The sequence below is a fragment of the [Clostridium] hylemonae DSM 15053 genome (genome assembly GCF_008281175.1).
Taxonomy (GTDB): domain Bacteria; phylum Bacillota; class Clostridia; order Lachnospirales; family Lachnospiraceae; genus Extibacter; species Extibacter hylemonae.
Map to the genome: position 1 here is coordinate 1,206,956 of NZ_CP036524.1, position 461,373 is coordinate 1,668,328.

Here is a 461,373-nt window from a genome sequence, read left to right on the forward strand (position 1 = left end):
CCGGAGCGCCTTGCGGAGATCAAAGGGATCAGCGAGCGCAAAGCGAGGGAGATCGCGCTTCAGGTGGAAGAAAAGAAGGACATGCGCCAGGCCATGATCTTCCTCCAGAAGTACGGTATATCAACGTCGCTTGCCGCAAAGATATACCAGCATTACGGGCAGAGCGTTTACCGGGTCATAGAGGAAAACCCGTATCAGATCGCGGACCACGTATCCGGTGTGGGATTTAAGACCGCTGATGAGATCGCGGCGAAGGTTGGGATTCATACAGATTCTGACTACCGCGTACGCAGCGGTATTTTCTATACCCTTCTTCAGAGTATCAGCGAGGGACATATCTATCTGCTGCAGGAGACGCTCCTGTACCGCGCAGGACAGCTGCTCGGCGTGGAGATACGGCACATAGAGAAGTACCTCATGGACCTGGCCATGGAGAAAAAAACGGTCATGAAGGAGGCAGAGGACGGCGTGCGTGTATACGCGGCCCATTATTATTATATGGAGCTGAACGTTGCAAAAATGCTTCATGACCTGAACATAACGTATGACGTATCAGAAAGCACTCTGAGACGCCGGCTTAAGGCGATTGAAGAGAATACGGGGCTGGAGCTTGACGAGATGCAGCGAAGCGCGGTCATGGAGGCTGCGGGTCACGGTATCACTGTATTGACAGGCGGACCGGGAACCGGTAAGACGACAACGATCAATGCCATGATACGTTTCTTTGAGAGTGAAGGGATGGATATTTTTCTGGCGGCGCCTACCGGCAGAGCAGCAAAACGGATGACAGAGGCGACTGGATATGAGGCGCAGACCGTCCACCGTCTTCTGGAAGTAAACGGCAATCCCGAGGAGGAGGGGAGAAGCGGTTTTCTGCGCAATGCAGAAAATCCGCTGGAGGCAGATGTGGTCATTATCGATGAGATGTCCATGGTCGACCTGCCGCTTATGGCCGCTCTGCTGGACGCGATTTGTCCCGGCACACGGCTTGTGCTTGTGGGCGACAGAAACCAGCTGCCCTCCGTCGGCCCGGGAAGTATACTGAAGGACATTATAGACGCACACTGCTTTTCCGTCGTAATGCTCACAAAAATCTTCCGTCAGGCCGGAGAAAGCGATATCGTGGTCAATGCCCATAAGATCAACAGAGGAGAAGAGGTTGTGCTGGACAATAAAAGCCGCGATTTCTTTTTCCTGAAACGGCAGGACGCCAATGTGATCATCAGTGTGCTCATAACATTGATACAGAAGAAGCTGCCCAAATATGTACATGCCGAGCCTTATGATATTCAAGTGCTGACGCCGATGCGCAAAGGCCTGCTCGGAGTTGAGCGCCTGAACCGTATACTGCAGGAATACTTAAATCCCCCCTCTGAATCCAGAAAAGAGAAAGAATATGGGGGGCGGCTTTTTCGCACCGGGGACAAGGTCATGCAGATCAAGAATAATTACCAGCTGGAATGGGAAGTGTCCACGAAGTACGGAATGACCATTGACAAAGGGCTGGGGATATTCAACGGCGATATGGGCATCATAAAGGACATCAATACATATGAGGAGACCATTTCGGTGGAGTATGATGAACACCGGGTGGTAAAATATCCGTACAGCTTATTAGACGAGCTGGAACTTGCATATGCTATTACCATACACAAGTCTCAGGGGAGCGAGTACCCGGCGGTAGTGATACCGCTTCTCAAGGGCCCGAGGCAGCTGTATCACAGAAATCTTCTGTATACTGCGGTGACAAGAGCGAGACAATGTGTAACACTTGTGGGGAGCGACACGGTATTCCAGGATATGATACAGAACACGAATGAACAGAACAGGAATACGTCTCTTGCGGAACGAATCCGGGAATTAAAATGAAAGATACAAATGTCCTGAAGCTTTTCTGGCCGGAAACATGCCCCTTCTGCGGAAAGGTGCATAGAGAAGGCGCCTGCCCTGCCTGCTTACCGGCTGTAAAGCGGTTGGAACTGAAAGGACCAAGATGTATGCAGTGCGGCAAGCCTGTCAGGCGGACGGAGGACGAATACTGCCGCGACTGCGCGCATACATATCATCACTATGACAGGGGGAGCAGCATATGGCTTCACAAACCTCCTGTCAGCACATCTATCTATCGGTTTAAATACCAGAATCAGAGAAATTATGGAAGCTACTATGCCGAAAAAATGGCGGAGCAGTGCGGCGCGTTTATAAGAGCATGTGATCCGTATCTCATCGTACCTATCCCATTACACCCCAGAAAAAGGCGCAGCAGAGGGTATAACCAGGCGGAGATCCTGGCCGCCTGCCTCGGAAAACTTACCGATATACGTGTGGACGGCAGAGGACTTGCGAGGATACGCAGTTCCAGTCCCCAGAAGCTGCTTGGAAGCAGTGAGAGAAGGCGGAACGTGCGGGGGGCTTTTGCAGTCACGGAGCATTTCAGGCCCGTGCCCTCTGTCCTGCTCATAGACGATATCTACACGACCGGAAATACTGTCGATGCGGCCGCTGAAATACTGAAAAAAGCCGGCGTTGAAAATGTCTGTTTTTTGACTATAAGTATTGGACAAGGATACTGATATTTGTTATACTAAAAATGATGTTTAATTATATGAACAGGAATTTGAGGTGGATTATGTTAGATGAGCGGAGAGTGAAACTGATGACCCAGCTTGCCTTTTATGAGCAGACGCAGGGAAAGCAGGATTTCAAGATAAGTGAATATTATAGAAAAGACTATGCAGGAATGCATACGATCTGTTCCATCCTCTGGGTGACGGTCGGTTATGTATGCGCGCTTGCACTCATTTTTCTGGCCGGTATGGAAAGCCTGATGGCAAAGATGTCGAACGGACTGATCATAACATTAGGCCTGGCTGTTGTCATCGGTTATTTCGTGCTCGTCATCGCGTATGCGGTCATAACGAGCCATGTTTATAATCTGAGACATAAGAAAGCAAGACAGCGCGTGAAGAAGTATAATCATAACCTGACGAGACTGCTTAAGATGTATGAAAAGGAGAATAAGTAAATGGAAAGTTTGTTCGTACTCCGGGGACGGCTGCAGGAACTGTATGCCAGGAATTCTAAGGTGATAGACAAGGCAATCCAGTTTGTGCTTGCGCTTGTAACATTTTATCTGATCAATCATAACATAGGGTTTATGAAACTGGCCGCATCACCGGCTGCAACAGTTGCACTGGCAGTTATCTGCACCTTCCTTCCCATGATCATGATCGTGATCGCGGCGGCAGCGCTTATTCTGATCCATACATTTTCCGTCTCCCTTGCAACGCTTGCGGTGACGGCGATCGTATTTCTTGTGATGTTTATCTTCTATTTCCGGCTGACGCCGAAAATGACACTGATCGTACTGCTCACACCGATCGCGTTTGCCTTTAAGATACCGTATGTGATACCGGTCGCATTCGGCCTCGTAAGCGCGCCGGTGGCCCTCGTGGCAGTCTCCTGCGGCACGATCGTCTATTATATGCTGAAATATGTTAAAAGTACGGCGGCTGTTCTGGAGAGCAGCGGGGCAAAAGGACTTATGACGCAGATCAGCGCGTATGCCAAGCAGGTATTTCAGAGTAAAGAAATGTGGGTGATCATTGCAGCGTTTATCATCTGTTTCTTTGTCGTATATACGCTGCGCAGACAGTCCATGGACCATGCATGGAAGATCGCAGTCGTGGCAGGAGCGGTTGTGGACGTTGTCATAATCGCGGCCGGGGATATCGCACTCGGGGTACATACTTCCTATGGAAGTCTGATAGCAGGAAGTATAGCGGCAGCCGCGGCGGGGCTGATACTGGAATTTTTCTTTTTCTCTGTGGATTATGCCAGAAGCGAGAGCCTGCAGTATGAGGATGACGAGTATTACTATTATGTAAAAGCGATACCGAAGATATCGGTGGCTACTCCTGAAAAGACCGTTAAGCGTATCAATGAACGGCAGGAGACAGAGATCATAGATACGGAAGAAGTGAGAAGAAAGGCCAGACGTTCCGGCGGAGCAGCGGCGAAAAGACCGCCTGTGGAAAGAGAGGCCGACCGGAAAGCGCCGGCAGAGAGAAAGAAGAAGCCGGCGCCGAAAAAAGGCCCTTCCGCGAAGAGCCGCGTGATCGGCAATACGGAACAGATTCTGCTGACGCAGAGCCTGAAACAGGATCTGGACCTGGATAAGAAATAAATGCGGGGGAAGTATGAATGATTAAGAAGGAGGTGACAGGATGGAACAGCAGATCACACAGTTGATGGAACGTTATCTGAGTATCGTAGACGTTTATTTCCCCGAGGTGCATCTTACGGATGTCATCGAGGTGATAATTCTGACGTTTCTGATCTATCAGATCATGATCTGGATCAAAAATACGAAAGCATGGATGCTGCTGAAAGGCATCATTGTGCTTGCTGTCTTTATTCTTGTCGCTGCTATTTTAAAAATGCACACGATTTTGTTTGTGGCCAGAAATTCGGTCACGGTAATGGCGACGGCGGCGATCGTCGTGTTCCAGCCGGAGCTGCGCCGCGCGCTTGAGAAGCTGGGGGAGCGTAAGTTTCTTACGTCTGTCGTCCCTTTTGAGACGAACCGGGAGCGTGTGAGATTCAGTGAAGAGACGATGGACAGTATGATCGACGCTGCCTACAGTATGGGCGCTGTTAAGACGGGCGCGCTGATCGTGGTAGAACAGGCGATCCGCCTGACGGAATATGAAAGTACCGGCATCCGTCTGGACTGTATGGTTTCCAGGCAGGTGCTGATCAATATATTTGAACATAATACGCCGCTGCATGACGGGGCGATCATCATAAGAGGAGACAGGATCGTCTCAGCGACCTGCTATCTTCCTCTGTCCGACAATATGGGACTGAGCAAGGATCTGGGGACAAGGCACCGCGCGGCGGTGGGGATGAGCGAAGTCAGCGACGCTCTCGTGATAGCGGTCTCCGAAGAGACGGGGGCAGTCTCCGTGGCATCGGGGGGACAGCTGTACCGCAACATCAGCCGTGAGGAGCTCAGGGAGAAGCTCACCTCGATCCAGAATAAAAAGACAGATACGAACAAATTAATAGCAATGTGGAAAGGAAGGCACCATCATGAAGAGAAGACTGATGAATAATATTGGTCTCAAGATATTAGCTTTCTTTGCGGCACTGCTATTGTGGCTCATAGTAGTTAATATCGATGATCCGGTAGTAGACAAAACATTTTCCAATATACCTGTCACCGTGACCAACGAGGAGGTACTGACAGCGGATCCGAAAAATCCGCAGACCTTTCAGATCGTAGACGGCACGCAGACGGTGAATGTCACCGTAGTCGGCAAGAGAAAGCTTCTGAATGAGATAAAGGCGGAGGACATCCTCGCCACCGCAGATATGAAGGAATTGACATTAAAGACCCAGATACCGATCGACGTTACCGTCAACGGATATGAGGGGCGGTACAGCAGCGCGTATGCGACGCCGAGAAATCTGCAGGTGAAGCTGGAGAAAGAACAGGGCAAGAAATTCCCGATCACGCCGACAACGACCGGCACCGTAAGGGATGGATATGTGCTCGGAGAGATTGCTTCAGACCCTGAGTCTGTATTTATAAGAGGACCGGAATCTGTGATCAGCAAGATCAGCAGGGTGACAGCGGAGGTTGATGTATCGGGCATGTCGTCCGACTCTGTGCTGAAGTCTCAGCTTACGCTGTACGATGAAGACAACAATGAGATCGACCAGTCGCTGCTGACGAACAACCTCGGCAGCAAAGGGGTAGGGGTCAGCATACAACTGCTGCACACGAAGAAGGTCAGCCTGGAGTTTGACACATCCGGAATCTCTGCCGCGCCGGGATATGCCTTTTCAGAGATCACATACGAACCGCAGGAGATCCACGTATCCGGGAAGTCAGATGCGCTGGACAGTATAACGAGCATTCAGGTTCCCCGGTCAGCGCTGGAAATATCCGGTGTGAGCGAAAAGACAGAAAAGATAGTGGATATTACCCCGTATCTTCCGGATAATATCAGCCTTGCGGATGAAAATGCAGGCACGGTCGTCGTGTCCATCAGTGTGGAAAAGAATGGAACAAAATCATTTGAGCTGCCGCTTGGTTCCATCGCTGTGAACAATCTGGCAGAGAACTTGAAGCTGACATATGGAATGGCGGAAAATATTGAGATACAGGTACGGGGACCGAGAGAGATCCTGGATAAGCTCGAGGCAGGTGTTGACATCACGGCAAACATAGATCTTAAGAGCTGTAAAGAAGCAGGAACATATGAAGTTCCGGTCAATGTGCAATATCCGGCAAGCTGCTCGCTGGAGCAGAGTATCAAGGTGAAAGTTGTATTGGAGAGTAAAGAATAGGAGGACAGTATGGTTAGCCAGAAGGTAAAGATCACGAACCCGACAGGACTGCATCTTAGACCGGCAGGTATATTCTGCAATGAGGCGCTTAAGTACGAGTGTAAAGTGACATTTCTGATAAGAAACACAACGGCAAACGCAAAGAGCATCCTGAGCATTCTCGGTGCGTGCGTCAAAGAAGGCGACGAGATAGAGCTGGTGTGTGAGGGTGAAGGTGAAGAAGAGGCGCTTAAGGCTATGACCGCCATCGTGGAGCATGGGCTTGAAGATTAATGTCTGATCGTATATTGACAGGCAGGCCGGCATGTCTTAATGGATATCGGAAGCATAATAAGTGACAATAAATATGAGAGACGGGTAAGCAGATTGCTTCCCGTCTTTTGTCTATTATCTAACAATTTAAAGAGTTTTCTTTATTGTCAAATTATAGCAATATATGACAATAATCGACAAAATGTGAATTTTTTATACACAAACAAGATTTCTGTAGTAATTTATATATAAAATAGTTTTTCTCAATGTAAGCGGATTAAAGGAGTGAATGATCACGGAAGACAAGGAGTACATCTACATTCAAGACAGCGAGCATATCTGGAGGAAAGTAATGTTGTCGGATATCTATTATATCGAGACGATAAAATCCACTCATTACTGCGAGATCGTCTACAAAAACGGGGTAGGCAAGATACGCGCAGATATCACGCCGCTGCAGGAGGAGTTCGCTCCATATTTATTTCGGACGAAAGCGTCTACACTGGTGAATCTGGATCTCGTGCAGAAGGTAGACACAAAGAACAGGATTCTTTATTTCAATGATACGATATATTGTACGTATGCGCAGCGTCTGTCACCTGAGGTGAAAAAACGCCTCAGGCTTTATAATTACAGGAGTTACAGGGGGAGAGAAGATGAGTGAGCGGCCATATCCATTTGAAAAGAACCGGTACTATTATGGAAAGATGCTTACATCGGCTGATTTTCAGGCTGAGCAGCGGTACAATGAGTACAAGAGGATGTTTCTGAATCAGATGGTCCTGGGGAGAGGGGTTTTATGCGGCCTTGGAGTCAGGATGCTGGACGAGCGGACGCTCCTAATTGAGAGCGGGGCGGCAGTGGACGGAGCCGGAAGAGAGATCACAGTTCCCGGAGATACGGTAAAAAAGCTGTCTGCGTTTGAAGGATATGACAGTCTGGCAAAGCAAAAGGCAGCGCTGTATGTGAGATACAGGGAAGAGACTGCGCAGCCGGTCTGTGTTGTCAACAGAAAAGCAGAACAGGATGAGTATGAAGACAACAGAATACGGGAGAAATATGAATTTTTCCTTGCAGACTGTCAGGAGAGACAGCAGAGCGGACCGGATGAGGATTTTTTTGTGGAAGCGCTGCTCTCAGGAGGTCCTGATTATGCAGTAAGCCTCAGAATGCCTGCCGTTGTCAGCAGGGGAAGGAGAGTGAGGCTTTCTCTTCTCGTGGAGAAGCTCTCAGATGAAGAGAGCAGTCTGTCTCTGTCAGGAGTGCTGAAGCTTCCGGCCTTTTTGACAGCGGAAGGAGCACAGGAACTGCATATATGTGAAGAGGATATTGTGCTTGAGTGCGGAGCGTTCCGGACATATGATCACTGGCTGTATGCAAGTGAGGTGGAATTTGATTCCACAACGATACTATGGGATGTGGATGCGTCGGCGATCACCGTCGACGGCAGCGAGGCAGAGTGTGAACCCGATCCGGAACTGCCGCTCAGACTGACGGACCGGACGCCTGAGGAGCTGATCAAGTGGAGGGTCGGACAGAAGAGTCTGGAAGAAAAGAACCATGGGAATGAGGAGGAGGCTGTCCGGCTTGCGGAAATTTCCATCGCGGATGAGGCACACGATCATGTGCTCCGGGAGGTGAGGGAATTTGGAGTAAAAAGATACATACCGGTACCGGAGTCAGAAGAGATATGCAGAGAATACCTTTCCTATTATTCTGAACATGCAGAATATATCCGGGACATGCTCCCGGCGGCCGAAAAGAAAGAGGAAGAAATACCGGCCAGGGAGGCTGAAGCGCCTGTCATACGGGGAGGGACGCTGGAAATTCCGCTTGATGTTAAGATGAAAAAGGGGAAGATCTGTTATTCGGAAGAGATCATACACGGACTCGGGCCTGGGAATGTATATGTGGACGTTGGTATCTGCAATGTGGACGACGGGGCAGGGAGCAGAAATAAAAGTGATACCGTTGTCTACGGAGACACCGGACTGTTTGAGGGAAAAAACAGGCAGGGGATCTCTGCGCAGACAGCCGTTAAAGTGTTTGAGGCCAGAGGAAGCTTTCAGGTAGCCGCAAGGCTCACCGGAGAGCAGAATACTATCGTACTGCCCCTCAGGTGGACAGCGGTCAGAGTACCTGACGGGACGGATACAGACGGGGAGGACGGTAATATGCAGATCGTGCCGGAGACTCCGACCGTGAGACTGTCCCAGGGAGAGAAGCATTACTTTTCTGTCCGGTTCAAAAACATGCTGCCATGTACACTTAAGTATGAGCTGATGGAAGACGGAGGCGGTGAGATCGGACCGGACGGCATATACACTGCACCTGCGAAAGCCGGCATATATGAGATCAGGATATCTTGCGCGGATCACAGAAGCGTATGCACTTATGTGTATGCAGTTGTAGGAGGGAAGGAATGAGCCTTAGGAAAATAGCTGCTGTACGGGAAGGCAGGGTGAACGCAGTCAGTGTATGCACAGATTCGGCGGACGATGAATGGCATACACTGTGGGAAGTGAAAAAACACAGCTGCGCCAGGAAACTTATGGAGATGCAGGGAGCGGCCCCCTTTGGAGAATTTCGTATGGATGGGGAGCGGCTCAGTGTCATACTTGCATATGAAGAACCGAGACCCCTTGAACGGTTTTATCAGGGCAGTATATATACATGGGAGGAACGGCGCCGGGTCTACGATAATCTGACCGCGGCATGTGCGGATGCCGGTATGCCATATCCTCTTCTGTATCTCCTGCTGAAGGACAGGTGTATAAATATACGCCGGGATGACACCATTTATTTTACCTATTACATACTGCTGGACGAGCTGAAACCGGACCGGACGGAGCAGGACTGTGTAAGGCTGGCGGCAGGGATACTGGCGGAATTGATGGAACTGTACGGAAAAAAAGAAGAGCGGTCGTGTCTTGCGCTTATCCGTAAAAAACAGAAAAGAAATGCATACCACAGCTTTGCGGAGCTTGCACATGACTTGAAATTTATAGACGGAAGAAAACGCCTGAGCCTTATATGGGGAAGGATCCCTTATCCGGAGCAGAGTACAAAGGACAAACTGTTCCGGATACTGCTGACGGTAACAGTTCTGCTTGCGGCCGCAGCTGTATTACTGCTTCTTTCACAGCTCATATTCGGGGACATACCGCTGTTTCGTGCGTTTACTTCCGCTGTCAGAAGGATCGGCACCGAATCACTGCTTAAGTAAGGGGGGAGCACTACGAAAAAAGGAATAGATCTTACCCCGAGGGATGAGAAGGATTATTACCGTATTGGCTTGTGGCTTGTGAGTAAGAGGTTTGCGCTGTTAGTCACTGTCATCGTATGCGTGGCAAGTCTCTGGTGTGTGTTCCGGTCTTTTCCGGCAGCTTCGGCGGGAAAAGAACAGGGGATTCCAGTATTCCGGTACAATTCCCTTCCGCTTAAGTTTTACAGGGGAAAAGCCGAGGTGCTTGCTAGATCAGGATATACGGCATACATCGGACAGGTGAGCAAGGGGGCGGCCCAGGGGAAAGGGACGCTGTATACGAAAGAAGGAAATGTCCGTTACAAAGGCGGATTTTCCGGAAATGAGTATCACGGAAAGGGAACGCTTTACCGGGAAAGCGGGACGAAAGAATATGCCGGCGCGTTTCAATATGGTGTGAAACAGGGGAAAGGGAAGCTTTATAATACAGGGGAAGAGCTTGTGTACACCGGAAGTTTCCGCAATAATGCCATCGTCTACGAACAACTGGCAGGGATCCCGACAGAAGAAGCGGCCCGTAAGTATACCGGAAAGCAGATCCTGTATGAGCTGGACGGCCGGATCTGTGCCGCAATGCCGGAGATACATGCCGTATACAGCGCCAGGAGCGGGGAGACATACGCAGACAGCCTCTGGATGACAACGGGAGTCTATGTATTGGCAGAACAATTTGTGACAGATGAGGGAAATCTGAAAACAGTAAAAGAACTGAAAACATATTTTGGCAGTTCAGAGTATGAAGGCACGACACCGCTGCAGTTTGAGGATGTTGCGGCCATGAGGCAGCTGTCTTCCTCCTCCGCGAAAAAGTACCAGACAGAAGTTTTCGTTGAGACAGAAGGAGAACTGTCGGATGCCAGAACAGTGACCGGTTACAGCCGCGACGCAGACGGTTATATCTATACATTTGAAAAAGAAGGATTTTGCTACACATTTTTTACATACGGGAAGAACGGCGGATTTGGGATGTACCTCATAGAAAAAGAGGAATAGTCAGATGGGGAGAGAAAAGTGGAAAAAAGACGGAAGAGATTTCTTTGTATTTTATGTTCTGTCTGCATATCAGCAGGAGTATTTGTCCAGACGCCCCGGACGGCCGAAGCCGGACAGAGAGTGCTGACGCTTGCCCAGGCGAAGAAGCTTGCATACTTAAACAGCGCGGATTATACAAAGGTAAAGAGCAAGATAAATCTGCAGAAGATCAAATATACGGAGGCGGTAAAGTCGATCGCGCTGAAGCAGAAGAATATGCTCACGTTCCGGTGGTCTCCGCTTCTTAAATTCAAGTTTCCGGAGCGGCCGGACATGGCTGAACTGTATGACTGGCTCTACAAGCCGATCCAGCTGCAGACCGCTCTGTCTGAGCTTATGCATGAACTGCAGGATGTAAAGTACGCCGTGGATGAGAAGGTCTCCAATTTATATGTGGCGGCCTATGCCGCGCAGGAGAAGATCACATTTACAGAGGCGAGACTGGACAGTGCGGACGGGACACTCAAACGTAACGAGTGGAAGGTCAAAACTGGGGAAGGGGCGCAGGCAGATGTAGACAAAGGAAAGACACAGATGAAGAAGCTCACAACAGATGTCAGTCTCCTGATGCGGCAGCATGAGACAGCAAAAAAGAAGCTTGGCAATGCGGTCGGACTGGATCTGTCGTGGGGGTATCGTTTTGAGAATCCATACGTAAAAGGGAAGATCGGACGCAGTATGCTGAAAGAACTGACAGAATATACGCTTTCCCGTGACCAGGGCTGTTATGAGGCCGGGTTAAATGCGCGCGCAGGACTTATCAGCATGGAATTGAACGAACGGATGCTCAAAGTGAAATATAAAAAGTATATGCCCTATATACAGAGTTATATCAACCAGGCCCGCCAGGGGCAGAAGATAGATAAGGATGCGTTCAAGGCATCCTATGACCAGTTCCTGCATGCTCTGGACAGCCGATGGCAGGGAAACTTTAAGATATTGTTTATCAAGATATCGAAGGAATGGCTGAAAGGCGCGCTGGACGGGGTGCGGTATATTGAGGATGATCCTTACGTCATGTACACGCAGGTGCTGGAATATGCAGACTTTAAGCTGGAACAGGACAATAAGAAAAAAGAGGTGGAGGAGGCGGTATCGGATCGATTTGAAGCGCTCATCACTTCAAGAAACGCGCTGGACGCCCTCCGGGAGACTGTGACAGATATGGAAGGAAAGCTTCAGAAGCAGCTGGCGCTGAACAGACAGGGTAAACTTTCCTTTGAAGAGTTGAACGCCCAGCAGGAAGAATACGAAGAATATGAGATAGAAATGCTCGATACACTTGCCGATTACAGCAGCCAGCTCTATTCCTTTGACCGGCTCACATGCGGGGGAATCACAAAATATCTGGAAGAGGGAAGTCTGTCGGCCGATACGGTGGCAGGAGGCGAAAGTTATCTTGTACAGGAGGATGGAGAAGGCGCTTACTATACGCTGGAATCGAGGATGGAGGACAATATCTTCCTCCTGCACGTGCGTATCCCGGAGGACTTCAAGGTAAAGGTCACGGACTATGAACTGTGGGTGGACGGGACACAGGTGGGGGACCGGACGAAGGCCGGAGATCCCTTGAAGCATCTTGCCCTTACACTGGACGATGTCCAAAGCGCGGCCGTACGCTTTTATAATAAAGACGCCTTTGTAGATGAATGCAAGATCGATCCGATGGTCTCCCAGGGGACACTGGATATAAAAGGAGAGTATAAGGCTGCAGAGAAAAAGGCGGAGAAAAAGGCGGCGGACTATTCCTATACGTTTCGTTCCTCCACCGGCATGGCGGAACTTAAGATAGAGCCGGCAGCGGGAGAAGGGATCGCCTACTACCAGGTGACCGACCGGGACGGTCAGGCTGTATTTGAAAAAAAGCTGGTTCCGGCAGGAGAGCCGTTCCGTTACCTGGAGGTTGCGGCAAAGGACCAGAAGAATCTCAGGATAACATTCTATGATGCAGACAAAAAGAAACTTTATACGGGAGAGTTTCAGCCGGACACACTGCAGATCACAGTACAGGAGGAATAAGGGATGGGGAGACGAAAGAAAAAAGCAGCGGCGGCCGTGACCGCGCTTCTCATCACCGCCGGATTCGTTGTATGGTTTCTGGCCGGCAGAAGCGAGGCGGTATTCAGGGAGGAGGACGCTGTCCACATCGATCCGGATAAGATCGAACAGTCTACGCTTATCGTAGGGACTCATCTGATATACCTCGGTTCCATTACCGATAAGCTGTACGAGACTGCAGCCGCGTCGGCGGAGGAATCCGGACAGACAGATATATACTACAGATCAGAACTGGGGGACGGCAGGTGGTACGCCGTCAATGATGCCGGATCTTTGGAGGATATAAGCGAAAAAGGAAAAGAAATTCCAAAGTCCAGGATAAAGAGCCTATTTTTGACGCATCACACAAAGTCCGACGGATATACGTACCGTCTGAAAGACAATAAAAGGGTCAGTGTATATGAGATCAATTCTCCTTATGATCTGGAGGGAATGAAGGAGCTGTCCGCGCTTTCACGGCAGAAAGAGCTGAATGGAAAAGGCGCGGAGGTGTTCCAGGCCAAAGTAAAAAACAAGGTCACAAAATGGTGTGACAAAAGCCTTGATAAACTGCAGAAAGAAACTGTCCGGCTCAGGACTGCCGGTGCGGATGCCGAGTGGCTTGATATGCTGGATAAGGCGATGGGAAAGGTAGATGACCTGCGCCGTCATGAAGTATATAAGAAAGTGGATCAGAAAGTTCAGAAGCTTCTTGACGATGAGGATGGTGCGGATGCGGGATACAACGAAGCGCTCTCCGGGACATTGACTGAGCTGTCGGACCGTCTGGCCGAGACGGACGGGAATATGCTGAACACAGATCCGGAAGCGATCGAGGAGGAAGAGGAGTCCGGGGATGAGCCGGAGGAAGAGGAACCAGATAATGAGCCGGAAGAAGAGGAAGAATTTGAGATAACAGTCATGGCAGAGATGGAATCTGAGCTCATATGGCAGTATATTCAGGACCCGGACGACCGTATTCTGACGGATATGGTGACGTTACAGCATATCATGGACGGGGTGAGCACGGTTCCGGGAGAAGAGGCGGAGTTTTTGAAGAATAAACTGATCCCGGCCGCGGAAGCGGCATATGCCCGTAACCCGACTGAGGCTGCCGAAAATGAGCTGGAATATTACAGAAGTGAATGGAATCTGCGTGAAAATGGCACAGAGGAGTCAGGGCAGGAGCTGAGGCAGATGTATGATGAGAAAGCAGAGCTTGAGGAGAAGAGACTGGCGGCGCTTGATGAGGAGGACCTGACGGAGGCTAAGCGGATCGAGGCGCTCATCGATGTGAAGAGCAAAGAGATCCTGGACAGAGAGGACGCCATTTCCAGGGAGACTGCTTCCCTTATAAAGCAGAAGACGGGACTGGAAGCAGAGCTTTCCGGAACCGGGACGGAGGAAGAGAAAGAGAAGATCCAAAATGAGATAGACAAGCTTGACAGCCGGATCGCCGCCCTTGGGGCCGGTGTTGATGAAGGCACTTCCACAGCCAGGATCCAGAAGATGGCAGAGGAGGCGGCAGAAGCAATGGAAGAAGGGGCGGACGGGGCAGCCAGGGCTGCGGAGGCAGTGGATGGGATCGAAGCTCTGTGCGGTTCCAATCCGGAGCTGGCAGGAAGCAGTCTCAGGAATCTGTATGAAAAGATGGCGGCAAAGAAATATCTGGACGACACGAAGATATATGACAGCATACTTGACAGTATCGAGACGGCTCTGGCGGAAAATATGACGGTGCTGGACGGTGAAATAGATGAAAAGGAGGCAGTGCAGATCATGGAAGAGACGGCCGGCAAGGATAAGATGGCCGCCCTCATGGGGCTTTCCATGTTCGTGGAGCAGACAGCGGACGCAGGGCTTGAGAATCTGCTGGAAGGAAAAGCAAAAGCCTGGGCAGGGGAAGAGGATGCGTATGTATTTGCCAGACTTTCCGGCACTGCGGGGATCCGGTACGCTCCGGCTGATGTGACGGCCCGCTATGCGTCTGTCCGGTATGTCTTTAATGACAATAAAAAAAGAGCAACGCTCGCTTCCAGAAAAACGTACTATCAGTTCACTGCTTTTCAGAGCAGCGTTATAAGGGGACCTGAGGAACAGAAAGAAAAACTCAGCTTTGCGGCAGGTTTCAAGGGGACCGTCTATATACCGGAAGATTATGTGAAGCAGGAATTTGGGTGTGAAGTTTATGATATACCGGGCACCGGTTATTGTATTCTTATAGATCAAGACATAACAGATAAGGCAGCAGAAGTCTGCGATGCACTGTTAGAGAAAGGAGAGTAAAGAGATGGCAGATTATTTATCACCGGGAGTTTATGTGGAGGAATACGACAATTCTCCCAGAGGAGTGGAAGGAGTCGGCACAAGTACGGCAGGGTTTGTCGGTATGGCGGAAAAGGGCGCCACATCAGGACCGCCTGTGCTTGTCACGGGATTTGCGGACTTCACGAGAAAATACGGAGGATACTTAAGTGAATTTACACACGGCGAATACCGGTATCTTGCGGGGGCTGTGGAACAGTTTTTTGCCAACGGGGGGACCCGTCTGTTTATAGCGCGTGTCGTTCCGGAAGACGCAAAGGCCGCGGAAGGGACGGCGGGCAATGTGACTTTGAGGGCTAAAAACGAGGGGGCGTGGGGCAACAAGATCACCGTGTCGGTCAAAGCTTACGCGAAGCGCAGGATGCAGCTTCTTGAAAAGCTGACCGATAAGAAATACCGCGCCAAATCCGTCTCCGGGTTTGAGGAAGGCAGTATTGTCAAAGCCGGTGAGGCTTACAACCGGATCACAGCGATCCAGGGGCTGGAGGTCACGTTTGAGGAAGCCTTTAAGGAAGATATGGCAGACGACAGCCTTGTGCCGGAGAAAGTGCTTTATCTGGCAGAGTTCCAGGCAGATATCCGCTGTGGTGACGAGGCGGAAGTCTTTGAAGAACTGAACATGAATCCTTTGTCCAGAAATTATGCGCCGTCCAGACTGTCGGCCAGCAGCATTGTGGAGGTGTCCGCCGCACTGCCGGAAGGGATAAAGAACCCGGCGGAGCTCTTTGCGGGGGCGGAAGAAGCAGTGATCACACTGGAAGGCGGATCAGACGGAACACTGGAGGAGGTGAATGACGGCACATTTATCGGAAAGAACGAACAGGCCGGCAAGCGTACCGGCATTCAGGCATTTCTGGAGAATTCGTTCGTGAGTATTATGGCGGTCCCCGGTATAACGAGCCCGGAGGTGGTCGTATCTCTTGTGAACCATTGTGAGAATACGAAGAGCCGGTTTGCGGTGATCGACATGCCGAAGGATATGACGGACCCGGCGGAACTGCTCGCCTACAGGGAGATGCTGGACAGCACATATGCGGCCATGTATCACCCGTGGATCCAGGTGTTTGACCGTTCCTGCCAGAAGCCCTCTTACTTTCCGCCGTCCGGCGCGGTCGCAGGTGTATATGCGAGGACAGATACGGCGCGTGGCGTACATAAGGCGCCTGCCAACGAGACGATCGCCTGCACCGGCTTAAGTGTCAATTATGCAAAGGGGGAGCAGGACATACTGAATCCTGCGGGTGTGAACCTCATACGCGCGCTTCCCGGGCAGGGCATCCGCATATGGGGAGCCAGGACGGCCAGCAGCAACGCGTCATTTAAATATGTGAACATCCGGCGCCTTTTTATCTATGTGGAAGAGAGCATCAAGGCGAATACAAACTGGGTCGTGTTTGAGCCAAATGATGAGGCGCTCTGGAACAGGGTGCGCACATCCATCTCTTCTTTTCTTGAGACATTGTGGAGAAATGGAATGCTGGCCGGCGCCTCGGCGGGAGAGAGCTTCTTTGTGGATATCGGGCCCTCGACGATGAGCCAGGATGACATTCAGAACGGGCGGCTCATCTGCAATATCGGTATCGCGCCGGTGCGTCCGGCAGAGTTTGTCATATTCCGCGTGACACAGAATACGGCGGAATCAGGAGCGTAAATAGAAAGGACAGGAGGTAAAAAATTATGCCAGGAGAAGAAAACGGAGGATACAGCTATCCTTTGACCAATATGAACTTCCTCGTTACATTCGGGGAGAATTTGACGGCGGCCTTTACGGAAGTGAGCGGGGTGGAGGCGACGGTGGAGGAGATCGAATTCCGTCAGGGGAATTCCACAAGCCTTGCGCCTGTAAAGATACCGGGGCTTATCAAACACGGCAGCGTGACGATGAAAATGGGCTACACGACAGACAACCAGCTCATAAACTGGATCTATAACTGTATCAAAGAGCAGCGAACGGGATTTGCGCGTAAGGATGTAACGATCGAGCTTATCGATATCCGGACGGAGTCACCCGCACAGCCGGTGCAGACAGACGCGGCCCGGCCGGCGTGGAAACTGAAAAATGCGTGGGTAACAAAATATTCGGCGCCGGATCTCAATGCATCGGGCAAAGAAGTTGCCATTGAATCGATCGAGCTTGCTTATGAAGAACTCGTGACTCCGGGCGGCGCAGCCGCAGGAGGCGGAGAGTCTGCAGGCGGAGGCGGAGAGTCTGCCACATAATAAGGTTTACGCCGTATGACAGAGGAAAAGGAGGAATGATATCATGCAGACCGTATATGAGTTTACGCTGCCGAAAGGATATATGGACGCCCAGGGAGGCATACACAGGAAAGGGAAGATGCGCCTGGCTACGGCAGGTGATGAGATACGGGCGACGAGGGATCCGAGGGTCGTCTCCAACCCGTCGTACCTGACGCTCGTTGTACTTTCCTATGTGATCACAGAGCTGGAGGGCGTGGAGATCATGACAGCGGGCGTCATCGAGCAGCTTTTTACGGCAGACCTTGCCTTTCTTCAGGATATGTATGAGAGGATAAACGACGTGGAGCCGCCCCGGACAGTGGTGACATGTCCGGCGTGCGGACATGTGCATGAAGTTCCGGTAAATTTTACACGGGAGGGATAACCCTCTATCCGGAAGAAGAACTGTACAGGGAAATGTCCTTTATCGCTTATTATTACCACTGGAGCCAGGAGGAGGTCATGGCGCTGGAGCACAGGGAGCGCAGACGGTGGTGCGATGAGATATCTGTCATAAACAGAGGACAGAGCCCGTCCGCGGGAAGAGAAAAAAGTATACTGGAGTGGAAACTTTGATGAGTGATATGGTAATGAACATGAATTTCCTGCTGACCCTTGGAGAGAAAGTGATTCCATGCAGGAGTATCCACGGTTTTCACAGGGAGTGTGAGCAGGAGTATATTCAGGAGGGCGGACTCAACGGCTATGTCCATATGCGTCCGAAGCCGGCGTCCGCTCCCTCGACACTTGAGATCGAGCGGTATGTGACAGGAGACTTTGAAGACGCATTGCCAAACGGAGAATGCCTGGATAAGGATCTTATACTGCAGGTGGGGATCGGCAGGGAGGGGGAGAAGAGTCCCTCCATGAAGCTGACATTCAAAGGATGCAAAGTGACGCAGAAAAGCTACGGAGAAATAAATGCGGAAAAGGGCGGTATCTTTGTGGAGACGACGACGGTCAGCTATCAGGAACTGAAAGTGGGTGACAGGATGTGAGAACAACGGAAGCATTTAACAGAAAGATCACGGTACTTTATGACCGTGACATCCGGCGCATCCGGCCAAAGAAACTGTCGCACTTAAGCGGCACGTCCCAGGTCGTACAAGTGAAGGAGGGCGATGTGCGGTATTCGCATCAGATGAACCTGCGCGTGGATGAACGGCCGCATATCACGCTGAAGCTGCTTGCCGGACTTACTTATCAGGAAGAGCTGGAACAGAGGTCATATGTGCGCCGAATGAAAAAGGCTGAGCTTGTCTATAAGAACCTTGAACAGACGGCGGATGCGGCCGGGCTCGTCAGAGAGCTGGAGGCAAAGAACAGGACACAGGTGAAGATAAATGAGATGAAAAAGGAGCTCGTCCGGGAGAGTAAAGAGGAAGTCCACTATATTGTGCGAAAGCAGATGCAGGAGCAGACCGGAGCGCTGACGGAGAAAGTGTACCGCCGCCTGGAACAGAAGCTTCAGGATGAAAAACGGCGCAGAGGGCTTTAAAAGGAGGACCGGACGTGGTAGAAAAGGCCTGGATAGAATTTAAAGATATTGTGACAGACAGCGGGGACGGCACGGTGTTCTATGTGCCGTTCAATCCGACAGAACTGAACTTTGAGGCGGGGGCAGAGAAAGATGAGGAAAAGAAAACTGGCGCGCGCGGAATGAATGTGCGCCTCAGGATGAAGCTTATCTTCGATAAAAGCCTTGAGATGGAGAGTGTGCAGGAGGATACGCAGCGTTTTCTCAGCGCGGCCAGAGACCCGCTGAAAAGACGGGTGCTCTTTCAGTGGAACAAAATATTTTTTGACGGACTGCTGGAGCGGATGTCCGCAGTTTATGAGATGTTCACGGAAGACGGCCATCCGGTGCGGGCAAGGGTCGATCTGACGATCGCCGGCAGAAGCGGCAGTATGGCCGAGGAGGAATGGTACAAAGACTACAGAGAATTATTTTTCTCAAAGAGGTTTGACAAATGTTAAAAAAAGCAGTGCTTACAGTGCCGGGAGAAAAAGGTGATTTTCATTCCCTGGAGGTACAGTATAACCCGTCCACTCTGAACCTGTCGGTCTCAGCCAGGTCAGCCGCTTATGAAAACCCGCAGACGCATAAGATGCACGATCAGGTGGACCAGAATACGGACAGCGGCGAGCTTACTCTGTCCTTTGATCTGGTCATAGATGATGACGGGGGCCGGGATGTGAGAAAGACGCTCCAGGGATTTCTCGGCATGATGTTTCAGGAGAGTTCGAGAAAAATTGCCTTCGGGTGGGGAGACATGAATTTTGAAGGTTCGCTGGAGCACATAAATGCTTCTTTTGACATGTTTGACAGCAGCGGAACGCCAGTCAGAGGAAAAGTGCATATGGAGATCGCACAGCGGGACTTTAAAGGGGTGGTTAATGATGAATTACGACAGCCTTAAAAATGTGTACGGGAACTTTCAGCTGCCGAAGGCAGAGGTTTTAGTGGAAGGAAAAAGCTTTGGGGAGAACAGGGCGGGAATGCTTATTGATGAGGTGCGGGTGGAGTTAAGCTGTGGATTTGAAGCGGCAGAAGCTGTATTTTGCATCACCGGCTGTGTGGACCTGGACACCGGAATGTATAAAACAAAAGAGCTTAAGCCGTTCATACTGCTTGGTTCTTATGTGCTGATCAAAATGGGATACCGGTCCGGGACAAAAGAAGTGTTCCGGGGGTTTATCTCACGCACGGAATTTGTGAATGAGGACGGCACTCCGTCTGTGGAGGTGACCTCCGTGGATGTGAAAGGTATTATGATGGCAAATACGTATGCCAGACAGCTGAAGGCGAGATATGTCAGCGACGCGGTCAGAGAGCTTTTTGATAAACCGTCCTATCAGGAACTGTCCGCCCGGGGCATCATCGGGAAGCTGGACATCCCGCCTACCCCGGATAAGACAAGAGGAGAGGCAGATAAAAATCTTGTATCCATAGAAATGGTGTCGGAAAGTGATTATGAGTTTGCCGTCAGATGGGCAAGGAGAAGCGGCTGTGAGTTTTATACCTCTCTAGGGACAGTACGTTTCAGAAAAGCCCGCTCGGATGAAAAGACTTATTTTACGCTGGGACCGGGGGACGGCATGACGCAGTACCGTATATCGTATGATGTGAGCCCTCTGGCGGGCAAGGCAGAGATACGGGGGATGGAAGACGGCAGAGGAGAGGTCATAAAGGCAAAAAAGAAGATAAGCCGCCGCATATCTCTTGGCAATTACGCCGGAAAGCTTGTTGACCAGTCTGAAAAAATATATATAGACAGCACGCTGCGCTCAAAAGAAGAGGCGGCGGAGCGGCTCGAATATCTGGCGGAACGGACGGCATACCGGTTCGGGACATTTGAATGTGAATGTGTGGGAGTGCCGGAACTTCTGCCGGGAAGGTATATAGAAGTAGAGGGGCTTGGAAGTCCGGCAGACAACCGTTTCTATGTGGAAGAGGTCCTGCACAGCATGGACAGTCTGTCCGGCTACAGGTGCCGTATAAAGGGAAGAACGGATAAGTTAAAAGACTGACGGAGGAGGAGCATATGTCTTTTTATGACGAGATGGAAGCGATCAGCATGGGGCAGATGAGCAGGATGGAAAACGGGGGTGAACGGATATATGGCGTCGTTCTTGGCATTGTAGTCGAGAATTACAAAAAGGAACTGCCCGGTATGGTACAAGTACAGATACCGGTCCGGGACGAAGAAAATTCCATATACCGGTGGGCCAAAACGGCCCATATGTACAGCGGCAGGGAATGGGGGCAGTACATTCAGCCGGAGATCGGAGATCAGGTTCTGCTCGTCTTTGAACACGGCAATATCGAGCGTCCCTTTATCATCGGTTCTGTGCCGAGGAACAACGACAAGTTTATCAGCCAGTCTTCAAAAGAGCAGAACGAGACGAAGCGGATCGTCTCCAGGCATGGAAATGAGATCTCCATTGCGGACGTCAAGGACAGCGACGGGGAAAAAGACAGCATCCGGATACAGACGAGCGGCGGAGGACAGAGTATTTCTCTTGAAAATGAGAAAAGCCAGATCGTGATAAAAGCAGAAGAAAAGCTCATTTTCAAGGTGGGCGACTCTATCACTGTAACATTGAACGGAAAAAGCGGAAAGGTCACGATAGATGCCAAACAGGTAAATATCAGCGCCAGCGATTCCATGAAGTATGAGACGGACGGGGCAGCCACTCTGTCCGGCCAGAATACGGTCATAAAGGCATCCACAGGACTGAAGCTTGAGAGCAACGGGATGGCGTCGGTGAAGGGCAGTGCAGTGAACATCGGGTAGACAGGGCATGCGCCGTCAAATGAGCCGGTGTAAATACAGGAGGAAGAGGATGGAGGAGAAGATACAGCTGGGAAGAGGGATGAAATTTCCTCCGCAGATCGATCTGACCACAGGAAGATTCGTGACAGCGGATGAAGAGCAGAGTGTGAAGGATTCGGTGTATCTGATCCTGATGACGCAGAAAGGGGAACGCCCGGTGAGACCGGAGTTTGGCAGCAGGATATTATCTTATCCGTTTACGGACACAAACCCGACGACGCTGCACGTGCTGGAACGCCAGGTGAAGGAGACGCTGCTGACGCAGGAGCCGAGAATAGCGGACGTGGAAGTGCAGACTGAGTTCAGGTCAGAGGAAGCCTGTCTGTACATACATATTCGCTATACACTCGTTCAGACAGGGGCCGAAAACAGTCTTACGATCCCTATGGAGACGGCATAAGGAGGAGAGAAAAGCAATGCTGGATGGAAGAAGAAAAAATGAGATCTGTGCGCAGATAAAGACACTTGCCTCTTCGTACACACCAGAGTGGAATTTTTCGCTTGAAAAACCTGACACAGGCTCTGTGCTGGCCGGTATATTTGCAGAACAGCTGGAAACGGCCATACAGGAGTATAATGCGCTGCCGGCCAGATATGAGGAAGAGCTGGTCCGGATGCTAGGGGTCACCCCGAAAAGACCGGAACCGGCCAGAGCCGTGATCGTCCTGGAACCGTCGGCTGGAATGCAGGAAGGGATCCAGGTGCCAAAGGGAAGCCGGTTTTATGCGGAGAGAGCGGAGCGGGACACGCCGGTGATCTTTGAATCGTCCCATGATCTGTATGTGACGGATGCCAGGATCACAGCGGCATTTGCCATATCGGCAGATGAAAAGACAGTCGTCCCTCTCTGTACAGAAGAGGGAGTCGTCACGTATCCGATGTCTCTGTTTTGTTTTAAGCCTCATATCCCATATACGAATGAACTGCATATCCGCCATCCATGGCTGTTTCGCGGTGAGCTGTCAGAGTTTTCTGTCTGTTTTGGGAGCAAAGCGGCCGCCGGGCGTCTGATGGATGAAGATGAATTTGCTTTTTCCTTTCTTACGTCGGGGGGCAGAGTTCCTGTAAAGAAGAAACGGCAGAACGGCGCAAGTATTGATATCTGTCAGGGGGCAGACAGTGACACGCTTGTCATTGAGCGAAAGACGGTGCGGGAGGATGAGATTTTTCTTCCGTCCGTTTATTTTACGGCAGGCCGTCAGTCTGCAGCCCTGGATTATATTTATGACGGAGAGCAGGAAATAACAGGGGATGCGGCGGCAGTTTTCGGGGAGGAACTGTCTTTATACAAAGAGTGCTATATAGGGTTCGACAGCGGCCTTATTCAGGAAGGGACTGATATTTCGCTGGAGTTCGGACTGGAATTCAAAGTGCGCGAGGTGAGAGAGAACGCGTCAAAAGAAGAGGAACTGAAGCTGGTGAAGCGCAGGCCTGACCCGAGGCTTGAAGAGCGGACGGCAGACGTATATATACAGGAAGTGTCATTTTCCTATTACAATGGACATGGATTTCGCAGACTTCCGGTCAGCAGGAGATGCTCAGACCTCTTTTCCGGAGCGGACAATACGGGCAGGCGCGCCATAGAATTTTCCTGTCCGGATGACTGGACTGAGATGGAGCAGGAGGGCTGCAGAGGATATATGATACGGTTTCAGATCATGAAGGCCGACTACTGCTACCACCGGCCCGGAAGACATCACTATCCGTATCTGACAAACATGCGGGCCGTGTATTCACAGAGAGAAAAGGAACTCTGGCCTGCACAGGCGGTGCGTGTGCAGGGAAAGAAAGAGACGGATGTGACCGGATATATACAGAGGAGAAAGCCGTTGCCCGCTTTTTTAAAGTTCCCGTACCGGGGGGAAAGCATGCTGTTTGGTTTTGACCGGAAACCGGCAGGAGGCCCCATAAGTCTTTACTTTATCATCAGAAAGAATATAAATTTCAGCGGCATACAGGCTGTCTTTGAATATTCTTCGCCAAAAGGCTTTCAGCCGCTGAAGGTCCTGAACAACACGGAGGATCTGAAAAACTCGGGAACTGTTCTTTTTGTGCCCCCTTCCAATATGGCCGAGATGGACATTGAAGGAAAGACACGGTACTGGATCCGCCTGACCTCCAGAAGACCGGCGGATGTAAGGACAGTGCTTCCCATAGCGGAGCATATCTATATGAATGGGACAGAAGTTCTTAATATTGAGCGGAGCCAGCCGAAGGAGCAGTATGTAGAGCAGATCGCTCCGGATATGGCATTTCCTGCTCCGGCATCTCAGCTTCTGGATGTCCGTATCGAGTCGAGGGAGAGAGGGAGGCTGGTCCGGTGGAGTGAGACGGATTCTTTTGACAGCCCGGCTTCCGGTGACAGATATTATGTGGTGGACAGAAGCGGACAGAGAGTCGTGTTCGGCGACGGGCGGAGTGGGAGGATTCCGAGGAACACAGAAGGACCTGCATTTACAATGGAGATACAAAGCTGTGACGGTGCAGAGGGAAACGTCCCCGAAAATGCCATAGACAACGCGGCTTTTCCGCTGCCGAACGTGGAGCGGATATTTAATCCGCTTAAAGCGTCCGGCGGAAGCAATCTGGAAGAGCCGGACAGTGTGAAACGGCGGGGAAGAGTGCTGATGGGAACCGGAGGCCGGCTCGTATCCGAGCAGGATTATGTAAATGCGGCAAAAGCATATTCCAATCTGGTAGCGAATGCATGGTGTAAGGTAGAGGGGCGCCGCATCACGCTGGCAGTCCTCATGCAGGACTACGAGTCGGGCCCCCACTCCTTCCGGCAGATAAAAGACAGTCTTGCAGGCTGTCTGCTTACGATGGCGCCTGCGTCCGTGAGGAAAAAGGATCTGATCATAAAAGAACCGGTGTTTGTGAACGTGTCTGTCGAACTGTGGATCCGGGTGGAAGAATGGAAACGGGCGCTGGAGGAGCGGGGCAGGATACTGGAGGGGCTGTACCGCCTTTTCCGCCCGGTGAGACGCAATGGCCGCACGGAGCCGGGAACCGGTTATATGCCGAGGGAATCCCAGATTCTCATGGCAGTGCGTTCCTTTTCACCCGACGCGAGAATTGAGCATTCTAATATTACCGTGTCGTATGCGGATGAAAAGGGGAGGCACAGGACAGAACTTGGACAGCTTAAACAGACACCGTTCATGGTGTGTGTAAACGGGACTCATGAGGTGCATGTATGTTAGAAGAATTGGAACAAGTGGTCGAAGAGGCCATGGCCTGGGCAGGCATCTGCTCGCAGGAGTGGACGAATATGAATCCCTCGGATCCGGGGGTCACTATACTGGAGAATCTGTCGGCGCTCCATCTCGTACAGAAGGAGGCGGCAGGACAGGTGACCGATGAAGCAAGGCTCGCGATCCTGAGGCTTGCCGGATTTACACGGCAGGAGGCGGAAAATGCCCGGCTTCTGGTGGCGCCGGCAGAGCCGCAGGAACCTGCGTCGTTTCCGAAACATCAGAAGTTCTATGTGAACGACGTCTGTTTTGAGACCGAGGAGGCGGTGCAGGAGCTTCAGGGACGTCTTCTCGGAGTATATGTAAAGGAACAGGACAAATACAGGGAACTGAGGGAACTGAAGGAGGGGGTGCCCCTGAATGCCCGGCCTTTTGGCAGCCGCCCGGAGGCGGGCGACGCAGTATATTTCCTCTTTCAAAACCTTCCCGTGTCCGGGGACACAAAGCTGCGGCTGTATATACAGGTAAAGAAGTCCGTAAGGAGGAATCCGTTTTCCGAAGAGGAACCGGTAGAATTTGCCAGGATGCAGTGGAGCTGTCTTGGAAGCTCCGGCTTTGAAGACATTCTTTTTCAGGACGACACGCACGGATTCCTGCAGAGCGGAGAGATCGGCCTCTGTCTGGATACCGTACAGCCGGTAAAAACGCGGGTGGGCGCGAAGGAAGGATATATGCTCTGCTGCCGTATCGCGGAGGCTGATTACGACAGAGCGCCGGAGATCGCCGCTGTGTACGGACCGTTGTTTCCGCTCATACAGAGGGATACATGGTCTTTTTCGGCTCAGTTTGACGGGGGCGGGGATATCAGATTGTATCCTGTTTTTCCGGAGGAAATGTTTCTTATGGTATATGTGAGGGAGCCGGGAAGCGCCCATTACGTCATCTACGGAGAGGCGCCGGGACGGGAAGAGGAAATATGCGGCGCCAAGGATCGCGCGGGCGGGGCTGGTAATGCGGCGCATGGTAGATATTATGTCAGGACAAAAGGGCAGGGTGGGGAGATCCATATCCGGTTTCAGGAGGAGGTCTTTGGATACGGACCTGCGAAGGAGCCGGGGGCAGTGACCGTCGTCTGCTGCAACCGGCATATGATGCTGCACCGGGAGCTTGGCATACTGGCAGGATATGACGATCAGTATGTGGACTGTCCTCCGGGCGGGGAGGCAGATGAAAAGGCGGTCTGCCTCGGAGTGAGACGCAGGGACGGCGCATCCGGCGAAGCATACCGCTTTTTTCCGCCCGGTATCCAAAGGGAAGACAGTATATATTACATTTACGACGAGGACAGAAGACAGATCTGTATCCGTGATGCAGGGCCGTACAGAGGGTGCGAAGCATTTCTGTCGGACTATGCGGTGTCTGTGTGGGAGGCTGGAAATATACGTTTCGGCAATATGCTCGTATCCGTCGGCGGAAATGATAATATATGCGTGAAAAACCCGGTAAAAGGGACAGAAGGACGGCGGAAAGAATCTTTACACGATGTGAGAAAACGCTTTCTGAAAGATATGAAAACTCCGGTCACGGCGGTGACGGAAGAAGACTACGAGCTGCTTGCGATGCAGGTGCCGGGCTTATGTATCCGTAAGGCCCGCGCCTATTATGAGGAGCAGAAGGAGCGTATATGTGTGGTCGTCATGCCGCGGACAGAAGTATCATTTCCCGCCCTGTCTTCCCTTTACAGAAGACATATTTATAATTATCTGGATAAACGAAGGCTGATCACCGACAAGGTGACCGTAAAGGAGCCGGCCTATACCCCGGTGAGCGTATATGTGACAGTATCTGTGAGAGACCGGGAAAGCTGGAATGTGAAACGGGTCAGACAGGAAATAGCAGAAGAGCTGGATGACAGGAGAAACAGGAGAAAGATAGGGCAGAACATTTCATTCGACCGCCTTTCCTCCAGAATACGCTCGTGCCCGGGTGCAGGGCATATACTGGAACTCAAGGTCGTTCCCGCGGGCGTGCCGGGCAGGCTTATCCGGTCCGGCGCGGACATCCCCATACCGCCGGACGCCGCGTGTTATCCGGGGGAGATCATAATACGTGAGGAGTAACGGAGCATGAAGAGATATTCCATAGACGGCAGATTTACAGCGGATGCAGGCAGGGAAGCAAAACGTATATTCCTGCCGGTGACAGACAGTATGGAAAAGAATACAGTATGGGGACGTCTGCATGTCAAAATGCAGCTGCCGGCGAAAGGGCTGTGCCACGTTTATGTAATGGCCGGCAACGAAAAGGATGACATAGAACGTCTGCTGAATGACAGGGCGGAACCGGAAGAGAAGAAGGCGGAACTGTTTGATGCATATGGCAGAAAAGCAGGAACAAACAGCGAAAATATGCTGTTGTACGAAGTACAGGGCCGTTTTCTGTGGATCTATATAGAGATACTCTGTTCCGGGAGCGGCGCGGTATACGATATATTCCTTGAGAATCCGGGTGATGAATTTATGCAGATGTTTCCGGAGGTATATCGGGAACCGGGCGGATTTTTTCAGCGCTATCTGTCTGTGCTGTCCACCTTATACCGTGATATGCAGCGGAAAATAGACGGAAGCGCCGGTCTGCTGGACGAAGCGTCTGCGGACCGGGACCTTGTCCGTCTCTATATGCGGTGGATGGGGTTCGACGGAGCGCGCCTCGGGCTTACGGAGAAGGAAGAAAGAGCCCTGCTTGGGAACTTGTACTGGCTGAACCGGAGAAAGGGGACAAAGGCGGCAATACTGAAGCTGTGCGCTATATTTATGGAAGAAGAGCCGATGATACTGCTTATGGAGGACAGAGAACTGTATCTTGCATTCAGAGAGGCAGTGCCGGAAAAAGCGAAAAAACTGTCAAATATACTAAGGTGGTTTCTCCCGGCCGGCATCCGCGTCCGTATCATATGCGGCCAGGAGCCGGCCCGCTGCGGCGGGCACTTCTTCCTGGATATCAACAGCAGCATAGACACCCTCCCCGCCGGCGCACTGGACACTGCCCGGCAGTGCGGCCGCAGCATCATAATATAGCCCCAGCCGCTTCCTGCCGCCCAGACAGGGGAGCTGCCCCCGCACCTGCCACACCTGCCGCCCAGTCGGTAGGGTCTGCCTTTGCACCCACCACACCTGCCGCCCAGCCAAGGGGTCTGACCCCACATCCACAACCAACCCCATCCACATACTACAAGGGGTCTGACCCCACCCACCCGGCCACCTAAATCCTCACATACGAAAGGAATCCCCCTCAATATGACATACACAGCAATCGCAAAAGTCAGCGAGACTATAATGAATAACTTAAAGGAGCAGCTCGTCCCGGAGCTCGTCCGCTTCCCAGGGCAGATCGCGCTGTGCGCCCCGAACGAGAGGGAAAATGCCAGCCTCGGCATTTTTCTCTACGATATACAGGAGAGCGAATACCTCCGCCCGCAGACGATGATGAACGTCTCTGAAAGGCAGCAGAAATATCCGCCTATATACATCACGCTATTTTATATGATCACGGCGTATTCAGAAGGAGATGTCCGGTTCCGGTCCGTACAGGAAGAACGGATCCTCGGCAGAGTGATACAATATTTTCACGACTGTCCGTTCGTGCTTCCGCAGGAGAGCCAGACACGGATCGAGCTTCAGCGGATTTCCACGGAAGATAAGCTCAAGCTCTGGTCTTTTCCGGACGAGCCGTACAGGCTTTCGCTATATTACAAAGTGTCTCCCGTCCCGATCGAGTCCGCGGTGACAAAAGATGTGGTCAGGGTCAGGGAGCGCAAGGTAAACATGGAACGGATGGAGCGGCAGGATAACAACGGGAGATAGAAGAAAAATGGAAGATACAAGGTATGTGATCGAAGAAAAGCTGAAATATATACTCTGGACAGCAGAGACAAAGGAAAGCGCGCGTCCGGATGAGCCGGCCGTCTATCAGGAACAGGAAGACCAGATCTTCCGCCTGGAAGAACTGCGCACGGCCGGATCGCCAAGAATCGTGACAGTCCGGGGAAAGCAGGGCTGCGGCCGCAGGACACTCATTAGAAAGGTGGCGTCGCGCAGAAGGACGCAGCTTGTTTTTGCAGATATAGAGGCGTTATATCAGTGCTGTCTGGAGAACGGGAGTGCTGTATTTGATGTTCTCTCCGGTTTGATCGGGGGGATGAAAGCTATGTTCTGTCTCATCGCCGGCAGAGAGGAAAGTGATGAGGAACGGTGGAGTGAGCTTCTGTACGGTCTCGTCAGAGAAGGAATATCATGTTATGTACTGACGGACCGGGATATTGCATTGCCCCGGGAGGGGCGCTATGAGCAGGCTGAAATAAGGCTTCTGCCACCGGACATCTCCCAGAGAGTGATGCTGTGGAATTATTTTCTCGGCAGATCCAGGGTGTCCGGGGAGGTAAATGCGGCGTTTCTGGCCGGAAGATATACATTGAACGCAGGCGCCGTCGAACGGGTCGTACAGTCGGCAGGGCTATACCGGGACGCAGAAGGACGGGCGCTCACCGCGGAAAAGGACATCATAAAAGCGGTGGAAATGTACCAGAATGACAATTTCAGTGAGTTTGCCGTCCGGGTTCCGTCGGCGTTTACGTGGGAAGACCTTATTGTATCTGAGGAAACGCAGATGCGTCTTGCAGAGCTGTGCGGGCAGGTTAAATACAGAAGTCTCGTAGGCAGCCAGTGGGGATTTTACGATGGAAAACCGTATGGCAGAGGCGTCAGCGCCCTGTTTTTCGGACCATCGGGCACGGGTAAGACGATGGCAGCGCAGATCGTCGCCGGAGAACTCGGACTTGCGCTGTACCGGGTGGATATGTCACAGATGATGAGCAAATATATCGGAGAGACGCAGAAAAATATAAGCAGTCTGTTTGACCGGGCAAAGGAAATGAATATTGTGCTGCTCTTTGACGAGGCGGACGCTTTTTTTACAAAGCGGACCGGTGTGAAAGACTCCCATGACAGACATTCCAACGGGGAAGTGGCCCATCTGCTTCAGCGGATGGAAGAGTACGAAGGCATCTCCATACTGACGACAAATTTAAAGGACAATATGGACGAGGCCTTCAGACGGAGGATCAAGATGATGATAGAGTTCCAGCTGCCCGATGAAGCCGCGCGACGCAAATTGTGGGAGAAGGCGCTGCCGCCGAAGGCTCCTGTGGAGGCGGATGTGGACCTGGACTTCTATGCCAGGCAGTTCGAGCTCTCGGGAAGCGAGATCAAGGAGACGATGCTTAATGCCGCGTTTCTGGCCGCGCCGGAAGGCGGCAAGATAGCGGACCGGCATGTGAAGGCAGCGGTAAAGCAATGCTACCTCAAGTATGGGAAACTGATGCTTCCGGAGGAATTGGAAGGAAAGCTGTAGAAAGGAGGGGATACCATGGCGCAGGCTACTGTTGACGGCGCGGTGCTCACGTGCAGTTTCGGCACCGTGCCGTGCACGCTTCGTGTGACTTCGCAGCAGTCCTGTCTTGCGTGCGGCAGACCGGCGGCAACGATACAGGACATGGCGGGCAAAACGAATATATCCGGGTTTGGCATGTGTACCTCACTTGCAAATCCCCAGGTGGCGGCAGCCACAGCGGCCGCTCTCGGCGTTCTGACGCCGCAGCCGTGCAACTGTATGACAGCGGCGCCGTGGATAAATCCGGGAAAAGCACCGCTCGTAAAGAAGGTTCCGGGCCTTCGCAGTGACGCAAAGCTCATGTGCTTGAACGGGATGGGAGTGATCTCGATTACAGCGCCCGGGCAGTTTAAGGTGAATGTGTAGGTTACGCCGGCTCAGGACGGCAGAAAGGAAGTGTCGTATGTACGAGTACGAAGAAAAAAGAAAAACGCCTGTCAACAGAACCGGGATCCCGGACCACGTGAAAGCAAAGTTTGAGAACCGTTCCGGGTATTCCTTTGACGACGTTAAAGTACATTACAATTCCGAGCGGCCTGCACAGTTTCAGGCGCTCGCGTATACGCAGGGACAGAATGTGTACATAGGACCCGGACAGGAGCGGCATCTCGGGCATGAGCTGGGACATGTCGTGCAGCAGATGGAAGGCAGAGTCAGGCCTACGATGCAGGTGAACGGGGAGGCGGTGAACGATGACCCGGGACTTGAGCGGGAGGCGGACGGCTGGTAGAAGCGGGAGGGGATCAGATAGGTATACGTATGGGAGGCAGGCAGATGAAGAAAAAAATAGACGATTGGCTTGCATCTGTCTGCTGGACAAAAAGTAATCTGTTTTTCGGTCCGATAAAAAGAACCGATGACCCGGCCAAGGTACATCCGGGTGTGCCGCAGTTTGACGCTCATATGAAGAAAGGCAGACGAATGAGTATCCGCAGCGCTCATATAAAGTCGGCAGTATTTGACCAGGGGGGATTCAGAAGTGCCGTTTCTTCTGTGCCGGATTATACAGCAGAAGATATTACTGACGAAGAACTTAAAACGGTACTGCCCGGCGAAACGGTACCGGCGGGAACTGTCAGAGCAGATCTGCTGGGAAAGATAGATACTGTGGCTGATTATGTGGACGATGAATGGATTCCGTATCCGGCGCCGGCAGGAGGCTCGGCCGAACCTGATAGCGTTGCAAAAATCCTGGCGGGAGGGGATTATTTAAGAAGAGAAGAATGTACATTTACCTTTGCAATCAAGGATAACAGTAATGCAGTGATAACAAGGCGTGGAAAATATGATGGAGACAGGTTATATATAGAGGTTACAGCAGCTTCCATTATGGACTCTGTTGCGGTTCAATACAGACAGAGCAATTTTGCGGGAAAAAATCCGGAGGATAAGGTTGTTGCATTTCTTCTGGTGGGGGACGCACCGGTCAATGATGACGATGCAAGCAGCTGGAGGGCAGAGATTCCAATGCCGGCAGACTGTACCGTGGGGAATGCGGTGTTGATCTTCCGCAAGCTGGCGGGAAATGAGATACGCAAGGAGTTTAAGAACTTGTTTTTTAAGAGGGAAGCGCAGTAGTTCAGCATATGCGGCACACTGGTATTGCGGGAACCGCAAAAACATTTTATAATATGTAATCATAAACAAAAGATAAGACAGGAGGACGCCATGAGTAACCGGCTGACAGGATGGCTGAAGCACGGGCCTGATCTCAGGGATGCATACTTCATCTTTGCAGATGACGTCTTTACAGGCCACATGACCTACGGACAATTTACAACCCTTTTAAAATTTTATTTGTTGATCTATCGGAGGATTTTGATCGCAGATTCCTTTTTGGTCAACAATGCCCATCTGCACAGGTTCCTGCTGGAGGAAGGCCGGGAACTGCTTGAGAAAGGTCTCATTGTATTTGTTTTACGCTCGGATAAATCAAAAGTGAGCGATCTGCTGAATGATTTTAAAAAGAGCAAAACATTGAATGACGGACTTGAGACAGACAAAGTGAAGCGCATTTTAGACCATTATGATTTCAGGAAGACGATCAAGTGGGATAAAGAGAGGATATCGCAGAATTTTAATGATAAAATCTGCGCATCTTTGAACATGCTTCCTATTTCAGGTGAAGATGCACAGAAATTTGCAGAAGAGCTGGACGCTAAAAAAGCAAAGGGCTTGCTGACAAGACAGTTTGTCTATGATTATCTGGATAAACAATACGTTCCGTCTGATCCGGTGAGGCAGGTGATAAAGAAGTATACAGATATCATATACAGCTTTAACATTCCGAATGCGCTCCATGTTGCCTCTGCATACCCGGAGCGGCTGCTTTCAAATGAACTGCTCAGCCCGGAGAAGGTATTTTTCCAGCTTACAGATGAGAAAGATATAGAGGCACGTCTGCTGCATGAAATCAGTTACCAGTCGGAGGATCTGATATCTGAGGATACGATATCATGCGACCATCCGCTCATGTTCTATACAGCGGTGCTGAGCCGTCTCGGCGCCGGGGAGATCCTGGCGTTGAGGGAGATTGACAGTTTTGCAAAATACCTGGACGCGTTAAGGAGGAATGACTCTGAGGAGATGAAGTGGTATTTTTATAACTACTGCCAGGAGAGCAATAAGCTGGCAGCGGCGATGATCTCGAAGGATTATCATGATCTGAAGAAGAAGGGACACAAACTTTCTATCCGCTCGAAAGTTGAAAACACAGCAAAAGGGATCATCAGCTTCGGGCTTAATTTCGTCCCGTCACCTCACGAACTGCTCACGCCGCTGGCGGATACGTTCATAACAGGGGGAATCTCTCTCATCAGCCAGAAGGCGTCCCATGCACTGGAGAAAGAATATAACATCGGTCTGATCAACGCTTCGCGTGAGGCGCAAAAGCTGGCGGATCAGGACAAACATACGATACTAAATGAGACGGAAGATGTTTTTCAGATAAATAAGATCAGGGAGAATAGAAATGAAAGAAGTGTATAATAACGGATTCTATCAGGTGTTTGACGAGAAGGGTAGGATCAGAATAGAATCCGTAAACGGCGGTACGGTCGTCGTGCCTGTCACCGCCGAAGGCAAATATATCGTTCTGAAAATATACCGTCCCAATCTGCAGAAAATAATGCTGGAATTTCCGCGGGGATTTTTAGAGCCGGGCGAGGAGCCGGAGGCGGGTGCCAGGAGGGAGCTTATGGAAGAGATCGCCGGAACAGGGGATGAGTTCATTTCACTTGGCACAGCGACTTTGGACAGCGGTATCTCAGGTACGGCCAATCATTTTTTTCTCTGCAGGAATGCGTCGTGTGATGTTACAAGGCTGCAGGAGGAAGAGGGGATAAAGGAACTGCTTTTTCTGGGGGAGGAGGAGATGAAAGCCTATATCCGCGGAGGGGAGATCATGGATTCTTTTACTATCGTCGGTTTTGCAAAAGCGCTGGTCTTTACGGAGGATCAGTTACAATATTAAATAAGATAACGGGGATGAAAGAAAGACTTTGAGGAAACAAAACGGACTTGATCTATGTCGATTATTGTAGAATATTATAGTGTGAAATATCTGATTATATGATACAATATAGTTAAATTATGAAATATAAAAGGAGGATAGTTAAAAAAAACACAAAATGAGGAGGGAAAAATATGGCATTGATCAAGTGTCCGGAATGCGGAAGAGAAGTCAGTGATATGTCCGGTAGGTGTCCGGGCTGCGGTTATCCGATCCAGGAGGAAGGGACAAAAGAGAGTAGTGGTACAGAACAAAAGACCAATGGCAGCGATGAGAAAAAAGGTAAACGTGGTAGTAAAACAAAGAAGATAATAGCGGCCCTTATAGGAGCTTCGGTTGTTATAGCAATTATCGCGGGTATTGGTATTTCGAGTAAAAATGCTAAAATACGCGAACAACAAAAGGCAGAACAGAAAGAGATAATAACTTATAATGAATACGTTGATAAGCTTAATTCGCTTTATTCACAAGCTTTTAACGGTGCTTCAAACGCAGAAGCAATATGCGTATTAACTGGTAAAGTTTGGACAAATTCTATCTATGGTAAAAGTGATGAGGAAACGGATAAGTATACAGCAGGGGCCATTGACTTTAATGCTGCGATCCAGAATATATATAATGATGAGGAGATCAAGAAAAAATTAGACAATGTACGTGATATTCAGGAAAAATGCAGTAATTATATCCAGGCTCTTCAATCCTGTCCGGATGAACTGGGCAAGTGCTATGACGCGGCAGTACAGTTAAATACTGCATATACTGCATTTGCAGAGCTGGCTTTATCTCCAAGTGGAAATCTTACATCTTACAGAGATTCTGAGAGTAAAAAGGCAGAGGAATTGTTAAACGCATACAATACATTAGGCGCGATGATTCCGGCTAAAAAAGAGGTGCCTTTATATGATGATAAAGGGGATAAAATAAAAGATGAATTTGCGTTTGAAATATACTTGAATCAAAAGCCTGACAAATTGCCGGACACGGTTGATGATACGATGGCGAAGATTGGTTTGAATTCTTATAAAGACAGTGCCGTAGTGTGCGGGGAGGAAGGAACCATCAACTATACGATATTATCCGGCACGGTCTGTAATATCTGCTGGACTGTCGAAACACCTGGGGATACAACACCGGACAAGCTGTTAGAAAAACTAAGAGAAAGATATGGTAAGGAAAATACTAAAAAAGATAACACATACTTATGGAACAATGATAAAAATAAAGACAGCGTTACTTTAAAGGTCGAGAGTGATAAAGTAAGCATATCCTGGCTCAATATAAAAGACCAATTGTAATCTACATTTTTGTTTGTCGTAAGCGGGAGTGCTCTTTTGCATATTATGTTTTTTAATGAAACAAATATAGCATTAAGAGCTTCTTCCGTTATTTAATATAAAATATGGCATAAAGATATAAATTGGAATGAGTTATAGTATGAAGAAATGAGGAGGATAAACAATGTGGTGTACAAATTGCGGATATAAATTAGAAGAAAACGCAGAGGTGTGCAGTGTTTGCGGTACAAAGGTACGGAAACCGGGAGAAATTCCGGAAGGGGCAATTATGCAGGAGCAGCAAGCAGCGCCGGTTCAGGAAGAAAGTCAGGTTCCGGAAGAGAGCCAAGAGCAGGGAGAGAGTCAGGAGCAGGGCCGGGAATATTCTGAAGAAATGGAGCGCAGACAACAGGGCGGCGGGGAAAAGAATGCAAAAGACTGGAGAGGAATCTTAAAGAGACGCTGGGCAGAAATAGCGCTGGCACTGGCAGTGTTGATGATCATCGCATACATAGGCAGGGATAAGGAGTTAGAAGGAAGAATTGCGGAATATGAGGAAGAGATCCAGGAGTTGCTCGAAGAAAATGAAGGACTGGAGGATCGGGTAAGCGAGTTGTCAGATGAGGTTTACGAATTAGAAAATGGCGCTGGAGTTCAGCTGGTAGAAATCAGAAATGCATTTGATGATCAAAAGTGGAGGGATGTGATCGAACTGGCGGAGGATTTGCATGATAATTATAATGGGTCAGAAGAAGATAAAGAAGCACAGGAGCTTGCAAAGCAAAGTCAGGCAAAAATAGATGAAGCGGAGGCGGCGGAGGAAGCTAAAAAGGCTCAGGGGTATGAAACAGGGATTACATATGATCAGCTTTCCAGAACACCTGATGATTTCAAGAGGGAACTCGTTAAATACAGCGGCAAGGTTGTTCAGGTAATGGAAGGAGACTATGCGATCAGTATAAGACTTGCTATAAATGACAATTCTGAAACCATCATATATGGTTATTATCAATCGGAAATTGTATCAAAAAGGATTTTGGAAGGCGACCATATAACTGTATACGGCCGTTTTCAAGGAATAGAAACCTATGAGTCAATAACTGGAAAACCGATAAGTTTACCAAAAATTTCTATCGATAAAATTGATCAGTAGATAAATTAGATGTAAGGTTATGAGTTTTCCTTGAATTATCTGTCAAATAATGTTATATTTAATCTGTATCAGTATCTACAAATCTAATTAATAAGGGTTATAAGGAGGGAGAATATTGACGAAAAAACGAAAGTTGCTGATACTTTCGCTTTTCCTGTGCTTGAGTACATCACTTGTGTTCGGCACGGAAAGCAATGCAGAAGGAACGTCAGGGGAGCAGGCGTCTGCAGTATCGGGAATGAAAGATGAGAACGCACAGCGTCTCAAAACTGTTACCGGAATGGATGAAAACGGTAACGTTTATGAAGTGGACGATTCAAACGGAACATTTGAGAATGGCGGGAATGCACAGTATTTCAGGTCAGCGTCCAACGAACTTGTCGTTAACTTTAATACGAAGGGAAATGCAGTCACGAATTATACGGAGGCAGCATCCGGCAGCGCCGGCTATACGAACGGTGCTTATGGGGCTGACGGGGCATATCTCGGCATGGAGAACGGCAAGGTGAAATTTATGATGTCAGGTGTCATAGGGCTTGTCTCTGCCAGCGACGTACAGGTGGTGAAGCTTTCTGATACAGCGGTCGTCAGCGGTTATTACATATCCGGCGGAAGATTGATCCACGGAATCGTGGGTGATATGACGACACCGGGATATGCGTCGAAGCTGGACAACGGGGCGGCACCATCGTATCTAAAAAGCGGTACTACATATTACAGCTATGACGGACATTATTTTTACACGAATTATGGAACGATGATTACGGATTATCAGAATAATACGCGCTCCCATTCCGTAAATGCAAACGATCCATATTATAATTATTTCCAGTACCTGCCGCTCAGAAGCAAGACAGAGTACAGCGCAGCACAGCTTAGCAGCGTCATCAACGGCAGGCTCACTTCTTCATCATCCAAGATGAAGAATACTGGAACGCAGTTTGTGAATCAGCAGAATACATACGGTATAAATGCACTCGTTATGACCGGTATCGCGGCCAATGAAAGCGGCTGGGGGACAAGCTCGATCAGTCAGAGCAACAATAACTTGTTCGGGTTGAATGCGGTTGACAGCTCGCCCGGTACCAGCGCAAATAAATATTCCAGCGTGGATGAGTGCATCCGTCAGTTTGCCAACGGCTGGATGTCCAGGGGGTACGTGTATCCGAAGGACTCCAGGTACAGAGGCGGATTTCTTGGGAACAAGGCCAGCGGCCTGAATGTAAAGTATGCGTCAGATCCGTTCTGGGGCGAGAAGGCGGCAGGTGTCATGTATTCGCTGGATATATCCGGCGGAAGTAAGGATTCCGGCAGATATACGATAGGGATTAAGGATATATTATACAAAAGCGGCAGCAACCTGAATGTGAGAAACTCGAACAGTACCTCTTCAACTGTCCTGTATAATACAGGGATTCATTCCAATTATGCAGTGTTACTGAAGGAATCACAGGCGTCGGGTTCTTTTTACAAGATACAAAGTGATGCTGTGCTGAACTCAGGTAGAACTGCTGTGAGTGCAGGAGTCGGTGAATATAATTTTGACAATATGTATGCATTTGTATCGTCTGATTATATTACAGTCGTGAACAAGGGCAGTGATATGGCGGCGCCGAAGAAGCTGGAATCCATCAGCATAAGTACACCGCCTTCAAGGACCGTATATACGGAGGGAGACGAGTTCGACGTTTCTGGTATTACAGTTAAAGCAAAATGGAGTGACAATACGGAGTCTGATGTGACGAATAATGTAACATATAATGCAGGTGCGCTTACGAAAGATATGACGAGCGTAACAATCCAATATACTGCAGACGGAGTTACAAAGACAGCAACACAGAACATTACTGTTAAAGAAAAGATCACAGTAACTACAGTAAGTATAAATCCATTATCGATTGATCTGAAGACAGGAATGTCCAGAACGTTCGGTGTAGCTGTTGCAGGTACAGGGAGTCCGGCACAGACTGTTACCTGGAGTGTCGAAGGTGCAAAAAATACTGATACGAAGATTGATAGTACTGGAAAGCTCCAGGTTAGTAATGAGGAGACAGCTGATATTTTAACTATAAAGGCAGTATCTACTGTAGATACATCGAAATCTGCTACCGCCACTGTAAATGTGATTAAAGAAATTGTAACAAATCCAGATAATGCGGATACAGGAGTAACTGATGAAGAGGAACTCGAAACAGATAAACCTGAGGTGAATAACCCGGACATGGATGTTACGGAAGAAGGGCAAGATAAAGATTCTTCACAAAATCAGGATAATGGTTTTGAAGGTAGTACAGATAAGATAGTAGAGGTGAAAGATAACACAAGCGGCATTGTAGTTAGTGGGGCACTGCCTGAGGATGCGAAACTTAGGGTAGATATTATTGGTAAAGAGGCTGAGAATTATGCTGAACTAACAAAACTGGTGAATACAAATACTATTCTTGGGGCTTTTGACATCAGTCTTGACAGAGAGCTAATAGATGGCCAAATAGTTCAACTCAGTTTTACTGTCAATGCATCCTATAATGGAAGAGATGTAGTCGTACTCCATTATAAAGAATCAAATGGGAATACCTTTGTTGAAACATATAAGGCAACTGTGAAAGATAATGTAGTTACGATCGAAGTGAGCAGTTTCTCACCATATGTGATTGCGCTTGATGATGCTGGGGCAAATGTAGCGGATAAAGAGAACGAATCAGACAAGTCAGAAGGCATTACGGAAGATGAATTGACTACATCACAAAATAGCGGCAGTGGGCTGTCAGGCGGAAGTAATAATCTGCAGGGAAGTAATAATCTGCAGGGAAGTAATAATCTGCCTACGGTTCCGTCCGGTGCACCAGTTGGAAGCACAGAGGGAACTCCATACACGGCACAGAATAAAAACGGGAATCAAACATCTGGAGATAATTTAAGAGTCGATAAAAAATCAGTTTCGGAGGAAACAAATGATAAGACTGCACCGTCATCTGGAAAGATAAAAATATCAGATAAGAACAGCCAGAATAAAGTGCCAGAAACAGGGGATGAATCTCAGGTTGTAATGTGGCTGTTATTGTTGATCTTCTCATTTGGATTTGGTGTCTATAATATGAGATTAAGTAGGATCAAAAAGTGATTTTGTAGGGGCTATTGTGAAAGTAGGTTAAACTTACTGAAGCAATAGCTTCTTTTTTGTGTTTTTAATACGATAAATATCTATATTATTTCATTCAAAATAATAACAGTTTGACATTAAATTGTGCGGTATACCCTTTTTAGGGGTTATTAATATAAGCAATATCAGTTGCTATAGAAATGGGATTAGTTTATAATAGAAAAGAATAACTAAAGTTATAGGTTATAAATACATCAGGAAAGTAGAATTATGGAATATAGGGAACAGTTGAAAATAATAAAGTCTCATAGATGTAATGGAGAAAGTGGAAGAAAAGGGAAGTATCATAATAAGAAAAAGGGGAAGAAAGCGGGAGTGGTATTTAGGATTGTTTGGTATATACAAGCGGGTGCTTCTGTTTTTTTTCTTGTAGCAATGTTGATTTTAGGTATTATTCCTTTGAAATATATGTTTCTTTTAATGGTCATCTTACTTCTTTTGTTGCTATTAACACTTGTTATGCAAAAAAAAGCTTACAGAAGACGTAAAAAAAGAGGAGCAGGCAAAAGTATATGTATTCTGACCAGTGTATTGCATATTTTTGTGGGGGTCTATGTGTTAAAAGCCAATTTGGCTCTGGATAAAATTGCCATAGGTGAAGAGAGTGGAAACTATACAGAGGAGCATAGTATAGATGTAACAGAAAAGGTTTTTAGTGTGTATATAAGTGGAATAGATGTATATGGGGAAATTTCGCAAAACAGCCGCAGTGATGTTAATTTGATTGCAACAGTAAATCCAAAGTCACATAAAGTGCTGTTAACGACTACTCCTAGAGATTACTATGTTACAATTCCTGGTGTTTCGGGGGAAAATCGGGACAAACTTACACATGCAGGAATATATGGAATAGATACTTCTATAGCTACATTGGAAAATCTTTATGATACTGTAATTCCATTTTATATAAGGGTAAATTTTACATCTGTAGAAGAGATAGTTGATGTTATCGGAGGTGTAGATGTAGAATCAAAGCTGGCATTTACGACAAGTAAAGACTCTGGCTTGGTTATGGATGTGAAAAAAGGCGAAAATCATTTTAATGGAAAAGAGGCACTGGCTTTTGCAAGGGAGAGGCAGAATCTTGCTTCAGGGGATAATCAAAGAGGAAAGAATCAACAGGCACTTTTAACAGGTCTGATAAAGAAAGCAATGTCACCAATGATTTTATTTAGGGCAAATAGCATGATTAACAGTGTATCAGGAAATACAGAAACAAATATGTCTGAGAAACAGATAAAATCTTTAATTAAAATGCAGTTGAATGACGGAAAAGGGTGGGATGTAGAGTCCGTCGCAGCAATAGGTGATGATTCGGGGAAACAGTGGTGTTATTCATACAGTGATGGGCCGTTGTATGTAACGATTCCGGATGAGAAAAGTGTAAAACAAATTAAAGAAAAATTACGTATGTTGGAGTGAATTTAAATCAATTTAGAACTGACTGAGGTGAAGGTAAAAGGAGATTTATATAATGGGAAAAGCTACATTGGTAATCATGGCGGCCGGTATAGGAAGCCGTTTTGGAGATGGTATAAAACAATTAGAATCAGTGGGACCTAATGGGGAAATAATTATGGATTATTCGATTTATGACGCATTACAGGCCGGCTTTGATAAAGTTGTATTCATCATCCGAAGTGATATTGAGCAGGATTTTAAAGAAATAATTGGAAAACGTATTGAGAAAAAAGTAAGAGTTGAATATGCCTATCAGGAGGTTGGCGATATTCCAGAAAAATATGAGATGAAATTCAGAGGAAGAACAAAACCGTGGGGAACAGGGCAGGCTGTTCTTTGTTGTAAGGAAATTGTCAGTGAGCCTTTTTTAGTAATAAATGCAGATGACTATTATGGGAAGGAAGCCTATAAAAAAGCATATAGTTATCTGACTCAATACCAGAATAGATCAGATATATTATCAATATGTATGATTGGATTTATCTTAAAGAATACTTTGAGTGAAAATGGGGGAGTTACGAGGGGAATATGCAGGGTCAATAGTGATGGTATGCTTACTGATATTGTCGAAACATACAATATCGTTAAGCGTTCGGACGAAGCTTGGATTAAAGGTGGATTACATCCGATAGCAATAAATGTAGAATCGGAAGTTTCTATGAATATGTGGGGGTTGAAGCCGGAATTCTTCGATATTTTAGAAAAAGAATTTTTGAGTTTTCTTGATAAAGCAGAAGTATTGGATATGAAAACAGAGTATTTATTGCCTACTATAATTGGAAACTTGATAAAAGATGAGAAGATAAAAGTAAAGGTATTGCAATCCCAGGATAAATGGTTTGGGGTAACCTATAAAGAAGATAAAGAGATGGTGGCTTCAGAAATCAGTGAGCTGGTAAATAAAGGCGTTTATCCTAACTGTTTAGTTGAGCAGAATAATTAGGGTGGTATTAAAATTATATTTTAATAGCATCTTGTGTATGGAGGAAAAGTGGCTATGAAAATCATGTTATTGTCAGCAGCTAGAAGCATTCATACGGTGAAGTGGGCTAATGCTATAGCGGAAAGAAATCATGAGGTATATTTGGTTTGTAACCGGGGGCACGAGGCACATACGGACGATTTGAATACTGATATTGAGCAAATTATTTTGAAATACAGCGGAACAGTTGGATACTACTTTAACTCGAGAGAGCTTTCCAGAGTGGTTAAAGATATTCAGCCAGATGTGGTAAATGTGCATTACGCAAGCGGTTATGGCACATTGGCAAGAAAAGCGCATATAAAAACCCCCTTATTGCTATCGGTATGGGGGAGTGATGTCTATGATTTCCCTTACGAAAGCAGGCTGAAAAAGAGCATTTTAAAAAGAAATGTAAATTTTGCGACGAAATTAGCGTCCACTAGTTATTGTATGGCGGATCAGCTGAGATGTGTTATGGATAAACAAGATTTAGAAATTATTGTTACTCCGTTTGGAGTGGATCTGACACTTTTTGAGCCAAACAATTATTCACAAAGAAAAAGTTCAGAAGAAATTGTCATTGGGAATATTAAAGCATTAGAACCTCAGTATGGAATAGATAAATTACTATACGCGATAGACATTTTAAACAAAAAGTTGTCTAAAGATACCAACTGGAATAAAAACCTTGTTGTAAAAATTTATGGCTCTGGAAGTCAAAAAAGTTATTTGGAAGAGCTTGCTAAAAAAAAGGGTATTGGAGATATTGTTAAATTTGAAGGCAGAATATCAAATATGGATGTGCCAAAGGCCTTAAGTGATTTTGATATATTTTGCGCTATGAGCCAAAGAGAGAGCTTTGGGGTAGCTGTAGTGGAGGCAATGGCTATGGAAGTGCCGGTTGTAGTTTCAGATGTTGATGGCTTTAGAGAAGTCGTAAAAAATAAAGAGACAGGCATTATAATAAATAGAGATGATGTCTACGCAATGGCAGGAGCATTAGAAGAATTGGTGAGAGATGAAGTAAAACGCATATCATACGGAAAAGCGGGACGTAAAAGGGTACAGGCGTTATATGACTGGAATAAAAATGTGGATTTAATGGAAAAGATATATAACAAATTGATTAAAACCGGGTAATATATAGTGGCAGGTAAATGTGTTTTGTGATTAACAATCTTGTAATATAATGTACTTAATTTTTAACAGGAATGTGAGGAGGGCAAAGAGTTGAGAAGAAGAGTAACTAGGCTGGTGGCAGGAATTCTGGTATTTGCTACAGTAGTAAATGTTTCTTTTGTTAGTTCTGCTTATGGGGAGGAAGAAGTGCAGTCAGACACTCAGAATACATATGAAGCAGATAGTACAGAAATAAACATATGGACTGGAAGTGTCTTAAATGGCGACAGAGCATATTGGAATTCTAATGGTGAAAAGGTTGTAGGACAGAATAAAATTGGAGATAAGATATATTATTTTAGTGAAGAAGGTTTCGTTCAAACTGGATGGATAGATATAGGAGGAGAAAACTATTACTTTTCATTGGAAAATGGAGAGAGGTATGAAGAGAGAACAGAAACAATTGACGGGGTGGAGTATTTCTTTGATTTAGATGGAAGAGCGGAAAAGGTTGAAAAGAGTTCAGGTCCGTCAAATGAAGAATTGGATGCAAATGATATAGAAAAGAACAATGGCATTGACTCTGAAAATAAAGATGTTAAAGAAGATGCGGAGGACTTGATACAGTCTAAAGATGCATCTGTTAATCAGGGGGCTGTTAATTCTGTTACAATATTGAAGGGCTGGCAGGATACACCAGAAGGGAAGAAATACTATGACGGTGAAGGCAACTTTGTAGTTGGTATACAAAATATAGACAACAAACTGTATAGTTTTGACGAGAAAGGTGTTCTACAGACAGGGTGGATAGAGTCGGACGGGAAAAAGACCTATTATGGGATGCCTGACGGGAGCCTGCGGACAGGCTGGCTGCATTTTGGAGAAATATACTATTATTGCGGAAGCAATGGGGAGATAATGAGAGGATATCAGAAAATAGGAAGCAGCCTGTATTATTTTAATGAGGAAGGGATCCGCCAGACAGGGTGGATAGAGTCGGACGGGAAAAAGACCTATTATGGGATGCCTGACGGGAGCCTGCGGACAGGCTGGCTGCATTTCGGAGAAATATACTATTATTGCGGAAGCAATGGGGAGATAATGAGAGGATATCAGAAGATAGGAAGCAGCCTGTATTATTTTAATGAGGAAGGAATCCGCCAGACAGGGTGGATAGAGTCGGATGGTAAAAGGACCTATTATGGAATGCCTGACGGGAGCCTGCGGACAGGCTGGCTGAGGTTTGGAAATATTTACTATTACTGCGGTAGTGACGGAGTTATCGTGACGGGCGTGCCTAAGACTGTAAATGGTGTATGCTACTATTTTAACGATGAAGGAATCAGAAGTAAAGCACCTGGCGGCTGGCAGATATATAATGGGAAAACGTATTATGGGATGCCGGACGGCACTTTTCGCATAGGCTGGTTAAAGTTTGGAAACATATACTATTATCTTGACAAAGATGGCGTTAAATTAACTGGTTTAAACAAAATAGGAGGCGATCTGTATTTTTTTAATGATGAGGGAGTTCGCCAGACAGGATGGATAGTTGCAGGTGGCACAACTTATTACGGGATGCCGGATGGGAGTCTGAGGACAGGTTGGCTGAAATTTGGTAATACATACTATTATTGTGATAATGATGGCGCCGTTATAATTGGTACGCCTAGGATAGTAAACGGCGTCTGCTACTATTTTAACGATGAAGGAATCAGAAGTAAAGCACCTGGCGGCTGGCAGATATATAACGGGAAAACGTATTACGGAATGCCGGATGGTACATTTCGCACAGGTTGGTTAAAATTTGGAAACATCTATTATTATTTTGACAATAATGGTGTGAAAGTAACAGGACTAAACAGAATAGAAGGTAACCTGTACTACTTTAATGATGAAGGAATTCGCCAGACGGGATGGATTAAAGTTGCGGGAAATAAGTCGTATTATGGGATGCCAGATGGAGTGTTGCGAATAGGCTGGCTTAAATTTGGAGATATATATTATTATTGCAATAGTAATGCAGAAATTGTAGTAGGGGACTATGTTGTCAGTGGAGTCTTATATACTTTTGATTCAAATGGTATAATGCAGAAAAAAAGTGGATGGGGGAGTTATAATGGGCTAAAGTATTATTTTAATCCGTCTACGGGATTCCCTTATAAAAGCCAATGGGTAACATTTGGAGCTACACATTATTATGCAAACTGCAATGGGTTTATGGTACAGGGGTGGCAAAATATTAATGGGAAATACTATTATTTTTATCCAGCCACCAATATTATGGCGAGAAATACTACAATAGATGGATTTGTTATCGGTGCTGACGGAGTTAGAGTCCCTACAATACTTTCTAAAATGACAGCAAGAGCCTGGGGATATTCCAGTTTGACAGGCTATTTACTGATGGTGGATAGAGATGCTCACAAAGTAGGAGTTTTTAAAGGAAAGCAGGGAGAATGGAATAATCTTTATTTTTGGGATTGCGGAAACGGTGCATCCTCTACGCCAACAGTTGCTGGTGTATTTAAAGTAGGGATGAAAGGATATTATTTTGACTCTGGTTCGGCGAGATGCTTCTGGTATACGCAATTTTATGGAAATTATCTGTTTCATTCAGTACTATGTTATAAAGACGGAAGGATAATGGATGGCCGGGTAGGTATGGCATTATCTCACGGTTGCGTTAGGCTTCAAATACCAAATGCTAAATGGATTTATGATAACATACCAAAAGGGACAACGGTTGTTGTTTATTAATAAGGCATTAAAAGAGAAGAACCCTCAGTTACCAAGAGTATTCGATAAATAGTGAATTGTAAAAAGTAATATATAAACGTTGTATCTTTAGATGAAATTTGCTATTATTAAAAAAGCATGTAAAAAGTATGTAACATTTTGTAATAAAGAGGGATCTTATGAAAAGTTTAATTAATTTTAGAAGTTCAAGAACCAGAATGTTTTGTCTATGTATTGTAGATATCATAACTATTGTTGTTAATGCTTATTTATCTTTGATAATACGGCATGAATGGCATTATAGCTGGGTTCCGTATGAGTACATCAGCAGTATTAAGATATATATGGTAGTCAATATCATAACTACTATTTTGATTTTTATGTTATTGAATTTATATCGAAGTGTATGGAGTTATGCCAGTATACATGAAGTTGTACTTGTGGGCGCGGCGTGTATGTTGTCTACTGCTTTTCAGGCGTTGGGTATGTTGATTTTGGCATTAAAAGTTCCTAGAAGTTATTATGCAATATATTTTTTCCTGATGGTAATGACGACTTTGGCCACAAGATTTTCATATAGAGGTTGGAAAGCCTTAAAAAGAGGGTTCAGCAAACAAAAAGGCCATATAGTAAATACAATGGTAATTGGGGCAGGTGAAGCGGGCAGTGTAATAATTCATGAATTAAAATCAAGTCTTCAGCTGAAGCGTAACGTGGCATGCATTATTGACGATAATCCTTCGAAGAAAGGAAAGTACCTCCAAGGGGTACGTATTGTAGGTGATAGAAATTCAATAATCAGCATGGCGGAGAAATATCAAGTTGAAGAGATTATTTTGGCCATTCCTTCAGCAAATGCAAAAACAACAAAGGATATTTTAAAAATTTGCAATCAGACACAGTGTAAATTAAAAGTACTTCCTGGGATGTACCAGTTGATTACGGAAGAAGTGAGTGTTTCCAAACTTCGAGAAGTATCAATTGAAGATTTGCTTGGCAGAGACAGTATTAATATTGATTTGGACAGCGTTGCAGGTTATGTGTCAGATAGAACAGTGCTTGTTACTGGTGGTGGTGGGTCGATCGGCAGTGAGTTGTGCCGTCAGATCGTGAATTATAATCCGAAATGTCTAATTATATTTGATATTTATGAAAATAATGCTTATGATATACAGCAGGAACTAAAAAAGAAATATCCTAAGCTACATTTAGAGGTATTAATCGGTTCGGTTCGTAATACAAAGAGAATTGAATGGGTAATGGAACATTATCGTCCTAATGTAGTATATCATGCAGCTGCACATAAGCATGTCCCATTGATGGAAGACAGCCCTAATGAGGCGATTAAAAACAATGTATTTGGAACATATAAAACAGCAAGGGCAGCAGATAAATTCGGAGTGGAAAAATTTGTCCTTATATCAACCGATAAGGCGGTTAATCCTACCAATATCATGGGGGCTTCTAAGAGATTATGCGAGATGATAATACAGACATATAATCGTTATTCAAAAACAGAATATGTAGCTGTACGCTTTGGAAATGTGTTAGGAAGTAATGGCAGTGTTATTCCACTGTTTAGAAAACAGATGGAGGCTGGAGGTCCTGTTACGGTAACACATCCAGACATTATTCGGTATTTTATGACGATACCGGAAGCTGTATCACTCGTTCTTCAGGCGGGCGCTTATGATAACGGAGGAGAAATTTTTGTTCTGGATATGGGAGAACCAGTCAAGATAGCCGATTTGGCAAAGAATCTAATTCGTTTATCCGGGTATACTTTAGGAGTAGATATGGAGATAGAGTATACAGGTTTACGTCCTGGTGAAAAGCTTTATGAAGAACTTTTGATTTCAGATGAAGGTTTACAAAAAACGAAGAATGATTTAATTTATATAGATGAACCGATAGAGTTTGATGAGATTCATTTTCTAAGTGAATTAGGAAATCTGGAAAAAGCAGCGGTTAATGAAAGCGAGAATGTGAAAGAAATTGTGGCGAGTATTGTTTCGACTTATCACATAAGACCAGAAGACAAAAAGCGAGATGAAGAGAATTATAAAGCTTTGAATAGTTTGGGAAAATTCAGTCATGAAGGACCTATAGTGGAGGAATATTTATGAAAAATATGCAGATACCATTTTCTCCCCCTGATATTACAGAAGAAGAAATTGCAGAAGTCGTAGATACATTAAGAAGTGGATGGATTACAACAGGACCAAAAACAAAAGAATTTGAAAGGGAAATCGCAAAGTTTTGTCACGCATCGAGAGCGGTTTGCTTGAATTCGGCGACCGCTTGTTCGGAAATGACATTACGGCTTTTAGGAATTGGGCCGGGGGACGAGGTGATTACGTCTGCATACACATATACAGCATCGGCAAGTGTCATAGCCCATGTTGGTGCTAAAATTGTGTTAGTGGATACACAAAAAGATTCCTATGAGATGGATTATACGCAGTTGGAGAAAGCAATAACTGAAAAAACAAAGGCTATCATTCCTGTAGATTTAGGAGGAGTGATGTGTGATTATGATAAAATATTTGATATCGTTGAAAAAAAGAGAAGTTTATTTTATGCTTCAAATGAGATTCAGGAAAAAATAGGTCATGTTGCTGTAGTTGCAGATGCGGCGCATGCGCTGGGGGCAGGTAGAAATGGAAAGTTATGCGGGGAAATAGCGGATTTTACATGTTTTTCATTCCACGCGGTTAAAAATTTGACAACTGCTGAAGGTGGTGCGGTTGTATGGAAAGATATTCAAGGGATTGATAATGAAGAATTGTATAAAAAATACATGCTCTTATCCCTCCATGGCCAATCAAAAGATGCATTAGCTAAAACTAAACAGGGCGCATGGGAATATGATGTTTTAGATACGTATTTTAAATGTAATATGACCGATATCATGGCAGCTATTGGATTAGTGCAATTAAGACGGTATTCATCGCTGATGAAGAGGAGAAAAGAGATTATACAGATATATGAAAAAGGGTTAGAGAATCTCCCTGTGAACACATTAAAACATTATGGTGAAAATTACTCATCGAGCGGGCATCTTTATCTCGTGCGTCTGAAAGGTAGAAATAGGCAAGAATGTAATGAAATCATTATAAAGATGGCGGAGGATGGTGTAGCAACAAATGTTCATTATAAACCGCTTCCGCTGTTGAGTGCATATAAAAATAGGGGATTTGATGTACTTGATTATCCAAATTCTTATGCACTATATGAAAATGAAATTACTTTTCCGCTTCATACCAAATTGACCAACGAGGAGGCGGAGTATGTAATTGCTACATTTAGGAAATATGTATAGTAGGGCAGGGATCAATCATGAGAAAATGGGAAAATCTGCCGCCTTTTATGCAGGTGGACGAAGTTAGAGTGTATTATGATATATTAGAAAAGCATAGAAGTAGTTTGCTATTCAAACGCATATTTGATATAATAATTGCCGGTGTCTTAATTCTGATTTTGTCTCCTCTTTTTTTAATATTGGCATTAATAATTAAAGTAGATTCTAAAGGTCCGGCAATCTATCAACAAACTAGAGTCACAATTTACGGGAGAGAGTTTCGAATATTTAAGTTTAGAAGTATGGTTGTTGAAGCGGATAGAGAGGGAACACAGGTTACTACAAACGGAGATACAAGAATTACAAGGGTTGGCAGGGTTATACGCAAGTATAGGTTGGATGAACTTCCTCAATTAGTGAATATTTTATGTGGAGATATGACATTTGTAGGCACTCGTCCAGAAGTGGTCAAATATGTTAGAAAGTATACTGATAAAATGAAGGCAACATTATTACTTCCGGCAGGAATCACATCCTTGGCCAGTATAGCCTACAAAGATGAAGAAAAATTGTTGAAGTCAGCAGAGGATGCAGATGAAATTTATATTAAGCAGATTTTACCTGAAAAAATGAAATATAATTTAAAGGCTTTACGGGAATTTAGCCTATGGGGTGATATAAAAATAATGTTTCGTACAGTTTTTGCTGTTTTAAAATGAGTCCAAGGAGATTGGAAAATGAATATCTGGATTGTTAATCAATATGCCATTCCGCCTAGTTTGGGCGGATTGGTCAGACATTACTATTTTTCTAAATATATGCAGCAGGATGGTCATAAAGTAAGAATCTTTACATCTAGTAAAATTCATAATTCGGATATCAATTTGATAAATGATAATACTCTATATAAGGAAAAAATGGTAGATGGAATTGAATATACGTTTGTGCACAGTAGGGATTATAAGGGGAATGGAATAGATCGTGTTCTGAATATGTTAGAGCTTCCTTTTAAAATGTGGAAAGCGATGAAGGCATTTAAGAAAGAAGGTCCGGATGTGATATATACTTCCTCACCTAGTCTTTTTATTGCATTTTTTTCTTTACTTTTTGGAAGACGTAATAAGATTCCCGTTGTAGTTGAGATAAGGGATTTGTGGCCTGAGTCAATCGTAGAATATAATGGGATGTCTAGACGGAATCCGATTATTTTGATGATATACCAACTGGAAAAGTGGATTTATAAAAATGCAACACAATTAATCTTTACTTTTGAGGGGGGAAGCGATTATATAAAAGATAAAAAATGGGATAGATATATTGATTTGGATAAAGTGAATTATGTAAATAATGGAGTGGATTTGAAAGAGTTTGCGGAAAATATTGGTAAAGCACAAATTGATGATCCAGATTTGATTGATAAAAGTAAATTCAAGGTAGTTTATGTAGGATCTATTCGAAGGGCTAACAGTGTAAAAAATCTAGTAGATGTGGCACGAACGCTACAGACGCAAAATAAGGATGATATTTTATTTTTAATATATGGAGATGGAGTTGACAAAAACGAGCTGGAGAGTGAGTGCAAACGAGATAATCTTGTCAACATAAAATTCAAAGGTAAAGTGGAAAAGAAATATATTCCGTATATTCTTTCAAATAGTAATTTAAATATTTTGAATTATAAGCAATCTGCTACATGGAAATACGGAGGAAGCCAGAATAAACAATTTGAGTATCTGGCTAGTGGAATCCCTGTTTGTTCTAATGTTGAAATGGGCTATTCAATTATGCGGCGTTATCAGTGTGGTATTGAAGAAAATATGGAGACAGTCCAACAATATGCAGAGGCAATACTTGCTTATAAAGACATGGATAAGGAAGAATATGAGCAACAGTGTAAGAACGCCAGAAAGGCAGCGGAAGAGTTTGATTATCCTAAGCTAAGTCTGAAAATAGAAAAAATTCTGGAACATGCTGTAGGGAATATTTGATTTAATCAAAATTGTAAAAGAAAGGAAATGTATGATATTTGATTCTGCATATGTCATACTGGAAGAAAATGAAAGAAAAACTATTAAAGAAAATTGAAGCTAAAGAGGTAAAGGTAGGCGTTGTTGGGCTTGGTTATGTGGGGTTGCCGCTTGCGGTGGAGAAAGCCAAAGCTGGATTTAAAACAATAGGATTTGATGTACAGAAGAGCAAAGTACAGCAGGTAAATAAAGGGGAAAATTATATTGGTGATGTGGTGGATAAGGATTTATTCGATCTTGTTAAAAAAGGAATGCTTAAGGCGACAACGGACTTCAGTTTTGTCGCAGATGTAGACTTTATCGCTATTTGTGTGCCAACGCCTCTGGATATTCACCAACAGCCAGATATTAGTTATGTTAAAAGTTCGGTGAAAGAAATCGCAAAGTATTTAAAACCAGAGACTATTGTAGTTCTGGAATCGACGACTTATCCAGGAACGACAGAAGAATTGATTATGCCTATTTTAGAACAGGATTCATGTCTCAAATGCGGAAAAGATTTTTATTTAGGATTTTCTCCTGAGCGTGTTGATCCAGGCAATATAATATATAAAACAAAAAACACTCCAAAAGTTGTCGGAGGTGTGGGAAAAGACGCGACGGAAGTCATTGCCGCTATGTACAGAGCTGTGTTGGAAGGAGAGGTTTATGAAGTCTCCTCACCTGCTATTGCTGAAATGGAGAAAATTTTAGAAAATACATATCGAAATATAAATATTGGGTTAATTAATGAGTTAACCATGCTTTGTCATGAAATGAATATCAGTATGTGGGAAGTGATTGATGCGGCCAAAACGAAACCATATGGATTTCAGGCCTTTTATCCCGGGCCTGGACTGGGAGGTCATTGTATACCGTTGGATCCGTATTATCTTTCTTGGAAAGCTCGGGAATATGGTTTTCATACTTCAATGATAGAAAGCTCTATGATGATCAATGATAAGATGCCAAAATATTGTGTAGAACGTGCAAGTAAGCTTTTAAACCAACAGAGGAAAGCATTGAAGGCTTCTAAAATTTTGGTCGTAGGAGTTTCCTACAAGCAGGACATTGATGATTATCGTGAAAGTCCGGCACTGCGAGTTATAGAAGAATTAAAAAAAGAAGAGGCAGATGTTTCCTATTTTGATCCATGGGTTCCGGAGTATAAGTATCATGGCAATAAATATTATAGTATTAAAGAAATAACACCTTCCGTTCTTGAAAGATATGACTTAATCATGATAACAGCGGCACATAGTAATGTTGATTATGCAATGATACAAGAAAATGGCAAAATGATTCTTGACACAAAAAATGTAATGAAAAATATTACCAAAAGAGAAAATATAGAAACATTATAGAGGATTGATATGAAAATAGTTACAATTGTTGGGGCAAGACCACAATTTGTGAAGGCAGCTGCAGTTTCACGTATTTTGAGGAAAACACATGAAGAGGTTCTGGTCCATACAGGGCAGCACTATGATAGAAATATGTCGGAAATTTTTTTTGATGAGTTAAATATTCCTAAACCGGATATAAATTTGCGGGTAGGCTCCGGTACGCATGCCAAACAGACAGCTGAGATGTTGATCGGAATTGAAAATATTTTACTGAAGGAAAAACCAGATTATATATTGGTGTATGGAGATACAAATTCTACTTTAGCAGGTGCTTTAGCGGCAAGTAAAATTAATGTTCCGGTAATTCATGTAGAAGCAGGACTGCGGTCATACAATATGAAGATGCCTGAGGAACAGAACAGGGTTTTGACTGATCGCATTTCCTCTTTATTATTATGCCCAACGAGTACGGCTGTCGATAATCTTAAGAAAGAAGGAATAGTGAGCGGAGTATACAATATTGGTGATGTAATGTGTGATGCCGTATTGTATTATTCGAAAATGCTTGATGAAAGGCCAAAAGAGTATTATTTTTCGCGGTTAACTGGGTTGGATAAGGCGGTTCCTCTTCTTAAAGATTGGTATATTGCTACTGTCCACAGAGCAGAAAATACGGACATGGTAGAAAAAGTTGGAGAAATCTTAAGGGCTTTTGACCTCTTAGATGCACCAGTTATCTTTCCGGTCCATCCAAGAACAAAAGATTTTGTAAATACTTTAAGAATGAACAATTTTTATGATAATATTTTTTTTGTCGAGCCAGTTAGTTATCTTGATATGTTATATCTTGTGAAAGGTGCAAAAAAGGCAATTACAGATTCTGGTGGACTTCAAAAGGAGGCGTATATTCTTAATACGCCATGTGTGACAATTAGAGATCAGACAGAATGGATAGAGACATTAACTGGGAACCACAATATTTTGGCAAAACCAAAAGCTGATGACATTGTGGATAAAGTTATGTATACTGTTATTGACGAAAAAAAATCAAATTTGTATTATGGGAATGGAAAAGCAGCGGAAAAGCTGTGTGAAATTTTATATTCGTAAAAAAGGAATGATTAAAGCTTTGATAAAAAGGAGAATAGCTATGAAATGTGCCTTAATAGGATGTGGGAGAATTTCTACGAACCATGTAAAAGCAATCATTAATAATAATCTGGAACTGATTGCTGTATGCGATATTGTTCCAGAACATATGGAAAAAGTATTGAAGGAGCATAGTTTACAGGACAATCAGAATATTAGACGATATACGGATTATAAAAAACTGTTGAAAGAAAATCAATTGGATTTAGTCGGGATTGCAACAGAAAGTGGCCTTCATGCTGAGATTGCAATCAGTTGTATTGAACATGGAACTCATGTTATTATAGAAAAACCTATGGCAATGAGCATTGAGGATGCCAATAGAATTATTAAGATCTCAGAAGCACGTCATATTAAAGTTTCGGCCTGCCACCAAAACAGGTTTAATATTGCTGTTCAGGAAATGAGGAAAGCGGTAGAAAGCGGAAGGTTTGGAAAACTTTCTCACGGTTCTGTTCATGTACGTTGGAATAGAGGAGTTGATTACTATAGGCAGGCTCCATGGAGAGGAACTTGGGCTCAAGATGGGGGAGCATTAATGAACCAGTGTATTCATGGAATTGATTTACTTCGCTGGATGCTCGGTGATGACATTGAAGAAGTCTATGGTGTTACAAGACAGCAATTTCATCATTATTTAGAAGCAGAAGATATTGGAATGGCAGTTGTAAAATTTAAAAATGGTGCAGTCGCAACAATAGAGGGAACAACTAATGTGTATCCCCATAACCTGGAGGAAACACTGTACCTGTTTGGCGAAAATGGGACAGTAAAACTGGGAGGAAAATCTACCAATAATATTGACGTCTGGGATTTTGCCGATGAGTCAGATTTGGATGATAAAAATAAAGGCCTGAAAGAAGAAACAAGTAATGTATATGGTAACGGTCATACAAGTTTATATGCAGATATGATTGAGGCAATTGAAAATGACCGTAAACCCTATGTAGACGCGTATGCTGGAAAAAATGCATTGGAACTTGTTTTGGCTATTTATAGGAGCCAAAAGGAAGGAAAGCCGGTTAAATTTCCATTAAAAGATTTTGCAAGTGTAGATATGACGGGGGAATTCTGATGGATGATTATTTTGTACATGCCAGTAGTTATATTGATTCGGATGTAAAAATAGGAATGGGAACAAAAATTTGGCATTTTTCTCATGTCCAAAGTGGAGTGAGCATTGGTGAGAACTGTTCGTTTGGACAAAATGTAAACATATCCAATAATGTTAAAATTGGTAATGGGGTAAAAGTGCAAAACAATGTTTCAATATATGAAGGTGTTGAAATGGAGGACTACGTTTTTTGTGGTCCTTCAGCAGTTTTTACTAATGATTTGACTCCGCGTGCCAAGTATCCAAAGGGACGAAAAGGATTTAAAAAAACAATTTTAAAAGAAGGAGCCACTATTGGTGCCAACGCGACAATCGTTTGTGGCAATACGATTGGGAGATGGGCGATGGTTGCTGCTGGTGCAGTGATAACTAGTGATGTCACTGATTATGCTTTGATGGCAGGGGTACCGGCCCGGCAAATTGGATGGGTATGTGAGTGTGGGAACAAATTAGATGAGGAATTGCAGTGTAAATCTTGCAAAAGATGTTATGAAAAGAAAGAACAAGGCATAATGGAGATATCATAATTAAAAAACTTATTACATTGTTTGGAAGGGGCGATTACTTTATGGACAAAAGGCCCAGATGCATTTTTCATATACCCAATCATATCGATGTAGACGCGAAATCAGGCTCTCAAGTGAGGCCTGTTAAAATGATGGCGGCATTTGACAGGATAGGATATGATGTTGATGTGGTAATGGGATATGGCAAGGAAAGAAAAGCGAGCATTAATGCTATAAAGAAAAAAATAAATAAAGGTATAAAATATGATTTTTTATATTCTGAGAGTAGTACTATGCCAACATTGCTGACAGAAAAAAATCATTTACCGCTATATCCATTTTTGGATTTTGGCTTTTTCAAATTTTGTAAAAAACATAATATAAAAATTGCTTTATTTTACCGTGACATACACTGGAAATTTGGACAGTATAAAGCTAAGGTCCCTTTATATCAGAGAATGGTGACTATACCAATGTATAGATACGATTTGTTCCAATATCAAAAATATTTAGATATAATTTATCTACCGACGCTTAATATGGGAAAATATGTGAACGGATTGGGGAATGTCTCAAAAGTTGATACATTACCTCCGGGAGCAGATAAGAGAATAGTAGATGATAAAAGTGAAAATTATAATACTTCTGACAGCACAATAAATATTTTTTATGTAGGTGGAGTATTGGGGATATACAATTTTGAAAAGTTATTAAAAATCGCAAAACAAAAGTCTTATGTAAGATTGAAATTATGTTGTCGTGAAAATGAATGGAATATGGCAAAGCATAAGTATTCTGATTATTTAACGGAACGAGTGGATATAGTGCACAAGCATGGTAAAGAATTAGAACAATATTATGCGTGGGCGGATCTGTGCAGTTGTTATTTTGAGCCAAGCCTATATATGGAAATGGCTGTCCCGATTAAACTATTAGAGTATGTTAGTTTTCAGGTTCCAATTATTGCTACAAAAGGAACTGCAGCAGGGAATTTCGTGGAAAAGTATGGTTGCGGCTTTAGTATTCCCTATGATGAGGGTAAGTTAGAAAATGTATTAGAAACTATCCATGAGGATAAACGCTTATTGTTAAATAAGTATAAGCAAATTAAAGATTGTATTAATGAAAATACGTGGGAGAGCCGGGCACAAAAGGTTGCGGGAGATTTGACAAGTATAGAAGGAAGGTAATTACTCATGCAGTTTAGAGATTTAAAAGAGCAATATAATGTACTGGAAAAGGATATAAATAAAGCAATACAAAGTGTGCTTTCAAAGTGCAATTTTATCAGTGGAGATGAAGTGGGGGAGTTGGAAGAACTGCTCGCAGAGTATGTAGGCATTAAACACTGTGTAACCTGTGGTAACGGAACTGATGCGATGAGTATGATGATGATGGCATGGGATATCCATGAGGGAGATGCTGTGTTTGTTCCTGATTTTACGTTTTTTTCATCAGGTGAGATTGTTGCCCATGCAGGAGCTGTTCCTGTGTTTTATGATGTGGAATTAGAAACTTATAATGCAGACATAAACTCATTGGAAAATGCTATCCGTCTAGTCATTGAGGAGGGAAACTTACGGCCTAGGGCAATTATCGCCGTAGATTTGTTTGGTCTTCCGGCAAACTACACTGACTTGGAAAGACTGGCTGAAAAATATAACCTTCGTATATTGGAAGACAGCGCACAAGGGTTTGGGGGAAAGATTGGGGTAAAACGTGCCGGCAGCTTTGGAGATGCAGCAACTACATCTTTTTTTCCTGCTAAGCCATTAGGCTGTTATGGGGATGGGGGAGCGATTTTTACTAATGATGATGAAACTGCCAAATATCTGCGTTCTATTGCTGTGCATGGAAAGGGGAAGGTTAAATATGATAATATACGTATAGGTATGAATTCCAGATTAGATACACTGCAGGCGGCAATTTTAAAGGTAAAATTAGAAGCATTTAAAAGATATGAGCTTTATAATGTAAATAAGATCGCTGAAATGTATAATGAGCGATTAAAAGATATAGTAACACTGCCGGTTACGCCGGAAGGCTTTTATTCAAGCTGGGCTCAGTACACGATTCAGTTAAACAGTTCTGGGCAGCGTGAAAAATTGCAGCAGTATTTGCGGAAGCATAATATTCCAACGGCGGTTTATTATATAAAACCGATGCACAGCCAACTTGCATTTTCAAGGAATAAAGAATATGTAGAGTGTAAGAATACAGAAAAATTATGTAATACGGTTCTTTCACTGCCAATGCATCCATATTTAAGTGAAAAGGACTGCGATTTTATCTGTATGAACATAAAACGTTGCCTATTAGACAGTTAATGATTTAGTGATACAGTGAGCTGGAAACTAAGGAGAAAAAGTTGTTAAGAAAATTAGATAATAATATACAGAAAATGATGTGTTCCGTTTTAAATATAATTTGGGATTTTACAAAAGCATTGGATATGCGTATACGCGAGAAATTTTTGACAGCGTTCTTTATGATGATAAGTATTATGGCTTATATCTATGCAATACTTCCTATACATGTTCATTTATTGTTGAAGTGTCTGATCGGTACCGTTTTTATGCTGGGAATATTAGTGTTTTCCATAGACAGGGAATTAAAACCTGTCAAACTAAATAGTACAATATGTTTATTATGGTTTGGATTTGGCGTCATACGTTTGATTAGTGGATTAATTATATCCATTGAATATTTGCCGCTTGCATGTATTTGGCTGGTTGGGTTCCCCTCAATTTTTTTTGTCTGGAATAATAGAAAAGATTATGAGAAATTATTCGAACATATTTATACTGCGTTTTTGTATCCGACTATTGTGTTTTTTGTGGCTTCTATTTTACTTGTGCCAATTAGATCTTCGGCATATTTGGGTTTGACTTCTAATGCCAATGCTGTAGGGCAGCGTATTACAGCCATATTTGGACTGCTTATTGCCTGTTTTATGTTTTATGGTAAAGGTAAGAAATATGTAAAAATTCTAAACCTGCTATGTATTTGGTTTTCAATTGCGTTTGCTGTTTATTCTAGGGGTCGGACAATAACAGTAGTACTTGCCAGTGTAATTATTGCCGCATTCATTTGTGGTGCTGTTATTGTAAAATTAAGCTGGTATGAACTATTAAAGAAGGCTGTAATTTTGCTTATTGGAGGCACTGTGGTAACCTTAATTATTTTGCCTGTTAATAAGGTGGCAACGAGTATCATGCCAGAAGTCAGTTTTCAAGAAGAAAAAGAACAAGACGCAAATTTAAATTCTTTAATAGACGGATATATGGTGAGGATGGAAGGGAATGATAAAGCCAAAGCCGGGATAAACGATTACTCTTCTGGCAGAATGGGAATTTGGATTGAAGCAATCAGTAAATCCAACATGTTGGGACATCCTAGCCGGAATCATATAGTTACAGTTAGAAACGGAGATGTTGGAAATAATACACATAATGTTTTTATACAGTTTATGTATGACAACGGGATAATCGCGTGTGTAGTATTTATACTATTAGTTTTGGTGGCATTAAAGCAAACCGTTTTACTATGTTATAATACGCGGAAGAGACTTTACGCCATTCTGTTAATGATAGAAATATCGTATCTTTGTATTTCGATGTTTACAAGTACTAATATGCCGTTTTTATATGAAATCAGTTTTGTTTTTTATTTTGTATATGCAATTCTGTTTGAGAAATCTTCAGGGTATACATTACATCAAGCGGGTTAATGGAGGAAGTAAAATGCCAGGTATTTATATATCCAATTTTAACAATAAAAATAATTTAAATAATGTTTATCCATCGAAATGTGTATTTGAGGAAATACCAATTAGCGGCTATAAAGTATATCGCAATACATTAGCTAAGTTTATGGATGATAAAGTATTTGCTCAGGACAATGACTTTGTATTGATTACCGAAGGAGTGATCCTAAATCGAATTGAGTTGATGCGGAAGTATAGACAGCAAGATTTTTTCCATACAGTAAAAGAAATGTTAAAGAAAAACGGGGAAGAATTTTTTAAGGAGTTTCGTGGGAGTTTTTGTGGTGCCGTTTATAATAAAGCTTTAGATGAGTGGATTGTTTATACCAATCAAGTCGGTGACAAGTCTGTTTTTTACTATTTTGAGAACGGTAAGTTTGTCATAGGTACTCAAGTTAATTATATTTTAAACACACTAAAGAAAAACGGTTGTCCTTTAACATTCGATAGAAAAGCGATGTACGATATGTTGACTTTTGCATTTATGGAACAGGATAGCACCTATGCACATGAGATAAAGCGATTAGGAGCCGGACAGTATATCAAAATCAGTAAAGGGCAGTTGCACATATATAAATATTTTGAATTTTTGAGAGACGATGGTCATTTAAGAGATTTACAGGAAGAAGAACTAATTGATATTATTGATAGTAAATTTCGTCAGGCAATACAGCGGGAATATGAAAAAGACTTGGAGTATGGCTATAGGATTTACACGGATTTAAGTGGTGGGTTGGACTCCAGAATGACGATGTGGGTAGGGGCAGAGATGGGCTATTTACCGATGACACATCTGACATACTGCCAAGCTAATTATAAGGACGAGCTTATTGCGAAAGATTTAGCAGATTATTGGGGAAACGAGATTGTCGTAAAAAGTTTAAATGACGCTCGCTTTATGTACGATATTGAAAGAATAGTGGAAATGAATAATGGATTATCTTTATATAGTGGTATTACAGGGGGAATGCGCCTTTTAGAAATGATTGATTCTGAGTTTATGGGATTAGAGCATACAGGCCAGCTTGGAGATGCGGTGCTCGGTTCTTTTTATAAAAAAGCAGAGCAAATTGGTAATTGGGAACTAACGGGGATGTATTCAGAAAAATTAAAAGATAGGATTAGTGACGAATATAAACATACATTTTGCGATAATGAAATGTATTTGCTATATACAAGAGGATTTCAGGGGGCTATGTGCACACATTCAATTAGGCAGAACTATACGGAGGTATCATCGCCATTTATTGATGTTGATTTTTTAAGCTTCTGTTATAACATACCGGCGGAATTAAGGGTCAAACATAATATATATATTAAGTGGATATTATCCAAGTATCCGGAAGCGGCAGGATTTGAATGGGAAAAGTCTGGATGTAAGCTTTCTGCTGGAAATGCAGAACAATTTATTAGAAAAGTGATTACGGCGGGCCCTAGGAAGTTGAGGAAAGCACTTAGAATAACAGATAAGATAAGCAATAAGGGGATGAATCCAATGGATTATTGGTATAAAAGTAAGTGTGAGCTGAGCCGTTTTATGGATGGATATTTTGAGGAAAATATTTGTAACAAAGTTTTTGATAAAAAGGAAAAAGAATGCCTTGAAAGTTATTATAAAAATGGTACAACTATGGAAAAAACACAAGCACTAACTGTTTTGGGGGCTGTGAATTATTACTTTGGCAGTTAAATATATAGAGGATAAAGGAGAACAGATGAGTAATATTTTAATAATTCCGTCATGGTATCCTAGCATTAGTTATCCAAATAATGGTAGTTTTTTTAAAGAACAGGCAGAGACATTAAAGAAGGCTGGTTTTAATGTTTCAGTGTTATGTTTAGAGATTCCATATAGAAATACAAAGAAAGATTATAGGTATTTTAGGAAAAATAAATACATTGAAAATGGAATAACAATTTATAGATATGTATATCCATTTGGAATATTGCACCGTTTTCCTCGTCTCTATTATAAATTTCTTAAGTTGGCCAGTGTTTGGATATTTGGTAAAGAATTTAAAAATTATGGATTTTGTAATATTCATGCACATTCATTTTTGATTGGAGGCTATATCGGGGTATGTCTAAGTGAAAAATATGGGTGTCAATGTGTTATTACAGAACATTCATCTAAAATTTTGCGAGGAGTACTGAACGATATCGAGAAAAAGGTGTTAAGAGAATGTGTAGACAAAAGTAACCATTTCGTGTGCGTTTCAAATAATCTGAAAAGGTACGTGGAAAAAATGGTTGATTTTAGGGGGAAGATATGTGTTCAGCCTAATATGGTCAGTCCGATATTCAAATCTTCTTATAAAACTTTCAGCCCATTTTTATTTACGAGTGTTGGAAATTTAATACCGGGAAAGAAAATGGACTTACTTATAGAAGGATTTTGTGAGTGCTTTTCAGAAAAAGATGATGTTATTTTAAAAGTAATAGGAGGAGGCCAGGAAAGGCAAAGACTGGAAGGTATAATTAAATCAAGGAACAGAGAAAATCAGATAATTTTAACAGGACCGTTGCCTAGAAATAAGGTTGCGGAAATTTTGGCACAAAGTAATGTTATGGCGTTAGTGAGTGAAATTGAGACATTTGGAATCGCCTATATAGAAGCATTGGCCAGTGGCAATGTCATTATAGGTGCCCATAATGGTGGCGCAGATGATATTATAACTGAGGATAATGGAGTTTTTATTTCCGAGTTTGATATCGCATCAGTTTCGACAGCGCTGCGTTATGTTCATGATAATTATAATAATTATGATTGTATTCATATAAGAAAAAGTTGTATACAGGAATATGGAGAAGAAGCATTTGTGAATGCGTATAGAAAATTTTGGAGATGTGAATCAAATGAACAATAGCCCAACCCCATTTATAACTTTTATTATTCCAGCTTATAATGCAGAAAAGGTAATCGAAAGCTGCATAGAGAGTATAATCGCTATTAAAAGAAGTGATTTAGAAATAGTTATTGTAAACGATGGATCACAAGATGGCACCTTGGAAATATGCGGTAAAATTGACGATGAACGTATTCGCATTTTTACACAAGAGAACAAGGGAGTATCTGCTGCACGAAATCGAGGGATTTTAGAAGCGAGAGGCCGATTTGTAGCGTTTGTCGATTCGGATGACTTACTGTGTCCTCAAGAAATGGAGAAGGTGCTAAACAGTGTTTCAGATAAAGATGAGCTGATAATGTTTAATTTTAGCAGAAATAGAAATGGAGTAATAAGTAAAGATGCAGTACAATTAGAACCTGGAGTACACGGGAAAAAGGAATTGCTCATATTAAAAGAAAGAGTGCTGGATGTTCCAATATATAAAAATTGGAAAAACCATGTTATGCAGGGAAGTGCAGTTCAATATTTGTATAAACGTACTAAACTTATAGATAGTGATATATTTTTTGAGCCTAAACTTGTATATTCGGAAGACTTATGTTTTTGTCTTGAGATATATACAAATTTTGATAGTATAAAAGTAACAAGTTATTATGCCTATATCATTAATGCTGTGAATAATAGCTCAAGCCGTCGATATAGAGAAGAATTTTGGAATGAACTATTAAATGTTTATGAAAAAATCAATACAATTACACAATCTGAATACGAATCAATATATTACTATTACGGGAGGGGAGCAATTAATCATTATCTGCAATACCTGCCGGTCCAAGAGGTGATCGATAAAAGTAAAAAGATCATATATGATGAAAAGTTTAAGACGAGTATCAAAAATATTAGTTTTGCAAATAAAACCTGGTCCGAAAAATTAGAAGATTGGTTCTATATAAAAAATCATTATGCATTAGTAATATATTATAAGAAAATAGATATGGTATTACACAGGATTGGTGCCGGTATTAAAAGAAAAATAAGATTTATAATTTTAAATGGTAAGATTTGATTAAATAGTTTAATCTGTACGAAAGGATATCTGATGAAAATAGAGCGCACTAGAAATGCAACTAGAAATATTATAGTTGGAACCATTTTTAAAATATACTCAATGCTTATGCCTTTTATAATGCGTACAATAATGATATATGTATTAGGAGTTAATTATCTGGGATTAAATGGACTGTTTACATCTGTTCTTCAGGTACTTAATTTGGCAGAAACTGGTGTTGGCGCGGCTATGGTATTCAGCATGTATCAGCCCATTGCGTCAGATAACCATGAAAAAATATGCATGCTAATGAGGTTGTACAAAGTTTATTATAGGATAATTGGGACTGTAGTTTTAATGGGAGGTATCTTTATTACTCCCTTTTTGAAATATTTAATTAAAAGTGATATACCTGACAATATAAATATTTATATATTATATTTTATGAATCTGGCATCAACTGTAAGTACATATTGGCTTTTTTCTTATAAAACCAGTCTGTTATTTGCACATCAGCGTTCAGATGTTTCAACGAAAGTAAGTTTGGTTACAGAAACCTGTAAATATTTGCTTCAGGCGATGGCATTGATTTGTTTTAGAAGTTATTATCTATATACAATCATAATTGTGTTTACACAGATCGTTGCAAATTTAATTACGGCATTTATAACAAACAAAATGTATCCGTCATATAAGGCAAAAGGCCTGCTGCCGCGTGAAGAAATAAAGGTGATTAATAAAAAAATAAAAGATTTATTTATGACAAAAATCGGAACAGTAATATTTAATTCCGCAGATACATTGGTGATTTCAGCGTTTTTGGGGTTGAGGGTTCTAGCTATTTATCAAAACTACTTCTATATTGTCACTTCCATAACAGGCATAGTCGGAATAATATTTACTTCGTGTACAGCTGGCATTGGAAATAGTCTAATCACAGAAACAGAGGAGAAAAATTACACTGATTTAAAGAAAATGACTTTGTTGATTTGTTGGTTGACTGGCTTTTGCTCAGTTTGTTTATTATGTCTGTTTCAGCCTTTTATGAAACTGTGGGTGACTGAGAAACTCATGTTACAGTTCAGTGCTGTAATTTGTTTCTGTGCGTATTTCTTTGTTAGCCACATCTATCTTCTGTTTGAATTATATAAGGATGCGGCCGGTATGTGGCATGAAGACAGATTCAGGCCTATGGTTGTCTCGTTCATTAATTTATGTTTAAATCTTATTCTTGTCCAATTCATTGGAGTATATGGAGTATTGATTGCAAGTTGTCTCGCCAAAGGATTGTTTGGTCTTCCATGGGTGTTGTATAATCTGTTTCATGTGGTTTTCCACAGATCACCATGGAATTACATTAAGAGATTATTGTATTATGTTTTTACGTCAGTTATTGTCAGTGCGGTTGTATTCGCGATATGTACACTAGTAACGTGCGGTGGAATTGCGGAGTTGGCAGTTAAACTGACCATTTGTTGTTTGATTGGCAATTCGTTTTTTTGGATCTTGCTGAGACGGGACAGTCAATTTAAGGCAGCTATAGGATTACTGCAAAGATTTGTACCGGAGAAGCTTAAGAGGTTAATTCACTAGACATATATCATTGAATGGAGTGAAACGATGAGTAAGAAGGTAAGTGTAAACTGTTTTATCAGAACAGGAATATTAATATTGGCTTTTATATTATTTTTGAAGGGATGGCTGGTAAGCAGTATACCCATTTTAAGTATTTCTATATTTTTAATATGGCTGAATAATATTATTTTTTCACTTAATAACGTACGTGAAAAAATTGTATTCCTTTTGTTTCAAGTGGCTATTTTTACATTTTTAATATCACGTCCATTGATTGGAACCTTGAGTAAAGGGGAATGGTGGACGATATCTGGTCAAGCAGTGGAAAATTTCCGTTTCGCTTTTCTTGTGGTAGCAATAGCAATGGTGGGACTGTATATTGGGGCTTTGGTTTCGGGTAAACTGTTAAAAAATAATAAAGATTTGATCAATAAAGGTAATTATGAAAAAGTAGAATTTAAAAAAAGTCTTCAGAATATATCACTGATTGTGTTTAGCATATCAGCTGTTTTTTATGGAGTGCAGGAAATAGAAAAGTTAGTATATATGGCGGGGAAAACATATGTTCAATTTTATCAAGGTTTTAGTGGACAGATGCCTTCCTTTGTATATCTTTTTGCATCTTTTATGAAATATAGCCTTTGTATATTTTTAGCTACAATGCCAGATAAAAGGAAAGCATTTTTGCCACTGGCCGTATTTGAATTAACTGCTGTACCTCAACTGATAATCGGTATTAGGAATCCACTGATTTTGAATAGTATGTTTATTTTGACTTATTATATTTTGAGAGATTACTTTGAAGGTTCTTCTGTTTGGCTGGGGAAGATTGAAAAGCGGTTATTATGTATTAGTGCACCGGCCATATTGATACTAATGAAGATATTTACTAATATACGCGGTCATGTTCAAATAGAGTTTTCGAATGTCTTTCAAATGATAAAAGACTTTTTTGATGGTCAGGGGGTAACATTTGAGGTGTTAACAAAATGCTACGGATGGATTGGGAATTTGCCTTCAAGAAATTTACGAAACTACACTTTTGGAGAATTCATTGATTATATTCAGTATGGCAGCATTGGACAGAAAATATTTGGGACATCACCACTGCCTGATTATAATTGCGAGGCCAATGGTTTACTAAGTAATAAGCTTTCCCATAATTTAGCTTATGCAATGGATAAAGACTCTTACTTGGCAGGACGCGGTTGGGGATCTTCTTTTATTTTAGAAAACTATATTGATTTTGGTTATATAGGAGTTATTATTTTTAGTGTTTTGCTGGGGATGGTACTCATAGCTTTTGTCAAGAAATTTAACACAAATATAATTTTAAATGTTATTATACTAGTAAGCATTACGAGTATATATTTTATGCCGAGGGCAGAAGCGACTGGCTGGCTGTTGTTTATAATAACATTCCGATTTTGGGCTTGTATAATAATGTGCTACTTTCTGACATGGGTGTACAGGAAATATATATCAGGCGCATTTATTAGGAAATAGATCACTTATTAAAAACGGAGGAGTATAACATGAAAAGTAAAAAGATATTGAGCCTTTTGCTGGTTGCTGTATTTAGTTGTCAGACAGCCACAGTATATGCAGATGAAGGGGATGGGTATCAGGCAGATGAGATTAGTGAAGAACAGATATATGAGAAGGAATTGCCTAAATTCAGCATAGAAGATATGAATCTCATTATAGGAGAACAGAGATATTTTTATGCGTTGCCTGATGATTTGAATTTGCAGGAAAATGAGTTGAAAGTAACTGTTGAAGATGAAGCGGTTGTTAAAATACAGATTGCGGCACCGGAATCTTTAGAGGCTGATATTAAAGATGGTGTGCCAGAAAATGCCCAATGGTATTGTGCTATAGGTATAAGCCAGGGTGAGACGATGATTTGTATTCAAATGGGAAATAAAGAGAAGAAAATTCCAGTAATTGTATCCGGTCAAGAAGGCGATTCGGAAGAAAAGAATGAGAAGAATACTGAGGAAGGTCAGATAGATGGTGAAGCTATAACAAAAGACAAGATTGCTGAGAATACATATAATACATTCAGTGTTCAAACAGGGTGGACAGAAAGAGAAGGTAAAAAATATTATATAAATGGGAATGGAGAGGCCTGTAAGGGTATTACGAAAATAGAAGGAGTATTATACTATTTTGATGAAAATACAGGGGCATTAACAGAATCTGCCGGCTGGATAGATATAAATGGCAGCAGATATTTTTGTAATGAAGAAGGAAAACTGTATAACCGTCAGTTTATAAAGTTTGGAAATATATATTATTATATGGGTGCAGATGGTAGTTTGCAAAAAGGGATATTTCAGGCGGATGGAAAGAAATACTATGCCGATCCTGCCACCGGACAGGTAAACCTGAAGGCAGGCTGGATAGAAGACAGCGGTAAAAGATATTTTGCAAACGAAGAAGGGATACTGTATATTAATCAGTTTATTAAGTTCGGAAGTATATATCATTATTTGGGTGATGATGGAAGCGAGCAAAAAGGAACTTTTGAAGTGCAAGGAAAGAAATATCATGCAAACTCTGCTACTGGTGAAATCAAATTAGAGGCTGGCTGGATAGAAGATGACGGTAAAAGGTATTACGCAGACGAAGAAGGGGTACTGTATGCGAATCAGTTTATCAGGTTTGGAAACATATATTATTATATGGGTGATGATGGAAGCGTACAAAAAGGAACTTTTGGGGCAAACGGAAAGAAATACCACGCCAATTCTGACACAGGCCAAATCAAATTAGAGGCAGGCTGGATAGAAGATAACGGTAAGAAATATTATTCATACGGTGGAGGGGAAATATTCTACAGCCAGTTTATCAGTTTTGGAGCGATATCCTATTACATGGGGGCTGACGGGAGCATTCAGAAAGGGGTCATACAGACCGGAGATAAAGTATACTATGCGGATGAGAGCACAGGTCAGATCCAGAAGAAGGTCGGCTGGATAGATAGCGGAGGAAAGAGATATTTCTCCAATGAGGCCGGGATACTTTACAGCAGCCAGTTTATAAGTTTTGGAGCGGTAACCTATTACATGGGGGCTGACGGGAGTCTCCAAAAAGGGATCATACAGGCTGGAGACAAAGTATACTATGCGGATGAGAGCACAGGTCAGATCCAGAGGAAGGTCGGCTGGATAGAAAGTGGTGGAAAGAGATATTTCTCCAATGAGGCCGGGATACTTTACAGCAGCCAGTTTATAAGTTTTGGAGCGGTAACCTATTACATGGGGGCTGACGGGAGTCTCCAGAAAGGAATCATACAGGCTGGAGACAAAGTATACTATGCGGATGAGAGCACAGGTCAGATCCAGAAAAAGGTCGGCTGGATAGATAGCGGAGGAAAGAGATATTTCTCCAATGAGGCCGGGATACTTTACAGCAGCCAGTTTATAAGTTTTGGAGCGGTAACCTATTACATGGGGGCTGACGGGAGTCTCCAGAAAGGGATCATACAGGCTGGAGACAAAGTATACTATTCGGATGAGAGCACAGGTCAGATCCAGAAGAAGGTCGGCTGGATAGATAGCGGAGGAAAGAGATATTTCTCCAATGAGGCCGGGATACTTTACAGCAGCCAGTTTATAAGTTTTGGAGCGGTAACCTATTACATGGGGAATGACGGGAGCCTTCAGAAAGGAATCATACAGACTGGAGGCAAATTATACTATGCGGATGAAAGCACGGGACAGATTCAAAAGAAAGCTGGCTGGATAGAAAGTGGTGGAAAAAAATATTATTCTAACGAAGCGGGCGTTCTGTATAGCAGTCAATTCATCAGTTTTGGTTCCAATTGTTATTATATGGGAGCCGACGGAAGCATGCAGAAGGGGAAACAATATATAAATGGTAAGTGGTATTATTTTGATGAGGAGACCGGGCTTATGATAAGAAGTACGGGATGGTTCTCCAGTGGGCCTAACAGGTATTATCAGAAATCAGATGGTACACTTGCAATAGGATATACGGATATAGATAATATTAGATATTATTTTAACAGCAGCGGTGTTCTGGCCTCTAAGATGGGCATTGATGTATCACAGTGGCAGGGAAATATAGACTGGAGGAAGGTTAAAGAGGCAGGTGTGGAATTTGCTTTTATCAGAGTGGGATACAGAGGAAGTGCCAGTGGGAATCTCGCGGCGGATCCTTATTATAAGCAAAATATTGAAGGGGCATTAGCAGCGGGAATAAAAGTTGGTGTGTATTTTTTCTCGCAGGCAACTACTGTACAGGAAGCCAGGGAAGAAGCTTCCTATACATATAATCTCATTAAAAATTATAATATAACATATCCGGTTGCATTTGATACTGAGTATTATGATTCTGCGCATAGTGGAAGAGCTGATAAGCTCAGTGCGTCCACCAGAACATTGCTGGCAAATATTTTCTGTTCTGAAATAAGAAATTATGGTTACACAGCTATGATTTACTCTGGGACATATTTTATGAATAATAATCTTCAGATGTCATTACTAACCAACTGTTTGGTGTGGGTTGCACAGTATAATAAGGAGCTTCAATATAAGGGGACTTATAAATGTTGGCAATACAGCAGTTCTGGAAGAGTCAATGGCATCAATGGAAATGTTGATATGAATGTATGGATTAATTAGAAACTGTAAGCATGTAATCTGTATTAAATGATATTCAGGGGAGTTGTTAAAGTTAACCGCGAATTGGGGCAAACTGTTTGACAACTCCCCTGGATTTGTAGTTGTAAGTCAAATTATTGTGTGGTATATTTACGTATGAAATAATAAAAATACAACGAATAAAGAGGTTACGGTCATGAATAGACATTCAGAGATACAGGAATATAAAATGATGTGGTGCTCTATTTTTATTTCTGCCATTTTTACCTTCTGCATTGGGTTGGTGATTTCGGTTTTTGTTGTTGATAAATTGGATGTAAATTATATATTACAGCATTTTTACAGACCAATTACAGATTTTACAGCAGAAACACAAGAAAAAATGCAATATATTTTGTGTACGGTAAGTTATCCGGTTATTTTTTTTATAAGTTTTAGCATAGTGAAAAAATTTGTTAGTTTTTCAAATAGTAATGTTTATACGAAAGGTTATTTGTCTGTTATTTTAACTGGAATTTTATTGGTTATCAGCCTGGAAGGTACGGGGGGGGGGGTACATACTGTCGATTTACAGGGCTTTAGACCATAATGATTATACAGCATTGGTAATTAACATAATTTTTTTATCAATGTGTGTGTTATTTAGTACAATATATATAAATGTAGTAGGAAAACATTATGTCAAGCAAAAGTATAATATAGTTTTTATAATCGTTATAGTGGTAGTCTTACTTTTGACATCTTTTCTCTTTGTCATTGACAGATATGACAGAAATCCTTATATGATGCACCATTTTAATGCATACTTTTATCCTGTTTACAGAGTATACAGCGGGCAGACTTTGACGGTAGATTTCCACAATATGTATGGTTTTTATCCTTATTTGCTGCTCCCGATTGCGCTTATATTTGGTGGAGGGAAATTAACGGAGTATGGATTTAGCCTGACGATGATGTTATTGGTTTTTATAGTATTTGGGTGTTTAGCCTATGTCATCTGGAAGTCGATAAGGTTTAAGTTTTTAGCGGTGGTAAGTACCTTAGCGGTTATTTTTGTGGCTTGTTTGATGGAATTGAGCAACAAAGGATCATATTATTTGCAATACTGTCCTCATAGAATGTTATTTCCGTGTGTGATTATTTTGTTTATATATAAATGTATTCAAAATGACTGCAGCAACAAATCATGGCTTTTAGGGGGATACTGGATTGCTGCAATAAGTATATTTTTTAACTTAGATACAGGTGTGATAGTGGCAATTGTTTGGCTGCTATTCCGGTGCTATTGGAATCTTCTGGATAAAATATCTATTAAACAATTTTTATTAAAGTCACTAAAACAATTTTCATTAATTATTTTATGTTCTGTTGCTATATTTATGTTAATTTCTTTCATTACGTATTATCGAACAGGTTCATGGATTAGACTATCAGAATTTTTTCTTACGCAAACAGTATTTTATAAATATGGTTTTTATATGATTAAGATGAGTTTATGGCATCCATGGTTGATCCTGGTAGCCATATATATGGTTTCATTGTCCAAAAGTATAAAGAATATATATTGGTTAAGTAAAAAACAGATGGGTAAGGAACAGAAGATCATCAGCCAATTGTATTTTGTTTTGCCCGTTATGGGGATGGGAATATTTTCCTATTATCAAGGTAGAAGTCATAATGAAGTGTTTTCATGGATAGTGTGGCCTGCAGTTATAATCATAGCATTGTTTACACAGGATAAGTTATTATATTATAAGGAGAAAGGAAAGTTATCTGGCAGCAATAATGCTAAGCTATATATAGGGCTGATTGGTCTTCTTTTTTTGTCCTTTGATACCATAGGAATTCTGGTCTTTCCTAAGGTGCTGTCTCCGCTTAAAAGTAGTAAAATAGAAGAGACATATATAGATGTTTCAGCTGAATTTATCCAAAAATTTTGGCCGGAGCAAAAGGTGGATTTGATTTTAAGCGATAATGTTCAGGTTGCGGTGCAATTGGGTATGCCTTTGGACACTCCATTCACAGAATATATTGACTGGTATACGAAAGAAGATTACAATGAAATTATAGATTATTTAAAACAAACTAGAAATTTAGTAGCGTTTGACAATGTTACGTTGTCCGCATTAAGGCTATATAAATCTGAAGAAATGAAGGAAATAGAATCTGACTATTTACATTTGGAAGAAATAGAGGATGCAGGTGGAACAGAGATTTTTTACATGTACAGGCCAAATATAGAAAGATGAGGGAGGATATGATGAAGGTAGTTATTTTAGCAGGCGGGTTTGGCACTAGGATAAGTGAAGAGAGCCATCTTAAACCGAAACCAATGTTAGAGATTGGAGAAAAGCCCATTTTATGGCATATCATGAAAGAATACTCTTATTATGGGTATAATGAATTTATAATATGTTGCGGTTACATGCAGCATGTGATAAAGGAATGGTTTGCAGATTACTATTTGTATAACAGTGATGTTACGTTTGATTTTACAGACAATAATAGAATGACAATACATAATAATGTGGCGGAACCATGGAAAGTAACACTGGTAGATACCGGCTATAGTACTATGACTGGAGGAAGAATCAAACGCATACACAAATATGTCGGAAATGAACCTTTTATGCTTACCTATGGAGATGGTGTCAGTGATATAAATATCAATGAGTTGGTGAAATTTCATGAATCACACGGAAAGATCGCAACGTTAACCGCAGCATCAGTAGGGCAGAGATTTGGTGTGCTTGATATTTCTAAAGATAAAGTGATTACTTCATTCAGAGAGAAATCTATGGATGATGGTGCCAGGATTAATGCTGGTTATATGGTACTTCAGCCCGAGATATTTTCATATATCGAAGGCGATACAACGGTATTTGAAAAGGAGCCGTTAAAGACCGTAGCAGAAAAAGGAGAATTGAAAGCTTTCATATTTGATGGATATTGGCAGTGTATGGACACAAAACGAGAAATGGATAATTTAAATGAGTTGTGGGCATCTGGGAAAGCACCCTGGAAAATATGGGATTGATGAGGAGAAAAACTATGTTTGAAAATTTAACTGAGGAACAGGCAAGGAAGGAAATTCTTAATATGGTAGCAATATACTGTAATACCTTCCATAATAAAAAGAAGGATTTTAGGCCAGGTGATCGTATAACTTATGCGTCTAGAGTCTATGACAATGAAGAAATGTGTAATCTTGTTGATTCGGCACTTGAATTCTGGCTTACTTCTGGAAAATATACAGATGAATTTGAAAGAACATTTGCAGAGTACCTTAATGTTAAATATTGTTCACTGGTTAATTCGGGTTCATCGGCAAATCTAAATGCTTTTATGGCTCTGACGTCGCCATTGTTAGGTGAGCGGCAGGTCAAACCAGGAGATGAAATGATTACAGTTGCTGCAGGGTTTCCGACTACGGTTACTCCAGCAATACAGTATGGTGTTATTCCGGTATTTGTAGATATAACAATTCCACAGTATAATATTGATGTCAATATGTTGGAAAAAGCGCTATCAGAAAAAACCAGGGTAGTGATGGTTGCGCATACGTTAGGCAATCCTTTTGATTTAACAACCGTAAAGTGCTTCTGTGAGCGGCACAATTTATGGCTGATAGAAGATAATTGTGATGCGCTGGGTTCAAAATATACGATTAATGGGGAAGAAAAGTATACAGGTACGATAGGAGATATTGGGACGTCATCGTTTTATCCGCCGCACCATATGACAATGGGTGAAGGAGGAGCAGTATACACGAACAGTGCATTGTTGAATAAATGTATAAGGTCTTTTAGAGATTGGGGTAGAGACTGTGTATGTGCTTCAGGACAAGATAATTTATGTGGGCATCGGTTTGATAAGCAGTATGGAGAATTGCCATTAGGGTATGACCATAAATATGTTTATTCACATTTTGGATATAATCTAAAAGCTACGGATATGCAGGCGGCTATAGGGTGTGCGCAGATTAAAAAATTTCCGGAATTCGTAGAAAAGAGACGTCGTAATTTTGACCGTTTGAAAGAGGGGCTTGCATGTTGTGAAGATAAGTTAATTCTTCCAGAAGCCTGTGATAATTCGAAGCCAAGCTGGTTTGGCTTTTTAATTACCTGCAAGGAAGGCGTAAATAGAAATGATATCATATCACATATAGAAAAACATGGGATACAGACACGGATGTTGTTTGCAGGTAATTTGATTAAACATCCTTGTTTCAATCAGATGAGGGAGACCGGGGCCGGATATCGTATAGTAGGAAGTTTGGAGAATACAGACATGGTCATGAACCAAACATTCTGGATAGGTGTATATCCAGGAATGTCGGATGAAATGATTGATTATATGATTGATATGATATGCCAGGCAGTTAAAAATGCCAGAGGTTAGAAAGGAGACAGATGAAGCTATCTGATTATATTGTTGAGTATCTGATTAGACAAAATATTACAGATGTATTTGGCTATCCAGGAGGAATGATTACACATTTGATGGACTCGTTCAGAAAATATTCTGAACGAATTACAGCGCATAATACAAGTCATGAACAAGGGGCAGCCTTTGCGGCGTGTGGGTATGCCCAAACTTCTGGAAAACCAGGGATTGCTTATGCTACTTCAGGACCAGGAGCAACAAATCTGGTTACAGGAATCTGCAATGCTTATTTTGATTCTCTGCCTGTTATATTTATCACAGGTCAGGTTAATACATTTGAGGCAAAGGACAGGCTTAGAGTCAGACAGAGAGGGTTTCAGGAAACGGATATTGTATCTATGGTCAGTGGCGTAACGAAGATGGCTGTTTATATCGAATCTCCTGATAAAATAAAGTATTATCTTGAAAGAGCCTTTGCGATGGCAATGGAGGGAAGACGGGGGCCAGTACTTCTTGATATTCCTATGAATGTGCTACGTGCAGATATCGATGCTGATGAGTTGATCGGGTATAATAAAGAGTTTCAAGGCAATGATGCCCGGCGGTTTCAAGAAGAGCTTCAGAAAGCAGTTATGAAAGCAAAACAGCCCTGCTTTTTGTTTGGAAATGGTATAAAATCATCAGGTTTAGAAGAAAAATTGAAATGTGTGATAAATACTCTTAAAATCCCGTTTGTCACCAGTATGATATCATTTGATGTTTTTTCTGATAGTCCTTATTATTTTGGATTTATTGGTGCTTATGGAGAGCGGGCAGCAAATTTTATTGTTGCCAAAAGTGATTTGCTTATTACTATAGGCGCCAGATTAGATATCAGACAGGTGGGGGCGCAAAGAGAAAAGTTTGCTCCGAATGCAGAGATTATCAGGGTAGATATAGATGATGGAGAATTTACCTATGCTTTGCATGAAGATGAGAAACAGTACTTGTTAAGTGCAGAGCAGGCACTGGACGCAGCAGTAAACATTTCGTGTACACAGAGCTTCTCAGAGTGGTTGACTATATGTAGGACTATTAAAGAGCAGCTTAAGGGATACGATGACAGAGAGCCTAATAGATGGATACAGGAAATAAGCCGTTGTATTCCTCGAGACTGTATTATAACTACGGATGTAGGACAGAATCAGATATGGGTAGCTCAGTCTTTCGTGGTTAAAGAAAAGCAAAAGGTTTTATTTTCAGGTGGTCATGGAGCCATGGGGTATTCTTTGCCAGCAGCCATCGGTGCATTTTATGGAAGTGGAGGAAAAACCATAGTCAGCATAAACGGTGATGGTGGTATTCAGATGAATATTCAGGAACTTCAGTTTATTGCGCGCGAGAAACTGCCGATAAAAATAGTGATTATGAACAATAAAGCATTAGGGATGATTCGGCATTTTCAGGAAATGTACTTTGGGGGAGAGTATTATCTGACAAACAAAGACGGCGGGTACAGTGCTCCGGATTTTTGTAAAATTGCAGAAGCATATGGAATTCCAAATGGGAAAATATCTAATTTTGATGACCTAGACCATTCAGAGTGGATAGATAATGCAGGGCCATTTCTTTTAGATATTCAGCTTGATGGTAATACCTATGTTTATCCAAAACTTGAATTTGGAAAACCAAATCAAGATCAGGAACCATTGTTGGATAGGAAACTCTATAAAGAGTTAATGAACTTGGGGATAGTAAACGTAGAAAATGCATAACCCATAAAAATCAGGTTGTTGTCAAATAAGGTGGGAGGTTAGTTGATGAAAAAGATAGTTGTCACGGGGGCAACGAGTTTTATAGGTGTGCACCTGATTCAGAAATTGCTTGACGAAAATTGCTATATATATGCAGTTATAAGACCAAACTCAGCAAATAAGGAAAGACTTCCGGACAACAGCCTGATTGAAGTCGTTGAATTGGATTTAAATGATATAGGTCGGTTGCCGGATATAATACATGAGGTTGTAGATGTTTTCTATCATTTGGCTTGGGAAGGTGTTAGGGCTGCTTCAAGGAATGATGCAGAACTTCAGCAGAAAAACTATACTGCGGCTATTGAGGCTGTAAAAAGTGCAGTAATATTAAAGAGTAATATATTTATAGGAAGTGGTTCTCAGGCAGAGTATGGTAAAATCAGCGGCAAAGTTGATGAAGAGAGTGTTTGTAATCCTGTCACCGAGTATGGAAGAGCAAAGTATAAAGCTTGTCTGGAAACTGGAAAGATAGCGAAAAAAAACGGTATGCGTTTTATATGGGCAAGGATTTTTAGCGTATATGGGGAATATGATTTTCCGGGGACTCTGGTTATGGATTCATTATACAAAATGAGCAGAAATATTGCTATAGATTTGACGGATTGTAGTCAAGTTTGGGATTTTATATATGTAGTGGATGTAGCTGATGTGCTTGTTAAATTTGCTAATGTAAATTGTGCTGACGGTATATATAATATTGCGTCAGGAAGGCCACGTGTGTTGAAGAAATTTGTAGAAGACATGAAGAGCATTACAAAATCTGAAAGTGAGCTGAATTTTGGTGCTATACCGTATAGTGTAGAAGGTCCGGTCAGTCTTGAGCCAAGTGTAGACAAACTGAAGAAGGAATTGGAGTGGGAGATATCTACTGCATTTACGGAAGGAATTAAAAAAATGGTTTTTGGCGAGGATACAGATGAAAAAAATAAGTATATTAATACCTACGTTTAATGAAGAAAAAAATGTAAAACCATTGAGCGAAGAATTGGTTAACATGTTTAAAACGGATTTATCTGACTACGATTATGAAATAATTTATATTGATAATTGTTCAGAAGATTTAACACGGTCAGTCATCAGAAATCTTTGTGAAGATAACTGTAGAATTAAGGCGATATTTAATGCGAAGAATTTTGGACAGTTTAATTCTCCCTATTATGGATTACAACAGATCACTGGAGATTGTGTAGTATTAATGTGTGCGGATTTTCAAGATCCAGTTGAAATGGTCCCCAGATTTGTAGAAGAGTGGGAAAACGGTTATAAAATTGTTGTTGGACAGAAGACTAAAAGTAAAGAAAATAAAGTTATGTATTTTTTTAGATCATGTTATTATAATTTGATTAAAAAATTTTCCAATGTAGAGCAAATTGAACATTTTACAGGATTTGGGTTATATGATAAGTCTTTTATACAAGTGTTAAGTGATTTGAAGGATCCTACGCCATTTCTTCGGGGAATTGTAGCTGAGTTGGGATATAAGCAAAAAGTGATTCCTTATGAACAACAGAAAAGGCGTGCAGGAAAAACAAGCAATAATTTATACAAATTGTATGATGCAGCTATGTTAAGTTTTACGTCCTATACTAAAATTGGTTTGAGGCTGGCAACATTTGTGGGAGTTATATGCGGGGTAATAAGCTTTATTGTAGCAATCATTTATTTGATATTAAAGATTGTCTATTGGGATAGATTTGTGGCGGGAATGGCACCAATATTGATAGGGATGTTTATACTGGGTTCCGTACAGTTGATTTTCATTGGCTTGATAGGAGAATACATTCTTAGCATGAATGCCAGAATAATGAACAGGCCATTAGTCATAGAAGAGGAAAGACTCAATTTTGAAACTTTTGATATTGAGAAGGAGAATCAGCATGAATTTTAATCTTGATTTTTTTAAGGATAAGAAAATACTGATTACAGGTCACACGGGCTTTAAGGGCTCTTGGATGTGTAAAATGTTGACGATGGCAGGGGCTGAGGTAACGGGCTATGCATTAGAGCCACCAACAAATCCTAATCTGTTTACATTATGCAAAATAGCGGATGGGATGAGAAGTGTATTGGGAGATGTGCGGGATTTGCCGCATTTAAAAGAGGTGTTCACTCAAATACAGCCAGAAATTGTCATTCACATGGCCGCTCAGCCCTTAGTACGTGAATCCTATCAAAATCCGGTATATACTTATGAAGCAAACGTTATGGGAACCGTTAATGTATTAGAGTGCATCCGCATGACACCGTCGGTAAAATCGGTTGTTAATGTCACGACAGATAAAGTGTATCTGAATAGAGAATGGGAGTGGGGATATAGGGAGAATGAGATGTTAAATGGATATGATCCGTATTCTAACTCAAAATCTTGTGCTGAACTTGTGACAAGTAGTTACGTCAATTCATATTTTAATAATATGGATATTGCAGTTACAACATGCCGCGCGGGGAATGTCATTGGAGGAGGAGACTTTGCATCTGACAGAATTCTGCCTGATTGTATCAGAGCAGCGGCTAAAGGGATGGATATAATTGTGAGAAATCCTTTTTCAACTAGACCCTATCAGCATGTTTTAGAACCGGTCGCGGCATATTTACTGATTGCACAGATGCAATATGATAAAAAGGAGCTTGCCGGAAATTATAATATTGGGCCTGATGAGTCGGAATGTTGGACAACGGAAGCTTTGGTGGATTTGTTCTGTAAAAAGTGGGAGAAAATGACGGGGAACGCAATTAAATGGATTAATAAGTATGATGGGGGGCCGCATGAGGCAAATTTTCTAAAATTGGATTGTTCTAAAGTAAAAAAGGTTTTTGGATGGAGAGCTAAATGGGATATAGACACCGCAATGGATAAAATTATTGAGTGGTCAGAATGTTACATAAATAATGCTGATATAGAAGAATGTATGGAAAATCAAATTATGGAATTCTGTAATTTATAAATGAGAGCAGATATATGATGAAAAATATTGGAATATTTATTTGGAGAATATTGGAAAACATCGTTAGGTTTATAATCATAAAAATATTTCATATGAAGCTTACGGACAACGACTGGGACAAAATAGAGCAGTTTATACGCTTTGGCATAGTTGGATTTAGTAACACGATTATTTCTTATTCGATTTATGCCGCAATACTATTGTTCCTGCAGAAAAACAAATTGATTCCCAGAATAGACTATATATTAGCTCAATTTATTGCTTTTTCACTGAGTGTATTATGGTCCTTTTACTGGAACAGAAAATGTGTGTTTAATGCAGAAAATGAAAATATTTTTTGGCCTCGTGCTTTATTAAAGACATATATATCCTATGGGTTTACCGGAATCGTTTTGAATAGTATTCTTTCTATTGTATGGGTTCGATGTTTTGGTATGCCCAAGATCATAGCTCCAATAATTAATTTGCTCATAAGTGTGCCACTAAATTTTGTATTAAACAAATTTTGGGCTTTTAAGAAAAATGATGATTAAGCGTAAGAGAGGTAAGCTATGAAACAGTATAAGGAGGACTTGAAATATTTCCTTAATAATAAAGTGTATATATTATGTATCATAGTAATAAGTGTCATCAGTTATGGATTTGCTGCTGCCAATAATTCGGTAAGTATAGATGATTTGGACGGTGACCGCTATGTAGGAAACGGAAATATAATGCTTTCGGCTGGTCGTTTTGGAATGGTATTTTGGTCAAAGCTTTTTGGTTATAAAACAAAATGGCCACAGAATTCATTTGCGATAGATGTAATTGCTGTTGTTCTGTTTATATTGTCAGCAGTGAATTTTTGCATTTTATTCTACAGAATTGCAAAGGATAAGATTTGTATGAAGGCATATACAGTTTTTTCCTGTATGCTGGTTTCCTATCCCTTAATGATTGAGATATGGGAATATACAACTGCAAATCTATGTGTGACCGGTGGCTTTTTTTTCGTTTCAATAGCGTTGCTTATCATGCGGGAGCAAATGCAGGGGAAGTTTAAGCGGTATTGTTGGTTTATTTCCGTTTTATTGCTTACGATTGTCTGCGCTTCTTATGAATCTCTGGCAGTAGTGTATGTATTTATGGTTTTTGCTATTTTTGCGCTTCAGATATTATTTGAAACAGAGAGGAAAACAACTTTAAAAATGATATTGAAGCATGGAATGATATATGCCAGTGTTTTAATCACAGGAGTGATATTTCGAGTAGTTATCCATCGCTCTTTTTTATATCTATTTCGTCTTACGGAAGGAAAGAATGGAGATACTGAGATAATGTGGGGGCGGGTATCAAAGCTTCAGAGTATAAAAGATCTGATAACAGGAGGTATTAAGCAGTACATTCTTAAGGGGATAATATATTTTCCCATTACTGTATTATTGATTTTGGGGTTGATTTTTATTATGATTGGGATAATACTATGTGTAAGAAAGAAAGCTTACATGCTGCTACTTCCTGGCGCTGGTATGCTATTTTCCCTTATTCTTCTTTCTGTTATCCAAGGGTCGATTTCAAACTATAGGTCTAGCCAAGTCTTCGCTGTTTTTGTTGCTTTTTCGCTTATGATTCTAATATACATATTGCAGGACAGCAAAAACAGCCTACTTAAAATAATTAGTGGTATTGTAACAATTGCAAGTGTTATTCTTTGCATTCATCAAGCGGTATATATGAACTATTTTTTGACAATAAATCATTTACGTTCAGAGGAAGAGGCAAATGTGGTACGTGATATTGGAAGAGATTTGAAAGCGACGACGGATTTAAATAAACCAGTCATTTTTACTGGAAGGTATGTTTTAAGCGAAGGCATAACAGAGGCGGTTTCCATTCAGAAAGATGATTTTAGGTGGAAAGTTTATTCTAAGGCACTCTCAGTTTATATTGGAGTGGATTATGAAAAAATATATAATAATACTGAAAGAAAATTGCCTGTAAATAATATAAATTCGGTAATTACCTGGTCAATTACTGCATTTGATTCACAAGAATCAATGGAAAAATTATTTCAGTATTATGGATTTGATTATAAGGCAGCCAATTTTGTGCAAATATATTCAGAGGCGGCACAATTTGTGAATGAAAACAAAATACCAGGATACCCGGCAGAAGGATATATAGTAGATAGGGGCGAATATATAATAGTCAATCTGGGTTAATGACATGTTTTGATAATATGTTTATCCACTTTTTCTGTTATGGCAAAAAATAATTGTATTATAGTGTAAGGGATAAAAAGCATTTATGAAAAAAATAGCGATTGTTACAATGGGAGTCAAATTAAATAATGAAAATGGTTATACAAGGTTTAGGTTTTTGGCTGAGTTTTTAGCTGCGCAAGGATATGATGTTGATTTGTTAACAACGTCCTTTCAACATTGGGCAAAAAAACAACGTAATTTGGAATCGATTGAGAAAGATACGTATCCTTTTAATCTTAGATTTATACCAGAACCGGGTTACAAAAAGAACATTGATGTGAGAAGGCTCTGGAGTCACCGTATAGCTGCAAAAAATTTAAAAAAGATGCTTGTTGAGTATGGTGATTATGATTTAATATATTGTGAAATACCGCCTAATGATGTTGCATTGGCAGCAGCTAAGTTTGCAAAAGATAATAATATTCCATTTGTGGTTGATGTTAACGATTTATGGCCGGAAGCAATGCATATGGTAATTGATATACCAATTATCAGTAATATTTTATTTTACCCATTGTTTAGAAGTGCGGAAAAGGTGTACAATCTTTGTTCCGGGGTAGTGGGGACATCTGATGAATATACCGGGAGACCATTTAAAAGAAGTAATAGAGATATTCCTAAGGCAACTGTTTATGTTGGCAATGAACTAAGACAATTTGATGAAGGTGCCGCTATTAATATGCCGCACATTGAGAAGAGTTCAGATGAATTCTGGGTGTCGTATGCAGGTACGATCGGAACAAGCTATGATATTAAGACAATGATACAAGCCGCTGATGTTTTAAAAAAGAGAGGATATAAAGATATTTGCTTTAAGATATTAGGGGGAGGTCCTCTGAAAGAAGAATTAGAAAGCTATGCAAAGACTTTGACAGGAAATGTTGAGTTTGTTGGATATGCCCCTTATGAAAAAATGGCGGCCTATTTGAAGAAGTCAGATATATTGGTGAATTCATTTGTAAAAAAAGCGCCACAAAGTATAGTTACAAAAATTGGGGATTATTTGGCGGCCGGCAAGCCTATGATCAATACATGCAGCAGTATCGAGTTTAGAAACAAAGTTATAAGTGATGGATTTGGGATTAATATAGAAGCTGAGGATATGACTATATTAGCTGATGCAGTATTGGAACTCTATAATGATGAAGAAAAAAGAAATCAGATGGGATACAGAGCGCGGGCTGTAGCTGAAGAGCAATTCGACAGGCCTTGTTCTTATAATAAGATAGTTCAGCTGATGGAAGAATTGTTAAAAAAGGATTCAATGTAATGGATTACAGCAAAGAAGAGATAAAAAGGATACAGAAAAAAAGTCTGGAGATGGCACTTTACTTCAAAAAAATATGCGATGAAAATAATCTCTTGTTTTATTTCTGTGGGGGCTGTTGTATAGGTACCGTTCGCCATCAGGGATTTATTCCATGGGATGATGATGTGGATGTATTTATGCCAAGAAAAGATTATGAATTATTGAAACGTTTATGGAAAAAAAATGCTGATACTTCAAAATATGCATTGGTGGATTCAAATGAGTTTTATACAGATCACAATTTATTCTTGAATATCAGAGACAACAATACAACATTTATCCGCCCGTATCAAAATAATCTGGATATAAGTCATGGTCTGATTCTGGATGTACTTCCTTTAGACGGATGTCCTTCCGGGAAGTTCCGGCGTAAAGTACAGTTGATGTGGGCTATGGTATATTCCTTGTATCGTTCTCAGCTGGTTCCTGAGAATCACGGTAAAATTATGGAATTGCTTGGAAAAGCGGCGTTGGCTATAATTCCATCTTTCAAGCTCAGGTATAAAGTTTGGCGTTTTGCGGAAAAGCAGATGACAAAATATAGAATAGAAGATTGTGAATATGTTACAGAATTGTGCGCAGGCCCGCATTATATGAAAAACAGGTATCCGAAAAAGGCATTTGATAAAGCAGTATATAAAGAGTTTGAGGGACATATGATGCCGGTACCGCAGGGATACGACGCATATCTTAAAATTGCTTTTGGGGATTATATGAAGCTTCCACCAGAGGAGAAGCGGGCAGCCCATCATGACGTACTTATCTGTGATTTAGATAAAAACTATAAACACTATAAAGGGAAGTATTATTGTTGCAAACAGAAGTAGTTTTATATTTCTGCTGCAAAAGGACAGGAATTGTATAGATGAAAAGATTGCGGAGTATTTTGATAAATAAAGAAACTTTTTCTTACATTGTGTTTGGGGCTTTGACCACATTAGTTAATTTTATTGTATTTATCGGTTTTAATTATATAATGGGCAGACAGTATTACTTGTTGTCGAATATTTTTTCTTTTATTGCCGCTACGCTGTTTGCTTTTATAACAAATAAGCAGTTTGTTTTTGAAAGTAAAGAATGGAAGGCTGGAATAGTAATAAAGGAGGCCATCTCTTTTGTATCTGCCAGAATAGGTACTTTTCTTTTGGTAGAGGAGTTGGGACTTTTATTTGCGGTGCAGGTAATACAGGTTGGCAGATTCCAATTTTATCTTTTGGACGGTATTTTGATCGCTAAAATTATTCTTGCATTTACGGCAGTCCTGTTAAACTATATATTAAGTAAGTATTTTATTTTCAAAACTTAAGAAAAGAGGAATAGACATGAAAGTGTTGTTAGTTATTCCAGCATACAATGAGGAAGATAATATTGTCCGGGTGATCGGCAAAGTGGAACAGTTTAAGAAAAGGCAGCCGGCGTATGAATTGGAATATGTCATAATCAATGACTGTTCCGGTGACAATACCATGAAAATATGTACGGAACATAATTATAATGTTATTAACTTGATACAGAATCTTGGTATAGGAGGAGCTGTTCAAACCGGCTATATATATGCAGACAGACATGGGTATGATATAGCGGTCCAATTTGATGGAGACGGTCAGCACGATATTAATAGTCTTCCGCAATTGTTAGATCCTGTTATAAATGGTGAAAAAGATTTTGTGGTAGGTTCCAGATTCCTGCATGGACAAAGCGAATTTAAGTCGACTTTTCTAAGGCGGATAGGGATAAGTTATTTATCGTTTATTATAAAAGTTTTTTCACGGTGCAGTGTGAACGATCCGACATCGGGATTCAGGGCGGCAAACAGAAAGGCTATAAAATACCTGTCTGCCAACTATCCGGTTGATTACCCGGAGCCGGAATCACTTGTTGACTTGTCAAGGCATTCGTTTCGCATTGGTGAAGTACAGGTAAATATGCTCGAGCGGGAAGGCGGAGTATCTTCAATATCTTCGTGGAAGTCTGTTTATTATATGATAAAAGTATCGTTGGCAATAATTTGTTCGAGCCTTCAAAGAAAAGTAGGTGATTAAAATGATGTCTGACACATTAAGAATGGAACTGATTGTTCTCGCAATCGTTTTTTTGGTTATTGTGGTATATAATGTAAATAAGAAAAATTTAAAATTAAAATATTCTCTGATGTGGATACTTGCGGCCGTTATTATGGTGATCATCGCATTAGTACCTGAACTAATATATAAGATCGTTAAATATGTCGGGTTTGAAACTTCTTCAAACTTTATCTTTTTTTTCTGTTTTATCTGGCTGATAGGGATGAACCTTTCACTGTCTGTTATTGTTTCAAGACAGTCGGAGAAAATAAAAAAAATAATACAGGAAGTTTCACTTTACAAATCAGAAAATGAAAAATCAAAAAGCGAGAAATAATAGAAACTGTTATTGGAGGGGCTGCTTTAACAGGCCTTAAAGATACTTGGAACGACTAAGGAGAAATAAAATGAAGTATGTTAAAATAAATAACAGCAAAAATGAAAAGAGGCTGGCAGTGTTTATTTCCATACTATTTTCTTTGCTTTTATTTGTGGGGCATTATGCGAATTTTACCGGAAAGGGTGTCAGGGGATTTGCGTTTTTATTAGTGGGCCTCTTAGCAGGCTTTTTGCTTTTGTATTTAAGTATTAATATACTTATGTATATTTTGAAATCGTGGGATAGCTGTGGAGAAAGAAAATCCTGTTCTGAATGGAAGATTTTCTTAATTATATTTATTATATGTTTGATTTGCTGGCTTCCTTATTTCCTGGCTTTTTATCCTGGGATAATAACCTGGGATTCGGAATTTCAACTGGAACAAGTGCTTGGTTTAAGAGAGCTTAATAATCAGCAGCCGTTGATACACACACTCTTTATCAGGCTGTGTTATCGGATAGGAACGGCTCTGATCGGCAATCCTAACGGAGGAGCGGCCTGTTATATTATTGTTCAAATGCTGATAATGTCCTGTATTTACAGTTATGTGATCACACAGTTTTACAGGATCGGACTGAAAAAATGGTGTATATTCTTGTGTGTTTTATATTATGCAGTCATGCCATTTAATGCGATGTATTCTGTTACAATGTGGAAAGATGTCATCATGGGTGGAATAGTGCTGTTATTTTCTACATTATTATGGAGAATAGGAGAAAATGATAACATAAGAATATGGAACTGGATATTTCTTTGTATTTCCGGCATATTAATGTGCCTTCTCAGAACAAATGGTTTTTATGCATATTTGATATGTATTCCTTTGATGATAATCTTTATGAAAAAATATAGAAAGCAGATGATCATCGCATGTGTATGTACATTACTTCCGACAATGATCGTGAAAGGCCCTGTAATGAATAAAGTAGGGATAGAACAGTCGGATGCCATTGAGGCATTATCTATTCCGGCACAGCATATTGCCAGAGTGATAGTAGACGGTGGCAGGCTGACAAAGGAACAGGAGGACTTATTGCGCAATGTGGTTGATATCGATCGTATAGAGGAGACATATACCGCTCACATTTCAGATCCGATCAAGACGCTGGTCAGAGAAAAGAATAATCAGGATTATATCACTACTCATAAGTCGGAATTTCTGAAGCTCTGGTTTGAACTGGGATGTAAATATCCGTATGAGTATCTCAAAGCGCAGATCGACCAGACGAGAGGGTTTTGGAGTCCTGGAGTTAAATATTGGGTGACGGCTACGGAAGTGAAGGAGAATACGTTTGGTGTTGTTCGCGATTCCAAATTGCCAACAGGCCTTGTCGATAAAGTGTTTATGAATTTAGAATCTGTATTAAAAGGGATTCCGATCCTTGGATGGCTGTGGACCATAGGAATCTACACATGTATCATGCTTTTCATGTTGTTCTGGTCCATATACCGAAGGTTAAACATTTTACCTTTTATACCGGTAGCGGCGATACTTCTTTCGCTTATGGCAGCGACGCCGGTATTTGCTGAATTCAGATATGTATATTCCTTAATTGTAACTGTCCCGCTGTACGTTGTCATAGGAACAAAACAAGAAAGCAGCAGTTATTACTTGATGAATCAAAAGATATAGTGTAAGATATGTAAAGTAAAAGAAATAAGCCAAGATTAAAAGAGGTGTTTTATGGCGAACAGAAGAGGAAGAAGAGGCAGGCGGCGCAGAAAGACAGGCAGCTGGTTTACGAGGCTGAGCACTGGTAAAAAAGTTGGAGTATGTCTTGGAGGCGTTGTTTTAGCTCTGGCAGCTTCCGGTGTAGTCTACGTTGCTGCTAAGCTTGGAAAAATTGATACAAAGGAAATCCCCCAGGAGGATATCATAATCAATGCAGAGGCGGAGGAGGCCGGAGAAGGCTTTACTAATGTGGCATTGTTTGGTGTGGATTCCAGAGAAGGTGATCTGGCCGAAGGTACACGGACGGACTGTATTATCGTGGGAAGCCTGAATAATAAGACGAAGGAAATAAAGATGGCTTCAGTATACAGAGATACTTTGTTGGATATAAAGGACGGTGAGCTGCAGAAGTGTAATGCAGCATACAGTTTTGGCGGCCCCGAACAGGCTATAAATATGCTGAATAAGAATCTTGATCTGGATATACAGAAATATATCACTGTAGATTTTAGTGTTGTGGCAGAAGTTATTGATTTATTAGGCGGCGTTGAAATTGATGTGAAGGACGAAGAAGTTCAATATATCAATGAATTTATTGATGAAACAGGAGCTGTTGCGGGTAAAGAGGTTCATTATGTTGAGCAGGGCGGTTCCCAGACACTGGACGGCGTTCAGGCTACAACGTACGCCCGTATACGATCGACTGCCGGCGGCGATTTTACCCGTACGGAAAGGCAGCGTCTGGTCATCGAGAAAATGGTCGATAAGTTAAAAGGAAGCAATCTTGCGACGATCAATGATATTGTTGATAAAGTGCTGCCTTCTATATCTACTAACTTTACTACAGCGGAAATATTGTCATATGCAAAAGATTTTGCAAAATATACGTTAGGAGAAAACACAGGTTTTCCATTTGACAAGACTACCGATACAATCTCAGGACTCGGAAGTATAGTGATTCCTGTAACATTGGCAGATAACGTACAGAAGCTGCATGAATTTTTATACGGAAAATCGGAGTATGCCGTATCTTCCACAGTTCAGAATATAAGCGGCAGCATAGTGAGCAGGATCGGTCAGCGTGAGGCGACAGATGACGAGACACTGAACAGTCAGACTTATACAACTGCGCCCGAAGACGCGGCGCAGGAGAAGGGGAACAATTACAGCGGAGGAGGGAATACTTATACGCCTCCGAGTAATCCGGGAAGTTCAGGAAATGGGACTGGAAATGAAGGAAACAGTCCAGGAGGAGACAATTCAGGCGGTTCCGGCGGAAGCGGAAACAACGGCGGAGGCGGAGACGGCGGTTCGGGAAATACGGAACAGCCGGAGACAGGAGGCGGTTCGGGAGGAACGACACCTCCGGCACCTGATACTCCGTCTGAAGGCGGGACAACAGAATAGTTATCATAAATAATCAATCGGGATGCATGAAGTATCCCGATTGATTTTTTTACTTAGAAAATAAGGTTTACAAATTGTTAAGAATTTGTTACAATACAAACTGATAGTGCAAAAAAATGAGCCTTTTGTACAAATTTAGAAGCTGATTATACAAAAAACGGAGGTACAAATATGTGTGGAATAGTAGGATATATCGGTGACCAGCAGGCGGCTCCGATTCTTCTGGACGGTCTGTCAAAACTGGAGTACAGAGGGTATGACTCGGCCGGCATCGCAGTTTATAATGGTGAAAAGATTGATATGATAAAGTCCAAGGGGCGTCTAAAAGTCTTAAGTGAATTGACGCACGACGGGGAGACACTTCCCGGAACTCTTGGCATCGGCCATACAAGATGGGCCACGCACGGTTCGCCTTCAGATATAAACGCACATCCTCATTTTAATAAGGATGAGAGTATCGTAGTAGTACATAATGGTATCATAGAGAATTATCTGAAGTTGAAGAAAAAGCTGGAGAGACATGGATATGAGTTTGTGTCCGAGACAGATACGGAAGTCATCGCACATCTTCTGGACTATTATTATAACGGTAATCCGCTCCAGGCGGTCACTAAGATCATGCACCGTATGGAAGGCTCCTACGCGCTCGGGATCGTATTTCAGGACCATCCGGACGAACTGTATGCCGTAAGAAAGGACAGTCCGCTCATAGTAGGGCACACGAAGGGCGGGAATATCATTGCGTCCGATGTTCCGGCCGTGCTGAAGTATACGAGAGATGTATTCTTCATTGAAAATGAGGAGATCGTCCGCATGACGGATTCTACGATGGAGTTTTTTAATGTGGATGAGGAGATGATCGAGAAAGAGTCTGTGAGAATTGAGTGGGATGTAAATGCTGCCGAAAAGGGCGGATACGAACACTTTATGCTGAAGGAGATGTACGAACAGCCGAAAGCGATCACAGATACCTTTTCTCCGAGAGTGAAGGACGGTAACATTGTCATCGACGAGCTGAACATGACAGAAGAAGAGATAAAAGAGATCAAAAAAATTATGATCGTTGCCTGTGGATCGGCATACCACGCCGGGGTGACGAGCAAATATATCTTTGAAGGGCTGGCGCGCATTCCGGTAGAGGTGGATGTGGCGTCTGAATTCAGATACCGTGATCCGATACTGGAGGACGGAACTCTCGTAGTCGTCATAAGCCAGTCCGGGGAGACGGCAGATACGCTGGCAGCGCTCCGGGAATCAAAGGCAAGAGGAGCCCGGGTGTTAGGTATCGTAAATGTAGTCGGAAGTTCGATAGCAAGAGAGGCAGACAATGTCATGTATACGTGGGCGGGTCCGGAAATAGCCGTGGCTACGACAAAGGCTTACTCGGCACAGCTCATATCGCTGTACCTTCTGGCCATGAAATTTGCTTACGTCAAAGAGAAGATTGACGATACGGTGCTGGCCGATATGCTGGAAGATTTAAAAAGTCTGCCGGCGCAGGTGGAGATGCTTCTGAACAATAAGGAGAAGATACAGCGGTTCGCCAACCGTTATCTGGCCGCAAGAGACATATTTTTTATCGGCCGGGGCATCGATTATGCCATATCTATGGAAGGATCTCTTAAGTTAAAGGAGATTTCTTATATTCACTCTGAGGCATACGCGGCGGGTGAACTGAAGCACGGGACGATATCGCTCGTGGAAGAGGGTACTCTCGTGGCGTCTGTCCTCACGCAGAAAGCACTGTATAAGAAGATGATCAGCAACATGGTAGAAGTGCGCACGAGAGGGGCTTTCGTGATGGCGGTGACGATGGAAGGAAACACAGAAGTAGAGCGCGCGGCTGATTACGTTATATACATACCGGAGACGAACAGATATTTTACGAATTCTCTGGCCATAATACCTCTCCAGCTTTTTGGTTATTACGTGTCTGTGGGACGGGGATGTGACGTCGACAAACCACGTAACCTTGCCAAGTCGGTTACAGTTGAATAAGTGTCAAATTAAGGCATGGTATATCCATGCCTTTTTATATTCATGAAGAATTAATGGAATATTAAGTAGTTCTGGTTGAGGTGAATGGAGAAATTTGTTATAATATGTTACATGACTGTTAAAAATAGATTAAGAAATAATTATTGCGGAGGATAGATATGGTATTTGGAGGGATTCTTGCCGGAGGCATAGGTTCAAGGATGAATATGGCGGATATGCCGAAACAGTTTTTAAATCTGGGCGATAAGCCAATGGTGATCCATACACTGGAAAAATTTTTACTCTGTCCGAAAATTGAACAGATATATGTGGGGGTACATCCGAACTGGGTGGTCCATATGGAGGATCTGGTGGACAAATATATCAACATACGGAAAGAATGCGTCCACATTATTCCGGGCGGGGGCGACCGCAATTCCACGATCATGAATATAGTAGATGCAGTTGAGCGGGATTACGGAGAAAGTGAGGAGCATTACCTTATCACGCATGATTCCGTCAGACCGTTCGTTACGTCCAGAATTCTCAATGACAATGTTGAAGCGGTCCGGAGACATAAGGTCTGTGATACGGTAATACCGGCCACAGACACTATCGTTGTGTCAGAGGATGGCAGTATGATCACTGATATTCCGGTGCGGAGCAAAATGTACCAGGGACAGACCCCACAGAGCTTTCAGGTTGATCTGCTGAAAAAATTATATGCCGCGCTGAACGAAGAGGAGAAAGCGGTCCTTACGGACGCATGTAAAATCGCTGTTGTCCAGAACGAACCGGTCTATCTCGTAAAGGGTGAACCTTCAAATCTGAAGGTGACAACAGTGAGCGACTATAAAGTAGCGCAGGCGATGGTCGGAGGAAAAGTCGTTGATTAATTATGTATATCAGTTGGTAGCGCCGGGTACGTTTTCTGTCAAATATGAGGAGACCCAGTTCGGGGATCAGGTGGTCATCAAGCCGCGTTATATGTCGATCTGTCATGCTGATCAGAGATATTATACCGGACAGCGCGAGCGTCATATCCTTGATAAAAAGCTTCCGATGGCTCTTATACATGAGTGCTGCGGGGAAGTTCTTTATGATCCGTCGGGGAAGTATAAGGCGGGAGAGGCAGTTGTGCTCATACCGAACGTGCCGGGAGAGCACAGTGATATCATACTGGAGAATTATGCAAAGGGAGCAGGATTTCTCTCAAGCGGAAAGGACGGGTTTCTGAGGGAGTTCATCAGTCTGCCGGAGGACAGGCTCGTGCGTCATGAGGGGATACCGCAGAAGCTGGCGGCGATTACGGAATTTATAAGTGTGGCGGCACACAGTATCCGTAGATTTGACGGCATTTCCCATAAAATCAGAGACAGAATAGGCGTATGGGGGGACGGAAGCCTGTCTTTTATAGTGGCGAATCTGCTGAAGCAGGCATTTCCGGCAAGTGAGATCATCGTTGTCGGTAAAAATCCCGGAAAGCTTTCTTACTTTACCTTTGCAGATGAAACTGTGCTGAGAGAAGAACTGCCGGAGTCGTTTGAGGTGGACCATGCATTTGAATGCTGCGGCGGCGACGGGAGTTATTATGCAATAGAGGATATCATCCGGTACATCAATCCGCAGGGGACAGTAATGCTGATGGGCGTGAGTGAGAACCGTGTGGCGGTGAATACGAGAGATGTACTCGAGAAAGGGCTTTCAGTGATCGGAAGCAGCCGTTCCGGGAGGGCAGACTTTGAGCAGGCTGTTAAGTGGATGAAAAATGAACGTTTTCAAAAGAGGCTTGATATGATAACTTTTGAGGATGAAAAAGTCAGCTCTGTCGAAGACATTCACAGAGTATTCAGGACAGACAGGAATACGCCGTTTAAGACTGTATTTGAATGGGGATTATAAGGAGATAGATTATGACTGCAGTTAGCATTATTGTTCCGGTATACAATGTGGAAAAATATCTGAATAAATGTGTGGATTCCATATTGGGACAGACATTTGAGGATTTTGAACTGATACTGGTAAACGACGGTTCCGTTGACCGCAGCCCGTCTATATGCAGAGACTATGCTGATAAAGACGGGAGGGTCCGTTATATATCACAGGAGAATATGGGACCTGGAAGAGCCAGAAATGTAGGGATCGAAGCTGCCGGGGGCGCGTATATCTTATTTGTTGACAGTGATGATTATATCGCGGAAAACATGCTGGAAATACTTTACGGCAACATTACTACTTCCGGTGCGGATATGGCGACGTGCGGGTTATATAACGTATATCAGCAAAGATGTATACCGCAGTATGAGGGGATCGAACAGTTTGCGTGTGACGGCGGTGAAGCGTTTGGCCTGCTGCTGACCGGAGAAAAGATTCCGGGAAGTTCCTGCAATAAGCTTATCAAGGCAGAGATACTTAAAGATATAGGCTATCCGGAAGGGATCGTATACGAAGATGTCGGGTTCCATACCGAACTGATGCAGAAAGTACAGAGTGTCTACGTTGACACAACGCCGCTGTATTATTATGTACACCGGGAAAACAGCATAACTACGAGGAAGTTTGACTCTGATGCAATGATGTTCATATACGCATACGAAGATACGCTTCGTGTTGTCGAGAAGAAATACCCTGCAATACTGACGGAGGCCAGGTTTAAGCTGATATGGGCGTATTTTGCGATTCTTGACAGAATGCTTCAGGAGGATGGGTACCGGGAAATTCCCGAGTACAGGCAGGTTATAAGATTTCTCAAAAGAAACACTGTCCGTATTGTGAAAAATCCTTATTTTCACAGAGCCAGGAAGCTGGGAGCATTAGCGTTATTGTTAAATGTCCGTCTTTACCGCGCTTTGACAATGATGAATGAAAAGAGAAGTAAAGGACTTTTCTCATAGGTGGCTGAAATGAAAAAGATTTGTTTTGTAGATTTTGATATGTCAGTGACAGGCGGAGTAGAGCAGGTTACAGCCTCTTTGGCCAATGAACTGAGCGGTATGTACGAGACTTTTGTGTATGCTGTGAACAAAGGCGGGGAATCCGCCTATAAACTGGATGAAAGAGTGGTGTTTACAGAAGGACTGACCGGTGAGAAGCGGCTCCGCGGAATGATTCAGGGAACATTCCGGCCTTTTATCCATTATGTCAAAGAGAACCATATTGATATAGTTATACTGATGGGCAATTATCCGGCGCTGATCGCCTCCTTCACACGTTTTTTCACAAAGGCGAAGTATATATACTGTGACCACGGAGGGCTTATGAACCAGTGGAAGCAGAAGGATATTACGGCGATCCGTTTCTGGGATGCGCTTACGTCGCACAAAGTCGTTGTCCTGACCGAAAAGACGAGGAAAGACTATATATCCAGATTCCATACAAGACCCGGAAAAGTAGCGTGTATCTATAACTGGATCGAAGATAAAGTGGCCGCAGCCCGAACGGATTATAACGACAGCTCCCGGAAAATTCTGTCTGTCGGCCGGTTTGGGAAAGAAAAGGGGTATGATATGCTCGTGGAGATGGCGAAGACTGTACTGCCTGCGCATCCGGACTGGCAGTGGCATGTGTACGGGACCGGCGAGACTTTTGAGGAGACGGCTGCCAAGATAGCGGAATACGGTCTGGGATTCCAGCTTATCCTGAAAGGAAATGTAAAAGAAGCGTACAGGCTGTATTCGGAGTATGCGTTTCTCGTCCTGCCTTCCTACCGGGAAGGGCTTCCGCTTGTGCTGCTGGAGGCATCTGCCGTCGGGCTTCCTATGATAAGCTTTGATGTGGAAACAGGTCCGAACGAGATTATTGAGGATGGGCGGAACGGTTTTCTGATACCGCCGTATGAGCTGGAAAAGATGGAAGCAAAGATAGAAGAACTTATCTCAGATGGCGGCAAACGCAGAAGGTTTGCAGAGTATGACGGCATGAGAGATAAGTTCAGTAAAGAAAAGATCCTGAAACAGTGGATAGAAGTGATCGAGGAGTAGTGATGAGAAGCAGACAAGCGATGAAAAATATGATCGCCAATATATTTCTTCAGGTGATCGTATTTCTGTCAGGTATAGTTCTTCCGCGTTTTTTTCTGGAAGCATACGGCTCCAGCATAAATGGTATGGTGACATCGGTAAACCAGTTTCTCATTTACCTTGGCCTGGCCGAAGCTGGTGTCGGTACGGCCTCCGTCGTTGCCCTTTACGGTCCTCTGGCCAAAGAGGATCAAAGCGGGATAAACGGCATCTTATCCGCGACGAGAAGGTTTTACAACAGATCGGGATATCTGTTCGGCGCGCTCGTTGCGGGATTTGTGTTCATATATCCATATCTTATCACCCAGCAGCTGAGCGCATCTCTTGTGCGGACTATGATATTGATCCTGGCGAGCAGCACTTTAGTAGATTATTTCTGTCTCGGAAAGTATAAGGTACTGCTCACAGCCAATCAAAAGGGCTATGTGATCGCTTATATTCAGGCGCTTGGGACAACACTGAATATGGCAGTTACCATTGTCCTCATATATAATCATGCCAATGTGCTTTTGGTAAAGGGAATCGCTACGCTTGTGTACATTCTGCGGTTCTTTCTGGTAAAAGCATATGTCAGGCGCTGGTATAAAGAGGTAGATTTTAAAGCGGAGCCCAAAATGGACGGGCTGAAGCAGCGGGGAGCAGCGCTGCTCCACCAGGTTGTAGGGGTCATCGTCAACAATACAGATGTTGTTTTGCTGACGGTATGTCTCGGAAGCAAGTCTTTGATAGAAGTGAGTGTATACGGAATCTATAATATGGTCATATATGCCATGAATCTTCTGCTCACCTCATTTTCAAACGGTCTGACCGCAGGGTTTGGAGAGGTGATCTCCAAAGGAGAAAAGCAGGTGCTCAGAGACAGCTATTCAAATTACGAATACACGTACATGATCATACTCATGTGTGTCTGCACGTGTATGGGCGTGCTGCTTTTGCCGTTTGTGTCCATCTACACGCTGCATGTCACGGACGCAGACTATATAAGGCCGTTTTCTGCCATTTTATTTACGTTGATCATATTTTTGCAGAACGTCAGAATACCGGGGCTCACGATCATATGCGCCGCCGGGCATTTTAAAGAGACGAGGGGACAGGCAGTTCTGGAAGCAGCGATCAATATAGTGGTCTCTTTATCCTTAGTGTGGAGATTCGGCATGAACGGCGTGCTGTTCGGGACCGTATGTTCCTATGCGTTCAGGTCGGTAGAGATAATATTGTACAACAGGAAATATCTGGTGGAAGGCACAGGAAAGAGTACACTAAAAAGAATTCTGCGGAATGTACTGGCGGTCATTGTCATCATATGTGTATTTATAAATGTGGTACCGCAGCAGATGACCTCATTTCTCACATGGGGTATCTACGCGGTAATAACGGGCGGCGTTTCCATGATCATTCTGCTCGGCCTGAATTATATATGTGAGCCGGCAGAATTTAAAAAAGTAGTGCAGAGAATGAAAAGTATAGGAAGACAGAGAGGATAGAAAGAATATGTATGATTATCTGATAGTAGGTTCAGGGCTGTTTGGTTCTATATTTGCCTATGAAGCCGGAAAAAAAGGATATAAATGTCTCGTGGTAGAGAAAAGAGACCATATCGGAGGCAATATTTACACAAAAGAAGTGGAAGGGATCCAGGTCCACGAGTACGGCGCGCATATTTTCCACACGAGCAATAAAGAAGTGTGGGAATATATCCGGCAGTTTGCCGAATTCAACAGGTATACGAACAGTCCGATTGCATATTATAAAGGTGAGATATATAACATGCCGTTCAATATGAATACGTTCAATAAGATGTGGGGCGTTGTCACGCCTGGACAGGCACAGGAGAAGATCGCTGAGCAGATAGAGAAGTTTGGCGTTGAAGAACCGAAGAATCTGGAAGAGCAGGCCATCAACCTTGTGGGGAAAGACATATATGAAAAGCTTGTAAAAGGTTACACGGAAAAGCAGTGGGGGCGCAGAGCGACAGAGTTACCGCCTGAGATCATCAAGAGGCTTCCGGTGCGCCTGACTTATGACAACAACTATTTTAATGACTGCTATCAGGGCATACCGGTCGGAGGATATACTCAGATCATTGAAAAGATGCTGGACAAGACAGAAGTACGGCTGAATACGGACTATCTGGAAGAGAAAGAGCAGCTCGATAAAATAAGCAGGAAAGTCGTGTATACAGGTCCGATTGATGCTTTTTACGAGTACAAATATGGTGAACTTGAGTACCGTTCCGTCAGGTTTGAGACCGAAGTGCTGGATGAGGAGAATCACCAGGGAAACGCGGTCGTAAATTATACGGAGTATGAAGTTCCCTATACGAGGATCATAGAGCACAAGCATTTTGAGTTCGGCACCCAGCCGAAGACCGTTGTGTCCAAAGAGTATTCCGCGCCATGGAAGCGGGGAGACGAGCCGTACTATCCGGTCAATAATGAAAGAAATAACCTGCTGTATGAAAAATATGCCAGAGAAGCAGCTGAGGAAGAAAAAGTTATATTCGGCGGAAGACTCGGCAGATATAAGTATTATGATATGCACCATATAGTAGCCGAAGCATTGAAATGCGCAGAGGAAAACCTGTAAAATTTATTGAACTTCAGCAGTTCAATAAGCATGAGTTGCGGATTGTTCCATAATATAGTAATATAATGTAGGATTAATGAGCAAAAGGTAAAAAAGGATCTGATTATGGCGAAAAATAATAAGTCTCTGAAGGCCGAAAAAGCGATCAAGGCAAGGAGAAAGAAAAAACAGAGAAGAAGGCGCAGAGCGGTCGTACTCGTAGTGGAAGTTATCATGCTGCTCCTGCTGTCAGGCGTTGCATACGCAATGATGAAGTTTGATAAACTGCAGGCAGTAAACATTGATAAGAAAGATCTGCAGCTTAATGAGGGTGTGGAAGAGAAAGAAGGATACACTACAATTGCGCTTTTTGGCGGGGATTCCAGAGATGGACAGCTGGAGGAAGGTACGCACGCGGATACTATCATTGTAGCAGCTATCGACAATAAAACTAAAGAGATAAGGCTTGCTTCAATCTATCGGGATACGCTTCTTCAGCAGAAAAATATGAGCTATAACAAGGCGAATCATGCTTATTTTGCAGGCGGACCGGCAGAATCCATCAGTATGCTGAATAAAAACCTGGATCTTGATATACAAGATTATGTGACGGTTGACTTTAAGGCGCTTGTAGACACGATAGACCTGCTGGACGGTCTTGATATTGACATCAAGCAGGAAGAAGTACAGTATATGAATGAATTCCTTCAGGAGACGGCGGATGTTGCAGGAACGAAAGCTGAATTTATTACAGAGTCGGGAAAACAACATTTGGACGGGACACAGGCAGTTACATATGCACGTATCCGTTCCACGGCCGGCGGTGATTATACCCGTACAGAGCGCCAGAGGCTGGTGATCGAGAAGATATTTGAAAAAGTGATGCACACAGACCTGGCTACGATCAATAAGATCATCGATACAGTATTTGAACAGGTGTCTACTAGTTTTTCGCTGAAGGAGCTGATCGGCCTGGCGTCAGATGTCACAAAATACAAGCTTGGTGAAAATACAGGGTTTCCATTTGATGTAGAGGATGGGATCACATATCAGAATGCAGGAAGTGTTGTTGTCGCGCTCGGTCTTGCTGAAAATGTAAAGCAGCTGCACGAGTTTTTGTATCCGAACGAGGAGGCCGGGAACGTATCTGAGACCGTCCGGAATATATCTGATGAGATAGCTTACGTGACCGGAGTTGTGCGGCCCGCATCTCTTGACGAGAACAAAGACGGGGAAAGCGGAAATACAGATACCGGCAATGATGCAGGCGGTAATACGCAGGGAGCATATGGAGAAGGAACATCCGGCGGCGGAACTGACGATACCGGAACATACCAATAGAAAGATTTTTTGTAAAATGATGTCAGATGTGATAGAATATTTCTAACATTGATGATCAGAATCGAAGGAGAAAGAGGATAAGAACATGAAGATATTAAAGAAGATCAGCATAATTTTATTAAGTCTGTGCTTATGTGTCCCTTGCTTTTCAATGGTTGCCGAGGCGGCCGACGGGCGGATATCTTTTACGGACCCGGAGACGGCGGTCGGTGAAATGGTTGAAGTAAAGTGTGTGGTCAAGTCTACAAGCGGCAGCCTTGGTAATATAGAAGTGAAACTGACGTATGACAGTTCGGCGCTCAGATTTGACTCCGGCGACGGAGTCACGGCAGACGGCGACGGCGCTCTCACCTGTACAGGCTCCGGCGGTTCAGAGGAGGCGACTTTTAATATAAAGTTCCAGGCGCTTAAGGAAGGCGATACGAGTGTCAGTGTGTCAAGCGCAACGATAGCGTCAAGCGGAGGCGGAACGCTCACGCTGGACCAGGGAAGTTCCGCGGTCAAAATTGCAGAAGGGGACCCTTCCAAAATTACAGACGGCGGCAATACTTCCAGCGCAGATGATATTGATGTAGAAGTCAACGGAACAGCTTACAAATTATCCGATAACTTTGCGGAGGCAGACATTCCAGCAGGCTATACAAAGACGGAGATCCAGTTTGAAGGCCAGGCGCGTCAGATGGTGGCGCAGGAGGCCAGCGGCATCACGCTCGGCTACCTTCTGGACGGTGAAGGCAAAGGGGATTTCTTCCTGTACAATGCAGATAATGCGACCTTTTCTCCATTTGAACAGATAAATATTTCCGATACGACATCCATAGCGCTGCTCAGTGAGAAGGCGGGAGGAAAGCTGCCGAAGACATTCCAGGAAGTGACGCTTACGCTGAACGGTAAAGATTTTCCTGCCTGGCAGAATACGGAAAAGGACGGCTTCTATGTCGTATATGCCGTGAACAGCAGCGGCGATAAAGGATATTACCAGTATGACGACGGTGAAGGCACTTACCAGCGTTATGAGGCAGCTGATACAACAGAAGAAAAGACAGACAACTCTCTGATGGGTAAGATAGGTAACTTTATAGATAAGCACATACAGATGATGGTCCTTATCGTAGGGCTCGGCGCGCTCATCGTTCTTATCCTCATCATCGTGCTGGCAGTGAAGCTCCACAACCGCAATGCGGAGCTGGACGACCTGTATGATGAATATGGGATTGACGAGGAGGAAGAGCCGGAGAAAAACAGGCCTGCCGTTAAAGACAAGTCAGCTACAAGGTCAGGACTTAAAAAGAAGAAAGAAGAGGACTCCTTCGATGATTTTGAAGAGGATGATTTTGACGAAGACGATTTCGAGGACGCCTCTTATGACGATGATGACTTTGAAGACTATGAGGATGATCTGATCGATGAGGATGATTTTGAGCCTTATGACGACGGAGCGCTGTATGATGATTCCCTGGATGATGATATTGATGATCTGGATGACCTGCTGAGTGAATCAAAGACGAAAAAGCGCGGCCACATGGAGACCGACGATATGTTCAAGGTTGACTTTATTGACTTGGATTGATCAAGGTTTGAAATAAAAGGATATTATTCCAAAGATCGTGTAAACCTCCAAACTGATGTAAGATAATTACAACAGGTTGGAGGTATTATTATGCCAAAAAGAAAAAGCATAATGCAAATAAGGGCAGATACCGGAAAACCGGCTCTGCCCCATGTAACTATCAACATATCTTATATCAGTTTTTCTGTTTACACAAAACTTGAAACAATTTCTAATTAGATTTTTATTCAAATTTCCATGTTAAGCACATATAATTCATTGTACTGTACACTGTGATCTCAAATATTTTTTTGTCTTTCAATTTCCATCTGTATTTATGTTCTACACGGCCGTCGCCTTGTGTTGAAGAGTCGCTATGTTCTCCATAGAGTTTATCATACTGTTTGATGATAGTATCTCTCGTATTGTCATCAAACAGTTCCTGTTCTTCATTACCTGAACCGGTACTCCAGGACACATAGTAAATATCATATGGCGCTAATCCTTTTATCTCGGCATCAAAACACCTGTATTCTGTTTTGCCATTCATATCATTATATACGACACTTTCTCTTCCTGACAGTAAAGTCCCGTCCTCTTTAAAAAGTATGGACATAGAGTCCTCTGTCATCACAATGTCATCTAAATCATCAGCGGGCGTGCCTAAAACATTACTGTAATCTAATGGTGCGTCATAATCTTTAGTCAAAAAAATCTCTATTAGTAGAAAGAAAATAAAGATCAGTGCCACAATAGCAATTATAATTTTTTTTACTGATAGTTTCTTTTTGGTTTTGTTTTCATTACTAAACTCTGCTTTATTCAGCGGGCATCCGCAATTCGGACATTCTGTTGCTTTGGTTGATACGTCATTACCACATTCAGGACATTTTATCAGAGCCATAATTTCTCTCCTTTTATTCCGTATATATTTTCATGGCTGCATAATATTTCACTACAGCAGAATCTGCGTCATTAAAATTACTTGTAAAAGTCTGCAAATTTCCAGAAGGATTGATGACTAAATTTATGATCTCTAAATATGCATCATAATAATCTTTAATTGCGTTATATGCTTCTTGATATTCCTCAGGGGGATCTTGCAGCTTTTTCATTATCCGCTCCACATTTGTCTGGTTTGACTTCACTGCGCTGAGTCTGGTCTGATAAGTGGAATCTGCAAATAATTTATTTAATGAATCATTAAAATCATTGTTGAATCTTCCATCTGTCTTAGTATACATGTCCGTTTCAGCGTCACTTTTTTCAAAGATCGTATTAGACCAGACATCGTGGATCAATACGCCAAGTTTTTCTGCATCAGACGCCCCTTTTAACATAGTTGTGGTAGCCGTTTTAATGTTTATTCCATAATTTTCTGATATCTCTATTTTTTTGTTTTCTTCCACTTTTTTATTATAGCTGTTTACACCAAATATGATAATTAAAAGTGCGGCTATAATTAAGACTGCTATTATTATGAGCTTTTTGGAACCTTTTTTCTTTGATCCCCTTTCACTTGTCTCAGTTGAGACCGGACAACCGCATTTGTGGCATATGAGCACTCCTTCATTTAACTCCTGACCACATTCTTTGCACACTTTTTTTGGCGGTTCTCTTAATAATGTTTCACAATTTGGGCATTTTTCAGCCTTATCACTAACTTCCTTTCCACAATTTGGACATTGGATCAACGCCATAACTTTACCTCCCATACACCTCATATTTTCCCTTTAAATAAATACAATAAAGTATTATATATTGTAATAATATTCTACCATGTATTGTTCTGCTAATCTACTAAATTCGTCAAAAACAGACTATATCTGAATAATAAGTAAAAATAATCCAAAAATCAGTAAATAGAGATTTTGTTAGGAAGGAATCAAAAATATAATAATAATTGTGTTATAAACTGTGACTATATTCTTATTGCACTAAAAAAAATGTGTGGTAAAATAGTGGAAATCTATCGATGGTACAAAAAGTTTTCGGTGATATAATTTGAATTATGTGTAATATCTGATGCATTTTTAACAAGTTTACCGGAAAGGATTCAGGTGAGTTGTACATGGAGAAAAAGAAGATACAGACCGACAAAGAAGGAAAGGAACTCAGACAGCCTTTAGACGGCAAGTTCCCCATTGCCGCGGAATTCCAGAAGCTGTCGTACTATGCATACGGCCTGTGTATCAGCCACTGGCACCCGGAGATGGAGCTGCTCGTCGTTACGGAGGGAGCGCTGGAACAGCGGATCGGGGAGGAGACACATATGATCAGGGAGAACGAGGGAGTCTTTATAAACAGCCATGTCATGCACGGGGCGAGAATGGTGAATCGTGAAGACTGCAGTTACCGTGTGATCCGGTTTGAGCCCGCGCTGCTCGGAGGAAATGCAAAGAGCCTTATATATGAGAAATATGTGAAAACGCTGCAGTCGCAAAAGGATCTGCTCTATCGCATTGTGCGCCCGGAAGATATACAGCAGAGACGGATGATAGACCTGATATATAAGATAACAGATACATACGTCAAAAGAGAAGTCTGCTATGAACTGAAAGTCCAGCAGATGATGCTGGAGTTATGGGAACTTCTTTACAAAAGGACGGGACATGTGGAAGAAAACGCGATCCAGATGAACAGGGAGCTGTATAAAATACAGGATGCGCTTGCCTATATACAGATGTATTATAAGAACCCGATGACGCTGGAGGATATCGCAGGGGCATGCATGCTGAGCAAAAGCTCTTGCTGCAGGCTGTTCAAGAAAGTGTTCCGTCAAAGTCCCATGGAATATGTGACTTCCTACAGAATCCAGCAGAGCTTTATGCTTATCGCAGACGACCGGTATTCTATAACAGAGATCGCATACGAGTCAGGCTTTACGAACAGCAGCTATTTTACGGAAATGTTCCGGAAAGTGATTGGCATGACACCGACACAGTATAAAAAAGAAATATGCGGAAAATAGAGAAAAGGCATTCGGATGAAAAAGACAGTAAATTCATCTGGATGTCTTTTTTTGTGTGTCAATAGGCGGGAATTACCAACTCTGTTATGAAAAATGAAAACTATGTTATATCATACAAACAATTATGTAAATATAATGAAAATACATAAGAACAGTCTGTTTCATGCAGATTGTACAGTTTGAACGATAAATCAGTGTGAAACGGAGGTGGACAGGCGGAACTATATTACTGGGACTGTATGATACAGGCGGAAATGAAAAAGTTTATACAAAGGAGGAAAAGTATGTCTAAAAGATTAAAAAGTACGGCAATATTGTTGGTCATCGTATCTATGCTCGTATGTGCGTGTTCGTCCGGGGGCGGAAAAGCTGACACAGAGAAGACGGAAAAAAAGACGGAGGACAGCGGCAATAAAGACAAGATCACAGTCGGCGCAACGCTGAGTGATTTTACGATCAGCTTTCAGGCGGCCATGTACAACGAGCTTCTCGATGCGCAGAAAGAGTATGACAATATAGAGTTTATTCTCCAGGACGGCGCTTCAGATTCTGCGCTGCAGGTGAATCAGATAGAGACCTTCATCACACAGGGAGTCGACGCCATACTGATCAACGCGGTCAGCGACGCGGTGGAGCCGTCTCTGAAAAAAGCCATGGAGGCGGGGATTCCGGTATTTGCCGTAAACAGGTCGATAACAGACGAGAACGCCTACAGCTACTTCATCGGTGCGAACGACACGCTCAGCGGCGAGCAGATGGCAAACTGTCTGCTTGACATGATCGAGAAGGACCAGATGGACAGCTGCAATATCCTTTATATCCAGGGGGTTATCGGCGCCACATACCAGACGCTGCGCCAGGGCGGCTTTGACAGTATTATGGATGAAAAGGGATATGATATGGGTGTCAATATACTGGAGCGGATCCCATGTAAACACGACAAGGAGACGGTCATCAGTTCTATCCAGAACATGCTGAACAAGTACCCGGCCGGAGAGATCGACGCCATTGTATGTGAAGGGCCGGACGACGCTGTAGGAGCGCTTCAGGCCGTACAGTCTGCGGGGCGTACGGAGCTTGTGGGCAAGATTGTCGGTATGGATATGCCGACAGAAGTGTGGGATGCCATCAAGGCCGGCAAGATATACGGCACAGTGCTTCAGGATCCTGCGGAGCAGTGCGAGGTCGGTATTAAGACGATAGAGACATATTTCTTCGGAGATAAGGACTCCCTGAAGGAAAAGTTTATCGAGACAGACCTTCCTATGGTCACTTCGGAAAATGTCAATGATGTGACACCATCCTGGTAAAGGACCGGGGGCCGCGGCATACGGGCTATATGCCGCGGCCCCTGAACAGTCGGATATATAACATTGAAAGGGCGTGGAATACAGATGGGTAAAGAAGAAGCAGAAAAAAAGAAAAAATTCAGGATGAAGCGGGAGTATAATATGCTGCTCGTGCTCGTAGTCATGTTGGTCGTGTGTGCGTTCATTTCTCCGACTTTCCGTACTGTCCAGAATCTGATCAACTTGTTAGGGCACAATGCAGTCTATGGTCTTCTGGCGGTGGGGATGGCATTTGTCATCATCACAGGCGGCGTGGATCTGTCGGTCGGTTCAGTCTGTGCGCTGTCCGGGGTGATGTCGGCATATGCGTTCATTGACTACGGCTTTATCGTGGGTCTGGCTGCGGGACTGGCGGTCGGCATCGTATGCGGGTTCATTAATGGCATTTTGCAGACTGTGATAGGTATGAATCACTTTGTGGCCACTCTCGGAATGATGACGATCGCGCGCGGAGCTGTCTATATCATTACGAGCGGGTTCAACATCTATGGGATACCTGAGGCGTACGGCGTCGTAGGCATGGGCTATCTGGGCCCGGTCCCTGTGGCGGGGATCATCTGGCTGGCCTGCGTTGTCATAGCGTTTCTCGTGTTGAAGTACACGAGATTCGGACAGTATGTGTACGCCATCGGCGGGAATATGAATGCGGCATGGCTGTCCGGTATTAACACAAAGCTGGTAAAGACGGTTGTGTATGTGATCTGCGGTTTTTTTGCGGGCCTCGCGGGCGTGGTCCTGTCATGCAGGACTCTGCTGGCCGCGGCAAACGCGGCAGATACATATGAGCTGACTGCTATCTCAGCCTGTATCGTCGGAGGACTGTCTCTGGACGGAGGCAGGGGAAATGTGTGGGGCTCTGTCGTAGGCGTACTCATTCTCGGACTCATTCTGAACATTATGCAGCTCACAAGTGTGTCGAGTTACTGGCAGGATGCGGTCAAGGGTATCATTATCATAGGCGCGGTAGCGGTAGACTGTATGTCCAAGCTTAAGAGAGACTGAGGTGGTATGGGATGAAGGGAAATGTTTTGGAGATGAAACATATATCAAAGGACTTCAGCGGAGTCACCGTGCTTGAAGATATAGACTTTACACTGAGGCAGGGAGAAGTCCACGCGCTTGTAGGAGCCAACGGGGCCGGAAAGTCGACGCTGATGAAGATCATAAACGGCATCTGGGCGCGGTATTCAGGGGAAGTGTATCTGAACGGCACAAAGGTCAGATTTAAGAACCCGATCGACGCCGCGAAACGGGGGATTGGCATGATCCACCAGGAGCTTGACCTGACGCCGAACCTGACCGTTGCGGAAAACATATATCTCGGAAGAGAACCGAAAAAGAGCGGTACGATACTGATAGATAAAAGGAAAATGGCTGAGGAGGCGCAGAAGCTGCTTGATGAGCTGCATTTTGACGTGGATGCGGGGGAGAAGGTCGTCAACCTGCCCACGGCAAAGCAGCAGCTTGCCCTCATTGCCAGAACCGTATCCATGGAGGCGAGCCTCATCATTATGGATGAGCCCACGTCTTCCCTGTCCATATCTGAGATAGATAATTTGTTCCGGGTGATCAAGGAGCTGAAAAGCCGCGGGATCAGCATTATCTACATCTCTCATTTTCTGGAGGAGATATTCAAAATTGCGGACAGGGTGACCGTGCTCAGAAACGGCAGACTCGTCGGCACAAAGTACGCGGCGGAGACTCAAATAGGAGAAGTTATCTCCATGATGGTCGGTGAAGGCCACACACAGGATAAGAAATTCTACAGAGAACATCCATCGGACGAGATCCATCTGAAAGTAGAAAATATGAGCCAGGTACAAGGCCAGGTACACGATATCAGTTTTGTGCTGCATAAAGGAGAGATACTCGGTGTAGCCGGCGTCCTCGGCTCAGGGAGAACGGAGATCGGGAAGATGATCTTCGGGGCCATGAAAAAAAGACCCGGGTATAAGCTGGAGCTCAGCGGCGGGACCTGCGCTATGAAGAGCCCAAAAGAGGCGGTGAACCGGGGAGTTGCGTTTGTCTCTGAAAACCGTAAAACGGAGGGACTGATCATGAAAGCCTCTCTTCTTAGTAATATCGCGCTCGTACCGCTGGCAAGGCAGAGGACTCCGTGGGTGAACCACCGGCGTCTGGAGCGGACGGCAAAGACGATGGGAAGCAGAATGAGCCTCAAATATTCTGCCATGAGCCAGACAGCGGATTCACTGTCGGGCGGAAACCAGCAGAAGATCGTCCTGAGCAAGTGGCTGGCCACAGACATCAACCTGCTCATTCTCGACCAGCCGACACGGGGAATTGACGTAGGGGCCAAGAATGAGATCTATGCGCTGGCAGATGAACTGGCCAGAAAGGGAACGTCCATCATCTATATATCAGACGAACTGGAGGAACTGTATAACCTGTGCGACCGGATACTCGTGATCAAGAAGGGCGGCATCGTGGCAGACATGGAGAACTATGACAGACAGGTGACAAAGGCAGAATTATTTGAAAAGATGATCACGGACAAAGAAGGAGAGACGGTTGATCTGCTTTGAAAGAAAGAGAAAGAAACAGCCGGTGACAGGAGGAATATGATATGAGAGGATTGCAGCTTTGCGGAACGTGGAAACCGAGGCGCGGATATACGCCCACGCAGAGGGAAATAGAAGACAAAAGGGCGCTTTGCGGAAAGAATATATGGTATGCGCCGAAAATCGAAGTGACAGAGCTTCCGACGCCTGAGCCTGCGGACGATGAAGTGCTGATGGAAGTCGGCGCCTGTGGTATCTGCGGTTCCGATACGTGTTTTCTTGACACAGACGAGGAGGGGTATCTGGACTACGTAGGCCATACGAGACTGCCGGTAATATTCGGACATGAATTTTCCGGCAGGGTAGTGGCGGCCGGAAAGCGTGTGACGAGGTTTAAGGAAGGGGATCTGGTCACCGCGGAGACGATGAACTGGTGCGGAAAATGTATGCCCTGCAGGAAAGGGATGTTCAACCAGTGCGAAAACCTGGAAGAAATAGGCTTTTCATTAAATGGCGGTTTTGGGCAGTATCTGACGGCTAAGGAAAAATACTGTCTTGATATCAATCAATTTAAGGAAGTATACGGCAGCGAGGCGAAAGCGCTGGAAGCCGGCGCGCTGATCGAACCGACGGCAGTGGCCTATAACGGGATGTTCATCCGGTCAGGCGGTTTTCTTCCGGGCAGCTATGTGGCCGTATTTGGCGCCGGTCCGATCGGACTGAGCGCGGTACAGCTGGCCAAAGCCGCCGGAGCGGCCAAAGTGATCGTGTTTGAATACTCGGCGCCGCGTCTTGAGCTGGCGGCCAAAGTTGGGGCTACAGATCTATGCAGTCTGGCACATATCGCTTCACAGGGCGGTACGCCGGCGGACACAATGAGAGAACTGACAGATGGAAAGGGAGTGTATATGGCCGTGGAATGTACGGCATTCTGCAATAAAAATATTCCCTATATCCAGCAGGCGCTTGCCGTAGGCGGAAAAGTGGTCCAGATCGGGCATCACGCGGGGCGGACCGAAATGTTCGGGCAGTATTTTCAGAAGAGCGGCGCCGCGCTGTACGGAAGCAACGGCAGTTCCGGGCACGGAATATGGGAGAACGTAATACGCCTCATAGCTTCCGGCCGGATAGACCCGGGTAAGCTCGTGGAAAAATGCTTTACGCTGGATGAAGCGGCAGAGGGGCTTAGGGAGGCCAAAAACGGAACAGGCGGAAAGTATCTCATAACGCCGAACCGATAATTTCAGATGAGAGACAGACGGAGGTAGGAGAATATGAAAGCTTTACAGGCAACTGGCACGTGGATCCCCAAACCGGGTTATGAACCGACAGAGAGAGAAAAAAGAGACCGGCGCGCTGTCAGCGGAGACCGTATATACAGCCGGCCGGTCATTGGATTTGTGGAAATACCGGTTCCGGAACCAAAGGACGATGAAGTGCTTATGAGGATCGGCGGGGTGGGCGTGTGCGGTTCGGACACCACATTCCTCGGAGCAGATGAACAGGGATATTCGCGTTATGCGGGCCACTGCAGGTTTCCGTGCGTTATCGGCCATGAGTTTGCCGGGGAGGTCGTAAAAGTGGGAAAGGCGGTCACGATGTTTAAGCCCGGAGATCTTGTGACGGCGGAGACGATGAACTGGTGCGGGGAATGTGAAGCGTGCCGTATGGGAATGTATAACCAGTGCGAGAATCTGGAGGAGATCGGATTTACACTGGACGGCGCATATGCGGAGTATCTCGTGGCGAAAGAGAAGTTCTGTTTTGATATATCGGCGCTGGAACATATTTACGGTTCCAAGAGCAAAGCGCTTCATATCGGCGCGCTCATAGAACCGCTGGCGGTGGCTTATAACGGAATCTTTGAAAGAGGCGGCGGCTTCAGACCGGGAAGTGACATAGTCATCTTCGGCGCAGGGCCGATCGGGCTGTCCGCCCTGTCGCTGGCTGTCGCCGCCGGGGCAGGCAGGGTCATCGTGTTTGAAAAGTCAGCCGCGAGAATGAAACTGGCAGAAAAGATCGGGGCCACGTACGTATGTGATATTGACGGACTGCTGGCGGAGGGCTTAAGCCCCGGACAGAAGGTGCTTGAACTGACCGGCAAAAAAGGAGCGGAAGTCTTTATTGAGGCGACGGAATTCCAGAGGGACAATATCCCGGAGATAGAACAAGCGCTGGCCGTCGGCGCAAAGGTCATACAAATAGGGATCTCATCTAAAACGATGGAGATGGACGTAGAAAGACTTCAGGTCGCCGGAGCCAGCTATCACGGCACGATCGGCAGCGCCGGCCACGGTATATGGCAGAACGTCATCGCGCTCATTGCACAGGGCAGAGTAGATCCGCAGATCTATATGAATCCGCGCATCTACACATTGGAGGAATCACTTGAGGCGATAGAAGACGCGGCAAAGTGCGGGGCAGGGAAAAATGTGGTAGACCCGGGCCTCAGGGCATAGGAGGAGAGAATACACTATGAAAAAACTGAAAATAGGACTGATAGGAATCGGGTATATCGGATGCGCCCATGTGACGGCCATCCGCAGGTGCCCCAATGCCATTCTCCATGCGGTGGCAGATACAGACCGGCAGCTGCTTGAGAGGAAGAAAGAGGAACTGGGGCTGGAAAAAGTATACGACAATGTGGATGAAATGCTGGCAGATCCTGAGATCGACGTCATTCACGACTGTACGCCAAACCACATGCATCTGGAACTGAACAGAAAGATCATTCAGGCAGGGAAGCACGTATTCAGTGAAAAGCCTGTGGCCGCTTCCGCAAAGGAATCCGCAAAGCTGCTTGACATACTCGGTGAAAACCCGGATATCGTGGCGGGCGTAAATCACAATTACCGCATGAATGTCATGGTACAGGATATGAAGCACAGAGTACAGTCGGGCGAGATCGGAAGACCCAGGTTAGTCTATGGCTCATACCTGCTCGACTGGCTTTTGTATGACACAGACTATGACTGGAGGCTGGAGAAGAAATTTGCGGGAAAGTCCCGGGCGGTCGCTGATATCGGCACGCATTGGATGGATACCGCCCAGACTGTGGCCGGAGCCAGGATAACAGAAGTGTTTGCCAATCTGGAGACGATGCTTCCCGTGAGAAAACGGCCGGTAAAAAACAGCGCGTCAGGAGAGATAGCTTATGAAGAGTATCAGATCGACACGGAAGACTACGGCGCTGTATTTGCGCGCTTTGAGAACGGCGCGTTCGGACTCTTCCACGTAAGCCAGATATCCCCGGGAAAGAAATGCCGCCTGGACCTGACGGTGGACGGCGAGACGGATTCCCTGTACTGGAATCAGGAGGAGGCCGACCGTCTGTGGGCAGGACACAGGGGCAGAGGGAACGAATATATTTTCCGCGATCCGAAGATGCTGCCGCCCGAGACTCTTGCGTATACCTATATGCCGGCCGGGCACCCGGAAGGATGGAACGATGCGGTATACAATAACATCCATTCCTTTTATACGTTTATTTTGGAGGGGAAAAAGACCGGGCGCGACAAGCCGGATTTTGCCACATTTGAGGAATGTCACTATCTGAACCGGCTGACCGAGGCGATCCTCGAGAGCAGCCGTACAAAACAATGGATCCGTCTGGAGGATGAATAAAGGAGGAAAGGTAATGAAACTCGGATTGTGTACAGGAACGTATTCGGATCTGCCGCTGGATGAAGTATGCCGGCTTGCGGTCCTCTACGGATATGAAACGCTGGAAATTGAGACATTTGAGAGGGACAATCTGCATCTGGACATCCATACGATCTTTGACGGAGACAATATCCGGAAGTTCAAGAAGAAGATCCAGGATTACGGTCTTGAGATATCCACCCTCGGAAACCACCCGGAGAGCCAGCTCGTTATGGGACCGTTCGGGCAGGATACAGATGATATCTACCACGGGACAAAAGAGGAGAAGATAAAGTTCGGCACCGAAGCAGTCATCAGGGCGGCCCAGGCGGCCAATGAGATGGAGATCCCGGTCGTCGTCGGATTTACCGGCTGTGAGAACTTTGGCCGCGTATGCCAGTGGCCGGACGCGCGGGCATGGGAGCGGGAAGAAGAGATATTTGCGCAGCGCTGGGGCAAGATACTTGACAAGTATGACGAGTACGGAGTCAAATTCGCCCATGAGCCGCACCCGAATCAGATGGTGTACGATATCGAGACCGCACAGCGGAGCGTAGAACTGCTCGGGCAGCACAAAGCGTGGGGCTTTAACTTTGACCCGGCCAATATGATGATGTACGGGATCGATGTGGAGGCTTTTATAGACCTTCTTGGAGACCGCATCTACGGAGTACATGCAAAGGACGCCCAGATCGTGAAGCAGAATGCGGGGCGTTCCGGTCTGAACCCGCATGGAAATTACCGGAGGATCGACAGGGGATTCCGTTTCCGCATACCCGGGTGGGGAAATGTAAACTGGCAGGATGTCATCACGGAGCTTTCGATGGTAGGTTATTTCGGTCCGCTGACATTTGAACATGAAGATATTACGATGAGCCGGCAGGACGGGATGAAAAAGACGGCTGAATTTTTGAAGCCTTTGCTGATAGACGCGCCGTTTGAAGGCCGCAGCGACCTGAATTTCAGGTTTTAGCAGTCTGCCCCCATTTGTCATAGCCATGAAGGAAAGAGGAGAGAGCACATATGAAGGATTGTGTAACAGCAGCAGTGATAGGACTTGGCAGGATCGGAAGAACACATGCGGAGATACTCGTAAGCCGTGTCGGCAGCGTCAGGGTAAAATACGCGGCGGATGCATTTCTGAACGAAGAGATGAAAAAGTGGGCCAAAGAACTGGGGATCAAAGGCGTGACAGACGACCCGGAAATCTGCCTGCAGGATCCGGAGGTGGACGCGGTCTATATCTGTACAAGTACAGACACACATTCAGAGTATATCACCCGCGCAGCCAAAGCCGGAAAACATATATTCAGTGAAAAACCACTGGATTCCGATCTGGTGAGATTAAGCGGCGCCCTGAGAGAAGCAGAAAAAGCGGGCGTAAAATTCCAGACCGGCTTTATGAGGCGGTTCGACAGAAACCACAGTAAGGCAAAAGCGCTGATCCAGTCAGGAAAGGTCGGGCGTGGGCAGATGATAAGGCTGTCGTGCAGAGATACGGTACAGAGCCCGTACGAATATCTGAAAGTGTCAGGCGGCATATTTTTTGATATGATGATCCATGATTTTGATATGGTAAGATTCCTCACAGACAGTGAAGCGGAGGAGATATACGCTGCCGGGGGTGTTTTCACGGACGAACGGCTGAACGACATTCCAGATGTAGATACGGCCGCGGCCTTCGTGCGCATGAAAAACGGCATGCTGGCAGTCATTGACAACGGCCGCCAGTGCTGGTACGGCCATGACCAGAGGTCGGAGATCTTCTGCACGGAGGGGACCGTGCAGGTCATGAACGAGCATGAGGATACGGTCGTTGTCAAAAAAGGTGACGGAATATACGCACCGAAGCCGCCGGATTTCTTTATAGAACGGTATTACGAGGCGTACGTGGCGGAGAACCAGTCCTTTGTGGACAGCATTCTCTTCGACAGGCCTGCCGCAGTCACGGCTGCGGACGGAGTGGAGCCAATCAGGATGGCCAAAGCGGCTCAGTTATCTCTGGAACAAAACCGTCCGGTAAAGCTCAGTGAGATCACAGAATACCGCATCGTTTAGACGGAAACAACGATAAGATGGAAAATAATGGAAACGGTTCACCCCTGTCCTTTTGATATAATTTATATCAGAAGGACAGGGGTTTTTGACGCGTCAGTTCATCAGATTTTTTTTGTACTCTCTCGGCGAACAGCCCATGTATTTGCGGAAGACTTCCGAATAATAGCTGGAGCCGGAAAACCCGACCTGGCTTGCGATTTCCGTGATGCTGCATGTGTCGGTGACGAGCAGCGGAAGACTTTTTTGTATGCGGTACCGCAGCAGATATTCAAACGGTGTCTGGTGCAGCGTTTTCTTGAAGATACGGCAGAATTCACTTTTGCTCGTGTGGCACGATTCGGCCATCTGGTCGAGGGTGATAGGATCCGTATAACTGCTGTGGATAAATATAATGGCATTTTTAAGCCGTGAGATCTGCTTTGCTTCAGCCAGTCCGGCTCCGGAGGGAAGCTGGCTGCGCTGGAACTCTTCAAATAATAATGCCCAGAGCTCACAGAGCCGGCTTTTGATATGCAGCTCATAACAGGCGTTTTCTTCTGTGTAAAATGCAGCCATTTCTTTCATGATCTTCTGAAACGTTTCATTTCCGTCTGCTCCGTCCCGGAACACAAAGGAGGTGAAGTTATCCGTATTGAGCAGGGGGAACGTGTAGTTTGTATCGATATCGCTCTTTTCATATCCATAGATGAGAGAAGGGTTGAAAGTGGCGACGATATATTTACAGTCATTATTTTCAAACATACAGCCGGAGTGCAGTGCGTTGGAATTGACAAAGAGGCAGTCTCCCTTTCCCAGCTGATACAGGTTCTGGTTCACCTGATAGGTCATAGTGCCTTCCAGTATGCAGGCGATCTCAAGCTCGGGGTGCCAGTGGCAGTTGAAACGGCCGAACTGGTAGGCGGAAAGAGTGACATATATCAGGTAGAAGGGGAAACCGTAATTGCCGTGCGGGTTCAATTCCAGCATATTTTTGTCGGTGATAATCTCACGAATCATAACATACCTCCATAAAAATAATATTGTTATTTTAAATAGTAATATAATTATAGAACATAAAAATAATTGTTGGTACAATTATACTACAAAATTGGTAAAAGTACAAATAAAAAGGTTAAAATACACATAAAAAGTAAATATATTTAATCGGGAATAGTGTTTGTTGAAAAAAGCAAATAAGAATATTGTTATAAAAAAAGCAGTTTTGTTATATAGAGGTTGCTAGTATCAAGATAATATAAAGCTCACGTATTAAAAGGAGGGGTGTTAATGGATTAGACAAATTTATTATATTAATTCTGAAGTTACTACAAAAACGGTGTCTTTTACAAAAAGGAGAGTATTATGAAAAAAATCAATAATCTGCACAAATTGTTAATGACGGTACTTATGATCGCTATGCTTGCATTTGCGTTTACGGGGTGTACAAGTGGACCTCAAAAAGAAGAAAAAACGGAATCCAAGAGTAATAATGATAAGTCGTCCTTAGAAGGTTTAAAGATTGGTTTTTGTGTTACAAACAGGGATCAGTTTCAGACAGAGCAAGAAGGTATTGCGAAGGAGCTCTGTGATTCAAAAGGGATTGAACTAAGTGTGGCGGACGCAAAGGAAGACATTTCAACACAAATATCCCAAGTTTCATCTTTTGTTAATGCAGGATGCGACTTATTGATGATTAACTGTGTTGATGCTGAAAGTATACAAGAGATCATTAATGCAGCAGGGGACGTACCCTGTGTATTCTTTAACAGAATGCCGAGCGACCATAGCGTTTTCGATGAAAACCACTATTATGTGGGAATGAGTGACTATGATTGCGGGTATGACATGGGCAAATTTATGGCTGAATGGTTAAAGGATAATAATAAGACGGATACAGCGGATGGAGTGCTGTTTCTCGGGCCGCTTGGTGCGACAAATACTGTGAGCCGCACAGATGGTATAAAGAAGGGGCTTGCAGACAGCGGATACAAGGTGAATTGGGTTTTTGAGGACACGGCAGAATGGGATCGGTCAAAAGCAATGGATAAATTCACACAATTTATGGGTTCGGGTAAAAAATTTGATTTTATTGCTGCAAACAATGACGACATGGCATTGGGATGTATTGAGGCCCTGACTGCGGCAGGATACAGCGCACCTTTTGATTTTCCTATAGCTGGTATTGATGCGACTGAAAATGGTCTTTTGGCTGTGGGAGACGGAACCTTAACAGCGACATTTGATCAGAGTCCATCTAAAATGACAAATTATTGTTTTGAAATTGCATTTGCAATTTTGCAAGATACAGACATGCCTGAAGAAGTTAAGGACTTTACATGGATTTACAAAGCAGAGATGGTAACAGCGGATAATGTAGATGATTTTAAGTAAAGGACACTGTTCTTTGCAAAGGAGATAATATGGATAGAAAACTACAAATTGGCGTTATTGGAGCCGGGCGAATTGCACAGTTGCATATTGATAATTTGGCTTACCGTATCCCCGAGGCGGAAGTAGTAGGCATTGCGGATATTAATTTTGAGAGAGCAGAAGAAATCGCGAAAAAATATAAAATTATAAATGTGTATGAGGACTATAAAGAGCTGTTGGGTAATCCTGACGTTGATGCTGTGTTCATATGTTCAACTACGGATACACACTCACCTGTCTCGATTGCGGCGGCCAAGGCCGGAAAGCATATTTTTTGCGAAAAACCGATAGATAGAAAACTTGAAAGGATAATCCCTGTTTTAGAAGAGATAAAAAAAGCGGGCGTAAAATATCAAGTTGCCTTTAACCGCAGGTTTGACCATAGTTATAAACATGTGAGAGATGTCGTGCGTGAGGGGAAGATCGGCAATGTCCATATTGTGAAAATAACAGCCAGGGATCCTAAACTGGCACCGATTTCATACCTTAAAGATTCAGGCGGGCTATTTTTGGATATGTGTACACATGATTTTGATATGGTTCGTTTCCTGTCAGGAAGCGAAATTGTAGAAGTGACTGCAATTGGCACCTGTCTGGTGGACAAGTCAGTTGAAAAAATAGGTGACATAGATACCGCGATCACTACTATGAAACTTTCAAATGGTGCTTTGGCAGTCATTGATAACAGCCGTCAGGCTGTCTACGGATATGACCAGAGGGTTGAGGTATTTGGCTCTAAAGGATGTGTCTGTGCTGACAATGCAACAGGAGATACTACCTCTATATACACCGTTGAAGCGGTCACTAAAAATAAACCGTTGTGGGATTTCTTAGAGAGATTCAATGATGCCTATGTTGAAGAAGCCAGATGCTTTATTGATTCATGTTTAAATGGTGCTGAAATTAAAGCAGATGCTAATGATGGCCTGCAGTCTATAAAAGCTGCGTTAGCAGCGGCCAGGAGTTGGAAGCTGGGTGGTATTCCGGTTAAAGTTGAAGAATAGAGCATCATAGGAATAGATACTTAGATGAATGATGATTGGCTCCTGCCTGCTGAAACTCAACTTATGAGTATATCGCATTACGGAGTCAACCATTATAAAAAAATCAGCACAATAAGCTTGTTGATAAGTACAAAAAAGAGGTGAGAAATTTGGACGACTTTATTTTAAAGATGAGTGGTATAGTCAAAGAGTTTCCAGGAGTTAAAGCATTAAACAATGTAGAACTTAATGTTCATCCGGGAACAGTCCATGGATTAATGGGGGAAAATGGTGCTGGCAAATCTACATTGATGAAATGTCTTATTGGTCTATACAGAAGAGATGCAGGTACGATATATTTTGCCGGTAAAGAAGTGAATTTTTTATCAGTTTCTGAGGCAATCAAATCAGGTATATCAATGATCAACCAAGAACTGTGCCCCATTCCTGAAAGAACTGTTGCAGAAAATATTTGGGTTGGACGCGAACCCAAAAAGAACATATTAATGGTTGATCATAAACGTATGTGTGTACAGACTAGAGAACTGTTAAAGAAATTTGATATTAAAATCAGTCCTGATACGCCGTTAAAATACTTAACGGTTGCCCAGATGCAAATGATAGAGATCATACGGGCAGTTTCTTATGAATCCAAGATCGTAATAATGGATGAACCAACGTCATCTTTGACGCAATCTGAGGTGGCACAGCTGTTTAAAATCATTAAAAATCTGAAAGAACAAGGAATTAGTATTATTTACATCACGCATAAAATGGACGAAGTATTTCAAATCTGTGATGAGGTCACTGTTATGCGTGATGGAGAGTATATCAGTACGAATAATATTAAGGAACTGGAGATGGATGGTTTGATCTCTAAAATGGTTGGGAGGGAAATAACACAGTTGTTTCCTAAAAAAGAGTGTCCGATTGGAGACGTTATATTACGGGTAGAAAATATAAGTATAGATAATTTTGTACATAATGTCTGTTTTGAATTACATAAAGGTGAAATCCTGGGGTTTGCTGGATTGATTGGCGCAGGCAGAACAGAGACAATGGAAGGTATTTTTGGATTAAGAAAATTGACAGAAGGTAATATCTACAAAAATGGAGATAAGATTAAAATAGATTGTCCGGGAGACGCGATTAAAAACAAGATAGGAATGCTGACAGAAGATAGAAGAGGAAAAGGTATTGTTGGAGTCCGTAACATTTATGACAATACAGTACTTTCTCACTTAAAAGCGTATGGCTTTCCAATAGCACATAAGCGCATTTTGAAGGATACTGATGAATACTGTACAAAGTTAAATGTCAAAACGCCAAACTATAAAACTCAGATACAAAATTTATCAGGGGGAAATCAGCAGAAGGTACTAGTGGCACGGCTGCTTTTAAATGATCCGGATATTCTTATTTTTGACGAACCGACTCGGGGAGTAGATGTTGGTGCGAAAGTGGAAATTCATTCTTTGATTACTAAGTTGGCTGCAGAAGGCAAAGGTATTATTTTAATTTCTTCTGAATTACCTGAGGTCATGGGAATGGCAGATCGGATTGTTGTTATGCATGAAGGCAGAATTACGGGCGTTCTTAACAAGGACGAGTTTGAGCAGGAGCTTATAATGCGGTATGCGACTGATTGGAAGGATACAGTTAAACAGTGATGGAGGTATGAAGAGATAATGAAGGAAAAGACAAGAATTAAAAATTTTGTACAGCAAAATACTATTTGGATGGCATTTGTAGTATTGGCGGTTATTGCATGTATTGCAAGTCCTGCATTTTTGACAAGATCTAATATTACGAGTGTGCTGATGAGCGAATCTGTAGTTGGTATTATAGTCTGTGGAGAGATGTGGTGTATACTTTCCCGAGGAATCGATCTAACACCAGGTGCAATAGTAGCCCTGACATCATGTATATCTGCAAGTCTGGTACAAAAGGCTGAATATAGTGGAAGAATGTTCCCTAATTTACCAGAACTTCCGATCGGGTTAGTGTTATTAATTGTGATCGTTGTTGGTGTTTTGATTGGTATATTTAATGGTGTTTTGATTGCATATTTTAAACTGCCGCCTTTTATCGCCACACTTGGTACACAATTGATCGTCCGTGCTGTTGCACAGATATACACAACAGCATATCCTGTTCCTGAATTACGTGCAGATTTTAAATTACTTGGACAAGGCTACTTATTTGGCCTTTTTCCTGTGGTCGTACTGATCTTTATTGTTTTCGTGATCATAAGCGGGTTTATGTTGACACAAACCCGTTTTGGGAAAAATGTGTTCGCTATCGGCGGGAACGAGCAGACAGCGCGTGTGGCGGGCATACATGTAGAAAGAAATATCATATATGTCTATGCATGGAGTGCTGTCTGCGCCGCTGTCAGTGGAATGCTTTTGGCAGCACGTTCAGGGGCCGGTAATTCCTCTTTTGGAACTAATTATGAACTGGACGCAATTGCAGCGGCTACAGTGGGAGGAACATCCCATTCGGGCGGTGTTGCAAAGATCAATGGCGTGATAGCAGGTATTCTTATTCTTGGTATTGTAAAGAATGCAATGCTTTTAGTCGGGATATCTACATATTGGCAGCAGATCGTCAAAGGCATCATTATAATTGTGGCAGTGGCGCTGGATATGTATAAAAATATTAGAAAAAGTTAGGAGGATAGGGGAATGGAACAGTCATTGCATCTTAAATCAATAAAGTGTTGTAATTTACCAACAGCCCTGCATATTGCATCTGACGCTGGATTTAAAGGCGTCGAAATAGCAGATTATATGCTGTATGAGTTTTTTGATGCCGGATTTAATGTTAATGATCTTAAAACTTTATTACAACAGAATCAGCTTTCAGCCCAGTGTATTAACGATGTCTTAGGATGTGAAAGCATGGCATATGGTAACAGAATGGCGGCTGTGAAGCAGATGAATTTTTTTTCGGATATCGCTCATGAAATAGGATGTGATACGATACAAGTCTGTCCATTATGTGAATTAGAGGGACTTCCGCAACAACAGATTATCAAGAGTACCGCGTACAATATAAGACAATTAGCAGATATAGCAGGTCAGAAAAATATAAGACTTCAGATAGAAACAGTGGCCTGGTCACCAATTAATTCATTGAGTAAAGGAATAATGTTGTTGGATGAAATTCAGAGGGATAACGTTGGTATTACAATTGACTTTTGGCATCTATGGGCAACAGGTGGAACGACACCGGATGAAATAGCATTATTTGATAAAAAGAAAATGGGAAATATACATTTTTGTGATGGTATACGTCCTGAAAACGGTGAAAAATGGAATGAAAATATACAGAGAGGTTTTTTGCCAGGAGACGGAGACATACCACTAAAAGAATGGGCAGCAGCTGTCAAAGCGACTGGTTATGACCGTCCATGGTCGATCGAGCTGATCAGTACAAAATACTGGCAATGTGATTCGTATGATGTGGCAAAACAATTATACGAAGGTATGGAAAAATATGTTAGCGATATGTGATATATAAACGACAGGAGGTTTTATTAATGAAAGCATTACAAGCGAGTGGCACATGGAGACCAAGGCCAGGATATAGTCCTGATGAGCGGGAAAAGAAGGATAACAGAGCAAGCATGGGAAATAATCTTTTTTACCAACCATCTTTAGAAATGGTTGATATACCAAAACCAGAACCGAAGGATGATGAAGTACTGATAAAGGTGGGCGGTGCTGCGGTATGCGGTTCGGATACGATGTTTTTAGGAAAAGATGATGAAGACTATCTTCAGTATTGCGGGCATTGCAAACTGCCTGTCGTAATCGGGCATGAATTTTCCGGGGAAATTGTTAAGACTGGAAAAAAAGTGAAAAATTTTAAAGAAGGGGATTTAATAGTTGCCGAAACAATGAATTGGTGTGGAGAGTGTGCGGCCTGCAGAGCCGGGCTGGTGAATCAATGTGAGAACCTTGAGGAAATAGGATTTACTTTAGATGGCGGATATGCAGAATATCTGGTTGCAAAAGAAAAATTTTGTTTTCATGTGGAAGCTCTTGTGTCTGTATATAAGACAAAAGAGAGAGCTTTGGAAGTAGCAGCAATGGTTGAACCTACAGCAGTTGCTTACAATGGAATGTTTGTGCGCGGCGGTGGCTTCCTTCCGGGGGGGAATGTGGCAATATTTGGGGCAGGACCTATTGGGTTATCTGCCACATCCCTTGCAAAAGCAGCGGGGGCAGCCAAGATCATTACATTTGAAAAGGAACCCCTTCGTATGAAGCTTGCCCGTGAAGTGGGAGCGGATTATGTATTTGATCCAGATGAATTGTATAGTGCCGGAATATCTCCAAGTGAAAAAGTGATGGATTTAACAGGTGGAATAGGTGTTGAAATGGCAGTAGAAGCTACACATGATCAGTCGGAGACTATTCCTGAAATTGAACAAATGATTGCTGTTGGCGGTACGATTGCACAGATTGGAATATCTCCGAAACGTACACCGATAATGTCTACATATTTACAAAAAAAAGGTGTTAACTATCATTGTTCTATTGGAAGTTCGGGTCATGATATATGGCCACATGTAATCCGGCTTATCGCAAGCGGTCGGATTGATCCCAGCAGATTTTTAACGAAATGCTATCATTTGGATGAGGCGAAAGAGGCTATTGAAGCTGCAGAAAGGCTGGAGGGCGGTAAATTTGTTGTTACTCCTAACTGGTGATTTTCTTACGAAAGAAGAGGGATAGTTATTATGCTAAAAGTAAAATTTGGAGCACTGGATTTTGCACTTCCGGGGCAGATGGTAGGAAACATCAGACTGGCACATGAGATTGGGCTTGACGGACTTGAGCTTGGTTTTTTGAGATATCAGGAAAGAGGGTTTATGCTTGGGCAAAAGTGGTTTCGGGATTATTATCTGGAAGAAGGAGAAAAGTATAATATTGCGTTTCCATCTATGGCAGTGTGTGAATTTGATTACTATGGTCTGAAACACAAGGTGACGACGGAGAAAGGCAGACGTGTAAGAGAAATTATTGATTTAGCCATAGACACGGCGGCATATATGAAGATGGAAATGGTCATGATGCCCAGTTTTAATGATGGATACATTGAGACAGAAGAAGATATGGAGGTAACTGCGGAAGCGCTCATCTATGCATGTAAAGAGGCGGCGAAGCATAATATTACGATCGCCACAGAGAATCTGCTGACGCTTGATAAGAACCTGAAATTATTCCAAAAAGTAGGACAGCCTAATTTCTCCTGTCTGTATGATTCACAGAACTACCGTGTGTGGAAGAACTGGTCTCAGCCCGGGATGCTTAAGCAGTTGGCAGAAAACAATATTCTATATCCGGAGATTCATGTAAAAGATGGAGTGGGGCAGAGCGGTAGTTCTGCCTATCTTGGAGAAGGAGACACTGATTTCAGGGGGACAATGGAAGTCCTGCACGATATAGATTACACCGGTTGGATCCATCTGGAGAACTTTTATGACAGGCTGCCGTTATGTGCTACTGGGGACACATATATTGATGTGGCAAAAAAGGATCTGGCTATATTGAAAGAGGCATGTAAATGATCATCTGAAAAAGGCGGAGGTATAAATGGTGAAAAAAGTAAAGTTTGGATTATGTGAATGGAGTTCGCCGATTCAGGGACCGTATGTGTGCAGATTTGCCAGGGAACTTGGACTTGACGGGATCGAACTGGCACAGGGAGATTATGAACACAGTTTTCCACTGTCTAATCCGTACATTCAGGATGTTTATTTGAAAGAAGCGGCTAATAACGAAATTGAGCTGACAGCTATAGCCGTTAATTGTCTGGACTATTACGCAATGACCAGCTCTGATGATACAAGCCAGAAAAAGGTTGCGGTGATGGCGGTTAAAAAGGCGGTGGAAACAGCCAAGAGGATGAGACTGCCGATCGTCCAGATACCGGCTTTTGGTAAAAGTTATATTCATTCGGAAGCAGATTTTCAGGCGGTCGCAGATTGTCTCAGGTCTGCCTGCAAGGCGGCGGCAAAGGAAGGTATAGTGATCGCATCTGAAAATGCATTATCAGCAGAAGAAGATTTACGTCTGCTTCGAGAAGTCGGGTGTCCGAACTTGAAAATATATATGGATACTCAGAATCCATATATTAACAATGGATATTCCGCACCGGAAATGATATATGTACTTCGCGACCATATTTGTGAGGTTCATGTGAAAGACGGCAGAGAGGGTGAACTTAGCGCTGCCCTTCTTGGAGAGGGGGCGACTTCTTATTACGAATCAGTAAAAGCTCTGTGTGATATCGGTTATACAGGTTTTGTCCATCTGGAAAACTTTTACGACCAGCAGCCGATGAACTGCTGTGATAAAGATGCCGTTGAGCTTCTGAGGAAGGATGTAGCTATATTAAAAGCGTCTTTTAAATCATATAACGAAACTGTTTGAAAGGAGGGGGAAGAGTTGAGTACTGCGCAAAGGAAAAAGCTGTGCGGAATGAAAAATATTACAAAATGTTTTGGCAGTATAACGGCGATCGAAAACATTGATTTTGATATTTATGCAGGCGAAGTGCATGCTTTAATGGGAGAAAACGGAGCGGGAAAGAGCACGCTGATGAAGATACTTTACGGTTATTACAGCAGAACGTCAGGGGAGGTGACGGTATCTGGCAGAGAAGTACATTTTAATTCTACGCACGATGCAGAGGCAGCAGGAATAGGCATGGTGCCTCAGGAGATCGATCTGTTTCCTGAACTGACAGTGACGGAAAATCTTTTTGTTGGCAGGAAAAGACCGAGGAAAAGATGGGGCGGGTTTGACTTCAAGAAGATGCAGGAGGAAGCTGAGGATGTATTTCATAAACTGGATGTTGATATTGATGTCAATGCTCAGGTAAAACATCTGTCAGTGGCCGGCTGTCAGATGATTGAAATAGCCAGGGCTCTTATACGGCAGGCCAGAGTCATTATTTTTGACGAACCGACGGCCTCACTTACAGATAAAGAGACAGAACGCCTGTTTAAAGTCATAGGAGAGCTGAAAGAAAAGGAAGTCGGGATCGTATATATTTCACATCGATTAGAGGAAATATTCCGTATCAGTGATCGGATCACCGTTCTGCGTGACGGGAAGTGGGTCAGTTCTGACGAGATATCGGCATTTGACCAGGACAGGCTCGTAAAGCTTATGGTCGGCCGTCCGCTTTCGCAGTTATTTGTAAGAGGCGGCAGTAACATCGGAAAGACAGTGCTCTGCGTGGAAGGTATTTCATCCGGAGATAAGTTTAAAAATGTCAGTTTTGAGCTTCATGCAGGGGAAGTTGTAGGTATGGCGGGCCTTATCGGAGCGGGGCGCAGCGAAATCGGACAGGCTTTATTCGGAATACTTCCGTTGACTTCCGGCAGAGTAAAGATCCATGGAGAATCATACGAGATTAGATCTCCAGAAGATGCCATGAGGAAAAAGATCGTGTACCTTCCGGAAGAGCGGAGGTCTCAGGGACTGATCCTTCCTATGAGCATCGGGGACAATATTTCTCTGGCATCGTTGAGCACACTTACAAAATGGGGCTTCATTGACTACAAAAGAGAACGGAAAATTTCTGAAAAGTATATCCATACGCTCAGTATACGAGGTGCAGCAATTGAAAAGCCGGTCAGCCAGCTTTCGGGGGGTAACCAGCAGAAGGTAGTCGTTTCTAAGATAATGGTGAGGGAACCTGACATTCTGATACTCGACGAACCGACAAGAGGGATCGACATCGGCGCCAAATCTGAGATTTATAAACTGATCGATGAGCTGGCAAAGGCAGGGAAGGCAATTCTGCTGATCTCCTCAGAACTGCCGGAGGTTCTGTCTATGTCGGACCGTATCCTTGTGATGCATGAGGGGCAGCTTACCGGTGAGTTTACCAAAGAGGAAGCTACGCAGGAGAAGATAGGGCTGGCCGCATCTGGTGTGACGGATGTCGGAATGGAACGACTGTGATGATTCAGGAAGGAAAGGGTACTATGGAAAATGAAAAAATGATAAGGGTGAAGGGGGAAGAACGTGCAGCCGGTTCTGTGATAATGAAGCTGCTTCTCCGTCCATCGACGCCTTCTATTGTGTTTTCTGTAATTTTAATTGTCGTGTTTTCAGCGGCAGCAGGTAGTTTTTTATCTTTTGACAATATACAGGCTATTTTAATACAGACAGTAGTTATAGGGATCATGGCCATTGCCCTCAATTTTGTGATACTGCTCGGCGAGATTGATATATCTGTAGGATCACAGCTGGCTGTATGCGCGTATGTGTTTGGATATGTTGTCTCGTGGTCAGACTCATTGGCGCTGGGACTGGTCGCGGCTATGTCGGCAGGAGGGATCCTGGGGCTTATAAACGGATTATTAGTAGCAAAGCTCAATCTGTCATCATTTATTGTCACACTTGCTACACAGAATGTTCTTCGCGGTATCCTGCTCGTGTATGCAGGAGGAGGCGCCCTGAATCTGACTGCTGAGCACAGAACACTCGGGATCGGGACATTTCTTGGCATTAATATATCAGTTTATGTTTTTCTTCTCGTGTTTATTATCTGTGCAATGCTGAGCAGGCATACGGTGTGGGGGCGCGACGTATTTGCAGTCGGGGGGAATCAAAGAGCTGCCGTTATGGCAGGGCTGCCGGTCATAAATACATATTTAAAAGCATATGTGCTGCTCGGAGTCTGCTGCGGTCTTACCGGAGGCATTTTCCTCTGCCAGATAGGACAGCTTCAGGCAGCCATTGCAAATGGCTATGAGATGCGGGTCATCGCCGCAGTGGCCATCGGCGGAACGTCCATGGCCGGCGGCAGAGGTTCTGCTTTATCACCCCTTGTGGGTTCCATATTGATAGGTATTATTTTAAATGGGATGTCTGTGATGGCAGTACCGTCTACGTTTGAATCTCTTGTACTGGGGGCAATTATATTATTGGCTGTTGCAGTGGATGCAGTACGGCATAAGGTGGTGAACAAACATTATGAATAAATTCCAGACATTTATCAGAAAGGATTCGGCACGTATTTGTATGCTTCTGCTGATCATTGTTGTCGAATGCATTGTATTTTCCAGCACGGGATATTTCTTTACAGCCAGTAATATATTCGATGCGCTCAGAGCATCCGTGGAGATCGGATTGGCGGCGCTTGGTATGACGTTTGTCATAATGACGACAGGCATTGATCTGTCTGTCGGTTCGCTGCTGGCGCTTGTATCTGTGACTATCGGCTTTACCTATCAGGCAGGCTGTCCATTTGTGCTCTCACTTCTGCTTGGACTTCTGGTCGGGATTGCAGGAGGAGCCTTTAACGGAGCTCTTATCGTATACGGAAGGCTCCATCCATTTGTAGTAACGCTCGGGACGTTTTCTTTCTACAGAGGTATCGCCTATGCGGCTACAAACGCAGGAGCGGTTTCTGTCTTTCCCGATGGCTATGCTTTAGCCGGAAGGGCATATATTCTGGGTGTCGTGCCAGTGCAGGTAGTCGTATTTGTTGTGCTCACGATCCTTATCTGGATCCTGAGCAAAAAGACGCCGTTCGGGACTTATGTGACAGCCATGGGATATAACGAGGAGGCGGCCAGATTTTCTGGTGTGCAGATAAGAAAAATCAAAATGCTTGTGTACATACTGATCGGATTTCTTGTGGCAGCCGCGGCCATTATATACACTTCGCGGGTATCAACGGCAAGGGGAAATGCTGCTATCGGAATGGAGCTGAACGTGATCGCGGCAGTGGTACTTGGAGGGACGGATATTAAGGGAGGAAAAGGGACTATCGCAGGAACCTTTCTCGGGGTTGTCATACTGGCCTTTTTGAAAAATGGCCTGGCTATGCTTTCTATCCGGGGAGACTGGGCGCTGTGCGTGACAGGTATCGTCTTACTGCTTGGCATCCTTTTGAACCGGGCGCTGGAGGTCCGGCAAGAATAGTAACTGCTGCCGTAGTGCAGTGTAAATAAAAACAAAAAAAGGAGATGTGAGATTATGAAAAAGAGAATGTTGTCAATGGTACTAATAACGGCGCTGCTTCTTTGCGGGCTGGCAGGCTGTACGACGGAAAAAGCCGGTGGCGCGTCCGGAGACAAAAAAGATGAAGGAAAAAGTCAGGAGAAAGTGACGATAGGAATGTGCCCTAAATTTACAAGCGATCCATATATGGTCGCGGCTGGAGAAGGAGCACAGGAGGCCTGTGATGAACTTGGGTATACGCTGGACTTTAACGGCCCTGTTAACGCGGATATTGCAGCACAGTCAGATATCATTGACCAGTGGACACAGAAAAAATATACGGCCATAACCATTTCGGCCAATGATGCGGATGCACTGTCGCCGGCCATGAAAGCAGCGCAGGACGCGGGAATATACACATCTGCATGGGACGCAGATGTAAACGCAGATTCCAGAGAATTATTCCTTAATCAGGTCACGTTTGAGGGCATGGGGAAAACCATGGTAGATATGATGGTAGAAGAGGCTGGCAGTTCCGGCGATTTCCTCGTTGTAACGGCGGTACTTACAGCACCGAATCAAAATGCATGGATAGAAGAGATGAAAAAGTATATGGAAGCCAACTATCCGGACATGAAAATTGTAGATATTTTGGCGGGAGATGAAGATCTTGCCAAGAGCCGTGATGTGACGTTGAATTATCTGAGAAGCCATCCGGAAACAAAAGGAGTATTTGCCGTGACAGGAATGGCAAGCCCTGGAGTATGTGAAGCGATCGAACAGCTTGACCTGGTAGGAAAGGTTGCCGTAACAGGTCTTGGAGTGCCAAGTCTTATCAAAGACTATTTGAAAAAAGGGACGATCAACCAGTGCTGTCTGTGGAGCCCATATGATATAGGATATGGCGCGATGTATCTTGCGAAGACACAGATCGATGGGAAGCTTGACGAGGCAAAAGAACAGGGATACATTGAGGCGGGCCGCTTAGGAAAGCTGGAATTTATTGACAAAGATAAGGGAATCGTACTGCTGGGTGATCCTTTGATCTTTACGAAAGATAATGTGGATGATTATGATTTCTAACATGTCAGGAACCAAAAGAAAGCAGGAGATAGAATGAAAGAGACTTTGAATTTTGCACTTATTGGACACATGTTTATGGGAAGGGCGCACAGTCATGCTCTCAATGATGTTGGGATGTTTATGAAAGATCTGAAGATCCGTCCTGTATTGAAGACGATATGCGGTATCGGAGACGGGCTTGAAGATACGAAGGAACGTTTTCACTGGGAAAAAAGTGAAACGGACTGGCACAAGGTAATGAGTGATCCGGAGATTGATGTTGTAAGCATTGCCGTGCCGGGGTTTCTTCACAAAGAAATTGCTGTAGAAGCGGCCAGAAACGGTAAACACATACTCTGTGAAAAACCATTGGCCCGTGATTATACGGAAGCTCTTGCCATGTTTCAGGCTGCAAATGAGAATAATGTGCTGCATATGGTTAATTTTAATTACCGAAGGATTCCTGCCGTTGCGCTGGCAAAACAGATGATCGAGGAAGGCCAGCTTGGTGAGATTGTAAGCTACAAAGGGTTTTACCAGCAGGACTGGGCATTGTCTGGAGCCCCCATGTCCTGGAGGTATAAAAGTGAGATGGTCGGAAAAGGACCACTTGAAATGGGGATACATATAACGGATATGGCACAGTGGCTCGTCGGTGGAATCACAGAAGTGGTGTCTGTCATGGATACGGTAGTGAAAGAACGCGGTACTGCGGACGGCGGTACAGATGTAGTGACAAATGATGATAATACGGTCTGGCTTGCAAAGTTTGAAAATGGCGTTATGGGTATATTTGAGGCGTCAAGAGCACATATGGGACGGAAAAATTTTCAGTGGTTTGAGGTGAACGGAACAAAAGGCTCCCTCAGATTTGAGCTGGAGCGGATGAACGAACTCAATGTATATCTGAGCAATGACGGCGAAGACCGCAGAGGCTTCCGTAATATTATCGTGACAGAAGAGATGCACAAGTATATAAAAAACTGGTGGCCGGCAGGGCATATGCTCGGATGGGAACACACGGTGCTGCATCAGTATTACGAATTTCTTAAGGCAGTGGAAGGGGAATACATGCCAAGGCCAAGCTTTGAAGACGGTATGAAAGCACAAAGGGTGCTGGATGCAGTTGTGAGATCTGCAGAGGAGAAACGCTGGGTGGCCATAGCGGAGATCAAAGGCAGAGAAGAGCCCGGGATAAGGAGGTAACAGCATGCATTTAACATTGATGACGGACAGCCTCGGAAAGCTGTCCTTTGAGGAAATGCTGGATACGGCTGCAATGCTCGGAATCGAAACACTGGAGATTCCCACAGGAGGATATTCCAATGCGCCGCACATGGACATTGACAGACTGCTGGAGAGCAGACAGGCCAGAGAAGATTATATGAGAGCGATCGAAAGCAGGGGACTGAGACTCGAGGTATTGAACTGCAACGGCAACCAGCTGTCCCCGGATCCGCAGGGGGAGAAGGATGCCAGGCTCGTTGAGAAGACATTCCGTCTCGCGCAGCTGCTTGGCGTGGAGAAAATAGCCATGATGTCAGGCCTGCCGGGCGGCGGTCCCGGAGCGAAGTATGCCAACTGGGTCACCTGCTGCTGGCCGCCTGTTATGCTGGAGATGCTGGAGTATCAGTGGAATGAGGCAGGGATACCTTATTGGGAGAATACAGTGAAACTGGCAGAGCAGTGCGGCATAAAAAAGATCGCGCTGGAAGTGCATCCGACACAGATCGTCTATAATGTGCCCACATTGCTGAAGCTGAGGCAGGCTGTCGGTCCGATGATCGGCGCCAACCTGGATCCGAGCCATCTTTTTTTCATGGGCATGGATCCGGTCGAGGCAGCGAAAGCGCTCGGAAGGGAGCGGGCAGTCTACCATGTACACGCCAAAGACACCCATATCGAGAGGGACGTAGCTGATTTGAACGGGAATCATGAGACAGCGGCTTATTTGAGCACACCGGCATATGAGCGCTCCTGGACATACTGCGCGCTCGGATATGGACATGATGTGTTCTGGTGGAAACGTTATCTCATGACACTGCTGGAATTTGGCTATGACGGACCCCTCAGTCTGGAGATAGAAGACGTAGTAATGCCAAGTGTGATCGCCACGGCCAAATCAGCAGATTTGTTAAAAGAGGCGATGCCCCGTGATTATACGAGAGACTTTCCGGCGCATCTGCTGGAAATTAAAGGGCTTGGGTTTGATATCTGACGGATTGCAGATTGTACAAAGAGTTATGATATAAAATTCCCGGCCGGTAAAGTATGTAAGCTTTATCGGCCGGGAATTTTTATATGATTATATAATATGGATTGACTTTCTTATATTTTTGTATAATAATTTATATAGAAATATATTTTGTGCTGATGTTACTGCTAGTTAGAAGGGAGAGGTTGTCTATGGATATAGAGAGTCTGATCAGGCGGAAAAAAGAGCTTGGGATCACGAATCAGCAGCTGGCGCAGATCTCCGGCATATCGCTTGGAACTGTCAATAAAATATTCAGCGGTGCAACGAGATCACCGCAGAATGACACGATGAACGCGCTTGTGTCAGCGCTTGGCCTGGATTTTTATCAGTATCGTCCAGGTTCCCGTGCGGACGTAATATGCGAGCCGTCCTCTGCTTACCAAATGGACACGAACTCCGGCATATATACGCTGGATGATTACGACAGCCTGCCGGTTGAAGTTCGTGCCGAGCTGATCGATGGTTATCTTGTTTTTATGGAAGCGCCTTCTGTGAGACATCAGGAGATCATCGGAGAGCTTTATTATTGCATCCGCCATCATATCAAGAAAGCAAAAGGAAGCTGCAAAGTTATTTTATCCCCGGTAGATGTGCAGCTTGACAACGACGACAGGACGGTCGTCCAGCCGGATCTGCTCATTGTTTGTGACCGTGGAAAGAGTGACGGACACAGGATCCACGGGGCGCCGGATTATGTGGCAGAAGTAGTTTCCGCGGGCAGCCGGAAGCGGGATTACCTTGTGAAGCTGAACAAATACTGGACGGCCGGGGTGAGAGAATACTGGATCATAGATCCGGACGGCAGGAAGGTTACGGTATACGAGTTCGGGGAGCAGGAAGAGAATTTTCAGATGCAGACGTATACCTTTCAGGATAAGATACCGGTAAGTACATGCACCGGTCTGGTCATTGATTTTTCAGAGCTGGATCTTTAACGGCCGGGATTAGGACAACAAAGAGATGCCTGTCGGAAGAGAAAGTCTTCTTCGCGTTGAGCGAAGAAGACTTTTTTCTGTTTTGGGAACAGGAAAGCGATATGAAAACAAGAATATTGTTATTTTATATAGCAATAAATTTATAGAAGTGAGAGGACAAGATTGTTAATATAATAGTAAGTTAATCGTGTGTGATAAATTGTTGGAACAGAAGTTTATAAGAATATTGTTATAATATGTGCAAATTCTGTTATAACAGTTCGCAAAGGAAAGGAGAAGGAAAATGAGCAAAGCTTTACAGGATTTCAGACAGCTTAGAAAAAAGACAGAAGAACTGCGCTATAACCTTACTGCCATGATGGCGTGTGCAGGCTCCGGCCATCCCGGAGGCTCATTGTCGGTGCTGGAGATTTTGACTACGCTGTATTACGGAGGAGTGATGAGATACGACGCGGAAGATCCCGGCGCAAAGTGGAGAGACCGGTTTGTAATGTCGAAGGGACATGCCAGCCCTGCGCTGTATGTGATACTGGCGGATCTGGGATACTTCCCGGGGGAAAAGCTAAAAGAATTTGACGCCGACGACAGCATGCTGCCAAAACACTGCAACAGGCTTAAGACTCCGGGGATCGAGGCATCCACAGGAGCGCTCGGGCAGGGCTTTTCCATGGCGCTTGGCATGGCGCTCGCCGGACATATGGATAAGAAAGAGCACAGAGTATTCTGTGTGCTCGGCGACGGAGAATGTCAGTCGGGCGAAGTGTGGGAGGCTGCCATGGCGGCCGCAAAGTACGGGCTTGATCAGTTTAAGGTGGTCATAGACAATAACAGGCTGCAGATCGACGGATTTACTGATGATATCATGCCGCTCGGCGATCTGAAAGCGAAGTGGGAAGCATTTGGCTGGCACGCTGAAGTCTGCGGCGGACATGACCTGCAGGCGCTGAGAAAGTCCTTTGACAACATGGACAGGGTAAAAGGCCGCCCTCAGGTACTCATTGCCGATACGGTAAAGGGAAAGGGCGTTTCATTTATGGAGAATGAGGCGGACTGGCACAGCAGGAAGATGACGAAGGCGGAAGGCGCGTCCGCATTGAGAGAGATAAGCAGGGCGTATGAGGAATTCGGAGGCAGCATTGATGATTTTATCCTGTTTTTGACTCCGGAAGAACTGAAGAAACTGAAAGACGCATAGGAGGTGAATAATATGAACGAAGCGGTACAAAAAGAACGTTCCCTGATCAGTAAAGAAATCTTCGGGAAGGTGATCACCGCGCTTGGAAAAGAGAAGGAGAATATCGTAGTCTGTGACACAGACCTGATGAGATGTTTCGGCACAAAAGCATTTTCAGAACAATTTCCGTCCCGGCATATCAATTTTGGCATCGCGGAGCAGAACTGCATGGCAGCGGCGGCGGGCCTCGCCCTTTCCGGTAAAAATGTATTTGCCAGCTCATTTGCCAATTTTGCTTCTAAAAGGGCATGTGACCAGGTGAGCATAGCGGTCGCCTACAACAGGGCCAATGTGAAGGTGTGCGGCTTATATGCAGGCCTGACGGCGGAAAAGAACGGAGGGACCCATATCGGTGTAGAGGATGTGGCTCTGATGAGGAGTATTCCCGATCTGTGCGTCATAGAACCGGCAGATACGTATGAACTGGAAGCGGTCACAAGGTTCCTGGCCGAGTATGAAGGACCGGTATATTTCCGTCAGCCGAAGATGTACATAAGAAGCGTATATGAGGAAGTGCCGGATTTTGAACTTGGGAAAGGGGTGACGCTGCGCGGCGGAAGTGACGCGGCCGTCATCGCCTGCGGCATCACGGCAGGCATCGCCGTGGATGCGGCACAACTGCTTCAAAAGGAAGGGATCGATGTGCGCGTCATAAACATGCCGACCATCAAGCCGCTCGATGAGGAGATCATCCAGGAAGCCGCTGTTCAGACAGGACGCATCGTAACGTGTGAAAACCACAGTGTGATCGGCGGGCTCGGAAGTGCTGCGGCGGAGGTGCTCGCAGGCATGAAGGAAAAGGCGGTACTTCACAGAATGGGTATCCAGGACACCTTTGGCGTGACGGCATCGCTCGATTACCAGTTGAAGAAGAACGGTCTTACAGCAGAAAATATAGCGGCTGAGATAAAGGGAATGCTGGCGGACTAACGACGGTCTGCTGCAAATATAAAGGAGGAAAACATATGAAATCTTTAGATGCATTTATGTATGGACCAAAGGACTTGAGACTTGAGGAGATCACTGTGCCGGAACTGAAGTCCACACAGATTCTCGTAAAAGTCCACGCTTCAGGGATATGCGGTTCTGACGTGGAGTGTTATCTCGGCCATTCCAAAGAGGGCAGATACGATCTGGGGGCTTACACGCCGGGACATGAGTGGTGCGGTGAAGTGACGGCTGTCGGTTCCGATGTCATCTCGCTCAAAGTAGGAGACCGTGTGACTGGAGAGTGCGCTAATTCCTGCAACCGCTGTGATATCTGCAAGGAGGGGATCAACAACTCCTACTGCACGAACTGGAATGAGGTCGGCTTCATGCCTTCCGCGCCGGGAGGCATGGGAGAATACCTTGTAGGTGAAGAGCAGTTCTGTTATAAGATTCCGGACAATATGACCTACGTGGAAGGCGCGCTTGTGGAACCGTGTTCTGTGGCCTACTACAGTATCTACGGAAGAGACGGTTATGTGGCGCGCACAGATGACTGTGTGATCTTCGGAGCGGGCGCCATCGGTCTTTTTGCCGCCACGATCTGTAAGGCGGCCGGGGCGAAAGTCATCGTGGTGGAGCCTATTGAATTCCGGCGTAAAATGGCAGAGGAAGTGGTCGGAGCGGACGTGACTATCAATCCGTTTGAAGAAGATGTGGAAAAGAAAGTGCTCGAGCACACGGACGGGAAAGGGGCCAGCTTTGTCGTGGAATGTACCGGAAGTGATGCGGGCGTGAGCACCACAGTGGACGTGGCAAGGCCCCACGCGAGGATCCGCTTTATCGGACACTCCATCGGACGCAAGATCCCGATCGAAATCGGAAAGGCCATCTGGAAGGGGCTGAACCTCCAGGGAAGCGCCGGACAGCCGTGGTTCTTTACGAAGACGATCAAATTTATGGGACGGGTAAAGGAGGAGATCGACTTTACAAAGTTCATCACAGCATATTATCCGCTGGAGGAGATCCAGGATGCGTTTGACCGTGCGATCGAGCATAAGGATGAAGCGGTCAAGGTCATGATCCTGGCAAACGAGGAGAAAGAAAAACTGGAAGAACTCAGAAAAGGCACAAGATAAACAGAAGGAGGAAGAGTTATGGCAGACTATGGCAGCAGCATTTGGCTGACAACGGAACACCCGGCGATCTCATTTGAAAATACGAAGGTCGGACAGTTAAAGAAGAAAATATGGGATATGAATGAAGAGGAAGTAGACGAGCTGTTGAAAGAACGCTATGAGATCCCCGCTCCGTCGGAGATTGGCGTTGCAGATACATACATCCAGACGACGCCGAGATGGAAGGTCGTGGAGAAGAGAAAGAAAAATGATGTGGTGCTCGTGCCGGTAGGGTGTACGGAATGCCATGGCATGCATACCGTATCTGCACTGGATACATTCCAGTGCCAGTCTATCGTGGAGGGAGTCCGCCGCGCGACAGCCAAAGACGGCCGTGAAGTGAGCCTGGCGTACAATCCGCTTCCGTACGGGGCGCATCCGTACCATCATCTTGGCATGCCCGGCACAGTGATGGTGCCGCAGAGGGTGGCGGTTGAAGTGCTCGTGGCGACTATGCTCGGCCTGTGGAACGATGGATTCCGCAAACAGATATATATCAACAATCACGGACAGCTCTGGGTGCTTGAGACGGCGCTCCATGAGTTCTTATACCGCTATCAGCTTCCTTGTATCATTCAGGTGATGGACTGGCACCGGGCGATCCGCGAATTTTTCTATCCCGGGGCAAAAGAGGATATGGTAAAGACACCGTTCGTCCATGCGGACGAATGTGAGACATCTGTCGGGATGCTCTGCTTCCCGGAGGGGATGGTAGACTTAAGCCATGCCGACGAGACACATCCAAAGAGCTACTTTGAGCCGGGAAGGTTTGACAATTCTACAGACAGCTTCCACCGTCCTCAGAGGTGGAGTGAGACAGAGATGACTTCACCGATCACATATAAGGGGACGCCGGAGGGCGTAGTGGGAAGCCCGGCGATCGCGGAGGCGAGAAAGGCAAAACGGCCGATACTGGCGGCATGTGAATATCTCACCTTCTGTGTAGATGAGATCCTGGATGCGTTCCCGCCGGGGACAGTACCGCCGACGGAAGAGGTGACCCACCGCACGGACGAGGAGATGGAAGCATATCTGAAAGAGCCGGGTTCCGAAGGGTGGCGCTCTGTATACGGTCTTCCAAGAGTCGGAATGGAATAAAGATACAGCACAGGAGAGGGTGAAGGAAATGAAGACGAAAGGTGCACTGGAAGGGATCCGGATACTTGATCTGAGCCGTGTTCTGGCGGGACCATTCTGTACGATGATGCTGGCGGATCTAGGCGCGGAGGTCATCAAGATCGAGATCCCGGGAAAAGGAGACGACAGCCGCAGCTTCGGTCCCTTTGTGAACGGAGAGAGCGGATACTATATGAATGTGAACCGCAACAAAGCGGGAGTCACTCTGAATCTGAAAAAGCCGGAAGGCAGAGAACTGTTTTTGAAAATGGTTGAAAAGGCAGACATTGTCGTTGAAAACTACCGCCCGGGCGTGATGGAAAAGCTTGGGCTCGGTTACGATGTGCTGAAAGAGACAAACCCGAAGATCATATATGGCGCGGTATCTGGCTTCGGCCATTACGGGCCGTACACGCAGCGCCCGGGCTATGATGTGATCGGACAGGCCAGCTGCGGTCTTATGAGTGTGACTGGGTGGCCGGACGGAGGTCCTACGAGAGTAGGGACCGCCATGGCCGACAGTCTGGCGGGGTATTCACTGGCCATCGGCATTCTGGCTGCCCTGCAGTACCGCAGCAGCACCGGCGTCGGACAGAAAGTAGATATCGGCATGATGGATGCCGGCATCGCAAGCATGCAGATCATCTATCCGATCTATACGATGGGAGGCAGACTTCCGGAACGGATAGGGAACCGCTACGAATCCAATTATCCTACCGATACATTTGAGACAAAAGACGGCATGATGGTGATCGGGGCTGCCAATGACAAGCTGTGGGCAAAATTGTGCGAAGTGATGGGAAAGCCGGAGCTGGCTGCAGACAAACGGTATGACAGCAATCCGAAGCGGGTGGAGCATTATATGGAGATCCGTCCTGTGATCCAGGAGTGGACAAGAAATTATACGACAAAGGACGCCATGGAACTGCTTCTTGAACATGGAGTTCCCGCATCACCGATCAACGATCTGGCACAGGTGACAGAGGATCCTCATGCCCGGGCCCGGGAAATGTTTGTGCACGTTAAGCATCCGGTGGCAGGGGACACGGTCTTGAACGGCTCGCAGTTTAAGATGACAGAGACAGATCCGCTCATAGAGCGTCCGGCCCCTCTGCTCGGGCAGCACAATGAAGAGGTCTACGGGGAACTGCTCGGACTGTCTGCCGGACAGATCGCGCAGCTGGAAGAGCAGGGAATCATGTAAAGGAGATTTTTATGAGACTGCCGGAAAAGGTAACGATTATTGAAGTGGGTCCAAGAGACGGCTTTCAGAATGTAAAAGATTTTATCGCAACAGAGGACAAGAAGAGGATCATAGACAGCCTCGTGAGCGCGGGGATCCAAAATATGGAGATCACTTCCTTTGTGCATCCGAAAGCCATTCTCCAGATGGCAGATGCCATGGAGCTTGCAATGTCCGTAACGTACACGGAAGAGAGGCTGCGCAAGATCGCCCTTGTGCCGAACGCAAGAGGGGCGCAAAGCGCCGTGGCGTGCAAGGTGGGGGAAGTCAGTTATGTCATCTCTGCGAGTGAGGCTCATAATAAAGCAAATGTAAACAGAACAATAGAGGAGTCCGAAGCGGAGCTTAGAAAGATCAGGGAGACGGAACCGGCGTTAAAGGTCCGGCTGGATATTGCGACTGCGTTTGGCTGTCCGTATGCCGGGAAGATAGGAAAAGAGCAGATATACAGACTGATCGGTACCGGCATACAGGAAGGGATCGAAGAGATCGTGCTCTGTGATACGATCGGGATCGCTAATCCAAGGCAGACAGCCATGCTGGCTGCGGATGTCAGGCAGAGATATCCGGATACCCGGTTTACGTTCCATCTCCACAATACGAGAGGGCTGGGACTGGCAAATATCCTGGCCGCGATGCAGGAGGGCATTGATTCCTTTGAGACTTCTGTCGGAGGACTCGGAGGCTGCCCCTTCGCACCTGGGGCGGCGGGGAATGTGGCTACGGAAGACTTGGTAAACATGCTGGATCATATGGAAGTATCCCACGGAATATGCCAGGAAAAGCTGCTTGAGGCAGCCGCATATGTCAGACAGACTGTTCATGCAGAACTGACGGGAAACATGCTGGATGCCTGCAAGTATGAAAATATCTGATACACGCCCGTGAGCAAAGGCCCCGCGGCAGCAGCCAAAGCCAGGTTTGGCTCTGGTCTGCCGCCTGCGGGAATATAACATGGATCATAGAGAGAAAGAAGGAAGAAATCATGTCAGAAAACAGGAACGAGCAGGAATACGTAAAAGAGCTGGTCGCGCGGGCAAGAAAAGCCCAGGCCGTGGCGGACACCTATACCCAGGAACAGGTCGACCGCCTCACGAGAGCAGTCGGGTGGGCGCTTGTCCAGGAAGAAACAGTGGAAAAGATCGCCAAGTTCTGTCTTGAGGAGACGCGGATGGGAACCTATGAGGCGAAGCTAAACAAGCTTTATAAAAAGGTCCGTGGCGTGATGAGTGATATCAATCCGCAGAAGTCCGTCGGCGTTGTCGAAGAAGATAAGGAGCTTGGCATCCGAAGGATCGCCAAACCGGTCGGCGTCATCGGCTCGCTCATACCGACGACACAGCCGGAATTATGCCCTGCCACGCAGGGGATACTGGCGGTGAAAAGCCGCAACGCCATTATTTTTTCACCGCATCCGAGGAGCCAGAGGACAACCTGTCTCGTGGCGGAAGTGATACGCAGTGTTCTGAAGCGGTACGGAGCGCCGGAAGACCTGGTCATCTGCGCGGAGCGTCCGACGATGGAGATGAGCAGGGAGATCATGGCGCAGACAGACCTTGTCATCGCCACAGGCGGCGCGGGGATGGTGAAAGCTGCCTACAGCTCCGGCACCCCCGCTTACGGTGTGGGCGTTGGAAACGCAGTCGTTGTCATCGATGAGACTGCTGATTTAAAGGAGGCGGCCCACAACGTACATATCAGTAAGGTATTTGATTACGCGTCGGGCTGCTCCTGTGAGAATTCCATCGTAGTGCAGGAAGGCATTTACGATGAATTTATCGGCTGCCTGAAAGCAGAAGGCGCCTATCTTGTGACCGGGGAGGAAAAGCCAAAGCTTCAGAAGGCGCTCTGGCCCCAGTTCCCGGAGAATCACGTGCTGAACCGGGATATTGTGACACAGCCGGCAAAAAGAATCGCCGAGATCGCGCGTATCGATGCGGTGCCGGACGACTGTGAGTTCCTGCTCGTGGAGGAGACGGGCAGGGGCGAAACCTATCCGTTCTCGGGAGAGAAGCTGAGCGTCGTGCTGGCGGTATATAAATACAGAGAATTTGACGAGGCTGTACAGATAGTAAATGAAATACATGCGTATCAGGGCGCCGGACATTCCTGCGGCATTCAGTCTAATGACGAGGAGCATATCCTCACACTGGCCCTGAACACGAAGACGACGAGAGTCATGGTACGCCAGCCTCAAAGCGTGGGAAACGGCGGAGACTGGAACAACGGAATGCCGTTTACAGGGTCGCTTGGATGCGGCACCTGGGGCGGAAATATCGTATCTGAAAATATCACACTGAAGCATTTCTTAAATAATACGTGGCTTTCCGTGCCGATCAAAGGTACGGTCCCGGACGATGAAGAACTGTTCGGAGACGCGATGAGAGAAAAGGTGCAGGGTTAAGAAAACGGGTTCAAAGGAGGTTCTGGAAGGATGGAAGGCAGAAAAAGCTTAAGGTGTTCAATTGTCAGAGGGGGAACGAGCAAAGGGATCTTTATCAGGGAAAATGAACTGCCGCCGGATCCGGAACAAAAGGATGAGGTTATCAGGGCTGTGTTTGGCAGCCCTGATATAAGACAAATAGACGGACTGGGAGGGGCGGATGTGCTGACGAGCAAGCTGGCAGTCATCGGACCGCCGTCCCGGGACGACGCAGATGTGGATTATACATTTGCGCAGGTAAGTTTTGAGACAGATAAAGTAGATTACAGCGGAAACTGCGGCAATATCTCTTCCGCAGTAGGTCCGTTTGCCATTGATGAGGGCATGGTCAGGGCAGACGGCGGTGTGACGGCCGTGCGTATCCATATGAAGAATACCGGTAAGATACTGACCGCCTATGTACCGACAGAGGGCGGTAAAGCCAGATCGGCCGGTGATTTCAGGATCGACGGCGTGCCCGGAACCGGAGCGAAGATCAGGCTGGACTGGTCGGATGCGGCAGGAGGACTTACCGGAAAGCTGCTGCCCACCGGAAATGCGCGGGATGTGATCAGCGCGGATGGGAAGTCCTATGAGGCCACACTCATAGATGCCGGTAATCCGGTCGTGTTTGTCAAGGCAGACGCCCTGGGAATGAAAGGGACGGAGTGTCCATATGAAATAGAACATAACGCATCATTGATGCGAACGATAGAAAAGATAAGAGGACAGGCGGCAGTGATGTTCGGTCTCTGCGGCAGCCCGGAAGAAGCGGCTGCAAAGAGTCCGTATAACCCGTTTTTCGCCATTGTGTCGGAGCCTCAGGATTATGCGGGTCCGGGCGGCGTCAAGGTGGGAAGGGACGAGATCGATCTGACGTCGAGACTTTTATTTATGCTTAAGATGCACAAGGCGTATCCGATAACCGGTACGGTCGCCACAGGCGCCGCCCTTCGCATACCGGGCAGTGTCGTTTGGGACGTGCTGAGGGAAGAGGCAAAGACAAGAACGGAAGTATATATAGGCCATCCGTCCGGCAGGATACCGGTTGAGTCAGAAGTCACGGCCGACGGCGGCAGAATAGAACTGAAAAAAGCGTGCGTATACAGAACGGCAAGAAGGATCATGGACGGCATCGTATACCTGCCGGAAAGATAGAGTGGGGATGCCCCTGCCGGCGGAGGAGGCATATGGGTAAGACAATAGCAGAAAAAATAATCGCCAGAGCGGCAAAGGAACCGGAAGTAAGGCCCGGCGATATCGTCTGGGCAGATGTGGACCGGGCGATGATGGACGATATACTCGGTCCGCGCATTCAGATCGCGGAACAGTTAAAAGAACTCGGGAAACCGGTATGGAATCCGGATAAGGTCGTCATAATCTCGGACCATTATACGCCGCCGGCAAGTATCCACCAGGCGGAGATCGTAAAATTTACGAGAGAGTGGGCGGCGGACAATGGGATTCAAAAGTATTACGAATTTGAGGGGCCGTGCCACCAGGTGATGGCAGAGACAGGGAATGTAAGGCCCGGGATGGTCGTGCTTGGAACCGATTCCCACACGTGCATGGGCGGAGCGCTGAATGCATTTGCGAGTGGAGTGGGTTCCACGGAAATGCTTGGTATCCTTGTCACAGGAAAGACGTGGCTTAAGGTCCCGGAGACGGTCAGAGTCCTCTGGGAAGGTGAATTATCCGCCAATGTGATGGCCAAGGATATCTCACTGCGTACGATCGGCACAGTCGGACATGCCGGGGCTACCTATATGTCTGTGGAGTATGACGGGCAGACGATCAGAGGACTGCCTGTGGACGAGCGTATGGCCATCACGAATATGGCAGTGGAGATGGGGGCAAAAGCAGGGCTTATGCCTTTTGACGATATAACAGAGGCTTATCTTGACAGCATCGGTGTAAAGGATTATGAACCATATCAAAGTGATGCGGACGCTTCTTTTTACCGGACGTATCAGTTCCGGGCGGAGGAGTTAAGGCCTCAGGTGGCATGTCCTCATGAGGTGGACCGCGTGACCGAGGCGGACAATGTAAGAGATGTAAAGATACAGCAGGCGTATCTTGGCTCCTGTACCGGGGGACGGCTGCATGACCTGAAGACGGCGGCAGCGTATCTGAAGGGGAAGAAAGTGGCCCCGGGCGTGAGACTTCTTATCTCTCCCGCGTCGAGAAGTATATGGAGAGAGGCAGGACGGCTTGGGTATCTCGATATCCTGGCAGAGGCGGGAGGAGTCATCATGGCGCCGACGTGCGGTGTGTGCGTGGGACTTCACAGCGGTCTGATCGCGGCGGGCGAGACGTGTATCTCTTCCAGCAACCGTAATTTTCTCGGTCGCATGGGGAGTAAGGAGGGACAGATCTATCTCGGCTCTCCTCTTACGGTGGCAGCGAGCGCGGCGGCGGGCTGTATCAGGGCGGCAGAAGAATAGGAGGGGACAGGGATATGACGGAAGGAAATGCGTTAAAGTATGGGAACAATATCAACACCGATATTATTTCGCCTCCCCAATATATGGAACTGCCGGTGGAGGAAGCGGCCAGATATGCCATGAGTGCGGTCGACCCGGATTTTTACAGGAAAGTCAGGAAGGGGGATATCTTTGTGGCGGGAAGCAATCTCGGTTCCGGATCCAGCAGAGAGACATCGCCGCTGACGCTCAAATATCTCGGTGTCAGCGTGGTGGCGGCCAAGTCATTTGCGCGGATCTTCTACCGGAATCTGATCAATGTGGGGATCCCTGCCATCGAATGCAGGGATACGGATAAAATAAGGGAAGGAGACCGGCTGAGGGTGGATGTGAAGGAAGGGTATATCTATAACCTGACGAGATCGGAACGGTACAAATGCCAGAAGCTTCCGGAGCATCTGATGAAGATCATCGAGGCCGGCGGACTGTTCCAGTATTTGAAAGAGGTGTGAGACAATGAACTATACGAAAGAGCTGCTGGGAAAATGCTGTGTAACATGCGGAGCGGATGAAGGCGTGTCCCCGATCCCCCAGGAAGGGGAGTTCATCCGGGCGAGGCAGATAACGGATATCTCCGGTTTCAGCCACGGTGTCGGAACGTGCGGCTTAAAGCAGGGGGCATGCAAGCTGTCACTGAATATCAAGGAGGGCGTGATCGAAGAAGCGCTTGTAGAAGTGCTTGGCTGTACCGGAATGACACATTCCGCGGCCATGGCATCGGAGATCCTGCCGGGTAAGACGATTCTGGAGGCGCTGAACACAGATCTCGTCTGCGATGCCATCAATGTAGCCATGCGCGAGATCTTTCTGGCGCTCGTCTACGGAAGGACACAGACGTCCTACTCAGAAGGAGGGCTCGATGTGGGGGCCGCGCTGGAGGATCTTGGACGGGGGCTTAAGAGTCAGGTGGGAACGGCATATGCCACACAATTAAAAGGGCCCCGCTATCTGGAGATGACGGAAGGCTATGTCACGAAGATGGCGCTGGATGAAGCGCGTGAGATCATCGGCTACGAGTATGTCAACATCGGACAGATGATGGAGGACATACGGCAGGGAGCGCAGGCGGACAAAGCGCTGAGAGATGCGACGGGAACAAGTGGAAGGTACGGGGAAGCGGCAGAGTATATCGACCCGCGAAAAGAGTAGGTGACAGTGATGGTTAAGTTTCAGAATATGGACAAAAAGATGGGGCAGATAGAGGCATTCTTAAAGCGATATGGCATGGATTCTCTCGATGAGGCAGGGGAGGTCTGCCTGTCCTGCGGCATGGATGTACCGGCCATAGTGAGGGAGATACAGCCGATCTGTTTTGACGATGCGTGCTGGGCGTACACAGCCGGGACGGCAGCCGCGCTCTCATCCGGGACGGCAGAAGCCAGGGAGGCGGCCCTTATCATGGGGGAAGCGCTGCAGGCGTTCTGTGTCAAAGGTTCGGTGGCAGATGAGAGACAGGTGGGCACCGGCCATGGCAGACTTGCCGCGATGGTGCTGTCAGAGGAGGTCAGATGCTTTGCTTTTCTGGCGGGGCACGAATCCTTTGCGGCGGCGGAGGGAGCGATCGGCATTGTACAGTCGGCGGACAAGGTGAGAAAGACGCCGCTGAAAGTTATATTAAACGGGCTGGGCAAAGACGCGGCCAGGATGATCTCCAGAATGAACGGATTTACATATGTAAAGACGCGGTTTGACTATAAGACGGATGAGCTGGCCATCCTGGAGGAGAAGTCTTACTCCGGCGGCGGGCGCGCCCGCATACGGTGCTATGGCGCCGACGATGTGAGAGAGGGCGTGGCTGTGATGGAGCGGGAAAATGTGGACGTGTCCATCTCCGGCAATGGCACAAATATGGTGCGGTTTACACATCTTGTGGCGGGGGCGTACAAGAAGAGATGTCTGGAGCGGAATAAGACATATTTTGCCTGCGCATCGGGGGGCGGCATCGGCAGAACGCTCGGTCCGGATGAGACCTCCGCGGGGCCGGCATCGTACGGCCTGACGGATTCCATGAGCAGGATGTACGGGGATACGACATTTGCAGGTTCCTCCTCTGTTCCGGCACACGTAGCCATGATGGGGTTTGTCGGAATGGGGAACAATCCCATGGTAGGGGCTACAGTCAGGCTGGCAGTGGCAGTTCAGGAGAGCAGAGACAAATGACAGGTGTTGGGGGGATGAACGTTGGATTACAAAATATTTGAGCAGCTCGATGGTCCACTCTATGGCAGGCGGGATATGGAGGACGGGCAGAATTATATGGAACGCATAATGAGGGCGGCCTTTCTCGGCGGGGCTAAAGAGGGAGAGGAGCGCATCTATGAGAAGATGCAGGGGACATTTGCAGGCTGCGATTTCCGCGGTAAAGCGCTGGAGATGGAATTTTACGTACAGGAGTGGGAGCTGAATCCGATGCTTTCGATGCACGGAGGACTTCTGACGACCGCGGTGGATATGACCTGCGGGATCCTCGTCCGCTTTTATAAGCAGTCGGTGAGCGCGGCAACGGTACATCTGTCTATGGATTTTTTGAAGCCTCTGCGCTGTGGAGAAGCTTTTACGGTCAGGGCCAGGATCAACAAACAGGGCAGGAGAATTATTTTTCTGACGGCAGAAGTCGTTCTGGCAGACAGCGGACAGACAGCGGCAACAGCATCCGGAACTTTTGTGTAACATTGGCAGAGCGGATGTTCATATAGAGAAAATATGTGAGAGAGGACAAGGATATGAAGCAGAATATGTTTAAAAACTTGATGTCGCCTGTGCAGATCAAAACGATGCAGGTGAAGAACAGGATCGTATTTCCGCCCATGAACACAAATTTATCTTCCGAGGACGGATGTGTTACGCCGCAGATGGAAGAGTATTATGTCAGAAGGGCCAAAGGAGGAGCCGGACTTATCATACTTGAGGCGGCGGGGATAGCGCCGGATACGAGAAACCATCCGAGACAGCCGATGATATGCGACAGGAAGTATACGGCATCCTGGGCAAGGCTTGTGGAACGGCTCCACCGCTACGGGGCGAAAGTCTCGGTAGAACTGGTCCATTATGGGAGCGAGGCGTCCATACCTCCAAGAGTATCTCCGTCCGGGATATCAAAATATAAGGATGCGCCGGGCAGAATATTGAGCGTGGAGGAGATCCACCGCATTCAGGAACAGTTCGCGGCCGCGGCGCTGTATGCGAAACAGGCGGGGATGGACGCCATTACATTGCACGGATGCCATGGCTATCTGATCGCAGAGTTTTTATCGCCTGTGTTCAACCATAGAAAAGATGAATACGGGGGAGATTTTACAAACAGGTGCAGATTTTTGCTTGAGATCATTGACAAATGCCGTAAGGCGCTCGGGCCTAAGTTTCCGATCATGGTGCGCTACAGCGCCGATGAGTTTGTGGAGGGCGGAAGAGACTTAGAAGAGTCTGTAACGCTTGCCAAAGTGCTCGAGAAGAACGGTGTGGACGCCATCGATCTCTCTGCTTCGCAGCCTTCCGCCTATCTCATGACGACGCCGCCTTACTGCCTCCCACAGGCAAAAGGGATGCTCGTGCCATATTCTGAGTCGGTCAGACGGGCAGTGGATATCCCGGTGTTTACGGCAATCGGAATTCGGGACCCGGAATACGCGGAGCAGATCATAGCCGAAGGGAAAGCAGATCTTATCGCGCTCGGCCGTCCGCAGCTTGCAGACCCTGATTATGCCTGTAAAGTGCAAAGCGGCAGGCCGGAGACCATCCGCCACTGTCTCTCCTGCGAGTATTGTCTCGACACGCTGGATGACGACAGACAGATCTGCTGTGCGGTAAATCCGGAGACAGGGCGGGAAATTGAATTTTCAGGCCGGAACGCAACGTGTTCCGGGCGGCCGTCTGAGCGCACCGGTCTGAACGAAGGCGCCGGTGTAAAAAGAGTTGTCGTTGCCGGGGGAGGTCCGGCGGGACTGGAGGCGGCCCGCGCCGCTGCGCTTAAAGGGCATGAGGTGATCTTGTTTGAGAAGCGGCCGCAGCTTGGCGGGACGCTGAACGCGGCCAAAGTGCCCCCTCATAAGGAGATGATCGGAAGACTCATAGACTGGTACTGCCGGGAACTTGCCGAACTGGGCGTGGAGGTGCGTCTTGGCACGGAAGCGGCAGAAGAGATGGTTGACGGTTTGAAGCCCGATGTACTGTTCCTTGCCTGCGGTTCTCATTACATAAAGCGGATCAAGGGGAGCGACCTCACAAATGTCATCAGCGCCTATGACGCGCTGACTGATCCGGACAGCGTAGGAGAGAACGTCGTCATTGTAGGCGGCGGAGCTTCGGGGGCCGAGGCAGCGGAATATTTCTCCGGCCAGCTGGTGGAGGTAGTCTGTCATGGAGCCGAATCGCTTGGAGGAAAGCTGAAGTTTGAGGCGAGAGAGCGGCCCGGGGCGGCGCCGGGGCATAAGATCACAGTCGTGGAAATGCTGGACAGTATATGCAGTGACATGGATGTATTCTGTAAAGAGACCGTTCTTTATACACTTGAGAAAAACGGCGTAAGGCTCTGTCCTTCCTGCAGAGTGGAGGAGATCACTGACACGGAGGTGCGCATTTTCAATCTGAAGGTAGAAAAAGAGGAAGTGCTGAAAGCAGATACGGTCATTCTGGCGGGAGGGCTGAAGCCGAACGGGCAGGAGGCATTTTCCGACAAGTCTTATCCGGTCGTCAGAATCGGGGATGCCGTGCAGGCGGGGAAAATTAAAGATGCTGTCTATAGTGCGTATGTACAGGCGGATCTTATATAGCATCTGTTTGAAGTTACAGTATCCCGGAGGGCCCACAGGAACGATCAAGGGGGCTTATCCGGGATTTGAACGAGGTATGGATATGAAAGATACGAAGAAAAACACGCTCAAAATCACAGCGGCGCTGTATGTTTTGATGTTTGTCTACGCTGTGTTTACGACGATGACGGGGACGCAGCTTCTTATCCTTGTGAGAGAGTTTGGGCTGGATCTGGCGGAAGGCGGAATATTTGCGGTGATCATTAACACGGGCTGCATCGGCGGGATCGTGCTGTCCGCATTCTTTATCGACCGGTTCGACAGCAGGCGTCTCGTGCTCCTGTCTTATTTTCTTCTGGGACTGCTGCTCATAGCAATTAAATTTTCCGGCTCCTATTACAGTTTTCTTATACTGCTGCTCTGGATCGGCGTCAGCATGAAATTTCTGGATGCTTCCCTGAATGCGTCCATATCAAGGCTGAACACGGCGAACAGCGGTTTCTACATGAATCTGCTGCACTGCAGCTTCGGGATCGGCGCGTTTGCAGGACCGCTGTTCACGACGGTGCTGATGGAGAACGGGACCGCCTGGCGGGATACATACTTTTACCTTGGTATCGTATGTATAGTGACAGGTCTGGTCTACTATGCCGTCCAGAAGGGGTACGCGACAGAGCCGGTGACAGACTGCGGCGGGAAGGAAAAGAGCGGGGGCGGACATGTTATCTGTCTCCGGGTGTTCTGCCTTATGGGGATCCTGCTCTTTTACTGCGGACACCAGATGGGCATCAACAGCTGGATGCCCGCATATATGCAGGAAACGCTTCATCTGCCTCCTGCGGCTTCCAATTTAAGCGTATCCGCATTCTGGGTCGGCCTTATTGTGAGCCGTCTCGTCAGCGCGGTCCTGACAAGATACACATCGGAGGAACGGATCCTGAAAGCAGGGCTTCTTGCAGGAACGGTGTTCCTTGCGGTTGGAGTCATGAGCAGACTCCCGGCGGCAACTGTGATCGGAGTGACCGGGGCAGGGCTCTTCTCTGGGGCATGCATACCACTTGTGCTCACGATCGGGTACAGCGCGTTCCCTTCGGCGCTGGGAAAGATATCCACCCTCCTCTTTCTCTGCATAGCAGGGGGAGCGGTCATATTCCCATGGCTCATGGGTATCAGCAGCAGAAGCTTCGGACTCTTCGGTGCCATGATGCTGGACACACTCTGCCTTGCAGCGGCGGCTGCCGCCGCCCTTATACTGCTGTCGAAGACAAAGATCAAGTAAATCGGGGACAGGGTATTTTGAATTGGGGACGGGGGATTTTTAAAAATCCCCCGTCCCCAATTCAAAATACCCTGTCCCCGATTTGCAGATGGCTGAAATCACATTTCTTTCACATTCTAATCACAAAATGCCCGTATTTTTCCAGTAATCTTTAGGTAGTTGATTTATGTATAACAGAGGTTACAGTTACAGGAGGAGACAATGGAGAATCAGGCAAAGAAGTGTTCGTTACATGTTCATGTAAAAGAATTAGGCCGGAAGTTTAACAGGGCCGGTAAGAAAAAATCGTTCTGGATCACGGCGGTGATTATCACCGTGCTCATCATAGCTATGGTCGTCGGACTTATAGTACGGGCGAAGGGTAAGAGCAGTCAGGCGGCGGAGATGACCGTCCAGTCAGCAACAGCGGAAAAGGGCAGCATCAGTACGACGGTGGCAGGCACAGGAACGCTTGGAAACGGGACGACGACAGATGTTGTAGTACCGACCGGTATCAAGGTCAAGGAAGTTCTTGTGGAGAGCGGAGATACAGTGGAGGAAGGGCAGACGCTGGCAACACTGGACGAGGCGTCCATTGCCGGGGAACTGCTGGAGGTGAAAGAGAGCAAAGCGAGTGTGCAGGAACAGATCGACAGTCTGTCAAGTGACGGGGAAGATTTCAGCACGACAGAATATCTTGAGGCAAAGGTGCTGTACGGACAGATGGAGGAACTTGAGGCCGCGCAGTCAGCTCTCAATACGCTGCTGGAGACGAAGGCGGTGACGGCGTCGTGCGCAGGTACAGTGGACAGTGTCAATGTCTCAGCGGACACGGAGATCACGCAGAGTTCAGCGTCCGAAGCAGGAGGAAATTCCGGAGGATCTGAAAATGGAAATGTATCGTCAGCCTCAGCCGGAACATCGGCAATGTCCGGCACGGGCAGCAATTCTGAGATCATTCTGCTTTCTGCGGCCGATGGAATATCAGCGGTCCAGAACATTTCAGACTGCAGTCTTACGGTAGAAGCACCGGAGACCGGGCAGAAGCCTCAGTCTGATATAAAAGAAACGGCGGAATATGCGGGAACTATCACATGGAACTGCGCAACAAGTGTATATCAGCCTGATACAGTTTACACAGCGACGATAAAGCTGACTGCAAAAAGTGGATATGAGTTTTCGGCTAATATTATCCCGGAAGTAAAAGGGGCCGACGTCACGAGTGAAGTGCGTAAAAGTGATTCCGGAGACAGCATCCTGCAGATAAAGGCCAGGTTTGCCAAGACAGCCGCAGCACAAGGCACGGATGATACAAAGAAGGACAGCCAGAACAACGCTTCTTCATCGGCAGGCTCCGCAGGCGGCGCGGAAAGCAAGAGTTCCGGGACGGCCGCGGGGGCATCGTCTGGAAATGCTGTGGGATCAGAAAGCGCCGGTGCAGGAAACGGTACTTCGGGCGATGGCAGCACATCCGGCAGCGATGCCGGCACTTCAGGCAGCAGTGAGTACAGCGCATATGAGACAGCAGCGTTTACGATAGCATCGGGAGATAATGTTACCGTTTCTATCAATGTAGATGAGCTGGATATCCTTTCGGTGGAAGAGGGGCAGCCGGCCTCTGTCGTTCTGGACGCGCTGGATGGACAGGAATTTGAAGGCACGATCACAAAGGTAGCTCTGACAGCATCTTCAGGGAGCAGCAGTGCAAAATATCCGGTGGAAATTACGGTGGATAAAACAGAGGACATGATGCTCGGCATGAGCGCGTCGGCGACCATCCACATAGAGGAATCGGAAAATGCGGTACTCATTCCGGTCAGCGCACTTCAGGAAAAAGGGAACAGCACTTTTGTATATACGGGAAAGGATGAAGATGGAAATCTGACGGACGCGGCAGAAGTAGAGACCGGACTGTCCAATGGAAGTCAGGTAGAGATTGTAAGCGGACTGAGCGAAGGGGATACGGTCTATTATCTGAAGGCCGGCAGTACCGGCACAGCAGAATCCGGCGGCATGATGAACGGGCAGGACGGGATGATGCAGGATGGAGGAAATATGCCGGGCGGCGGACAGATGCAGGACGGTGAAAAGCCTGATATGGGCAGCATGCCTCAAGGCGGGCCGGGCAACAGGTCAGAACAATAAGGGGGACAGAGATGATCACATTTCATGAGGTATCTAAGATATATCATATTGGTGAGACGGAAGTGCGCGCCCTCGACCGCGCCAGCATGCAGATAGAGGAAGGAGAATTCGTCAGCATAGCGGGTCCTTCCGGAAGCGGCAAATCTACGATGATGAATATCATAGGATGTCTCGATATGGCGGACGAGGGGACTTATACGCTGGACGGTCAGGCTATTGAAGAATACACGGAATCGGAACTTGCGCGCATACGAAATAAAAAGATAGGGTTTATCTTTCAGAGCTTTCATTTAATTGGAAATATGACAGCGGCAGAAAATATAGAATTACCGCTGATCTACCAGAGGATAGCAAAGACTGAAAGAAGAGAGCGGGTAGAGGAAGCTCTGTCAAAAGTACGGCTGGAAGGGCGGGGGAGACACAGACCGAATGAACTGTCGGGAGGCCAGCAGCAGAGAGTAGCTATTGCAAGGGCGATCGCTGCGCGCCCGTCACTTTTCCTGGCCGATGAGCCGACGGGAAACCTGGATTCCAAAACGGGAGAAGGGATTATGGAGCTGTTCCATGAGCTGCATGAGCAAGGCAGTACGATCGTGCTTATCACTCACGATGACTCGGTAGCCAGACAGGCTGAAAGGAGTATTCATATACTGGATGGCCGGGTAAAGGAGGTAAAAGTATGATACTGCAGGCAGTAAAAATGGCATGGAAATCTATTGCCTCCAACAAGATGCGTTCCTTTCTGACTATGCTTGGCATTATTATCGGTGTCATGTCGCTTGTCGTGCTCGTATCGCTTGTGAGCGGGACAACAGAATCAGTTGAAGATCAGATTTCCAGCATCGGAAATAACATGTTGACAGTTACGGTACAGGATGACAAAGGCAGGCCGCTGAAGCTGTCAGAAGTAACCGCACTGGCAGAAAACGAAGAGATAGAATCAGCGGCGCCGGTTGCGCAAAGCAGTGTGACGGCGGCCAGCGCTTACTCGGAAGAAAATGCCGCTCTCTATGGGACAACGGGCGCTTATTATGACATTCAGGGCCTGGAATTGTATGCGGGCCGGTTTATCAAAAATACAGATATAGAGAACCACACGAATGTGGCGGTTATCAATGCCGGCCTTGCCAGAGAGGTGATGGGAAGGATGGATGTGGCCGGAGAGACGGTAAAGCTTAACGGGACAGAGTATCAGATCATCGGTGTGCTGGCCGCCAAGGACAGTGATTCCAGCACTACAGAAAACTATGAGGCTTATATCCCCTACACATCGCTGATTCGTATGGCAGACGATGTATCGTCTGACGTGACGACGTTTTGCGCATCCGCGGCAAGTGAGGAGACACTGGACAAAGCAGAGAGCGTCCTGAATGATACTTTGATGGAACGGTTCGGTCAGGATGAGGACGCTTTTACCGTTATCAATCAGTCCACAGTCATGGAAGCGATGCAGAACGTCACCAACACACTGGCGCTTCTTCTTGGAGGTATCGCAGCGATCTCTCTGCTCGTGGGAGGCATCGGTATTATGAACATCATGCTCGTGTCAGTCACGGAGCGTACGCGCGAGATAGGGATACGTAAGGCGGTCGGCGCGGGAAAAGGGACCATTATGCTTCAGTTCCTCGTGGAGGCGCTCATGATCAGCCTGATGGGATGTGCTGTAGGGATCTTTCTGTCCTGGATCACGCTTCGGGTCATATCAGGAGTGGGGGGAGAGGATATGAACTATTCACTGCGCCTGGGAGTGGTGTGGATATCGATCGCATTTTCCATGGGGCTCGGCATTATCTTTGGCATATATCCGGCAGATAAAGCCGCCAGAAAACAGCCGATCGAAGCGCTCAGATATGTCGGGTAGGCCTCAGTTGGTGACAGATATAGAGAAAGTATGTTTCTGCCGGCCGGAAGAATAAAAAATGTGGTATCCTTACAAAGAGGTGAGGAGAATGTATAGATACGACAGCAAAAAGCAAAGAACATCTCAGCCGATACAGAGGCTGAAAACATACACGATACAGGACTTTACGGTTTCTGCCGCTGTGCCACATACGGTAACGCCTCTTGATGCAAATCTGATGACAAATGCACAGAACATTGATGCCAGAAAGCGGGTAAGGCCCAGGGACGCTGCTTTTGCCCCAAAAAATATCGGTTTCATCCCGTCCAAAGGTTCCGCAGCCGTACATGCAGGCATCCAGAATCTGCAAGGGATAGCGCCCGCAGAGTCCCTTATTCTGGTAAGTCATGGAGAACCGCCGGAAAGCGCTGTCCTGGAAGGTGAATTTGGTGGTTACAGAGCCGGAGAGCTGGCGCTGCTACTTCAATTCAACAATATTCTACCGGCAAATTACAGCGGTGAAATATATTTAGACGGATGCGATACAGGGCAGAGATTCCAGAATCAGCAAGGGACTTCCTATATCGAACATTTTAAACAGGAACTGCAGGCCGCCTATGCAGCGGCCAACGTTAATCTGGGCAATTTTACAGTTAAAGGAAATATCGGGGAAGCAGTGACAACTGCAGCCGGGCGGGAACGTATTGATATATCTGCTGTAAACATGGATCAGTTCAATGATAGAGCCCGAGAATTGCTCAGAAACGACGCAGGGAATCACTATCACGGAAAGTATGGTGTGGCTGCCTCCGGCCATGTGACGGGAACCCATCTGAGATGGACCGATGCCGGCGGAACGAGAGGCCAGGTGCTCGGAAAAGCCGGAAAGCTGGTAGTTTAAGCGCGCATAGTATCATCAAGGGATAAAAAGGGACAGACGGCCCGGGAGGCCAGTCTGTCCCTTGTATGATACACGGTTATAATTTAATTTTCATGACATCCACATCCAGATCCCAGAGGAACTTATCCAAGTCTTTGAAAGAGAGGAACACAGTCGCTGTGTTTTCCAGCGGGTGGATTCCGAGGCTCTTGCATCGTCCGAGATCTTTATCGATAAAGAATTCCACCGCATGGTCGGTGTCGTTCATAAGCCCGAACGGGGAGACACTGCCCTGCTTAAGTCCAAGATACTGTTCCAGCCGCTCTTCGGAGGCAAAGCTTAAGTTGCCTGCGCCAAGGGCCCGTCCGAGTGATTTCAGGTCGACGGTCTTTTTCTCATCACATGTTACGAGAAAGTGGCGTTTACCTTTAGCGTCGCGCAGAAACAGGTTCTTGCAGAGCGTTCCTTTGGCAGGAAGCCCAAGACGGTCCATATCCTCCATCGTGTGTACCGGTTCATGTTCCACCACTTCATACTTGATGTTCAGCTTGTTCAGTGCGTCGTATACGCGTTGCTTTTGATTTTCCATGTCTCTTTCTCCTTTCTTAATTCGGATAGTGCACGACGATGCATGCAGTTATCATTCCTTTTCCTGTATTTTTGTAAATGTAGTCGTCAAAGGCGTTGTAAGCGGCAGAATCGCCTGCTTCCAACACATATTCCCTGTCCTTGAATATAAGTGTCAGCTGTCCGCTGTACACAGTGATAAATTCCCGTGTGCCTGCCATCTGCCTGTTGCCTGCCATCTGCCCGCCTTCGTCGAATTCAAAGTCAAAGATCTCAAAGTCCTGTCCGTCCCGGAAGCTGAAGACCGGATAGAGCCGGTAGCGGCCGTCATCACTGACAAGGGGAGAGACTTCGGCTTTGCTCGTCTGGGAAAACGGTGTCGGCTTCGGTGCGGTAAACGCAGTCACCGGTACTTTCAGGCCGAGAGAAAGTTTGTATACAGTGGAAATGGTAGGGTTTACCTCACCCCGTTCCAGCTGGCTCAGCATGCTTTTGCTGATGGACGTGAGGGAAGATGTCTGTTCAAGGCTCAGCGCCTTGGATCTGCGAATTTCTTTTAAGTTATCTGCGATCAGCTGGTTTAAATCTTCCAAATGAATCCCTCCCTCATATTCCAGTATATAGAATTTTTTTCTATTATATTGCAAACCAGAAAAAAAGTAAAGACAGGTTATGATTAATTTCATAATAGACAGTAAAATTGCCCTGTGTTAGAATTAAGATATATTGATAAAGACGGAATAATCGTGAAGGAATGATCAGGTATGAAGGTAAGTGAGAGACTGGAAATTATTATAGAAGAAGTTCAGGAAAAGGGGCAGGTAAAGGTGGCCGACCTGAGCGGACGGCTCGGCTGCTCAGAGGTGACGATAAGGAATGATATCCGCAGGCTCGATCAGCAGGGAGTTCTGAAAAAGACGTACGGCGGGGCGGTCAGGAAAGAGGAAGGGCTGTCTGTGCAGTTCAATCCGGGAGAGTTTTATCTCAACAGCAGGGAAAAGCATCGTATAGCCGTGCGTGCCTATGAATATATAGGCAACAAGGAATCCATTATTATAGATGATTCCACCACGGGCTGTTATCTTGCTAAACATATAAAGGAACATGAGGAAAAGCAGATGACTGTCGTGACAAATTCTCTGTACTGTGCTGCTGAACTGTCATCTGCCAGACATGTGGAGCTGTTCATGGTGGGGGGATATGTGATGGCCAATCCGCCGTCCGCGCTTGATAATATCACTGCCGGTGGAGTTAAGCAGTTCCACGTTGACAAGGCTTTTGTCGGCGTGAACGGGATTAATCTGAATATCGGCCTCACTTCTATGGGGGCGCCGCAGATGGAGGTAAAACGTGAGATGATCCGAGCGGCGGATGAGACATACGTCATAGCGGACAGCTCCAAATTCGGCAGCGGCAATCTGTTCACGGTATGTACGATGGATGATGTGAGCCGGATCATCACCGATGACGGCGTCTCAAAAGAAAAGGTTGCTCTCGCCAGGAAGCTGAACATAGAGATGGATCTTGTATAAAAGTTCATTTTTTTATTTTGTGTGCGGTGATAACAGTGTAACTGTGAGCATGGATCGTAAGAATGCAGCCATTTACTCTGACATACCAGTTTTTTCCGCTCCTTGTGACGGAGGCATCGGGTTGCTTTATACTCAGTTTGCACCATTCTATAACTTCATCCGTGTCTAAAGAAAGATTTTTCTTGATCCGCACGGCTCCTAAATCTGTCGTATGTAATTTGTCCAGGTTTGAAAGTAATTCATTAGTTGTATACATTAAAAAAATCTCCTTATTTTCTCTGAAAATAATGCGCAGCAGAATAAAGATGATTAAGCGTCGTGAAGCGGCAGGAAGAGCGGGATCAGACAACTGTGTCTGTCCGTCTCTTTTTGCCGAGTCACAGGCGGTAACAGAACATGATGCTGAAGCCATACGCATGTTTTTGATCTGCCATATATTGTTAGTACATTTGATATCCTCAGTACAATTCTGATCGTATATAGAATATCATATTTTGATGAAGCGTGCCAAGGCAGCCTTTTTGTTTTTATATATAACAAAGAGACAGGCTACTGAGATTAATAGTATACTACGTCACTGCAAAAAGGAGTAAGAATTGTGGGTGATCCAACAAAGTTTAGTAACTTGATTACTTATTATATTTTTAATTTGGGATTTGTAATTTTAATTCTTTCTGAGTTATTCATTTTCATATACACATATCAAAAGAAAGAAAAGAAAGGATTTGATACAGATAAAGGAACAAAATGGCTATTATATATAAACTCTTTCTTCTGCATTTTCATAAGTCTTATTTTAGTGAGCAAGCAAGTGCCCTCCGATATTAAAGATACTATGTTTCCGCCCATATTTTCCTTTATAGGTATATGTATTATTTATATTGGTATTGTCATTCGAGTAGGTGCGGTTCTATCATTAAAAAGAAATTTTACATTGGATGTTCAAACAAAAAACTCACAACAACTAATAAAAACAGGTCTATATAAATATATACGACACCCAGCTTATACAGGAAGTATACTAAGTTTATTAGGTATTTCACTAGCGTTTAAAAATATATATGCAACTATCTTTGTATTTATTAGCTGTATGATATGTTACCATATTCGGATTAGAATAGAGGAAAAGGTATTACTTAACCATTTTAAAGAAGAATACTGTAATTATAAACGACACACTAAGAAACTATTTCCAAAGATATATTAAACTAAAAAGTCAGGTGGTAAAATGGGAAAGTATTGATTATATCATTTGATTTCTGAACAAAAATATGATTTCACCATAGACCCTTTTTGACCTGCTATATTTTCTCTTTTGCCATAAGGGGTTAGTCTTTACCAAGGAACAGCTATATGAGAGTATATGGGGCTTTAACAATGCGCCAGAGGGTAGCGATCTGACATCTTTCATACGAAAACTAAGAAAGAAGATAGAGCCGTTCCCAGATAGCCCGCAATACATACTGACCGTCTGGGGTGTCGGCTATAAATTCAACGAAGAAAAACCGTAGGTTATGGTTAATAAACCTTGTGTTTAAGCGATAATTGGCTTTCTTATTTTAAATTTAAACAAACATTCAATACAACAACTGAATACGCAAAAACCTTCGCCCGTACAAACACTATGTTTTGCGCGGGTTTTTTTCATGTGTCGGTCTCTTTCAGTTATTTACGCCCCTAATGATAGAAACGGTGTTTCTTTTTTTGTTTACAAGGCCACAGAACAATGTACCATAGGGATAGCAAAAAAGCAGCATAATGGCATTTGCGCGCAATCCTTATACAGTATATAATTTGTACCTGTTATAATGATTAAGCTGGCTTATATTTAATATCATACAGTAATTTTACCATTAAAAGGCAATGTCAAAGACTTTTGACAGACAAAAAATATACATTCATATACAATACAATAAAGGAGAAGATATAAGATGGATATTGGATTACGAATTAAAAAATTAAGAGAACAACAAAAGATTTCACAAGAAGAACTGGCTCTTAAAATATTTGTTTCAAGACAGACAGTCTCAAACTGGGAAACAAATAAAAGCTGTCCTGATGTTAAAAGTTTAATTATACTATCCAATGTCTTCAATGTATCTTTAGATAGTTTTATAAAAGAAGATATAAAGGAGATGAGAGAAATAGTAGAAAAAGCTGCAATTAAAAAGTTTAATATGATGAGCGTTGTTTTTCTGGCTGAATTGACAGCCATAACTGTAAGTGCCTATCCTTTAGCTATTATTGATGGGTATGCCGGAATTGTTATTTGGTTATGCCTGTTTGCCGTAACACTATATACAGCAGGCAAGATTGAAAGTTTTAAAAAGAAGCATGATATTCAAACTTATAAAGAAATTCTGGCATTCATTGATGGAAAGCAATTAACTCACGATGAAGCACAACAAGAAATAGGAAAAAGAAATTATCAAAAAATAATACTTGCACTTTTGGCAAGTATAATAGCACTTGTTGTAGGTTTGATCGTAATATTTGTTTGTCAACATTTATTATTTTAGGGAGGAAGTATAATTATGGGATTAGAATTTTGGATTATAATGATAGCTTTAATAGCTATGGGCGGAAGCTGTTCATTGGCAGGTACATGGTGGGAGAGAAAGAAAAAAGAAAAAGAGAAAGAAGAAAAGAAAGAACAAAATATTACTTTTTAATGCTGATCAGGCAGTTAGTCTTAGGACTGGCTGCTTTTTTCATGCCCGGAAAGGAGCAGTATTTAGGAGCTTTTACAAATTTTTCAAATAACTTATGTGAGTGGTCTGTCGTAAGGAGTGACCGCTTTTATGAAAAAAGGACGCTGGTTAATATGTATGCCTGTGTACTAAGATCACAACATTGTAAAAAATGCATAAAATTATCAATTGATATTTGTTAGTTATTAATCGATAATTATATTGATTTCGATTGAAAGAAAAGATATAATTACAACATGAAAATAATTAATTGTATTTCAATTGAAAGGAAAGTAATTATGAATCAGAAATTTAAACCTGTTATAGGGATCACGATCGGAGATCCGGCTGGCATTGGCCCTGAAATCATTATTAAGGCATTGAAAGAAAAAGCCTTGTATGAGATATGCCGTCCGCTCGTGATCGGAAGCGTTAATGTACTTGAGCGGGCAGGAACTGCGATAGGTGAGAGCGGGCTCAGACTGGCGGCAGTAGAAAGGCCGGAAGACGCGCAATACCGGCACGGTGTCATAAATGTTCTGGAAACCGGGAATTATGATATTACAGAGCTGGAATGGGGTAAAGAACAGAGGCTTGCGGGACAGATCGCCATTGATGCTGTTGATAAATCGATCGAGCTCGCAATGGCGGGCAGGATCGACGCTGTGACGACTGCGCCGATCAACAAGGTTGCTATCAAAATGGTGGGAGTCAGCCAGGCCGGACACACGGAACTCTATCAGGACGGCACAAAGGCGCCGTATGTGCTTACGATGTTTGACTGCTTTAAAATGCGGGTGTTTCATCTAAGCCGCCATATTTCTTTGAGGGCCGCAATTGATTACGTGACAAAAGAACATGTGCTAAATGACATTGAGCGTATGGATACGGAGCTTAAAAAGCTTGGATTAAACCGGCCTCTTATAGCAGTGGCTGGACTGAACCCGCACTGTGGCGAGGGAGGACTTTTCGGGGATGAGGAGCTGAAGTACATATGCCCCGCCATAGAGGAAGCTGTAGAAGAAGGGATCAATGTGGCCGGGCCGATTCCTCCGGATACACTGTTTTGCAGGGGGAAAAAAGGAGAATTTGACGCGATTCTTGCATTGTATCACGACCAGGGACATATGCCGTGTAAAACGCTGGATCTGGAGCGTTCAGTCTCTGTCACACTCGGACTTCCGTTTATCAGATGTTCTGTGGACCACGGTACAGCCTTCGATATTGCAGGAAAAGGGATCGCTGCGAACACGAGCATGGATGCGGCGATCAGAACGACGGTAAAATATGCGGTGGCCAAGCATAACGCAAAAAAGTAGGGAGGAATCAAGATGGCAGTTATAGGTGCTGTAACGGATGATTTTACAGGCACGGCAAGCGCGGGGGTGCTGGTGGCCAGGTCGCAGGCAAAGACAGGTCTGTTTTTTGATGCGGATGCGGTTAAAAATTTTAAAGATTCTGAAAGACTGGATGCTGTGTATGTGAGCAGCAACAGCAGACATATGCCGCCCCGGGAGGCTTACCGGGCAGTAAAAGAGGTGACGGAAGAGCTGAAGCAGATGGGGATCCGTTATTATTCTAAAAAAATAGACACAACACTCCGCGGCGGCATCGGATATGAAATTGACGCCATGCTGGATTGCCTCGGGCCGGATACGACAGCGGTTATGGTAACGGCAATGCCCCAGTCAAGGCGGGTCTGCGTAGGCGGATTTTCAATCATAGACGGGGTGATACTGACAGAGACTCCTGTCGCAAAAGATGTGAAGACACCGGTGAGGGAATGCTATGTTCCTGAATTGATAAGAGGGCAGTCAAAGAATCAGGTGGACTTCATCTGCCTGAGGGACGTCCTGAGCGGCGTAGATTCGCTCAAGAAAAAGCTGGCGGCATCGAAAGAACAGAAAAACAGGATTATCATTGTGGATGCCATAACAATGGATCATCTGGACATTATAGCTAAAGCGTGTGTGCAGCTTGGGTGGAACATATTGGCAGTGGATCCGGGGGCATTTACAATGAAGCTTGCGTATCACAGAGGCGTCATAGGGGAAGAAAAACCGGCCCTGTCAGACGGCGCGGAACCTGACGGTACAAAGACTGCCCTGTTTATCGTAGGAAGCGCCAATCCTGCCACAGAGAAGCAGATAGATGTACTTTGCGCGCACGGCAGTGAATATAAGAAGGTCAGTGTCTCACCACTGTCTCTGCTCGAAGGCGGAAGTGACGCGGAGAAGGAAACAGGCAGGGCTGTGTGTGAAGTGACTGGTCTGTTAGAGCAGCAAAATAGAACGAGAGCGGTCATTGTTGAGACAGCACTGCATGGAACGGTGGTGAACCTGGAGGAAGAGGACAGAAAGCGCGGCTACAGGCCGGGAACAAGTTCTGCGTTGATCAACAGGGGTCTGGCTGAAATTACAAAACGTGTACTGGAATATGCGGGAAAGGAACGGATCGCGGGCCTTTTGCTGACCGGAGGTGATACGATGGAAAGTGTCTGCCGCACGATCGGCGTGGAATGTATCCAGGCGCTCGATAATATTGTGGCACAGGTCGACGTGGGAAGGATCATGGGAGCGTATGAGGGACTGCCGATAGTGGTAAAGGGCGGCTTCTGCGGTTATGAGGATATAGGGATCGATATTGTAGAGAGACTGTTGTTAGAAGCATCGAAGTAGATGAGGAGGATAATTATGATACTAAATTTTTTAAAAAAAGTTCCGGCAGGCATGATGGTGATTCCGCTGCTGCTGGGAAGTCTGATTAACACATTGTTTCCGGATGCACTCCAGATAGGGGGACTTACGACCGCACTTTTTTCAAGCGCGGGCACATCTACGCTGCTGGGGGCACAGCTGTTCTGTATGGGAACTGCCCTGCAGGTGAAAGACATGCCGAAGGTACTGAAAAGGGGAGGGGTGCTCCTGCTGGCCAAGTTTGCCGTAGGAGCGCTGCTTGGAATCATAATCGGAAAGATATGGGGAATGGAAGGCGTCTTTGGACTTACGACGCTGGCTGTTATCAGTGCGGTCACGAACAGTAACGGCAGTGTTTACCTGACTTTGATGGGAAATTACGGTGACCAGGCTGACTGCGGATGCTTTCCGCTGCTTGCGCTGAATGACGGGCCGTTCTTTACACTTGTGGCGCTTGGAGCCTCCGGTCTTGCAAATATCCCATTCATGTCACTGCTGGCAGCTATTATACCGATCGTTCTTGGTATGCTGATCGGTAACATAGACAAAGGGATGCGGGAACTGTTTGCTCCGATGGGAACCGCGATCATTCCTCTGATAGGCTTTGCGCTCGGTGCCGGGATCGATCTGACGAGTATAATCAAAGGGGGATTTCCTGGAATTCTGCTTGGTCTTATCACCGTATTTGTCGGCGGCGGGTTTATTCTCGTCTTTGACAAGTTCATCAGCAGGCGGCCCGGGTATGCCGCATGGGCAGTGGCCACAACTGCTGGCAATGCAGTGGCGGTTCCAGCGGCGGTAGCGCTCATCGACACATCGTGGGAGCCGTACGTTGCGACAGCTACGGTCCAGGTCGCGGCATCGGTAGTGGTGACCTGCATTGTAACGCCATTTATAACGAGCTGGTGGGCTAAGAGGTTTGGCTGTCCGAAGATGCCGCTCCCGGGTCAGAAATTTGACTAAACGCTCTGTATTTACATAGTTAATTGCATATTGTGGATTCACAAAAAATAAACAGCCGTGACAGTTTTAAGTCACGGCTGTTTGAATACACGTCTGTATTGATATATTTTTTTGCCGGCAGTGAGGAGGAAAGTATGATCTTTGAATACTGATGTGAGATTATTTTTTCTGCATGATCAAGCAATTCCGTACCATATCCGTTACCCTGGCGGGAGGGCAGAACAAATAATCTGCATATTTCATTCTCCCTTATCGTAACTGTACCTACGGCATTGCGCTTTAGGTCAAAGCAAAGAAAAACTTGGTTCTCTTTAATATCCTTGATAATATTAGCCTCATTGTGATGTGCAAGAAAATATTCCACTGCGCCTTTAGGAGAGTAATGCGGATATATTTCTTGTTTTATATTCATCCTTGTATCCATCCTGCCTGTTACACGTTCGTCTGCGTTTTGACATATTTCAATGCTTTAGTGACCGGCGGAAGCGATACGATCACAAGTGTGATCACAGCCTCCGCGCCGAGGTAGGACCCCTGATAGAGTGCGGAATAGGCCCACGGATTCATTCCTTCCGGTGCATAGGATGCAAAAAAGATGACCCCGGACAGAAGAGAACAGATGAACCGCCCGATGACACCCACTATGTAGCCGGCCTGCAGACCATATTTCCGTTCGGAAAAGAAACCGGACAATCCGAGCGCCCCGAAAGCAAGCGGATAATCGAGCACTACCTGCTGGATCGAGAGCATGTACGGATCTACAACAAACTGAAGTATGCCATAGGCAACCCCGGTCAGAATACCATACTTCGGCCCATACCAGTATCCGATAAGACAGATGAACAACATGGATAATAATGTGACAGAACCGCCCATGGGCATCTCCCATACTTTAATGTAAGAAGTCACCATTGCGAGTGCGATTCCAACTGCAGAAAAAACGAGTTTCTTTGTGACAGCACCTGAAGAAGTGCTTGTTTTGACACTTGATTTTGACATATTAAATTCTCCTTCCTTACGCCGGCATTATCCGGATCAAGTTATAAGGGTCTGTGCGAAGACATGCACATCTCAGCCGTTTCGGCGCCCCGTTCAAATACTATAATAGTCAGAAAATAAGAATGTGTCAAGTACGGGGGTTGTACGAAAGGGGTCAGACCCCTATGGCCATAGGGGTCTGACCCCTTTGAATTGTTTCAAAGAATTTATACTTTTTTAATTGCATGTTGGGTTAATGAGAAGTAGAATAGAGGGAGTGATTGAAAGAAAGTGAGGTTTATTATGGAACAACAGCAAAATGTAACACCGCCTGTACCCCCGGAGAGCGGCGGAAAGCGGTTCATGCATCTGTGGGGCCCGCTGCTCATCAAGTGGGGAATTGCTTTTGCCACGATGATGGCCGGTGCTATGGTGTGTTCTTTCTTATATATGTCTGCGCATTATGACACAGCTATGAAAGCGATGGAGAATCAGGACCAGATGATGAATCTGTATAATGCCATACTGGAGGAATTGATGAAGTGGCAGACCGTGATCGAAGGGGCGGCTGCATTCATCACGATACCGGTCATGATCGTGCTCTTTCACAGAGACAGGGTGAGGGAACGGGTATCCGGAATCCTGCCGAACAAAAAGGCGCCGGTATGGAAATATGGCGCTGTGCTCGTAATGTCAGTTGCCATGTGCTGGGGACTGAACAACCTGATCGCTATCAGTGGAGTGTCCGCTCTGAGCAGCTCTTATGAGGAGACGATGGAGGTGCTCTACACGCCGCCGCTTCTCATACAGATCATCTGCCTTGGCGTTCTCATTCCAGTCTGTGAGGAACTCGTATTCCGCGGGCTTATGTTTAAGCGCCTGAGAGCGAGAGGGGGCTATATGCAGGCCGCCATATACTCATCCGTTGTATTTTCCATCCTGCACGTGAATTTAGTGCAGATGATCTACAGCTTTGTGCTTGGAATGATGCTGGCTTATATTTATGAGAAGTATGGTTCGATAAAAGCGCCCGCAGCGGCTCATGTCGTCATGAACATTTTCTCGGTGCTGGCCACGAAGTACGAGCTTCTGGAGTGGCTGTCGGCAGATATTATGAGGATAGGGATCGTCACAGTTGTATGTGCGGCAGTGGCGGCGACGATGTTTGTATTTATCCAGAGAATAGAAGAGAGACCCGATTATCCGAATAAACCGGGGGAAAATGAGAATCTGGCAGCTGTGTAAGCTGTCAGATTCTTAAGTTTATCATGTTTTTTTCCAGGGCACGATCATCTAAAAAATGTTGGAATATAAGCTGCATAGCTGTATACGAACTCATACGTGCGTTTCAACGAGATGGAGAAAATTCCAGGCATTTATTTTTCTGTGCTATTTTAAGGAGTTGCTTTTATAAACGGAAGTTGAAATCGGCGTAGGCACTGGAGCCATGTTCGTGTACATCCAGGCCTTCTGTTTCTTCCTCGCGGCTGACGCGCAGCCCGATGGTTTTGTTGATGATGGTAAAGATGACAAATGCCATTACAAGGACGTATGCGGCTACGCTGGCTACACCTGTTATCTGTGTCCCCAGACTGCAGCCTTCTCCGAAGACCCCTGTGAGAATGGTTCCGAGCGCACCGCAGATACCGTGGACACTGACAGCACCTACCGGGTCATCAATTTTTATTTTCTGGTCGAAGATTTCTATAGAGAACACTACGACCAGACCGGCAACAAGGCCTATAATAATCGCTTCCCAACTGCTGACTACATCACAGCCGGCAGTGATCGCCACCAGCCCGGCCAAAGCGCCGTTGAAGGTCATGGACACGTCTGGCTTTCCATAACGGAGCCATGTTACGCACATGGCCATCAATGTTGCGGCAGCGGCGGCGAGATTTGTTGTCATGGCAATATCACCAAGGCTTGTGGATGCGGCTGTTGTAGAGCCGCAGTTGAACCCGAACCAGCAGAACCATAAAATGAATACGCCCAGGGCAGCGATAGGCAGGTTATGTCCGGGAATAGCCCTGGCCTTACCGTCTTTAGTGTATTTGCCAATACGGGGCCCTAGAATCTTAGCGCCGACCAGAGCGCAGAGCCCGCCTACCATATGTACTGCAGTAGAGCCCGCAAAATCATGAAAGCCCATCTGGGACAGGAATCCTCCGCCCCAGATCCAGTGACCGGAAACAGGATATATAATAATACTGATCGCTGCACTGTATGCAAGATAAGCTGCGAACTTTGTCCTCTCTGCCATGGAGCCGGATACGATCGTTGCAGCAGTTGCGCAAAATACAGTGTGGAATATCATGAACACTCCGACAGGAAGTCCATTTATCATTCCATCGGCATCTGCCAGGGACGCGGGATTAAAAAATCCTTTGATGCCTATAATGCCATTCCAGTCTGTACCGTGCATAATGGCGAAGCCGAAGATAAAGAAGAATAAACTTCCAAGCACGAAGTCTAGCATGTTCTTCATTAGAATGTTGCCTGAATTCTTGGCCCGTGTGAAACCCGCCTCACACATTGCAAAACCTGCCTGCATAAAGTATACAAGTACCGCGCCGACCATGGTCCACATTACATTCAACAGCAGGCCGGATGCCTGGGCGGTATCCATCCCATTTTCCATTAATGTTGCTAAATCCATAATACTACCTCCTTATGTCGATACAAAAAGTATGTTTTATAGAGCGTCTGAACCGCGTTCTCCTGTGCGGATACGCACGGCATCTTCAACCTCATACATGAAAATCTTGCCGTCGCCGTAAGTACCGGTCCGGATCTCATCTATAATTATATTGATGAGTTCCTGTGCGGCATCAGCCTCAACTACAGTCTCGACTTTTACCTTGGGCAGCAGATTAACATTATATTCTGCGCCCCGGTATACTTTTTTATGGCCTTTCTGATTGCCGTAACCCATGATGTTGCTGATCATTAAGCCGTTTACATTATTCTCATCCAGAATAGCTTTCAAGTCTTCCAGCTTCTCCGGCTGGATAATGATTTCCAGTTTTTTCATAGCAGTTGCCTCCTTTTTTATAATTTGTCTGCCCGTTATTTCCTTTAGATACAACTCAGATGATGGGACAGACGGATACAAAAAAGAGCGCTTTCCGCAATGGAAAACGCCCTCGTTTTTTGATGTGTCTTATTATACACGGGTGGAAATATTTGTAAATACTATTTTAATGAAAATTTAATATTTCATCAAAACTGTCCATAAAAACTATAAGATTGAAAAAAATGTTGTGATTATTTTTATGTATTAGACAAAATATCCATGAAATCCCGTGTTTACAAACAGACGAAAATATTGTATAGTATGAAAAAAGTTTAACAGATCAGGAGGAAAGGGATTATTATATGGACAAACAAATAGAGCAGCGGCAGTATGGATTGTACAGGCCGGAGTTTGAACACGACAACTGTGGCATCGGTGCAGTCGTCGATATCAAAGGCCGCAAAAGCCATGAGACAGTGGCGGATGCCCTGAAGATCGTAGAAAATTTAGAACATAGAGCAGGCAAAGATGCCGAAGGTAAGACAGGTGACGGAGTTGGAATCTTATTACAGATTTCCCACAAGTTTTTCTCCAGAGTCTGTAAACCTCTCGGCATCTTTTTACGTTCCGAGAGAGACTATGGTGTGGGGATGTTCTTCTTCCCGCAGGATGAGCTGAAGCGAAATCAGGCGAAAAATATTTTTGAAGTGATCGTTCAGAAAGAAGGGATGAAGTTCCTCGGCTGGAGAGAAGTCCCTGTAAAAGAGGAAGTGCTCGGCACCCGGGCAAGAGCATGTATGCCGTGTATTATGCAGGCATTCATAGAACGGCCGGACAGAACAGAAAAAGGCATTGATTTTGACCGGCGCCTGTATGTAGTGCGCCGTGTCTTTGAACAGAGCAGCGACGATACATATGTGGCGTCTCTTTCCAGCCGGACGATCGCATATAAAGGAATGTTTCTCGTAGGACAGCTCCGTTCTTTCTTTACAGACCTGCAGTGCCCGGATTACGAATCTGCGATCGCACTTGTGCACTCGCGGTTCAGTACAAACACGAACCCAAGCTGGGAGCGGGCACATCCGAACAGGTTTATCGTACATAACGGAGAGATCAACACGATCCGGGGCAATGTTGACAAAATGCGCGCGAGGGAAGAAAATATGGAGTCCGAATGCCTGAAAGGCGAGCTGCATAAAGTGCTGCCGGCGGTGAGCAGCGCAGGTTCGGATTCCGCAATGCTCGATAACGCGGTGGAATTTATGGTTATGAGCGGGATGGAACTTCCCCTGGCTGTTATGATATCCATTCCCGAACCGTGGGCAAATACGAAAGATATCTCCCGGAAGAAAAGAGATTTTTATCAATATTATGCGACAATGATGGAGCCGTGGGACGGTCCTGCCTCCATCCTGTTCAGCGACGGCGACTGCATGGGAGCGGTCCTTGACCGGAACGGGCTGAGACCGTCCAGGTATTACATTACTTCCGACGACCGTCTGATCCTGTCGTCGGAAGTAGGCGTACTTGGCATAGAGCCGTCCGGGATCGTGCTCAAGGAGCGGCTGCATCCCGGCAAGATGCTGCTTGTAGATACCGCGGCAGGAAAACTTATAGACGATGAGGAACTGAAAGAAATGTATGCCGGCCGCCAGCCTTACGGCGAGTGGCTGGACAGTAACCTTATAAAGCTGAAAGACCTGAAGATCCCAAATGAAAAGGTACCGTCATACACAGGCGAGGAGTGCAAAAAGCTTCAGAAAGCTTTCGGATATTCCTATGAAGAAGTAAAGACTTCTATACTGAATATGGCCAGGAACGGGATAGAACAAACGGCGGCAATGGGGGCCGACATACCACTGGCAGTGCTGTCCGGCAGGCATCAGAATCTGTTTGCCTATTTTAAACAGCTGTTCGCACAGGTCACCAATCCTCCTATTGACGCGATCCGGGAGGAGATCGTGACATCCACGACGGTATATATCGGAAGAGACGGGAACCTTCTGAAGGAAAGCGCACAAAACTGCAGAATGCTCAAGGTCAATAATCCGATTCTCACCAACACAGACCTGCTGAAAATAAAGAACATAAAAGCAGACGGTTTCAAGGCGGCTGAGATACCTATTGTATACTATAAAAATTCCGGTCTTGAAAAAGCCATAGACTATCTGTTCATCGAGGTGGACCGGGCGATCCGGGAAGGGGCGAATATACTCGTTCTGTCAGACCGGGGCGTGGATGAGTACCATGTGGCCATGCCGTCTCTTTTGGCAGTGTCCGGTTTGCAGCAGCATCTTGTGCGGACAAAAAAGCGGACGTCAGTGGCTATTATAGTAGAGACGGGAGAACCAAGAGAAGTACATCATTTTGCCGCGCTGCTCGGATACGGGGCCTGTGCCGTCAACCCATATCTTGCACATGAAACGATCCGGCAGCTCATAGACACTGACATGCTCCAGAAAGATTATTACGCGGCAGTAGATGATTACAATGAGGCGGTCATACACGGCATTGTAAAGATCGCTTCCAAGATGGGCATTTCCACCATACAGTCTTACCAGGGCGCTAAAATATTTGAGGCGCTTGGACTGAAAGAAGACTTTATCCGCCAGTATTTTACCGATACCGTGAGCCGGATCGGGGGGATCGGCATGGAGGAGATAGCCGGAGACTATATGGCGCGTCACTCGGAGGCTTTTGATCCGCTCGGGCTGGAGGCAGAACTTACGCTGGACAGTATAGGACAGCACAAGGCCAGGAGCGGCGGAGAAAGGCATCTGTATAATCCCCGTACGATACATCTGCTGCAGCAGTCCACAAGAAGGGGAGATTATGAGCTGTTCAGAGAGTATGCAAAACTTATAAACAAAGAGCAGGAAGCTGTCAGTCTGAGAGGCCAGCTTGCATTCAATTATCCGGAAAAAGGAATTCCGATAGAGGAAGTAGAAAGCATAGAAGATATTGTTAAGAGATTTAAAACAGGCGCCATGTCATACGGTTCCATATCGAAAGAAGCGCATGAGACACTGGCTGAGGCCATGAATGAACTGCACGGAAAGTCAAACAGCGGCGAGGGAGGAGAAGAGACAGAGCGGCTGTCCGGCAGCCGCTGTTCTGCCATCAAACAAGTGGCTTCCGGGCGGTTCGGAGTCACATCCCGCTATCTTGTGAGCGCACAGGAAATACAGATAAAAATGGCGCAGGGGGCAAAACCAGGGGAGGGCGGCCATCTTCCAGGCACAAAGGTATATCCGTGGATCGCAAAAACACGGCATTCCACCCCAGGTGTCAGCCTCATATCCCCGCCTCCCCACCACGATATCTATTCCATTGAAGACCTGGCACAGCTTATCTATGACTGTAAAAATGCCAATAAGGACGCGCGCATATCCGTCAAACTTGTATCTGAGGCCGGCGTTGGCACTGTGGCGGCCGGCGTTGCCAAAGCGGGGGCAGGACTGATCCTTATCTCCGGATACGACGGAGGGACCGGGGCAGCGCCGGGAAGTTCGATCCACAATGCAGGACTTCCGTGGGAACTTGGCCTGGCAGAAACGCACCAGACGCTCATACAGAACGGGCTTCGGGAACGGGTGCGGCTTGAGACAGACGGGAAACTGATGAGCGGCAGAGATGTGGCGGTTGCGGCAATACTTGGCGCAGAGGAATTTGGATTTGCGACAGCACCGCTCGTGACGCTCGGATGTGTCATGATGCGAGTGTGCGATCTGGATACGTGCCCGGTGGGAGTCGCCACCCAGAATCCAAAGCTTCGCAGACGTTTTACAGGAAAGCCGGAATACGTTGTGAACTTCATGTGCTTTATCGCAGAAAATCTGCGGGAATATATGGCAAGACTTGGTGTGCGGACCATCGATGAGCTTGTCGGAAGAACAGATCTTCTTAAAACAAGAGAAGTTCCCGTTTCCGACCGGGCGGCAAAGCTTGATCTGAAACAGATTCTGTATAACCCATACGGAAAGGAACCGGTTCCGGCCATATACGATCCGAAGAAAAAGTATGACTTTCAGCTGGAAAAGACGCTGGATGAAAAGGTTCTTGTGAAAGAACTTCTGCCGGCGCTGGAAAAAGGCCATAAAAAAAGCATTAAAGTTGACGTGTCGAATACGGACCGTACCTTTGGCACGATGTTTGGATCTGAGATCACAAGACGTTATCCGGACGGACTGCCGGAAGACACCTTCATTGTAAAATGCAGGGGTGCCGGAGGACAGTCATTCGGAGCGTTCATACCGTCCGGCCTGACGCTGGAGCTCACCGGGGACACCAACGATTACTTCGGAAAAGGTCTTTCAGGCGGCAAGCTTTCCGTTATGCCTCCGGAAGACGTCAAGTACAGACATGACGAAAATATTATCGCAGGCAATGTGGCGCTTTATGGCGCTACCGGAGGAAAGGCATTTATCGGCGGAGTGGCGGGAGAGCGCTTTGCAGTGCGCAATTCAGGAGCTACTGCAGTGGTAGAAGGAGTCGGGGACCATGGATGCGAGTATATGACCGGAGGAAGAGTCGCAGTGCTCGGCCGGACCGGAAGAAACTTCGCGGCCGGCATGAGCGGCGGTGTCGCCTATGTGCTCGACATGGACAACGATCTATACAAGAAGGTAAACAAGCAGCTCGTCAATATAGAACACGTGACATCCAAATATGATGTGGCCCAGCTGAAACAGATGATCGAAGAACATACCGCGTGTACCGGTTCCGTGACCGGAAAAGCAATTCTGCAAGACTTTACAGAGTATCTGCCGCGGTTTAAAAAGATAATCCCGGCAGATTATGAGATGATGATGACGGCCATCCTGCAGATGGAGGAGCAGGGTATGGGAAGTGAAGAAGCCAAGATCGAAGCATTTTATGCAATCAGAGGCGGAAGATAGGAGGCGTATAAAATGGGAAAAGCAACAGGATTTATGGAATATGACAGACAGGATAAGGAGGCCGAAGCGCCAAAGTCCCGCATCAGGCATTACAATGAATTTTACACGCCTTTGCCGCGGGAGGAGCAGGAGCGCCAGGGGGCCAGATGCATGTCATGCGGCGTTCCGTTCTGCCAGTCGGGAGAACAGATCATGGGCATGGCAAGCGGATGTCCGCTCCACAATCTTATACCTGAGTGGAACGACCTCATTTACCGTGGAAATTGGGAAGAAGCATATTACCGCCTGAAAAAGACGAATAATTTTCCGGAATTTACATCGAGAGTCTGCCCGTCACTGTGTGAGGCGGCCTGTACCTGTTCGCTGAACGGGGATGCGGTGACGGCAAAAGCCAATGAATATGGAATTATTGAGAATGCATATAAGATGGGGTATGCGTCCGCCAGGCAGGTCAGAGTCAGAACCGGAAAAAAGATAGCGGTCATAGGCTCCGGACCATCCGGTCTGGCGGCCGCTGATCTTTTGAACAGAAGAGGCCACAGCGTCACGGTATTTGAACGGGAAGACAAAGCCGGAGGGCTGCTCCGCTATGGGATCCCGAACATGAAGCTGGAAAAGCAGGTGATCGACAGGAAGCTGTCTATAATGGAAGAAGAAGGCATCGCTTTTGTGACCGGATGCAATGTGGGAAAGGACAGAAAAGCGGACAGCATCTTGATGGAATTTGACTGTGCCTTGCTGGCATGCGGAGCCTCCCGCCCGAGAGATATCAAAGTGCCTGGACGTGACGCAAAGGGGATTCATTTTGCGGTGGATTTTCTCAAGTCCACGACAAAGGCGCTTTGGGCAAACGAGATGAAACCGAAGGACGGGACGTATATTTCGGCAAAAGGAAAAAGAGTGCTTGTCATCGGCGGAGGCGATACCGGAAATGACTGTGTCGGAACCGTTGTGCGCCACAGAGCGGCATCGGTGCTTCAGCTTGAAATGATGCCGAAAGCGCCTGAACACCGAACAGAAGAGAATCCGTGGCCGGAATGGCCGAAGGTGAGCAAGACGGATTACGGACAGGAGGAGGCCGCCGCTGTGTTCGGGCAGGATCCGAGAGTCTATGAGACTACAGTGAAAGAATTTATCAAAGATGAGAACGGAAACGTGTGTAAAGCGGTACTCACGAAACTGGAGGGCAGGAGAGATAAGAAATCCGGCCGTATAATAATGGCAGAAGCCGCAGGAAGTGAATATACTGTAGAAGCGGACCTTGTGCTGATCGCCGCCGGTTTTCTCGGGTGCGAGCCGTATATTGCCAATGCATTCGGGGTGAAGACAGATGAGCGCGGCAATGCAGCGACGTCAAAGGGAGGATACCGCACGAATGCGGAAGCTGTGTTCGCGGCGGGAGATATGCGCAGGGGGCAGTCCCTTGTCGTGTGGGCGATCCGGGAAGGGCGTGAAGCTGCCCGGGAAGTGGATAAAAGTCTGATGGGATATACAAATCTTAATATTCAGTGAAGAGAATTGTTACGAAAGTATTAAATTTTATTGCAAAATTTGGCAATATAAGGTATAATCATTCCTAGATGTAGGGGTACTTTGTCTATGTTAGACGAATGAGGGAGTTTAAAATAAGTAAAAAGGATGATTATTATGAAGAGATTGAAAGCTACGTTGGTGACAGTAGCGCTGACCAGTTCCCTGATCGTAACGCCGGTGTTCGCAGAACCGTCGGTAGATGATCTGAAGGCGAACAAGAAGGCAGCGGAAGAACAAGTCAGTTCACTGCAGAGCCAGCTGACAGATTTGCTGAACAAGCTCGGCCAGCTGGAGGAGGATCTGATCGCCAAAGGGGAGGAGATCACAAAGGCAGAGGAAGACCTGAAAGAAGCAGAGGCACTTGAGAAAAAGCAGTACGAGGACATGAAGCTTCGGATCCAGTTCATGTATGAAGAAGGAAATACGAGCGCGGTAGAGGCGATCGTAACGTCCGAGAATTTTGGAGATCTGGTCAATAAAGCAGAATATGTACAGAATGTGCATGATTATGACCGCGATAAACTTCAGGAATATGTGGATACGAAGCAGAAGATCGCAGATTTGAAGACAACTCTGGAAGAAGAGAAGACGAATCTCGAGAGTATGCAGTCTGAGTATGAAAGCAAAGAAGATGAATTAAATACGACGATAGAGACTAAAAAGTCAGAGATCGCAGATTTTGATGACCAGATACAGGCGGCGGCGGAAGCTGCGGCGGCCGAGGCTGCTAGACAGCAGGAAGCGCAGCGCCAGGCGGTAGCGTCAGACAATAATGGCGGAGGCGGCTCCGGTTCAGGCGGCGGCACGAACAGCGGCGGAGGCGGCAGTTCATCCGGTATCGATTATACAGGAACAGGCAATACGGCTACGGCACAGGCGATCGTAAGCGCGGCGTACAGCCAGCTCGGTGTGCCATATGTATGGGGAGGCACTACACCGGGAGCAGGGCTGGATTGTTCCGGACTCACACAATACTGCCACAGAGTAGCCGGGATCAGTATCGGACGTACGTCACAGGTACAGGGAGGCGGCGGAAAAGCGGTCAGCAGTCCGCAGCCGGGAGACCTGGTATGTTACGGAACGCATATTGGTATTTATATAGGAAATGGACAGATGATCCATGCACCACACACAGGGGATGTAGTTAAGGTAGCAAATGTATATGGTTCACCATGGTACAGACGTTACTGGTAAGGGGAAATACTTAGACTAAGGAGAGACTTATGAGGAAACTGTGTAGAGTGTGTACGATTTCATTGCTGGCGGGAGTTCTGGTTGTAACACCGGTGTCTGCAGAACCGTCGGTAAACGATTTGGAGAGCAGTAAGGCGGCAGCCGAGAACGAGGTCAGCGCCCTTCAGAGTGAATTGTCAGCGACATTAGACAAGATCGCGTCACTGGAAGCTGAGCTGAAAGAAAAGACAGAAGCGGTAGTAAAGACGAATGAAGAGCTGGAAGAGGCGGCCTATCAGGAGCGCCAGCAGTACAGCGACATGAAACTCCGCATCCGGTATATGTATGAAGAAGGGGACGGCAGCGCTGTAGAGACACTTTTATCTGCAAAGAGCTTTTCCGATTTGGTTAATAAAGCGGAATACGTGCAGAATGTGCACAGTTACGATAAGCAAAAACTCGAAGAATATATCAAGACAAAAGAAAAAGTTGAGACATTAAAAAACAGTCTGGACACAGATGTAGAGAATATGCAGGCTAAGCAGACAGCGCTGCAGAAAGAAAAAGAGTCCTTAAGCGGCACGATCTCTTCCAAACAGTCTCAGATCGCACAGCTGGACGCAAGCATTCAGGATGCGTTGGCGGCAGCAGTGGAGGAACAGCAGACGGCAGACGGCGGTGGACAGGATGATGCAGACGCAGGTGGAAACGGCAATACAGATAAAGGCAGTTCCAATAACAGCGGAAGCAATGATGACAAAAATTATGCCCCGCCTTCCGGCGGCAGCGGCGCGGCGGTTGCCAGTTATGCCTGCCAGTTCGTGGGCAACAAGTATGTGTATGGCGGAAGCAGCCTGACAAACGGAACAGATTGTTCCGGCTTTACAATGGCGGTGTACGCGGCCTTTGGAGTATCCCTTCCACATAATGACAGCGCACAGGAGGCGTACGGAAGAGCGGTCAGTTATGCGGAGGCTCAGCCGGGAGATCTGATTTTCTACGGTGGACATGTCGGCATCTATATCGGCGGAGGCAGTATCGTGCATGCATCCAATTCGGCGCCTTATCCTGAGGGTGGGATCAAGATCAGCAGCGCTACATACAAACCGATCAAATGTGTCAGAAGAATTTTTTAAATAAAAGAATGGACGGACCGGCTGTGACCGGTCCGTTTTTGTATTATTTACCTGTCGTATTTTACAGAAAGTTGTTGAATCTCGAGGCAATATATAGTATCCTTTACGTGAGTATAGGTAATTTTGACCAAGTATTTTTATTGATTGAATGTTAACAGTTCAACAAGTATCATTTACAGGAAAGGTGAAAATATGAAGAATAGACTGACCCAGGCTGTTATAGTTGCATCGGTGGCAAGTGCGCTCGTAGTGACTCCGGTGTTCGCAGAACCGTCGGTGGACGATCTGAAGAAAAATAAAGCGGCAGCCGAAAGCGAAGTTGGTTCCCTGCAGGCAGAACTGACAGAACTTGTATCCAAGATCAGCCAGCTTGAAAGTGATTTGATAGAAAAGGGCGAAGAGATCACAAAGGCAGAAGATGATTTAAAAGAAGCCCAGAAGCAGGAAGAAGAGCAGTATGAAGATATGAAGCTGCGCATTAAGTTTATGTATGAGGAGGGCGACACCAGTTTTGTGGAGACGCTCGTATCCGCAAAAAACTTTTCCGATCTCGTCAATAAAGCGGAATATGTTCAGAACGTACATACATATGACAGACAGATGCTGACAGAATATGTAGAAACAAAGCAGAAGGTAGCGGACCTCAAAGTTACGCTCGAGGAAGAAATGACCAGCATGGAGAACATGCAGCAGCAGTTTGAGTCTGATAAGGACAGCCTTGACGCCACACTTGAGAGCAAGCAGGCAGAGATCGCCAATCTCGACGGAGAGATACAGGCGGCGGTTGAAAAGGCTGCCGAGGAACGAAGAAAAGAGGAAGAAGCAAGGCAGGCAGAGGCAAGAAGACAGGAGGCAGCGCAGGCTCCGTCTGATAACGGAGGCGGCGGAGGTACGGGAGGAAGCAGCAAACCGTCCACGCCTCAGCCATCTTACCAGGGACAGGGCGACACAGCAGTCGCGCAGGCGATCGTGAGCGCTGCGTATTCGCAGCTTGGAGTTCCTTATAAATGGGGAGGAACGACGCCGGGCGTCGGACTTGACTGTTCCGGGCTTGTTCAGTATGCACACAGGGTGGCTGGAATTTCCATCCCAAGAAACTCAGAGGCGCAGTATGCGGCCGGTCAGAAAGTTTCAATTCCGCAGCCGGGCGACATCTGCTGGAAGCCGGGACATGTAGGCGTTTATATCGGCAACGGCAAGATGATCGAAGCACAGCAGACGGGTACCAATATTATGATAAGTAATGTCAGAGCAGTAGGTTATGCAAGATATTGGTAGGAAATAACTGGCAATTTATGTAAATATATTGAAAAAAATAGAAAAATGTAGTATTCTGACCTTAAGGTATGCGGGGGCGTATGAGAAAGAACGACAGAAAGTTTGTATTTCTGCCGTACAATAATTAATAAGGATGGGTGAGAATATGAAGAAACGATTAGGACAGGCACTCATCACTACTTTAGTGATGAGTTCTTTAGTTGCAGCACCTGTTTTGGCGGCGCCTGGCGGCGTGGATGAGCTGGAAGGCCAGAAACAGGCAGTCGAAGCCCAGGCGGAGGATGTCAATGCCAGGCTCGTCAGTCTCCTTGTGCAGTTTGATGCATTGAAACAGGATATGGCCGGCCAGAAAGAACGTATCGCCCAGGCGGAGAAAGACTATAAGGAAGCCAGTGAAAAGGAGCAGGAACAGTATGAAGCAATGAAGCTTCGTATACAGTACATGTACGAGCAGGGGGATACGAGCTTCCTTGAGACTGTAGTATCCGCCAGCAGTTATTCCGATCTGGTCAATAAGGCGGAATATGTGCAGAAGGTACACTCTTACGACAGAAAGATGCTCAAAGAGTACGTTGACACGAAAAACGAAGTGGCATCTCTGAAAGAGGAACTGGAGTCCGGTGAAGCCGAGATGGAGGCAATGGCGGAAGACTTAAGCGGACAGCAGGCGAATCTGGAAGGTACTTTGTCTGATATGAGAAGCCAGATAGCGGATTTTGACACACAGCTGGCGGCGGCAAAGGAAGAAGCGGCCCAGCAGCTTGGCGAGCTGACAGAAGATACAGAGAACATGACCGCATCCATCGATAACAGCGGCTCAGATGATGGGGCCGGCGGCGGAAAACCATCATCCGGAGGAAGTACAGGCGGCGCGGCCGCAGGCCAGACGTCGAAACCGACCGGAAATACAGGCGGCAGTACAGGCAGTTCTTCAAATAACAATACGAGTAAGCCCTCTAACAACAACGGTGGAAGCAATACGAGCAAGCCGTCCAACAATAACAGCGGCAATACAAGTAAGCCAAGCAACGCGTCACTCGGCCAGCAGATTGCCTCAAAGGCATGTACATATGTAGGAAATCCGTACGTATACGGCGGCACGAGCCTGACGAACGGGGCCGATTGTTCCGGGTTCGTTCAGTCTGTACACAGGCTGTTCGGTATCTCCACACCGAGAGATTCCTGGGGACAGCTGGCAGGAGGAAAAGCGGTCACTTACTCGAATATACTGCCCGGCGATGTCATCGTGTACAGCGACCATGTTGCCATCTACATAGGCGGAAACCAGATCGTCCATGCGTCTAACAGCAAGCCGTACCCGGCGGGGGGAATTAAGATAAGCAGCCCCGCAAACTACAGAACGGTTCTCGGAGTGAGACGGTACTGGTAATAAAGAAACTTACAGAAGAAATTCTCACTACAGAAAAAATGCAGGAACAAGCCTGTAAATGCAAGAAAACCCTTGCATTTACAGGCTTTTTGTGGTAATATACAACAGTCGCAAAAAAACACGCATATGGTTGTCTGCATCGGTGCCTAAGCTCGGTTGAGCCGGTTTTGCAGAAAAGAAATGTGCGGAAGAAAGAAAACCAAATGGAGGAAAAAGACATGAGTGTTATTTCAATGAAGCAACTTTTAGAAGCAGGTGTTCATTTCGGACATCAGACAAGAAGATGGAACCCTAAGATGGCTCCGTATATCTACACAGAGAGAAACGGTATCTACATTATCGATCTGCAGAAGTCTGTAGGCAAAGTTGACGAGGCTTACCAGGCAATCTCTGACATCGCTGCAGAGGGCGGCTCCATCCTGTTCGTAGGTACGAAGAAGCAGGCACAGGACGCTATCAAGACAGAATCTGAACGTTGCGGAATGTTTTATGTAAATGAAAGATGGCTTGGCGGTATGCTCACCAACTTCAAGACGATCAAGAGCAGGATCAACCGTTTAAAAGAGATCGAGAGAATGTCTGAAGACGGAACATTCGATGTGCTGCCGAAGAAAGAAGTTATCCAGTTAAAGAAAGAATGGGAGAAGCTTGAGAAAAACCTTGGCGGCATCAAAGAGATGAAGAAAGCGCCGGACGCGATCTTCGTAGTAGATCCAAAGAAAGAAAGAATCTGTGTACAGGAAGCTCACACACTCGGCATTCCGCTTATCGGAATCGCTGATACAAACTGTGATCCGGAAGAGCTTGATTATGTGATCCCGGGAAATGATGATGCTATCCGTGCAGTTAAATTGATCGTTTCCAAGATGGCAGACGCTGTTATCGAAGCAAACCAGGGAGCAACCGGATACGAGGAAGAATATGTTGAAGGTGAAGGCGCTTACGAAGAGACAGCAGAGGCAAACTAATATAGAAGGAAGGTAACTTCCGGAACATAATATAGATGGAGGACGATAAGATGGCAATTACAGCTAGTATGGTAAAAGAGTTAAGAGAAATGACAGGCGCAGGCATGATGGACTGTAAAAAAGCTCTTAACGAGACAAATGGAAATATGGACGAGGCAGTAGAATACCTGAGAAAGAACGGACAGGCCAAAGCTGAGAAGAAGGCCGGACGTATCGCGGCAGAAGGTCTCGTTATGGCTGAGGTAAAGGAAGATAAGACAGCAGCGATCGTAGAGGTTAACTCTGAGACTGACTTTGTAGCAAAAAATGCAGAGTTCCAGGGATTTGTAAAGGCTGTCACAGAGCAGGCACTCGCGACAGACGCAGCTGACATGGACGCGTTTATGGCAGAGGCATGGATCGCAGACACTTCCAAAACTGTAAAAGACGCACTCACAGAGAAAATCTCTGTTATCGGTGAGAATCTGAACATCAGAAGATTTGAAAAAGTAGTGACAGACGGATGTGTTGTATCCTACATCCACGGCGGCGGCCGCATCGGCGTTCTCGTGGAGGCTTCCACAGATGTTGTAAATGACGACATCAGAGCTTGTCTGAAGAACGTAGCTATGCAGGTTGCAGCAATGTCTCCGAAGTATGTATCCCGCGACGAAGTTTCCCAGGATTACCTGGATCACGAAAAAGAGATCCTGCTTGCCCAGGCGAAGATCGAGAACCCGGATAAGCCGGAAAATATCATCGAGAAGATGATCATCGGACGTCTCAACAAAGAGATGAAAGAAATCTGTCTGCTTGACCAGGTATACGTACAGGACAGCGATCTTACAGTTGCCAAGTATGTAGAGAAGGTTGCAAAAGAAGCAGGCGCTGACATGAAAGTTACGAAGTTCGTTCGTTTTGAGACCGGAGAAGGCCTTGAGAAGAAGAACGAAGACTTTGCTGCTGAAGTTGCGGCTCAGATGGGACAGTAAAATAGAATCTACAGTGTCTTTTTAGAAATATTGGTCCTCACAAATGGCGTATGCGCGCTGTTTGTGAGGATTTTTTTGCGCAAAAACAGTTCGGTCTTCCATCAATGATTGACAAAAAAATCACTATGTGCTAAAATTAAAATATCAGAAAATTATAAAGATATAATTAATTAAACAATTAATAATACATAATAAAAACAAATAAACAGAATAATAAGTCGATAAATGGTGAGAATTTTAAAATGAGAAAAAGACATTTTATCAAAAAGGGAAAGCGATTCGTATGTATATTTTTAATTCCATTATTTGTATTAACAATCTCCGGAGAAAAAGCGGAGGTTGTTTTTGCTGATGATGGAAAAAATATTACTCAGAATTGGGCGGCTGCGGCAGTGTTTTATAATACAACAGCGGATGAAACAGAAACATATCATATGACGGATGAAGAATTTATAAATACTAAGACAGAGTTAGAATCGCGGTTAGTGTATGCGTACAGTACATATTACAATAAATTGCCGGAAGCAGAAGGGGAGGCGTTGAAAGAAGCACAAAAGGCGTGGATCGACTGCTATTATTCCTATGTCAGTGCTTTGGAGCAGCGCTGGCTGGAGCCGGTGAAGATTTTCTTTGGTGTTACAGGAAAAGAACGGCGCACTAATGTATACCGGGAATTTATATTGCTGCTGCTGACGAACCGGATCACGGATCTGGAAGAGTGGAATGCCGGTGAATTTGCTGAGATGGAGGAGGCATTTGCGCCTTTTAAGAAAAGCGAATTAGAAAAAGAAAAAGAACAGCTGCAGGTAGATATGGGATTGTGCCTTTATGTGATCCAGGAAGAATACAGACAAAAGATCAAAGCGGCGCATAAGAAGTATTTTACATTTTTGGAAAGTGATGAGAGATTCATCTCATTGATCACCAATGAGAATGAGATAATAATTACGGCAGAAGGACTGCTCCAGGTACAGCGGATGAGTTATTTGACCAGTGTCCACTATCAGGGGTGCCGTTTTTTCCGCCGGGAACGGGAGGAATGATTATGCGGTAGGGAAGGTTGATTAGGTTAGGAAGATGTGACAATGATGATGTATCAATTTTAATTCAGTGAAAGGAGCTTGAGAATGAAAAAAAGCATAGTAACGATTTTAGTGATGGCTATGGCTCTGTTTCTCGTGTCCTGTTCTACGGAAAAGCAGGATAAAGGATCCGGCAGTACAAAAGTGAAACTGGATGAGCTGTCAACGCCGGCGGAAGAGAGCAAGTGGGAGCGGACCACATCCTCAGAAGAAGTTCTTGAGTTTTGTAAAACAGTTGCGGAAAACAGCGGCGGCCGGATCATTCTCGATGATACAAGCTTTAAGACGGAGCTGGGGACACCGATACCGTACATGATCATAAGCGACAAGGCGCCCAAAAGCCCGGATGAGGTCGATGAAGATAAGGGAGTAGTCTATGTAAACTGTAACATTCACTCCGGCGAAGTAGAAGGCAAGGAAGCTATGATGATATTTGCCAGGGAAGTGGCCCAGGGGAAGCATGATGAACTGCTGAAGGATCTGGTTGTTGTTATTGTTCCGAACAGTAATCCGGACGGCAATGACGACCTTGATAAGAACCGGATCGAGACCCAGTTTACACCTAAGCTGGTCGGTACGCGGACAGAAGGAAATGGCCTTAATGTCAACCGTGATATGACGAAGCTTGAGAGTGCCTGTGCTCGTACGATAGTTCAATTGATGAATGACTGGAATCCTGTTCTTTTCATTGACGCCCATGCAACGGACGGCTCTTATATGCGTCATGCAGTAACTTATAACTGGGGATTAAATGCAGGAACAGATCCGGAGCTGTTAGAATATAACCGGGATGTATTCTGTTCCCGTGCTCTGCGCAAAGATTCCTATCTGGAATCTAAGGGGAAAGTATCTGTTCCGTATGGGAACTGGGGATATTACTATAGCGGCATCGTGGACGAAGGATGGCGTACGTTTGAGGATTATGCCAGATACACGACCAATTATGCCGGGCTGCGCAACCGTCTGGCTTTGCTGCTGGAAGTTTATTCCTATGATGAATTTTCCAAGCGCGTCGAGACACAGTATGAGTGCATTTACGGTGCGTTGAAGGTGGTTGCAGAAGATAAGGATGAGATTAAGGAAATGATCGCCGCGGCAGATGCCCGGTCTTTGGAGCGGGAGAAAAATGGAATCGATCCAAAACGTGATATCGTTGCGCTGAACTCCGAGATGACACCAATGTCCTTTGAAGGGAAGGATAAACTTACTGTTTTGTCATATGAGACTGACGAGGAAGGGCAAGTGATAGGAACGAGATTATATGACGACGAGGGGGATCCGTATGATATAGAGTATGGAAAGCCCGTTGACTACGAGACGGAATATTGGGGCACATTCGTTCCGACAGAGGTTGAAACCATGGGGGCCTATTATTTAATTGATCAGGACTGTGCTGAATTTGCTGAGCTTATGAAATTCCACGGTGTTGAGATGACTCAGCTGAAAGAGGAAATTACGCTGAATGCTGAGGATTATCTACACTTTGGTATTGAATCATATACAAGCGGCGGCGCCGTTATTGACGGCACTCCCCGTGATAAATATGAAGGGCATTATCAGACGCTTGTCAAAGGCGGATGGGTGCAGGGAGATAAGTCCATAGTCATTCCCGCCGGCACCTATGTGATATCTACTGCGCAGCGTTTTGGTTCCTTTGCGGCCTTAATGTGTGAACCTGCCGCTGTTGACGGAGGAGTGGCCTGGAATTTCTTTGATGATTATTTTGACAGCAAGGACGGAACCTTCCGCGCAAATTACAGCAATACTGTAACTGCAGAGGCCGGTACCGAGAAAGAAAGAACGGAAGAGATATCGATGCCTATATTGAAGATACCAAAATTTGATACGATAAAATAAAATGACCGGCCCATTTCGTAAAGTATTATTGAAATAGAACTCTTTTCGTATAGCCGCTGCAAAATGGATGTATGATCATCTGTGATGCAGCGGCTTCTTATTGTCGGTAAGGCATCAGTAATCCCTTCATATCATATTTGTGCTATACTATAATATACTGTGACAGAATTCGACCAGGAATATATAACAGACACGTGTAAGGAGAGATACAAAAGACAATGACGATCGGAATCATAGAAGACGACAGATTATTGAACCGGGCCCTGAACATCGCCCTGAACAAAGAAGGATTTGAGACAAACTGCGTTTATACATACCGGGAAGGCCTTAGGATGGCGCAGGAAAGGAATGATCTGCTCCTCCTCGACATCAGCCTGCCAGATGGAAACGGAATAGAGCTGTACCGGGAGATTCTTAAGACGCGGAGCATCCCGGCCATTTTTCTGACGGCACGGGACGAGGAGGCGGACATGCTGACGGCATTTGACGAAGGGGCGGACGACTACGTCGTGAAACCGTTTCCGATGAAAGTGCTGCTTAAGCGGGTGGAAGCTGTGCTAAGAAGAGGGGCAGACCAAAGCGGCAGACTTTCCTGGGAGGGACTTTGCCTCTATCAGAAAGCCAAAAGAGTTTGCCTGGAAAACAGGGAGATCCAGTTGACGCCGAAGGAGTACCGGCTTCTGGAATTTATGATGGAGCATAGAGGGCAGGTACTGTCAAAGGAGAGTATTCTGGAGCATGTCTGGGACATTGACGGTCAGTTTGTCGGGGACAACACAGTCAGTGTCACGGTGAACCGGCTGAAGAAAAAAATAGAACCTGACGCCCGGAATGGGAAGTTTATAAGTAATGTGTTCGGCATGGGATACCGGTTCGGCAGATGATATTTTATCGGGGCAGAGAGGAGAGAAGTGGAATATGTGGATCTGGATAGCGGGAGCGGCTCTCGCGGGGGCGGTCTTTGGGGTTGGCGCGGCGCGGCTTGCCGGAAGGAAGTGCAGGCAGAGAGAACTCGGGGAGATATCAGACCTTGCGGCGCATATATTGAACGGGACGGAGATCGCGGGCAGGGCAGCCTGTGAGGAGACACTTTACGCCCGCATAGAAAATCAGCTCATACGAATACAGAGAATGACACGGGGAAAGCAGGAAGAGGCTGAAAAAAGCCGTGAGCGTATCCAGCAGCTGATCACGGAGATCGCGCATCAGATGCGAACGCCTCTTGTCAACATGGAGACATATCTCGAATTTCTGCAGGATGAAGACATAAGCCAGGAAGAGGCAGAAGAATATGTTACCGCGGTCCAGCTGTCGGAACAGAAATTACATTTTCTTGTGGAGAGCTTTATCAAAATGTCCCGGCTGGAGCATCATATTATACAGATCAAAAAGGAAGAGACAGACCTGGCTGCCACAATTTTCAGCGTCGTTTCACAGATGAGGAAAAAAGCAGGGGAAAAGGGAATCCGCATCTACGCAGAAGTGCCGGAGAACCTCTTCTGTCCGCATGATGCAAACTGGCTCGGCGAAGCGCTCGTCAATGTGCTGGACAATGCTGTAAAATACAGCGCTGACGGCGGAAGCATAGAGTTGTCGGCTGTGAAAAACGACATGTTTCTCAGAATACGGATACAAGATCACGGTATCGGCATAGAAGAAGGGGAGGAAAATAAAGTATTTCAGCGTTTTTACCGCGGCCGCCGTGTCACGGCGGAGGAAGGATTCGGAATCGGCCTTTATCTTGCAAGGGAGATCATAACGCGTCACGGCGGATTTATGAAGATATCGCGGGAGGAGCCAGGAATAGCGGCGGAAATATATCTTGAAGCTTCCGGTTGTCAGTAGTTTGTTAGATTTGTCCTTTATACTGTAAGAGAACAAAGAAAGGAGGCATAAGAATGGAGATCGTAAAGGCAGCAGGCCTTCAGAAGTATTATACGAATGCGTCTTATGAAGTACGCGCCCTTGACGGCGTCAGCCTTACAGTGGAGGAAGGGGAATTTCTGGCGGTCGTCGGGAGTTCCGGCAGCGGGAAGAGTACGCTTTTAAATATGCTGGGCGGGCTGGATGAACCTACTGCGGGAGGGGTGTGGATCAGAGGAAACAGCCTCAGAGACATGAGCAGAGAGGAACGCACCATTTTCCGAAGAAGGAATATCGGATTTGTATTTCAGCAGTACAATCTTGTGCCTGTGCTGAATGTATATGAAAATATCGTCCTGCCGCTGAAGCTGGACGGAGCCCCCATTGATGAAACGTTTATAGACCATATCATAGACGTACTGGACATAGGGGAAAAGCTTTATGAGATGCCGGGGACGCTCTCCGGCGGCCAGCAGCAGAGGGCAGCCGTGGCGCGGGCGCTTTCCGTGAAGCCGGCGATCGTTCTTGCGGACGAGCCTACCGGCAATCTGGATTCCGGCACGAGTATGGAAGTGATGGGGCTCTTTAAGACGTGTGCAGAGCAGTTTCATCAGACGCTGATCATCGTCACCCATGAGGAAGAAGCTGCCCAGATGGCGGACCGTATCGTACGCATCGAGGACGGGAAGATATGGGGACAGGAGGGGAGGCCATGAGACAGAACGGCAGGCATACTCCGAATGCAAATACTCCGGTCATACGGATGCTCTGCGCGGCAGTCTCAAAGAGCAGCAGGGGCAGGAACCGGATTCTTCTTGGCGCGGTCATACTCGGAATTGTAACGCTCTGTATGGTATTCGGCGTTTCCTTCGGCAAGATTCAGGCGGAGTATTTAAGATCCATACGGCAGTCCGGCACAGCCGCGTCCACATATCTTGAGGACGGGACGAAGGCCCAGTACAACAAGATCAAAAGTCTGAGCTATATCCGGGAGGTAGGGAGAAGCTGGACGCCCGGATATGCATATAAAGAAGCCGGCGGTGAAAGTCTGTGTGAAATAACAGTGTTAGATAAGACGGCCTGGGATGTGATGGAACGCCCTGCTTACACCGGCATAGAAGGGCACTATCCGCGGAAAGCCCAGGAACTGATGCTGCCGGTGCGCGCGCTTGAGGATCTGGGTATCCGTACGCCGGAAAAAGGAATGAAACTCCACTTTATAATAGAGATAGGACTGTTCCGGACGGAAAAAGAGACCTTTACTCTGTGCGGATGGTACGAAGACTATGCGGAGCCGGCCTCGAATATGGCCAAGGGCTACATATCAGAAGAAAAGCTGAAAGAATGGGGCGGCAGTATGGAAAAGCCGGATCATCTTCTCATCCGGCAGAAAGACAGCATGGATGGCCGGCGCACAGAGGAAAAGCTTTATGACGATATCCGGATGGCCGATACTTCTCAGACATTTACAGGCGGTAATACATATGCATACGATGCGGTAAACCGGTTCATGGGCGGTTACGGCATGGCGGCATTCGGCGCAGTCCTTGTGCTGGCAAGTATATTCTTTCTCATCCATAATGTCATGCACATATCCATGGCAAAGGATATCCGGCAGATAGGGCTTCTGAACACGATCGGCACGACGGCGAAGCAGATCCGCGGCATTTATTTCAGACAGATACTGCGTATTCTGGCGGTGGGAATACCAGCCGGTGTGCTGATCGCGGCGTTATTGCTGTCAGCTGTGGTTCCACAGCTTCTCGGAAGGCAGTATCTTGCCCGTTATGGCGGGGCGGCCGGACTGGATGTTCTGCGCCCGCAGATGCTTGCGCTGGCGGCGGTATTTACCGGCATTGTGACTGCGGCTGCGGCGGGAGAAACGATATACCGGGCGGTCAGCCGCTCCTGCATAGAAGCAGCGAATTATAACGGGATAGAGCAGCCAAAGACAAAGAGGAGGGTTAAGAAGGCGGCGGCACTCAGACGCCGGACACCAAAACGGGAACTGTGGTATATGGCATGGCAGAATCTGTGCCGATTCCGGGGCAGATCTCTGCGCACGGTACTGTCGCTGTTTCTCGGACTGGAGGTGGCGCTCTCAGCAGTGGTGATCGCCTCGGGGGCAGATCAAAGCCACGCCATAGAAGCGCGGCCCGATATTCTCGTGGCCGGGGAGTTCAGCTCCTGGGGAAAGGCGGAAGGCTATGGGGAGGAATATAAAGGCAGGGATCCACAGGATGACCCGCTGGAGACAGAGGGCGGCAACCTGGCCCTGACTTCGGACAATGATTATGATTCCTTCTCGCCGGTTGGCGAAGAAGTAAAAGAGGAACTGCTGGCGGTGGACGGAGTAAAGAAGGAAGAGTCATACGCCGCCGAGGGCGGCTATATGTGCCCGTTGTATACGAGAAAAGGGGTCCGTCCCATGGTTGCGGATAAAGAATCAGAGACAGATGAAAACTATACCGCCAACCTTGATACAGTCATACAACTTATTGAAGCGGGAGAGAGCGGTACGATACAGATCCTGGGCCGGAAGGAGATAGAGGAGCTGAAGGAATTTGCGGAAAAAAGCGGCTCACCGGCTGACATGGAGAGTCTGGAGAACGGCACAGGAGTATTGCTTCTGCATGACCATATACTATCTCCGGCCAAGGAAAAGCAGGCAGAAGAAAGTGTGGGGGAACCGATCCTATTTTCAAGGTTATGGTCCAAGAAAGAGCGTGACAGGCGGTTGAACGCCACAGCGCAGGAACGGGAGAAGATGGGGGATATTGAGACAGAAAAATCGGAGAAAATGACACTGTGCGGTTATATGGATACAAAGGCAGAAGGGTTTCCGGCTCTGAGACGTACGTGGCACGGCCCCCGCATTGACTATTTTGTCATCAGTGAAGAGGGATTTAAAAAGCTTGGAACGGCAAAGAAGACCTTTTATATGGAACTGAATGTGGAAAAAGGCAAGGAACTGTCGGCCGAGAAAGCAGTCCGCAGGATCTTAACGAGGGAGAACGGCAGGCGGGGGGATGAGGCCGGATTGTTTCTTATCAGCAAGGCCGGACTGCTTCAGGAAGCCCAAAGTTATATACGAGGAAGCAGACTCATTCTGGGCATTCTCAGTATGGTGCTTATCGCCGCCGGTCTGATGAATTATCTGAATATGATGGTGACGGGCCTTTGGTCGAGGCAGAGGGAATTTGCCCTTATGGAAGGGGTTGGAATGACACGCAGGCAGCTGTGCGGGATGCTTGTGATAGAAGGGCTCTATTACTGCCTGCTGACCGCCGGCCTTATGCTGACGGCCGGAAGCGGCATACTTTTCCTGGTACATCTTTATATGAAGGCGAAGCTTGCATATTTTACATTTACCTGCCCGTGGGCAGTGTTTGGCGTCATGATTCTCGTACTGGCCTGTATCTGTGTCTGTGTGCCGCTGGCCGTCTCGAGAAAAACAGGAAGGACAGGGCTTGCAAAACGGCTGGCACAGTCAAATTGATTGTCAATAGATAGACAATCGTGTGAAAAATAAATCAATTGAGCGAGATGTTAATAAAAAAACAATTATTGACAGAATATTTAAATGTCGTTATAATCTAAGTAGTTTCATATATCGGATGATGGATTTAAGAGAGTCTATCTGCGGGATAGCGCCGAAGGGGAAAGGGATGACCGAAACTCTCAGGCAAATGAATTAGATTCGGACGATACTCTGGAGGACAGGGGTGAGTATGGATATCAGCAGGATATTTATATTTGCCCCTTTTTGTATATGAGAAGTCTGGTTAAAATGCCGCCATCACCGTTTTAACATGGAAAAGTGAATAAACAGACAATGGAGGAGGAAAGAATATGGAATTAAAGACACCGCTGTATGAAGCGCATGTGAGGGCAGGCGGAAAGATGGTTCCGTTTGCCGGCTACACACTGCCGGTGCAGTACGGCACCGGAGTGATCAAAGAGCACATGGCTGTGCGGGAGCGCGCAGGCCTGTTTGACGTTTCCCACATGGGAGAGATCCTCTGTGAAGGAAGGGACGCGCTTGACAATCTTCAGATGCTTCTGACGAACAATTTCGCGAATATGTCAGACGGACAGGCGAGATACAGTCCGATGTGCAATGAGAAAGGCGGCACGGTAGATGACCTCATTGTCTATAAGGAAGCAGATGACCGTTATTTTATTGTCGTCAACGCCGCAAACAAAGATAAGGATTACGAATGGATGCTGGCGCACCAGTCGGGGGAAGTCACGTTTACCGATGTGTCCGAACGCTATGCCCAGCTTGCGCTTCAGGGGCCGCAGGCGATGAAGATCCTCAGGAAGATCACAAAAGAAGAACATATCCCGCAAAAGTATTATCACGCGGTGTTTGACGGGGAGGCCGGCGGGATCCCGTGTATCATTTCAAAGACAGGATACACAGGCGAAGACGGGGTAGAACTGTATCTGGACAGTGAAAAGGCCGGGGAAATGTGGGATCTCCTGCTGGAGAACGGGAAAGAGGAGGGACTGATCCCATGCGGCTTAGGCGCCCGGGACACACTGCGCATGGAGGCTTCCATGCCTCTCTACGGGCAGGAGATGGACGAGGATGTGACACCGCTTGAGACCGGGCTTGGATTTGCCGTGAAGATGTCAAAAGAAGACTTTATCGGGAAAAAGGCGATGGAAGAGCAGGGAGAACCAAAGAGGAAGCGCGTGGGACTAAAAGTGACCGGGCGCGGGATCATCCGGGAACATCAGGACGTATATGCGGAAGGTAAGCTGATTGGCCATACGACGTCCGGCACACACTGCCCATATCTCGGATATCCGGTGGCTATGGCGCTTGTCAGCGCAAAATACGCGGAGCCCGGCAGGACAGTGAGCGTTGAAGTGCGCGGACGGATGGTGGAGGCTAAGATCGTACCGCTGCCGTTTTATAAAAGAAGCAAGTAACTGCAAACGGAATAGAAAAAGTAAAATAAAGAAAGGAATGAATGTTATGGAATTAAGAGAGGATATGAAGTATTCAAAATCCCATGAATGGGTAAAAGAAGAAGGAGACGAGGTCGTGATCGGCCTGACGGACTATGCGCAGTCCGAGCTTGGAGATCTGGTGTTTGTCAATCTCCCGGAAGAGGGGGATGAGCTCACGGTCGGAGAGTCCTTTGCGGATGTGGAGTCAGTGAAGGCTGTGTCCGACGTATACGCACCGGTTTCCGGCGTTGTAAGTGAGATCAACGAAGAGCTTCTCGATACGCCGGAACTTATCAACGAGGCTCCGTATGATGCGTGGTTCGTAAAAGTAAAAGAGATATCTGAAAAGGAAGAACTGTTATCCGCCGGCGAATATCAAGCATTCGTGGAGAGCGAGAAAGAGTAAGGAGGTGTGCCTGTGGGCTCATATGTTCCAAACACGGAAGAAGAACGAAAAGCCATGCTGCATGAGATCGGCTTTTCGTCTATAGATGATCTGTTTATCCATATTCCGGATGAAGTAAAGGTGAAAGACGGACTGAATCTCCCGGAGGGGATGTCCGAACTGGAAGTACGAAGAAAAATGCAGGGTATGGCGGCAAAAAATACGGTGTTTCCTTCCGTATTCAGGGGAGCGGGCGCGTACCGCCACTTTATCCCGTCCATCGTCAGGAGCGTGATCTCCAAGGAGAATCTCATGACAGCTTACACCCCATATCAGGCCGAGATCAGCCAGGGGATCCTGCAGTCGATCTTTGAGTATCAGACGATGATCTGTGACCTGACCGGCATGGATGCCTCCAATGCCTCTGTGTATGACGGGGCGTCCGCAGCCGCAGAAGGAGTAGCCATGTGCAGAGAGCGGAAGCGGAAAAAGGCATTTGTTTCAGCCACGGTGCTGCCCTATGCGCTGGAAACTGTCAGGACATACTGTTTCGGCAATGAGATGCAGCTGGAAGTGATACCGGAAAAAGACGGCGTCACGGACCTTTCATATCTGGAAGAGCATATCGATGAAGAGACGGCCTGTGTCTACATACAGCATCCTAATTACTATGGCAGTCTGGAGGACGCTGAAAAGGCAGGAGAGATCACTCACAAAGCCGGAGCGAAATTTGTCATGGGTGTGAATCCGGTCTCTCTCGGCGTGCTGAAGACGCCGAGGGAATACGGCGCCGACGTGGCTGTCGGGGAAGGCCAGCCGCTCGGACTGCCGCTCGGCTTCGGAGGGCCGTACCTCGGGTTTATGACCTGTACGGCCGGCATGACGAGAAAGCTGCCGGGCCGTATCGTCGGTGAGACGAAAGACGCGGCCGGAAAGACGGGATATGTGCTGACGCTGCAGGCGAGAGAACAGCATATCCGCAGGGAGAAAGCTTCCAGCAATATCTGTTCCAATCAGGCGCTGTGCGCCCTGGCAGTGGGAGTCTATCTGGCGGCCATGGGACGCGGGGGGATACGAAGCGCGGCCGTCCAGTGTATGTCCAAGGCACATTACATGGCGGAGGAACTCGGAAAGATCGGTTATGAGACCGTAAACAAAGGAGAATTCTTCCATGAGTTTGTTACCTCTTCAAAAGTGCCTGCAGCCCAGGCGCTGGAGAAGCTTGAAAAGGAAGGGATCCTCGGCGGGTATCCGCTTGCGGACGGCACCATTCTCTGGTGCTGCACGGAGATGAACACGAAAGAAGAAATTGACAAGGTGATCCATATTCTTAAAGGAGGTGCGGTAGATGCTGATATTTGAAAAAAGCAGATCCGGAAGAGGAATGCATATGCTCCCCGAGTGCGACGTGCCGGCCGTGATGCCGGAGGCAAAGGATATGCGTGAGTCTGCGCTGCATCTGCCGGAGATGTCGGAAAATGACCTGAGCAGACATTATACGGAGCTGGCGAAAAAGTCGCACGGTGTCAACGACGGCTTCTATCCGCTTGGTTCCTGTACGATGAAGTACAATCCGAAGATCAACAATGACATGGCAGATCTGCCGGGGTTCACAGAGGTCCATCCGCTGCAGCCGGAGCATACGGTGCAGGGATGCCTGGAAGTTATCGGCACGATCGAGAAGTATCTGTGTGAGATCACGAGGATGGACCGTATGACGATGCAGCCGGCAGCAGGCTCACACGGAGAATTTACGGGGCTTTTGCTCATAAAAGCGTATCATGAGAGCCGGGGCGACACAAAGCGCACGAAGATCATCGTGCCGGACTCTGCCCACGGGACCAATCCGGCAAGCGCGGCGATGGCCGGGTATTCTGTAGTAAGCGTTCCGTCCGGTCCGGACGGATGTGTAGATATTGAGAAGCTTAAGGAGGCAGCCGGCGATGATGTGGCCGGACTCATGCTGACGAACCCGAACACAGTAGGTCTTTTTGACAAAAACATTCTTGAGATCACAGAGATCATTCATCAGTGCGGCGGTCTGAATTACTATGACGGCGCAAACCTGAATGCGGTCATGGGGATCGTAAGGCCTGGCGATATGGGATTCGACGTCATTCATCTGAATCTGCACAAGACGTTCTCCACTCCGCACGGAGGCGGAGGCCCGGGAAGCGGTCCGGTAGGATGCAAGCAATTCCTTTCACCGTTCCTTCCTTCCGTTCTCGTGGAAGGAGAGGATGAACTGACCTTTGTGAGACCAAAGCAGAGTATCGGTGAGATGAAGAGCTTCTACGGCAATTTCCTCGTAGTCGTACGCGCGCTTTCCTACATCATGACACTTGGAAAAGAAGGCATTCCCGAGGCCAGCCGGAACGCAGTGCTGAATGCGAACTATATGATGAATAAGCTGAAGGATCTGTACACGATGGCATACGATGAAGTGTGCATGCACGAGTTCGTCATGAGCCTTGAGGATCTGAAAAAGAAGACGGGCGTGTCGGCGATGGACATTGCCAAGGGGCTGCTTGACAACGGGATCCATCCGCCTACCATGTACTTCCCGCTCATTGTAAAGGAGGCGCTCATGGCAGAGCCGACGGAGACAGAGTCAAAAGAGACGCTGGACGAAGCGATCGAGGTGTTCCGCAGCCTTTATCATGAGGCGCAGGAACATGCAGATAGCCTGCACAGCGCTCCGGTCAAGACACCTGTGACGCGGCTCGACGAAGTGGGAGCTGCGAGGCATCCGGTTCTCCGTTATCAGTTTGAGCCATAGGAAGAGAGAGTATCTGTATGATAGAAAAGATCACTTACATAGAGAGCAGTCAGACAGACCCGAGGAAAAACCTGGCGGTGGAAGAACAGCTTTTGCTGACTTGCGGCGCAGATGAATGTATCCTGTATCTCTGGCAGAACAGGCACACTGTCGTGATCGGCCGTAACCAGAATGCATGGAAGGAATGCCTCGTCGACAGGCTTAAGGAGGACGGCGGATATCTCGTGCGCCGTCCGTCCGGCGGCGGAGCGGTATACCACGACCTGGGGAACCTGAATTTTACCTTTCTCGTGCAGAAAGAAAACTATGATCTGGACAGACAGCTTGAAGTTATCATAAGGGCCGTGAAAAGGCTCGGCATAGAGGCAGAAAAGTCTGGCCGGAACGATATTCTGGCCGGAGGAAAGAAGTTCTCGGGAAATGCATTTTATGAGCAGGGTTCCCGCTGTTATCACCACGGCACTTTGATGGCGGACGTCAATATCGGGGAATTGTCGAAGTATCTGACCGTATCGAAAGAGAAGCTTAAGTCAAAGGGTGTGGATTCCGTAAAATCAAGGGTCGCCAACCTGAAAGAATTCTGTCAGGATCTGACGGTCGCCGGTCTGAAAGAAGCTCTCGTAGCAGCGTTTGAGGAGGTGTACGGACAGAAGGCGGGGACGAGGAGCGTGGAGGAACTTGACCAGGAGGAACTTGCCGGGCTTGAGAAAAAATACAGCTCATGGGAGTGGACATTTGGCCGGAAGACGGATTTTACATATGAACTGTCCCACCGGTTTCCGTGGGGAACGGTGACGCTGCAGCTTCAGGTAAAGGGCGGCAGGATCGAAGATGCAGCCGCCTGGTCCGACTGTATGAAGCCGCAGGTGATCCTCGACCTTCCGCGGTATCTGAAAGGGCTTTACTACAGACGTGAGGCAGTGCTGCCGCAGCTGGGGCTGTTCTGGTCCGAAGACGCAGAGGAAGAGCAGATGATGAAAGATATGATATCGTGGCTTTCAGAAGTGGAATTTTAAAAGGAGACATAATGATATGGAACATACATTTGATCTGATCGTGATCGGAGCTGGCCCGGGCGGATACGTGGCCGCTGTGAAGGCGGCAAAGCTCGGACTTAAAACCGCGGTGATCGAAGCTGGGCGGGCAGGAGGGACATGCCTGAACCGGGGATGCATCCCGGCCAAGGCGATGATCCACGCCTCCTCCTTGTATCAGGAGGTGATGTCAGGCGGACGGTTCGGGGTGTCTGCCTCAGACGTCACGTACGATTATAAAAAGATCCTCTCGTATAAAGAGGAGACAACGGAGCAGCTCTGCCAGGGGGTGGAACAGCTGCTGAAGGCAAATAAGGTAGAGTTGATAAATGGAAAAGGCGTCCTCACAAAGGAGCGCAGCGTCAAGGTGACGGCTGACGGAAAAGAGACCGTATATGAGGCGGAGCATGTCATACTGGCAGCGGGGGCCAGGCCTTTGATGCCGCCGATACCAGGCCTTTCGCTGCCGGGCGTGCTGACAAGTGACGATGTATTCAGGCTCGAGGCGGTGCCGGACAGTCTGCTCATCATCGGCGGAGGTGTCATCAGCGTCGAGTTTGCCACTGTGTATCAGGCGCTGGGATGCAGGGTCACTATCGTGGAGGCGATGCCGCGGCTCATTCCGAATATGGACAAAGAGATCTCCCAGAATCTGAAAATGATCATGAAAAAGCGCGGTGTGGACATTCACACAGGCGCCTCGGTGAAGGCCGTCGAGCAGGACGGAGAACAGCTCGCCTGTCTGTTTGAAGAAAAGGGAAAGGAATATAAGATCTCATCCGGCTATGTGCTCTGTGCGGTGGGCCGGGCTCCGAATACAGACGGACTTCTGGAGGAAGGAACCGGTATTCGGCTGGAAAAAGGCCGTATCGCCGTAGACAGCCGGTTCAGGACAGACATGGAAGGCGTCTATGCGATCGGGGATCTGATCAAGGGGACACAGCTTGCGCACGCGGCCAGCGCGCAGGGAATGTATGTGGCCGAAGTGATCGCCGGCGCAGAACCGTCGGTAGATCTGGATGTCATACCGGGCTGTGTGTACACGAACCCGGAGATCGCCTCCGTCGGTATGTCTGAGGAAGAGGCAAAAGAGAATGGATTAGAAGTAAAAACAGGCAAATTTATTATGAGCGCCAACGGAAAGTCGCTCATCACGAAAGAGGAGCGGGGCTTTGTGAAAGTTGTAGCGGAGGAGCAGACCGGTATTGTGCTCGGCGCGCAGATGATGTGCGCGAGGGCGACGGATATGATCGGAGAATTTACGACAGCAATTGCCAATAAGCTCACGGTGAAACAGATGCTCTGCGCGGTGCGCGCCCATCCGACTTACAACGAAGGCGTGGGGGAAGCGCTGGAGGAAGTATTTGGGGAAGCCATTCATGTAGTGCCGCGGCGGCGGTAAGTAAAGCCGGAACGGATGCCGGGAAGGGCAGCTGTCTGGCAAAGCAGTCAGGAAAGGAAAATACATCGGCTGGAAGATGTAAGGGTTGAAAAATGGGATTTAAAAGTGATATAGAGATTGCCCAGGGAGCAGAGATGAAGGTGATCAACGATATTGCCTCTTCTATCGGAATTCCGGACAGGTATGTGGAGAATTACGGAAAATATAAGGCGAAGATCGACTATCGTTATTACACAGATGAACTGGCAGAGCGTCCGGACGCAAAACTGATCCTCGTCACCGCGATCAATCCGACTCCCGCGGGAGAAGGGAAGACGACAACGACCATCGGTGTGGCAGACGCCATGAACCGCCTCGGCAAAAAGACGATGGTAGCTTTAAGAGAACCGTCTCTTGGTCCTGTATTTGGGGTAAAAGGCGGAGCGGCAGGCGGCGGTTATGCCCAGGTCGTGCCGATGGAAGATATCAATCTTCACTTCACAGGAGACCTGCACGCGATCGGGACTGCCAATAATCTGATCGCCGCTATGCTGGATAACCATATCCATCAGGGCAATGCGCTTGATATCGACACGAACAAGGTTACGTGGCGGCGGTGTGTGGATATGAATGACCGCCAGCTCCGCAGTATTGTGGACGGTCTCGGATCAAAGGCGGACGGGGTGACGAGGCAGGATGGTTTTGATATCACAGTAGCCTCTGAGATCATGGCGGTGTTCTGTCTTGCAAAGGACATCACGGATTTGAAAGAGCGGGTGTCCAGAATCATCGTGGCATACTCCAGGAGCGGAAAGCCTGTGACAGCCGGGGACCTGAACGCACAGGGGGCCGTCGCGGCTCTTTTGAAGGACGCCCTGAAGCCGAATCTCGTACAGACGCTGGAAGGGACGCCTGCGTTTATCCACGGGGGACCGTTTGCGAATATTGCCCATGGCTGCAACAGTGTGATCGCGACGAGGATGGGCATGAAACTGGCGGACTATATGGTGACGGAAGCCGGCTTTGGCGCAGATCTGGGCGCTGAAAAGTTCGTGGACATCAAATGCAGGATGTCCGGGCTTCGCCCGAACGCCGTCATCTTAGTGGCCACAATAAAGGCATTGAAATATAACGGCGGCGTGGCGAAAGCAGATCTGCAGGAAGAAAATCTGGTGGCGCTAGAAAAAGGACTGCCGAATCTGTTAAAGCACATAGAAAATATTACAAAAGTATATGGATTGCCTGCCGTTGTGGCGATCAACAAATTCCCGGCAGACACAGAGGCTGAACTTGACCTCGTGCGGGAAAAATGCAGAGAGCTCGGGGTAAATGTGGCGCTCTCCGACGTATGGGCAGAAGGCGGCGCGGGAGGCCGGGAACTGGCCGGGGAAGTGATCCGTCTCTGTGAGGGAGAAAGTACAATGAAGTTCGTATATGATACAGATGCGGGCGTGCAGGAAAAAATAGAAGCCATTGCCGGGAAAGTATACGGCGCGGACGGAGTGGATTATACGCCGAAGGCGCTCAAAGAGATAAAGAATCTGGAGAGTATCGGACTTGGCGGGCTTCCGATCTGCATGGCGAAAAATCAATACTCCCTGACCGATGATCCAAAGAAACTTGGACGGCCGGAAGGATTCAGGATCACGATCCGCGATGTTGCCGCCTCTGCAGGCGCCGGTTTCCTCGTCGCTCTGACGGGCGATATCATGAAGATGCCTGGCCTGCCGAAAGTGCCGTCCGCAGAGAAGATAGATGTGGATGAAAACGGTGTGATATCCGGATTGTTTTAAGGAGGGGATGATAAGTTTGATGCTGGAAATGAAGACAACTGAATTTCTCGAAGCACTGTCATCTTCCGAACCGGTGCCGGGCGGAGGCGGGGCATCCGCCGCCGCGGGCGCCATGGGTGCGGCGCTCGGAATGATGGTTGCGAACCTTACGGTCGGAAAGAAAAAATATGCGGATGTAGAAGCGGAGGTCATCGAAGTCAGAGAAAAGCTCAGGGCATACAGGGAACGTCTTGCGGAATTGACCGACCGGGACGCCGAAGCCTTTGAGCCGCTCTCCAGAGCCTATGGACTGCCAAAAGACACGCCGGAACAGAGGGAAGAGAAGGCAGGAGTGCTTGAGCAGGCGCTCTATGAAGCCAGTGTCGTGCCGCTTGAGATCATGGAAACGGTGCTGCGCGTTATGGAACTGCTGGAGGCGCTAGGCGAGAAGGGCAGCCGTATCGCCATAAGTGACGTTGGGGTTGGCATTTTATTTGCCGGGGCAGCTCTGGAAGGAGCCTCTTTGAATGTTTTCATCAACACAAAGCTGATGAAAGATGAGAAGCGGGCGGCAGAACTAAACGGCGAGGCCGACCGCATGATCCGCGAAGGAAGGCTTCTGAAGGAGAAAGTATACGGCGGCGTGCTGGATCACATCCGCTAGAAGCAGGAGGAAGGGATATGGACACATTGATGAAAGGCGCCGATGTTGCGGCCGCTATGAAAGAAGGCCTGATAAAGGAAACAGAGGATCTGAAGGAAAAAGGGATCCATCCGTGCCTCGGTATTGTACGTGTCGGGGAAAGACCGGATGATATGGCTTACGAGCGGGGGGCCAGAAAGAGAATGGAGAGTATCGGGATCAGATGTGAAGTGACGGAACTCCCGGAAGACATTACCCAGGAGGCCTTTGAGGAGGCATTTCGCGGCGTGAATGACGATCCGCGCATACACGGTATCCTGCTGTTTCGTCCGCTTCCGCCCCACCTTGACGAAGAGCCGGTCAGGGCGATGATCCACCCGCTCAAAGACGCAGACTGTATGAGTCCGGTGAATATTGCGAAAGTGTTCTCAGGGGACGAGAGCGGATATGCGCCGTGTACACCGGAAGCTGTCATGGAAATGCTCGATCATTATAAGATAAGCCTCAAAGGAAAAAGAGTGACAGTCATCGGAAGGAGCATGGTCGTTGGGAAACCGCTGTCTATGTTGCTGCTGAAAAGACATGCCACGGTCACGGTGTGCCACACGAGAACAGTAGAACTGTCAAAGACGTGCAGGGACGCGCAGATCCTTGTCGCCGCCGCGGGAAAGGCGAGAATGGTCACCGGAGATATGGTCGGCGACGGCGCGGTCGTGGTAGATGTGGGGATCAATGTAGACGAAGAGGGAAATCTGTGCGGTGATGTGGACTTTGACAGTGTACAGGAGAAGGCATCTCATATCAGTCCCGTTCCGAGAGGCGTCGGCAGTGTGACATCCTCCGTGCTGGCGAAGCATGTCATAAAAGGCGCGCGCTGTCTGAATGAAGGCTGTTAGGATACGTTCGGGAAACGGGTGAAAATATGAAGCGCTACATTAAAATATTTTTTCTTGCGGCAGGGGCCGGACTTTTTATCGGAGTCGGGGGAATCGTCTATCTGTCCATGGAAAATAAAACAGCAGGTTCTCTGCTGTTTACGGTTGGATTATATGCGGTTGTGCTCAATGGTCTCTATCTCTATACCGGAAAAGTAGGATATATTGTCAATGAAGCTCATAAAAGGGCGTACGGCATGCTGCTCCTTGTCACCTGGGCAGGGAATCTGGCAGGGGCGGCGCTGGCGGCGCGGGCCGTGCTCCTGTCACGGATAGATGGAATCCGGGAAGCGGCGGCCGGCGTCTGCAGGATCAAGCTGAACGACCGGCCGGTCAGTATTCTGATTCTCTCTTTTTTCTGCGGCCTTCTCATGTTTATCGCCGTAGACGGATTCAGGGAGAAGGGAAACCCGCTGATCTTATTTCTCTGTGTCAGTGTGTTTATCCTCTGTGGTTTTGAGCACTGTGTGGCAAATATGTTTTATTTTACGCTGGCAGAGGCATGGTCTGTAAAAGCGGCGGGTTATCTGCTCATCATGACCTTGGGCAACAGTCTTGGCGGGATGCTTGTCCCGGCGGTAAAGAGACTGGAAGTAAAGGTTCTCATCTGAGCAGCGGGAGGTTTCCCGTCAGTTTGTTCACTGCTTTTTTTCTGCCGCATATTCCAATACCGTAATAAATAAATTCGTCCGAGTCTGCCGCCTTTTGGATAAATTCATCATATACGTTACAGCTCTGTGCCACATCTGAGAAGTCGACGACTGTCAAGTCTGAGAATTCGGGGGCGTAGAGCTGTTCTCTTATTTCTTTGATCTTTTCCCTGGAAGCCTTGAGTATCGGCACCGGTACGGCAATGATCCCGAGGTGGGCCCTGCCGTTTTTGTCCGTCACGTCGGGTCCCACGGCTTCAGGGATATGCTTTCCCAAAGTGATGCCCATGATACCGGCGGTGTTTGCCGCGATACCGGCCGGAAGCGCTTCGTCTATTACCATCACACATTTCTGATCTTGCAGTTCCATTGTTTCTTTCCTTTCTTTGCTGCTGTTATCGTTGCTTTTGATTTTAATCGAATCGGCGGAAAGATTCTTGTAAGATATGACACTCAATGCAGGGAAGTTTTATTTCATGGGGCAGACAGGTTGACACTTTGTGAATATGATGATAAGATGCAAGTGAATACTTGCATGAAAAGCGGAAGGGAGTGGTATACAGGTTGGACGAAACTCAAAATAAGATCATCACTGCTGCCATGACCTTAATTATGGAGCGGGGCTACACTGCTACGACGACGAAGGACATAGCTGCGGAGGCAGGGGTGAATGAATGTACGATTTTCCGCAGGTTTAAGGGGAAGAAAGAGATCGTGCTGTCGGCGATGGAGCTGCCGGAGTGGAATCCGTGTCTGTCGGAGGAAGACTTTTCATACAGCGGCGATGTTGTAAGAGACCTTATATCGTTTTCAGAAGTCTATATGAGCAAAGTGACTCCCCGCATGGTGAAAGTGTCGATCGGCCTGCGCACGCCGGAACTGTATCCATATACGTCCGATTCTATACTGGAAGTTCCCCGTGTATTTAAAAAAGTGCTGACAGCGTATTTTGACAAAATGATCCGCGGGGGAAAGATCAGGGACGGGGATCGTGAGAGTCTGGCTATGATGTTCCTGTCTTTGAATTTTGGATTTGTATTTTTAAGCGCTTCATTTGGGGAGAAACTGACTCATATAGAAAAAGAGAAGTATATCTGTAACAGCGTGGGCATTTTTGCCGAAGGAATATTAAAAAAGTAATGGTATCTCCGGTATCTCAGGTATAACTGGGGGTACCATTATTTATAATATTAATGCAAGTGATTACTTGCATAAAAGGAGGAGTCATGGTATATTTTATTGCTGCGGTATATATTGATGAAGAAAAAGGGCGGGGTGATTACGACGAGTATATCCGGGAGGTCAGACCGATCGTGGAGCAGTACGGGGGAAGGTACATTGTGCGCTCGGATAAAATAACGCCTCTCGGTGAGAAGTGGAGGCCAGGGCGCCTTATCGTGATTGAGTGGGATACAAAAGAACGTCTGGATAAATGTTTCCAGTCCGGGGAGTATCGTAAAATTGCGTCAAAGAGAGAAGGTTCTGTTGACAGCAGGGCAGTCATAGTGGAGGGATAACGTATGGAGATATGTAACAATGTTCACCAGATCAGAATTAATTTTAATGTGACCGATAAGATAGAACGGTATGTCTATATTTATCTCATAACCGGCAGGCGGTGTTACCTTATAGATACCGGAACTGCCGGCTGTGAGGCAAAGATCGGGCGGTATATGGAAGGGATCGGGAGAAGACTGGAGGAAGTTGCGGCAGTGTTCCTGACACACGCACATCCTGACCATATCGGCAGCGCGGCCGCCTTAAAGCGGATCACAGGCTGTAAGGTATATGCGCCTGAGAAGGAGAAAGCATGGATAGAGAATATAGACTTGCAGTTTAAGGAAAGGCCGATCCCGAATTTCTATGCGCTGGCTGGAGAGTCTGTGTCTGTGGATGAGGCGGCTTGGCAAGGACATATTATTTCGCCGGAGCCGGATGTGACATTACGGGCAGTTGAGACGCCGGGACACAGCGCGGGCTCGGTCTCTTATGTATTTGAAGAGGAGCAGGTGATCTTTACAGGAGATACAGTACCGGCGCCGGATGATCTGCCGATCATCACAGACGTACGGGAGAGCATACAGTCGATTCAAAAGCTGCGGACGCAGGAGCATATTCAATACCTCTGCCCCGCATGGGACAGAGTATATGAAGGAAGAGAGACGAAAAAAGTGCTTGACCGCAGCGGGGAACTTCTGGACAGATTGAGACAGTGTGTCATTCAGACGCAGAAGCGGTACCCGGGAAGGACGGCTGCGGAGAAAACAGAGCTTATCAAGGCGGACATGGGATGGGGGCACCTGGATTCTAATCCGTTATTTGCCGCAAGTATAAAAGCTTGTATTGAATAGCGTGCGCCTGGCAGGTATAATAGGTCTATGCCGACGCGCGGACAAAGCGCGCGAAAAGTAAGGAGGAACGATGGATTATTATTTTGCCCCCATGGAGGGGATCACCGGATATATACACCGCAGTGCGTATCAGGCGTTGTTTCCGTGCATAGACAAGTATTTTACTGCATTCATTGCGCCGAACCAGCATGGAAAGCTCAGTTCCAGGGAGAAGAATGATATACTTCCGGAACACAACAGAGGAATGAAGGTAGTTCCCCAGCTTCTCACGAACAAGGCAGATGATTTTATCCTGACGGCAGGGAAATTAAAAGAGTATGGCTACCGTGAAGTGAACCTGAACCTTGGCTGTCCGTCCAGGACTGTGGTATCCAAGTACAGGGGATCAGGGTTTCTGGCCAGACCGGAAGAACTGGACCGCTTTCTGTACGAAGTGTTTGAAAAGACAGAGACAGACATATCGGTAAAAACAAGAACAGGAAGGGACAGCCCCCAGGAGTTCGTAAGGCTGATGGAGATCTATAACAAATATCCACTGAAAGAGCTTATCATCCATCCGAGAACGCAGCAGGATTTCTACAAAAATACGCCGGATCTGAGTGTATTTGCACAGGCCCTGTCAGTGAGCAGATGCCCGGTATGTTATAATGGGGATATATTTACGACAGAGGACTTAAAGGTATTTCGCGCGCGGTTTGCGAATGTAGATAAAGTGATGCTCGGGAGAGGGCTTCTCGTGAATCCGATGCTGATAGAGATGGCAGAGGATGGAACTGCCATTGACATGGAAAGGATAAGGAAATTTCACGATATGGTGTACGGCGGTTACAGGGAGGTGCTTTCCGGGGATAAGGTCATCCTGTTTAAGATGAAAGAGCTCTGGAGTTATATGATCCATCTCTTTTCAGACAGTAAGAAATACGCAAAGAAGATACGGAAGTCGGAGAAGCTCCCGGCCTATGAAGAGGCGGTAGACGCTCTGTTTTTGGAGTGTCCGCTGAGAGAGCCGGAGAGGAATGCACAAACTTAGGAGAGGTCAAGAAGGAGCTGGTAATACATTTGATCTGCAATATAGCGGCAGCGGCCGCGGGAGCCGCTGCATTCTGCATGATAGCGGGATACTGTTCCCCGGGAAACGGCCGGGGAAGCAGACCGCTTTGCACATGGATATTCCGGGGGACGGGCGGCATCACTGCACTGTACTGCCTGCACCGGTATGAGGAGGCCGGCGCATGTCTTACCATGTTCGGTTTCTTTTGCATACTGGCAGCAGTGGCACTTACAGATTTGGGCCGACGGGAGATTCCGGATATGTACTGTGCGGCTGTTGTCATACTGGCGTTTATATCGGCCTTCACGCTGCCGGGTCTGCCGGTATGGGAAAGGGCGGCCGGGAGCCTGTGTGTCAGCCTGCCGTTTCTTGTCGTTGCCGTAGCCGTGCCGGGGGCATTTGGCGGAGGAGATGTGAAGCTGATGGCCGCCTGCGGCCTGTTTCTTGGAGTTAAGATCACAGCCGTGGCGGCAGCGGCCGGCATACTGCTGGCAGGATGCGCGGGAGCAGGTCTTGTATTGTCCGGCCGCAGAGGAAAAAGGGGAGTCCTTGCACTGGGGCCTTTTCTCTGTGCAGGAATGACGGCGGGGGTCATTTGGGGAGAGCAGATGATACAATGGTATATTTCTTAGAAAATATTACTATTTATTGAGCCTTTTTCCAGTCCGGAACTGTCTTCATATTGTAGAGTATAATCGTTAAGTTTAGATATACAGTAACATAAGGAGCGTAACAGTTTATGAAAAGATTAAAGAGATGGCTTGCTCTCGTTCTGGCAGTCGCCCTGCTGGGAGCCAATGTAGTATATTCCATGGGCAGTGAACTTAAGGCGAACGAGATAGAGCAGGAGCAGCAGGCAGCACAGCCGGAGAATACGGGCGGACAAGAACAGCAGACATTTACTTCAGACGGCGTGAGCGTGGAGGTGACAGACTCCGGGACAGAGACGGCAGAGCAGACGGAAGAGCCCGCCAGCCGGCAGTCCGCGCAGCTGCAGCAGACTCCGCAGGATCCGGAACCGGTACAGCCGGAGAACACGGATCCGGCCGGCGGTGAAAATAATACGGCTGATGCAGTCCGGTACAAGGTGACCGTCAAGGCGTCCGGCGGCGGTTTCGGAAAAGTGGAAGTAACAAACAAAGGAGTGCCGGCAGAATCAGACCTGAGCCGGGATTATGAGATACAGGCAGATGAGGCGTCTTCCGTAAGTCTGACGGTCACGCCGGAGGAAGGCTATACGGTGGAGACGGTGAAGGCCAACGGAAACGCGCTGGCAGCGTCCGGCACGGAAGGGAAAGCATCTGTATATGAGATCACTGAGATAGCGGAAGATAAGGTGATCGAGATCTCCTTTGCGGCGGAAGCTCCGGCGGTAAGTCCGATGAGCTTGTCCGCCGAAGACAGGGCTTTAGAAGCGCCGTCCGGAAATTATACGGTCACGTATAAAGTTGCGGGCCAGTTCCAGAACGCGTACGTGCTCACGAAGGGCAGCGACGGGAAATCATATACGACAGATGCGATAAGCTGTGAGAAGAGACTGACTTCCTTTGGAGTCTGGCTCAAAACAAAGTCGGGCACAGTTGTGATGCCGGTCACGATGACGCTGGCCAATGACGTGACAGGAACTGATATGGACGGCAATCCGGTCAGATATACACGGGGAACAGTGATATCGAAGCTGGACGGCAAAAATGCCAAGGTAGTCATGCCATACAGCCATACCTATTTTAAGGCGGATTCTAATATTCAGATAGAAGTGACACCGGCAGAAGAAGCCACATATAACGTGACATATCATGTGGCGGACGGATACAGAGATGAGTACACGCTTACCGGAAACGGCGCGTCAGGGCTGGACTTTACAAAATATTCTCAGTGGTGCAGCAGCCGTTTCACTTCTTTCGGCGTATGGCTGAAAGCGGGGAAGAGCCAGGTGATGCCGGTTTCGATGACTTTATTGAGTGAGGCGCACGGTACAGATGACAGAGGGAACCCGGTAACTTTTGCAAAGGGGAGCGTGATCTCGGAGTTAAGAGAGAGCAGTAATGGCCAGGTTGGCGCCTATGTGACGAACGGATTTAATTTTGTATATTTTGAGCCAGACGCTGACATTCACATTCAGGTGGAACCGGCGCTGTTTAAAGTCCACACGCAGCATTTTCTGGAGCAGCTGGACGGAAATTACAAGCTTGAGAGTGATGTGGAAGGGGAAGTGTATGCTCCGGGCACAGAGGTGAAGGCAGAACAGGCAGAATATACGGGGTTTACTTACAGCCCGGACGCCGAAGGTACGGTTGCAAAAGGTACGGTGACCGGTTTGAAAAGCCTCGTACTGAAGCTATACTATAAAAGGAACGTTCACGAAGTGACTTATGAGATCGACGGAAAAGCAGACGCAGTGAAAGAGACGTACAAATATGGCGAGAATGTCAGCCTCAGGGCAGTGCCTGCAAAGGCGGGGTATGATTTTGACGGATGGAATGTAAAACAGGACTTTGCCATGCCGGACGAAGATGTTGTCATATATGGTGGTTTTGTGGCCAGAGGCGACACACCTTACAGGGTAGAGCATTATAAAGAAGGACTGGACGGCAGATATACGCTGGAAGACAGCGATATTGAGCACAAGACCGGCGGGACCGATACAGAGACGACAGCAGTGCCCGCTGATTTTGAAGGATTTACCTATAATCCGGACGCAGGGGACAGCAAGACGACAGGAACGATCAGCGCAGAGGACGAACTTGTATTAAAGCTGTACTATGACCGGAACAGCTATAAGGTCATCTATCAGCAGCCGGACGGACAGCGTATCGGTGAGCCGGATACGTATCTGTATGGGGAAGAGACGGGAGACCTCAAAGAAGCTCCGGCAAAGACCGGGTACACGTTCGGGGGCTGGAACACCGACGCGCTTCCCGCTTTGATGCCCGCCGGGGACGTTATCGTGGAGGGAAGTTACAGTATCAACAGTTACTCGGTTACGTATGTGGTTGACGGCGAGATATACAGCCAGCCTGAACTGTATGAATATGGCAGCACCGTCATCCCGGTACCGGAACCGCTCAGGAGGGGCAGCAGTTTCAGCGGATGGGACCGTCCTTTCAACTTTAAGATGCCTGCGGAAAATATTGTGATCGAAGGTACATTTAAGGTCAACGATTACAACTATAAAATTCAGTATTATTACGGAAATATCCTGGATGAATCGCAGAGTATAACAGATCAGGCCGAATACGGCACTACCGTTGCGGCGCCTGCGCCGGAGACCGTTGTATATGAGGGCCGGGGCTATAAACTGCCGGACGGCGGTGTGTATGAGATCCAGGTCAGTGATGAACCGGAGGAAAACGTTATCAATGTGACATATGAGGCGGCCAGCGCAAGTACAGCGGCATCTTCACCGGCGGGGCCGGCTTCACCTTCAGCGCCGGCTTCGGATAACGGGGCTGTGACGCCTGCCGGTGTCATACAGACGATCTTTGAACCGGTCACAGCGCTGGCGGAAAAGGTGGCAGACCGGGTTGAGGATTACCAGAAGACAGTCCAGAGTGCAGATGAGGATGTCCCGCTGGCAAACGGTGAGACGCCGCCGGTACAGAGTCAGTGCATCCTGCATTTCCTTATCCTTCTTGCCGCGTTTGCTATAGAGCTTTTCTATATCAGAAACAGAAAGAGAGAGCAGCTAAGATATTACGCGGGACAGGGAGTGTCAGCGAAGGCAGAACTGGATGATTAAACGTATTATAAATGACGGACAGGGACGGATAATGTGTGACGCATTGCCGTCCCTGCTTTTTACTCCAAAGGAATGTTCCAGATAAAAGAGCAGGGCAGTTTAAGTAATGATACTGAAATTAAGTGAATCAGAAGTATAAGTATGATATAATAATTACTTGAAATAAAAATGCAAGGGGACTTTTACATGAAAGAAAATAAAATAAGAAAACGGCTTGTCCTGTTTATGACTGCCGCTGCTGTAATGTCCTTTATTGTCGTTATGGTGCTTGCCTGCCGTTCAGGAAGGGGAGACAGCGCACGTTACGAAAAAGCCGAAAGGCGTTATATGGACAAAGGCGTGAGCGTTCTTCAAGAAGACGGGAGAGAGGAAGTGAAAGAGTACCCCTGCCGTTCGGACGGAAAAGAAGGATATTTTTATTATAAACTGCCGGAGGATATAGAGGATAATGCGGTGCTCGTACTGCCGAATGTGTATCAGAAAATAGAAGTGACGCTTAACGGAAAGCTTCTTTATACATATGGCATGGATCAAGATTCGCCTTATTATATGGAGGCACGTCTCAACTGTGCGGTCAGACTGCCTGACGGATCCGGCGGCCGGGAATTGGAGATACATCTTGTGAATACGGAGAAAATGGGGAAGGCGTCGCTGCAGCAGGGATATCTCACAACAGCGGGGGAACTGTCGGACAGCTTACTGGCCGATAATTTATGGGCCTTTTTATTCTGTGTGCTGACTGCTATGACAGGAATGTGTATTTTGGCCGTTTCGCTTTGGCAGTATATAGGAAAAGCAGGCGATCTGTCCAGGATCTTTTTCTGCCTTGGGCAGTTTGCCCTTCTGTCGGCTGTGTGGGTATTTACCGATTCAGGCCTGCCCCAGCTTATATTTAATAACAGCCAGGGGCTGATGGTACTGTCCTTTGAAGTGTTTATGCTCATGCCCGTGCCTCTGCTTCAGTTTGTACAGCTTGTATGCGAGTACAGCCGCAGGGCGCTGCGTGTACTGGTGACAGGTTACATTGTGAATTTCTTTTTGCAGAATGCGGCATATGCACTTAAGCTTTCAGATTTTAAGAAGATGGTATATCTGACTCATATAGTAATGGTCGCCAGCATCACAGCGATCATATATTTTATATTAAAAGAGGCGAGAAACAGACATTCCATGTATGCGAAATGGGTGCTGGCAGGAGTCGGCATATTTGCAGGTTTTGCCTGTATGTCTCTTGTGAGCTATTATGTGACTGGAGGCATTCAGAACGAAAAGTTTTTTATAACAGGCTTCTTTATTTTTCTCGCTGTTCTCATCATACTTGCCACACTCAAATTTCAGGAGTTTTCTAAAGAATCTGCCCGGGCAGCGGTGCTGAAAGAACTGGCTTACAAAGATATGATGACGGGGATCGGCAACCGCACCCTGTACGAAGAGCATATAGCGGTGTATGAAAGCGCACCGCGGCCAGAAGCTGCTGCTGTCATTATTCTGGATATCAACAATCTGAAGGATGTGAACGACCGGTTTGGGCACAGGGCGGGAGATGAGCTGCTCATATTGGCAGCCCGGTGTCTCAGAGAAGCTTTCGGGATCCGGGGAACGTACTACCGAATCGGAGGAGACGAGTTTGCCGTTATTCTGAAAGAGGCAGATGCCGGGGAGGAAGAATGCCGCAGACTGCTGGGGAGGTGTATTGAGAAGAACAATGCCGGCCGGGAGATCAGACTGTCGGTCTCCATGGGCTATGCCGCACCAGACGCGGGAAAGGGTGCGGCGCATATACGGGAACTCATAGAGAAGGCAGATGCCAGGATGTACGAAGAGAAGAGACGGTATCATGCCGGCCGGTAGTTCTTACCGGGAGTTGTCGGGAAAGACTGTGATCTCAAAGCTGTTGCGGTCGCCCCGGTATCTGGCCAGGGAATACTCGATCGGTTTGCCGTAGGCATTATAGCCGGTTGAGGTAAAGAACTGGATAGGCTTGCCCTTTTTTATGTCAAGATATTGTTCATCCCGGGAGTCAGCCTCCACAGCTTCCACTATTCTGTTAACACGGAAGACACTCGTCTCTTTCCGTTCGTTCAGGATGCTGTACAGACGTTCTTTTTCCAGGTCATGGGACAGTATAAAACTGCAGTCATCGTACGGCAGGAAGGTCTCTATCGTGACGATCGGTTCATCATTGGCCAGTCTCTTGCGGTGAAGGTAAATGACAGAATCTTTTCCTTTCAGCTCAAGACTTGCGGCGGTTTTTGCGCCCGCCTTCTGTACCTCAAGTTTCAGCACCTCTGTGCTGGGAGTCATGCCGGCCCTCAGGATCTGGTCGTTAAAGCTCTCCAGCTTTTTAATAAAGTCCTGGCTTATTTTGGGCTGGGAGACAAAGGTGCCCTTGCTTTTGATCCGGTAAAGCCATCCTTCCTGAACGAGTTCAGTGACGGCCTGCCGGACTGTTGTGCGGCTGATCTGGAATGTATCGCTCAGCTCCTTTTCCGTCGGGATAAGACTGCCCACTTTATACGTGCCGTTTCGGATCTCTTCCATGATCAGTTTCTTCAGCTGGAAGTACAGGGGGACAGGTGTGGATTTGTCAATTTTGGATGCATTAGTCAACATATGAAAACTCCTATCTGATTTATCGTCATAAATGTAATTATGTTATATCATTATGATATCATTTGAAATGCAGGAGGTCAAGAAAATAAAACAGTATCCGCCGAAAGGAATTGGCAAGGTGAAATAGAATGCAAATATGCGTTGCCTTTTGGAAGAAAATAGAATAATATAAAAGAGTAAGGTTGAGTTAGAGAAAGGATATCAAATATGAATCAGTTTTCAAAAGAGAGTATCGATAAAAACACACCGGTGCCGATGTACTACCAGTTAAAGAAAATAATACTGGATATGATAAGGGAGGGCAAACTGAAACCGGGCGATATGATTCCTACAGAACTGGAGCTTAGCGATATATTTGGAATCAGCAGGACAACAACCAGGCAGGCGATTATGGAACTGGTAATGGAAGGGCAGCTTTACCGTATTAAGAGTAAGGGTACTTTCGTTGCTGAAAAAAGAGTGATACAGGATTTTACAAATGTTATCCGGGCTTCCCATAATTTACTGCAGTCACAGAATGTCAAAACGACTACAAAGGTGCTGGAGCTGTCGGTCATAAAGGCAAACGACCTTGTGAGCAGGATGCTTCAGCAGAGAGAAGGAGAAGATGTGATACATCTGCGCAGACTCCGTTTTGTGAACGATGAGCCGAATGTTCTGGCAGATGCGTATCTCCCTATGTGCTGCAGGGACATGCTGGACAGAGATATGAATAAGACGGGTTTGTATGAGTTTCTCGATCAAAGTGCAGAGACGACGCCGGTCAAAGCGGTCAGGGAGCTGGAAGCCATCTCTGCGGAGGAAAGTGAGGCGGAACTGCTAGGAATCAAGGAGGGCGACCCGATCCAGCTGACGACATCTGTAACTTATACAAAAGAAGGGAAACCGATCGAGTATTCTATTGCCAGATTCAGGGGTGACCGGAATGTGTTCCGCTGTGAAGTGAATATATAGTTGTATGGAAAAAGGAAATTCAGATGAATTTCCTTTACAAAATACTGTATATGTTATATCATTACGATATAATGATGAATTGCTATATGGACAAATTAAATGGAGGTAAGATATGGGTGAGATAAAGCTGGACGGCCTGGCTCACATAGGTCTGTATGTCAATAATATTGAGAGGACGCTGGAGTTTTACATGGAGAAACTGGATTTTGAACTGATCCACGAAGCAGTAAATGAGATTCCGGAAGGAGAAGTCCTTGTTAAATTTATTCAGAATGGTTCGTGCATGCTGGAACTTGTACAGTTTCCATATACTATAAAAAGGGAAGATGGATGGTTTGACCACATTTCCATAGCAGTACATGATCTGGACAAGGTGATGGAGCATTTAAGACAGAAGGGGATCATATTTGAGGAAGGCAGTTATACAGAGGCTTTGAATGTCTTCCCGCCGAAAGGCTCCAGATGGGTCTTCTTCAGAGGCCCTGACGGGGAGCATATCGAGTTGAATGAAAGAATGTGATATGGTAAAAATGCACAAAATGTAAAAAACATATAAAAACATATAGTTCACAATTGACAAAATGGTTAAATAGAAATATAATATGTCATAACAATACTATATAGTAACGTCATCATTTTAACGAAACGGAAGATCAAAAGGAGGAAAAACTATGAAATTGAAAAAAGTGTTGTCAGTGGTACTGGCAAGTATTATGGTTCTCGGTCTGGCTGCCTGTGGGAACAAGGAGTCGGCAGATTCTGAAAAAGAAGGGGGTAAAGATAAAGAAGAGTATGACATCGTCTACCTGTCTCCATCGACAGAATCGGAGTATTGGCAGTATGCGGAGATCGGTATGAGGAACGCGATCGCTGATATAGAAAAAAAGGAAGGCATTAAGATCAATTTCTCGGTGAGCGGTCCTGCCTCCGAATCAGAGACAGACGCCTATATAAAAGCATATGAAAGTGTCATTGCATCCTCACCTGATGCCATTATTACAGCGACACTGGCTCCGGACGGCACAGTTCCAAAGACGCAGGAAGCCAAGGATGCGGGAATCTATGTCAACTTTGTGAGTATGGGGCTTGAAGGAGGCGATTCCAACGATTATGGAGATTATTACGGCGTGCATTATTACTGTGACAATACGACCATCGGGGAAACTGCCGCCCAGTCTATGCTGGATGGCCTGGAAGCAAACAATATAGAGCCAAAGGGCAAGATCGGCATGCACATGTCCGTTGTCGTAGAGACACTGGAAGAGCGGATGGACGGATTTAAAGCTTATATGGCAGAACACGCGCCTGACATCGAATGTCTTGATACACTCTACAATGAAAATGATGTCAACAATGCACAGTCAAATGTGGAGACACAGATCTCTACATACGGGGATGAACTGATCGGACTTTACGGTGGAAACAATGTGTCAGGCGACGGCATTGCACTCGGACTTAAAAATGCAGGAAGCGGAAACAAGATCCTCGGTATCGGCGTGGACTCCGACAGCCTGGAGATCGAGGCGCTGGAGGCAGGAAATCTTTACGCTATTATTGTTCAGACACCATATGACCAGGGATATAAGGCGGTTGAGAATGCGGTGGAATACTTACAGACCGGTGAGAACTCTGAGAGTGAAAAGCATATCAACTGTCCGTCACAGGCGGTAACAAAAGAGAACATGGACACTGAGGAGAGCAAGGCTTTACTCGATCCGACGATACTCAAAAAATAGAGACAAAAAGTGTATCAGGCCGCCGTCATCTGTGCGGCGGCCTGAGTGTACAGGAAAGAATGGTGGCGCATATGGAAGAAGATATTATTTTAAAAGTAGACAATATCAGCAAATCATATCCGGGTGTTAAGGCGCTCCAGAATATCAGCCTGGCGGTCAGGAAAGGTGAAGTCAGAGCTCTGCTCGGTGAGAACGGGGCCGGAAAATCCACGTTGATCAAATGTATCATGGGAGTAGAGAAGCCGGAGGAAGGTACGGTGAGCATCAACTGCGGCGGTTCATGGAAGACACCTCAGAGTGTGGCTGAAAGCAAGGAGTGCGGAATGCATGCCAATTATCAGCATGTCAATATAGCAAGAGAGCTGAGTATTGCGGAAAATTACTTTCTTGGGAGACTGCCGGTAACAAAACTTAAGACTGTAGACTGGAATCTGATGAACGAAGAGAGCCGGAAGATCATTGACAAATTTGAGATGAATGTAGATCCCGGGGCCAAGATCAGCGAGCTTTCGGTTGCAATGCAGGAAATGGTCACTATCAGTAAGATATCAGTCAACGACAATATAAGACTCGTGATCTTTGATGAGCCGACAGCTTTACTGGAGAATGATAAAGTTGAGATTCTGTACAGGTATATCAGAGAGCTGAAAGAGAGGGGGGTAAGCGTTATCTATATCTCCCACCGTCTGGAAGAGCTGATGGATATCTGTGACACAGTGACGATCCTGAAGGACGGACAGTACGTGGATACGAAGAAGATCAGTGAAGTGGACAAGGACATGCTCGTATCTCTCATGGTGGGCCGTGAGGTAGGCAGCCTTTATAACATCAGACACAGAAAGGCAGGAGCAGAACTGCTGAGGGTGGAGGAACTGACATCAAAAGGCCGGTTTGAGCATATTGACTTTCAGCTGCATGAAGGGGAGATCCTCGGGTTTGCAGGACTCGTCGGTGCCGGAAGAAGTGAGATAATGCGCGCCGTCTTTGGAGTGGACGCGGCAGACAACGGCGATATATACATACGGGGTGAGAAAGTAAACATTAAGAATCCGCAGGATGCCATACAAAAGGGCATCGGATTTCTGACAGAGGACCGCCGTCTCGATGGACTGGCGCTGCCTCTGAGTGTAAAGGTAAATACGAATATGTATTCTTACGACCTGATCAGCAGAGCAGGAGTGATCAACCGAAAGAAGGAAGCAGAGAGAGCAGAGGAATACAAGACTAAAATAGGAGTAAAAACACCGGATATTGAGCAGTCGGCGGAAAACTTATCCGGAGGAAACCAGCAGAAGGTCGTGATCGCCAAGCTGCTGTGCAGGGATCCGGATATCCTCATATTCGATGAACCGACGGTAGGCGTCGATGTGGGCGCAAAGCAGGAGATATACAAGATCATGGAACTGCTTGCGGCACAGGGGAAGGGAATTATTTTGATATCGTCCTATCTGCCGGAGGTTATGGGACTTTCCGACAGAATGATCGTCATGTCGGAAGGAAGAATATCAGGTGTATTAGATAGAAATGAGATCGAAGTTACCACAGAAGAAGATGTGCTGCGTCTGGCGTCGGCAGTAATATAAACATGGAGTTCGGAGGGATCATATGAATAGAGTAAAGACAGGAAAAGCAGGAACGCTGCTTAGGCGTACAGAGTTTTCTCTGGTTATCATAATTGTCGTCATATTTCTGGTGGCGGCATTCGGGACAGACAATTTCCTGACCAATTATAATCTGACCAATATTTTAAAACAATGTTCCATTATAGGAGTCATCTCCATATCCGCCACATTTATCATTATTACGGGCGGTATTGATCTAAGCTGCGGGGCCATCTGCGGCATGAGCACACTGATCGTCGCCATGGGACAGGCGAAATGGGGAATGACGGTATCTGTCTCCATCCTTCTTGCATTGGCGGTGTCTGTCATCTGCGGACTTTATAACGCGGTGATCATCAATGAATTTAAGGTGCCTCCTTTTATCGCGACGCTTGGGAGCATGACAATTCTGCGCGGGCTTGTCAAGGTGATCAGTAATGCCAGCACGATCGCCGGGTTAGACAAGAAGTTCGGTGAATTTGCCAGTGAGTCGGTTGCGTTTATTCCAAAACTGGCCGTCATATGGGTGATCGTCGTGCTGCTTGGATTCTTTATTCTGCATTCCACGACATTCGGCAGAAATCTGTATGTTCTTGGCAGCGGGCAGGAAGTGGCGAGGCTGTGCGGTATTTCCATCAGACGCGTTACATATATGACTTACGGTATTGCAGGTTTTTTGTGCGGCGTTGCCGGTGTTATGCTGGCATCCAGGATCAACAGCGCTGTACCGACGGCGGGGACCGGTTATGAGATGAACGCGATAGCAGCGTCGGTAATAGGTGGCGCGTCCCTGTCAGGGGCAAAAGGTTCTGTATGGGGAACAGCCCTTGGGACGATCCTTATGACGTTGATCGATAATGCAGGGATTCAGTTCGGAATCAATTCGTTCATTATGGAAATCAGCACAGGCGTGCTTATCACGATCGCGGTTATCATCGATCAGATGAAAAATAAGAAAACCGCCAGATGACAGGAGGAACAGGAGACATGTTTGATTTTAGTACAGTACAGGATAAAAAAATCGCAGACAGGGTATTTGCGGAGGCGAAAGAGTTTCTGTCGCTGTGTCACTTTGGGCTGCAGGGCATTACGAGGACCGAGGACGATGTGATCAAGATAGTGGAGAAGCTGAAGGAGACACGAATGGCGCCGCTGGCTTTTGACACGGAGATGCAGTTTGTACCTTTGGTGCGGGAGTTGTTCTCTGACTACTGCTGTAAGGTGCGTCTGCACTGCGCAGTGTCCTATCCTATGGGACGGCTTGTTTCTGATTCCAAGATGCATGCGCTGGACAGGCTCAGGACTATGGAGGTGGACGATGTATGTGTATGTCTCGACTGGCAGGCGATTTTTTCAGGGAGATACAAGGATGTGGAGAAAGAGGCGGCCCGGATCGTAGATGAGTTTCAGAATGATTTTTACAGAGTTGCACTTGTCATACCGGCCACGCTCATGAGCGATACACAGATCATAGAGACGTGCCGGGCGCTGGACGAAGCCGGAACAGTGTCCGTGAAAGTAAATCCGGGAGCCGCGCTTGGCGTGTCGTTTGAGGAAGTGGCATTGATAAAGCGTATGTTCCCGAATCGGTTTGACATACATCCGTCCGGAAATATACGGACACTATCCGACGTACTCCGTTACAGAGAAATGGGGTGCAACAATATACATACCGCGGCAGCGCTTGAGATCACGGACGATTTTATTGTGAAAAAATTAAAAGAATATGGAGGGATATAGACATGAAAATCATTTTGACAAATATACCGAACTATTCTGTATCAGATGAAAACTGTGAGAACCTTTATTACAGGGCGATCGACAATAAGGCGGACGCGGTTCTCATAGGTCCCTCCAGTATGAAGACAGGGGAGAGGTTCAAAGGCAGAGGAGTGAAGACCGCAGTGAGTATATCTTATCCTTCGGGCACAGCTTTTCCGGATCTGAAGGCGCAGGAGATCCTCGACTGTGAGAAGTTAAGCGGCGTGGCTGATATGTATTTTGTGACGGCGGCAGCGGGATATTATATGAGCGGACATGAGGATAACTTGAGGGAAGAGATGCGCCTCTGCGTGGAGGCCGCGAAGAAACCGGTATACTTTATCACAGAAGCCGCGGAGATGACAGATGAATGTCTGGAAAAGATGTGCAGGATCGCCTGTGAAGAGCATGTAAAAGGGATCGTGACATCCACGGCGTTCATGCCGTATGACATAAAGAGAGCCGGGGCCGCGGATGTATCAAGGCTTAAGGCGTACGGTGCGGACCAACTGGAGACAGTGGCATTCGGACCATTCTGTGCGGGAGAGGATGTGGAAGAGATTCAAAAGGCCGGCGCAGATATGATGATCCTGAATGAGTCGTGTGAAATAGGAAACGTATAGAGAACGGAGGCGTGTTATATGAAAACATATATTATCGGAGCAGACATAGGTACACAGTCGATCAAAGTCCACCTGTATGATGAGGAACTGAAACTTGTCAGGGCGGTATCAAAAGAACAGTATGTGGATACGCCGAAACCGATGTGGATGACGCAGCGGGCGTCTTCCTGGTGGAAGCTTCTGACGGAGAGTATACAGCAGCTTCTTTCGGACGCGGGCATATCCGGAAAAGAGGTGGCGGCCTTCGGCTGCTGCGCCCACATGCACGGGGCCGTACCGGTCAGATTGGACGGCAGTATTGTCCAGGACGATATTCAGCTTTACAGTGACAAAAGAGGCGGTTATCTGGCTGATAAGATAGCAGAGGAGATGACGGAAGAGCTTTACAGTATATCCGCCAATATGCCGACGTCGTCCTGGCACGGGATCAAGATAAAGTGGCTGAAAGAAAATGACCCGGACGTATATGAGAAAGCAGAAAAGTTCCTGACGCCAAAGGATTTTATCAACTTTAAGATGACAGGTGAGACGTGTACTGATTATTCGGAGGCCGCCGGTGTTTTTGCGATGGATCAAAAGACAGGGGAGTGGTCCGACAGACTGCTCGCCGTTCTCGGGATCGACCGGGAGAAGCTTCCCCGCATCCAGAAAGCGTATGACATCGTCGGCAATGTATCTGAAAAGGCAGCAGCCGAGACCGGCTTAAGTACAGAGACTGTGGTCATCACCGGCGGCGGGGACATGCTCAGTATGCTGTATGTATCCGGTATGCATAAAAAAGGTACGGTAGCCGATATTACCGGGACAGGGGGCATTATCTGCGGTTACACGGATCAGCCGGTCATGGACCGCAGGATCATGAATTTGAGACATGTGCTGGACGGGTGGGTCCCGTTCGGAAACATTGACGCTGCCGGCGTCTCCTTCCGCTTCCTGCGCGACAATCTGTGCAAGAAAGAACGGGATGAGGCACGCAGTCAGGGGATCGACGACTATGCTTATCTGTGCCGGCTGGCCCAAAAGGTTCCGGCAGGTTCTTCAGGGCTTTATTTCCTGCCGTATCTCATGGGAGAACGTACGATGGGAAGCGCAGATTCCAGGGGATGCTATATCGGAATGTCCATGGATAAGGAGATCGGACATTTTATCCGTGCGCTTCTGGAGGGCGTGGCGCTGGAATTTAAACGGACACTGGATGTATTTGAAGACAGCGGCAATTCGATCCACGCGGTCTACCACAGCGGAGGCGGCGCAAAGGGTGATCTGTGGAATCAGATAAAAGCTGACATATATGAAAAGCCGATCTATACCCTCCAGGCAGATGAGGGCGGTGTGCTTGGCGTGTCTCTTATGGCCGCATATGCGGTTGGCATCATCGGAGACTTGATCGAAGGGGCGGATGCGGTCGTCAAGGTGAAGAAAGTGTATGAACCAGAACGGAACAACTTTGCTGTATACAGAGAGATGAAAGAAGTATTTTCAGAGCTTCACGACACCCTTCAGACGCCTTTCCGGCATATGGCCAGAGTACAGGAGAAGTTCGGAAAATAGTGATCATAAAGATGTGCCAAAAAGAAAGGAAAGGAGATAATCATGGCAGATTTTAATGTAGATAAACAGACCTTTGACTATATCAGAGGATTCACAATTGATTTAGATATGAAAACCGGCATGTCCGGGATGAAGAAGACTTCCAGGCGTTACCTGAGTCAGATGAAAGGAATGTTTTCTGACGACGCGGCTTACGAAAAAAAGCTGGAGGAAGAGGGAGACGTTCTCGTATACGAATTTCATGAGATGGGTGTGCCGGAACATCCGGGAGACCTGGCTTTTGGCTGCAGCATTACATATCCGGGCAAAGTGGGAGAGGAGTATTATATGACCAAAGGTCACTTCCATACAATACTCGATACAGCAGAAGTATACTATTGTCTCGGCGGCCACGGATATATGCTCATGGAAAGTCCGGAGGGCGACTGGCTGGCGCATGAGCTGACGCCGGGCAAAGCACTCTATGTACCGAAGCGCTACGCACACAGAAGTGTCAACGTAGACCCGGAACAGCCGCTTCTTACCTTCTTCGTATTCCGCGCCGATGCAGGCCACGACTACGGAACGATAGAGACAAAAGGGTACCGGAAGCTGCTCGTAGAAAAAGATGGGAAGCCTGCCGTGACAGATAACCCGAAGTGGTCGTAAGTGGGATTTTGTTGGGGATGTTTTAGGGGATTGGGGGTGGACGGCGGAGAGGCCGGGTGCGCAGGGGTGTGGAAGAGCGCTCCGGCAGGCGGGAAGCCGTAACTGAAGAGCGAGCCGGAAGCAGACAACCGAGCCTATTCGGAATGAAATCCTGAAGGGATTTCCTCCCTCAGAGGCTCTCGGGAATGTTATTTGTGATAACATTCCCGTGTCTGCTTCCGGCTCGCTCTTCAGCAACGGCTTCCACACCCGCCTCCGAACGCCCTTCCACACCCCTGCGCACCCGGCCTCTCCGCCTGTTCATCTCCAAGATCAAAAACATTCCCAACGGAGAGATTTCCCAGGTTGCTTTAATGGGGAAGTTTATTTGATTAAATCCATTGTAACTACCCGGAGAAATCCCACACGTTGGAGAAATTTGAGCTTTGTGAGATGTCAGGCAAAGGAAGGGCGGCAGGGGGATGGGGGGGCGTTGGAGGGAGCTTTGCCAAGCTGTTAGGGAAGAAGCCGCAGCTCCCTGCCGCCCTTCCTTTGCCGTACACTGCAATCTCCACAAATTCCCCCAACGATCCCCTCCATTTATAAAACAAAGGAACATGGTCTGTCTTCCAGCATGGCGATGAGATTATCTACTGCCATGTCTGCCATTGCGCGGGTCGCCTCGGCCGTGTGGGCTCCGGTGTGCGGGGTGGCGATCACGTTTGGAAGGGTGAAGAGGGGCGTCTGTCCGGGGGGCTCCTGCTCAAAGGCGTCCAGCCCGAGCCCGCCGAGCCGGCCTGCTTTGAGAGCCTGGAAAGCGGCTTCTTCATCAATGATACCTCCGCGGGATGCATTGACCAGTATCGCGCCCGGCTTCACAAGAGTGAGAGACTGTTCGTTGATCAGGTGATATGTATCGTTATTCAGCGGAAGATGCAGGGTGATAAAATCTGCTTCAGAGAGCAGTGTGTCCAGACTCGACGGGATAATGCCGTGTGCCTGGCAGTAATCTTCCTGTATGTATGGATCATATGCGAGCACGTTCATCTTAAATCCTGCAGAACAGGAAGCCACTTTTCGGCCGATGGCTCCAAGTCCTACGATGCCCAGCGTTTTGCCGTACAGTTCCATTCCGGTGGCCCGTATCCAGCTGCCGGCAGCTGTCTCGTTATGGAGGTAAGGGATATTTCTCGCGAGCGCCAGCAGGAGTGCAAAGGATAGTTCCGCAACGGCCTGCGCGTTGGCGCCCGGAGTGTTGGCTACCTTTATGCCAAGCTTTTTTGCCGCCGGCAAGTCGACCCGGTCATAGCCGGCGCCATATCTGGAGATGGCCTTCAGGCGGGGACAGCATTCCATAACGGGGCCGCTTATCTGGTCCAGGCCAGCCAGATAACCGTCGCAGTCTTTCAGAAGCGGCAGCAGTTCCTGTTCGGACAGAGGCCGGCCTGCCGGATTAAAAACAAGGTCTTTGCAGAAGCTGCTGAGCCGGGCTAAGGCCGGAGCGTTCTTCTCCGGTTTTAACGATGTCGGTGTGACGAGTATTTTCATAAACGTTATGCCTCCTTCTGTACAAGGCCGACCGCCTCTTTTGTCAAAGCCCTGATCTTGTCAAATTCATGGCCGCGGATCATGGAATCCTTTACCATCCAGCTGCCTCCGCAGGCTATGATTTTTGAGAAGGCCAGATAGTCTGTGATGTTCTCAGGACCGATGCCTCCGGTGGGCATGAAGCTCATGTTCGGGAAAGGAGCGGACAAGGCCTTGATGGTTTTGAGTCCTCCGTACTGTTCGGCAGGGAAGAACTTTGCGACAGGCAGGCCGTATTCCACAAGAAGCATAAGTTCTGTAGGGGTGCAGATACCCGGGAACACAGGGATATTGTTATCCAGCGCAAATTCTGTCACCTGCCGTGAAAAGCCGGCAGAGACGAGAAAAGAGGCGCCCGCATCCACCGCCTGCTCTGCCTGCCCGGCATTTGTAAGGCTGCCTGCGCCTACAAGCATCTGCGGGTTTTGTCTGGTCATAAGTCTGATGGCATCCTTTGCGGCTTCCGTCCGGAAAGTGATCTCTGCCACCGGAAGTCCTCCTTCACAGAGCGCTTCCGCGAGAGGCGCGGCATCGGAAGCCTCATCTAATTTGATCACAGGCACAAGCCTGTGATGTCGGATCTGTTCCATAATGTTCATATTGCATACTCCTTTCTTAGTCAGTTGGCTTTGTCAAACGTTAGAATTTTCCGGCAGTTTGTGCAGGATATTTTTTTCAGCTGTGCTTCTGTTATTCCCTTGCTTTTCAGAAGGGGGACAAAAGTGTCCAGTATGTAGGTGAGTCCGATCCCTTCGGGCGTGTAACTTTTCAGCCGCTCTCTTGTCGTGTCAAGAGAGAAGAGGATATGGTCCTCATATCCGGCCGCAAACATCTCGGCAAATATCTCGGCTTCCCTCTCGTCGCTGTGATATTTAAAACGTCCTATCGTGTCATACTCGAGATATATGCCGTGCCGGCATACTTCTTTGTGGACGGCAAGATCATCCTCCGCGCGGTCCATGTGGCAGAAGATGACGCGGTTAAGGGGCATCTGTCTTCTGTCCAGGTATGACATAAGCTTAAGCGGTGCGGCCCCTCGTTCTATATGCACCATTAGAGGGGCTCCTGTGCGGATGGCAGCGTCAACGGCAGCGTCAAATAATTTCCCGTACTGCAAAACCAATCCGCACGCGTCATATGCGCACTTGATGATCCCGGCTTTCGCGCCGCATGTGCGTCTCGGCCATGTTTCATCGCAGTCTGTGTACATTCCTTCCGTAAGCTCGCGCAGAAAGAGTTCTGCCAGCGCCTCTCTGCGGATGTCAAAGATCCAGTGGCCCCGCGGATAGAAGATCATCTTGTGAAATCCCGCGGATGCGATGATCTGTACGCCCGATTCCTGTCCAAGCCGGTACAGGGCGTCTGCGTCCCGGCCGCATCCGCCGGGCTGCGCGTCCACGATAGTGGTTCCGCCGCCCGTGCGGAACTGTACGAGCTCTGTAAGTGTCTTCTCATAGTTGTCGATACAGAGGGCTTTGTTGATAAGATAAGACCGGCCTTTTGTTATCATCAGATGTTCATGGCAGTGGCAGAAACAAAGAGATTCCGGCGGCATCCGTCCTGTGACGGTCTGGATATACGTCATAGTCAGCTCCTTATCTGCTGTGGTCATTGGCGGGCGATCATACTCAATCTGTCAATGAGTTCTGTGTCGATCGGTATGTGGAAAACTTCTGAGATAACCTGCGTCCATCCGTGGATAAAATATATCCACCCGTCTTCCACGTGCAGCCGTTTTTGTGCGGCCTGCCGTTCTGCCTGTTCCTTAAAGAGCAGGTCACCGCGGTAATTTATCTCCCAGACGAGACTGTCTGGCGGGAAACAGCAGGCGTTGGTGAGCGGGGAGCCGGGACCGTCCTTTCCAAGACCGGTGGCGTTGACGATCAGGGAATGTGGTTTCAGCGCGGCCAGCGTCCGGTCATTGTCTGCCGGCGTCGGATTATGTACAAAGTCAAAATGAATATCTGGATTTAAGTCACTTAATATTTGTTTTGCCGTCTCAAGGCGGGGAACGCTTCTGTTAGCGATGATGATATGTTTTGGCACATTGCCTCCAGGTCTGCTCTGGCTGAAATAAAGTGACATGGCAAGCGAGGAGCCGCCGGCGCCCATCAGCAGTACATCGCCGTCATGATCTGCCCAGTAGTTTTCAGGTACAAAATGCTCCAGGGCAAGTCCGCTTGAAATAGGGTCTTTTGCGTGTCCGCACAGTTTTCCGTCTTTTTTGCTGATGGAGGAGATCTCTCCGAGCTTTTGCGCATAGGGGTCCAGATAGTCGAACTGGTCTTTGCAGGCATTATAAAGGTCTATCTTATGTGTGGTCACAAGTGCGCCGAGTGAGTTGGGATCGTGTTTAATAAAGTCGACTGCCTCCCGGTAATCTTTTGCGGGAGAGTGGGGAATGAAGTCAAATCCTTTGATAATGGCATCAAGTTTCAGTTCGCCGGCCCATTTCGGAAAAACGTTCATGATAGAAGATTTTGAGGTTGTGACTCCTATAAAATAGAAAGTAGGAGTATCGGCTTTGGTGTAATTATTCATATGCTTTCATCCTTTCTTAATAAATAAAGTAATAATATAATTATGTTATAACATAATGAGAAAGACATGTCAATGAAAACTGAGATCACGTGTAAGGGAGAAATGACGATTTACAGGCGTGTGTACCGGATATTTTCGGCAGATAGGATATTGAAAACAGGTCATATTTTTTATATAATGTTTAAAGTTTGCGCAAAGAGAAAGGAAGACAATGATGGAAAGAGATATGACAGTCGGAAAGCCCGCCAGGATCATACTGAACTTTACGATACCTATATTTATCGGGAATATTTTTCAACAGCTGTACAGTATGGTAGATACTGTCATCGTCGGAAAGTTTGTCGGAAATGAGGCGCTGGCGGCTGTGGGAGCGTGCGGGACGCTCATGTTCCTCATATTAGGGTTTCTTCTCGGACTGACCGCAGGATTTACGGTGATCACGGCACAGCACTATGGGGCGGGAAATATGCGTGCGGTCCGCCAGTCCGTGGCATCTGCCGCGGTTTTGGCCGCGGTTGTGTCTGTGCTGCTTACGGTCGTAAGCATGGTCATGATGAGACATGTCCTGAACTGGATGAACACGCCTTCTGATATGTATGGGGAGGCGTATGGATATATTATGGTCATATGCGGCGGGATCACAGCGCAGGTGCTCTACAATCTTCTGGCCGGTATCCTGAGGGCGGTGGGAGACAGTAAAAGACCGCTCTATTTCCTCATACTGGCCGTGATCTTAAATATTGTCCTTGACCTTGTGTTCATCATCGTATTCAGGATGGGGGCGGCAGGGGCGGCTTACGCCACTGTGATCTCCCAGGGAGTATCGGGTCTGCTCTGCCTTGCCTATATTGTGAAGCGGATGCCGGAGTTGCATCCGCACAGGGAAGACTGGAAGGTGAATAAAAGTCTTGCCAAGTGGCAGCTGAAGATCGGCATTCCCATGGCGCTTCAATTTTCGATCACAGCGGTGGGGACGATCATCGTACAGTCTGCACTCAATATGCTCGGTTCGGTAGCCGTGGCCGGATTTGCGGCTGCCAACAAGATCGAACAGATCGTCACTCAGGCATATGTGGCGATAGGGACGACGATGGCCACCTACTGTGCGCAGAATACAGGGGCAAGAAAGATTGAGCGCGTGAGGGCAGGATTTCGCTCCGCAACGTGGATCGGCATTGCCTATGCTGTTGTGACAGGCATTATCGTCATAGCTGCGGGTAAATATATGACCGTGCTGTTTGTGTCGGACAATGTAGGGCAGATCACAGAGTATGTGGACATCTACCTGAAGTGTGTCGGTATCTCGTTTGTGCCGCTTGTATTTGTGAATGTGTACCGAAACGGACTTCAGGGGATGGGATTCGGCGTACTCCCAATGCTGGCCGGGGTAGCGGAGCTGGTCGGAAGAAGTGCCGCGGCGGTAACGGCGTCCCGTTTCGGCAGCTATGCGGGAATATGTCTTGCCAGCCCTGCGGCGTGGCTTCTGGCGGGGCTTCTTCTCATTGCCATGTATTTCTTTATAATGAAACGTAAGATATAGCATTTTTTAAAAACCTGTGTTATACTTGGAACAAGTATGCAAAGGCATGAATACGATAACAGAATAAGGAGCAAAACGTATGAAGAGAGTATTGTTAAAACTCAGCGGAGAAGCCCTTGCGGGAGATAAAAAGACCGGATTCGACGAGGCGACATGCATGGGTGTGGCGCGTCAGGTGAAGCAGCTTGTCGATGACGGCATCCAGGTCGCTGTTGTGACCGGAGGCGGCAACTTCTGGCGCGGGAGGACAAGCGAGACGATAGACCGTGTGAAGGCGGACCAGATCGGGATGCTGGCTACGGTGATGAACTGTATCTATGTGTCGGATATCTTCCGTTACGCGGGCATGAAGACAGAGGTGTTTACCCCGTTTGTGTGCGGTGCGTTCACTGCATTATTTTCAAAAGATGCGGCGCTTGCGGCGCTTGAAGAAGGAAAGGTCATTTTCTTTGCAGGCGGTACCGGCCATCCTTATTTTTCTACCGATACCGGCGCTGTGCTCAGGGCGATCGAGATAGAGGCGGATGCCATGCTTCTCGCGAAGGCGATCGACGGCATCTATGACAGTGATCCGAAAGTGAATCCGTCCGCGAAAAAATATGACGAGATATCGATACAGGAGATCATTGACAAAAAACTGATGGCGGTGGACCTTACGGCGTCCATTATGTGTCTGGAGAACAAGATGCCGATGCTTGTGTTCGGCCTGAACGAAGAGAACAGCATTGTGGAGACGATGACAGGCACATTTTCAGGTACAAAAGTGACAGTTTAATAAAGGAGGAAGTTAATAATGGATGAGAAATTGAAAGTATATGATGATAAGATGAACAAGACGATCGCCAGCCTTGAAGGAGAGCTTGCTGCGATCCGCGCAGGCCGTGCAAACCCGAACGTGCTCAATAAGATCATGGTGAATTACTACGGGACACCGACACCGATACAGCAGGTGGCAAATGTGTCTGTGCCGGAAGCACGTATGATCCATATCCAGCCGTGGGAGAAAAGCATGGTGAAGGAGATCGAAAAGGCGATCATGACTTCGGATCTCGGCATCAATCCTACAAATGACGGTTCTGCCATCCGTCTTGCCTTCCCGGAACTTACAGAGGAGCGCAGAAAGGAACTTGCCAAGGACGTGAAGAAAAAGGGAGAGAATGCCAAGGTAGCCATCCGCAATATAAGACGTGACGGAAATGATACGCTGAAGAAGCTGAAAGGTTCCGAGGTATCGGAAGATGAGATCAAGGATCTGGAAGATGAACTTCAGAAGCTTACCGATAAGTTTATTAAAGAAGTGGACAAAGCAGTAGAAGCAAAGTCAAAAGAAGTAATGACTGTTTAACAGTAAGTGGAGACGGGTACCGGTTTTACAGGAACGGTACCTGTCTTTCGTATGCGAGAGGAGAAATCGTTCATGAATGTACCACAGCATGTTGCCATCATTCTGGATGGAAACGGACGTTGGGCAAAGTCAAAAGGCATGCCGCGCAATTACGGGCATGCACAGGGGAGTAAAAATGTGGAGCGGATATGTGAGGAAGCTTACCGTATGGGCATCAAGTACCTGACGGTGTATGCGTTTTCCACAGAGAACTGGAACCGTCCGCAGGATGAAGTAGATGCGCTTATGAAGCTGCTTCGGAATTATATGAAGACATGTCTGAAGACAGCCGCAAAGAATGATATGAAGATAAGGGTGATCGGAGACCTGAGCCGCCTGGACGACGATATCCGGGGGCGTATAGCAGAACTGGTCGAGGCGACGAAGAACAACAAAGGGCTTAATTTCCAGATCGCCATCAATTACGGCAGCCGGGATGAGATGGTGAGAGCCGTGAGGAGGCTGGCAGAGGACTGTGCCTCCGGCAGGATTAAAGCGGATGATATTGATGAGACGCTGTTTGAGCATTATCTCGACACACATGACATTCCAGATCCGGATCTGCTGATCCGCACGAGCGGAGAACAGAGACTTTCCAATTATCTGCTCTGGCAGATGGCATATACGGAGTTCTATTTTACGGAAATACTCTGGCCGGACTTTACAAAAGAGGAATTGGTAAAAGCTGTCGCGCAATATAATGCTAGAGACAGACGTTACGGAGGAGTGAAGGAGGAACAGGATGTTTAAGACAAGACTGGTGAGCGGAATCATACTGGTCATTGTACTGATTGCGTTAGTGGGCCATGGCGGATATGTATTACTGGGCTTTCTGGCAGCTGTCAGTCTGATCGGTATGTATGAATTATATAAAGTAGTGAACGTACAGAATAAAATTCTTGGATTTGCGGGATATCTTGTCTCGGCTGCCTATTATGGGCTTATCTTGTCAGGAAATCTCAAGTTGAATACGATGCTTTCCATTTTATTCCTCGTACTCCTTATGGCAGTATATGTATTTTCTTTCCCTTCCTACAGGGCAGAGCAGGTCATGACCGTGTTTTTCGGATTTTTCTATGTGGCTGTCATGCTGTCTTATATCTATCAGACCAGGATGCTTGAGGACGGAGGCGTGCTTGTGTGTCTTATCTTCCTCAGTTCTTGGGGGTGTGATACGTGTGCGTACTGTGTCGGCATGCTTTTTGGAAAACACAAGATGGCGCCGAAGCTGAGCCCGAAGAAGTCTGTGGAGGGCGGAATCGGTGGGATCGCGGGGGCGGCGCTGCTTGGGGCGCTGCTGGCGCTCGGCGTGAATGCCTGGGCGGGAATGTCGGTAAGTCCCCTTTATTACGCCGTCATATGCGGCGTGGGCGGAGCGATATCCCAGGTCGGCGACCTTGCGGCTTCTGCTGTGAAGAGAAATCATGACATCAAAGACTACGGGAAACTCATACCCGGCCATGGGGGAATACTGGACCGGTTTGACAGCGTGATATTCACGGCGCCGATCATTTACTATCTTGCAACATATCTTGCATAATTTGCTTAAATAATATGCTTAATGAGAGAGGTATCCTATGAAGAAAATTGCCATATTAGGTTCTACCGGTTCGATTGGTACACAGACTCTGGAAGTCGTAAGAGAAAATAAAGATATAGAAGTTCTCGGCCTGGCGGCAGGCAGTAATGTGGAGCTTCTGGAAAAGCAGGCGAGAGAGTTCCATCCGCGGCTGATCGCTGTCTGGACAGAGGAAAAAGCAAAGGAACTGCGCGCAAGAGTCCGGGATACGGATATGAAGGTCGTGTCCGGAATGGAGGGACTGATCGAAGTATCAACCATGAGCGATGTGGAGATACTAGTGACAGCCATTGTCGGCATGATCGGTATACGGCCGACGGTGGAAGCGGTCAGAGCCGGTAAAAATATTGCGCTTGCGAACAAAGAGACGCTTGTGACGGCAGGCCATATTATTATGCCGCTGGCAGAGGAGAATCATGTATCGGTCCTTCCGGTAGACAGCGAACACAGCGCCATTTTCCAGTCGCTCAGAGGGAACGAGGCAAAAGCGGTAAACAGGATACTGCTGACAGCGTCCGGCGGGCCGTTCCGGGGAAAAAGAGAAGAAGATCTGCTCAACGTACGGGTGGAAGACGCATTGAGGCATCCGAACTGGAGTATGGGGCAGAAGATCACGATAGATTCCTCCACCATGGTCAACAAAGGTCTGGAAGTCATAGAAGCAAAATGGCTGTTTGGCGTGGATGTGGATCAGGTGCAGGTCGTCGTCCAGCCGCAGAGCATTATCCATTCCATGGTAGAATACGTGGACGGAGCGGTCATGGCGCAGCTTGGCACTCCGGATATGAAGCTTCCGATCCAGTACGCGCTGTACTACCCTAAGAGACGGTATCTGCCGGGAGAGCGGCTCGATTTCTGGAGCCTTGGCAGGCTGGATTTTGAAAAGCCGGATATGGATACATTTTACGGGCTTAAGCTTGCCTATGACGCGGGGCGGGCGGGAGGAACACTCCCGACTGTCTTCAACGCGGCGAACGAGCTGGCTGTTAAGCAGTTTTTGAACCGGGAGATCAAGTATCTGGAAATAATAGAGATCATAGAAGATTGTATGAAAGCGCATAAGAATATAAAAGAGCCGACTCTGGAGCAGATATTTGACACGGAGAGAGCGACTTATGAGCGGATTGAAAGCAGGAGGTAAGACATAAGTTTTGGGTATCATATTTGCAATTATCATTTTCAGCTTCATTGTATTTTTCCACGAGCTCGGACATTTTTCACTGGCTAAGAAGAATGGCATCGATGTGGAGGAATTTTCCATCGGGATGGGGCCTACACTATTTTCTAAAGAGTATAGAGGAACGAGATACTGTATAAAGCTGCTTCCGCTGGGCGGTTCTTGTATGATGGGAGAAGATGAAGAGGCGACGGATTCACCTGGTAATTTTAACAATAAGCCCGTATGGGCGAGAATTTCTGTCATTGCGGCAGGGCCTGTATTTAACTTTATACTGGCATTTGTGTTTGCGGTGATCCTGATCGTGATGGTAGGTTATGATAAACCCGTAGTCCAGAGTGTGGACAGTGGATTCCCGGCCCAGGAGGCCGGAATTGAGCCGGGCGATACGATCGTGAAAATGGGCGGAAAGAAGATCAACATTTTCCGTGAGATCAATTTTTATAATCAGTTTCATCAGGGAGAAAAAGTAGAAGTCACGTATCTCCATGACGGAAAAAAAGAGACAGCCACACTGACGCCGAAGCTTGACAAGGAGAGTGACTATTACCGTATCGGGATCGGCGGAGGCTCAAATACAAAGGCAAATATCGGAACTGCGCTGCAGTACGGAGCGTACGAGGTGAAGTTCTGGATATGTACGACAATGGAAAGCTTAAAAATGCTTGTGACAGGCCAGATAGGCGTTGACCAGCTGTCAGGTCCCGTCGGGATCGTGGATGCGGTGGACAGCACATACCAGCAGAGCAAATCGTATGGTTTTCTCATCGTGCTGGCACAGCTGATGAATATATCGATCCTGCTGTCTGCAAACCTGGGAGTTATGAACCTTCTTCCGCTGCCGGCGCTTGACGGGGGACGTCTTGTCTTCCTCTTTATAGAAATGATCAGAGGAAAACGGGTTCCTCCGGAGAAAGAAGGCTATGTGCATCTGGTAGGTATTATGCTGCTCATGGCGCTGATGGTCTTTGTCATGTACAATGATATACGGCGGGTGTTTTTTTAAACGTCCCGGGACAGGGGCCGTGGGAGGACGTGAAAACATGGATAAAAAAGGCATTGTTCTTCTTGTGGAGGACAACGAGGCGATATTACGCACGAACCGGCGTATCCTGGAAGCGGAAGGCTTCACAGTTCTTTGCGCCGGAACGCTCTGCGAGGCGGGGCAGAGGCTGTCCGAAGAGACGCCTGACGTGCTCGTGCTGGACATCATGCTGCCTGACGGCAGCGGCATAGAGTTTTGCAGGGAGATCCAGGAGCTGACTGCCGCTCCGGTACTGTTTCTGACAGCGCTGGATGAGGATCACGAAATTGTAGAAGGATTGACGGCAGGCGGCAGTGACTACATTACGAAACCGTATAACATGGACCAGTTTGTGGCCCGTGTCAAAGCCCAGCTTCAGCTTGCCCGCCGGAACCAGAGGGCCATTGAGCAGGTAAAAACACTGAAACGGGGGCCGCTCACGCTGGAGGTGCTGGCAGGGCGGGCTTATTTGAACGGTGCGGACCTGCTGCTCAGCGCCAAGGAATTTGCGCTGCTGCGGTATCTGGTACAAAATGAGGAATATACCATTCCCAAAGAGGTCCTGTATGAAGCAGTGTGGAATCTGCCCGCTGTGGACGATGCCCGCGTGGTAAAGAGCCATCTGTCCCGTGTGCGCGCGCGGCTGCAGGGGAGCGGCTACACCATCAGGGCAGTGCGTGGGAAAGGGTATCAGTTTGGACCGGACAAGTAAAAATTGAGAATACGGCAGAAAGTCAATTATGGCTTTCTGTTTTTTATAAACATTTTCACGACCGCTGCAGGGCATTAAAAAAGGACTGCTTTTTTGGGAGGTGCAGTCCTTTAGGAAAAGTTATGAAAAAGAATTTTAAGTTTGTTCTTCTGAACAATTATTAGTATAAGAGGAAAATGTGAGAAATATGTGTTTAAACTTTGAAGATATTGTTAATAAATGGGGATTTTTGTTGGGGGATGTTTTTTGACTGGCGGTGGACGGCAAAGGGGCGGGTGCACAGGGGGGTAAAAGAGCGCTCCGGCAGCCGGGTATCCGTAACTGCAGAAAGAGCCGGAATCAGACAACCGAGCCTATTCGGTATGAAATCCTGAAAGGATTTCCTGCCTCAGAGGCTCTCGGGAATGTTATTTGAGATAACATTCCCGTGTCTGATTCCGGCTCTTTCTGCAGCAACGGCTCCCACGCCTGCCTCCGAACGCGCTTTTACCCCCCTGTGCACCCGCCCCTTTGCCTGTTCATCATCCAGATTTCTAAACACCTCCCAATGGGAGGAATCCCCTGGGGTGTCCAGATGGATGGACGTGTATCTGGGAAACGGGTTATGGTTTTGTATGTAAGGTGGCGGTTACAGTACCAACATCTGGAACATAAAGAAGTTATAACGACAGTGCAGATCCATTGGATCTTGCCCGAGGGAGTGTCACATGTTGGAGAAATTTGAGTTACGTGGAGTGTCAGGCTGGGGAAGGGCGGCGGGGGACTGTGGGGCGTTGGAGGGAGCTTTGTCAAGCCGTTAGGGAAGAAGACGCGGCAGAGACAGACCAGAAACTGCACTACAAGTGCAGTTTCTGAGACAGCTGACACAGGAAATCATCCAGATTTCCTGTGGAATTCTGTCGGTGTCTGTCTCTGCCACGTCTTCTTCCCTTACGGATTGCAAGCGCACCGACCGTCCCACAGTTCCCCGCCGCCCTTCCCCAGCCGTACGCTGCGATCCCCTCAAACATCCCCAACAAAACTCCCAATCACTGAAGCTCGGCTATTCTGGATACACCCACATATATCTCGGATATTTTGTACCATGTACGGTAATCGACGATCCCGGTCTCGGGGAGGCCGAATACGGACTGGAACTTGCGTACGGCAGCCTCCGTGGCAGGACCATATACACCGTCCGCGGTTATTTTTGGAATCGCCGGATATGCTCCGGCTATGACATTGAGCTGTTCCTGCATCTGCAGCACCTTGTCGCCTGACGCGCCGATCTCAAGGTTATAACCGGGCCAGGAGGATGGGATACCGGACACGGCTTCTGCTGTATTAATGTACATATCGTCTCCGTAATAATAGCGGAGAATTTCAATAGGGCTGTATCCCTGATCGCCAAGCGATTTGCTGCCCCACTGAGTCATCCAGTTCGGACACTGTACCCGGCGTCCGTCGCAGTACTGCGTCAGGATCGGCTGGCGCACGTTCGGCCTGGAAAGATAGTTGGAAAATAATTCGTCTACGATCGCTGAGATCGTGTCAAAGAAGTTCCGTTCAGGGATCCATTTATGGTCAAATGCTGTTGAGGAAGTGATCGTAAAATCATATCCCTGGTTCCGGTACCATTCTGTATATACCCTGTTTAATGTAAAGGACATGATGGCAAGGACATTTGCCCGGATCGTGTCCTCCGGCCATGTGGCATATATTTCGCTGGAAGCCACATTTTTAATATAATCCTTGTATTTGACATAATAGTTCTGGGCTGTTGTATCTCTCGGGCTTCCGTCGTGGACAACGATATATTCGGGGACGACGACCCGGCTCAGAACGATTTCACCGCTCTCATCCACAGGTTTTATCTCCTCTTCCGGTATTTTGGGCGGATAAACGCCATATAATGTGTGTGCGGGTATTACAAATACGTTTTCCGCGTTTTCCGGATCGGTCAGGGGACGAAGCTGTATGTTCTGCAGCGCCGTAACGTCAGGAAGAATCTCTGCGCCGGCAATGCTGATCGGCTCAAAACCGGGTGCATCGACCTGAAGTGTATACTCGGCATAAGGCTGCTCCTCTATGGCGGGGTTGAGGCTGTACTCCAGAGGCGGAGCAGCCAGCTCAACGGTATCCGTCTGTCCGGAGGCATCTGTATTCAGCTGTTCCAGCTGGCTGTCGGGAACGCCGGTGTAAGAGATGGATATGGTAGCGTCATTGACGGGATAAGCCGTGACTTCGGATGTGATGCTGATCTTAAGCCGTCCTTTATCAGGTGTATCAGGCAGATTCGGGTTCATTTCATTCATGTCAGTACCTCGTAGAGACTCTGTTACTGTTATCTTATGTGAATGGAACCGGAAAAGTTACAGCAGATTAATGGTTGTGTATTTATATAGAATTGAATATAATTATATGAAACAGTAAAGGAGCAGGCATGGGAAGAAGAAAGAGAAAATCAGGATGCATCAGTGCCGTCATCGGTCTGGCCGTGATGTTCTGCATTGTCGTACTGGCTGCGATGGGAGGCTTCCTCGGCAAAGGCGTTAAAAAGGGTCTTGCGGAAGGCGTGGCAAAGGGGATGAACAGCGCGAGGCAGATCCCGTTTCAGGAGATTTCCATAACAGATGCGGAACTGGCCCAGAAATATTATTACCGGCAGCTTGACGAGGCGGAGCAGACTGCGTACAAAGAAATAGCCCAGGGAGTTAAGATGAATGTAGAAGAGATCTACGTACACGCAGCCGACGCCGACAGGACCAACACAATATTCCAATATGTCCTGAAAGATTTTCCGGAGATATTCTGGTGCGACGGTACTACAAAGAGCACGTCGTACGAAGGCCAGGAGACTTATACAGTCCTTCAGCCTGTATACTCCTACGCAGAGGAAGAAAAGACGCGGAAAAAAGCGGAGATCGAGAGTGCCGTAAACGACTGCCTCTCCGGCATCGGGGAAGGGGCATCGGACTATGATAAGATACTGTATGTGTATGAATATATTGTAGATACGGTAGATTACGATATTGCATCTGAGGATAATCAAAATATATACAGTGTGTTTGTCAACAAAAAATCCGTCTGTGCCGGGTATTCAAAAGCGACGCAGTATCTGCTGGAACGGCTCGGCGTATTCTGTACTTACGTGACAGGGACGACATCCGGGGGACAGAGCCACGCGTGGAATCTCGTGAAATGCCGGGGAGACTACTACTATGTGGACACGACGTGGGGGGATCCTGTGTTTCAGGCGTCGGAGGGAGGAGAGATAGACCCTTCCTATATCAGCTATGATTATATGTGCTGCGACGATGAGGAGCTTAGAAAGACCCATACGCCCGACACAGAAGTGCCGATGCCCGAGTGCGTCAAGATGGACTTTAATTACTATAATGTCAACGGAATGTATTATACGGAATATGACGGTGAAAAAGCGCTTCGCGCAATGAATGACGTGATCCTGGAAAAAGGCAATCCGGTCGTTTTCAAGTTTGCTGACAGGCGTCTTTATGAGCAGGGACGGGAGGACATCTTCGGAACCCAGATAAAACGTGCCGCGCAGAATCTGGCAGACTGGTACGGCCTGACAGAGGTTAAGTACCAGTATATGGATGAGGCGGAATTAAATAAGATCACAATTTACTGGCAGTATAAATAAAGAAAGGCTCCCCACTGTTCCGGAAGAACACAGGGGAGCTTTTTGCCGCCGTATATTTTTACTTTATCATAAAGAGATCAGTTCAGCGCCAAGAGAATGCCTCATTCTCGAGACTATCTTATCCTTTGTAGTCTGAAAAACCGCGGAGAACTCGGAGGATATACAGTCCTGCACCCGCTTTAAGTTACTTTCATCACTGGCGTTCAGACTCTTGCCGTCCTGTTCCTTGCGCATTTTTTCAACGGTTATGCCCTTCCACATCTTGAGCCATTCGCCGCAGTCTCTGGACTTCATGACCTGAATATATTCTCTGTCACGTACTTTGTTGGAGCTGTCGTACATTTCTTCCATTTCCGGTAATTCACGCATCAGTTCGTCTGCCTGGCCTTTGGTCAGAATAGACCGCATTTTGTCCTCGTGCTCGGTCTTCACGTACAGCATTGTCGTCGTATCACCCACCGGCTGGAGCCAGTAATAGTTCTGTGGTTTGCTCATGAAGTCCGGAGTGCCGATCTTCTTGATAAAACAAACTTTACTGCAGCCATAAACAACAACGTCATTAACCTTATACATATATACACCATACTTTCTTTAACTAAAGAGCCATTTGAAAAAGATCGAAATATTAAGCAAACAGCGGTTACTGTTCTATTATAGCATACTTTTTAAAGAATTACTAACCCTGTGGAGACGAAAGACAAATCTGCCGCCCGAAAACAAAATATTTATAGTTGAAAAAACTCGGAAACTGTAGTATAATTTTTACAATTTGTGCAGACAAAGATAGTCAGCAGCATATGGGGAGGCGGTTGTGCTTGCACACACTGCCTTTTATTCTGCGCAGACCGCATATTCGCAAAAGTGCTGCTGCCGTCAAGCCACAATAGTATACAGTTATGGAAGGGAAAGGGTGAATATATGAAAGCATTTCTTATATTGGAGGACGGAACCGTCTTTAGCGGAACCAGCATAGGTTCCAAAAGGGACATGATCAGTGAGATCGTGTTTAATACCTCGATGACAGGGTATCTTGAGGTGTTAACTGACCCTTCTTATGCCGGACAGGCCGTGGTTATGACTTATCCGCTCATCGGCAATTATGGTATCACGCCGGATATGGAATCGAAGAAGGCGTGGCCGGACGGATATATTGTAAGAGAGTTATCCAGGATGCCCAGTAATTTCCGTTCTGCGGGTTCGATACAGGACTTTCTGGAGAAACAGGATATTCCGGGAATCGCAGGGGTCGACACTCGTGCTCTTACGAAGATCCTGAGAGAAAAGGGAACAATGAACGCTATGATCACCACCAATGAGAGCTATGACCTGGATGAGATCATTCCAAAATTAAAAGCCTACACAATAGGCGATGTCGTATCTGAAGTAACCTGCGGGGAAACTTATATCTTAGAAGGCAGCGGTCCGAAAGTGGCACTTATGGATTTCGGGGCGAAAAATAATATTGCCAGATCTTTAAATCGAAGAGGGTGTGAAGTGACTGTCTATCCGGCCGACACACCAGCTGAGACGATCATTCAATCTAATCCGGACGGAATCATGTTGTCAAACGGCCCTGGAGACCCGGCGGCCTGTGTGTCTGTCATTAAAGAAATCAAGAAACTGTACAATACGAACATACCGATCTTTGCGATCTGTCTTGGGCACCAGCTGATGGCGCTAGCCAACGGAGGGAAGACGTATAAGCTGAAATACGGACACCGCGGGGGAAATCATCCGGTGAAGGATCTGAGCAACAACCGGGTATACATTTCCTCACAGAATCACGGATATGCCGTGGACGGCAGTTCCATGGACCCTGCAGTGGCCGAGGAGGCGTTTGTCAATGTAAACGACGGAACGAACGAAGGATTGTCCTATACCGGAAAGAACATATTCACCGTGCAGTTCCATCCGGAGGCATGTCCGGGCCCTCAGGATTCAGGTTACCTGTTTGACAGATTTATGGATATGATGAAAGGAGCAAAATAATGCCCAGAAATAAAGAGATCAAGAAAGTACTCGTGATAGGTTCCGGTCCCATTGTCATCGGGCAGGCCGCAGAGTTTGACTATGCGGGGACACAGGCGTGCCGTTCTCTGAAGGAAGAAGGGCTGGAAGTCGTCCTTTTGAACTCCAATCCGGCGACGATCATGACGGATAAGGATATCGCAGACCGTGTCTATATTGAACCGCTGACCGTCGAGGTAGTGGAGCAGCTCATATTGAAGGAGAAGCCGGACAGTGTGCTGCCGACTCTGGGAGGCCAGGCTGCCCTCAACCTTGCCATGGAGCTGGATGAAAATGGATTTCTCAGGAGAAATAACGTACGTCTCATCGGTACCACTACGGAGACGATCAAAAAAGCGGAGGACCGTCTGGAATTTAAGACGACGATGGAGAAGATCGGGGAGCCATGCGCGGCATCTCTCGTAGTGGAACATGTGGACGACGGGGTGAGATTTGCTGAAAAGATCGGCTATCCGGTCGTGCTCCGCCCGGCATATACGCTCGGGGGAAGCGGAGGCGGAATCGCAGGAGACAGAGAACAGCTTGTGGAGATACTGGAGAACGGACTCCGGCTTTCACGCGTGGGGCAGGTACTCGTTGAGCGCTGCATTGCAGGGTGGAAAGAGATCGAATACGAAGTGATGCGGGACGGAAACGGCAACTGCATCACTGTGTGCAACATGGAAAATATTGATCCGGTAGGTGTGCATACCGGCGACAGTATCGTGGTGGCGCCGTCACAGACGCTCGGGGATAAAGAATATCAGATGCTCCGTACCTCTGCGCTGAACATTATAAGCGAGCTGAATATCACCGGGGGCTGCAACGTGCAGTATGCGCTGCACCCGGATACATTTGAATACTGTGTCATAGAAGTGAATCCGCGTGTGAGCCGTTCGTCTGCGCTTGCTTCCAAGGCAACGGGATATCCGATCGCCAAGGTTGCCGCAAAGATCGCGCTCGGCTACACGCTGGATGAGATCAAAAATGCGGTCACGAAGAAGACGTACGCAAGCTTTGAGCCCATGCTTGACTATTGCGTCGTTAAGCTTCCCCGGCTTCCGTTTGACAAGTTTATCAGCGCGAAGCGTACACTCACGACCCAGATGAAGGCGACCGGGGAGGTCATGAGCATCTGTGACAATTTTGAGGGGGCGCTCATGAAGGCGATCCGTTCCCTGGAGCAGCATGTGGACAGTCTGATGTCATACGATTTCTCCGGCTTGACAAAAGAGGAACTTCTGGAACAGCTGGAGACTGTGGACGACATGCGCATCTGGAGGATCGCGGAGGCGGTGCGCAAAGGGCTTACGTACGATGAGATCCACGGCGCGACAAAGATAGACAGGTGGTTTATCGACAAGATAGCCATACTCGTGGAGATGGAGCAGAAGCTTCAGAATACAACATTATCTGCCGAGGTGCTCCGGGAAGCAAAGCGGCTGGAGTTCCCGGACAATGTCATTGCCGGGCTCACAGGCAACACGGAACGGCAGATTCATGATATGCGGCATGAGTACGGGATAACGGCATCCTATAAGATGGTAGATACGTGCGCGGCCGAGTTTGCGGCCGAGACGCCGTATTATTACTCCGTGTTCGGCAGTGAGAATGAGGTGGAGGAGACCGGCGGGAGGAAAAAAGTGCTCGTGCTCGGTTCCGGCCCCATCCGTATCGGACAGGGGATCGAATTTGACTTCTGTTCCGTTCACTGTACGTGGGCGTTTGCCAAAGAGGGGTATGAGACGATCATCGTCAACAACAACCCTGAGACGGTGAGCACGGACTTTGATATTGCAGATAAACTCTATTTTGAGCCGCTGACGCCGGAGGACGTAGAAAGTATCGTTGATCTGGAGAAACCGGACGGGGCTGTGGTGCAGTTCGGAGGACAGACGGCCATAAAGCTCACGGAAGCGCTCATGAAGATGGGCGTTCCGATACTCGGAACATCTGCTGAGAATGTAGATGCGGCGGAGGACAGGGAACGCTTTGATGAGATACTGGAGGCGTGCCGGATCCCGAGACCGACCGGAGGAACGGTATACACGGCAGAGGAAGCGAAAGAGGTGGCGAACCGTCTCGGCTATCCTGTGCTCGTACGGCCATCGTATGTGCTGGGCGGACAGGGCATGCAGATCGCCATCAATGACCACGATATTGACGAGTTTATCGGAATCATAAACCGGATAGCGCAGGATCATCCGATCCTGGTAGACAAGTATCTGCAGGGCAAGGAGATAGAAGTCGACGCGGTGTGCGACGGGGAGGATATCCTGATCCCGGGGATCATGGAGCATATTGAGCGGGCCGGCATCCATTCCGGCGACAGTATCTCCGTCTATCCGGCACAGAGTATCTCTGAAAAAACGAAAAAGACGATAGAAGATTATACGCGGAAGCTGGCGCAGTCTCTGCATGTTATCGGTCTGATCAACATTCAGTTTATCGTCTGCGGCGAGGATGTCTATGTCATTGAAGTGAATCCCCGTTCCAGCCGTACGGTGCCTTATATCAGCAAGGTGACGGGCATACCGATCGTGCCGCTGGCAACAAAGGTCATCATCGGCGGTAAACTGAAAGACCTCGGTTATACGCCCGGGCTTCAGCCGGAGGCTGATTACTACGCGGTGAAGATGCCGGTGTTCTCGTTCGAGAAAATCCGCGGGGCAGATATAAGCCTCGGGCCGGAGATGAAATCCACAGGCGAGTGTCTCGGAATAGCGAAGACTTTCGACGAAGCACTCTATAAAGCGTTTCTCGGGGCCGGGATCAAGCTGCCGAAGTATAAAAATATGATCATCACGGTACGTGACGAAGATAAGCCGGAGGCAGTGGAGATCGGGCGCCGTTTTGAGAAGATCGGGTACCGCATTTTCGCCACGCGCAGTACGGCGGAAGCCATGAATAAGGCAGGAGTGAAGGCAAACCCGGTCAATAAGATAGAGCAGGAATCTCCGAATCTGATGGACCTGATCCTCGGCCACAAGATCGATCTCGTCATCGATACGCCGCCTCAGGGAGCGGACCGGTCAAAGGACGGTTTTATCATAAGAAGGAATGCCGTTGAGACCGGCGTCAATGTGCTGACTGCGATAGATACCGCAGAAGCGCTCATCACAAGTCTTGAGAATACGGACATAAGAAAACTGACGCTCATAGATATAGCAAAGATATAAGAGAGATCGGGGCACGGCAATGCCAGAAGGAGCCGTGCCCCGATCTTGTGTATTGTGCCGGGGCAGAAGTTCAAATCCTCCGGCCGGATGTTGCGTTTTGGAACAGAGAGGAAAAGTTAAGATTTATTGAATTTTCCGTGTTTTTTACACAAGGCGTGCAAAATATTGTAGAATATTTTCAGGATGAAAGATTTCAAAGAGTGGGAGCAGACATGATGTATAAAATATTGGTCGTTGAAGATGATATGACTATCGCGGGCGCGCTGGAGAGGCATTTGTCCAAGTGGGATTATGAAGTCCGTTCGGTGGAAGACTTTAAGAATGTTATGAATGAGTTTGTAGAATATGATCCGCAGCTTGTACTGCTGGATATAGCGCTGCCGTTTTTTAACGGTTTTCACTGGTGCAATGAGATACGGAAGGTTTCAAAGGTGCCGATCATTTTTATCTCTTCTGCAAATGACAATATGAACATTGTTATGGCCATGAATATGGGCGGGGATGAATTTATTGAAAAACCGTTTGACTTGAATGTGGTGACAGCGAAAGTGCAGGCGCTGCTTCGGAGGACGTATTCGTTTCAGGGAGCTCTCAATGTGATCGAACATAAGGGCGTGCTGCTCAATCTCAATGATGCCGCTGTCATATACCGGGAAAAGAAGCTGGAACTTACGAAGAATGAATTTAAGATCCTGCAGTCGCTTATGGAACATGCAGGCCAGATCGTCTCCCGGGATGATATCATAGAGCGGCTTTGGGAAAGCGACGAGTTTATCGACGACAATACGCTCACCGTCAATGTGGCAAGGCTGCGCAAGCGGCTGGAGACGATAGGGCTCGGCGACATGATCACTACAAAAAAAGGGATAGGATATATGGTGGAAGTATGAGGCTGTTATGTGATTATCTGAAGGAACATATCAGATCCGTATGTCTCTATATCGGTTTTATCGGCATATTTGCAGTTGTTTTCTATTTGAGTAATGTCCGGCTGGACGCGGTACTGTATGCGTTCTTTTTGTCTGTCATATGGTTTGTGCTGTACGGGGGGATCGGATTTGTACGGTATGCAGACAGGCACAGGAAGCTTCTGGAAGCCGGAAAGCAGATAAAGACGGTCTGGGCGGAGCTCCCGGAAGCTTTCGGCCTGATAGAACAAGATTACCAGAGCATGATCAAAGAACTCTTTGACAGTAAGGTGGAGATGGAATCGGAAGAGGAGATCGCACGGCAGGAGATGATAGATTACTACAGTCTGTGGGCGCATCAGATCAAGACGCCGATCGCCGCCATGCGCGTCCTCCTGCAGTCGTGGGAGGAGGAGCAGACGCCGGGAGACCAGACACATCTGAAGGAATTAAAGCTGGAATTATTTAAGATAGAGCAGTATGTCGAGATGGTGCTCTCTTATCTGCGCCTCGGGGATATGGCGTCGGACATGGTGCTTCAGTGGTATTCCCTGGACGATATTGTGCGGCAGGCTGTCCGCAAGTATTCCCAGATGTTTATTCTGCAGAAGATGAAGCTTGACTTTACGCCGTCAGAAGATATGGTGCTGACGGACGAGAAATGGCTTGTGTTTGTGGTGGAGCAGCTGCTCTCCAACGCGCTCAAATATACGAGGGCCGGCAGTATTTCCGTGTATGCGGACAAGAGCAGAGGGGCGGAAGTTCTTGTGATTGAAGACACCGGTATCGGAATTCAGGAAGAGGACCTTCCCCGCGTGTTTGAGAAGGGCTTTACGGGATACAACGGCAGAAAGGATAAAAAGTCTACAGGAATCGGACTGTATCTGTGCAAGACAGTTATGGACAGGCTGGGCCACGGACTGTGGATCGAGTCGGAGGTCGGCGCAGGCACGAGAGTATTTCTGTCGCTGGAGAGAGACGAGATCGTGCCGGAGTAGGCGCATACCTTACACGATTGTAAGTTTAGGATAAGGAAATGTAAGTCAAATCAATGGCAGAGCATTTCCTTCTTTTATTATAATGAACTTGTAAAACAGAACAGACAGAAAGGTAGGTATGGAACATGTCATTGTTGGATGTCAAAAATGTCAGAAAAATATACACGACCCGTTTTGGTGGGAATCAGGTGGAGGCGCTTAAGAATGTGAGCTTTTCTGTGGAGCCGAGGGAGTATGTGGCGATCATGGGGGAGTCCGGTTCCGGCAAGACGACGCTGCTGAACATTCTGGCTTCCCTCGATAAGCCGACAGGGGGAAAAGTGTATCTGAAAGGAAACGATCTGTCCAAGGTAAAAGAAAAGGAGCTTGCTGCGTTTCGGCGGCAGAATCTCGGGTTCGTGTTTCAGGACTTTAATCTTCTGGATACGTTTTCTCTTAAGGATAATATCTTCCTTCCGCTGGTGCTTTCGGGCAGGAAGTACGAAGAGATGGAAAAGAGGCTGGCGCCGATCGCAGAGAGTCTCGGGATCAAAAGTCTGCTGAATAAATTTCCGTATGAGGTGTCGGGGGGACAGAAACAGCGTGCGGCTGTGGCGAGGGCCATCATTACAAAGCCGCAGCTGATCCTGGCGGACGAACCGACGGGGGCGCTTGATTCCAGGGCAGCAGACGAACTGATGAACCTGTTCGGCGTGATCAATAACGAGGGGCAGACGATCCTCATGGTGACGCACAGTGTAAAGGCTGCGAGCAACGCAAAGAGAGTGCTCTTTATAAAAGACGGGGAGGTATTCCACCAGCTGTACAGGGGCAACCTTACGAATGAACAGATGTACCAGAAGATAGCAGATACACTCACTGTTCTGACTACGGGAGGTGAAAGGGGTGAATAAGTCCATATATTCCAAACTTGCGTTGACGAACATCAAAAATAACCGGAAAACCTATATCCCTTATATACTGACGGCGGTTCTGACGGTGATGATGTACTATATCATGGATGCGCTCGCCAGAAATAAAAGTGTGGGGGACGGAAGCCTGAGGCTCTGCCTGAATTACGCCCTTGGCGTTATCATCGTGTTTGCGGTCATCTTTTTGTTTTACACAAACAGCTTCCTGATCAAACGTAGAAAAAAGGAGATTGGAGTGTACAACATTCTCGGGATGGGAAAGCGGCATATCGCAAAGATGCTGACGGTGGAATCTCTGATCACAGCCGGCGCAAGCATCGCTGTGGGGCTTGCAACGGGCGTGATATTCAGTAAGCTTATGTACCTCGTACTGCTGAAGATCCTCCATTATAAAATAAATATGTCCTTTGAGATCTCACCGGTATCCGTCGCGCGTACGATCCTGCTGTTTGCGGCCATATTTGCCCTGACGCTGCTGTATAATCTCATGCAGATACATCTGGCAAATCCGGTGGAGCTGCTGCGGGGAGGAAACCAGGGGGAGAAAGAGCCGAAGACAAAGATCCTGCTGACGATTTTCGGCGTTGTGACGATCGGGATCGGATACTATATCGCCATTGCCACGGAATCTCCTCTGGAAGCGCTCATGTTCTTTTTTGTGGCGGTCATCTGCGTTATCCTCGGGACATACGCACTGTTCACCGCGGGCAGCATCGCGCTGTTGAAGGCGCTTCGGAAAAACAAGTCATTTTATTATAAGACGAAGCATTTTACATCTGTATCCGGCATGATCTACCGGATGAAACAGAATGCAGTCGGGCTTGCCAATATCTGTATCCTGAGCACGATGGTGCTCGTGATGGTCTCGACGACGGTTTCTCTGTACGCCGGTATGGATGATATACTGAATACGAGGTTCCCGGAACGGTTCCGGGTGACCAACTATGCGGCCACGGAAGAAGGGATGGAAAGGACCGGCCAGATCATCTCGCAGGAGACTGAAAAAGCAGGCGTGACAGTTAAGAATAAAGTCGCATACCGTTCCGGCGAGATGTCCGCAATATTAGACGGAGATAAAGTCCACCTGGAAGACACCGGAAGCTATGGGATGAGTGACATGGTTGAGCTGAGCGTTATCCCTCTGGAGGATTACAATACATTTGAAAAGAAAGACGTATCACTGGGAGACGATGAAGCGCTCATATACATGACGGGCAGAACATACGGAAAAGATACGATACAGGTCGGGAGCAGACGGTACAAAGTGGCCCGCGAGCTGAAAGATATGGTACTGGAGAGAAAGAATAAGTCCAATGTGGTGGAGCGCATGTACATGGTCGTTCCGGATCTTCAGCAGACAGTGAAGATCACGGACGAAGCGTACGGGAACAGTACGATGGATGATGCGTGGACCGAGCGGATGGGAAATGTGCGGTATATCGTCCGTCTCGACTTAAGTGGAAGCGATGAAAAATGCCTGAGCGCGATGAAAGCCATGCAGAAGCAGATCGAGTCAGAAGTATCTCCGTCTGTATGCGAAAGCAGGGATATAAGCGTGGAAAGCTTCTACATGCTTTACGGCGGTCTGCTGTTTATTGGAATCTATCTCGGGCTCATGTTCCTGATGGCGACTGTGCTCATCATTTACTATAAGCAGATATCCGAAGGATATGACGACAAAGAACGCTACCAGATCATGCAGAAGGTCGGCATGGACAAAAAAGAAGTGAAACGTTCCATACGAAGCCAGGTGCTGACTGTATTTTTCCTGCCGCTCATCGTGGCGATCATCCATATCGCAGTGGCATTCAAAGTTATGACAAAGATGCTGGCAACACTGAATCTGGTAAATGTACCGCTGTTTTTGACATGTACGATAATAACAGTTGTAGTTTTTGCGATATTTTACGCAATTGTATTCGCAATTACTGCCAGAGAGTATTATAAGATCGTCAATTAACGAAATTTTGAAAGGGGTCTGACCCCTCCTATATGAGGGGGTCAGACCCCTTTCAAAATTGTTTCAAAATTCAACATACTTGAATTTTAGAATGTACTATATTACAATGAATATAGTAAGCAGTTACAGGAAAAAGGAGGAAGCAGCATGACGAAAGCAGGAGAAAGGGAAGTCGTTACGGTGGAGCGTGCCAACGGCGGAGCCGGATTTATTATGAAAGAAGCGCTCATAAGCGCAGAACAGCTCGGGGAACACTGTAAGATGTTCAGCCGTGTGACTTTAAAGCCGAACTGTGAGCTTGGATATCACGAGCATCACGGGGAGACGGAGACGTATTACATATTGAGCGGGAGCGGGATGTATGATGACAACGGCAAGGCGGTTCCGGTGGAGGCGGGGGATGTGACCTTCTGCAGGGACGGAGACGGACATGGCCTGAAGAATACGGGGACAGAGGACCTTTCCTTCGTGGCGCTCATATTGAAATTATAGGATGACGATAGAACCGGCGGCAGTCAGAAACTGCCGCCGGACTTTTTTTTTCGGATATATCGTGAGAGATTCAGGAGCTTAATCGTTCTCTCAGACAGGCCATGAGCCGGTCATTGTCCTCCGGCTTCATGATGCAGAACCGGATATATTCTCCGTCCAGGCTTTCAAAGGAGGAACAGTCACGTATCATAAGCCCGCGGCGGATGGCGTATTCAAATACATCGAAGGAGGTGAGTCCCTCCCGGAGGAGCCTGATGAGAATAAAGTTGGCGCTTGGACGGTACGCTTTGACGCTCTTCCACGTGCATAGTTCACGGTACAGACGGGAGCGCTCGGAATCAATGAGCGACCATGTCTTCTTTATATAGGCGTCATCCTGGAGCATAAGCTCCCCGGCAAAGGCGCCTACGCTGCTTAAGCTCCATGGATTCTGGTGCCGGCGCAGGGAGGAGAGGAAATCCTCATTGCTTGTGATCCCGTAGCCGAAGCGGAGGCCCGGGGCCGCGAAAAATTTGGACACGCCGCGGATCACCATAAAGTTGTCATACTTCGGGATAAGCCCGATAGCGGTGACAGACGCAGGCTCTGGAGCAAATTCCGCGTACGTCTCATCGATCATCACAAAGATGCCTCTTTCCCGGCACGGCCGGATGATTTCCTCAAGTTCACCGCAGGTGAGCGCGGAAGAAGTAGGATTGTTTGGATTGCACAGTATGAGCAGTCCGGTTTCCGGGGTGAGGGCGGACAGAAGATCCGGAATATCAAGGATAAAGTCTCTGTCTTCCCGCAGGTTATAATATTCCAGCGTACCGCCTGCCAAAGAGAGTTCCCGGGCGTACTCCGAGTAAGTCGGACCGATGACGAGCGCCTTTTTGGGCCTCTGCCGGCCGATGAGCAGGGAGATCAGCTCTGTGGATCCGTTCCCTACGACGATATGTGCCGGGTCCGCGTGGCAGTATGTTCCGATCGTCTGGCGGAGCGCCGTGTAATTGCGGTCCGGGTAGCGGGTGATGACATCGAGGTGAGAGGCGAGCTGTTCCTTAACATATTCCGAGAGACCGAGCGGATTGACGTTAGCGCCGAAACTGACGATGTCCTCCTGCGGTATATGGTAGTATTCTGAGATCTGTTCAATATCACTTCCGTGAAATTCTGGTTTTTTATCCATATCTATACTTCCTGTCTATATATTTTCAAGATTTTGTATCTACAGCATTGCCATTACAGTCAGAACAATGCTATAATTCATTATAGTATGTTTTTAGAAAAATGCAACGAAAGAAGCAGGTGGCAGGCTTGAAAAACAAAATTCAGAAATTTTCTAAGGGTGACTTCCATAATGCACATCCCGATGTGATCTTTCAGGAAACCAATCTCGTAATGATCATCGGAGAGGGGGAGGTGTACAGGGGAAGTTTTTCTGTGAAAAGCCAGACAGAGGGGAATATACGGGGGTTGATATACCCGTCTTCTTTTCGTGTACATTTTAAAGACCAGGGATTTGAGGGGAATCCTGCGAGGGTAGAATTTACCTACGACGGCAGAGGCCTGCGTCCCGGTCATGTGGAAGAGGGAAAATTTACGGTTGTGTGCAACGGGGGGGAGTACGAGCTGTCCTTCACAGCGATCATCGAGAAGCCGTATGTGATGACTTCCTATGGAAAAGTACAGAGTACAGACGATTTCAGAAAACTGGCGATCAAAGATTATTCAGAGGCGGGGCGGCTGTTCCGCTCCAGAGAATTCTATGAGATATTAAAATATGAAAACGAGCGCATCTTTTACCTCTACGATAATATGAGAAAATGGTCTCTCGGCGAGCAGGCGATGGAAGAGTTCCTTGTGGGCATCAAGCAGAAAGAATGCATCTTCCTCACACTTCCGGGGGAAGGCATGCTGTTTGAGGATATCGAGGAGTCGACGAAAGGGACCCTTACGCTCATGAAGAATACGTGGGGGTTCATGCCGATCAAAGTTGAGGCGGAGGGGCGGTTTATCAAAGTGCTCCGGCCGGAGCTGAGCACCGAAGATTTTGTCGGAAATACGTATGAGGTGGAGTATCTCGTGAGGCCGGAAGAACTGCACGGCGGAAGAAACTTCGGGGCATTGAAGTTCATCACCCCGTATGAGACGCTGATCTATGAGATAGAAGTGCTTCAGAATCAGGATTATGACGAAGACCATCGAATGAAGGAGCTGCTGGAGGCTCAGATTCTGAAAGGTTATGTCGGCTATGTGGCCGGGCGGGTAGAGCTGAACAACTGGGTGGAGAGCGCGATTGAGAAGATGGCGGCCCTCCGCAAGATGGATCCGCAGAGTGAGACGCTTCAGCTTCTCCAGGCCCATATATATGTAGCCGGCAATAAGATAGAAGAGGCCAAGTGGATACTTGAGAATTACAATTACAACCGGTTTGCCATAGGGAAGGATCCCGTGACAAACTGTTATTACCTGTATCTGACCGCTCTCATCCGGGGGAAGGGCAGCCATATAGACAGAGTCCTTGACGAGATAGGCAAGACTTACATGCGCCATCAGGATTCATGGCCGCTGCTCAGCATGATAATCAATCTGGATCCGAGATACCGCAATCCATATAAGAAAATAGAGGTGCTTGAGCAGCAGTTCAGTTTTGAGATACATGAAGTGCTTTTTTATCTTGCGGCGTATGAATGCTATCAGGAAAAACCGACGCTGCTGAAAAAACTCGGAAAATTTGAGATCCAGGTGCTTAACTTTGCCTCCAAATACAGGCTGATGACGAAGGAGCTGGCGCTGTACGTCGCCAATTTTGCCAGCCAGCAGAAAAATTACAGCGACGCTATGTTCCGGATCCTGGAACGCATCTACAAGATGTACAGTGAGACGATGATACTGAATACGATCTGCACGCTGCTGATCAAGGGAAATAAGACCCAGCAGCGCTATTTTGAGTGGTATAAGCGCGCGGTGGACGCAGAACTTAAAATAGCGCAGCTTTATGAGTATTATATGGTGACGATAGAGGAAGAGCGGGTGAGAGGCCCGCTGCCGAAATCCATATTTCTGTACTTTATGCACGGCAATACGCTGGATTACAAGAAAGCCGCATTTCTGTATGCCAACCTGATCACATATGAAGAAGAAGGCAGCGACCTGTATCTGAGTTACAGAGAACAGATGGTGGCTTTTACATGGGAACAGCTGGAAAAGCGCCATATTACAGAATCGCTGAAGATTTTGTACAAGAGGTTCCTCCGGGAAGATGAGATGACTTCAGAGCGCATGGAGGCGCTGCACGACATCTGCTTTGCCTATGAGATCACGACAAGAGTGCGCAATATGAACTGTGTTCTTGTCATTGAGAAGGACGGAAACGTCAGGCAGAGGATCCCTTACGACGAGGAGGACGGCGCGGTCATCTTTCTGTATGACAAGGAGTCGAGAGTTGTGTGGGAGTCTCTGGAGGGAAGACATTATACGGATTCTATCGCTTATGAGACGAAGCGTCTGTTCTACGAGCCGCGTTTCCTTGACATGTACAAAAAATACGCGGCCCACGCCGGTATATGGAAGCATGAAGAGCAGAAACGGGAGGCCACCTTTGACAGTATACGGGAGCTTGGGACGGATGCATTTGACGAAAAGGATATCTTCCGCCTCTGCAGCAAAAGGATAAGAGAAGACAACTATGAGGAAGATGAGTTTTTAAGCTTCCTCTGTTTTGAACTTTTTAAGAAGGAGCAGTATGACAAAGTAACGCTGACATATCTTGCCAACTATTACTGCGGGGCGACTTCGGATATGAAGCGTCTCTGGAAGGTGCTGAGAGAATATGGGATCGCGTCCAACAAAGTCGGCGAACGTATTATCACCCAGATGGTCTTCTCCGAGGATATGTTCATGGAGGAAGATATATTTGAGGACTATTATCTGTCCGACAGCGTATATTTCCGTCTTAAGCAGGCGTATCTGGCCTATGTTTCCAGAGAGTTTGTGCTGAAAGGCAGAGAGACGGGCAGGATCGTGTTTGACATTATCATCCACGAGTGTGAGAAGAAGGAAGAACTGCCGGATATATGTAAAATAGCCCTTTTAAAATATTTCTCCGCGCGGGATTATACGGTGGACGAAGAGCCGGTACTCCACGAAGTCCTGCGGGAAATGTGTGAGAAACAGCTCGTATTCCCATGTTATCTGAACTTTAAGGAGGCGTGGCTCAGAGAGAACCAGCTCTATGACAAGGCTATGATCGAGTACCACGCAAAGCCGGGCAGCAGGGTGGAGCTCCATTACAAGCTGAAGCAGGGCAGAAAAGAAGAACTGGGATACCACATGGAAGTGATGACGCCGGCATATGAGAACATATATGTAAAGCAGTTTATCCTGTATGCAGACGAGAGTATCAGTTATTACTTTAAAGAGACAGCTGACAAAGAGCGTATTACGACGGAGAAAAAGACGCTTTCCAATGAAAGAAAGACCGCCGGCACGGGAAAGTTCGGCAGGCTGAATGAGATGTCCGCCATGAGTCCTGCAAGCAGGAAAAAGGCCATGCTTCTGTACAGGGAGGAAGAGATCATGGCGGAAGAAATATATAAATTATACTAGGAGAGGAGGAGACGGTAATGAACAAGGGGAGTATGCTCGGTTATGATCTGAACGAGAAGAGCTGTCAGATAAGTTATTATGATGAGACAAAAGATGAGCCGGTGACGATGGAAGTCGCGGTGGATAATTACCAGATTCCTCTCATGCTTGGATATTTTAAGGACCGCTGGGTTTACGGCAAAGAGGCAAAGAGACTGGCGACGGTCAATGAGGGGTGCACGGTCACAGATCTTTTCAACCGGGCGGTCAGACAGGAAAAAGTCCGGGTCGGGGCGAAGACGCACGACGCGGTCTGGCTTCTGGCCAAGTTTATAAGCCTGTCGCTTGAGGAATTTGACGAGATCACGTATATCACTTTCTCAGTCCCTGAGAATAATATCGATATGACGAAGATGCTGAAGGGGATCGGAAGACATCTCGGAATAGAGAAGGGCCATATCTGCGTTCAGGATTATAAGGAAAGCTTCTGTCACTATATGTTCTATCAGCCGAAAGAACTGTGGCAGTATGAGTCGGCGCTTTTTTACTGTGATGCCCGTGAGATCAAGGCATACATGCTGCGCAGACTCAACGCGGTCGCCGGCCGGGGGAATGAAATGTTCGTCACGGTCGATGAAGTGGCAAGCGCTCAGATGAAAGAGCTGGAAGCTATTTATCCGGTGCTGAATGTGGATAAGGCAAAGGACGCGGACGGCAGGTTCAAGACTTTCATACAGAGTGTCTTTGAGAAGAAGGTCGTCTCGTCTGTTTACCTGACCGGGGAAGGATTTGAGAACAATTGGTATCCAAACTCGCTGAAGGTACTCTGCAACGGCAGAAGGGCATTTCTCGGAAATAATCTTTACAGCAAGGGAGCCTGCTATACATCCATCCGCAGATGCCGGGATTACGATGAAGGTCCTGTCTATCTGGACGAGACGAAGATGACCGAGCAGATATGCCTGCGCATGCGGGTGGACGGACAGGAAGGCTGGTATCCGATCGTCTCATGGGGAACGCACTGGTATGAGGCGGACGGACAGTGGGAAGTGATACTGGAAGATACGTCGGACGTTGAGATACATATCGAGACGCTGGCGGCAGGGGATCTCCAGGTGGAAACGGTACAGCTTGACGGTCTGCCGGAGAGGAAGGACTACTCTCTGCGTCTTCAGATCGAGACGATGTTTCTCGATGAGAGAACGTGTAAACTCAGGCTTAAAGATATCGGATTCGGTGAATTCTATCCGTCTTCCGGCTTTCAGGTGGAGAAGGAGATACATTTAGGAGGAATCAATGGGCAGTTTAATTCTATGTCATAAGAAAAAAGCAAAACAGCCATACGAGATCACGAGGATCCATATACGTATATACACGATAGAAGAGCTGTGCTATTACATCTGCAACAACCTCTACCTGATAGATTACACGATCATGAACACCCAGCTCTGCGACTGGATAGAGCAGGAGCTTGAGCTTAAAGCGCTGGCGGAGAGACTGAGGCAGGAGATCACGCAGAGCTGTTCCGCGGAACAGTTTGTGCTGACCATTCTCAAGGAGTCCACCATATACGGGCAGGCGGATATCAACAAGATACAGAGTATACTGGAACAGCTGCAGAACCAGAATGAAGTGGAGCGGGAGAAATATAAGGCGGACAGTCTTCTAAAGAGCGGGGAGTACGCTTCTGCAATCCTCGTGTATCAGGCGATCGTGAGCAGGGAGTGGGACGATTCACTGGACAAGGCTTTTTACGGGCGTATCTATGGCTGTCTCGGTACGGCATACGGGCGTCTGTTCTTATATGAGGAAGCGGCAAAGATGTATCAGGAGGCTTACCGTCTCTGTGAGGAGCCGCAGATGCTGAAAGCATATATTTACAGCTGCTACAGAGGCATGCAGGATGAGAAGTTCGTAAAGATGATGTCGGGCAATCCGGCGTATTTAAGCACGGCGTCTCTGCTGAAGGAAGATGTGAAGAGAATACGCAGGGAGATCGACATGGATATCAGCAAAGAGCAGCTGGACCAGTGGAAAAAAGAGTACCGCAGGATTGACAAGAATCACGGAATATGCTAATATAACAGAGCGATTTAGTGTGGTAAAGTAATCAATTGATGAACTGATAACACGGTACAGTGAATGGACATCGCATGCGGTCGCAGATGAGGAGGAAGCATATATGAAAAGAAAATTAGCAGTATTACTCGTTCTTGTAATGGTTGCGGGAATGACGGCAGCGGGATGCGGAAATAAAGAAGATAAGAAAGCTGACGCTAAGACAGACAGCAAAGAAGAAAAAGCAGACAATGACGACGGCACGTTTGTCGTGGGATTTGACGCTGCATTTCCGCCGTACGGCTACAAGGACGACAACGGGGAATATGTGGGATTTGATCTTGACCTTGCGCAGGAAGTGTGCGACAGAAACGGCTGGAAGCTTAAAAAGCAGCCGATAGACTGGGATTCAAAAGATATGGAGCTGAGTTCAGGAACGATCGACTGTATCTGGAACGGATTTACGATGAACGGAAGAGAAGACAAATATACATGGTCAGACCCGTATGTAGATAACAGCCAGGTGATCGTTGTCCCGGAGGACTCCGACATAAAGGAATTTAAAGACCTGGCCGGGAAGATGGTGGAAGTGCAGGCCGATTCTTCCGCGCTGCATACACTTGAGAGTGATGACAAAGAAGAGGGCGGACAGGCGGAACTGGCTGCCACATTCGGAGCGTTAAACCAGGTGGCGGATTATAATACAGCGTTCATGGACCTGGAGTCAGGGGCATGTGAGGCGATCGCCATGGACGTAGGAGTTGCCAATTACCAGATCGACAGCAGAGGCGGCGGGTTCCGCCTGCTCGATGAGAAACTTTCCACAGAGCAGTACGGGATCGGATTCAAAAAAGGAAATGAAGAGCTGCGTGATACGGTACAGAAGACGCTGAATGAGATGGCAGAGGACGGCACTTTGGACAAGATCGTTGAAAAGTGGGCCGACGGCGGCATCAGCGCAGATGCGGTCTGCCTCGGAAAACAGGCCGAATAGAGAGTGTATTATACATAACAGAGGTCAGGTCAGAAAGGCCTGGCCTTTTCAGTCTCAAAGAGAATATATCTAGAAATGTGATTCGGAGGAATGAGTAGATGAATATGGCTTTGATTCTAAAACAGCTGGCCGGAGGTATGGTCGTATCGATAGAGATATTTGCGGCAACGCTGATTTTTTCGCTTCCGCTCGGGCTGATCGTGTCGTTCGGAAGAATGTCCAGGATTAAGCCCGTACAGTGGATCACGAAGCTGTACATATCGATCATGCGAGGTACGCCGCTTATGCTCCAGCTGATGGTAGTATATTACGGACCTTATTATTTGTTCGGGATGCGGATATCGGCAACGTACCGTATGACGGCGGTGCTGATCGGATTTGCGATAAATTACGCCGCGTATTTCGCGGAGATATACAGGGGCGGTATAGAGTCCATATCAGAAGGACAGTATGAGGCGGCCCGGGTGCTCGGTTATACAAGGCCCCAGACATTTTTCCGGATCATACTTCCGCAGGTGATGAAGCGGATCCTTCCGTCAGTCACAAACGAAGTGATCACGCTTGTAAAAGATACCTCTCTGGCGTTTGTCGTAGCGGTGCCGGAGATGTTCACGACCGCGAAACAGATTGCCGCGGCCCAGACGTCCATGACGGCATTCGTGGCGGCTGGTATCTTTTATTACGTGTTTAATCTGGTCGTGGCTGTTGTGATGGAAGCGATAGAAAACAAATTAAACTATTACCGTTAGGAGGATATGTCATGAGTCTGTTGGAGATGCACAATATCAAGAAAAGTTTTGGCGAGACAGAGGTTCTGAAGGATATATCCCTCACGGTGGAAAAAGGAGAGGTTCTTGGCATTATCGGGCCGTCCGGCTCCGGGAAATCAACGCTTCTTCGGTGCGCCACTAACCTGGAGACTCCGGATTCGGGAGAGATACGGTACGAGGGCACCTTTGGCCTTGTATTCCAGAATTTTAATCTGTTTCCACATTATTCTGTTATGAAGAATATCATAGACGCGCCGCTCAAGGTGCAGAAACGGAAAAAAGAAGAGGTCATAGAAGAGGCCCGTATGCTGCTGGCAAAGATGGGGCTTCACGGCAAGGAGGATGCCTATCCGTACCAGTTGTCCGGCGGGCAGCAGCAGCGGGTATCCATCGCAAGAGCGCTCGCCATGAACCCGGACATCCTGTTTTTTGATGAGCCTACGTCCGCCCTCGATCCTGAACTTACAGGGGAGATCCTGAAAGTGATCAAAGACCTGGCTGCGGAACATATGACGATGGTCATCGTGACCCACGAGATGAACTTTGCAAAGAATGTATCGGACCATATTATATTTATGGATAACGGTTATATTGCGGAACAGGGCACCCCGGAGGAAGTCTTTGGATCATCCAACGAAAGAATGCAGGAGTTTCTCGGGAAATTTGGGCAAAACTTATAAGTGGATTACTGTTTATTAGAAAAACTTATAAATAAAAGTGTAATAAATAATGAATAAGAATTTGTACAAGGCAGACAGGAATATTGCTTTTCCGTCTGCCTTGTATTATACTTATACGTGCATAAGGCGTATTGGCGCGTGTTTTCACAATAACCGGCGCTGAGTATGCCTTTGATCTCAGAGGATAAAATAAGAAAAGGATGGGTGTTGATATGCAGAAATTAGAACAGTTATATGAAGGAAAAGCGAAAAAAGTCTTTAAGACAGAAGACCCGGATATTGTAATTGTAGACTATAAAGATGATGCCACGGCATTTAATGGAGAAAAAAAGGGAACAATCGTAGGGAAGGGTGTCATCAACAACCGTATGACAAACTATATTTTCCAGGTTCTTGAAAAAGAAGGAGTACCGACGCACTTTGTAGAAGAGCTGAGCGACAGAGAGACGGCAGTCAAAAGAGTGGAGATCGTTCCGCTTGAAGTGATCGTCCGCAATGTTGCAGCAGGAAGCTTTTCCAAGAGACTTGGAATTGAAGAGGGAACAAACTTACTGGCACCTACTCTTGAATTCAGCTATAAAGACGACGACCTCGGCGATCCGCTCATCAATGATTACATGGCGATCGCCATCGGCGCGTCCACAAGAGAAGAGATTGAAAAGATCACAGAATATACATTTAAAGTAAATGAAGTGCTCAAGAAATTCTTTGCGGAAGCAGGAATTGAGCTGATCGACTTTAAGATCGAATTCGGAAGATTCCACGGAGACGTCATCCTGGCAGACGAGATCTCTCCGGATACGTGCCGTCTGTGGGATATCAATACACATGAGAAGCTGGACAAGGACCGTTTCCGCAGGGATATGGGCAATGTGGAGGACGCGTATCAGGAAGTGTTCAGGAGAATCGGCATAAAATAGTAAGGAGCATAAACATTCATGAACCAGTTTGAACAGGTCACAACAGGAATGGGAGAAGAATGTGGTGTATTTGGAGCCTATGATATGGATGGGGGCAATGTGGCCCCCACCGTATATTATGGGCTTTTTGCATTACAGCACCGCGGGCAGGAAAGCTGCGGCATCGCGGTGACGGACACATATGGAGAACGGAAAGTACGCTCGAAAAAAGGACTCGGTCTTGTCAACGATGTATTTGACGGGGAGTCTCTTGAGGAACTGAAAGGGAATCTCGGAGTAGGACATGTCCGCTATTCTACAGCAGGGGGCTCCAGGGCGGAGAATGCCATGCCTCTTGTCATAAACTATGTGAAAGGGACGCTGGTGATCGCCCACAACGGAAATCTGACGAACGCGATCGAGCTCAGACGGGAACTGGAATACACGGGCGCCATCTTCCAGACGACCATCGACTCGGAAGTGATCGCCTACCATATCGCCAGAGAGCGCCTGAACGTAGGAAAGGCAGAGGATGCCGTAAAGAATGCGATGAAAAAGATCAGAGGGGCATACGCGCTTGTCGTCAGCTCTCCGAGAAAGATGATAGGGGCGCGAGATCCGTTTGGGCTGAAGCCGCTCTGTATCGGAAAGCGGGACAATACGTATATACTGGCGTCGGAAAGCTGCGCGCTCTCAGCGGTCGGCGCGGACTTTGTGCGCGACGTCGAACCGGGAGAGATCGTCTCTTTTACGAAGAACGGGATAGAGTCCGACCGGAGCATGGCGATTCCCGCGGATAAACAGGCCAGGTGTATCTTTGAATATATTTATTTTGCAAGAACCGACAGTACGCTGGACGGAGTAAATGTATACCATGCGCGCATCACCGCAGGCAGGGCGCTGGCAAAATCCTACCCGGTCGAAGCGGATCTGGTCGTCGGCGTGCCGGATTCTGGTCTCGTGGCGGCAAAGGGGTATTCGGAAGAGTCCGGGATCCCATACGGCATGGCGTTCCACAAGAACAGCTACGTGGGCCGTACCTTTATCAAACCGAGTCAGAGCGAGCGGGAGTCAAGCGTGAAGATCAAGCTCAATGTCATCGAGGAAGTGGTCCGGGGCAAACGTATTGTGATGGTGGACGATTCCATCGTGCGGGGCACGACCTGTGCCAATATCATTAAGATGCTGAAAAAGGCAGGCGCGTTGGAGGTTCATGTCAGAATAAGCTCGCCGCCGTTTCTGTATCCGTGTTATTTTGGCACCGATGTGCCGTCCAATGAGCAGCTGATCGCCCATGCGCACACACCCAAAGAGATACAGAAAATGATAGGGGCCGACTCTCTTGGATATATGGAGATCGACAGGCTGAAAGAAATGGTGGGAGATCTCGGGTACTGTGACGCGTGCTTTACCGGGAATTATCCGATGGAAGTGCCGGGCAGGGATGTGTCGCAGGCCTTTGAATAGCCTGCAGAAGGAAGCGGCAAATATATGTTGATTGATGAAAGGAAAAAAATATGAGTACAGACAGATATGTAAGCCCGTTATCAGAACGTTACGCCAGCAGGGAGATGCAGTATATCTTTTCTCCGGACAAGAAGTTCCGCACATGGAGACGGCTCTGGATCGCGCTGGCAGAGACAGAGAAGGAACTGGGGCTTCCCATAACAGAGGAACAGATCGAAGAATTGAAGGAACATGCGGATGATATCAATTATGAAGTTGCAAAGGAGCGCGAAAAGCTCGTGCGCCACGATGTGATGTCACATGTGTACGCGTACGGCCAGCAATGCCCGAAGGCAAAAGGGATCATCCATCTCGGGGCAACGTCCTGCTATGTCGGTGACAACACGGACATTATAATCATGGCAGAGGCGCTTGAGATCGTGAGAAAGAAACTGGTCAATGTGATCGCAGAACTGGCTGAATTCGCAGATGAATACAAAGCGCTGCCGACGCTTGCGTTCACACATTTCCAGCCGGCCCAGCCTACGACGGTAGGAAAGAGAGCCACACTCTGGATGCAGGAATTTATGATGGATCTGGAAGACCTGGAATATGTAAAAGGAAGCCTTAAGCTGCTCGGTTCCAAAGGAACGACCGGAACACAGGCAAGCTTTTTAGAGCTCTTTGACGGAGATCAGGAGACGATCGACCGGATCGATCCGATGATCGCGGAGAAAATGGGCTTCAAGGCATGCTGTCCGGTATCGGGGCAGACTTACTCCCGTAAGGTGGACACGAGAGTTGTGAATGTACTTGCCGGGATCGCGGCAAGCGCGCACAAGCTGTCCAACGATATACGCCTTCTGCAGCATCTGAAGGAAGTGGAAGAGCCGTTTGAAAAGACGCAGATCGGCTCCTCCGCGATGGCATATAAGAGAAACCCGATGAGAAGCGAGCGGATCGCGTCGCTGTCCCGCTATGTGATGGTGGATGCGCTGAACCCTGCCATCACGTCAGCTACCCAGTGGTTCGAGCGGACGCTCGATGACTCGGCGAACAAGCGTCTCAGCGTACCGGAAGGCTTCCTCGCAGTCGACGGCATATTGGATCTGTGCCTGAATGTAGTGGACGGTCTCGTCGTATATCCGAAAGTGATCGAGAAGCGCCTTATGTCGGAGCTGCCTTTCATGGCCACGGAAAATATCATGATGGACGCGGTGAAGGCCGGCGGCGACAGGCAGGAGCTGCATGAGAGGATCAGAGAACTGTCCATGGAGGCAGGGAAAAATGTGAAAGAAAAAGGTCTGGACAACAATCTCCTTGAGCTTATCGCGGCTGATCCTGCGTTTAACCTGAGTGAGGAAGAACTCAAAAAGACGATGGATCCGTCCAGATATACCGGACGCGCGGCGCTGCAGGTGGAGGCATTTCTCAAAGATACGGTGGCCCCGGTCCTTGAGGCCAACAAGGATGTGCTCGGAATGAGCGCGGAGATCAACGTATAAGCGGCAGTAACAGGACGACAGCAGTTCTGAAATGATGAAAATCAGAAGACGGCTGTCCGGGCGCAGGCCCGGGCAGCCGCTTTTTCTTCCGTTTGGAATGTCCCTATGTAATGCACGGGAACCTTTGGCATTTTTCACAAATCAGTAAAATGGAAAGAACGTGAATTCAATATGTAATTTTGAATATTGAAGAAAAATCACCAAAAATTATTACAAATGAAGAATCCTGTTGCAATTACTTTGTTAATAAATTATCATAGACTTATCAGATAATACAGTTTTGTTATCGGCTGTATTTATGAGAGAAGGAGGGAATTTTGAATGGAGACATTAAACAACATTGTCCTGACGATTCAGCACTATCTTGCGGACTACATACTGATCGCCGCTCTTTTGCTCGGCGGCATCTGGTTTACCGTAAGACTTGGCTTTATCCAGGTAAGAGGGTTTAAAGAAGGGATGAAGAGGACGTTCGGCGGACTGTTCCGGAAAAAAGGCGAGGCCGGAGCAGACGGCATGTCCTCATTCCAGGCGCTGGCGACAGCGATCGCGGCCCAGGTCGGCACAGGCAACATTGCCGGAGCGGCGACGGCGCTGGCGATCGGCGGTCCGGGAGCGATCTTCTGGATGTGGGTTGCGGCATTCCTCGGAATGGCAACCATATTTGCAGAAGCGATCATGGCACAGAAGTATAAATGCGTCGGTGAAGACGGAGTGGTGACAGGAGGTCCTGTATACTACATCCGCGCGGCATTTAAAGGCACGTTCGGCAAAGTGCTGGCAGGAATTTTTGCCGTACTTATCATCTTCGCGCTCGGCTTCATGGGAAATGCGGTACAGTCCAACTCCATCGCGGCAGCGTTCCGCACAGCATTCGGCGTTCCGCAGGCGGTCATGGGCATCGTTATCGCTGTTCTGGCACTCGCCGTATTTATGGGCGGTATGAAGCGTATTGCCAAAGTGACGGAGACGATCGTACCGATCATGGCGGCGCTGTATATCGTGGGAGCATTGATCGTGATCATCTATAACTACAGGAACATACCGTACGCGTTCCACGCGATCATCGTCGGTGCGTTCAGCCCGTCCTCCATTGCAGGCGGCGCGGTCGGCGCGACGATCAAGCTGGCGCTGACAAAGGGTGTGGCGCGCGGTCTTTTTTCCAACGAGGCAGGTATGGGCTCTACTCCGCACGCACATGCGGTCGCCAAGGTAGACCACCCGGTGGAGCAGGGATTTGTAGCCATGGTAGGCGTTTTCATCGATACGTTTGTAGTCCTTAATCTTACGGCGCTCGTTATTATTACGACAAAGTCCATTCCGACAGGCAAGACGGGGGCGGAACTGAGCCAGTACGCGTTTTCCACATTGTTCGGAAAAGGCGGCGATATCTTTATCGCAGTTTGTATGTTCTTCTTTGCGTTTTCCACGATCGTCGGCTGGTATTTCTTCGGGCAGGCAAATATAAAATATCTGTTCGGGGCAAAAGCGGTCAAAGTATATTCACTGCTGGTGGCAGCCTGCGTCGTGCTCGGCTCGCTTGCCCAGGTGGATCTCGTGTGGAACATGGCGGACTGCTTTAATTCCATGATGGTCATACCGAATATCCTCGGCCTGTTCGCTTTGAGCGGAGTGATAAAGAAGGTGCACGACGACTACTATAAGAACTTTTTAAATAAGAAATAAAAGTAAATATACATAAAATTGAAGATGGTTTGTTGTATGAAATTAACAAATCGAACTTTCTCATTTGAAAAGGTTGAAAAAATATTAACAATAAGTTAATATAAAAACAAGCAATAAGATTTATTCATTGCGTCTATAAATAAAATTAAACAGCGGGTTGATTTTTCTCAAGAGAGAGCCGTACATATGGCCGCCGAAGAGGCAAGCCGGACAGATGAGGGTGAACATCTGGCGGGTGAAACTTTCAGGCAAAAGGACTGGGAAAAGGACCGCATTCTGAATCTTGTGTTGAAGTGTTTAGTAAGCACGCCAATAGACAGAAAGGACGAATTACACATCTGTGTTTAAATCGTCCTTTTTTTATTCTTTGCCGGATGGAATGTGTTTTTTGGAAAATTCAGCAGTTCGGTGAGTAAAATATCCAGATCAAAAGAGGTGGATGAGATGCAGAATCGTTACATAATAATAACAAATAATCCACTCGTCCCGGAGAAGATTGGCGGAACACACAATGTGGAGTACAAAGAGATCTCCTACGAGGAAGTTCTCAGGACAGTCAGAGACAGAATACATGAAGGGCACACGCTTTTATCACATCCCCTGTCGGGGAGTGTAAAGCCTAATGAAACACCATATAAATCAATCATGCTGTCGGCAGGAAAGGGGGAGGTGGACCCGGGGTCGGTAGTTATCATTGAAAACGCCATAGAGGCGTGCCGGAAGTTTGTGTTTAAGTCAGACAAATACAAACCTGAGGTGTACGATGATTTTCAGATGATAGACTGGACTCTACTGGAAAGTGCGATCACATCGGCGGATGTAATGTAAGGTATGCGAGAGGTTGTAACAGGCGAAAGCTTCAACAAATAACAACATTTAACTTAAGGAGGGAACAATACGTGAAATTAGAAATGGGACACATATACATCAAGGATATTCAGTTTGCAGCAGAATCCAAGATCGAAGACGGAATCCTTTATGTATCAGAAGAGGCTGTAAAGGCAGTTGCTCTTGAAGATGAGAAGATCAAGAGTGTATCATTTGACATTGCAAAACCAGGAGAGAGCGTGAGGATCACGCCGGTGAAGGATGTCATTGAGCCACGTGTTAAAGTAGAGGGAAAAGGGGGAATCTTCCCGGGCGTTATCTCTAAAGTGGATACAGTAGGAAGCGGCAAGACATACGCATTAAAGGGGATGGCGGTTGTCACAGCCGGCAAGATCGTAGGGTTCCAGGAAGGCATCATCGATATGACAGGCCCTGGCGCGGACTATACTCCATTTTCAAAGACACTTAACCTTGTTATGGTATGTGAACCGGTGGACGGCATCAAACCGCACGATTATGAAAAAGCAGTAAGATTTGCCGGCTTCAGAGTTGCGGTGTATATCGGAGAGCTGGCCCGCAGCCTTACACCGGACGAGACAAAAGTGTATGAGACATACACAGTCAAAGAAGGTATGGAGAAATATCCCGACCTTCCGAGAGTGGCGTATGTACAGATGCTCCAGAGCCAGGGACTTCTGCACGACACTTACGTGTACGGCGTGGACGCAAAGAAAGTGCTTCCGACGATCCTGAATCCGACAGAGATCATGGACGGGGCTATCGTATCGGGCAACTGTGTGTCCGCATGCGACAAGAACCCTACTTATGTACATCTGAACAACCCTGTCGTACATGATATGTTTGAGGAGCACGGCAAGACGATCAACTTTGTATGCCAGATCATCACAAATGAAAATGTATATCTTGCGGACAAACAGCGTTCATCAGACTGGACGGCAAAGCTGTGCAAGATGCTGGATCTTGACGCTGTAATCGTATCACAGGAAGGATTCGGCAACCCGGATACGGACCTGATCATGAACTGTAAGAAGATCGAGGCTGAGGGTGTCAAGACAGTTATCATCACAGACGAGTATGCCGGACGTGACGGTAAATCCCAGTCTCTCGCAGATGCAGACGCAGCTGCAGATGCAGTTGTTACAGGCGGAAACGCAAACCAGGTTATTATCCTGCCTAAGTTGGACAAAGTTATCGGAACTCTTGACTATGTGACAAAGATCGCCGGAGCCAGTGAAGAGACGCTCCGCGAGGACGGTTCCCTGGAGGTAGAGCTTCAGGTGCTGACAGGAGCAACAAACGAAACTGGTTTCAACAAACTGAGCGCGAGATAATAAGGGAGGATACAGTAAATGAGCAAAATTAAAGTTGTACATTACATCAATCAGTTCTTCGCCAACATCGGCGGGGAAGAAAAAGCGGATTATCCGGCAGAGCTTCGCGTAGGTGAAGTGGTTGGACCGGGTATGGCGTTTAACATGAATTTTAAAGATGAGGCGGAGATCATTGCAACGATCGTTTGCGGAGATTCTTACTTCAACGAGAACCTTGAAAAAGCAAAGGCAGATATTCTTGCAATGGTAAAAGAGCAGGCTCCGGATGTGTTTATCGCAGGACCGGCGTTCAATGCGGGTCGTTACGGCGTTGCATGTGGCACTATTGCGGCTGCGGTTCAGGAGGAACTGGGCATTCCTGCGATCACAGGTATGTATGTGGAGAATCCGGGCGCTGATATGTTCAAAAACCAGGTATATATGGTCTCTACAAAGAACAGTGCTGCAGGTATGAGAGACGCAGTTGCCAAGATGGCTCCTCTTGCTCTTAAGCTTGCCAGAGGTGAAGCAGTCGGCGCTTCCTGTCAGGAAGGTTACATGCCGAACGGTGTCCGCGTAAATTTCTTCGAGGAAGAAAGAGGTTCAAAGAGAGCGGTAAACATGCTGCTTAAAAAGCTTGCAGACAAACCATTTGAGACAGAATATCCGATGCCGAACTTTGACAGAGTTGATCCGAATCCGGCCATAAAAGATCTTGCACATGCGAAGATAGCACTTGTTACCTCCGGCGGTATCGTGCCGAAGGGCAATCCGGACCATATCGAAAGCTCCAGTGCGTCACATTACGGAGAATATGATATTACCGGCGTTATGGACTTGACAGAAGAGACATATGAGACGGCCCACGGCGGATACGACCCGGTATACGCTAATGAAGATTCAGACCGCGTACTCCCTGTTGACGTACTCCGCGATATGGAGAAGGAAGGAAAGATCGGAGAGCTTCATCACCTGTTCTACACAACGACCGGTAACGGAACTGCGGTGGCATCATCGAAAGCGTTTGCCGCTGAGTTTTCGCAGAAGCTTCTGGCCGACGGTGTGGATGCCGTAATTCTCACCTCCACTTGAGGCACCTGTACTCGTTGCGGTGCAACGATGGTTAAAGAGGTCGAGAGAGCAGGACTTCCTGTTGTACATGTATGTACGGTAACTCCGATCTCCATGACAGTTGGCGCGAACAGAATCGTTCCGGCTATCGCAATTCCACATCCTCTTGGAAATCCGGCTCTGGATAAAGATGAGGAGAAAGCACTCCGCCGCCAGATCGTAGAGAAAGCACTTGATGCTCTTACGACAGAAGTTGACGGACAGACAATATTTGACTAGAGCATCTGACGAGGTCTTTCGGACCCGGTGCAGAATGATGTAACTTTAGTAATAAAGGAGAAATAGCAAAATGAGCAAGATTTATGATGTTATTATCCTGGGTGCAGGTCCTGCCGGTTTAGCGGCAGGACTGTATGCAGGAAGAAGCCGCCTCTCTACTCTTATCATAGAAAAGGGCCAGGACGGCGGACAGATCGCGATTACAGATGAGATAGAGAACTACCCGGGTCAGATCGTGGATGGTGAGTCCGGTCCGTCTCTCATCGCAAGAATGACGGAGCAGGCTGAAAAATTTGGGGCAGAGCGTATATCTGATACGATCACAGAAGTACAGCTTGACGGCGAGGTAAAGGTATTAAAGAGCGCAAAGGCAGAATATCAGGCAAAGAACATTATCATTGCCACAGGCGCTTATTCCAGACCGATCGGCTGCAAGGGCGAGGCTGAGTTCATGGGCAAGGGCGTGTCCTACTGCGCCACATGTGACGCCAATTTCTTTGAAGATTTTGAAGTGTATGTAGTCGGCGGCGGAGATTCCGCGGTTGAGGAAGCTATGTATCTCTCTAAATTTGCAAGAAAAGTAACCATTATCCACAGACGTAATGAACTTCGCGCCGCAAAGTCCATCCAGGAAAAGGCATTTGCCAATCCGAAGATCGATTTCTTCTGGGACAGCGTGGTTGAGGAAATATATGGGGATGACATTCTCCAGGGAATGATCGTCAAGAATGTCAAGACCGGTGAGACCCGCAAAGTTGAGGCGGATCCGGAGGACGGAATGTTCGGACTGTTCGGATTCATCGGCACGGTGCCGAATTCCAAGCTCTTTGAAGGCATCGTAGAGATGGATGAGAGAGGGTACATTAAGACGGACGATGACATGCATACGAATGTTCCGAACGTATACGCGGCCGGAGACGTCCGCATCAAGAGCCTGAGACAGGTTGTAACTGCGGCGGCTGACGGCGCGATCGCAGCGGTTCAGGTGGAAAGAAGCTTATCAGATTATTTTTAGGAGGTAGAGATCATGATCGATGTAACAAAGGAAACATTTGAAGAGGAAGTATTAAAGGCTGAAGGATATGTGTTTGTAGACTTTTACGGCGACGGATGCGTGCCGTGCCAGGCTCTCATGCCAAAGGTACACGAATTCGCAGACACATACGGGGACAAGATGAAATTTACATCCCTGAACACAACAAAGGCACGCCGCCTTGCCATCGCGCAGAAAGTATTAGGACTTCCTGTTATGGCAGTATACAAAGACGGTGAGAAAGTGGAGGAAGTCGTGAAAGATGACGCGACTCCGGAAAATATTGAGGCGATGATCAAGAAATATATCTAATTTAAGATAGTTTTCTTTATCATAAATACAACTAGCAACATACAAGAAAGGAGAAAGCATAATTATGGCTATTTTAGAAGGAAAAAAAGCAATAATTATCGGAGACCGTGATGGAATTCCGGGACCGGCTATCGCTGAGTGCGTTAAGACTGCCGGCGCTGAGGTAGTATTTTCATCCACGGAATGTTTCGTCTGAACGAGCGCAGGCGCAATGGACTTAGAGAATCAGAAGAGAGTAAAAGAATTTGCTGACGAATATGGTGCAGAGAACCTTGTAGTAGTTCTCGGCGCTGCAGAAGGTGAGGCTTCAGGCCTTGCAGCAGAAACCGTTACAGCAGGTGACCCTACTTTCGCAGGTCCATTGACAGGGGTCCAGCTTGGACTCAAAGTGTATCACGTTTGCGAACCAGAGATGAAAGAAGAGTTCGACGAAGAAGTGTATGATGAGCAGATAAGTATGATGGAAATGGTACTTGATGTTGATGATATCATTAACGAGATGACAGCCATCAGAGACCAGTTCTGTAAATTTTAAGTGTGTGGGGTGGTGTCACCCCACCACCCCGTATATTTAAAGAAAGGTGGAAAACCAATGAACAGTGTGATCAAAGGGGCCAGTTACGTATTGGTACATACCCCTGATATGGTTTTATATAATGGAACGACTCAGACAACTGAGAAGATCGTCAATCCGGATTCAGATTATTTAAAAGAAGTGCCGAAAAATCTCCGCTCCTATAAAGAGGCGGTTGAGTATTGGCCGAACCAGACATATATCGGCAACGTACATCCGGATGAATTAGCAGAGGTAGAGTTCCCCTGGTATGACAAGAAAAAAGAGGGAGCTGACCGTTTTGGCAAATACGGCGAGATCATGCCGCAGGAAGAATTTCTCTTCCTTGTACAGGCAAGCGATATGTTTGAAGTCGTAAGACTTGACAAAGAATTTGTCGCCCGGTACAAAGACGCGTTTGCCAGCAATCCTGTCATCTCTGAAGATATCGTTGAAAAGATCCACGAGGGTGTCGATATCAGCGAGATAGAGCATTTTGTAAGCGAAGAACATGCAGAAGGATTATATCACGATGGAAAATTAGTAGGCTGTGTAAAAAGAGCCCATGATATTGATGTAAACTTGTCCGCCCATGTGATGCATGAGAACCTTATGAGCAAGGCGTCCAGTGTTCTGGCACTGCTCCATGCGGTACGCAATGCAGGCATTGAGAAGGCGGAAGTAGAATATGTGATCGACTGCGCGGAAGAGGCGTGCGGCGATATGAACCAGAGAGGCGGAGGTAACTTTGCCAAGGCTGCCGCAGAAGTTGCAGGGCTTGTCAGCGCTTCCGGTTCTGATGCCAGAGGATTCTGTGCCGCGCCGGCGCACGCAGTGATCGAAGCTGCCGCTCTCGTAAAATCCGGGGCATACAAGACTGTAGTTGTCACGTCCGGCGGATGTACGGCCAAGCTTGGCATGAACGGCAAGGATCATATTAAGAAGGGTCTTCCGATCCTGGAAGACTGTCTCGGAGGCTTTGCGGTAGTTATCTCTGAGAATGACGGAGTGAATCCTGAGATCGATCTGAATATGCTCGGCCGCCACAGTGTGGGCACCGGTTCCGCACCGCAGGCTGTGATCGGAAGTCTTGTGACAGACTCACTTGACAAAGCGGGGATGAAGATCCCGGATATCGACAAGTATTCACCGGAGATGCAGAATCCTGACATCACAAAGCCGGCAGGAGCAGGTGATGTTCCGCTTGCGAACTACAAAATGATCGCAGCTCTGGCTGTAAAGCGCGGAGAGCTGGAGAAAAAAGAACTTGCCGCATTTACAAAAGAACACGGCCTTACCGGATGGGCGCCGACACAGGGACATATTCCTTCCGGCGTTCCGTATATCGGATTTGCGCGTGAGGATATCCTCAGCGGCAAGATCAGAAATGCCATGATCATCGGTAAGGGAAGTCTGTTCCTTGGAAGAATGACGAATCTTTTTGACGGTGTATCCTTTGTGATCCACGGCAACACCGCTGAGGCGGAAAGCGCAGCTTCGGGAGTGTCAGAAGAGGAAGTTAAAGGACTCATTGCGAAAGCTATGAAAGATTTTGCCGCGACCCTGATGGCAGAGTAAGGGGTGGTGAATATGGCAGATAATATTGAAAAAATGATTGCCTCCACCTTTATGGAGATGGCAGAAGGTCTTGAGACCGGAAGTTTTGGAAAGAAGCCGAAGATCGCGCTGACAGGCATGGGAAGCGAACATGGGGAAGAGAATTCCATCGCGGCAGCGGCGGCAGCGGCAAGAGAAGGTATCGATGTATATTATATCGGTACGCTGGAAGCAGAAGGTGTTACGACAGTCAAAGTGGCCGACGAAGACGAAGGCCATAAGAAGATGGAAGAACTCCTGAAGAATAAGGAAGTGGACGGTGCGGTGACCATGCACTTTCCGTTTCCGATCGGTGTATCCACTGTGGGGCGTGCGATCACACCGTCAAAGGGCAGAGAGATGTATGTCGCGACAACGACAGGAACGTCCAGTGCCGACCGTATCGAAGGAATGATCAAAAATGCCATCTACGGTATCATAGCAGCAAAGACATGCGGAAATGCAGATCCGACAGTAGGTATCCTCAATGTGGACGGTGCCCGCCAGACGGAGATCGCTTTGAAACAGTTAAAAGAAAATGGATATGATATTACATTTGCCGAATCGGCCAGAGCTGACGGAGGATGCGTGATGAGAGGCAACGACGTGCTCCAGGGCTCACCGGATATTATGGTGTGTGATTCTCTGTCGGGAAATATTCTTATTAAGATGCTTTCCTCTTTCACAACAGGAGGAAGCTATGAGGCATCCGGTTATGGTTACGGCCCTGGAATTGGAGAAGGGTACGACCAGCTTGTGATGATCATTTCCCGTGCTTCAGGGGCTCCGCTCATCACCGGGGCGATCCGTTATGCGGCGCAGCTTGTCAGAGGCAAGGTGTTTGAGGTGGCAAAGAAAGAGTTTGAAGCTGCCAACAAAGCCGGGCTGAAAGATATACTTGCCGCCAGAAAAGCGTCTGAAAAGCAGACGGGAGATTCCGAGGAAGTATCAGCGCCTCCGAAAGAGCCGGTCACATCCCAGATCGCGGGAATTGAGATCATGGACCTTGAGGACGGCGTGAAAGCGCTCTGGAAAATTGGTGTCTATGCAGAGAGTGGTATGGGCTGTACAGGACCGATCATCCTTGTCTCAGATGCAAATCTTGTGAAAGCAGAGGAAGAACTCAAAAAAGCGGGATTTATTAATTAGATCATCCCTTAAAACCACCAGATTGTTTTATAATATGGAAAAGTGGCATCTTGCATGTGGCGAGATGCCACTTTTCATTTCTTCTTTCCATGCCTTATAATGAATTGAATGTGAGGTGTTAATAGTGGAAGATGTATTGACATTGCGGACAGTGGGAAGGAGAACCAGGATCTCAGCCGGACATATTACTGCGGTGATCCTTCTCATACTGTTCGTATGCTGTCTGTATATTATCGGTCTGGGACAGGCGGTGCCGGGGACGGTTTCCTCCGGCCTGGAAAATGTAGAAGACACGGATATACAGATGCCCGGACCGCGTCCAAAACAGCCTGATGTAAAACCTTTCAGGCGGATCCTGGACCATCCGGAAGAGATAGGCATTGTGATTCTTCCTGGAAAAGAACCGGCAAAAGACCGTATGAAAGATATGGCGGCTGCGGATAAGCTGAAGCCAGATAAGGCCGGTTCGCAGGACAGGCCGGTCACAGTTCCGGGAAGTTCAGCAGCAGAGGAGGAAGTACCGGATGACGGCACCGGTGTTTCAATATCTGTACATGTGACGTTTCATGGAAACGGAGGCACGCTGTCCGTGACGGAAATGACGCTGGAGGAATATTATCTGGACCTTTCTGCCCTGGAAAATCCGAGAAGACTTGGCAAAGAATTTGACGGCTGGTATATAGATCCTTCGTGTACCACCGCGTTTACCGGCATTGAGGAAGGCCAGACGAGGGTGGACCTGTACGCGGGATGGAAAGAGATCACTACTTATATATGCGACGACAGAGGCTATATAACCGGATACAGTGACGCGGCCGCGGTTGCGGATGAAGGCACCATTATCCTGCCGAATTCCCCGGACTGTCTCGGAGTGGAGGCAGGCGCTTTTGCCGGGCTGGAGTATGAGATATTTGAAGTGTTCATTCCTCCCAACATAATTTATATCGCGCCGGGAGTGCTGGAATCATTTCCCTATCTGATGTATATAGAAGTTATGGCCGGGAACCCGGCATTTTACAGCGACGGAGGCGTACTTTATAAAGCAGACGGGACACTTTACGTCTTTCCGGCGGGAAGAGACAACTGGGGAGCAGGTGATAATGATTAGTTCTGCATGAGTGGACAGGAAAGAGCCGGCGGCCGAAAATGACCGCCGGCTCTTCAAATTTGGATTTTGTGAAAGATTCTCTGTAATTTTTGCGCCGCTGGTGATATAATAGGCTGGATCAAATAATTGCAGGGGAAATATGTATGAATATCAGACAGATCACAGAAGACAAAAAAGCATATTTGGATCTATTACTGCTGGCGGATCCACAGGAGAACATGATCGAGCGTTATCTTGACGGCGGAGAGATGTTTGTGCTGTGCGACCGGGAGCAGGTAATGACCGTAGCGGTGGTGTCCGTGCTGAAGAACCGGAAATGTGAGCTTAAAAATATAGCGACCAGGCCCGAATATCAGGGCAAGGGGTATGCGAGATATATGATCCATTACCTGTGTGAGCATTACAGCAACCGGTGCGACACGATGTATGTCGGTACGGGCAACTGTGCCAAGAGCATAGGGTTTTATGAGAAATGCGGGTTTGTAAACTCTCATATAATCATGAACTTTTTTATAGACAATTACGATGAGCCGATATATGAAGACGGAAAGCTGCTGACGGACATGGTCTACCTCAAAAAGTATCTTGATTCTGAAGTGGATGTAAAGAAGGTAGTGAATCTGGCCCTTGAAGCGGGACGGATACTTCTGAAAAACGGCGGTGAGATCTTCCGCGTGGAAGAGACGATCACGCGCATATGCAACCGATTCCATGTGGAAAAAGTCGATATTTTTACGCTGAGCCACGGTATATTTGTCAGCGCTGAAAATGGGGTGCAGGAGGCTTACACGAAGGTGAAGCACGTTCCTTTGTCGGCGCCGCACCTTGGCATCGTAGCGGAAGTCAACGATCTCTCCAGAGAGATCTCGGCCGGCCGGGTCGGTGTGGATGAAGCGCTTAAGAGGCTGGAAGAGATCGATCATATGCCGCCCAAGCGCGGCTATTTTCAGATACTGGCCGCCGGAGCCGGAAGCGGTTTCTTCGGATTTCTGCTCGGGGCGTCGGCGCTTGAGAGCGTGATCGCTTTCTGCATCGGCTGTCTGCTTTATATGTGGGTACTCGCCGGTAAGCGGCATCATATGTCAAAGATCATCATAAATATTGCCGGGGGCGTGATCATCACTGCATTGGCCATAGTGGCAGTGCATCTGCCTTTTCCGGAAACAGTCAGGCTGGAGGGTATGATCATCGGTTCTATAATGCCTCTTATCCCTGGGGTCGCATTTGTCAATGCGATCCGCGATATCGCAGACAGTGATTTCCTCTCAGGCACGGTGCGGATGATAGATGCTCTGCTCGTGTTTGTATATATCGCCATAGGAGTGGGCATCACACTTAGTATCTATAATAATATGTTAGGAGGGCTGGCGCTTTGATACACGACATATTTATGAATGTAGTCTGCCCGTTTATAGGAACGATCGCGTACGCGGTGCTCTTTAACGTACCGAAGAGGTATTACTTAAGCTGCGGCATGACCGGGACGGCGGGATGGCTTGTGTTTGCCCTGTCGGGCGCTTATACGTCCTCAGCGGTGGCGGCGTTTCTGGGGGCGCTTGTCGTTGTCCTCATCTCCAGAATGCTCACGGTAAAGATGAAATGCCCCATTACAGTCTTTCTTGTATCAGGCATCTTTCCGCTCGTGCCCGGCGCAGGTATCTATTATACGGCCTACTATCTTGTGACGAACCAGCTGTCCCTCGCTGCCCAGAAAGGCCTGGATTCCATAAAGATCGCGTTTGGGATCGTCCTTGGAATCGTGTTTATCGTCTCCGTACCGAGAGAATTTTTCCAAGTCCGTTACTGGAAGGAAAGAAGGACCGGAAAAGGTTGGAGCAAATAGGAAAATATGGTACAATAAAAGTACGATAAACGGCAGGAGGGAGGGCAAGCATATGTTAGGAAAGACATTATTGGATATATTGAAGGAGAGCAGATACACGACAGTTTTAAGCGGATTTGGAATGCTGCTGGAAAGTGGATATCCGGCCATCAGGGACGGGGATGAGTCATACGACGTTGAACTGAAGTACGGTTATTCAGTGGAAGAGATATTCAGCAGTTCTTTCTATTCTACAAGAAAAGAACAGTTCTATGAATTTTACCGCAGCGAGATACTGAAGATGCTGGAAAAGCCGCCTGGAAAATGCTTTTATGAGATGGCGGAGCTGGAGAAGAGAGGTCTTATCCAGTCCGTTATCACGAGACGTATCTACGGACTTCCGCAGAGGGCCGGCTGTAAAAATGTCATCAACCTTCACGGCAGTGTGTATGATAACTATTGTCCGCACTGCGGTAAGGAATATCCTGTAGAATATATCGTCAATTCCGCAAGGATTCCGCTCTGCGAAGTGTGCAGTACCCCGATACGCCCGAGAATATGCCTGTTTGGAGAGATGGTCGACAACCGTATCATCACAAAGGCGGCGGAGGAGGTCAGAAAGGCAGATGTGCTGCTCGTTTTGGGGACCAATCTGAAGACCTATCTGTGCAGCCAGCTGATCGACTACTATGAAGGCGATAAGCTCGTTCTGATCAATCCGGAAAAGCATTTTTCAGATAAGCTTGCCGATGTGGCCGTACATAAGAGTGTGGAAGACGCACTCGGAGAAATACTAAAAGAATTAGGAGAATGATCATGAGTAAAGTAAGAACAAGATTTGCACCGAGTCCTACCGGGAGAATGCATGTAGGAAATTTGAGAACAGCGCTCTATGCGTATCTGATAGCCAAGCATGAAGGAGGAGACTTTATGCTCAGGATCGAGGATACGGATCAGGAACGGTTTGTGGACGGTGCGCTTGAGATTATTTACCGTACGCTTGAGAAGACCGGGCTCGTTCACGATGAGGGACCGGATAAGGATGGAGGAGTGGGCCCTTACGTACAGAGTGAAAGAAACGCCTCCGGGTTATATATGAAATATGCAGAACAGTTGGTCGAGCAGGGGGACGCGTACTATTGCTTCTGTGACAAAGAGCGCCTTGATTCCCTGAGGAGCAGGGTGTCGGAATCCGGGACAGAGATCGTAACGTACGATAAGCACTGTCTGAACCTCAGCAAAGAGGAGATGGAGGCCAACCTTGCCGCCGGCAGGCCGTATGTGATCCGGATCAATATGCCGGCAAAAGGCACGACTACGTTCCACGACGATATATATGGGGACATCACGGTGCCGAATGAGGAACTGGATGATATGATCCTCATGAAGTCAGACGGCTATCCGACTTATAATTTTGCAAATGTGATCGACGATCATCTTATGGGGATCACCCACGTGGTGCGGGGCAATGAATATCTGTCATCCGCACCGAAATATAACCGTCTGTATGAAGCGTTCGGATGGGACGTTCCGACTTATGTCCACTGTCCGCTCATCACGGATGAGAACCATAAAAAGCTGAGCAAGCGCTGCGGGCATTCCTCCTATGAGGATCTGCTGGAGCAGGGATTTGTGTCAGAGGCGGTCGTCAACTATGTGGCCCTGCTTGGCTGGTGTCCGGAGGATAACCAGGAGATTTTTTCACTGGATGAACTTGTGAAGGCATTTGATTACCGGCATATGAGCAAATCTCCGGCTGTATTTGATGTTGTGAAGCTTAGATGGATGAACGGCGAATATCTGAAGGCCATGGACTTTGACAGGTTTTATGAGATGGCAGAGCCTTATATCAAAGAGGTGGTCACGAAGGATTATGATCTGAAGAAGATCGCGGCGCTGGTAAAGACGAGGATCGAAGTATTTCCGGATATCAGAGAACAGATCGACTTCTTTGAGGAGCTTCCGGAATATGACACGGCCATGTACTGTCACAAGAAAATGAAGACAGATGAAGAGAAGTCTCTGGAGGTACTAAGAGATATCCTGCCGGTTCTTGAGGCGCAGGATGATTTCAGCAACGATGCTCTGTTTGCGGCGCTGAAAGGTTATGTGGACGCGAAGGGCTGTAAGGTCGGGTTCGTGATGTGGCCGGTGCGTACGGCGGTGTCCGGCAGGCAGAACACTCCCGGCGGCGCCACGGAGATCATGGAGATACTCGGGAAAGAGGAATCTCTTAGAAGAATCCGCAGAGGAATCGAATTATTAAGCAGATAAGAGGTATATATGGGGTTAAACAGTGCTCAAAGTAAGGCGGTCGCCCATCACGACGGACCTTGTATGGTCCTGGCAGGTCCCGGTTCCGGGAAGACACTCACTATTGCAAAGCGAATAGAATATCTGATAAGGAAGCATAAGGTAAGGCCAGAAGAAATTCTGGTCATTACCTTTACTAAATATGCGGCTAATGAGATGAAAAGCCGGTTTTTGGCCGTAATGAAGGAGCCGCTTGCAGTCACCTTCGGAACGTTCCACGGCATTTATTACGGAATACTGAAGTGGGCATATGGAATCGGACAGAGCAATCTGCTCACAGAGGAGGAACGTTACAATCTTCTGAGACAGATCGCTTCCGCGTCACATACGGACGAAGCGCTCACAGAGGAAGAGGAGAAGGACTATTTAAAAGAACTGGCGGCAGAGATAGGGAAGATAAAGAATGACCGTCTGGATATCCGCGCGTATGAGTCGGAGAGGTTCGGCAAAGAACGGTTCCAAAGCATATACCGCGATTATGAGGATGCGAAGAAAAAGTGGAATAAAATAGATTTTGAAGACATGCTGCTGCTCTGCTGCCGGCTGTTTTTGGAGCGCCCTGATGTACTTGAAAAGTGGCAGCGGAAATTCCGTTACATCCTTGTGGATGAATTTCAGGATATCAACCAGGTGCAGTATGATGTGCTGCGTATGCTTGCGGCTCCGGAGGACAATCTTTTTGTCGTGGGTGACGACGACCAGTCTATCTATGGATTCCGGGGGGCCAGGCCCGGGATCATGGCGGAGTTCAAAAAAGATTATCCGCAGGCCGGCCAGATACTCCTGGACGTCAATTACAGGTCTACTTCCCATATTGTTAACGGGGCGCTCAGAGTCATCGGGCATAATCAGAAGAGATTCAAAAAGGCAGTCCGTTCCGGGAAGAAACAAGGGGAGACGGTCCACGTGCAGGAAGTAAAGGATTCTGTAGAAGAGGGCGCGTATGTTGTGGGACAGATCCGGGAGCTTGTACGGCAGGGGGTCCCCTTAAGCGGGATCGCTGTCCTGTACCGGACGAACCTGGACGCCAGGGCGCTGTCGGAGTGCCTGATGGAATATCAGATCCCGTTTTGTATGAAGGAGTACATGGATAATATATATGACCACTTTATCGCAAGAGACATAAGCAGTTATTTTCATCTTGTGCTCAAGGAATTCGAGCGCACGTATTTCCTGCAGATCGTGAACCGTCCGAACCGGTACATCGGAAGGGACAGTATGAGCGGGGAACCGGTGACGTTTGAATCGCTCCGCCGTTTTTACTGTGACAAGCAATGGATGATGGACCGGATCGACCAGATGGAGTGGGACATAAAGATGATGGAGAACAAATCTCCGTATCTTGCGATCCAGTATATGAGAAAAAGTATCGGCTATGACGAATTCCTGAAAGACTACGCGGCATACAGACAGATCCCGGCAGAGGAGCTTTTTAAAGTGCTCGATGAGATACAGGAACTCTCCAGAGGCTCCGGGACGATCGGTGAATGGTTCGCACATGTGGAAAAATACGGGGCCATGCTGAAAGAGCAGAGAAAGAAAAGCAGAGAGACAAAAGAGAGCGCCGCCCTGATGACAATGCACGGCTCAAAGGGGCTTGAATACGACACGGTATTCATTATCCAGGGAAATGAAGGGGTAGTTCCATACAAGAAGGCAAAAACAGAAGACGAGATAGAAGAGGAACGCAGACTTTTTTATGTGGCCATGACGAGGGCAAAGCGGAAACTCATTATCAGCTATGTGAAAGAAAAAAACGGGAAAGAAGCAGCTCCCTCCCGTTTTGTAAATGAATTATTCCTCAATGTCTGATTCGTCGAATTCCTGTGTGTCCAGCCATTCGTCAAATGCGTCTGCGGCGATCTCATATTCATCGTCATCTTCGATATTCTCCAGTTCCGGTTCTCCCGGAGCTGTTTCTTTATAGCGGTAAATGTAAACATCGCCCTCTTCGCTCTCTCCGTTCTCGTCCAGCGGAAGGAGCGCGATATATTCATTTTCACCAGCCTCATAAATGGTGAGGATCGCACAATTCACCACTTCATCATTATCAAGAGTCAAGGTGACCATAGGTGCTTCGTCATGTCCGCAGCAGTCATCATGTCCGCAGTTGTGTTGCTGTTCGCTCATAGTTTTATCTCCTTTTATATACCTAATAGTTATCTTAGTTTCAAGATACTTTTACTGTACCAAAGGAACGTACAAAAAGCAAGGGAGTTTTTGCCAATGGCGGGCACATGTGAAAAGTGTAGCCAAAACAGCGAAAATGGTGTAAAATATATCTGTGCGTTTGAAAAAATAATGCATAAGGAGGATAAAATCTTATGATGAAGAGGAGAATGTTAAGTGTTATTGCGGTGCTGCTTATCTGCATATTCGCATTGTCCGGCTGTAAAAAGAATGTAGGTACGCCGGAAGACAATGCGGTGAAAGATGAGGAAGCCGATGAAGATACAGACGGAGAAGATGAAGATGCTTACGTGTTCGGCTTTTCCGTTATTGATATGCAGAACCCTTATTTTATAACGCTGGAGGGCGCAACGAGAGAGGCTGTGGAAAGCGGGGGCTACCGTATGATCACGAAGGACCCGGCTTCGGACGCGGCGGCGCAGGCAGCACAGATCCAGGAGATGATTGCCGAAGGCATCGATGCGGTCTTTCTCTGTCCGGTAGACTGGGAAGAGATAACGGACTCACTCAAGGCGCTGAAAGATGCGGGGGTCAGGATAATCAATGTGGACAGCCAGGTGAAAGAGATGGAGTACGTGGACGCCTACATAGGTTCTGACAACCACAACGCCGGATTTATATGCGGGGAAGATCTGATCGAGAAGCGGCCGGACGGCGGGAAAATCGCCATTCTGGAATGCCCGACCCAGAACTCGATCAACGACCGTATCACGGGATTTGAGGAAGCTATCGCAGACGCGGAAAAGGGATTTGAAGTTGTGGCGAGAGAAGACACCGGCGGTGAGTTTGACAGGGCGCTCGAGGCGGCCGAAAAGATTCTGAAGGAAAACCCGGACATTACGGCGATCATGTGCGGCAACGACCAGATCGCGGTGGGCGCCATGACGGCGGTGAACCTGGCAAAAATGGAAGACGTCATCATTTACGGCGTTGACGGCTCCCCGGATATAAAGAAAGAGTTTAAAAAGGCAGGCTGTCAGATCGCCGGAACCGCGGCCCAGTCTCCGATAAATATGGGAAAGACGGCGGCCAAAACAGGGATCAGTATTCTGAAGGGCGAAGAATTCGAGCGGGAAGTATACGAAGAAGTATTTATGATAAACAAAGATAATGTGGATATGTATGGAGTAGATGGCTGGCAGTAACAGGAAGGGCAGAATATGAGAGCAGTTGAGGGGAAACCATTGCCGTTGGGCGTTACAATCACAGAGAGCGCAGTTAATTTTTCCGTCGCGGTGCCGGAGGGCAGGACATGCAGTCTTCTGTTATATGAACCGGGAGGCTGTGAGCCATACTGGTCGGTACCGATGGAGCAGTCCGCCGGTGAGGTGCGTTTTACCGCGCTGGAAGGTATAGAGGCAGGCGGCCTGGAATATAATTATATGTTCGATGAAGAGATCGTGGTTGACCCTTACGCGGGGGCGCTCGCCGGCAGAAGTGTATGGCACAGAGAGTGTGATATACAGAAGCATGAGGTGCGGGGGATCGTCCGGACAGAAAGTTATGACTGGGAGGGGGATACACCTCTTCACATTCCGTATAATGAAGTGACTGCTTACAGTCTTCACGTCCGCGGCTTTACAATGCACAGTTCATCAAAAGCGCGCCATAAGGGGACGTTTGCCGGGGTGGCGGAAAAGATACCGTATCTGAAGGAGCTTGGGATCAACCAGATCCACTGTATGCCGGTCTATGAGTTTGAGGAGTGCATGCAGTACACTAATTACTGGGGATATGGAGACGCGTTCTTTTTTGCACCGAAAAGCGCCTATTCTGTTTCCGGCGACGGTGTGAGTGAGCTGAAGGATATGGTGAAAGCGTGCCACAAAGCCGGCATTGAAGTTGTTCTCGAGATGCCGTTTACGGATAAGACGCCGAAGCAGCTGATGGTAGAATGCCTCCGCTATTATATGCTGGACTACCACATTGACGGCTTTATCCTGAACCCGGCGGTGGCTCCGATGGAGACGCTGTACGGGGATCCCATTCTGAAAAAAACGAAGATCATGAGACACGACATGGGCTTTCAGACTGTCATGCGCCGTTTCCTGAAAGGAGACGAGGGCATGGTGGGAGAGGTTATCTACTGGCTTAGACACAATTCCCGTCCGGACGGGATATTTAACAGTATAACCTGCCACAACGGATTCACGCTCAATGATCTCGTATCTTACGACGGGAAGCACAATGAGGCAAACGGTGAAAATAACCAGGACGGGCCGGATTATAACTACAGCTGGAACTGCGGGGCGGAAGGGCCGAGCAGGAAGAAGGCGGTGAATGAACTGCGCAGAAGACAGATGAGAAATGCGTTCTTTCTGCTGCTGCTCGCACAGGGGACACCGTGTATTCTCGCGGGGGATGAATTTGCCAATTCCCAGAAAGGGAACAATAATGTCTATTGCCAGGATAATCCAACCGGATGGCTCGATTGGAATAAGGCGGCAAAGGAACAGGAATTGTTCCATTTTGTAAAAGAACTGATCGCTCTCAGGAAGAAGCATCCGGTCCTGTACCCGCCGAAAGAGGCAGAAGGTACCGATATGCTCTGCTGCGGCATGCCGGACGTATCGTACCACGGGGAAAATGCATGGAAGGTGCCTTCAGAAGTATCCAGCCGGCAGTTGGGGGTCTTTTATTACGGGGCATATGCGGACGACGAGGACTGCTTCGTCGTCTATAACATGCATTGGCTTCCCCACACATTTGCGCTTCCGTCTCTTGCGAAGGGAAGGAAGTGGTATGTGGCCGCCTCCACGGAGGACGGCGTACTGGCGGACTATAGATCATTAAAGAACCAGCGGCTTCTGGAAGTGAAGGAGCGTACAGTGATATTGCTGGCGGGGCGGTAAATATGGAATGGATTCGTAATAAGATCGGGCTGACGTCGTTTCAGCTGAAGTGTATCGCTATCATATCCATGGTCATTGACCATACCGGAGCGATACTGTACCCGGACGAGATGATCTTCCGCTATATCGGCCGGATCGCTTTTCCCATCTTCTGTTTTCTGCTTGTCGAAGGATTCTGCCATACGGGCAATGTGTACCGTTATATGAGAAGAATGCTTGTATTTGCCTTTGTGTCGGAGATACCTTATGATCTGGCGTTTCAGGGCAGGATACTGGAATTTGGCCATCAAAATGTGTTCTTCACACTGTTTCTCGGCGTTATACTGATGTGGGCGCTGCAGAGGGCGGGAGAGTGGCCGGAGAAAGCGGCGGAAATAGTGCTTGTAATGTGGATCGCCGGAATCCTCAAGACAGATTACAGCTATACGGGGATCCTGCTGATCGCGGTGTTCTATCTGCTTAGAGACGGGTTATGGATAAAGCTTGCCGCGGGTACGGCATGGTGTTTTATCTGGAACGGTTTTGTGCAGAAATACGGCGCTCTGGCTATGATTCCGGTCGCCCTGTATAACGGGGAGCGGGGAAGGAGCATGAAGTATTTCTTTTATGCGTTTTATCCGCTGCATCTGCTCATACTGTATGGGATCAGCAGATGGATGATATAGTTTAGTACGTGGAAGTGGAGTAAGAATTATGAAAGCATGGCAGCATTTTTGTACGATCAATCACCATAAGATGCTGGTGATGAAACAATGTTTTAAGGTTGGACTGTATAAGCAGGGTCTGCTGCACGATATGTCAAAATATACGCCTTCGGAGTTCCTCGTGGGCTGTAAATATTACCAGGGAACGAGAAGCCCGAACAATGCAGAGCGGGAAGCTACCGGATATTCTTCCGCGTGGCTGCACCATAAAGGGAGGAACAGGCATCATTATGAATACTGGATCGACTACAGTGCCGATCCAAAAGAGGGGATCGTTGGCCAGAAGATGCCGACGCGGTATGTGGTAGAGATGTTCATGGACCGGATCGCGGCGTCCAAGACTTATATGAAGGAGGCCTACACAGACGCCCATCCGCTGGAATATTATGAAAAGGGAGCTGCAAAGCTCGGCAGGATGATCCATAAAGATACGGCGGCGCTTCTCCATCATCTGCTGAAAATGCTGGCGGAAGAAGGCGAGGAGAAGACATTTGCATATATAAGAAAAGAGATCTTAAAAAAGAAAAGAAAAGGGAAGCAGCGGTAAAAATTCCGCCGCTTCCCTTTTTTAGCCGGCGCTGTTCTTGAGACTCATGCTCCATTCCTCCACATAGTCGAGAAACTTAAGTGTGGCCGGTGTGGGCGGCGCGTCTTTCGGACAGGCGACGCCGAGTATGCGGGAGTAATGCTCCGTAAATGAACGTGTGCACACGTCAAAAGGCGCATTGTACAGGAGGAGCCGGGGCAGTATCGTGATGCCGAACCCTTTTTCCACCATTTTGAGTGTGGCAAAGTCTTCATTGAGCCTGTAGCGGATCCTCGGCTTTATGTCATTCAGTTTAAATATATTGCCGGTCTCATAGTCAAGCCCGTCAGAGGAAAGGACGAAATTTTCGTTATTGACGTCCGTCAGAGACACAGCTATCTTTTCAGCCAGCGGATGCGTCTTGGGAGTCACAAGCATGAGCTCGTCGTTTCCCATGGGGATAAAGGGCAGCTCCGGGACGCTGTAGCGGGATACGAAGATGCAGTCCAGCCTGCCGGCCTGCAGCATCTCTTTCAGCGGGTTAAAGCCGTCCACAGTCATCTCAAAACGGATATTCGGATACAGCCCGGAAAATTGCTTTAATATATCAGGAAGCCAGTGGTAGGAGATGCTCTGGATCGTGCCGATGCGGATGTAACCGCTGTCCAGGCTGGTGAGGTTTGCGGCGATCTGCCGGATCTTCTTCTTTTCCCGGCAGATGACTTTCAGCGACGCAATGATCTCCTCCGTGTTCGGCATTAGCTCCATGCCGTGTTTTGAACGCTTGAACAGGGGAAAACCGAGTTCTTTTTCAAAATTCTTGATGGCCTGGCTGATGGCAGACTGGGTATAGTTCAGGCTGGCGGCAGTTTTCGATATGCTGTGAGTGTCACATACGCTTATAATGATTTCATATTTATTCATGGCAGCTCCTTTATATTAGTAATTTTAAAGTCTCTGTTCACAACTGCTTAAGTCCGGAACGAAAAATACGCCTTTTCTTCAGGTATAAGAGAAATTGAACACAGCCTTAAGTAAAGCTGGCTTTTATATCGGGACTTGTTCCTATATTATAAACATAAATGATAAATTATTGTCAAGCAAGTTATAAACAGAAGCAATAAACAAATGTAAGGAGGAATCATATTATGGGAACAGAATTCTGGAACGGGGCGGAAGCAGCCCACAGAAGAGTGATGATGAAGGCGGCAGGCTATTCTGACAAGGACATCAGAAAGAAGCCTCATATCGGTGTGCCGAACTCTTATATGGCAGGTTCTCCGGGGTCCGCACATCTGCGTCAGATCGCGGAGGCTGTGAAAGAAGGGATCTGGGCGGCCGGAGGCGTCCCGGTTGAGTTCGGCATCCCGGCTACGTGCGGCAACATAGCCAACGGCGCTGAGGAACTGAAATACGAGCAGGTAGGCCGTGACATCGTTGCAATGAGTGTTGAATTTGTCACGAGAGTACATAACTTTGACGGTCTGGCAATGATCGCTTCGTGCGATAATATCATCGCCGGGTGTTACCTGGCCGCAATGCGTCTGGATATCCCGTCCATGATCGTTACAGGAGGATCCATGCAGCCCGGGCAGTACTGCGGCAAGACGGTGGTGGAGGCAGATCTGGATGCCGCGCGTTTTTCCGGCGCAGACGAGGAGGCGCTTATGGACATGGAAGACAATGTATGTCCGTCCTTCGGCGCATGCCCGTCCATGGGAACGGCCAACACGATGCAGATGCTCGGTGAAGTGCTCAATCTTGTCCTTCCGGGGACGTCTACAATACCGGCTTCCGACAATGCCAAGCTGAGAAAGGCGAGAGAGGCAGGCATGTATGCGGTGGAGATGGCAAAGGCAGGGAGAAAGCCGTCCGAGCTCATCACAAAAGAAGTGCTGCTCAATTCAATCATGTTCGACATGGCGGTTGCGGGTTCCACCAACGCGGTGCTTCATATTCTGTCTTACGGCTATGAGCTTGGGATCGAACTTACGCTGGAAGACTTTGAGAAATATGCAAAAGAGATTCCGTGCATCAATGCGGTCGTGCCGAGCGGTCCGTATACCGTGGTGGATTTCCATTATGCCGGCGGTGTTATGAATGTGATGAAAATGCTGGAGAGCAAGCTGTTTACTGACGTGCCGGGCATGTACGGAACTTCCTGGGCAGAGATGCTCGCAAAAGTGAAACCTCAGGAAAACAAAGTCATACATTCTCTGGAGCGTCCGCTGTCCCAGGAGCCGGGGCTTAAGATACTGAGGGGAAATCTCTCGCCGAACGGCGCTATTGTACGGCCGACAGCGGTGTATGAAGAAGTGAAATACATGAAAGGCAAAGCGAAAGTATTTGAGGGAGACCGCGCCGCGTTTGAAGCTATCCAGGCCGGCGAGATCGTGCCCGGTGATATTATTGTCATCCGTTATGAGGGATGCAAGGGAGCTCCGGGTATGAAAGAACTGATGCTCAGCATAGACGCCCTGATCGGACTGGGACTGCACAAAAGTGTAGGACTGATCTCCGACGCAAGATTTTCAGGCTTCAACTTCGGCGCGATCATCGGTCACGTGTCTCCGGAAGCTTACGACGGAGGCAATATTGCTCTCGTGGAAAACGGCGATGAGATCGTCATCGATATTCCGGGAGGAGAAGTATCCATGCTTGTATCGGATGAGGAGCTGGAAAGAAGAAGAGAAAAATGGGTATGTCCGCCGCTCAAAGAAGAAAAGGGCTGCCTCAACATTTACGCAAAGATGTGCCGTCCGGCAGAAGAAGGCGGAGCAATGCAGCCGTGGGGGCTTGATGCCAGATTTAAGAGGTAATGCACAGTCGTTCCGGGGAAATCCGAGAGGGGGTGTCCCTGGGACGGATCACCGGATTTCCCTGTTTCCGGGAGAGGGCAGAAAGCGGGAAATAAAAAGATAAAAAAATTGAAAAAATTTGTTGACATTTAGGCCAAGTCATAGTAATATATTCTTCGGACGGTTTAAGTCATGCGGAAGTGTCGGAACTGGCAGACGAGCAAGACTAAGGATCTTGTGAGCAATGCGCTCGTGTGGGTTCAAGTCCCATCTTCCGCAGTTTGTTGAAAACACCGGATACCACTGATATCGTGGTATCCGGTGTTTTTTGTTTGAAATTTATATCAAATAGGTCAGAAATGGGGCAGTATTATGACAATAAATGACAGTATGCAAATTACTAAAGAAGATTAATGAGAGTCCCTCTTTGTCCCGATAGCAGCTGATAAGATACAGTTATCAAATTACAAGGAGGAATACAAAATGGAAGAAAACACAGGCTTCATACCGGAGATTTATATCGGTGAAAATGGGAACTGGTTTATCAACAACTATGACACAGGAGTTAAGGCAAGAGGTGACGATGGTATCACGCCTCATATCGGCGCCAATGGAAACTGGCACATCGGTGAAACAGATACACAGGTGCCGGCTACAGGTCCAAAAGGCGACAAAGGGGACACCGGTCCAATGGGGCCGCAGGGATTAACGGGAGCTGCCGGTCCACAGGGGGCCACTGGTCCGCAAGGCCTGACCGGCCCGCAGGGTCCCACCGGAGCCACAGGTCCGCAGGGAGCCACGGGGTCAAAAGGAGATACCGGAGTTGCCGGTCCACAGGGACCAACTGGTGCTACAGGACCAAAAGGCGATCCGGGTATAGCGGGGCCACAGGGAGCAAAAGGCGACAAGGGAGACGCTGGTGCCGCCGGCGCACAAGGCCCGCAGGGACCAAAAGGTGACAAAGGGGAGCAGGGTCCGGCAGGACCGGTGAATATCGTGAACAACCTTGACACGACAGAAGAAGGCTACGCGCTGGATGCCAGACAGGGGAAAGAACTGGGGGATAAGGTTACAGATTTGGAGGGCAGATTGTCTTCATATATCGTGGACTCCCGTATCGTGAATGGAATAACATACGAAAAATGGTCAGATGGGAGATTGCGCATGCACGGAAAAGGGACTTCTTCGAGCCAGGCGTTTGCAACTATTACGTTCCCTGTTTCATTTATAAATACTCAGTATCATATGGTTGCTGTTGCGGAGTATTATTCGTCTTCTTACATTTCTTTTTTATGCAGCGTACAGCCTATCAAACCATCATTCGGTTATGTCTATACAAGGCAGCATAATGGAGAAGCTATTTCGGGAGTCAGCTTTCATTGGATAGCTGAGGGACGCTGGAAATAATAGTATTTGGAGAGCTTGGAAACAGGCTCTCTTTTTATTATGCTTATTTTGGCGCCATTTGGGTCGATAATCATATAGAATATCACAATCTGATAACCGGCCGGACTTTTTCACAAGGTAAGAATAAAACGGCAGGTGCAGGGAGGAGTTTGGCGTATGAAAGTTTTAAAATCATTGTCAGAAGAAAATTTACAGTCTAATATAGAGTCCAGCATGTTTATAATGGAACTTGGCAGCGAAAAATGTTTCTGGTCGAAAGGTTTTTTACTGGCAATGGAGCCCCCGAAAAAGAATGAGAGCCCGGAACATTTTTTCGCCTCCGTTTTGCATGAAGACGATATCGGCCGTTTTATGCGGGATTACCGTAAGATCGCAGATGGAACGTTTTGCAGCTGCGCAAATTCATACCGTATGAGGGATATGGGCGGATGTTATCAGAACATGAGCGTTAAGCTGTGGACGGCAGGTGAAGAGTGTACGGAAACGCGTAAATACCTGGCGGGTATCATAGCAGAGGCGGACAATTACGGCAATCTTGATCCGGTCACATTGCTTCCCAACAATTACAGTTTCAGAAAATATCTGTACGAGGAAGTGAAGAAAAAGGAAAACTGGGCGGTCATCATGCTCGGTATCGACGATTTTACCAATATAAACGAACTTTTTTCTTATTCTACGGGGAATCTGCTCCTGCAGGATTGTGCCAGACGCATACAGCAGCTTCTGCCGGACAATGCCGGTCTGTTCCGGCTGGACGGGGACGGCTTTGGCGTCGTTTTGTACGGCTGTGATGAAGAGGGCGTGAAGGCGTGGTATGAAGAACTCAAGAAAAGCTGCATAACAGAGAAGTTCAATGCCAAGGGATACAAATTCTTTCTGACCATATCGGGCGGTTCGTGCTGCTTCCCAAAGGATGGGAATGACTTTGAGACTATTTACCGCAACGCCAGCAAAGCGCTGCAGACGTCCAAGAAAAACGGCAAGAACTGCCTTGTAGTCTACAGTGAGGAACTGGCTGAAAAGGACAGGCGCAAGGCAACGCTTTTGTCTGCTCTGCGGGAGTCTGTCGTGCTCGGCTTTAAAGGATTCTATATGGTATATCAGCCGATCGTAAGCGCGGAGAACCAGACGCTGGTCGGGAGTGAGGTGCTGCTGCGGTGGGACAGCCCGTATTTTCCCGAGGAGGAGATATCTCCGGTTGAATTTATTCCCGTGCTGGAGGAAAACGGCCTGATGCTGGAGACGGGGAGATGGGTGCTGGAGACCGCGATACGGCAATGTGCCGAATGGTGCAGATACAAACCGGATTTTCAGATGAATATTAATGTGTCCAGTCTTCAGTTTGAAGTGCCGTCATTTAAATACCTGTTAATGGAAATGCTCACGGAATATGAAGTGAAGCCAGCCAATATAACCTTGGAGCTGACTGAGAGCGGAAAAGTGAAGGACCCGCTTGTTTTAGGCAGACAATTTGACTTTATCAGAGGACAGGGCATCCATATAGCGCTGGATGATTTCGGGACGGGGTATTCTTCCCTGGAGATACTGAGACTTCTAAGCGCAGATGAACTAAAGATAGACAGGTCGTTTCTGGAGCGCATTTCCTATGACGTCACAGACCAGGCTCTGCTCTCTACACTTGTCAGCCTGAGCCGCAACATGAATATGGAAGTGTGTGTGGAGGGGATAGAGAACAGCAAGATGGAAAAGCATGTGTGCAGTCTGAATCCGGATCTGCTGCAGGGGTTTTTATACAGTCATCCGCTGAGGGCAAAAGATTTTGAGGCGAAATATTTTGACGGAATTCCCGTTGACAGACAGACGAGAACAAGTTCCCGTCCGGAACACAGCCAGAGTCTTGTATATGCGTCGTTCCGTCCCGCACAGTCCATGAGTTCCCAGGAGATGATCGACAGCGCCTATGCAGGTATTTTCCAGGTAGGCATGGACGAGGAATTTTCGCTTCTTACGTGCAATGAAGGATACCGGCGGATGCTCGGTTATACGGCTCAGGAGGTGGAAAAGAAATTTAAAAACCATGCGCTTGGGCTTGTTCATCCGGATGATATAAAATACGTGAATGAGGAGATACGCAGGCAGCTCGGTGAAAGTGATACTGTTACAATCGAGTTCCGGGTCGTCAGAAAAGACGGAACACCTATCTGGATCGTGGGTACAGGCAATGTATATCACAGCAATGACGGCAGCGCAAGCCTCGTGGTCGTCATCATCAACAATGATGAGAATAAACGCAGGCAGCTTAGCATGGAGAGAGAACACGCGATGTCGAAAAACATTCTGAACAATCTCCCGACCGGTGTAAAATGCGTCCGGTTCGATGCAGACTTTACAATAGACTACATTTCAGACAGCATGCTAGGTCTCACAGGATATACGAGAGAAGACATCAGAGAACTGTTTGATAATAAATACATCAATCTGATCTATGAGGAAGACCGTGCGGCGGTGACAAATGACATTCTTGAACAGCTGAAGGTGAGCAATGTCGTCACGATGCGGTACCGTACCCCGTGCAAGGATGGGCGCTACATCTGGCTGGAGACCATTTCAAAACTGTGCGAGGCGGGAGAGGACGGCATTCAGCGGGCCTATTCCATGGTGATGGATATCACGGATAACGGTGAAGAGAAGAAGGATACAGACAGAGGGCTTAAGATCGCCAACCGGTATGAAATGGTTGCCGAACAGCTGGGAGAATACTTTATGGAGTATGATTTTGACAGCGACAAAGCAGTGTTCTCGGATAATTTCAACCGTGTATTCGGGTATCAGGGGGAAATATCTCTCGCCGAATTGATGACGAGGGTGCATGAAGAAGATATTCCTGAGCTTCAGAAAAGAATCGATGAGGCGAAGGGCGGAACGCGGCCGGATTCTGTCGAACTGAGGCTGTTTATCCCAGGTAAGACTTACCGCTGGTTCTCAGTCACAATGACGATTCCGGAGAAATTCGGCGATAAACCTATGACGGTTCTGGCAAAGCTCACAGACATTGACGAGGAAAAGAAAGAGATCGAACAGCTGCGTTTAAAATCCCAGCACGATTCCACCACGGCTCTGCTGAACAAGGCCGCCACGGAGGATCGGATACGCGCCCTGCTTGACGGAGCCGGCCCCGATGAGCATTATGTGTTCTTCATGATAGATATTGACCATTTTAAGCGAGTCAACGACATGTACGGACATTTTACAGGTGACGAAGTGCTCCGCAGTCTGGCGCAGCGCATCAGAGGCCGTTTTCGCGGGGAAGATATCATCGGAAGGATCGGCGGCGATGAATTTCTCGTCTTCATGTCTTACAGCGGAGATATACAGGAAGTGATCAGTAAGGCAAGGCTGCTCGTAGATGTGCTTCATCAGCCGATCCAGGTGGACGGTGAGACTGTAAAAGCGACAGTGAGCGTCGGTGCGTCCTGCTATCCGGAGGACGGAAAAGATTTTTACAACTTATACAGAAGAGCTGACAGCGCGCTCTACCGGAGGAAATCAATGAATCGGGACGGTTTCTGCCTTGCGGCCAGGTTTGAACCGCCGGCAGAGTAAGATGGCAAAAACATATATATAAGCTTCAAAGCGGAGGACATACAATTGAGATATGTCTTCCGCTTTTGTACTGCCTCTCGTACCGGGCGGAATAATCCGCTTAAGATGCGGGTATGTTAGTAATAAAAATGCGAAAAAAGAAAAAGACGAATAATTCTGATGAATTAAAAAAATGTAATAAAAAGTCTAACATTATGCATCGTATAGTGTATAATGAAGTTAAATAACTGAAATTGCGAAAGGGGTCAGACCCCTGCTGCGCGAGGGGTCTGACCCCTATGAAAAATGGAGGGATTTGTATGCTGGAGAAGTTGGATTTAACGAAATCGTTGAGTAAGTCTGAATATAAGGACAAGATGTTGGAGTTGGAGCCAAAACTCGGTAAACTGCAGCGGGAGTGCCGGGAACTTGGGATTCCGGTCATGATCGCATTTGAAGGTTACGGGGCGGCAGGCAAGGGCGTACAGATCGGGGAGCTCATTCAGGCATTGGACCCGAGAGGTTTTGAGGTGCACGCGGTGAAGAATGAGACGCAGGAGGAACGGATGCATCCGTTCCTGTGGAGATTTTGGACGAAAATGCCATCCAGCGGGCGGATCGCGATCTATGACAGCACGTGGTACCGCAAGGTACTCGTTGACCGTTTTGACAAGAAGACGAAGAAGAAGGAATTGTCCGCAGCTTATGATTCGATCTGCTCTTTTGAGCAGCAGCTGGCGGATGACGGCATGGTGCTCATTAAGATCTTTCTTGCCATTGACAGGAAGGAGCAGAAGAAGCGGTTCGAGAAGCTGCTGGAATCGCAGGAGACGGCGTGGAGAGTCAGCAAAGGGGACTTAAAGCGCAATAAGGAATTCGCACGCTATGAAAAGATGAACGAAGATATGCTGGCCCGCACAGACACGGATTATGCGCCATGGAATATCGTGGAGGCTACGGACCGCAGATTTGCGGCGGCCAAGATATATTCCATCGTCATCCAGGCGCTGTCGGAACGCATTGACTGTGTGAAAAGAGCACAGGAAGAAAAAGAAAATGTGAAGGTATATACGTCAGAAGACCTGCAGGAAATGAGCAAAGAAGAGGCCGGGAAGGATAAAAAGCTCGGGGAGTCCATTCTGGCAAAGGCAGATCTGAGCCTTTCCTACAGCAAGGAAGAGTATAAAAAGAGGCTCGATAAGCTGCAGAGTAAAATGGCAAAGCTGCACGGAGAGCTGTACCGGAGGCGGATTCCGGTAGTGCTTGGATTTGAAGGATGGGATGCCGGCGGCAAAGGCGGGGCGATTAAACGTCTCACAGCCAGGATGGACCCGCGGGGGTATGTTGTCCATCCGACGGCGTCCCCAAACGATATCGAAAAGGCACATCACTATCTGTGGAGGTTCTGGACAGCAATGCCGAAGGCCGGACACGTCACCATCTTTGACCGCACATGGTACGGCAGAGTGATGGTTGAGCGGATCGAAGGATTCTGTACGAGAGCAGAGTGGCAGAGAGCTTATAAAGAGATAAATGACATGGAGAAAGACCTTACAGATGCGGGGACGGTCGTAATAAAATTCTGGATGCAGATCGACAAGGATGAACAGGAACGCAGATTCAAAGCGCGTCAGGAGAATCCGGAGAAAGAGTGGAAAATAACAGAGGAAGACTGGAGAAACCGGGAGAAATGGGACCAGTACGAGGAGGCAGTCAACGAGATGCTCATACGTACGTCTACCCCAAAGGCACCATGGGTCGTCGTGGAGGGAAACTGTAAGTATTACGCCAGGATAAAAGTTCTGGAAACAGTAGTGGACGCCATAGAAAAGCGTCTTGCGTCGGAAAAGAGGGATGGCAGATGAGAAATCACGAAGTGACAAAAAGACAGCCGCTTCTGAGGGAAGACGGCACTCTCACCGAACCGGGATGGTCAAAAAAGCTCTTGCAGCAGTATGACAGAAGCCGGATCAAGGCGCCGAAGTTCAGGATCAAAGAGTGGGATTATTATCTTGTGCTGAATGAAGAGTTTGCGGGGGCTTTCACCATATCAGACGATGGTTACATCGGGCTCCAGTCCGTATCTCTGCTCAACTTTAAAGAAGGGTGGGAGCATACGGAGACGATCCTGAACCCATTTCCGATGGGGCGGTTTGCGCTTCCGCCCACCTCGGAGGCAGGGGATACCTCATACAGAGATAAACGCCTTCAGATGCGGTTTCTTGTCTCGAAAGGGCAGCGGCGCATCGTGTGCGATTTTGACAGATTTTATGACGGAAAGCCGTTTTCCTGCGATATACTGCTGCATCAGCCTGAGATGGACACAATGGTGATCGCCACGCCCTGGAAAGAGAAAAAGACTGCCTTTTATTATAATCAGAAAATCAACTGTATGAGAGCGGAGGGCACCATGCAGTACGACGGAAGAACTTACACATTTGCGCCGGAGACGGATTACGGGACATTGGACTGGGGCCGGGGCGTGTGGACGTATGACAACAGGTGGTACTGGGGATCCGGCAACATGACGGTGGACGGAGTACCTTTTGGATTCAATATTGGATATGGATTTGGTGATACGAGGGCGGCTTCGGAAAATATGTTATTTTACGGCGGGATCTGTCATAAATTAGAGGATGTAACATTCCACATTCCGGAAGGCGGTTATATGAAGCCGTGGAAGTTCACGTCGAGCGACGGACGGTTTGAGATGGACTTTACACCTGTCCTTGACCGTGCGGCCAAAACATCGGCGCTTGTCATCGTGACAGACCAGCATCAGGTGTTCGGCAGGATGAGCGGCAGGGCCGTTCTCGATGACGGTAAAGTGATAGAGGTGAAAGATATGATGTGCTTTGCGGAAGACGTACATAACAGGTATTAAAGGAGCGGAGGATAGAGGATGACGATCAGGGAACAGCTGGAACTAAGAGAAATTGAATACTTGAGCCCGTATGCAGCGCTCAGCAAGGACTCCGGCGGCAGGAAGAAGGAAGAGGAGGAATGCGATATCCGCCCCGTTTTCCAGAGGGACAGGGACAGAATCCTTCACTGTAAGGCATTCCGGAGACTGAAGCAGAAGACACAGGTATTTCTGCTTCCAAAAGGAGATCATTACCGTACGAGGCTCACCCACACACTGGAAGTTTCGCAGAATGCCCGGACGGTGGCAAAAGCACTGCGGCTGAATGAGGATCTGGTGGAGGCGATTGCGCTCGGCCATGATCTTGGGCACACACCTTTCGGCCATGCAGGAGAGCGGGCGCTGAACGAGGTGAATCCGGCCGGATTCCGCCACAACGAGCAGAGTGTAAGGGTGGTGGAATGTCTGGAGAAGCAGGGCGAGGGACTGAATCTCACAACGGAAGTCCTCGACGGGATCCTGAACCATAAGTCCAGCGGAAGGCCCCGGACGCTGGAGGGGCAGATCGTACAGCTCTCAGACAAGATCGCCTATATCAACCACGACATAGATGACGCTGTCCGGGGCGGGATCTTAAAGGAGGAAGACATTCCGGCCAAATACACGGATATTCTCGGAAATTCTACAAAAGTACGGCTCGATACGATGATCCACAATGTTATCACAAACAGTATGGACCAGCCGAAGATAAGCATGTCTCCGGATGTGAGAGAGGCGACCCTTGGGCTGCGCAGATTTATGTTCGAGAACGTATACCAGAATCCGACAGCGAAGGGCGAAGAAGTCAAGGCTGTCAATATGATCACAAACCTGTATGAGTATTATATAAGACATCTAAAGCTGCTGCCGGAACAGTATCTGTCCATGATGGAAGAAAGCGGTGAGAGCAGGGAACAGATCGTGTGTGATTACATTGCCGGGATGACGGATACATATGCGGTAAAGAAGTTTGAAGAATTTTTTGTACCGGAATCTTGGAAAATTTAAAGGAAATCAAGTGGTTTTGTCGAATACTATATATGAGGACATTTTTACCCGGGGCAGTTTAAATGTATCTGCCCCGGGTATCTCAGTGTATATATAGGAGGAACGATGTATTATTCAGATGATCTGATCGAAGAAGTGAGAGCGAAAAATGACATAGTAGATGTGATTTCAGGTTATGTGAAACTGCAGAAAAAAGGAAGTTCCTATTTTGGTTTATGTCCGTTCCATAATGAAAAGTCACCGTCTTTTTCTGTCAGCAGGCAGAAGCAGATGTACTATTGCTTCGGGTGCGGCGCCGGAGGCAATGTATTTACGTTTATAATGGAATATGAAAACTATACGTTTCTGGAAGCGCTCCGCTATCTGGCAGAGCGTGCCGGTGTCGAACTGCCTGAGCAGGACGAGTCCGAAGAATCAAGGAAAAAGGCCGGTGTAAGGTCGACGCTTCTGGAGATCAACAAGCTGGCGGCACAGTTTTATTACGCGCAGCTGAAAGATCCAAGGGGAGAGCACGCGCTCAGCTATCTGAAGCAAAGGGAGCTGAGCGATGAGACGATACGGGCGTTCGGCCTTGGGTATTCCGGCAAGTCGGGAAAAGAACTGTACAGATACCTGAAGTCTAAAGGATACTCGGATGACATATTGTTTAAGGCGGGACTGATCGCGTTTAATGAGAAAAGCGGTCCGTATGACAAGTTCTGGAACCGTGTCATGTTCCCGATCATGGATGCCAACAGTAAAGTCATAGGCTTCGGAGGACGGGTGATGGGCGACGGACAGCCGAAGTATCTCAACTCCCCGGAGACGATGATATTTGATAAGAGCAGGAACCTGTACGGACTCAACAGGGCAAGAACATTCAGAAAACCATATTTTCTGCTCTGTGAAGGGTATATGGATGTCATATCTCTGCATCAGGCCGGGTTCGGCAATGCGGTTGCTTCGCTCGGAACAGCGCTCACCTCGGGACATGCGTCCCTGATCCGCAGATATGTGGAGGAAGTATATCTTACTTATGACAGCGATGAGGCAGGGACGAAAGCCGCGCTCAGGGCCGCGCCCATCCTGAAAGAGGCGGGGATCACCGCCAGGGTGATCCGCATGGAGCCATACAAAGACCCGGACGAATTCATAAAGAATATGGGAGCTGAGGCCTTTGAGGAGCGGATCGGCAAGGCGCGCAACGGATTTATGTTCGGGCTGGAAGTGCTGGAAAAGCAGTATGACATGAAAACGCCGGAAGGCAAGACAGAGTTCATGCGGGAGGCGGCGACACGTCTTACTGAATTTGACGAAGAGATCGAACGGAATAATTACATAGAAGCAGTGGCCGGCGCGTACCACGTCGGGTATGAAGATTTGAGAAAGCTGGTAGGGCGCATGGCGGTCCAGAAAGGACTTGCGAAACCTGTCGTGAGAGCGAAGACGGCTTCCGGCCGTGAGAAGGAGAACGGGATCGTCAAATCCCAGAAAATACTGCTCACCTGGCTGATCGAGGAAGAAACCATTTTCCGGCAGATAGAGAAATATATCAAGCCTTCCGATTTTACGGGAGAGCTGTACCGGACAGTCGCACAGCTGTTGTACGAACAATACGAGGCGGGGGAGGTAAACCCGGCGAAGCTTATGAATCACTTCACGGATGAGGAAGAACACCGGGAGGTTGCAGGCCTGTTCCACACGAAGATAAAAGAGCTTTCCACCGCGGCAGAGCAGGAAAAAGCACTGAAGGAGACGGTAATGCGGGTGAAGAGCCACAGCATCGAGGAGGCCACGCACAATCTGGAGCCTGCGGATATCCAGGGTCTGCAGCGGCTGATGGAAGACAAAAGAGCCCTGCAGGACCTTGAAAAACTGCATATTTCTGTCAATTAAGGATAAAATATAAACAAGCAATGAGAGGATGGACACTACATGGAAGAAAACACAGTGAAATTTGAGGAGAAATTAAAAGAACTCGTATCTCTTGGAAAAAAGAAGAAAAGTATTCTGGAGCTTCAGGAGATCAACGATTTCTTCTCTGACATGGAACTTGAATCTGAACAGATGGAAAGAGTGTTTGAACATCTGGAAGCGAACAACATTGACGTGCTGAGAATCAGCGGGGATGACGATGATATTGACGATGCGGATATCATAATCTCCGAGGAGGATGAAGTAGACGTCGAAAAAATAGATCTTTCTGTTCCGGATGGGATCAGTATTGAAGATCCGGTCCGCATGTACCTGAAAGAGATCGGTAAAGTTCCGCTTCTCACGGCGGATGAGGAAGTAGACCTTGCAAAGAGGATGGCAGACGGGGATGAGGAGGCCAAGAAGAGACTCGCCGAGGCGAATCTGCGTCTCGTAGTCAGTATCGCCAAGCGTTACGTGGGCCGGGGCATGCTGTTTCTCGATCTGATCCAGGAAGGAAACCTGGGCCTTATTAAAGCCGTGGAAAAGTTTGACTATCATAAAGGGTTTAAGTTCAGTACGTATGCCACATGGTGGATCCGCCAGGCGATCACGAGAGCCATTGCCGACCAGGCGAGAACGATCCGTATTCCGGTCCATATGGTGGAGACGATCAATAAGCTGATCCGTGTGTCCAGACAATTACTGCAGGAGCTGGGGAGAGAACCTACGCCGGAGGAGATCGCGGCCGAGCTGGACATGCCGGTAGAGCGGGTCAGGGAGATCCTTAAGATCTCCCAGGAGCCGGTGTCTCTCGAGACGCCGATCGGCGAGGAGGAGGACAGCCATCTCGGTGATTTCATACAGGACGACAACGTCCCCGTGCCGGCGGAAGCAGCGGCTCAGACGCTTCTGAAAGAGCAGCTGGACGAGGTGCTGGATACTTTGACGGAGAGGGAGCAGAAGGTCCTCCGGCTGAGATTCGGCATGAATGATGGACGGGCCCGTACGCTGGAGGAAGTCGGCAAGGAATTTGACGTCACAAGAGAACGTATCCGCCAGATCGAGGCGAAAGCACTTAGAAAGCTGCGTCATCCGAGCCGCAGCAGAAAATTAAGAGATTATCTGGATTAAGAAAGAGGCGCCTATGGAACTATCAAAAAGACTGCGTGCAGTAGCCGGTCTTGTGACAGAGGGCGCCTCTGTTGCAGACATCGGAACTGACCACGGGTATATACCTATTTATCTCGCCGCGCACGGGACCGCCGGGAAGGTGATCGCCTCGGATATCAATGAAGGGCCGCTTGAGAGGGCCAGAATACATATACAGGGACAAAAAGATGTATGCGGAAAGATTGAGACGAGACGGTCGGACGGCCTTAAAGCCATAAAGCCCGGGGAGGCTGATACAATGATAGCCGCGGGAATGGGCGGAGGACTCATCATCCGTATACTGGAAGAAGGAAAGGACGTGACAGAGCAGATGAAAGACCTTATCCTCCAGCCTCAGTCCGAGGCCGGGAAGGTGCGCAGTTATCTGAACGGCCACGGCTTTGTCATTGTAGAAGAGGATATGGTGGAGGAAGAAGGAAAATACTATCCCATGATGCGGGCGGAGCACGGAACAGCCGGCACATATACAGAGACTGAGCTTTGTTACGGAAAGCTGCTCCTGGAACAGCGGCATCCCGTATTAAGAGAATATCTGCTGAGGGAACAGCGTATAAAAAGGGATATAGAAGTACAGCTGGGTGAAAGCGAAAGTGAGCGCTCAGCAAAGCGGAGGAAAGAGCTTGAAAAAGAAAGAAAGCTGATACAGAACGCGCTTGAATATTATAGATAGAGGAGGAGAGGGCATGCGGTGTAAAGAAATCATAGACCTGATCGAGAAAAAGTATTCTCCGGAGTACGCGCTTGAGTGGGATAACGTGGGACTGCTTGCAGGCAGAGACGACAAGGAAGTGAGGCGTATCTACGTGGCGCTGGATGCGACAGACGAGGTTGTGGATGCGGCGGCAGAGCAGGGAGCAGATATGCTCATCACACATCATCCCCTCATTTTCGGCGCGGTAAAGCGGGTGACAAACGAGGATTTTATCGGGCGGCGGATGATCAAAATGCTGCAGAATGACATATCTTATTATGCGATGCATACGAATTATGATGTGCTCGGCATGGCGGAGCTGTCCGGAAAGATGCTCGATCTTCATGACGCGGAAGTTCTGGAAGTGACGAGAGACGACGGGCATCCTGAAGGGATCGGCAGAGTGGCAGACCTGAAAGAGGCCATACCGCTCAGAGAGTGTGCCGGATACGTAAAGGACTGCTTTCACCTCGGGCCGGTCAAAGTATTCGGGAAACTGGAGCAGAAGGTGAAAAGGATCGCCATATCACCGGGCGCGGGAAAAAGCATGACGGGCGCGGCGCTCCGCAAAAAGGCGGATGTGCTCATCACCGGAGACATTGACCATCACACGGGCATTGACGCTGTGGCAGACGGGCTCTGTATCATTGATGCCGGACATTATGGTGTGGAACATATTTTTATCGGTGATATGAAACGGTATCTGGAAGAAAATACTGAGCATATAGATATAACAGCAGCGCCTATACAGCATCCGTTCGAGATCATATAAACTCTGTGTCCCTGGGCGTACAGCGCGGACGCCGGAAAGGCACACTTTCTATTAAAAGAGGAGGAAGATATGGATAAAGAAATGTACAGCGTACAGATAGGGGAGGAAATAAAGCGTTATGAGCGCGGAACTACATATGAACGGATCGCTCAGGAATATCAGAAAGATTATCCTTATGATATCGTGCTCGTATTCGTGAACGGACGGCTTCAGGAACTGTATAAGACGCTGAACTCCGACGCTGTGATAAGCTTTGTGACAACGGCTGACAATATCGGCCACAAGACGTACAAGAGAAGTATGAGCCTGATGCTTGTAAAAGCTGTCTATGACGTGGCCAACCACGAGGCGATCGACAAGGTCCGGATCCACTATGCGGTGAGTAAGGGCTATTACTGCACGATAGAGGGAGACATTGAACTAAATGAAGAGTTCCTTGATAAAGTAGAGGCACGTATGTACGAGATGGTCGAGATGAATATGCCCATTCAGAAGAGAAGTATCCATACGGACGACGCTGTAGCGCTCTTCCGCCAGCACGGGATGCGGGATAAGGAGCGTCTGTTTGAATACCGGAGAGTGTCAAAGGTCAATATATACAGCATGAATGAATTTGAAGATTATTATTACGGATACATGGTGCCGAGCGCCGGGTATCTGAAATATTTTAAACTGTACCTGTATGACGAGGGCTTTGTCATCCAGATGCCGGTGGAAGAGGCGCCGGATATCGTCCCTCCTTTTGAGCCTCAGAACAAGCTGTTCCAGGTGCTGAAGGAATCTACAAAGTGGGGGGATATACAGGGAATAGAGACGGTAGGAGCATTGAATGACAAGATAACCAAAAGCGACGTTCGTGAAGTGGTGCTTGTGCAGGAGGCCATGCAGGAAAAGAAGATCGCGGAGATCGCATCCGAGATCGCAGGCCGCCCGGAAATAAAGTTTGTACTTATCGCCGGTCCGTCCTCTTCCGGAAAGACGACATTTTCCCACAGGCTCTCGATCCAGCTTCGTGCAAATGGACTCGTGCCCCATCCGATAGCTGTGGACAATTATTTTGTGGAACGGGAGAACAATCCGAAGGACGCGGACGGGAATTATGATTTTGAATGTCTTGAGGCTGTGGACGTAGAGCTGTTTAACAGACAGCTCCGGCAGCTGACAGAAGGAAAAGAAGTGATCATCCCCAACTTTAACTTCGTGACAGGACACAAAGAGTATACGAACAAACCGAAGAAGCTCGGCGCAAACGACGTGCTCGTGATAGAAGGGATCCACTGTCTGAATCCGAAGCTTACCGAACAGCTGGCAGATGAGAACAAGTATAAGATATACATCAGCGGCCTGACCCAGCTTAATATCGATGAGCATAACCGGATCCCGACCACAGACGGAAGACTCATACGGAGGATCGTGCGTGACGCAAGAACGCGCGGATCGTCCGCCCGAAGGACGATCAGTATGTGGCCGTCCGTGAGAAGGGGAGAGGAACAGAATATATTTCCGTTCCAGGAAGAGGCAGACGTAATGTTCAACTCTGCCCTCATCTACGAGCTGGCCGTCCTGAAGCCGTATGTAGAGGCGCTTCTGTTTGGCATTGAGAAAGACTGCGTGGAATATATAGAGGCAAAAAGACTTTTGAAATTTCTCGATTATTTTGTCGGGATCGGAAGTGAATATGTGCCGACAAACTCTCTGCTGAGAGAATTTATCGGCGGCGGCTGCTTTAACCTGTAAGGAACGTAACGCGGGGCGGCAGAAGGATGGTCACAGTCTCATATCATCCGGCAGGGGGGACTCAAAGTCCATAAGTCTACCCGTGACCGGGTGCGGGAAAGTAAGCCGGCAGGAGTGAAGCGCCTGCCGGCTTATTATCGTATAGTCCGGGTGATAGAGAAAGTCGCCCGGGAGCGGATGGCCGATATGCTTCAGATGGACGCGGATCTGGTGCGTGCGCCCGGTATCAAGCGTGACGGACAGGAGGGAATACCCTTTCCGGTAGTCCAGCCGTCTGTAATGTGTGCAGGCATATTCACCGTTTGTTTCATCTACGCACCGTTCGATCGTGGAGCGGGAACGGCGGGCGATGGGGGCGGTGATCGTGCCCTCAGAAGGGGTCAGCCCCTCTGCCAGCGCCAGGTATTCCCGGTGGATGCGCCGCTCTTTGATCATGGCATACAGTATGGAAGCGCTGAGCATGTGCTTTGCGACGATGAGCAGTCCGCTCGTATTCTTGTCCAGGCGGTTGATGCAGCGGTAGGTAAAGGGGATGCCCCGGCGGCTGTAATAACAGACAAGGGCGTTGGCCAGTGTGTTGTCATGATTGCCCTGGGACGGCTGGGTCGGCATGCCTGCAGGTTTGTCAATGACGAGCAGGTCTTCATCTTCATAAATGATATGCAGGGGAAGGGAAACCGGCGCAATGCCGGCGGAGCCTTCCTTTTCCTCTATCGTGACCGTCAATCTGTCGCCGCATCTCAGCTTGTCACAGGTCCTGGCCCACGCGCCGCCGCGGCAGATTCCGTCCGGAGTGTGCTTCAGGTGGGTGATGACAGTATGAGAATATCCCCGGCTTTTCAGAAAGCCGAGGATATCCGTTCCGTCATATTCTTTTGGAATGCAGTAGTCAAGGATCCGTTTCATAGTGCACCTCTTGTCACTTGGATTTTACTTCGCGCCACAGTTCATTGTATATGGCATCGTTTTCATCACCAAGGAACCGGAACGTCTCACACCGCTCCAGGTCTTTTTCGGGGGGAAAGGCTATCGGGTTGTCCCGGAGCGCTTCGTCCTCGATCAGGGCGCGCCCGCCCACATTAGGGGTGGAGTAGGTGATATAATCGAAGTTCATTTTGGCGATGTCCGGCCGGCACAGGAAATTGATGAACTTTTCGGCATTTTCCTTGTGCTTTGCATTTTTCGGGATGACCCAGGAATCGATCCAGACGTTGGAGCCTTCTTTTGGAATTACATATTCCAGATCCGGGTTTTCCCACTGCGTGTATATGGCTTCCCCGGAATAGATAACCCCGATGGCCGCCTCATTGCCGATCATCTTATCGCGCACCTGGTCTATGACATAGGCCTGCACGAGCGGCTTTTGCTCGATCAGCAGCTTTTTGGCTGCCTCCAGCTCATCCAGATCCGTGGAATTTAACGAGTAGCCGAGATATTTCAGTGTGATCCCGAAGGCGTCACGGACGCTGTCCTGCATCAGTATACTGTCTTTGTATGTTTCATCCCACAGCACGCTCCAGCTGTCGATCGGTTCATCGACCATCTTCTTATTGTACAGAATGCCGACGGTGCCCCACGTGTAGGGGACGGAATATTTGTTTTCAGGGTCAAACTGGCGGGACATGTCCATATACGTATCCCCGATTTCTTTTATATTGGGGACATTGTCAAAATTGATCTCTGCCAGCAGGTCGTTTTCAAGCATACGCTGTATCATATAGTCCGAAGGGCAGACTACATCGTAGGCGATCGCGCCGGACTGTATCTTCGGATACATGATCTCGTTTGTCTCATATTCTTCATATACGACATCAATGCCCGTCTCTTCCTCAAATATGGTAATCGCATCAGGGTCCAGATATTCCCCCCAGTTGTAGACGATAACCTGATCAGCGCCGCCCGTATCCGCCCTGGAACCGTAGAAAACGCCGCCTACGATCACGACGGCCGCCATCATGACCGGCACAACCTTGCGGAAAAGGAAACGGCTTATCTTATGCCTGCGCCGCGGTTTTTCGGGTATCCGCCCGCGCACCTGCTTCTCCTCGGGCGCTATATTTACGAGGACGAGCAGGAGAAGTACGGTGACAAACATGATGGTGGACAGGGCGTACATCTCCGGTTTGATCCCCTTGCGCACTTCACTGTATATTTTGGTAGACAGGGTGTCCACGCCCGGTCCCTTTGTAAAATGTGTGATGATGAAATCATCCAGCGACATTGTGAAGGCCAGGAGAAATCCGGAGGACACTCCCGGAAGGATATCTGGAAAAACGACTTTAAAAAACGCATGGACAGGGGACGCGCCCAGATCCAGCGCCGCTTCATAGGTGCTCTTATTCGTCTGCTTCAGCTTCGGGGTGACGCTCAATATGACATACGGGATATTGAACGTTATATGGGCAAATAAAATCGTTGAAAAGCCGAGGGAGAAGCGGAACGCGATGAACAGAAGCATAAGGGAGATACCAGTCACGATATCCGCGTTCAGCATCGGTATGTTCGTGACCCCCATCATAAATGTACGGAACTTACTTCTGAGCGCCTGTATCCCGATCGCCGCGGCTGTTCCGATAACCGTTGCGATCAGAGCGGAGAGCAGGGCGATGATGAGCGTCGTATATAAGGCGTTCATGATCTGTTCATTGCGAAACAGTTCCACATACCATTTTGTTGTAAATCCTCCCCATTTCGAGCGGGACTTGGACGCATTGAAGGAAAGTATCATCAAGGTCACGATCGGCGCATAGAGAAGGATGAGGATCAAGGTGAGATAGACTCTCTGTAATACACTTTTCATCAAAACGCAGTTCCCTCCCCGTCTTTGTCATATTTGGCGATGAGCGCCATGCTTATGATAATAAATACCATCAGTACGAGTGAAAGCCCGGAACCGACGTGCCAGTTGCTTCCCTGCTTGAACTCCTGCTCGATGACGTTGCCGATCAGCAGTATCTTGCTCCCTCCGAGCAGGTCGGAGATGACGAAGGTAGTGAGCGCCGGGACAAACACCATGGTGACTCCGCTGATGATGCCCGGGACGCTGAGGGGTAGTATGATGCGCAGAAACGTCTGCACGTTGTTGGCGCCAAGGTCCCGTGCGGCGGCAATGATATCCTTGTCGATCTTCGACAGTACGTTATAGATCGGCAGCACCATAAACGGCAGAAAATTATACACCATGCCGAGCACAATGGCATAAGGCGTATTGATGATATCCAGCGACGGAAGGTGCAGGAATTCGAGGACAACGTTGATAATGCCGTTCTTTTCCAGCAGATTCTGCCATGCCAGTGTCCGCAGAAGGAAGTTCATCCACATGGGAAGGATGAAGATGAGTACGATAAAGCTTTGCTGGTTCACGCCGAGATTCGTAAGGATCATGGAGAGCGGGTAGGCGAGTATAAGGCAGAAGACCGTGCTGATAAAGGAGAGCAGCAGAGCCAGCCCGAGCGCTTTTAAGTTCTCCGGCGTTGTTATCCTGGCGATATTCAGCAGAGTAAAGCCCCCGTTTTTGTCCGTGAGACCATAGTACAGGATCATGAGCAGGGGAATGATGATGAAGGCTGCACACCAGAACATGTACGGTCCTGCCAGCAGCTGTTTCATTTTCTTGTGTTTATTCTTCAATGGTTACCGCCTCCGCATCTTCAGATTCTGGTTTTTTCATTATCTGTATATCAAAAGGGTCCACCTGGATTCCTACCTCAGTGCCGACAGGAACCATGTCCGTACTGTGCACGAGCCATTCAAAATTGTTGGCCGTTACCTCCATCTCATAATGGACTCCCTTGAAGATAAGATGCGTCACGACACCTTCGATAATACCGTCTTCCGGCTTTACAAGGTCAATATCTTCAGGACGGATGACGGCATCCACCGGTTTGTTTTTTCCGAAACCGATATCCACGCACGGGAAGTTTGCGCCGAGTATTTTTACGAGCTTATCCTGGACCATTGTGGCGGGGAGAATATTGCTCTCTCCGATAAAGTCGGCCACAAAGGCGTTCTTAGGCTCGTTGTATATGTCCTCAGGCGTACCGATCTGCTGTATATATCCCTGGTTCATGACGACGATAGTGTCGGACATGGTCAGCGCCTCCTCCTGGTCATGTGTGACATATACAAAAGTGATGCCGAGCTCATTTTTCAGCCGGATCAGTTCATACTGCATATCCTGGCGCAGCTTTAGGTCGAGCGCGCCGAGCGGTTCGTCGAGAAGGAGCACTTTCGGCTCATTTACGATGGCCCGTGCGATGGCGATCCGCTGCTGCTGGCCGCCGCTTAAGGAGTCAGGCGTGCGGTCCTCAAAGCCTTCCAGATTGACTAGCTTCAGAGCGTAGCGGATCTTATCATTGATATAAGACCTGGTCTTTCCTTTGATCTTCAGGCCGAACGCAATATTTTCTGCGATCGTCATATTGGTAAACAGGGCATATTTCTGAAATACGGTGTTCAGCTGGCGTTTGTTCGGCGCAAGGTCCGTAATATTCTTTCCGTCAAAAATAACCTTCCCGGTGTCGGGAGACTCAAACCCTCCGATGATCCTAAGCAGAGTAGTCTTGCCGCAGCCGCTCGGACCGAGCAGTGTCAGAAATTCATTTTCCCTTATATACAGGTTCAGGTCATCGAGTACAAGGTTATCCCCGAAAGATTTTGAGACATTTACAATATCAATTAATTTGTTAGACATAGTTTCCTCCTGGTTTGTATATTTAAAAGCTGGGCGGGGTGCTTACCCATATGATGACTGCCCCTGTCGTTCTGCTTCCTTCTATATAATGCTCAGAGTGCGGGGTAAAATAAAATGCCTCCCCCTTTTTGGCGCCGTACACTTTCTTGCCGACATGGATCTTAATGCTCCCCTTCAGTACATAACCGAATTCCTCGCCCTCGTGGGGAACATCCAGATACGTGGAACCGCCCGGTTCAAGTGTAAGCCGGATAGGTTCCATCATATTTTTCTGTGCATTGGGGATGATCCATTCCGTCTTGTTCTTAAGGTCGGTATCTATCTTTTCAAAATAATCTTCATCGTGGAAGACGATCTGTTCTTCCGGGTCCTCGCTGAAGAATTCATTGATCGTCGTACCGAGCACCTGCAGCAGATCTACGAGCGTGGCGATGGAAGGTGACGTAAGATCCCTCTCAAGCTGTGAGATAAATCCTTTAGAAAGCTCGGCCCGGTCCGCCAGCTCTTCCTGTGTAAGGTCCTTGGCGATACGCAGTTCTTTCAGTTTTTTTCCGATATCCATAACGGTCCTCCGCGAAACTATGATTGTAAAAGTAAAAATAAACATAAAGTTTAGTATTTCTTAACTCACATGCAAAATCTATTATACTATATCTACCCGAAAGTTCAACATTTTTTTGCATATTTGTGGGAATTTTGTTGGGGATTTTTGGGAGTTGGGGGTGGACGGCAGATGGTATGGATGCGCGCGGGTGTGGAAGGACGCTCCGGCAGGCGGGAAGCCGTAACTGCAGAGCGGACCGGAAAGCAGACAACCGAGCCTATTCGGAATGAAATCCTGAAAGGATTTCCTCCCTCAGAGGCTCTCGGGAATGTTATTTGAGATAACATTCCCGTGTCTGTTTCCGGCCCGCCCTGCAGCAACGTCTTCCACACCTGCCTCCGAACGCCCTCCCACACCCGCGCGCATCCATACCATCTGCCTGTTCATCGCCAAACATCCAAACATTCCCAACGGGAAGGAATTCCTGGGGTGTCTCAATGGATAGACTTGTATCCTGGAAAGGATGAGGGGCGGTGAGCTTAGTATACAGCATTTCAATCTCAGCAGCTAAAAACGGTAGGGATACAATTTAAATCTAAAATGCAAATCCATTGTGATCAGCCATGGGAATCTTACGTGTTGAAGGAATTTGAGTCATGTGAAGTGTCAGGCGGAGGAACGGCGGCAGGGAGCTGTGGGCGTTGGAGGGAGCTTTGTCAAGATGTTAGGGAAGAAGACACGGTAGGAACAGACCATAAACTGCACCACAAGTGCAGTTTATGAGACAGCTGACACAGGAAATCATCCAGATTTCCTGTGGAATTCTGTCGGTGTCTGTTCCTACCGTGTCTTCTTTCCTTACAGCTTGCAAGCGCACCGACCGTCCTGCGGCTCCCTGCCGCCGTTCCTCCGCCGTACGTTGCAACCCTCCCAAATTCCTCCAACAAAATTCCCCTCTATAATTCCCCGAGGTAGAATTTTTCTAACGACTCCATCTTTGCGGACATGTTTGTCATGAGCAGATCGGCCAGTGTGACCGCGACCATGGATTCGATCACCACGACGGCGCGGGGGACGATCACGGGGTCGTGGCGGCCTGTGATGGTTATTTCCGTGTTGGCTCCTGTACAATCTACCGTCTTCTGAGGCTGGGCGATGGATGGCGTCGGCTTTATGGCTGCCCGCAGCAGGATCGTGCTGCCGTCGCTCATGCCTCCGAGGACCCCGCCGGAATGGTTTGTTTTTTTCGTTATATGTCCGTCAGAAGAGCGGAAGGCGTCGTTGTTTGTGCTGCCATTCGCGGCGGCAGCACGGAAGCCGTCTCCGATTTCCACACCTTTAACGGCGCCGACCGACATCACTGCTTTGGCAAGGCCCGCGTCCAGCTTGTCAAATACAGGTTCCCCTATGCCGGCAGGCATGCCGGTCACCGCACATTCAATGACTCCGCCTGAGGAATCCAGGTTTTTGATACATTGTTCCAGGTAGGCGGAAGCTTTGAAAGCATAATCGTTGTTTGGCATATACAGGGCATTTTCACGGATGCATTCATAATTATATTCAGATCTGGGCACAGTAATAGTACCGATCGCGCTCGTGTAGGCTGTGACCTGTATACCAAGGCCTGCAAGCAGCCTGGAAGCGACAGCCCCGGCAGCGACTCTGCCGATCGTCTCGCGTCCGGAGGAACGCCCGCCTCCCCTGTGATCCCGGAAACCGTATTTGCAGTCAAATGTATAGTCTGCATGTCCCGGGCGGTAACAGTCTTTTATCTTGCCGTAATCCCGGGAACGCTGGTCCTGGTTCCTTATAAGAATAGAGACAGGTGTTCCGGTCGTCTTTCCCTCGAATACACCGGAAAGTATCTCCGCCTCGTCGGATTCCTGCCGCGCCGTCGTATATCTGCTCTGCCCCGGCCGTCTCCGGTCAAGAAATTCCTGGATATCTGTATTGGTAAGAGGGAGTCCTGCGGGACAGCCGTCGATGACAACGCCGACAGCCGGACCGTGGGATTCTCCCCAGGTTGTGATCTTAAATAAAGTTCCATAAGTTGATCCTGCCATGATTCGTCTCCTTTGTTGTGAAATACATAATCCTATTATACCCGTAATCACCAAATCTTCAAGAATTCTTCAGCAATTTTTCACTAATTAGCACTGTACTTTTGACAGGCATCATATTATAATAGATGCGTGTGAATATTTTAATGAGGAGTAGACGACTATGTCAGATATGCAGAAGAGACCAGAAGATATCGACAGAGAATCCGAAGAAATCATAGAAGAAACTATGAAGGAGATCTTTGACGATATCAATAACTCAGACGAATTTAAGGAAATGGATGACAGCTATGAAGAATCCGAAGAAGCAGCAGATGAATCTGGTCAGGAAGATAAAGCAGAAGAGGAAAATGGCAGGCCGCTTAGTGAAGATACTGACGCCGGTGGCCTATCTTCTGATGACAGTGATATTGAAACAGCCGGAGTAGAAGAAGAGCCTGACTCTGAAGACGAAGCGGCGGAGGAAGAAGCATCCGAAGATGGCGATGAATCTGATGAGGACGACTTTGAACCCGATGAGGATGACGTTGAATCCAATGAGGACGACTTTGAACCCGATGAGGATGATGTTGAATCCAATGAGGACGACTTTGAATCCGATGAGGATGACGGGGAAGAGGAAGAGACGGAAGCGGAGAAAGAGCTGAGGAGGCACAGAAGGAGAAAGAAGGCCGGAATTATTGCCGCCTCTGTTGCGGGGGCTCTTATTCTTATATATATTGGATTTGCTGTTTTTTTCAGCAGTCATTTTATGTTTTTCACAGAGATCAACGGACAGGACTTTTCGATGAAGAGTGTCAGCCAGGTGGAAGAGTATATGAAAAAGCAGGTTGCTGATTATGTACTGACACTGAAAGAATCGGACGGCGGTACAGAGACGATACGCGGCGCGGATATTTCCCTGGAATATGTTCAGGGAAAGGAACTGAAGCAGCTTGTCAAAAAGCAGAATAATTTTCTCTGGATCGAGTCGCTCTGGAAGCACCCTGAGATCACGGCGGAAGTCGGTGTTAAATATGACGAGAATGCGCTGAAAAGTATTACTGAGAATTTAAAATGCCTGAACCCGGACAATCAGACGGCCTCTGTTGACGCACATCCGGAATTTAAAGATACAGAATTTGTCATTGTTCCGGAAGTGATCGGCACTCAGATAGATACTGAAAAGTTTAATGAGGCAGTGTCTACCGCGATCAACGGGTTCGTATCAAGTGTGGATCTGGCGGATGCGGGGTGTTACATCAAGCCCAGATTTGTCTCTGATTCCAAAGAGGTGACAGCGGCAAAGGATGCCATGAACAGTTATCTCGGTGCGAGTGTTACGTATGATTTCAGTCCGAACACGGAAGTTGTGGACGCTTCTGTCATCTCCCAGTGGGTGAAGGTGGATGCCGACATGAACGTGACCTTTGATGAAGAGGCGGTAAAAGCTTACATCCAGACGCTGGCGGATAAGTATAACACAAAAGGGAAAACGAGGACATTTACCACGGCAGGCGGCAACAGTGTTACCGTGGAGGGCGGAAGCTACGGATGGAGGATCGACCAGGAGGCAGAATACAATGCGCTGACAGCCAATATAAAGAACGGCGAGACAGTGACAAGAGAGCCGGAATATTCCAGCCGGGCGGCAAGCCACGATGTAAATGACTTTGGAAATACGTATGCGGAAGTAGATCTTACGAACCAGCAGATGTATTTTATACAGAACGGCCAGGTAGTGCTTCAGACCGGAATTGTAACCGGGAATCCGAACAAAGGAAACGGAACGCCGCAGGGGACGTACTCTCTGGCGTACAAAGCGCTTGACCAGGTGCTCAGAGGCAAGAAAAAACCAGACGGCACGTATGAGTACGAGTCGCCGGTTAAGTTCTGGATGCCATTTAACGGGGGCATCGGGTTCCACGACGCGACATGGCAGCCTACATTTGGAGGCTCCAGATATCAGACAAACGGTTCACACGGCTGTGTGAATATGCCGTATGACAAGGCGGCCCAGCTGTATGATCTTATCTCAGCGGGCACACCGGTAATTCTGCATTATTAATCAGTATAAAAGTAAGAGGTAGAGATCATGTATGAAGTGTTAAAACGAGATGGTCTTGCCAAAAGAGGAAGGCTGCAGACAGTACATGGAGTCATTGAGACTCCTGTATTCATGAACGTGGGAACAGCGGCGGCGATCAAGGGCGCTGTTTCCACCGAAGATCTGCAGGAAATAAAGACACAGGTGGAGCTTTCCAATACATATCATCTGCATGTACGTCCTGGTGACGTTGTGGTGAAAGAGCTTGGCGGGCTCCACAAATTTATGGTCTGGGATAAGCCGATCCTTACGGATTCTGGCGGATTCCAGGTTTTTTCTCTGGCAGGGCTCAGAAGGATCAAGGAAGAAGGGGTATACTTTCAGTCTCATATTGACGGAAGAAAGATATTTATGGGACCGGAGGAGAGTATGCAGATACAGTCTAATCTGGCGTCCACTATCGCCATGGCATTTGACGAATGTCCGTCCAGCGTGGCGGACAGGAATTATATAGAGAAGTCTGTGGAGCGCACAACGAGGTGGCTCGCCCGGTGCAAAAAGGAGATGGAGCGTCTGAACAGTCTGCCCGGTACGATCAATCCGCGCCAGCTTCTCTTTGGCATCAACCAGGGAGGTATCTGTGAGGATATCCGCATCCGGCACGCAAAGGAGATCGCGGCTATGGACCTGGACGGCTATGCAGTAGGCGGGCTGGCAGTGGGAGAGTCACATGAGGATATGTACCGGATACTCGATGCGGTCGTCCCGCATCTGCCTGTGGATAAGCCTTCTTATCTTATGGGTGTGGGGACGCCGGCAAATATTCTGGAGGCAGTGGACAGGGGAATTGATTTCTTTGACTGTGTATACCCGAGCAGGAACGGGCGGCACGGCCATGTATATACGAACGGCGGAAAACTCAACCTGTTCAATGCCAGATATGAGCTGGATGCCGGACCGATCGAGGAAGGATGCGGATGTCCGGCGTGCAGAACTTATTCAAGGGCGTATATAAGGCATCTTCTGAAAGCAAAGGAAATGCTCGGAATGCGGCTCTGTGTTCTGCACAATCTCTATTTCTACAATACGATGATGGAAGAGATAAGAGAAGCTATTGAAAAGGGCAGTTATAAGGAATATAAGACAAAAAAGCTGGCAAAGATGGCAGGACAGGAAGTATAAAATTTCCATGAAATACGGAAAAGTACTTGATGAAAAAAGCATTTTTGTGTATGATAGCAATAGTGTTTAAAGATATGTAGGAGGAATAAGTTATGTACGCATTGGCAGCACAGTCCGGGAGTAACTGGATTTTACTCATCTTAGTATATGTACTGATCTTCGGAGGCTTCTGGTTCATTTTCATGAGACCGCAGAAAAAGGAGCAGAAAAGACTGCAGGCTATGATCGCAGATATGGCAGTGGGAGATACAGTTCTTACGACAAGCGGGTTTTACGGTGTCATCATCGATATAACAGATGACGACGTTATCGTAGAATTTGGCAGCAATAAGAACTGCCGCATCCCTATGCAGAAGGCGGCGATCGCGCAGGTTGAAAAAGCAAGCGCAGAATAAAGACAAGAGATGAGCGAGGAATCCCGTGAGGGATTCCTTTTTTGCTTCTTTTAAAGGCTGTGAGATATATACGAGTAATATTTTGTATGAAAACAGGAATACTTAAGTATAGAAAGTATCATTGACAAATGCGGAAATACAGATTATGGTAATATATGTTTGTGAACTGTGAATGCTCATCATGTATGGAAATCTCCATGTCAGATGATCTAATGAAGGAGACGGTTATGGAATTAAACGGACTGGAAACACTTGTAAAAACAAAATATGGCAGAGAGATCAAAGAATTGAGCGATGCGGAGATCTACTACGCTCTGCTTGCATTTACGAAAGAAAAATTAAAAAATACGCCTGACAACAAGGGCGGCAAGAAACTGTATTATATTTCAGCGGAATTTCTCATAGGGAAGCTTTTGTCCAACAATCTGATCAATCTGGGCATCTATGAGGAGGTGTCTGAACTGCTGGCGAAAAACGGCAAGGAACTGGCAAGGATAGAAGAGGTCGAGCCGGAGCCTTCTCTCGGAAACGGGGGGCTTGGCAGGCTTGCGGCCTGTTTTCTGGATTCTGCGGCGACGCTTGGGTTAGAAGGAGACGGAATCGGGCTTAATTATCATCTCGGCCTCTTCCGACAGGTTTTTGAGGGACATAAGCAGAAGGAACTGCCCAACCCGTGGATCGGGGAGGAGAACTGGCTTACGGATACCGGGATCAGGTTCCAGGTGCCTTTTGGGGACTTTACACTTACGTCCAGACTGTATGACATGGATGTGTGCGGTTATGAAAGCGGAAAGAACAGGCTGCATCTTTTTGATGTGGAAGGCGTGGATGAGAGCATTGTAGGAGAAGGGATCTCATTTGACAAAAATGATATCCGTAAGAATCTGACGTTGTTTCTCTATCCGGATGACAGTGACAGGGCGGGGAATCTGCTTCGGATCTACCAGCAGTATTTTATGGTCTCAAACGGGGCGCAGCTCATTTTAAAGGAATGTGAGGAGAACGGATATGAGCTTCGCAGACTCCATGAGCATGTGGCGGTGCAGATCAACGATACGCATCCGTCCATGGTCATACCGGAGCTTATCCGCCTGCTCGTCGAAAGAAATATTGACTTTAATGAAGCGGTTGAGATCGTACAGAAGACATGTGCGTACACGAATCACACGATTCTGGCGGAGGCGCTGGAGACGTGGCCGCTTGCGTATCTTGAACAGGTTGCGCCGCAGATCGTACCGATCATAAAAGAACTGGATCTGCGCGTAAAAGGAAAGTATCACGATGAGAGAGTGCACATCATCGACAGCCAGGAACGGGTTCACATGGCCCATATGGATATCCATTACGGACACAGTGTCAACGGTGTTGCGGCGCTCCACACGGAGATACTTAAGAATACAGAGCTGAAACCGTTTTACGATATATATCCGGATCGGTTTAACAATAAGACGAACGGCATCACGTTCCGCCGGTGGCTGCTCCACTGTAACAAAGAGCTTGTGCGCTGGATAAGCGGTTATGTGGAAGAGGATTTCCGCAGAGATGCAAACAAGCTGGAGAAGCTGCTGCGCCATATCGAGAGTGATATTGCGCTGGAAAAGCTTCTGGATGTAAAGCATGAAAAGAAAGTGCAGCTTGCTCAGTATCTGAAAGAGACACAAGGGATAGAGCTGAATCCTGACTCTATCTTCGACATACAGGTAAAACGGCTTCACGAGTACAAACGTCAGCAGATGAACGCGCTGTTTGTCATCTACAAATATCTGGAGATCAAGGCGGGAAAGATACCGTCCACTCCGATAACGGTGATCTTCGGGGCAAAAGCGGCGCCGGCGTATAAGATCGCTAAAGATATCATACACCTTATTCTCTGCCTGCAGGAGCTTGTTGACAATGACCCGGATGTATCTCCTCATCTTCAGGTCGTTATGGTGGAGAACTACAATGTGACAATGGCAGAGCACCTCATACCAGCCTGTGATATATCCGAACAGATATCACTGGCGTCCAAAGAGGCGTCCGGCACGGGAAATATGAAGTTCATGCTGAACGGGGCAGTTACGATCGGAACGGAAGACGGGGCGAACGTAGAGATACATGAACTTGTAGGGGATGACAATATCTATATCTTCGGACAGTCCAGCCGGCAGGTGATAGAACACTACGCCAAAGGCGATTACCGGGCCGCCGATTACTATATCAATGACGAGCAGATACGTTCCCTTATCAATTTCATAATCAGCCCTGAGATGATGAAGATTGGAGATCCGTATCACCTGCTTCAGATACACGCGGAACTCATATACAAAGACTGGTTTATGACACTGCTCGATCTGAAAGAGTATATTGCGGTCAAAAACAGGGCATACGAAGATTACGCGGACCGCAAGGCGTGGAGTAAGAAAATGCTCACAAATATCGCAAAAGCAGGTTATTTTTCATCAGACAGAACAATTGCAGAATATAATAAAGATATCTGGCATCTTCAATAATTGTCGAAGGGGTCAGACCCCTATGCACCATAGGGGTCTGACCCCTTTCAAATTATATATCTATTGACTTGATTTGTGGATTGTTTTTTAACAGTGTGAATATTTCATAGATATCGTAAGATTCGGGAAATTTTACATGCAATTTAATTTCCAGAGTCGTATCATCTACTTTTCTGGCGTTGATGTTGGATATTTTAATCTTGCTGGATGAGAAGATCCCGCCGAGCAGTTCTTTTATTTCTTCTTTGGAATCGACTTGTATGGTGATCTGTTCCATCACAGCATTTCTGCCGTACAGAAATCTTGTGTGGAATAAAAACTGGAGTAAGACAATAAATAAGGAGGAAGCAATGCTAAGCACATACATTCCCGCGCCGAACGCCATGCCGATGCCTACGGTGGCCCAGATCCCGGCGGCGGTCGTGATGCCTACAACGTTCATCTTCCGGTTGAAAATGACGCCTGCGCCGAGGAAACCGACTGCAGTTACGACTCCGGCGGCGATACGGGACGGGTCAAGGCCTATATGTTCTCTGGCCAGAATGTCGTAAAAGCCGTATTTGGACAGCACCATCATCAGAGACGAGGCGAGCGCTACGATGGCATGTGTACGTATACCGGCAGACTTCATATGACTTTCGCGTTCGTAGCCGATGACCGCACCGCAGGCCGCGGCTCCGAGTACGCGGAGAAAATATTCCAATTGCAAAAGAATGGCAGCTGACATTTTATCCCTCCTGTTCTTATATATAAGTATATATGATGCAGAGGGAAAAAACCACACAATTGTCAGGAAAGACTGGTTTATGGGGAGACGGAATGATATGATATAGGAAGGTAAAGAAAGGGGATGTGCACATGATCAATTATTCAGAGGACAAAGACAGACAGTATCATATACAGGTCGCAGAAGGAGAAGTCGGCAGGTATGTCATTCTTCCGGGCGACCCGAAACGGTGTGAAAAGATCGCCGCTCATTTTGACAACGCGAGGCTGATCGCGGACAGCAGGGAATATGTCACATATACAGGTGAGCTGGACGGGGAGAAGGTGAGCGTGACGTCCACCGGCATCGGAGGTCCTTCCGCCGCCATAGCCATGGAGGAACTCGTCGGGACGGGCGCAGACACTTTTATTCGCGTCGGCACGAGCGGAGGCATGGCAGAAGAAGTAAAGAGCGGTGATATCGTGATCGCGACGGGAGCCATCCGGATGGAAGGGACGAGCAAAGAGTATGCCCCGATAGAATATCCGGCTGTCGCGGACATCAGCGTGGTCAATGCCCTGATGGAGGCCGCCGGCAGGCTGAAGCTTGACTATCATACCGGCGTAGTACAGTGTAAGGACTCCTTCTACGGACAGCATTCCCCGGATACGAAGCCCGTCGGGTATGAGCTTATGGAGAAATGGAACGCCTGGGTGAAATGCGGCTGCCTTGCCTCTGAGATGGAGTCGGCTGCCCTTTATATCGTCGGCAGCTGCCTGCGCGTCAGAGTCGGATCGGTCATGCTCGTGATGGCAAATCAGGAGAGGGCCAGAAAGGGACTTCCGAATCCGGTCGTCCACGATACAGAGGCGCCGATCCAGGCAGCAGTGGAAGCGATCCGCATATTGATACAAAAGGACAGACTACAGGAGGGGGAATAATCATGAAAATAGAGGAAATATTAAGACATGTTGATCATACGCTGCTTGCGCAGACAGCCACGTGGGAGGACATACGCGGCATCTGTGATGACGGTATGACATATCATACCGCATCCGTATGTATTCCGCCGTCTTATGTAAAACAGGCGAAAGATTATGCAGGGGAAAATCTGGCCATATGTACGGTCATCGGCTTTCCGAACGGATATAATACGACGGCGGCCAAGGCAGCGGAGACAAAAGACGCGGTGGCCGCCGGCGCGGATGAGATCGACATGGTAGTCAATCTTGGATGGGTAAAAGATAAAAAATACGACAGTATAGAAGCCGAGATACGGCAGATAAAAGAAGCCGCGGGCACAAGAGTGCTCAAAGTCATCATTGAGACCTGTCTTTTGACGGAAGAGGAAAAGATAAAAATGTGTGAGATCGTCACGGCGGCCGGGGCTGATTACATCAAGACATCCACCGGCTTTGCAGATGGCGGAGCCACATTTGACGACGTAAAGCTGTTTGCGGAGCATGTAGGAAAAGGAGTGAAAATAAAGGCGGCAGGCGGGATCAGTTCCATCCGGGACGCCGAGGAATTTCTGAGACTGGGCGCAGACAGGCTCGGGACGAGCCGGATCGTCAAAATAGCAAAAAGTAAGGCAGGGGGCCTGCAGCAGAAGGAGTGCTTGAATTGAAAAAAGAGAAACTGCCGGTGCGGGAGATGATCCAGAAAGCGATGGAAACACTGGAATGTTCTTACGCGCCTTATTCTAATTTTAAGGTGGCAGCCTCGCTGCTCACCGAAGACGGTGTTATATATACGGGCTGTAATATTGAAAATGCTGCCTATTCACCTGGCAACTGCGCTGAGCGCACGGCGTTTTTCAAGGCGGTCAGTGAAGGCGTGCGGGAGTTTGCTGCCATATGCATCGTCAATGAGGACGAGAAGGGCGGCCACGGCATCTGTCCTCCGTGCGGCATGTGCCGCCAGGTCATGATGGAATTCTGCCGCCCGGAGGAATTTTATATCATACTTGCGGCAGACGAGGCGCAGTATGAGATCCATACGCTCGCAGAACTGTTCCCCATGGGATTCGGACCGGGAAGTCTCAAGGGATAAGACATATAAAAGAAAGAGGTCAGTTTATGGAAAGATTTCACAGAGTATTTATCATAGTTCTGGATTCGCTCGGCATCGGGGAGATGGAAGACGCGGCGCGGTTCGGGGACGAAGGAGCAGACACGCTCGGGCATATCGCGCAGGCGGTGCCCAGGCTTTCCCTGCCGAACCTTGCAAAGCTCGGCCTATGGAATGCCCATCCGTCCGGAAAGGAACAGGCGGAAAAGCATCCGGAAGGATACTACGGCGTGCTGCAGGAGAGAAGCAACGGAAAGGATACGATGACCGGCCACTGGGAGATGATGGGCATATACACGACGAAGCCCTTTAAGACATTTACAGAGAACGGTTTTCCGGAGGAGCTCATAAAGGAACTGGAAGAGAGAACGGGCCGCACGATCATTGGAAATAAAAGCGCAAGCGGCACAGAGATTCTGGAAGAACTCGGGGAAGAGGAGATCGCCACCGGACATATGATCGTCTATACTTCTGCGGATTCTGTGCTTCAGATATGCGGAAATGAGGAGACGTTCGGCCTTGACGAGCTGTACCGCTGCTGTGAGATCGCCAGAGAGCTGACGATGAAGGATGAGTGGAAAGTCGGACGGGTCATTGCAAGGCCGTACGTCGGAAAGAAAAAGGGTGAGTTTGTGCGCACGAGCAACCGGCATGACTATGCCGTAAAGCCGCCCGGCCCCACCGTGCTCGACGCGCTGAAAAAAGCCGGGTACGACGTGATCTCCATCGGAAAGATCAAAGATATCTTTGCCGGGGAAGGAATTACCAAGGCATGGAAATCAAAGAGTTCCGTTCACGGTATGGAACAGACGACAGAGGCGGCGGACCAGGAGTTTCACGGACTCTGCTTTGTCAATCTGGTAGACTTTGACGCCCTCTGGGGACACCGGCGGGACCCGGAAGGCTACGCCGCGGAGCTGGAACGTTTTGACAATAAGCTCGGTGAGCTGCTTGACGTGCTGCAGGAAGACGACCTTCTGATGATCACGGCAGATCACGGAAATGACCCGACCTACAAGGGAACAGACCACACGAGAGAAAAGGTGCCGCTCCTTGTATATTCAGGCTCAGACAAAGGCGCCGGCAGTCTGGGAGAGCAGGATACGTTTGCGGTGATCGGTGCGACCGTGGCAGAAAACTTTGGGGTGGAGATGCCGGAAGGGACGATCGGACATTCTCTGCTACATCTGATCAGGTAATTTAGCGAATTAAAGTCTTGAAACAAACATTAAAATAGGATATTATTAATTCTATAGTTTTTAACTGAATTTTTATACAGGAAGGATGAGGGTATATGAACCTGAACATTGGTGTGATAAAAGGAGACGGAATCGGTCCGGAGATTGTAACTGAAGCCATGAAAGTGCTCGACAGGGTTGCAGAAGTATACGGACATTCGTGTAAATATACACAGCTGCTGCTGGGAGGCGCGTCCATTGACGTACATGGCGTTCCGCTTACCGATGAGACCGTGGCTGCTGCAAAAGCATGCGACGCGGTGCTCATGGGCTCTATAGGGGGAGATGCCGCGACGTCTCCGTGGTACCGGCTGGAGCCTTCCAGACGGCCGGAGGCAGGGCTTTTGAAGATCCGCAAAGAGCTGAATCTGTTTGCCAATCTGAGACCGGCGGTGCTTTACGACGAATTAAAAGGCGCGTGTCCGCTGAAGGAAGAGATCACAGAAGGCGGATTCGATATGGTCATTATGCGGGAGCTGACCGGGGGGCTGTACTTTGGAGAGCGCAGGACGGCGGAAGAAAACGGGGTGCTCACGGCGTATGATTCACTTACATATAATGAGAACGAGATCAGGCGCATAGCGAAGCGCGCCTTTGACATAGCGGAAAAAAGAAGGAAGAAAGTAACGAGCGTGGATAAGGCAAATGTGCTCGATACGTCCAGGCTGTGGCGCAAAGTGGTGGAGGAGACCGCGGCGGATTATCCGGATGTGACACTGGAGCATATGCTCGTAGACAACTGCGCCATGCAGCTTGTGAAAGATCCGAAGCAGTTTGACGTCATCCTGACGGAAAACATGTTTGGAGATATTCTCTCAGACGAGGCGAGCATGGTGACCGGGTCTATCGGAATGCTGGCAAGTGCGAGCCTGAATGAGACAAAGTTCGGCCTGTATGAGCCAAGCGGCGGCTCCGCGCCCGACATCGCTGGCAGAGGGATCGCTAATCCGATAGCGACGATCCTGTCCATGGCTATGATGCTCAGATTCAGCTTCGACCTTGACCGGGAAGCAGACGCGGTCGAGCAGGCCGTGGCAGATGTACTGAAAGAAGGATACCGCACCATTGACATTATGTCCGAAGGCAAAAAGCAGACAGGGACAAGTGAGATGGGTGATTTGATCGCGGGATACATAAGGAGGTAGAATATGAGAAGTGATACAGTAACAAAGGGGATGCAGCAGGCGCCCCACCGGTCTTTGTTCAATGCGCTCGGTTACACGAAAGAGGAACTTGAGCGTCCGCTCGTAGGTATTGTAAGTTCACACAACGAGATCGTTCCGGGACATATGAATCTGGATAAGATCGTGGAGGCGGTAAAGATGGGCGTCGCCATGGCAGGAGGGACACCCATCGTATTTCCGGCCATAGCGGTATGCGACGGAATCGCCATGGGCCATATCGGGATGAAATATTCCCTTGTGACGAGAGATCTGATCGCAGACTCCACAGAAGCCATGGCGCTGGCACACCAGTTTGACGCGCTCGTCATGGTTCCAAACTGTGATAAGAACGTTCCGGGGCTTCTCATGGCGGCGGCGAGGATCAATGTGCCGACTATATTTGTGAGCGGAGGTCCTATGCTCGCGGGCCGTGTGCAGGGTAAGAAGAGAAGTCTTTCCAGTATGTTCGAGGCGGTCGGCGCTTATACAGCAGGGACGATGACAGAAGAAGACGTCTGTGAATTTGAGAATAAAGTATGTCCGACATGCGGGTCCTGCTCCGGCATGTACACGGCAAACAGTATGAACTGTCTCACAGAAGTGCTCGGTATGGGACTGTCCGGCAACGGAACGATCCCGGCGGTCTATTCTGAGAGGATCCGCCTTGCGAAACACGCGGGCATGCAGGTGATGGAACTTTGGAAGCAGGATATCCGTCCAAGAGATATCATAACAGAGGAGGCGGTACTGAACGCGCTGACCGTGGATATGGCGCTCGGCTGTTCCACCAACAGTATGCTCCATCTTCCGGCCATTGCCCATGAGATCGGGATGGACTTTGAGATAGACTTCGCCAACGGTATCAGTGAGAAGACGCCGAACCTGTGTCATCTTGCGCCGGCCGGGCCTACATATATGGAAGATCTGAATGAAGCCGGCGGCGTGTACGCGGTCATGGCAGAGCTTAATAAGAAAGGGCTTCTGCACACGGAATGCCTGACCGTCACCGGGAAATCGGTGGGAGAAAACATAGCGGGAGCGGTCAACAGAGATCCCGAGGTTATAAGGACGATCGACGATCCATATAGTACTACAGGAGGAATCGCAGTGCTGAAAGGCAATCTTGCCCCGGACGGAAGCGTTGTGAAGCGTTCTGCGGTTGCGGAGGAAATGCTCGTGCACGAAGGTCCGGCCAGAGTATTTGACTGTGAGGAAGACGCGATCGCGGCCATCAAGGGCGGAGAGATCGTAGCAGGCGATGTGGTAGTGATCCGTTATGTAGGGCCAAAAGGCGGCCCCGGCATGCCGGAGATGCTGAATCCGACTTCGGCCATAGCAGGAATGGGACTTGGCTCCACAGTCGCGCTCATCACGGACGGACGGTTCAGCGGCGCTTCCAGGGGAGCTTCCATCGGCCATGTGTCGCCGGAAGCAGCCGTAGGCGGACCGATCGCGCTTATTGAGGAAGGGGATATCATCAAGATCGATATACCGGGACTGAAGCTTGAGCTTGATGTGACAGAAGAAGAACTGGAGAAGAGGAGAGAAGCGTGGGAGCCGAGACAGCCCCGCGTCACGACCGGCTATCTTGCGAGATATGCATCCATGGTCACGTCCGGCAACAGAGGCGCGATCCTGGAAGTGCCGAAGAATAAATAGATAGGAGATACAAAGGTATGCAGTTGACAGGAGCAGAAATTGTGATAGAGTGCCTGAAAGAACAGGGGGTAGATACCGTATTCGGCTATCCGGGCGGCTCTATATTGAATGTATATGATGAATTATATAAACACAGCGATGAGATCACACATATCCTGACTTCCCATGAGCAGGGGGCGGCACATGCGGCCGACGGATATGCAAGGGCAACGGGGAAGGTCGGAGTGTGTTTTGCCACGAGCGGCCCCGGCGCCACAAACCTGGTGACCGGAATCGCGACCGCATGCATGGATTCCATCCCGCTGGTGGCCATCACGTGCAATGTAGGTGTTTCCCTGCTTGGGAAGGACAGTTTCCAGGAGATAGACATCACGGGCATAACAATGCCCATAACAAAGCATAACTTTATCGTAAAAGATGTAAAGAACCTGGCAGAGACGATAAGAAAAGCATTTGTCATTGCTCAGAAGGGCCGGCCAGGTCCGGTCCTTGTGGATATCCCCAAGGACGTCACCGCCAACAAGGCAGAGTATAAGAAGCAGGAGATCGCCCCGGTGACAGCATCAAAGGACATCTGTGAAGCAGAGATCGAAAGCGCGCTTAAAATCATCTCAAAATCCAGGAAGCCGTACATATTTGTAGGCGGCGGGGCCGTGCTGGCAGACGCAAGTGAAGAACTGTACGAATTTGTGAAAAAGGTGGATGCGCCTGTCACAGACAGTCTGATGGGGAAAGGAGCATTCCCTGGAACTGACCCGCTCTACACGGGGATGCTCGGAATGCACGGGACAAAGACATCGAATTACGGAGTGAGCGAATGTGATCTGCTGATCGTGATCGGAGCCAGATTCAGTGACCGTGTGACCGGAAATGCAAAGAAGTTTGCCAAAAATGCCAGAATACTGCAGTTTGACGTCGATGCGGCAGAGATGAATAAAAATGTACTGATCACCGATGGAGTCGTAGGCGATATCAAGGTGGCGCTCGGTATGATCAACAGAAGACTTGAGGAACAGAGCCATCCGGAGTGGATCGAGAAGATCATGGCTTACAAAGAACAGTATCCGCTGAAGTATCACGAAGAGGGTCTGACGGGGCCGTTCGTCGTGGAGGAGATATACAGACAGACAGAAGGAGACGCCGTTATCGTGACGGAGGTGGGCCAGCATCAGATGTGGGCCGCACAGTTCTATAAGTTCACGAAGCCGAGAACATTTCTCACCTCCGGCGGCCTTGGGACGATGGGATACGGACTTGGAGCCTCTCTTGGAGCGAAGGTCGGCATGCCGGATAAAACGGTCGTCAACATCGCCGGGGACGGGTGCTTCCGTATGAACATGAATGAGATCGCCACAGCGGCCCGCTATAATATTCCGATCATACAGGTTGTTGTGAACAATCATGTGCTCGGGATGGTACGGCAGTGGCAGAACCTGTTCTACGGGAAGCGCTATTCCGCCACAGTGCTGAATGACAGCGTGGATTTTGTGAAGCTGGCAGAGGCGCTGGGGGCTACAGGTGTACGCGCCGCGACAAAGGAAGAGTTCAAGTCGGCGTTTGCATCGGCGCTTACGCTCGGCAGACCGGTGGTCATCGACTGCCAGATCGATTCCGACGAGAAAGTGTGGCCTATGGTGGCGCCGGGAGCGGCGATCAGCGAGGCTTTCGACGAGAAGGATCTGGAAGAAAGAAGCAATTGATTTTTACTGAAAAAGAAAGTGGAGGAATGAAAAGTGAGCAGAGTGTATAATTTTTCAGCAGGACCGGCAGTACTGCCGGAAGAAGTGTTAACGGAAGCAGCGGCAGAAATGCTTGATTACAACGGGACCGGCATGTCCGTGATGGAAATGAGTCACCGCTCGAAGGCTTTCCAGGAGATCATAGACTCGGCAGAGTCTGATCTGAGAGAGTTGATGAACATTCCTGACAACTATAAAGTATTATTTCTGCAGGGGGGAGCATCCCAGCAGTTTGCCATGATTCCGATGAATCTGATGAAGAACCGTGTGGCGGATTATATCGTTACCGGGCAGTGGTCCAAAAAAGCTTACGCCGAGGCCGCAAAGTACGGCAAAGCCAATAAGATCGCCACATCGGAAGACCGGACATTTTCCTATATTCCTGACTGTTCGGACCTTCCGGTGTCAGAGGATGCGGACTACGTGTATATCTGTGAGAATAATACGATCTACGGAACAAAGTTCAGACATCTGCCGGATACAAAAGGCAAGCCGCTTGTGGCGGACGTCTCCTCCTGCTTTTTATCCGAACCGGTGGATGTCACGAAATACGGCGTTATCTACGGCGGTGTACAGAAGAATGTCGGACCGGCGGGAGTTGTCATCGTTATCATAAGAGAAGATCTTATAACAGACGATGTGCTGCCCGGGACACCGACCATGCTCCAGTATAAGACACATGTGGATGCAGGTTCACTTTACAATACCCCACCGGCTTACGGCATATACATATGCGGGAAAGTATTCCGTTGGCTGAAACGTCAGGGAGGTCTTGCCGCCATGAAGGAACGCAATGAAAAAAAGGCAAAGATTCTGTATGACTACCTGGATGCAAGCCAAATGTTCAAAGGCACGGTAGAGGCAAAAGACAGGTCGCTCATGAATGTGCCCTTCGTAACAGGAAGCGATGAGCTGGACGCCAGATTTGTGCAGGAAGCGAAGGCGGCCGGGTTTGAAAGCCTGAAAGGACACCGCAGCGTGGGCGGTATGAGGGCGAGCATTTATAATGCCATGCCGGAAGAGGGTGTGAAGGCTCTCGTTGCATTTATGAAAACGTTTGAAGAGGAGAATTTGTGATCATGTATAAATATCATTGCTTAAATCCAATCTCTGATGTAGGGTTGGAACAGTTTACAGAAGACTACATCCCTGTCAGTGACGCGAAAACCGCAGATGCTGTGCTCGTAAGGAGCACAGCCATGCATGAAATGGAGTTTGGTACGGAACTCAAAGCGATCGGCAGAGCCGGGGCAGGCGTGAACAACATACCGCTTGAACGGTGCTCAGAGAACGGGATCGTCGTATTTAACACACCGGGAGCAAACGCCAACGGTGTGAAGGAGCTGGTGATCGCCGGAATGCTTCTCGCTTCCCGGGATATCATCGGCGGCATCAACTGGGTGCAGGAAAATGAGGAGGACGGCAATATAGCCAAAGACGCGGAGAAGGCAAAGAAGGCATTTGCTGGCTGCGAACTGGACGGCAAGAAACTGGGAGTGATCGGTCTTGGCGCCATCGGTGTTCTTGTGGCGAATGCGGCTACACACCTCGGCATGGATGTGTACGGTTATGATCCTTATGTATCTGTCGATTCGGCGTGGAGACTTTCCAGGAGCATCCGCCACGCAAAGACGGTGGATGAGATATATAAGGACTGTGATTACATTACGATCCACGTTCCTGCTCTTGAGAGCACAAAAGGCATGATCGACGCAGATGCTTTAAATCTCATGAAAAAAGGAATCGTTGTGCTGAATTTTGCGAGAGACGTACTTGTGGATGAAGAGGCGATGATAGACGCGCTGCTGTCAGGCCATGTTAAGCACTATGTCACGGACTTCCCCACACCGGCCATGGCCGGAGTAAAGGGAGCGATCGTGATACCGCATCTCGGGGCCTCCACAGAAGAGTCGGAGGATAACTGCGCGAAGATGGCGGTAAAGGAGATCCGGAATTATCTGGAACATGGAAATATTACAAACGCCGTAAATTTTCCCGACTGTGATATGGGATACAAGGGAAGCAACACGAGAATCGTGCTGCTGCACCACAATATTCCCAACATGCTCGGCCAGTTTACAAAAGTCCTGGCTGAGGATAACCTGAATATCGCGGATCTGGCCAACAAAAGCAAGGGTGAATTTGCCTATACGATGATAGATATAGACTCAGAAGTGCCGGCCGGCGTGACGGAGGAACTCATGAAGATCGAAGGGGTGAGAAGAGTAAGAATCATTGAATAATTCTTAAAAAAGCTGTATACTCAACATAACAGGGGAAATGTTGTTTATTACAGGGGAGACATACGAATGAAAAAAAGAAGAATACATAAGAGACGCCGGAATAACAGAGGAAGAGCAGGGACCTTTTTCAGGGTTCTTGCTCTTCTTGTCGTCTGTTTGATGCCCTTCCTTCTGTTTCGGACAGCGGCAGCGGCACAGCGGGAGGAACAGATCATCATCAAAGCCGTATCCGGCGAGATACTGCAGGGGGAAGAACTGTCTGAGCCTGCTGTGCAAATATACGCAGATGGCAGCGAAAAAGCTGTGCTCGACAAAAAAAGCGGATACACGGCGGGAGACTTGCTGAATGACCTGAAAAGCGGAAAAGGCTACACGCTCAAATGTGAAGCGGACGCGTCACTGGAAGGCGACTATCCGGTAGAGATAGTTCTGGATGGTGATATGAGCAGCGCTTTAAAAAACGCGTGGATCGGTCTCGTTTCCATCAAGACGGAAGACGGACTCATCCGCGTGAAAAATCCGGTTGGAGAATGGGAAGGCAGCAAGTTCAGGCGTTACGACGGCAGTTATGTGCTCAGTGATTTCGTCGTATCAAAGGGGAATACATATTATTTTGACGGAGACGGCAATAAAGTGAGCGGGCTTACCAATATAGAAGGCGCTGTATATTATTTTGACCGTGACGGCATCATGCAGACAGGCTGGCAGGAGATCGAAGAAAGCCGTTATTACTTTACAGATAAAGGCGCGGCGGCTGTGGGCTGGCAGGAACTGGACGGAGCGACCTATTATTTTGACAAGGAAGCAAAGATGGCGACGGGAGAAACATATCTCGGGCTCACCCTCTGTCTGTTTGATAAAGACGGAAAGCTGCTGTCCAAAAAGGAAAGCAGCATAGACCCGAACAGGCCGATGGTCGCGCTCACTTTTGACGACGGCCCGGGGCCGAGGACAAAAGAGCTTCTCGATGCGCTTCAGAAATATAATGGCCATGCCACCTTCTTTATGCTTGGCCAGAAAGTTCCCTCATACGCAGAAGTGGTAAAGCGGATGAAGGAACTTGGATGTGAGCTCGGCAACCATTCCTATGACCATGCGGACTTGTCAAAGATGGACGCGGCAGGCGTACAGAGCGAGGTGGACAAGACGAACGAAAATATCAGTCAGGCGGCGGGACAGGGAGCCAGCGTGATGCGTCCTCCTTACGGTGCGATAAGCAGTACGATGAAGACCACGATAGGGATGCCGATGATGCTCTGGAACATAGACACGCTTGACTGGAAGACACGGGACGCGCAGAAGACGATCGATGCGGTCATGGGAAGTGTAAAGGACGGAGATATCATTCTTATGCATGATATACATACGGAGAGTGTGGATGCGGCGCTTGAGCTTATTCCCCGGCTTATGGACGAAGGATATCAGCTAGTGACGGTGTCCGAGCTGGCTGCCGCAAAAGGAAATGAATTGCAGAACGGCGGTGTGTATACGGATTTTTAGACATCGTTAAAAAATGCACAAAATGAAGGTGCATAAATATGCAAAGTTTGTTAAAAATTTATCTTTACAATATCTCCGGTTAGTGTTAATCTTTTAACGGAAAGAAAAATAAAAGATTAACATAAAAGGAAGTGAGATTCGATGAAGAATTTAGTTTCTGCTCTAAAAAAATACTTTACAGAAAATACTGCTCTTACAACTTACATGGAGAAGCACTGATCATAAAGTATTGAGAGGGAAAAAAGAAGCCGGACCCGGGAGCGGGTTCAGGCTTCTTTTTTGTGGAGAGAGCTGATCTCACTTTTTTATTTTCCTGCGTTATGCCGTTCCAGCAGCGCATGTATCTTATCGGTTGGGTTTAAGACAGAACCGATCGTAATGTCGTGATTCAGAGAATCTATAATGAGGGCGATGAACTTGCTCAGATCCGCAACGACAAAGTACGGTTTCTCATAGGCGGCAGGAGGAAGGTAAGTAAGGTTTGTCGTAATGACCCTGTCGATGTAGCCGCTTTCATAATAGTCGTCAAACTTGTCAAAACCTTCGGTGAACAGTCCGAATGTCGTACAGACGAACACCCGTCCGGCTCCTCTTTCCTTCAGCTGCTTTGCCACGTCGAGCATACTTTCCCCGGAAGAGATCATATCATCTACGATAATGACATTCTTGCCTTTGATGTCGTCGCCGAGGAATTCATGGGCCACGATGGGATTCTTGCCGCCGACAACAGTGGAATAATCACGGCGTTTGTAGAACATTCCCATGTTGACGCCGAGTACATTGGAGAAGTATACGGCCCGGTGCATGGCGCCTTCATCGGGGCTCACTACCATTAAGTGTTCCTTATCCACAGAAAGATCCGGTTCGGCTCTAAGCAGCGCTTTCATGAACTGGTACGGCGGGTTAAAGTTGTCAAAGCCCTGTAGTGGGATCGCGTTCTGGACACGCGGGTCATGGGCGTCAAATGTGATAATGTCACTTACACCCATTTCCATGAGCTCCTCAAGAGCGAGGGCACAGTCAAGTGATTCCCGTTTCGTCCTCTTGTGCTGCCTGCTTTCATACAGAAACGGCATTATGACATTGATGCGGTGCGCCTTTCCGGTGGCTGCGGAGATGATCCGCTTTAGATCCTGATAGTGGTCATCCGGAGACATGTGGTTCAGGTGGCCGTTCACCGTGTAAGTAAGACTGTAGTTGCAGACGTCGACCATAATGAACAGATCCTTGCCCCGAATGGACTCTCCGATAATGCCCTTGGCTTCGCCGGTGCCGAAGCGGGGACATTTACATTCGATCAGATAATTTTCAAGCTGGTAGCTGGAAAAGAGCGGGGAGTCAAGCGATTCTCTCAATGTTTGCTGACGGAACCGGACAATATAATCATTTACCTTCTGTCCAAGTTCCCGGCAGCTTTCAAGAGCTGCGATCTTAAGAGGTGCTACCGGAAGAGCTTCTTCCATTAGTTTAATATTCGGCATAATATTCTCCTGTATCTCAACAATATTTTGGACCGGCTGAACATCTGCAGTCCAATATGTATACACATTCGTACAACTTATTTATATCACCTTTTCCATGAGATGGTCAACACCCTTTCGCCTTCGGGTGGACTATTTTCGGAAGGTGGGGTATAATAATAAGGCTAAGATAAAATAAAACCGAGGAGTTTATTTATGAGACATGAACATATCATTAAGGAAATTGTCCCGGGAAGCATTGCAGAGGAAATGGGAATTGAACCCGGGGACAGACTGCTGTCCGTTAATGATAAAATAATAGAAGATGTATTTGATTATCATTTCTGTGTAAATGAAGAGGAGCTTGTCGTTCTGATCGAGAAGCAGAACGGGGAAGAGTGGGAACTGGAGATTGAGAAAGACTATGAGGAAGATCTGGGGATCGAATTTGAACAGGGACTGATGGATGAGTACCGTTCATGCCGCAATAAGTGTATGTTCTGTTTTATAGACCAGATGCCGGGAGGAATGAGAGACACGCTCTATTTTAAGGATGATGATTCCCGCCTGTCGTTTCTTCAGGGCAATTATATTACACTGACGAACATGAGTGACCATGATATTGAGCGCATTGTGACATATCATCTGGAGCCGATCAACATTTCCTTTCACACGACAAATCCCGAACTGCGCTGTAAGATGCTTCACAACCGGTTCGCAGGTGACGCGCTGAGGAAGGTGGACAGACTGTATGAGGGCGGCATCACGATGAACGGACAGATCGTCCTGTGCAAAGGCATCAATGACGGGGAAGAACTGGAGCGGAGCATTCGTGATATGTCCCGTTACCTGCCGTATCTGCAGAGCGTATCTGTAGTGCCGGTAGGGCTTACGAAGTACCGGGACGGACTGGAACCGCTTGAACCCTTTACCCGGGAGGATGCGGGGGAGGTGCTGGACATCATCCACAAATGGCAGGACAGGCTTTACGAAGAGCACGGACTTCATTTCATACATGCAGGTGACGAGTGGTATATACTGGCCGGACAGGAGATGCCGGAGGAGGAGAGATACGACGGATATCTTCAGCTTGAGAACGGCGTCGGTATGCTGCGGCTTCTTGAAAATGAGTTTGAGGAGGCTTATGCCAGGCTGGACGGCGACAAAAAGATAAGGGAAGTGTCTGTCGCCACGGGTCTGCTGGCAGAGCCGTACATCAGGAAGATGGCAGAGCGGCTGAAGGAGAAATATCCGAATACGGCGGTACACGTATATCCGATCCGCAATGAGTTCTTCGGGGAGCTCATCACAGTATCCGGATTGATCACCGGACAGGATCTGGTAAGCCAGCTTAAGGGGAGAGAGCTTGGAGAGCGTCTCCTTCTGCCGTGCAATATGTTCCGGAGTGAGGAGAGTGTATTTCTGGATGATGTAACACTTGATGAACTGAAAGAGACTTTACAAGTCCAGGCAGATATTGTAAAATCAAGCGGACAAGATTTTATAGAAGCAATAATAAGGTAAGAATGGATATGCATATAGATTAGGAGAATAAGTATGAGTAAACCAGTTGTAGCTATTGTGGGGCGGCCCAATGTAGGCAAGTCCACACTTTTTAATGTACTGGCAGGCGAGATGATCTCGATCGTAAAGGATACGCCCGGAGTGACGAGAGACCGTATATATGCTGAGGTCAGCTGGCTTGACAAGGAATTTACGCTGATCGATACCGGCGGTATTGAGCCGGAGAGCAAGGATGTGATCCTGTCTCAGATGAGGGAACAGGCGCAGATCGCCATTGATACGGCGGACGTCATTGTTTTTATCACAGATGTGAGGCAGGGGCTTGTAGATTCGGATTCCAAAGTGGCGGATATGCTCCGCAGGTCCGGCAAGCCGGTGGTGCTCGTCGTAAATAAAGTCGACAGCTTTGATAAGTTTATGCCGGATGTATATGAGTTTTATAATCTCGGCATCGGGGATCCGGTGCCTGTCTCTGCGGCGTCCCGCCTCGGCATCGGGGATATGCTGGAGCGGGTGGCACAATTTTTCCCGGAGCACAGCAGTGAGGAGGAAGACGACGAACGTCCGAGGATCGCGATCGTAGGGAAACCAAATGTCGGAAAATCCTCCATCGTAAACAAACTGCTCGGGGAGCAGCGCGTCATTGTGTCTGACGTGGCGGGAACGACACGGGACGCCATCGATACGGAGATCATACACGGAGGCAGAGAATATGTCTTTATCGATACGGCAGGACTGCGCAGAAAGAGCAAGATCAAGGAAGAACTGGAGCGGTACAGCATTATACGTACGGTGACAGCTGTGGAACGCGCGGATGTGGTCCTCGTTGTCATCGACGCGGCTGAGGGCGTGACGGAGCAGGATGCCAAGATCGCGGGAATTGCCCATGAACGGGGCAAAGGTATTATCATTGTCGTGAACAAATGGGATGCCATAGAGAAAAATGACAAGACGATGCGGGAGTATGAACACCGTGTCAGACAGGTTCTTTCCTTTATGCCCTATGCTGAGATCATGTACGTCTCGGCGGAGACGGGACAGCGCCTGAATAAGCTGTATGATATGATAGATATGGTCATTGAAAACCAGACGCTGCGCGTGGCGACAGGTGTGCTCAATGAGATCATGACAGAAGCGGTGGCAATGCAGCAGCCGCCTTCTGACAAAGGAAAGAGGCTGAAGCTCTATTACATTACACAGGTGTCGGTGAAGCCGCCTACCTTTGTGATCTTTGTCAATGACAAGGAGCTTATGCACTTTTCTTACACAAGATATCTGGAAAATAAAATACGTGAGGCATTTGGCTTTAAGGGGACTTCACTGAAATTCTTTATACGGGAGAGAAAGGAAAAGGATCGTTAGTTATGGAACGCTTGATATGTGTGATGATCGGTTACGCATTTGGACTGCTGCAGACAGGATATATCTACGGAAAACTGCACCATGTCGATATCAGAAAGCAGGGCAGCGGCAACGCGGGGACGACAAATGCCCTGCGCACGCTCGGCTGGAAAGCCGGCGCCGTCACTTTTCTGGGGGACTGCTTTAAGTGTGTATTCGCCGTTATTGTAGTACACCTTATCTTTGGAGGAACACATGGAGATATCATGCCGGTATTGTCCATGTATGCCGGTATGGGAGCGGTACTTGGACATAATTATCCGTTTTATCTTGGATTTAAAGGTGGTAAAGGAATCGCCGCCACCGCAGGGCTGATCGTCAGTACGGTGAACGCGTGGATGGTGCTCATCTGTCTCGTTGTGTTTGTGGGACTTGTGGCGGGCACCCGGTATGTCTCTCTCGGTTCTCTGGCAGTGGTCATCGTATATCTGGCAGAAGTTGTCGTGTACGGGCAGACGGGGGGATTCGGCGTGTCCGGCAGCAGTCTGTGGGAGATGTACGGCATAGCGCTTTTTCTCATGCTTTCCGCATTCTTTAAGCACAGGGCAAACATTAAGAGGTTACTGAACGGAACAGAAAATAAACTTGGTTCCGGGAAAAAATAAGGAGGATGTATTATGGCAAAAGCAGGTATTATGGGGGCGGGAAGCTGGGGAACGGCACTGGCGCTCCTGCTTCACAAGAATGGCCATGACGTGGCTGTGTGGTCCATCAACGAAGAGGAAGTAAAGATGCTCTCCACAAAGAGAGAGCACGAGAGCAAGCTCCCGGGGGTAAAGATTCCGGACGATATGGAATTTACTACGGATATGGAGTCCGTCATCAGAGGAAAAGACTTCCTTGTACTGGCAGTGCCGTCTCCGTTTACGAGAAGTACGGCGCGCAGTATGAAGCCTTTTGTCGCCCAGGGCCAGATGATCGTGGACGTGGCAAAGGGGATCGAGGAGACGACATTGATGACGCTCTCCCAGCAGATCGAGGAAGAGATCCCACAGGCGGATGTGGCGGTGCTGTCCGGACCAAGCCATGCGGAGGAGGTCGGCAGAGGCCTTCCTACGAGTGTCGTGATCGGAGCGAGGACGAAGGAGACAGCAGAATATCTCCAGGGAATGTTTATGAGCGAAGTGTTCCGCGTATATACAAGCCCGGATATGCTCGGCATGGAGCTGGGCGGTTCCCTTAAAAATGTGATTGCTCTTGCGGCAGGTATCGCCGACGGTCTCGGATATGGAGACAACACGAAAGCGGCGCTTATCACGCGCGGAATCGCGGAGATCGCAAGGCTCGGAGTGAAAATGGGCGGAGCGATCGAAAGCTTTACCGGCCTGACCGGGATCGGGGACCTTATCGTCACCTGCGCCAGCCAGCACAGCCGTAACCGCAGAGCCGGATATCTCATCGGCCAGGGCATGAGCATGCAGGAAGCAATGGATGAAGTGAAGATGGTCGTAGAAGGAGTATATTCCACCAAAGCAGCCGTGAAACTCGGTGAGAAGTACGGCGTCGCTCTGCCGATCATTGATGAGGTGAACAAGGTACTGTTTGAAAACAAAGACCCTAGAACAGCGGTCAATGAACTGATGCTCAGAGACAGCAAGGCAGAACACACTGCACTGCCCTGGAAGGAGTAATTGGGGTTTTTGTTGGGGATGTTTGGAGGTATTGGCGGTGGACGGCAAAGGGGACGGGCGCACATGACTGTGGAAGCGCGCTCCGGCAGGCGGGAAGCCGTAACTGCAGAAAGAGCCGGAAACGGACAACCGAGCCTATTCGGAATGAAATCCTGAAGGGATTTCCTCCCTCAGAGGCTCTCGGGAATGTTATTTGTGATAACATTCCCGTGTCTGTTTCTGGCTCTTTCTGCAGCAACGGCTTCCACACCTGCCTCCGAACGCGCTTACACAGCCATGTGCACCCGTCCCCTTTGCCTGTTCATCGTCAGGAACTTAAACATTCCCAACGGGAGAGGATCCCCTGGAGTGTTCCAATGGATGAAATTGTATCTGGAGTGCTGGGCTGGTTAGCTTAGAGGTGCATGCAGATGGCAGCGGCCTATGGCCGGTGGTTATGAAAGTTACATCCACAAGGTAAATCCATGGAATCCCGCCAGGGAGTCTCGAATGTTGAAGGAATTTGAGCTTTGTGAGATGTCAGGCTTAGGAAAGGCGGCAGGGGGAGGCGGGGCGTTGGAGGGAGCTTTGTCAGGCCGTTAGGGAAGAAGACACGGTAGTAACAGACCAGAAACTGCGCTACAAGTGCAGTTTATGAGACAGCTGACACAGGAAATCATCCAGATTTCCTGTGGAATTCTGTCGGTGTCTGTTACTACCGTGTCTTCTTCCCTTACGGACTGCAAGCGTACTGACCGCCCCGCCTCCCCCTGCCGCCTTTCCTAAGCCGTACACTGCCATTCCTCAAATCCCTCCAACAAAACCATCCCGTCACAGTTTGGCGTGTTCTGTGACGTATCTTTTGAAATCGATGATGGCGGGCGCCTGGTATACATTTTTCAGGGTGGCCATGTAGAAGAGACGTTCCCATGCGGGCTCGTGTATGGCGATGGTATGTACGGGCATATAGCCGAGTATTTCCATTCTCGGTACTACCGCTATGCCGAAGCCTGCGCCTACAAGGCCTGCCACTGCCTGGTCTTCTTCCAGGGAGTAGACGATGTCGGGCTGGCCGCCGCACTGTTCAAACAGATGGTCAATGATGGGCCGCAGGCCGCTGCGTTTGGAAAATACGATCTGCGGATAGGGGAGAGTCTCTTTTAGATCTATCTCATGGCGGCCGGAGAGCGGATGATCTTCCGGGACGATCACAACGAGTTCCTGCCTGGCGACCGGCGTGAATTCTATCGCCGGCTCATTTTCCATGAGAGAGCAGAAGGCAACGTCATACCGGCGCTCCTTTACGCCCTGTATAATATCCGGCGTCAGGCCGGTGGAGGTGTGAAAGTAAAAGTCTATATTTTTTTCCGGCCGGGTATCTAGAAAGCCCCGGACAAACTGGGGAACGACCGATGTGCTCAGTGTGCGCAGAAGCGCCACGTCGATCCGTCCTTCTCCCGAACCGGTCATCTGCAGCTTGTTGATACTGGAATCCAGCATGCCGAGCGCCTGTTCTACGTCAGTGAGGAACGCCTGGCCGCACTTTGTCAGAACCACATTTCTTCCTTCTTTCTCAAACAGCTTTACACCCAGTTCTTTTTCCAGAGAGGCGATCGCGTGGCTCAGACTTGGCTGGGTTATGGCGAGGATCTCAGCAGCTTTCGTATAATGTTCCAGATGTGCCAGTGTAACAAAATATCTGAGATGATACAGATTCATATGCGTCTCCTTTCGTCTTTTATCGACATGTCCACATTCTAACATAACCCATAAACAAAATCTATGAATTCGGCTAATATTACCAATTTGTTTTTAATTTAACGATAGAATATAATAAAACCATAGTAAAAGTAACAAGATTGAACGGGTAAAATATAAGAATCATGTTCAATTTCAACAACGGAAGGAGAATGTAATATGTCAAAAAAATATCCAATCACAATCAGTTCCTGGACACTGGGAGACCAGTGCAAGTTTGAAGACCGTGTTATCGCCGCCAAAGAAGCGGGATATGAGGGGATCGGCCTCAGGGCGGAAACATATGTGGATGCGCTCAATGAAGGATTATATGATGAAGATATCATGGCGGTCCTTGAGAAACACGGCATGAAGGTTACTGAGGTTGAGTACATCGTACAGTGGGCGGAAGATAACCGTTCTTATGAGCAGAAATATAAAGAACAGATGTGTTTCCATATGTGCGATCTTTTTGGCGTGAACCATATCAACTGCGGCCTCATGGAAAACTACTCCGTGGAGCATACAGCACAGAAATTAAAAGAACTCTGCCACAGAGCGGGAAAACGGATCATTGGTGTAGAACCGATGCCATACAGCGGCATTCCGGATCTGAAAAAAGGCTGGGAAGTAGTCAAGGCGAGCGGATGTGACAACGCCATGCTTATTCTTGACACATGGCACTGGGTGCGCGCAGATCAGCCGTATGACATTCTCACAGAAGAGATCGCAAAGAAGGTTGTATCTATCCAGATCAATGATGCGTACGACAGACCATATGCAAAGACGATCTTGAGAGACGAGTCCATGCACGACAGGCTTGCACCGGGAACAGGAGCAAAAGACACGGCAGGATTTGTGAAAATGATCAAAGATGCGAAAATCGAACCGGCAGTAGTAGGCGTGGAAGTGATCTCAGACGAAATCCTCGCAAGGGGCATTAAAGAGGCAGCGGCACATACATACGACAACACGGTGAAAGTGCTGAGAGAGACATGGCCGGAAGTGGTTGAAGATTGATTGTTTAAGAGAAAGTTAAAGAGAGAGGGAAAAATATGAAATTTGACAATATGTTTTCACCAATACAGATTGGTCCTATGACTGTAAAGAACCGTTTTGTAGTCCCGCCGATGGGAAATAATTTCGCCAACACAGACGGCACGTGGAGTGAACAGTCCGCCGCCTATTACGCAGAGCGGGCAAAAGGGCAGTTCGGCCTCATCACGATAGAAGCTACGGTCGTCCACGAGGGAGCCAAAGGCGGACCGAGAAAGCCTTGTCTTTACAATGACAACAGTATTGAGAGTCTGAAGAAGATCGTGGATGCCTGTCACGCAGAAGGAGCAAAAGTGTCTGTACAGCTCCAGAACGCGGGGCCGGAAGGAAACGCAAAGAATGCGGGCGCACCGATCCAGGCGGCAACGGCGATCCCGTCGACATTCGGGCGGGACACACCGGAGGAAGTGCCGGCTGCTCAGGTATATGAACTCGTAAAAGGATACGGGGAAGCTGCGAGACGCGCGATGCAGGCAGGGGCCGACGCAGTGGAGATCCATATGGCGCATGGATATCTTGTGAATTCCTTTATCTCCCAGAGGACAAATAAACGGGTAGATGAGTTTGGCGGAAGCTTTGAGAACAGGATGCGGTTCCCGCGCCTTATCATTGAAGAAGTGAAGAAAAATGTAGGGGATAAAGTGGCCATACTTGCCCGCATCAACAGCGCGGACGAGGTGCCCGGCGGTGTGGATGTACACGACAGCGCGGCGATAGCGGCCTATCTGGAGGAATGCGGCGTACAGTGTCTTCATGTTTCCCGCGCGGTACATATCAAAGATGAGTACATGTGGGCGCCCACCACGATACACGCCGGTTTTTCGGCAGAGCTGGTGACAGAGATAAAAAAAGCGGTCTCCATACCGGTCATTACGGTAGGACGCTATACAGAGCCCCAGTTTGCAGAACTGCTCGTGAAGGAAGGACGCACCGATCTGGTTGCCTTTGGCCGTCAGTCACTGGCAGACCCGCATATGCCGGAGAAGGCAATGCAGGAGCGTCTGGAAGACATGATCCCTTGTATCGCCTGTCTTCAGGGCTGCGTTGCAAATATGTACAAAGGGGAGCCTATCTGCTGTCTGACAAATCCGTTCCTCGGACATGAGGCGGAAGGTTATCCGAAGGCAGAACAGGCTAAGAAGGTCATGGTGATCGGCGGCGGTGTTGCAGGCTTATGCGCGGCATTTATCTGTGCGGAGAGAGGCCATGAAGTTACCTTGTACGAAAGCACGGGCAAGCTGGGCGGCAATATGAGACTTGCTGCTTATCCGCCGGGAAAAGGCGATATCACAGGCATGATCAGAAGCTATATCGTAAGATGTGAAAAGGCCGGCGTAAAAGTGAAAATGAATACGGCTGCCGACATGGACACAGTGAAGGAAGAAAAGCCGGACGCAGTCATTGTGGCGACCGGATCCAAAACATTGATCCTTCCGATAGAAGGTATTGATGATCCTGCCATCATCCATGGTTCCGATCTGTTGGAAGGCAGACGTCAGGCGGGAGAAAAGGTACTCGTTGTGGGCGGCGGAATGGTCGGCTGTGAGATCGCGGCATTTCTCGGTGAACAGCAGCACAAGGTGAGCATTATCGAGTTCCGGGATTCCATGGGCGCGGATATGATCACAGAACACAGAAAGTATGTGATGAAAGACTTTGAGGAATACAAGATAGAGCAGATCGTCAACGCAAAAGTGTGCAAGTTCTATGAAGACGGCGTGGAATACGAATCACCGGACGGAGTAAGACATGAAGTGAGAGGATTTGATTCGGTCATCCTTTCCATGGGATTCAGAAATTACAATCCGTTTGCGGAGCAGCTTGAGGAGCTCGGACAGGAAGTATACGTAGTCGGTGACGCCACAAGGGCGCGCAGGGCGCTGGATGCGACTAAAGAAGCATATGCGGCGGCAATGCAGATCTAAGCAGAATACTGGAGGGAATGAAAATGGAAAAGAGAATATCAGGACATACAGGTTTAATGGCGCTGTTTGGGACACCGGTGGGGCACTCAGGCTCCCCGGCCATGTATAACTTCAGCTTTCAGCATGACGGCCTGGATTATGCTTATATGGCATTTGACGTAAATGTGGAGCAGATGCCGAAAGTATTCGAGGCGATACGCCTTTTGAATATGCGGGGCGGAAACTTTACGATGCCCTGTAAGAATGTGGCGGCCAAGCTCGTAGATAAGCTGTCCCCGGCGGCAGAGATCATCGGCGCGTGCAACGTGTTCGTCAACGATGACGGCGTGATCACAGGACATGTCACAGACGGCGTCGGGTTTGTGAAAAATCTGGAGCTCAACGGAGTCGATGTGAAGGGTAAGAAAACAGTCATACTCGGAGCCGGCGGAGCAGCCACCGCCATTCAGGTCCAGCTGGCCCTCGACGGCGCAAAGGAAGTGAAGATATTCAATCCTAAAGATGATTTCTTCGCGAGAGCAGAAGGGACAAAGGCAAAGCTGGCTGACAGATGCCCACAGTGTGTTGTGACGGTAGAAGACCTGGATGACAAAGAGAAGCTGGCAGAGGCAGTGAATAACTGTGATATCGTGATCAATGCGACGATCATGGGGATGAAACCGTATGATGATGTGTCGCTTATCGACAAGTCTTTGTACCGCAAAGACCTGATCGTGGCGGATACCGTGTACAGCCCGGAAAAGACAAAGATGATTCTTGAGGCGGAAGAGGCCGGCTGCAAAGCGGTCGGCGGAAAAGGAATGCTTGAACAGCAGGGAGCCGTGAACTATGAATTATTTGTGGGCAGGAAAATGCCTCTTGAGGAGTATCAGAAGTTCCAGAAAGAAAATAAATAATCGTTTGTTTTTATAGAAGAAAGAATAGGAGAATGAGGATGAAAGCAAAGAAGTATATTCTATCATTGGTGACAGTCTACATGTGTTATTTTACACATGGGATTCAGGCCATTATCCTGTCACAGAACAAAGTAAACTTCTTCACGCAATGGGGATACACAGATGAAGTGGCAGGGGCAGCGGCCGTATCGCTTGCTATAACCGCAACCGGTTTTGGTAAATTTCTGACCGTATGGCTCGGCGGGGAAGTGTCGGATAAGATCGGCCGGAAGAAAATGGCTGTGGCCGGAGGCATACTGTATATCATCTGTTTTGCAGGCCTGCTGTTTTCCACCAATTTTACAGTGGCATGTGTATGTGCGTTCCTCGCAGGCGTGGCGACATCCGGATTCTGGGACGCATCCCTGTATCCGGCGGTTCAGGAGGCAGCTCCAAAGTATGCAGGTTCGGCGCTCATCGGTATCAAGGCGTTTGTATCTGTGTCCGGTATTATCTATCCGTTAATGGCTGTACATTTTTCCGCGGCCGGCAACTGGAAGATAAATGTCTGGATTCCGTTGATTCTGTCTGTCGTTTGTGTTATCCTTGCGGTGATCGCTCCGTTTGTGTATGACGACCAGATGAAAGAGACCGTGAAAACGGCCGACGGCAAGACGACCAATGCGGCGCAGGCAGAAATTGATGCGGCCAAGGCTCGTATGAAAACAAAACCGGGCGGACTTGTAAACTTTGTCACGATGTTCTACGGCTTCATCTGTATGTTCATCATGTACGGTGCACAACAGTATACAAAGGCTTTCGGTATGACAAACTGCGGATTGTCGGAGATGCAGGCGGCAGGCATGACGTCCATCTATACGGCAGGCTCCATCATCGCCGTTGTATTCTGGGCGATCATGATGGGCAAGCTGAAATGGAATCCGCTGAAAGTAGTGCTCATTGATTCCGCATTTACGGCTGCGGCGCTGGCCATCGTACTTCTTGTCAAAAATGTAGGCGTTGTCTATGTAGCGATCGCGCTTCTCGGATTCTTTGCAGCCGGCGGTGCGCTGCAGACAGGACTTGGCGTCCGTCAGGAGATGTGTCCGGGACCGAAGGGAAGAAATACGGGTATCTACTATACATGGATGGGGCTGGCAAGCTGTTTCCTTCCTTACATAGTATCTGCAATGACAAAATCTATCGGAGAAACGTCTGCGATCTACACGATGATGGCACTGCTGCTTGTCGCGTCAGTCATCGCCGTAGTGATGATGGCTTATCTGGTAGCACAATATAAGAAGATATTTGGAAATAACCCGCTTGGAAGGCAGGAAGCGTAAAGTCTTCTTAAACTCTGCTCTTGATCGTGAGAGCAGAGTTTCTTACAGGCACATATTGTTTGTCTATTAACGAACGATAACTGCCATATCATGAGAATGAGGAGGTTGCACAGATGAGTGCAAGAAGAGTAAAAAATCCGAAAGAGCTCCCTTATATTCCGCTCGGGCCGTTTCAGTGGAGGATCCCGGGACTGCACTACCGCATTGAACAGGTGGAATTTTTCCAGGGGCTTGTTCTGGGCGCCACCGCGCTCAGTTCCATTCCGTATCTTACGGACTATCTTGGGATCCCGTATGAACTGGCGTGGAGCTGCGTCATCATAGAGGTGTTCATGTACATGCTTCACGGCTGGCTGGGAGACCCGGTCGTGCCGGGCTGGATCACGCCTACGCTGCCGTTTACCCTGGCGTTTATCACCGGATTTGAAAAAGGACCGGAGAGAATCCAGGCTATGATAGCGGTGCAGCTGCTCGTGGCGTTTGTATTTATCTTCATGGGAGTGACAAAGCTGGCCGACAGATTTGTGCGAAGCGTGCCTACCTCTATCAAAGGCGGTATTCTGTTGGCAGCTCCCATCACGGTCATACAGGGACAGCTTGAAAAAGGGAGCCAGCTTCTGACCGCTCCTGTCGCTACGCTGGCCGGGACACTGCTGCTGGCTTTTCTGAGCTTTTCCCCGTTCTGCGAGAAAAAGAGAGGGAAAATAAAGCTGCTGGATATTATGGCAAAATACGGCAACCTGTTCCCGTATCTGGTCGCCATGCTGCTCGGTGTACTGCTCGGGGAACTTGCAAAGCCTACGCTGGAGCTTGGAAGTATCATCCGTATTCCGGATTTTGGAAATATATTCCGTACCGTCAGCGTATTTTCTGTCGGGTTTCCGCCCCTTTCCATGTTCATACAGGCTATGCCTCTTGCATTGATCTGTTACGTTCTTGCGTTCGGTGATTTCGTCACGTCTGAGACGCTCGTGAAAGAAGCACAGGAGAGCCGGGACGACGAATATATTGATTTCAATTCGAGCCGCTCCAATTTGATCAGCGGACTGCGCAACCTTATCCTCGCTCTGTTCGCACCATTTCCGCCGCTGGCAGGACCGCTCTGGGTCGGTGTGACGGTATCGGTGGCGGTGCGCTACAAGGAAGGGAAGAAGGCGATGAAATCGCTGATCGGAGGGATGAGCTCCTTCCGGATGGCCACATTTTTGAGCGTTATTCTTGTTCCGGTCGTCTCCTTTATGAAACCGATCATGGGAGTCGGTTCAGCGATCACGCTGCTCTTTCAGGCTTATGTCTGTGCGAGGATCGGCATGGAATACTGCAAGTCGAACACGGACAGGAGCATAGCCGGAATCATGGCGGCAGTTCTGGCCTTTAAGGGTTCCGGCTGGGCGCTGCTTGCGGGATTTGCTCTGAATTTTCTTCTGTCCAACATGGAATTTCAGAAGAAGAAGCTCGGTGTGCCGACGACGGCGGAGCTGGAAGTGATAGAAAAATCGAAAGAAGAAGAGATAAAAGCGCTTGCGGCAAAGAAGTGCATAGAAAATTAATCGGAATAATCCCCCCTTGTAACGCATACACTTGTATCAGCATAACAAGGGGGTATTCACAATGAACACGTTTCAGCTGTACAAAGATATACAAGCCAGGACAAACGGAGAAATATACATAGGAGTCGTAGGACCGGTGCGTACCGGAAAGTCTACATTTATCAAACGTTTCATGGATGTGCTGGTACTCCCGCATATGGAGGATGAGCATGGAAAGTCACGGACGAAGGATGAGCTGCCCCAGTCTGCGTCGGGCAGGACGATCATGACGACAGAGCCCAAGTTCGTGCCGAAGGAAGCGGCAGAGATCAGGCTGTCTGACGATGTGTCTGTAAAGGTGCGCCTCATAGACTGTGTGGGTTACATGGTAGAAGGCGCGTCCGGCCATATAGAAGGCGGGGAAGAACGGCAGGTAAAGACGCCATGGTTTGATTATGAGATACCATTTACGAAGGCGGCTACGATCGGTACGAGAAAGGTGATCCATGACCATGCAACGATAGGAATCGTGGTGACGACAGACGGAAGCATCGGAGATATTGAGCGGCAGGGATACCGGGAAGCCGAGGATAAGACGATCCGGGAGCTGCAGAGCATCGGCAAGCCTTTTATCGTACTTGTGAATTCTAAAAAGCCATATGGGGATGAGGCCAGAGAGACGGCGCAGGAGCTGGAGCAGCAGTACGGTGTGAAAGCCATGCCGGTAAACTGCGAACAGCTGAAAGAAGATGACATCTATCAGATCATGGAGGCGGTACTGTTTGAATTTCCGGTGTCGGAAGTGCAGTTCTTCATTCCAAAATGGGTGGAGATGTTACCGAGAGACCACAGAATCAAGCAGGATATGCTGGAACATATCCGGGCTGTCATGGATGGCTTAGGCGAGATCAAAGATGCCGCCGCCGGAGTGGAAAAACCGGAAAGTCCTTACATAAATGACATGAAGGTAGACCATATAGAGATGGATACCGGATGCGTGAAGGTGAGAATAGACATCGCCGATAAATTCTACTATGAGATGTTAAGTGAACTGACAGGCACGCCGATAGCAGGGCAGTATGAGCTTATCACAGCGATGAAGAACCTGTCGGAGCTCAAGGATGAATACGAAGGAGTAAAGGATGCGTTCGCCGCAGTCCGCATGAAAGGCTACGGAGTTGTAAGCCCGAAGAAAGAAGAGATCACGCTGGAAGAGCCGGTCATCATCAAACAGGGCAACAAGTTCGGAGTCAAAATACACTCAGAGGCGCCGTCCATCCATCTCATACGCGCCAACATAGAGACCGAAATAGCACCGATCGTCGGAAGTGAACAACAGGCGGAGGATCTGGTCCGCTACATCAAGGAAGCCGGTGACACAGAAGGCGGTATCTGGAGCACAAATATATTCGGAAAATCCATCGAAGATCTCGTGATGGACGGCATGCAGAATAAGATGGCTGTCATCAATGACGAGAGCCAGGTAAAACTGCAGGATACGATGCAGAAGATCGTGAACGACAGCAACGGAGGACTCGTCTGCATCATCATATAAATTGTCAGATAATTTAATGAATTTTGAAAGGGGTCAGACCCCTGCGGCATGCAGGGGTCTGACCCCTTTCAAAATTTACTGCCGGGGGTGGAATTTGACTGCATTTTTATGTTATACTCTTTTGGAGACTGCGCGATATGCAATCTATTTTTACGATGGGAGTTTTGTTTATGAATATGAAAATACTGAGGCAGCTTGGAATCATCCTTGCGCTCTGTCTCGCGGCGGAATTTGTTGTATCTCTGCTTCCGATCGCCTTTCCGGGCAGTGTGACGGCTATCCTGATACTGGCGGCTCTGCTGGGGCTTAAGATACTGAAAGAGGGGCATATTAAGGAGACTGCGGATTTCATGCTGTCCAATATGGCGATCGTGTTTGTGCCGGTATCTATCGGCATGGTGGAGGATATCGGACTGCTTAAGGGGCAGCTTGCAGGGTTCCTCACCGTTGTCTGTATCTCTCTTATTCTGACGTTTCTTGGTACATATGCCTCAGTGAGGCTTGTTCAGGTATGTATGGGCAGGCTGTCGGGAAAGGGAGGTGCGGCCGGTGCGTGAGTTATGGGCGAATCCTTTGTTCGGGGTGTTCCTGACTGTTACCACTTTCTATATCGGCGACTGGACGGCCAAAAAGATAAGATCACCCCTTGCCAACCCGCTGCTCATCGCCATGGTACTCTGTGTGGCGGTGCTTAAGCTTCTGCATATTCCGTATGAGGATTACATGGAGGGAGGACAGTTTATCTCACTGTTTCTCGTCCCGGCGACGGCGATGATCGGTCTGTCTATCTACCGGCAGAGGGAAGTGCTCAGACAGCAGTTTTTCCCCATTGTCATCGGATGCCTTGTGGGCAGTGTTATATCCATGGGAAGTACGATCGTGTTGTGCAGGGTGCTGGCGCTTCACCAGGAGATGCTGGCATCGCTTTTGCCGAAGTCTGTGACGACGGCCATCGCGCTCGATCTGTCTGACCAGCTGGGCGGTCTGCGCTCTGTCACCATGATGGCAGTTATCATATGCGGAACGGGCGGCGCGATCGTGCATCCGTTTATCATACGTCTGCTGAGGCTGAAAGACCCGGTCGCCACGGGGGTGGCATTCGGCACGGCGAGCCATGCGATAGGTACGGCGAAGGCCATCGAGATGGGAGAGGTGGAAGGCGCCGTGAGCGGTGTGTCCATGGGGATTGCAGGAATATGCACCGTAATCATTGCATTATTTTTATAAAAGCGTTAAAATTTTACTATATGACTACGTTAAGAGAAAAATATGGAGGTACAGTATGAAAGTTGCGATCATAACAGCGAGTACAGAGATATACAAAGGGAAGAAAGAAGATGCCGGAGGCCCGGTCGTAAAGAAAATCATGGAAGATGCCGGACACAGTATCGTGTTCATGAAAGCACTGCCGAGTGACCGCAAGGTGATCTCCACTGTCATGCAGCGGATGGCGGACGCCCATCTGACTGACTTGATACTCACTACCGGCGGAGCCGGCTGCGCGCCGAATGATTATACGCCGGAGGCGACTATGGATGTTGTGGACAGGCCGATCCTCGGGATACCGGAAGCCATGCGCGCGTTCACGATGCAGGTGACGAAGCGTTCCATGCTGAACCGGAGCGCTGCCGGGATCAGGGGAGATGTGCTTATCGTAAATCTGCCCGGCAATGCGAAGGCGGTCAAGCAGTGCCTCGATTATCTGCTTCCTGAGATCACTCATGCGGTAGAAGTCATAAAAGGAGTATAAAAGTATTGTATGAAAATAACATATTTGAATCACAGCGGTTTTGTCCTTGAACTGGAACATGATGTCCTTATTTTTGATTATTACAGAGGAGAGCTCCCCGCGCTTCCAAAGGAAAAGAACATATATGTATTTTCCAGCCATGCCCATCCTGACCATTTTCAGAAAAAAATATATGACTGGGACAAAATGTACGGCGGCATCACCTATATTTTATCCGATGATATTCAGACGGAGGGTAGAAACGAGAGGATCATCCACGTGGGGCCGAGGCAGGAACTTGAGGCCGGCGGCCTTCATATTAAGACGTTCCGTTCGACGGATGAAGGCGTGGCGTTTCTCATCCGTACAGAGGGAAAGACGATATATCACGCAGGAGATCTGAACTGGTGGCACTGGGAGGAAGAAGGACCGGTGTACAATGAGATGATGCGCAGGAATTATCAGCATGAGATCGGAAGGATGGAAGGCGAAAAGATCGATGTGGCATTTGTCCCGCTGGATGCGAGACAGGAAGAACAGTTTTACTGGGGCATGGATTATTTTATGAAGCATACAGATACGAAGCGGGTATTTCCCATGCATATGTGGGATAAGTATGAGGTATATGAATGGCTGATGGATAAGGAAGAAGCGGCGGACTACAGAGACAGAGTCATGCATATTACAAAAGACGGACAGACATTTGAGATATAGGAGAGAGATAATATGCAGGTAAAAATATATACAGACGGCGCCGCCAGGGGCAACCCGGACGGGCCGGGAGGGTACGGCACAGTCCTGGAATATGTGGATTCCAGGGGAGAGCTGCACACAAAAGAACTCTCACAGGGATATAAAAAGACGACAAACAACCGTATGGAATTGATGGCGGTCATTGCCGGTCTGGAGGCGCTGAACCGTCCCTGTGAGATCGAACTGTATTCAGACTCCAAATATGTGGTGGATGCGTTCAACCAGCGCTGGATCGACGGATGGATCAAAAAGGGGTGGAAGCGCGGCAAGAATGAGCCGGTGAAGAATGTGGACTTATGGCAGCGGCTCCTGAAGGCAAAAGAACCGCACAAAGTCACATTTATATGGGTGAAAGGGCATGACGGCCATGTGCAGAACGAGCGGTGCGATACACTTGCGACTACAGCGGCGGACGGGGACGGCCTCATAACTGACGAGGGAGTCTGACAGTCGAAGCGGCTTTACAATAAGAGAAGAGTATGGTAAAGTATGAGGTGCAAGTAAGACAGGTAATCGCAGCTGCAGAGGCCGAAAGGCCGCAGGTGAGGAAAGTCCGGGCTTCACAGGGCAGGATGCCGGATAACGTCCGGTGGAGGCGACTCCAAGGCCAGTGCAACAGAAATGTACCGCCCAGAATATCTGGGTAAGGGTGGAAGGGCAGTGTAAGAGACTACCGCCTCTCTGGCAACAGAGAGGGCACATGTAAACCCCATCCGAAGCAAGACCGGATAAAGGCATTGTGGCGGCCCGCCACGCCTTAGGTAGGTTGCTGGAACCTGCTGGCGACAGCAGGTCTAGATAGATGATTACCCAACGACATAACCCGGCTTATCGTCTTGCTTGCCTTTAAACGTGGTATTTTATACCATGTTTTTCTTTTTATAGACGCAATTGCCGGCAGTAAAAGTGTGAAAACGGAGGGATGGATATGGCGGCACAACGTGTAGTCAGATTATTGAAAAAGCAGACGTTTACATATGAAATACGGGATTGTGACCGAGATTTTGAAAGTACGGAAGATTCTATAAAGCTTCTGTCTGTGCCGGAAGAGAAGATCGCCAAAACACTTGTGTTTGCAGCCCCCATAGGCGCCAGCGTGATCATATTGTCGGGGGATGCGAAGATAGATCCCGGCAAGTATGAAAAGCAGTTTAAGGTGAAACGGATCGTCCTGGATGAGGAAGATCTGATGGAATATACCGGATGCCGGCCGGGGGCCGTAAGTCCGATAGCGCTCCCGGGGAAAAGGGCGAAAGTATATATGGATGTATCCCTGCAGCGTTTTATGGACGAGTATGTATACACGTCCGGAGGCACGGGAAACAGCGCAGTCGGCATTACGGCGCGCGACTTATATGAAGTGACCGGATGCCGGCAGTGGATAGATATCAGCAGCGGCTGGAGGAGAGGAGAGGACGAAGAATGAAGAATATTGTAGTGATAACGGGAAGTCCGCGCAAGAACGGCAACAGTGAGAGAATGGCAAATGCATTTATCAAAGGGGCGGGAAGCAAAGGACACCGGCTGACGACGATCAGCGCCGCGGAGCTTAACATTCAGGGATGCAGAGCATGTGACGGGTGCTATAAGACCGGCCATCCTTGCGTATTTGCGGATGATTTCAACCATATTGCACCGGCGCTTCTGGAGGCGGACGTCATCGTATTTGCCACACCGCTTTACTGGTTCACATTCCCGGAACAGATAAAGGCGCTCATAGACCGGTTTTACGCGCTGATGCGGGGGGATATACCTTTCAGGGGAACAAAGGAATGCATGCTGCTCGTGTGCGGGGCGGATGAAAAAGCGGCATTTGCGGGCATTGTGAAGACTTATGAGATTATGGCAGATTACCTGAAATGGAAAGACAGAGGACATGTGATCGCGGAAAAAACAGAGGAGAAGGGTGACGTTGATAAGACCGGCATCCTGGATGAGATCCGGCGCCTCGGCGAAGAGATATAAAGAACAAGCGGAGTGGCCACCCACTCCGCTTGTTGTTACAGATCAGCGTTCATCATATTTTTCTTCACAGTATTTGCAGCGGTAAACTTCTTTCTCAGGGTCTGTCAGAACGAAGATATGATCCAGCTCCTGTTCAATGGAGGTGATACAGCGCGGATTCTTGCACCGGATGACATTTGTGATCTCCTTTGGCAGTTTTAACGCTTTTTTATCCACGATCTTCTGGTCTTTGATGATGTTGATCGTGATATTGTGGTCTATAAAACCGAGGATGTCCAGATCGATAAAATCAATGGGACATTCGATTTTTATAATATCTTTTCTTCCCATCTTGCTGCTGCGGGCATTCTTGATGATGGCGACACAGCAGTCCAGCTTATCGAGCTTCAGGTGCTTATAGATATCCATGCTTCTTCCAGCCTGGATATGGTCCAGAACGAACCCCTCCGAAATACTGCCTACATTCAAAGTATTTTCAACCATGACAATTCCCTCCTAAACTTCGATTTCCAGTAATGTAAGTATGAGAGCCATCCGTACGTAGACGCCGTACTGCATCTGCTTGAAATAGGCGGCTCTCGGGTCGTCGTCAACTTCTACGGAGATCTCGTTCACTCTCGGAAGGGGATGGAGCACAAACATGTCGTCCGGTGCCAGTTTCATCTTCTTGGCATCCAGGATGTAGAAGTCCTTCATACGCACATAATCTTCCTCATTGAAGAACCGTTCCTTCTGAACACGCGTCATATAGAGGATGTCCAGCTTAGGAAGTGCTTCCTCGAGGCGGACGACCTCCTCGTAAGGCACATTCTTGGCATCCAGGACATCATTGCGTATGTAACTCGGAAGTCTCAGTTCCTCGGGTGATATGAGTATAAATTTAATTCCTGTGTAACGGACAAGCGCGTGGATAAGTGAGTGCACGGTACGCCCGAATTTTAAATCTCCGCACAGTCCGATGGTCATGCCGGACAGATGACCTTTTAAAGAGCGGATCGTCAGCAGGTCGGTCAGTGTCTGTGTCGGATGCTGGTGTCCTCCGTCTCCGGCGTTGATCACAGGGATGGAAGAGTGGCGGCACGCCACCATAGGCGCTCCTTCTTTCGGATGACGCATGGCACAGATATCTGCATAGCATGAAATAGTACGGATCGTGTCTGACACGCTTTCCCCCTTAGCGGCAGAACTGGAATCAGCGGTAGAGAACCCCATGATATTACCGCCCAGATTGAGCATGGCAGCCTCATGGCTCAGCCTTGTCCTCGTACTTGGCTCATAAAATAAAGTGGCCAGCTTCTTTCCTTCACACGCATGCGCATATTTTTCGGGATCTGCTTCTATGTCATTGGCCAGATCCATCAGTTTATCCAACTCTTCCACCGAAAAATCCAGTGGACTCATCAAATGTCTCATAAAAACCTCCTTATCGATATGTCAATAATTCTTTCACAGATTTTCTTCCGGGCGCAGCCGGTTCGATCGCGGGCCGGCCGACTGCGATCAGCGCGGCAAGCTCCTCATCCTGCGGTATATCCAGCAGCATGCTGATCCCCTGCTCATCCCAGATCCCCATGATCACAGTTCCAAGCCCCGCGTCATGTGCCGCAAGACAGAACGTCTGGCACGCAATACCTGCGTCGAACATCTGCCAGCGGTCTTCCTTGGCAGTCGTAAAAGAACCGTCGCGTTCAAAACCACAGATACCTTTTACAAAAGTAACTGCGACGAGCAGCGGTGCCTGCTTTACGATTCTGGAATTGAATTCCGGGGTAAAATGAGTAGCGATAGTATCAAGAACTGAAGGATCTTCGACTGCGATATAACGGGTGATCTGACTATTCTTCCAGGACGGCGAATAGGATGCGGCGGATATAATAGATTCTAACAGAGAATGTTCCACACGTTCTGGTTTGAACCTGCGGATGCTTCTTCGTGTCACGATGCATTCCTTGGTATTCATATCATAATCCTCCCATATTGAAAATCTTTCATATATCATATAATAAATACGAAAGATTTTCAACTTCTGGACAGGATTTTTTCAAACAGCAGTCCGGCGCCAAACCAAAGCGGCGCATAATCAAGGCGGACGAGGCCGTTAATATTCAGCGGCGCCTTGCTGTAATCCCACGGACAGGCGTCGATCCTGCGCAAAACAGACCCGGTAATATATTCTCCGACAAAAATGCAGCATGTGTATACACCTCCTCTAAGGACCGGGCTTTTGCCTTTCAGGACTTTGCAGACGGGCGAAAGAAAACTGGCCATACCGTAGATCGGGAACATCCAGATCGACGTGTTGCCCATCAGTGTGGGATTTTTTTCTTTATAGGAATGGAGGCCGGTGAAAAGAATCTCCATACACCAGCCCGCCGTTCCACAGGAGAGAAAATTATGTTTCATACGATGTAAGTATGTCAATGGACAGTAGATTTTATGCATGAAATGTATTATAATACAGATTAGTTTGCAAGAAGGAGAGAGAAAGATATGGCAGAGCTATTAGAGCTGAGAGAACAGTTGGATGAAATAGATGCGCAGATCGTGGAATTATATGAAAAACGGATGAATATCTGCGAGCAGGTGGGCGAGTACAAGATCGCGAAGGGAAAAAAAGTATTCGACCGCCAGAGGGAAAAGAATAAGCTGGCAGATGTGGCTGCCAGAGTGAGCAGTGATTTTAACAAGAAAGGGATACAGGAGCTTTACCAGCAGCTTATGTCCATGAGCAGAAAGCTGCAGTACCAGCAGCTTGTGAAGGCAGGGGCTCTTGGAAGACTGCCGTTTATAGAAGTAGACTCCCTTGAGAAGAGTACGGCCCGCGTCGTGTTCCAGGGAGTGGAGGGGGCGTACGGCCAGGCGGCCATGCAGCAGTATTTCGGAGAAAACTGCAACAGCTTTCACGTGCGGACATTCCGCGACGCCATGGAGGCGATCGAGGAGGGGTCTGCCGACTTTGCCGTGCTTCCGATCGAGAATTCTTCTGCGGGGGCGGTAAATGAAATGTATGACCTGCTCGTGGAGTTTGAAAATTATATCGTCGGAGAGACGATCCTCCCGGTCACACATACGCTTGCGGGGCTGCCGGGGACGAAGCTTTCAGATATCCAGCGCGTATATTCCAAGGCGGAGGCGCTTATGCAGACCTCGCGTTTTCTGGACGTTCACGCGGACTGGCAGCAGATCAGCGTCGTGAATACGGCGATCGCAGCCAAAAAGATTCTGGAGGATGCGGACAGGACGCAGGCGGCAGTCTGCAGCGCTTACGCCGCAAAGGTACACGGCCTGTCCGTGCTTGTGGAAGGTATTAATGACGAAGAGAATAATTTTACCCGCTTTATCGTTGTCACCAATCAGAAGATTTTCAGGAAAGACGCGGATAAAATCAGCATCTGCTTCGAGGTCGCCCACGAGAGCGGTTCCCTGTATCATCTGCTGTCTCACTTTATTTATAATGACCTTAACATGACAAAGATAGAATCCCGTCCGGTGGAAGGACGCTCATGGGAATACCGCTTCTTTGTCGATTTTGAAGGCAGCTTAAGCGACGGCGCGGTTAAAAATGCGATCCGGGGGCTGAGGGAAGAAAGCCGGAGTCTCAGAATTCTCGGCAATTACTAGGCAAGGAGAAAAAGAATATGAGAACAAACGAACTGATCCTCTACAAACATATGGAACAACAGCAGATCCTGGACGATATGACATTCCTTATGGAGAATTTTGACAATGAATATTATAATAAAGAAGACATGAGAAGTCTTCTGTTCGACGTGGTCAATGAGCTTCTGGAACTTGCGGTCAGCCATGGATTTGAGGGGAATCTGTGGCATGATTATCTCACATATCTGCTTGCCAGTGATGAGAATGCGTACAGCACCTCCTGTGAGATCGTCGGGAATGTGGACGGCAGCATCAATGAGGCGGCGCTTCATGATTTTGAGATCTTTAAGGAACTGTTTGACTATGATTTCTCGGCGATGGAAGAGGAACTTGGAGCGGACTGTCTGTCATTTATCCACAATTACAGCGGATTCGGCGATGAACACGGCAAGGTGTTCAATACGAGGATCCGCAGCCGTATATGCGGCCTTGGCGAAGCGCTGGCCGGCGCGGCCGGCGGAAAAGAATTTAAGGATACGGTGACCCAGTTCTACAAGGAATTCGGCGTGGGCAAACTCGGACTTCACAAGGCGTTCCGCATAGAACATACGGAGGAAGGGGCCGAGATAATTCCGATAACGAAGATCGCCCATGTCCATCTCGATGATCTCATCGGATATGAGATCGCCAAGAAAAAGCTTATTGATAATACGAAAGCATTTGTGGAGGGGCGGCGTGCCAACAACTGTCTGCTGTACGGCGATGCGGGCACAGGCAAGTCTTCCTCCGTCAAAGCCATCCTGAACCAGTATTACGACCAGGGACTGAGAATGATCGAAATATACAAGCACCAGTTCCAGGATCTGAACGCTGTCATATCACAGATAAAGAACCGGAATTACAAGTTTATCATTTACATGGATGATCTGTCTTTTGAGGAATTTGAGATCGAATATAAATACCTGAAGGCAGTCATCGAGGGAGGGCTTGAGCGGAAGCCTGACAATGTGCTTATCTATGCCACATCCAACCGACGACATCTCATCCGGGAGACATTTAAGGACAAGGCGGACAGGGATGAGGAGCTTCACACAAATGACACGGTACAGGAGAAGCTGTCTCTCGTGGCCCGTTTCGGCGTCACCATTTACTTTGGACGGCCGGAGAAAAAGGAGTTCCAGGATATCGTGCTAAAACTTGCGAAGAGGAATGACATCGGTCTGCCGGAAGAAGAACTGCTGCTGGAGGCGAACAGGTGGGAGTTATCCCACGGCGGACTCTCCGGGAGAACGGCACAGCAGTTTGTGGATTATCTGCTGGGGATGAAATAAGAGTAGATTCAGCGCGGGGACCGTGTTATAATGTGTAAAAATGTACAGATAGAGTAAAAATGTTACAGAAGGGCAGAGCCGGATTTTCGGTATCTGCCCTTGCCTGCATTATACTCCTTATCGTTTATATTTTTTCCAGAGGATTTCCATAATAACAGCCATTGATACAAAAAGCTTTGCAATCTGAGATGTTAAAGGTGTTTTATCGCCAGTCGAAATCTTCTTCAGTTCATTTTTTCTTTCTGATGGATTCGTGGGGGCTTCCGGGTTAGCCGGAGCAGAATTGACCGGTTCCCACCGGGCGGTGAGAACCATATCTCCCTTTACGGTATCAGTAGCAAAATCCCAATTTGCACTTTCTCCATCCGCCACCCATCCTTTAAAGATAAATCCTTCTTTTTCAGGTGCTGCTGGCTCCGTTATCAGAGAACCATAAGTGACCTCCACTGGCGCCAAAGCGGAACCGCCGTTTGTCTCAAAAGACAAGGTATACTTCTTTGGTATCCAGCCTGCATATAATTCCAGTCCATTCTGTACAACACGGTCAGTGTCTTTCCACTCATCGCCAGCCTGCATCGAATCTGGCAAGCGGTACCAGCCAATGAATTTATAATTAATTCCCTCTCGTTGAAGTTCATTCTCTTGAGGAAGTGTTATTTTATCGCCATAGCCGACTGTTTGAGTTTTCAGCTTATCACCTTCTGGATTTTTAAAAGTACCGCCATTTGCATTGAGTTTGATTTCATATTTGATTTCTTTTTCCTCTAAATTCCATAATGCAGCGAAAACATTCGCCGATCCCGTTAAATTATAGGTATGCATGTATGGTGGCGCCTCATTTGGCGGCTGTGTATCTGCTAATAACTTATTTCTATCAATTCTACCATCGTCACCTGGATAATACGAAACATAAGAGCCCCCTTCTGTAGTTGTGGAGGCGGCAAAAGAACGGAAGCCTAGAGGCAAATTAATGGGATATGTCTCTTGTGTTGGATTATCCCTGTTCTCAACCTTTATAGTAACAAAAGTTGCATCTGGATTATCCGCCGGAGCCTTAGCAGCATCCAATAATGTTCCCTGCACTATTTTCTTGGACGATGCCGTCACATCTGCACAGATAGCTCCTTCCTTCTGAGAACTGTATGTTCTAAGGGCTGCTTCTTCGCCAACGGAAAGCTGCCCGCCTTTGCGCCTGCCTGTATCACTGATTCCACATTCACCGGAACCGCTGATAACAGTCAGAGTACCATTCCCTATGATGTTCAAAGTGGCGCCTGTCTCCAGCGTAATCCCAGGGTAGTTGTCACGGCCGGTAAAACTGGTCTTTTGAGCGCCGAGCACCAGCGTAACCACTGCACCTGACTTAATATGTATTCCGCTGCCGGAACTCTCATTTTCTGTTGGTTCAGTGATAGAAAGACCGTTGACATTAATTACAGGAAATGCTCCATCCTCCACGGTTATGTTGTATTCATCTGATGATTGGCTGATTGTGTATGTTCCATCAAAGGTGCCTGTTGACGAAGTGCCGTTCTTATCTTTCTGTGTATATTTTCCGTCTTTCGACAGTGTAATATTTCCATTTTTTATATCCAGGGCGCCCGTAAAGTCCGCTAAAAGATCAACTGCTTTAACTTCCTGTTGGTTTATGCTGAACACAGCTAAAATAACGGCGCCTGCAATCGATGCTATTTTAAAATGTTTTAATATCTTATTCCACTCCATTATATTCTCACTTTCCTTATGCCTGACTATATTATAATCCAGCCTATTACGATACATTATTTTAATTGTATCAAGTCGCTGGCGCAGTATCCAGTCCCAGTTAAGATATTTTTCCGCTTCGTAAATTATTTTTCCAGATTTTAATCTCAGTCAGCAATATTGCGACAAATACGGATTTTAGAAGAATTGGGCGTAAAAACCGACATTTTTACATCGGTAACCTGCCACAGAAGCAGCGCAAAACATTCAGGACAGAATGTGTTTTTTGTATAGGTGTTAATATTTACCGCTCTTTAATCCGCCTCTTCAATCTCAGATATATCGGAATCGATCACCAAAGAATAATTCGTATAATATACGACAAATCCCGGCTTTGCGCCGTTTGGTTTCTTTACATGCTTCTTTTCCACATAGTCGATCTCCACCTTGTCGCTTCCCCGGTTTTTGGAGTAGTATGCGGCCAGGCGTCCGGCCTCCTCAAAGGTCCGGTCGGGAAGTTCATCTCCGCCGCTTTTGACGATGACGTGGGACCCGGGGGCGCCTTTGGCGTGGAACCACCAGTCGCTGCCGGATGCAAAGTGGAACGTAAGCTCATCATTTTGAAGATTGTTTTTACCGACATACATATGATAGCCGTCTTGAGAGACGTAGTGGAGAGGCCGGCTCATGATCTTGACCTTCTTTTTTGTGTATTTCCTGCGGATATATCCTGCCTGCGTCAGTTCTTCCTTGATCTGCAGCAGGTCATCTTCGTTCTGAGCGATATCGAGGGAGTTGCTTATGGATTCCAGATACCGGATGTCATCGGCTGTATCTCCTATGAGTCCGCTCAGGGCCTCGTAAGTCCGCTTCTGTTTATTGTATTTATTAAAGTATTTCTGTGCGTTTTCCTGAGGGGTGAGATTTTTATCAAGCGGTATGGTGACGGTTTCATTTGTATAATAATTGAGGGCGGTGAGCTCGGACGCATCTTCCGAAAGATTATAACCGTACGTGTTGATCAACTCTCCGTATACCTTGAATTTGTCTCTGTTTTCTGTATCCCTCAGCTGACGGAGCTGCAGATCATATTTTTTTCGGCTCCGTTCCAGTGCAGTCTGTACGACATGACGCAGGTCGGCGGACTTCTGCCGGATGCGGGTCATCGTATTTTTGACCGCATAGTAGGTGGAGAGCAGCTCGGATACAGAGGTGAATTCCTGCCGGCGGTATGCTGAATAATGACTGACAGGAAGGGCGGAAAAGTCTTTCGGGTCACTGCCGCTGTAATAGATGGCAGGGGTGAAGGAACCATGTTTCACCTGCTCAAAATAATAACAGAACTGACGGTACAGGTGGGTCATCATGTCGTCCGACAGGTCCTTTGCGGTCATGGAAGAATCCAGCCCTGCAAGGCAGCATACTTCCTCGGCAGCGACAGGGCTTACGCCGGTGTAACTTAAATAAATTGCCTTTCCAAGCGGCGCGGGCCTGTCTCTTAGTGCCGCCGAAAAGCCGGCAAGGTCTGTATTTAACGGGTCCTGCTTTTCCATCGTATCCGGAATAAAATACTGCCGTCCGGGCAATACTTCACGCACGGAACTCATTTGTGCGGATACGTGCTTGATACTGTCGATTATCATACCTTTGTCGTCACAGAAGATGATATTGCTGTGCTTCCCCATGATCTCCACGATGAGTGTTTTCCGGCAGAGGTCGCCGAGCTCATCCAGATGTTCGATATCGATGTGGATAATGCGTTCCAGCTTCGGCTGGGAGATGCCGGTGATCCTTCCGCCTCCGATATGCTTTCTGAGCAGCATGCAGAAGCCGGGGGCGGTCATGGGACTCGGTTTGTTGTCACTGGTCAGATATATAAGCGGAAGTGAGGCGCTGGCGGAGATATAGAGCCGTTTCTGCCCTCCGGGGGTTTTTACCGTAAGCAGCAGTTCGTCGCTTTCCGGCTGGGCAATCTTGGCAATGCGCCCGTCTGTCAGGTTCTCCTCTAATTCTTTTACCAAAGCGGAAATTGTGATTCCGTCAAAAGCCATGTCGATACTCCCTTTCCATTTTCTGATATGTCTTTGGATTCCGGGGCGTTTGCACCGTGCACCGGGACACTAAAATGATTATACAGGACTTGGGAAATAGAGGCAAGGAAACAATTGACGTAATTTTGCAAATAGATTATAATAAACGATGATTGTTATGAAAAATAGCAGAAGACAATACGACGAAAATATAAAAGAGGTTTATATCATGATTAAGAGTATGACAGGTTTCGGACGCTGTGAGATTATGGAAGGTGAGCGCAGGTTCACCGTTGAGATGAAAGGTGTAAACCACCGTTATCTGGATGTGAATATCCGGATGCCGAAGAAACTGAACTTTTTTGAGACTTCCATCCGCAGCCTGCTCAAGAAGTCCATACTGAGGGGCAAGGTAGACCTGTTTATCACATATGAGGATTCTTCCGAAAACCAGGTGGCTTTGAAGTATAACGAGACGCTGGCAGGGGAGTACCTTACGTATCTCAGACAGATGGAGGAGACCTTTTCACTGGAGAATGACATCCGTGTATCTACGTTATCACGCTATCCGGAAGTGATCACAATGGAGGAGCAGGCCGTCGATGAAGAAGAACTGTGGAACGGGCTCAGGCAGGCGCTTGACGGCGCCGTAAAGCAGTTTGTGGAGACACGTACGCTGGAAGGCGGGAACTTAAAGAACGATATTATCGGCAAGCTGGATGGAATGCTGGAGCTTGTCGCATACATAGAAGAACGCTCTCCCGAGATCGTGGCGGAATACCGACAGAAGCTGGAAGAAAAAGTCCGGGAGCTTCTCGAGGACACCCAGATGGACGAAGGCCGCATAGCGGCTGAAGTCGTGATATTCGCGGATAAGATCTGTACGGACGAAGAGGTCGTAAGGCTTAGAAGTCATATTGAACACATGAAGGAGACGCTGAAGTCTGAGGAGGCTGGGATAGGACGCAAGCTCGACTTTATCGCCCAGGAGATGAACCGTGAGGCGAATACGATCCTTTCCAAGGCCAATGACCTGGAAGTTTCCAACCGGGCCATAGATTTGAAGACAGAGATAGAAAAAGTCCGTGAGCAGATTCAGAATATCGAGTAGAGAGGAAGTTATCTATGAATAAGAAAGGAATTCTTACCGTTGTATCTGGTTTTTCCGGCGCCGGGAAGGGAACGATCATGAAGGAACTGCTGAAGAAATATGACAACTATGCGCTGTCTGTCTCAGCGACTACGAGAGCGCCGCGGCCGGGTGAAACTGACGGCCGGGAATATTTCTTCAAAACAAAAGAAGAATTTGAAAAAATGATTGCACAAGACGAATTGATAGAGTATGCTAGTTACGTGAATAACTATTATGGAACGCCTAAGGCATATGTAGAAGAGCAGCTTGAAGCCGGAAAGGACGTGATCCTGGAAATTGAGATCCAGGGGGCGCTCAAGGTGAAGGAGAAGATGCCCGACACGCTGCTTTTGTTTATCACGCCGCCGTCCGTGGAAGAGCTCAGGAAACGTCTGGTCGGCAGAGGCACTGAGACGATGGAGGTCATAGAATCCCGTTTGAAACGCGCAGGCGAAGAGGCGGAAGGCATGGACAGATATGACTATCTTATCGTCAATGATAAGCTTGACATATGCGTGGAAGATGTACATGAGATTATCAGAGGGGAACATTTGAGAAGTTTCCGCAATGCAGAATTTATAGAGCATATGAAGGCAGAATTGAAAGGAGAATAGTGTATGTTACACCCATCTTACACAGATTTAATGAAAGTAGTCAACAAGGATGTAGAGGAAGGCGAGACAAAAGTAGTCAACAGCCGTTATTCTATCGTTATGGCTACCGCAAAGCGGGCAAGGGAGATCATTGACGGTTCTATGCCGCTTGTCCACGCGAAGGACGGCGAGAAGCCGCTTTCCGTTGCGATCGACGAACTGAACTGCGGCAAGATCACAGTTGTCGGTGAAGAGGAAGAACAGTAAGGTATGATAAAAATGAGGCAGATGCCCGGGAGGTATCTGCCTTTCTGACTATAAATAAGGAGATCGTATATATGAACATATTGTTTATTTCCCTTGGCTGCGACAAAAATCTTGTGGACTCGGAAGTGATGCTGGGACTTCTGGACAGGGAAGGATATCAGATCGTGGATGATGAGGCCGAGGCGGATATCATTGTGGTAAACACATGCTGTTTCATCCACGATGCAAAAGAAGAGAGCATACAGACGATCCTTGAGATGGCGGAGTACAAGCAGACGGGGAGACTCAAGGCGCTCATCGTCACCGGCTGTCTTGCGCAGCGCTATCAGAAGGAGATCGTGGAGGAGATACCGGAGGTGGACGCGGTGCTTGGCACCTCCTCCTATGACAAGATCGCGGAGGCCGTTAAGGAAGCGCTGGAAGGCCATCCGTGCATGGAGATGGAAGACATAGACGTACTCCCGCTCGTGGAATCAAAACGTCTCGTCACTACTGGCGGACATTACGCGTATCTTAAGATAGCGGAAGGCTGTGACAAGCATTGTACGTACTGTATTATACCGAAGATACGGGGGAACTTCCGGAGCGTTCCGATGGAACGTCTCGTTAAGGAGGCAGAAGCGCTGGCGGAGCAGGGAGTGAAAGAACTGATTCTCGTGGCGCAGGAGACGACGCTGTACGGAAAAGACATTTACGGGGAGAAGTCTCTTCACCGGCTGCTCAGAAAGCTCTGCGGCATAGAGGGGCTGCGCTGGATCCGGATCCTGTACTGCTATCCGGAGGAAATCTACGATGAACTCATACAGGTTATAAAGGAAGAAAAGAAGATCTGTCATTATCTCGATCTTCCGATCCAGCATGCCAACGACGACATATTGAAACGCATGGGAAGGCGGACAGACAAGAAGCAGCTCATCGAGATCGTCGGAAAGCTGAGGAAGGAAATTCCCGATATTACATTGCGCACGACTCTCATCACGGGCTTCCCGGGGGAGACGATCAAGCAGCATGAAGAGCTGATGGAATTTGTGGATGAGATGGCGTTTGAGCGTCTCGGTGTGTTTACTTATTCACCGGAGGAGGATACTCCGGCAGCTTCTATGCCGGATCAGATTCCGGAAGAAATAAAATCAGACCGCCAGGCAGAACTTATGGAACTTCAGCAGGACATTGTATTCGAGCAGGCTGAGAGCATGGTCGGGCAAAAAGTGCTCGTCATGATAGAGGGCAGAGTGGCCGATGAGAATGCTTATGTGGGAAGAACTTACAGAGATGCCCCGGGCGTGGACGGGCTTATATTTATCAATACGGAAGAAGAACTGATGTCCGGAGACTTTGCCATGGCAGAGGTGACCGGAGCTTCAGAATATGATTTGATAGGAGAGTTGATATCATGAATTTACCAAACAAACTGACCGTGCTCAGAATAATAATGGTTCCGTTTTTTGTCCTGTTTATGCTGACAGACCTTGGAGGGTCTGCCAACAAATGGATAGCGCTTGTGCTGTTCTGTGTGGCCAGTCTCACAGACATGCTGGACGGGAAGATAGCGAGAGCGAGAAACCTTGTGACCAACTTCGGGAAATTTATGGACCCGCTGGCGGACAAGCTGCTCGTATGCTCCGCCATGATCTGCCTCATACCGCTTGGAAAACTGGATGCGTGGATCGTTATCGTGATCATAGCAAGAGAATTTATCATCAGCGGCTTCCGCCTTGTCGCTTCAGACAGCGGAATCGTTATCGCCGCAAGTTATTGGGGAAAGTTCAAGACCGTTTCCCAGATGTTTATGATCATCCTGCTCATCGCCGATCTGGGCAGCGTGTTTGATGTGATTGGGACTGTGCTCATATGGGTATCCTTAATATTGACCGTTGTGTCACTGATCGATTATGTTGTAAAGAATAAGGAAGTATTAACACAGGGAGGCATGTAAACATGACAGTAGAACTGATATCGGTAGGAACAGAGATCCTGCTCGGCAATATCGTAAATACGAATGCGGCGTACCTTGCGGAAAAGTGCGCGCTGCTCGGGCTGTCCTGCTACCATCAGAGCGCGGTGGGAGACAATGAGGAAAGGCTGGAAGATGCGATCAAACTCGCGCTTTCCCGTTCAGACATCGTGATCTTAAGCGGAGGGCTTGGGCCCACGAAAGACGATATTACGAAAGAAGTAACTGCGAAAGTATTTGGCCGTGAGATAAAGGAGGATGCCCATACGAAAGCGCGCATCCAGGAGTATTTCCGTCAGGTACACAGCGGACAGATAACACCGAACAACTGGAAACAGGCTATGGTTCCGGAAGGGGCTATCGTGGTGGACAATCATAACGGGACCGCCCCGGGACTTATCATAGAGGAGAACGGGAAGGCCGCCATATTGCTGCCCGGTCCCCCGAATGAGATCAAACCTATGTTTGAGAGGGATATCGCTTCCTATCTCAATAAACTGCAGCCGGAGGGAATCTACTCCAAGATGGTCAAAATCTGTTCGGTGGGAGAGAGTAAGGCGGAGACGATGGTGGCAGATCTGATGGACGCGCAGACGAATCCTACACTGGCTCCGTACGCAAAGACGGGAGAGGTGCACTTTCGGGTGACGGCGAGGGCAAAGAGCGAAGAAGAAGCGGAACAGCTCATGAAACCGATGGTGGACGAACTGTATAAACGGTTCGGAGATAAGATATATACGACGGAAGAAGAGGTGACGCTGGAGGAGGCGATCGTAGAGCTTCTAAAAGAAAAGAATCTTCTTGTGACGACCGCAGAGTCCTGTACCGGAGGACTGCTGGCGGGCCGTCTGCTGAATGTGCCGGGAGCGTCTTCTGTATATAAGGAAGGATACATCACCTATTCAAATGACGCCAAAGAGCGGATCCTCGGCGTGAAACGGGAGACGCTTATGGAGTACGGGGCGGTAAGCCCGCAGACGGCCTATGAGATGGCTGCCGGAGCGGCGAAGGCTGCCGGAGCGGACGCAGCTCTCAGTGTGACCGGTATCGCAGGACCGGGAGGCGGCACGAAAGAGAAGCCGGTCGGCCTTGTCTATATCGGATGCTGTGTAAAGGGAAATGTCCGGGTCGAGGAGTTTTACTTTACAGGAAGCCGTGACAAGAACAGAGATTACTCTGTAGTCAGGGCGCTGACGCTGTTGAGGGAGGAACTGCTTAAACACCATTCATAAGGAGGAAATAAGTATGGATATCAGAATTGTGAGGCAGCAGGAACTTCTGCCGGCACTGCATCTTATATGGGATGTGTTTGCGGAAGATGTGGCGCCGTCGTATGCTCCGGAAGGTGTGGAAGAATTCCGGGATTTTATCAAGTACGATAATATAAGTCCAATGTGCGGCAGGGGGGAACTGATCTTCTTCGGCGCGTTTGAAGATGATGAACTTAAGGGGAGTATGGCTGTCAGGCGGGACGGCCATATCTGCCTGTTTTTCGTAAAGAAGACCTGTCAGGGACAGGGCGTGGGCCGCAGGCTGTTCGAGGCCGCAAAAGCGTACTGTACAGAAGTGCTTAAAGTAAATAAGATGGATGTCAATGCGGCGCCTGACGCGGCCGGGCATTACAGCAGCCTTGGATTTCAGCAGTCAGGGGAAGAACAGACCGTAAACGGGATTCGTTTCCTTCCGATGGAACTGAAGCTGGAAGGGACAGGGCGGACGTCTGCAGGGAAGAGTAAAGTGCCTCTGATCGTGGGGATAGCGGCCGGAGGCGTGCTGCTGCTGGCCTTGGCTGTATTCGGCATATACGGCGCCGCCAGAGGGATCTACGGATACGTACACGAGCATTACCCGGACAGTTATACGGAACCCTTTGATGACCGGGACAGTCACGACGGCCGTGATCATGATGACCGCGGTTATGACGGCCATGACCGCGGAGAACACAGCTGGGATTATTATGACGGAACTTACGGGGACGATGAAGATGAGCTCTCCGGGCTTGAGTCGATACCAGTATATGAGGCGGACGATTTATCCTTTGAGACAGAAGAAAAGCTGTATGAATACGCGGATGAAGAGAAAAAGTCCATGGTTATAGATTTCCAGGTCAAATATCCCCAGATCAACGGCCTTGATGAGAAAACAGGAAAAAAAGTCAACGACGAACTGAAAAACTGCGCCATGGAGACAGTAGATAAAATATATACGAACCCGTCGGAGAGTGTGAAGGAGGGGGTCCTCGCCTCCGAATATCCGGCGCTTGTCAGCTATGTGGACTATAAGATAAGCTATATGAACAATGAGTTCGTCAGCGTTGTGTTTCAGGATTACAGCTACCAGGGGGACAGCAGTACATATTATGTGAATCTGAGGACGAGGAATATAAGCCTGAAAGACGGTACGGTGTATGAAGTAAAGGATATTATAAATACGAATGAAGCGTTTATAGACGACTGGCTGGACAGAATGCGGGGGGAAGCCGGCGATGAGGCCATGCTCTCAGAACTGAGCCGCGGTCAGATGGAGGAGGCGCTGAAGGGAGACAGTCTGGACGGAGTGTATGTGGCGAACTTTTTCGCCAATGCAAACGGCATAGAGATTGGATTCGATCTCAACTATAAAGCGGACGATACAAACAACCTTGGATACGCCTGGGTGACCGCTCCGTTTGATTTCGGCGATATTAGGGAATATAAGACAAAGAGTGCCTTCTGGAAGGCAATTGATTAGGCAATTTGTTAATTGACGAATGTCGAAAATTATGAGAAAATAAACCCAGTATGGTGTTAAAGATATAACGATGCATATTTGAAAGGAGTTTTAAAATGATTTATTCACATGAAGTAGAAATGATGTGTCCAGTGGCTCAGGGTGCAAATCACGGACCAGCTCCGATTCCGGAAGAAGCAAAATGGGTACAGGCGAAAGAAGTTAAGGATATCTCCGGTCTGACACATGGTGTGGGCTGGTGTGCGCCTCAGCAGGGGACATGCAAGCTGACTTTGAATGTCAAAGAAGGTATTATCCAGGAAGCGCTTGTGGAGACGATCGGATGTTCAGGAATGACACATTCCGCAGCCATGGCCTCAGAGATCCTTCCGGGAAAGACAATTTTAGAAGCTTTGAATACAGACCTTGTCTGTGATGCAATTAATACAGCTATGAGAGAACTGTTCCTCCAGATCGTATACGGAAGAACACAGAGCGCATTCTCAGAAGACGGACTTCCGATCGGCGCAGGCCTGGAAGACCTCGGTAAAGGACTTCGTTCCCAGGTTGGTACCATGTATGGTACATTGGCAAAAGGTCCGCGTTACCTTGAGATGGCGGAAGGTTATGTGACAGGTATCGCGTTGGATGACCACGATGAGATCATCGGTTACCAGTTTGTAAGTCTTGGCAAGTTCACTGACTTCATCAAAGCCGGCGATACGCCAAACGACGCATGGGAAAAGGCAAAAGGACAGTACGGACGCGTCGCGGAAGCAGCCAAGATCATCGACCCGCGTAAAGAATAGCAAAGGTAACAGAGAATTAATCAGGAGGACAAGTAAATGGCTTTATTTGAATCATATGAAAGAAGAATTGATAAAATCAATGAAGTATTAAACAGCTATGGCATTGCTTCGATCGAAGAAGCAGAAAAGATCACAAAAGATGCCGGGCTTGATGTATACAACCAGGTGAAGGGAATCCAGCCGATCTGTTTTGAGAATGCATGCTGGGCTTACATCACCGGCGCCGCTATCGCGATCAAGAAAGGCTGTACGACGGCTGCTGAGGCTGCAGCGGCGATCGGAGAAGGGCTTCAGGCATTCTGTATTCCCGGTTCGGTAGCAGACCAGCGTAAAGTAGGACTTGGACACGGCAATTTAGGAAAGATGCTTCTGGAGGAAGATACAGACTGCTTCGCATTCCTTGCAGGCCATGAATCATTTGCGGCGGCGGAAGGTGCGATCGGTATCGCAGAGAAGGCAAACAAGGTCCGTCAGAAACCGCTTCGCGTTATCTTAAACGGCCTTGGAAAAGACGCGGCTAAGATCATTTCCAGGATCAACGGATTTACATATGTACAGACAGAATATGACTACTTCACAGGTGAACTTAAAGAAGTGCAGAGAATCGCATACTCTGACGGACTCCGTTCAAAGGTAAACTGCTACGGCGCCAACGATGTGCGCGAGGGTGTTGCCATCATGCACAAAGAGGGCGTTGACGTATCTATCACGGGTAATTCGACAAACCCGACACGTTTCCAGCATCCGGTTGCAGGTACATACAAAAAAGAATGTATCGAACAGGGCAAGAAGTATTTCTCCGTTGCATCCGGCGGCGGTACAGGACGTACGCTTCATCCTGACAACATGGCTGCGGGCCCGGCTTCTTACGGAATGACAGATACATTGGGCAGAATGCATTCTGACGCACAGTTTGCAGGTTCTTCTTCTGTACCTGCTCACGTAGAGATGATGGGACTTATCGGAGCAGGCAATAACCCGATGGTCGGCATGACAGTAGCCGTTGCGGTAATGATCGAGGAAGCTGCGAAGGCTGGCAAATTCTAAGAGAATAAGGAAAAATATAGGCATTTAAAGGCTGCACTAACTATTCTGGTTGGTGCAGCTTTTTGTATTTCTTCATTTCCCGGCCGTCTGTCTAAACGGCCGCTATTTTTTCCATATATCATTGTTATATGTCTTCTGCATAATTCCCATCAGTTTCATACAGAGAAAGAATTCTGTCTCCCCGCCCTGATGCTTATGTTTGGCGGTTGCGGCGACAAGCTCGTCGATGACCTGCTCGGTGCGTATCAGCATCCGGCCTTCCAGCAGACAGGTGATCGGGTCAACGTTAAGCCTCACTTCGGAAAAACGGTAATATGGATTTGCCGCCATGTAGAGAAAGGTGTCATAGCTTAACCGGCATTTTGTGAGTTCCAGAGGCACTTCTCCGGGCTGTACCTGATAATAGTGGTACGCTCCAAGCACCATGAGCAGCCCTTTGTGAACGGGATATTTTCTGGTGTTGACTATTATAGTTCCCCGGCCGTCCCTGATATAGAGCAGTGTTATGCCGCTGTTGTTTTTCAGCACACTTGTATCGGTGACCGTTTTATTTACCGCTGTGATCGGAAACTGAAATTCCTTTTTTGAGTAATAAGGAGAGCTTGCAAACAGCGGCAGGTAGTTGATGTTATTTTTTTTCCCCATTTTATTTTTTTCCTCCACGGTGCGCTTCCCGGTATTCGCTGGGCGCCATTTCGTATATTTTTTTAAATGTTCTGGTAAAGGAACGGCTGCAGTTAAAGCCGACGTTGACCGCGATGTCCACGATGGGCAGGTCTGTCGTCAGAAGGAGAGCTTCCGCATGCCTGATGCGGGTGAGGACGGCGAGATCCTTATAATGAGAACGGAAGGTCTCATAGACCAGATCCCTTATCACACTTTCGGATATGTATAATCTTTTGGAAGCCTCTTTTATATCCACCGGTTCTGAGAAACTTGAGTAAGTGTGATTGAGCACTTCCATGAGTGTCGTGCTCATGATCATGCCGCGGTAGACGCCGCTGCCGTCATTCAAAAGCTGATTTCTATACTCTATAGGTGTTGTACCCATATATTTTTTGAAAATACGGTAGAAAGCAACCTCAGAAGTGAAGCCCGAATGCGCTGCCACATAAGAAAGCGACATACCGTCGTACAGCAGCGCGACGGAGGCAATGTTCACTCTTACACGGTTGAGAAACTGGGAAAAGCTGTATCCGCTGATCAGGCGCAGTTCCCGGTTCAGCACCGCCGCAGCCGAGCCAAAATGAGCAGCCACGCTCTGGGAGGTAAGGTCTTCTGCAAAATGTGCGCTTATGTACAGGACGGCTTTCCAGCCGAGCGGACGTTCGCAGTTCGTCTCCGGGCGGTGCTGCTTTATACTGTGGTGGATAAAAAAGTTTGCAAACTGGCCGAGTACAGCCACTTTTATGAGAGCGCTGCCCGGGTCAAAGCAGGAATCTTCTTCCTCAAATTCATGAAATAACGCTTCTATCTTATCCAGTCTGGCGCCGTCCAGACTGATGACAGGAGGGGCATCTATGATCGCGTCCACTGTGCCCGGTTCCGGTTCGTGAAAGGTAAGAAAAGAAGACAGCGGGTAGTCATATACGCACACGCTCATCAAAAGGGGCTGTACAGAACCTGCCCTGATGGTAAAAGTGTGATACGACTGCAGCCAGATGAAAGAACCGCGTTTCAGGGGGAAAGAGACGCCGTTTATCGTAATGGCGCCGCTTCCGCCTGTGACGAATACAAAGATAGATTCATTTTCCGATATAGGAGGTGTAATGTCGCTGATGCAGTGCTTCTGAAGACGCAGATATTTGTCCCTGCCTGAAAAAAAAGAATGGACTGGCCTGCCGCAGATCGATTTGGATTTTATAGCTTCTTTCATCGGTTTTCTCCTTTTTTAAGTCTATTTTACTTACAGATGTCGGATTATTGGAGATTATTTATCAATTTAATAGTATTATAGCATGATTTGTCCGTTGTTTCGTTAGATTTTACTGGAAAATGTGAAGCTTTAAGGTTGTAATTCGCCACGATATTATCCAATGTCATAGAGTATGTAAGTGTTAAAGTTATATCAAAGGAGGGCGAAATATGGACTTGATGGGTGATTTTTTTAACAAGTTTAATCTGGGCACATCGGACTTTGTTACTCCCGGAAAGCAGCTTCAGTATATCTCAAAACATAAGGCTTACACAACAGCGGTCATCTGCATAGACAAAGACCAGACCGTATCGGAGATCACATGGAAGCAGCTGCATACCCGCTCTAACCAGCTTGCCTGGATGCTGGGAGAATATGGAATAAAAGAACGCGCTACCGTGATAGTGGCCTATCCGAATTCGATCGAACATCTCATTGCCGCTTTTGCCATCTGGAAAGCCGGAGCCTGTTATATGCCCATATCGAGCAAGACGGCGGGGGCAGAGCTGGATGAGATATCCCGTATCATAAATCCGGCGGGGGCCTTTGCGGACTTTGCTGTTCCGGACACAGAGTTCTGTCTGAATTCCGGGGAGATGTACGAAGTGATGAGGCAATATCCGGAAAAGACGCCTCCCGATGTGAGATCTGATCCGAACATGATATCTCCGTCAGGCGGTACGAGCGGAAAGTTAAAATTCATCCGGCAGAACATGCCGGGCGGCATGACAGACAGTATGCTAAAGGGCTGGTTTGAGATGTCGGGCATGGACTTTGAGCAGAGACAGCTTCTGGTTGGGCCGCTGTTTCACGGCGCGCCTCATTCCTCCGCGTTCAACGGACTTTTTGCCGGCAATACGCTCGTGATTCCGCGAAACCTCTGCCCGGACAACATCTGCAGGCTCATAAAGGAATATAAGATTGAATTTATACAGATGGTTCCCACACTTATGAATCGGATCGTCAAGCTGCCCGGTATCCGGAAGGAGGATTTCGCGTCTGTGAAAGCTCTGTTTCATACGGGTGGATACTGTGCGCCTTATCTGAAGCGGAAATGGATGGAGCTGCTGGCGCCGGAGAAGATCTACGAGATGTATTCCATGACAGAAGTGATCGGAATGACGTGTATACGCGGGGACGACTGGCTCAAACATCCGGGCAGCATCGGGCTCCCGGTTGGAGAAGGAAAAGTCTCCATCCGGGATGAAAGCGGTAAGGAACTTGCCCCGTATGAACTCGGAGATATATACATGTCTTCCCCCGGCGAATGCTTTCTCACAGAATATATCAATCATGAGCCGCTTAAAGTCAGCGATGGGGAATACCGCAGTGTCGGGGACATCGGGTATGTAGACGAGGAAGGCTATCTTTATTTTTCCGACCGCCGCAGCGATATGCTGGTGATCGGCGGGGAAAATGTGTTTGCCGCGGAGGTGGAAGCAGCGCTCGTCCGGCACAGCAAAGTGGCAGACGCCGTTGTCATCGGTATTCCGGACGAGGAGTGGGGAAGACGGCTGCATGCAGTGGTAGAGGCCAGGCAGGAGATACCGGCGGATGAACTCAGAGCATTTCTCGGACAATATTTATCTCCATATAAGATTCCGGCCACATTTGAATATGTCAAAACGATAGAAAGAGGAGACAACGGGAAGGCAGACCGGAAGCGGATATTCGAGGACTGCCTTTCGCGGGAAAAATGTTCCTGCAAAGAATAAAAACGGCCGCTCAAAAATTTACATAAAACAGGAGGTTTTAAACAATGGGTTACGAAGCACTATTTTCACCATTCAAGGTCAGGGGGCTGGAGCTTAAAAACAGAATTATTCTGCCTGGCATGAATACGAAGATGACAAAAAACAAACATGATGTGGGAGACGATATGATCGCCTATCATGTGGCGAGGGCAAAAGCAGGGTGCGCGCTCAACATATTTGAGTGTGTCGCCTTATGTCCCGCGCCTCACGCCTACATGTATATGGGTCTGTACAACGACCATCATGTAAGACAGCTCAGGCGCCTGACCGACGCAGTGCATGAAGCGGGCGGGAAAATGGGGATCCAGCTGTGGCACGGAGGATTCAGTCCGCAGTTGTTCTTTGATGAGACGAACACACTGGAGACGCCGGATACACTTTCTGCCGGGCGCATCCATGAGATCGTGGAGGAATTCGGCTGCGGTGCGCGGCTGGCGGTGCAGGCCGGATTTGACGCGGTAGAGTTTCACGCGGCCCACAGCTATCTGCCCCACGAGTTCCTGAGCCCGGGTATGAACAGGCGCACGGATGAATATGGCGGAAGCTTTGAGAACCGCTGCAGATTCTGCTTTGAAGTCATCAGCGCGATCCGCAGCAATATACCGGAAGACATGCCGTTTTTCATGCGCGTCGGCTGTATCGATGAACTGATGGAGCAGAACATGACAGAGGAAGAGATCGTGGAGTTCATCAACAGGAGCGCGGACCTTGGCGTGGACGTGGCGGATATTTCCCGCGGAAATGCGATGAGCTTCGCGACAGTGTATGAAGTTCCTCCGTTCAATCTGCCTCATGGCTTTAATATTGAGAATATCTACAATATTAAAAAGCAGATCAAAATTCCGGTAGTTGGTGTCGGGCGTATCAATACGGGTGAGATGGCCAATCAGGTGATCGAGGACGGTAAGTTTGACCTCGTAGCCATCGGGCGGGCACAGCTCGCCGATCCTGAATGGGTGACAAAGGTGCGGGAAGGCCGGGAGGAACTTATACGCCACTGCATTGGCTGCGACCAGGGCTGTTATGACGCAGTCATCGATCCAAAGATGAAACACATCACATGTACCCGTAATCCGATGCTCTGTCTGGAGTATAAAGGACTTCCGAAGACTGCCGCGCCCGAGAAAGTTATGATCGCAGGCGGCGGGATGGCCGGGCTCTTTGCGGCGGAAGTGCTGAAGAAAAGAGGACATGAGCCGGTCATCTTTGAAGCGTCCGACAGGCTTGCAGGCCAGTTTACGCTTGCCGGTGTGTCACCGATGAAGCAGGACTGGGCGGCGGCTGCAAAGTGGGAGGCAGAAGAGATCGGACGGCTTGGGATCGAGTTTCATCTGAATACGCCCGTGACGCCAAAGCTGATCGAACAATTTGCCCCAGACCGTGTCATCATCGCAACAGGATCCGAATATACAGCTCCCGCTATACCGGGGATAGACGGCCCGAATGTGTATACCCAGTATGAGGTGCTAAGAGGAGAAGCCTCCCCTGCCGGTCATGTGGCAGTTATCGGATGCGGGCTGGTAGGAGCGGAGGTTGCGGAGCTGCTTGCATCCAGGGGAGCGCAGGTCACTGCCCTGGAGAAAAAGGGGGTCGGGACAGGGCTGAATATGCTCAGAAGAATGTTCCTGAACCCCGAATTCAAGTATTACAAGATCGCAAAGATGTCAGGAGCCCTTGTGACGAGCCTGGAACCCGGCATGGTAAATTATGAGATCACTGACAGAAAGACAAAGGAAGTAAGCCGGGGAACACTAAAATGTGACGCGGCAGTGATCTGTACCGGAATCACAGCGCGTCCGTGCGGGAAACTGAAGGAAACGTGTGAGGCAGCCGGCATTCCGGTACAGGTGATAGGAGACGCTCTGGCCGCCAGAGACGCAAGAACAGCTTCCCGGGAAGGATATGAGGCGGGTATGGCGCTGCAGTGACAGAAGCAATGTAAAAAACAACAATTGAACAGAAAGGAAGAAAATCATGAGTATTGAAGAAAGATTAGAAGCATTGGAAAAAGAGATCCAGAAGATGAAAGATATTGAAGAGATAAAAAAATTGAAAGGCCAGTATTTCCGGTGCCTTGACGGCAAGTTCTGGGATGAACTGGAGACTACACTCTCCCCGAACATTGTAACTTCCTACTCCAACGGCAAGCTTGTGTTCCACGGTCCAAAGGAAGTCACAGACTATTTTAAGAAGGCGATGCCGAGGGAAGAAATAAGCATGCACATGGGACACACTCCGGAGATCACGATCGACAGTGAGACTACGGCGACAGGCAGATGGTATCTGGAGGATAAACTGATCTTTACAGAAGAAAGCAAGTATGCCGGTTCAGGCGTGAACGGCGGCGCATTTTACACAGATAAGTATGAGAAGGTGGACGGCAAATGGTATATTCTTGAGACCGGGTATCTTCGTGTTTACGAGGAACATTTTATGCGCGACCCGAAGATCAAGATCACGATGAACATGCACAAAACAAAATAATAAAAGAAAAAGGAGAAAGATAAATATGGCTGGTTTAAAAGATTTTCCAAGTTTCGGAGCCCTTGCAGGCTTGAAGATCCTCGACAGCGGGTCGAATATAGCCGGACCTCTCGGGGGAGGACTTCTTTCCGAATGCGGCGCAACTGTCATCCACTTTGAGGGGCCAAAAAAGCCGGATAATCAGCGGGGGTGGTACGGCTATCCCCAGAACCACCGGAATCAGCTTTCCATGGTGGCCGACATCAAAACAGAGGAAGGCCGCGAGATATTCATGAAGCTCATCAAGTGGGCAGATATATGGGTGGAATCCTCCAAAGGCGGACAATATGACAGGCTTGGGCTTTCCGATGAAGAGATCTTTAAGGTGAATCCGAAGATCGCCATCGTGCACGTGTCAGGATACGGACAGACAGGAGACCCAAGTTACGTCACACGCGCTTCCTACGACGCGGTAGGGCAGGCTTTCAGCGGATACATGTCACTGAACGGAACGACGGAGGCGCTGAAGACGAATCCGTATTTGAGCGATTTTGTGTGCGGACTGACTACATGCTGGGCTATGCTGGCGTGTTATGTGAGCACAGTCCTGACCGGGAAGGGAGAATCTGTGGATATTGCCCAGTATGAGGCGCTTGCCCGTATTATGGACGGACGTGTGATGCAGTTTGCGACAGATGGAGTGAAAGTGCCGAGAACGGGCAACAAAGACGGGCAGGCAGCGCTGTTCAGTTTCTATACCTGTAAGGACGGCAGGACCATATTCATCGGCATGACAGGAGCGGAAGTGTGTAAGCGGGGATTCCCGATCATCGGACTGCCGCAGCCGGGCTCAGGAGACCCGGATTTTCCGGAAGGGTTTACAGGATGGCTCATTGATTCCCCGGTAGGGCGGCGTATGGAAGCGGCTATGGAGAAATATGTCTCGGAACATACGATGGAGGAAGTAGAGGCTGTCATGCAGGAAAACCAGATCCCATGCCAGAGAGTATACGAGCTTGAGGACTGCATCAGCGACCCGCACTGGATTGCGAGAGAGACGATCACAGAGTGGGATGACCCGATGCTCGGGCATGTTACCGGCCTGGGGCTTATCAATAAATTCAAAAATAATCCTTCTAAAATCTGGCGGGGTGCCCCGCTGTTTGGTATGGATAACAGAGATATACTCAGAGACCTTGGATATACAGACGAAGAGATCGACGGTCTGTACGAAAAAGGTATCACAAATGAATTTGACAGGGAGACTACGATAAAGCGTTACCGCCTCAAGGAAGTGATTCCTCACATGAAAGATGAATAGGAGCGCGCCTCTGCGGTACTGCATACTGGTTTTTAAGCTAAAGGAGAGAGATTATGAATACTGCGATCAGATCGAACTATAAGAAAGGTTTTGTTCCATTTGGCATTGCCGCCCTTCTTGTCAGCCTCATCGGGGGATTTACGGCTGTCCTCGGACCGGCATTTGTGGCGGATATTGGAATTGATTACAGCAATACGACATGGATTTCCCTGGCTCTGGCAATGTCTACCGCAGCCTGCGCGCCTATTTTAGGAAAACTGGGCGACATTCTCGGACGGCGCACGACGCTGCTTCTGGGGATCCTCGTATTTACGGCGGGAAACGCGTTGACCGCGGTTGCCACTTCACTTGCTTTTATGCTGGCGGCCCGGTTCATAGTAGGTATCGGAACGGCCGCCATATCTCCGGTCGTCATGGCCTACATTGTCACGGAATATCCTCCGGAGGAGACGGGAAAAGGATTTGCGGTCTATATGCTTATCTCAAGCGGCGCTGTAGTTATCGGTCCTACGTGCGGCGGCCTGATCATGAATGCCGCAGGCTGGCGGGCAATGATGTGGGTATGTGTGGCGTTGTGCGCGGCCGTATTCCTGATCTGTATGTTTACGATCAAAAAGACGGCCTTCCAGAAAAAGAAAATGACAGATTTTGACCGTGCAGGCTCTGTGCTCGTACTTATTTTCTTCAGCCTGTTCCTGTGCATCCCGTCATTTGGACAGAACATCGGCTGGAGCTCCGTACAGTTTATCGCTGTTGCGTCTGTTGCTGCCGTGTCTTTGATCTGTCTTGTGTTTGTGGAGCGAAAAGCAGGCAGCCCTGTATTCAACGGACAGTTTATGGCGCGTAAAGCTTTTATCCTGCCGGTCATCATACTTTTCCTGACCCAGGGGCTCATGCAGGCGAACATGACAAATGTGATCGTATTTGTACGTTATACACAGCCGGATAATGTGATCATATCCAGCTTTGCAATCTCTATCATGTATATCGGCATGTCACTCGGTTCTGTGATCATAGGTCCGATGGCAGACAAGAAGGAACCCCGGACAGTGCTTACGTTTTCTCTGCTTCTGACAGGTGTCGGCTGTGGTATCATGTACTTCTTTACCGCAGAGTCCTCCGTCGCCATTTTTGCGGCGGCGCTTGGAATCCTCGGCGTCGGACTTGGCGGAAACGCAACGATCTTTATGAAAGTGGCGTTGTCCGGTCTCTCCAGTGAAGTGGCCGGTTCGGGAACAGGAACGTACGGATTATTCCGTGATATATCGGCGCCCTTTGGTGTCGCGGTTTTTGTTCCGCTGTTCACGAACGGTGTCACGAGCCGTATGACAGAAGCGGTGGCGGGAGGAGCGAGCGAGGGGGCTGCCACTTTGCTGGCGGCAGTGTCGTCCATCAAAACACTGACCGTCATCGAGCTTGGCTGTATCGTTGCCGGCATTGCCGCGGTCAGGATGCTGCCGAGAATACATGAGAACAATTAAAGAAAAGAGGTATGTTTTAATGGACATGAAAGATTCCAAATTATTTTCCCCGCTGAAAGTCGGATCCCTGACACTTAAGAACCGGGTCGGCATGGCTCCCATGAGTATGGACTATGAGGCGGAAGACGGGACAGTGCCAAAACGGCTGGCGGACATATTTGTCCGCCGGGCCGAAGGAGGGACGGGATATGTAGTCATAGACGCTGTTACGGTTGACCATAATTACCAGTACATTGGCAATACGACATGTCTTGATTCAGATGATCTTGTGCCGCAGTTTAAAGTGTTTGCCGACAGGGTCAGCGCCGCGGGCAGCACGCTCATTCCACAGATCATTCATCCGGGCCCGGAGTCCATCTGCGGATTTCGCAAGATACCGCCCCTTGGCCCGTCCGTGAATACGAATGCCAACTGTCATGTTAGCCGCTCTGTAAGCATTGAAGAGATACATACGATAATCCGGCAGTTCGGCGCGGCGGCGCGGCGTGTCCAGGAAGCAGGATGCGGAGGCATCTCCCTGCACTGTGCTCATGCGTATATGCTGCCGGGCGCTTTCCTTTCTCCGCTTCGCAACAAACGTATGGATGAGTACGGCGGCTGCCTCGACAACCGGGCGCGTTTTATCCTGGAAGTGATTGAAGAAGTGAGAAAAAATGTCAGCGCGGATTTTCCTGTATTTCTGCGGATCTCCGGAGACGAGAGAGCGGAGGGAGGCAATTCCCTGGAGGATATGCTTTATCTGGCCCCTAAGTTTGAAGCGGCAGGGGTGGATCTGCTGGAGGTGTCCGGAGGGACCCAGTATGAAGGGCTTGAGTATATTATCCCGAGTCAGGGCAAGCGCATCGGCATGAACATCTATGAAGCGGCTGAAATAAAGAAGGTGGTGGGCATACCGGTCTATGCGGTCGGTAAGATCAACGATATCAGGTATGCGGCCGATATTGTGGAGAGAGGGATCGTGGACGGTGTGGCAGTCGGCAGGCCGCTGCTTGCGGACCCGGATCTCTGTAAGAAGGCCAAAGAGAACCGCTTTGATGATATCACCCCCTGCGGCAGCTGCGGGGGAAGCTGTATTACAAGAACAGCTCAGAGTCCGCAGTGCCGGTGCCACATCAATCCTCTTGTAGGACGGGAATATGATTTCCCGGCTGTGCCTGCACAGAGATCTAAGAAAACGCTCGTGATCGGCGCGGGTCCCGGAGGAATGTACGCAGCCGTCACGGCGGCGGAACGGGGACATGATGTCACGGTCTGGGAGGCGGAGGATCAAATCGGGGGCCAGCTTAACCTGGCGGTCGTATCACCCGGCAAACAGGAGATGACAAAATGGCTCGTTCATCTGAATCACAGAGCCAAAAAGGCCGGAGTTACATTTGAATTTGGAAAAGAGGCGACCGCGGAGGCAGTCAGGGAATTTGCCCCGGAGGCTGTCATTGTGGCGACCGGCGCCAGGCCGCTCGTGCCTCCCATCAAGGGGACGAAGGAATATCCGGTGCTAACTGCCCACGATTTTCTGCGCGGCAGGTTTGTCATTCCAAAAGGACGCGTCTGTGTTCTTGGCGGCGGCGCCGTGGCATGTGAGACTGCGGAGACGATCCTTGCGAATGCACGTCCGACTGCGTTTACGAGAGGCTATGACGCCAGCATTGGGGATGTGGAAGTAACGCTCGTGGAGATGCTGCCGCAGCTGCTGACCGGCGTGTGTGAGCCTAACCGTGCGCCTATGCTCCGCAGTCTGAAAAAGAGCGGTGTTCACATAAAGGTGAATACAAAGATTCTTGAAGTCACGGATCATGACGTAAAAGTACAGCAAGGAGACGGGACGGAAGAATGGCTGAGAGGCTTTGACTATATTCTCTTTGGCCTCGGTTCCAGAAATTATGATCCGCTCTCGGAAACACTGAAAGAGTTCGTTCCCGAGGTGCATGTCATTGGAGACGCCGTCAGGGCACGCCAGGCAAGCTTTGCCATGTGGGAAGGATTTGAAGCTGCCTACAGTCTGTAGAGATCCGGCAGTACGGCAGTTTGTATGAGGAGGGTTACATGTCTGTAAAAATAATATCAAAAGACGAGAAAGACCGGGAACTGATAATGGAGACTGTCCGGAATGCACGGAATCAGGATTATACGCCTGAGATGCTGTGTGAGCTCCAGAAGGTCATAGAGACAAAATATTATTACTGGTGGCTTATGGATATGAAAGGGGAGGAGTATGCCCCAGATCTGTTCGGCAGAAACTTTCACTATTTTTGCAACGGCCATCTTGTGACCGATGACGGGGCATACCAGGCGCTGACATCCAAATGGGTCAACTCTGCCATGGTCACGATGCATATGGGGCATCAGCCCCTCGTCTGGCTTATGGATGAGAACAACGCCCGCGGCGTGTTCCAGTATGAGGACCACCATGTATATAAAGAAGATGATTCGGTGGTGGAGACATGGATGGTCTACTGTGATGATTTTGAGAAGGACAGCGGCGGTACGTGGCATATCACTAGAATGCGCATGTATCAGAAACAGGCGGACGGCCGGTACCGCGATCCGTTTCCTCCGAAAGACTGGGTGCCGGAAGGATGGAAAGAGTCCTAAGGGCGGATGCCTTCCACAGTGATACATTTGATGCCAAGTATACTCTTTAGACCGAGGGTGACGGTATCATCATAACTTAATGCAGGGGTAAGCACAAGGATCTCTCCGGACTCACCGGGAATCCTTCGGCTTACTCTTTTTTTGCCTGTGAGCCGCTTTGCGGCTTTCCTGTCAGCAAATCTTGCTGTTATCTCCGGCACGCCGGTTCACGAACTGGGAGCGTACGCCTCGATCAGAATGGTATTCAGATTTTTCCTGTTCATATAGTCCTTCAGTTTATTCTCGTATATCACGCGCATTTCCCAACCCTCCATGTGAATGTCCGCCGGATGTTTATATTTTACCATGAAACGTGAAGGATATGGTATACTTAATAAAAAATATGCATAAGGGAGGCAGAAGTTTATGGCAAGGTATAAATGCGGTGTGTGCGGGTACATATATGACGAAGAAAAGGAAGGAAAGCCCTTTGAGGAGCTTGAGTCCTGTCCGGCCTGCAGACAGCCGAAGGAATCGTTCCAGGCAGCGGACGGGGAAGATGGCGCAGGGCAGAAGTGCGGTTACCGTTATATGGAGGTGATCCGGCAGATGGCAGCCACAGGACGGCCGGTCATCGAGGCGATGGGAACGCAGATGCCGGTGCCGGGATTTGATGAGATACTTGTACTCGGAGCGCAGCTGAATCCGCCGCCGCTGGACGCCGGTGAAGACGTGAACATCCGGACGGTTATCGGGAAACATGCGAAGAAGCCTATGGTGCTGGAAGGGCCCATGTATGTCTCACACATGTCCTTTGGCGCACTGTCCAGAGAGGCGAAGACGTCGCTTGCAAGAGGAAGTGCTCTTGCGGGAACTGCCATGTGCAGCGGAGAAGGAGGAATCCTGCCGGAAGAGAAAGCAGCCGCTTACAAATACATATTCGAGTATGTTCCGAACCGTTACAGCGTGACACCGGAGAACCTGCGGGAGGCGGACGCTGTAGAGATCAAGATAGGACAAGGGACAAAACCGGGGATGGGAGGCCATCTTCCGGGCGATAAGGTGACAGAGGAGATCGCCAGGGTGAGAAACAAACCGCTTGGTAAGGATGTGATCAGCCCGTCCAAATTTGAAGATATAAGTACAAAAGAAGAATTAAAGGAGCTCGTGTGGCAGCTTCGGGCATCTTCGCAAGGACGCCCCATCGGTATTAAGATCGCTGCGGGAAGGATTGAGAAAGACTTGGAATACTGCGTGTTTGCACAGCCGGACTTCATCACGATCGACGGCCGCGGCGGAGCTACAGGAGCAAGTCCGAGGATCATCCGGGATTCGACGAGCGTGCCGGCAGTCTATGCGCTCCATCGCGCAAAGAAATATCTGGAGGCGTCAGGGGCAGATATTGATCTGATCATGACAGGGGGCTTTCGTGTCTCCGCTGACGCTGTAAAAGCGATCGCTATGGGAGCATCGGCGGTGGCTGTCGCATCGGCTGCAATGGTGGCGGCAGGCTGCCTGCAGTTCCGGGACTGCGGAAGCGGCAGGTGTCCGGCCGGGATCGCGACCCAGGACGAAAAGCTGAGAGCCAGATTTGATGCCAGAGCCGCCTCCGAACGGGTTGGGAACTACTTTAAAGCCGCCTTTGATGAAATACGCACATTTGCCAGGATCACAGGCCATAAGGACATACACGATATGACAGTAGAAGACCTGTGCACCATAAGCAGGGATATTGCCGAATATACAGATATTCCCCATGCATAGCAGACGTATGTCTGCGGCCATATGTCCTGCCGGTGTGTGAAAAGGCTGTATCAGAGGTTTGCCAGGATGAGTATAAGTATGAGAGCGCACAGACATACGGTTCCGGCAGCGGCCAGGATATTGAGGATCTTATCGAGTTTATCTTTTTGCCGTATAAGCCTGCCGGCGCCGGCATACAGGCCGATACCGATGATTCCGCCAAGCGTATTGTCGATCAGGTCCGTAATGTCGGTGGCTCCAACGGCCAGTATATACTGCAGTGTCTCAAGCAGCAGACTGTAACCGGCGATCAGGGCGGTCCTTTTCAAAAAAGACAGATCACTTCTGAGCATGGACAGGTAGATGCCGACAGGCACGAATACGAGTATGTTCTCAAATATTTCCGACAGCCGTACTTTTCCGTTGACGATCAATGAACCGGCAAACGGGATGAGGTTTATGCTCCGGAAGCGGCCGAATTCCGAAAGGGAAAACTGCATCTTAAACAGGATGATCCATGTCACCAGAAGAAGATAGATGACAAAAAGCGCGGCGGTCAGACGGTTATATTTTGGGTTTTGTTTCATGTGATTACCCTCCTCAGTTTATAAGAACAGTATAAATTAGAAAAATGAAGAAAAGACAAGTTATTTCTTAAGATATTATTTAAATGGTGCAAGATGTGGTATGATATAGACAGTTATATATATTTAAGGAGGGAATATAAATGCAGTATCGTCTGGACGGCAGTATCGTGCCGGTTGGAGATGATGAGACCATTGAGGACAACGAGGCGCTTGTGGTGATCATTACATCAGAGGAGTACGAGTCAGAGTATAAAAAGCAGTTTCAGAAAAAAATGCTGCTCAATATCTATCACACGCATTACTGCAGGGCGGATCTGCTGAAGGATTGTGTCATCGGAACATTTGTTATCCCGAGAAAGGATGACCTGCTCGGGAAGTATATGACATTCGGCTACTATATGACAGCAAAAAAGCTTGTGCTTGTGGATGACTCGGGCATCATTGAAAAGCTGGTAAAGCATATGGCGGATACGCTGACAGTAGAAGAGACATACACGGCGCATTTTCTCTTTGAGCTGATGGAGTATCTTGTCAAAGAGGATGTTATTTTTCTCCAGAATTATGAAAAGAAGCTTTCAGAGCTGGAAGGAGTGCTGCTTCAGGGTGTCATCACGGACTTTGACCGGCAGATGCTGTCGATAAGAAAGGAGCTTCTTGCACTGCAGTCATATTATCAGCAGCTCATCGAGGTGAGCGAGACGCTGGAAGAGAATCAAAATCACATGTTTGACGATGAAGACTGCCGTGTCTTCGACCTGTATTCCAAACGGGCGGACCGCCTGTTCGACAATGCCAGACGGCTGCAGGAATATTCCCTTCAGCTTCGGGAGATGTATGAATCCCAGATAGATATCCGGCAGAACCAGATCATGAAGTTTCTTACGGTCGTCACAACGATCTTTCTTCCGCTCACGCTGATCGCCGGATGGTACGGAATGAATTTTGTCGGTATGCCGGAGCTTAAGAGTCCGTACGGGTATACGGTAGTTATCATAGTAAGTATCGCGATCATTGTCGTGGAGATCTGGCTGTTTAAGATAAAGAAATGGTTTGATTAGAAAGGGTATTCAGAATGGTTTTATGTATCGGGGACAGCCTGACGCTCGGCGTCATGGGATATTCTTATATTTCGTTCTTACGCCGGGAGGAAAGAATCGTAAATCTCGGCGTTAACGGCGATTCACTCTGGGGCGGCACACGGAGGCTGCGCAGCTGCCTGAAAAAAAGCAAATATAAAAGTGCAGATACGGTCGTCATCTCTCTTGGAACGAACGATATACTGCTTCCTTATCTGTCCGGCCGCTCTCTCTTCTGGAAAGCGCAGTGCAGACTGCGGAATCTGTACCGCAGTTTCAGCAGTGACATATGGGAGTTTGCCGAACGCTATGAGACGATAGTCAGAGAACTGGCGGATGAGGAATATAAGGTGATTCTCATAGGACTTCCGTACATACAGCTGGCAGGATATCCGCTCGGGAAAGTGGAGGCATATAACGACTGTATACGGAGTACGGCCAAGAGATACGGCGCACAGTTCATAGACATATATTCTATGCAGAGCAGGCATGTGAAAAAGGTCCGGACGTGCAGCTGGGGAAGATATAATTTCGGAAGGCTGGCGGACGGCATGTTCATGCTGCTGTTTCCGCACAGAAAAGATGTATTGTCCCGGAAAAGAGGTCTGGCGGTGACGGTGGACGGCGTACATTTTAATTCCGGCTCAGCGCGGCTGCTTGCGGGTGCGGTGGAGCGGGTGCTCGGTTGAGAGGAGGCGTTGTGTTATGTTCTTTGACAGAACGGAAGTATTCATGACAATGGAACTGGCGCGGTATGCAAGGGCGAAGGAAATTCTGGACGGGAAGGGAATACCGTACACGGTCAAGACAAAAAGCTCAGGAGGCTACAGCGCCAATTCGCACAGGATGGGAAATTTCGGAGAGAAATTTGAACACAGTATCACATATTATATATACACGAAGAAAGAGCATGCGGAGCGCGCAAAACATTTTATATATAGTGGGCTGCACGGATAGAAAAAAGTTTCCAATTTGGAAACTTTTTTTCTTATTGTTGCGTCTTAATCCGTTGATAATGAGGATAATAATACTATAATGGGATTATAAGAAGGAGGGAAGAAAAATGGCTGCTGTGAATATTGGCAAAAATATTATGAAATACAGGCGGGAAACAGGAATCACCCAGGAACAGCTCGCAGAGCATATGGGAGTATCGAAGTCATCGGTGTCCAAATGGGAGACCGGCAACGCGTATCCGGACATCTGCCTTCTTCCGGAACTGGCAACTTTGTTTAATATCTCTGTCGATACTTTGATGGGATACGAGCCGCAGCTTACGAAGAAAAGAATCGCAAAGCTGTACCGGGAGCTGGCGGAGGCATTTCCGTCAGAGCCGGAGGGGACATATGAAAAATGTGAAAACATGATCAAGAAGTATTATTCCTGTTTTCCATTTTTATATAAGATGGCGCTGCTGTATCTGAATCATGCAGTGCTCATGAAAGAGCCGGATACGGTGATGGAGCGTGCATGGATGCTCTGCAGAAGGATAGAGCAGGACAGCGCCGATGCGTCGCTCATCAAAGATACGGTCTCGCTGGAGGTGACGATACTGATCATGCGCAACAAACCGCTCGAAGCGCTGGAGATACTCGGCGAGGATGTAAGGCCGCTGGGCCAGGACGCAGAGATGACCGGGGCGGCGTATGAGCAGCTGGGCGACCGGAAGAAGGCAAGGGAGATATTCCAGGTCTGCGCGTACCAGCATCTGCTCTTCTTTATGCAGGATTCTGTAAATTTGATGATGCTCAGCACAGAAGACAGGGAATTCTGCGACGAGACGATAAAGAGGCTTACGGAGATCATAAAGCTGTACGGACTGGAAAAGCTGCATTTTTATACGGCGCTGCAGTTCTATATGGCAGCGGCGGAATTGTATGCCGGAAGAAACGAGGAAGGGAAGGCCGTTGAGATGATCGAAAGGTACACCGATGTTGTGTTAAAGACACCGATGCCGTGGAGTCTTGCCTCCAGAGATTCTTACTTTACAGACGTCGATGACTGGCTGAAGCGGTTTGATGCGGATAAAGGCACGCCGAGAGGCTCCAGGCTCATCAAAGAATCCCTTTCAGCTTCACTGACGCAGAATCCGGTGTTTCAGCATATGCGGGAAGAATTCAGGTTCCGCACATGTGTGGAAAAACTTAAGAAATTACAGGAGGAATAAAATATGAATGCATTCGATGTATTAAGGGAATATCTGCCGGTATTGCTGCCGCTTATCCTCATAGAATTAGGGCTGGCGCTTACGGCGCTCATACATGTGCTCCGCCACAGACATTACAAATTCGGAAACAGGGCGCTGTGGGTGATCGTAGTGCTGTTCGTGCAGATCATCGGTCCGGTTGCATATTTCGTATTCGGGCGGGAGGAGTCATAGATGAACACATTGGAGATCCACGCACTTAAAAAACGCTTTGGACAAAACGACGTGCTGAAAGGGGTGGAGCTTTCTGTGCCGCCCCATTCCGTCTATGGACTGATCGGACAAAACGGCGCGGGAAAGACGACCACTATGCGGATCGTACTAGGACTGCTCGCGCAGGATGCAGGGGAAGTGTATGTGTGCGGCGAAAAGGTAAAGTACGGGGAGACAAAGACAAACCGATATATCGGTTATCTGCCGGATGTCCCGGAGTTTTACGGGTACATGTCTCCGGAAGAATATTTGGGACTGTGCGGGAGAATCTCCGGTATGGATCATTCCGGCATCAAAGAAAAAAGTGAAGAATTATTGTGCCTGTCGGGACTGAAAGACAGCAGAAAGAAAAGGATCGCGGGATTCTCCAGGGGGATGAAGCAGAGGCTTGGCATTGCCCAGGCACTTCTGAACGAGCCGAAGCTTCTCATATGCGACGAGCCCACATCCGCGCTGGACCCTATGGGACGCAAAGAGATACTTGACATACTGGAACAGGTAAAAGAGAAGACGACGGTTATCTTTTCGACCCATATCCTGTCTGACGTAGAGCGTATCTGCGATTCTGTCGCAATACTTCACAACGGAACGATCATACAGGACGGGGATCTGGAGGAACTGAAAATGAGGCATATGGCAGATTCTCTTCTGCTGGAGCTGCGGCGTCCGGAGGATATGAAGGGGCTGCTTGGAAAGCTTCAAGGTCTGCAGGCCAAACAGCACGATAAGGTGTCGCTCGTCATTCATGCACCGGATATATACGAGACACAGTACCGGCTGATGAAGATTCTGTCAGAGAGCCGGACGGCGGTGGAAAAGCTGGAGATCCAGGAACCTTCGCTGGAACATCTTTTTATGGAGGCGGTGAGATGAGAGGATTTGCAGCATTTACGAGAAAAGAATTTACAGAGTATTTACGTTCCTATAAACTGCTCATCATTGTGATGGTATTTCTTCTGCTTGGTTTCATGAATCCGGTCTCCGCGAAATATCTGCCGGAGCTGATGGAGAATTTTATGCCCGCAGGGATGAAGATGGAGATCCCGGAACCGGTAATTGCAGATGCGTGGGCACAGTTTTTTAAAAATGTACCGCAGATAGGGCTTGTCGTCATGGTGATCATCACAAGCGGAACGATGTCGCAGGAGTTGAGCAGAGGGACACTGCTGCCGGTGCTGACAAAAGGTCTTAAGCGCAGAGCGGTCTGGCTGTCCAAATTCACAGGCGCCGCCGTACTCTGGACGGGGAGTTATTTCCTTTCATTTGCGGTGACGTATGTGTACAGCCTTCTGTTCTGGGACAAAGCGTCGGTGCCGGAGCTTGGGACGGCGGTGGTCTTTGCATGGCTGTTCGGCCTTCTGCTCCAAAGCGTAGTTCTGCTTGGAAGCACACTGTCCAGAAGCTATGCGGGAGGCCTTTTGTCTGCGGGAGCGCTGGTGCTTGCCGGGATGGTGATGTCCCTGTTCCACGGAGCAGGCAGGTACAGCCCGCTCCGGCTCGCGTCGGACAATATGTCACTGATTGACGGAACGCTGAAGACAGGGGACTTTCTGCCTGCCGCGGCAGTTACGGGCCTGCTCACGGCGGCGGCCGTGCTGGCCGGAATTATGGTGTTTGACAAGAAACAACTGTAAAAAAGAACAGGTTTTGTGATATAATAGGCTGACAGCATTGCTGGCAGCCTATTATATCGTTTGAAAGAAGAGAGGAATTATGTTTGGATATGTTAATATTTACGAACCTGAGTTAAAGGTCAGGGATTTCAGAAAGTATAAGTCATACTACTGCGGACTCTGCCATACGCTGAAAGAGCGGTATGGGTTTCTCGGGCAGATGACGCTTACATATGATATGACATTTGCGGTAGTGCTGCTTACGTCTCTTTATGAGGCGGAGACAGAACATATAACGTGCCCGTGCAAGGTGCATCCGGTAAAGAAGCAGGATATGCTTGTAAATGAATATACGGCATACGCGGCAGACATGAATATGGTGCTCGCTTATTTTCACATGAAGGACGACTGGGTAGATGAGAAGAAGATCAGCGGATTTGCGGGGACATATGCACTCCACCGCAAAGTAAAGAAAATAATAAAGAAATATCCGCGGCAGAGCAGGGTGATCTGCAGGTCGCTGAAGGAGCTGGCTGCCTGTGAGAGAGAGGGCGTCACAGATATTGATATTCCGGCGGGATGTTTCGGCAGGCTTATGTCAGAACTGTTCGTATACAGGAAGGACCACTGGGAGGAGCGCCTCAGAACGCTTGGATTCTTTCTGGGCAAATTCATATATATTATGGATGCCTACGAAGATTTGGAGAAGGATGTAAAAGAGGGCTGCTACAACCCTCTGAAAGAGACGGCAGACAGGCCGGATCATGAGGACAGGTGCCGGCAGATCCTCCAGATGATGATCGCGGAATGCTGCGCCGGATTTGAACAGCTGCCGTGTCTTTTAGATGTAGACATTTTGAGAAATATATTATATGATGGAGTTTGGAACCGCTATAAAAAGGTTCAGCAACAAAAGAAGGAAGCGAAGGAATAAAGCATTATGACAAAGAATCCATATGAAGTGTTGGGGGTATCTCCGAATGCATCAGACGATGAGATAAAGAGCGCGTACCGGGAACTGACAAGAAAATACCATCCGGACGCCAATGTAAATAATCCTTTGGCCGATCTGGCGGAAGAGAGGTTCAAAGAAGTTCAGGAAGCTTACGATACGATCATGAAAGAGCGGGAACAGGGCGGCGGATACCGTTACGGATACGGCGGCGCGTACGGAGGGACCGGCGGCGGGCAGCAGGCAGGTTACGACAGCGCGCAGCAGAATGTGGAGATGCAGGCGGTGTATAACTTTATTAACAGCAGGCGGTTCCGTGAGGCGCTGAATCTACTGGACAGAATGCCCGACAGAACGTCACAGTGGTATTATGCAAGTGCATATGCCAACGCAGGCATGGGCAACAACGTGCTGGCCAGGGACCATGCGGCCCAGGCGGTCAATATGGAGCCAAACAATGTGCAGTACCGTCAGCTTTTGAGCCAGCTTGAATGGAACAGCCAGAGGTATCAGAACAATCCGTACGGCGGATACGGCGCCGGCGGACAGACGTGCGGGACCGGAAATATGTGCTGTGACCTCTGTATAGCCGACCAGCTCTGTGAATGTATGGGAGGAGATCTTTGCACATGCATATAAAGGCAAAATCAATGGCAGTGTGCGGGCTGATGCTGGCCCTGTCCGTCGTCTTTATGGTACTTGGCAGTGTGATAGAGACGAGCACCTTGTTTTTACTGGCAGCTGCCTCTTTTTTTACGGGGATCGTCATTCGGGAGTTCGGCCTTGGAATGGGGGCCGCATTCTGGATTGCGGCAGTCCTTCTCGGATTGCTGCTCGCTCCGAATAAATTCTATGTCATCACTTTTGCGGCGATGGGATTTTATATTGAAGCAGCCGAATTTATCCACCGTAAGCTCGGAACGATTGCAAATCTTAAGAACCGCAGCGCGGTATTCTGGGTGTTAAAGTATATCGTGTTCAATATTTTGTATATACCTGCTGTATTTGGATTCCGGGAGCTCTTGTTCGGACGCAGTATATCCGGCGGATTCCTGGCTGTTGTTATCGTGGCGGGACAGGCGGGGCTGTTCATATACGACAGGGCTTATGAATATGCGCAGAGGCAGATCTGGAGCCGGATGCGCAAGCATCTTATGAATTAGAAATTAAATGTAAAACGCAATAAGGATGGCAGAGCAGCCAACGACTGTTCCGCCATCCTTATTTTAAGGAAGCAGCAGGTCCAGAGCGTAAAGAATTCCACACAACGTGTCTGTCCCGGAAGAATGACCGACGGCGCTGAAGTTACGGAGGATCTCATCTGCCGGAGGCAGATGAGGGAGAGAGCATACGGCCTGGCTGAACTGATTCTGGAGGGCGCAGTGCAGAAAGGTCCGGCTGATATCATTTGTATCGGACAGACGCCCTTCAAGTTGTATGGCGAGAGCGCGGGCAAAAGGATGTGCGTCCTGGCCGCAGAGCGTAAGAGCAGCAAGTATACCGCACAGGAAGTCGTCGCCGCTCGGGGTAAGTCCGATCCCGAGTCCAATCAGCCCGGCCAAGACACCGGCCGCTTCGGAATATTCTTTTTCCCGGAAAAGGATACGGCAGCGGGACATACGCTTTCCGGCTGCAGAGAGCATCAGATCATTTGGAGCTGCCGTCCGGGGAGCAGAGGAAAACAACAGACAGAACCCACTGTTGTCCGAGCCTTTGACGGCCATGCGGACCTGACTGTAAAGTGCGGCGGAAGAAGAGCCGGAAGGTATCGGGACAAGCCCGGACCGATAGATGTGTACAGGCCTGTAAGTGAAGACGGATAACTGTCCGCTGGACGAGATCTCCACAGCTTCACCCGACAGACGCACGGGCTGGCCGGGGCGGATGACGGGAGAAGCCAGGTCCTCCTGCTCAAGATTTGTGACCAGACTGACGGGAGACAGAGGGGAAGCAGCGCTCTGCAGCGCGAGAAGCTGTCCTTCTGTCTGTATATTTATCGTTTTGTTATATACAGAATGAACGATGCCGGAGGAACATTGACACAGGATATTGTCTGCATATGTGGAGGTATGTGTTATTAAACGATTCATAGCGCACGGGCTCCTTGAATGATAGTGGTGGCGGAGGCATTATGACAGACTCCAATCTAATAATAGATTCTATCAAATAATAGAATAAATTACAAAAAATAAATTAAATACGATTTAATTTTATACATATCAGACAAAAAAAGGTTATTTTTTCCCGTTTTCATGTCATTGTTTTTCCCTATACTATCTAATAGAATACAGAGTAAGAAATAAATGGTTAACCAGAGTATGATAAAAAAAAGACAATTTTACCTTTGACAAGGAGGAAAGCAATGTATGATTTAGTTGTAAAAAACGGGAAACTTGTAACCCCGGACAGGATTTACGAAGCTGATATCGCGGTGAAAGACGGAGTATACTCTGCCTTTCTTGCAAAAGGAACACAGACAGAGGCGAAAGAGGTCATTGATGCAGAGGGAAACTATGTATTCCCAGGCATTATTGACTGCCACGCGCATCTCAATGAACCGGGATTTGAGTACCGCGAAGACTTCGAGACCGGCTCCAGGGCCGCCGCTGTGGCAGGCTGTACATGTCTGATCGATATGCCTTTGAACAATGACCCTTCTCTTATGAACAAAGAAATCTTCGATTTGAAGATGGGACGGATCAGCAAGCATTCTGTAGTTGATTTTGCTCTGTGGGGAGGCATTGTAGGAGATTATGACAACGAGCCCGGCTCTGTAAAAAACAATATGAATGACCTTGTGGATCTGCATAAGTGCGGCGTTGCGGCGTTTAAAGGCTTTACATGCCCAAACGGCGACCTCTTTCCTACGGTAAATATGGGAAATGTAAGAAAAGCGCTGGAGATTCTGAAACCATACAATGCACTCTGCGGTTTTCACTGTGAAGAGTTCGGCCAGGTGCTGGAGCGCGAAAGAGAGGCAAAGGCGAGAGAGGGCAGAAGCAGTGAGGAGAAGATCAGAGATTTTCTCGACTCTCACGATGTATGGACAGAATACGTAGCAACGAAAAACGTGATCGATATGGCACGCGCCACGGGCGGACGAGTGCATATCTGCCATGTGAGCCATCCGATGGTCGCTCAGGTCGTAAAAGACGCTATCCACGAAGGACTCCCGGTTACGGCAGAGACATGTCCTCATTATCTCGGTTTTACGGAGGACTTTGTATTTGAAAAAGGCGCGCCGGCAAAATGCACGCCTCCGATGCGTAAGCAGGAGGATATGGAGAAGCTTTGGGATTATGTGCTCGACGGAACATTATCCTGTGTTGGAAGCGATCATTCTCCGGCCGCAGACGAAGAAAAAGATAATGCGGCAAAAGATATATGGCATGCATGGGGAGGCCTGAACGCTATCCAGTATTTCCTTCCTATGATGTTTGACATGACAGTGAACAAGAAAGGCTTAAGCCCGACACTCATCGCAAAAGTGATGGACTACAATCCTGCAAAGGTGTTCGGACTGTACGGACAGAAGGGGGCGTTTGAACTCGGCTTTGACGGGGATATCGTCATCGTGGATCCGGATAAGGAGTGGAAATGTACACAGGAGGAACTTCTTACAAAGGGACACGTTTCCTGCTTTGACGGACTGGAGGGGAAAGGCGCGCCGGTATGTACGATCATCCGCGGCAGAGTAGTCGCTGAAGGCGGAAGCTATAAAGAGGATGCCGTCGGTTACGGAAAGTATGTGACACCGGCAGACGCGAGATAACAAGAGAAGGAATGAAGGAGAAAGATTATGAGTGATGTTAAGAATGAAGTAAAGAAAGAATCAGGCTCACTGGCGCCGATTCAGGAAAAAGACCGTATTATGGGCTGGGGATCTTATCTTATGCTCTGGCTTGGCGGATGTATCTCTATCGGTACGCTGACGATGGGTTCCGCCCAGCTGGACAAAGGGCTTAACCTTATGCAGGTGTTTCTGGCAGTGCTGATCGGCTCCACCATTCTCGTCATCGGTATCTGTGCCAACGACCGGTTCAGTTACAAGTCGGGAGCGCCATATGCGATACAGCTTAAAAGTGCCTACGGCACAAAAGGGAATATCGTACCTGTAATGATCCGTGGACTGCCCGCGATCGTATGGTATGGGTTCCAGACATGGCTTGGAGGTTCTGCGATCAACCAGATATCGATCGCCATCTTCGGATATGACAACGTAGTATTATTCTTCATCCTGTTCCAGGTACTCCAGATCATACTGTCTGTGAAAGGGTTCCATGGGATCAAATGGGTCGAGAACGTGGGAGGCGTTGTCATCGTATGTGCAATGCTCTACATGCTCTATGTATGTGTTACCCAGTACTGGGGAGTTATCGGCGATAAGCTCATCAGCAGGGAAGGTTCCTGGGGGATGCCTTTCATCGCCGCTATCATAGCATTTTTCGGAAACAGTACGACCGTTATGCTCAATGCGGGAGACTACTCACGTGAGCTGAAAGGAGGATTCTCTGTAGGGAAGCGGGGGGTTGCGTACTTTATCGCCATGGTTCCTACCACTGTACTTCTCGGTCTGATCGGTGCGATGGCGTCTACGGCGACAGGTATCGCAAATCCGATCAATGCATTCTCCCAGATGGTTCAAAATAAGGTCCTTCTCGTCGCCACGCTTGGTTTTATCCTGTTCGCGCAGATGACGACAAACCTTGCGAGCAACGTAGTTCCGCCGGCCTACGCATTTATGGACGCATTTAAAATAAAGCACAGGACTGCGGTTATCCTCGTAGGCGTCCTTGCCGTATGTACATGTCCGTGGATCCTCACGAATGACAGTTCGGCGGCAGGACTGGATATGTTCGTCAAGATCTATACGGCCTTCTTCGGACCGATATTTGCGGTGCTGATCACGGATTACTATATTATGCACCGGGGGAAGATCGAGGGAGAGAAGCTTGATGATCTGTATAATGATAAAGGAAATCACGCCGGTGTCAACTGGGCGGCGATCATTGCAACCGCTGTAGGGGCAGTTATCGGTCTGATCAATGTAGACATTTCCTTCTTCACCGCCACAATACCGACAGGCCTGGTATACTATTTCTGTATGAAGAAGATGCCGTCCTGCGGTCGTTTCAGGAAAGGAACTTCACTTGAGAAGTGATAGGAGGTTATACATATGTATGATATTTTAGTGAATAACGGAAAAATTGTGACGGCAGATGCAGTCACAGCAGGAAATATAGCTGTCAAAGACGGCAGGATCGCAGCGGTGCTGGCTGAAGGGATCGAGCCTGAGGCATCCAGGGTGATCGATGCAAAAGGAAACTATGTGTTCCCCGGGGCTATCGATACACATGCGCATCTGAATGACCCGGGCTATGAGTGGCGGGAAGATTACGAGCACGGCACAGCTGCGGCCGCTGTGGGCGGATATACAACAGTTATCGATATGCCGCTGCAGAACGAACCAGCCATGACGAACGCAGACTTATTTGACCGGAAGGAAGAAAAAGTGAGCAGTAATGCATACGCGGACTATTGTTTCTGGGGCGGACTTGTACCGGATAATTTTGAGGACCTGAAGGGGATGCACGATAAAGGCTGTGTGGCGTTTAAGTCATTTATCGGCCCGGTCTCTCCAGATTACAGTTCCTTAAATTACGGGCAGGCATATGAAGCAATGCAGCGCATCAAAGAATTCGGCGGACGTGCGGGATTCCACTGTGAGGACTACTCCCTGATCAAATGGCAGGAGGCGAGGATGAAAAGAGAAGGCCGTCTCGACTGGCAGGGCTTTCTCGACTCCCGGCCTGTCATCGCAGAGATGGTGGCTACTGTTGATATGATAGAGCTTGCCAAGGCTACAGGGTGCAAGGTACATATCTGCCATGTGAGCAGCCCGGATGTGGCGCAGAAGATCAAAGAAGCACAGCAGGAAGGATGCGATATTACGGCTGAGACGTGTTCCCACTATCTGAGCCTTACGGATAAGGATGTCATTGAGAACGGACCGCTGTTCAAGTGCGCGCCGCCGCTGCGCTCCCAGGAGGAAGTAGACAGACTGTGGAAGTATGTGGAGGACGGCACATTCAGCGGTATCGCAAGCGACCATTCGCCATGCTCTTATGACGAGAAGTTCAAGGAGATCCTTGGAAACAAGATCGAAAATGTGTTTGACGTGTGGGGCGGCATAAGCGGGATCCAGAGCGGCTTCCAGGTGGCGTTCAACGAAGGCTGTGTAAAGAGAGACATATGTCCGTCTGTACTGGCTGATTCCATGGCGAGACGGCCTGCGAAAGCATTTGGGATCTATGGCAGAAAAGGAGATATCAAGCCCGGATTTGACGCGGACCTCGTGATCGTAGATCCGGAGAGAGAATGGGAGATCACAGGTGAGTCTCTCCTGTATGTCAATAAAATTTCCGCATTTGCAGGCATGAAAGGAAAAGGACTGCCGGTATGTACGATGATCCGCGGAAATGTCGTTGCCGAAGACGGTAAGATCACAGCAGAAAAAGGCGTGGGCGAGTTGATCAGAAGATTAAGCTAGTCCGTCAAACATCGAGAGGAGAGAGAAGATGAGTAATATTGTAGAAAATCTGGAACTGAACCCGGAACTCGTAACGAACGTGGACCCGGACCTTCAGCCGACAAAAAAACGTATCATGGGATCTTTATCCTATGCCGCAAGCTTTATGGGAGGATGTGTATCCATCGGTACATTTTCCATGGGGGCAGGACTGATCGGGGTGCTGACGGTAGGCCAGGCGATCCTTGCCATGATCATCGGATGCCTTGTTATCGCCATCGCGCTCGTTATTATCGGGAACTGCGGGCATAAGTATGGCATTCCTTATACGGTGCAGCTCAGAAGCAGCTTTGGAACGGCGGGCGTCAAGATTCCCGGTCTGTTAAGAGGCGTGCCGGCGATCATCTGGTTTGGATTCCAGAGCTGGGTAGGAGCGGGAGCGATCAACAGCTGCTTCAAGATCTTATTTGGTTTTGACAACCTCCCGGTCGTCTATGCACTGTTCACGATTCTGCAGGTAGCTTTGGCGATCAAAGGGTTTGAGGGGATCAAATGGCTTGAGAATATATCATGTATTTTCATCATCGCCATCCTTGCCTATATGTTATACGTAGTGAAGACACAGTTTGCCACTGAGATCGACGATGTGTTCTCCGGAATCAAGGGAACGTGGGGCATGCCGTTCTGGGCAGCGACGACGTCCTTCCTGGGGATCTATTCCACTATGATCATCAACGCGTCAGACTACTCACGCAACCTGAAAGAAAACGTGAAGTCCGTGCGCACCGGAAGCATCTACACCGTGGCGATCCTGCCGGTGACACTGTTCATGGGCCTTATCGGTCTCCTTGTGACAGCGGCGACAGGAAACAGCGACCCGGTAGTTGTATTCTCGACAACGATGGGCAGTAAATTCCTCACAGTGGTGACGCTTTTGTTTATCGCATTTGCCCAGGTGACGACGAACGTGCTGAACAACATCGTACCGCCGTCCTATGTACTGATGGAATCCTTCCACATGAAGTGGTCACATGCGACGATAGTTGTAGGTATTCTCTCCGCGTGCTGTATGCCGTGGAAACTGGTCACGGACCAGTCGGCGGCGGGGCTGAGCCTGTTTACCCAGTTCTATTCCGCATTCCTCGGGCCTATCTTCGCGGTTATGGCGGTAGACTATTATATTCTCCGTAAGAAGAAGCTGGATATCAACAACATGTACGATAAACAGGGAGTGTTCAAAGGTGTCAACTGGGCAGCCATCATCGCGATCATCGCAGGTTCGCTCTGTTCACTGCTCATCGTGGAGCTGTCCTGGTATGTAAGCCTCATACCGACAGGACTTGTGTATTACTTCCTGATGAAGTCAATGAAGAGCTCGGCACCATTCCGTAAAGGGACTATTTTTGAGTAGATTTTTGGAGGATCGTGGCGTACGGCGGAGGAAAGGCGGCAGGGGGCTGCGGGACGGTCGGTGCGCTTGCGATCCGTAGGTAAAGAAGACGCGGTATATACTGACACCGACAGATGCGACGGGAAATCTGGATGATTTCCCGTCTTAGCTGTCTCAGAAACTGCACTTGATGTGCAGTTTCTAGTCTGTATATACCGCGTCTTCTTTACGAACGGATCGGCAAAGCTCCCTCCAACGCCCCGCAGCCCCCTGCTGCCTTTCCTCCGCCTGTTACTACACGAAGCTCTAATTTACTCAAGGTGGGAGATAGCTGAGGACTCAATGGATTTATTTTATCCCTATTCACCCTGCTGTACGCCGCCAACTAACCAAACTTAGTCCCCTAAATTCTTATTGAGGAACTTTACTGTCTCCTGGAGTAGTTGGGCGGTGAACGGGTTTGTTTCTTCCCGGTCGAAGTCGTGGGTGTTTCCGGCGGCGATAAACTGTCTGGCCTGGTAGCGGCTGCTCAGTTCGAGGAATTCTTCGTATGGCACATCCGGGTCATTGGTGCTGTGGGCGCAGAAGAGCGGGCAGGGCAGTGCGGCGCAGGCGCGCAGGGTGTAGTCCAGATAGAAGTATTTCTCCCGTCCTTCATACAGGAGGGCGCGCCAGCGGCCCGTCTGTCTTGCGTACACGTAGATGCTGTAGTGTGTGTCCAGTCCTCCCGATGGCTGGAGTCCGGCTCCGGCGTTGTCCAGGCATGAGGCGTCCACGGCCGGAAGGGAACAGTAGTAACTGCTCGGCGTCTGGAACCAGCTGTCGCACAGGAAGCCGTAGCCATAGTAGGAGAGTATGCCCTCCGGCGCGGCGGGGAGGTCGCCCTGGGCGGCGGCCAGAAGGCAGAGGTACGCGCCGGCGGAACGTCCCCAGAGAAAGAAAGGGAGTGCATGGCCGCAATACAGTTCAGGGTATTTGACATAATGGGAGATGGAAGAGGTGACATCATCCAGGATCGTATTAAGCTTTGCCGCCGGTGCAAGAGGATAGTCGAAGGACACGATGATATATCCTGCTTCTGTCAGTGTCTTCTGATGAAGCGCCGGGAGGTCGTCTCTTTCCCCGTACAGCAGCCCGCCCCCGTGGAAGTAGAGGATACAGGCTTTGGGGGTGACGCTGCTGTCCGAACAGACGGTGGCGTGTTTCAGGTAAAGTGTACTGTTTATTTCAATGATTTTTTTCTGCTGCATTGTTCTGGCCTCCTTTTAATGCCCGCGCTGTGATACGAATATATTCTTGTCTGATGCGGATAAAATATTACCGTACGGCGTTTCAACGCCGGCCTTTGCTTAAATATTGATCCGACAAAGCTATTATAGCATATAACAAGATGAAACAGACATGTGAAAAAATTGACAATAGGGTATAAAGTTGATAAAAAATCTATCTGCTTTTCTCAATAATAATAATTGAAAAAACGTGCTGTTGTTGTCATAATTATGGTATAAAAACTGGTTGACCACTAGAGTAAATTTAAGAGGAAAGAAAGAGAGGAATTAAAAATGAGTTATTTAAACGATCAGGTAGGATACCGCGAGGAACTTTTGATGACACGTTCTGTGATCAAGAAAGAGAATTATGTACTTCTCGAGCCAGACGGGCTTGTTAAGAACAGCATTCCGGGATATGAGAACTGTGACGTGACGATCCTTGGCTCACCGGCTATGGGCGCATCCTTTGCGGATTATCTCGTAACGGCAAGAGAAGGCGGAAAGAACAGCGGAATCGGCGGAGAGGGACTGGAGACATTCCTGTATGTGATCTCAGGTGAAGTCACGGTCAAAAATGCGGATAAAGAAGAAGTGCTCACAGAGGGCGGATACATCTTCTCACCTGAGAGCAACGTAGTTTCTTTTGAGAATAAGAGTAAGGAAGACGCAAAACTGTTTGTCTACAAACGCAGATATGAGAGAGTAGAAGGCTACAGCGCGTATACGGTAGTCGGCAATGCCAACGATCTTCCGTGGATCGAATATGAAGGAATGGAGAACTGCCATATCAAAGATTTTCTCCCGGCAGCGGGCGACTTCGGATTCGATATGAATATGCATATTCTAAAGTTCAAGCTCGGCGCGTCTCACGGCTATATCGAGACTCATGTACAGGAGCACGGAATGTATTTCCTTCAGGGCAAAGGTATGTACCGCGTGGACGACGAGTGGGTTCCGGTAAAAGCCGGCGACTATATGTTCCTGGATGCGTACTGCCCGCAGGCATGCTATGCGGTAGGACGAGAAGAAGACTTCGCCTACATTTACTCTAAAGACTGCAACAGAGACGTAGCGTTATAAAGCGGAGAAAGGCAGAGATAAGATGGGCAGAAAAGTTGTGATGTCCCAAAATGCGGGAAAGACCGGTCCATATTCACATGCTGTGGATGCCGGCGGCTGCCTGTTTCTGTCCGGACAGACGCCGATAGACCCGGCGGCCGGACAGCTTGTGGAAGGGGACATTACCGCCCAGACAAGACAGAGTTTCTCCAATCTGTTTCACGTGCTGGAAGAAGCGGGCCTGACGCCGGATGATGTTCAGAAAGTCAACGTATATCTGACGGATATGGATGATTTTGAGGCGATGAACGCGGTGTATGCCGAGCAGTTTTCAGAGCCATACCCGGCCCGCAGCACGGTTGGAGTCGCTGCTCTTGTGGGCGGTGCAAAGATAGAGATCGAAATGATCGCGAAGAAAAGTCAGAACATAGAAGAGTGATTAGGAAAGTAAAGAGGAGCAGAAAAAATGAAACTATCTCGGGATGAATTAAAAAACCTGATGAAAAATAAGCTGATCAAAGCCGGCTTAAGTGAGGAACATGCCGATATGACGGCTGAGATCCTCACATGGTCGGATGAGAGGGGATACCATTCCCACGGCGCGGTCCGTGTGGAGTATTACAGCGAGAGGATCGCAAAAGGGGGCATCACGACGGACCCGAAATTTGAGTGGAAAGAGACGGGGCCGTGTTCTGCCATTTATGAAGGAGACAATGGCTGCGGATATGTAGCATCCACCTTTGCGATGGAAAAGACAATAGAGATGGCGAAAAAGTCAGGCATCGCGGTGACTGGTATCCGCAACATTTCACACAGCGGTTCGATCGGATATTATACAGAGATGGCCGCTAAGCAGGACCTGGTGGCGATCGCATTCTGCCAGTCTGATCCTATGGCGGTGCCGTTTGGGGGGACCGAGCCGTATTACGGCACGAACCCGATTTCTTTTGCGGCTCCGACTGCGGATGACAGGACGGTCGTATTTGATATGGCGACGACAGTTCAGGCGTGGGGCAAGATTCTGGATAAGCGTTCCAGACATGAGGCGATACCGGATACGTGGGCGGTTGATGAAAAAGGGCAGCCGGTGACAGATTCAAGTCTTGTCAACGCACTGCTTCCGATCGCGGGCGCAAAAGGGTACGGACTTATGATGATGGTCGACGTCTTTGCAGGCGTGCTGCTCGGCGTTCCGTTCGGCAAACATGTAAGCTCCATGTACCACGACCTTTCCAAGGGAAGAGACCTTGGACAGATGTTCATCGTGATGGATCCGTCCAGATTTGTCGGTCTGGATGCATTTAAGAAGTCCATGTCCCAGGTGCTGGATGAACTCGGCGAGATGCCCGCTGCGGAAGGATACGGGAAAGTATACTATCCGGGCGAGCGCGCGGTCATGAGGCGGGATAAAGCATATGAAACAGGCGGCGTGGAGATCGTAGATGAGATCTATGATTATCTGGTCAGTGATGATGTGCATTACGACAGATACGACCACAAAAACAGATTTGCCGAATAAGGGAAGGAGAACATATGTTAAAGACGATTGTGAAGAAGGGAAGCTATCACGATTCTGTTGTTCTCATGCTTTTGACGAATCAGATATCAACGATCAAAGGTGTGAAAAAAGTTTCGATCATGATGGCAACACCTGCCAATAAAGATATATACAGACAGAGCGGTCTGAATACGGAAGAACTGGAAAGCGCGTCTGCGAACGATATGGTCGTCGTTGCGGATGTAGATGACGAAAGCCTTCTGGATACGATCATGCAGGAAACAGAAGAGTTTTTCAAAAAGCAGTCAACGAAAGAAAGTGATAAAAAGGGAGCCGAGGCTGTCAAGTCATGGGATAAGGCGCTTGAGAAGCTTCCGGAGGCAAATCTTGCCGTCATCTCTATTCCGGGTGCGTACGCAGCTCTGGAAGCTGACCGCGCACTCGATGAAGGCATGAATGTATTTATGTTCAGCGATAATGTGACGCTGGAAGATGAGATCAAGCTGAAGAACAAAGCACATGAAAAAGGGCTGGCAGTTATGGGACCGGACTGCGGCACCGGGATCATCCAGGGAGTGCCGGTTGCATTTACTAACAATGTAACACCGGGCTCTATCGGGATCATCGGCGCGTCAGGCACAGGGATCCAGGAACTGACAACGATCATTGACCGTCTCGGCGAGGGGGTAAAGAACGCGATCGGTACCGGCGGCCGCGATCTGTCCATAGAAGTAGGCGGAACTACAATGATGGATATGATAGAGGCTATGGAGAGCGACACGAGCGTGAAAGTGCTCATCATCATATCAAAGCCGCCGGCAAAGGAGGTCAGAGACCGCATCTCCGACCGTCTGAGCAACTTCAGGAAACCGGTGATCACGCTGTTCCTCGGTGAAAAGCCGGAGTATCACGAAGAGGGCTTCTACCATGCGTATACACTTGACGAAGCGGCGCGGCTGGCTGTCGGCCTTGTCAGAGGCGAAGAAGTGAAAGAGGCTGAGGTGAAAGCAGATACGGCAGACTTCTTCAAACCGGAAGAAAAGAAGACGATCAAGGCATACTATTCCGGCGGAACGCTGGCCGGAGAGGCAGCAATGCTCATCAAGGATGCGCTTGACATGAAAGTTCCTCCCCAGAAGGCGGAAGGCTTTATGCTGAAGACCGGAGGACATATCGTGGTGGACCTGGGAGATGACGTGTATACCCAGGGGAAACCGCATCCGATGATCGACCCGGCCAAACGTATCGAGTGTATGCAGGAAGCTATTGACGATGCATCTACCGGTGTGATCCTTCTGGATATCATGCTTGGCTACGGTTCCCATGAGGATATGGCGGGGGCGCTCCTTCCATCCATCATCGAACTGAGGGATAAGGCAAAAGCAGAGGGAAGAAAACTGTTCTTTGTCGCGACCGTATGCGGCACGAGAAGAGACTTCCAGGATTATGACGGGGCGGTCAGCAAGCTGAAAGGCGCAGGCGTTATCGTGTGCGAGAACAATAAGCTCGCTGTTCACACGGCGATCCGCGCTATCGGTATGGACTTTGAAGAGCCGGTGAAAGAGATCCGTCCAAAAAAAGTGGCAAAGATCGAAAAGACAGAGGCGTCTGACAAACTGATACAACTCCTTTCCGAGAAACCGAAGATCATCAACATCGGTCTGAAGAGTTTTGCGGAAGTCGCAGAGTCCTTTGGCTGCGGCGTAGTGCAGTATGACTGGATGCCGCCTGCCGGAGGAGATGTAAGGCTCATAAAGATACTGAATTTCCTGCGCAGCTATGAAGGGTTAGACATTGATGAAGCGAACCGCTCTGTGATCGCCAAGATCGTGGCGAGCCAGCCGGTAATTCAGGACGTGGTGTCTGCAAAAACGGTCATCAAAGAGTTGAATGAAGGAAAGGTGATCCTGCATGCGGGGCCTCCGATCCAATATAAGGATATGCCGGATCCGGTACAGGGTTCCTGTGTGGGAGCCGCTCTGTTTGAAGGGTGGGCCGCGACAGAAGAAGAGGCCAGAAAGATCCTGGAATCCGGGGAAGTTACTTTTATTCCATGCCATCACGTGAAGGCAGTGGGACCGATGGGAGGCATCACCTCCGCGAACATGCCTGTCTTTGTAGTGAAGAATATGACGGACGGCAACGAAGCGTACTGCACTATGAACGAAGGAATCGGCAAAGTGCTCAGATTCGGCGCTTATTCACAGGAAGTCGTGGACAGACTGCTGTGGATGAAAGAAGTGCTCGGACCGACACTTGGAAAAGCGATCCGCTCCATAGACGGCGGACTGAGCGTCAATCCGCTCGTCGCGAAAGCCATCGCCATGGGGGATGAATTCCACCAGAGAAACATCGCGGCGTCACTGGCATTCCTGAAAGAGGTAAGCCCGATCATAACGAAGATGGATATGGATGAAAAGGACCGCTATGACGTGATCAAGTTCCTGGCAGATACGGACCAGTTCTTCCTCAATATTATGATGGCGACAGGGAAAGCTGTCATGGACGGGGCGAGACTCCTTACGGAAGGAACGGTCGTAACTGCCATGTGCAGAAACGGCGTAGAGTTCGGCATCCGCATCAGCGGCATGGGAGACGAATGGTTTACCGCTCCGGTAAATACACCTCAGGGGCTTTACTTTACCGGGTATGACGGGGAAGATGCGTGCCCGGATATGGGGGACAGTGCGATCACGGAGACGCTCGGAGTGGGCGGCATGGCCATGATAGCTGCCCCGGCGGTCACACGGTTCGTGGGTGCGGGCGGATATGAAGACGCGCTGCGTACGAGTACAGAGATGACAGAGATCACAATAGACCGGAACCCGAATTTTATTATTCCGAACTGGAATTTCCAGGGAACATGTCTTGGCATCGATGCAAGGCTTGTAGTGGAAAAGGGGATCACGCCGGTCATCAATACAGGTATAGCACATAAAATTGCCGGATATGGACAGATAGGAGCAGGCACAGTACATCCGCCGGTCGAATGCTTTGAAAAAGCGGTCACAGCGTATGCCAAGAAGCTGGGATTCTCTTTTGAATAAGCTGGGAGGACAGCCATATGAAAAAGAAAAGAGTTGTTATTGCACTGGGAGGGAATGCTCTCGGCAAAAATTATGAAGAGCAGAAAGAAGCGGTCGCAAAGACCGCAAAGGTGATCGTGGATCTGGTGCAGCAGGATATGGAGCTCATCATCACGCACGGCAACGGCCCTCAGGTGGGTATGATACAGAACGCCATGGACCAGCTTGCGTGCACGTCTGAAGATTATAAGGAGACGCCGCTTCCGACCTGTGTGGCCATGAGCCAGGGTTACATCGGCATCGACCTGCAGAATGCGATCAAATACGAGCTTTACAGCCGGGAAATGGATGTGAAAGTGTCCACCATTCTGTCACAGGTAGAGGTGGATAAGGAAGATGAAGCGTTCAGAAATCCATCCAAGCCGATCGGCCGTTTCCTGACAAAAGAAGAAGCGGAAAAGAATGAAGCGAATGGCATTACGTGTATGGAAGACGCGGGAAGGGGCTACCGGATCGTAGTTGCCTCCCCGATGCCAAAAAGAATACGGGAACTCCAGACGATAAAGACACTTGTTGACGCCGGCCACATTGTCATCACGTGCGGCGGAGGAGGGATCCCGGTAGTGAACGACGCAGGAAAGCTCTCCGGTGTCAGCGCGGTGATCGACAAAGATAATGTGAGCAGTCTTCTCGCGGCGGAGATGAACGCTGATTATCTGATCATCCTCACTGCCGTAGAAAAGGTGGCGGTCAATTTCGGCAAAGAGAACCAGGAATGGCTCAGCGACCTGACCGTAGACGAGGCGAGGGAGTATATTGCCCAGGACCAGTTTGCGAAGGGCTCCATGCTTCCGAAGATCGAAGCTGCGATCCGTTTTGCAGAGTCCGGTGAAGGGCGGCATACGCTCATAACTCTGCTTGATAAGGCGGCAGAAGGCATCGCCGGCAAGACGGGTACAGTAATACATAAGTAATTAGGAGATAGAATATGAACGTACCAACAAATCTGTTTATGTGGATAATGGCATGTCTGCCAATCATAGTTTTACTGCTGCTGATGATCAAGTTCCAGTGGGGGGCCACAGAGGCCGCCCCGGTGGGACTGCTCATTACGATCATCACCGGCATATTGTTTTACAAAGCGGATATCAGGCTGCTGGCGAGCGAGAGCGCAAAAGGGATCTGGAGCGCGCTTATCATCCTTCTGATCGTATGGACTGCGATCCTGTTGTATCAGGTCGCCGACGAGGCGAAGGCCTTCCTTGTCATCCGGAACGGAATGCGCAGACTCCTGCCCAATGAGCTGCTCGTCGTGCTGGCTCTCGGCTGGATCCTGGAGAGTTTCCTCCAGGGGATCACCGGATTCGGGGTGCCGGTAGCGGTGGGAGCACCGCTTCTGATCGGTATCGGGGTAACACCTCTGTATGCGGTCATCATACCTCTGCTGGGCCAGGCGTGGGGAAATACGTTCGGTACACTGGCTGCGGCATGGGATGCACTCGTAATGTCTACCGGTCTGGAGTCTGGGAGCCCGGATTATCTGGCCGCGGCTTTCTGGGCGGGCTTGTTTATCTGGCTGTGGAATGTCATTACAGGTCTTGTGCTCTGCTGGTTTTACGGCAAAGGCAAGGCTGTGAAGAAAGGGCTTCCGGCGGTACTTATTTTAGCTGTTATCCAGGGTGGAGGAGAACTGCTGCTCACTCAGGTGAACACGACCATATCCTGTTTCCTTCCATCGTGCATAGCGCTGGTCGTTCTGTTCCTGATCGGAAGAATGAAGATGTACAGAGAAGAGTGGAGCCTTTCCGACAGTCCGATCATGAACCGCACCTTTACGTCCGGGACTTCTGACGAGGCTCCGGCAGATATGTCCCTTTTACAGGCGTTTGTGCCGTATATACTGCTCACGGCGCTCACGATGGTCGTATTGGTCGTCACACCGGTGAACAAATTTCTGGGCCAGTTTACCCTCGGATTTTCTTTCCCCGAGACTTCCACGGGCTATGGATTTGTGAACCAGGCGGAAGCCTGCTTTTCGCCGCTTGCGCCGTTCACACATGCAAGCATGTTCCTGCTCCTTTCTTCTCTTGCGGGGATCGTGTACTTTAAAAAGCATGGGTGGATCAAGGCAGGGGGAACAAAAAGGGTGTTTGCCAGATCCATTGCCATGACGATGCCGTCCGGCATCGCAGTGATCGGCCTCGTCATCATGTCTAAAATTATGGGCGGAACCGGCCAGACGATGGTGCTGGCAGACGGTATAGCCAGAATTCTCGGCAAAGCGTATGTCATACTGGCGCCCGTAGTAGGTATGATCGGATCGTTTATGACAGGAAGCAATATGTCATCCAACATTCTGTTCGGCGATTTCCAGGTGACGACAGCAGGCCTGCTCCACCTGGATAAGGCGGCGATCCTCGGTGCACAGACAGCGGGAGGCGCCATCGGAAGCGCCATCAGTCCGAGCAAGATCATTCTCGGCACGACGACGGCGGGAATCCTCGGCAGCGAAGGGCAGGTATTGAAAAAGATCATACCGATCACGCTGACGACAACGCTTTTGATCGGCGCCATCGTATTTGTGTCAGTGATATTGTAGAAGCAGGAGTTGTGGTGATATGGAAAAAAAGAATTTTTTTAAGACAAAAGAAGGCGGACTTACGCTTGCGTTTATCGTCATACTGATAGCGTTCGCACTTATTCTGGCAGGACTGAAAATGAAAGGTGATGGCATGTGCGCGGCCGGCTTTGTGCTCATGGCTGCGGCAATGCTGTATTCACCGCTTAAAGTATATGTGTTTGACCGCATAAAGAAGAGTTAGAGGAGATCCGCCCGTGAAGGCGAGAAAGGGTATTTATATGGTTATTGAGGAGATTACAGGCAGAATCGCAAGAGATTTGGAACATTTAAAACAATACACGGCGACCCCGGGAAATGGCTGTACAAGACTGCCGTTTTCAAAGGAAGCCAGACAGGCCGTGGAATATTTAAAAGAATTGATGCATGAGATAGACCTTGAAGTATCGGAGGACGCTGCGGGCAATGTGTTCGGCCTGTTGAAGGGAGAAGATCCGGATGCTCCGTGCGTGATGATGGGGTCACACTATGATTCCGTGTCAAACGGCGGAGATTACGATGGGATCGCCGGTGTGATCTGCGCCATAGAAGTTGCGCGTCTGCTCAGAGAAAAGGGAATAAAGCCAAAACGCAGCTTTGTAGCGGCGGGCTTTAACGACGAAGAGGGTATGAGGTTCGGGACCGGGTATTTCGGTTCAGGCGCTATGCTCGGCCACCGGGATGTGGAATATACGAAGAAGTTCTGTGACAAGGACGGAATCTCCATCTATGAGGCGATGAAGGAATATGGCCTCGTTCCGGAGAATATCGAAGAGGCAGCGTGGGAAGAGGGCAGGATCGGCTCTTTCCTGGAAGTACATATTGAACAGGGACCGGTGCTGGATGCGGAAGGCGTTGAGCTTGGACTTGTAGACTGTATCGTCGGAATACAAAGATACATGGTCACGGTCAACGGGCGTGCGGATCATGCCGGTACGACACCGATGGATATGCGGATGGATGCTGTGGATGCCGCGGCAAAAGTGATCTCAAAGATCGCGGACTGGGCAAGAGAAAAAGCAGACGGTACGGTAGCCACGGTCGGATATATCAATACGGTTCCGGGCGGAATGAATATCGTGGCCGAGAAGGTGGAATTCACGGTAGACATCCGTTCCAGAAATAATGACAACATTAACGATATCGCCGCCAGGATCAAAAAAGCGCTTGAGAGAGAAGTGGCAGAATATGGCGGAAGCTATGAGATCGAGAACAAACTGACCATCACTCCGGTGGAGCTTTCCGCTGAAATGCTGGACATTATGGAAGCAGAATGTAAGGAGCTCGGATACAGCTACAGGAGAATGCTGAGCGGCGCAGGACATGACGCGCTTGAGATCGGCCAGAACCTGCCGGCGGTCATGCTGTTCCTGCCAAGCAAAGAAGGAAGAAGCCATTGTCCGGTTGAATTTACAAAATACAGTGACTTTGCAAAGGGAACTGTCATCATGCAGAAGCTGGCGGAAAAGCTTCTCGACAAATAATAGACCGGACCGGGGCGCAGAAACTTATGAGCAGCCAGAAGTTGAATCCAATATATAAAAAGGAAAATCTCCGCCAGCTGAGAAGATATCTCAACATGACCCAGAGAGAATTTATCTGCCGGTTCCTTTCCGACGGGGAGGGAACGCCGTCCATGAGCCCGGCTACCTATTCCAATCTTGAGTCCAAAGGCGGGAGACGGCTGGATGAAGTGATCCTCTCAGCCGCCGCCGCTCTGAATATGGATTCCATGCTGTTTTCCATGAAGCCGGAGGAATTTGTGCGGAAGATGGATATTGTCCTTGCGGGGACCGAAGCGGCGGAACGTATGAGCAGAAATGCCGCCAAAAAGGGAAGGATCGATGAACTTCTCTTCAGGCTCACGATGTATTTTGCCGAGAAACTGATGGACAAAGAGCTGAAAAAGGGAGACCAGATAGAGTCGGACAGAGTGCTGGCAAAGAAGATGAATGTCGGGCGTTCGGCGATCCGCGAGGCGCTCAAGGTGCTGGACGTTCTCGGGATGATCGATATCCGTCCCGGACAGGGGACGTATATAAGCAGCGCGGAGGCAGACTTCTTTATAATACCGCTGTCGTGGTCGCTTTTCTTGAACGGCAGCCAGGTGGAGGATATACTGACGGTCAGAAATCTTCTGGAGGTGAAGGCGGCGGAGCTGGCCGCCGGCAGTGCAAAGAGCGCGGGGATCCGGAAGCTTGAGGAGATCTCAGAGCTCATCCGCAGGGCGTACGAAGATCAGAACCAGAAAGAGTTTCTCGAGTATGACATAGAATTTCATACGTGTATCGCAGAGTGCTCCGGAAGCCGGGTCATCTTAAGTATGATCCAGACGATCAGTAATCTCATGCGGCACATAAGCGGTACCGGGATGGCGGACGAAGCGCAGCTGAAGGCTATTTATGAAGAGCACCGGAACGTGTACCGTTTTATACTTGCCCATGACAGCAGCGGTGCTGCCAAAGCCATGGGGGAGCATCTGGAGCAGTCTGTCACGAGGTATAATTACAGATAATGAGACAAAAAAGGCACAGGTATGACAATTTACGTTATACGGCTGTGTCTTTTTGTGATATACTGTAAATATTCTCAGTCGGCCATACTGTAAATGTCCGGCTGTTGTCACCTGCTTATGGCCGGATATATGCGGCTGAAAACGGGCAGTATCAATGTTAGCGGAGAGGTTGAAAATGGGATTTAGTGTGGAAGAGCTGCTGCAGGCAGAGGAATTAAAAGATGTTAAGTTAATAAGCGGTGAACGCGGCCTTGACAGAGAGATCAAAGGAGTGACGATCATCGAAGCTCCGGATATCGTCAAATTTATTGACGGCGGAGAAGTTCTTCTGACAGGACTGTATGCGTTCCGGTCATGTACCGTCGAAGAATTTAAAGTGTATATCAACGAGCTGACGAGAAAGAGTGTCAGTGCGCTCATTCTAAAGCGCGGCAGGAAGGTGGAGAACGCTGACACGAAGATCCATCTTCTGCTGGAATTTTCCGAGACCCACGGGATACCTATCCTGGAGGTGCCTTTTGAATTTTCATTCAGAGATATCATGAGTCTTATCATGGAGCATCTGTTCAATGAAGAAGTGACAAGGCTTAAATATTTTAAAACGACATATGATAATTTTGCGGCGCTTGCCCTGACACCGGATTCCAAGGGAAAAGGGATCGAAAATATTCTGGACGTGCTTGCCAAGCTGATCCGCAATCCGGTCGCCGTCTTTAACCAGAACATGTCCTGTCTGGCTTCTACGGACGGAGCCGGCGGGGAGCTTAAGATCAGGAAGGATGCCGTACCGTTTGAACCGGGAACGTATTCCAATTACACATATCTGAAGCAGAACGGGGAAGTGTCCCAGTGCGTCATTCAGGTGAAGATGAGTTTCAGAGAAAAGATATATCTCGTTGTAAGTGAGGTGAACCAGCCGTTCAATACGATGGACAGCATAGCGGCAGAGAGCGCCATAACGGCTCTCAGGTTTGAATTTTCAAGGCAGTATGCAGTGACAGAGCTGGAAAAGAAGTTTCAAAATGATATTATGCACAATATACTGAACGGGAAAGTGCACTCCATCGGTGAGCTCCAGAAAAATACAGGACTGCTCGGTGTGGAGATCGACGGATGCTACCGGGTCATTGTGTTTGGGATGAAGAACGAGAGCAGTGCGAAGGGGGACTTCAAAGCCAGGGTGAAGGACACAAACGTGCTGAGCACAGCCATATTTGCGCATATATCGGATGCAAAGATACATAATGACCTGGACAAGATCGTCGTGATTCAGAAGGTGCAAAAGGATCAGACGCAGGAGGAGTACCGCAGAGAGATCAAGGAAGTGGCGGAACAGGTACAGGCAGAGGTGTCTGCGTATAACAAGTATCTGAAAGTGAAGGCCGGCGTCGGAAGGCTTGTGGAAGGGATCATCAATCTTCCGGAGAGCTTTAAGGAGGCGAAAGAGGCGTTTATGTTCGTGGATGTGGCAGGGGAAGTATCGGAGGACGGGAATTCCCGGGCGATGCTGTTCTCGGATCTGGGCATATTTAAGCTTCTCTGCCAGCTGGACGACTCGTCCATGATGCTCGAATATGTGCCGGAGGGCCTGCAGAAGCTCTATAATTATAAGAAACCTCAGAGGGACGACCTGATCATAACGCTGAAGACTTATCTGGACAGGAACCAGAATCTGTCCAAGACGGCCCAGGATCTGTATGTACATTATAAGACGGCAGCCTACAGAATAGAGAAGATCACAAAGATAACGGGCATTGACTTTGACAATGCGAACGAAGTGCTGGCAGTGCGCATCGGCCTCGTAGTCTATAAGATGATAGAGAATTACAATAAGGATTTCATATAAATTCCGGGAAGAATCGGGAAGAGAGAGATAGTTTATCCAGACTAGATAAATTATCTCTCTTTTTTTATCTTTTTGCACCGATGTAATATGTTAAAAAATTATCTATAATGTGCAATATAGATAAAAAACATTTAGTCAGCAACAGTTATGTATGCTTATTGAACTACTGACAGCGAAGAGTAAGTGTGCACAATCACCAAGTCAGTAAGCAGTATGGAGGGATTTTATGGACATTAACTTGGAAAGAGTCCTTTCCCGTCTGGAAGAACTGTATCAGTGCGGAGCGCAGGATGACGGAACTTACACGAGAATGGCATATTCACCCGGGGATCTAAAAGGACGGGAGACATTCGCAGGATATTTCCGTAAGCTAGGACTTGAGCCGGTCATGGACAGCGCCGGTAATCTGAAGTTCCGGCTGGAGGGAGAGAATCCAAAACTGCCGGCCATCGTGACCGGTTCCCATCTGGATACGGTTCCGGACGGCGGAAAGTATGACGGCGTGCTCGGATGTGTGGCAGGACTTGAGATCTGCGAGACACTTCTGAAAAGCGGCAGGAGACTGAAACATCCGCTGGAAGTCGTCGTGTTTACCGACGAAGAGGGATTTCGTTTTGGCAGCGGACTTCTCGGAAGCGGCGCCATGTGCGGGGAAGAGCTTCATATCAGTGAGGCCGACGAGGACATGAACGGACAGACAAGGGGCGAAGTGATGAAAGCTTACGGGCTCCATGTGGCCGATGTCCCCAAAGCAAAGAGAGCCAGAGATTCTATACATTGCTTTCTGGAGCTTCACGTAGAGCAGGGAGCCTCTCTGTATAAGAACGGTACGCCTGTGGGCGTCGTATCTTCCATCGCCGGGGTGAGCCGTTATGAGATCACAGTCAAAGGGGAGGCCAACCACGCGGGAAGTACAGTGATGGCGGACCGCAGGGACGCTCTTGTGGCAGCGGCCGGGTTCATATCCGCAGTGCCCCGGATCGTGGAAGAGTACGGCAGCGCATATACGGTAGCCACCGTCGGCACGATGAAGGTAGTCCCAAATTCTGTCAATGTCATTCCGGGGACTTGTACTTTTAACCTGGAAATAAGGGATCAGGACAAAGAGATGATAGAGCTCATCGAAAGGAAACTGGAAGAGCAGCTTGGACGGATCTGTAAAGAGATGGGTGAGACTTACACATTTGAGCGTTTCTCTTACCACGAGCCGGCGCCTATGGCAGAGTGGGTGAAAGAAAGCATTGAAAAGTCGGTACAGGAACTTGACATTCCATATGCCGTGATACCAAGCGGCGCTTTTCATGATTCCCTTATCATGACAGCCAGGTTCCCGACGGGAATGATATTTGTTCCTAGTGTAGACGGCATCAGCCATTCGAGATATGAGTATACAGAAAAAGAAGATATCAGGCAGGGCTTAAGGGTACTTTTAGAAACGATCCTCAAGGTAGATGACATGAATGTCACATGTTAAAAAAATATAAGAAAAAAGAAAGGAAGGTAAAGTTATGGACAAGAAAAAAATTGGTATTATTGGCGGAGGTATTTCAGGAACATGTCTCGGATATCATCTGAGCCTTTATGATAATGCGGAGGTGGTCGTATTTGAAAAAGACACCATCGGAGGAGCTTCCACTGCAAAATCAGCGGGAACGGTATGTCTTTTTGACGATTCTTTGAGAAACAGATACTGGGATGTAAGACTGTATGGATTTGAGTCCTATCTCAAGATGGAGGAGGAAGAAAAGGGCTCCGCAGGTTTTGACAAGACCGGAACACTCGTAGTGGCTACAGACGAGAAGGTAGAGGCAACGATCAAGACTGGCATCGCGCTTGCCAAAGCCGCCGGCTATACAGGAGAATATATTACCGATAAGGACAGGATCAAAGAGATCCTTCCCGACATCTCGACGGAGAATATTCTCGGCGCCGGATATACGCAGGACGACGGATACTTCGACGGAACGATGATCTCCAATACATATGCAAAGAAAATGCAGAAGAACGGCGGAACGATCAAGACCGGCGTAAAAGTTACAGAAGTTAAGGTGGAAAACAACAAGATCAAAGGGCTCAGGACAAGCGACGGAGAAGATTATGAATTTGACTGTGTAGTAGACTGTACAGGGCCATGGAGCAAGTTTACAGGTGAGATGGTAGGAATGGATGTCCCGATCTGGCATACAAAGGCAGAAGCATTCTTCTTATGCCCTCCGGGAAAGAAATTAGGCTATACCTTCCCTGTATTAAAATATCCTGCGTTCTACGCCCTGAGAGCAGGCGACAATATCTTTATCTGCAAATCCCATCTGTCTATGGACCTGAACAATCCTATGCATGCAGGACAGTGGGATCCTGACAAGCTTCCGGCTACGGGCGGGACAGACGACTATTTCATCGATTTCCTGTTAGACCAGCTGGAGTGCAGAGTGCCTGGGATCGTGGACAGCGGTCTTGTATCTTCCTGGCTGTCCTACCGAGCAGAGCCGAAAGATTTCCTTCCGATCCTCGGAGAGACTCCTGTAGAGGGATACGTTCTCGCCACAGGATACGGCGGAAACGGTGTGATCGAGGCTCCGGCGGCCAGCAGAGACCTTGCGAAGTTCATTATGCGCGGCGAGAAGACACCATTGCTGGAAGACTGGGCATTTGAACGTCTGTTGAAATAAGGATATATAACAGAGAGGAGAAGTTATGAATATAGCAGTTCTTATAAAGCAGGTTCCCGTTTCCAATGACGTTTCCGTGGACCCGGAGACTCATGCGCTTGTGCGTGCCAGCTCCGAGGGTATGATCAACCCTGCGGATCTGAATGCGATCGAGGCGGCCATGGTCTTAAAAGAACAGACGGAAGGGAAAGTCGTGGTATTTACGATGGGTCCTCCGGATGCAGAGAAGGCATTGAGAGATGCGATGGCGCTCGGCTGTGATGAGAGCTGTCTCATTACGGACAGATGCCTTGCCGGAGGAGATACTGTCGCCACGGCAAAGGTGCTTGCAAAAAGCCTTGAGAAATATGGGACGTTTGATCTGATCTTAAGCGGCGCGCTGTCGGCAGACGGCGCCACCGGCCAGGTGGGCGCTATGGTGGCGGAATACATGGGAATCCCTCATGTGTCAGAGATACAGGGGCTTACCTACGACGAAAGTACGGCCGGCACGATTCTGGCAGTGAAGAAATTCCAGGGAATGGAACTGAAGATCAAGGCTGCGCTTCCGGCGCTGATGAGTGTCTGCTTTGGGTGCAACGAACCGCGTCTGGCGACGCTGCGCTCGAAGCGGGCGGCTAAAAGTAAACCTCTGGAAGTGTATACGAATGCAGAGCTTGGCATGGCGGCAGGTGAGACCGGCCTGGAAGGATCCCCTACCGTTGTGATCGATTCCTTTGAACCGGAGAGTACGAGAAAGGCTCAGATGCTTACAGGTACACCGGATGAGCTGGCACGTAAACTGAAAGAGTTGATCGAGATCGAGAAAGGAAAAGAATAGATGGCTAATGGAATTTGTGTTTTCGCAGAGAATTATAATGGAAATATAGAGCCTGTCGTGGCAGAACTGGTCAGTGCGGCACATTTCATTAAAAAGACGACCGGTGAAAAGATCCAGGCGGTCGTCGCGGCCAGAGACTGTGAACAGCTCGCAGCACAGCTGGAGCAATCCGGCGTAGATGAGATATATGCGGTCAAGACAGACCGGGACTGTACATTTCAGGATGACGCGCTAAGCCAGGTGCTGGCAGAGATGATCAAAAGAATAGATCCGGCCAGCGTGCTCGTTCCGGCGACTCCAATGGGACGCTCTGTCTTTTCGAGAGTTGCGGCCCGGCTTGGCTGCGGCCTTACGGCGGACTGTACAGAGTTACTTGTAGATAAACGGGAGGACGGAAGCTTCTACATCAAACAGAACAAGCCTTCCTTCGGAGAGAATGTATTTGTCACGATCGTGACAAAAGAAGGCTGCTATCCCCAGATGATGACGGTGAGACCCGGTGTCTACACGCCTTACGAGGCCGCGCCGGATGCGGAGGTCAAAGTCGAGTATTTCGACGATATCGTCCTTCCGGAATCTAAAATAGAGATCGTGGAGGCGCTTCCGGCCTCCAGCGACACGGACAGCATTCTCGCTGCGGAGGTTGTCGTTGTGGGCGGCCGCGGCGCAGAGAGTGAAGAGAACTTTGAATTGCTGAAACGGTTTGCAGGCAAGCTTGAGGCAGCGATCGGCGGCACAAGGCCGCTGGCCGATACCGGAATGATACCGTTTGAACATCAGATCGGGCAGACCGGCTTTACCATCCGTCCGCGCATCTGTATCTCTCTCGGTGTATCAGGAGCGATCCAGCACACGGAAGGCATCAAAGACACGAAGCTGTTTGTCGCGGTCAATGAGGATGAGAATGCGCCGATCTTCAACGTGTCTGATTATGGTATTATCGGAGATATGAAAGAAGTTCTGCAGCGCTACCTGGAGTTATAGTTTTTTACAAATTGACGAATCCCTCCAGAAGATATAACATAGACGTAAACGAGACCAGAGAGAGATATCTGAACAGGGGATATCTTTTTCTGGTTTGTGGTCCTGAAAAAAGAGTTTGATGATAAAGAAAGGGTGTAAATGAGATGGATTTATTAGAAGTAATGCGGAAACGGCGCAGTATCAGAAATTATACGGATGAACCGGTCAGAGAAGAAGACCTTCAAAAGATCATACAGGCGGGTCTGCTGTCAGAATCAGGAAAGGCAAAGCGGCCGTGGCAGTTTATCGTTGTACGCAATAAAGAAGTGCTGGAATACCTGTCCCGGTGCAGAGAAGGCGGAGTGAAAATGCTGAAGGAAGCACAGTGCGCCATCGTTGTGACCGGTGACGCCGAGGCGCAGGACGTATGGGTAGAAGACTGTTCCGTTGCCATGGCAAACATGCATCTGATGGCGTCAAGCCTCGGCGTAGGAAGCTGCTGGATACAGGGAAGGCTGAGGAAGGCGGACGAGAAGACGACAGAAGAGTATGTGAGAGAAAAGCTGAAATTCCCGGAGAACTACAAACTGGAGGCGATTTTGTCCCTCGGAATGCCGGCTGTGAAAATGCCCGCGTATGATCTGGAAGAACTGGACATGGATAAAGTCCGCATTGTTGAGTGATTGGGGATTTTTGTTGGGAATGTTTATTTTTTGGCGGTGGACGGCAGGTCTGTCGGGTGTGCAGGGGTGTGGAAGCGCGCTACGGCAGGCGGGAAAGCGTAACGGAAAAAAGAGCCGGAAGCAGACAATCGAGCCTATTCGGAATGAAATCCTGAAGGGATTTCCTCCCTCAGAGGCTCTCGGGAATGTTATTTGTGATAACATTCCCGTGTCTGTTTCCGGCTCTTTCTTCCGCAACGTTTTCCTCACCTGCCTCCGAACGCGCTTCCACACCCCTGCACACCCGACAGACCTGCCTGCTCATCGCTCAGGATGATAAACATTCCAAGCAAAAGGAAGTCCCCAGGTCTTCTCAATGGGTAGACTCTTATCCAGAAAACTACGGCCGCAGTGTATATCCATTGTGGTTCGCCCAGAGAATCCCACGCGTTGAAGAAATTTGAGCTTTGTGAGGGAACAGGCAGAGGAACGGCGGGAGGGGGCTGTGGGGCGTTGGAGGGAGCTTTGTCAAGCAGTTAGGGAAGAAGCCGCGGCAGGGACAGACCAGAAACTGCACTACAAGTGCAGTTTCTGAGACAGCTGAAATAGGAAATCATCCAGATTTCCTATTGAATTCTGTCGGTGTCTGTTCCTGCCGCGGCTTCTTCCCTTACAGCTTGCAAGCGCACCGACCGTCCCACAGCGCCCTCCCGCCGTTCCTCTGCCGTACGCTAACCACCCTCCCAAATTCCTCCAACAAAATCTCCCATTTAGGGAAAGTGCAGAAGGATGCTGAGTGTGCCGGCGGCATATGATGTCCTTATGCTGCCTCCCATCTGTTCGGTCAGTGTCTTGGCGATGGACAGCCCGAGGCCGGTTGACCTGCTTGCGGCCTCTACCGTATAATATCGGTCGAGCAGCCTGCCGGCCTGTAATTCGTTCAGCTTTGGGGCGTGATTAGAAAAGACGATCCCGCCGTTTTCGTCTAACTTGATCGTTAGATCTCCGTCACTGTATTTGACGGCATTGCCTATAATGTTGCCGAATATACGATACAGCGCATTCTTGTCGAGACTGCGCATGACAGCGGATTCTGGAAGATGGATATCTGGTGTGATGCGGCTGCCTTTGAGCACTGCATAGTATGCAGAGATACTTTCTGCAAGAATACTGTTCAGTGATACGGCTTCTCTTTTCTGCTGAAACGGAGCTGAAGTGGTGACGGAATAACAGAAGAGTTCTTCCGCCAGCCTGTTCAGCACATCGGCGCGGTCCTGGATAATGCAGAGACAACGCCGGACTTCTTCAGACATCTCTTCTCGTTCCAGCAGTTCCAGATACCCGCATATGGCGGTGAGCGGCGTTCTGATATCGTGGGATATGTTTGTTATGGCCTCTTTTATATTTCTGTCACCCTGCTGGAAACGCTGCCGTTCCTCTCTGAGTTTCCGAAGCTGCACATTGATGGTTTCGGCAAGCGCGCTCATATACGGGTCGCGGCTTGAGAGGTCGATAAGAGTATTCGTTTCAGTTTCCAGCCGGTCCGCCAGCGCTTTGCTTATTTCCCCTGCTGACTTCTGCAGTATGCGTATTTTGATGAAAAGTAAAATAACGGTGATGATCAACATGCCGGTGAGGGCACATAACAGGATTGCCATAAGGACTCCTTTACTTGATGTCTTTCCGCCGGAATACTATGATTCCGGCTCCGGAGGCAGCGATAGTGATGATAACAGAATATACGGGCATCTGCCACAAATGCGCGCCGGACATAGAGGCATACTGCAGGCTCTGGCCGGTGGGAAGAATGTCCATAAGCGCTTTGTATACTTTGCGCGTTGTTCCGGATACGTAGGCCTGATTCGGCTGTGCTTCCTGCTCTACCATATTACCGGACTCATCGATGTACGTATAACCTTCGTACATTTCAGGTGAAGAAAGGCGTGAGTTCATGTAAATTGCGGCAAACAGGAGGATGAAGATCGTCAGCAGCACAGTTACAGCGGCGGCCGCCTTATTCTGGATCATCATACTGAGGAACGTGAAGACAGAAGACAGGGCAGTTACCATAACGAGACTTCCCAAAAGGACAGCCAGTACGATCCGGAGTTCAGATTTAAAAAAACCGAGTAAGGGAAATCCGACGGCTCCCGCTGCCGCGATGAAAGACAGCGTCATAAAAATACCCGCGGCTATACATACAAGCAGGTTTGCGGCATATATCCGTCCGCGTGTATGACCGATCATCAGTTTATTGCGGATAGTGCCTTCACTGTATTCGGTGCCGAGAAACAGACAGCAGAATACGGCAGATACGATCCCGATCATGATCGTATAAGAGAAAAATACAGAATCGACAGGAATCGGATCACCGTATCTTTTGGAATCCATGTAATTTCCAAACATGATAAATACGCCGTATGCAGCCATAAAGATCATGCCGCCCCAGAATACTTTGTTTTTTTTAAGACGTGTAAAATTGGCATTAAGCAGTCTATTCATTTCCTTCACCTCCCAGCAGGCTTACATAATAACTTTCCAGTGTTTCATCGTGCTGGCTGACAGATACTGTCCGGCAGTTCTCTTTGGCAAGCGCCAGCACGAAAGCGGTGATATCGACAGTGGAAAAGATGTCCGCGCATGAATCTGACAGGATCTGATATTCCATATGCATACGCTCCGCCACGCGTGTGAGCGCAGTTATATCAGTGACCTTAAACCGTGTACATTTTCTGCACGCGGCATCCAGTTCCCGGGCGCTCATCTCTTTAACCATACGTCCCCGGTCAATGAAGCCGTAATGGGTCGCAAGGCGGGACAGTTCATCGAGCATGTGGCTCGATATGAGGACGGTGATCTGGTGTTCACGGTTCAGCTTTAAAATGAGTTCGCGCATCTCAATGATGCCCTGTGGATCCAGTCCGTTGACCGGCTCATCCAGTACGAGAAAGTCCGGGCTTCCGGCAAGCGCTACCGCAATGCCAAGCCTTTGACGCATGCCGAGAGAAAAGTTCTTTGCCTTTTTTCTGCCGGTGCCCTCCAGACCGACCAGTTTTAAAAGCGCCGGAATATCGTCGAAGGACGGCAGACCGAGTGTACGGTACTGTTCTTGCAGATTATCTTCGGCGGTCATGTCTGAATAAATAGACGGGGTCTCGATGACAGCGCCGATTCTTCTTCGTGATCTGAAGACCGCTTTGTCCGTATTGTCTGTGCCGTACAGTCTGTATCCCCCGGCAGTGCAATGCTGCAGCCCGCATATGAGCCGGATGAGAGTTGTCTTGCCTGCGCCGTTTTTTCCTATAAAACCGTAAATGGAACCTTTCGGGACATGCATGGTCAAATGATCCAGCGCTTTAAAATGTCTGTAATGTTTGCATAATGAATCTGTTGTTAAAACATAGTCCATGTTGTTGGCCTCCTTTTTGGTGATACGGAAAGCTTAACTCATAAAGGTTAAGGAAGCGGTTAAGAGAAGAGTAAAGATTTGGTTAAGATTCAGTTTTCTTTCATTTTAAAACCAATTCCCCATACAGATTCGATGTAATCTTTCCGGCCGGCATCCTGTAGTTTTTTTCTCATATTGCTCACGTGGACCTTAAGGGAGCTTTCGGTGCAGTCGGGCGTGTCTTCACTGATATGTTCCAGTATCACGGATTTCGTGCACACTTGTGAAGGATTCTGCATGAGCAGTTTCAATATGGCATATTCAGTTCTTGTCATCCTGACCGGAAGACCGTGTACATGGACGGTGTGAGATGCCGTATCCACCGTTATATCGTCAAATACAAGACTGTGCGCCGCGCTTGTAACGGCGGTACTTCTCAGTTGTACGGCAATTCTTGCCAGTAGTTCCTTTGTGTCAAAAGGTTTGGTGATATAATCGGCAGCGCCGCCGAGCAGAAGCGTGACTTTGTCGTCCACACTTGTTTTGGCGCTCATGATTATCACGGGGATTCCCTCTAATTCCGGCAGTATTTCCTCTCCGCTTAAGCCGGGCAGCATCAGGTCAAGTAAAATAAGGTCGGGCTTTTCGCGGGACAGAAGCAGCAGCGCCTCGGTGCCTGAATAGGCGCGGCCTGTAAAGTATCCTTCTCTGGTGAGAAGTTCATCCAGCATATTTCCTATATACATATCATCGTCGATGATCAGAATTTTTTTTATGGCGGTCTCCTCCAATCTGTAGTATCACTTTAATAAGAATACTATACTTGTTTTAGCAGGTCAAATAAAGTAAACTTAAGAAAGGATGCCGCGATATATTTCATAAAGAGGCACTTGACAAAAATACAATAAATTGATATCATTAAAAAACAGAACGCACTCTGTTTTAATGATAAAAGAAAAGAGGTGCAGTATGCAGAGAGTATATTCATTACTGGTAGATAATAATCCTGGCGTACTGAGCCGGATCGCCGGATTGTTCAGCAGGCGCGGCTACAGTATCGACAGCATCACAGCGGGCGTCACCGCGGATCCAAGATTTACAAGGATCACCATAGTGGCAAGCGGGGATGAACTGATCCTGTCTCAGATCGAGAAACAGGTGAGAAAGCTTGAAGACGTGATCGAGATAAAGGTGCTGAAGCCGGAAGATTCTGTTTACCGTGAGCTTATCATGGTAAAGATACTTGCCAATCCCGCACAGCGGGCGGAGATCGTGTCACTGGCGGACATTTTCAGGGCGAAGATAGTGGATGTGGAAAAGGAGTCCCTCATGGTAGAACTGACCGGGACACAGTCCAAGCTGGAAGCCTTTCTAAATCTGCTGGACGGATACGAGATACTGGAACTTGCCAGAACGGGCATAACCGGACTCTCACGCGGTATCAAGGACGTTACGATCATAGAGTAGGACAATAATGAAAGAAGCTAAAGGAATCACCCTTTAACGATAAAAGCAATGAAAAGCAGGAGGTATACATATGTCAGCAAAAATTTATTATCAGGAAGACTGTAATTTATCTTTATTGGAAGGAAAGACGATCGCCGTTATCGGTTACGGAAGCCAGGGACATGCACATGCCCTTAACTTAAAAGAGTCAGGCTGCAACGTTATCATCGGTCTTTACGAAGGAAGCAGATCATGGGCCAAGGCCGAGTCACAGGGATTTGAAGTATTTACGGCGGCAGAGGCAGCAAAGAAAGCAGATATCATCATGATCCTTATCAATGATGAGAAGCAGGCTGCAATGTACAAAAAAGACATCGAGCCGAACCTGGAAGAGGGCAATATGCTTATGTTTGCACACGGCTTTGCCATTCATTTCGGGCAGATCGTAGCGCCGAAGAATGTAGACGTGACAATGATCGCTCCAAAAGGACCGGGACATACGGTAAGAAGCGAATACCAGGCAGGAAAAGGAGTTCCTTGTCTCGTTGCCGTTGAGCAGGACGCATCCGGCAAGGCGCTTGACAAAGCACTTGCATATGCACTCGGGATCGGCGGAGCAAGAGCGGGAGTGCTTGAGACTACGTTCAGAACAGAGACAGAGACAGACCTCTTCGGAGAGCAGGCAGTGCTGTGCGGCGGTGTATGCGCGCTTATGCAGGCAGGCTTCGAGACACTGTGCGAGGCCGGATATGATGCGAGAAACGCATACTTTGAGTGTATCCACGAGATGAAGCTGATCGTAGACTTGATCTATCAGTCAGGATTTGAAGGAATGAGATACTCCATCTCTAACACGGCAGAGTACGGTGATTACATAACAGGACCGAAGATCATCACGGAAGATACAAAGAAAGCCATGAAGAAAATCTTAAGCGATATCCAGGACGGAACATTCGCTAAAGACTGGCTGACAGAGAACTCCTGCGGTGCGCCACACTTCAGGGCGATGAGAAAACTTGCTGCAGAACATCCGTCAGAGAAGATCGGCGCAGAGATCCGTAAGCTTTACAGCTGGAGCGATGAAGATAAGCTGATCAATAATTAATATTTTGAAAGGGGTCAGACCCTCTGCATATGCAGGGGTCTGACCCCTTTCAAAATTCACTCCATTTTCTGAAAACTTGGTTGAATCGGATGTATTTTTCGATATAGTATGTTAAAATATAACTATCATATAAATCATGAATTTTCAAATCAAGACGGAAAGGAGAGTGGGCCATGGATGTTAAGTTACAGGATCTGCGTTCTGAGAGAAACCCGAAGGCAAGGATAAAGATCATGCACGGACACTTCGCGAGAAGTCATTCTCACGTGAATACCTACATAGACATATCTACAGTCAAATGCCGGTGCAACAACGCGAGGGAGACGGCCCGGGTGCTGGCGGAACCGTATCTGTCATCCACGCAGATCGACACGATCGTCTGTCTGGACGGCATGGAGACGGTCGGGGCGTTTCTGGCGGAACTGCTGATGGAGCCGGGAAATATATCTGTCAACGGCGGGAAAAACATATCCGTCGTTGCTCCGGAGATGAACCAGCTTGGCCAGATGATGTTCCGGGACAACACGAAGCGGATGATAGGCGGAGCGCATGTGCTGATCCTGGCCGGTTCTGTCAATACGGGCAGGACGATGATGCAGGCCATAGACACGGTTGTCTATTACGGGGGAAATGTATGTGGCGTGTGCGCGGTGTTCAGCGCCGCTTCAAAGGTTGCCGGAATTGATATCCATGCGATCTTTACCACAAGAGAAATTCCGGGATACCAGGTGTATCCGGGACATGACTGTCCGCTTTGCAGACAGGGAGTCAAGGTCGATGCGATAGTGAACAGCTACGGATATTCCGGCCTGTGATCTTACAGCGGATATCCGTTTGACAAGTCAATCATAAAAAGGAGGAGTTAGACCGATGGATTCAAGATTTACAGACCTTCGTTCTGCCAGGAACCCAAAAGCGCGTATTAAGATCATGAAAGGACATTTTGCCACGAGCAATTCCCACTTGAATACGTACATCGATATGTCGACAGTCAAGACGAGACATAACAATTCAAGGGAAGCGGCTAAGGAGCTGGCAAATGAGTATCTGACCAACACAATGGTGAATACGATCGTATGTCTCGATGAGACGGAGGTGATCGGTACGTTCATGGCAGAACATCTCGCGGACAGCAGCAATCTGTCGCTGAGCGCGGGAAACAATATCTCAGTTATAACGCCGGAGTTTGACACATTGGGGCAGATCATGTTCCGCGACAACAAGCAGCGCATGATCCAGAATCAGCAGGTGATCATACTGGCGGCTTCCGTCACGACCGGGAAGACGATCCACAGGGCGATCGACTCCATATTGTACTATGGCGGCACCGTGTGCGGGATATGTTCCATATTCAGCGCGGTGAGCAAGATAGCAGGAATGGAGATCAAGACGATATTCACAAGCAAGGATCTTCCGGATTACCGGGCGTATGACGCAGGTGACTGTCCGCTCTGCAGGGAAGGAAAGCGGGTAGAGGCGCTGGTGAACAGCTACGGTTACTCCAAGCTGTAGCGGCCGCAGGCACGGACAGAAGATAACAGAACGACGGGCGGCCCTCATCCGGCGCCGCCCGTCGTTCTGTTGGATTTTTTATCATATTAAATGGAAGCAGCAAAAAAACAGCCACTGACGGGATGGCTGTTCTTTAAAATCTTCTATTCTAATTAAGCAATCTCGTTTACAGCTTTTGTCAAACGGGAAATCTTTCTTGCGCAGGTGTTTTTGTGATATACACCCTTGCTGCCGGCTTTGTTGATTTCTCTGATCGCAGTCTTAAGAGCGTCTGCAGCAACAGCAGCATCTTTATTTGCAACAGCAGTCTCAACTTTCTTTACGCAAGTTTTAACTTTAGATTTGATTGACTTATTTCTAGCAGCTTTTGTTTCGTTTACTAAAATTCTTTTCTTTGCAGATTTGATATTAGCCAACTCGTCCACCTCCAATATCTTCATATTTCTATTTCGATTTCATATTCGTTAGATCCGGACACGGACGTTCTAACGGAACATACTCATTCATTTTATTCCAAGGAATGCATAATGTCAATACATATTTCTCAAAATATTGTAAAAACTAGCACTTAAATGACGACTAAAGCGAGGGTGTGGAAATGATTGAGAAGTATAGCATCAGAACAGACCTGGCATTGGAACAGAAAGAACGTTTCGAGTCAGACAATGTTGAAGTACAAGGGGTTGTATTAGAAGAAAGCTACGATGAGGAACGTGAGATAAGGATCACCACGGTCAAGATCGAGACAGAGAAAGGCGCCAAGACGATGGGCAAGCCTGTCGGAACTTATATTACCATGGAGGCGCCAAACATGGCGGTGCCGGACGAAGGATATCATGAAGAGGTGTCAAAAGAACTCATGAAATTTCTTCAGAGATTTCTGGACAAAGACAAAAAAGATTATTCTGTACTCGTCGTAGGTCTCGGCAACCGCATGGTGACGCCGGACGCGCTCGGCCCTTATGTGGCTGATAATCTTAACATTACAAGGCATATCGTAAAAGAATACGGAAAGTATGCCATGGGGGAAGAGGAAGTACATCTGGTCAGTTCCATTGTGCCGGGAGTCATGGCCCAGACCGGTATGGAGACCGTGGAGATCATCCGCGGCGTAGTGAAAGAGACAGAGCCGGATATCATCATCGCTGTCGACGCGCTTGCCGCCAGAAGCTCCAAACGTCTCAACCGTACGATTCAGATCGCGGATACGGGGATCAATCCAGGGTCCGGGGTCGGCAATCACCGGAACGCGATCACGGAGGAGACAGTCGGCGTTCCGGTCATAGCGATCGGTGTCCCGACTGTGGTGGACGCGGCCACGATCGTAAACGACACGATGGAGAATCTTATCGCCGCGCTGGAGACATCCGAGACACTCCGGGGCGTGGGCGTCGTGATGCAGGGCTACAATGCGGCGGAAAAGTATGAGCTTGTGAAGGAACTGATATCGCCTCATTTAAATGGAATGTTTGTGACGCCAAAGGATATTGATGAGACGGTGAAGCGGATAAGCTTTACCATCTCAGAAGCGCTGAATATGCTGTTTGCATAGACAGCCGCGGCAGCCAGGTGTTTCTGATGTAAGATCAACCGGGTCATATTGCGCAGGACATGCACATAATCACAGTGCCGGCATCATATAGTGTTAAAACGGCAATTAAAATGTGATCAGATTAGGTGTGTGATTTTATTTGAAAGTAAGACATCGGATAAATAAAATGATTATTGCAGTTCCCGTATGCATTCTGGCAGTATATGCCGGAATGCATACGCATGTAGACCCGGCGGGCAAGGTAAAGTATGAACTGAGTGAAATGCTGATGGAAGAAGCGCAGCAGATCTATCTTCCGGGCTTTGCATATACGCAGGGGAGCAGAGGAAGTTCTTTCAGGGACTGGCTGACGACGGCGGCTATGAATATGATGCCTCTCGGGACTTATGTGGAAGGAAAGTCAGACATACATACAGATGTAGAAGATAAGAAGACATATGAAATGATTCTGGCCCAGCAGGCCAACGATGAAAATGCGGTGGATGAAAACGGCAGACTCATACAGAATGATGAGAAAGATGCACAGAATGAGGAGGCCGTTCAGACATCGGGAACGAAGATAGATACTTCTATGGAAAAGTTGAAAAGCTTTGAATATCTCGTCGGCAATTTCTACGTTATTGACGGCGGAACGATGACTTCGGCAGATGAGCTGAACGCCGAGAAGCTGATGGCAAAAGACATGAAGATCGACCAGAAGTCCGACGGCCCGAAAGTCCTCATCTACCACACCCATTCGCAGGAGGCGTTCGCCGATTCCAAGGACGGGGACACGAGCACGACTATCATGGGGATGGGAGACTATCTGTCCAAACTGCTGAGTGACAAGTACGGTATACAGACGATGCACCATGAAGGCGTCTATGATCTCGTGGACGGGAAACTTGACAGGAGCAAGGCGTATCAGCTGGCGGAACCGGAGATACAGAAGATCCTGGAGGATAATCCGAGCATCGAGGTCGTCATTGACCTGCACCGCGACGGTGTGGCGGAAGGCACTCATCTTGTGACGGAGGTGAACGGAAAACCGACGGCACAGATCATGTTCTTTAACGGGCTGAGCAGAACAAAGGCCAACGGGAACATAGACTACTTAAAGAATCCATACATAGAGGATAATCTTGCATTTTCGCTTCAGATGCAGATTTCCGCCGCAAATAAATATCCCGGATTCACGAGAAGAATATACCTGAGAGGCTACCGGTATAATATGCACCTGAAGCCGAAGACGCTGCTCATAGAAGCGGGGGCGCAGACGAACACGGTAGAAGAGATGAGAAATGCGATGGAAGTCCTTGCAGACACACTAGATAATGTGCTGACAAAGTAAAATGTGTTTGATTAACCCTATATTTCGTGCTAATATAACCTTACGGCAGCGATGCTGCGTAAGGTTAGCCGCGGACGGTCTTCTTGTCCGAGGGTATCCGCTTTTTTTTGAGAGCATGGAATTTTCCGCCGTTTTACAGGCGGAAATTGATGAAGATACAAGAGAAAGGAACTGAAGGAATGGCAAAGAAAAATACATATGATGCTGACAGTATATCTATATTGGAGGGGCTGGAGGCAGTACGGAAAAGACCAGGTATGTATATCGGAAGTGTTTCCACAAAGGGCCTGAACCACCTGATCTACGAGATCGTAGATAACGCGGTGGATGAGCATCTGGCAGGGTGCTGTGATGAGATACGCGTGACACTGGAAAAAGACGGATCTGCCACCGTATCCGACAACGGGCGCGGTGTCCCGGTAGGACTCCACGCAAAAGGAGTGTCGGCAGAACGTATCGTATATACCACGCTTCATGCAGGAGGCAAGTTTGACGACTCATCGTACAAAACGAGCGGAGGTCTGCATGGAGTGGGGTCTTCTGTAGTAAACGCTCTCTCTGCCTATATGGACGTGCAGGTAAGCAGGGAAGGGTATATCCACCATGACCGCTATGAGCGCGGCAAACCGGTCATAGAACTCGAGGACGGTCTTCTTCCGAAGACCGGAAAGACAAAAAAAACCGGTACAAAGATCAATTTCCTTCCCGATGACACCATATTTGAGAAGACCAGATTCCGGGCGGATGAAGTCAAGAGCAGGATGCACGAGACAGCCTATCTGAACCCGACGCTTACGATCATCTTTGAAGATCTGCGCGGGGAGACGCCCGAGCGTATCGTATACCATGAGCCGGACGGGATACTCGGCTTCATAAAAGAACTGAACCAGAAGAATGAAGCGGTCCATGAACCGGTATATTTTAAGGGAGTCGCCGAGGGGATCGAAGTGGAGGCGGCCTTCCAGTATGTGAATGAGTTTCATGAAAATGTGCTCGGCTTCTGCAACAATATCTATAATGCCGAGGGAGGCACCCATCTGACCGGGTTTAAGACGACATTCACGACGGTCATGAACCAGTATGCGAGAGAACTCGGAATACTGAAAGAGAAGGACGCCAACTTTACGGGCGCGGATATACGCAACGGCATGACGGCCATCGTCTCCATCAAGCACCCGGATCCGAGATTTGAGGGTCAGACAAAGACGAAGCTGGACAACCCTGACGCAGCCAAGGCGGTCAGCAAAGTGACGAACGATGAGATCACGAGATATTTTGACCGGAATCTGGACAACCTGAAAAAGGTCATCGCGTGCGCGGAGAAAGCGGCAAAAATAAGAAAGACAGAGGAGAAGGCCAAGACCAATCTGCTGACAAAGCAGAAATATTCCTTCGACAGCAACGGAAAGCTTGCCAACTGCGAGAGCCGGGATGCCTCCAGGTGTGAGATCTTTATCGTGGAGGGAGACTCTGCCGGCGGCTCCGCCAAGACGGCGCGTGACCGGATGTTCCAGGCGATCCTCCCTATCCGGGGGAAAATACTCAACGTGGAGAAGGCCAGTATCGACAAAATACTTGCCAATGCGGAGATCAAAACGATGATCAACGCATTCGGCTGCGGTTTCTCGGAAGGATACGGCAACGACTTTGACATCAGCGGCCTGCGCTATGATAAGATCATCATTATGGCGGACGCGGATGTGGACGGGGCTCATATCTCTACGCTGCTTTTGACCTTGTTCTACCGGTTCATGCCGGAGCTTATCTATGAGGGACATGTATATGTTGCCATGCCGCCTCTTTATAAGGCCATACCGAAAAAAGGGGAAGAGGAGTACCTGTACGACGACAAGGCGCTGGAACGCTACCGCAGAAAACACGACGGTCCGTTTACGCTGCAGCGGTACAAAGGCCTCGGGGAAATGGATGCGCAGCAGCTCTGGGAGACGACCCTGAATCCAGAGACGCGGCTGCTGAAACGGATAGAGATAGAAGATGCCAGGATGGCGTCCGGCGTTACCGAGATGCTGATGGGGACGGAAGTTCCTCCGAGAAGAACATTTATCTACGAAAATGCCACTGAGGCAGAACTGGATATATAAAAGGGAGAAGATAAAATGCAGGATTCACAGATCATAAGAACCGAATATTCGGATTTGATGAAAAAATCATACATTGATTATGCGATGAGTGTTATCGTAGCGAGAGCCCTGCCTGACGTGCGCGACGGACTGAAGCCGGTACAGAGAAGGACGCTCTACGACATGCACGAGCTTGGCATCCGCTACGACAGGCCGTACCGGAAATGCGCCCGTATAGTCGGGGATACGATGGGTAAATACCACCCCCACGGCGACAGCTCTATCTATGACGCGCTCGTAGTCATGGCGCAGGAATTTAAGAAAGGAATGATTCTTGTTGACGGCCACGGCAACTTCGGATCGATCGAAGGGGACGGCGCGGCGGCTATGAGGTATACGGAGGCCCGCCTTGCAAAGCTTACGCAGGACGCATATCTGTCCGACCTGGACAAGGATATTGTGGATTTTGTCCCGAACTTCGACGAGACGGAGAAAGAGCCGGAAGTGCTGCCGGTGCGCGTGCCCAATCTGCTCATAAACGGTGCGGAAGGAATCGCTGTCGGCATGGCGACGAGTATACCGCCCCACAATCTGGGGGAAGTGGTCGACGCCGTGAAGGCATATATGAAAAACGATGAGATCAGCACGAAACAGCTGATGAGATATATGAAGGGACCTGACTTTCCGACCGGGGGGATCGTCGTCAATAAGGACGATCTGCCGGATATCTATGAGAGCGGCGCCGGAAAGATCAAGATCCGGGGCAAGGTGGAGACGGAAGATATGAAGGGCGGCAAGAAGCGCCTCGTGGTGACGGAGATCCCGTATACGATGATAGGCGCGGGGATCGGAAAGTTCCTCAATGACGTGTGCGCCCTCGTGGAGTCCAAAAAGACCAATGACATCGTGGACATCTCAAATCAGTCGTCCAAAGAAGGCATACGTATCGTCATTGAGCTGAAAAAGGGAGCCGATGCCGAAAATCTTACGAATATGCTCTATAAGAAGACCCGCCTGGAAGACACGTTCGGCGTCAACATGCTGGCGGTCGCTGACGGCCGGCCGGAGACGATGGGACTTAAGCAGATCATCGAGCATCACGTGGATTTCCAGTTTGAGCTTGCCACGCGCAAGTATAAGAATCTTCTCGCAAAGGAGCTGGATAAGAAAGAGATTCAGGAAGGTCTTATCAAAGCCTGTGACGTCATCGACCTTATCATAGAAATACTGCGGGGAAGCCAGTCGGTCAAAGACGCCAAGGCCTGCCTCACTAAAGGCGTGACGGAGAATATCAAGTTCAAGACCTCTATCTCAAAGAAGATGGCCGCAATGCTCCGGTTTACCGAGCGCCAGGCATCCGCCATCCTGGAGATGCGTCTGTATAAGCTGATCGGGCTGGAGATCGAGGCGCTTCAGAAGGAGCACGAAGAGACGCTTGAGCATATCGCCTCATATGAGGATATCCTGAATAATTATGATTCCATGTCAGAAGTCATCATGGAAGATCTGGACAGGATCAAAAAAGAATACGGGCGCAGCCGGCGCACCGCGGTGGAAAATGCCGAGGCAGCCGTATTTGAAGAAAATAAGATAGAAGAACAGGAAGTCGTATTCCTCATGGACCGCTTCGGTTACGCCAAGACAGTAGATACGGCAGTGTATGAGCGCAATAAAGAGGCGGCCGACGCGGAGAACCGGTATGTACTTTCCTGTATGAACACAGGGAAGATATGTCTGTTCACCAACACCGGTAAGATGCATCAGATAAAGGTACTGGATCTTCCGTACGGGAAATTCCGTGACAAAGGCCAGCCGATCGACAATGTGAGCAACTACGACAGCACGCAGGAGACGATCGTTTATCTGTGCGATGCCCAGCAGATGCAGATCGCCAGGCTTTTGTTCGTCACGAAGACGGGTATGGTAAAGAAGGTGGACGGCTCGGAATTCCAGGTTGCCAAGCGTACGATAGCCGCCACAAAGCTTCAGGAGGAAGACGAGCTCATAAGCGTGCAGGTGATCAATGACAGCCAGAATATCGTGCTGCAGACTGCGGACGGATATTTCCTGCGGTTCCCGGCAGGAGAGGTGTCGGAGAAGAAGAAGGGAGCCATCGGCGTAAGGGGGATCAGGCTTCACAAAAATGACGAAGTCGAGCATGCGTATCTCTTTGAGGAAGGCACGGAGACGAAAGTAGTGTACAAGGAAAAAGAAGTGACGCTCAACCGTCTGAAATCAGGTAAGCGTGATACCCAGGGAGTGAAAAACAGAGGTTAGACGGCGCAGGGGAACATGTCTCCTGTGCTCCCGGCCGGCCAAAAAGTAAAGTTTTTCCCGTATTTCCTTGCATTTCAAGGTGAACGGTGTTATACTAAGTGACAGTTACATAAAGAAAACGGCAGAAGAGTGAACGAAAGTTCACTCTTCTTTGTTGGTAGGAAAGGAAGTTAGAAATTGTCAAAGAGAGAAATATACGAACAGAAGACGGAAGAGATCCTGCTCCCGATCGTAGAGGAATACGGATTTGAGCTGGTGGATGTCGAGTATGTAAAGGAAGGCAGTACGTGGTATCTGCGGGCATATATCGACAAGCCGGGCGGCATCAATATAGATGACTGCGAGAAGGTAAGCCGTAGGCTGTCCGATATACTGGATGAGAAAGATTACATTGATGACGCCTATATTATGGAAGTGAGTTCCCCGGGGCTTGGCAGGCCGCTTAAGAAAGAAAAGGATTTTAAAAGAAGCCTTGGAGAAGAAGTCGAGATCAGAACCTACCGCATGATGGATAAACAGAAAGAGTTCTTCGGGATACTGAAGGAATATGACGACAGTACAGTTACAATAATGCAGGAAGATGAGACCTTAAAAACATTTGCCAAAAGCGATATCGCGCTTATTCGCTTAGCGTTCGATTTTTAGATTTTAGGAGGAGAATAGTAATGAACACAGAGTTATTGGAAGCGTTAAATATTTTGGAAAAGGAAAAGGATATCAGTAAAGAGACGCTGCTGGATGCAATAGAGAATTCATTGCTGAATGCATGTAAGAACCATTTCGGAAAGGCAGACAACATAAAAGTCATCATGGACAGAGAGACTTGTGATTACAAAGTGTTCGCTGAAAAGACGGCAGTGGAAGAGGTGGAAGATGATCTGGAGCAGATAAGCCTTGAGGATGCGAGAGAGATCGACAGCACGTTTGAGCTCGGGGATATCGTACAGATACCGATAGAATCCAAGTCGTTCGGGCGGATCGCCACACAGAATGCAAAGAACCTCATTCTGCAGAAAATCCGGGAAGAAGAGAGAAAAGTTGTCTACGACCAGTATTTTGAGAAAGAAAAAGATATCGTGACCGGTATTGTCCAGCGGTATGTAGGTAAAAATATCAGCATTAACCTCGGTAAGGCCGACGCCATGCTCACAGAGAATGAGCAGGTCAAAGGGGAAGTGTTCAAGCCGACAGAACGTATCAAGCTGTACGTTGTGGAAGTAAAGAATACGACGAAAGGTCCAAAGATCCTCGTATCCCGGACACATCCTGAACTTGTGAAGCGTCTTTTTGAGTCGGAAGTGACAGAGGTGAAAGACGGCACCGTTGAGATCAAGAGCATTGCAAGAGAAGCCGGAAGCAGGACGAAGATCGCAGTGTGGTCCAACGATCCGGACGTAGATCCGGTCGGCGCCTGTGTCGGCATGAACGGGGCGAGAGTGAATACGATCGTCAACGAACTCCGCGGCGAGAAGATCGACATTATCAACTGGAGCGACAATCCGGCTATCCTGATTGAAAACGCACTCAGTCCGGCAAAAGTCATCTCCGTTATGGCTGATCCGGATGAGAAAGCTGCGAGTGTCATCGTACCTGACTATCAGCTTTCACTGGCGATCGGTAAAGAGGGACAGAACGCCAGACTCGCGGCAAGGCTTACCGGATACAAGATCGATATCAAGAGTGAGACACAGGCGATCGAATCCGGAGAACTGCCGGAGAATTATATGGAACTGAGTGAAGGCGTATATGAGGAAGAGATGTATGAGGATGACTTTGACGGCGAATACACGGAAGAGTATCCGGAGGATTATGATGACGGCGCCGCCGAGGACATAGACGTTACAGATACAGAGGAATAGGGTGATTGTTTGAGCAGCAGTAAAAAGGTGCCCATGCGCAAATGTGTGGGCTGTCAGGAAATGAAGAGTAAAAAGGAAATGATTCGGGTTATCCGGACAGAAGAAGGAGACTTTCTTCTGGACGCCACCGGCAAGAAAAACGGACGCGGCGCTTATGTGTGCCCAACGAGAGCGTGCCTTGACAAGGCGGTCAAAAACAAAGGCCTGGAGCGTTCTTTTAAGCAGTCCATTCCGGGCAAAGTATACGAGACGCTGGAAAAGGAGATGGGGTCGCTTGAGTCAAAATAAGATATTATCCCTGATCGGCCTTGCCACCAAGGCCGGAAAGACGGCGAGCGGCGAGTTCTGTACGGAAAAGGAAGTAAAGTCGGGAAGAGCCGCGCTCGTGATCGTGGCAGGGGACGCATCAGATAACACGAAGAAGAAATTTCAGAACATGTGTGACTTCTATGAAGTGCCAATCTATTTTTATAAAGATAAAGATACCTTGGGGCATGCAATGGGAAAAGAGTTCCGGGCTTCTCTTGCGGTACTTGACGAGGGATTTGCAAAAGGAATCAGAAAGCATATGGATACAGAAGATAATACGATTGCATAAAGGAGGTAGTTAGTATGTCAAAAATTAAAGTTTATGAATTAGCAAAGGAACTTGATGTCCACAGTAAGGATATCATCGAGTTCCTCGGCAAAAAGAATATAGAAGTAAAGAGTCATATGAGCACGCTGGAGGACACAGATGCGGATATGGTAAAAAAGAGCATGGGCAAAGCAGCGGTCCCGGATAAAGCAGAAGCTGGGGACAAAGAAGCAGCCGCGCCTAAAAAGAAAAATATCGTGCACGTGTTCCGTCCGCAGAATACGCAGAATGCCGGTAAACATGGAAACCGCCAGGGCGCGAGACAAGGGCAGCAGGGACAGCAGCCTCAGGGCAAGCCGATGCAGGTGAATAACGGGCGTCCCGCAAGACAGACACAGAGCGCGCGTCCCACGCAGGGGCAGGACAGACCACAGAACGCCCGCCCGGCACAGAGCCAGGACAGACCGCAGAACGCCCGCCCGGTACAGGGGCAGGACAGACCGCAGGGCAGCCGCCCGGCGCAGTCTCAGGACAGACCACAGAATACACGCCCGGCATACCATCAGGACAGACCGCAGGGCGCACGCCAGGCGCAGTCTCAGGACAGACCGCAGGGCAGCCGTCCCGCGCAGTCTCAGGACAGACCACAGGGGGCGCGTCCGTCATATAACCAGGACAGACCGCAGAACGGCCGCCCTGCACAGGGGGCGGACAGAAACGGAAACCGCGGGGAACGCCAGGGAAACCGTCCGCAGAATGGCCGTCCTCAGGGAACAAGGCCGCAGAACGGCCGTCCGTCCTACAATCAGGACAGACCGCAGGGCAGCCGCACAGGGCGCCCGCAGGGAGGCGACAGACCGGCTTATCAGAATGACAGAAATCAGTCGAGAAGACCTGGGGAAAGATACGACCGTCCAAACGATAAAAAGAATACGTCCGTTCCTTCTCCGGCGCTGGAAGGACAGAAGCCGCAGCGCAGCAAGGGCAAAGGAAAAGACGATTATAAGAAGAAAGATTACCGCCGTGACGAGGACGACAGAAACAAAGGCAAGAAACAGAAGACAGATGTCAAGAAAGACATCCAGAAACCACAGCAGAAGGCTGTAAAGGTAGAGGAAGAGATCAAGGCGATCACGATCCCGGAGGTTCTCACGATCAAAGAGCTGGCAGACAAGATGAAGATCGTGCCGTCCGTTATTGTGAAGAAGCTTTTCCTTCAGGGCAAGATCGTTACGGTAAACCAGGAGATCGATTATGCCACAGCGGAAGAGATCGCGCTGGAGTTCGATGTGCTCTGTGAAAAAGAGGAACAGATAGATGTGATCGAAGAGCTTCTGAAAGAGGAAGACGAAGACGAGAAGAAGATGAAGAAGCGTCCTCCGGTCGTGTGTGTTATGGGTCACGTTGACCACGGTAAGACTTCTCTTCTGGATGCCATCAGGCACACGAATGTGATAGACAGAGAAGCAGGCGGGATCACGCAGCATATAGGGGCATATGTCGTTGAAGTCAACGGTGAGCGCATCACCTTCCTCGATACTCCGGGGCATGAAGCTTTCACAGCTATGCGTATGCGCGGCGCAAGCTCCACAGATATTGCCATCCTCGTTGTTGCAGCTGACGACGGTGTGATGCCGCAGACAGTTGAGGCGATCAACCATGCCAAGGCTGCCGGCATAGAGATCGTTGTGGCAGTCAACAAGATCGACAAGCCAAGCGCCAATATAGACAGAGTAAAACAGGAGCTGGCAGAGTACGAACTGATCCCGGAAGACTGGGGCGGAAGTACGATATTTGTTCCGGTATCCGCGAAGTCCGGAGAAGGACTTGAAGAACTCATGGAGATGATCACGCTCACGGCAGAAGTCATGGAACTTAAGGCCAATGCAAACAGGCGTGCGAGAGGTCTCATTATAGAAGCGGAGCTTGATAAAGGAAAAGGCCCTGTCGCCACAGTCCTCGTACAAAAAGGAACACTGCGCGTAGGAGATTCCATCGCAGCCGGCTCTGCTTACGGTAAAGTGCGCGCCATGATGGACGACAAGGGCAGACGCGTCAAAGAAGCAGGTCCGTCCGTGCCGGTGGAGATCCTCGGACTGAATGATGTGCCGAACGCCGGAGAGGTATTTGTAGGATGCGCGAATGATAAGGAAGCAAGAAGCTTTGCAGAGACATTTATCTCACAGGGCAAGGTGAAGCTGCTTGATGAGACGAAGGCAAAACTGTCACTGGATGATCTGTTCACACAGATCAAAGAAGGAAACTTAAAGGAACTTGGCATCGTGGTAAAGGCAGATGTACAAGGTTCGGTCGAGGCTCTGAAGCAGAGTCTTCTGAAGCTGTCTAACGAAGAGGTAGTCGTTAAGATCATACACGGAGGCGTCGGAGCGATCAATGAATCTGATGTAAGTCTTGCATCCGCGTCAAACGCGATCATAATAGGATTTAACGTACGCCCGGATGCGACGGCCAAGGAGACGGCAGAGCGGGAAGGCGTGGACCTGAGACTTTACCGCGTCATATACAATGCGATAGAAGATGTAGAAGCAGCGATGAAGGGTCTTCTGGATCCGGTGTTTGAGGAGAAGGTCCTCGGCCATGCGGAAGTCCGTCAGACATTCAAAGCTTCCGGTATCGGCACGATCGCCGGTTCGTATGTGCTGGACGGAACATTTGAGCGTGACTGTTCCGTACGGATCACAAGAGACGGGATCGTCATTTTCGACGGGCCTCTTGCATCTCTGAAACGTTTCAAAGATGATGTAAAAGAAGTTAGAGCAGGATATGAGTGTGGATTTGTATTCCAGAATTTCAATGATATCAAGGAAGGTGACCTTGTAGAAGCCTTCAAGATGGTTGAAATACCGAGATAACGCATTCATGCGGCTCTGGAAAAGGGAGTAAATAATGAAAAAAAGAAGCATTAAAAATACAAGGGTAAACACAGAAGTGCAGCGGGAGCTGAGCAGCATTATAAGGGGCGGCATCAAGGATCCGAGAGTGGCGCCCTGGACCTCTGTGGTCGCGGCTGAGGTTGCTCCTGACCTCAAGACGTGTAAGGCATATATAAGCGTACTTGGCGACGAGGAAGCGCAGAAGGAGACGATAAAAGGGCTGCAGAGCGCGGAAGGCTATATCCGCAGAGAACTGGCAAGAAATCTCAACATGCGCAATACACCTGAGATAAAGTTTATCCTTGACCAGTCTATAGAATATGGAGTCAACATGTCGAAGAAGATTGAAGAAGTGACGAAAACAACAGTAAAGGATGAGGCAGATGCTGAATAAGTTATTGGCTCAGGCAGATTCTATCGCGATCGGCGGGCATGTACGGCCTGACGGAGACTGTGTGGGTTCCTGTATGGGACTTTACCAGTACATCCGTGAGGTCTGGAAAGAAAAAGCGGTGGATGTATATCTGGAAGATATACCGGATGTGCACAAGTTTATTGAGGCAACAAAGGATATCCGGCATGAGATCGTGCAGGGGAAGACATATGATCTTTTTATCTGTCTGGACTGCGGAGACGCGGACAGACTGGGATTTTCTCTTCCGTTGTTCCGGTCGGCCCGGAAGACATTCTGTGTGGACCACCATGTGAGCAACCGGGAATTTGCAGATGTGAATTATATATTCCCGGATGCCAGCTCTACTTCAGAGCTGGTGTATGATCTCACTGATAAAGACAAGATCTCAACACGGACGGCGGAGGCGCTTTATCTCGGTATCGTGCATGATACGGGAGTCTTTCAGTATTCCTGCGCCTCACCGTCCACCTTCGAGGCGGCGGCAGAGCTGCTGAGAAAAGGGATCGACGGTCCGAAGATCATAGAGGATACATTTTACGAGAAGACGTATGCACAGAATCAGGTACTCGGCCGTGCCCTGCTGGAGAGCATCCTTCTCCTGGAGGGACGATGCATCGCGTCTTATCTCACAAAAAAGCAGATGGAATTTTACGGTGTTACCGCCAAAGATCTGGACGGTATCGTGAGCCAGTTGAGGGTTACCAAAGGCGTTGAGGCGGCGTTGTTTCTGTATGAGCTGGAGCCGAATGTCTACAAAGTCAGCCTCCGTTCCGGGGATATGGTTGATGTGAGCCGTGTTGCCCAGTATTTCGGAGGAGGCGGACATAAAAAGGCGGCCGGGTTCAGTATGACAGGCACACACCGTGACGTGATGAGCAATGTGATAAAGCAGATCGCGCTGCAGCTGCCCGATACCGAAGAAAAGGAGTCATAGAAAACATATGATACACGGAGTGATCAATGTGTATAAAGAGAAAGGTTTTACCTCTCACGATGTTGTGGCCAAGCTGAGAGGAATCACCAGACAGAAAAAGATCGGACATACAGGGACGCTTGATCCGGATGCGGAGGGCGTTCTTCCCGTGTGTATGGGGAAGGCGACACGGCTTTGCGATATGCTCACAGACAAAGATAAAACATATGAGGCGGTCCTGCTGCTCGGGACAGAGACTGACACCCAGGATACATCCGGCGTCATCCTGGCGGGGAAGGATACGTCACATCTGACAGAGGAGACTGTGCGCAGGGCTGTGCTTTCGTTCACGGGGGAATACGAGCAGACGCCGCCCATGTATTCCGCGGTGAAAGTGAACGGAAGAAAACTGTACGAGTTGGCGAGAGAAGGAAAAGTCGTTGAACGCAGTGCAAGAAAAGTCCGGATACATGAAATACGCATTCTTGCTGTTGATCTGCCGAGAGTCAGGATGGAGATCCACTGTTCTAAGGGGACATACATCCGTACACTCTGCCATGATATCGGGCAGAGCCTTGGCTGCGGAGGCTGTATGGAGCAGCTTTTCCGTACGCGGGCCGGACGTTTTGAGATTGCAGAAAGCCTCCGTCTGTCTGAGATCGAGAAGAAAAGGGACGACGGAACGCTTATGGAAGCCGTCGTGCCGGTCGATGAGATGTTTCCGGATTACAGGAAGATCGTTGCCGACGAGAAACAGGAGCCACTTGCGTACAACGGTAATACATTTCCGCACAGAGTGTCCCAGGAAACGGGCGGAGGCCTGGCGGACGGCGAGAAAGTCAGGGTCTACGACAGAGAAGGAAACTTTATCGCGGTCTATGAATACAGGTCCGCAGAGGATAACTTCAGAGTGAAAAAGATGTTTTTTGACAGAAACAGTAAATAGAGGATAAGCTATGCAATATATAAAAGGTCTGGAAGCATATGAGGCGGACGGCCGCAGTGCAGTGACGCTCGGAAAGTTTGACGGCCTGCATCTGGGGCATAAGAAGCTGACAGATATGGTGAAGGAGTACGGCAGGCAGGATGATATAAAAAGTATTGTCTGTGCCTTTGATATGAGCGTTTTGTGGGAAAAGAAGGGAATAAGCCGGGAAGTCCTTATGACAAAGGACGAGAGGAAAAACCATCTGGAGGAAGAAGTGGACTGTCTTGTGGACTGCCCCTTTACAGAAGAATTCAGCCGGATGGAGGCAGAGGAATTTATTGAAAATGTGATCTGTAATATATTCCGTGCAGCTTATGTAGTTGTAGGAACTGATTTCCGCTTCGGCCATGGAAAGCGCGGGGACATACACATGCTGCAGGCATATGCCCGTAAATATGACTATGAGCTCATTGTGATAGAGAAGGAGCGCAGAGAAGGACATATCATAAGCAGCACCTATATCAAACAGATACTGAAGGAAGGAAATATGCCCTTTGTCTGTGAACTGCTCGGATATCCGTACGGGCTTCAAGGGGTTGTGGAGCACGGGAAGAAGCTTGGCAGAAGGCTGGGATTTCCGACGTTCAACGTAGCGCCTGCCAGGGAGAAGGTGATGCCTCCTAACGGCGTGTATCTGAACAGGGTACAGGTCGACGGAGTGTGGTATGACGGTATTGCCAACATCGGCGTGAAGCCGACCGTATCAGATGAGGAGCGGCTGCTTGTGGAAAGCTACCTGTTTGACTATTCCGGGGATGCATATGGTAAAGAGGTACAAATAGAACTGCTTGAGTTTTGCAGGCCGGAACAGAAGTTTGCGGATGTAGAAGAGATGAAGAAATGCGTGGCCGGGGATATTGCCTTTGGAAGACAGTATTTTGAGATGGCGGCGGATTAGGATAGAGGAGAATACAAATGAGTATAACAACGTTTTTCTTACTGCTCGGGGGACTGGGGCTGTTCCTGTTTGGAATGAAGCTCATGAGCGAGGGGCTTGAGAAAGCAGCGGGAGCCAAGATGAGGGGAATCCTGGAATTCTTTACAAAGAACAGGTTTATCGGAATGCTGGTAGGAATTCTGTTCACGGCTGTCGTACAGTCGTCGAGCGCGACGACGGTCATGGTAGTAAGCTTTGTGAATTCCGGTCTTATGAATCTGCTCCAGGCATCGGGAGTAATCCTCGGCGCCAACATCGGTACGACGGTCACCGGACAGCTGATCGCATTTAACTTATCCGACATTGCACCGCTGTTTGTCATCGTCGGTGTTGTCATGGTCATGTTCTGCAAGAAGCTGAATATAAAACGGGCGGGAGAAGTCATCCTCGGTTTTGGAATATTGTTTATGGGGCTTAGCATCATGGGGGACGCCATGTCTTCCCTGCGGGAATCTCCTCATATCGTGGAGCTTCTGAAATCGCTGAAGAACCCGTTTGCGGCCATTTTGACCGGATTTGTCATCACAGCCGTCCTGCAGAGTTCATCCGCCACGGTAGGTATCGTAATATTGATGGCCTCCCAGGGACTGCTGGCTTTTGCGATCTGTCCGTTCCTTATTCTCGGATGCAACATAGGCTCCTGCGTGTCCGCGCTCATCGCGAGTCTTGGCGGAAAGAAAGATGCCAAGCGCGCCGCCATGATCCACTTTCTGTTTAACGTCATCGGTTCGGCGGTCATCCTCATTGTGCTGCTCGTCGGCGTGACGCCGATCACAGATGCGCTGTTCAGACTGTCGGGAGGCAATGCGGCCCGTGCAGTCGCCAATACGCATACACTGATCAAAATATTTGAAGTGATTCTTCTGTTCCCGTTCATGAACTGGGTAGTCAAGGCTACTTACAAGATCGTACCGGGAAAGGATGCGACGTCAGAGGATGGATTCGAGCTGCAGTTTATCGGGGAAGGCTCCATTGTATCTCCGGCGACTGCTGTTGTTGACGGAATCCGCGAGATCGAACATATGGGGAAGATCGCGATCGCCAATTTAAAGACAGGGATGGACGCGCTCTGTTCACTGAATGAAGAAGAGATCAATTTGGTGTACAGCAGAGAAAAGTATATAGATTTTCTGAACAAGAAGATCACGGACTATCTTGTGCGGGTCAACGAGATCGAACTGCCGCTGGCAGATGCAAAGCTCATAGGAGGGCTGTTTCACGTAGTGAACGATATCGAGCGGATCGGCGACCATGCGGAAAATTTCGTGGACTCTGCGAAGATGCGTATTGCGGACAGGGTAGAGTTCAGCGACAAGGCTAAAAAGCAGCTCCATGATATGACTGCCATGGTGACAGAGATACTGGAGTATTCCCTCGATATGTTCACGAACCGCAACCAGGAGCATATGCAGGAGATACTCGACCTGGAAGATGAGATCGACGACAGGGAGAAGAAGCTGCAGCGTTCTCATGTGAAACGTCTCACGAAGAATAAATGTACGCCGGAGGCGGGCATGATATTTTCAGATACGATATCGGGTCTGGAGCGTGTGGCCGATCATGCGACGAATATCGCGTTCGCCATACTGGAACCGGAGGACAACGAGGAGGACGATGAGGAAGAAGAGTAAAGAATGTGAGAAAATACTGCTTTACTTCAATGGTCCTCTGTGATATACTACATGAGTGTAAACAGCCGGCGTTCGGTAATTGGAAGACTCCAACCATTGCTTAATGCCAGGCGGTGCAATATAGAATAACAGGAGGAAAACGTAATGGTTTCAAAAGAGCAGAAAGAACAGATCATCGCTGAATATGGCAGAGGAGAAGGAGATACAGGTTCTCCGGAAGTACAGATCGCCATTCTGACAGCAAGGATCAACGATCTTACAGATCACTTTAAGGCAAATCCGAAGGATCACCACTCAAGAAGAGGTCTTCTTAAGATGGTAGGACAGAGAAGAGGATTACTTGCTTACTTGAAGAACAAGGATATTACAAGATACCGTTCTTTAATCGAGAGACTTGGATTAAGAAAATAATCGGGTTTCGATCAGAAATTGTCTATAAGGGCATTCTCCGCAAGGAGGATGCCCTTATTTTCGTCTTATTCATTTTCATTTTCAATGTATATCGGCAGAGAATGATTATTCTGTATATTTTGTTAAATAAATAACAAAATTCTATTGCAATTTGTACAAATATTAAATATAATAAGCTCAGATTGATAATAAATTAACCAATAGAGGAGGATGACATGTTAGAACAAAGTTATTATGACAAGGCAGATGAAGTGATCGCCTCACATGGCTGCGGCCATGCGTCACTCATTCCGATTATCCAGGACATTCAGAGCGAATACCGTTATCTGCCTCCTGAGCTTTTGAGCTATGTGGCGGGGAAACTCGGTATCACGGAGGCCAAAGCCTACAGCGTTGCTACATTCTACGAGAATTTTTCCTTCGAGCCAAAAGGGAAATATGTCATTAAGGTATGTGACGGTACGGCCTGTCACGTCAGAAAATCGATCCCGATTCTGGAACGGCTTTACAGCGAGCTCGGTCTTTCAAAAGAGAAAGTGACAACGGATGATATGCTGTTTACGCTTGAGACGGTGTCCTGTCTTGGAGCCTGCGGCCTTGCGCCGGTGCTGACGGTGAACGACAAAGTATATCCGGCCATGACACCGGATGCCGCGGCGGAACTGATTCATGAACTGAGAGGAGCTTAGACATGCAGAGGATAGAAAATATAGAAAAACTGGAGCTGGTTCGGGGGAACGCAAAAAAAGCGATAGAACAGAGCAGATGCAGAATTCTCATCTGCGCAGGGACCGGATGCCTGGCCGGTGGTTCGGGAGAAATATATGAAAAGATGAGAAGGCTTACAGAAGAGTGTCCCGACGTAGAAGTGGAGTTTGCCCCGGAGGCGGCGCACGGGGAGAGCGGCGTCGGTGTTAAGAAGAGCGGCTGTCACGGATTCTGCGAGATGGGTCCGCTGATGCGGATCGAACCCATGGGAATTCTTTACACGAAGGTGTCTGTGGACGATTGTGAAGCCATATTTGAGCGGACGATAAAGAAAGGCGATATTATCCGGCATCTGCTGTATAAACAGGACGGCATAGAGTACCAGAGACAGGAGGAGATCCCGTTTTACAAGAGGCAGACAAGGCTGGTGCTGGAAAACTGCGGGCATATCGACGCAGAACATATTGAGGAATACATAGCACACGGAGGGTATAAGGCGCTTGGGAAGGTCCTGTTTGAGATGAAGCCTGAGGAAGTCGTGCAGGAGGTGCTTGACTCCAACTTAAGAGGCAGAGGAGGCGGCGGCTTCCAGACTGGATACAAATGGAGCCAGGTGGCCAGACAGCCCGAGACGACGAGATACGTTGTCTGTAACGGCGATGAGGGCGATCCGGGAGCGTTCATGGACAGGAGCATCATGGAGGGGGACCCTCACAAGATGATCGAGGGAATGATGATCGCCGCATATGCGGTGGGCGCGCAGGAAGGATACATCTATGTCCGCGCGGAGTATCCGCTTGCCATAAGCCGTCTGAAGCTGGCGATCAGGCAGGCGCAGGAGCGGGGACTGCTCGGCGATGATATCCTTGGATCCGGGTTTTCCTTCCGGCTGCATATCAACCGGGGCGCCGGAGCGTTTGTCTGCGGTGAGGGAAGCGCATTGACAGCGTCTATTGAAGGAAACCGGGGCATGCCGAGGGTAAAACCGCCCCGCACGGTGGAGCAGGGGCTGTTTGCCAAGCCGACGGTGCTTAACAATGTAGAAACGTTTGCCAATGTACCTATGATCATCAGCCGGGGCGCTGACTGGTACAAGACGATCGGTCCGGAAAACAGCCCGGGTACGAAAGCATTTGCACTTACGGGAAGCGTGAAAAATACAGGACTTATCGAGGTCCCGATGGGCACGACGCTGCGGGAAGTCATATACGACATCGGGGGAGGGATCAAAGGAGACGGGGAATTCAAGGCGGTGCAGATAGGCGGGCCTTCCGGCGGCTGTCTGATCACGCAGCATCTGGATATAAGCCTGGACTTTGATTCGCTGAAAAAGATGGGCGCCATGATCGGATCCGGAGGACTTGTCGTCATGGACGATCATACTTGTATGGTAGAGGTGGCTCGCTTCTTCATGAACTTTACCCAGAACGAAAGCTGCGGGAAGTGCGTGCCGTGCCGGGAGGGTACAAAGCGGATGCTGGAGATCCTGGAACGGATCGTACAGGGCAACGGCAGGGAAGAAGATCTGGATACGCTGGATGAACTTGCAAGGACGATCACGGAGACTGCGCTCTGCGGCCTCGGGAAGAGCGCCGCGCTTCCGGTTATGAGCACGCTTAAGCTGTTCCGTGAGGAATATATGGAACATGTAGTGGAGAAAAAATGTGTATCTCACACATGTACGGCGCTGCGCAGGTTTGTCATAAGTCCGGAACGCTGCAGAGGATGCTCCAAGTGTGCGAGAAACTGTCCTGCAGGGGCGATCAGCGGAAAGATCAAAGAACCGTATGTCATTGACGACACAAGATGTATCAAGTGCGGCGCCTGCGAGAGCGCATGTGCATTCGGTGCGATCCATATAGAAGCATAGGAGGAAAGAGACATGAAATATATGACAATCAACAACCGGAAGGTGGCGTTCGAGGATGAGAAGAATGTGCTTTCAGTCATCCGGAAGTCCGGGATCGATCTTCCTACGTTCTGCTATCATTCAGAGCTGTCGACTTACGGAGCGTGCAGGATGTGCGTGGTGGAAGATGACAGGGGGAGGGTGTTTGCGTCCTGCTCGGAGACACCGAGGGAAGGCATGGTCATCTATACGAACACACCGAGACTCCAGCACCACCGCAAAATGATACTGGAACTGCTGCTGGCATCCCACTGCAGGGACTGTACGACGTGCCGGAAAAATGGAGTCTGTACACTGCAGAAACTGGCGCAGCAGCTCGGTGTAAGTTATGTCAGATTTGAGAATAACAAGCCGCAGCTTCCGCTGGATGAAAGTTCGGACTGCATCGTGCGTGACCCGAACAAATGTATACTTTGCGGGGACTGTGTGCGCACATGCGACGAGATACAGGGGCTCGGTGTGCTCGACTTTGCCTTCCGCGGCGCGAGGATGCAGGTGATGCCTGCCTTTAATAAGGATCTGGCGAAGACAGACTGTGTGGGCTGCGGACAGTGCAGAGCCGTATGTCCGACCGGCGCCATCACGATCAAGCAGAATATCCGTCCGGTATGGGAGGCGGTTGCGGATCCGGACACCCGCGTCGTCGTGCAGATCGCTCCCGCGGTGCGTGTGGCGGTAGGTGACAAGTTCGGCATACCTAAGGGAGAGAATTCTCTTGGAAAGCTGGCGGCCGCCCTGCGCCGCATGGGATTTGACGAGATATACGACACGAATTTCGGCGCGGACCTCACTGTCATGGAAGAGTCAGAAGAATTGCTGGAGCGCCTGGATTCAGGGGAAAACCTGCCGCTGTTTACCTCCTGCTGTCCGGGATGGGTCAAGTTTTGTGAGAACAAATATCCGGATCTTCGGGAACATATCTCTACGTGCCGCTCGCCTCAGCAGATGTTCGGCGCAGTGCTGAAGGAAGAGGCGCGCATGGACAAAGAGGATAAGAGAAAAACCGTGGTTGTATCCATCATGCCGTGTACGGCAAAAAAAGCCGAGATACACCGGCCGGAGCACAGGACGGACGGAGAGCAGGATGTGGACTATGTGCTCACGACGACGGAAGTGACGCGGATGATAAAAGAGGCGGGAATCGACCTTGCCCAGATGCCGTCAGAGGCGCTTGATATGCCTTTCGGACTTTCTTCCGGGGCGGGCGCCATATTCGGGGTGACCGGAGGGGTGACGGAAGCAGTCCTGCGCCGCCTGGCAGGAAGCAGCCGGCAGGAAGAGCTGGAAAATATAAGCTTTACCGGAGTACGCGGCATAGACGGGATCAAGGAGGCCTCTGTAAGGCTCGGAGAGCGGGAAGTAAAGATAGCCGTGGTCAATGGGCTCAAGTGCGCGGATGAAGTGATGAGCCGCATCCGGTCCGGTGAGACTTATTATGATTTCGTGGAGGTCATGGCCTGCAAGCGCGGCTGCATCACCGGCGGCGGACAGCCGGTGCCGATAGGGGCGCGCACGAAGAAGGCGAGACTGGAAGCGCTGTATAAGATCGATACGGTGGCGCAGATCAAACGGTCTAACGAAAATCCCATTATCCAGACACTCTACAGCGGGCTGTTGAGAGGAAAAGAACATAAGCTGCTCCACAATGAAAAATAAACACGGAAAGCTTAGGGCAGGGAGCCGGTATCCGGCAGCTCTGCCCTACTTTTTCTGAAAACGTAAAAAGAGTGGCATAAATCCTGCGAGTGTGCTATAATATTCTAGATTGTGGACAGGAATGACATATCCGAGACCACTGAAAAGCGTATTTTATGCTGAAAGTATGTTTTTCAGTAGTTTCGGCGTCTCCTGTTTACTTAAAATGTAAGAGATAAAAGGAGAACAATATGTATAAGAAATTTGAGATGGAACTGGCCGGCAGAAAACTCCGTGTAGATGTAGACAGGGTTGCGAAGCAGGCCAACGGAGCGGTGCTCATGCACTATGGGGATACGACGGTACTCTGTACGGCAACGGCTTCTGAGAAGCCGAGAGAAGGAATCGACTTCTTCCCGCTAAGCGTTGAGTACAATGAGAGATTGTATTCTGTGGGCAAGATCCCGGGAGGATTCAACAAAAGAGAAGGAAAAGCTTCCGAGAATGCGGTGCTCACATGCCGTGTCATCGACAGACCGATGCGCCCGCTGTTCCCGAAGGATTACCGCAATGACGTTACACTCGAGAACCTTGTCATGTCAGTGGACCAGGACTGCAGCCCTGAACTGACGGCCATGCTCGGCGCGGCGATCGCTACTACGATTTCTGACATCCCGTTTGACGGACCGATTTCCGCCACACAGGTAGGGCTTGTGGACAATACGCTTGTATTCAATCCGACGGCCGCACAGAAAGAAGCTTCCGATATGGCGCTTACGGTCGCTTCCACAAGAGATAAGGTGATCATGATCGAAGCCGGGGCCAATGAAGTCCCGGAAGATAAGATGATAGAAGCCATCTTCGCCGCACACGAGCTGAACCAGAAAGTGATAGCTTTTATAGACACTATCGTGGCCGAGTGCGGAAAACAGAAGCATACGTATGAAAGCTGTGCTGTTCCGGAAGAGCTGTTCGCTGCGATCAGGGAACTTGTTCCGCCGCAGGAGATGGAAGAGGCAGTATTTACAGATGACAAGCAGACACGTGAGGAAAATATCCGTGTCATCACAGCCAGACTGGAAGAAGCTTTTGCGGAGAAAGAAGAATGGCTTGAGGTGCTCTCAGAGGCAGTATACCAGTACCAGAAAAAGACTGTGCGCAAGATGATATTAAAAGACCACAAGCGTCCGGACGGCAGGGCTGTCGACCAGATCAGAGCGCTGGCCGCAGAGATCGATCTGATACCGAGGGTACATGGTTCCGCCATGTTTACAAGGGGACAGACACAGATATGTACGGTCACTACACTGGCACCGCTGGCAGAAGCGCAGAGACTGGACGGACTTGATGAGGCGGAGACTTCCAAGAGATACATGCATCACTATAACTTCCCGTCTTACTCCGTGGGAGAGACGAGACCGTCAAGAGGACCCGGACGCCGTGAGATCGGCCATGGAGCTCTGGCAGAGAGGGCTCTCATACCTGTACTGCCGTCGGAGACAGAGTTCCCATATGCGATCCGTACGGTATCAGAGACATTTGAATCCAATGGATCAACTTCCCAGGCAAGTATCTGTGCGTCCTCCATGTCACTTATGGCAGCGGGTGTTCCGATCAAGGCCGCGGTCGCAGGTATCTCCGCAGGACTTGTGACAGGCGACACGGATGACGATTATCTTGTGCTCACCGATATTCAGGGACTGGAAGACTTTTTCGGCGACATGGACTTCAAGGTTGCAGGTACGCATAAAGGTATCACTGCAATTCAGATGGACATTAAGATTCACGGACTGACAAGGCCGATCATCGAGGAAGCCATTGCGACGACGAAGAAAGCAAGAACCTTTATCCTTGACGAAGTGATGAACAAGACGATCGCAGAGCCGAGACCGGAAGTGGGAGCGTATGCGCCGAAGATCATCCAGATGCAGATCGATCCGCAGAAGATCGGTGATGTAGTGGGACAGCGCGGCAAGACGATCAATGCCATCATAGAGCAGACAGGCGTTAAGATCGATATTACCGACGACGGTGCCGTTTCTATCTGCGGCGTAGAGGCCGACAGCATGGCGGAAGCAAAAAGACTGATCGAAATTATCGTGGCGGACTTTGAGGCAGGCCAGATACTGGAAGGTAAAGTAGTCAGCATTAAAGAGTTTGGTGCATTCCTTGAATTTGCTCCGGGCAAAGAAGGTATGGTTCATATTTCCAAGATTTCAAAAGAGAGGATCAACCATGTAGAAGATGTACTGACACTGGGAGACGTTGTCACGGTAGTATGCCTTGGCAAGGACAAGATGGGGCGTATCTCTTTCAGCATGAAAGATGTTGCAAAATAAATTAGGGAAGAACCACAGAATGCAGGAAACTGATTCTGTGGTTTTTGTCTTTATGGTACGGTTTCTTTCCCGTTCCATAACAGTTGAGAAGGAGGACATTATCAATGAAAGTATATATTATAGGGATGGGCGCGCTGGGCGTCATGTATGCGGATCACATTAAAGAACACGGCGGCGACGTGGCGTTTGTCATGGACCGCGAGAGGCTGGCGAGATATGAAGGACGTCCGGTCATCTGCAACGGCAGGGAACAGACCTTTGCCATGTTGGATGCTGCCGAGGCGGCCCCTGCGGACCTCGTGATAACAGCGGTGAAATACAGCGGCCTTAAACCGGCCATACAGACGATGAGACACTGTGTAGGGGCAGATACCATCCTTATGTCCGTCATGAACGGGATCAGCAGCGAAGATATCATTGCAGAGACATACGGGAGCGGGAGAATGGTCTATACGGTAGCCCAGGGTATGGATGCCATGAAGGCAGGAAATGTGCTCAAGTACACACAGATGGGCGAACTGTGCATCGGCAGGAAGGAGCCGGCCCAAAAGTCCAATGTAGAGCGTGTGGCGGCATATTTCGACAGCATCGGCATGCCGTATACGGTGGACGAAGATATTATGCACCGGATCTGGGGCAAGTTCATGCTGAATGTAGGCGTGAACCAGACTTGTATGGCATACGGCACTACATATGAGGGCGTACTTCTGCCGGGAGAGCCCCATGATATTATGCTGGAAGCCATGCATGAAGTGATCGCCGCCGCAAACGCGGAGGGAATCGCGCTCGGGGAAGAAGACGTGGATTTCTACGTCGGCCTTTTGGGAAAACTTGATCCGAACGGCTATCCGTCTATGGCCCAGGACAGGGTTGCGCGGCGTTATTCGGAGGTGGAGATGTTTGCGGGGACAGTGATCCCCATATGCGAGAAGCACAAAATACCGGCTCCGGCCAACAGAAAGCTGTATGAGATGGTAAAAGCGATAGAGAAAGAGTACGGACAGGGATAAGGGCGGCGAAGAAAGTGTTCGACGAGCCGGGCGTGAAGAAGCAACCTGAAAAATCGAAAAGAGGTGTTTTTATGGCAAACGTCTTGATTGTGGAAGATGAAAAGAACATGCAGGATATCATTGTTGAATATATGCGGCGGGGCGGTCATACTTGTTTCACCGCCGACGATGGCGTGGACGCTTTAATGATTTTGAAAAGCAATCCAATGGATTTGATGATACTGGACGTGATGATGCCCCATCTGGACGGCTTTTCCGTCTGTAAGCTGGCGCGTGAAATGAGCAATATGCCGATTATCATGCTGACAGCCAAAGGCGGCGAGGACGATAAGTTAAAGGGCTACGAGTACGGAGCCGACGACTACATGACAAAGCCTTTCAGCCCCAAGGTACTGCTTGCAAAAGCAAACGCCCTGCTCCGCCGTTCTTCTCCCGCTCCTTTGGACGCGTTAAATGTTGGGAAAATAATGGTAATACCATCGTCTCATAAGGTGTTTATAGACGGGCAGGAGATCACCCTTACCCATAAAGAATATGAACTGCTGTATTTCCTCATGGTAAATCCCGGACAGATTTTTGCCCGCGACCAGCTATTGAACAGAATCTGGGGATATGACTTCGAGGGTACTACCCGGACGGTAGATACCCATATCAAGACCTTGCGGCAGAAATTGGGCGACGAGGGGAAACATATCGTCACACTCATTCGCTCCGGCTATAAATTCGAGGTGGCAGTATGAAATTAGATGATAATTTTACGTTCCGTACAGTCCGAAAAAAGATACTGATAATTTCAAAGCTGGCCGGTATCCTGCTTATCCTTTCCTACATCCTTTCAACCAAGTTGGAAATCGATCCTGATGTTTCATTTGCGGTTTGGTTTGCCTTTGTGATTGCCATTGTCCTTGTTGTCGATTTTCTAATGGGACACTTTATTTCAAAACCCATCTCTAAACTCAATCAAACGGCCAGGAAGATGGCAAAACTGGATTTTTCCGACCCTTGCACCATTACGACCAATGATGAATTTGGAGAAATGGCCGTAAGCCTCAGCACTATGGCCGAAAATCTGCAACAGGCGCTTACCGGATTGGAAGCAGCCAATACCCGGCTTGAACAAGACGTAGAGCAGGAGCGGCGGCTGTTGGCCGAGCGTAAAGAACTGGTCGATAACCTGTCCCATGAAATGAAAACCCCGCTGGGCGTGATCCGCGCCTATGCCGAGGGTCTGCAGGACGAAGCGGACGAGGCCAAAAAGCAAAAGTATTCAGCAATTATCATAGCGGAAACCGAGCGGATGAGCAATCTAATTACAACCCTGTTGGATTTGTCGGCGCTGGAAACGGGAGCCTGTCGGCTTGTTCCTGAGCGGTTTGATTTTGTGGAATTTTTAGAAACAGTTGCCGGGAGATTGCTGATCGACACGCCGGACGCCAACTTCACTCTGCAATATGAACTTCCCGATAAGAGAGCCTATGTAGATGTGGACAAGGCCCGTATGGAGCAGGTTTTAGACAATCTGCTCGTCAACGCAAAAAAGAATGTCCAGCCGGGTGGTATTTTGAAACTGTCTCTAAAAGAACAGATGGGGACGCTGTATTTCTCCGTCTATAACCAAGGCCCCACGATTCCGCAGGAAAATCTACCTAAGATCTGGACAAAATTTTACCGGGATGTCAACTCTCAATACAGCGGTTCCGGGCTGGGGCTAGCCATCGTCGCGCAGATACTGTCTATGCAGAATTTGAGCTATGGAGTGGAAAATCTTTCCGACGGCGTTCAATTCTATTTCTCCATTCCCACAGTCAAATAAATTGTTTTCATATGCGGCCCTGCTTTCAGAGGATCATATCAATACGAGAGCAGGGCTTTTTCTATTGCAAAATTTCACACCAGCTTCACAGCGGCCTCACATCGACTTCACCACATTTTTATAAATTTTCCTCAACAAGAGGGTTTTGACCCTGGAAAAAAGGAGGCTGTTATATGGAATTTTTAGGTTTGACTTGGTACTGGTGGCTGGTGATCGTGGTGGTGCTGGTGATTTCAATTCCGTTCAAAATCAGGTTTATGAAGTGGTGGAGCAAGCGCCAGCATCACAAGAAAAAGGATCGGCACGGGAAATGGGGTGACGATGAATGATTGAAGTAAAAGATTTGACTTTTTCCTACGGGAAAGATAAACAGGCCCTTCACGGCTTGAACTTCACCGTAGAAGATGGAGAAATCTTTGGCTTTCTGGGGCCGAATGGCTCTGGAAAGTCAACGACCCAAAAAATTCTGACCGGGATTTTGAAAGGTCATGGCGGTAAGGTGTCCCTGTTTGGACAGGATATTTCCGCCGCGCACACGCAGGAGTTTTTTCAAAAGATCGGCGTTTTGTTTGAGTTTCCCTATCTGTACGCCAACTTGAGCGCCATTGATAACCTCAAATATTTTTCTTCTTTCTATCCCAAAGGGCAACTGCGGGATATTCAGGAAGTTTTGGACGAATTGGAGTTTAAGCCTGATTTTTTGAAAAAGCCGGTTTCCTCCTACTCGAAAGGTATGCGGCAACGGGCAAGCATGGCGCGGGCGCTGATCAGCAATCCCAAGCTCTTGTTTCTGGACGAGCCGACCAGCGGGCTTGACCCGTCCGGCGCTGTTCTCTTCCGCAAGATTATTGAAGCGGAGCGGAAGAAAGGCACCACAGTATTTCTAACGACCCACAATATGCTGGACGCCGATCTGCTCTGTGACCGCGTAGCCTTTATCTCCAATGGAAGAATTATGGCGCTGGACACGCCCAAAAATCTGAAAGAACAGAACAGCAACCACCGCGTCGTGATTGATTATCTGTACCAGGGGAAGCGGGAGGAAAAAACGATTGAGGCCCCGGAATTGGAGGCGGGCATCCCCTATGCACATGACGAGATCATCAGCATACATTCACAGGAACCTACCTTGGAGGATATGTTTATCAAATACACGGGAAGGGGGCTGTCTTGATGTGGAAAAGCCTCTGTTCTCTATTCATAAAAGATTGCCGGATGATGGTATCTGGAAAATTTTTTCTTATGTCGGTGGGCTTCCTGGTTCTTTACACTTTGTATGTGAACTTTGGATACGTTAAATTTATGGACGCCGGGCTATACAATGTGTATCTGTATGACCCGGCAGGAACACAGACAACGGTTTCCTCGCTGGTTCAGCGAGTTTCATCGAAAGAAGCACTTGACACAATTTTACTCGATGATACGAACGGAGTTGGCATTGATGCCAGTACCGGGGAGCCACAGCTTGTATTCTATGAGGGAACGGAAAATGCTGACCACCACCGGGTCGATTACGCACTTTCTCTCCTGCAGCCATCAGGGAATCACAGCGCCGAAGTGATAGGCTCCAATACGCCGGAACAAAAGGCAAGGAAAGAGATTACCTGTGAACTGCTGTTTTTTGAAATTGCTGCTGTTGGATTTTTAGGGATCGCCGCTGTGCTGTTCAAGGAAAAAGGGATGGGGGTTATCCGTGTTCATGCCATTATGCCCTTGCGGAAAAATCTATTCATCCTGTCCAAGCTGGCAATTTTCCTGCTGTCCGATCTGCTCTTTGCAATATTGCTCACAATGCTGAATGTCGGATTATCGGATACCGTATCTATATTGCCTGCAGTGTTACTTCAAACGGCGCTCCTGTCCTTGTTTATGGCTTTGACCGGACTGACATGTACCCTGCTTCTAAAAGATTTCCGACAGTTTACATTGGCCTATCTGCTGATTGCTATTTTTGTCTCAACTCCTGTATTTTTGTCGGCAAATACGTCGGTAAAGCTGGATTGGATCGGGTTCCATCCATTCTATCACATTTATATGGGACTGAAAAATGCTTACTTTGGAACACCAACAGCCGGCCCGCTTTACTATTTGGGTTATGCTGGAGCAATCGCGGCGCTATTCGTCGCAGTACAATTTGTGTTCCAGAGAGAAATAGGAAAGGAGGGCTGACAATGAAAGGATTGCGTTATCAACTTAAAAGTGTTCTGAAAGATAAGTTTTGCCTGATGTCTTTTCTTCTGCCGATTATCGTCGCTGTGGCGTTAACCTTTGTCGGCTCGATTGACCTTTCTTCACTGGGAGAACTTCATTTTGGCGTTTTGGAAAACAACTTGTCTGCTCAAACCGTCACATGGCTGGAGCGATATGGCCCGGTGACAACTTATTCAACGCCGGAAGAACTGATGGATGCAATCAACGAGCCTTCTACAAATTTAATCGGTGTGGAGATTGACGGAGACAGTATCAAGACCATTCTTTCCGGCGACGAGCTGGATGTATTTCGTCAAACCGCCGACACGCTCCCCGCTTTATATGAGCAACGCGGCATGGCCCGGCAGGTGAAGGTTCAAATTATGGAACACCCCAATATGATGACGGGATTTCAAGATATGTTTGCTGCCATAACGCTGATCGTCGCTATGTTTATGGGCTGTACCTTCAATGCCATGAACATTGTTTCAGAGAAGGAGGACGGCGTAGCGTTTATCAACGAAATTTTACCCATGACCCACAGCCGGTACATCATGCAGAAACTTATCATTGGTTTCCTCTGTGGGTGCTTGTCCTCGATCATTACAGCTTGTATCTGTTTTCAACTTTCCCTGCATAATACTGCCCTCATGCTGGTACTAATTGTTCTTTCCGCATTTGTGGCCGCTCTCATCGGCCTGTACATCGGCAGGTTTTCTGAGGGGCTTATGGTCAGCGTGGTCTATCTTAAAATCGTTATGCTGTTGTTCATGGCCGTCCCGATCCTTAGCTTTCTTTTGGGGAGCGGCAATTCGCTTCTCTCCGCAATTTGCTACCTTGTCCCCTCGCAGGCAACTTTCGAGGGCATTATGAGCCTTTCGGGCGGAAGTTCTGCAACAATAACAAAAGATATTCTTATACTTACAGCTCATTGTGCGGCATGGTTTCTACTCTACATTGCCCTTTCTGTGCGCCGCAGGAGAAAAGCATAGCAATATAAGCCATCTGCCCAGTGGCAAAAGGAGGAAGGGAAATGCTTGATAAGAAAAGTGATTACGCGCTGAACGCCAGCCTTAGACCCGGTAATGGCACACCGGGGCGAGATCGCGGTAATCTGCCGGAAATAAATTTTTCGGCAGAAGGGGTTGTAAAAAATAGTCAATACGGTATTGTTATATATATGGAATGACCGAAATGGTCAAACCGGTTTGGACAGTGTGAGGGGGTGAGAGGGTGAATGAAAAGTTTTACACGCTTCCGGAGGAGAAACAGCAGAAGATCATCAATGCGGCCATGGAGGTGTTCTCTCAGAATGAATACAAACGGGCGTCCACGGATCTGATCGCGGCGAAGGCGGGAGTTTCCAAAGGTCTGCTGTTTTATTACTTTCATAACAAGAAGGAATTATATTTGTTTCTGTATGACTATGTGATAGAAGTGATGAAGGAGCAGGTCGTGGATGAGAAGTTCTATGAGATAACGGATTTTTTTGAACTGCTTTCCTACTGTGCAGGGAAAAAGGTCAAGGTGCTGAGCAGAAATCCGTACATAACCGACTTTGCCATGCGGGCGTTTTATTCAGAGAAGGAAGCTGTTTCCGAAGATTTAAAACAGATAAACGTATCCCGGACAGAAGAATTGTATGAGATGTATTTCAAGAGCATTGACGCGTATAAGTTCAGGGAGGGTGCAAACCCCTACATGGTCATGAAGATGCTCCTCTGGATGTCCGACGGGTATTTGCATGATCTTCAGATGTCCGGAAAACCAATAGATGTAGATGTGCTGATGGAAGAGTTCGACCGATGGATGACTATGTTCAGAAAGCTCGTGTATAAGGAGGAATATCAGAATGGGCGTGATTGAGATCGACAATATAACAAAAGACTACGGGAAAGGGCGGGGCGTATTTGATGTCAGCTTTTCTGTGGAAAAGGGAGAGGTTCTTGGATTTCTTGGCCCAAACGGAGCCGGCAAGACGACGACGATCCGGCAGCTTATGGGATTTATCAGGCCGGACCGGGGCAGTCTGTCCATTCAGGGGATGGACTGTTTTAAAGAGGCGGACAGAATACAGAAGTCGGTCGGATATCTTCCGGGAGAGATTGCCTTCATCGATTCCATGAACGGTATGGAATTCATAAAATTTGTGGCTCAGATGAAAAAGATGAAAGGGCTGGGCCGGGCGCATGAATTGATGGAACTGTTTGAACTGAACGCATCAGGCAAATTGAAAAAGATGTCCAAGGGAATGAAGCAGAAAATAGGCATTGTCTGTGCTTTTATGGACACGGGGGCGGATATCCTGATCCTCGATGAGCCGACAAGCGGGCTGGACCCGCTAATGCAGAACCGGTTCGTGGAACTCATCCTGACAGAAAAGAAGCAGGGCAGAACGATACTCATGTCGTCCCATATGTTTGAGGAAGTCGAGCGTACGTGCGACCGCGCGGCGATCATACGTGACGGCAGGCTCGTGGCGGTGGAAGAGATGGAGAAGTTGAGAGAGGGAAGACAGAAGACGGTGGAAGTGACCTTTCAGGAGGCTTCCATGGCAGAGGAATTTGCTGCCGGTTTCCCGAAGGCGGCCTATCAGGCGGGCGAGAGAACCGTGACTTTAAGAGTTGGCAGAAATCTGGATTTCTTTGTGAAAAAGGCAGGCGCATATACGGTGACGGATCTAAACGTGCGCACACAGAGCCTGGAAGAGTTTTTCCTGCATTTTTACGGAGAGGGGGCGGAAAAATAATGAATATAACGTTATTAAAAAAAGAACTGAAATCCAACTGGCTTCTGCTTGTTATTTTTCTCGCGGTGCTCAGTATGTACGGCAGCATGATCACCATGATGTTCGATCCGAAGATGGGGGACGGCCTGCGGGCGATGGCGGACAGTATGCCCGGTATGTTTGCGGCGTTCGGCATGACAAATGTGGGGACGACACTGCTGGATTTTGTATCGAGCTATCTGTATGGTATCCTCTATGTGGCATTCCCGGGCGTATTTATCATAATTTTGTCAAACAGGCTGGCAGCCAGATACGTTGACAACGGCTCCATGGCATATCTGCTGGCGGCGCCGGTGAAGAGGTGGAAGATCATGCTGACGCAGGCGCTCTTCCTTCTGCTCTGTCTTGTCATAATGGTCGGCTTTGCGACCGGACTCATACTTGTATTCAGCGAAGCGCTGTTTCCCGGAGAGATGGATATAAAAGCCTTTCTGAGACTGAACGCCGGGCTTCTCGGACTTCTCGTGTTCTTCGGCGGGGCCGGAATCTGCGCGTCCTGCTTCTGCAACGAATCGAAAAATGCATCGGCGGTAAGCACGACAGTTGTCGTATATTCGATCCTTCTGCAGATGATATCACGGGTGGGGGATAAGTTCGAGCATCTGAAATATGCCACTCCTCTGACCCTGTTTGACACCGACGGTCTTGGCGCAGGGGACCATGAGGCGTGGATAATGTGCGCCGTCTTATATGCGGCAGGGATCATTCTTATGGGCGTCGGTATCGTGAGGTTCAGCAAAAGAGACCTTCCGCTTTGAATAAAAGAATAGGAACAAAAAGAAAAGCCGCTCCGGCTTTCCGCACGTAAGTGCAGGAAGCCGGGGCGGCTTTTCTCTATCTGAAAGTAACATTTATGACACATATTTCACTTTTCGTCCCGACCCTCATGTTCGGTCCGAAGACGCCGACACCGGAGGTGACAATATTATGCATATTCCCTTTCTTTAAATATCCGTATGGATTTTCCCACAGAAGCTTTATTGTAAGATTCCCTGGAAACATCTGCCCGTCGTGCGTATGGCCGCACAGATCCAGATCGACTCCCGCACCGGCAAGTTCGTCCAGTTCCTTTGGCTCATGGTCAATGACAAGGACAGGCTTTCTCATATCCATATCTTCTGTCAGTTCCTCTGCTGATCTGCGCTTGTCGATACCTCTGCCGGGCCGTTCTTCATCCGCCCTTCCGTACAGGTAGAAGGAATCTTCTATGAGCACGCCTTCATCTCTTAACAGCGTGATACCCGAATCTTCCAGAAACTGGTCCATCCGCGGGTCACTGACCTTCTTTTCATCATGGTTGAAGGTAAAACCGGCGAGAATCTTTTCCTGAACATCGTGATTTCCGTAACAGGCATATACACCGTAGGTGCTTTTGATCTTCTGCAGTGTAGAGGCGATCTGCTCCGGATCTTTCAGCGCGTCAAAGTCATTGTCAAAGAAATCGCCTGCTATGACGACGAGGTCCGGGTTCTGGGCATTTATCTTTTTCACCATCTGTTCCATCTCATGATTTCCGGTGTTGTATCCGAGATGTAAGTCCGCAGTGAGGACGACTTTCATGGAAGAGATTGCTCCGGCATCTTTGTCTATCGCAACATCATAAGATGTAGTGCGGATATGCTTTCCGTTAAGGACGCCGTAAGCGCTGACAGACAATATAACCGCGATACACAGCGTCCCGGCTGTGACAAAGGTTCTGCGGGAGGAGAGCTTATTTTGGTCTGCCTTTATTACGTACTTAAGGAAGAGGCGGATAAGGTCCGCGAAAGCCACCGTCAGCAGTATGTAACACACGGTTCCGAACCAGATGTTTGTCAGCGTCTTGAGCCACCTGACGGGCCAGAAAAAGGAGATCAGTATGGAAAGGGCAAAGAAGCTGTAGACAACAAGGACCACGGCGCGTACCGGGCGCTTTCTGAAATGGCGGGTGCATGCACCCATCCACCGGATGAGCCAGCGGAATACATATATGTTTAAAAGTATATAGACAGGTGCGAGAAAAACAGCGATCATAATACGAAAACCTCTCTTTATCTGTAGTCTGAACAGCCCGCGGACGGCAGAGCAGAGATCACGCTGCCGCCTGAGGCATTAAGATTGTAACATATTTGGTAATAAATTAAAAGGCTGTACATATATTGTGTAAAGAGGTGGACAAAGATGCAAAGAGACAGAATATTAAAGGTGCTGCCCGTGAAAGTACGCCGGCTCATAGAGGAAGAACAGCTTCAGTACGACTACCTTCAGGAGATCAGATTGAGGACAGGCAAACCGCTTCTTATGATCTACCGCGGGGATGAACTCATCACAGGGCCGGGGCGGGGCGGGCCCTATATCATCACAAAAGAGGATATCCGGGAGATGGTGGGATATATCAGCAATTACTCGCTGTATGCATATGAGCAGGAAATGAAGCAGGGGTTTATCACGATCGAAGGGGGGCACAGAGTTGGAATGACCGGACAGGCGATCATAGAGGACGGGAAAGTAAAGAACATAAAATATATATCTTCGGTGAACCTTCGGATCGCACATGAAGTGCTCGGATGCGCGGATGAAATATTCCCCTATGTGGCCCTCAACCGGAAGCTGTGCCATACATTGATCATTTCGCCGCCCAGATGCGGCAAAACGACACTTTTAAGAGACATGATACGGCAGATATCGGACGGCAACGCGTGGGTGAAGGGGATGTCTGTGGGAGTGGTGGATGAACGTTCCGAGATCGGAGGCTGTTATATGGGAGTCGCCCAGAATCATCTTGGCATGCGCACAGACGTACTGGACTGCTGTCCGAAGGCGGAAGGCATGATAATGCTCATCCGTTCCATGAGCCCGGAAGTGGTGGCGGTGGATGAAATAGGGGCGGCAGAAGATGTACATGCTGTCGAGTACGCCATGCACTGCGGATGTAAACTGCTTGCCAGTATCCACGGCGCTTCCATGGAGGAAATACGAAAGAAACCGCTGCTTGGCAGACTTGTGCAGGAAAAGAGATTTGAACGGTATATCGTACTTGGCAGCCGCATTCATCCAGGTCAGATAGAGGGCATATATGATGACAGAGGAACGCTTCTGTATGCGGAGCAGCCGGCGGGACAAGGAGTGTAGACAATTATGATGAAGATAGCAGGCGCTCTGCTCCTTACGGCAGGAACGACACTGATGGGGATGAGAGCGGCATCGGGGATTCAGGATGAATACAGGCAGATACAATATCTGCAGCAGATCATGTACCTGCTGCTAAGTGAAATACGGTACAGCAGGGCATACCTCGGGGAGGCTTTTCTCCATATAGGGGGACAGGTCAGGGAACCATATTCAAAATGGCTGGCCCAGATGAGCCGCCGCATGGACAGCAGAGACGAAGGCATATTCTCCGATATTTGGGAGAACAGCGCAGAGGAGTATCTGGCAGATTCCGGGCTCCCCGGGGAAGAGATAAGCCGGCTGAAAGCTCTGGGCACAAGGCTTGGGGCGGCAGATATGGATATGCAGCTCAAGACATTGGAGCTGTATCAGGAGCAGCTGGCGGTCTCGATGTCGGAAAAAAGAGAAGGGATGAGGACAAAGATGAGGTTATGCCGCTGCCTTGGCGTTACGAGCGGCATATTTCTGACGGTCCTGCTTGTATAGAGGAGGCGTGTATGAGTGTTAATCTGATATTTAAAATTGCAGCGGTCGGTATTCTAGTGTCTGTGCTGAGCCAGGTGCTCAAGCACAGCGGGAGGGAAGAACAGGCGTTTCTCACGAGTCTGGCAGGACTGCTTCTCGTATTGTTCTGGATCGTACCGTATATTTATGAATTGTTCGAGTCGATCAAAAAATTATTTTCACTTTAGCTTAAAAGAGGGGTTGCCATATGAGTATGGTTCAGATAGGGATTATAGGGGTAGTGGGAGCGCTGCTTGCCGTACAGTTTAAAAGCGGAAAATCAGAATATGGTATTTATATCAGCGTAGTGCTCAGTCTGTTTATCTTTTTCTGTATCATCACAAGGCTGAACATCATCGTGGATATGATGCGCACCATAGGAAGCTATATCAATATGGATACCGCTTATATCGGAACATTGATCAAGATGCTCGGCATCACATATGTGGCGGAGTTCTCCTCCGGGATATGCAAAGATGCCGGTTACCAGACGATCGCGGTGCAGATAGAGATATTCGGAAAGCTGGCGGTTCTCGTGCTGAGCATGCCGGTCCTCATGGCGCTGCTTGAGACAATAAAGGAATTTCTGTCATGAAAAAATGTATTTATGTAATGGCGGCCGTGCTGCTGCTGGCGGTTACCGGACTGGCCGGCGCTGCCGGCGTAAAAGAAGTACAGGCTCACGACAGCCGCAAAGAGCAGCAAAACAGCGCGCAGGAAAATAGTGGAGAGTCAGACGGTAAAGAACAGGAAGATCCGGGAGTGATCGAAAATAAGATCATCAGCCAGTTCGACTTTGACGACATCGATGATTCCCTGAAAGATCTGTTCCCAGGCGAGAAGCTCGACTTTAAAGAGACGCTAATGGCAGTCATCACAGGTGACATGTCACTGTCCGCTGACCTGCTGAACAGGCTTGTGTCGGATCAGCTGACTTATGTAGTGCGCAGCAATAAATCCAACCTGATACATATACTTCTCATCGCTGTCATTGCCGCTGTGTTTACGAATTTTTCCAACGTATTTCAGAACAGGCAGATCTCACAGGTGAGCTTTTACATGCTGTACCTGCTGCTGATCGCGCTCTGTCTGAATTCATTTGAGATAGTCATTGACTGGGTGGAGGGAGGGATCCAAAACCTGACTTCCTTTATGGGGGTGTTCTGCCCGCTTTATTTTCTGGCGGTGGCCATAGCAAAAGGGAGTGTGACATCCATTGCGTTTTTTAATCTTGTGCTGTTCCTTATATATCTCGTGGAGATGCTTATTGTGAATTTCCTGCTGCCGGCGGTCCATATATATATTATGGTCAAGATCATCAATTACCTGTCTTCGGAGGATTATCTGAGCAAGCTGGCAGAGCTGATGCAGGTTGTGATCGTATGGACACTGAAGACGCTGCTTGCCTGCATCATTGGGCTCAATGTGATACAGGGGCTTATAAGTCCGGCTATCGACACTGTCAAACGGAGCGTTGTGACGAGGGGAGCCGAAGCGATACCGGGGATCGGGGATGCCATAGGCGGAGTGACAGAAGTTGTGCTTGGGACGGCAGTGCTCGTGAAAAACGGTATTGGAATGACAGGTGCAGTCATCTGTGTCGCCCTCTGTGTCGTTCCGCTTGTCCAGACCGGCATTGTCGTCATTATGTATAAGCTGGTGGCGGCTCTCATACAGCCGGTGTCCGACAAAAGGATCGTAGGATGTGTGGAAAGCGTTGGTGACGGGTGCCAGATCCTGATGCGTGTCATATTTACGGTAGGACTTTTATTTCTTCTGACGATAGCTATCGTGTCGGCTGTGACGAGCGGGGTGTAAGGAGGCGTTATGTTTCAGTATTTATATGATTGGATCCGGAATATTGCATTTTATATGGTGCTTGTCATGGCAGCCATACAGGTGCTGCCGAATACGGACTACAAAAAATACATAAGGTTTTTTACGGGTCTCGTGCTCATTTTGATGCTGGCGGCGCCGATATTAAAGATTTTCGGTATGGATAAGAAACTGACGGACGTATATAACAATGAGACCTATAAAGGAGAGATCGAGCGGATAGAGGATTCCACAAAATATCTGGAAGATGTGGACGTGTCTGACTATCTGGGGACGCCGGAAGATGAGGAAAATGAGGGAGAGGCCGGCAAAGGAGCGGTAGAAGTGGAGGAGATTCATGTTGGAAGATAGAAAGAAATGGACATTGAAGCTTAAGGAACTGATTCCCGGGGGAAAGCTTAAGAAAGACCAGATCCTCATCATCCTTCTGGCCGGCATTCTTCTGCTCGTCATCGCCATACCGTCCGGTTCCGGCAGCAGAGACAAAGGCAGCGCCAAGTCCGGCGGCGCCGGCGCTTCAGCCGGCAGTTCAGAAGCAGACCAGAATTCCTATGCCCGGGAGATGGAGTCGCATCTGGAGGAAGTGTTGTCGCAGATGGCAGGCGTAGGTGATGTGACGGTGATGATCACCTTAAAATCTTCTTCCGAAAAGGTGGTGGAGAAGGATGTGGAAGGAGAATCGGAGTCCGTGACAGAGTCCGACAGCCAGGGCGGCAGCAGGACGACGCAGAATTCGAGCCGAGGTGAGACGACCGTATACGACGGTAACAGCTCACAGGAAGGGGCTCCTTATATAAGTAAAGAAATAAGCCCGCAGGTGGAGGGGGTGGTAGTGCTGGCATCCGGCGGGAATAATGCGGTCGTCGTTCAGAATATAACTGAGGCAGTTCAAGCATTATTTGGCGTAGACACGCATAAAATTAAGATAATGAAGAAGAACTAAAAGAAGTGGTAAATTAGGAGGGTGAACAGTGAAACGAATATTTAGGAAAAACCAGGTGATTATTGCTGCTCTTGCTGTTATGATCGCTGCTGCCGGGTATCTGAACTATTCCGGCAGATTATTCAATGACAAAGATAAGACCACTGAGACAAGTGGAGAACTGGCAAATAAAGAACTTCTGGATATCTCAGATGATGACCTGGCCAGCGCGTCGGGGGACATTCAGAGCCAGGACAGCGACAGTGAAAGCAAAGACGGAAACGTGGACGGCACTCCGGGCGAGGCTGTGCTCACAAACGGTGAAGCCAGCGCTGTAGTTGCGGAAGCAAAAGTGACAAGAGAGCAGGTACGCGCCAAAAACAAGGAGTCTCTCATGGAGATCATCGACAATGACAAACTGAGTGACGAACAGAAAAAGGATGCGGTAAACCAGATGGTACAGATGACAGATCTGGCGGAAAAAGAAGCTGCCGCCGAGACGCTTCTGGCATCCAAGGGGTTCAATGAGGCAGTTGTGTCCCTTACGGCGGAAAGTGCCGATGTTGTCGTAAACGCAGAGGAACTAAGCGATGCAAACAGGGCACAGATCGAAGACATAGTTTCCCGCAAGACGGGAATTGACGCGCAGAACATAGTGATCACACCGGTACGCTCTGACGGCAAATAACCGGTAGTATAGTAAAATAAGTATTGCTGCAGCATACGGCATAGTCGGTCGGGACTATGCCATTTTGCTGTCCGCAGCTTTGGAAGGAAGGGGAAAAATTCAATTGTAGATTGAAAGAGGGTATGGTATACTGACTAATGATGTTTGAATGGGATATACTTACGGTATATCAAAAATGGAACGGATAGATTTAGGAGTGTATATATGTCACAGATGAGCAATGATATTAAAAATGAGATAAAGAAAAGGCGGACGTTTGCCATCATATCACATCCCGATGCGGGCAAGACGACACTGACGGAGAAGTTTCTTCTCTACGGAGGAGCGATCAACACCGCGGGGAGCGTGAAGGGAAAAGCGACTTCAAAGCACGCGGTGTCAGACTGGATGGAGATTGAAAAGGAAAGAGGGATCTCGGTCACCTCTTCTGTGCTTCAGTTCAATTATGACGGATACTGCATCAATATTCTGGATACGCCGGGGCATCAGGATTTCTCGGAGGATACGTACCGGACGCTCATGGCGGCCGACTCGGCCGTCATGGTCATCGACGCGTCAAAGGGAGTGGAGGCGCAGACGAGAAAGCTGTTCAAGGTCTGCACGATGCGCCATATTCCGATATTTACGTTTATCAACAAGATGGACCGGGAAGCCATGGATACCTTTGAGCTTCTCGATGATATTGAACACGAGCTCGGAATTGCGACCTGCCCTGTCAACTGGCCCATCGGTTCGGGAAAGAATTTTAAGGGAGTGTACGACCGAAGGGAAAAGGAAGTAGAGCTGTTCTCTGATACGAAGAAGGGGACGACGCAGGGAGAAGTACGGAAAGTGAAGTTTAATGATCCGGAGATCGCCTGGCTTATCGATGATTCTCAGAGAGTACAGCTTGAGGAGGAGATCGAACTTCAGGACGGCGCCGGCGCGGAATTTGATCAGGAGCTTGTGAGCAGAGGGGAACTTTCCCCTGTATTCTTTGGCTCGGCCCTCACTAACTTTGGTGTGGAGACCTTTCTGCAGCATTTTCTCAAGATGACATCGTCTCCGCTTCCGAGAAAAGCAGATAAAGGGGAGATAGATCCGATGGAAGAGCCGGACTTTTCCGCGTTTGTTTTTAAGATCCAGGCCAATATGAATAAGGCCCACCGGGACCGGATCGCGTTCATGCGCATCTGCTCCGGCGAGTTTGAGGCCGGCATGGAAGTGTATCATATGCAGGGGGGACGGAAAGTGCGTCTGTCTCAGCCGCAGCAGATGATGGCGAGTGAGCGCAAGATCATTGACAAGGCTTACGGCGGCGATATCATCGGCGTATTTGACCCAGGCATCTTTTCCATCGGGGATACGCTGACCACCTCAGGGGAACGGTTTGCCTATGAAGGAATCCCGACCTTTGCCCCGGAACATTTTGCACGGGTGCGCCAGGTAGACACGATGAAGCGCAAGCAGTTTATCAAGGGGATCAGCCAGATCGCCCAGGAGGGCGCTATCCAGATCTTTCAGGAGTATAACACAGGTATGGAAGAGATCATCGTCGGGGTAGTCGGAGTGCTGCAGTTTGACGTCCTTAAGTACAGGCTGGAGAACGAATATAACGTGGAGATCCGCATGGACAGCCTGCCGTATGAATATATACGATGGATCGAGAATGAGGATGTGGATCTGGCGAAGCTTGTGGGCACGTCGGACATGAAGAAGGTGAAAGATCTAAGAGACAGACCGCTGCTTCTGTTTGTCAATGAGTGGAGTATCCGCATGACGCAGGAGCGCAACGAAGGATTGGTCCTGTCTGAATTCGGACGCTAAATATATTTGCCGGACTGCAATTATTCAATATAGTTTGCAAATAGAGACAAATTTGTTATAATAAAAAGAAGTGTAAAACGAGACAGGAGGTTCATGGATCATGGGAAAAGAAGAGAGAAATGCATATACGATAAACGCGGATGAGAATCTGGGCGAAGTGAAGATCGCTGACGAAGTGGTGGCGATCATCGCGGGTCTTGCGGCGATGGAGGTGGAAGGCGTGTCTTCCATGGCGGGAAATGCCACGAGAGAACTCATCGGAAAGCTTGGAATGAAGTCGCTTTCCAAAGGGGTCAAGGTAGATGTGCTGGAGGGGATCGTGACAGTCAGTCTGGCCCTGAATCTGAAATACGGCTACAGTGTCAAGGATGTCACCGGCAAGGTGCAGGATAAAGTGAAGACTGCCATCGAGAATATGACCGGTCTTGATGTGGCTGATGTGAATATCCGCGTGGCCGGAGTGCAAGTGCCGGAGGAAGCGTAAGTGAAGAGAACACAATTGAGAGAACATATCTTCAAGATGGTATTCTGTATGGAGTTCTGCGGGGAAGAGGAACTGCCGGAACAGCTGGCGCTCTACGAAGAACAGCTTGACAGCGCCGGAGAAGAGGACTTAAAATACATCAGCGGGAAATCACGGAACATTGCAGCGAAGACAGAGGAGATCGACAGGCTGATCAATGAGCATGTCACAGGCTGGAAGACAGGCAGGATGAACAAGGTGGACCTCACCATCCTGAGACTTGCCGTTTATGAGATGAACTGGGATGAGGATGTCCCGACGGGGGTTGCCATCGACGAGGCGGTGGAGCTTGCAAAGAAATACAGCGGCGAAGAAGGGCCCGCGTTTGTCAACGGCGTGCTCGCAAAGCTGGCTGAATAACCGGGAGTAAGTAAAGGATGCGGAATGTATATACAGTAAGGCAAGTGAACGCATACATTAAAAATATGTTTACCCAGGACTACATGCTCGGCCGCATTTATGTGAAGGGTGAGGTCTCTAATTGTAAATATCACACTTCGGGACATATATATTTTTCGTTAAAGGATGAGTCTGGAACGATTGCCTGTGTCATGTTTGCAGGGCAGCGAGGCGGGCTCTCTTTTCGTATGGGCGAAGGTCAGCAGGTGATCGTGATGGGGTCTGTGAATGTATATGAGAGAAGCGGTTCGTACCAGTTGTACGCAAAGGAGATCCGGCTGGACGGGGAAGGCGTGCTGTATGAAAAGTTTCAGATGCTGAAGCGGGAACTGGAAGAGATGGGAATGTTTGCCCCGGAATATAAGAAGCCGCTCCCGCCTTACGCACAGAGGATCGGTATTGTCACCGCGCCGACCGGGGCCGCTGTCCGGGATATCATGAATATAGCCAGGCGGCGCAATCCTTACGTACAGCTTATACTGTATCCTGCCCAGGTGCAGGGGGAGGGCGCGAAGGAAAGTATCGTGCGCGGCATACAGATGCTGGAGCGCGCAGGGGTGGACGTGATGATCGTCGGCCGCGGCGGCGGTTCCATTGAGGATCTGTGGGCTTTTAACGAGGAGGAAGTGGCGCGGGCGATCTTTGACTGTTCTGTGCCTGTCATCTCTGCGGTAGGACACGAGACAGACACGACGATAGCAGATTATGTGGCGGACCTGCGGGCGCCTACGCCTTCGGCGGCGGCGGAACTCGCGGTATATGACATCCAGAAGCTGAACGGTGAATTAAACGAGGCCGGCATGCGGCTTTCCAGACTGATGAGACAGAAGCTTCAGATGGAGCGCATGAGGCTGAGAGAATACGAGACAAAGCTTAAGTATCTGCACCCGGTAAATAAGCTCAGAGAGCAGCAGCAGAGGCTTGTCGATATGGAGGACAGGCTGCGCGGCCTGATGGAGGGCAGACTTACGGCCGCCAGGCACAGACTTGCGGTATACGTGGAAAAGATGAAGGGGCTGTCGCCTGTCGGTAAGCTGAACCAGGGGTATTCGTATGTGCAGGGAAAAGACGGTAAGACGGTGAAAAGTATCCGGGACGTGAAAGAGAACGACAGGCTGTCTGTCTATGTGACGGACGGGATCGTATATGCGGCTGTGGCCGGGGTGAAGGAGGAAGAACATGGCTAGTGAAGTGAAGGAGACAAAGGAGCAGTCGCTGAACGAGATCTTCGGGCAGCTGGAGGAAGTGATAAAGGGCCTGGAGGCAGAAGACGTATCACTTGAGGATTCTTTCCGGCTGTACCACAGCGGTATAGATATGCTCAGAAAGTGCAGCGATAAAGTAGACCGGATCGAGAAACAGATGCTTGTACTCGACGAAGAGGGAGAGACACATGAATTCTAAAAATGATTTTGATATACAGTGCAGCCGTAAGGTACAGGAGATAGAGACGGTGCTTCAGGATTATCTTCCGAGACAGAAGGGGTACCAGAGCATTATCATGGAGGCCATGTCGTACAGCCTGCTGGCGGGAGGCAAACGGCTCCGCCCCATGCTCATGAAAGAGACATATGATCTGTTCAACGGGAGATCCAAGGCGCTCAAGCCGTTTATGGCGGCCATAGAGATGATTCATACGTATTCTCTCGTCCACGACGATCTGCCGGCAATGGACAATGATGAATACCGGAGGGGACGCAGGACGACGCATGTAGTCTACGGGGAAGATATGGGGATCCTGGCAGGCGACGCTCTGCTCAACTATGCATTTGAGACAGCATTTAAGGCGTTTGTCACAGAGCCGGAGGACAGCCTGCTCATCGGAAGGGCGCTCGGTGTGCTCGGTGAGAAGGCCGGTATCTACGGGATGATCGGCGGCCAGGTCATAGATGTCAGGGAGACGGGCCGCGACATATCGAAAGAGGTGCTGGATACGATATATGAGCTTAAGACAGCAGCGCTCATCGAGAGCGCGATGATGATCGGCGCCATTCTTGGGGGAGCTTCGGAAGAGGAAGTAAAAGCGGTGGAACAGATCGCGGGAAATGTTGGAATCGCCTTCCAGATCCAGGACGATATCCTGGATGTGGTAAGTTCGTCCGAGGTGCTCGGCAAACCGGTGCACAGTGACGAGAAGAATAAAAAGACGACGTATGTCACGCTGCTTGGGATCGAGGAGGCGGCCAGGACGGTGGAAGAGCTGTCACAGAAGGCGGTAAGCCTGCTTCACCAGCTTCCGGGCAGGAATGCTTATCTGGAGCAGCTGCTCATGCAGCTGATTCACAGGGACAAATAGAGAGGGTGCCTGATTATGTTAGAACGCATACAGAAAGAAAACGATATCAAAAAGCTTGATATAGATGAACTATATGAGCTGTCCGGTGAGATCCGCCGGTTTCTCATAGAGAAGATCAGCAAGACGGGAGGACATCTCGCTTCCAATCTCGGGGTTGTGGAGCTTACGATGGCCATGCATCTCATGTTCGAGCTTCCAAAGGATAAGATCATATGGGATGTGGGGCATCAGTCCTATACACATAAGCTTCTCACCGGGAGGAAAGCAGGGTTTGACGAACTGCGCAAATACGGGGGAATGAGCGGCTTTCCGAAACGCAAGGAAAGTGCATGTGACGCCTTTGATACGGGGCACAGCTCCACATCCATATCTGCCGGACTCGGTTATGTGGAGGCGAGGGATATCAGAGGGGAAGACTACAGTGTCATCTCCGTGATCGGCGATGGTTCTCTCACCGGCGGCATGGCGTACGAGGCGCTGAACAACGCTTCCTATCTGAAGACGAACTTTATCATTGTGCTCAATGACAATCACATGTCTATCTCAGAAAATGTAGGGGGCATGTCCAAGTATCTTGCAAAGCTTCGGACCGCAGACTTTTATACAGGCCTGAAAAGAGGCATCACAAATACGCTTCACAAAGTACCTGTTGTGGGAGACTCTGCGATCGAGAAGATCCGCAGGACGAAGAGCAGTATCAAGCAGCTCATCGTTCCGGGGATGTTTTTTGAGGATATGGGGATCACGTATCTCGGACCGGTGCCGGGACATAACCTGCCGCTTCTGTGCAAGGCGTTTCAGGAGGCCGGGAAGATCGGCGGTCCGGTACTGCTTCACGTCCTGACGGAAAAAGGAAAAGGGTATGAGCCTGCGGAGGCATTTCCGGAGAAATTCCACGGGATCGGGCCTTTTGATATAGAGACAGGAGAACCGGTATCAAAGAAAGAGAAGGATACGTACACGGACGTCTTCGGGAAGGTGCTCTGTGATATTGCGTTGCATGACCCGGATGTGGCAGCCATAACGGCGGCCATGGCGGACGGCACGGGACTTGACCGGTTCCGCAGAATGTTCCGGAAGAGATTCTTTGATGTGGGGATCGCAGAGGCACACGGGGTGACCTTTGCAGCGGGTCTGGCCGCCGGAGGGGTCAAGCCGGTGTTTGCGGTGTATTCTTCCTTTCTCCAGCGGGCGTATGACCAGATCATACATGACGTTGCGCTGCAGAATCTTCCGGTTGTGTTTGCGGTGGACAGGGCCGGCCTTGTCGGAAATGACGGGGAGACACACCAGGGAATCTTCGACCTTTCTTATCTGAGCAGTATCCCGAACATGGTCGTCATGTCTCCGAAGCATAAGTGGGAACTGGCGGATATGCTGCGCTTTGCGGTTGCGTATAACGGTCCGGTGGCCGTGCGTTATCCGAGGGGGACTGCCTATGACGGATATGAAGCATTCAGGGCGCCTGTCGAATATGGCAGGAGCGAAATGATATATGAGGAAGAGGATATCGCCATCTTAAGCGTAGGCCATATGTTCGAGGAGGCTGCGGGAGTCTGGGAGACGCTGAAAGAGCAAGGATTCAGCTGCACGCTCGTCAACGCCAGATTCGTGAAGCCTTTGGATGAAGAGATGGTCGAAGCGCTTGGGAAGAAGCACAGGATGATCGTCACAATGGAAGAAAATGTGCAGAGCGGAGGCTTTGGAGAACATGTGCTGGAGTTTGTATCGAGAAAGAAGCTGCCCGTTACGGTACTGACGATCGCCCTGCCGGATGACTATGTAGAGCACGGCAATATTGACGTCCTCAGAAAAGAGACGGGCATCGACCGTATTTCGGTGGCGGAGCGGATCATGAAAGCATACACAGGAGTTGTGGAAAGTATATGAAAGAACGGTTGGATATTTTACTTGTAAAGCGGAATCTGGCGGCCTCCAGAGAGAAAGCCAAGGCAGTCATCATGTCGGGCAATGTGTTCGTGGAAGGCCAGCGTGAGGATAAGGCCGGCACGACATTTCCGGAAGAGGCGAAGATCGAGGTGAGGGGCAGTACACTTCCTTATGTGAGCAGGGGAGGGCTTAAGCTTGAGAAGGCGCTGAAAAGCTTTGATGTCAGCGTGGACGGCAAGGTCTGTACAGATGTGGGCTCCTCCACGGGCGGGTTCACAGACTGCATGCTGCAAAACGGCGCCGTCAAAGTATTTGCCATCGACGTCGGAAGGGGACAGCTCGACTGGAAGCTCAGGCAGGATGACAGGGTAGTCTGCATGGAAAAGACGAATATAAGGTATGTGACACCTGAAGATATCGGTGAACCGGTAGAGTTCTCCTCCATTGACGTCTCTTTTATTTCCCTTACAAAGGTGCTGGAACCGATCCGGAATTATCTCGCAGACCATGGTCAGATCGTCGCTCTTATAAAGCCTCAGTTTGAGGCGGGAAGAGAGAAGGTAGGGAAAAAGGGCGTTGTCAGGGAACCGAGGACACATGTCGAAGTGATCAGCAAGGTGATCCGCTATGCCATGTCCATAGGATTTGCCGTGCTGAATCTGGAGTTTTCTCCGATCAAGGGACCGGAAGGTAATATAGAATATCTTGTCCAGCTGGAAAAGTGTGGCGAAACGAACCGGATCTCTGATATGATAGATATAGAAAAAACAGTAGGACAGGCTTTTGGCATGCTCTCCAAAGGCTGAGAAAGAATACTTGAGGATGGGTATGGACAGATTTTATATAGTGACAAACGACGGAAAGGACCCGGAGCAGCAGGTGACGGGCAAAGTGAAACGGCTGCTGGAAAACGGCGGAAAGACGTGTATTTTATGTGAGAAAGATGAACAGAAAGTCATCATTGCGGAAAGTGTGCCGGATGATATCGACTGTGCCGTCGTCATCGGAGGGGACGGAAGCCTTATTGAAGTTGCCAGGCTTTTCAGGGACCGGGATGTTCCGGTGCTTGGGATCAATATGGGAACGCTCGGCTATCTCACGGAGGTGGAACTGTGCCATCTGGATGACGCCATGCAGCAGATCTTGCGGGGAGATTATACGAAAGAGGACCGCATGATGCTGGAGGGGATATTTGAGGACGGGAGCAGCGATGTCTCTCTCAACGATATCGTCGTGTCCAGAAAAGGTGAGCTGAGAGTCATTCATTTCAAACTTTATGTGAACGGAGAGCTGCTCAATGCCTATGAGGCAGACGGGGTGATCATCTCTACTCCGACAGGTTCCACCGCGTATAATCTGTCGGCCGGCGGGCCTATTGTGGAGCCGACGGCCTCTATGATCGTGATCACACCCATATGCTCCCACGCGCTCAACACGCGCAGTATCGTGCTTTCGGCTGAGGATGAGATCGTGATCGAGATCGGACAGGGACGGCACGATACGACGGAGGAAGTGTTTGTCACGTTTGACGGTGCAGATACAGTGAATCTTAAGACCGGCAGCACGGTGACGATCAGGAAGTCACAGGCGGCAACGAAGATACTGAAACTGAGCCAGGTAAGTTTTTTGGAAACGCTGCGCAGAAAGATGAAAGGAAACTAACATCATGAAAGTTAACAGACATGCAAAGATAATTGAACTTATCAACAAATACCACATTGAGACACAGGAGGAACTGGCAGAATATCTCACGAATGAAGGGTTTAAAGTGACGCAGGCTACCGTATCGCGGGACATACGTGACCTGAAGCTCACGAAGGTACCTTTTGAGAACGGGAAACAGCGTTATGCGGTTCACGAAAGTGAAAAGAGCGGCATGAGTGAAAAGTATATGCGTGTGCTGAAAGACGGTTATGTTTCCATGGATATGGCGCAGAATATACTTGTCATCAAGACGGTGGCCGGAATGGCCATGGCGGTGTGCGCCGCCATCGATGCGATGAAGTGGAACGAAGTTGTGGGAAGCATCGCGGGGGACGACACGATCATGTGCGCGATCCGCAGTGTGGATGATACGGTCCGTGTTATGGATAAAATAAGCAAAATTGTCTTGTAGGAGGCAGTATGTTACAAAATTTACATGTGAAAAATCTTGCTCTGATCGATGAGATCGAAGTAGACTTTAAAGAAGGGCTGAATATACTTACGGGAGAGACAGGGGCCGGGAAATCTATTATTCTCGGGTCTGTCAGTCTTGCGCTCGGCGGGCGTTATACGAAGGATATCATACGCGCCGGTGCGGATTATGGGTTCGTGGAACTTACGTTTGTCGTGGAAAATGAGCGGCAGACAGAAAAGCTCAGAGCGCTTGACATTTTCCCGGAGGACGGAGCGGTCGTGCTCAGCCGCCGTCTTATGTCAGGGCGGAGTGTGAGCAGAATAAACGGAGAGACAGTGCAGATGGGGCTTTTAAAAGAAGTGTCATCTATTTTGATCGATATACACGGTCAGCATGAACACCAGTCGCTTCTGTATAAGAAGAACCATCTGGAGATCGTGGATGCGTTTGCGAGAGAGTATATCGAAGCGGTGAAAGAGGAGACGGCCGCGGCTTACCGTGATTACAAGTCGTGCAGAAAAGAGCTTGCGGAGGCCGACATGGATGAAGCGCAGCGTGCCAAGGAGCTTGCATTTCTCAAATTTGAGGCGGATGAGATCGAGAAGGCTGAGCTTAAGACGGGGGAAGACGAAGAACTGGAACTGCTGTACCGGCGCATGACGAACAGCAGGAAGATAGCCGACGGTGTAGCTGAAGCGCATGCATTTACAAGTGAAGGGGAGCAAAGCGCCAGCGAGGCGCTCAGCAGAGCGATACGTGCGCTCTATGAGGCATCGGAGTACGACGGGCGCGCGGCGGAGCTTTATGATCAGCTTGTGGAGGTGGACAGTCTGCTCAATGATTTTAACAGAGAGCTGTCTGATTACAGTAAATCGTGTGAGTTTTCCGAGGAAGAATTTGCCGCCGCGGAGGATCGTTTAAATGAGATCAATCATTTAAAACAGAAATATGGGAACACTATCGATGAAATCCTGGCATATGCGGACAGTCAGCAGGAAAAGATCCGCAGGCTGGAGGATCACGAACAGTATATCGATACATTGAAAAAGGCATGTGACAAGGCTGAGAAGAAACTGAAGCAACAGTCCGCAAGACTGAGCAGGCTGAGGAAAGAGCAGGCTGCGATCCTTGAAAAAGCGATCCAGGAAGGACTGCTGGAACTGAACTTTGAAGATGTCAATTTTGAGATTCATTTTGAGGCGCTGGCGGACTATACGGTCCAGGGGACCGACGATGTGGAATTCATGATATCGCTGAATCCGGGCCAGCCTGTGAAGCCGCTCGTAAACGTGGCGTCCGGCGGCGAGCTGTCCAGGATCATGCTGGCGATCAAGACCGTCATGGCAGACCGGGACGACATAGAGACACTTATCTTTGACGAGATAGATGTAGGGATCAGCGGACGTACCGCACAGAAGGTGTCCGAGAAGATGGCGGTCATCGGAAGAAAGCACCAGGTCATCTGCATCACCCACCTTGCCCAGATAGCAGCCATGGCAGACTGTCACTTCGTCATAGAAAAAACGGCATCGAAAGACAGTACAAAGACAGATATCCGTCCCCTCTCGGAAGAAGAGTCGGTAAACGAGCTTGCAAGAATACTCGGCGGGGCCAGAATTACAGATACAGTAATAAAAAATGCTGAAGAAATGCGGGAACTTGCAAAACAGACAAAATAATCCAGAGTGAAAAACAGAAAAACTCATATACTAAGACAGACATGAAATTGTCTGTCTTTTTTTGATATTGTCATAGGGGTCAGACCCCTATCGCGTCAGGGGTCAGACCCCTATGACAATTCTGTACAATTTTCCAGGAGGGTTTGGTATGCGGAGATACTGGTATAAAAAAATACTTATTATTATTGTTACTTTTACAGTTGCGGTGGGCGGCAGCTATTATCTTATTGAGGATCAGCACAGCCAGCTGAGACAGGAGGTGAATGCGAGCGCAGAGTCCAAGCGGATGGTGATCCCGGGCGGAATGCCGATCGGCATTTATCTCGAGACGGAGGGTGTCATGGTACTTGGCACGGATGCAGTTACATCGGTGGACGGTATGGACTATGAGCCTGCCGCGCATCTTGTGAAGTCGGGGGATTATATTGTGGGGCTTGACGATGAGGAGATCAGGAGTAAGTCGGAGCTCATATCAGCAATGAAGAAGCTGGACGAAGATGAGGTAGTGCTGAAAGTGCGCCGGACGGACAAGTATATCAATATCAAACTGAAACCGGTGAAGTGCAGCGCGAGGGACTATAAGCTCGGCATATGGGTCCGCGACAATGCGCAGGGTCTCGGCACCATCACCTTTCTGAATACGGACAGCCAGTTCGGAGCGCTCGGACATGGGATTCACGATGTGGATACGAATGAGCTCCTGGAAATTGACGACGGAACCCTTTACACGACAAGCATCAAGGACATACAGAAGGGAGAGAACGGAGTACCCGGAGGTATGGAAGGCATCATCATTTATAATAATTACAACGTGCTCGGAAGCATTGACAAAAATACGGAATCTGGAATATTTGGCCGTATTGAGCGGATCGATGCACTATTTTCGGACCAGACGCCGATCGAGGTCGGAAATAAGGACGACATAAAAGAGGGGGATGCTGTCATACGGTGTTCCGTGGACGGCAAAGTGAAAGACTATGATATTCGTATTACAAAAATCGACAAAAATGCCAAGGAAGTGAACAAAGGAATTGTCATAGAAGTGACGGATCCGGATCTTCTTAAGATCACCGGAGGAATCGTACAAGGCATGAGCGGAAGCCCGATAATCCAGGATAACAAATTAATCGGGGCGGTTACCCATGTGTTCGTTCAAGATTCCACGAAAGGATATGGCATTTTCATAGAGAATATGTTGGAACATGTAGAATAGTCTGTAAACTGTCGATTGGTGTCAAGTTTTTACGACAGTAATTTCTTGCTTTGCTATATGACGAAATATATAATGAATTCTGACGGTTTTTATATGAGGAAGGGAGGCTTTACGCCAAATGGGAGAAATAAACGTAGCGATAGCCGACGACAATGAGAGAATATTGGATTTGCTTGGCGAAATAATAAGCAATGACAAGGAACTTACTCTTGTCGGGAAGGCGAATAATGGGGAGGACATGTATGAACTGATAAGGCAGAAACAGCCGGATGTTGTCCTGTTAGACCTGATAATGCCGAAAATGGACGGTCTGAGTGTCATGGACCTTGTAAATGAGGACAAGGAGATCAAGAAACACCCCGACTTTATCGTCGTGACAGCGGTAGGACAGGAGAGAATCACAGAAGATGCCTTTAAGAAAGGTGCGAATTACTATATTATGAAACCGTTTAACAACGATATGGTACTGAACAGGATAAAACATGCGAACCATATAATACGACATGAGA

General features: G+C 48.2%; 417 protein-coding genes, 1 tRNA gene, 1 other RNA gene and 3 riboswitches (2 of these 422 only partly in view). Of the genes, 368 read left to right on the plus strand and 51 right to left on the minus strand.

Annotation, left to right across the window (positions count from 1 at the left end):
* The 85 genes from recD2 to LAJLEIBI_RS18665 all read left to right on the plus strand — a co-directional run.
* A protein-coding gene (gene recD2, locus LAJLEIBI_RS05620; protein WP_006441960.1) for an SF1B family DNA helicase RecD2 crosses the window boundary here: on the plus strand, window positions 1-1,869 show its 3' portion. The gene continues 342 nt to the left of window position 1, outside the view; only the last 1,869 of its 2,211 coding nucleotides appear in the window; its start codon lies beyond the left edge, outside the window; it ends in the stop codon at window positions 1,867-1,869.
* Entirely contained in the window at window positions 1,866-2,573 is a 708-nt protein-coding gene (locus LAJLEIBI_RS05625; RefSeq protein ID WP_006441961.1) for a ComF family protein, read from the plus strand. The genes recD2 and LAJLEIBI_RS05625 overlap by 4 nt, the downstream gene beginning before the upstream one ends.
* A gap of 56 nt (window positions 2,574-2,629) precedes the next feature.
* On the plus strand, window positions 2,630-3,025 hold the full coding sequence (locus LAJLEIBI_RS05630) for a hypothetical protein (protein ID WP_040434695.1): 396 nt from the start codon (window positions 2,630-2,632) through the stop codon (window positions 3,023-3,025).
* Entirely contained in the window at window positions 3,026-4,186 is a 1,161-nt protein-coding gene (locus LAJLEIBI_RS05635) for a hypothetical protein (RefSeq protein WP_006441963.1), read from the plus strand.
* Window positions 4,187-4,226: 40 nt separating this feature from the next.
* On the plus strand, window positions 4,227-5,117 hold the full coding sequence (cdaA, locus tag LAJLEIBI_RS05640) for a diadenylate cyclase CdaA (RefSeq protein WP_006441964.1): 891 nt from the start codon (window positions 4,227-4,229) through the stop codon (window positions 5,115-5,117).
* On the plus strand, window positions 5,095-6,357 hold the full coding sequence (locus LAJLEIBI_RS05645) for a CdaR family protein (protein ID WP_040434697.1): 1,263 nt from the start codon (window positions 5,095-5,097) through the stop codon (window positions 6,355-6,357). The genes cdaA and LAJLEIBI_RS05645 overlap by 23 nt, the downstream gene beginning before the upstream one ends.
* A gap of 9 nt (window positions 6,358-6,366) precedes the next feature.
* Window positions 6,367-6,630 (plus strand): HPr family phosphocarrier protein, encoded by a 264-nt coding sequence (locus LAJLEIBI_RS05650; protein WP_006441966.1) that lies wholly within the window; start codon window positions 6,367-6,369, stop codon window positions 6,628-6,630.
* A gap of 268 nt (window positions 6,631-6,898) precedes the next feature.
* Window positions 6,899-7,273, plus strand: a complete 375-nt coding sequence (locus LAJLEIBI_RS05655) for a LytTR family transcriptional regulator DNA-binding domain-containing protein (protein WP_006441968.1) — start codon at window positions 6,899-6,901, stop codon at window positions 7,271-7,273.
* Window positions 7,266-9,035 (plus strand): hypothetical protein, encoded by a 1,770-nt coding sequence (locus LAJLEIBI_RS05660; protein ID WP_006441969.1) that lies wholly within the window; start codon window positions 7,266-7,268, stop codon window positions 9,033-9,035. The genes LAJLEIBI_RS05655 and LAJLEIBI_RS05660 overlap by 8 nt, the downstream gene beginning before the upstream one ends.
* The gene (locus tag LAJLEIBI_RS05665) at window positions 9,032-9,835 is read left to right on the plus strand and encodes a hypothetical protein (protein WP_006441970.1); all 804 of its coding nucleotides are present in this window, start codon (window positions 9,032-9,034) and stop codon (window positions 9,833-9,835) included. Before LAJLEIBI_RS05660 ends, LAJLEIBI_RS05665 begins: the two co-directional genes overlap by 4 nt.
* A 78-nt stretch (window positions 9,836-9,913) precedes the next feature.
* Window positions 9,914-10,867 (plus strand): MORN repeat-containing protein, encoded by a 954-nt coding sequence (locus LAJLEIBI_RS05670; RefSeq protein ID WP_006441971.1) that lies wholly within the window; start codon window positions 9,914-9,916, stop codon window positions 10,865-10,867.
* Between the two features lie 18 nt (window positions 10,868-10,885).
* Window positions 10,886-12,925 carry a TolC family protein gene (locus LAJLEIBI_RS05675; protein ID WP_147570361.1) on the plus strand — a complete coding sequence of 680 codons (2,040 nt, stop codon included), beginning with the start codon at window positions 10,886-10,888 and terminating at the stop codon, window positions 12,923-12,925.
* A 3-nt stretch (window positions 12,926-12,928) separates the two neighbouring features.
* Window positions 12,929-15,229 carry a hypothetical protein gene (locus LAJLEIBI_RS05680; RefSeq protein ID WP_006441974.1) on the plus strand — a complete coding sequence of 767 codons (2,301 nt, stop codon included), beginning with the start codon at window positions 12,929-12,931 and terminating at the stop codon, window positions 15,227-15,229.
* 4 nt (window positions 15,230-15,233) lie between these two features.
* The gene (locus tag LAJLEIBI_RS05685) at window positions 15,234-16,919 is read left to right on the plus strand and encodes a phage tail sheath family protein (RefSeq protein ID WP_006441975.1); all 1,686 of its coding nucleotides are present in this window, start codon (window positions 15,234-15,236) and stop codon (window positions 16,917-16,919) included.
* Window positions 16,920-16,945: 26 nt separating this feature from the next.
* Complete coding sequence (locus LAJLEIBI_RS05690; RefSeq protein ID WP_006441976.1) at window positions 16,946-17,488, plus strand: phage tail protein; 543 nt, start codon at window positions 16,946-16,948, stop codon at window positions 17,486-17,488.
* 43 nt (window positions 17,489-17,531) lie between these two features.
* Complete coding sequence (locus LAJLEIBI_RS05695; RefSeq protein ID WP_006441977.1) at window positions 17,532-17,894, plus strand: hypothetical protein; 363 nt, start codon at window positions 17,532-17,534, stop codon at window positions 17,892-17,894.
* 32 nt (window positions 17,895-17,926) lie between these two features.
* A complete protein-coding gene (locus LAJLEIBI_RS05700; RefSeq protein WP_006441978.1) occupies window positions 17,927-18,085 on the plus strand; it encodes a DUF6760 family protein in 159 nt (52 codons plus the stop codon).
* Window positions 18,085-18,507 (plus strand): hypothetical protein, encoded by a 423-nt coding sequence (locus tag LAJLEIBI_RS05705; protein ID WP_006441979.1) that lies wholly within the window; start codon window positions 18,085-18,087, stop codon window positions 18,505-18,507. Before LAJLEIBI_RS05700 ends, LAJLEIBI_RS05705 begins: the two co-directional genes overlap by 1 nt.
* Complete coding sequence (locus LAJLEIBI_RS05710; protein WP_006441980.1) at window positions 18,504-19,007, plus strand: hypothetical protein; 504 nt, start codon at window positions 18,504-18,506, stop codon at window positions 19,005-19,007. Before LAJLEIBI_RS05705 ends, LAJLEIBI_RS05710 begins: the two co-directional genes overlap by 4 nt.
* A 14-nt stretch (window positions 19,008-19,021) precedes the next feature.
* A complete protein-coding gene (locus LAJLEIBI_RS05715; protein ID WP_006441981.1) occupies window positions 19,022-19,486 on the plus strand; it encodes a CIS tube protein in 465 nt (154 codons plus the stop codon).
* Complete coding sequence (locus tag LAJLEIBI_RS05720; protein ID WP_006441982.1) at window positions 19,480-19,929, plus strand: CIS tube protein; 450 nt, start codon at window positions 19,480-19,482, stop codon at window positions 19,927-19,929. The genes LAJLEIBI_RS05715 and LAJLEIBI_RS05720 overlap by 7 nt, the downstream gene beginning before the upstream one ends.
* Window positions 19,907-21,040 (plus strand): phage late control D family protein, encoded by a 1,134-nt coding sequence (locus LAJLEIBI_RS05725; protein WP_006441983.1) that lies wholly within the window; start codon window positions 19,907-19,909, stop codon window positions 21,038-21,040. The genes LAJLEIBI_RS05720 and LAJLEIBI_RS05725 overlap by 23 nt, the downstream gene beginning before the upstream one ends.
* Window positions 21,041-21,054: 14 nt before the next feature.
* A complete protein-coding gene (locus LAJLEIBI_RS05730) occupies window positions 21,055-21,807 on the plus strand; it encodes a phage baseplate assembly protein V (RefSeq protein ID WP_006441984.1) in 753 nt (250 codons plus the stop codon).
* A 49-nt stretch (window positions 21,808-21,856) separates the two neighbouring features.
* Window positions 21,857-22,246 carry a GPW/gp25 family protein gene (locus LAJLEIBI_RS05735; RefSeq protein WP_006441985.1) on the plus strand — a complete coding sequence of 130 codons (390 nt, stop codon included), beginning with the start codon at window positions 21,857-21,859 and terminating at the stop codon, window positions 22,244-22,246.
* A 16-nt stretch (window positions 22,247-22,262) separates the two neighbouring features.
* Window positions 22,263-25,049: a baseplate J/gp47 family protein gene (locus tag LAJLEIBI_RS05740; RefSeq protein ID WP_006441986.1), complete on the plus strand. Its 2,787-nt coding sequence runs from the start codon at window positions 22,263-22,265 to the stop codon at window positions 25,047-25,049.
* Window positions 25,043-27,160, plus strand: coding sequence for a baseplate J/gp47 family protein (locus LAJLEIBI_RS05745; RefSeq protein WP_149301902.1), 2,118 nt, complete (start codon window positions 25,043-25,045; stop codon window positions 27,158-27,160). The genes LAJLEIBI_RS05740 and LAJLEIBI_RS05745 overlap by 7 nt, the downstream gene beginning before the upstream one ends.
* A 6-nt stretch (window positions 27,161-27,166) precedes the next feature.
* The gene (locus LAJLEIBI_RS05750) at window positions 27,167-28,117 is read left to right on the plus strand and encodes a hypothetical protein (protein WP_006443564.1); all 951 of its coding nucleotides are present in this window, start codon (window positions 27,167-27,169) and stop codon (window positions 28,115-28,117) included.
* A gap of 219 nt (window positions 28,118-28,336) precedes the next feature.
* Window positions 28,337-28,903: a Pvc16 family protein gene (locus LAJLEIBI_RS05755; protein WP_006443565.1), complete on the plus strand. Its 567-nt coding sequence runs from the start codon at window positions 28,337-28,339 to the stop codon at window positions 28,901-28,903.
* Window positions 28,904-28,910: 7 nt separating this feature from the next.
* Window positions 28,911-30,449: an ATP-binding protein gene (locus LAJLEIBI_RS05760; RefSeq protein WP_006443566.1), complete on the plus strand. Its 1,539-nt coding sequence runs from the start codon at window positions 28,911-28,913 to the stop codon at window positions 30,447-30,449.
* A 15-nt stretch (window positions 30,450-30,464) separates the two neighbouring features.
* Window positions 30,465-30,854 (plus strand): DUF4280 domain-containing protein, encoded by a 390-nt coding sequence (locus tag LAJLEIBI_RS05765; protein WP_006443567.1) that lies wholly within the window; start codon window positions 30,465-30,467, stop codon window positions 30,852-30,854.
* 37 nt (window positions 30,855-30,891) lie between these two features.
* Window positions 30,892-31,218, plus strand: coding sequence for an eCIS core domain-containing protein (locus tag LAJLEIBI_RS05770; RefSeq protein WP_006443568.1), 327 nt, complete (start codon window positions 30,892-30,894; stop codon window positions 31,216-31,218).
* Between the two features lie 44 nt (window positions 31,219-31,262).
* Window positions 31,263-32,066 (plus strand): hypothetical protein, encoded by an 804-nt coding sequence (locus tag LAJLEIBI_RS05775; protein ID WP_040435122.1) that lies wholly within the window; start codon window positions 31,263-31,265, stop codon window positions 32,064-32,066.
* A gap of 90 nt (window positions 32,067-32,156) precedes the next feature.
* On the plus strand, window positions 32,157-33,476 hold the full coding sequence (locus tag LAJLEIBI_RS05780) for a hypothetical protein (protein ID WP_040435123.1): 1,320 nt from the start codon (window positions 32,157-32,159) through the stop codon (window positions 33,474-33,476).
* Window positions 33,460-33,960, plus strand: coding sequence for an NUDIX hydrolase (locus tag LAJLEIBI_RS05785; RefSeq protein ID WP_006443571.1), 501 nt, complete (start codon window positions 33,460-33,462; stop codon window positions 33,958-33,960). The genes LAJLEIBI_RS05780 and LAJLEIBI_RS05785 overlap by 17 nt, the downstream gene beginning before the upstream one ends.
* Before the next feature lie 173 nt (window positions 33,961-34,133).
* Window positions 34,134-35,294 (plus strand): TFIIB-type zinc ribbon-containing protein, encoded by a 1,161-nt coding sequence (locus tag LAJLEIBI_RS18325; RefSeq protein WP_006443572.1) that lies wholly within the window; start codon window positions 34,134-34,136, stop codon window positions 35,292-35,294.
* Between the two features lie 163 nt (window positions 35,295-35,457).
* On the plus strand, window positions 35,458-36,426 hold the full coding sequence (locus LAJLEIBI_RS05795; protein ID WP_006443573.1) for a zinc ribbon domain-containing protein: 969 nt from the start codon (window positions 35,458-35,460) through the stop codon (window positions 36,424-36,426).
* Between the two features lie 115 nt (window positions 36,427-36,541).
* Entirely contained in the window at window positions 36,542-39,547 is a 3,006-nt protein-coding gene (locus tag LAJLEIBI_RS05800) for a glucosaminidase domain-containing protein (protein WP_050765514.1), read from the plus strand.
* Window positions 39,548-39,796: 249 nt separating this feature from the next.
* Window positions 39,797-41,008 (plus strand): LCP family protein, encoded by a 1,212-nt coding sequence (locus LAJLEIBI_RS05805; RefSeq protein ID WP_006443575.1) that lies wholly within the window; start codon window positions 39,797-39,799, stop codon window positions 41,006-41,008.
* Between the two features lie 52 nt (window positions 41,009-41,060).
* Window positions 41,061-41,990, plus strand: a complete 930-nt coding sequence (locus LAJLEIBI_RS05810) for a sugar phosphate nucleotidyltransferase (protein ID WP_006443576.1) — start codon at window positions 41,061-41,063, stop codon at window positions 41,988-41,990.
* 54 nt (window positions 41,991-42,044) lie between these two features.
* Window positions 42,045-43,151: a glycosyltransferase gene (locus LAJLEIBI_RS05815; RefSeq protein WP_006443577.1), complete on the plus strand. Its 1,107-nt coding sequence runs from the start codon at window positions 42,045-42,047 to the stop codon at window positions 43,149-43,151.
* Window positions 43,152-43,241: 90 nt separating this feature from the next.
* A complete protein-coding gene (locus tag LAJLEIBI_RS05820; protein WP_050765515.1) occupies window positions 43,242-45,890 on the plus strand; it encodes a L,D-transpeptidase family protein in 2,649 nt (882 codons plus the stop codon).
* A gap of 158 nt (window positions 45,891-46,048) precedes the next feature.
* On the plus strand, window positions 46,049-47,995 hold the full coding sequence (locus LAJLEIBI_RS05825) for a polysaccharide biosynthesis protein (protein ID WP_040435124.1): 1,947 nt from the start codon (window positions 46,049-46,051) through the stop codon (window positions 47,993-47,995).
* A gap of 5 nt (window positions 47,996-48,000) precedes the next feature.
* Entirely contained in the window at window positions 48,001-49,191 is a 1,191-nt protein-coding gene (locus LAJLEIBI_RS05830) for a DegT/DnrJ/EryC1/StrS family aminotransferase (protein WP_040435620.1), read from the plus strand.
* A 17-nt stretch (window positions 49,192-49,208) separates the two neighbouring features.
* The gene (locus LAJLEIBI_RS05835) at window positions 49,209-49,889 is read left to right on the plus strand and encodes a sugar transferase (protein ID WP_006443581.1); all 681 of its coding nucleotides are present in this window, start codon (window positions 49,209-49,211) and stop codon (window positions 49,887-49,889) included.
* Window positions 49,890-49,907: 18 nt separating this feature from the next.
* The gene (locus LAJLEIBI_RS05840) at window positions 49,908-51,158 is read left to right on the plus strand and encodes a glycosyltransferase family 4 protein (RefSeq protein WP_006443582.1); all 1,251 of its coding nucleotides are present in this window, start codon (window positions 49,908-49,910) and stop codon (window positions 51,156-51,158) included.
* Window positions 51,159-51,208: 50 nt separating this feature from the next.
* Window positions 51,209-52,540, plus strand: a complete 1,332-nt coding sequence (locus tag LAJLEIBI_RS05845) for a nucleotide sugar dehydrogenase (protein WP_006443583.1) — start codon at window positions 51,209-51,211, stop codon at window positions 52,538-52,540.
* A 9-nt stretch (window positions 52,541-52,549) separates the two neighbouring features.
* Complete coding sequence (gene wecB, locus LAJLEIBI_RS05850; protein ID WP_006443584.1) at window positions 52,550-53,632, plus strand: non-hydrolyzing UDP-N-acetylglucosamine 2-epimerase; 1,083 nt, start codon at window positions 52,550-52,552, stop codon at window positions 53,630-53,632.
* Window positions 53,633-53,672: 40 nt separating this feature from the next.
* The gene (locus tag LAJLEIBI_RS05855; protein ID WP_040435125.1) at window positions 53,673-54,746 is read left to right on the plus strand and encodes a Gfo/Idh/MocA family protein; all 1,074 of its coding nucleotides are present in this window, start codon (window positions 53,673-53,675) and stop codon (window positions 54,744-54,746) included.
* Window positions 54,746-55,312, plus strand: coding sequence for an acyltransferase (locus LAJLEIBI_RS05860; RefSeq protein ID WP_006443586.1), 567 nt, complete (start codon window positions 54,746-54,748; stop codon window positions 55,310-55,312). The genes LAJLEIBI_RS05855 and LAJLEIBI_RS05860 overlap by 1 nt, the downstream gene beginning before the upstream one ends.
* Window positions 55,313-55,440: 128 nt before the next feature.
* A complete protein-coding gene (locus LAJLEIBI_RS05865) occupies window positions 55,441-56,481 on the plus strand; it encodes a glycosyltransferase (RefSeq protein ID WP_242654915.1) in 1,041 nt (346 codons plus the stop codon).
* 6 nt (window positions 56,482-56,487) lie between these two features.
* Window positions 56,488-57,618: a DegT/DnrJ/EryC1/StrS family aminotransferase gene (locus LAJLEIBI_RS05870; RefSeq protein WP_006443588.1), complete on the plus strand. Its 1,131-nt coding sequence runs from the start codon at window positions 56,488-56,490 to the stop codon at window positions 57,616-57,618.
* 41 nt (window positions 57,619-57,659) lie between these two features.
* A complete protein-coding gene (locus tag LAJLEIBI_RS05875; RefSeq protein WP_040435126.1) occupies window positions 57,660-59,021 on the plus strand; it encodes an O-antigen ligase family protein in 1,362 nt (453 codons plus the stop codon).
* A gap of 13 nt (window positions 59,022-59,034) precedes the next feature.
* Window positions 59,035-60,747, plus strand: coding sequence for an asparagine synthase-related protein (locus LAJLEIBI_RS05880; RefSeq protein ID WP_006443590.1), 1,713 nt, complete (start codon window positions 59,035-59,037; stop codon window positions 60,745-60,747).
* Window positions 60,748-60,772: 25 nt separating this feature from the next.
* Window positions 60,773-61,924, plus strand: a complete 1,152-nt coding sequence (locus LAJLEIBI_RS05885; protein WP_040435127.1) for a glycosyltransferase — start codon at window positions 60,773-60,775, stop codon at window positions 61,922-61,924.
* Window positions 61,881-62,972: a glycosyltransferase family 2 protein gene (locus tag LAJLEIBI_RS05890; RefSeq protein WP_083790617.1), complete on the plus strand. Its 1,092-nt coding sequence runs from the start codon at window positions 61,881-61,883 to the stop codon at window positions 62,970-62,972. The genes LAJLEIBI_RS05885 and LAJLEIBI_RS05890 overlap by 44 nt, the downstream gene beginning before the upstream one ends.
* Before the next feature lie 33 nt (window positions 62,973-63,005).
* Complete coding sequence (locus tag LAJLEIBI_RS05895) at window positions 63,006-64,547, plus strand: lipopolysaccharide biosynthesis protein (RefSeq protein ID WP_006443593.1); 1,542 nt, start codon at window positions 63,006-63,008, stop codon at window positions 64,545-64,547.
* Window positions 64,548-64,574: 27 nt separating this feature from the next.
* Window positions 64,575-66,035 (plus strand): O-antigen polysaccharide polymerase Wzy family protein, encoded by a 1,461-nt coding sequence (locus tag LAJLEIBI_RS05900; RefSeq protein WP_006443594.1) that lies wholly within the window; start codon window positions 64,575-64,577, stop codon window positions 66,033-66,035.
* 29 nt (window positions 66,036-66,064) lie between these two features.
* Window positions 66,065-69,181 carry a GH25 family lysozyme gene (locus LAJLEIBI_RS05905; RefSeq protein ID WP_149301904.1) on the plus strand — a complete coding sequence of 1,039 codons (3,117 nt, stop codon included), beginning with the start codon at window positions 66,065-66,067 and terminating at the stop codon, window positions 69,179-69,181.
* A 175-nt stretch (window positions 69,182-69,356) separates the two neighbouring features.
* The gene (locus LAJLEIBI_RS05910) at window positions 69,357-69,749 is read left to right on the plus strand and encodes a hypothetical protein (RefSeq protein ID WP_147570364.1); all 393 of its coding nucleotides are present in this window, start codon (window positions 69,357-69,359) and stop codon (window positions 69,747-69,749) included.
* A 193-nt stretch (window positions 69,750-69,942) separates the two neighbouring features.
* The gene (locus LAJLEIBI_RS05915) at window positions 69,943-71,409 is read left to right on the plus strand and encodes a hypothetical protein (RefSeq protein ID WP_205689592.1); all 1,467 of its coding nucleotides are present in this window, start codon (window positions 69,943-69,945) and stop codon (window positions 71,407-71,409) included.
* Window positions 71,410-71,420: 11 nt separating this feature from the next.
* Window positions 71,421-72,197: a glucose-1-phosphate cytidylyltransferase gene (gene rfbF / locus LAJLEIBI_RS05920; protein ID WP_040435128.1), complete on the plus strand. Its 777-nt coding sequence runs from the start codon at window positions 71,421-71,423 to the stop codon at window positions 72,195-72,197.
* A gap of 14 nt (window positions 72,198-72,211) precedes the next feature.
* A complete protein-coding gene (rfbH, locus tag LAJLEIBI_RS05925; protein ID WP_040435129.1) occupies window positions 72,212-73,561 on the plus strand; it encodes a lipopolysaccharide biosynthesis protein RfbH in 1,350 nt (449 codons plus the stop codon).
* An 11-nt stretch (window positions 73,562-73,572) separates the two neighbouring features.
* Complete coding sequence (locus tag LAJLEIBI_RS05930) at window positions 73,573-75,300, plus strand: thiamine pyrophosphate-binding protein (protein WP_006443599.1); 1,728 nt, start codon at window positions 73,573-73,575, stop codon at window positions 75,298-75,300.
* Between the two features lie 45 nt (window positions 75,301-75,345).
* Window positions 75,346-76,290, plus strand: a complete 945-nt coding sequence (locus tag LAJLEIBI_RS05935; protein ID WP_006443600.1) for an NAD-dependent epimerase/dehydratase family protein — start codon at window positions 75,346-75,348, stop codon at window positions 76,288-76,290.
* Window positions 76,256-77,227, plus strand: a complete 972-nt coding sequence (locus LAJLEIBI_RS05940; protein ID WP_006443601.1) for a glycosyltransferase family 2 protein — start codon at window positions 76,256-76,258, stop codon at window positions 77,225-77,227. Before LAJLEIBI_RS05935 ends, LAJLEIBI_RS05940 begins: the two co-directional genes overlap by 35 nt.
* On the plus strand, window positions 77,211-78,284 hold the full coding sequence (rfbG, locus tag LAJLEIBI_RS05945) for a CDP-glucose 4,6-dehydratase (RefSeq protein ID WP_416390390.1): 1,074 nt from the start codon (window positions 77,211-77,213) through the stop codon (window positions 78,282-78,284). The genes LAJLEIBI_RS05940 and rfbG overlap by 17 nt, the downstream gene beginning before the upstream one ends.
* Before the next feature lie 14 nt (window positions 78,285-78,298).
* Window positions 78,299-78,817: a GtrA family protein gene (locus LAJLEIBI_RS05950; protein ID WP_006443603.1), complete on the plus strand. Its 519-nt coding sequence runs from the start codon at window positions 78,299-78,301 to the stop codon at window positions 78,815-78,817.
* An 18-nt stretch (window positions 78,818-78,835) separates the two neighbouring features.
* Window positions 78,836-80,485, plus strand: a complete 1,650-nt coding sequence (locus tag LAJLEIBI_RS05955) for a glucosyltransferase domain-containing protein (RefSeq protein ID WP_006443604.1) — start codon at window positions 78,836-78,838, stop codon at window positions 80,483-80,485.
* An 85-nt stretch (window positions 80,486-80,570) separates the two neighbouring features.
* Window positions 80,571-81,797, plus strand: coding sequence for a glycosyltransferase family 4 protein (locus LAJLEIBI_RS05960; protein ID WP_006443605.1), 1,227 nt, complete (start codon window positions 80,571-80,573; stop codon window positions 81,795-81,797).
* Window positions 81,797-82,663, plus strand: a complete 867-nt coding sequence (locus tag LAJLEIBI_RS05965; RefSeq protein WP_006443606.1) for a LicD family protein — start codon at window positions 81,797-81,799, stop codon at window positions 82,661-82,663. Before LAJLEIBI_RS05960 ends, LAJLEIBI_RS05965 begins: the two co-directional genes overlap by 1 nt.
* Window positions 82,664-82,701: 38 nt before the next feature.
* The gene (locus tag LAJLEIBI_RS05970; protein ID WP_006443607.1) at window positions 82,702-83,142 is read left to right on the plus strand and encodes a GtrA family protein; all 441 of its coding nucleotides are present in this window, start codon (window positions 82,702-82,704) and stop codon (window positions 83,140-83,142) included.
* Between the two features lie 16 nt (window positions 83,143-83,158).
* Window positions 83,159-83,878, plus strand: coding sequence for a glycosyltransferase family 2 protein (locus tag LAJLEIBI_RS05975; RefSeq protein WP_006443608.1), 720 nt, complete (start codon window positions 83,159-83,161; stop codon window positions 83,876-83,878).
* Window positions 83,879-83,900: 22 nt separating this feature from the next.
* Window positions 83,901-84,236 carry a DUF2304 domain-containing protein gene (locus LAJLEIBI_RS05980; protein WP_167534354.1) on the plus strand — a complete coding sequence of 112 codons (336 nt, stop codon included), beginning with the start codon at window positions 83,901-83,903 and terminating at the stop codon, window positions 84,234-84,236.
* Between the two features lie 70 nt (window positions 84,237-84,306).
* Complete coding sequence (locus tag LAJLEIBI_RS05985; protein WP_006443610.1) at window positions 84,307-85,911, plus strand: DUF6020 family protein; 1,605 nt, start codon at window positions 84,307-84,309, stop codon at window positions 85,909-85,911.
* Between the two features lie 51 nt (window positions 85,912-85,962).
* Entirely contained in the window at window positions 85,963-87,357 is a 1,395-nt protein-coding gene (locus LAJLEIBI_RS05990; protein WP_006443611.1) for an LCP family protein, read from the plus strand.
* 171 nt (window positions 87,358-87,528) lie between these two features.
* Window positions 87,529-89,355: a glutamine--fructose-6-phosphate transaminase (isomerizing) gene (glmS, locus tag LAJLEIBI_RS05995; RefSeq protein ID WP_006443612.1), complete on the plus strand. Its 1,827-nt coding sequence runs from the start codon at window positions 87,529-87,531 to the stop codon at window positions 89,353-89,355.
* Window positions 89,356-89,513: 158 nt separating this feature from the next.
* Window positions 89,514-90,230 carry an IspD/TarI family cytidylyltransferase gene (locus tag LAJLEIBI_RS06000; protein ID WP_006443613.1) on the plus strand — a complete coding sequence of 239 codons (717 nt, stop codon included), beginning with the start codon at window positions 89,514-89,516 and terminating at the stop codon, window positions 90,228-90,230.
* Window positions 90,223-91,236, plus strand: a complete 1,014-nt coding sequence (locus LAJLEIBI_RS06005; protein ID WP_006443614.1) for a zinc-binding dehydrogenase — start codon at window positions 90,223-90,225, stop codon at window positions 91,234-91,236. The genes LAJLEIBI_RS06000 and LAJLEIBI_RS06005 overlap by 8 nt, the downstream gene beginning before the upstream one ends.
* Window positions 91,237-91,247: 11 nt before the next feature.
* Entirely contained in the window at window positions 91,248-92,228 is a 981-nt protein-coding gene (locus tag LAJLEIBI_RS06010; protein ID WP_006443615.1) for a glycosyltransferase family 2 protein, read from the plus strand.
* Window positions 92,229-92,237: 9 nt separating this feature from the next.
* Entirely contained in the window at window positions 92,238-93,314 is a 1,077-nt protein-coding gene (locus LAJLEIBI_RS06015; RefSeq protein ID WP_050765516.1) for a glycosyltransferase, read from the plus strand.
* Between the two features lie 2 nt (window positions 93,315-93,316).
* A complete protein-coding gene (locus LAJLEIBI_RS06020; protein ID WP_006443618.1) occupies window positions 93,317-94,837 on the plus strand; it encodes a lipopolysaccharide biosynthesis protein in 1,521 nt (506 codons plus the stop codon).
* A 7-nt stretch (window positions 94,838-94,844) separates the two neighbouring features.
* Window positions 94,845-95,939, plus strand: a complete 1,095-nt coding sequence (gene glf, locus LAJLEIBI_RS06025) for a UDP-galactopyranose mutase (RefSeq protein ID WP_006443620.1) — start codon at window positions 94,845-94,847, stop codon at window positions 95,937-95,939.
* 105 nt (window positions 95,940-96,044) lie between these two features.
* Window positions 96,045-97,259 carry an LCP family protein gene (locus LAJLEIBI_RS06030; RefSeq protein ID WP_006443622.1) on the plus strand — a complete coding sequence of 405 codons (1,215 nt, stop codon included), beginning with the start codon at window positions 96,045-96,047 and terminating at the stop codon, window positions 97,257-97,259.
* Between the two features lie 85 nt (window positions 97,260-97,344).
* A complete protein-coding gene (locus LAJLEIBI_RS06035) occupies window positions 97,345-98,829 on the plus strand; it encodes a cohesin domain-containing protein (RefSeq protein WP_040435131.1) in 1,485 nt (494 codons plus the stop codon).
* A 90-nt stretch (window positions 98,830-98,919) separates the two neighbouring features.
* Window positions 98,920-99,048 (plus strand): hypothetical protein, encoded by a 129-nt coding sequence (locus LAJLEIBI_RS18665; protein WP_006443624.1) that lies wholly within the window; start codon window positions 98,920-98,922, stop codon window positions 99,046-99,048.
* A 4-nt stretch (window positions 99,049-99,052) separates the two neighbouring features.
* Here the strand turns inward: LAJLEIBI_RS18665 and LAJLEIBI_RS18330 are convergent, their stop codons facing one another.
* Entirely contained in the window at window positions 99,053-99,712 is a 660-nt protein-coding gene (locus LAJLEIBI_RS18330) for a zinc ribbon domain-containing protein (RefSeq protein ID WP_006443625.1), read from the minus strand.
* Window positions 99,713-99,725: 13 nt separating this feature from the next.
* Window positions 99,726-100,508 carry a zinc ribbon domain-containing protein gene (locus tag LAJLEIBI_RS06045; RefSeq protein ID WP_167534356.1) on the minus strand — a complete coding sequence of 261 codons (783 nt, stop codon included), beginning with the start codon at window positions 100,506-100,508 and terminating at the stop codon, window positions 99,726-99,728.
* A gap of 371 nt (window positions 100,509-100,879) precedes the next feature.
* Here LAJLEIBI_RS06045 and LAJLEIBI_RS06050 point away from each other — a divergent pair, with 371 nt between their 5' ends.
* The 9 genes from LAJLEIBI_RS06050 to iolG (LAJLEIBI_RS06090) all read left to right on the plus strand — a co-directional run bounded on the left by LAJLEIBI_RS06050 (window position 100,880) and on the right by iolG (LAJLEIBI_RS06090) (window position 111,347).
* On the plus strand, window positions 100,880-101,779 hold the full coding sequence (locus tag LAJLEIBI_RS06050) for an AraC family transcriptional regulator (RefSeq protein ID WP_006443627.1): 900 nt from the start codon (window positions 100,880-100,882) through the stop codon (window positions 101,777-101,779).
* A gap of 284 nt (window positions 101,780-102,063) precedes the next feature.
* Complete coding sequence (locus tag LAJLEIBI_RS06055; RefSeq protein WP_050765517.1) at window positions 102,064-103,089, plus strand: sugar ABC transporter substrate-binding protein; 1,026 nt, start codon at window positions 102,064-102,066, stop codon at window positions 103,087-103,089.
* Window positions 103,090-103,173: 84 nt separating this feature from the next.
* Window positions 103,174-104,130 (plus strand): ABC transporter permease, encoded by a 957-nt coding sequence (locus LAJLEIBI_RS06060; protein WP_243132930.1) that lies wholly within the window; start codon window positions 103,174-103,176, stop codon window positions 104,128-104,130.
* Between the two features lie 11 nt (window positions 104,131-104,141).
* Window positions 104,142-105,671, plus strand: coding sequence for a sugar ABC transporter ATP-binding protein (locus LAJLEIBI_RS06065; protein ID WP_006443630.1), 1,530 nt, complete (start codon window positions 104,142-104,144; stop codon window positions 105,669-105,671).
* A gap of 41 nt (window positions 105,672-105,712) precedes the next feature.
* Entirely contained in the window at window positions 105,713-106,888 is a 1,176-nt protein-coding gene (iolM, locus tag LAJLEIBI_RS06070) for a scyllo-inosose 3-dehydrogenase (protein ID WP_006443631.1), read from the plus strand.
* Between the two features lie 33 nt (window positions 106,889-106,921).
* Window positions 106,922-108,106: a scyllo-inosose 3-dehydrogenase gene (gene iolM, locus LAJLEIBI_RS06075; RefSeq protein WP_006443632.1), complete on the plus strand. Its 1,185-nt coding sequence runs from the start codon at window positions 106,922-106,924 to the stop codon at window positions 108,104-108,106.
* A gap of 16 nt (window positions 108,107-108,122) precedes the next feature.
* A complete protein-coding gene (locus LAJLEIBI_RS06080) occupies window positions 108,123-109,271 on the plus strand; it encodes a Gfo/Idh/MocA family protein (protein ID WP_006443633.1) in 1,149 nt (382 codons plus the stop codon).
* A 13-nt stretch (window positions 109,272-109,284) separates the two neighbouring features.
* On the plus strand, window positions 109,285-110,262 hold the full coding sequence (locus tag LAJLEIBI_RS06085; protein ID WP_040435133.1) for a sugar phosphate isomerase/epimerase family protein: 978 nt from the start codon (window positions 109,285-109,287) through the stop codon (window positions 110,260-110,262).
* Window positions 110,263-110,312: 50 nt separating this feature from the next.
* Window positions 110,313-111,347 (plus strand): inositol 2-dehydrogenase, encoded by a 1,035-nt coding sequence (gene iolG / locus LAJLEIBI_RS06090; RefSeq protein WP_006443635.1) that lies wholly within the window; start codon window positions 110,313-110,315, stop codon window positions 111,345-111,347.
* A gap of 93 nt (window positions 111,348-111,440) precedes the next feature.
* Here the strand turns inward: iolG (LAJLEIBI_RS06090) and LAJLEIBI_RS06095 are convergent, their stop codons facing one another.
* Entirely contained in the window at window positions 111,441-112,343 is a 903-nt protein-coding gene (locus LAJLEIBI_RS06095; protein ID WP_006443636.1) for an AraC family transcriptional regulator, read from the minus strand.
* Window positions 112,344-112,688: 345 nt separating this feature from the next.
* Between LAJLEIBI_RS06095 and LAJLEIBI_RS06100 the strand changes: the two genes are divergently transcribed.
* From LAJLEIBI_RS06100 to LAJLEIBI_RS06265, 34 genes are all read left to right on the plus strand, one after another.
* Entirely contained in the window at window positions 112,689-113,717 is a 1,029-nt protein-coding gene (locus LAJLEIBI_RS06100; protein ID WP_006443637.1) for a sugar ABC transporter substrate-binding protein, read from the plus strand.
* 29 nt (window positions 113,718-113,746) lie between these two features.
* Window positions 113,747-114,760, plus strand: coding sequence for an inositol 2-dehydrogenase (iolG, locus tag LAJLEIBI_RS06105; protein ID WP_006443638.1), 1,014 nt, complete (start codon window positions 113,747-113,749; stop codon window positions 114,758-114,760).
* 170 nt (window positions 114,761-114,930) lie between these two features.
* Entirely contained in the window at window positions 114,931-116,409 is a 1,479-nt protein-coding gene (locus LAJLEIBI_RS06110; RefSeq protein ID WP_083790640.1) for a sugar ABC transporter ATP-binding protein, read from the plus strand.
* 18 nt (window positions 116,410-116,427) lie between these two features.
* The gene (locus LAJLEIBI_RS06115) at window positions 116,428-117,414 is read left to right on the plus strand and encodes an ABC transporter permease subunit (RefSeq protein ID WP_006443640.1); all 987 of its coding nucleotides are present in this window, start codon (window positions 116,428-116,430) and stop codon (window positions 117,412-117,414) included.
* Window positions 117,415-117,426: 12 nt separating this feature from the next.
* Window positions 117,427-118,257: a sugar phosphate isomerase/epimerase family protein gene (locus LAJLEIBI_RS06120; RefSeq protein ID WP_006443641.1), complete on the plus strand. Its 831-nt coding sequence runs from the start codon at window positions 117,427-117,429 to the stop codon at window positions 118,255-118,257.
* Window positions 118,258-118,283: 26 nt separating this feature from the next.
* Window positions 118,284-119,459 carry a scyllo-inosose 3-dehydrogenase gene (iolM, locus tag LAJLEIBI_RS06125; protein WP_040435136.1) on the plus strand — a complete coding sequence of 392 codons (1,176 nt, stop codon included), beginning with the start codon at window positions 118,284-118,286 and terminating at the stop codon, window positions 119,457-119,459.
* 30 nt (window positions 119,460-119,489) lie between these two features.
* A complete protein-coding gene (locus LAJLEIBI_RS06130) occupies window positions 119,490-120,320 on the plus strand; it encodes a sugar phosphate isomerase/epimerase family protein (protein ID WP_006443643.1) in 831 nt (276 codons plus the stop codon).
* Window positions 120,321-120,345: 25 nt separating this feature from the next.
* A complete protein-coding gene (locus LAJLEIBI_RS06135) occupies window positions 120,346-121,185 on the plus strand; it encodes a sugar phosphate isomerase/epimerase family protein (protein ID WP_006443644.1) in 840 nt (279 codons plus the stop codon).
* 15 nt (window positions 121,186-121,200) lie between these two features.
* Complete coding sequence (locus tag LAJLEIBI_RS06140; protein WP_205689595.1) at window positions 121,201-122,727, plus strand: sugar ABC transporter ATP-binding protein; 1,527 nt, start codon at window positions 121,201-121,203, stop codon at window positions 122,725-122,727.
* A gap of 23 nt (window positions 122,728-122,750) precedes the next feature.
* A complete protein-coding gene (locus LAJLEIBI_RS06145; protein ID WP_167534357.1) occupies window positions 122,751-123,752 on the plus strand; it encodes an ABC transporter permease in 1,002 nt (333 codons plus the stop codon).
* Entirely contained in the window at window positions 123,745-124,698 is a 954-nt protein-coding gene (locus LAJLEIBI_RS06150; RefSeq protein ID WP_006443647.1) for an ABC transporter permease, read from the plus strand. Before LAJLEIBI_RS06145 ends, LAJLEIBI_RS06150 begins: the two co-directional genes overlap by 8 nt.
* A gap of 54 nt (window positions 124,699-124,752) precedes the next feature.
* Entirely contained in the window at window positions 124,753-125,799 is a 1,047-nt protein-coding gene (locus LAJLEIBI_RS06155) for an autoinducer 2 ABC transporter substrate-binding protein (protein WP_006443648.1), read from the plus strand.
* A 33-nt stretch (window positions 125,800-125,832) separates the two neighbouring features.
* Window positions 125,833-126,984 (plus strand): Gfo/Idh/MocA family protein, encoded by a 1,152-nt coding sequence (locus LAJLEIBI_RS06160; RefSeq protein WP_006443649.1) that lies wholly within the window; start codon window positions 125,833-125,835, stop codon window positions 126,982-126,984.
* A gap of 4 nt (window positions 126,985-126,988) precedes the next feature.
* A complete protein-coding gene (locus LAJLEIBI_RS06165; RefSeq protein WP_050765518.1) occupies window positions 126,989-127,996 on the plus strand; it encodes a sugar phosphate isomerase/epimerase family protein in 1,008 nt (335 codons plus the stop codon).
* Window positions 127,997-128,184: 188 nt separating this feature from the next.
* The gene (locus LAJLEIBI_RS06170) at window positions 128,185-128,970 is read left to right on the plus strand and encodes a Uma2 family endonuclease (protein WP_040435137.1); all 786 of its coding nucleotides are present in this window, start codon (window positions 128,185-128,187) and stop codon (window positions 128,968-128,970) included.
* Between the two features lie 283 nt (window positions 128,971-129,253).
* Window positions 129,254-130,165, plus strand: a complete 912-nt coding sequence (locus LAJLEIBI_RS06175; RefSeq protein WP_006443653.1) for a transketolase — start codon at window positions 129,254-129,256, stop codon at window positions 130,163-130,165.
* Window positions 130,166-130,177: 12 nt separating this feature from the next.
* A complete protein-coding gene (locus tag LAJLEIBI_RS06180) occupies window positions 130,178-131,134 on the plus strand; it encodes a transketolase family protein (protein ID WP_006443654.1) in 957 nt (318 codons plus the stop codon).
* Window positions 131,135-131,169: 35 nt separating this feature from the next.
* Window positions 131,170-132,270 (plus strand): zinc-dependent alcohol dehydrogenase, encoded by a 1,101-nt coding sequence (locus LAJLEIBI_RS06185; RefSeq protein WP_006443655.1) that lies wholly within the window; start codon window positions 131,170-131,172, stop codon window positions 132,268-132,270.
* Window positions 132,271-132,288: 18 nt separating this feature from the next.
* The gene (gene iolN, locus LAJLEIBI_RS06190; RefSeq protein ID WP_149301906.1) at window positions 132,289-133,407 is read left to right on the plus strand and encodes a 3-dehydro-scyllo-inosose hydrolase; all 1,119 of its coding nucleotides are present in this window, start codon (window positions 132,289-132,291) and stop codon (window positions 133,405-133,407) included.
* Window positions 133,408-133,435: 28 nt separating this feature from the next.
* Window positions 133,436-134,629, plus strand: a complete 1,194-nt coding sequence (locus tag LAJLEIBI_RS06195; protein ID WP_006443657.1) for a CaiB/BaiF CoA transferase family protein — start codon at window positions 133,436-133,438, stop codon at window positions 134,627-134,629.
* Window positions 134,630-134,640: 11 nt separating this feature from the next.
* Complete coding sequence (locus tag LAJLEIBI_RS06200) at window positions 134,641-135,543, plus strand: hydroxymethylglutaryl-CoA lyase (protein WP_006443658.1); 903 nt, start codon at window positions 134,641-134,643, stop codon at window positions 135,541-135,543.
* A gap of 86 nt (window positions 135,544-135,629) precedes the next feature.
* Window positions 135,630-137,072: an aldehyde dehydrogenase family protein gene (locus tag LAJLEIBI_RS06205; RefSeq protein ID WP_330362744.1), complete on the plus strand. Its 1,443-nt coding sequence runs from the start codon at window positions 135,630-135,632 to the stop codon at window positions 137,070-137,072.
* A 30-nt stretch (window positions 137,073-137,102) separates the two neighbouring features.
* Window positions 137,103-138,248, plus strand: a complete 1,146-nt coding sequence (locus LAJLEIBI_RS06210) for a 2-methylaconitate cis-trans isomerase PrpF family protein (RefSeq protein WP_006443660.1) — start codon at window positions 137,103-137,105, stop codon at window positions 138,246-138,248.
* Window positions 138,249-138,280: 32 nt separating this feature from the next.
* Window positions 138,281-139,534: a 3-isopropylmalate dehydratase large subunit gene (locus LAJLEIBI_RS06215; RefSeq protein ID WP_006443661.1), complete on the plus strand. Its 1,254-nt coding sequence runs from the start codon at window positions 138,281-138,283 to the stop codon at window positions 139,532-139,534.
* Window positions 139,535-139,548: 14 nt separating this feature from the next.
* Window positions 139,549-140,025 (plus strand): LeuD/DmdB family oxidoreductase small subunit, encoded by a 477-nt coding sequence (locus tag LAJLEIBI_RS06220; protein WP_006443662.1) that lies wholly within the window; start codon window positions 139,549-139,551, stop codon window positions 140,023-140,025.
* A 4-nt stretch (window positions 140,026-140,029) separates the two neighbouring features.
* Complete coding sequence (locus tag LAJLEIBI_RS06225; protein WP_006443663.1) at window positions 140,030-140,722, plus strand: iron-sulfur cluster assembly scaffold protein; 693 nt, start codon at window positions 140,030-140,032, stop codon at window positions 140,720-140,722.
* Between the two features lie 9 nt (window positions 140,723-140,731).
* A complete protein-coding gene (locus tag LAJLEIBI_RS06230; protein WP_006443664.1) occupies window positions 140,732-141,733 on the plus strand; it encodes a GGGtGRT protein in 1,002 nt (333 codons plus the stop codon).
* 21 nt (window positions 141,734-141,754) lie between these two features.
* Window positions 141,755-142,243: a PaaI family thioesterase gene (locus tag LAJLEIBI_RS06235; RefSeq protein WP_006443665.1), complete on the plus strand. Its 489-nt coding sequence runs from the start codon at window positions 141,755-141,757 to the stop codon at window positions 142,241-142,243.
* 53 nt (window positions 142,244-142,296) lie between these two features.
* Window positions 142,297-144,342: an oxidoreductase gene (locus tag LAJLEIBI_RS06240; RefSeq protein ID WP_050765519.1), complete on the plus strand. Its 2,046-nt coding sequence runs from the start codon at window positions 142,297-142,299 to the stop codon at window positions 144,340-144,342.
* Between the two features lie 7 nt (window positions 144,343-144,349).
* On the plus strand, window positions 144,350-145,600 hold the full coding sequence (locus LAJLEIBI_RS06245; RefSeq protein WP_167534358.1) for an MFS transporter: 1,251 nt from the start codon (window positions 144,350-144,352) through the stop codon (window positions 145,598-145,600).
* A 201-nt stretch (window positions 145,601-145,801) separates the two neighbouring features.
* Entirely contained in the window at window positions 145,802-147,724 is a 1,923-nt protein-coding gene (locus LAJLEIBI_RS06250; protein WP_006443669.1) for a permuted SH3 domain-containing protein, read from the plus strand.
* A gap of 11 nt (window positions 147,725-147,735) precedes the next feature.
* Window positions 147,736-148,407 (plus strand): ABC transporter ATP-binding protein, encoded by a 672-nt coding sequence (locus LAJLEIBI_RS06255; protein ID WP_006443670.1) that lies wholly within the window; start codon window positions 147,736-147,738, stop codon window positions 148,405-148,407.
* Window positions 148,404-149,585 carry an ABC transporter permease gene (locus LAJLEIBI_RS06260; RefSeq protein WP_006443671.1) on the plus strand — a complete coding sequence of 394 codons (1,182 nt, stop codon included), beginning with the start codon at window positions 148,404-148,406 and terminating at the stop codon, window positions 149,583-149,585. Before LAJLEIBI_RS06255 ends, LAJLEIBI_RS06260 begins: the two co-directional genes overlap by 4 nt.
* Before the next feature lie 88 nt (window positions 149,586-149,673).
* The gene (locus tag LAJLEIBI_RS06265; RefSeq protein WP_040435139.1) at window positions 149,674-150,465 is read left to right on the plus strand and encodes a hypothetical protein; all 792 of its coding nucleotides are present in this window, start codon (window positions 149,674-149,676) and stop codon (window positions 150,463-150,465) included.
* Between the two features lie 76 nt (window positions 150,466-150,541).
* Here the strand turns inward: LAJLEIBI_RS06265 and LAJLEIBI_RS06270 are convergent, their stop codons facing one another.
* Complete coding sequence (locus LAJLEIBI_RS06270; protein ID WP_006443674.1) at window positions 150,542-151,033, minus strand: prolyl-tRNA synthetase associated domain-containing protein; 492 nt, start codon at window positions 151,031-151,033, stop codon at window positions 150,542-150,544.
* A 16-nt stretch (window positions 151,034-151,049) separates the two neighbouring features.
* Window positions 151,050-151,604, minus strand: a complete 555-nt coding sequence (locus tag LAJLEIBI_RS06275; protein ID WP_040435140.1) for a helix-turn-helix domain-containing protein — start codon at window positions 151,602-151,604, stop codon at window positions 151,050-151,052.
* A 171-nt stretch (window positions 151,605-151,775) separates the two neighbouring features.
* On the opposite strand from LAJLEIBI_RS06275, the gene LAJLEIBI_RS06280 reads away from it, so the two are divergent.
* Complete coding sequence (locus LAJLEIBI_RS06280) at window positions 151,776-152,543, plus strand: DeoR/GlpR family DNA-binding transcription regulator (protein ID WP_006443678.1); 768 nt, start codon at window positions 151,776-151,778, stop codon at window positions 152,541-152,543.
* A 4-nt stretch (window positions 152,544-152,547) separates the two neighbouring features.
* Here the strand turns inward: LAJLEIBI_RS06280 and LAJLEIBI_RS19905 are convergent, their stop codons facing one another.
* Entirely contained in the window at window positions 152,548-152,955 is a 408-nt protein-coding gene (locus LAJLEIBI_RS19905; protein ID WP_330580193.1) for a DUF3781 domain-containing protein, read from the minus strand.
* Between the two features lie 186 nt (window positions 152,956-153,141).
* Here LAJLEIBI_RS19905 and LAJLEIBI_RS06290 point away from each other — a divergent pair, with 186 nt between their 5' ends.
* The 7 genes from LAJLEIBI_RS06290 (at window position 153,142) to LAJLEIBI_RS06315 (ending at window position 158,892) form a co-directional block, all read left to right on the plus strand.
* Complete coding sequence (locus LAJLEIBI_RS06290) at window positions 153,142-153,750, plus strand: methyltransferase family protein (protein ID WP_006443682.1); 609 nt, start codon at window positions 153,142-153,144, stop codon at window positions 153,748-153,750.
* A gap of 91 nt (window positions 153,751-153,841) precedes the next feature.
* A complete protein-coding gene (locus LAJLEIBI_RS06295) occupies window positions 153,842-154,054 on the plus strand; it encodes a winged helix-turn-helix domain-containing protein (protein ID WP_083790641.1) in 213 nt (70 codons plus the stop codon).
* 420 nt (window positions 154,055-154,474) lie between these two features.
* On the plus strand, window positions 154,475-155,062 hold the full coding sequence (locus LAJLEIBI_RS06300) for a helix-turn-helix domain-containing protein (protein ID WP_006443684.1): 588 nt from the start codon (window positions 154,475-154,477) through the stop codon (window positions 155,060-155,062).
* Window positions 155,063-155,077: 15 nt separating this feature from the next.
* A complete protein-coding gene (locus LAJLEIBI_RS18045; protein ID WP_006443685.1) occupies window positions 155,078-155,215 on the plus strand; it encodes a hypothetical protein in 138 nt (45 codons plus the stop codon).
* A 317-nt stretch (window positions 155,216-155,532) separates the two neighbouring features.
* Complete coding sequence (gene pdxA, locus LAJLEIBI_RS06305; RefSeq protein ID WP_040435142.1) at window positions 155,533-156,552, plus strand: 4-hydroxythreonine-4-phosphate dehydrogenase PdxA; 1,020 nt, start codon at window positions 155,533-155,535, stop codon at window positions 156,550-156,552.
* A 12-nt stretch (window positions 156,553-156,564) separates the two neighbouring features.
* Window positions 156,565-157,911 carry a four-carbon acid sugar kinase family protein gene (locus tag LAJLEIBI_RS06310; RefSeq protein WP_006443687.1) on the plus strand — a complete coding sequence of 449 codons (1,347 nt, stop codon included), beginning with the start codon at window positions 156,565-156,567 and terminating at the stop codon, window positions 157,909-157,911.
* 15 nt (window positions 157,912-157,926) lie between these two features.
* Entirely contained in the window at window positions 157,927-158,892 is a 966-nt protein-coding gene (locus LAJLEIBI_RS06315; protein ID WP_040435143.1) for a 2-keto-3-deoxygluconate permease, read from the plus strand.
* A gap of 19 nt (window positions 158,893-158,911) precedes the next feature.
* Here LAJLEIBI_RS06315 and LAJLEIBI_RS19500 read toward each other — a convergent pair whose 3' ends face one another.
* Both LAJLEIBI_RS19500 and thiT read right to left on the minus strand, forming a co-directional pair.
* Entirely contained in the window at window positions 158,912-159,316 is a 405-nt protein-coding gene (locus LAJLEIBI_RS19500; protein ID WP_006443689.1) for a GNAT family N-acetyltransferase, read from the minus strand.
* A gap of 8 nt (window positions 159,317-159,324) precedes the next feature.
* Entirely contained in the window at window positions 159,325-159,891 is a 567-nt protein-coding gene (gene thiT / locus LAJLEIBI_RS06325; protein WP_006443690.1) for an energy-coupled thiamine transporter ThiT, read from the minus strand.
* A riboswitch (TPP riboswitch) is annotated at window positions 159,888-159,993 on the minus strand. Its footprint overlaps the gene before it by 4 nt.
* Before the next feature lie 180 nt (window positions 159,994-160,173).
* Here thiT and LAJLEIBI_RS06330 point away from each other — a divergent pair.
* Window positions 160,174-161,115, plus strand: a complete 942-nt coding sequence (locus tag LAJLEIBI_RS06330; RefSeq protein WP_006443691.1) for a CPBP family intramembrane glutamic endopeptidase — start codon at window positions 160,174-160,176, stop codon at window positions 161,113-161,115.
* A 163-nt stretch (window positions 161,116-161,278) separates the two neighbouring features.
* Here the strand turns inward: LAJLEIBI_RS06330 and LAJLEIBI_RS06335 are convergent, their stop codons facing one another.
* Complete coding sequence (locus LAJLEIBI_RS06335) at window positions 161,279-162,529, minus strand: ammonium transporter (protein WP_006443692.1); 1,251 nt, start codon at window positions 162,527-162,529, stop codon at window positions 161,279-161,281.
* 36 nt (window positions 162,530-162,565) lie between these two features.
* Window positions 162,566-162,904, minus strand: coding sequence for a P-II family nitrogen regulator (locus LAJLEIBI_RS06340; RefSeq protein ID WP_040435144.1), 339 nt, complete (start codon window positions 162,902-162,904; stop codon window positions 162,566-162,568).
* A 344-nt stretch (window positions 162,905-163,248) separates the two neighbouring features.
* Between LAJLEIBI_RS06340 and gltB the strand changes: the two genes are divergently transcribed.
* The 24 genes from gltB (at window position 163,249) to LAJLEIBI_RS06460 (ending at window position 195,537) form a co-directional block, all read left to right on the plus strand.
* Window positions 163,249-167,784: a glutamate synthase large subunit gene (gene gltB, locus LAJLEIBI_RS06345; RefSeq protein WP_006443695.1), complete on the plus strand. Its 4,536-nt coding sequence runs from the start codon at window positions 163,249-163,251 to the stop codon at window positions 167,782-167,784.
* 12 nt (window positions 167,785-167,796) lie between these two features.
* The gene (locus LAJLEIBI_RS06350; protein WP_006443696.1) at window positions 167,797-169,296 is read left to right on the plus strand and encodes a glutamate synthase subunit beta; all 1,500 of its coding nucleotides are present in this window, start codon (window positions 167,797-167,799) and stop codon (window positions 169,294-169,296) included.
* A 126-nt stretch (window positions 169,297-169,422) separates the two neighbouring features.
* The gene (locus LAJLEIBI_RS06355; protein ID WP_006443697.1) at window positions 169,423-170,511 is read left to right on the plus strand and encodes a C40 family peptidase; all 1,089 of its coding nucleotides are present in this window, start codon (window positions 169,423-169,425) and stop codon (window positions 170,509-170,511) included.
* A gap of 29 nt (window positions 170,512-170,540) precedes the next feature.
* Window positions 170,541-171,626 carry a C40 family peptidase gene (locus tag LAJLEIBI_RS06360; protein ID WP_006443698.1) on the plus strand — a complete coding sequence of 362 codons (1,086 nt, stop codon included), beginning with the start codon at window positions 170,541-170,543 and terminating at the stop codon, window positions 171,624-171,626.
* A gap of 192 nt (window positions 171,627-171,818) precedes the next feature.
* Complete coding sequence (locus LAJLEIBI_RS06365; protein WP_006443700.1) at window positions 171,819-172,904, plus strand: C40 family peptidase; 1,086 nt, start codon at window positions 171,819-171,821, stop codon at window positions 172,902-172,904.
* Window positions 172,905-173,049: 145 nt separating this feature from the next.
* A complete protein-coding gene (locus tag LAJLEIBI_RS06370; RefSeq protein WP_040435146.1) occupies window positions 173,050-174,294 on the plus strand; it encodes a C40 family peptidase in 1,245 nt (414 codons plus the stop codon).
* 218 nt (window positions 174,295-174,512) lie between these two features.
* Entirely contained in the window at window positions 174,513-175,262 is a 750-nt protein-coding gene (gene rpsB / locus LAJLEIBI_RS06375) for a 30S ribosomal protein S2 (RefSeq protein WP_147570372.1), read from the plus strand.
* Window positions 175,263-175,312: 50 nt separating this feature from the next.
* Complete coding sequence (tsf, locus tag LAJLEIBI_RS06380; protein WP_040435647.1) at window positions 175,313-176,233, plus strand: translation elongation factor Ts; 921 nt, start codon at window positions 175,313-175,315, stop codon at window positions 176,231-176,233.
* Between the two features lie 434 nt (window positions 176,234-176,667).
* Window positions 176,668-177,276, plus strand: a complete 609-nt coding sequence (locus tag LAJLEIBI_RS06385) for a hypothetical protein (protein ID WP_147570373.1) — start codon at window positions 176,668-176,670, stop codon at window positions 177,274-177,276.
* An 84-nt stretch (window positions 177,277-177,360) separates the two neighbouring features.
* A complete protein-coding gene (locus LAJLEIBI_RS06390; protein WP_006443705.1) occupies window positions 177,361-179,172 on the plus strand; it encodes a M14 family metallopeptidase in 1,812 nt (603 codons plus the stop codon).
* Between the two features lie 218 nt (window positions 179,173-179,390).
* Entirely contained in the window at window positions 179,391-180,056 is a 666-nt protein-coding gene (locus LAJLEIBI_RS06395; protein ID WP_006443706.1) for a response regulator transcription factor, read from the plus strand.
* A gap of 34 nt (window positions 180,057-180,090) precedes the next feature.
* Window positions 180,091-181,017, plus strand: coding sequence for a sensor histidine kinase (locus LAJLEIBI_RS06400; protein ID WP_006443707.1), 927 nt, complete (start codon window positions 180,091-180,093; stop codon window positions 181,015-181,017).
* A gap of 53 nt (window positions 181,018-181,070) precedes the next feature.
* Complete coding sequence (locus LAJLEIBI_RS06405) at window positions 181,071-181,751, plus strand: ABC transporter ATP-binding protein (RefSeq protein ID WP_006443708.1); 681 nt, start codon at window positions 181,071-181,073, stop codon at window positions 181,749-181,751.
* Window positions 181,748-184,534, plus strand: coding sequence for an ABC transporter permease (locus LAJLEIBI_RS06410; RefSeq protein WP_040435148.1), 2,787 nt, complete (start codon window positions 181,748-181,750; stop codon window positions 184,532-184,534). The genes LAJLEIBI_RS06405 and LAJLEIBI_RS06410 overlap by 4 nt, the downstream gene beginning before the upstream one ends.
* Window positions 184,535-184,652: 118 nt before the next feature.
* Window positions 184,653-184,742: riboswitch (glycine riboswitch) on the plus strand.
* Between the two features lie 145 nt (window positions 184,743-184,887).
* A complete protein-coding gene (gene gcvT, locus LAJLEIBI_RS06415; RefSeq protein WP_006443710.1) occupies window positions 184,888-185,976 on the plus strand; it encodes a glycine cleavage system aminomethyltransferase GcvT in 1,089 nt (362 codons plus the stop codon).
* Between the two features lie 46 nt (window positions 185,977-186,022).
* A complete protein-coding gene (gene gcvH / locus LAJLEIBI_RS06420) occupies window positions 186,023-186,403 on the plus strand; it encodes a glycine cleavage system protein GcvH (RefSeq protein ID WP_040435149.1) in 381 nt (126 codons plus the stop codon).
* 12 nt (window positions 186,404-186,415) lie between these two features.
* On the plus strand, window positions 186,416-187,744 hold the full coding sequence (gcvPA, locus tag LAJLEIBI_RS06425; protein WP_040435150.1) for an aminomethyl-transferring glycine dehydrogenase subunit GcvPA: 1,329 nt from the start codon (window positions 186,416-186,418) through the stop codon (window positions 187,742-187,744).
* Window positions 187,731-189,161, plus strand: coding sequence for an aminomethyl-transferring glycine dehydrogenase subunit GcvPB (gene gcvPB, locus LAJLEIBI_RS06430; RefSeq protein WP_006443713.1), 1,431 nt, complete (start codon window positions 187,731-187,733; stop codon window positions 189,159-189,161). The genes gcvPA and gcvPB overlap by 14 nt, the downstream gene beginning before the upstream one ends.
* 17 nt (window positions 189,162-189,178) lie before the next feature.
* Window positions 189,179-190,177 carry a lipoate--protein ligase gene (locus LAJLEIBI_RS06435; RefSeq protein WP_006443714.1) on the plus strand — a complete coding sequence of 333 codons (999 nt, stop codon included), beginning with the start codon at window positions 189,179-189,181 and terminating at the stop codon, window positions 190,175-190,177.
* Window positions 190,178-190,193: 16 nt separating this feature from the next.
* On the plus strand, window positions 190,194-191,597 hold the full coding sequence (gene lpdA / locus LAJLEIBI_RS06440; RefSeq protein ID WP_006443715.1) for a dihydrolipoyl dehydrogenase: 1,404 nt from the start codon (window positions 190,194-190,196) through the stop codon (window positions 191,595-191,597).
* A 92-nt stretch (window positions 191,598-191,689) separates the two neighbouring features.
* Entirely contained in the window at window positions 191,690-193,369 is a 1,680-nt protein-coding gene (locus LAJLEIBI_RS06445) for a formate--tetrahydrofolate ligase (protein ID WP_149301907.1), read from the plus strand.
* 7 nt (window positions 193,370-193,376) lie between these two features.
* The gene (locus LAJLEIBI_RS06450; RefSeq protein ID WP_006443717.1) at window positions 193,377-194,012 is read left to right on the plus strand and encodes a cyclodeaminase/cyclohydrolase family protein; all 636 of its coding nucleotides are present in this window, start codon (window positions 193,377-193,379) and stop codon (window positions 194,010-194,012) included.
* Between the two features lie 17 nt (window positions 194,013-194,029).
* A complete protein-coding gene (locus LAJLEIBI_RS06455; RefSeq protein ID WP_006443718.1) occupies window positions 194,030-194,887 on the plus strand; it encodes a bifunctional 5,10-methylenetetrahydrofolate dehydrogenase/5,10-methenyltetrahydrofolate cyclohydrolase in 858 nt (285 codons plus the stop codon).
* A gap of 26 nt (window positions 194,888-194,913) precedes the next feature.
* Entirely contained in the window at window positions 194,914-195,537 is a 624-nt protein-coding gene (locus LAJLEIBI_RS06460; RefSeq protein ID WP_006443719.1) for a formate/nitrite transporter family protein, read from the plus strand.
* Here the strand turns inward: LAJLEIBI_RS06460 and LAJLEIBI_RS06465 are convergent.
* Window positions 195,530-195,946, minus strand: coding sequence for a DUF2000 domain-containing protein (locus tag LAJLEIBI_RS06465; RefSeq protein WP_040435152.1), 417 nt, complete (start codon window positions 195,944-195,946; stop codon window positions 195,530-195,532). The genes LAJLEIBI_RS06460 and LAJLEIBI_RS06465 overlap by 8 nt on opposite strands.
* Window positions 195,947-196,140: 194 nt before the next feature.
* Here LAJLEIBI_RS06465 and LAJLEIBI_RS06470 point away from each other — a divergent pair, with 194 nt between their 5' ends.
* The 7 genes from LAJLEIBI_RS06470 (at window position 196,141) to LAJLEIBI_RS06500 (ending at window position 204,568) form a co-directional block, all read left to right on the plus strand.
* On the plus strand, window positions 196,141-196,716 hold the full coding sequence (locus LAJLEIBI_RS06470) for a TetR/AcrR family transcriptional regulator (protein ID WP_040435153.1): 576 nt from the start codon (window positions 196,141-196,143) through the stop codon (window positions 196,714-196,716).
* Between the two features lie 86 nt (window positions 196,717-196,802).
* Entirely contained in the window at window positions 196,803-197,093 is a 291-nt protein-coding gene (locus LAJLEIBI_RS06475) for a DUF1330 domain-containing protein (RefSeq protein ID WP_040435154.1), read from the plus strand.
* A 3-nt stretch (window positions 197,094-197,096) separates the two neighbouring features.
* Window positions 197,097-197,927, plus strand: a complete 831-nt coding sequence (locus tag LAJLEIBI_RS06480; RefSeq protein ID WP_006443723.1) for an MBL fold metallo-hydrolase — start codon at window positions 197,097-197,099, stop codon at window positions 197,925-197,927.
* Between the two features lie 70 nt (window positions 197,928-197,997).
* The gene (locus LAJLEIBI_RS06485; protein ID WP_006443724.1) at window positions 197,998-198,957 is read left to right on the plus strand and encodes a tRNA dihydrouridine synthase; all 960 of its coding nucleotides are present in this window, start codon (window positions 197,998-198,000) and stop codon (window positions 198,955-198,957) included.
* A 29-nt stretch (window positions 198,958-198,986) separates the two neighbouring features.
* Window positions 198,987-199,610, plus strand: a complete 624-nt coding sequence (locus LAJLEIBI_RS06490) for a prepilin peptidase (RefSeq protein ID WP_147570376.1) — start codon at window positions 198,987-198,989, stop codon at window positions 199,608-199,610.
* Between the two features lie 107 nt (window positions 199,611-199,717).
* On the plus strand, window positions 199,718-202,717 hold the full coding sequence (locus LAJLEIBI_RS06495) for an InlB B-repeat-containing protein (protein ID WP_006443726.1): 3,000 nt from the start codon (window positions 199,718-199,720) through the stop codon (window positions 202,715-202,717).
* Window positions 202,718-202,903: 186 nt separating this feature from the next.
* Entirely contained in the window at window positions 202,904-204,568 is a 1,665-nt protein-coding gene (locus LAJLEIBI_RS06500; RefSeq protein ID WP_040435155.1) for a sensor domain-containing diguanylate cyclase, read from the plus strand.
* 3 nt (window positions 204,569-204,571) lie between these two features.
* Here the strand turns inward: LAJLEIBI_RS06500 and LAJLEIBI_RS06505 are convergent, their stop codons facing one another.
* A complete protein-coding gene (locus tag LAJLEIBI_RS06505) occupies window positions 204,572-205,330 on the minus strand; it encodes a GntR family transcriptional regulator (RefSeq protein ID WP_006443728.1) in 759 nt (252 codons plus the stop codon).
* Between the two features lie 207 nt (window positions 205,331-205,537).
* Here LAJLEIBI_RS06505 and LAJLEIBI_RS06510 point away from each other — a divergent pair, with 207 nt between their 5' ends.
* The 9 genes from LAJLEIBI_RS06510 (at window position 205,538) to LAJLEIBI_RS06550 (ending at window position 214,204) form a co-directional block, all read left to right on the plus strand.
* Window positions 205,538-206,284 (plus strand): GntR family transcriptional regulator, encoded by a 747-nt coding sequence (locus LAJLEIBI_RS06510; protein WP_006443729.1) that lies wholly within the window; start codon window positions 205,538-205,540, stop codon window positions 206,282-206,284.
* Between the two features lie 112 nt (window positions 206,285-206,396).
* Window positions 206,397-206,804: a VOC family protein gene (locus LAJLEIBI_RS06515; protein ID WP_006443730.1), complete on the plus strand. Its 408-nt coding sequence runs from the start codon at window positions 206,397-206,399 to the stop codon at window positions 206,802-206,804.
* 151 nt (window positions 206,805-206,955) lie between these two features.
* Window positions 206,956-208,020, plus strand: a complete 1,065-nt coding sequence (locus tag LAJLEIBI_RS06520; protein ID WP_006443731.1) for a substrate-binding domain-containing protein — start codon at window positions 206,956-206,958, stop codon at window positions 208,018-208,020.
* 71 nt (window positions 208,021-208,091) lie between these two features.
* Complete coding sequence (locus LAJLEIBI_RS06525; protein WP_050765551.1) at window positions 208,092-209,603, plus strand: sugar ABC transporter ATP-binding protein; 1,512 nt, start codon at window positions 208,092-208,094, stop codon at window positions 209,601-209,603.
* Window positions 209,604-209,625: 22 nt separating this feature from the next.
* On the plus strand, window positions 209,626-210,591 hold the full coding sequence (locus tag LAJLEIBI_RS06530; protein ID WP_006443733.1) for an ABC transporter permease: 966 nt from the start codon (window positions 209,626-209,628) through the stop codon (window positions 210,589-210,591).
* Window positions 210,592-210,608: 17 nt separating this feature from the next.
* Complete coding sequence (locus LAJLEIBI_RS06535; RefSeq protein WP_147570379.1) at window positions 210,609-211,361, plus strand: hypothetical protein; 753 nt, start codon at window positions 210,609-210,611, stop codon at window positions 211,359-211,361.
* Between the two features lie 2 nt (window positions 211,362-211,363).
* Window positions 211,364-212,005, plus strand: a complete 642-nt coding sequence (locus tag LAJLEIBI_RS06540; RefSeq protein ID WP_006443735.1) for a beta/alpha barrel domain-containing protein — start codon at window positions 211,364-211,366, stop codon at window positions 212,003-212,005.
* 18 nt (window positions 212,006-212,023) lie between these two features.
* A complete protein-coding gene (locus tag LAJLEIBI_RS06545; protein ID WP_149301908.1) occupies window positions 212,024-213,556 on the plus strand; it encodes a xylulokinase in 1,533 nt (510 codons plus the stop codon).
* Between the two features lie 42 nt (window positions 213,557-213,598).
* Window positions 213,599-214,204: a glucose-6-phosphate isomerase family protein gene (locus LAJLEIBI_RS06550; protein ID WP_006443837.1), complete on the plus strand. Its 606-nt coding sequence runs from the start codon at window positions 213,599-213,601 to the stop codon at window positions 214,202-214,204.
* 169 nt (window positions 214,205-214,373) lie between these two features.
* Here the strand turns inward: LAJLEIBI_RS06550 and LAJLEIBI_RS18670 are convergent, their stop codons facing one another.
* From LAJLEIBI_RS18670 to LAJLEIBI_RS06570, 5 genes are all read right to left on the minus strand, one after another.
* Entirely contained in the window at window positions 214,374-214,508 is a 135-nt protein-coding gene (locus LAJLEIBI_RS18670) for a hypothetical protein (RefSeq protein ID WP_279232024.1), read from the minus strand.
* A 275-nt stretch (window positions 214,509-214,783) separates the two neighbouring features.
* A complete protein-coding gene (locus LAJLEIBI_RS06555; protein WP_006443839.1) occupies window positions 214,784-215,731 on the minus strand; it encodes a phosphoglycerate dehydrogenase in 948 nt (315 codons plus the stop codon).
* A 5-nt stretch (window positions 215,732-215,736) separates the two neighbouring features.
* Window positions 215,737-216,369: a bifunctional 4-hydroxy-2-oxoglutarate aldolase/2-dehydro-3-deoxy-phosphogluconate aldolase gene (gene eda, locus LAJLEIBI_RS06560; RefSeq protein WP_006443840.1), complete on the minus strand. Its 633-nt coding sequence runs from the start codon at window positions 216,367-216,369 to the stop codon at window positions 215,737-215,739.
* A 20-nt stretch (window positions 216,370-216,389) separates the two neighbouring features.
* Window positions 216,390-217,355, minus strand: coding sequence for a phosphotriesterase family protein (locus LAJLEIBI_RS06565; RefSeq protein ID WP_050765522.1), 966 nt, complete (start codon window positions 217,353-217,355; stop codon window positions 216,390-216,392).
* 23 nt (window positions 217,356-217,378) lie between these two features.
* The gene (locus LAJLEIBI_RS06570) at window positions 217,379-218,311 is read right to left on the minus strand and encodes a shikimate dehydrogenase family protein (RefSeq protein ID WP_006443842.1); all 933 of its coding nucleotides are present in this window, start codon (window positions 218,309-218,311) and stop codon (window positions 217,379-217,381) included.
* A gap of 214 nt (window positions 218,312-218,525) precedes the next feature.
* On the opposite strand from LAJLEIBI_RS06570, the gene LAJLEIBI_RS06575 reads away from it, so the two are divergent.
* The 8 genes from LAJLEIBI_RS06575 to LAJLEIBI_RS06610 all read left to right on the plus strand — a co-directional run bounded on the left by LAJLEIBI_RS06575 (window position 218,526) and on the right by LAJLEIBI_RS06610 (window position 225,727).
* Window positions 218,526-219,851: an MATE family efflux transporter gene (locus tag LAJLEIBI_RS06575; protein ID WP_040435169.1), complete on the plus strand. Its 1,326-nt coding sequence runs from the start codon at window positions 218,526-218,528 to the stop codon at window positions 219,849-219,851.
* 79 nt (window positions 219,852-219,930) lie between these two features.
* Complete coding sequence (pyrH, locus tag LAJLEIBI_RS06580; protein ID WP_006443845.1) at window positions 219,931-220,626, plus strand: UMP kinase; 696 nt, start codon at window positions 219,931-219,933, stop codon at window positions 220,624-220,626.
* A gap of 18 nt (window positions 220,627-220,644) precedes the next feature.
* Complete coding sequence (gene frr, locus LAJLEIBI_RS06585; RefSeq protein ID WP_006443847.1) at window positions 220,645-221,196, plus strand: ribosome recycling factor; 552 nt, start codon at window positions 220,645-220,647, stop codon at window positions 221,194-221,196.
* Between the two features lie 51 nt (window positions 221,197-221,247).
* Entirely contained in the window at window positions 221,248-221,985 is a 738-nt protein-coding gene (locus tag LAJLEIBI_RS06590) for an isoprenyl transferase (protein WP_006443849.1), read from the plus strand.
* Window positions 221,978-222,775 carry a phosphatidate cytidylyltransferase gene (locus LAJLEIBI_RS06595; RefSeq protein WP_006443850.1) on the plus strand — a complete coding sequence of 266 codons (798 nt, stop codon included), beginning with the start codon at window positions 221,978-221,980 and terminating at the stop codon, window positions 222,773-222,775. The genes LAJLEIBI_RS06590 and LAJLEIBI_RS06595 overlap by 8 nt, the downstream gene beginning before the upstream one ends.
* A 37-nt stretch (window positions 222,776-222,812) precedes the next feature.
* The gene (locus LAJLEIBI_RS06600; RefSeq protein ID WP_006443851.1) at window positions 222,813-223,955 is read left to right on the plus strand and encodes a 1-deoxy-D-xylulose-5-phosphate reductoisomerase; all 1,143 of its coding nucleotides are present in this window, start codon (window positions 222,813-222,815) and stop codon (window positions 223,953-223,955) included.
* A gap of 10 nt (window positions 223,956-223,965) precedes the next feature.
* Window positions 223,966-224,997 carry an RIP metalloprotease RseP gene (gene rseP, locus LAJLEIBI_RS06605; protein ID WP_006443852.1) on the plus strand — a complete coding sequence of 344 codons (1,032 nt, stop codon included), beginning with the start codon at window positions 223,966-223,968 and terminating at the stop codon, window positions 224,995-224,997.
* A 37-nt stretch (window positions 224,998-225,034) separates the two neighbouring features.
* A complete protein-coding gene (locus LAJLEIBI_RS06610) occupies window positions 225,035-225,727 on the plus strand; it encodes a response regulator transcription factor (protein WP_040435171.1) in 693 nt (230 codons plus the stop codon).
* Between the two features lie 836 nt (window positions 225,728-226,563).
* Here LAJLEIBI_RS06610 and LAJLEIBI_RS18050 read toward each other — a convergent pair.
* Together LAJLEIBI_RS18050 and LAJLEIBI_RS06615 are read right to left on the minus strand one after the other, a co-directional pair.
* Window positions 226,564-226,737, minus strand: a complete 174-nt coding sequence (locus LAJLEIBI_RS18050; protein WP_006443857.1) for a hypothetical protein — start codon at window positions 226,735-226,737, stop codon at window positions 226,564-226,566.
* Between the two features lie 18 nt (window positions 226,738-226,755).
* Window positions 226,756-228,021 carry a peptidoglycan-binding domain-containing protein gene (locus tag LAJLEIBI_RS06615; protein ID WP_006443858.1) on the minus strand — a complete coding sequence of 422 codons (1,266 nt, stop codon included), beginning with the start codon at window positions 228,019-228,021 and terminating at the stop codon, window positions 226,756-226,758.
* Between the two features lie 128 nt (window positions 228,022-228,149).
* Between LAJLEIBI_RS06615 and LAJLEIBI_RS06620 the strand changes: the two genes are divergently transcribed.
* Window positions 228,150-229,370, plus strand: coding sequence for a transglutaminase domain-containing protein (locus LAJLEIBI_RS06620; protein ID WP_006443860.1), 1,221 nt, complete (start codon window positions 228,150-228,152; stop codon window positions 229,368-229,370).
* Window positions 229,371-229,436: 66 nt separating this feature from the next.
* On the opposite strand, the gene LAJLEIBI_RS06625 is transcribed toward LAJLEIBI_RS06620, so the two are convergent.
* Window positions 229,437-229,943: a CarD family transcriptional regulator gene (locus LAJLEIBI_RS06625; protein ID WP_006443861.1), complete on the minus strand. Its 507-nt coding sequence runs from the start codon at window positions 229,941-229,943 to the stop codon at window positions 229,437-229,439.
* Between the two features lie 345 nt (window positions 229,944-230,288).
* Here LAJLEIBI_RS06625 and LAJLEIBI_RS06630 point away from each other — a divergent pair, with 345 nt between their 5' ends.
* The 7 genes from LAJLEIBI_RS06630 (at window position 230,289) to LAJLEIBI_RS06660 (ending at window position 239,825) form a co-directional block, all read left to right on the plus strand.
* On the plus strand, window positions 230,289-231,359 hold the full coding sequence (locus LAJLEIBI_RS06630) for a carbamoyl phosphate synthase small subunit (protein WP_006443863.1): 1,071 nt from the start codon (window positions 230,289-230,291) through the stop codon (window positions 231,357-231,359).
* Window positions 231,359-234,556, plus strand: a complete 3,198-nt coding sequence (carB, locus tag LAJLEIBI_RS06635) for a carbamoyl-phosphate synthase large subunit (protein WP_006443864.1) — start codon at window positions 231,359-231,361, stop codon at window positions 234,554-234,556. The genes LAJLEIBI_RS06630 and carB overlap by 1 nt, the downstream gene beginning before the upstream one ends.
* A gap of 215 nt (window positions 234,557-234,771) precedes the next feature.
* The gene (locus LAJLEIBI_RS06640; RefSeq protein ID WP_040435677.1) at window positions 234,772-235,446 is read left to right on the plus strand and encodes a response regulator transcription factor; all 675 of its coding nucleotides are present in this window, start codon (window positions 234,772-234,774) and stop codon (window positions 235,444-235,446) included.
* A complete protein-coding gene (locus LAJLEIBI_RS06645) occupies window positions 235,443-236,462 on the plus strand; it encodes a sensor histidine kinase (protein ID WP_006443866.1) in 1,020 nt (339 codons plus the stop codon). Before LAJLEIBI_RS06640 ends, LAJLEIBI_RS06645 begins: the two co-directional genes overlap by 4 nt.
* A gap of 125 nt (window positions 236,463-236,587) precedes the next feature.
* Window positions 236,588-237,355, plus strand: a complete 768-nt coding sequence (locus tag LAJLEIBI_RS06650; RefSeq protein WP_006443867.1) for an ABC transporter ATP-binding protein — start codon at window positions 236,588-236,590, stop codon at window positions 237,353-237,355.
* Window positions 237,348-239,333 carry an ABC transporter permease gene (locus LAJLEIBI_RS06655; protein ID WP_040435172.1) on the plus strand — a complete coding sequence of 662 codons (1,986 nt, stop codon included), beginning with the start codon at window positions 237,348-237,350 and terminating at the stop codon, window positions 239,331-239,333. Before LAJLEIBI_RS06650 ends, LAJLEIBI_RS06655 begins: the two co-directional genes overlap by 8 nt.
* Window positions 239,334-239,480: 147 nt before the next feature.
* Window positions 239,481-239,825, plus strand: a complete 345-nt coding sequence (locus LAJLEIBI_RS06660; RefSeq protein WP_006443869.1) for a cupin domain-containing protein — start codon at window positions 239,481-239,483, stop codon at window positions 239,823-239,825.
* A gap of 70 nt (window positions 239,826-239,895) precedes the next feature.
* Here the strand turns inward: LAJLEIBI_RS06660 and LAJLEIBI_RS06665 are convergent, their stop codons facing one another.
* Window positions 239,896-240,993 (minus strand): pyridoxal phosphate-dependent aminotransferase, encoded by a 1,098-nt coding sequence (locus LAJLEIBI_RS06665; protein WP_006443870.1) that lies wholly within the window; start codon window positions 240,991-240,993, stop codon window positions 239,896-239,898.
* A 101-nt stretch (window positions 240,994-241,094) separates the two neighbouring features.
* Between LAJLEIBI_RS06665 and LAJLEIBI_RS06670 the strand changes: the two genes are divergently transcribed.
* The 24 genes from LAJLEIBI_RS06670 (at window position 241,095) to LAJLEIBI_RS06785 (ending at window position 269,639) form a co-directional block, all read left to right on the plus strand.
* The gene (locus tag LAJLEIBI_RS06670; protein WP_006443872.1) at window positions 241,095-244,415 is read left to right on the plus strand and encodes a DUF5717 family protein; all 3,321 of its coding nucleotides are present in this window, start codon (window positions 241,095-241,097) and stop codon (window positions 244,413-244,415) included.
* 17 nt (window positions 244,416-244,432) lie between these two features.
* Window positions 244,433-245,716 (plus strand): DUF5716 family protein, encoded by a 1,284-nt coding sequence (locus tag LAJLEIBI_RS06675; protein ID WP_006443873.1) that lies wholly within the window; start codon window positions 244,433-244,435, stop codon window positions 245,714-245,716.
* On the plus strand, window positions 245,691-246,473 hold the full coding sequence (locus tag LAJLEIBI_RS06680) for a tetratricopeptide repeat protein (protein ID WP_006443874.1): 783 nt from the start codon (window positions 245,691-245,693) through the stop codon (window positions 246,471-246,473). Before LAJLEIBI_RS06675 ends, LAJLEIBI_RS06680 begins: the two co-directional genes overlap by 26 nt.
* Before the next feature lie 103 nt (window positions 246,474-246,576).
* Window positions 246,577-247,446: an amino acid ABC transporter substrate-binding protein gene (locus LAJLEIBI_RS06685; protein ID WP_006443875.1), complete on the plus strand. Its 870-nt coding sequence runs from the start codon at window positions 246,577-246,579 to the stop codon at window positions 247,444-247,446.
* 98 nt (window positions 247,447-247,544) lie between these two features.
* Window positions 247,545-248,195, plus strand: a complete 651-nt coding sequence (locus LAJLEIBI_RS06690) for an amino acid ABC transporter permease (protein ID WP_006443876.1) — start codon at window positions 247,545-247,547, stop codon at window positions 248,193-248,195.
* 11 nt (window positions 248,196-248,206) lie between these two features.
* Window positions 248,207-248,896, plus strand: a complete 690-nt coding sequence (locus tag LAJLEIBI_RS06695; RefSeq protein WP_006443877.1) for an amino acid ABC transporter ATP-binding protein — start codon at window positions 248,207-248,209, stop codon at window positions 248,894-248,896.
* A gap of 212 nt (window positions 248,897-249,108) precedes the next feature.
* Window positions 249,109-249,816 carry a phosphoribosylaminoimidazolesuccinocarboxamide synthase gene (purC, locus tag LAJLEIBI_RS06700; RefSeq protein ID WP_040435174.1) on the plus strand — a complete coding sequence of 236 codons (708 nt, stop codon included), beginning with the start codon at window positions 249,109-249,111 and terminating at the stop codon, window positions 249,814-249,816.
* A gap of 18 nt (window positions 249,817-249,834) precedes the next feature.
* Complete coding sequence (gene purF / locus LAJLEIBI_RS06705; RefSeq protein ID WP_006443880.1) at window positions 249,835-251,262, plus strand: amidophosphoribosyltransferase; 1,428 nt, start codon at window positions 249,835-249,837, stop codon at window positions 251,260-251,262.
* Between the two features lie 50 nt (window positions 251,263-251,312).
* Window positions 251,313-252,746, plus strand: coding sequence for an adenylosuccinate lyase (purB, locus tag LAJLEIBI_RS06710; RefSeq protein ID WP_040435175.1), 1,434 nt, complete (start codon window positions 251,313-251,315; stop codon window positions 252,744-252,746).
* Window positions 252,747-253,067: 321 nt separating this feature from the next.
* Window positions 253,068-254,432, plus strand: a complete 1,365-nt coding sequence (locus LAJLEIBI_RS06715) for an alanine/glycine:cation symporter family protein (protein ID WP_006443882.1) — start codon at window positions 253,068-253,070, stop codon at window positions 254,430-254,432.
* A gap of 158 nt (window positions 254,433-254,590) precedes the next feature.
* Window positions 254,591-254,702: riboswitch (glycine riboswitch) on the plus strand.
* Window positions 254,703-254,840: 138 nt separating this feature from the next.
* Window positions 254,841-255,260, plus strand: coding sequence for a GrdX family protein (locus LAJLEIBI_RS06720; RefSeq protein ID WP_330580198.1), 420 nt, complete (start codon window positions 254,841-254,843; stop codon window positions 255,258-255,260).
* Between the two features lie 71 nt (window positions 255,261-255,331).
* A complete protein-coding gene (locus LAJLEIBI_RS06725; protein ID WP_205689597.1) occupies window positions 255,332-256,612 on the plus strand; it encodes a glycine/sarcosine/betaine reductase component B subunit in 1,281 nt (426 codons plus the stop codon).
* An 18-nt stretch (window positions 256,613-256,630) separates the two neighbouring features.
* Entirely contained in the window at window positions 256,631-257,941 is a 1,311-nt protein-coding gene (grdB, locus tag LAJLEIBI_RS06730; RefSeq protein WP_083790624.1) for a glycine reductase complex selenoprotein B, read from the plus strand.
* 70 nt (window positions 257,942-258,011) lie between these two features.
* A complete protein-coding gene (gene trxB, locus LAJLEIBI_RS06735; RefSeq protein ID WP_006443887.1) occupies window positions 258,012-258,956 on the plus strand; it encodes a thioredoxin-disulfide reductase in 945 nt (314 codons plus the stop codon).
* A 12-nt stretch (window positions 258,957-258,968) separates the two neighbouring features.
* Window positions 258,969-259,286 carry a thioredoxin TrxA gene (gene trxA, locus LAJLEIBI_RS06740; RefSeq protein ID WP_006443888.1) on the plus strand — a complete coding sequence of 106 codons (318 nt, stop codon included), beginning with the start codon at window positions 258,969-258,971 and terminating at the stop codon, window positions 259,284-259,286.
* Between the two features lie 64 nt (window positions 259,287-259,350).
* Window positions 259,351-259,821 carry a glycine/sarcosine/betaine reductase complex selenoprotein A gene (gene grdA / locus LAJLEIBI_RS06745; RefSeq protein ID WP_083790625.1) on the plus strand — a complete coding sequence of 157 codons (471 nt, stop codon included), beginning with the start codon at window positions 259,351-259,353 and terminating at the stop codon, window positions 259,819-259,821.
* A gap of 57 nt (window positions 259,822-259,878) precedes the next feature.
* Window positions 259,879-261,417: a glycine/sarcosine/betaine reductase complex component C subunit beta gene (gene grdC, locus LAJLEIBI_RS06750; protein ID WP_006443890.1), complete on the plus strand. Its 1,539-nt coding sequence runs from the start codon at window positions 259,879-259,881 to the stop codon at window positions 261,415-261,417.
* 12 nt (window positions 261,418-261,429) lie between these two features.
* Entirely contained in the window at window positions 261,430-262,584 is a 1,155-nt protein-coding gene (grdD, locus tag LAJLEIBI_RS06755) for a glycine/sarcosine/betaine reductase complex component C subunit alpha (RefSeq protein WP_006443891.1), read from the plus strand.
* Window positions 262,585-262,735: 151 nt separating this feature from the next.
* Window positions 262,736-263,692: an InlB B-repeat-containing protein gene (locus LAJLEIBI_RS06760; RefSeq protein ID WP_147570380.1), complete on the plus strand. Its 957-nt coding sequence runs from the start codon at window positions 262,736-262,738 to the stop codon at window positions 263,690-263,692.
* Window positions 263,693-263,835: 143 nt separating this feature from the next.
* Window positions 263,836-265,068, plus strand: coding sequence for a GNAT family N-acetyltransferase (locus tag LAJLEIBI_RS06765; protein WP_006443893.1), 1,233 nt, complete (start codon window positions 263,836-263,838; stop codon window positions 265,066-265,068).
* A gap of 14 nt (window positions 265,069-265,082) precedes the next feature.
* Window positions 265,083-265,535: a threonine/serine exporter family protein gene (locus tag LAJLEIBI_RS06770; protein ID WP_006443894.1), complete on the plus strand. Its 453-nt coding sequence runs from the start codon at window positions 265,083-265,085 to the stop codon at window positions 265,533-265,535.
* A 52-nt stretch (window positions 265,536-265,587) separates the two neighbouring features.
* Window positions 265,588-266,328: an SIR2 family NAD-dependent protein deacylase gene (locus LAJLEIBI_RS06775; protein WP_006443895.1), complete on the plus strand. Its 741-nt coding sequence runs from the start codon at window positions 265,588-265,590 to the stop codon at window positions 266,326-266,328.
* Window positions 266,329-266,330: 2 nt separating this feature from the next.
* Window positions 266,331-267,788 carry a glutamate--tRNA ligase gene (gltX, locus tag LAJLEIBI_RS06780; RefSeq protein ID WP_149301909.1) on the plus strand — a complete coding sequence of 486 codons (1,458 nt, stop codon included), beginning with the start codon at window positions 266,331-266,333 and terminating at the stop codon, window positions 267,786-267,788.
* Between the two features lie 9 nt (window positions 267,789-267,797).
* Window positions 267,798-269,639, plus strand: a complete 1,842-nt coding sequence (locus tag LAJLEIBI_RS06785) for an ATP-dependent helicase (protein ID WP_006443898.1) — start codon at window positions 267,798-267,800, stop codon at window positions 269,637-269,639.
* Here LAJLEIBI_RS06785 and LAJLEIBI_RS06790 read toward each other — a convergent pair.
* On the minus strand, window positions 269,622-269,957 hold the full coding sequence (locus LAJLEIBI_RS06790; protein WP_040435178.1) for a DUF1292 domain-containing protein: 336 nt from the start codon (window positions 269,955-269,957) through the stop codon (window positions 269,622-269,624). The genes LAJLEIBI_RS06785 and LAJLEIBI_RS06790 overlap by 18 nt on opposite strands.
* Before the next feature lie 194 nt (window positions 269,958-270,151).
* Between LAJLEIBI_RS06790 and LAJLEIBI_RS06795 the strand changes: the two genes are divergently transcribed.
* From LAJLEIBI_RS06795 to LAJLEIBI_RS06810, 4 genes are read left to right on the plus strand one after another with little or no spacing between them, the layout of a single operon-like run.
* The gene (locus tag LAJLEIBI_RS06795; protein ID WP_006443901.1) at window positions 270,152-271,162 is read left to right on the plus strand and encodes a sugar ABC transporter substrate-binding protein; all 1,011 of its coding nucleotides are present in this window, start codon (window positions 270,152-270,154) and stop codon (window positions 271,160-271,162) included.
* 15 nt (window positions 271,163-271,177) lie between these two features.
* Complete coding sequence (locus LAJLEIBI_RS06800; RefSeq protein WP_006443902.1) at window positions 271,178-272,869, plus strand: alpha-amylase family glycosyl hydrolase; 1,692 nt, start codon at window positions 271,178-271,180, stop codon at window positions 272,867-272,869.
* Between the two features lie 2 nt (window positions 272,870-272,871).
* The gene (locus LAJLEIBI_RS06805; protein ID WP_006443903.1) at window positions 272,872-273,534 is read left to right on the plus strand and encodes a TraX family protein; all 663 of its coding nucleotides are present in this window, start codon (window positions 272,872-272,874) and stop codon (window positions 273,532-273,534) included.
* Between the two features lie 28 nt (window positions 273,535-273,562).
* Entirely contained in the window at window positions 273,563-274,120 is a 558-nt protein-coding gene (locus tag LAJLEIBI_RS06810; protein WP_006443904.1) for a DUF5662 family protein, read from the plus strand.
* A gap of 21 nt (window positions 274,121-274,141) precedes the next feature.
* Here the strand turns inward: LAJLEIBI_RS06810 and LAJLEIBI_RS06815 are convergent, their stop codons facing one another.
* Window positions 274,142-275,023, minus strand: coding sequence for a LysR family transcriptional regulator (locus tag LAJLEIBI_RS06815; protein ID WP_006443905.1), 882 nt, complete (start codon window positions 275,021-275,023; stop codon window positions 274,142-274,144).
* Window positions 275,024-275,247: 224 nt separating this feature from the next.
* On the opposite strand from LAJLEIBI_RS06815, the gene ilvD (LAJLEIBI_RS06820) reads away from it, so the two are divergent.
* The 12 genes from ilvD (LAJLEIBI_RS06820) to LAJLEIBI_RS06875 all read left to right on the plus strand — a co-directional run bounded on the left by ilvD (LAJLEIBI_RS06820) (window position 275,248) and on the right by LAJLEIBI_RS06875 (window position 292,023).
* Complete coding sequence (gene ilvD, locus LAJLEIBI_RS06820) at window positions 275,248-276,918, plus strand: dihydroxy-acid dehydratase (RefSeq protein ID WP_006443906.1); 1,671 nt, start codon at window positions 275,248-275,250, stop codon at window positions 276,916-276,918.
* A gap of 173 nt (window positions 276,919-277,091) precedes the next feature.
* Window positions 277,092-277,176: transfer RNA gene (locus LAJLEIBI_RS06825), tRNA-Leu, on the plus strand.
* Between the two features lie 204 nt (window positions 277,177-277,380).
* The gene (locus LAJLEIBI_RS06830; RefSeq protein WP_006443908.1) at window positions 277,381-278,304 is read left to right on the plus strand and encodes a gp53-like domain-containing protein; all 924 of its coding nucleotides are present in this window, start codon (window positions 277,381-277,383) and stop codon (window positions 278,302-278,304) included.
* 156 nt (window positions 278,305-278,460) lie between these two features.
* Window positions 278,461-281,868, plus strand: coding sequence for a diguanylate cyclase domain-containing protein (locus LAJLEIBI_RS06835; RefSeq protein ID WP_006443909.1), 3,408 nt, complete (start codon window positions 278,461-278,463; stop codon window positions 281,866-281,868).
* 299 nt (window positions 281,869-282,167) lie between these two features.
* Entirely contained in the window at window positions 282,168-283,712 is a 1,545-nt protein-coding gene (pap, locus tag LAJLEIBI_RS06840) for a polyphosphate:AMP phosphotransferase (RefSeq protein WP_040435179.1), read from the plus strand.
* Window positions 283,709-284,731 (plus strand): DUF2804 domain-containing protein, encoded by a 1,023-nt coding sequence (locus tag LAJLEIBI_RS06845; protein WP_006443911.1) that lies wholly within the window; start codon window positions 283,709-283,711, stop codon window positions 284,729-284,731. Before pap ends, LAJLEIBI_RS06845 begins: the two co-directional genes overlap by 4 nt.
* An 18-nt stretch (window positions 284,732-284,749) precedes the next feature.
* Window positions 284,750-285,757, plus strand: a complete 1,008-nt coding sequence (locus LAJLEIBI_RS06850) for a deoxyguanosinetriphosphate triphosphohydrolase (RefSeq protein WP_006443912.1) — start codon at window positions 284,750-284,752, stop codon at window positions 285,755-285,757.
* Between the two features lie 105 nt (window positions 285,758-285,862).
* Window positions 285,863-287,632: a DNA primase gene (dnaG, locus tag LAJLEIBI_RS06855; RefSeq protein ID WP_006443914.1), complete on the plus strand. Its 1,770-nt coding sequence runs from the start codon at window positions 285,863-285,865 to the stop codon at window positions 287,630-287,632.
* 39 nt (window positions 287,633-287,671) lie between these two features.
* On the plus strand, window positions 287,672-288,784 hold the full coding sequence (gene rpoD, locus LAJLEIBI_RS06860; protein WP_006443915.1) for an RNA polymerase sigma factor RpoD: 1,113 nt from the start codon (window positions 287,672-287,674) through the stop codon (window positions 288,782-288,784).
* A gap of 13 nt (window positions 288,785-288,797) precedes the next feature.
* Entirely contained in the window at window positions 288,798-289,493 is a 696-nt protein-coding gene (locus LAJLEIBI_RS06865) for a tRNA (adenine(22)-N(1))-methyltransferase (RefSeq protein WP_006443916.1), read from the plus strand.
* A gap of 13 nt (window positions 289,494-289,506) precedes the next feature.
* Window positions 289,507-290,286, plus strand: a complete 780-nt coding sequence (locus LAJLEIBI_RS06870) for a Nif3-like dinuclear metal center hexameric protein (RefSeq protein ID WP_006443917.1) — start codon at window positions 289,507-289,509, stop codon at window positions 290,284-290,286.
* Window positions 290,287-290,355: 69 nt separating this feature from the next.
* On the plus strand, window positions 290,356-292,023 hold the full coding sequence (locus tag LAJLEIBI_RS06875) for a nucleoside kinase (RefSeq protein WP_006443918.1): 1,668 nt from the start codon (window positions 290,356-290,358) through the stop codon (window positions 292,021-292,023).
* A 30-nt stretch (window positions 292,024-292,053) separates the two neighbouring features.
* Here the strand turns inward: LAJLEIBI_RS06875 and LAJLEIBI_RS06880 are convergent, their stop codons facing one another.
* The 7 genes from LAJLEIBI_RS06880 to aroC form a co-directional block, all read right to left on the minus strand.
* Window positions 292,054-292,929, minus strand: coding sequence for an RluA family pseudouridine synthase (locus LAJLEIBI_RS06880; protein ID WP_006443919.1), 876 nt, complete (start codon window positions 292,927-292,929; stop codon window positions 292,054-292,056).
* 13 nt (window positions 292,930-292,942) lie between these two features.
* On the minus strand, window positions 292,943-294,823 hold the full coding sequence (locus tag LAJLEIBI_RS06885; RefSeq protein WP_006443920.1) for an extracellular solute-binding protein: 1,881 nt from the start codon (window positions 294,821-294,823) through the stop codon (window positions 292,943-292,945).
* Window positions 294,823-295,632: an ABC transporter permease gene (locus LAJLEIBI_RS06890; RefSeq protein ID WP_040435684.1), complete on the minus strand. Its 810-nt coding sequence runs from the start codon at window positions 295,630-295,632 to the stop codon at window positions 294,823-294,825. Before LAJLEIBI_RS06890 ends, LAJLEIBI_RS06885 begins: the two co-directional genes overlap by 1 nt.
* Before the next feature lie 10 nt (window positions 295,633-295,642).
* On the minus strand, window positions 295,643-296,716 hold the full coding sequence (locus LAJLEIBI_RS06895) for an ABC transporter ATP-binding protein (RefSeq protein ID WP_006443922.1): 1,074 nt from the start codon (window positions 296,714-296,716) through the stop codon (window positions 295,643-295,645).
* A 22-nt stretch (window positions 296,717-296,738) separates the two neighbouring features.
* Complete coding sequence (locus LAJLEIBI_RS06900; protein WP_040435181.1) at window positions 296,739-297,278, minus strand: helix-turn-helix domain-containing protein; 540 nt, start codon at window positions 297,276-297,278, stop codon at window positions 296,739-296,741.
* A gap of 294 nt (window positions 297,279-297,572) precedes the next feature.
* Window positions 297,573-297,707: a hypothetical protein gene (locus LAJLEIBI_RS18675; RefSeq protein WP_006443925.1), complete on the minus strand. Its 135-nt coding sequence runs from the start codon at window positions 297,705-297,707 to the stop codon at window positions 297,573-297,575.
* 509 nt (window positions 297,708-298,216) lie between these two features.
* The gene (aroC, locus tag LAJLEIBI_RS06910; protein WP_006443928.1) at window positions 298,217-299,323 is read right to left on the minus strand and encodes a chorismate synthase; all 1,107 of its coding nucleotides are present in this window, start codon (window positions 299,321-299,323) and stop codon (window positions 298,217-298,219) included.
* Window positions 299,324-299,483: 160 nt separating this feature from the next.
* Between aroC and LAJLEIBI_RS06915 the strand changes: the two genes are divergently transcribed.
* The 4 genes from LAJLEIBI_RS06915 to LAJLEIBI_RS06930 all read left to right on the plus strand — a co-directional run bounded on the left by LAJLEIBI_RS06915 (window position 299,484) and on the right by LAJLEIBI_RS06930 (window position 305,415).
* Window positions 299,484-301,367 (plus strand): L,D-transpeptidase family protein, encoded by a 1,884-nt coding sequence (locus LAJLEIBI_RS06915; RefSeq protein ID WP_006443929.1) that lies wholly within the window; start codon window positions 299,484-299,486, stop codon window positions 301,365-301,367.
* Window positions 301,368-301,394: 27 nt separating this feature from the next.
* Window positions 301,395-302,528 (plus strand): tRNA guanosine(34) transglycosylase Tgt, encoded by a 1,134-nt coding sequence (gene tgt, locus LAJLEIBI_RS06920; protein ID WP_006443930.1) that lies wholly within the window; start codon window positions 301,395-301,397, stop codon window positions 302,526-302,528.
* Window positions 302,529-302,620: 92 nt separating this feature from the next.
* The gene (gene yajC / locus LAJLEIBI_RS06925; protein WP_006443931.1) at window positions 302,621-302,923 is read left to right on the plus strand and encodes a preprotein translocase subunit YajC; all 303 of its coding nucleotides are present in this window, start codon (window positions 302,621-302,623) and stop codon (window positions 302,921-302,923) included.
* 227 nt (window positions 302,924-303,150) lie between these two features.
* Complete coding sequence (locus LAJLEIBI_RS06930) at window positions 303,151-305,415, plus strand: glycogen/starch/alpha-glucan phosphorylase (RefSeq protein WP_040435182.1); 2,265 nt, start codon at window positions 303,151-303,153, stop codon at window positions 305,413-305,415.
* 52 nt (window positions 305,416-305,467) lie between these two features.
* On the opposite strand, the gene LAJLEIBI_RS06935 is transcribed toward LAJLEIBI_RS06930, so the two are convergent.
* Complete coding sequence (locus LAJLEIBI_RS06935; RefSeq protein WP_006443933.1) at window positions 305,468-306,142, minus strand: MgtC/SapB family protein; 675 nt, start codon at window positions 306,140-306,142, stop codon at window positions 305,468-305,470.
* A gap of 131 nt (window positions 306,143-306,273) precedes the next feature.
* Here LAJLEIBI_RS06935 and udp point away from each other — a divergent pair, with 131 nt between their 5' ends.
* From udp to LAJLEIBI_RS06985, 10 genes are all read left to right on the plus strand, one after another.
* Entirely contained in the window at window positions 306,274-307,062 is a 789-nt protein-coding gene (udp, locus tag LAJLEIBI_RS06940) for a uridine phosphorylase (RefSeq protein WP_006443934.1), read from the plus strand.
* Window positions 307,063-307,064: 2 nt separating this feature from the next.
* Window positions 307,065-307,748, plus strand: coding sequence for a deoxyribose-phosphate aldolase (gene deoC, locus LAJLEIBI_RS06945; RefSeq protein ID WP_006443935.1), 684 nt, complete (start codon window positions 307,065-307,067; stop codon window positions 307,746-307,748).
* Window positions 307,745-308,173, plus strand: a complete 429-nt coding sequence (gene cdd / locus LAJLEIBI_RS06950) for a cytidine deaminase (protein WP_040435183.1) — start codon at window positions 307,745-307,747, stop codon at window positions 308,171-308,173. The genes deoC and cdd overlap by 4 nt, the downstream gene beginning before the upstream one ends.
* A 26-nt stretch (window positions 308,174-308,199) precedes the next feature.
* Window positions 308,200-309,390: a phosphopentomutase gene (locus tag LAJLEIBI_RS06955; RefSeq protein ID WP_006443937.1), complete on the plus strand. Its 1,191-nt coding sequence runs from the start codon at window positions 308,200-308,202 to the stop codon at window positions 309,388-309,390.
* A gap of 95 nt (window positions 309,391-309,485) precedes the next feature.
* Window positions 309,486-310,574 carry a 3-isopropylmalate dehydrogenase gene (gene leuB, locus LAJLEIBI_RS06960; RefSeq protein ID WP_006443938.1) on the plus strand — a complete coding sequence of 363 codons (1,089 nt, stop codon included), beginning with the start codon at window positions 309,486-309,488 and terminating at the stop codon, window positions 310,572-310,574.
* A gap of 3 nt (window positions 310,575-310,577) precedes the next feature.
* The gene (gene ilvD, locus LAJLEIBI_RS06965; protein ID WP_006443939.1) at window positions 310,578-312,251 is read left to right on the plus strand and encodes a dihydroxy-acid dehydratase; all 1,674 of its coding nucleotides are present in this window, start codon (window positions 310,578-310,580) and stop codon (window positions 312,249-312,251) included.
* Between the two features lie 17 nt (window positions 312,252-312,268).
* Window positions 312,269-313,951: a biosynthetic-type acetolactate synthase large subunit gene (gene ilvB / locus LAJLEIBI_RS06970; RefSeq protein WP_006443940.1), complete on the plus strand. Its 1,683-nt coding sequence runs from the start codon at window positions 312,269-312,271 to the stop codon at window positions 313,949-313,951.
* A gap of 33 nt (window positions 313,952-313,984) precedes the next feature.
* The gene (serC, locus tag LAJLEIBI_RS06975; protein ID WP_040435184.1) at window positions 313,985-315,067 is read left to right on the plus strand and encodes a 3-phosphoserine/phosphohydroxythreonine transaminase; all 1,083 of its coding nucleotides are present in this window, start codon (window positions 313,985-313,987) and stop codon (window positions 315,065-315,067) included.
* A gap of 2 nt (window positions 315,068-315,069) precedes the next feature.
* Window positions 315,070-316,233 carry a phosphoglycerate dehydrogenase gene (locus tag LAJLEIBI_RS06980; protein ID WP_040435185.1) on the plus strand — a complete coding sequence of 388 codons (1,164 nt, stop codon included), beginning with the start codon at window positions 315,070-315,072 and terminating at the stop codon, window positions 316,231-316,233.
* Window positions 316,234-316,299: 66 nt separating this feature from the next.
* Entirely contained in the window at window positions 316,300-317,733 is a 1,434-nt protein-coding gene (locus tag LAJLEIBI_RS06985) for a polysaccharide deacetylase family protein (RefSeq protein ID WP_138264626.1), read from the plus strand.
* Window positions 317,734-318,038: 305 nt separating this feature from the next.
* On the opposite strand, the gene LAJLEIBI_RS06990 is transcribed toward LAJLEIBI_RS06985, so the two are convergent.
* The gene (locus LAJLEIBI_RS06990) at window positions 318,039-319,214 is read right to left on the minus strand and encodes a ribose-phosphate pyrophosphokinase (RefSeq protein WP_040435186.1); all 1,176 of its coding nucleotides are present in this window, start codon (window positions 319,212-319,214) and stop codon (window positions 318,039-318,041) included.
* Window positions 319,215-319,409: 195 nt separating this feature from the next.
* On the opposite strand from LAJLEIBI_RS06990, the gene LAJLEIBI_RS06995 reads away from it, so the two are divergent.
* From LAJLEIBI_RS06995 to LAJLEIBI_RS07010, 4 genes are read left to right on the plus strand one after another with little or no spacing between them, the layout of a single operon-like run.
* Entirely contained in the window at window positions 319,410-320,717 is a 1,308-nt protein-coding gene (locus LAJLEIBI_RS06995) for a DUF512 domain-containing protein (protein ID WP_006443945.1), read from the plus strand.
* Between the two features lie 33 nt (window positions 320,718-320,750).
* The gene (gene der, locus LAJLEIBI_RS07000) at window positions 320,751-322,079 is read left to right on the plus strand and encodes a ribosome biogenesis GTPase Der (protein WP_006443946.1); all 1,329 of its coding nucleotides are present in this window, start codon (window positions 320,751-320,753) and stop codon (window positions 322,077-322,079) included.
* A gap of 2 nt (window positions 322,080-322,081) precedes the next feature.
* A complete protein-coding gene (gene plsY / locus LAJLEIBI_RS07005; RefSeq protein WP_006443947.1) occupies window positions 322,082-322,723 on the plus strand; it encodes a glycerol-3-phosphate 1-O-acyltransferase PlsY in 642 nt (213 codons plus the stop codon).
* A 12-nt stretch (window positions 322,724-322,735) separates the two neighbouring features.
* Window positions 322,736-323,749: an NAD(P)H-dependent glycerol-3-phosphate dehydrogenase gene (locus LAJLEIBI_RS07010; protein WP_006443948.1), complete on the plus strand. Its 1,014-nt coding sequence runs from the start codon at window positions 322,736-322,738 to the stop codon at window positions 323,747-323,749.
* 810 nt (window positions 323,750-324,559) lie between these two features.
* Here the strand turns inward: LAJLEIBI_RS07010 and LAJLEIBI_RS07015 are convergent.
* Window positions 324,560-325,447, minus strand: a complete 888-nt coding sequence (locus LAJLEIBI_RS07015) for a LysR family transcriptional regulator (protein WP_040435187.1) — start codon at window positions 325,445-325,447, stop codon at window positions 324,560-324,562.
* A 198-nt stretch (window positions 325,448-325,645) separates the two neighbouring features.
* Between LAJLEIBI_RS07015 and LAJLEIBI_RS07020 the strand changes: the two genes are divergently transcribed.
* The 14 genes from LAJLEIBI_RS07020 (at window position 325,646) to LAJLEIBI_RS07085 (ending at window position 338,195) form a co-directional block, all read left to right on the plus strand.
* On the plus strand, window positions 325,646-326,485 hold the full coding sequence (locus LAJLEIBI_RS07020) for a sugar phosphate isomerase/epimerase family protein (RefSeq protein ID WP_006443958.1): 840 nt from the start codon (window positions 325,646-325,648) through the stop codon (window positions 326,483-326,485).
* A gap of 35 nt (window positions 326,486-326,520) precedes the next feature.
* Window positions 326,521-328,446, plus strand: a complete 1,926-nt coding sequence (locus tag LAJLEIBI_RS07025; RefSeq protein ID WP_006443959.1) for an oxidoreductase — start codon at window positions 326,521-326,523, stop codon at window positions 328,444-328,446.
* Window positions 328,447-328,469: 23 nt separating this feature from the next.
* On the plus strand, window positions 328,470-329,342 hold the full coding sequence (locus LAJLEIBI_RS07030; protein ID WP_040435188.1) for a shikimate dehydrogenase: 873 nt from the start codon (window positions 328,470-328,472) through the stop codon (window positions 329,340-329,342).
* A gap of 38 nt (window positions 329,343-329,380) precedes the next feature.
* A complete protein-coding gene (locus LAJLEIBI_RS07035) occupies window positions 329,381-330,664 on the plus strand; it encodes an MFS transporter (protein ID WP_040435189.1) in 1,284 nt (427 codons plus the stop codon).
* Between the two features lie 113 nt (window positions 330,665-330,777).
* Window positions 330,778-332,214, plus strand: coding sequence for a hypothetical protein (locus LAJLEIBI_RS07040; RefSeq protein ID WP_006443962.1), 1,437 nt, complete (start codon window positions 330,778-330,780; stop codon window positions 332,212-332,214).
* A gap of 61 nt (window positions 332,215-332,275) precedes the next feature.
* Complete coding sequence (gene spoIVA, locus LAJLEIBI_RS07045; protein ID WP_006443963.1) at window positions 332,276-333,748, plus strand: stage IV sporulation protein A; 1,473 nt, start codon at window positions 332,276-332,278, stop codon at window positions 333,746-333,748.
* 170 nt (window positions 333,749-333,918) lie between these two features.
* On the plus strand, window positions 333,919-334,305 hold the full coding sequence (locus tag LAJLEIBI_RS07050) for a CidA/LrgA family protein (RefSeq protein ID WP_040435190.1): 387 nt from the start codon (window positions 333,919-333,921) through the stop codon (window positions 334,303-334,305).
* Window positions 334,298-334,975 carry an LrgB family protein gene (locus tag LAJLEIBI_RS07055; protein ID WP_006443965.1) on the plus strand — a complete coding sequence of 226 codons (678 nt, stop codon included), beginning with the start codon at window positions 334,298-334,300 and terminating at the stop codon, window positions 334,973-334,975. Before LAJLEIBI_RS07050 ends, LAJLEIBI_RS07055 begins: the two co-directional genes overlap by 8 nt.
* A 55-nt stretch (window positions 334,976-335,030) precedes the next feature.
* A complete protein-coding gene (locus tag LAJLEIBI_RS07060; protein WP_006443966.1) occupies window positions 335,031-335,498 on the plus strand; it encodes a MogA/MoaB family molybdenum cofactor biosynthesis protein in 468 nt (155 codons plus the stop codon).
* Window positions 335,499-335,507: 9 nt separating this feature from the next.
* A complete protein-coding gene (locus tag LAJLEIBI_RS07065) occupies window positions 335,508-336,191 on the plus strand; it encodes an MBL fold metallo-hydrolase (protein WP_006443967.1) in 684 nt (227 codons plus the stop codon).
* A gap of 12 nt (window positions 336,192-336,203) precedes the next feature.
* Complete coding sequence (gene rnhA / locus LAJLEIBI_RS07070; protein WP_006443968.1) at window positions 336,204-336,677, plus strand: ribonuclease HI; 474 nt, start codon at window positions 336,204-336,206, stop codon at window positions 336,675-336,677.
* 50 nt (window positions 336,678-336,727) lie between these two features.
* An RNA gene (rnpB, locus tag LAJLEIBI_RS07075) (RNase P RNA component class A) lies at window positions 336,728-337,077 on the plus strand.
* A gap of 81 nt (window positions 337,078-337,158) precedes the next feature.
* Window positions 337,159-337,656 carry an aminoacyl-tRNA deacylase gene (locus tag LAJLEIBI_RS07080; RefSeq protein ID WP_050765524.1) on the plus strand — a complete coding sequence of 166 codons (498 nt, stop codon included), beginning with the start codon at window positions 337,159-337,161 and terminating at the stop codon, window positions 337,654-337,656.
* Window positions 337,653-338,195, plus strand: a complete 543-nt coding sequence (locus LAJLEIBI_RS07085; protein WP_006443970.1) for a flavodoxin family protein — start codon at window positions 337,653-337,655, stop codon at window positions 338,193-338,195. Before LAJLEIBI_RS07080 ends, LAJLEIBI_RS07085 begins: the two co-directional genes overlap by 4 nt.
* A 42-nt stretch (window positions 338,196-338,237) precedes the next feature.
* On the opposite strand, the gene LAJLEIBI_RS07090 is transcribed toward LAJLEIBI_RS07085, so the two are convergent.
* The 4 genes from LAJLEIBI_RS07090 to LAJLEIBI_RS07105 are packed head-to-tail and all read right to left on the minus strand — an operon-like array spanning window position 338,238 to window position 340,598.
* On the minus strand, window positions 338,238-338,678 hold the full coding sequence (locus LAJLEIBI_RS07090; protein WP_006443971.1) for an aspartate carbamoyltransferase regulatory subunit: 441 nt from the start codon (window positions 338,676-338,678) through the stop codon (window positions 338,238-338,240).
* Window positions 338,679-338,690: 12 nt separating this feature from the next.
* On the minus strand, window positions 338,691-339,608 hold the full coding sequence (gene pyrB / locus LAJLEIBI_RS07095) for an aspartate carbamoyltransferase (protein WP_040435191.1): 918 nt from the start codon (window positions 339,606-339,608) through the stop codon (window positions 338,691-338,693).
* 10 nt (window positions 339,609-339,618) lie between these two features.
* On the minus strand, window positions 339,619-340,155 hold the full coding sequence (locus LAJLEIBI_RS07100) for a nitroreductase family protein (protein WP_040435192.1): 537 nt from the start codon (window positions 340,153-340,155) through the stop codon (window positions 339,619-339,621).
* A gap of 59 nt (window positions 340,156-340,214) precedes the next feature.
* On the minus strand, window positions 340,215-340,598 hold the full coding sequence (locus LAJLEIBI_RS07105; RefSeq protein ID WP_083790629.1) for a putative ABC transporter permease: 384 nt from the start codon (window positions 340,596-340,598) through the stop codon (window positions 340,215-340,217).
* Between the two features lie 87 nt (window positions 340,599-340,685).
* On the opposite strand from LAJLEIBI_RS07105, the gene LAJLEIBI_RS07110 reads away from it, so the two are divergent.
* Both LAJLEIBI_RS07110 and LAJLEIBI_RS07115 read left to right on the plus strand, forming a co-directional pair.
* Entirely contained in the window at window positions 340,686-341,816 is a 1,131-nt protein-coding gene (locus LAJLEIBI_RS07110) for a bifunctional chorismate mutase/prephenate dehydratase (RefSeq protein ID WP_006443975.1), read from the plus strand.
* 17 nt (window positions 341,817-341,833) lie between these two features.
* Window positions 341,834-343,126: an ATP-binding protein gene (locus LAJLEIBI_RS07115; RefSeq protein WP_006443976.1), complete on the plus strand. Its 1,293-nt coding sequence runs from the start codon at window positions 341,834-341,836 to the stop codon at window positions 343,124-343,126.
* A gap of 117 nt (window positions 343,127-343,243) precedes the next feature.
* Here the strand turns inward: LAJLEIBI_RS07115 and LAJLEIBI_RS07120 are convergent, their stop codons facing one another.
* The gene (locus tag LAJLEIBI_RS07120) at window positions 343,244-344,851 is read right to left on the minus strand and encodes an InlB B-repeat-containing protein (protein ID WP_040435195.1); all 1,608 of its coding nucleotides are present in this window, start codon (window positions 344,849-344,851) and stop codon (window positions 343,244-343,246) included.
* Window positions 344,852-345,144: 293 nt separating this feature from the next.
* A complete protein-coding gene (locus tag LAJLEIBI_RS07125) occupies window positions 345,145-346,881 on the minus strand; it encodes an Rqc2 family fibronectin-binding protein (protein ID WP_006443979.1) in 1,737 nt (578 codons plus the stop codon).
* A 208-nt stretch (window positions 346,882-347,089) separates the two neighbouring features.
* On the opposite strand from LAJLEIBI_RS07125, the gene LAJLEIBI_RS07130 reads away from it, so the two are divergent.
* The 9 genes from LAJLEIBI_RS07130 (at window position 347,090) to LAJLEIBI_RS07170 (ending at window position 355,371) form a co-directional block, all read left to right on the plus strand.
* The gene (locus LAJLEIBI_RS07130) at window positions 347,090-347,971 is read left to right on the plus strand and encodes a YicC/YloC family endoribonuclease (RefSeq protein WP_040435196.1); all 882 of its coding nucleotides are present in this window, start codon (window positions 347,090-347,092) and stop codon (window positions 347,969-347,971) included.
* A 14-nt stretch (window positions 347,972-347,985) separates the two neighbouring features.
* The gene (gene gmk / locus LAJLEIBI_RS07135) at window positions 347,986-348,606 is read left to right on the plus strand and encodes a guanylate kinase (RefSeq protein ID WP_006443981.1); all 621 of its coding nucleotides are present in this window, start codon (window positions 347,986-347,988) and stop codon (window positions 348,604-348,606) included.
* 3 nt (window positions 348,607-348,609) lie between these two features.
* A complete protein-coding gene (rpoZ, locus tag LAJLEIBI_RS07140) occupies window positions 348,610-348,852 on the plus strand; it encodes a DNA-directed RNA polymerase subunit omega (protein WP_040435197.1) in 243 nt (80 codons plus the stop codon).
* Between the two features lie 71 nt (window positions 348,853-348,923).
* Window positions 348,924-350,249, plus strand: a complete 1,326-nt coding sequence (gene rimO / locus LAJLEIBI_RS07145; protein WP_006443983.1) for a 30S ribosomal protein S12 methylthiotransferase RimO — start codon at window positions 348,924-348,926, stop codon at window positions 350,247-350,249.
* The gene (gene pgsA, locus LAJLEIBI_RS07150) at window positions 350,246-350,788 is read left to right on the plus strand and encodes a CDP-diacylglycerol--glycerol-3-phosphate 3-phosphatidyltransferase (RefSeq protein WP_006443984.1); all 543 of its coding nucleotides are present in this window, start codon (window positions 350,246-350,248) and stop codon (window positions 350,786-350,788) included. The genes rimO and pgsA overlap by 4 nt, the downstream gene beginning before the upstream one ends.
* Window positions 350,789-350,790: 2 nt before the next feature.
* Entirely contained in the window at window positions 350,791-352,038 is a 1,248-nt protein-coding gene (locus LAJLEIBI_RS07155; RefSeq protein ID WP_006443985.1) for a competence/damage-inducible protein A, read from the plus strand.
* Between the two features lie 13 nt (window positions 352,039-352,051).
* On the plus strand, window positions 352,052-353,536 hold the full coding sequence (locus LAJLEIBI_RS07160; RefSeq protein WP_006443986.1) for a GNAT family N-acetyltransferase: 1,485 nt from the start codon (window positions 352,052-352,054) through the stop codon (window positions 353,534-353,536).
* Window positions 353,537-353,631: 95 nt separating this feature from the next.
* Window positions 353,632-354,324, plus strand: a complete 693-nt coding sequence (locus LAJLEIBI_RS07165; protein ID WP_006443987.1) for an iron-sulfur cluster assembly scaffold protein — start codon at window positions 353,632-353,634, stop codon at window positions 354,322-354,324.
* Between the two features lie 36 nt (window positions 354,325-354,360).
* Window positions 354,361-355,371, plus strand: coding sequence for a GGGtGRT protein (locus LAJLEIBI_RS07170; RefSeq protein WP_006443988.1), 1,011 nt, complete (start codon window positions 354,361-354,363; stop codon window positions 355,369-355,371).
* 102 nt (window positions 355,372-355,473) lie between these two features.
* On the opposite strand, the gene LAJLEIBI_RS07175 is transcribed toward LAJLEIBI_RS07170, so the two are convergent.
* Together LAJLEIBI_RS07175 and LAJLEIBI_RS07180 are read right to left on the minus strand one after the other, a co-directional pair.
* Window positions 355,474-356,016: a hypothetical protein gene (locus LAJLEIBI_RS07175; protein WP_040435198.1), complete on the minus strand. Its 543-nt coding sequence runs from the start codon at window positions 356,014-356,016 to the stop codon at window positions 355,474-355,476.
* A 1-nt stretch (window position 356,017) separates the two neighbouring features.
* Window positions 356,018-357,247, minus strand: coding sequence for a helix-turn-helix transcriptional regulator (locus tag LAJLEIBI_RS07180; RefSeq protein WP_006443990.1), 1,230 nt, complete (start codon window positions 357,245-357,247; stop codon window positions 356,018-356,020).
* A gap of 209 nt (window positions 357,248-357,456) precedes the next feature.
* Here LAJLEIBI_RS07180 and baiB point away from each other — a divergent pair, with 209 nt between their 5' ends.
* The 7 genes from baiB to LAJLEIBI_RS07215 are packed head-to-tail and all read left to right on the plus strand — an operon-like array spanning window position 357,457 to window position 366,897.
* Window positions 357,457-359,001, plus strand: coding sequence for a bile acid--CoA ligase BaiB (gene baiB / locus LAJLEIBI_RS07185; RefSeq protein WP_006443991.1), 1,545 nt, complete (start codon window positions 357,457-357,459; stop codon window positions 358,999-359,001).
* A gap of 44 nt (window positions 359,002-359,045) precedes the next feature.
* Window positions 359,046-360,968 (plus strand): bile acid Fe-S flavoenzyme BaiCD, encoded by a 1,923-nt coding sequence (gene baiCD, locus LAJLEIBI_RS07190; protein ID WP_006443992.1) that lies wholly within the window; start codon window positions 359,046-359,048, stop codon window positions 360,966-360,968.
* Between the two features lie 46 nt (window positions 360,969-361,014).
* Window positions 361,015-361,524 carry a bile acid 7alpha-dehydratase gene (baiE, locus tag LAJLEIBI_RS07195; protein ID WP_006443993.1) on the plus strand — a complete coding sequence of 170 codons (510 nt, stop codon included), beginning with the start codon at window positions 361,015-361,017 and terminating at the stop codon, window positions 361,522-361,524.
* A gap of 25 nt (window positions 361,525-361,549) precedes the next feature.
* Entirely contained in the window at window positions 361,550-362,824 is a 1,275-nt protein-coding gene (gene baiF / locus LAJLEIBI_RS07200) for a bile acid CoA-transferase BaiF (RefSeq protein WP_006443994.1), read from the plus strand.
* A 53-nt stretch (window positions 362,825-362,877) separates the two neighbouring features.
* Complete coding sequence (locus tag LAJLEIBI_RS07205; RefSeq protein ID WP_006443995.1) at window positions 362,878-364,305, plus strand: MFS transporter; 1,428 nt, start codon at window positions 362,878-362,880, stop codon at window positions 364,303-364,305.
* Between the two features lie 19 nt (window positions 364,306-364,324).
* Window positions 364,325-366,310: an NAD(P)/FAD-dependent oxidoreductase gene (locus LAJLEIBI_RS07210; protein WP_040435199.1), complete on the plus strand. Its 1,986-nt coding sequence runs from the start codon at window positions 364,325-364,327 to the stop codon at window positions 366,308-366,310.
* A 38-nt stretch (window positions 366,311-366,348) separates the two neighbouring features.
* Window positions 366,349-366,897: a nuclear transport factor 2 family protein gene (locus LAJLEIBI_RS07215; protein ID WP_006443997.1), complete on the plus strand. Its 549-nt coding sequence runs from the start codon at window positions 366,349-366,351 to the stop codon at window positions 366,895-366,897.
* Here LAJLEIBI_RS07215 and LAJLEIBI_RS07220 read toward each other — a convergent pair.
* Window positions 366,894-367,097: a hypothetical protein gene (locus LAJLEIBI_RS07220; protein WP_006443998.1), complete on the minus strand. Its 204-nt coding sequence runs from the start codon at window positions 367,095-367,097 to the stop codon at window positions 366,894-366,896. The genes LAJLEIBI_RS07215 and LAJLEIBI_RS07220 overlap by 4 nt on opposite strands.
* A 205-nt stretch (window positions 367,098-367,302) precedes the next feature.
* Here LAJLEIBI_RS07220 and LAJLEIBI_RS07225 point away from each other — a divergent pair, with 205 nt between their 5' ends.
* The gene (locus tag LAJLEIBI_RS07225; RefSeq protein WP_006444000.1) at window positions 367,303-368,640 is read left to right on the plus strand and encodes a glutamate synthase-related protein; all 1,338 of its coding nucleotides are present in this window, start codon (window positions 367,303-367,305) and stop codon (window positions 368,638-368,640) included.
* 50 nt (window positions 368,641-368,690) lie between these two features.
* On the opposite strand, the gene LAJLEIBI_RS07230 is transcribed toward LAJLEIBI_RS07225, so the two are convergent.
* Window positions 368,691-369,206: a VanZ family protein gene (locus tag LAJLEIBI_RS07230; RefSeq protein WP_006444001.1), complete on the minus strand. Its 516-nt coding sequence runs from the start codon at window positions 369,204-369,206 to the stop codon at window positions 368,691-368,693.
* Between the two features lie 140 nt (window positions 369,207-369,346).
* Between LAJLEIBI_RS07230 and LAJLEIBI_RS07235 the strand changes: the two genes are divergently transcribed.
* From LAJLEIBI_RS07235 to LAJLEIBI_RS07280, 10 genes are all read left to right on the plus strand, one after another.
* Complete coding sequence (locus LAJLEIBI_RS07235) at window positions 369,347-370,264, plus strand: magnesium transporter CorA family protein (RefSeq protein WP_006444002.1); 918 nt, start codon at window positions 369,347-369,349, stop codon at window positions 370,262-370,264.
* A gap of 14 nt (window positions 370,265-370,278) precedes the next feature.
* The gene (locus tag LAJLEIBI_RS07240; RefSeq protein ID WP_006444003.1) at window positions 370,279-370,971 is read left to right on the plus strand and encodes an SGNH/GDSL hydrolase family protein; all 693 of its coding nucleotides are present in this window, start codon (window positions 370,279-370,281) and stop codon (window positions 370,969-370,971) included.
* A 16-nt stretch (window positions 370,972-370,987) separates the two neighbouring features.
* Complete coding sequence (locus tag LAJLEIBI_RS07245) at window positions 370,988-371,239, plus strand: hypothetical protein (protein ID WP_006444004.1); 252 nt, start codon at window positions 370,988-370,990, stop codon at window positions 371,237-371,239.
* Window positions 371,240-371,345: 106 nt separating this feature from the next.
* Window positions 371,346-372,449 (plus strand): helix-turn-helix domain-containing protein, encoded by a 1,104-nt coding sequence (locus LAJLEIBI_RS07250; protein ID WP_006444005.1) that lies wholly within the window; start codon window positions 371,346-371,348, stop codon window positions 372,447-372,449.
* A 3-nt stretch (window positions 372,450-372,452) separates the two neighbouring features.
* On the plus strand, window positions 372,453-372,662 hold the full coding sequence (locus tag LAJLEIBI_RS07255) for a PLD nuclease N-terminal domain-containing protein (RefSeq protein WP_006444006.1): 210 nt from the start codon (window positions 372,453-372,455) through the stop codon (window positions 372,660-372,662).
* On the plus strand, window positions 372,663-373,574 hold the full coding sequence (locus tag LAJLEIBI_RS07260) for an ABC transporter ATP-binding protein (RefSeq protein WP_006444007.1): 912 nt from the start codon (window positions 372,663-372,665) through the stop codon (window positions 373,572-373,574).
* Window positions 373,571-374,335 (plus strand): ABC transporter permease, encoded by a 765-nt coding sequence (locus LAJLEIBI_RS07265; RefSeq protein WP_006444008.1) that lies wholly within the window; start codon window positions 373,571-373,573, stop codon window positions 374,333-374,335. The genes LAJLEIBI_RS07260 and LAJLEIBI_RS07265 overlap by 4 nt, the downstream gene beginning before the upstream one ends.
* Before the next feature lie 79 nt (window positions 374,336-374,414).
* Window positions 374,415-375,248: a DUF5685 family protein gene (locus LAJLEIBI_RS07270; protein WP_006444009.1), complete on the plus strand. Its 834-nt coding sequence runs from the start codon at window positions 374,415-374,417 to the stop codon at window positions 375,246-375,248.
* Between the two features lie 6 nt (window positions 375,249-375,254).
* Window positions 375,255-375,905 (plus strand): J domain-containing protein, encoded by a 651-nt coding sequence (locus LAJLEIBI_RS07275; protein ID WP_006444010.1) that lies wholly within the window; start codon window positions 375,255-375,257, stop codon window positions 375,903-375,905.
* Window positions 375,896-376,429, plus strand: coding sequence for a hypothetical protein (locus tag LAJLEIBI_RS07280; RefSeq protein ID WP_006444011.1), 534 nt, complete (start codon window positions 375,896-375,898; stop codon window positions 376,427-376,429). The genes LAJLEIBI_RS07275 and LAJLEIBI_RS07280 overlap by 10 nt, the downstream gene beginning before the upstream one ends.
* A 63-nt stretch (window positions 376,430-376,492) precedes the next feature.
* Here the strand turns inward: LAJLEIBI_RS07280 and LAJLEIBI_RS07285 are convergent, their stop codons facing one another.
* On the minus strand, window positions 376,493-377,356 hold the full coding sequence (locus LAJLEIBI_RS07285; RefSeq protein WP_006444012.1) for an oxamate carbamoyltransferase subunit AllH family protein: 864 nt from the start codon (window positions 377,354-377,356) through the stop codon (window positions 376,493-376,495).
* 272 nt (window positions 377,357-377,628) lie between these two features.
* Between LAJLEIBI_RS07285 and allB (LAJLEIBI_RS07290) the strand changes: the two genes are divergently transcribed.
* Genes allB (LAJLEIBI_RS07290) through LAJLEIBI_RS07305 form a run of 4 tightly spaced genes read left to right on the plus strand, consistent with a single transcriptional unit; the run spans window position 377,629 to window position 383,206 of the window.
* Window positions 377,629-379,038: an allantoinase AllB gene (gene allB / locus LAJLEIBI_RS07290; protein ID WP_006444013.1), complete on the plus strand. Its 1,410-nt coding sequence runs from the start codon at window positions 377,629-377,631 to the stop codon at window positions 379,036-379,038.
* 27 nt (window positions 379,039-379,065) lie between these two features.
* On the plus strand, window positions 379,066-380,427 hold the full coding sequence (locus tag LAJLEIBI_RS07295; protein WP_138263678.1) for an NCS1 family transporter: 1,362 nt from the start codon (window positions 379,066-379,068) through the stop codon (window positions 380,425-380,427).
* A 15-nt stretch (window positions 380,428-380,442) separates the two neighbouring features.
* On the plus strand, window positions 380,443-381,816 hold the full coding sequence (allB, locus tag LAJLEIBI_RS07300) for an allantoinase AllB (RefSeq protein WP_006444016.1): 1,374 nt from the start codon (window positions 380,443-380,445) through the stop codon (window positions 381,814-381,816).
* Between the two features lie 28 nt (window positions 381,817-381,844).
* Window positions 381,845-383,206 carry an NCS1 family transporter gene (locus tag LAJLEIBI_RS07305; protein ID WP_006444017.1) on the plus strand — a complete coding sequence of 454 codons (1,362 nt, stop codon included), beginning with the start codon at window positions 381,845-381,847 and terminating at the stop codon, window positions 383,204-383,206.
* A 374-nt stretch (window positions 383,207-383,580) separates the two neighbouring features.
* On the opposite strand, the gene LAJLEIBI_RS07310 is transcribed toward LAJLEIBI_RS07305, so the two are convergent.
* Window positions 383,581-384,435 (minus strand): alpha/beta hydrolase fold domain-containing protein, encoded by an 855-nt coding sequence (locus tag LAJLEIBI_RS07310; RefSeq protein ID WP_006444019.1) that lies wholly within the window; start codon window positions 384,433-384,435, stop codon window positions 383,581-383,583.
* Window positions 384,436-384,747: 312 nt separating this feature from the next.
* Here LAJLEIBI_RS07310 and allE point away from each other — a divergent pair, with 312 nt between their 5' ends.
* From allE to LAJLEIBI_RS07385, 15 genes are all read left to right on the plus strand, one after another.
* Window positions 384,748-385,536: a (S)-ureidoglycine aminohydrolase gene (gene allE / locus LAJLEIBI_RS07315; RefSeq protein WP_006444021.1), complete on the plus strand. Its 789-nt coding sequence runs from the start codon at window positions 384,748-384,750 to the stop codon at window positions 385,534-385,536.
* 22 nt (window positions 385,537-385,558) lie between these two features.
* On the plus strand, window positions 385,559-385,954 hold the full coding sequence (locus LAJLEIBI_RS07320) for a RidA family protein (RefSeq protein ID WP_006444022.1): 396 nt from the start codon (window positions 385,559-385,561) through the stop codon (window positions 385,952-385,954).
* 27 nt (window positions 385,955-385,981) lie between these two features.
* Window positions 385,982-387,034, plus strand: coding sequence for an ureidoglycolate dehydrogenase (gene allD, locus LAJLEIBI_RS07325; protein WP_006444023.1), 1,053 nt, complete (start codon window positions 385,982-385,984; stop codon window positions 387,032-387,034).
* Window positions 387,035-387,048: 14 nt separating this feature from the next.
* Window positions 387,049-390,060: a bifunctional FdrA/YlbE family protein gene (locus LAJLEIBI_RS07330; protein WP_006444024.1), complete on the plus strand. Its 3,012-nt coding sequence runs from the start codon at window positions 387,049-387,051 to the stop codon at window positions 390,058-390,060.
* Between the two features lie 17 nt (window positions 390,061-390,077).
* Window positions 390,078-391,013, plus strand: coding sequence for a carbamate kinase (arcC, locus tag LAJLEIBI_RS07335; RefSeq protein ID WP_006444025.1), 936 nt, complete (start codon window positions 390,078-390,080; stop codon window positions 391,011-391,013).
* 14 nt (window positions 391,014-391,027) lie between these two features.
* Window positions 391,028-392,638, plus strand: coding sequence for an L-lactate permease (locus LAJLEIBI_RS07340; RefSeq protein ID WP_006444026.1), 1,611 nt, complete (start codon window positions 391,028-391,030; stop codon window positions 392,636-392,638).
* Window positions 392,639-392,657: 19 nt separating this feature from the next.
* Entirely contained in the window at window positions 392,658-392,861 is a 204-nt protein-coding gene (locus LAJLEIBI_RS07345) for a hypothetical protein (RefSeq protein ID WP_006444027.1), read from the plus strand.
* A 37-nt stretch (window positions 392,862-392,898) separates the two neighbouring features.
* Complete coding sequence (locus LAJLEIBI_RS07350; protein WP_040435694.1) at window positions 392,899-394,140, plus strand: M20 family metallo-hydrolase; 1,242 nt, start codon at window positions 392,899-392,901, stop codon at window positions 394,138-394,140.
* A 26-nt stretch (window positions 394,141-394,166) separates the two neighbouring features.
* Window positions 394,167-395,171 (plus strand): FadR/GntR family transcriptional regulator, encoded by a 1,005-nt coding sequence (locus tag LAJLEIBI_RS07355; RefSeq protein WP_006444029.1) that lies wholly within the window; start codon window positions 394,167-394,169, stop codon window positions 395,169-395,171.
* A 175-nt stretch (window positions 395,172-395,346) separates the two neighbouring features.
* Window positions 395,347-397,017 (plus strand): PucR family transcriptional regulator, encoded by a 1,671-nt coding sequence (locus tag LAJLEIBI_RS07360; protein WP_040435202.1) that lies wholly within the window; start codon window positions 395,347-395,349, stop codon window positions 397,015-397,017.
* Window positions 397,018-397,243: 226 nt separating this feature from the next.
* The gene (locus LAJLEIBI_RS07365; protein WP_006444031.1) at window positions 397,244-398,491 is read left to right on the plus strand and encodes a Zn-dependent hydrolase; all 1,248 of its coding nucleotides are present in this window, start codon (window positions 397,244-397,246) and stop codon (window positions 398,489-398,491) included.
* Between the two features lie 34 nt (window positions 398,492-398,525).
* Window positions 398,526-399,686: an NAD(P)/FAD-dependent oxidoreductase gene (locus tag LAJLEIBI_RS07370; RefSeq protein WP_006444032.1), complete on the plus strand. Its 1,161-nt coding sequence runs from the start codon at window positions 398,526-398,528 to the stop codon at window positions 399,684-399,686.
* A gap of 25 nt (window positions 399,687-399,711) precedes the next feature.
* A complete protein-coding gene (locus LAJLEIBI_RS07375) occupies window positions 399,712-400,506 on the plus strand; it encodes an electron transfer flavoprotein subunit beta/FixA family protein (protein WP_006444033.1) in 795 nt (264 codons plus the stop codon).
* Window positions 400,507-401,490 (plus strand): electron transfer flavoprotein subunit alpha/FixB family protein, encoded by a 984-nt coding sequence (locus LAJLEIBI_RS07380; RefSeq protein WP_006444034.1) that lies wholly within the window; start codon window positions 400,507-400,509, stop codon window positions 401,488-401,490. It begins immediately after the preceding gene.
* A 143-nt stretch (window positions 401,491-401,633) separates the two neighbouring features.
* Window positions 401,634-402,152, plus strand: coding sequence for a nitroreductase family protein (locus tag LAJLEIBI_RS07385; RefSeq protein WP_006444035.1), 519 nt, complete (start codon window positions 401,634-401,636; stop codon window positions 402,150-402,152).
* A 749-nt stretch (window positions 402,153-402,901) separates the two neighbouring features.
* On the opposite strand, the gene LAJLEIBI_RS07390 is transcribed toward LAJLEIBI_RS07385, so the two are convergent.
* The 4 genes from LAJLEIBI_RS07390 to LAJLEIBI_RS07405 form a co-directional block, all read right to left on the minus strand.
* Window positions 402,902-403,789 (minus strand): sensor histidine kinase, encoded by an 888-nt coding sequence (locus LAJLEIBI_RS07390; RefSeq protein WP_006444039.1) that lies wholly within the window; start codon window positions 403,787-403,789, stop codon window positions 402,902-402,904.
* A gap of 10 nt (window positions 403,790-403,799) precedes the next feature.
* Entirely contained in the window at window positions 403,800-404,633 is an 834-nt protein-coding gene (locus LAJLEIBI_RS07395) for an ABC transporter permease (protein WP_006444040.1), read from the minus strand.
* Window positions 404,626-405,540 carry an ABC transporter ATP-binding protein gene (locus tag LAJLEIBI_RS07400; protein ID WP_040435204.1) on the minus strand — a complete coding sequence of 305 codons (915 nt, stop codon included), beginning with the start codon at window positions 405,538-405,540 and terminating at the stop codon, window positions 404,626-404,628. Before LAJLEIBI_RS07400 ends, LAJLEIBI_RS07395 begins: the two co-directional genes overlap by 8 nt.
* An 89-nt stretch (window positions 405,541-405,629) precedes the next feature.
* Window positions 405,630-406,295 carry a response regulator transcription factor gene (locus tag LAJLEIBI_RS07405; RefSeq protein ID WP_040435695.1) on the minus strand — a complete coding sequence of 222 codons (666 nt, stop codon included), beginning with the start codon at window positions 406,293-406,295 and terminating at the stop codon, window positions 405,630-405,632.
* 193 nt (window positions 406,296-406,488) lie between these two features.
* Between LAJLEIBI_RS07405 and ilvN the strand changes: the two genes are divergently transcribed.
* The 4 genes from ilvN to LAJLEIBI_RS07425 all read left to right on the plus strand — a co-directional run bounded on the left by ilvN (window position 406,489) and on the right by LAJLEIBI_RS07425 (window position 409,582).
* Window positions 406,489-406,986, plus strand: a complete 498-nt coding sequence (gene ilvN, locus LAJLEIBI_RS07410) for an acetolactate synthase small subunit (protein WP_040435205.1) — start codon at window positions 406,489-406,491, stop codon at window positions 406,984-406,986.
* 70 nt (window positions 406,987-407,056) lie between these two features.
* Window positions 407,057-408,070 carry a ketol-acid reductoisomerase gene (gene ilvC, locus LAJLEIBI_RS07415; RefSeq protein WP_006444045.1) on the plus strand — a complete coding sequence of 338 codons (1,014 nt, stop codon included), beginning with the start codon at window positions 407,057-407,059 and terminating at the stop codon, window positions 408,068-408,070.
* 173 nt (window positions 408,071-408,243) lie between these two features.
* Entirely contained in the window at window positions 408,244-408,885 is a 642-nt protein-coding gene (locus LAJLEIBI_RS07420; RefSeq protein ID WP_006444047.1) for a phosphoribosyltransferase, read from the plus strand.
* Window positions 408,886-408,940: 55 nt separating this feature from the next.
* A complete protein-coding gene (locus LAJLEIBI_RS07425; protein WP_006444048.1) occupies window positions 408,941-409,582 on the plus strand; it encodes a phosphoribosyltransferase in 642 nt (213 codons plus the stop codon).
* A 152-nt stretch (window positions 409,583-409,734) separates the two neighbouring features.
* Here the strand turns inward: LAJLEIBI_RS07425 and rpsT are convergent, their stop codons facing one another.
* Window positions 409,735-409,998, minus strand: a complete 264-nt coding sequence (rpsT, locus tag LAJLEIBI_RS07430; protein ID WP_040435206.1) for a 30S ribosomal protein S20 — start codon at window positions 409,996-409,998, stop codon at window positions 409,735-409,737.
* 182 nt (window positions 409,999-410,180) lie between these two features.
* On the opposite strand from rpsT, the gene gpr reads away from it, so the two are divergent.
* The 30 genes from gpr (at window position 410,181) to LAJLEIBI_RS07570 (ending at window position 442,597) form a co-directional block, all read left to right on the plus strand.
* Window positions 410,181-411,134: a GPR endopeptidase gene (gpr, locus tag LAJLEIBI_RS07435; RefSeq protein WP_006444050.1), complete on the plus strand. Its 954-nt coding sequence runs from the start codon at window positions 410,181-410,183 to the stop codon at window positions 411,132-411,134.
* Window positions 411,135-411,300: 166 nt separating this feature from the next.
* Window positions 411,301-412,464: a stage II sporulation protein P gene (spoIIP, locus tag LAJLEIBI_RS07440; RefSeq protein ID WP_006444051.1), complete on the plus strand. Its 1,164-nt coding sequence runs from the start codon at window positions 411,301-411,303 to the stop codon at window positions 412,462-412,464.
* Between the two features lie 179 nt (window positions 412,465-412,643).
* Window positions 412,644-414,566 carry a DNA gyrase/topoisomerase IV subunit B gene (locus tag LAJLEIBI_RS07445; RefSeq protein WP_040435697.1) on the plus strand — a complete coding sequence of 641 codons (1,923 nt, stop codon included), beginning with the start codon at window positions 412,644-412,646 and terminating at the stop codon, window positions 414,564-414,566.
* A 15-nt stretch (window positions 414,567-414,581) separates the two neighbouring features.
* Entirely contained in the window at window positions 414,582-416,822 is a 2,241-nt protein-coding gene (locus LAJLEIBI_RS07450) for a DNA gyrase/topoisomerase IV subunit A (protein WP_006444053.1), read from the plus strand.
* 177 nt (window positions 416,823-416,999) lie between these two features.
* On the plus strand, window positions 417,000-417,467 hold the full coding sequence (locus LAJLEIBI_RS07455; protein WP_006444054.1) for a ribosome maturation factor RimP: 468 nt from the start codon (window positions 417,000-417,002) through the stop codon (window positions 417,465-417,467).
* 20 nt (window positions 417,468-417,487) lie between these two features.
* Window positions 417,488-418,681 carry a transcription termination factor NusA gene (gene nusA / locus LAJLEIBI_RS07460; RefSeq protein ID WP_006444055.1) on the plus strand — a complete coding sequence of 398 codons (1,194 nt, stop codon included), beginning with the start codon at window positions 417,488-417,490 and terminating at the stop codon, window positions 418,679-418,681.
* Window positions 418,682-418,714: 33 nt separating this feature from the next.
* Window positions 418,715-418,969 (plus strand): RNase P modulator RnpM, encoded by a 255-nt coding sequence (rnpM, locus tag LAJLEIBI_RS07465; protein ID WP_006444056.1) that lies wholly within the window; start codon window positions 418,715-418,717, stop codon window positions 418,967-418,969.
* Window positions 418,956-419,279 (plus strand): L7Ae/L30e/S12e/Gadd45 family ribosomal protein, encoded by a 324-nt coding sequence (locus LAJLEIBI_RS07470; protein WP_006444057.1) that lies wholly within the window; start codon window positions 418,956-418,958, stop codon window positions 419,277-419,279. The genes rnpM and LAJLEIBI_RS07470 overlap by 14 nt, the downstream gene beginning before the upstream one ends.
* A 14-nt stretch (window positions 419,280-419,293) precedes the next feature.
* Window positions 419,294-422,131, plus strand: coding sequence for a translation initiation factor IF-2 (gene infB, locus LAJLEIBI_RS07475; RefSeq protein WP_006444058.1), 2,838 nt, complete (start codon window positions 419,294-419,296; stop codon window positions 422,129-422,131).
* 34 nt (window positions 422,132-422,165) lie between these two features.
* Window positions 422,166-422,546 carry a 30S ribosome-binding factor RbfA gene (gene rbfA / locus LAJLEIBI_RS07480; RefSeq protein ID WP_006444059.1) on the plus strand — a complete coding sequence of 127 codons (381 nt, stop codon included), beginning with the start codon at window positions 422,166-422,168 and terminating at the stop codon, window positions 422,544-422,546.
* Entirely contained in the window at window positions 422,536-423,501 is a 966-nt protein-coding gene (locus LAJLEIBI_RS07485) for a DHH family phosphoesterase (RefSeq protein ID WP_006444060.1), read from the plus strand. Before rbfA ends, LAJLEIBI_RS07485 begins: the two co-directional genes overlap by 11 nt.
* Window positions 423,502-423,508: 7 nt before the next feature.
* Window positions 423,509-424,426 carry a tRNA pseudouridine(55) synthase TruB gene (truB, locus tag LAJLEIBI_RS07490; protein ID WP_006444061.1) on the plus strand — a complete coding sequence of 306 codons (918 nt, stop codon included), beginning with the start codon at window positions 423,509-423,511 and terminating at the stop codon, window positions 424,424-424,426.
* Window positions 424,427-424,436: 10 nt separating this feature from the next.
* Window positions 424,437-425,366 carry a bifunctional riboflavin kinase/FAD synthetase gene (locus tag LAJLEIBI_RS07495; RefSeq protein ID WP_006444062.1) on the plus strand — a complete coding sequence of 310 codons (930 nt, stop codon included), beginning with the start codon at window positions 424,437-424,439 and terminating at the stop codon, window positions 425,364-425,366.
* Window positions 425,367-425,383: 17 nt separating this feature from the next.
* Complete coding sequence (locus LAJLEIBI_RS07500) at window positions 425,384-427,036, plus strand: Na/Pi cotransporter family protein (protein WP_006444063.1); 1,653 nt, start codon at window positions 425,384-425,386, stop codon at window positions 427,034-427,036.
* A gap of 144 nt (window positions 427,037-427,180) precedes the next feature.
* Window positions 427,181-427,447 carry a 30S ribosomal protein S15 gene (gene rpsO, locus LAJLEIBI_RS07505; protein WP_006444064.1) on the plus strand — a complete coding sequence of 89 codons (267 nt, stop codon included), beginning with the start codon at window positions 427,181-427,183 and terminating at the stop codon, window positions 427,445-427,447.
* 215 nt (window positions 427,448-427,662) lie between these two features.
* Window positions 427,663-428,136, plus strand: a complete 474-nt coding sequence (locus LAJLEIBI_RS07510) for a complex I 24 kDa subunit family protein (protein ID WP_006444065.1) — start codon at window positions 427,663-427,665, stop codon at window positions 428,134-428,136.
* 2 nt (window positions 428,137-428,138) lie between these two features.
* Window positions 428,139-430,025 carry an NADH-quinone oxidoreductase subunit NuoF gene (nuoF, locus tag LAJLEIBI_RS07515; RefSeq protein WP_006444066.1) on the plus strand — a complete coding sequence of 629 codons (1,887 nt, stop codon included), beginning with the start codon at window positions 428,139-428,141 and terminating at the stop codon, window positions 430,023-430,025.
* Window positions 430,026-430,037: 12 nt separating this feature from the next.
* Window positions 430,038-431,720 carry a [FeFe] hydrogenase, group A gene (locus tag LAJLEIBI_RS07520; protein WP_006444067.1) on the plus strand — a complete coding sequence of 561 codons (1,683 nt, stop codon included), beginning with the start codon at window positions 430,038-430,040 and terminating at the stop codon, window positions 431,718-431,720.
* Between the two features lie 230 nt (window positions 431,721-431,950).
* Window positions 431,951-434,038 (plus strand): polyribonucleotide nucleotidyltransferase, encoded by a 2,088-nt coding sequence (locus LAJLEIBI_RS07525; protein ID WP_006444068.1) that lies wholly within the window; start codon window positions 431,951-431,953, stop codon window positions 434,036-434,038.
* A gap of 104 nt (window positions 434,039-434,142) precedes the next feature.
* Window positions 434,143-435,048 carry a ketopantoate reductase family protein gene (locus tag LAJLEIBI_RS07530; RefSeq protein ID WP_006444069.1) on the plus strand — a complete coding sequence of 302 codons (906 nt, stop codon included), beginning with the start codon at window positions 434,143-434,145 and terminating at the stop codon, window positions 435,046-435,048.
* Between the two features lie 71 nt (window positions 435,049-435,119).
* Window positions 435,120-435,788, plus strand: a complete 669-nt coding sequence (locus tag LAJLEIBI_RS07535) for a response regulator transcription factor (protein ID WP_040435209.1) — start codon at window positions 435,120-435,122, stop codon at window positions 435,786-435,788.
* Window positions 435,785-436,861, plus strand: coding sequence for a HAMP domain-containing sensor histidine kinase (locus tag LAJLEIBI_RS07540; RefSeq protein ID WP_006444071.1), 1,077 nt, complete (start codon window positions 435,785-435,787; stop codon window positions 436,859-436,861). The genes LAJLEIBI_RS07535 and LAJLEIBI_RS07540 overlap by 4 nt, the downstream gene beginning before the upstream one ends.
* Window positions 436,862-437,034: 173 nt before the next feature.
* Window positions 437,035-437,190 (plus strand): hypothetical protein, encoded by a 156-nt coding sequence (locus LAJLEIBI_RS18055; protein WP_006444073.1) that lies wholly within the window; start codon window positions 437,035-437,037, stop codon window positions 437,188-437,190.
* Complete coding sequence (locus LAJLEIBI_RS07545; protein ID WP_006444074.1) at window positions 437,187-438,035, plus strand: ABC transporter ATP-binding protein; 849 nt, start codon at window positions 437,187-437,189, stop codon at window positions 438,033-438,035. The genes LAJLEIBI_RS18055 and LAJLEIBI_RS07545 overlap by 4 nt, the downstream gene beginning before the upstream one ends.
* The gene (locus tag LAJLEIBI_RS07550) at window positions 438,035-439,030 is read left to right on the plus strand and encodes an ABC transporter permease (RefSeq protein WP_006444075.1); all 996 of its coding nucleotides are present in this window, start codon (window positions 438,035-438,037) and stop codon (window positions 439,028-439,030) included. Before LAJLEIBI_RS07545 ends, LAJLEIBI_RS07550 begins: the two co-directional genes overlap by 1 nt.
* A gap of 2 nt (window positions 439,031-439,032) precedes the next feature.
* Window positions 439,033-440,043 carry an ABC transporter permease gene (locus LAJLEIBI_RS07555; protein ID WP_006444076.1) on the plus strand — a complete coding sequence of 337 codons (1,011 nt, stop codon included), beginning with the start codon at window positions 439,033-439,035 and terminating at the stop codon, window positions 440,041-440,043.
* A 41-nt stretch (window positions 440,044-440,084) separates the two neighbouring features.
* The gene (locus LAJLEIBI_RS18060) at window positions 440,085-440,240 is read left to right on the plus strand and encodes a hypothetical protein (RefSeq protein ID WP_006444077.1); all 156 of its coding nucleotides are present in this window, start codon (window positions 440,085-440,087) and stop codon (window positions 440,238-440,240) included.
* Window positions 440,241-440,284: 44 nt separating this feature from the next.
* Window positions 440,285-440,917 (plus strand): TetR/AcrR family transcriptional regulator, encoded by a 633-nt coding sequence (locus LAJLEIBI_RS07560; RefSeq protein WP_006444078.1) that lies wholly within the window; start codon window positions 440,285-440,287, stop codon window positions 440,915-440,917.
* Entirely contained in the window at window positions 440,904-441,800 is an 897-nt protein-coding gene (locus tag LAJLEIBI_RS07565; RefSeq protein ID WP_006444079.1) for an ABC transporter ATP-binding protein, read from the plus strand. The genes LAJLEIBI_RS07560 and LAJLEIBI_RS07565 overlap by 14 nt, the downstream gene beginning before the upstream one ends.
* The gene (locus tag LAJLEIBI_RS07570; protein ID WP_006444080.1) at window positions 441,800-442,597 is read left to right on the plus strand and encodes an ABC transporter permease; all 798 of its coding nucleotides are present in this window, start codon (window positions 441,800-441,802) and stop codon (window positions 442,595-442,597) included. The genes LAJLEIBI_RS07565 and LAJLEIBI_RS07570 overlap by 1 nt, the downstream gene beginning before the upstream one ends.
* Window positions 442,598-442,673: 76 nt before the next feature.
* Here the strand turns inward: LAJLEIBI_RS07570 and LAJLEIBI_RS07575 are convergent, their stop codons facing one another.
* The gene (locus tag LAJLEIBI_RS07575) at window positions 442,674-443,852 is read right to left on the minus strand and encodes a metallophosphoesterase (RefSeq protein WP_006444081.1); all 1,179 of its coding nucleotides are present in this window, start codon (window positions 443,850-443,852) and stop codon (window positions 442,674-442,676) included.
* 147 nt (window positions 443,853-443,999) lie between these two features.
* Here LAJLEIBI_RS07575 and spoIIIAA point away from each other — a divergent pair, with 147 nt between their 5' ends.
* From spoIIIAA to spo0A, 21 genes are all read left to right on the plus strand, one after another.
* Entirely contained in the window at window positions 444,000-444,950 is a 951-nt protein-coding gene (gene spoIIIAA / locus LAJLEIBI_RS07580) for a stage III sporulation protein AA (RefSeq protein WP_006444082.1), read from the plus strand.
* Between the two features lie 6 nt (window positions 444,951-444,956).
* A complete protein-coding gene (locus tag LAJLEIBI_RS07585) occupies window positions 444,957-445,475 on the plus strand; it encodes a stage III sporulation protein AB (RefSeq protein ID WP_138263644.1) in 519 nt (172 codons plus the stop codon).
* 11 nt (window positions 445,476-445,486) lie between these two features.
* Entirely contained in the window at window positions 445,487-445,681 is a 195-nt protein-coding gene (gene spoIIIAC / locus LAJLEIBI_RS07590) for a stage III sporulation protein AC (RefSeq protein ID WP_040435211.1), read from the plus strand.
* Window positions 445,682-445,701: 20 nt separating this feature from the next.
* Window positions 445,702-446,088, plus strand: a complete 387-nt coding sequence (spoIIIAD, locus tag LAJLEIBI_RS07595; RefSeq protein ID WP_006444085.1) for a stage III sporulation protein AD — start codon at window positions 445,702-445,704, stop codon at window positions 446,086-446,088.
* Entirely contained in the window at window positions 446,085-447,311 is a 1,227-nt protein-coding gene (locus LAJLEIBI_RS07600; RefSeq protein WP_006444086.1) for a stage III sporulation protein AE, read from the plus strand. The genes spoIIIAD and LAJLEIBI_RS07600 overlap by 4 nt, the downstream gene beginning before the upstream one ends.
* Window positions 447,312-447,320: 9 nt before the next feature.
* Window positions 447,321-447,680, plus strand: a complete 360-nt coding sequence (locus tag LAJLEIBI_RS07605) for a stage III sporulation protein AF (RefSeq protein ID WP_006444087.1) — start codon at window positions 447,321-447,323, stop codon at window positions 447,678-447,680.
* Entirely contained in the window at window positions 447,667-448,272 is a 606-nt protein-coding gene (locus tag LAJLEIBI_RS07610) for a hypothetical protein (protein ID WP_006444088.1), read from the plus strand. Before LAJLEIBI_RS07605 ends, LAJLEIBI_RS07610 begins: the two co-directional genes overlap by 14 nt.
* 28 nt (window positions 448,273-448,300) lie before the next feature.
* Window positions 448,301-448,939, plus strand: coding sequence for a SpoIIIAH-like family protein (locus tag LAJLEIBI_RS07615; RefSeq protein WP_006444089.1), 639 nt, complete (start codon window positions 448,301-448,303; stop codon window positions 448,937-448,939).
* A gap of 213 nt (window positions 448,940-449,152) precedes the next feature.
* Window positions 449,153-450,745: a peptide chain release factor 3 gene (locus LAJLEIBI_RS07620; protein WP_390527618.1), complete on the plus strand. Its 1,593-nt coding sequence runs from the start codon at window positions 449,153-449,155 to the stop codon at window positions 450,743-450,745.
* Window positions 450,746-450,845: 100 nt separating this feature from the next.
* Window positions 450,846-451,229: an Asp23/Gls24 family envelope stress response protein gene (locus LAJLEIBI_RS07625; RefSeq protein ID WP_006444091.1), complete on the plus strand. Its 384-nt coding sequence runs from the start codon at window positions 450,846-450,848 to the stop codon at window positions 451,227-451,229.
* A complete protein-coding gene (nusB, locus tag LAJLEIBI_RS07630) occupies window positions 451,230-451,628 on the plus strand; it encodes a transcription antitermination factor NusB (protein ID WP_006444092.1) in 399 nt (132 codons plus the stop codon).
* 17 nt (window positions 451,629-451,645) lie between these two features.
* The gene (gene xseA, locus LAJLEIBI_RS07635; protein ID WP_006444093.1) at window positions 451,646-452,854 is read left to right on the plus strand and encodes an exodeoxyribonuclease VII large subunit; all 1,209 of its coding nucleotides are present in this window, start codon (window positions 451,646-451,648) and stop codon (window positions 452,852-452,854) included.
* Window positions 452,847-453,071: an exodeoxyribonuclease VII small subunit gene (gene xseB / locus LAJLEIBI_RS07640; protein ID WP_006444094.1), complete on the plus strand. Its 225-nt coding sequence runs from the start codon at window positions 452,847-452,849 to the stop codon at window positions 453,069-453,071. The genes xseA and xseB overlap by 8 nt, the downstream gene beginning before the upstream one ends.
* A complete protein-coding gene (locus LAJLEIBI_RS07645; RefSeq protein WP_006444095.1) occupies window positions 453,061-453,963 on the plus strand; it encodes a polyprenyl synthetase family protein in 903 nt (300 codons plus the stop codon). The genes xseB and LAJLEIBI_RS07645 overlap by 11 nt, the downstream gene beginning before the upstream one ends.
* 15 nt (window positions 453,964-453,978) lie before the next feature.
* Complete coding sequence (gene dxs, locus LAJLEIBI_RS07650; RefSeq protein WP_006444096.1) at window positions 453,979-455,853, plus strand: 1-deoxy-D-xylulose-5-phosphate synthase; 1,875 nt, start codon at window positions 453,979-453,981, stop codon at window positions 455,851-455,853.
* Window positions 455,850-456,659 (plus strand): TlyA family RNA methyltransferase, encoded by an 810-nt coding sequence (locus tag LAJLEIBI_RS07655; RefSeq protein ID WP_006444097.1) that lies wholly within the window; start codon window positions 455,850-455,852, stop codon window positions 456,657-456,659. The genes dxs and LAJLEIBI_RS07655 overlap by 4 nt, the downstream gene beginning before the upstream one ends.
* Window positions 456,660-456,681: 22 nt before the next feature.
* Complete coding sequence (locus LAJLEIBI_RS07660) at window positions 456,682-457,515, plus strand: NAD(+)/NADH kinase (protein ID WP_040435698.1); 834 nt, start codon at window positions 456,682-456,684, stop codon at window positions 457,513-457,515.
* A 4-nt stretch (window positions 457,516-457,519) separates the two neighbouring features.
* Window positions 457,520-457,969 (plus strand): arginine repressor, encoded by a 450-nt coding sequence (gene argR, locus LAJLEIBI_RS07665; protein WP_006444099.1) that lies wholly within the window; start codon window positions 457,520-457,522, stop codon window positions 457,967-457,969.
* 8 nt (window positions 457,970-457,977) lie between these two features.
* Window positions 457,978-459,651 carry a DNA repair protein RecN gene (gene recN / locus LAJLEIBI_RS07670; RefSeq protein ID WP_006444100.1) on the plus strand — a complete coding sequence of 558 codons (1,674 nt, stop codon included), beginning with the start codon at window positions 457,978-457,980 and terminating at the stop codon, window positions 459,649-459,651.
* A gap of 148 nt (window positions 459,652-459,799) precedes the next feature.
* Window positions 459,800-460,864, plus strand: a complete 1,065-nt coding sequence (spoIVB, locus tag LAJLEIBI_RS07675) for a SpoIVB peptidase (protein ID WP_040435213.1) — start codon at window positions 459,800-459,802, stop codon at window positions 460,862-460,864.
* Between the two features lie 118 nt (window positions 460,865-460,982).
* Window positions 460,983-461,373, plus strand: the 5' end (the start) of a protein-coding gene (spo0A, locus tag LAJLEIBI_RS07680; RefSeq protein ID WP_006444102.1) for a sporulation transcription factor Spo0A. The gene runs 401 nt beyond the window's last position; the window shows 391 of its 792 coding nt (coding positions 1-391); it begins with the start codon at window positions 460,983-460,985; its stop codon lies beyond the right edge, outside the window.

Excerpts from the sequence above, each read along its gene's own strand:
- LAJLEIBI_RS06515 (WP_006443730.1), top strand. The coding sequence starts at position 206,397 with ATGGGTGAGATAAAGCTGGACGGCCTGGCTCACATAGGTCTGTATGTC.
- LAJLEIBI_RS06630 (WP_006443863.1), top strand. The coding sequence starts at position 230,289 with ATGAAAGCATTTCTTATATTGGAGGACGGAACCGTCTTTAGCGGAACC.
- LAJLEIBI_RS07525 (WP_006444068.1), top strand. The coding sequence starts at position 431,951 with ATGTATAAGAAATTTGAGATGGAACTGGCCGGCAGAAAACTCCGTGTA.
- LAJLEIBI_RS05705 (WP_006441979.1), top strand. The coding sequence starts at position 18,085 with ATGAGTGATATGGTAATGAACATGAATTTCCTGCTGACCCTTGGAGAG.
- wecB (WP_006443584.1), top strand. The coding sequence starts at position 52,550 with ATGAAAATAGTTACAATTGTTGGGGCAAGACCACAATTTGTGAAGGCA.
- baiF (WP_006443994.1), top strand. The coding sequence starts at position 361,550 with ATGGCTGGTTTAAAAGATTTTCCAAGTTTCGGAGCCCTTGCAGGCTTG.
- gcvPB (WP_006443713.1), top strand. The coding sequence starts at position 187,731 with ATGCTGATATTTGAAAAAAGCAGATCCGGAAGAGGAATGCATATGCTC.
- LAJLEIBI_RS07010 (WP_006443948.1), top strand. The coding sequence starts at position 322,736 with ATGGCAAAAGCAGGTATTATGGGGGCGGGAAGCTGGGGAACGGCACTG.
- LAJLEIBI_RS06885 (WP_006443920.1), bottom strand. The coding sequence starts at position 294,823 with ATGAAAAGTGTATTACAGAGAGTCTATCTCACCTTGATCCTCATCCTT.
- LAJLEIBI_RS07550 (WP_006444075.1), top strand. The coding sequence starts at position 438,035 with ATGTGGAAAAGCCTCTGTTCTCTATTCATAAAAGATTGCCGGATGATG.
- LAJLEIBI_RS05835 (WP_006443581.1), top strand. The coding sequence starts at position 49,209 with ATGAGAAAATGGGAAAATCTGCCGCCTTTTATGCAGGTGGACGAAGTT.
- LAJLEIBI_RS05915 (WP_205689592.1), top strand. The coding sequence starts at position 69,943 with ATGATGCACCATTTTAATGCATACTTTTATCCTGTTTACAGAGTATAC.
- LAJLEIBI_RS07655 (WP_006444097.1), top strand. The coding sequence starts at position 455,850 with ATGAAAGAACGGTTGGATATTTTACTTGTAAAGCGGAATCTGGCGGCC.
- trxB (WP_006443887.1), top strand. The coding sequence starts at position 258,012 with ATGAGCAAGATTTATGATGTTATTATCCTGGGTGCAGGTCCTGCCGGT.
- LAJLEIBI_RS06280 (WP_006443678.1), top strand. The coding sequence starts at position 151,776 with ATGAAGGTAAGTGAGAGACTGGAAATTATTATAGAAGAAGTTCAGGAA.
- LAJLEIBI_RS06505 (WP_006443728.1), bottom strand. The coding sequence starts at position 205,330 with ATGTTGACTAATGCATCCAAAATTGACAAATCCACACCTGTCCCCCTG.
- LAJLEIBI_RS06195 (WP_006443657.1), top strand. The coding sequence starts at position 133,436 with ATGAAGACGAAAGGTGCACTGGAAGGGATCCGGATACTTGATCTGAGC.
- LAJLEIBI_RS06890 (WP_040435684.1), bottom strand. The coding sequence starts at position 295,632 with ATGAAACAGCTGCTGGCAGGACCGTACATGTTCTGGTGTGCAGCCTTC.
- LAJLEIBI_RS06020 (WP_006443618.1), top strand. The coding sequence starts at position 93,317 with ATGAGAAGCAGACAAGCGATGAAAAATATGATCGCCAATATATTTCTT.
- LAJLEIBI_RS06900 (WP_040435181.1), bottom strand. The coding sequence starts at position 297,278 with ATGGATATCGGAAAAAAACTGAAAGAACTGCGTATCGCCAAGGACCTT.
- LAJLEIBI_RS18665 (WP_006443624.1), top strand. The coding sequence starts at position 98,920 with ATGCCAAAAAGAAAAAGCATAATGCAAATAAGGGCAGATACCGGAAAA.
- LAJLEIBI_RS07100 (WP_040435192.1), bottom strand. The coding sequence starts at position 340,155 with ATGAATACCAAGGAATGCATCGTGACACGAAGAAGCATCCGCAGGTTC.
- LAJLEIBI_RS06110 (WP_083790640.1), top strand. The coding sequence starts at position 114,931 with ATGAGTGGTATAGTCAAAGAGTTTCCAGGAGTTAAAGCATTAAACAAT.
- leuB (WP_006443938.1), top strand. The coding sequence starts at position 309,486 with ATGAACCTGAACATTGGTGTGATAAAAGGAGACGGAATCGGTCCGGAG.
- purC (WP_040435174.1), top strand. The coding sequence starts at position 249,109 with ATGCAGAAATTAGAACAGTTATATGAAGGAAAAGCGAAAAAAGTCTTT.
- LAJLEIBI_RS06175 (WP_006443653.1), top strand. The coding sequence starts at position 129,254 with ATGAGCAAAGCTTTACAGGATTTCAGACAGCTTAGAAAAAAGACAGAA.
- plsY (WP_006443947.1), top strand. The coding sequence starts at position 322,082 with ATGGAACGCTTGATATGTGTGATGATCGGTTACGCATTTGGACTGCTG.
- LAJLEIBI_RS07365 (WP_006444031.1), top strand. The coding sequence starts at position 397,244 with ATGGACATTAACTTGGAAAGAGTCCTTTCCCGTCTGGAAGAACTGTAT.
- LAJLEIBI_RS07570 (WP_006444080.1), top strand. The coding sequence starts at position 441,800 with ATGAATATAACGTTATTAAAAAAAGAACTGAAATCCAACTGGCTTCTG.
- LAJLEIBI_RS05985 (WP_006443610.1), top strand. The coding sequence starts at position 84,307 with ATGAAGTATGTTAAAATAAATAACAGCAAAAATGAAAAGAGGCTGGCA.
- LAJLEIBI_RS07620 (WP_390527618.1), top strand. The coding sequence starts at position 449,153 with ATGAGCAATGATATTAAAAATGAGATAAAGAAAAGGCGGACGTTTGCC.
- tgt (WP_006443930.1), top strand. The coding sequence starts at position 301,395 with ATGTATGAAGTGTTAAAACGAGATGGTCTTGCCAAAAGAGGAAGGCTG.
- LAJLEIBI_RS05885 (WP_040435127.1), top strand. The coding sequence starts at position 60,773 with ATGAGTAATATTTTAATAATTCCGTCATGGTATCCTAGCATTAGTTAT.
- LAJLEIBI_RS06545 (WP_149301908.1), top strand. The coding sequence starts at position 212,024 with ATGAAAACATATATTATCGGAGCAGACATAGGTACACAGTCGATCAAA.
- LAJLEIBI_RS06535 (WP_147570379.1), top strand. The coding sequence starts at position 210,609 with ATGTTTGATTTTAGTACAGTACAGGATAAAAAAATCGCAGACAGGGTA.
- LAJLEIBI_RS06685 (WP_006443875.1), top strand. The coding sequence starts at position 246,577 with ATGAAAAGAAAATTAGCAGTATTACTCGTTCTTGTAATGGTTGCGGGA.
- LAJLEIBI_RS05660 (WP_006441969.1), top strand. The coding sequence starts at position 7,266 with ATGAGTGAGCGGCCATATCCATTTGAAAAGAACCGGTACTATTATGGA.
- LAJLEIBI_RS07295 (WP_138263678.1), top strand. The coding sequence starts at position 379,066 with ATGAGTGATGTTAAGAATGAAGTAAAGAAAGAATCAGGCTCACTGGCG.
- LAJLEIBI_RS06135 (WP_006443644.1), top strand. The coding sequence starts at position 120,346 with ATGGTGAAAAAAGTAAAGTTTGGATTATGTGAATGGAGTTCGCCGATT.
- pap (WP_040435179.1), top strand. The coding sequence starts at position 282,168 with ATGCTGGAGAAGTTGGATTTAACGAAATCGTTGAGTAAGTCTGAATAT.
- LAJLEIBI_RS07155 (WP_006443985.1), top strand. The coding sequence starts at position 350,791 with ATGACAGTAGAACTGATATCGGTAGGAACAGAGATCCTGCTCGGCAAT.
- LAJLEIBI_RS07305 (WP_006444017.1), top strand. The coding sequence starts at position 381,845 with ATGAGTAATATTGTAGAAAATCTGGAACTGAACCCGGAACTCGTAACG.
- LAJLEIBI_RS05965 (WP_006443606.1), top strand. The coding sequence starts at position 81,797 with ATGGATTACAGCAAAGAAGAGATAAAAAGGATACAGAAAAAAAGTCTG.
- LAJLEIBI_RS06510 (WP_006443729.1), top strand. The coding sequence starts at position 205,538 with ATGAATCAGTTTTCAAAAGAGAGTATCGATAAAAACACACCGGTGCCG.
- LAJLEIBI_RS06405 (WP_006443708.1), top strand. The coding sequence starts at position 181,071 with ATGGAGATCGTAAAGGCAGCAGGCCTTCAGAAGTATTATACGAATGCG.
- LAJLEIBI_RS05860 (WP_006443586.1), top strand. The coding sequence starts at position 54,746 with ATGGATGATTATTTTGTACATGCCAGTAGTTATATTGATTCGGATGTA.
- LAJLEIBI_RS06390 (WP_006443705.1), top strand. The coding sequence starts at position 177,361 with ATGAAAAAAAGCATAGTAACGATTTTAGTGATGGCTATGGCTCTGTTT.
- LAJLEIBI_RS18670 (WP_279232024.1), bottom strand. The coding sequence starts at position 214,508 with ATGAACAGGCGGAGAGGCCGGGTGCGCAGGGGTGTGGAAGGGCGTTCG.
- allE (WP_006444021.1), top strand. The coding sequence starts at position 384,748 with ATGAGTTATTTAAACGATCAGGTAGGATACCGCGAGGAACTTTTGATG.
- LAJLEIBI_RS07510 (WP_006444065.1), top strand. The coding sequence starts at position 427,663 with ATGTTAGAACAAAGTTATTATGACAAGGCAGATGAAGTGATCGCCTCA.
- rnpM (WP_006444056.1), top strand. The coding sequence starts at position 418,715 with ATGCGCAAATGTGTGGGCTGTCAGGAAATGAAGAGTAAAAAGGAAATG.
- LAJLEIBI_RS07240 (WP_006444003.1), top strand. The coding sequence starts at position 370,279 with ATGGTTTTATGTATCGGGGACAGCCTGACGCTCGGCGTCATGGGATAT.
- LAJLEIBI_RS06865 (WP_006443916.1), top strand. The coding sequence starts at position 288,798 with ATGGAACTATCAAAAAGACTGCGTGCAGTAGCCGGTCTTGTGACAGAG.
- LAJLEIBI_RS06480 (WP_006443723.1), top strand. The coding sequence starts at position 197,097 with ATGGAGATATGTAACAATGTTCACCAGATCAGAATTAATTTTAATGTG.
- LAJLEIBI_RS06000 (WP_006443613.1), top strand. The coding sequence starts at position 89,514 with ATGGTATTTGGAGGGATTCTTGCCGGAGGCATAGGTTCAAGGATGAAT.
- LAJLEIBI_RS05695 (WP_006441977.1), top strand. The coding sequence starts at position 17,532 with ATGCAGACCGTATATGAGTTTACGCTGCCGAAAGGATATATGGACGCC.
- LAJLEIBI_RS07275 (WP_006444010.1), top strand. The coding sequence starts at position 375,255 with ATGACAAAGAATCCATATGAAGTGTTGGGGGTATCTCCGAATGCATCA.
- LAJLEIBI_RS07175 (WP_040435198.1), bottom strand. The coding sequence starts at position 356,016 with ATGGGGAAAAAAAATAACATCAACTACCTGCCGCTGTTTGCAAGCTCT.
- LAJLEIBI_RS06475 (WP_040435154.1), top strand. The coding sequence starts at position 196,803 with ATGGTATATTTTATTGCTGCGGTATATATTGATGAAGAAAAAGGGCGG.
- dxs (WP_006444096.1), top strand. The coding sequence starts at position 453,979 with ATGTTAGAACGCATACAGAAAGAAAACGATATCAAAAAGCTTGATATA.
- grdD (WP_006443891.1), top strand. The coding sequence starts at position 261,430 with ATGGCAGATAATATTGAAAAAATGATTGCCTCCACCTTTATGGAGATG.
- LAJLEIBI_RS07230 (WP_006444001.1), bottom strand. The coding sequence starts at position 369,206 with ATGAAACAAAACCCAAAATATAACCGTCTGACCGCCGCGCTTTTTGTC.
- LAJLEIBI_RS06435 (WP_006443714.1), top strand. The coding sequence starts at position 189,179 with ATGATAGAAAAGATCACTTACATAGAGAGCAGTCAGACAGACCCGAGG.
- iolM (WP_006443632.1), top strand. The coding sequence starts at position 106,922 with ATGAAAGCTTTACAGGCAACTGGCACGTGGATCCCCAAACCGGGTTAT.
- LAJLEIBI_RS06610 (WP_040435171.1), top strand. The coding sequence starts at position 225,035 with ATGGATAAAAAAGGCATTGTTCTTCTTGTGGAGGACAACGAGGCGATA.
- LAJLEIBI_RS07370 (WP_006444032.1), top strand. The coding sequence starts at position 398,526 with ATGGACAAGAAAAAAATTGGTATTATTGGCGGAGGTATTTCAGGAACA.
- LAJLEIBI_RS06455 (WP_006443718.1), top strand. The coding sequence starts at position 194,030 with ATGGACACATTGATGAAAGGCGCCGATGTTGCGGCCGCTATGAAAGAA.
- LAJLEIBI_RS06270 (WP_006443674.1), bottom strand. The coding sequence starts at position 151,033 with ATGGAAAATCAAAAGCAACGCGTATACGACGCACTGAACAAGCTGAAC.
- xseB (WP_006444094.1), top strand. The coding sequence starts at position 452,847 with ATGGCTAGTGAAGTGAAGGAGACAAAGGAGCAGTCGCTGAACGAGATC.
- LAJLEIBI_RS05865 (WP_242654915.1), top strand. The coding sequence starts at position 55,441 with ATGATGGCGGCATTTGACAGGATAGGATATGATGTTGATGTGGTAATG.
- LAJLEIBI_RS06530 (WP_006443733.1), top strand. The coding sequence starts at position 209,626 with ATGAATAGAGTAAAGACAGGAAAAGCAGGAACGCTGCTTAGGCGTACA.
- LAJLEIBI_RS07535 (WP_040435209.1), top strand. The coding sequence starts at position 435,120 with ATGGCAAACGTCTTGATTGTGGAAGATGAAAAGAACATGCAGGATATC.
- LAJLEIBI_RS07250 (WP_006444005.1), top strand. The coding sequence starts at position 371,346 with ATGGCTGCTGTGAATATTGGCAAAAATATTATGAAATACAGGCGGGAA.
- LAJLEIBI_RS07500 (WP_006444063.1), top strand. The coding sequence starts at position 425,384 with ATGAGTATAACAACGTTTTTCTTACTGCTCGGGGGACTGGGGCTGTTC.
- LAJLEIBI_RS06600 (WP_006443851.1), top strand. The coding sequence starts at position 222,813 with ATGAAGAAAATTGCCATATTAGGTTCTACCGGTTCGATTGGTACACAG.
- LAJLEIBI_RS06230 (WP_006443664.1), top strand. The coding sequence starts at position 140,732 with ATGGTTAAGTTTCAGAATATGGACAAAAAGATGGGGCAGATAGAGGCA.
- LAJLEIBI_RS07235 (WP_006444002.1), top strand. The coding sequence starts at position 369,347 with ATGCAGTATCGTCTGGACGGCAGTATCGTGCCGGTTGGAGATGATGAG.
- yajC (WP_006443931.1), top strand. The coding sequence starts at position 302,621 with ATGTACGCATTGGCAGCACAGTCCGGGAGTAACTGGATTTTACTCATC.
- ilvD (WP_006443939.1), top strand. The coding sequence starts at position 310,578 with ATGAGAAGTGATACAGTAACAAAGGGGATGCAGCAGGCGCCCCACCGG.
- LAJLEIBI_RS06370 (WP_040435146.1), top strand. The coding sequence starts at position 173,050 with ATGAAGAAACGATTAGGACAGGCACTCATCACTACTTTAGTGATGAGT.
- LAJLEIBI_RS06145 (WP_167534357.1), top strand. The coding sequence starts at position 122,751 with ATGGAAAATGAAAAAATGATAAGGGTGAAGGGGGAAGAACGTGCAGCC.
- spoIIIAA (WP_006444082.1), top strand. The coding sequence starts at position 444,000 with ATGCAAAGAGACAGAATATTAAAGGTGCTGCCCGTGAAAGTACGCCGG.
- rbfA (WP_006444059.1), top strand. The coding sequence starts at position 422,166 with ATGAAAAAAAGAAGCATTAAAAATACAAGGGTAAACACAGAAGTGCAG.
- LAJLEIBI_RS07285 (WP_006444012.1), bottom strand. The coding sequence starts at position 377,356 with ATGAATCGTTTAATAACACATACCTCCACATATGCAGACAATATCCTG.
- LAJLEIBI_RS07540 (WP_006444071.1), top strand. The coding sequence starts at position 435,785 with ATGAAATTAGATGATAATTTTACGTTCCGTACAGTCCGAAAAAAGATA.
- LAJLEIBI_RS07170 (WP_006443988.1), top strand. The coding sequence starts at position 354,361 with ATGGCTTTATTTGAATCATATGAAAGAAGAATTGATAAAATCAATGAA.
- rpsO (WP_006444064.1), top strand. The coding sequence starts at position 427,181 with ATGGTTTCAAAAGAGCAGAAAGAACAGATCATCGCTGAATATGGCAGA.
- xseA (WP_006444093.1), top strand. The coding sequence starts at position 451,646 with ATGCGGAATGTATATACAGTAAGGCAAGTGAACGCATACATTAAAAAT.
- LAJLEIBI_RS07605 (WP_006444087.1), top strand. The coding sequence starts at position 447,321 with ATGTTTCAGTATTTATATGATTGGATCCGGAATATTGCATTTTATATG.
- LAJLEIBI_RS06035 (WP_040435131.1), top strand. The coding sequence starts at position 97,345 with ATGAAGATATTAAAGAAGATCAGCATAATTTTATTAAGTCTGTGCTTA.
- LAJLEIBI_RS05930 (WP_006443599.1), top strand. The coding sequence starts at position 73,573 with ATGAAGCTATCTGATTATATTGTTGAGTATCTGATTAGACAAAATATT.
- spoIIIAC (WP_040435211.1), top strand. The coding sequence starts at position 445,487 with ATGAGTGTTAATCTGATATTTAAAATTGCAGCGGTCGGTATTCTAGTG.
- LAJLEIBI_RS06210 (WP_006443660.1), top strand. The coding sequence starts at position 137,103 with ATGGAAGGCAGAAAAAGCTTAAGGTGTTCAATTGTCAGAGGGGGAACG.
- LAJLEIBI_RS05770 (WP_006443568.1), top strand. The coding sequence starts at position 30,892 with ATGTACGAGTACGAAGAAAAAAGAAAAACGCCTGTCAACAGAACCGGG.
- LAJLEIBI_RS05645 (WP_040434697.1), top strand. The coding sequence starts at position 5,095 with ATGAAGAGAAGACTGATGAATAATATTGGTCTCAAGATATTAGCTTTC.
- LAJLEIBI_RS05765 (WP_006443567.1), top strand. The coding sequence starts at position 30,465 with ATGGCGCAGGCTACTGTTGACGGCGCGGTGCTCACGTGCAGTTTCGGC.
- LAJLEIBI_RS07395 (WP_006444040.1), bottom strand. The coding sequence starts at position 404,633 with ATGAATAGACTGCTTAATGCCAATTTTACACGTCTTAAAAAAAACAAA.
- LAJLEIBI_RS07390 (WP_006444039.1), bottom strand. The coding sequence starts at position 403,789 with ATGGCAATCCTGTTATGTGCCCTCACCGGCATGTTGATCATCACCGTT.
- LAJLEIBI_RS05650 (WP_006441966.1), top strand. The coding sequence starts at position 6,367 with ATGGTTAGCCAGAAGGTAAAGATCACGAACCCGACAGGACTGCATCTT.
- LAJLEIBI_RS07645 (WP_006444095.1), top strand. The coding sequence starts at position 453,061 with ATGAATTCTAAAAATGATTTTGATATACAGTGCAGCCGTAAGGTACAG.
- LAJLEIBI_RS06350 (WP_006443696.1), top strand. The coding sequence starts at position 167,797 with ATGGGAAAAGCAACAGGATTTATGGAATATGACAGACAGGATAAGGAG.
- rpoD (WP_006443915.1), top strand. The coding sequence starts at position 287,672 with ATGGAAGAAAACACAGTGAAATTTGAGGAGAAATTAAAAGAACTCGTA.
- LAJLEIBI_RS06050 (WP_006443627.1), top strand. The coding sequence starts at position 100,880 with ATGGAGAAAAAGAAGATACAGACCGACAAAGAAGGAAAGGAACTCAGA.
- LAJLEIBI_RS06185 (WP_006443655.1), top strand. The coding sequence starts at position 131,170 with ATGAAATCTTTAGATGCATTTATGTATGGACCAAAGGACTTGAGACTT.
- baiE (WP_006443993.1), top strand. The coding sequence starts at position 361,015 with ATGAGTATTGAAGAAAGATTAGAAGCATTGGAAAAAGAGATCCAGAAG.
- LAJLEIBI_RS06660 (WP_006443869.1), top strand. The coding sequence starts at position 239,481 with ATGACGAAAGCAGGAGAAAGGGAAGTCGTTACGGTGGAGCGTGCCAAC.
- LAJLEIBI_RS06790 (WP_040435178.1), bottom strand. The coding sequence starts at position 269,957 with ATGAGCGAACAGCAACACAACTGCGGACATGATGACTGCTGCGGACAT.
- LAJLEIBI_RS06875 (WP_006443918.1), top strand. The coding sequence starts at position 290,356 with ATGGATAAAGAAATGTACAGCGTACAGATAGGGGAGGAAATAAAGCGT.
- lpdA (WP_006443715.1), top strand. The coding sequence starts at position 190,194 with ATGGAACATACATTTGATCTGATCGTGATCGGAGCTGGCCCGGGCGGA.
- LAJLEIBI_RS06495 (WP_006443726.1), top strand. The coding sequence starts at position 199,718 with ATGAAAAGATTAAAGAGATGGCTTGCTCTCGTTCTGGCAGTCGCCCTG.
- LAJLEIBI_RS06300 (WP_006443684.1), top strand. The coding sequence starts at position 154,475 with ATGGATATTGGATTACGAATTAAAAAATTAAGAGAACAACAAAAGATT.
- LAJLEIBI_RS06180 (WP_006443654.1), top strand. The coding sequence starts at position 130,178 with ATGAACGAAGCGGTACAAAAAGAACGTTCCCTGATCAGTAAAGAAATC.
- iolM (WP_006443631.1), top strand. The coding sequence starts at position 105,713 with ATGAGAGGATTGCAGCTTTGCGGAACGTGGAAACCGAGGCGCGGATAT.
- LAJLEIBI_RS05665 (WP_006441970.1), top strand. The coding sequence starts at position 9,032 with ATGAGCCTTAGGAAAATAGCTGCTGTACGGGAAGGCAGGGTGAACGCA.
- LAJLEIBI_RS06565 (WP_050765522.1), bottom strand. The coding sequence starts at position 217,355 with ATGACGTATATCCAGACCGTCACAGGACGGATGCCGCCGGAATCTCTT.
- LAJLEIBI_RS05940 (WP_006443601.1), top strand. The coding sequence starts at position 76,256 with ATGAAAAAAATAAGTATATTAATACCTACGTTTAATGAAGAAAAAAAT.
- LAJLEIBI_RS06810 (WP_006443904.1), top strand. The coding sequence starts at position 273,563 with ATGAAAGCATGGCAGCATTTTTGTACGATCAATCACCATAAGATGCTG.
- LAJLEIBI_RS05900 (WP_006443594.1), top strand. The coding sequence starts at position 64,575 with ATGAGTAAGAAGGTAAGTGTAAACTGTTTTATCAGAACAGGAATATTA.
- LAJLEIBI_RS07565 (WP_006444079.1), top strand. The coding sequence starts at position 440,904 with ATGGGCGTGATTGAGATCGACAATATAACAAAAGACTACGGGAAAGGG.
- LAJLEIBI_RS05830 (WP_040435620.1), top strand. The coding sequence starts at position 48,001 with ATGCAGATACCATTTTCTCCCCCTGATATTACAGAAGAAGAAATTGCA.
- LAJLEIBI_RS07105 (WP_083790629.1), bottom strand. The coding sequence starts at position 340,598 with ATGAAACATAATTTTCTCTCCTGTGGAACGGCGGGCTGGTGTATGGAG.
- LAJLEIBI_RS18060 (WP_006444077.1), top strand. The coding sequence starts at position 440,085 with ATGCTTGATAAGAAAAGTGATTACGCGCTGAACGCCAGCCTTAGACCC.
- LAJLEIBI_RS07625 (WP_006444091.1), top strand. The coding sequence starts at position 450,846 with ATGGGAAAAGAAGAGAGAAATGCATATACGATAAACGCGGATGAGAAT.
- recN (WP_006444100.1), top strand. The coding sequence starts at position 457,978 with ATGTTACAAAATTTACATGTGAAAAATCTTGCTCTGATCGATGAGATC.
- LAJLEIBI_RS06670 (WP_006443872.1), top strand. The coding sequence starts at position 241,095 with ATGCAACGAAAGAAGCAGGTGGCAGGCTTGAAAAACAAAATTCAGAAA.
- LAJLEIBI_RS07215 (WP_006443997.1), top strand. The coding sequence starts at position 366,349 with ATGTCTGTAAAAATAATATCAAAAGACGAGAAAGACCGGGAACTGATA.
- LAJLEIBI_RS06055 (WP_050765517.1), top strand. The coding sequence starts at position 102,064 with ATGTCTAAAAGATTAAAAAGTACGGCAATATTGTTGGTCATCGTATCT.
- LAJLEIBI_RS05895 (WP_006443593.1), top strand. The coding sequence starts at position 63,006 with ATGAAAATAGAGCGCACTAGAAATGCAACTAGAAATATTATAGTTGGA.
- LAJLEIBI_RS06010 (WP_006443615.1), top strand. The coding sequence starts at position 91,248 with ATGACTGCAGTTAGCATTATTGTTCCGGTATACAATGTGGAAAAATAT.
- LAJLEIBI_RS07350 (WP_040435694.1), top strand. The coding sequence starts at position 392,899 with ATGGTTATTGAGGAGATTACAGGCAGAATCGCAAGAGATTTGGAACAT.
- LAJLEIBI_RS06995 (WP_006443945.1), top strand. The coding sequence starts at position 319,410 with ATGAGACATGAACATATCATTAAGGAAATTGTCCCGGGAAGCATTGCA.
- LAJLEIBI_RS05780 (WP_040435123.1), top strand. The coding sequence starts at position 32,157 with ATGAGTAACCGGCTGACAGGATGGCTGAAGCACGGGCCTGATCTCAGG.
- LAJLEIBI_RS05785 (WP_006443571.1), top strand. The coding sequence starts at position 33,460 with ATGAAAGAAGTGTATAATAACGGATTCTATCAGGTGTTTGACGAGAAG.
- rfbH (WP_040435129.1), top strand. The coding sequence starts at position 72,212 with ATGTTTGAAAATTTAACTGAGGAACAGGCAAGGAAGGAAATTCTTAAT.
- LAJLEIBI_RS07025 (WP_006443959.1), top strand. The coding sequence starts at position 326,521 with ATGAAATTTGACAATATGTTTTCACCAATACAGATTGGTCCTATGACT.
- LAJLEIBI_RS07115 (WP_006443976.1), top strand. The coding sequence starts at position 341,834 with ATGAGAACAAACGAACTGATCCTCTACAAACATATGGAACAACAGCAG.
- gcvH (WP_040435149.1), top strand. The coding sequence starts at position 186,023 with ATGGAATTAAGAGAGGATATGAAGTATTCAAAATCCCATGAATGGGTA.
- spoIIIAD (WP_006444085.1), top strand. The coding sequence starts at position 445,702 with ATGAGTATGGTTCAGATAGGGATTATAGGGGTAGTGGGAGCGCTGCTT.
- LAJLEIBI_RS06225 (WP_006443663.1), top strand. The coding sequence starts at position 140,030 with ATGAACTATACGAAAGAGCTGCTGGGAAAATGCTGTGTAACATGCGGA.
- LAJLEIBI_RS06835 (WP_006443909.1), top strand. The coding sequence starts at position 278,461 with ATGAAAGTTTTAAAATCATTGTCAGAAGAAAATTTACAGTCTAATATA.
- LAJLEIBI_RS06870 (WP_006443917.1), top strand. The coding sequence starts at position 289,507 with ATGCGGTGTAAAGAAATCATAGACCTGATCGAGAAAAAGTATTCTCCG.
- LAJLEIBI_RS07425 (WP_006444048.1), top strand. The coding sequence starts at position 408,941 with ATGGATTCAAGATTTACAGACCTTCGTTCTGCCAGGAACCCAAAAGCG.
- aroC (WP_006443928.1), bottom strand. The coding sequence starts at position 299,323 with ATGGCAGGATCAACTTATGGAACTTTATTTAAGATCACAACCTGGGGA.
- LAJLEIBI_RS06990 (WP_040435186.1), bottom strand. The coding sequence starts at position 319,214 with ATGCCGAATATTAAACTAATGGAAGAAGCTCTTCCGGTAGCACCTCTT.
- allB (WP_006444013.1), top strand. The coding sequence starts at position 377,629 with ATGTATGATTTAGTTGTAAAAAACGGGAAACTTGTAACCCCGGACAGG.
- LAJLEIBI_RS06570 (WP_006443842.1), bottom strand. The coding sequence starts at position 218,311 with ATGAATAATTACACCAAAGCCGATACTCCTACTTTCTATTTTATAGGA.
- LAJLEIBI_RS06015 (WP_050765516.1), top strand. The coding sequence starts at position 92,238 with ATGAAAAAGATTTGTTTTGTAGATTTTGATATGTCAGTGACAGGCGGA.
- gpr (WP_006444050.1), top strand. The coding sequence starts at position 410,181 with ATGATTGAGAAGTATAGCATCAGAACAGACCTGGCATTGGAACAGAAA.
- carB (WP_006443864.1), top strand. The coding sequence starts at position 231,359 with ATGCCCAGAAATAAAGAGATCAAGAAAGTACTCGTGATAGGTTCCGGT.
- LAJLEIBI_RS07555 (WP_006444076.1), top strand. The coding sequence starts at position 439,033 with ATGAAAGGATTGCGTTATCAACTTAAAAGTGTTCTGAAAGATAAGTTT.
- LAJLEIBI_RS06595 (WP_006443850.1), top strand. The coding sequence starts at position 221,978 with ATGTTTAAGACAAGACTGGTGAGCGGAATCATACTGGTCATTGTACTG.
- LAJLEIBI_RS07345 (WP_006444027.1), top strand. The coding sequence starts at position 392,658 with ATGGAAAAAAAGAATTTTTTTAAGACAAAAGAAGGCGGACTTACGCTT.
- rimO (WP_006443983.1), top strand. The coding sequence starts at position 348,924 with ATGAACATATTGTTTATTTCCCTTGGCTGCGACAAAAATCTTGTGGAC.
- LAJLEIBI_RS07245 (WP_006444004.1), top strand. The coding sequence starts at position 370,988 with ATGTTCTTTGACAGAACGGAAGTATTCATGACAATGGAACTGGCGCGG.
- LAJLEIBI_RS05775 (WP_040435122.1), top strand. The coding sequence starts at position 31,263 with ATGAAGAAAAAAATAGACGATTGGCTTGCATCTGTCTGCTGGACAAAA.
- LAJLEIBI_RS06260 (WP_006443671.1), top strand. The coding sequence starts at position 148,404 with ATGATACTGCAGGCAGTAAAAATGGCATGGAAATCTATTGCCTCCAAC.
- LAJLEIBI_RS05870 (WP_006443588.1), top strand. The coding sequence starts at position 56,488 with ATGCAGTTTAGAGATTTAAAAGAGCAATATAATGTACTGGAAAAGGAT.
- LAJLEIBI_RS05890 (WP_083790617.1), top strand. The coding sequence starts at position 61,881 with ATGCGTATAGAAAATTTTGGAGATGTGAATCAAATGAACAATAGCCCA.
- LAJLEIBI_RS07495 (WP_006444062.1), top strand. The coding sequence starts at position 424,437 with ATGCAATATATAAAAGGTCTGGAAGCATATGAGGCGGACGGCCGCAGT.
- LAJLEIBI_RS06355 (WP_006443697.1), top strand. The coding sequence starts at position 169,423 with ATGATTATTATGAAGAGATTGAAAGCTACGTTGGTGACAGTAGCGCTG.
- LAJLEIBI_RS05680 (WP_006441974.1), top strand. The coding sequence starts at position 12,929 with ATGGGGAGACGAAAGAAAAAAGCAGCGGCGGCCGTGACCGCGCTTCTC.
- LAJLEIBI_RS05990 (WP_006443611.1), top strand. The coding sequence starts at position 85,963 with ATGGCGAACAGAAGAGGAAGAAGAGGCAGGCGGCGCAGAAAGACAGGC.
- ilvB (WP_006443940.1), top strand. The coding sequence starts at position 312,269 with ATGCAGTTGACAGGAGCAGAAATTGTGATAGAGTGCCTGAAAGAACAG.
- LAJLEIBI_RS05970 (WP_006443607.1), top strand. The coding sequence starts at position 82,702 with ATGAAAAGATTGCGGAGTATTTTGATAAATAAAGAAACTTTTTCTTAC.
- LAJLEIBI_RS07020 (WP_006443958.1), top strand. The coding sequence starts at position 325,646 with ATGTCAAAAAAATATCCAATCACAATCAGTTCCTGGACACTGGGAGAC.
- spoIIP (WP_006444051.1), top strand. The coding sequence starts at position 411,301 with ATGATTATTGCAGTTCCCGTATGCATTCTGGCAGTATATGCCGGAATG.
- gmk (WP_006443981.1), top strand. The coding sequence starts at position 347,986 with ATGAATAAGAAAGGAATTCTTACCGTTGTATCTGGTTTTTCCGGCGCC.
- LAJLEIBI_RS05795 (WP_006443573.1), top strand. The coding sequence starts at position 35,458 with ATGTGGTGTACAAATTGCGGATATAAATTAGAAGAAAACGCAGAGGTG.
- LAJLEIBI_RS06400 (WP_006443707.1), top strand. The coding sequence starts at position 180,091 with ATGTGGATCTGGATAGCGGGAGCGGCTCTCGCGGGGGCGGTCTTTGGG.
- LAJLEIBI_RS07610 (WP_006444088.1), top strand. The coding sequence starts at position 447,667 with ATGTTGGAAGATAGAAAGAAATGGACATTGAAGCTTAAGGAACTGATT.
- purB (WP_040435175.1), top strand. The coding sequence starts at position 251,313 with ATGAGTACAGACAGATATGTAAGCCCGTTATCAGAACGTTACGCCAGC.
- nuoF (WP_006444066.1), top strand. The coding sequence starts at position 428,139 with ATGCAGAGGATAGAAAATATAGAAAAACTGGAGCTGGTTCGGGGGAAC.
- LAJLEIBI_RS05810 (WP_006443576.1), top strand. The coding sequence starts at position 41,061 with ATGGGAAAAGCTACATTGGTAATCATGGCGGCCGGTATAGGAAGCCGT.
- LAJLEIBI_RS06500 (WP_040435155.1), top strand. The coding sequence starts at position 202,904 with ATGAAAGAAAATAAAATAAGAAAACGGCTTGTCCTGTTTATGACTGCC.
- LAJLEIBI_RS06330 (WP_006443691.1), top strand. The coding sequence starts at position 160,174 with ATGGAACAACAGCAAAATGTAACACCGCCTGTACCCCCGGAGAGCGGC.
- LAJLEIBI_RS06845 (WP_006443911.1), top strand. The coding sequence starts at position 283,709 with ATGAGAAATCACGAAGTGACAAAAAGACAGCCGCTTCTGAGGGAAGAC.
- LAJLEIBI_RS06640 (WP_040435677.1), top strand. The coding sequence starts at position 234,772 with ATGTATAAAATATTGGTCGTTGAAGATGATATGACTATCGCGGGCGCG.
- LAJLEIBI_RS05760 (WP_006443566.1), top strand. The coding sequence starts at position 28,911 with ATGGAAGATACAAGGTATGTGATCGAAGAAAAGCTGAAATATATACTC.
- LAJLEIBI_RS07575 (WP_006444081.1), bottom strand. The coding sequence starts at position 443,852 with ATGATCGCTGTTTTTCTCGCACCTGTCTATATACTTTTAAACATATAT.
- LAJLEIBI_RS06815 (WP_006443905.1), bottom strand. The coding sequence starts at position 275,023 with ATGAATAAATATGAAATCATTATAAGCGTATGTGACACTCACAGCATA.
- LAJLEIBI_RS07035 (WP_040435189.1), top strand. The coding sequence starts at position 329,381 with ATGAAAGCAAAGAAGTATATTCTATCATTGGTGACAGTCTACATGTGT.
- rpoZ (WP_040435197.1), top strand. The coding sequence starts at position 348,610 with ATGTTACACCCATCTTACACAGATTTAATGAAAGTAGTCAACAAGGAT.
- pyrB (WP_040435191.1), bottom strand. The coding sequence starts at position 339,608 with ATGAGACATTTGATGAGTCCACTGGATTTTTCGGTGGAAGAGTTGGAT.
- LAJLEIBI_RS07125 (WP_006443979.1), bottom strand. The coding sequence starts at position 346,881 with ATGGCTTTTGACGGAATCACAATTTCCGCTTTGGTAAAAGAATTAGAG.
- LAJLEIBI_RS07280 (WP_006444011.1), top strand. The coding sequence starts at position 375,896 with ATGCATATAAAGGCAAAATCAATGGCAGTGTGCGGGCTGATGCTGGCC.
- LAJLEIBI_RS07330 (WP_006444024.1), top strand. The coding sequence starts at position 387,049 with ATGTTAAAGACGATTGTGAAGAAGGGAAGCTATCACGATTCTGTTGTT.
- LAJLEIBI_RS05805 (WP_006443575.1), top strand. The coding sequence starts at position 39,797 with ATGGAATATAGGGAACAGTTGAAAATAATAAAGTCTCATAGATGTAAT.
- LAJLEIBI_RS06220 (WP_006443662.1), top strand. The coding sequence starts at position 139,549 with ATGACGGAAGGAAATGCGTTAAAGTATGGGAACAATATCAACACCGAT.
- LAJLEIBI_RS07320 (WP_006444022.1), top strand. The coding sequence starts at position 385,559 with ATGGGCAGAAAAGTTGTGATGTCCCAAAATGCGGGAAAGACCGGTCCA.
- LAJLEIBI_RS07040 (WP_006443962.1), top strand. The coding sequence starts at position 330,778 with ATGAGTGCAAGAAGAGTAAAAAATCCGAAAGAGCTCCCTTATATTCCG.
- LAJLEIBI_RS07110 (WP_006443975.1), top strand. The coding sequence starts at position 340,686 with ATGGCAGAGCTATTAGAGCTGAGAGAACAGTTGGATGAAATAGATGCG.
- LAJLEIBI_RS05975 (WP_006443608.1), top strand. The coding sequence starts at position 83,159 with ATGAAAGTGTTGTTAGTTATTCCAGCATACAATGAGGAAGATAATATT.
- ilvD (WP_006443906.1), top strand. The coding sequence starts at position 275,248 with ATGGGAACAGAATTCTGGAACGGGGCGGAAGCAGCCCACAGAAGAGTG.
- spoIVB (WP_040435213.1), top strand. The coding sequence starts at position 459,800 with ATGCGGAGATACTGGTATAAAAAAATACTTATTATTATTGTTACTTTT.
- der (WP_006443946.1), top strand. The coding sequence starts at position 320,751 with ATGAGTAAACCAGTTGTAGCTATTGTGGGGCGGCCCAATGTAGGCAAG.
- LAJLEIBI_RS06100 (WP_006443637.1), top strand. The coding sequence starts at position 112,689 with ATGAAAAAAATCAATAATCTGCACAAATTGTTAATGACGGTACTTATG.
- LAJLEIBI_RS05815 (WP_006443577.1), top strand. The coding sequence starts at position 42,045 with ATGAAAATCATGTTATTGTCAGCAGCTAGAAGCATTCATACGGTGAAG.
- LAJLEIBI_RS06385 (WP_147570373.1), top strand. The coding sequence starts at position 176,668 with ATGACGGATGAAGAATTTATAAATACTAAGACAGAGTTAGAATCGCGG.
- LAJLEIBI_RS18325 (WP_006443572.1), top strand. The coding sequence starts at position 34,134 with ATGGCATTGATCAAGTGTCCGGAATGCGGAAGAGAAGTCAGTGATATG.
- LAJLEIBI_RS06045 (WP_167534356.1), bottom strand. The coding sequence starts at position 100,508 with ATGGCGTTGATCCAATGTCCAAATTGTGGAAAGGAAGTTAGTGATAAG.
- LAJLEIBI_RS07090 (WP_006443971.1), bottom strand. The coding sequence starts at position 338,678 with ATGGTTGAAAATACTTTGAATGTAGGCAGTATTTCGGAGGGGTTCGTT.
- LAJLEIBI_RS06980 (WP_040435185.1), top strand. The coding sequence starts at position 315,070 with ATGTATAAATATCATTGCTTAAATCCAATCTCTGATGTAGGGTTGGAA.
- LAJLEIBI_RS06250 (WP_006443669.1), top strand. The coding sequence starts at position 145,802 with ATGGAGAATCAGGCAAAGAAGTGTTCGTTACATGTTCATGTAAAAGAA.
- iolN (WP_149301906.1), top strand. The coding sequence starts at position 132,289 with ATGGCAGACTATGGCAGCAGCATTTGGCTGACAACGGAACACCCGGCG.
- LAJLEIBI_RS06805 (WP_006443903.1), top strand. The coding sequence starts at position 272,872 with ATGGAATGGATTCGTAATAAGATCGGGCTGACGTCGTTTCAGCTGAAG.
- thiT (WP_006443690.1), bottom strand. The coding sequence starts at position 159,891 with ATGTCAAAATCAAGTGTCAAAACAAGCACTTCTTCAGGTGCTGTCACA.
- LAJLEIBI_RS06915 (WP_006443929.1), top strand. The coding sequence starts at position 299,484 with ATGTCAGATATGCAGAAGAGACCAGAAGATATCGACAGAGAATCCGAA.
- LAJLEIBI_RS06265 (WP_040435139.1), top strand. The coding sequence starts at position 149,674 with ATGTATAGATACGACAGCAAAAAGCAAAGAACATCTCAGCCGATACAG.
- LAJLEIBI_RS06615 (WP_006443858.1), bottom strand. The coding sequence starts at position 228,021 with ATGAATGAAATGAACCCGAATCTGCCTGATACACCTGATAAAGGACGG.
- rpsB (WP_147570372.1), top strand. The coding sequence starts at position 174,513 with ATGAGTGTTATTTCAATGAAGCAACTTTTAGAAGCAGGTGTTCATTTC.
- allD (WP_006444023.1), top strand. The coding sequence starts at position 385,982 with ATGAAACTATCTCGGGATGAATTAAAAAACCTGATGAAAAATAAGCTG.
- LAJLEIBI_RS05740 (WP_006441986.1), top strand. The coding sequence starts at position 22,263 with ATGCTGGATGGAAGAAGAAAAAATGAGATCTGTGCGCAGATAAAGACA.
- gcvT (WP_006443710.1), top strand. The coding sequence starts at position 184,888 with ATGGAATTAAAGACACCGCTGTATGAAGCGCATGTGAGGGCAGGCGGA.
- LAJLEIBI_RS06625 (WP_006443861.1), bottom strand. The coding sequence starts at position 229,943 with ATGTATAAGGTTAATGACGTTGTTGTTTATGGCTGCAGTAAAGTTTGT.
- LAJLEIBI_RS06540 (WP_006443735.1), top strand. The coding sequence starts at position 211,364 with ATGAAAATCATTTTGACAAATATACCGAACTATTCTGTATCAGATGAA.
- LAJLEIBI_RS07015 (WP_040435187.1), bottom strand. The coding sequence starts at position 325,447 with ATGAATCTGTATCATCTCAGATATTTTGTTACACTGGCACATCTGGAA.
- LAJLEIBI_RS06675 (WP_006443873.1), top strand. The coding sequence starts at position 244,433 with ATGAACAAGGGGAGTATGCTCGGTTATGATCTGAACGAGAAGAGCTGT.
- LAJLEIBI_RS05745 (WP_149301902.1), top strand. The coding sequence starts at position 25,043 with ATGTTAGAAGAATTGGAACAAGTGGTCGAAGAGGCCATGGCCTGGGCA.
- LAJLEIBI_RS06955 (WP_006443937.1), top strand. The coding sequence starts at position 308,200 with ATGGAAAGATTTCACAGAGTATTTATCATAGTTCTGGATTCGCTCGGC.
- LAJLEIBI_RS06095 (WP_006443636.1), bottom strand. The coding sequence starts at position 112,343 with ATGATTCGTGAGATTATCACCGACAAAAATATGCTGGAATTGAACCCG.
- tsf (WP_040435647.1), top strand. The coding sequence starts at position 175,313 with ATGGCAATTACAGCTAGTATGGTAAAAGAGTTAAGAGAAATGACAGGC.
- LAJLEIBI_RS06520 (WP_006443731.1), top strand. The coding sequence starts at position 206,956 with ATGAAATTGAAAAAAGTGTTGTCAGTGGTACTGGCAAGTATTATGGTT.
- eda (WP_006443840.1), bottom strand. The coding sequence starts at position 216,369 with ATGAACATTATGGAACAGATCCGACATCACAGGCTTGTGCCTGTGATC.
- LAJLEIBI_RS06215 (WP_006443661.1), top strand. The coding sequence starts at position 138,281 with ATGGGTAAGACAATAGCAGAAAAAATAATCGCCAGAGCGGCAAAGGAA.
- udp (WP_006443934.1), top strand. The coding sequence starts at position 306,274 with ATGATCAATTATTCAGAGGACAAAGACAGACAGTATCATATACAGGTC.
- frr (WP_006443847.1), top strand. The coding sequence starts at position 220,645 with ATGGATGAGAAATTGAAAGTATATGATGATAAGATGAACAAGACGATC.
- LAJLEIBI_RS06695 (WP_006443877.1), top strand. The coding sequence starts at position 248,207 with ATGAGTCTGTTGGAGATGCACAATATCAAGAAAAGTTTTGGCGAGACA.
- LAJLEIBI_RS05855 (WP_040435125.1), top strand. The coding sequence starts at position 53,673 with ATGAAATGTGCCTTAATAGGATGTGGGAGAATTTCTACGAACCATGTA.
- LAJLEIBI_RS05625 (WP_006441961.1), top strand. The coding sequence starts at position 1,866 with ATGAAAGATACAAATGTCCTGAAGCTTTTCTGGCCGGAAACATGCCCC.
- LAJLEIBI_RS05735 (WP_006441985.1), top strand. The coding sequence starts at position 21,857 with ATGGAGGAGAAGATACAGCTGGGAAGAGGGATGAAATTTCCTCCGCAG.
- LAJLEIBI_RS07485 (WP_006444060.1), top strand. The coding sequence starts at position 422,536 with ATGCTGAATAAGTTATTGGCTCAGGCAGATTCTATCGCGATCGGCGGG.
- LAJLEIBI_RS07050 (WP_040435190.1), top strand. The coding sequence starts at position 333,919 with ATGAATATGAAAATACTGAGGCAGCTTGGAATCATCCTTGCGCTCTGT.
- cdaA (WP_006441964.1), top strand. The coding sequence starts at position 4,227 with ATGGAACAGCAGATCACACAGTTGATGGAACGTTATCTGAGTATCGTA.
- LAJLEIBI_RS05910 (WP_147570364.1), top strand. The coding sequence starts at position 69,357 with ATGAATAGACATTCAGAGATACAGGAATATAAAATGATGTGGTGCTCT.
- LAJLEIBI_RS06155 (WP_006443648.1), top strand. The coding sequence starts at position 124,753 with ATGAAAAAGAGAATGTTGTCAATGGTACTAATAACGGCGCTGCTTCTT.
- LAJLEIBI_RS07270 (WP_006444009.1), top strand. The coding sequence starts at position 374,415 with ATGTTTGGATATGTTAATATTTACGAACCTGAGTTAAAGGTCAGGGAT.
- gltX (WP_149301909.1), top strand. The coding sequence starts at position 266,331 with ATGAGTAAAGTAAGAACAAGATTTGCACCGAGTCCTACCGGGAGAATG.
- LAJLEIBI_RS18050 (WP_006443857.1), bottom strand. The coding sequence starts at position 226,737 with ATGTTTGAGGGGATCGCAGCGTACGGCTGGGGAAGGGCGGCGGGGAAC.
- LAJLEIBI_RS06310 (WP_006443687.1), top strand. The coding sequence starts at position 156,565 with ATGGCAGTTATAGGTGCTGTAACGGATGATTTTACAGGCACGGCAAGC.
- LAJLEIBI_RS06645 (WP_006443866.1), top strand. The coding sequence starts at position 235,443 with ATGAGGCTGTTATGTGATTATCTGAAGGAACATATCAGATCCGTATGT.
- LAJLEIBI_RS05845 (WP_006443583.1), top strand. The coding sequence starts at position 51,209 with ATGTCATACTGGAAGAAAATGAAAGAAAAACTATTAAAGAAAATTGAA.
- arcC (WP_006444025.1), top strand. The coding sequence starts at position 390,078 with ATGAAAAAGAAAAGAGTTGTTATTGCACTGGGAGGGAATGCTCTCGGC.
- LAJLEIBI_RS07205 (WP_006443995.1), top strand. The coding sequence starts at position 362,878 with ATGAATACTGCGATCAGATCGAACTATAAGAAAGGTTTTGTTCCATTT.
- LAJLEIBI_RS07210 (WP_040435199.1), top strand. The coding sequence starts at position 364,325 with ATGGACATGAAAGATTCCAAATTATTTTCCCCGCTGAAAGTCGGATCC.
- LAJLEIBI_RS07360 (WP_040435202.1), top strand. The coding sequence starts at position 395,347 with ATGGGATTTAGTGTGGAAGAGCTGCTGCAGGCAGAGGAATTAAAAGAT.
- LAJLEIBI_RS06785 (WP_006443898.1), top strand. The coding sequence starts at position 267,798 with ATGGGGTTAAACAGTGCTCAAAGTAAGGCGGTCGCCCATCACGACGGA.
- LAJLEIBI_RS07520 (WP_006444067.1), top strand. The coding sequence starts at position 430,038 with ATGAAATATATGACAATCAACAACCGGAAGGTGGCGTTCGAGGATGAG.
- LAJLEIBI_RS06255 (WP_006443670.1), top strand. The coding sequence starts at position 147,736 with ATGATCACATTTCATGAGGTATCTAAGATATATCATATTGGTGAGACG.
- LAJLEIBI_RS06665 (WP_006443870.1), bottom strand. The coding sequence starts at position 240,993 with ATGGATAAAAAACCAGAATTTCACGGAAGTGATATTGAACAGATCTCA.
- LAJLEIBI_RS07120 (WP_040435195.1), bottom strand. The coding sequence starts at position 344,851 with ATGGAGTGGAATAAGATATTAAAACATTTTAAAATAGCATCGATTGCA.
- LAJLEIBI_RS06575 (WP_040435169.1), top strand. The coding sequence starts at position 218,526 with ATGGAAAGAGATATGACAGTCGGAAAGCCCGCCAGGATCATACTGAAC.
- LAJLEIBI_RS06620 (WP_006443860.1), top strand. The coding sequence starts at position 228,150 with ATGGGAAGAAGAAAGAGAAAATCAGGATGCATCAGTGCCGTCATCGGT.
- LAJLEIBI_RS06065 (WP_006443630.1), top strand. The coding sequence starts at position 104,142 with ATGAAGGGAAATGTTTTGGAGATGAAACATATATCAAAGGACTTCAGC.
- LAJLEIBI_RS06800 (WP_006443902.1), top strand. The coding sequence starts at position 271,178 with ATGAGAGCAGTTGAGGGGAAACCATTGCCGTTGGGCGTTACAATCACA.
- LAJLEIBI_RS07420 (WP_006444047.1), top strand. The coding sequence starts at position 408,244 with ATGGATGTTAAGTTACAGGATCTGCGTTCTGAGAGAAACCCGAAGGCA.
- LAJLEIBI_RS06850 (WP_006443912.1), top strand. The coding sequence starts at position 284,750 with ATGACGATCAGGGAACAGCTGGAACTAAGAGAAATTGAATACTTGAGC.
- LAJLEIBI_RS06365 (WP_006443700.1), top strand. The coding sequence starts at position 171,819 with ATGAAGAATAGACTGACCCAGGCTGTTATAGTTGCATCGGTGGCAAGT.
- LAJLEIBI_RS06060 (WP_243132930.1), top strand. The coding sequence starts at position 103,174 with ATGGGTAAAGAAGAAGCAGAAAAAAAGAAAAAATTCAGGATGAAGCGG.
- LAJLEIBI_RS06985 (WP_138264626.1), top strand. The coding sequence starts at position 316,300 with ATGAAAAAAAGAAGAATACATAAGAGACGCCGGAATAACAGAGGAAGA.
- deoC (WP_006443935.1), top strand. The coding sequence starts at position 307,065 with ATGAAAATAGAGGAAATATTAAGACATGTTGATCATACGCTGCTTGCG.
- truB (WP_006444061.1), top strand. The coding sequence starts at position 423,509 with ATGATACACGGAGTGATCAATGTGTATAAAGAGAAAGGTTTTACCTCT.
- LAJLEIBI_RS07265 (WP_006444008.1), top strand. The coding sequence starts at position 373,571 with ATGAGAGGATTTGCAGCATTTACGAGAAAAGAATTTACAGAGTATTTA.
- LAJLEIBI_RS07400 (WP_040435204.1), bottom strand. The coding sequence starts at position 405,540 with ATGGACTATGTTTTAACAACAGATTCATTATGCAAACATTACAGACAT.
- LAJLEIBI_RS06240 (WP_050765519.1), top strand. The coding sequence starts at position 142,297 with ATGAAGCAGAATATGTTTAAAAACTTGATGTCGCCTGTGCAGATCAAA.
- LAJLEIBI_RS18055 (WP_006444073.1), top strand. The coding sequence starts at position 437,035 with ATGGAATTTTTAGGTTTGACTTGGTACTGGTGGCTGGTGATCGTGGTG.
- LAJLEIBI_RS05955 (WP_006443604.1), top strand. The coding sequence starts at position 78,836 with ATGAAACAGTATAAGGAGGACTTGAAATATTTCCTTAATAATAAAGTG.
- LAJLEIBI_RS06880 (WP_006443919.1), bottom strand. The coding sequence starts at position 292,929 with ATGAAACGGATCCTTGACTACTGCATTCCAAAAGAATATGACGGAACG.
- LAJLEIBI_RS07130 (WP_040435196.1), top strand. The coding sequence starts at position 347,090 with ATGATTAAGAGTATGACAGGTTTCGGACGCTGTGAGATTATGGAAGGT.
- LAJLEIBI_RS05690 (WP_006441976.1), top strand. The coding sequence starts at position 16,946 with ATGCCAGGAGAAGAAAACGGAGGATACAGCTATCCTTTGACCAATATG.
- LAJLEIBI_RS06680 (WP_006443874.1), top strand. The coding sequence starts at position 245,691 with ATGGGCAGTTTAATTCTATGTCATAAGAAAAAAGCAAAACAGCCATAC.
- LAJLEIBI_RS06555 (WP_006443839.1), bottom strand. The coding sequence starts at position 215,731 with ATGAAAATACTCGTCACACCGACATCGTTAAAACCGGAGAAGAACGCT.
- LAJLEIBI_RS07545 (WP_006444074.1), top strand. The coding sequence starts at position 437,187 with ATGATTGAAGTAAAAGATTTGACTTTTTCCTACGGGAAAGATAAACAG.
- rfbF (WP_040435128.1), top strand. The coding sequence starts at position 71,421 with ATGAAGGTAGTTATTTTAGCAGGCGGGTTTGGCACTAGGATAAGTGAA.
- LAJLEIBI_RS19905 (WP_330580193.1), bottom strand. The coding sequence starts at position 152,955 with ATGGCTTCAGCATCATGTTCTGTTACCGCCTGTGACTCGGCAAAAAGA.
- LAJLEIBI_RS06935 (WP_006443933.1), bottom strand. The coding sequence starts at position 306,142 with ATGTCAGCTGCCATTCTTTTGCAATTGGAATATTTTCTCCGCGTACTC.
- LAJLEIBI_RS06340 (WP_040435144.1), bottom strand. The coding sequence starts at position 162,904 with ATGAAAAAACTGGAAATCATTATCCAGCCGGAGAAGCTGGAAGACTTG.
- LAJLEIBI_RS06165 (WP_050765518.1), top strand. The coding sequence starts at position 126,989 with ATGCATTTAACATTGATGACGGACAGCCTCGGAAAGCTGTCCTTTGAG.
- LAJLEIBI_RS06450 (WP_006443717.1), top strand. The coding sequence starts at position 193,377 with ATGATAAGTTTGATGCTGGAAATGAAGACAACTGAATTTCTCGAAGCA.
- LAJLEIBI_RS18330 (WP_006443625.1), bottom strand. The coding sequence starts at position 99,712 with ATGGCTCTGATAAAATGTCCTGAATGTGGTAATGACGTATCAACCAAA.
- pdxA (WP_040435142.1), top strand. The coding sequence starts at position 155,533 with ATGAATCAGAAATTTAAACCTGTTATAGGGATCACGATCGGAGATCCG.
- LAJLEIBI_RS05655 (WP_006441968.1), top strand. The coding sequence starts at position 6,899 with ATGATCACGGAAGACAAGGAGTACATCTACATTCAAGACAGCGAGCAT.
- purF (WP_006443880.1), top strand. The coding sequence starts at position 249,835 with ATGAACCAGTTTGAACAGGTCACAACAGGAATGGGAGAAGAATGTGGT.
- LAJLEIBI_RS06550 (WP_006443837.1), top strand. The coding sequence starts at position 213,599 with ATGGCAGATTTTAATGTAGATAAACAGACCTTTGACTATATCAGAGGA.
- LAJLEIBI_RS06115 (WP_006443640.1), top strand. The coding sequence starts at position 116,428 with ATGAAGGAAAAGACAAGAATTAAAAATTTTGTACAGCAAAATACTATT.
- LAJLEIBI_RS05980 (WP_167534354.1), top strand. The coding sequence starts at position 83,901 with ATGGAACTGATTGTTCTCGCAATCGTTTTTTTGGTTATTGTGGTATAT.
- LAJLEIBI_RS06525 (WP_050765551.1), top strand. The coding sequence starts at position 208,092 with ATGGAAGAAGATATTATTTTAAAAGTAGACAATATCAGCAAATCATAT.
- allB (WP_006444016.1), top strand. The coding sequence starts at position 380,443 with ATGTATGATATTTTAGTGAATAACGGAAAAATTGTGACGGCAGATGCA.
- LAJLEIBI_RS19500 (WP_006443689.1), bottom strand. The coding sequence starts at position 159,316 with ATGGATACAAGGATGAATATAAAACAAGAAATATATCCGCATTACTCT.
- baiCD (WP_006443992.1), top strand. The coding sequence starts at position 359,046 with ATGGGTTACGAAGCACTATTTTCACCATTCAAGGTCAGGGGGCTGGAG.
- LAJLEIBI_RS05725 (WP_006441983.1), top strand. The coding sequence starts at position 19,907 with ATGATGAATTACGACAGCCTTAAAAATGTGTACGGGAACTTTCAGCTG.
- LAJLEIBI_RS07530 (WP_006444069.1), top strand. The coding sequence starts at position 434,143 with ATGAAAGTATATATTATAGGGATGGGCGCGCTGGGCGTCATGTATGCG.
- LAJLEIBI_RS07380 (WP_006444034.1), top strand. The coding sequence starts at position 400,507 with ATGGCTAATGGAATTTGTGTTTTCGCAGAGAATTATAATGGAAATATA.
- LAJLEIBI_RS06460 (WP_006443719.1), top strand. The coding sequence starts at position 194,914 with ATGAAGCGCTACATTAAAATATTTTTTCTTGCGGCAGGGGCCGGACTT.
- LAJLEIBI_RS06930 (WP_040435182.1), top strand. The coding sequence starts at position 303,151 with ATGGAATTAAACGGACTGGAAACACTTGTAAAAACAAAATATGGCAGA.
- LAJLEIBI_RS07080 (WP_050765524.1), top strand. The coding sequence starts at position 337,159 with ATGGCGGCACAACGTGTAGTCAGATTATTGAAAAAGCAGACGTTTACA.
- dnaG (WP_006443914.1), top strand. The coding sequence starts at position 285,863 with ATGTATTATTCAGATGATCTGATCGAAGAAGTGAGAGCGAAAAATGAC.
- LAJLEIBI_RS06360 (WP_006443698.1), top strand. The coding sequence starts at position 170,541 with ATGAGGAAACTGTGTAGAGTGTGTACGATTTCATTGCTGGCGGGAGTT.
- LAJLEIBI_RS07160 (WP_006443986.1), top strand. The coding sequence starts at position 352,052 with ATGGATATCAGAATTGTGAGGCAGCAGGAACTTCTGCCGGCACTGCAT.
- LAJLEIBI_RS07180 (WP_006443990.1), bottom strand. The coding sequence starts at position 357,247 with ATGAAAGAAGCTATAAAATCCAAATCGATCTGCGGCAGGCCAGTCCAT.
- LAJLEIBI_RS06410 (WP_040435148.1), top strand. The coding sequence starts at position 181,748 with ATGAGACAGAACGGCAGGCATACTCCGAATGCAAATACTCCGGTCATA.
- LAJLEIBI_RS07660 (WP_040435698.1), top strand. The coding sequence starts at position 456,682 with ATGGACAGATTTTATATAGTGACAAACGACGGAAAGGACCCGGAGCAG.
- glmS (WP_006443612.1), top strand. The coding sequence starts at position 87,529 with ATGTGTGGAATAGTAGGATATATCGGTGACCAGCAGGCGGCTCCGATT.
- LAJLEIBI_RS05630 (WP_040434695.1), top strand. The coding sequence starts at position 2,630 with ATGTTAGATGAGCGGAGAGTGAAACTGATGACCCAGCTTGCCTTTTAT.
- LAJLEIBI_RS06160 (WP_006443649.1), top strand. The coding sequence starts at position 125,833 with ATGAAAGAGACTTTGAATTTTGCACTTATTGGACACATGTTTATGGGA.
- LAJLEIBI_RS06335 (WP_006443692.1), bottom strand. The coding sequence starts at position 162,529 with ATGGATTTAGCAACATTAATGGAAAATGGGATGGATACCGCCCAGGCA.
- argR (WP_006444099.1), top strand. The coding sequence starts at position 457,520 with ATGAAAGTTAACAGACATGCAAAGATAATTGAACTTATCAACAAATAC.
- LAJLEIBI_RS06465 (WP_040435152.1), bottom strand. The coding sequence starts at position 195,946 with ATGGAACTGCAAGATCAGAAATGTGTGATGGTAATAGACGAAGCGCTT.
- LAJLEIBI_RS07585 (WP_138263644.1), top strand. The coding sequence starts at position 444,957 with ATGATGAAGATAGCAGGCGCTCTGCTCCTTACGGCAGGAACGACACTG.
- LAJLEIBI_RS06030 (WP_006443622.1), top strand. The coding sequence starts at position 96,045 with ATGGCGAAAAATAATAAGTCTCTGAAGGCCGAAAAAGCGATCAAGGCA.
- LAJLEIBI_RS06200 (WP_006443658.1), top strand. The coding sequence starts at position 134,641 with ATGAGACTGCCGGAAAAGGTAACGATTATTGAAGTGGGTCCAAGAGAC.
- LAJLEIBI_RS07065 (WP_006443967.1), top strand. The coding sequence starts at position 335,508 with ATGAAAATAACATATTTGAATCACAGCGGTTTTGTCCTTGAACTGGAA.
- LAJLEIBI_RS07385 (WP_006444035.1), top strand. The coding sequence starts at position 401,634 with ATGGATTTATTAGAAGTAATGCGGAAACGGCGCAGTATCAGAAATTAT.
- rnhA (WP_006443968.1), top strand. The coding sequence starts at position 336,204 with ATGCAGGTAAAAATATATACAGACGGCGCCGCCAGGGGCAACCCGGAC.
- LAJLEIBI_RS06445 (WP_149301907.1), top strand. The coding sequence starts at position 191,690 with ATGGGATTTAAAAGTGATATAGAGATTGCCCAGGGAGCAGAGATGAAG.
- LAJLEIBI_RS06120 (WP_006443641.1), top strand. The coding sequence starts at position 117,427 with ATGGAACAGTCATTGCATCTTAAATCAATAAAGTGTTGTAATTTACCA.
- LAJLEIBI_RS05880 (WP_006443590.1), top strand. The coding sequence starts at position 59,035 with ATGCCAGGTATTTATATATCCAATTTTAACAATAAAAATAATTTAAAT.
- LAJLEIBI_RS07600 (WP_006444086.1), top strand. The coding sequence starts at position 446,085 with ATGAAAAAATGTATTTATGTAATGGCGGCCGTGCTGCTGCTGGCGGTT.
- LAJLEIBI_RS06130 (WP_006443643.1), top strand. The coding sequence starts at position 119,490 with ATGCTAAAAGTAAAATTTGGAGCACTGGATTTTGCACTTCCGGGGCAG.
- LAJLEIBI_RS05960 (WP_006443605.1), top strand. The coding sequence starts at position 80,571 with ATGAAAAAAATAGCGATTGTTACAATGGGAGTCAAATTAAATAATGAA.
- LAJLEIBI_RS06080 (WP_006443633.1), top strand. The coding sequence starts at position 108,123 with ATGAAAAAACTGAAAATAGGACTGATAGGAATCGGGTATATCGGATGC.
- infB (WP_006444058.1), top strand. The coding sequence starts at position 419,294 with ATGTCAAAAATTAAAGTTTATGAATTAGCAAAGGAACTTGATGTCCAC.
- LAJLEIBI_RS07340 (WP_006444026.1), top strand. The coding sequence starts at position 391,028 with ATGAACGTACCAACAAATCTGTTTATGTGGATAATGGCATGTCTGCCA.
- iolM (WP_040435136.1), top strand. The coding sequence starts at position 118,284 with ATGAAAGCATTACAAGCGAGTGGCACATGGAGACCAAGGCCAGGATAT.
- LAJLEIBI_RS07060 (WP_006443966.1), top strand. The coding sequence starts at position 335,031 with ATGAAAGTTGCGATCATAACAGCGAGTACAGAGATATACAAAGGGAAG.
- LAJLEIBI_RS05700 (WP_006441978.1), top strand. The coding sequence starts at position 17,927 with ATGTCCTTTATCGCTTATTATTACCACTGGAGCCAGGAGGAGGTCATG.
- grdC (WP_006443890.1), top strand. The coding sequence starts at position 259,879 with ATGAACAGTGTGATCAAAGGGGCCAGTTACGTATTGGTACATACCCCT.
- iolG (WP_006443635.1), top strand. The coding sequence starts at position 110,313 with ATGAAGGATTGTGTAACAGCAGCAGTGATAGGACTTGGCAGGATCGGA.
- LAJLEIBI_RS07255 (WP_006444006.1), top strand. The coding sequence starts at position 372,453 with ATGAATGCATTCGATGTATTAAGGGAATATCTGCCGGTATTGCTGCCG.
- LAJLEIBI_RS05825 (WP_040435124.1), top strand. The coding sequence starts at position 46,049 with ATGAAAAGTTTAATTAATTTTAGAAGTTCAAGAACCAGAATGTTTTGT.
- LAJLEIBI_RS06395 (WP_006443706.1), top strand. The coding sequence starts at position 179,391 with ATGACGATCGGAATCATAGAAGACGACAGATTATTGAACCGGGCCCTG.
- LAJLEIBI_RS05750 (WP_006443564.1), top strand. The coding sequence starts at position 27,167 with ATGAAGAGATATTCCATAGACGGCAGATTTACAGCGGATGCAGGCAGG.
- LAJLEIBI_RS07030 (WP_040435188.1), top strand. The coding sequence starts at position 328,470 with ATGGAAAAGAGAATATCAGGACATACAGGTTTAATGGCGCTGTTTGGG.
- LAJLEIBI_RS05840 (WP_006443582.1), top strand. The coding sequence starts at position 49,908 with ATGAATATCTGGATTGTTAATCAATATGCCATTCCGCCTAGTTTGGGC.
- LAJLEIBI_RS07165 (WP_006443987.1), top strand. The coding sequence starts at position 353,632 with ATGATTTATTCACATGAAGTAGAAATGATGTGTCCAGTGGCTCAGGGT.
- LAJLEIBI_RS06150 (WP_006443647.1), top strand. The coding sequence starts at position 123,745 with ATGAATAAATTCCAGACATTTATCAGAAAGGATTCGGCACGTATTTGT.
- nusA (WP_006444055.1), top strand. The coding sequence starts at position 417,488 with ATGAACACAGAGTTATTGGAAGCGTTAAATATTTTGGAAAAGGAAAAG.
- LAJLEIBI_RS07375 (WP_006444033.1), top strand. The coding sequence starts at position 399,712 with ATGAATATAGCAGTTCTTATAAAGCAGGTTCCCGTTTCCAATGACGTT.
- pgsA (WP_006443984.1), top strand. The coding sequence starts at position 350,246 with ATGAATTTACCAAACAAACTGACCGTGCTCAGAATAATAATGGTTCCG.
- LAJLEIBI_RS06770 (WP_006443894.1), top strand. The coding sequence starts at position 265,083 with ATGAATGTAGTCTGCCCGTTTATAGGAACGATCGCGTACGCGGTGCTC.
- LAJLEIBI_RS05935 (WP_006443600.1), top strand. The coding sequence starts at position 75,346 with ATGAAAAAGATAGTTGTCACGGGGGCAACGAGTTTTATAGGTGTGCAC.
- LAJLEIBI_RS06085 (WP_040435133.1), top strand. The coding sequence starts at position 109,285 with ATGAAACTCGGATTGTGTACAGGAACGTATTCGGATCTGCCGCTGGAT.
- glf (WP_006443620.1), top strand. The coding sequence starts at position 94,845 with ATGTATGATTATCTGATAGTAGGTTCAGGGCTGTTTGGTTCTATATTT.
- LAJLEIBI_RS07225 (WP_006444000.1), top strand. The coding sequence starts at position 367,303 with ATGGCAAGGTATAAATGCGGTGTGTGCGGGTACATATATGACGAAGAA.
- LAJLEIBI_RS06775 (WP_006443895.1), top strand. The coding sequence starts at position 265,588 with ATGTTAGGAAAGACATTATTGGATATATTGAAGGAGAGCAGATACACG.
- LAJLEIBI_RS05685 (WP_006441975.1), top strand. The coding sequence starts at position 15,234 with ATGGCAGATTATTTATCACCGGGAGTTTATGTGGAGGAATACGACAAT.
- LAJLEIBI_RS05730 (WP_006441984.1), top strand. The coding sequence starts at position 21,055 with ATGTCTTTTTATGACGAGATGGAAGCGATCAGCATGGGGCAGATGAGC.
- LAJLEIBI_RS05720 (WP_006441982.1), top strand. The coding sequence starts at position 19,480 with ATGTTAAAAAAAGCAGTGCTTACAGTGCCGGGAGAAAAAGGTGATTTT.
- LAJLEIBI_RS06895 (WP_006443922.1), bottom strand. The coding sequence starts at position 296,716 with ATGTCTAACAAATTAATTGATATTGTAAATGTCTCAAAATCTTTCGGG.
- LAJLEIBI_RS06170 (WP_040435137.1), top strand. The coding sequence starts at position 128,185 with ATGGATATAGAGAGTCTGATCAGGCGGAAAAAAGAGCTTGGGATCACG.
- LAJLEIBI_RS06485 (WP_006443724.1), top strand. The coding sequence starts at position 197,998 with ATGGATTATTATTTTGCCCCCATGGAGGGGATCACCGGATATATACAC.
- LAJLEIBI_RS06315 (WP_040435143.1), top strand. The coding sequence starts at position 157,927 with ATGATACTAAATTTTTTAAAAAAAGTTCCGGCAGGCATGATGGTGATT.
- LAJLEIBI_RS05905 (WP_149301904.1), top strand. The coding sequence starts at position 66,065 with ATGAAAAGTAAAAAGATATTGAGCCTTTTGCTGGTTGCTGTATTTAGT.
- LAJLEIBI_RS06715 (WP_006443882.1), top strand. The coding sequence starts at position 253,068 with ATGGAGACATTAAACAACATTGTCCTGACGATTCAGCACTATCTTGCG.
- LAJLEIBI_RS06690 (WP_006443876.1), top strand. The coding sequence starts at position 247,545 with ATGAATATGGCTTTGATTCTAAAACAGCTGGCCGGAGGTATGGTCGTA.
- ilvC (WP_006444045.1), top strand. The coding sequence starts at position 407,057 with ATGTCAGCAAAAATTTATTATCAGGAAGACTGTAATTTATCTTTATTG.
- pyrH (WP_006443845.1), top strand. The coding sequence starts at position 219,931 with ATGAAGAGAGTATTGTTAAAACTCAGCGGAGAAGCCCTTGCGGGAGAT.
- LAJLEIBI_RS07450 (WP_006444053.1), top strand. The coding sequence starts at position 414,582 with ATGCAGGATTCACAGATCATAAGAACCGAATATTCGGATTTGATGAAA.
- gltB (WP_006443695.1), top strand. The coding sequence starts at position 163,249 with ATGGACAAACAAATAGAGCAGCGGCAGTATGGATTGTACAGGCCGGAG.
- LAJLEIBI_RS07085 (WP_006443970.1), top strand. The coding sequence starts at position 337,653 with ATGAAGAATATTGTAGTGATAACGGGAAGTCCGCGCAAGAACGGCAAC.
- spoIVA (WP_006443963.1), top strand. The coding sequence starts at position 332,276 with ATGAACACGTTTCAGCTGTACAAAGATATACAAGCCAGGACAAACGGA.
- LAJLEIBI_RS05755 (WP_006443565.1), top strand. The coding sequence starts at position 28,337 with ATGACATACACAGCAATCGCAAAAGTCAGCGAGACTATAATGAATAAC.
- LAJLEIBI_RS07355 (WP_006444029.1), top strand. The coding sequence starts at position 394,167 with ATGAGCAGCCAGAAGTTGAATCCAATATATAAAAAGGAAAATCTCCGC.
- LAJLEIBI_RS06830 (WP_006443908.1), top strand. The coding sequence starts at position 277,381 with ATGGAAGAAAACACAGGCTTCATACCGGAGATTTATATCGGTGAAAAT.
- LAJLEIBI_RS18045 (WP_006443685.1), top strand. The coding sequence starts at position 155,078 with ATGGGATTAGAATTTTGGATTATAATGATAGCTTTAATAGCTATGGGC.
- LAJLEIBI_RS06650 (WP_006443867.1), top strand. The coding sequence starts at position 236,588 with ATGTCATTGTTGGATGTCAAAAATGTCAGAAAAATATACACGACCCGT.
- LAJLEIBI_RS05950 (WP_006443603.1), top strand. The coding sequence starts at position 78,299 with ATGATGAAAAATATTGGAATATTTATTTGGAGAATATTGGAAAACATC.
- baiB (WP_006443991.1), top strand. The coding sequence starts at position 357,457 with ATGGACTTGATGGGTGATTTTTTTAACAAGTTTAATCTGGGCACATCG.
- ilvN (WP_040435205.1), top strand. The coding sequence starts at position 406,489 with ATGCAGAGAGTATATTCATTACTGGTAGATAATAATCCTGGCGTACTG.
- LAJLEIBI_RS18675 (WP_006443925.1), bottom strand. The coding sequence starts at position 297,707 with ATGAACAGGCAGATGGTATGGATGCGCGCGGGTGTGGGAGGGCGTTCG.
- LAJLEIBI_RS07310 (WP_006444019.1), bottom strand. The coding sequence starts at position 384,435 with ATGCAGCAGAAAAAAATCATTGAAATAAACAGTACACTTTACCTGAAA.
- LAJLEIBI_RS05635 (WP_006441963.1), top strand. The coding sequence starts at position 3,026 with ATGGAAAGTTTGTTCGTACTCCGGGGACGGCTGCAGGAACTGTATGCC.
- LAJLEIBI_RS07445 (WP_040435697.1), top strand. The coding sequence starts at position 412,644 with ATGGCAAAGAAAAATACATATGATGCTGACAGTATATCTATATTGGAG.
- trxA (WP_006443888.1), top strand. The coding sequence starts at position 258,969 with ATGATCGATGTAACAAAGGAAACATTTGAAGAGGAAGTATTAAAGGCT.
- LAJLEIBI_RS06795 (WP_006443901.1), top strand. The coding sequence starts at position 270,152 with ATGATGAAGAGGAGAATGTTAAGTGTTATTGCGGTGCTGCTTATCTGC.
- iolG (WP_006443638.1), top strand. The coding sequence starts at position 113,747 with ATGGATAGAAAACTACAAATTGGCGTTATTGGAGCCGGGCGAATTGCA.
- LAJLEIBI_RS07260 (WP_006444007.1), top strand. The coding sequence starts at position 372,663 with ATGAACACATTGGAGATCCACGCACTTAAAAAACGCTTTGGACAAAAC.
- LAJLEIBI_RS06590 (WP_006443849.1), top strand. The coding sequence starts at position 221,248 with ATGCGAGAGGAGAAATCGTTCATGAATGTACCACAGCATGTTGCCATC.
- LAJLEIBI_RS06765 (WP_006443893.1), top strand. The coding sequence starts at position 263,836 with ATGAATATCAGACAGATCACAGAAGACAAAAAAGCATATTTGGATCTA.